Raw genomic sequence first — 461,373 nt, forward strand, 5'->3', positions numbered from 1 at the left:
ATTTTAGGCCGGTTGCGACGAATGATTTTCCAAAATTGTCCGGCATCGCGAAAATCCCGTTCTTTCTCGCCACACCGCCTTCAGCGCGCCGGGGCTTCCGGCTCGAGCAGATCCGCATAGTGGCGCTTTGCCACGTCGGGATGCGAGCGCAACCGGCTTTTCAGCACGTTGGTTCCGACATCGCGAAACAGCGGATTGTCCGGATCACTAGCCGGGCCCCGCGCCTGCGCCGCCAATTCCTCGGACAGGCCAAGCAGCGGTATGGTCGCATCGAGCCTGGCGCTGAAGAAGAACGGCACTGAAATGCGCTCTACGCCGGCGGGCGGCGTCACGACGCGATGCACGGTCGCGCGCAAATAGCCGTTCGAGGCCAGTTCAAGCAATTCGCCGATGTTGACGACGAGCGTGCCGGGAATAGGGTCCACATCCACCCAGCTTCCATCATAATCGACCTGCAACCCCTTGTTGTCATCTTGCAGCAACAACGTCAGGAAACCGCCATCCTTGTGCGCGCCGACACCCTGGTTGCCGCCGGTCGCGTCACGGCCGGGGTAGCGCACGATCTTCATGCGATGGTTGGGTTCTGCGCTGTAGATCGGGTCGAACGCGTCCTCGGGCTGATCGAGCGACAGCGCGAAGGCCTTCAGCAGCCGGATCGCCACGGCCGTCACCTTGGCCTGCCAGGCGAGCAGCGACGGTTTGAGATCGGGTAGCGCCGCTGGCCACTGGTTCGGGCCCTGCAGCCGCGTCCAGGCGGGAACTCCCGGCCCTTGCGCTATGGGTTGGCGCTCGACGCCGATGTCGAGCTGCTCGCGCCAGTCTTCCTTGCCCTTGGTCAATTCGCCGCCGGCGCGCGTGTAGCCGCGGAACTGCGAGGACTTGACCATCTCGATCGAGAGCTTGTCAGCCTCCGCCAGGGCAAAGAAGCGGCGCGACGCGGTGAGCACCTCGCTGATCTCGGCCCAGGGGATGCCATGTCCGGCCAGGTAGAAAAAGCCAATGTCACGCGAGGCGGAACGCAAGTCCGCCAGAAATGTCCGGCGCTCCGATGCGCCTTGTTCAAGACGGCTCAGATCGAGCACAGGCACTATTCTGGGCATATCAGGCTCCTTTCCCAGCGTATTCCGGAAGTTGCTTGGAACCTCTTCCGGAAACCCAGCCGATTGAACATGCAGGCACTTTTCCGCGACCGTAGTTGCCATCAGTGCTGGCGAGTCTCATCGACTTCGGGTTGCCGGGAAAGAAACGATCGGTCCTTCGTCGCGGCCGCGACGAACAATTTTTCCATTCGCAGGCGGAAGCAGATGATGATCGCGATCCATTCGCGTAAATACGTGGGAAAGCGGAAGCCGCCTGCATAGCTACAGCACGCCGCCTTCGCATAGATCGTCAGCCCGTTATCCAAGACCGATGGCTGGAATCATGCGTGTTGCGCGCCAGATTTAGCCGCCAAGGCGCGACAATCATCTCCCCTTGATCAAAACTGGTGAAAATAAAGATAAAATAATATTCACAGTATAATTACGATTACGCACAGAATCATTCGACTGAACAGTCGCTGATATTGGCGACCACCTTTAGGCTACCCGTTACTGCCGACTTGAGAGCCATTGCCTCAGGGGCGACTATCCCGACCGGCGTTAATCGCTTTGGTCCCGCTCCCCTGAGGGGCCGATCGCTCAAGAGGAGATCTCGAGATGGACGGGTATGACGAATCGATGTTCGACGACCTTGCCTTTGATGAAGCGGAAGGCCCTGCCGACAGCTACGACGAATTCGACGAAATGGACGAAGGCGATGGCTTTGACGGCGCCGATGAGGCCGACGAAGGCGACGGCTTTGACGAAGGCGACGAGTTCGAGGCCTCCGGCTTCGACGAGATGGACGCCGGTGACGAATTCGATGCCGGTGACGAGTTCGACGAAGGCGACGGCTTCGACGAAGGCGATGAGTCCGACGACGATGCCTGGGATCAGGCGATGAGCTACGCGCTTGCGGCCGAAGACAGCGACGAGTTCTTCCGCCGTATCGCCCGGGGCATTCGCGGCGTCGTGCGCACCGTCCGACGCGCCGCTCCCACGATCGGCCGCATTGCTCGTGCGGTGGCACCCGTCGCCAGCCTCATTCCTGGCGTCGGCACCGCCATTGGTGGTGTCGCCAATGTCGTCGGCCAGCTGATGGCGGATGAAGCGTCCGAAGACGAGGCGCTTGACGCATTCGCCGAGCTGGCGGTGCGCAATCGTGCCGCCATCCCACTTGTCGCCGCGCTTGCAACGAGACGAGTGCTTGGCCCGGTGGCGGCGCGCATGCCTGCCGCGGCACGCGCACAGGCAATTCGCACCGTGCGCCGTGCTGCTACCCAGCTTGTCAACCGTGGCGGACCAACCGCAATCCGCGCGCTGCCCCGGATCGCCAACAGCGTTCGCCGTACGGCCGTCACGCGCCGCACGCCGGCGTCGGTCCGGCCCCTGGTTCTGGCGCGCACCGCGCGCCGTGTCGCGGCACGCGGGCAAGGTCTGCGCCGGCAATTGACGCGACCCCTGCAGAGAGGGCGCCAGATCGTGCGCCGCACCGCGGCGGCGGTTCGTGCCGGCATGGCTCCAGGACAAAATCTTGCACGTATCGCGGGGCGAGCCTTGGGCGCCGGGCGGGCTGCTGGTGGTTGGCCAGGCGGATATGGCCAGCACCATGGCCGTCGCCGGCGGATCACGATCCGCGGTCCGGTCAGCATCACCATCCGGCCGAACTGAAGCCCCGACTTGCAACGGAAGGATCGTGGCGATGCGCACGGGTTCTTCGACCAGGCGGTTCCTGGACACCAAACTGCGGGCTTTGAAGGCTCGTGCACAGCGCCTGAACCGCCTGACGCCGCGGCGCATCGGGCTTCGTCCCGAAGACCTGCCCTATGCGCCGTCGCGGGCTCACTTCCACGCCGCTAACAAGCGGCTGGCGACCATCGGCAACACCATCAACCGGCAGATCGCCGCGATCGAGCGTGGCTGGCCACCCGCAACGGCCCAGGCCGCGCTCACCCAGATGGCAATGCTCGACCGCAGCATAGACCGTCTGCGTCGCACCTTCGGCATGTTCTTCGAGGTGATGTCGCAGCGTGGCTCTGGCTTCGCTCCGGCGCTCGCCGCCCATGACGCGATCGCGCTCGACTGCTACACCGTTGTCCGTGAGGCCTTGCCGGGCGTCTTCCGTGGCCCGCTCTTGAAGCCGCTGACCTATATGGAACATGGCTATTCGCCGGCCACCCAACGCCGCGGCGTGGCACTCGCCCGCCTGCTCGGTGACAGCAATCCATTCCCGGTGATCCGCATTCCCTGGGATCGCGACAATCCCTGGCAATCGGTCTTCCTGCACGAGGTCGCACACAATCTGCAGGCCGACATGGGACTCTGGCAAGAAAACGCGCAAGCGGTTGCCAACCGACTGGCCTCAATGCGTTTCGACCCGCTCGTGGTGACGATCATGCGCCGCTGGCACAAGGAGATCTTCGCCGATCTCGCGGCATTGCTGCTTGGCGGCACCGCGTCGGTCTGGGGCATGATGGAGTTTCTTGCCCATCCTGGTGCGCGCGCCCTCACCTATCGCCCCGGCGGTGCGCATCCAACCGGCTGGATCAGGGTTCTGATCCTGACCGAAATGCTGCGCCGCATGGGCTTTGCCGACGAAGCGGCCCGCGCCGAGCGCGTCTGGCGCGGCCTCTACAACCCAGCCCGCGGCCACAGGCTGCCTCCGATCCTGCTTGCTTCGGTGCCACGTGTCATCCCGGCACTGGTCGACGAGATCGCCTACCAGCCACGGCGCGGTCTTGGTCAGCACGCGCTGGCCGACGCCATTCCTTTCACGCGCGCCGACGAGGCCCGCATCCGCCGTGGCGGAATCCTGATCGCGGCGGGGCGAGTGCCTGACCTGCCGCCACGTTTTCTTGTGTCGGCCAGCCGTTTCGCGCTGGAGGCCGGCGCCGAACCGGATGCCATTGCCAAGCTCGTCATCCGAAACCTGGCCCAGCGTCAGGCAAACCGACGGCCCACTGCGCAACCGTCCCCAGCCGCACTCGTTGCATGAGGTGAGATGTCATGGTCGACCTATTTACAACCGCCGCCAGCCCGGTCTCGAAATTTCGGTCGCCCGCCACGGTTGCCGTGGACAATCTGCTGCGCAAGACATTGCGTGTCAGTGATCCGCGCGATCCCGACCAGATCGCCAACGCGCTCCTGAGTTTCTACCCTGAGGAAGCCGACAGGGACCGTCGCGAGCGCGCCGGCCTGGCCTATTCCAGCGTGCCCGACTATGTGCCGCGGGTGCAGAACACCGGCCCGTCCTCGGTCGAGATGGCGCAGGCGCAGGACGATCTTGAACGCGACCTGCAGACGCTGTCGACCTCCTCGCCGCTTAAGGACATCCGCATCGAGTTGATCGGCTGGGGCCGTTCGATCCGGCAACTCGCCAATGACGGGCTGGCCGCCGCCCGGCTGTCGCTGGATTCGGTCAATCACGACCGCGCCATGTCGGCGCGCCGGCAGCTCGGCGAGTATTCGCGGCTGGCGCGCTATGTCGGCACGCTGACCGATGGCAGCGCCATCCTGTTCCGGCGCCTGGCGCAGAGCTGCGATGTGCTGGCCGGCCTCATCCTCGTCGCCATCGGCGAAGGCCTGGCGTCCAACGGCATCACCCGCAGCACGTCGATCGTGCGTTCGGCGGCCGGTGAACTGCAGGCGCGCCGCAACGCCGTCATCATGGCGCTGCGAAGCCTGACCGGATCGGTGGAAAGCGCGCTTGGCCAGGAGGACTGGCCGCGCGGCATCGAAGCCTATCGCAACCTGGTATTGCAGCTGGAAGCGGGCGGCCAGGCAGATTTGCGCGCGCTTCTGGAAGAGAACGCGCTGTCGCAAGCGATGGACGACCTGGTCGACCTGTCGACCGGCGCCAGCGTTGAGAGCCTGCGGGAATTGTCAACGGCGTCCGCCATGCTGGTTCACCGCTTCCAACGCCTGATACAGTTCGGCCAGAGCATCCCGGTGCCGATCGACGTGCCGATTACCTCTGGGCCCCCGGAATCGCCGCCGCTGGTGGCGTTCGTCTCCAGCCTGCAGCTTTTCGTCGATGCCTTCGTCGCCAAGGGCAGTTCGCGGCTGCTTTATGTCGCGCGCCCGCCGATCATCGTCTATGGCCTCTATGGCGCCGGTGGTCCCGACCAGGGCGCCGTCCGGCTGATGAACCTAACCATCGCGCGCGGTTTCCTGCTCGAACAGGTCGACTGTTTCGCCGGCTGCGGCTGCGACGATGACAACATCAGCTGCCAGGTGCTGCTCGACTACATGTTGTTCCTGCTCGACCGGTCGATCGATCTCTACGCGGTCGGCACCGATCCGGACGGGCTTGGCGAGCAGGAAAGGCGGGCGACCACGGTGGGCATCGTTGCCGACGCGGTGCTGGACCTGACCGACCAGTTGAAAAACCCCGGCGTGCTGCTGTGCGAATTCAGCGACAAGCTGAAGAGCAAGCTCGGCACCATCTCCGGCGAACTGCTCGGCCCCTTCGGTGGTCCTGGCGCCTGGGATCCCGGCCTGAAAGGGCTGATGGTGCGTGAATTGCGCACCTTCTACCAGGCCGAGGACCAGACCGAGCGCCTGGTGCGCTCGCTGACCCCGCAATGCGACTTCAACGTCTTCAATTTCCGCAACAACCAGTCGCTGATCCGCACGATGATCCGTTCGATCCTGCAGAACACCTTCGGCCAGAATACCAACCTGCCGAGCCCGGTCCAGATGCCGTCGCCGATCGCGAGTTCGATGGCGAGCATGGGCCAGAACCGCCCCGACTATTGGTCGGCCTGAACGGTCAGGAAAGGAAAACGACAATGGCACTGAAAATCCCGTTTCCCTACCATCCGGCCAACAAGTTCCACGCCGGGATCAAGGTCCGTTTCGAGGCGGAAGCCGAGACGCCGCAATCGATCGACCTGTTGGCCGACAAGGTCGACAACGGCAGCAAGGGCACGCAGAAGGCCATTGGCGACGTCGCCAGGGCAATCAAGGGCTTTCCGGATGGCGAACGGTCGAAGCAGATCTTCGAGCGGTTGACCGTTGCGATCGAAACCGTCGCCATTGGGCTGCAGAAGCAGCCCAATGGCGAGGCCATCGACAAGAAGCTTGGCGAGATCGGCAAGAGCCTGCATCAGATCGACAGGACGATGCAGTCGTTCGGCGTGCCGGAAAAGGACAATGTCACGGCGCTCTATGCCGCCGCGGTCGACACGACCGGCGACATCGTCGGGCGGACGACCGCTGGACAATGGTTGAACCAGGCGAAATTCGCCTCGTTGCACGAAATCGTGGCATTCCAGAAAGGAAAGCCTCAGGACGTCAGGCGCACCGAATTCATCAAGCGTATGCGCGGCGTCCCGGCCATCGACCACGGTCTTCCCGCCGTGATCAGCGACAGCGAACTGGTTCGGTTTTTCGAGCTGGCGCCCGCCGTCTGGAAGGCCATCGAGGACAGTCCGGACCCGTCGTCCCAACAGCCGCCCAAAGCGTGAAAACAGTGAGCCGCCAATTCGAGCAATATGAGGTCTGTTATGGCTAGCGAATCCAATGAGGTCATCCAACGGCTGTTCCAGCGCTTCTTCAGGGACGAGCTGCCCGGATTGTCGCCGGCGGACCGCGCCGCATTCGAAAGCGAGTTCGAGGGGCGCTACGGTGACCTGCTCGACCGTTCGTCCAGCGCGACGCCCACCAGCTTCGCCGATCTGGTCGGCTTCGGCGACGGGCCGCTCAAGCCGTTCGATGCGCTGCAGATGCCGCAGCTGCGCAATGATTTCGACGAATCCATCATCCCGCCGCAACTACAGGCCTCGGCCGAACTCTATTACATCTACCAGATGGATCGCATGAAGCTGTTCCAGGTGGTGGACGTGCTGCGCCGGCTGTTCCAGAACGGCCAGATCCGCATCCAGCGCGGCCCTGGCGCGCGCGGGCTCTACATCCTCGAGAAGTGGCGGCCAATCCGCTACAAGCGCCGCGACCGGCTGATCGCCTATCGCCGCGTCTTCAATTATGGCCGCGCGCCGGTGCCGGCCGGCGCCATCGTCAACCGCAGCTTCCACTTCCAACTGGTCGCCTTCATGAACGCGATGTCGCAATACTTCCAGGATCTGACCATCGGTCAGGTCATCCGTGGCAGCTCCACCATCAACGACCGGCCCTTCGCGGCACTCGCCACGGTGCAACGTGTCGGCACGGACCTGCGCTATCACCTCGACCGTTCGAGCTACGGCAACATCCTGGCGCTGACGCGGGAAACCGGCCAGTACGTACAGCAGATCTTCGAGCTGTTCGACGCGCCCGACATCAAGAGATCCTTCGACGCCAACACCAAATGGGATGTCATCGAGGCCGTGGCCAACCGCCATCTGGGCGGGGCCGCCGAGATGTCGCAGCGCGCCAAGATGGCCGACGCGGGCCGGCGGACACTGCAATACATCGCCGAGAACGATTTCCGCACAACGATCACGCCGGCGGAGTTCGATGCCGATGCCAAGAAGATGGGCTCGCAGGCCGACGCATGGCTTGCCGCCTACAGGCTGACGCGCGAAGGACGCCGCTTCCCCGGCCTCGACGGCGATCGCGTGCACTGGTCATACGGGATGAACCGCAACATGGCGTCGCGCATAGCCGCCTGAACTGTTCGCCGAGACTGAAGGGTGTCAGCGATGGACCACCATCTTGCTCTTCCCGGGCGTTTCGCGGCCAAGCCGCCGAACATCGTCATCGACGTCCCCCTGGCACTGTCGCCGATGGGGTTGCTGGTGACGGTGATGCTTTCCCAGTCGGCGCGCGTATGGCTGCCGCGCGGCTTCTATACCTTGCTCGACAACGATGAATACTACCGTCGTCGGCCCGATCAGATGGGAGGCAGTTGGCTCGACCCGGGCACGCGCGACGCCATCCTCAAAGAGCTGACGCTCGAACTCGAACCATGGCGGCGGGCCTGGCAGAATGGCCGCCTGTCATCGCGGGTGCATTGGATCGGTGACGCCCAGTATGAAAGCGCATTGCCAGAGCGCGAGGAAACGGCGCTGTTGCCGCGCTTTGAGGGTTGCTGCGCGGCGCTCGAAACGCGTTTTGGCGATGTGGCCGGCACCGCTGCTCCGCTCGACGAGTGCGCGCGCGACGTGATCGCGCTCTCTGCCGCGCTGCAGCCCGACAACACCTATATTCTTACCATCGCCGGCAATGACGGCGCCAGGCCGCCGCTCTGCGACTATCTTGAGCGGCTGGCATTTCCCACCAAACGCCACCCCGGAGCAATCCCGGGATGGTCCGGGCCGGCACTCTGGCCGGCCGCGGCTCCCATCGCGGCAAGCGGCCGCAATGCCGCGATCGTGCAAGTGGTCGCCCCGGTCATCCTGGCGCTGCCCGATGGCTGGACCGAAACCGACTGGGCGCTGGAAGATCCGGCCGACCATGATGACGCGACAGCCGACGATCCGTGGCGCAATGCCTGCGCCCTCTGGTACGAACTAGCGCCGGCGGAGGTGGCGGCATGAAACCGCCCCGCATCCACCCGGTGCATGGCCTGCGCACCAATGCGCGCGATCTGGTGATGATCAGCGTCGCCGGACAGGTCGCCTCGCCGACCGAGAAAGGCACGCCCTGGCGCATCGGCTACGACGGCAGGCCACGTTCGCTGCCGGGCACCGGGGGCATCGTGCTCAACCATCGCGTCGGCGATCCCTGTGTCGGCTTGGCCGGCGACCATGTCGAACCGGCGGTGTCGATCCGCAACGAAGCGCGCGCGGCCGGCGGCAGCCCCGACGCCGCCAACCAGGCGCTGCAAAGCTATTCCTGTGTCGGCAATCACGCGATCGTCACGTCAGGACGCGCGGTCGGCGCGCGCGGCGTGGTGACTGGCAAGCATGGCGGCGTCGACACCGTGCTGATCGACTTTCCGCTGCCGGCGATGCGGCAGATGGCAATCGGCGATCGCATCCAGGTCTGGGCCTACGGACTTGGCCTGCGCCTCACCGACTATCCCGACGTCGCGATCTGGAACTGCTCGCCAAGGCTGCTGGCGCGCTGGCGGCCGGTCGAACGCAACGGCAGGATCCACGTCAAGGTGACGCACCGCATTCCCGCGCGTGTCATGGGATCGGGCCTCGGCCGCAACAACGTGCTGCGCGGTGACTACGACATCCAGATGTCCGATCCCGGCATGGTGCGGCGCTACAGGCTCGGATCGCTGCGCTTCGGCGACATTGTCGGCATCATGGATGCGGACAACCGCTATGGCCGGTCACGGCTGGGAGGACATGTGTCGGTGGGCGTGATCGTGCATAGCGACAGCACGGTCGCTGGGCATGGGCCGGGCGTCGTCTCGCTGCTTTCGGCGCCGGCTTCGGTTCTGCAACTGGAGCTCAGCCCTGACGCCAACATCGCGCGCTATCTGGACATTCGACCGCCGCGGCCGGCACAGCCGTCGTTTCCCCTGCCGACGGTCGAGCAAAGGGAACGGACCGTGGCACGGCTGCGCCGGCGGGCCACGGCGTCGGACCCGAGCATGGTGACTGGATCCGGGTAGATCCGGCCTGAGCGGAGAAACAAGGTACGAGGAGGATCGGCATGTCATATCTGGACGAACAACTCGACGCGCTGGTCAACGAGGCCGCGCAGACGGTCGGCCACCGCTCGCCTTGCGGCTGCACGCGTTGCCGGCGGCAGCAGGGTTTTCGCGCCGTCGAAGGCAGGCGCCGGCATTTTCCGAGCGGCGGTTGCGGTTGCGGATGCGGCGGCGACGCCTCTTTCGACGAGGCGACCGTGCGACGCGCGCCACGGTCAGCACGCGGCCAGACCTCGGCACGAGCCAGGGGCTCGCAATTGCCAGGCTGGCGCGGCTGGACGGCGCCGGTCTCGCTGGCGGCGATCGACGCGGCGCGCGCCGCTGCAAGGCGGGGCGGGAGTGTCGATGCGACATTGCGGCCTTTCCTGGCGCCGGGCCCGCAGGTCTATCGCATCACCCGCGCCGGCATCGACCGCAACCGCCCGCTCAGCATCGGCATGACCAAGGGCAACAATTCGATCGCGCAGAGACTGACCGAGCATTATCGGCAGCCAAGCCGCGCCGATCCAAGGGTCAACACCGCGATCCGCAATCTGCAGCCGGGCCAGATCCTGGTCCAGGCTGCTCGTCTCACTCGTCAGGCCATGCATCCAAGGCGTGCGAGGAACTACGAGGGCTGGCTGCAGGACCGGGAGCGGCCGCTGCTTTACGACCCCAACAGCACGACATTCGATGAAATGGGGCTGATGCGCAACAACTGAAACCAAGGGAGATCCCTATGCACGGGCAAGTCGCACCTCACGCAAGGTCGGTATGGGCCGACCTCGATGCCATCGTTCTTCAGGAGGTCAAGGCGCTGCGCTCAGCACCGCCGCGTCCAGTCGAAGCACCGTTCGGCTCCGACGAGGAGTTCATGGATCGCGCCTCGGCCTATCTCGAAGGCCGCGGCGAAGAGGCTCATCTGCTGATGGAGCGCCTGCGCGGCATGCTCGGCCAGACGGCAAGTCCGCATACGAATGAGGCCGGGGCGCCGGAAGAGCCCGCGCGTGAAGAAGGGATCGACAATGCAGTGCGACCGGGGACCGTGCCAGCCGATGTTGCGTCACCGGAGGCCGAACACGAGCAAGAGACATGACGCTGTTTTCGCCCGCGCCCTTCGAACTCGACCGGCTGGCCGACGAAGCGGACTATGCGGTGGTCGGGCCGACCGACGGCCGGGCCAGGGTCACTCATACCAACCGCTTTCCGCACAGTGCGGTCTGCCATATCGAACGCGATTTCGGCGACGGCAGGATGACCGGCTGTACTGCCTTCCTGATTTCTCCGACGCGGCTGTTGACGGCGGCACATTGCATCACCAGTCCGATCCGGCAGCGCCTCGGCCTGCCCAATCTCGCGGTGCGCATCCGTGTCACGCCAGGTCGCGCGTCACGCGATGCACGGCCTTTCGGCTGGCAGTGGGCCAAGCAATGGCACGTCAATCCGCCATACCGGCGCCGTCCGTCGGGTCTGCATGATGTCGGGCTGATCGAACTCGAGCGGCCGTTCTCGCCTTCGCCGGGATTCTTCCAGCTGTGGTCGCCGAACCGCCAGGACCTCGAAAGGCTTCGCAGCTCGCGGCTGCTGCACATTTCGGGCTATCCGGCCGACAAGCCGGATGGCACGCAATGGGAGCATTCGGAACGCCTGGACCGGATCACGGAACGGCAGCTTTTCTACAGCGTCGATACGTGTCCGGGACACAGTGGCGCTCCCGTCTGGATCCATCGCCAGCAAGCCGGCGCGCCGGTGGTGATCGCGGTTCACACCGCCGGCCCGCGGCCGCATTCGGGTGGCGCCTGGGGGTGCCGGCCCGGCGTGCCGCTGGCACCGGCCGGACTGTTCAACCGAGGTGTCAGGCTGACGCCTGATCTCTTGCGCTCGATCCGCGCCGGGTTCAGGCGCTGAGTGGCGAAAAAGATGAACGGATGATGATTTTGCGAATGCTAATACTCTGGGAAGTGTTATAGTTCGCGCCATCAATGCAGCATTCATACTGGTCGCGCCGGGGTTCGGCGGCGCGGCAGTTTTGTTGGGGCGCCGGGGCTTGTGATTGTACTGAGTTTCCTGCCAACTAGGGCGTTCGGCCATGATTGCACGTGCCGAGAACTTGCAGAGACTCTCTGATTTTGCCGACGAGATCTCTGCGTCACGGAAGGAATGTGATTCGGAAACGGATACTTCCAGATTTGTCGTGAACGGCCATTCACTGGTCGCCATCCGTCACGTGGACGATGACGATCGCGCGGGTGGTCATGCCGATGAGCGCCGGCCGGTGGGACGCATCGTGTGCGCCGGCACACACTATCTGATCTATGAAGCGGTCTACCTGCCGCCCGCGACCAGCGATCTTCCACTGTCGGCCGCCGACATATTGACACGGCGTGAGCTCCAGATCGCCCTGCTGATCAGCGATGGAAAACTGGACAAGGAGATCGCGCGGCAACTCGGCATCAGCGGCTACACCGTACGCGAACACATCAGGCGGATTTTCGCAAAGCTGAACATCGGCCGGCGTTCGGCGATCGCATCTTGCGTGCTGGCTGGCCGGGCGGATTTCCGCCACGATGTCCGATAGACCGAGGGGCTTCCGGGGTCTGCTCAGCGGAGATCAGACGAACGCTTTTTTCGAAGAGTCTGCTCGAAGCAGCATGCCAAACAGGTCGCGCGGCTCGTCGGGATCGGCCGGCATGTCGAGTTCCTGGTGAAGGCCGGTAGGCTTCAGCTGAGGCCGGCGAGGTTGCGGATGCATTTCTGCGTGGATGAGCGGTCGATATCGTAAAGGCGCAATGTCCCCGCCGTCCTCGTCGAGATCCGGCAGGATCTGCTGGCGAACCGGTCCGGCATCGAGGAGTGGGCGAACCGCCTGGCGGCGGCGCTGCCGGCGCAGACGGAAACGGTCTCATGAGCAATCTCAGCCTGCGCGAGCGCGATGCCGTGACATCGCGCAGATCGGCAAGCTGCGCTTCTCACCGCTCAGCGTCGTCGGCGGCAAGGGCAACAGATTGATCGAGGAAAGCGGCCGCTCGCTGCTCGACCTGTCGGGATCAGCCGGCCCGGCAGAGATCGGCGGCATCAAAAAAACTGGCCTGGATGTCACACCAGCAAATCCTCGCTCGTCATGGGATCGGCACCAACAGAAGGAAGCCAACCATGACCGCAAAAATCGACCTGTTCGCCGCTGCCCCTTCACTGATGAAGAACTGGCAGCGCTCCTCGATCGAGCTCTCGGCCGCCGCCAGCCTCGAGCACAGCCTCACCGAACTGGTGAAGCTGCGTGCATCGCAGATCAATGGCTGCGCCAATTGCATCAATCTCCACGCGACCGAGGCGCGCGAGAACGGTGAAACCGAGCAGCGCATCTACCTGTTGCCGGCCTGGCGCGAAGCACCCTGCTACAGCGACCGTGAGCGCGCGGCGCTGGCCTGGACCGAGGTCTTGACCCGGATCTCGGAAGACACCGGCCGCGCAGGCGCCTATGAAGAGCTGAAGGCGCATTTCACGGAGGAGGAGCAGATCAAGCTCACCTTGACGATCAACATCATCAACGCCTGGAACCGCATCTCTGTCGGTTTCGGCCTGTATGCCGACCCGGCTGCCATCAAGGCTGCCAGGGCGGCGGCAGCCTGATGACGAGTACAGAGGCCGACGATGCGGCGGCGGGCTTCGGCCCGCTGCGCCCGAAGCTCATGCGCGTTGCCTACCGCATGCTGGGCTCGGTGTCGGATGCCGAGGACGCCGTGCAGGAGGCCTTCATCCGCTGGATGAAGGCCGATCGCGCGGCGGTGCGCGAACCCGAGGCCTTCCTGCGCCGCACGGTGACGCGGCTGTGTCTCGACCAGCTCAAATCCGCGCGACACAAACGCGAGACCTATGTCGGCCCCTGGCTTCCCGATCCAGTGGTGGAAGAGGACGAAGTGGAAGACGTCACCTTGCCGCTGATGCTGGCACTGGAGCGGCTGTCACCACTCGAGCGCGCCGCCTTCCTGCTGCACGATGTGTTCGGGCTTGGGTTTGACGAGGTCGCGGCAGCGGTCGATCGCGATCCGGCGGCCTGCCGCCAGCTGGCGGCCCGGGCGCGCGGCCATGTCCGCGACGCCCGGCCCCGCTTTGCGTTGGAAAGGCAACACGGGCTGGAGCTTGCCGAGGCCTTTTTCATGGCCTCGCGCAGCGGCGATATGAAGGCGCTTGGCGCCATGTTGAGCGCCGATGTCGTTGCCCATGCCGATGGCGGCGGCAAGCGTCCGGCGGCCACGCAGCCGGTCCTGGGCTTCGATGCCGTCATGGCGCAGTACCAGCAGGTCGCTGCCTGGCTGCGCACGCATGCCTCGAAACTTGTCCGCGTCGGTTTCATCAACGGATTGCCGGGCTTCGTGACCCTTGAAGCCGATGGCGAACTTCAGACCACTGCACTCGACATCGACGACGGCAAGATCGCGGCCATCTATGTCGTGCGCAACCCCGAGAAGCTCAGGCACCTACACTAAGGCTACATGCTCGTCAGGCCAGCCCGAACTTCTCCACGGCGCGCATGATACCGCGCAGTTCGGCGAGGCCTTTCAGGCGGCCGATCAGCGAGTAGCCGGGATTGATCTTCTTCTTGCCGATATCGTCGGCGAGCAGGTGGCCATGGTCCGGCCGCATCGGAATCCGCCAGTCGGCGCGGCCTTCGCCGCGACGGCGCTTCTCCTCTTGCATCAGCGCGAGGATGACATGCGCCATGTCGGTACCGCCCTCGAGATGCTCGGCTTCGTAGAACGAGCCGTCCTCCTCGATGGTGATGTTGCGCAGATGGACGAAATGGATGCGGTCGGCGAATTCCTTGACCATGGCGACAATGTCATTGTCGGCGCGCGTGCCGTAGGAGCCTGTGCAGAAGGTCAGACCATTGGCCGGGCTGTCGACCGCTTCGAGGATGAAACGCGCATCCTGCGCGGTCGAAACGACGCGCGGCAAGCCATAGAGCGAAAAGGGCGGATCGTCGGGATGGATGCACATGCGCACCCCTTCCTCTTCCGCCGCCGGAATGATCTCGCGCAGGAACCAGGCGAGGTTGTCGCGCAATTCCTTCGGCCCGATCCCGTCATACTCAGCCAAAGCCTCGCGGAAACTGTCGCGGTCATATTTGCGCTCGGTTGCCGGCAGGCCGGCGATAAGATTGCGCTCGATCTGGTCGATCTGCTCTGGCTTCAGTTCCTTCAGCCGCGTCTCGGCCTCGGCGACACGCGCCGGCGTGTAGCTGGCGGCGCCGTTCTTGCGTTGCAGCACGAAAAGATCGTAGGCGGCAAAATCGATGGCATCGAAACGCAAGGCATAGCCGGTTGTCGGCAGGCGATGCATGAGGTCGGTGCGCGTCCAGTCCACCACCGGCATGAAATTGTAGCAGATCGTCTTGATGCCGACCCTGGCGAGCGTCCGGATGCTGTCGCGATAGTAGCCGGCATAGCGATCGCGTTCCGGTGTTCCGATCTTGAAGGAATTGTGGACCGGGATGCTCTCGACGACCGACCATGTCAGGCCGGCGGCCTCGATGACCCGCTTGCGCTCGAGCACATCGGCTTCGGGCCAGGCCCTGCCATCGTAGATGTGGTGAAGCGCTGAAACCACGCCGGTAGCGCCAGCCTGTCTGACATGATCGAGTGTCACCGGATCATCCGGACCATACCAGCGCCAGCACTGTTCCATTGCAACTTTCCTTTTTGCGAGAGACCGGCAACCTATTGTTTGACTACGATGGGTGTCAAACTCAGAACAGGGTTTTCGATTGCGCATTAAGGAGCTTCCGCGATGAAGGATTTCGACGGCAAGGTAGCATTGGTAACGGGGACGACCGGCATCGCGCTCGCCACCGCAAGACGACTGGCGCAGGGGGGTGCTGCGATCATCGCCTGCGGCATCGACCGGGCCGCCAATACCGCCATGCAGGAAAGCCTTGCCAAGGCCGGAGCGGATGCGCTGGTGCAGACAGTTGACGTCTCCGTCTCCGATCAGGTGCGTGACGCGGTCGCCGCCGGTGTCGCTCAATTCGGTGGCATAGACGTCATCGTCAATTCCGCCGCTGTCCACCCCTACGGAACCGCGACCACGACCGACTGGGAAACCTGGAACCGGGCGATGACGGTCAATGTCGGCTCGATCTACCTGACCGCCCATTTCGGCATTCCGGAAATGATCAAGCGGGGTGGCGGCGCCATCGTCAACGTCGCCTCGGTGCAGGGCTTCGCCTGCCAGCAGAATGTCGCCGCCTATGCCACGACCAAGGGCGCCATCCACACGCTGACGCGCTCGCTGGCGCTCGACTACGCGTCGGCCGGTATCCGGGTCAATTCGGTCAGTCCGGGCTCGATCCGCACACCGATCCTGGAGAAGGCCGCGCGTGGCGACAATGGCAGCGACGCCGATGTCGAAGAGGCCTACAGACGCTTCGGCGCGGCGCATCCGCTGGGCCGCATCGGCGAACCGGAGGAGGTGGCGGAGTTGATCGCCTTCCTGTGCTCCTCCAAGGCCGGCTTCTGCACCGGCGCCGACTACAAGATCGATGGCGGCCTGACCGCCGGCATCGGCGTGAAGTAGACGCGTGACGATCGGCCCGGCCTTCACACGCGGCATGATGCTCAGGGGTTTTGGGAGCGCAGCGTCCGCAAGGTGATCGAATAGCGGTGCTCGGCGAGCGGCGGAATGCTGTGCTCCCATTCGGTGCGTGAAGGGCCGGCCATGAGATAGGCCGACCTTGGCTCGACGGCGATGGTCCGGCGCTCCCATTTGTCACCGCTCTTTCGTCGCAGCCGAAAGCTGCAAGGCGCCAGCAAGGAAACGCCAACGACATCTTCGAAATGCGGCTTGTCGCGATGCCAGCCGATGCCGGCGCCGGGCCGGTATTCATTGATCAGCACCTGCGCGAACGCCTCGGCAGGCCGGCGCGCAAAAGCCGCGACCTTCTCGCGTAGAGGCAGCAGAAAGTTGGGGATCGGCTCCGCCTCGACGACTTCGCGCCGGTCATAATCGTAGCGCAGGCCAAACCCGACGACGCGCCGGTTTGCCAGATGGCCATGGAAATCGAATGCCTGGAACGGCAGCCCTTCAAGATGCCGGGCGAGCTCGGTCTCTTCCTGCGGCGTGATCAATCCGGCCTGGTAGGCGAAGCCTTCGGGCAACTCCTCGGCATCGCCAAACAGATCGTACTGGAATGCCAGAGCGGGGGCGGTGGCTTTCGATTTGAGCGACGACATCCCAGCTAGATGGTGAAGGCCGGACCACAAGGCAATACGGACCCGTGCTTCCAGACCTGACAGATAGCGGCGACGAGCAACGGCAGGGAACCGGACCGTGGGCTGGCGAATTTATCTGGCTGAGCCGTCAGGTGCCAACATGCCATCGACCGCGATCCGAAACACACAATACGATCCCGGAACCAGGACCCTCTCCGTCTGGTTTACGCCGAGCGGCAATCGCTATGACTATGCGGACGTCGCCCCGGCGACCTACGCAGCTTTCATGAAAGCATCCTCGAAGGGCCGCTTCTTCAACGAATTCATCCGCGACCGTTACAGTTACCGTCGCGTGGCATGACACGGGGAGTAGAGCTGGCCTGTCATGGCTTTTTTGTCTGCGCGGCGGGCGCCTGGTCCGGCGCCGGTTCCCAGCCAAAGACACTGCGGCCGCCAAGCAGATGCGACTGGTCGAATTCTCCGGCGACAATTTCCTTCAGGCTGGGGCCGGTGACATATCGCTCGACCTGCCGCGATTGGTCGTCGAGCCGCTTCAACGCGCCGATTTCCTCATCGCGGCCAAGCCTGGCCTTGTGCACAGCCGACTTCAGCACGCCGATCGTCTCGTCATAGACCTTGAGCGGAACAGGAAACGGGTGCCTGTCCTTGCCGCCATGGGCGAGCGAGAAACGACCGGGATCGGAAAATCGGCACGGCGCGCCATGCACCACTTCGGCAACGAGGGCCAGTGCGCGCACCGTGCGCGCGCCCACGCCGGGGACCAGCAGAAGCTCGGAAAAATCCGCCGGGCCACGCTCGGCGGCGGCCGCCATGTTTCCATGCAGGCGACGCATGATGACATCGCTTTCGCGCACATCGTGGTGAGCCGGCATGACCAGATGCGGCAGCTGCGGCTGCGCCGGAGCCGATACGGTATCGGATTCCAAAGCAGCGAATTCCCGAAGGATACGGTCCGGTCCAAGGTCCTGGAGCAGGTCCAGCTGTCGCTGGCGCGAGGCCTCGGCACGGTGGTCGGTCAGGTTGACGATCTCACCCTGGTTGGCGCCCTCGATGGCGGCGTGCGGCTGATCGACGAAACTCTTCAAACCTTCGGACAGCCAATGGTAGCGGCGTGCCACCTTGCTGTCGCCGTTCATGCCTTGCTGTACCACCACCCAGTCGCCGTCATCGGTGACGATGAAGCCGTGCAGATAGAGGTCGAAGCCATCCTGAACGGCGGCGCTGTCGACCTTGGCGACAAGCCGGCTTACGGTTGCCAGGCGCGCGCCGTCGAAGCCGATGCGCTCGCCGATCGCGGCCAACTCATGCGGGGTTTTGCGTGAGTGTGCGCCACGGCCGCCGCAGACATGAATGCCGAGTTCACCCGACAGCGGCGTCAGACCGCGTTTCAGGGCGCCGACGACGCTGGTCGTGATGCCGGACGAGTGCCAGTCCATGCCCATGACGGCGCCGAAGGACTGGAACCAGAACGGGTGCGCCAGCCGCCGCAGCAATTCGTTGCGGCCATAATGATGTATGATCGCCTCACACATGACGGCGCCAAGACGCGTCATGCGGTCGCCCAGCCATTTCGGCACGCGTCCGCCGTGAAGTGGAAGATCAGCACTGCCCGATCGTTGCGCCAAGTCCCTTGCCTGCTCCGGTGTGTCCCCACACAGATAAGCATCCCGGGCCACGCAGGAAAGCTTTGAATGCTCCCGTTCGAATTGACCGATGGACCAAATCGATTTCGGCCTGATCGTGGGTGCGGCTATCGCACCACACGTTTCTCGAGCTTGCGGGCCAGGGTGCGTCGGTGCAGGCCAAGCCGACGCGCGGTTTCGGAGATGTTGAAACCGGTCTCGACGAGCGTTTCGTGGATGCGCTCCCATTCGAGGTTCTTGATCGAGGTGGGACGGGTTGTTAGCGACACCGAAACATCGCCCTCGGCCCGGCCGAAGGCGGCTTCGATGTCATCGGTGTTGGCGGGCTTGGCCAAATAATGACATGCGCCGAGCTTGATCGCCTCGACCGCCGTGGCGATGCTGGCAAAGCCGGTCAGCACGACAATCCTCATCGACGCGTCGCGGGCGCTGAGCAACTTGACGCATTCCAGGCCGGAGCCGCCGGCGCCGAGCTTGAGATCGACGACGGCGTAGGCCGGAACGGCCGTTTCGAGGGCGCGAACCAAATCTTCCCTGCCGTGGCAGACGACGACGTCGTAGTCGCGCTTCTCGAAGGAGCGCTTCAGCGTTTTCGCGAAGGTGGCGTCGTCCTCGACGATAAACAGGGATCGATCAGGCCTCATGATCATCTCCATCGGTCAGCGCCGCGAGCGGCAGCGAAAGCGTAACACAGGCGCCCTGCTCCATGTTACGCGCCGAAAAGTCGCCGCCGAGCTTTCGAACCACGTTGACGACGAGGAAAAGGCCAAGGCCACCGCCCGGCCGTCCCTTGCTCGACATATAGGGCTGGCCGAGTGCCGCCAGAATACCCTCGTCGAAACCCGACCCGCGGTCGCGCACGGCAATCACCAGTTTCTCACCCTGGCGCTCTGCAGAGACACCGACCCAACCCTGCGATGCTTCCTGGGCGTTGTCGAAGACGTTGAAGATCACCTGCTTCAGCGCCGTGTCGAAGACGATCTGCTCGTCGGGTTCGAAATCGTTCCTGTACTCCAGATTGGGCGGCTGCCGGCTGACACGCCATTCCTGAACGAGATCATCAAGGAAATGGCGGATGCTGGTGCGGATCGTGCCTTCGCCCCGCGCCTGCCCCGAAGACATCAGGATACCCGACACGATGCTCTTGCAGCGCTCGATCTGCGCCTGCATCTCGGCCACGTCCCCGGCCAGCTCGCGGTTGCGGGTGACGCTGCGTATCTGGCGCCAATCGGAGAGGATGACGGATATGGTCGAAAGCGGCGTGCCCAGTTCATGCGCGGCACCCGAGGCCAGCAGGCCCATGCGCACGATGTGATCCTCCTCGGCCGATCGCTGGCGCAGATCGGCGAGATAGGCGTCGCGCTCGCGCAGATTGCGGTTGATGCGCGTCATGAAGATGACGATCAGGCCCGCCGCCAGCACGAAGCAGATGAACATGCCCCTGATATGCAGGGCCAGCAGGTCGCTGCCGCCGTGATGCGGGACTGCGATCGGCTGGAACTGGAAGGTGAGGAAGACGAAGCAGGCGGAAGCGGCCGCCACCAGGATCCAGGTGGACCAGGGTGTCAGCAGCGCGGCGCCAAGCGTGATCTGCAGCAGGTATAGCGATACGAACGGGTTCGAGGCACCGCCGCTGAGGTAAAGCTGGATCGTCAGCGCCACCATGTCGAAGATGAGCGCAACAAACAGCTGCGCGTTGCTGATCGGGCGCTGGCCACGCGAAGCCAGCAGGCTGAAGATGTTCAACCCGACCAGGAAAAGCACCACGCCGGCCATCTCCGCCAGCGGCAGCGGGATATCGAACCAGTATTCCGTCACCAGAATGGTAAGCACCTGACCCGCCACCGCCAGCCAACGCAACTGGATAAGCAGGAGCAGGTTCTTCCTGTTCGCGGCGTCGGGATTGGCGACTCCGCCGCCCTTGCCCGCAACAGGGGCTGCCGCGAAGGATCTGTCGCAGCCAGACGCTGATGTCGTGACGCTCATCTTGCCGGTCCTTGCCGACGGCGGCCGCCGATCATCGGCGCGGCCAAGGCTGCGCCGAGCATCGCAGCGAGCGTGAACCAGGTCAAAGCATAGACGAGGTGGCTGTTGCGGAAAATCACGACAGTCAGGCCGCCACGCGGCCAGTCGCCGGATGCCTCCGCATCGACGAAATAGGGGGCGACATCCGTTAGGCCGCGTGCGGTGGCGATTGCCGTGACGTCCCGCGAATACCAGCGATTTGCCGCGACATCGTTGTTGCGCAGGAAGCCGCCGCCGGGCTCGCTGATGCGCAACAACCCGTCAATGACGGCCGGCGACGAGATGCCATCGCTTTCCCGCTCGAACTCAGGCTTGCGCTCCTGGGGAATGAAGCCGCGGTTGACCAGTGCGACGAAGCCGCGATCTGTTTGCATCGGCGTCAGCACCCAATAGCCGCCGCCAAGCTCCGTCACCGCTTGTACCAGCGTGTTGGCGCCGCCCAGAAAGCGCCCGGCCAGTCGCACATGGCGGTATTCGTCACCGGCGGCGGTCATGCCGCTCCAGCTCAGTGGGCCAGGCGCATCGACAACGGGGGCATGGATGCGTTGGTCAACGCGGGCGATCAGATCGAGCTTCCAGACGCGCCTTTCCAGCTGCCATATGCCGAGGCCAAGAAACACCAGCACGCCGAGGAGCCCGAGCAGGAGGAGGAACATACGCGACGCGGGCGATCTGCCGGCGTCCGTTCCTGGCGCGGCGGGCAAGCCAATCCCGGCCGGCCCGATCCGTGCCTCGATACTGGTCCCCTCCCCGCCCGGCGCCGGGCTCATGGCATCTCGCGCATGTCGTGAAGTCCCGGCATCATGTTGGCGTTGAGATGGTACATCACCCAAAGCGAGCCGGTCAGCACGATGACGACCAGGATCAGCGTAAAGATCAGCGCCAGCATCGACCATCCGCCCTCCGAGGCGGTGTTCATATGCAGGAAGAACACCATGTGGACGACGATCTGCACCACCGCGAAGGCCATGACAACGATGGCCGTCGCCTGCTTGTCGTCGATGGCGCCGCTCATGACCAGCCAGAACGGGATGGCCGTCAGGATAACCGACAGCACGAAGCCGATCAGATAGCCCCTGAACGACCCATGCGCGGCGCCGCCATGGGCGTGGTCGTGACCCTCGGCATGCTCGTGAGCGCTCATCGCAACATCCCCATCAGATAGACGAAGGTGAAGACGCCGATCCAGACGACGTCGAGGAAATGCCAGAACATCGAGAGGCACATCAGCCGGCGACGGTTGGCCTCGATGAGGCCGAACCGGGCGACCTGCGTCATCAGCGTCACCAGCCAGACAAGGCCGAAGGTGACGTGCAGGCCGTGTGTGCCGACCAGGGTGAAGAAGGACGACAGGAAGGCGCTGCGCTGCGGCGTGGCGCCTTCATGGATCATGTGGGAGAATTCGTAGAGTTCGATCGACAGGAAGGCCAGACCGAACAGGGCGGTCACGGCAAGCCAGGCTTGCGTCGCCGCGACGCGGCCCTTGTCCATGGCCAGCATGGCAAAGCCATAGGTGATCGAGGAGAACAGCAGCATGGCGGTGTTGACCGCCACCAGGTCGAGGTCGAACAGGTCCTTCGGCGCCGGCCCCGCCGCGTAATTGCCGCCGAGCACGCCATAGGCCGCGAACAGCATGGCGAAGATCAGGCAGTCGCTCATAAGGTAGAGCCAGAAGCCGAGCATGGTGCTGCTGCCTTCGGCATGCGCATGCTCTTCTTCCAGGTGGAAGACCGGCTCAGGTCCGGACGTGGTTGCAATCGAAGCCATGCTCAAACCCTAGCCCTGGGCGGCGAGGAGCGTCGTCCTCGCCTCTTCCGTCTGTGTGACCTCCGCAGCTGGAATGTGGAAGTCTCTGATATAGTTGAAGGTGTGCCCGATCGCTGTGGCGATCAGGCAGACGAAGCTCAGCGCCGCCAGCCACCAGATGTACCAGATCAGGCCGAAGCCGAGCGCCACGCTGAAGGCGGCCAGGATGACGCCGGTGCCGGTGTTGCTTGGCATATGGATCGGCTTGAAGCCGGAGAGCGGCCTGGTGTAGCCGGCCTTCTTCATGTCCCACCAGGCGTCGTTGTCGCGCACGACGGGCGTGAAGGCGAAGTTATAGGCGGGCGGCGGCGAGGAGGTCGACCATTCCAGCGTGCGGCCATCCCAGGGATCGCCGGTCGGATCGGTCAGGGCCTCGCGCCTGCGGATGGAGACGTAGATCTGGATCAGGAAGGCGGCGATGCCGCAGGCGATCAGCACCGCGCCGAAGGCGGCGATGATGAACCAGATCTGCAGCGAAGGGTCGTCGAAGACGCGCATGCGGCGCGTCACGCCCATCAGGCCAAGGACATAGAGCGGCATGAAGGCGAACCAGAAGCCGACCACCCAGCACCAGAACGAGACCTTGCCCCAGAACGGATCGAGCTTGAAGCCGAAGGCCTTGGGCCACCAGTAGGCGATGCCGGCAAACAGGCCGAACAGCACGCCGCCGATGATGACATTGTGGAAATGCGCGATCAGGAACAGGCTGTTGTGCAGCACGAAATCCGCCGGCGGCACGGCAAGCAGCACGCCGGTCATGCCGCCGACGGTGAAGGTGAGCATGAAGGCCATCGTCCACATCATCGGCAGTTCGAAGCGGATGCGGCCGCGATACATCGTGAACAGCCAGTTGAAGATCTTCGCCCCGGTCGGGATCGAGATGATCATCGTGGTGATGCCGAAGAAGGAATTGACGCTGGCACCCGAGCCCATGGTGAAGAAGTGGTGCAGCCAGACCAGGTACGACAGGATGGTGATGACCACCGTGGCGTAGACCATCGAGGTGTAGCCGAACAGGCGCTTGCCCGAGAAGGTCGATGTGACCTCGGAAAAGACGCCGAACAACGGCAGGATGAGGATGTAGACCTCCGGGTGACCCCATATCCAGATGAGGTTCACATACATCATCGGGTTGCCGCCGAAGTCGTTGGTGAAGAAGTTGGTGCCGACATAGCGGTCGAGCGCCAGCAGCGAGAGCACCGCCGTCAGCACCGGGAAAGAGGCGACGATCAGCACGTTGGTGCAGAGCGACGTCCAGGTGAAGACAGGCATGCGCATCATCGTCATGCCGGGCGCGCGCATCTTGATGATGGTGCAGATCAGGTTGATGCCCGACAGCGTGGTGCCGACACCCGCCACCTGCAACGCCCAGATGTAATAATCGACGCCGACGTCGGGACTGTAGCCGATGCCGGAGAGCGGCGGATAGGCGAGCCAGCCGGTGCGGGCGAATTCGCCGACGAACAGCGACGCCATGACCAGGATGGCGCCGCCGACCGTCATCCAGAAGCTGAAATTGTTGAGGAAGGGGAAGGAGACGTCACGCGCGCCGATCTGCAGCGGCACGACGAAGTTCATCAGCCCGGTGACGAAGGGCATCGCCACGAAGAAGATCATGATCACGCCGTGCGCCGTGAAGATCTGGTCGTAGTGATGCGCGTTGAGGTAGCCCTCGGAGCCGTTGAAGGCGATGGCTTGCTGAAGGCGCATCATGATGGCGTCGGAGAAGCCGCGCAGCAGCATGACGAGGCCGAGCACCATGTACATGATGCCGATCTTCTTGTGGTCGACGCTGGTGAACCACTCGCGCCAGAGGTAACCCCAGAGCTTGAAATAGGTGATGACGCCGAGAAGCGCTACGCCGCCGAGCGCCACCGCGGCGAAGGTGGCCACGACGATCGGCTCGTGCAGCGGCAGCGAGTCCAAGGTGAGACGGCCGAAGATGAATCTGGTTAACGTATCGGGCATCGGCTGTCTCTCACAATTCTTGCCGTAGCAGGCCGAGCGATGGCGCATCCGCCTCGGCGCGACGGCTCTCGGTGCCTGGCCTCAGCAGCCCCGCCCCGCGCAGCGGGGAAAGATCCCTGGCCGGCCAATCCGTCGGCGTGGCATTGCTGGCCGCGCGGGAGGCGGCAGCTTCCTCCGCCGTGCAGATGCTGACGACATAGGACGGATCGTTGCCGAACACCGCGCCGCGCCGGGCGAGCTTGTCGTATTGCAGCGGCACCGTGTTGCGGACACCCGCAAGACCGAGGCCGCCCTTGGCGTCGATCGACATCATCTCGTTCATGCACATCTTGCCGCGCTCGACGCACAGATTGAGAATGGCGCCATAAAGGTCGGGATCGACGGAGGCATAGTGGCGGACCGGCTCGTTCTCGCTCGGCTTTTCGAGCTCGAGATAGCTGTCGCGGTTAAGCGCCGCCGACGCGGTCCTGTTCTGCGCTACCCACTGGTCGAAAGCCTGGTCGGACAGACCGTGGAAGGCGAAGCGCATGCCCGAAAAGCCGGCGCCGCTGTAATTGGCTGAGAAGCCGACATACGTGCCCGGCCGGTTGATGACGGCGTGCAGCTTGGTCTCCATCGCCGGCATTGCATAGATCTGCCCGGCAAGGGCTGGAATGTAGAAGGAATTCATCACCGCCGAGGAGGTGATGCGGAAGTCGATCGGCTGGTTGACCGGCGCCGCCAGCTCGTTGACGGAGGCGATGCCATAGTCGGGATAGATGAAGAGCCACTTCCAGTCGAGCGCCACGACCTCGACCCGCAGCGGCTTGTGCAGCGCTGTGACCGGCTGGCCGGGCTCGATGCGGTCGATGCGGCGGTAGGGGTCGAGCAGATGCGTGCCGAGCCAGGTCAGCGCGCCAAGGCAGATGATGATGAGCAGAGGCGCTGCCCAGATCACCAATTCCAGCTTCGTCGAATGATCCCAGTCCGGCGCATAGGTGGCCGAGGCGTTGGATTGCCGGTATCGCCAGGCGAAGAAGACGGTCAGCGCCATGACCGGCACGATGATGATCAGCATCAGCACGGTCGAGACCACGAGCAGGTCACGCTGCTGGAGCGCGACATCGCCGGCGGGCGCAAGCACGACCAGATCGCAGCCGCTGAGCAGCCCGGCCAGGGGAAACAGAAGCAAGGCTCCAAATCGTTTCATCAAACGCTGCCCTCGATGGACCGCCGCAACCGTTCATGTTGCAGTGCAGTACAAGGGCTACTGCTCGCAGCGCTGCGGCAACATTGGACAATTTGTCCAATGCCCAGCCGGCATGGCTTTGGCGCAGTGTGCAGTGCACAATGGAAACCTTTGGGGAATTCCCAGAATTGGGTCCAGGACACTTCATTCCACGCGGTGGCGACGGATAAGATGGCTCAGACTTCGACTGCCGAAACGAACAGCGAGCTGATCGGCTCGCATCATGGCCAGGTCAGCGCCGGCGATATAGCGGTCGGCGTGATCGTCGGCAGGACGTCGGAATTCTTCGACTTCTTCGTCTATGCGATCGCGTCTGTCATCGTGTTTCCCAAGCTCATATTTCCAACGCACGATCCGCTTGTCGGGACGCTCTATTCCTTCTCCATCTTCGCGCTCGCCTTCGTCGCGCGCCCGTTCGGCTCGGTCCTGTTCATGGCCATCGATCGCGCCTATGGCCGCGGCGCGAAACTGACGATCGCGCTGTTCCTGCTCGGCACGTCGACCGTCGCCATCGCGTTTCTGCCGGCCTATGGCGACATCGGTGCGGTGGCGATCTGGCTGCTCGCGCTTGCCCGTATCGGACAGGGTCTGGCGCTTGGCGGAACATGGGACGGGCTGCCCTCGCTGCTGGCGCTGAACGCACCGGAGAACCGGCGCGGCTTCTATGCCATGATCCCGCAGCTGGGCGCACCGATCGGCCTCATCGTGGCAGCCGCTCTCTTCGCCTTCTTCGTCGCCAATCTGTCGGCCGACGATTTCCTTTCTTGGGGCTGGCGCTATCCGTTCTTCGTCGCCTTCGCCATCAATGTCGTGGCCCTGTTTGCCCGGCTGCGCATTGTCGTCACGCCCGAATTCTCGAAACTGTACGAGAGCGGCGACCTGCAGCCGACGCGCATCAGGGACACGATCAGGGCCGAAGGCCATAACGTCGTCATCGGCGCCTTCGCGCCGCTCGCAAGTTTCGCCCTGTTCCATATGGTGACGGTGTTTCCGCTGTCCTGGGTGTTCCTGTTCACCAATGAAGGGCCGGCGCGCTTCCTGGTGATCGAGGCGGTGAGCGCGCTGTTCGGCATCGCGGCCATCGTCGCATCTGGCCCGCTGGCCGATCGCGTCGGACGCCGTGCGCTGCTCGGCGGTTCGGCGATCGCCATCGCCACGTTCAGCGGCTTTGCCCCACAGCTTCTGGATGGCGGCGCTGTCGGCGAAGCGCTGTTCATGGTGCTGGGCTTCATCCTGCTGGGGCTGAGTTTCGGACAATCATCGGGCGTCGTCGCCTCGAGCTTTTCGCGGCAGTATCGCTACACTGGCTCGGCCATAACCTCGGATCTGGCCTGGATGTTCGGTGCCGGCTTCGCGCCGCTCGCTGCCCTGCTGCTGGCCGGCAATTTCGGCCTCATCGCCGCCGGTGCCTATCTGCTGTCGGGTGCTGCCTGCACCTTGCTTGCGCTGTGGATCGACGGACGGCGCCCGGCCGCGGACCGCCAACCCGACTGATTTTTGCGAGACGCTATTATTGCGCGACCCGCACAATGAGCTTGCCGAAGTTCTTGCCGTCAAGAAGACCGAGGAAAGCCTGCGGCGCGTTCTCCAGGCCCTCCACGATGTCTTCCCGGTAGCGGACCTGCCCGGACGCGATCCATCCGGCCATCTCGCGATAGAAGGCCGGACGCTGGTCGACAAATTCGCGCTGGATGAAGCCCCTTATCGTCAGGCTGCGGTGGAGCACCTGCTGCATCAGTGCCGGCAGCCGATCAGTGCCTGATGTCGCGATGGTGTTGTATTGCGCGATCAAGCCGCAGACGGGGACACGCGCGAACTCGTTCAGCAGGGGAAACACCGCATCCCAGACAGGACCGCCGACATTCTCGAAATAGACGTCGATGCCATCAGGGCAGGCAGCCTTCAATTGCTCGGCGAAATCGTCGGCCCGGTGGTCGACGACAGCGTCGAAGCCGAGCTCCTGCCACACGAAGGCGCATTTGTCAGCGCCGCCGGCGATGCCAACGGCACGGGCGCCCTTGATGCGTGCGATCTGGCCAACGGCCGAGCCGACCGCGCCGCTGGCAGCCGCCACGACCACCGTCTCGCCAGCCTTTGGCTGTCCGATCGTCAGCAAGCCGGCATAGGCGGTGAAGCCCGGCATGCCCAGCACACCGAGCGCGGTCGTGATCGGCGCCGCGGCAGGGTCGAGCTTGCGCAGCCCGACCCCATCGGACAGTGCGAAACCCTGCCATCCCGAGTGGGACAGCACGATATCGCCTTCGGTGAAGCCGGCATTGCGGGATCTGATGACCCGCGCGACGGTGCCGCCTTCCATCACGCCGTCGATCTCGACCGGCTTGGCATAGGATTTTGCCGCGTTCATGCGGCCGCGCATATAGGGATCAAGCGACAGATAGAGGATCTGGAGCAACAGTTCGCCCTCGCCGGACTCGGCGATCGCGACGGTCTCGATGCGGAAATCGTCTGGCTTCGGCCGGCCTTGCGGTCGCGCCGCAAGCACGATTCGGGTGTTCGCCTCAGTCGACATTGGATACTCCCTCCTGGAATTCTCGTGCCGGCTGGTGGCACTCGACATGATCGTGGAGATCAAATTCCGCAAGCGCTGCTTCAGACCCGTTTGCCCAGATCGGCGATCGTGGCCCTGATGACTTTCTCAACCGACGCACGCTCACTGCCTTCGATCTCCAGGCGTGGCTTGCGCACGAATTCGGGCGCGCCGTAGACGAGATGTTCGGCAAGCTTGATGTACTGAACCAGCTTCACGTCGGTGTCGAGATGGAAGGCTGGCGTCAGCAACCTGTACAGCGGCAATGCGGCCTTGAAGTTTCCAGCCCTGGCCTCGTTGAAGAGCGCCACGCATTCCGCCGGCCATGCATTGGTCATGCCGGAAACCCAGCCGACGACGCCTAGCGCCAGGCTTTCCAGGATAAGATCGTCGACGCCGCAGAAGATGTCAAAGCGGTCGCCAAAGGCGTTGAAAAGGTCGGTCACGCGCCGGATGTCGCCTGTCTCTTCCTTGATGGCGACGATGCCGGGCACATCCACCAGCGCTTTGAGGGTTTCGACGTCGACATCAACCTTGTAGGCAATGGGGTTGTTGTAGATCATCACCGGCAGGTCGCTCGCCTCGGCAACGGCCTTGTACCATGCGACCGTTTCACGGCGATCCGTACGGTAGGCAAGACTTGGAAAGGTCATCAGGCCTTGCGCGCCAAGCTTCTGATAGTTGCGGGCCGCGGCAATGGCATTGTCGGTCGACAGTTCGGCCAGACCTGACAGAAGCGGCACCCTGCCCGCGACAACCTCGCTGGCGGCGGTGACGACGGCGTCGCGCTCTTGCTGCGTCAACGTCGCGTTTTCGCCGAGCATTGGCAGGACGATGACGCCCGAAACGCCGTTCTTTATAAGCCGATCAATGCTTGACTGCGTGGCCTCGATATCGATGGATCCCGATGCCTGCATCTTGGTGGTGACCGCGGGAAAAACGCCTGTCCAGGTCATGTCTTGATCTCCTCTTGCTCGTGGACATCCGGCCGCCTCGCTGAAATCGAATGGGTTCCGGGGCTGGGTTGCTCGCCTGCTCTCGCCATAGTCCGTGCTAGGGCGGGATCATCTAAAGCGAGGGTCCCAACCGGGTCGGACTGCCGTCGCTGAAACGGGACAGACGGAACCTTTGGAGATTGTGCCCGATCTCGTTGCCCTGGATCAGATCGGACAGGACGCGGCCCATGCCGGGGCCGATGCCGAAGCCGTGACCGCTCATGCCGGTCGCGATGACGAGGCCCGGGATCGCTGCGGCGCGATCGACGACAGGCACGACATCCGGCATCGCATCGATCATGCCCGCCCAACTCGCCTTGAGCGGTACAGTCTCGAACTGCGGGAAAAGCCGCTTGAATTCGCGGTCGATGGCGCGAAGCGCCTTGGCCTCGGGGGCAGGATTGAGAATACGCATCCGTTCGAACGGGGTTTCCTTGTCCGCGTCCCATTTGCGCGGAGTCGACCAGTTGTCCGGGTAGCCGCGAGGCGCGGCCGGCCGGTAGCGCGTGCCAAGGGGATTTGCCTTGAGAGCAGGAAGATACTTCGGCGCGTGGCGCAATGCATCCGGCCCGACATAGAGCACGTGGCTGCCTCCCGCCGCCAGCGTGTAGCCGCCATCTTGCCTGCGCCGAAACGCGATGTGTTCGTCAGCGGCGGCACCGGCGTAGATTTCCGGCAGCGGCGCGGTCGCCGCGACAGTCGTCCTGACGCTGAGTTGCGGGATGGAGATGCCATGCGCGCGCAGGAACAGCGACGTCCACGCGCCGCTGGCGACGAGCGCGCTCGACGTGGCGATGCGCCCCTGCTCGGTCCAGACGCCGCTGATGCGTCCCGCCGAGACATCAAGCATGCGTGCCGCGCAATTCTCGATGATGGTGACGCCTTGCCGGGCGGCCAGGCGGGCAAGTGCGGGCACCGCGACCCAGGGCTCGGCGCGCATATCCGATGGCGTGGTCATCGCACCCTTGAAGGGCCGCGACATGGCCGGGATCAGCCGGGCCGCCTCACCTTGATCAAGCAGACGCGTGTCGACGCCATGAGCCTGCGCGATCTTCAGGAATTTGGCGAAACCGGCCATCTCCTTGTCGGTGCGCGCAAGATAGGTGACGCCTGTCTGCGTCAGCCCTATGTCCTCGCCACACTCCTCGGCCAGCTGCCACCAGAGGCGCTGCGCTTCGATGACGATCGGCAGCTCGTCGGCGTCGCGGCCCTGCTGCCGGATCCAGCCCCAGTTGCGCGAGGATTGCTCGGCGGCGATGCGTCCCTTCTCAAGCAAGGTAACCGAGATGTTGCGCCGCGCCAGGAACAGCGCCGTCGTCACGCCGATGACGCCGCCTCCGATGATCACGACTTCCGAGGTCTTCGGCAACGGCGCTTGAAACTGGATCGGAGTGGCTTCGGTGAAGGGGAAGGTCTTCAATGCGTACTATCCTTTATCGCGCCACAAAGGTGTCCGGTCGCAAGACCTGTCCTGGCGGCGGCGGACCTGGCCGCTTCCATGGAATGTCGGCAATGCGCCAAGAGACCGATGGTCAGCACTACACTGCGGACCTGGAGAATTTGCGTGCCAGTGCGATAAAGTTGTTGGCCACCATCGCAGCCATCGCCATGCCCTTCACTCGGCAGCGATGCCGGAAAGGCCAGTGGTTGCGGCAAGCCCGGCTTCGATCGAGTCCGAAATGATCCTCAGGCCGAGGTCGAGTTCCTCTTCGGAAATCGTCAGCGGTGGAGCAATGCGGAACACGCCGCCCATCCCGGGAAGCTTCACGATGTTCATGCTCAGGCCGCGGCGGAACGCTTCCGCCGCAATCCGGGCGCCAAGCTGGTGGTCGGGCTCCCTGCCCTTGCCGTTGACGATCTCGACCCCGAGCAGAAGGCCACGGCCGCGCACGTCGCCGACACACTCATAGCGCTGCTTCAGTCGCGACAGTCCGTCGAACAGTTTCGCGCCGAGATACCGTGCCCGCTCGACGAGTTTTTCTTCCTCGACCACATCGAGCACGGCGAGGCCGACCGCCGCCGGCAGCGGATCGGAGACATGCGTGGTGTAGAACAGGAAGCCATTGGCGTGCGCCGCCTCCTCGATTTCAGCCGTCGTCATCACGGCCGACAGCGGCAGCCCCGCGCCGATGGTCTTGGACAGCGTCAGTATGTCGGGGGTGACGCCATCCCTTTGAAAGGCGAACATATCGCCGGTGCGGCCAATGCCGGTCTGCGCTTCGTCGAGGATAAGCAGCATGCCGCGCTCGCGGCACTTTTGCTTGAGGGCCGAAAGATAGCCGTGCGGCAGCTCCAATATGCCACCGCTCGACAGGATCGGCTCGGCGACAAAGGCAGCCAGGCTCCCCGTCGACTGGCTGTCGATCAGGTCGAACGCATCGTTGAGTTCGGTAAGCCAGTCCAAAGAGCCGTCGGCATGCTTGAAGCGCGGCCGGAAACTGTTGGGCGCGGGAATGGCGAGCGAGCCGACGGCGGCGGGTCCATAGCCCTTGCGGCCGGCGCTGTAGGTTGCTGACGCGGCGGCACCCGTCATGCCATGCCAGCTCTTCGAGAAGGCGACGATCTCATGTTTGCCGGTCACCAGCTTCGCCATCCGGATGGCCGCTTCGTTCGACTCGGCACCGGTCGAAAGCAGCAGCACCCGATCGAGACCGGGCGCCAGCGCCGCAAGGCGTTGCGCAAGCTCGACCACCGGACGCGACAGCATGCCGCTGAACAGATGCGCGACCTTTTCCACTTGGCGGCTGACCGTCGAAACGATCCTGGGATGGCTATGCCCGAGCAGTGCGCTCATCTGGCCGGAGGTGAAATCGAGGATGGGCCGGTCGTCAGCATCATAGACGAACGAGCCTGCGGCGCGCTCGATGATGGCGGGCTCGAATGTACCGCCATAGCGGATCAGATGTTTTTGCACCGCATCCCAGAATTGACAATCCGAATTTTTCGACATGCTGCAACTCCGCCAAAGTGTTCCGGCGGAAATTAGCCGATGGTGCGGGTGCAGTAAAATTGATAGTAATCGGATCCCGATATCAACGGAATTGATATGCAGGGACCACTCGACCTCAGGCTGCTGGCGACATTCGTTCGTGCTGCCCATTCGGGCACGTTGAGCGCGACAGCGGTGCAGGTCGGACGCACGCAATCAGCAGTGACCATGCAGATCCAGCGGCTCGAGGAGGCTCTCGGCCAGAGCCTGTTTCATCGCAGCGGCAGTGGCGTGCGCCTGACCGGCAGCGGGGAACGCTTCCTGGCCTATGCCGAGCGCATTCTTAAAATCCACGACGAGGCTATCTCAGCGCTTTCCGACAAAGGCCTGCACGGCTCGATCCTTTTCGGCAGTCCCGAAGATTATCTCAGCGCGTTCTTTCCCGCGCTCCTGAAGAGTTTTGGAACCATGTACCCCGATGTCGAGATCAAGGTCGTCTCGGCACCAACGGTTGAATTGAGAATGCTTCTCAACGCGCACCAGATCGACCTCGCGCTCGTTTCCGCGCCGAAAGCAAACCACACGCAGGATATCGTGCGCACGGAATCGCTGGTGTGGGTGGGCAGCAAGCCGTCGCTGGAGCTTTACGATTTTGGCGACACCGTTCCGCTGGCTTTGTCGGCGTCGAACGCCGTGGACCACAAGGCGGCTTGTGAAGCCATGGCCGGTGCCAGGCTGCGCTACAAGATATCCTATGCCAGCAACAGCCTCGCCGGATTGATTGCCGTCGCGCGGTCCGGTCTGGCCATCAGCGTGATGACCAAGGAGGCGGTCCCGCCCGACCTCCATATTCTGAACGCGCCGCTTCCTCAGCTGCCTCACCTGGGCATTCTGATCGCCTTTGCCGACTCGGAGCGATCGCCCGCGGTCGAGGCCTTTGCGGGCCACATCCGAAGTGTTCTTCCGTCGCTTTGAGGCGATCGAATGGCGGCCGTCTGCCCGGCGTCAGCCGCGCTTCGGGATCTGTATATCCTCCAGCAGAAGCGTCAGCGCCATGGCGACGAAATAAAGCGCCGCCACCCAGATGAACATTACGTTGAAGCCACTCGAATAGTGGCCAAGCACCACATCGCGGATCGCGACCGGCAGGCTCGATGCAAGATGCGGGGTGAGTCCGGTCAGGCCGTCCGGCAGCAGCGCGGCGGCATCCGCGGGAAGCTCTGAAGTCTGCCGGTTCAGCGCCCAGGTCATCACCGCGCCATTCAGCGCCAGCCCCAGCGATGCGCCGATGGTCCGCGACTGCGTGATCAGCGACGTCACCGCGCCGATGTCCTGCAGCGGCGCGGCAGCCTGGATCGCCACCATCAGTACCTGGAACTGCAGGCCCATGCTGATGCCGAACACGCCCATCATCGTTGCCAGCACCCAGATCGGCGTGTGCGAGTTGATGAAGGCAAAGCCAATCATCAGCAGCCCGCCAATGCCCATCGCCACCACCGGCATCCATTTGTAGCGACCGGTTGCGGCAATCACCCGTCCGGCCAGTATCGAGACGACCATCGAGGTCACGGAAGCCGGCAGAAACAGGAAGCCGACTTCCGCCGGGCTGAGACCCGTGAGCGTCTGCATGTAGAGCGCGAAATAGAAGAACATGCCCAGCGTCACCGAGCCTGCGACCAGTGACACGCCCGAGACGATACGGACCGTCGAAACGTCGAACAGCCGCAAGGGCACGATCGGCTCTTCGGCCCGCCGCTCGACCATGATGAACGAGGCGATTGCCACCACCGCGATCACCGGCAGCGCGAAGGTGAGCAGATCCGGCCCGGCGGGGTCGAGCACATGATAGCCCCAATAGACGATTGCCGTAGTGCCGATGGCGAGTAGCAAGCCGCCGAGATAGTCCACGCGGTGCTTCTTTTCGTTGAATCGGCTGCGCATGGCGAACCCGATCACCGCCAGCACGACGATGCCGATCGGCAGGTTGACCAGGAACACCCAGCGCCAACCGAACAGGCTTGTGATATAGCCGCCCGCCAACGGGCCGAGCACCGACGACAGCGCGAACACCGCCGAACTGTAGCCTTGGTACTTGGCACGGTCGCGCGGTCCGAACAGTTCGCCGATCATGGCGAAGGCCGAGACCATCAGGCCGCCGCCGCCGATACCTTGCAGGACGCGCGCCGCGATCAGGCTCTCCATCGACCATGCCATGCCGCAGACCAGCGAGCCCAACAGGAACAAGGTGATCGCCGTCAACACCACATTCTTGCGGCCATACATGTCGCCGAGTTTGCCGTAGAAGGGCGCGACAGCAGCGGTCGAGAGCAGGTAGGCGGCGCCTACCCAGCCGAACAGATGCAGATTGCCCAGTTCGCCGGCAATGGTGGGCAAAGCCGTGACGACGATCTGCATGTCGATGGTGGCCATGAACATCGCGATCAGCGCGCCGAAATAGACGATCAGCGTCGTGAGATCGGGCCGGGCCCCGGCCTCCACAGGCGCGGCATCTGGAAGAGTTGAGTCAAGGCTCATGGATGTCTCCGACGTTTGGGCGCGGTTTATGTGCCTGCAGCAGATATATGTCAACATCAATTATATGCTATTGGCATGCAATTGACATCAGCATGTATTCTTGCTAGCGCGCTATGGCATGAACACCAACGATACCGGGCCGGGCAGCGCCGACCGATTTTCAGCTCTTTGCCAGACACAAGGCGACCAGGACCTCGCCGACCTGGCGCGCAGCAATGGCATGTCCGAAGCGGCGGCCGGGGCCGTCGCTGCGATCGATGCGGTGATGACCAAGGTGCGCCGTTCGGTCCAGCGCCGGGACTTCGGTCGTTTGATCCTGGCCCGCGTCGATCCCTCGCTGGAAGTGAGCCATCTCGACGCGATTATCGCGCTCAGCGCGGTTGTCAGCGACACCCCGCAGGACGAGGTGACGGTCGGCACCATCGCCGAGCGCATGGGGATCGACCCCTCCCGCGCCAGCCGCATCTCTGCCGATCTCGTCGAGCGTGGCTACGCCTTCCGCGTCGCATCGCAACTCGACGCCCGACGCATTTGCCTCAGACCCACCGCCAAGAGCGAGCGCCTGGTGACGGCGGTGCGTCAGACCAAATGGCGCATCTTCGCTGGCGCACTGGCGCAATGGGATGAGCAGGACCTGGTGACGTTCGCCGCCCTGCTGGAACGCTTCGCGGGTTGGGCCATCGACGACGCGGGGATGAGCAGGTCGGCCGATGCCGTCAAGCAGATGATGGACGAGACGGAGCCCGGGCTGCCCGACGCGAAATAGGGTTAGCGCCGGAGGGTGGACGCCCATACATCGAAATGGCCGGGCGACCGTGCAGACAGGCGCAGGGAATTTCCCCCTGAACGATGCTGCCCGCGGCAAGCGATCACGAAGCGGTGACGGTCGTAACGAAGGCCGGGCAGGCTGCGAAGACTGGATGTGAGCGCCGCGCAAGCATCTTGCGGTGCCTCCACCAAAGCTTTGGCAAGTCGAAGCTTCGGCGCGAACCCGCCAACTTCTCAAGGAATCCACGATCATGATCAACAGGCGTACTTTCTCCACCGGGCTCGTCGCCGGGGCGGCGACGAGCATACTGGCCGGCGCCGGCAAGACGCGCGCGCAGACAGGCGTCAAGATACGCAACGTCGTCCTGGTCCATGGAGCCTATGCGGATGGCTCGTGCTGGTCGGACGTGGTTGGCCGGCTGCAGCAAGCCGGTCTCAAGGCGACCGTCGTCCAGCACCCGCTGACCACCTTGCAAGCGGGCATCGACGCAACGCACCGTGCGATCGCGCTCCAGGATGGACCGACGATTCTGGTCGGACACTCCTTTGCCGGCATGATCATCACCGAGGCTGGGATGGATCCAAAAGTTTCCTCGCTTGTCTATGTCGCGGCTCGCGCGCCGGATGCGGGTGAAGACTACACGGCGCTCGCCAAGACTTTTGCGGCGCCGCCTGCCTCAGCGGGGCTTGTCTGGTCCGAAGGCTATGGCAAGCTCAGCGAGGAGGCTTTTCTACGGGGCTTCGCTGGCGGCATTCCTCTCGAGAAGGCGCGCATCCTCTATGCCGTGCAGGGTCCGATCTCGGACAGGCTCTTCTCCGGAAAGACGACGCAAGCCGCCTGGCGCTCGAAGCCAAGCTGGTATGCCGTCTCGACAGAGGATCGCACGATCAACCCGGATCTCGAGCGCTTCATGGCAAAGCGCATGAAAGCAAAGATCATCGAGGTAAAGGCAAGCCATCTGTCACTGATCTCCCATCCGCAGGAGATCACCCAGTTGATCTTGGAAGCCGCCGGGCAGCTCAGCTAGAGAGGTTGGCCGGGTCTGTGCGGCGTCATCAATTGGTGCCACTGTTGTCGAGGCTGAGCGCGCCTGCGCCAAAAGCAACGATCTGAAGCAGCCCCGCCGGCCATCTCACGTTCTTGAGGAAATGGGCCGGCATGTTCTGGTCGGAGGCGAAGATCTGATCGACCGTCTAAGCCGGCCTGCGGTGCGAGCCTTATTGCGAAATACGCAACCCCAACTAAGCCACCGAGGCCGTCGGCTCGGCTTTCAGCACGGCGGGCCGGTTTGCCGCCCTGGCATATTTCTGGGCGATCATGGCGCAGACCATGAGCTGTATCTGGTGGAAGAGCATCAGCGGCAGGACGATCGCGCCGACGCCCTGGCCGGCAAAGATGACGTTCGCCATCGGCACACCGCTCGCCAGGCTCTTCTTCGAGCCGCAGAAGGTGATCGTGATCTGGTCGGCCTTGCCGAAGCCGAGAAGCCGGCTGCCATAGGTCGTGACCAGAAGCACCAAGCCGAGCAACACCATGTCGGCGACAACGACCACGGCGATGTCGCGCAGCGAGAACATATGCCACAGCCCCTCGGCGACGGCCGTGCTGAAGGCCAGATAGACGACCATCAGGATCGAGCCGCGATCGACAGGCATCAGCAATGTCTTGCGAGAGCGTATCCAGTTGCCGATCCTGGGTTCTAGCAATTGTCCGAGCGCAAAGGGCAGGAGCAGCTGCACAAGGATCTGACTCACCGCGTCCCACGAAAATCCGCCATGACCACCGATGGAGAACAGCAGCCCGACGAGCAAGGGTGTCAGGAACATGCCGAAGATGTTGGAGGCGGAGGCCGAGCAGATGGCGGCGGGAACATTTCCACCGGCCATCGAGGTGAACGCGATCGAGGATTGCACCGTCGACGGCAGGACACACAGGAACAGAATGCCCAGGTAGAGCGGCTTGGGCAGGATCGAAACAGGCAGATAGCCAAGCGCCAGGCCCAGCAGCGGGAACAGGCCAAATGTCGTCAGAAGAATCACCAGGTGCAGGCGCCAATGCATCAGGCCGGCAATAACAACGTCGCGCGAGAGCCTCGCACCATGCAGGAAGAACAGAAGCGCCACGGCAAGATTGGTGGCGATCGCGAACCATCTCGCGAACGTCCCGGTCGCTGGCACGACGGACGCAAGCGCGACCGTGGACAGCAGCAAGATCAGAAAAGTATCGGGCAGAAAGCGGCGCATGACATGTTCGTTCCGGGGTGGGTGCAGCACCGTCTTTTCGCGCATTGCAAAATAGGATACAAGGAATAACAGTTATCGTAATTTGAGATATCAATGCTCGATTTGGTCCAACTTCGCAGCTTTGTCACCGTCCAGCAGATGGGAAGCTTCACCTTCGCGGCCGAGAGGCTGGGGCTCGGGCAATCCACCGTTAGCCAGCACATCAGCAAGCTGGAGGCTGCGATTGGCAGGCAGTTGCTGGCCCGCGATACACACAAGGTGATGCTGACGCCTGACGGCGAAGCCCTGCTCGGCCATGCCCGGACCATGTTGTCCATAGAGGGGCAGATGCAGGCGCTGTTCACCGCGCAGAAGCTGCGTGGTACCCTGAGGCTCGGCGTATCCGAGGACCTGGTTGCCAGCCGCCTGCCTGTCGTGCTGGAGGATTTTGTCCGGTCTCACCCATCCGTTGATCTTGAACTGACGGTCGCGCTGAGCGGCCTGCTCTACGAGATGCAGGACAATGGCGAACTCGATCTCGTTTTGGCAAAGCGCCGGCTGGGCGACAGCCGTGGTCAGCTCGTCTATCGCGAGCCGCTTGTCTGGCTCGCCCGCGATCCGGAACAGGTTCTGTCGCTCGCGGCCTTGCCGTTGATTGCCTTCCCCGCGCCGAGCGTCACGCGCAGCATTGCGCTGGAAGTGCTCGAGCGGCACCGCATGCCATGGCGCATTGTCTGCACCTGCGGAAGCCTGAGCGGGCTGACAGCTGCTGCCCGCGCCGGCATGGGGGTGCTGGTGCAACCGCAAAGCATGTCGCCTTTGGGCCTGAAGGAAATCGGCAGCCTGCCGCAGTTGGAGGATGTGGAATTCGTCCTGATCCCCAGCAAGGGAGCAGACCGCGCACTCGTCTCGGCGCTTTCGGAAGATATACTGGCCAAGGTGAAAGCCCTGCGCTGAGCCGCTGCGCAGGACTGCCGGCAGATGTCCCCGTTTTCCGGGAATTGCTCTCGTTGCAGCAGCTCACCGTTTCACCGAAACGGTGAGCTGCTGCAACTCTTTGTTTTTCCGCAATTCCGGACGGAAAACCCGCTCACACTTTTCCTGGAATTGCTCTAGTGCCTGACCATTCCGGCGTCGACATTCAGCGTCTGGCCGGTGATCCAGCGGGCGTCCTCGCTGGCCAGGAACGATACGACATCGGCGATATGTTCGGGCTGGCCCTTGCCCTTCATCGCCTGCAGCATCTCGACGAAGCCGAACGCCTCATTGTGCGGGCTCGCCTTGACGCCGTCGCTCTCGATCAGGCCGGGCGTCACCGCATTCGCCGTGATGTTGTATTTGCCAAGCTCGGTCGCCAGCGCCCGGGTGAAACCGATGACGCCGCCCTTGGCCGCGACATAGGCAGCCATGTTCGGCGTGCCGGCAAAGAAGGTGTTGGATGCGATGTTGATCACCCGTCCTGCCTTGCCTGCCGCACGCATCTGGTCGGTGCCGGCTCGGCTGACAATGAAGGTGCCCGTCAGATTGACATCGATGATCTTGCGCCAATGGTCGAGGTCGACATCGTCCCAGGCGATGAACGGCACGATGCTGGCATTATTGACCAGAATGTCGATGCCGCCCGTCAGCGCCTGGATTTCGCCAAACAGCGCTTTGACCGATGCCGGGTCGGAAATGTCGGCGGCGATCGCCTTCGCCTTGCCGCCGATCGATGCGGCTGCCGCCTTGGCGCCTTCGGCATTGATGTCGCTGACGATGACGGTCGCGCCGTCGGCGGCAAGCCGCGCCGCGATCGCCTTGCCGATGCCTTGTGCCGCGCCGGTAACCAGCGCCGTCTTCTCTGCAAGCCGTTCAGTCATGAAAATGCTCCCTCAATCCGTGATCCGATGATGTCTGTTCAGGCGTCGGCATCGATAGCGGCCAGCGCTGCGTCGATGCCCTTGCCGACCGCAAGCTTCTGGCCGGCCGCATTCATGGCGCCGCCAAGCGCCGTCAGCGCGGCGATCGCATAGATCGGCTGGGCGGTCGGTCCCATATGGCCGATGCGCGTCAGCTTCCCGAGTGTTTCGCCACGGCCCGACGAGAAGACGACGCCGTAACGGGCGCGCGCCGCGACCCGCAGCGCCTTCTCGTCGACGCCATCGGGCGTGCGCACGGCCGTGGTGCTTGGCGAGGCGATCGCGTCGCTCGCGGCCCAAATCGACAGGCCCATGCCGACGACGCCCGCACGCATGGCTTTTGCCGTCAGCGCGTGACGCGCCCATACAGCCTCGGGGCCTTCGGCAAGATAGAGATCCAGCGCGACATCGAGACCGTTCACTTCCGCCACGGAGGGCGTGAACGGGAACGGCTTGTCGCGCGACCACGCATTTTCCCAATCGACGATGCTCAGCACCGATGCGCGCGGTGCTGCCTTGTTGGCCTTCATCTTGGCCCAGGCGCGGTCGCTGACGCCCATCAACGTCAGTGCCGGCGGCGCGCCAAGACACTTGCCGGGGCCGGTGACATAGATGTCGGCCTTGCAGTCCTCGGGATGCGTCTTCATACCGCCGAAGGACGAAACCGCGTCGACGATCAGGTAGCCGCCATGCGCCGAAACCAGCGCACCGATGGCATCGATCGGGTTGATCGTGCCCGACGGCGTGTCGTGATGGCAGACCGACACGATGGTGATTTCCGGATGCGCCTTCAGCATGTCGGCGACCGATTGCGGATCGATCGCCTCATTGTAGGGCACCTCGATTTCGAGCAGGTGCGGCGAATAGCGTTTCGCCCAATAGCCGAAGCCCTTGCCGTAGACGCCGGAGGCAAGGTTGAGCACCACGTCGTCCGGCGTGATCAATGAGGCAGCGGCAGCCTCGAGGCCCAGCACCGGCTCGCCATGCAGGATCAGCGGCTTGTTGGACAGCCGCATCGCCTTCTGCGCCTTGTCGACCACCTTCTCATAAAAGAGCTGGAACGCCGGGTCGTAATCGTAGAGCACCGTGCGCGAGAGACCGCGCAGCACTTCTGGATAGGCATTCACCGGGCCTGCGGTCAGCGTAATGACCGGATCGGCATGTTCGAGATAGCGCATGGTCTTGGTCTCCGGATTGGCGGCGGTCAGCCGTAGAACTGGGTGCCGGTCTTGTAGGTCTTGAAGTTGTCCATGTCGTGCGAGTACATCAGCTCGGCGCCGTGGTCTTCGGCCAGCTTCTTGACCTTGCGCATCGAATTGACGCCCGCGACCGGGTCGATATGGAAGGCCGCCTGGCACAGCGTTTCAAGGCTCTTCTGCGTATAGGCCGCGTCGATTGTGAACATGATCGGCTTGCGCTTGGGGAACTCGACCAGCAAGCTGTAATGGCCTATCGAATGGCCAGGCGTCGAGATCAGCTTGACCCCTTTGGCCAGCTCGATGTCGCCGTCGATGCCCTCGAAGGTCGAGTTGGCACGCGTCGTGCCTTCCAGCAACTGCGCGGTCGCGCCACGCGCCTCCGCAGCTTCCGCCGAGAAGCTCAGGTCGGAATAGCCGAGATGCTCGAAAGGCTGCGGGTTGCAGGCCTGCGGCACCTCCGTGCGATGGCAGATCTTCTTGGCGTGCGGAAAATACTTGTTGCCGCCGCAATGGTCGAAATGGAAATGCGAGTTGACGACGACGTCGATATCCCTGGGCTCGAGCCTGAGCAGCGCCAGCGCGCCCGGAATGGTCTGGTGTTTTTCCTGGATCGGCTTCTCGAACGGCAGCACCTTCATGACGTGGTCGTAGTCGTAGCCGGTGTCGATGAGGAAGCGGCCCTCGGTGTGCTCGATCAGGATCGAATAAACGGGAAAGCGCACTTCGCCACCCGGGCCGCGATTCCAGAACACATGGTAGCCGTCGAGAACAAGCGAGCCGCCGTCGAGCAGGTAGACCTTGGTATCCGACATTTTTTGCCTCCGTTTCTGGCGCGGGTCTCTTCCGCGCATCTGATTGTTGTCAGCGCGCGCCGCGCTCATAAGGAATGCCAAGCGCTGCCGGCAGGCTGGCGCGCCTGCCGAACAGCACCAGCATGATCATCACCGCCAGGAACGGCAGCATCTGGATGACGTCGGTCGGTATGTTGATGCCGGCCACCTGCATGGCCGTCGTCAGCGACAGGCAGACACCGAACAGGAGGGCGCCGAACAGCACCCAGATCGGTCGGCCCCGCGCCAGCATGGCGAGCACGATGCCGAGGAAGCCGGCGCCGTTGGTGATGAACGGAATGAACAGGCCGGCGCCGACATTGGCGAGATAGGCGCCGCCGAGCCCCGCCAGCGCGCCGGTCGTCAGCACCGCGATGGTGCGCGTCCTGATGACGTCGATGCCGGCGACATCGAGTGCCGCCGGCTTGTCGCCGGCGGCCTGCAAATTGAGACCAAGCTGCGTGCGCCGGTAGAGGTAGCTCATGGCGAACACCAGCGCGACCGCCAGATAGACGATCAGATGATGCTTGAAGAAGGCGGGCCCAATTACAGGAATATCCGACAGCAGCGGAATGACGGTCGCGTCCGCCGCCGGCAGGCGGGGATAGCTGCGCGAGAACTGGAAATGGTGCAGCAGCGCCGTCAGCCCTTCGAGACCGAGCGTCAGCGCGATGCCGATGACGATCTGGTTCAGCCCGATGCGCACGCAGAGCAGCGCCATGACCAGCGCCACCGCCACGCCGCCGGCAGCACCAGCGAGGAACCCCAGCCACAGCGACCCGGAATAGAAGGCGCCGACGAAGCCGAGATAGGCGCCGGCCAGCATCATGCCTTCGATGCCGATGTTGAGCACACCGGCCTTTTCCGACATCTGCTCGCCAAGCCCGGCAAGCAGCAACGGGATCGCCGCGGTGACAGCACCGAACAGCAGCGCGCTGAGAAAGACTTCGCTGAAGAGCCCGGTCATGCGTCAGGCCTTTCTGGACTGATGATAGCGGTGATCGACATACTCGGCGAGTGCGAGCACGATCAGCACGATGGAAACCAGCACCAGCGTGAAAGTGTTGGGCACGCCAAGCCGCCGTGCGGCGCTCTCGCCGCCGATCGAGAGCACCGAAAGCAGGAACACGAAACCGATCGCGGCAAAGCCGTTCATGCGGGCAAGGAACACGGCTGGAATGACCGCCAGCCCATAGGCGGGGTTCCAGTCGGCCCGGACATTGCCTTGCACCCCAATGATGTCGACGGCGCCGGCAAGGCCAGCGAGCCCCGCGGAAATGGCGAAGACGGCGACGGTCAGGCCCGGCACGCCGAGCCCTGAATGAACCGCGGCGCGCGGATTGGCGCCGACGATCCGCAATTTCAGCCCGAACGCCGTGCGCGTCATCACCAGATGCACGATGATGATCGTCGCCAGCCCAAGCAGCAGGCCGCTGGTGATGGTCGTGTCGAACAGGCGCGGCAGCCGATCTTCCACCGGCAGCGTGCGGGTTTGCGGCACGGTCGTGGAGGGATCGCGAAACGCCAGTTTGACGAGGACGTTGGCGAACGATGTGCCGAGGAACGTCATCATCAGCGTGGTGATGATCTCGTTGACGCCCTGATAGGCTCGCAACAGCGCCGGAACGAGCGACCAGATCATCGCCACAACCATGGCGATCAGGAACGAACAGAACAGCGCCAGCCAAGCCGGCATGATCTCAACGAACACGGGGGCACTGGCGGCCGCCGTCACCGCGCCAAGCAGGAACTGTCCGTCGCCGCCGAGATTCCACATGCCGGCTCGAAAGGCCACGATGAGGCCGGCGGCAAGGAACAGCAGCGGCGCCATGCGCGTCAGCGTCTGCTGGATGCCGAGCGGCGAGAACAGGCCTTTTTCCAGCACGTAGCCATAATAGGCGAGCGGATCGACGCCGACGGCAAGCAGGATGCAGCCGGCGATGATGAGAGCGATGAGGATCGGGCCGAGCGTCATCAGTAGCCGACGCAGTATGTCGCGGCGCGTCGCCGCCGCACTCGTGGCATCGAGCGCGGTTGCACTGGCGGTGGGTGCGGTGTCGATGCTCATGCCGCAAGTCCGATCATCAGGCGACCGACCTTGGTTCGTGCATCGTCGGCATTGCCGACAGTGCCGACGAGCGCTCCGTTGGCAATGACAGCGATGCGGTCGCACATGCTGAGCAACTCCTCGAGGTCGGTGGAGATGAGCAGCACGGCGAGGCCACGCGCCGCCGTGTCGCGGATGCGCTGGCGCGACGCCAATGTGTTGGCGAGATCGAGACCGTAGGTCGGCTTGTTGAAGATCACCACTTTCGCGCCTTCGGCCAGTTCGCGCGCCAGCAGCACCTTCTGGATATTGCCGCCGGACAGCCGCGCGACCGGCGTCTTCAGGCTGGGCGTGCGCACATCATACTCGCGCACCAGCTGGGCGGCGCGCTTGTCGATCTCGGCACGCTGTTCGACGCCGTTGCGCCAGAACGGAGCCGCGCCGACCTGTTTGAGGAAGAAGTTGATCGAGACCGGGAAGGTGCCGACCGTGCCTTCGCCCAGCCGGTCGTCGGTCAGGTAGCGAAGGCCGCGCTGGCGGCGTTCGCCGACGCTCAGGGCCTCTATTGCCGCGCCTTCCAGCCGCACCGAACCGCCGGTCGCCGCGCGCTGGCCGGCCAAGGCTTCGGCCAACTGCTTTTGCCCGTTGCCGTCGATGCCAGCGATGCCCAGAATCTCGCCTGGAAGAATATCGAAGGAGATCGATGACAGGCCCGGCGCATTGTCTGTCGGCGCGACCGCCAGATCCGCGACCTGAAGCAGCGGAGCGGCATCGGCGCGGACAGTGCGGACAGGACGCTCGACCGCTTCGGGATCGTCCTTCTGCTTGCCGAACATCAATTCCACGATTTCGGAGATGATCTCCTGCTCGCCCAGCGCGCGAAAGCGTTCGGGCGGGATCTCGCCGACCTTGCGTCCTAGCTTCAGCACCGAGATGCGGTCGCCGAAGGCAGCCGCCTCCTTCAGCTTGTGGGTGATGAAGACGATGGCAAGCCCCTGCTCCACCAGACGACGCATCAATGCGCCCAGTTCATCGATGCCCTTCGGCGTCAGCATCGAGGTGGATTCGTCGAGGATCAGCAACCGGCTGTTGCGGACCATCGCGCGCAGAATCTCGACCTGTTGCTGCTCGCCAAGTGAAAGCTCCGACACCTTGGCTTGCAGGTTCACCGTGATGCCGAGGCTGCTGGTGATCTCGGCGACGCGCGCCGCCAGTTCCTCGGTCTTGGGTCGCTGCCACCACGGGCCGCCAAGCAACAGATTTTCCGCCACCGTCAGTGTCGGCACCAGCATCATATGCTGGAAAACGGTGCCGATGCCGAGCGCAAGCGCATGGCGCGGCGAGGTGATCGGCACCGGTTTGCCGTCGACCAGGATGCGTCCTTCATCCGGCTGCTGCAGGCCCGACAACATGCCGATCAAGGTGGATTTTCCCGCGCCGTTCTCGCCGAGCAGCACATGCACTTCGCCAGGACGGATCGACAGGTCGATGCTGTCATTGGCGACGATGCCGGGAAAGCGTTTGGTCACGCCTTCAAGCGCGACGATGTCGCGCTTGTCGCCGGACGATGAAGAAGAACTGCTCATGAAGGCCCAGCACTGAAAAACGGGAAAGGTCTGGAGGGGTGACGGATCACCCCTCCGGCAGCCTGTATTGATCGCCTTACTGGGCGACGCTTGTCATCAGCGCCCTGACGGCGGCCGCGTCAAACACCGGATCGACCTTGATCTTGCCGGAAATGACGTCTTCGCGCAGCGCCTGGATTTCCGCCCAGACATTGTCCGGGATCGCAGCGGTCTTCAGCAACTTGACCGAATCGTCCTTGAGCCCGATCGCATAGTGCTTGGTGCCGAACGTGTCGGCCTTCAGGTCAGCGATCATCGCCGCATAGACCGGCTCGATGTTCCACACCACCGACGACAGCAGGAAGCCCTTGTCGATCGGCGACTTGTCACCGATGACGTCGATGAAATAGACCTTGCCGCCATCGGCTGCCTTGGTCGTCTCGACCGCCTGCAGCATGCCGAAGCTCGAACCGTTGCCTTGTCCGAAGATGATGTCCGCACCCGACGCAATCACGCTTTCGGTGACGCGCTTGCCGCCGGCCGCATCGCTGTAGGCGGCCGGCCCGATCACCGCGTAGGTGATCTTGACGGCTGGGTTCTCGGCCTTCACGCCCTGCGCGAACGCTGCCGATTGCGAATTCCACGACGGCGGTTCGCCCGAGACGACGATGCCAACCGACTTCGAGCGCGACATCTTGGCGGCGAGACGGCCGGCGAGATAAGCGCCCTGGTGGCCGCTCAGCGTGTAGTCGGCGACGAGGCCCTTCTCCAGGCCGTTGGGCGTGTCGACGATCGCCACCGGAACTTTCAACTCCTTGGCGATTTCGGGCGCCGAGGTGTTGTAGCCGCTGGCATGCGCGATCAGCAGACTGGCGCCATCGGACGCAAGTTCCCGCATGGTCGGACGAACGTCACCATAGCCGAGGCCCTGAGCCACGACCACTTCGACGCCGGCTGCCTTGCCCGCGGCCTTGGCCGCGTCGATGCCTTGCTGGTTCCAGCCATAATCCGTGCCTTCTTCGGGTGTCAGGATGGCGATCGACTTGACTTCGCCGGCAAACGCGCCGCCAAGCAAGACACCGCTCAATATAAGTGCACTTACACTGCTTTTAAGAAGCTTTAACATTTTACCCTCTCTGGTTGACGACCAATCATTATTCTTATTGTTATTGCGCGGAAGCGAGATAGACTGCCTGTACAAACCCACCTTACGGAGCTCAGGCAAAGTGAAGATTCGTTATTTTCTCCCGGTGATGCTGGCGTTCACGTCCTTCGCCAATTCGGTTGAGTTGCACCATGTCACCGTCCGCACCGGAACTGACGGGCTCGACATGGTGCCATTGACGATTTCGAATGCGGGCAACGAAGGCTTGTCCTGCAATGCCGACTTCGCCCACTGGTATTCAGCCGGGATCGCCACGGTCGAGCCGGGCAAGAGCGCCCGTGTCGAACTCTGGTTCGATCCCAAGACGGGCACGTTCACGATCCTCAACGACAAGCGCGAGAACCTGCCCGTCGAGCGGCTGTGGTGCGGCCTGTCAGGCCGCGCATATGCCACACGCGCGCAAATCACGCTCGACCGCACCGATGCGGCGAAAGGCGAGCGCGTCGTGTCCTGCATCCTGGGGCAGGACAGTCTGGTCTGCCGGTAGGCGCTCATCGATTTGCCCGCCCCAACACCCCGCGCCTCTTACTTGTTTGCCAGGAACGTGTCGGTGAAGACGTCGTCCGCCGAGAGAGGTGTCTTGAGCACGCCCTGATCGGTGAGCGTCTTCAGCGTTTCCTCCCACTGCGTCTTGGTCATCCAGCCAAGACCGTGTTCCTTGGTGTCCGGGCTGGTGAAGGTCGACGCGATGTCGGCGTTGATCTGTGCCAGCAGCACGTCCTTCTTGTCGGCATAACCGGGTGCTGCCTTGGCAGTGATCTCGGCAGCCTCTTCGGGGTGCGCCACGACATAGTCGAAAGCCTCCCTGTAGCCCTTGACGAAGCGGGCGACGACGTCGGGCTTGTCCTTGATCATCGCCTGCGAGGTGAAGAGGCCCGAGCCGTAGGCCTTCCAGCCGTAATCGGCGCCCAACATGATGCTGAGCGAGCCGGGACCGCCGGCCTTGGCCTCCAGTTCGGGAACCTCGGCATCGACATAGCCGATCACCGTCTGAACGCGGCCCAGGAGCAGGTAGCTTTCATAGGGCGGCGAGACGCTGTTCAGTGTCATGTCCTTTTCGGTCAGGCCATTGGCCGCCAGGAAGCCTTTGAAGAAGAGGTAGGTCGAACCGGCCGGATGAATACCGATGGTGAGACCCTTGAGATCGGCCGGCTTGGTGAGCTTCACCGTCTTGGCCAGCGACATGATCGCCAGCGGCGAATGCTGGTTGACGGCGGCCACCGCCACGACAGGTACATTCTGCGACCGCGCGACAGCCAGCGTGGGAAGATCGCCGAAACCGAAATCCGCGTTCCCGTTACCCACCAGCCGCATGGCGTCCGGCGAACCGGAACCCTTGCGGATCTCGGTCACGTCGATGTCGTTCTTGGCGAAGAAGCCTTTTTCCTTGCCGACGAAGAACATGGCGTGGTTGCCGCGCACCACCCAGTCGAGCTGGACGTTGACCTTGTCCGCCGCCATTGCAGCGGTGGAGAAGCCAAGCGCGCCGGCAAATGCTGCGAGCGTGGCTGCCTTGATGAATGAGCGTCTGAGCATTGTTCTATCCTTCCTGGGGACCTAGGCCCGGCTGAATTTCGGTGCCCACGGCACCACGATGCGTTCGAGAATCTCGGCGGCGTAGTAGAAGGCGATGCCCAGCACCGAAACGAGCAGCAGCGCCGCGAAGACCAGTGCCGTGTCGAGTTGGGTTGAAGCGAACTGGATGACGTAGCCGAGCCCGTCCGAGGCGCCGGCGAATTCGCCGACGATGGCGCCGATGACGCTGAGCGTCGCGGCGATCTTGGTTCCAGCCATCAGGTTCGGCAGCGAATGCGGGACGCGGATCCTGAACAGGATCTGGGTCTGGCTGGCGCCGACCGAGTTCATCAGTGACAGCAGCGAGCGGTCGACCGACTGCATGCCCGCCAGCATCGACAATGTCACCGGGAAGAAGGCGATGACCAGGATCAGACCGATCTTGGGCGCAAGCCCGTAGCCGAACCAGAGGATGAAGATCGGCGCCAGTGCCACCTTGGGCACATTCTGGAACAGCACCACCAGCGGATAAAGCGCTCGCCCCAGCCAGTCGAAGCGCACGATGACCAGCGCAATGGCAATGCCGACCACCACAGAGACGACGAATCCGAACAGGATCTCGCCTGCCGTCACCAGTGTCGCCTGCATCAGCGTTGCCCATTGCGCGACCAGCGATTGCGCGATCTCGGACGGGGCCGGAATGATGAAGGTGGATATGGCGAAGATCCGCACCACGGCTTCCCACACGATGATCGTCGCCAGCAGAAGGATGACCGCCGGCAGCCAGCTGCCTGTCGCCGCGGCCCAGTTGGTGGCAAGCCGCGGCTCGGAGAGATTGGTGATGGGCTGATCGCTCACGGCGTGCCTCCCGGTTGGTGGCTGGCGCGCAGCATCACACGCAGTTGAACCACCAGCCTGACGAACTCCGGATCTTCCGTGACCGACAGATCGCGCGGATAGGGCAGACCGATGTCAAGGCTCTCGGTGATCCGTCCGGGCTTGATCCCCATCACGTGGACATGGCGCGACAGGTGGATGGCTTCGTCTATGGAATGGGTGACGAGCACGATGGTCTTGCCGGTGCGCTGCCAGATCTCCAGCAGCGACTGGCCCATCTGGTCGCGGGTTATGGCGTCGAGCGCGCCGAAAGGCTCGTCCATCAGCAGCACCGCCGGATCGAGCGCCAGGGCCCGCGCGATAGCAACGCGCTGGCGCATGCCGCCGGACAATTCGTTGGGGCGCTTATGGGCGCTGTCGCCTAACCCCACGAGCTCCAACATCTCCTGCCCACGCGCCCGCAAATCGGCGCGCGAGAGCGACTTATCGGCGATGCCAAGCAGCATCGATGCGTTGTCGACGGCGTTCTTCCAGGGAAGCAGGTTGGCATCCTGGAAGACGAGGCCGATCATGCGCTTGCGCGCCGCCTCGACGGGTGAAAGCCCGGCGATCGAAACGCTCCCGCTGGTCGGATTGACCAGCCCGGCCAGAACCTTGAGCAAGGTGCTCTTGCCGCAGCCGGAAGGACCGATGAGGGAGACGAACGACCCCTTAGGTATCGCAAGATCGATGTTCTGCAGCACCAGTTGCCTGGCCATGACGACCGAAACGCCCTTGACGGAGATCAGGTCGTCATCGTGGCGGATATGGGCTGGCCGGCCGCCTGCAGCTCGAATGGGTTCCATGCGCATGGCTACTCCCGGCCCTCCAGGATGCGCCGCACGGCAACGAGCTTGCGGGCCCGTTCGCCTTGCAGAGCCTTGGTCTGCTCAGGCGTATAGGAGAACATGCCCTCGCCCGACTTGATGCCGAACTTCGATGCATTGGTCTTTTCCAGCACCATCGGCGCGACATCGCCGCGATTGGAGAGATCCGCGTTGAGGAAAGAGGAGACGGATTTGTAGATATCGAGGCCCGCCATATCGAGCAGCGCCATCGGCCCGATCACGGCGATCTTGTAGCCGATGCCCCACGACACGCAGGTGTCGAGATCTTCAGGATCGATGACGCCGCGCTCGACAAGGTCGACCGCCTCGCGCAGCAGCGCATAGAGGACGCGGTTTTCGACGAAGCCCGGAACATCCTTCTTCACCACCACCGGCAGCAAGCCGATGGAGCGGATAAGGTCGCGGATGACAGCCACGGTTTGCGGCGCCGTCTTCTCGCCGGCGATCACCTCGATCATCGGGATGATGTGCGGCGGGTTCGACCAGTGCATGCCCACCATCCGCTCGGGATGCGAGATATGCGCCTGCAGCTTGGTGATCGGGATACCCGACGTGTCGGACGCGACGATCGTGTCCGACGCGATCAGGCCGTCGATCGCATGATAGACGTCGGCCTTGATCGAAATGTTTTCAGGAACGTTCTCGATGACGAGGTCGGCACCGGACACCGCATCGCCGATGTCGTCGGTGAAGCGAATCCCACCAACGCCGGCCGGCGGCGGCGCGATACCGAGGGAATCGAGAACGGTCTCGGCCACGCCCAGCATGGTTTGCGCGCGCTCGATCGCTGCCGGGGCAACGTCGTAGGCGACGACCTGAAGGCCGCCCCTGGCGAGCCGGGCGGCCATGCCCGGACCCATCGTGCCCATACCGATGATGGCGATACGCTGGATCATGACACTGCCCTGCTTTCTTTCGAACTGGCGATGAGGTCGGCGGCCTTCTCGGCGATCATGATCACTGCCGCATTGATGTTTCCGCAGACCAGGTCGGGCATGACGGAAGCGTCCACCACTCTGAGACCCTGGACGCCGCGAACGCGCAATTGCGGGTCGACGACCGAGGCTTCATCGGCCCCCATCCGGCAGGTCCCGGCCGGATGATGCACGGTGATCGAGGTCTTGCGGATATGCTCGTCGATCTCGTCGTCGCTCTGGCATTTCGGGCCGGGAAAGAACTCGGCCTCGATGAAGGGCTGCATGGAGGGCTGCGCCGCGAGATCGCGCGCGACCCGGAAGCCCGCCCGCAGCGACTCCCAATCCTTCGGCGAGGCCAGGAAATTCTGGTGGATCAGGGGCGCCGCGGAGGGATCGGCGGATGCCAATTTCACGGCTCCGCGGCTTTCAGGCTGTGTCGCCACGATGCGCGTTGCGAAGCCGTCCGCAAAAGGCGCCTTGAACGGCTTGAAATAGGGCCATGCCGCGAGCGGAGCCGCCGTGAAGAGCAATTGCACGTCAGGCAACGGCCGCGCCGGGCCGCTCTTCAGGAAAGCAACAACACCGCCGGGCACATCGCCGGAAAAACCGCGTCCGGTGAGGTAGGTCTTGACGAAGTCCAACCCGATCCGGTCGGCACGCATGTTGCGCAGGAACGGGCCGCCCGGAGCCCGGCGCCGGTACATGAGGATGACCGAGACGTGATCCTGCAGGTTCTTGCCGACCGCGGGCAGGTTGACCCGCGTCTGGATACCGTGGGCGGCAAGCTCATCCTGCGCGCCTATGCCCGACAGCATCATGAGTTGGGGCGTGTTGATGACGCCGCCGGAGAGCAACACTTCCTTGCGGGCGAGAACCGTGCGTTCGGCTCCGCGATGGTTGATGGTGACGCCGGTGGCGCGCGCGCCCTCCAGCACGATCCTGGTCGCGCTCGCTTCCGTCAGAACGGTCAGGTTGGGCCGCTTCAGCGCCGGTCGCAGATAGGCTGTCGCGGTCGAAGAACGCCGGCCTTTTGAAATCGTCATCTGAAGGCGGCCGAACCCTTCCTGCCGCTCGCCATTATAATCTTTCGTCTGGTCGTAACCGGCGTCAACGCTGGCTTGTGCAAAGGCTTCGATCAGCGTGTCCTTGTAGCGGCAGAACTGGGTGCTGACCGGACCCTTGCCGCCACGATACTGGTTCTCGCCGCCTTCCCAGCTTTCTTGCTTGCGGAAATAGGGCAGCACTTTGTCATAGGACCAATCGCTGAGCCCCGTGGCTGCCCAACGATCGTAGTCACCGCGATTGCCCCGCACATAGGCCATGGCGTTGGTGGACGATGATCCGCCGATAACCTTGCCGCGCGCGCATTCGACCCGGCGTCCGCCGACATTGTCTTCCGGCTCGCAGAAATACATCCAGTCATGGCGCCGCTCGGTCAGGATCTTGCCCCAGCCAAGTGGTATATGGATCATGGGATCGCGGTCCCAGCCACCGGCTTCCAGCAACAACACCGAACATTTCGGGTCGGCGCTCAGCCGGTTGGCGAGCACGCAACCGGCCGATCCGGCTCCAACGATGATGTAATCGTAACTTTCCGCGTGCGGCATGGTTCTACTGCTTTCGCCTGACACTCTGGCCCCGCAAAATTTGAGGACCGGGGCCGGATACCTTGGCAGGGACCGAGCCCTTTCCAAGGATGTTCAAAGACGCACTGGCGCTAGGCCAGGCCCTTTTCCCTGAGGCGCTGCGACCAGTGATCCCATCCACGGTCGATCTGGGCACCGACGAGATTTCCTGCAGCCTTGATTTCGCCAGGCGACAGATACTTGATGTTGCCGATCCGCAGGCCGGCGGTCTGCGCCGCCGCCTCCTGTTCAAGATAGAATGCCCGGAACACCACCTGCCGGACAGAAGTGCCTACATTGACGACGCCGTGCCGCGCCATGAGCACGACGGGATAGGTCCCGAGGCTTTCAGCGATGTCCGCACAGACGCTCCGGCTGCCGCCAAAGAGATCGGTCTCGTCTCCCTGCTTGTCGCGTATTTCGTAGACTGGGACGGCGTCGCCGAGGAAAGCCCCCATATGGGTCACAGGCCGTAGCGGCTGGTCGGTGAAGCAGTAAGGCAGGACAGCCGGAGAATGGCTGTGGAGCACGCACTGGACGTCAGGCCGTGCCTTGTAGATTTCGCTGTGGATATAGCGCTCCAGGTAAGACGGCCGGTTGTCCGAGGTTTCTCCGTCGAGGTTGAAACGCTGCATGTCGCCGGCCGTTATCAGGCTCGGAGCAAGCTTCTGCGCCAGGAAGAAGCTTTCGGGATCCTCGGGGTCACGGGCGCTGATGTGCCCAAACGTATCCAGGATACCTTCGTTCAGAAGGATCTTCGTTGCCGTGACGAGCTCCTCGAAGACCTGCTGACGCGCTGGGCTGTTGTCTGTCATTTCCAAATTCTCCCATTACGGTGATGGCGGCCATTCTTGTTGTTGTTATCGGTCGCCAGTGCCCGCGGATTTCACTTGTTTTCGTAGATGCCGACGATCCGGTTCTGCTCGATGATGTTGCCGGCATATTTCTGCAGGAACTCCTCCCGGGTGGGCGTATCTTCGACCTTGGTGTCCAGGGCATAAACCCAGAAGTAGTAGTGATGTTCTCCATGGCCAGCGGGCGGCTGCGGCCCGTAATACTGCTTGTGGCCGGCACCGTTGGGACCGACGCGGAACTTCTCCTGCGCGTCCGAAAGGTCGGTGGCCGAGGGATCGATGCCGTAGACGACCCAATGCGTGAAACCGTTGGCGAGCGGCGCGTCCGGATCGTGGCAGATGACCGCGAGTTCTTTGGTGCCGGCCGGGACGCCACTGACCTTAAGCCTTGGCAGTACGTTGCCCTTGTCGCCCGCGTGTTCGTCGCGCAATTTCCCCAGCGGCTGGAAGTCCACTGAGGTAATCTTGAGGTCCTTGATATTCAGGGGCATGAAATTCGTCCTTCAGAAATTTCGATCGAACTAGATAGCTGCGGCCTTGAGGTCGGCGACGGATTTGCCCCCGACGCGCTGATGCACGCGCGGACCCGATGCGACGGCGACGCAGATCAAAAGCTCGTCCGGGCGCGGGGCATCCGGCACGGAAAAGGTGACGGCATCATAGTGGGAACGGATGTAGAGCTCGTCCTTGTGGGCAAGCGGGATATCGATGATGGTGCCGGCGACCGCAACCTTGCTGACCGACGAGATCCAGGCCTTGCCGCCGCCCACCTGCTGGCGCAGCGGGTCTCCGAACACCGTGGTGATGCAAGCGACGACATGCTCCTGTTCGCCTGACGTACCCGCGATGCCGCCCTTGCCATAGCTTTCGACCGGCCTGTTGCCGAGCAGCGCCACGGCGCGCTCGCCAAGCGCATGACCAATGGCCGAACTCGGAGCCGTCAGCTCGGACAGTTCGGCGACGAACTTTCCGGCGAAGGGATTGCGTATGACAACGCCTGTCGCGACCTTGATGAGGGTCTCGCCAGGTGTGCCGCCGTCATGCCGGCTTTCCTGGACCGAGGAATACCATCCCCTGACATCGTAATCGCGTTCGACTTCACTGGAATAACTCATCTCAATCTCCTGAAAGGAGCGCGCTGTTCTCGCGCGCGCCGATTAATTCGTTGACCGGCCTGTCCGGCGCTACTGCGGCCATGAGAAGACACGGCGCAGCGGATCGTAGCGGGCAGCTTCCAGTGCCGCCGGCGTGAACATGTTTCCCTTCGAAAGCGAGCGGTTCGCCGCGTAGTCGCCAGACAGGGCCTGGCAGCGATCGGTGATCGGGCGAATGCGCTTTTCCCACCCGACCAGCGCATCTTCGACCGAAGCGCCTTCCTCCAGATCCTGCGACAGGCTGAAGGCGTTGACCATCGCGCAACCGGCGCCCTGGGCAAGTGCCGGGCACATCGCATGCGCGGCATCGCCCACAAGGGCGACCTTGCCTCTTGTCCAGCTATCCAGCTTGGTCGTTTCGTACTTGTCGTAGCGGGCGGTTTTCAGCTTGGCCGCCTCGATCAGGCATGGCTCCAGGAACGGAAACATCTCGACCCAGACTTCGAGATCGATCGGAACGGCGGATCCTCGGGGATCAGCGGCCGGAGCCATCAAACCCAGATAGAGCTCATTCTCATTGCAGGGCGAGTAGAGAATGCGCTGCACACGCGGCCAGAAGTTCCACATGTCGATGGTGTTGTCCCATTCGCCATGACCAAGATCCTTCTTCATGCGCGGGACGATCAGCCGGATGAGACCATCTTTCGAAACCCAGCGATCCTGTTTGAAGCCGATGGAATCCCTGACCTTGGAGCCAACGCCATCGGCGCCGACGATCAAGTCGGCTTCGAGAACCTCGCCGCTGTTAAGCGTCAGGCGGCCTTCCGGATCGGCGGCGACCGCTTCGGAATTGACGCTTATGTCGACACCCACGGCACGGGCCCGATTGACCAGGGCATCGTGCAGATGGCTGCGAGTCATGATGCGCCAGGGGAGCCCGTTGAACGTCTCTTTGGAAACCGACTTGTTGTGCATCCAGGTCTCGTAGGTCGGAGGCGTGTGCGAGCCCTGGAGAACCTCGTCCAAAGCGCCCAGCCCTTCGAGCACGCGAAGACCATTGTGCCAGAGATAGATGCCTGCGCCGAATGCCCGCAGCTCGGAGCTCTTTTCGTGCAGCCTGACATCCCAACCATTCTGCCTCAGAGCGATGGCGGCCGTCAGGCCGGCAAAGCCGCCGCCGGCAACCTCGGCACGACGCGTCTTGCCCGGGACTTTGTTTAAATTGGACATTCTCTGGATCCTGCTGCGTACAAGAAGGCGGCCCGTGTGGCCGTCAGGCGTCTATGAAGTTGGTGATGGCTTTCAGCGTGATCTCGGGAGAGACCTCGTTGACGTAATGGTCAGCACCCGGAACGACGACGACCGGCAGATCCGGTCGCAACTGGCTTGTCATGGCCAGCGCCGCCGCTGACACCAATTTGCTCGTTTCGCCCCGGACGATGAGGACGGGCTTCGTCACGTCCCGGTAAGCAGGCACCAGGTCCGCTCGCAGGCCTTTGGCGGTCTGGGCCATGGCCGCAGGCGAGGCCAATGGACGCAATCCGCCATCGACCGACTGATAGCCGCTCTGAGCCCTGATCTTGATGGCGTCGACGGGAATGTTCGGATAGCGGCCGGCGAGGTATGCTTCGACGGCCTTTACATTCTCGAAGAGCTGGCTGCCTGCATTCACGCGCGCTTCCAACGCATCCAACGCTTCAGTCTCGATGTAAGGCGTAAAGTCGATGGCGACGACCGACCGCACCAGATCCGGGTATTTCGCCGCTGCCGTGACGGAATTTCGCGCACCGAGCGAATGCCCGACGAGGATTGCAGGGCCTCGATCGAGCGTGCGTATCAGGCCGGCGATGTCGTCCGCGTAGTCATTCGCCTCGTAGCCGGTATCCGGCTTGTCGCTGCGGCCATGCCCCCTCTGGTCAACCGCTATGGTCGTAAACCGATCCGACAGCCGAGCCATCAACGGCGTGAAGACGGCGGAGTTGGAGGTGATGCCGTGGAAGAACAGCATCAGCGGGCCGTTGCCCGTCTCGCGCACGTTCAAAGTGATGCGGTCAATGTCGACGCGGTGCGAGATGAAGTGGTCGGAAGGTGTGTCCGCCGCCATGTCCATGATCCTCGCCTCCGCTGCCCGTCTCCAGCAAAAGGATCATATCAGCCGGGGGGCCGTCAAGCGGATTGTCTGACATTCTTGCAATCTTCGGATTTGACAATCTGGCTATCCTGCTGTCAAATTTCCACAGCGTGGCGTATGATGTTTCACATTGCGACCCAAAGGCCCAAGAGGCGTTACCGATGCCCCCAGATTTGAATTTGCGAATTTCGCCACGGACCGTGCAACGGGAGACCGTCGACAAGTTACGGCTCGCCATCTTCTCCGGATTGTTCCAGCCGGGAAGCCGCCTGATCGAAAGTCAGCTGTGCACGCAGCTCGGCATTAGCCGCCCCTCGCTGAGGGAGGCTTTGCGCAGTCTTGAAGCCGAGCGCCTGATCGAGATCGTGCCCAACCGCGGACCGTCGATACCGGCGCTTTCCTGGGAGGTGGCAACCGCCATCTACGAGGTTCGAGAGCTGCTGGAAGTCGAGGCAGCGGGACGATGCGCGCTGAGAATTTCGCCTGAGCAGCTGCGTGAGCTTGAGAAATCTCTTTCCGCGTTCGAAGAGGCGGCATCCAGCAATGACAGCCTGGCGCAGGTCATGACCGCCGCGGACTTCTATTCGATCATACTCGCCAATTGCGGGAATCCGATCCTGGAGGAGGTCCATCGCGGTCTGGTGGCTAGGATAAGCTTCTTTCGAGGGCGATCGATGTCCCTGGAAGGCAGGGCGCAAAGCAGCCTGGCGGAGATGAGAGAGATATTCGAATCCATCGCCGCCGGCGACGAGAAAGCCGCCCGCAAAGCCTCGAAACAGCACGTCTTGAGGGCGAAAGCGGCAGCCAAGATTTCCATGGACCACGGAATTTGAGTTCTCCGAATTGCGATATCGTCATCGTCGGTGGCGGCTCGGCCGGGACGTTGCTTGCCGCGCGACTGAGTGAAGCGCCGGACAGACGCGTTCTGCTGATCGAGGCAGGCGAAGAGGCGAGCGACCCCGACATCTGGAACCCCGCCGCCTGGCCATCGCTTCAGGGCCGCAGCTACGACTGGGACTATCGCACGGAGCCGCAAGCCGGCACAGCGGGCCGGGTGCATCATTGGGCACGCGGGCGGCTGATCGGCGGCTCGAGTTGCCTGCACGCGATGGGCTATATGCGTGGCCATCCCGCCGATTTCCAGGCCTGGGTCGATGCGACGGGGGATCGCCGATGGAGCTGGGATGAACTGCTGCCCGTTTTCCAGTCCATCGAAAATCACCCGCTTGGCGGCGACGGCATTCATGGCAAAAGCGGGCCGTTGCCGATCCATTTGCCAGGGGACGAAGTCAGTCCGGTTGCTCGCGCCTTCATCGAGGCAGGCGCATCGTTGGGTCTGCCTCGCCTTGAAGGCCACAACAGCGGAGAGATGATCGGCGTCACTCCGAACTCCTTGAACATTCGTGACGGGCGGCGGGTCACTGCGGCGGACGCCTGGCTTACCGGGATAGTTCGAAGCCGCAAGAACCTGACAATCCTTACGGGGTCCCGGGTAAGCCGGCTCAACCTGGGAGCCAATCAGGTCCGCAGCCTCGAGGTCGTCGGGCAACAGGGTTCGGCCGAAGTCTTTGCGGATCAAATTATCCTTTGTGCCGGAGCGCTGGAAAGTCCGGCCTTGCTGATGCGCTCGGGCATCGGTCCGCACGATATGCTCGATGCGGCTGGCGTTGGCTGCCTGATCGACATGCCTGGAATCGGCCGCAACCTTCAGGATCACCTGCTTGGTGCCGGCAACCTCTATGCAGCCCGCAAGCCGGTGCCGCCGTCGCGCCTCCAACATTCGGAGTCGATGGCCTATATGAGCGCTGACAGCTTCAGCGCTACCGGGCAGCCTGAAATCGTCGTTGGTTGCGGCGTCGCGCCGATCGTATCCGAAAGCTTCCAGGCGCCTGAAGCCGGCACGGCCTACTCGCTGCTGTTCGGCATCACCCATCCGACGAGCCGCGGCAGCCTGCGCATAAGCGGGCCTGAGTTCGGCGATCGATTGATCATCGACCCGGCATATCTGCAAACCGGTCGGGACCGCGGGCTGTTTCGCCGGGCCCTCGAGGCAGCACGAACAATCGGGCATAGCGATGAACTTGCCGGCTGGCGAGAGCGCGAACTCCTGCCAGGCACCCTGAACAGTGCGGCCGAGATGGACGACTTCATCGCGCGGTCGGTCATCACACACCATCATCCCTGCGGAACTTGCAGGATGGGTAAGGACGCGGATGCCGTCGTCGATGCAGATCTACGATTGAAGGCGCTAGACAATCTTTTTGTCGTGGACGCGTCGATTATGCCGAACCTCACCGCGGGACCGATTCATGCTGCGGTGCTTGCGATCGCCGAGACCTTCGCTCGACGGCACCGGGAAATCCTACAATCTTGACCCTGTGATTCCAGCGCTGAGGATTGGCCAGTTGGTACCGTTGTCTGGGATCGACACCCACATCGACTTGTTGTTTTCGTTGTTCTTTTTCGGATTTCAAGCTCGATTTGTAGCACAATAGGTATCACATCCTCGGTGACTTCACGGATATCGCAGTCGTGGCGTCGAAGCGCGGGTTGTAGCGCAGGTAACGGAGCAGTTTCAGCCCGCCCTAGTCTAGAATACGTCCGCGTCGTCCCCTCACCGAACCAGCGCAAGGCAAGCTGTCCGCAGCGCAGAAGTCAGAGTGGCCCGGCTTGGGGTCAGATGCGATGTCGGAGCGCCTCGACGATTACCGCCATCGCGGGCGAGAGCTGCCGCCTGCTCGGGTAGTAGAGGTGATAGCCCGGCGGCCTTGCCGCGCGCAGCCGCCAGCCAAGAAGGCAAGGCCCCAGCCAGCCATGAGCCCACCGACATGAAGATAAGGATGACTTTTAACGGCCGCGCAATGACCGCCACGCTCCACGACAATCCGTCGGCGCGCGACTTCTTCTCCATGCTGCCGCTGGGCCTCAAGATCGAGGACTACGCGCATAACGAGAAGATCGCCTATCTGCCGCGCAAGCTAACGGAGGAGGGAAGCGGTTCCGTTCGCCAACGAGCAGCCCTATGTTTGATGAGGTAATCGATCAGAAAGCCCGCGTGATGAGCCTTTCGCATTTTCGTATAACCCGATTTCAGTTCGCCCGCGACCGGGTAATCGGGGACAGCCAGGTTCGGGCGGACGATGTCAACGGCGCGGCGCTGGAGCTCGTTTCCGAAAGTGGTGAGGTGGGGCTGGGATTCATCCAGACACTCTTCAATCCGTTGCCGGATCAGACGGAGATCGAGGCTGTTTTCGAGCATGAGGTTTGGCCGGCCCTGAAGGGAAACAGGGCGATCGCCCTGGTTCACCGTGTACACCGTCCGCGCGGTGGCAATCAGCGGGCTCACTCCCTGCCCTTTCACGAAGCGGTTCAGGTGGCGCTTTGGGATCTTGCGGCGAAGGAAGCCGGCCTGCCCCTTCATGTCTTGCTTGGCAGTCGCCGCAACCGGGTGAAGGCTTATGCCAGCGGTCTCGATTTTCACCTCGACGACGACGCCTTCGTCTCGCTGTTCTCCCACGCTGCATCGATTGGCTACTCGGCTTTCAAGATCAAGGTCGGCCACCCTGATTTCGACCGCGATCTGCGGCGCCTCGAACTGTTGAAGACCTGCGTGCCGGCCGGGTCCAAAATCATGATCGATCCGAACGAGGCCTGGACCTCGAAGGAAGCGCTCACGAAATTGGTGGCGATCCGCGAGGCCGGCCACGATCTTCTCTGGGTCGAGGATCCGATCCTGCGTCACGACCATGAAGGGCTGAGAACGCTCAGGCATGCCGTCACATGGACCCAGATCAACAGCGGCGAGTATCTGGATCTCCAGGGCAAGCGGCTTCTTCTGGAAGCCCATGCGGCAGACATCCTGAATGTCCACGGCCAGGTGACGGATGTCATGCGCATCGGATGGCTGGCCGCCGAACTCGGGATTCCGGTCAGCCTAGGTAACACCTTCCTGGAGGTTGGCGTGCACACGGCGGTCGCGCTTCCCGAGGTCGAATGGCTGGAATATTCATTTCAGAACTTCGATCATCTGGTGGAACAGCCTATCGAAATCCGGGACGGGTACGCCCATGCGCCCGATCGGCCGGGCCACGGACTGGTGCTGTCGCAAGAAGCGCGCAGCGAATGGATCAGGCCAAAGCGCCTGGCCCGGTCGGAACTGGGTGTCGCGCCAGAAAATCCACGTCTTTATCGCAAATGAGTTGACCGACCGGCTTCGGCATCGCCGATCTGCCCGCCGGACCATCCGCCAGATAGTAGAAAAAGGAGGCAATATTGTCGGGATTGGGATCACCGTTCCGCATAAAATTGCGGTGATCCCTCACCTCGACAGGGTGACACAGGTCGCAAAGTGAATCGGCGCTGTGAACTTCATGCGCTGCAACGAAAACCGAAGCATGACCGAAACAAACACGGACGGCGCGGGCTTCAGGCCGGGGCGAAGTGCTTGACGACGTTTGCGAGACACACATCCATGTAACCCCTCCATTGGCTCTTCACGAACAGGGTGAGTGGGAGTTTGGTAAGCCAGTTCTTGGCGAGAAAGGTGTATGTCCATTTCACCCGCGTGCCGCCATTGGCCGGTTCGAACCAGAATTGCCCGCGCGCTTCACCCATGAGATGCTTCAGCGCAAAGCTCGGGTCACTCACCCGATACGCGAAGTAGAAAGGCCGATCGTAGTGCGTGACACCCTCGTGCGCGGTGCTGCCGTCCGTCAGCTGGACGATCCTGTGCGAGCCGGGCCGATCCCACGGACCTGAAACATCCGAAGTCGACGCAACACCGGGCACCATCCCGTAGCCGGTCAGGATCTTGGGCAGGACATCTTCGGCAGCAACGAAGTCGAAGACTTCCTGGATGGCGTTCGCGACGAACACTTCTCGCGTGACCGCGACTTTCAGCTGCGCTGCGCGGCTAGTTTCAACATGGATCGTCACGATATTTCTCCTTGTTAATGTGATTGCAAAAGTAACAGGCACCGCGGTGGGCAGAAGCCGGCGTTTTCGGACACGGTGTCTCTCCCTCTTGTTTCGGCCAGTTGCCGGCGCGGGCGAGTTTGCGTTTCGCCCGCGCCGTAAACTCAGGCGGGATAAAGAGCGGGATAGTCGATGTAGCCTTCAGCCCCGCCGCCGGCATAGAACAGTGCCGGCCGCGGCTCGTTCAATGGCGCGCCCTCTTTGAGACGTGTGACCAGATCCGGGTTGGCAAGGGCCATGGCGCCTAGAGCTTCCATGTCGGCAACCCCGGCGGCAACATCGGCCCCGACCTGCTCGCGCGGGCGGCCCGGGCGATTGACGATCAAGACCCCGCCGAAAGCCTCCCGGATGTCCGCCAAGAGCGCTTCATTGCCGATATGGAGGATATGCAGATAGGCAACCCCGATCTTATGAAACTCGGCCGCCAGGTAGCGGTAGAGATCGTCGTTCTCGTTGCCTTCGGCGATGCCGCCCGTAGGTAGTCCCGGCGACAGCCGGATCGCCGTCTTCTCGGCACCGACCGCACCGACGATCGCTTGAACCACCTCAATCGCGAACCGTGCGCGGTTCTCAAGAGAACCACCGAATTCGTCGGTGCGCTTATTCGCGTTCGGCGCAAGAAACTGGTGCACCAGATACCCGTTCGCACCGTGAACTTCGACGCCGTCGGCCCCCGCTTCGATCGCGCGCTTGGCGGCGTTTGCGAAATCGGCGATGGTCTGCCGAACTTCAGCGGTTGTGAGCTCGCGTGGTTCCGGAACCGGCAGCATGCCTTTAACCGTGAACATGTTTTCACCGGAGGCAATCGCCGAAGGCGCAACCGGCTGGCGATGGTGCGGCGTGTTTTCCGGATGGGATCTGCGGCCGACATGCATGAGTTGGATGAACAGACGACCGCCCGTCTCATGGACGGCGTCGGCAACCTTCCGCCACCCCGCCACGTGATTGTCGTTGTAGATCCCTGGCGTGGCCAGATAACCCTGCCCGTCTTCGGACGGCTGGGTGCCCTCGGTGATCAGAAGACCCATCGTGGCGCGCTGTGCGTAATACTCGGGAGCCAGATCACCGGGTGTTCCGTCGGGCTTGGCCCGGCTTCGGGTCATCGGCGCCATGGCGAGGCGGTGCGGCAGTTGCAGGTTGCCGAGTTTGAAAGTGGACCAGACATAGGTCATGTGTTTTCTCCTATTGTTGGGTTTGTCGGGGGGCTGAGGATTAGAGTCTGCCTGCGGCAAGCAGCTCGCGCGTGCGTGTCAGCGTCGACAGCAGAGCGGATTTGTAACCCTTCTCGCTATCGAACTGCGTCTGCTCAGCCTGCTCCTCGGGGCCATTCGGCTCTTTGCCGCGAAGACCAGTGTAGCAATAGAACTTGAGCTGCAGCTCGCCGGCATCATCCTCGAACAGCTCGTTGATAATCGCGCCTTCGCGTGGGCCGATCGCTTGGAAGAAGGTGATCTTGCTTTGCGGCTCAAGGGTGATGATTTCGCGGAGGTCGGCGCCGGCGATCGTGGCTTCGCGCACGAAGTGGGTCGCGCTCTCCTCCACGACGTCGCAGCGCGTGCAGACGCCGGGCGGGAGGAAAAGGCGCGCGTCACGCGCCTTCAGCTCAAGGCCCTTCCAGACCTGCTCGCGCGTGAGCTTGGTCTCGCCGGCGGGGTTCACCGGAACGGTTGCAGTTGAATAGATCATAGTGTGTTCCTTGATTGGGTGTTGTGGACAGCAGCGCTCAGGCAGCGATCTGAGCGGCGTAGTCGCGGTACGAGCGCAGCGGGCGGCCCAGCAGGGTGGTCAGCCGATCGACATCGCCGGCGTCCGGGACCATGCCGTCGGTCAGGAAGCGCTCGGCCATCAGGCGCATGTCGAGGGCCATCCAGCTCGGCATGAACTGTCGCAGGTTCTGCTCAAATCCCGCGGTGTCATTGCCGGGGTAGGCGATCGGGCGGCCGAGGACGTCCGTCCAGATCGCCGCGGCATCAGCGCCCGTCAGCGTATCCGGGCCGACCAGGTTGATGCGGTTGAGCGGGAGCGGCGTGGACGACTGTTCGCGGCGGATGAGCTCGATCGCAGCGATCTCGCCAACGTCGCGGGCGTCGATCATGGCAAGACCCTTGCTGCCGATCGGCATGGGGTAGATGCCGTAGCCGGTGATCACGTCCTTGATGGTGATGTCGTTGTCCATGAAGTAGGCCGGGCGCAGGATGGTGGCGTTGAGGCCCATCTGCTCGATCATCCGCTCGACGCCGAACTTGCCCGCGAAGTGCGGCACGTTCACGTAGACGTCGCTGTGGATCACCGAGAGATAGACGATCCGCTCGATGCCGACTTCGCGAGCAACGGCCAAGGCGACGAGCGCCTGGGTATATTCGTCGGCCACTACCCCGTTCAGCAGGAACAGCGTGGACACGCCCGAGAAGGCGCTGCGCAGCGCGTCGACGTCGAGCAGGTCGCCTTGGGCGACTTCGACACCGGCCGGGAAATTGGCCTTGGAAGGGTCGCGAACCAGAACGCGCACGTCTGCGCCACGGTTCACAAGTTGTTCGACAACGTTGCGGCCTACATTGCCGGTCGCGCCAGTTACGAGGATGGTCATAGAGGTTACTCCTGGTTGGTTGTTAAGTCTGGTAACAATCTAACGGCCCAAATTCACACCCACTAGCCGCGCAATTTAGACGCACCGTCTCACTGGTGGAACGATAGAAGCCTTGGTCGGAGCAATGAGGCGGCAGCGTCGAGTGCAGCGGATCCGGCTTCCGGGATGGCAAGAGTTGGCCGGGAAAATGGCGACTGGGGTAACGTCCGTGCGCCCGCTGATGCCGATGACGTCGATCACAAGATCTCCGGCGAAAGCGGAGACGTCGAAACGCCGCATGTCATGCGACTGAGAGGTCCGCCGATGGACGGTCGCTACGGCGTCGACGCGCTCCAGCATTGTTTCGAGCTTTGCGGAGATCGCAGGATTTTCGACGGTGCGCGCCTGAAATCGCAGCAGCGCGGTGATCAAGGTCAGATCGTTCTTAACGCGGTGATCGAGTTGCAGGAGCAGTAGGATCTTCGCCTCGAGCACAACCGCCAGCTCCGCAATGCGGCCAGCGGCCGTGTACGCGCTCACTCAAAAAAGGGGCTTCATGGGTTGCACCGGTCCGATCAAGGAGCCCGGCACAAAGTGCACGCGGGCCTCACGATGCATTCCAGCGACGCTCCGCTACAAGATCGGCGCAGTGCACCGCAGTGTCCCTACATCGCGACAATTGGCCCCGCCTTGCTGCTGAGTGCCGCGGGCAGCAACACGCCGGCGTCAAACTCGCCGTGCGTTTCTGCCCCTTTCGTGTGCCAGTTTTGTTTCGCACGATGGATTGACGCCGCATGTCAGATCCGGTGTCTCCGCCAAGGGAGTTCACGATGATTGACGTCGACGATATGCGCGCCTTCCAGACGGTCGCCAGGCTATTGAGTTTTTCAGGGGCGGGCCGCGTCCTCTCAGTGCGCAAGTCGGCCATCAGTCGCTCGATCCAGCGGTTGGAAGCGCTGCTTGGCGTTCGCCTTTTTGAACGTACAACCCGCGAGGTCGTACTGACCGAGGCTGGGCGGGCGTTGCTCGGTCATTTTAGCGAGATCGTTACCCGCGTTGACGAGGTCCTCGATATGGCCACCAGCCTGGCGTCGCATCCACGAGGCCGGCTGCGGCTCACCGCTGGAATCGGCTTTGGCATGGAGGTGCTGACCGAAATTCTTCCTGTGTTTTCCCTCGCGTTTTCAGACGTCGATGTGTCTCTCGAACTGACGAGCAGGACGGTTGACCTTGTCGCCGAACAGACTGATGTGGCCTTCCGAATGGGTCCGATGCTTGATTCAAATCTGGTCGCGACACGGCTTGGAGCAATCGCCTGCCTGTTATGCGCCGCACCCTCCTACCTCGAACGGCGCGGTTGGCCCAGGTCGATCGACGATCTGCGCTCCCACGATCTGCTCCTCATCCCCCGTGGCGATGGTCTCCCCCGGCGTCTGTCGCTTTGCGACAAGGACGGCGTGGAGCACCAGGTCGAGGCCACCGCTCGGCTCACCGCAAATGATCCCAAGGCAATAGATCGCATGGTGCTTAACGGGGCTGGGATCGCGGCTACGGCGAGATATGTGGCCGCGCCTGAGATCGAGGCCGGCAATCTCGTTCGCGTTCTGCCCGACTGGAGCGTTCCAGCCGTCGATGTCAGTCTAGTCATGCCTGCCGGTAAGGAACGCAGCCCGGCTGCAAGAGCCTTCGTCGACTTTATGCGCAAACGGGTTGCCGGCAACCGCCGCTGGTTTGACGATGGGGCGTGACGACCTTCACCATGTAATCAGTGGCGAACGATGCCGCCAGGCGTCGCTATCCACCTGGTCGAGGACAAATTTCGCAACGTCCTCCCGCGAGATGGTGCCGCCATGGAAGGCGGACAGATCGGTTAGAGTGCGGACATTGCCGCGTCCCGCCTTTTTGTTCAAAACGGATGGCCGGATGATCGTCCAATCGAGGTCGGACTCACGGATGACGGCTTCCTGCCGGTTCTTGTCCGCATAGACGTTGCGCAGGAGCAGCGGGAAAATCACCTTATCGAACAGGAACCCGCCATGGCCGGCGCTATCGCCCGCGCCCATCCCGGTGATGGTGATCAGGCGCGAGAAGTGTTCCGTCTTCATTGCCTTAACGAGCGCGCGGGTCGCGGTCGAGAGCAGCGTCACCTGCTTGAACGGGCTGGCCGGAGTGCCCAGGGCACTGATGACGGCATCCTGCCCGGTCACGGCCTGGCGTAGGGTCTTCTCGTCGCGGGCGTCGCCGACAACAAGCCGAACGCCCTTCATATCCGCCGCTTTTTCGGGAGATCGGACCAGCGCCGTCACCTCATATCCGCGTGCCAATGCCTGGCTGACGATGAGACGGCCAGTTGGCCCCGTCGCCCCCAAAACCAATATCTTGGTCTGCGCGGCGTGGGGATTGTCGTTTGTGGACTTGGTCATGGCTTTGTTCCTCGTTGGGTGAGACGTTTGCAGTTGGGTAGGTTGTGTCGTGAATATGAGTGGTTCACAGACGACGCGATAGACGCTAATATTGGACACAACGTCTCATTGGTGGAACAGATGGATTTGCTGGCTCTCGCGGATTTCGTGCTCGTGGCCCGCCATGGCGGCTTCGGCCGTGCAGCACGGGCCGCCACACGCCCCAAGGCGACTTTGTCGCGACGGGTGGCAGAACTTGAGGCTGGCCTCGGATTGCGACTTGTCGAGCGTGGCGCGCGGGCACTCAAACTGACCGAGGAAGGGCGGGCGCTTTACGAACGGGCAGGCCATTTGCTGACCGAACTGGACGAAACCGCAGCAACGATTGCCTCGGGCGGACAGCGGCCGCGAGGCAAACTGCGGATAAGTGCACCATTGCTTTTTTCTCAAACCGCAATGGGCAAGATCGCCGCCGGTTTTGCGCTGAAGTACCCGGAAGTTCGACTCGAGGTCTCTACGGATGACCGCGCTGTGGATATGATCGAGGAGGGGTTTGATCTGGTGATCCGGGTAAACCCGAATCCGGATGAGACCCTTGTCGGGCGAGCGTTCCTGCACGATCGACTGGTGGTCGCCGCTAGCCCGGGTCTCGCCCGGCCGACGGCGAACATGACAGTGCCCGCCGTCGTACGATCGGCGGGCGATCGACTGACATGGCAAGTGATGACCGCCACCGGCCCGACTTCAATTATGATCGAGCCCGTTCTGGCTCTAACATCCCTTGTCATGGTCCGGGACGCGGTGCGAGCCGGCGTCGGCGCCGGCCGCCTACCTTTGTCGCTCGTGAGCCACGATCTCGCAGACGGCACGCTGGTAGAATGGGGCGAGGTCGACGGACCTGACATTGTTCTTTGGACGCTTTACCCGTCCAAGCGGCTCCTGAGCGCTCGGGTGTCAGCGTTTCTGAACTATCTCAAGGAGGCCTTCCCTATGGGGACGCCTGACGAACTGGCGGCTTATATCGGCAAATGAGGTGTCGCGCTCATGCCTTCCAACGACCTCATACGCCCTAAACCGCAAAATCAACGGCGGTATCACAAAAAGGCCAGAATGGCGCAACCGCAAGAGGAGATTGCGCTAAATTCGCCAGAAAAATCAACAGCTTAGAGAAATAACCGATGGTACCGTTGGCTGGGATCGAACCAGCGACCTCCGGATCCACAATCCGGCGCTCTAACCATCTGAGCTACAACGGCACGTTTGCCTGAGCGGATCGAGGTGCGATCTGCTCCGTCGTTCGGCGATGCGTCCTTACGGGCTTATGGATTTTAATTCAAGGCTTTTGGAAAGCAAAGGGCACTTGCCCACATCGGCATGTCGTTACCCAGGCAAGGGCAGAGTGCCAGGCAAAGAAAAAGGCCGGCGGGAGGAGGTGCCGGCCTTTTCCTGTTACGAGCCAGCGGGAGGAGGTGCTGGCTGGTCACCCCGGGGAGCAGAGGGAGGAGGTTCCACTCGCCGGGTATTCCTTTATGGCTACCATCATACGCTTGATCGTTTTTATGAAAATGCGACCTTTTGTTGCATCTTCAGACCAAGCGCAAATGTTAGGCAGCCTTGATGTCCTTCACGGCCTTCTCGAAGGCGGTCTTGATCGGCTTGGTGACGTCTTCGGCCGCCTTGGAGGCAACAGCCTGGAAGTCCTTGGCCTGCTCGACGGTCGATTCGATACGCTTACGCAGGAAGGAGGTCTGCAGTTCGACGACTTCCGACAGCGACTTGGCGCCAATCAGGGCTTCGAGATGCGAGAAGCCGGCTTCGGCATTGGTGCGCAGTGCAGCGATGGTCTTGAGCGACAGGTCGCTCGAAACAGTCTTGGCGGTCTCGTAGGTCGACTCCAGAGCCTTCTGGGTCTCTTCGGCGCCGGTCTTGAGCTTGGCATAGGCCTCTTTCGACTGCTCAACGCCCTTTTCGGCGAAAGCGCGCATCTGGTCGGTGGCCTTGGAAGCGTCGAAGCTCGGGAATTCAACGTTTTCGATCGTCTCGGCAGTCTTGGTCCTGGACATTTTCCATCCTTTTCAGCGGCAGCGGCTTTGACAGAAAGCCGTCTCGTTCAGTTATGATGGCAATATAAAGGCAAATTTTGTGCATTGCAATATCTTTGTTGCAGTGCACCATAATTTCTTTTGGGCCGTTAACCAAGAGGCCAGATTCCAGCCTTTGCACGTTCTGGCTTGTGGACCTTCGCGCCGCCGGCTTTTATTAACAAAGCGTTAACTGCAAACTTCGCCGCTCCGTGAGGATTCGCCAAGCGCATGCCGTCCGAATATTCCTTCCTCGACGTCGCCGTGCTCGACGCGGTCCGCCAGCGCTTTGCCGCCGGCGACGCGATCGCGATCCTGTCGGTGGACCTGGAGCAGGTGATCTGGGCCAATGGGCCGGGTGCTGCCGTGTTCGGCTACCCCGACATCGAAGCCATCATCGGCGCCTCCGCACAGTTACCGCTCATTGCTCGCCGCCAGATCATGGCGACCAGCGGTTTTCCCGAAATCGGCACTGATCGTGGCATCACCGTCAGGTTGGCGACCGGCATGACCAGCCGCACCATCGGCTTCCAGGCAAGTGCCGTGACCCTGCCCGACGGCGAAAAGGCGATCATGCTGGCGGTGCCGGCGGCGCAGACAGGCTCGCGCAGTGCCGCTGAAATCGCCAGCCGGGCGATCAGCGGCTTTACCGAAGACGGCCATTTCATCGCCTTCATCGATGCCGGGGGCAATGTCGAGGCCGCCTCGGAGGGATTTTCAGCGCTCGACATCCAGCCCGCGACACTGGCCGCCCTGGTGGCCGATGTGGCTGCCGAGAGCGAACGCATCGTCAAGCGCCTCGTTCCGGGCGGCAACACCTCTTACCCGGCTGGCCTCGCCCGGTTGACGCCGGACCGGCATCTCCTGGTCGTGATCGACGAGGATCAGCTCGAGGACAACGCGTCTGTTGAAGAGGCTTCGGCAGGCCCCGAAGTGGTGGAAAGCCCGGCCAACGAAACCGGCGGCACTGCCGCGGCGGCGGAAAGCACCGGCGTTGAATCCGATCCTCACCAGGACAATCAGCCGACGGCGGATGTTTCGCAGACAGAGGCGATCAAGCGGCCCGCTGCCGAGATCGAGCACGAGCCCACCCCTTCCGAGCCCGTGACTGAACATAAGCCGGAACAGGCAACGCAAGAGCTAACGGAGCCGACCGGACCGACACCGGTAGCTGCCGACAACGATCAGCCGGCGGCTGGCACGCCGGCACAGCACGATCATTGGTATTTCAATGCCGGCGAGGACGATGCGCGACCCGCGCCAGCGACGCAGGAACCGAAGAACAACGCCGAGGCTTCGGCGGGCACCGCGAAGCAGGACGAGGCCACCTCCCCGGCTGCCGTGGCCGAAACGAGCGCGGCCGAGACTTCGGCCGACACCCCGAACCACGACGAGGCCACCTCCCCGGCTGCCCCGATCGCACCTCCCCCGGCCGCCAGGACGATCGACCGCTCAGCGGCGCCGATGCGGTTTGTCTGGCGCACCGACGCCGAGGGCAAGTTCAGCACGCTGTCGCCGGAATTCGCCGACATCGTCGGCAAGCCGGCCGCCGACGTGATCGGCCGGCGCTTCAGGGATGTCGCGGCCGCCTTCGGCCTCGACGCGTCCGGCGAGATTGCCGGCCTGCTGGAGCGGCGCGACACCTGGTCCGGCCGCTCCGTGCTGTGGCCTGTTGTCGGCACCGATCTGAAGATCCCCGTCGACCTCGCCGCCTTGCCGGTTTATGGCCGCAGCCGTGCTTTCGAAGGTTTTCGCGGTTTCGGCGTGGCGCGGACCGGCGACGCGATCGTCGATCCGGAAGCGATCGGCATGGCCCTGGTGCCCAATGGCGAGGCCCCTGTAGGGTCTGTACCGGAAGCCGTCGAACCTCTCGTTGAAGAACCGAAGGCCGAGGAGCCGAACGCGGCGGATCCGTTCAAGGGTGAGGTGCCGGCGCTGACCATCGTGCCGAAACCGGAGCGGCGCTTTGCCGACAAGGTCATCCGGCTGGCCGAACACCGGCAGCCGGCCAACGACAAGGGGCTGTCGACACTGGAGCGCAGCGCCTTCCGCGAGATCGGCGAGCGGTTGAAGAAAGACAGTTCGCCGGCCGAGCCGCCGGAAGCCGAGAAGCCCGGCATCGAAAGCCCGACGCAACCCGAGGCCAAGACACCGGGTGAACCGGCGGCGGAAACGGTAGCGGAGGCCCCAACCCCGAAGACGGAAGCTCCGATCGAGTCTGTCGCCGAGGTTGCGTCGACACCTGATGCCGCCCCAGATCAAGAGCCGACAGAGGCCAGCGAAATCCCGGTGGCGGAGCCGGAGAACGGCGCCGTGTCGGCCGAGCCATCCGAGACCGATGTCGATGCCGAGGACGAGATAGATCTCGCGCGACTCGATGGCGTCCATCCGGACGACACGGTTGACGAGGAGCATGCCGACGCGCCGGCCGGCGTGACTGGCTCGCTGCTCAGCTACGCCGACCACAATGACGAGCCCAGCCCTGTCGCGGACAATGACGAGCCTACGGTCCCTGAACCGGTAGCCTCTGAACCAGTCGCTGCGGAACCGGAAATTGCCAAGCCGGCCGCGATCGACGAAGAACCGGCAACTGCGGACACCAGACATGTCGCGACAGACGACGACAGCATGACGTCGGCCGATTTTCGCGATGCCGAGGACAATGAGGATTGGGCCGGCGCGGAAGATGCCGCGGTTCGTGATGAGGTCGCGGAGCATGCCGGGCCATCGGCCGTCTCCGACGGGCAAGCCGTTGCGCCGGCCGCCGAGATTGTCAGTGCCAGCGACGCCGCCGGGATGCAGCGCCCACGCCTGCAGGTACCGCCGCTCAAGACCGAAGGCTTCGTGCCGTCGGCGTTTTCCGTCGGCAACGATAGCAAGGCTCCCGATACGTCGCTGCTCAGCAAGCTGCCGGTGCCGCTGCTCATCCATTCGGGCGACCAGTTGCACTATGCCAACGAGGAATTCCTAGACCTGACCGGTTACGACACGCTTGAGGATCTCGAGGATGCCGGCGGCCTGGGCGCGCTGTTTGCCGATCCCTACGCCGATGACAGTGCCTCCGACGGCAGCGACCGGGCGTTGCGACTGAAGACCCGCGACGGACAGGAATTCCCGATCGACGCCATCCTGCGCTCCGTTCCCTGGCGCGACGGCAAGGCGCTGATGCTCGTCGTGCGCCGTTCTGGCGAGGATGACGCGCCTGTGGCCCTGCACGCGGTTGGCGAGGAGCCGACACAGCCCGACATTTCCGAGCTCAAGGCGCGCATCGCCGAGATGCGCACCATCATCGACACCGCCACCGATGGCGTCGTGCTGATCGGCAGTGACGGCACCATCCGCTCGATCAGCCGCCCGGCCGAAGCGCTGTTCGGCTTCGACAGCGACGAGGTGACCGGCAAGCCGTTCGCCTCGCTGTTTGCCATCGAAAGCCAGCGCGCAGCGCGCGACTATCTCACCGGCCTGTCCGAGCCCGGCGTGGCGAGCGTGATGAACGACGGCCGCGAGGTGATCGGGCGCGAAGCGCAAGGGCGCTTCATCCCCCTGTTCATGACCATCGGCCGGCTGCCCAATGACAGCGGCTTCTGTGCCGTTGTGAGAGACATCACACAGTGGAAGCGGGCCGAGGAAGATCTCACCCAGGCGCGTGCGGTGGCCGAGCGGGCTTCCTCGCAGAAGACCGATTTCCTTGCCCGCATCAGCCACGAGATCCGCACGCCGCTCAATGCCATCATCGGGTTTTCCGAATTGATGGTCGACGAGAAGTTCGGGCCGGTCGCCAATGACCGCTACCGCGACTATCTCAGAGACATTAACCGCTCGGGCAACCATGTGCTCGATCTGGTCAACGACTTGCTGGACATCTCGAAGATCGAGGCGGGCCAGCAGGAAATGGCCTATGAGGCGGTGTCGCTCAACGATACGCTGGCAGAGACCGTGGCGATGATGCAGCCGCAAGCCAACCGCGAACGCGTCATCATCCGCTCCAGCTTCGCCTCGCGGCTGCCGGAAGTGGTGGCTGATCTCCGTTCCGTGCGCCAGATCGCGCTCAATATCCTGTCGAACGCCATCCGCTACACCCAGGCCGGCGGCCAGGTGATCGTCTCGACCGCCTATGAAACCTCGGGCGATGTCGTCATGCGCGTGCGCGACACCGGCATCGGCATGAGCCAGGCCGAGATCGAGCAGGCGCTGAAGCCGTTCAAGCAGATCAACGCGTTGAAGCGCGGACGTGGCGACGGAACCGGCCTCGGTCTACCGCTGACCAAGGCGATGGTGGAAGCAAACCGCGCCCGCTTCACCATCAATTCGACGCCTGGCGAAGGCACTCTGGTGGAGGTCGCGTTCCCCTCGACCCGGGTGCTCGCGGAATAGCCGGTCAGTCTATCAGGCAAAAGAAAAGGCGCCCAAAGGACGCCTTAAGAGATGGGATTGCTGTCACAACGGGGGCTTGAGCGAATTCAGATCCTCCGGGGGCAGAGGAACGGGATTTCTCCCTCAAGTTACATGCGACTATCGACGCCGGGACTTAACAAGTCCTTACCAGCCTCTCGAAAAATTTACGAATGTGTACCACTCATGAAATCTAGGTAAATTCTAACGACAGATTTCGTTAACCATGGCGGTTGGGTTCATTCGGCAAGCTGAGGCAGGTTCCTGAACAGCTCCAGCGCTTCCGGGTTGGCCAGCGCTTCCTTGTTCTTGATGGCGCGGCCATGAACGACGTCGCGCACCGCGAGTTCGGTGATCTTGCCCGACTTGGTGCGCGGGATGTCGGCGACGGCAACGATCCTGGCCGGCACATGGCGCGGGCTGGCGCCGGTGCGGATTTTCGCCCGGATGCGCTTTTCCAGATCCTCGTCCAGTTGGACACCGGCCGCCAGCCGCACGAAAAGCACGACGCGCACGTCATTGTCGAAATCCTGGCCGATGCACAGCGCTTCGAGTATCTCCGGCATCTGCTCGACCTGGTTGTAGATCTCCGCCGTGCCGATACGCACACCACCCGGATTGAGCGTGGCGTCGGAGCGGCCATGGATGATCATGCCGCCATGATCCGTCCATTCGGCGAAGTCGCCATGGCACCAGACATTGTCAAAACGCTCGAAATACGCGGCCTGGTATTTCTTGCCGTCCGGGTCGTTCCAGAAGCCGATCGGCATCGACGGAAAGGCCCTGGTACAGACCAGTTCGCCCTTCTCCTGGCGGATCGGTCTGCCATCGTCGTCCCAGACATCGACGGCGAGGCCAAGGCCGGGACCCTGGATCTCGCCGGTCCAGACAGCTTGCGTCGGCACGCCAAGCACGAAGCAGGAGACGATGTCGGTGCCGCCGGAGACCGAGGCCAGATGCACGTCCTTCTTGATCCCCTCATAGACAAAGCGGAAATCCTCCGGCGACAGCGGCGAGCCGGTCGACGAGATGCTGCGTATTGTCGACAGATCATGGCTGCGGATCGGCTTGAGGCCGGCCTTGCGCACGGAATCGATGAATTTGGCCGAGGTGCCGAAAAAGGTCATCTTCTCGGCATCGGCGAAATCAAACAACACATTGCCGTCGGGGTAGAAGGGCGAGCCGTCATAGAGCAGCAGTGTCGCGCCGGATGCGAGGCCCGACGCCAGCCAGTTCCACATCATCCAGCCGCAAGTGGTGAAATAGAAGAAGCGGTCGCCCTCGCTGAGGCCGGCATGCAGCCGGTGTTCCTTGACATGCTGGATCAGCGTGCCGCCGGCCGAATGGACGATGCATTTGGGAATGCCGGTGGTGCCTGACGAAAACAGGATGTAGAGCGGATGCGAAAATGGCAGCCGCTCGAAGCCGACCGGCTTGGCCGCAAACGGCGACAGCGCCTCTTCCAGCGCCACGGCCTTGTCGATAATGTCAGCGACATCGCGCGACGAGCCGAGATAATCGACGATCAGCACCTTGCGCACGGTATCAAGCTTGGCCGCAACAGCAGTGATCTTGTCGGCGACCTCGATCGCCTTGCCGTTGTACCAGTAACCGTCTGGCGCGATGAAGATGACAGGTTCGATCTGGCCGAACCGGTCGAGCACGCCCTGCTCACCGAAATCGGGCGAGCAGGATGACCAGACCGCGCCGATCGAGGCCGTGGCCAGCATGGCGGCAACGGTCTCCGGCATGTTGGGCATCATCGCCGCGATGCGGTCGCCCTTCTTTACCTTGAGCGACAGGAACAGCTGCTGAAAGCGCGAGGTCAGCTGCCGTAGTTCGTTCCACGACAGCCGCCGCTCGATCTTGTCCTCGCCGCGAAAGACAATCGCGTCACCAGAACCGGTCTTCTCCAGCAGGTTCTCGGCGAAGTTCAGCGTCGCATCGGGGAAGAATGATGCGCCCGGCATCTTGTCGCCATCGGCCAGCAGGCGCTCGCCTCCCTTGTCGCCGACGATGCCGCAAAAATCCCAGACCAGGCTCCAGAATGCCTCGCGGTCCTCGACCGACCAGCGGTGAAGGTCGGCATAGGAGGCGAATGTGGCGCCGGCTTTCGTTTCCGCTTCCTTCAGGAAAGCGGTCAGCGGCGAAGCGTCAATCTGGTCTTGCGTCGGGGTCCAGAGCGGTACTTCGGCAGCCATGATCGATCCTCCCAAGTCGTCATCGCTTATGCATATCGCAGCGCAGCAGAGCAAGATTTTGTTGGGCCGAAGCGGCCAGGTGTGCGCAAATGCCATCGCCGGGCCATAAAGACTTGAAATGCCTCAGTCGTAAGTCGTAGTGACGACTGGGGTCACGTCGGGCAATTTTTTCGGAACGGAAGCGTACAAGACGATATGCCGTCATCCTTGATCCGCCGCGGAGTATGGGCGATCGGCGCTGCCGTGATCGTCATCGCTCTGGTGGTCGCCGCGTTGCCGCTGATCGCCTCGACGCGTATCGTGCGCGACCGCATCGCCTGGGAAATGAGCGCCTGGAGCGGCTTCCGGGTCGCCATTGACGGCTCGCCACGCATCGAGGTCTGGCCGAAATTCCGCGCAATCCTGACCGATGTGACGCTGTCGAAGTGGACGGACGCCGATGCGCCGCCGGTCGTCGAGGCCGAACGGGTCGAGATTGACCTCTCGGCCATGGCGGCATTGCAGGGCGATGTGGCATTTTCCACGGCGCGGCTGGTGCGGCCGACGATCCGGGTCCAGCGCACGGTGGATGGCCTGTTCCTGCCCACGGCACCGACCGGCGGCCGCATCGCACGCTCCATCGACACGGCGCGCGGGGTCGTCAGTGCAGACCCTGCCAAGCCCGATCTCGACAAGCTGCCGGCCGATGCCTTCGGCACGGTGGAGTTCAGGGACGGCCGCATGGTGGCTTCCGTCGACGGCAAGGACGTCGAGATCCTGAGCAGCCTTAACGGCCAGGCGAATTGGGCGGCGATGAACAGCAATGCGACGCTGTCGGCAACCGGCATCTGGCGCGGCGAAAGCGTGGCGCTCGACGCTGCCTCACCGAAGCCGCTGGTGTTGTTTGCCGGCGGCATGGCGCCGCTCACTCTATCTTTCAAGGCAGCACCCGCCACCTTCTCCTTGGACGGCATGGCCAGCATGGCCGAGAACGGCTATTTCGACGGCCAGGTCAAGTTCGCGGCACCCTCGCTGCGCCGCGTGCTGGAGTGGTCTCAGGCCGGCATCGCGCCGAGCGCGGCGATCGGCTCGGTCAGCATTTCGAGCAAGGTCACGGCGTCGGCCGGACGCATCAAATTCGAAAACACCGCGCTTGCGCTGGACAACAATCCCGGCATGGGCGCGCTCGACCTGTCGCTTGGCGAAGCACAGCCGGTGATCTCGGGCACGCTCGCCTTCGACACGCTCGACCTCAGATCGTTCCTGTCCGCCTTCACGCCGCTGGCGCCTGCGAGCGGTACAGGACCAGAAATCGAAGCGAGTTTCGCCGACCGGATCAACCTCGATCTCAGGCTGTCGGCGGCGCATGCCACGGCAGGCCCCATCCAGCTTGCCGATGTCGCCGCGACCGCCCAGGTCAAGGATGGTCTTTCCGTCTTCGATATCTCCGACGCCTCGGCCTTTGGCGGCAACATCCAGACCAGCCTTCGTTTCGACCGCAAGCCCGAGGGCACCCAGGTCGAGATCCGGCTGCTTGCGTCCGATGTCGATGGCGGCGCGTTCGGTACGGCGGCCGGCATGACCCGGCTGGTGCCGGTCGGCACGGGCACCGTTTCGGTCATCCTCAAGGGACCGGGCAGAACCTGGGATTCGATCTTTGAAAATGCCGACGGCTCGGTCTCAGCGACCTTCGGCCCCGGCGCGCTCAGCAAGTTCAACCTGCCGGCCTTCCTCAAGCATTCCGAACAGGGCGGCTTCTTCGCGCTGGACGACGTCTCGGACGGGACGCTGCCGATCGACGGCGCCGAACTGAAGGCAACCATTTCGAGAGGCGTGGCGAGGCTGGACAAGGCCGAGGCCAATTCGGCGAAAACCAAGATCTGGCTTTCCGGCATCGCCTCCTATGCGGGGCGCGGACTGGCACTGTCCGGCGGTGTCATCCAGCCGGACCAAGCGGCGGCGCAGAAGACCGGCCAGCAGGGACCCAACCAGTCGTCCTTCTTCGTTGGCGGAACATGGAGCACGCCGTTCATTTCCCCGATAAGCCGCGGCGTTTCGGGCGAATAGCTCCGGCGCTTTCGTTCAGTTGAGCATGATCTGTCCGAAAACCGGCTTCCACCCTCGGGTCAGGCCCGAGGGCGTGCTTTTGGGAATCATGCTCACCCGCGCTGCGCCACCTGTTCGTCGAGCTGGCGCTGCACTTCACGCCGCTTGTTGGCGATCGAAGCGATGATGACGCCGACCGCGACAACGGCGATCAGGATGGTGCAGGCGGCATTGATCTCCGGCGTCACGCCGAGACGGACCTGGCTGTAGATCTTCATCGGCAGCGTCGTGGCGCCCGGCCCGGAGGTGAAGCTGGCAATGACCAGATCGTCGAGCGACAGCGTAAAGGCCAGCATCCAGCCGGACACGATTGCCGGCAGGATGACCGGCAGCGTGATCTGGAAGAAGGTTTTTACCGGCGTCGCGCCGAGATCCATCGCCGCCTCCTCCAGTGACCGGTCGAAGGAAACCAGGCGTGACTGCACGACGACCGCCACGAAGCACATTGTCAGCGTGATGTGGGCGAGTGTCACCGTCAAGAAGCCGCGGTCGAGACCAACGGCAACGAAGAGCAGCAGCAGCGACAGGCCAGTGATGACTTCCGGCATGACGAGCGGTGCGAAGACCATGCCGGAAAACAGCACCCGGCCCCTGAACCGCGTGTAGCGTGTCAGGGTGAGAGCCGCCAGCGTGCCGAGCACGGTCGCAACCGTCGCCGAAATGACGCCGACGCGCGCCGTGACCCAGGTGGCGTCCATCAGGCCCTGATTGTGGAACAGCGACACGTACCATTTGGTCGAGAAGCCACCCCAGACGGTGACGAGCTTGGATTCGTTGAAGGAGAAGACGATGAGCAGCACGATCGGCAGGTACAGGAAGGCAAAGCCAAGCACGATCGAGGTGACGTTGAAGCGGCTCCAGGTGGCGTTCATTTGTCCTGTTCCTGCGCTTTGGCCTGCGCTTGCTGGAAGAGCATGATCGGCACGGTCAGCAGCAGAAGAAGGATGACGGCGACGGCCGAAGACACCGGCCAGTCACGGTTGGCGAAGAACTCGTTCCACAGCGTCTTGCCGATCATCAGCGTGGACGAACCGCCGAGCAGATCGGGGATGACGAACTCGCCGACGGCCGGGATGAACACCAGCAGGCAGCCGGCAATGACGCCCGGCACCGACAGCGGGAAGGTGATCTTCCAGAAGGCTGATGTCGGCGGGCAGCCGAGATCCTTGGCCGCCTCGATCAGCGAATAGTCCATCTTTTCCAGCGACGAATAGAGCGGCAGCACCATGAACGGCAGATAGGAATAGACGATGCCGATGAAGATCGCCGTATAGGTGTTGAGGATGACCAGCGGCTGGTTGATGATGTGCAGCGACAAGAGCAACTGGTTGAGCAGGCCCTCGGGCTTCAGAATGCCGATCCAGGCATAGACGCGGATCAGGAACGAGGTCCAGAACGGCAGGATGACCAGCATCAGCAAAGTCGGGCGGATTGTGGCCGGTGCGCGTGACATGCCATAGGCGATCGGGTAGCCGACGATAAGCGTCAAGAGCGTCGAGATCGCGGCAATGATCACGCTGGTCACATAGGCCTTGAAATAGAGCGCGTCCTGCGTCAGCCAGACATAGTTGTCGAAGTTGAGGTTGCGGAACCCGGCGAAGAAGCCGGACACGCCGTCCCTGAAGTCGAGCACTGGCGTATAGGGCGGCATGGCGATCGCGGTCTGCGACAGCGAAATCTTGAAGACGATGACGAAGGGAATGAGGAAGAAGAACAGCAGCCAGACATAGGGGACGATGATGACGAGCCGGTTGACGAAGCCGGCACCCAGCCGCGTCAAAAACGGCTTGGCGGCAGTCGACGGCATGGCGGTATCGGTGACAGCGATGTTGGACATGGCAGCCCCCTACCGCGCCAGCACGACGCCGGCGTCGGGCCGGAAGGACACCCAGGCGCGGTCGTTCCAGGTCAGCGGATCCTCGGTCACGCGCGCGGCGTTCAAGGCGCTTGCCCTGATGATCTGCCCGTCGTCGAGCCTGATGTGATAGACGGTCATGTCGCCGAGATAGGCAACGTCATAGACCTCGCCTTCCAGCGCATTGACGGCGTCTGCCGGCTTCTTCGACGAGACCTTGATCTTCTCCGGCCTGATGGCGAAGACGATGTCGGAACCGGCCGCGGTCGCGGCGCTGTTTTCGACAACGATCTGGGCACCCGTCGCGCCGGTGATGCGGGTCGTGTTTGCAGCGCGCTCGGCGACCTTCCCTTCGAACATGTTCACATTGCCGACGAAATGGGCGACGAAGCGGGAGGTCGGCGCCTCATAGACTTCCGCCGGCGTCGCAACCTGCATCACCTCGCCCTTGTCGATGATGGCGATGCGGTCGGCCATGGTCATCGCCTCTTCCTGGTCGTGGGTGACGACGACGAAGGTGAGGCCGAGATTTTGCTGGAGGTCCATCAGCTCGAACTGGGTTTCCTCGCGCAATTTCTTATCGAGCGCGCCGAGCGGCTCGTCGAGCAGCAGCACTTTCGGCCGCTTGGCGACCGATCGGGCAAGTGCGACGCGCTGGCGCTGGCCGCCCGATAGCTGGTGCGGCTTGCGCTTGGCGAACTGCTCGAGCTTGACCAGCTTCAGCATCTCGGCAACGCGCTTTTCGATATCCGGTCCCGGCATGCCTTCCTGCTTGAGGCCGAAGGCAATGTTTTTTTCCACTGTCATATGCGGGAACAGCGCATAGGACTGGAACATCATGTTGACCGGCCGGCGGTAGGGCGGAATGCCGCGCAGATCCTGACCGTCGAGCAGGATGCGACCGGCTGTCGGTTCCTCGAAGCCGGCAAGCATCCTGAGCAGCGTCGACTTCCCGCAACCGGAGGCGCCGAGCAGCGCGAAGAATTCGCGCTCGAATATGGTCAGCGACAAATTGTTGACGGCGGTGAAGTCACCGAACTTCTTGGTGACGTTGTCGAACTGGATGTATGGCTTGGCGTTCGGATCGTTCCATGGCGCGAAATCCCTGCGGATGCTGCCAAGCGATTTCATATCCCACTCCGTCCTGATTCTTGCTTCTTGCCCCAGATGGAATTCGGTCCCGGCAGATGACTGCCGGGACCGTGTCGCATTGCTTATTGGCCGGTCACGATCTTGGTCCAGGTGCGGGTGACGACACGCTGGGTCTTGGGATCGTAAGGAGAGACCGTGTAGAGCTTCTGGAGAGTCGCGTCATCGGGATAGACGGCCGGATCGCTGAGCAGCGCCTTGTCGACGAACTGCTGGGAGGCCTTGTTGCCGTTGGCATAGAGCACGGCGTTCGACGATTTGGCGATCACTTCCGGCGTCATCATGTAGTTGAGGAATTCATGCGCCTCGGCGACATGCGGCGCATCGGCAGGGATCGCCATCTGGTCGAACCACATCTGGGCGCCTTCCTTCGGCACGGAATAACCGATCTCCACCCCCTGCTTGGCTTCGACCGCGCGGTTGCGCGCCTGGAACACGTCACCAGACCAGCCGACCGCCAGGCAGATGTCGCCATTGGCCAAGGCGTTGATGTACTCGGACGAGTGGAACTTCCTGATAAAGGGGCGGACCTTCATCATGGCTTCCTCGGCCTTGGCGATATCGTCGGGCGAAGTGCTGTTCGGGTCGAGGCCGACATATTTCAGCGCCGCCGGGATGATGTCGGCCGGCGAATCCAGCACGTAGACACCGCAGTCCTTCAGTTTGGCGAGACTTTCGGGATTGAAGAACACATCCCAGCTATCGATCTTGTCGGTGCCGAGTGCTGCCTGAACCTTCTTGATGTTGTAGCCGATGCCGACCGTACCCCACATATAGTTGATCGAATACTCATTGCCGGGGTCGTATTTGGCAGTCCGCTGCGAAACCGTATCCCACATGTTGGCGAGGTTCGGCAGTTTCGACTTGTCGAGCTTCTGGAACACGCCGGCCTGAATCTGACGGGCCAGGAAATTACCGCTGGGCACGACGACATCATAGCCGCTGCCGCCGGCAAGCAGCTTGGTTTCCAGGATCTCGTTGGAATCGAACGTATCGTAGACGACCTTGATGCCGGTCTTCTTGGTGAAGTCGTCGATGATCGTCGGGTCGATATAATCGGACCAGTTGAAGACATTGACGACGCGGTCCTCGGCATGCCCGGCGGGTGTGAACAATGTCAGAAATACCGAGGTTGCCGAAAGCCAGAGCGCTTTGCGGATCATGCTATTCTCCTTTGGTGAGTGTTCCATCGCCGGCTCGTCGCGGCATGCGCGCGACCGGGCATTTCTTTCAGACTATTGAGCTTTCCAGGGGACAACAAGCGCCAATTGGCGCGCCGCTTGCGGCCGCGCAATTGTCCCTGGCTGGAAGGAATCACGCCGCCGTCAGAAGCTTTCGCCGCCGCGCGGACAGAAATACAGAAATATGGTCCGGTCTCGATCGGGTCGCCGGGGACACTTGGCAAGATACGCCTGTCTTGTTGTTGCCGTAGTCCCAGCCTGCCCGGGCTGCAGCAACGTTGTCAATGGCAAAGCTTCAGTGGCCTGCATCAATTCGGTGACGGCACCCCAGTGACCCCAGCGCGCTGCGGTCGTGCCTGGCGCTTGAACTCGAGCCCGATATGGACAAGCAGCGCCGTGACCACCACCGCGCCGCCGACGATGGTGCGCCCAGACGGCACTTCGGAATGGATGAGCCAGACCCATATCGGCCCAAGGATCGGCTCGAATGTACCAAGCAGTGCCGCAATGGCTGCCGGGATCAGCCGCGCGCCGGTGGCGAAGAAGGCGAGGCCGATGCCGAGATTGACGACGCCGAAGGCGAAGAGAAAGCCCATGTCGCTGGCCGAGACGGTGAAGGTCGATGCCTGCGAGGCGGCAAAGCCCGCGGCCAGGATCGTGCCGAGGCAGGTCGCCGGCGTCATCCGCACGCTGGCGAACCGCCTCGTGATGACGGTGGCGATCGAGAACATGAAGGCGATCAGCAGCGCCAGCCCATCGCCTATGGGCGAGACGGCGCCATCGAGCGATTCCGACACCATGATGGCAACGCCGGCGATGACGGCGGCAATCGCCACCCAGGTCACGGCACCAACCCGTTCGCGAAACAAGGCCCAGGAAAACAGCGCCGCCAGAAGCGGCACGCCGGCCTGCATCAAAAGGATGTTGGCGACGGTGGTGTAGGCGAGCGCCACGACGAAGGCGGTCGATGCGATGGCGAAGCAGAACCCGACGGCAAGGCCAGGCAGGCCCATGTCGCGGAATGACTTCAACATGCCGCGCCAGCCGTCACGCCAGACCATGAAGGAGAGCAGGAAGGCGGCGGCCCAGATGGAACGCCAGAAAATAACCGTCCAGCTGTCGCCGAGGGTGATGAAGCGGGCGATGGTGCCGCCGAAACTCCACATCAGCGCCGACAGGAAGACCAAAAGCATGCCGACACGTTCCTCGCGCGGCGAGGCTGTCAAAGTGACATGGCCGGGTGATGCGACAAGGACCGGTGATGATGCTGCGTCTGTCATGGGCGCGACTGTCGAGCTTTTGTGGACGGGACGATGCGCAAGGGACGACAAAAAACTGCTCTGTTCGCGTAGCGCAAAGACTTGAGCCGCGACTGATCCAGACACCGGCGATGATTGTGGCACCTTTGCTGCCGCGTTACTGGAAGTCGAAGGCGCTCAGGCCCGTCACCATTTCGTCAAGGCCGAGCGGACGCGTCACCGGCGGTTCGGCGCGCGACAGGCAGCCGACGCGCTCGCAAAGCCGGCAAGCGGGCCCGACCGGCGTCGCCGCGACAATGCCTGGTCCCGACTTTCCCGCAGCCGCTACGCCGGGCAGCGCCGCGCCATAGACGATGTCGTCGCGAAAGCCGATGTCGCAGCCGAGCAGCAGCGCGGTGCGGCGCGGACGCTCCGAGAACGCACCTTGCGGGCCCTCCAGCGTGCGGGCGACGCACAAGAACTCGGCGCCGTCGGGCATTTCCACCGCTTCGACGAAGATCTGGCCGGGCTGCGAGAAGGCGGCATGCACGGGTAGCTTGGGACAGCCGCCGCCGAAGCGGCTGTGCGGAAAGCCCTGGCTGCCAGCTCTGCGGAAGCGGTTTCCGGCATTGTCGACCTCCAGCATGAAGAACGGCACGCCGGGCGCGCCTTGCCGCTGCAGCATGGTCAGCCGGTTCGCCGCCTGCTCGAAGGAGACGCCGAAGCGCGAGCGCAGTACGTCGATGTCGTAGCGGGCGCGAATAGCGGCCGCATGAAAGGCCTGATAAGGCATCATCAGCGCATGCGCGGCGTAGCGGCCGAGCTCGAAGCGAGCCAAACGGCGCGCTTCGTCCGTCGTGAGCCTGAGCGCCTGGATCTCGCCGGCCACCGCGACCGTCATGCGGATCAGGCAGGCCTCCATCGCCACTTCGCGCAGCTGGTCGAACGGCGACAGCCGCTCTGACAGGAACAGCCGCTGCGAGTGGCGGTCGTAGCGGCGGCGCCAGTTCGGCATGGTGGCGACCGGCAGCACCTTGACGACGATGCCGTATTCGCGCCTCAGCCAGGCCTTCAGTGCGCCGAACAGATCGTCGCCGGGATCAAGCACCGCGGTGAACGCCTCGGCTTCTTCCTCAAGTGCTGTAAAATGGTTCGGCCGCCGCTCGAAGGTCTCGTGCACCTCGTCGATCGGCAGGCGGGCACCGGACAGCGCCGTGGCGCGACCCTCGCGTGCCAGAAGCTCGTTGAGATCGGACAGCCGCTCGGCCTGCTCGCGATAGGCACGGAACAGTTTTATCACCGCGGCCGATGCATTGGGCGCCGCCTCGGCAAGTTCGATCAGTTCCTGGTCTCCCGGCAATTCGCCGACCAGCAGCGGGTCGGTGAACACTTCCTTCAGGGCGGCCACCGACCCCCTTGCCTCGCCTTGCAACTCATGCGGGTCGACCTTGTAGACGGACGCCAGCTTGAGGATAAGCTGCACCGTCAGCGGCCGCTGGTTGCGCTCGATCAGGTTGAGATAGGACGGCGAGATGCCGAGCCCCTCGGCCATCGCCGTCTGGGTCAGGCCCTTGGCGTTGCGGATGCGGCGGATGCGCGGCCCGGCGAAGATTTTCTGATCAGCCATCGACTATCCTTGACAGGAATTTACACGGTATTCGCGGCGATTCCATCGCTCTCACATTTACAATCGTGACAAATTTACAGCAGCCCTCTGTCAAACACAACACAGGTTTTCCCTTATCTCAAGCTGAGTTTCCCGATTTTTCTGGCGTATTTTGCACCGCAATGTAAATTAAGTCACATACCGGTGCCTCAGAAGATTGGCATACGGACATAGTGCAGCGATCCTTCGGAGTGACACATGACTGATTTTTACAATCTCGTTCCCTCGGCGCCGGAAGGTCGCTTCGACGGCATCGAACGTCCCTATTCGCCGGAGGATGTGAAGCGGCTGCGCGGTTCGGTGCAGATCCGCCAGAGTCTCGCTGAAATGGGCGCCAACCGGCTGTGGAAGCTGATCCACGAGGAAGATTTCGTCAACGCGCTCGGCGCCATGTCCGGCAACCAGGCGATGCAGCAGGTGCGCGCCGGGCTGAAGGCGATCTACCTGTCGGGCTGGCAGGTTGCAGCCGACGCCAACACCGCTTCGGCGATGTATCCCGACCAGTCGCTTTATCCGGCCAATGCGGCGCCCGAACTGGTCAAGCGCATCAACCGGACGCTGCAGCGCGCCGACCAGATCGAGACCTCTGAGGGCAATGGACTTTCGGTCGAGACCTGGTTCGCACCGATCGTGGCTGATGCGGAAGCCGGTTTCGGCGGGCCGCTCAATGCCTTCGAGATCATGAAGGCTTTCATCGAGGCGGGCGCCGCCGGCGTCCACTACGAGGACCAGCTGGCGTCGGAAAAGAAGTGCGGCCATCTCGGCGGCAAGGTGCTGATCCCGACCGCGGCGCATATTCGCAACCTCAACGCGGCGCGCCTGGCGGCCGACGTGATGGCTACGCCGACGCTCGTCGTGGCGCGCACCGACGCTGAAGCCGCGAAGCTTCTGACATCGGACATCGACGAGCGCGACCAGCCCTTCGTCGACTACGACGCCGGCCGCACGGTGGAAGGCTTCTACCAGGTCAGGAACGGCATCGAGCCGTGCATCGCGCGCGCCGTCGCCTACGCGCCTTATGCGGACCTGATCTGGTGCGAAACGTCGAAGCCCGACCTGGCGCAGGCCAAGAAGTTTGCCGAGGGCGTGCGCAGGCACCATCCGGGCAAGCTGCTCGCCTATAATTGCTCACCCTCGTTCAACTGGAAGAAGAACCTCGACGACGCGACGATCGCCAAATTCCAAAGGGAACTCGGCGCCATGGGCTACAAGTTCCAGTTCATCACGCTCGCCGGCTTCCACCAGCTCAACTACGGCATGTTCGAACTGGCGCGCGGCTACAAGGCGCGGCAGATGGCAGCCTATTCCGAGTTGCAGGAGGCCGAGTTCGCCGCTGAAGCCAATGGCTACACCGCGACCAAGCACCAGCGCGAGGTCGGCACCGGCTATTTCGACGCCGTCTCGATGGCGATCACGGGCGGCAAGTCGTCTACCACCGCCATGCACGAATCGACCGAGCACGCGCAGTTCAAGCCGGCCGCGGAATAGCGGATCCGGAAATAACCGAGGAAACGCCCAGCAGGGCTTCAGACACAGGAGAAGACCAATGGCATCGATAAGCCGCGTCAAGGAACGTGCGGAAGAACAATCGACCACGATGAGCGTCGACCAGCAGGCGACGATCCGCATGCTGGCCAACGATCTGCACAGACTGAACCAGTCGGTGATGAAGGCGGTCGAGGCGGGTGTCTCGGTGGAACTCGTGCGCTCGGCCAGGCACCATGGCGGCGACGGCAATTGGGGCGACCTGCTGATCCCAGTGATCGTCACCCAGCAGAGCCACGGCTGACCGGAAATCGCTGCAACCGACCCTTCACCTGCGCAGCGTATGCGCAGGTGAATTTTATTTTTACGCAACCAAGCCGTGGACAGGGCAGTACAGTACTGTTGCTTGACTCCACTGTTGACGGAGGTGCTTTCAGAAGTCTTTTATTTCAACTTGACATGGGGTGCGATCTCACGCCAATTGTCGCTCAGATTCAACTCTGCATTGAAATAGGGGCGAGCTTTTTGGCCGACTTGGGTGCCCAGTGAGTAGCGAGGGCGAGACCGCAAAACATCCGAATCTGGTGACCCAGGATTCAAGCGCCGAGACGATCCGCAGTCCCTCGCAAGTGCTTGTTGTGGGGAAATCGCCGATCAATCGTGTGGTGGTGTCGAAAATCGTCGAACGATCCGGGCTCAGGCCGATCTCGGAATCGCCTGACATGGCGGCGAAGACCTTGCGGACACTGGTGCCAGGCGTGATTGTGCTGGACGGCGGCGCAGACAACAAGGACTGCGACAATCTGATGTCCGGCATCGAAACGCTGCGGCGGGCTTCGGGCAAATCGCTTCCTTCCGTCATCCTGCTTTCAACCAAGACTGGCACACCGGAGAGCCTCGGCCTGTCGAGCGTCATTGACGTAGTGGTCGCCAAGCCGATCACGCCCGAGCGGCTGCAACCGGTGATCGATCGCCTGATCAGCCGCTAACGGTTTTTCCATTTGCAATTAATCGGACTAGAGCGTTTCACCGTTTCACTGAAACGGCGAACCACTCTATCTCTTTGTTTTACGGAATTCCCAAGGGCAAAGCGCTGTGCGCTTTGCCCGGGAAAACCGCTCACACTTTTCCTGGAATTGCTCCAGAAAACTGAAAGTTGCGATCAAGCTGGGTTCTGGATGCTTTCGACCAGTTCGGGCAATTGCCCGAGATCGGATATCTGGCGGAACCGCGGCTCGGCGACCGGCGCCTCGACATGCTCGAGCACCCATGTCAGTTCGTGCGGCACATGGACACCCCAGCCGCCGGCCTCGATGGCCGGCACCACATCCGACTTCAGCGAATTGCCGACCATCATGCTCCTTGCGGGACCATCACCGTGGCGGCTGAAGAGGCGCGCATAGGTCGCGGCATTCTTGTCGCTGACGATCTCGACCGCATCGAACAGGTCGCCGAGGCCAGATCCGGCCAGCTTGCGCTCCTGGTCAAAGAGGTCACCCTTGGTGATCAGCACGAGGCGGTATGCGCCGGCGAGCTTCTCCACCGCCTCACGCGCATGCGGCAAGACCTCGATCGGATGGCTCAGCATCTCGCGGCCGGCATCGAGAATCTCGGATATGACCGAAGCGGGCACACGACCGTCGGTGACCTCGATGGCCGTCTCGATCATCGACAGGGTAAAGCCCTTGATGCCAAAGCCATAGATGGCAAGGTTGCGCCGTTCGGCCTCCAGCAGTCGTGCCGAGATCTGCTTCTCCTCGCCATGATCGGCGAGCATGGCGGCGAAGCGCTTCTCGGTCATGCGGAAGAATTGTTCGTTCTGCCAAAGCGTGTCATCGGCGTCGAAGCCTATCGTGGTCACGTCGCTACTGGTTCGCATTGCCGACTTTCTTGAGTCTAGGGAAGGCCGAACCTAAGCCGACCCGGGCGCGCTTTTCAACCGCAACGGCAAATGCCGGCAGCGGCTCCCCTTCCCTTCCACAGGGGGGCACGGCTATACTCCGAAATCCGCAACCCAATCTGGTGAATGATGCCGCCTGCAAAAAAGGAAGTCCGTCCGTCGAGCCGCGGAGGACGGGCGCGCACGCCTGCCTTCGTGAAAAACCTGCGTGGTGTGAAGAACTGGAAGGAAGTCAGCGAATGGCTGGAATGGCGCGGCATCGAGGACATCGAATGCATCACGCCTGATCAGGCCGGTGTCGCGCGCGGCAAGATGATGCCGTCGAAGAAATTCACCTCCAACACCTCGCTGGCGTTGCCTTCGGCTGTCTTCATGACGACGATTTCCGGCGGTTACCCCGAAGACGGCAACGGCTTCCACTATCCGGAAGACGACGGCGATCTCAAGCTGATGCCGGACCTGTCGACGCTGACAGTGGTGCCCTGGGAAGAAGACCCGACGGCTGCCGTCATCTGCGACCTCGTCCACCAGGATGGCCGCTCGGTCGAATTCACGCCGCGCAATGTGTTGAAGCGCGTGCTTGCCGCCTATGACAAGCTTGGGCTGAAGCCAGTGGTGGCGCCCGAGATCGAATTCTACCTGGTACGCAAGAATCCGGACCCGGATTATCCGCTGACCCCGCCTGTCGGCCGCTCGGGGCGCGCAATCGGCGGCGGCGCCGGCTATTCGATCGCCGGCGTCAACGAGTTCGACGAACTGATCGACGACATCTACCATTTCTCCGAAAGCCAGGGCCTGGAGATCGACACGCTCATCCATGAAGAGGGCGCCGGCCAGCTCGAGATCAATCTGCGCCACGGCGATCCCGTCGAACTCGCCGACCAGGTGTTCATGTTCAAGCGCACCATTCGCGAAGCCGCGCTCAAGCACGAGATCTATGCCACCTTCATGGCCAAGCCGATCCAGGGCCAGCCGGGCTCGGCCATGCATATCCATCAGTCGATCATCGACAAGAAGACCGGCAGGAATATCTTCTCGGCCGATGACGGCTCGGAGACCGAGGACTTTTTCCATTTTATCGGCGGCATGCAGAAGCATGTGCCGAACGCGCTGGTGATGTTCGCACCCTATGTCAATTCCTACCGCCGGCTGACCCGGTCGGCCTCGGCTCCAGTCAATAACAAATGGGGCTATGACAACCGCACCACCGCGTTCCGTGTGCCGCGTTCCGATCCGGCGGCGCGACGTGTCGAAAACCGCATCCCTTCCTCCGACGCCAATCCTTATCTGGCGCTGGCGGCCTCACTTGCCTGCGGGCTGATCGGCATCACCAACAAACTCAAGGCCGAGCCTCCGGTGCTGACGACCGCCAATGCGCACGAGATCGACCTGCCGCGCAGCCTGCTCGAAGCCGTCGACCTGTTCGAGGGCGACGAGGAACTCTGCGCGCTGCTGGGCAAATCCTTCGCCGCCACCTATGCGGCAATCAAGCGGGCGGAATTCGAGACCTTCATGGAAGTGATCAGCCCGTGGGAGCGGGAGTATTTGTTGCTCAACGTTTGATCGATCATGAATTACCAATCCCCCATTTCTCCTGGCCGTTCCTGGTATGAGGATACGGCTGGGCCTAGGCCTGAGTACCCGGCGCTCGACGGCGACCGGTCTTGCGACGTTGTCATTATCGGCGGCGGCTTTACCGGGCTGTCGGCGGCAACGCATCTGGCCAAGGCAGGGACCAATGTGGTGCTCATCGAGGCCTACCGTTTCGGTGATGGCGCATCGGGCCGCAATGGCGGGCAGCTTGGCACCGGACAGCGCGCATGGGCCGAGGACATGGAGGCCGAATACGGTCTGTCCCGCGCCAGGGCGCTGTTCGATCTTGCCGAGGAGGCGAAGGCGCATCTCATCGAATTCGCCGCCATCAACCAGATCGACATCGACTACATGCCGGGCCAGCTCTCGGTGGCGCACAAGCCGCGCTATGTCGACGACTACAAGGCGCATGCCGAGATCATGGCCAGCCGGTTCTCCTATCCGCATATCTCCTTCATGGACGCGAAGGAGACGGCGGAGCGGCTGGGCTCGACCGCCTATTTCGGTGGCACGCGCGACACCGGCACCGGCCATATTCATCCCATGAAACTGGTGATCGGCACGGCGCGGGTGGCGGCACAGGCCGGCGCACAGCTGTTTGAAAAGACGCCGTCGACCGGCATCGTCTCCGCTGGCGGCAAGGTCAGGGTTTCCACGCCGAGAGGCACGATATCGGCACAAAAGTGCCTGATCGCGGTCAACGCCTATGGCGGTACACTTGAGCCGGTGAGTGCGGCGCACATCATGCCGATCGGGTCATTCATTGGTGCGACCGTGCCCTTGGGTGTGGATTCGAAAGTGCTGCCGGGCGGCGAGGCCGTCGATGATTCCCGCTTCGTGGTGCGCTATTTCCGCAAGTCGAGGGATGGGCGGCTGCTGTTCGGTGGACGCGAGGTCTACGGCGTCAACGACCCGAAGGACATCCACATCCACATCCGCCGGCAGATCGTGGAGCTCTACCCGGCATTGAAGGATGTCGAGATCACCCATGGCTGGGGCGGCTATGTCGGCATCACCGTGCCGAGAAAGCCGTTCGTGCGCGAAGTGATGCCCAATGTGATCTCGGCCGGCGGCTATTCCGGCCACGGCGTCATGCTGTCGAACTTCTTCGGCGAGCTCTATGCCGAGACCGTTGCCGGCAACCGCGACCGGCTGAAGCTGATCGAGGACCTGAAAATTCCGCCATTTCCCGGTGGCCGCCGTTTCCGCGCACCCTTGCTGTTCCTGGCGCTCAACTGGTTCGCATTGCGGGACAGAATCTAGGTGGGAGCGGATCGCCACGGTCCCACGCCATCACGATCTCATGTAATATTGTAATATTCATTGTAACATTTGTTGCCCTAGCGGCACATTGCGGAAATGCCTGCAAAGGCGCAGAATCCCCAGTAAAGGCGTACTGATGCCACAATCGCGGGCGAAAGGTTCCCGCTTCTGGGCGATTATTCGGGGATTGCTGCGGGCTTGTCCGCGTTGATTTTGGGACCGATGCCGATCAGACGCCGGACATCCGGCAGCGATCGAAAGAACATTGGCCCACTTATGGAGGTGGCAAGAGTGAGAGAGCCCTTCAGTTTCGGTACGCCGGAACGTCGGCGCTTTGCCATGCAGTTTGGATACGACATGCGGCCGTCCTTCTGGCAGGAAGTCCGTTCGAACTCGCATCTGGTGATTGCAGCGGTCGGCACCGCCGCGCTGCTCGGCGTGGCCGCGGTGGCGCTCTGGCTGGCACTGCCGACGGGCGAGCGGCAGGCAGCCGCCAGCCAGGAACAAAGCATTCCGACCATTCCGGTGAAGACAATGAAGATCGTCCCTGCCGGAACCACGGTGGCCGCCGCGACCGTGCCGCAGGCTGCCCGCAAGTCCGACCAGGTTTCACCGACCGTGGCGGGAGCGAAAGCAAACATACAAGCGCTCGCGGCCAACGATCCTCGCTGGACCGGGGCGCAGCCGAAGACCGCTTCCGCGGCCCCTGATGCCGATCAAGCAGCAGCCCCCAGCCAGGTTGAGCCCGCGCCGGACAAACCGGCTGCCGCGGCGGCCTTCGCACAATCGGCGACCGATACCGACGCCACCGACGAGCTTGCCAAGGTTGCCGCCCCGGCACCGGCGGCAGGCAGCAATCCCGATGGTGCGCAGACCGCTGCCATTCCGGAGACGCAGCCGCAAGTACCGGACCAACAACCCGCGAATGCGCAAGGCGAGGATGACACAGCCAAAGCGAGGCCGCGAAAGGTGGCGGCGGCCGGCAGCGGCCGTATCCTCAGGGCTGTGACTATGCGCAATGCTCCGAAGAAGGGAGCTGCCCCTATCGGTACAGTGCCTGCCCGGACTTCAGTGCAACTGCTGGGCTGCAAACAGTGGTGCGAGATCGTCTACAACGGCAAGCACGGCTGGATCTACAAGAGCTACATCAAGCCCGGCGCCTGACCGCGTTTCGTCAATGCGCTCCGCGACGCAATGGCGCGGGAGCACGCGCCCAATCAAAGCGGCGGCCTGCGACCCAAGAGATGGCGGATAAACTCCCACCTGCGGACGCGCCGTCGCTGAAGGAGGCGCGGCCTATGCTGTTCGAACGGCACTTCGTAGAGCCCGCACGCTCGGCATCCTTCTTCCTTGCCGCAAGCTGTCTCCCAGCATCTGACATCATGCGTCCAGGACAGCGCGACCCTTTCCAGATGTAGATTGGCCGAACTTTTAAGCAATATCAGTTCTCCCGGCAAAGCCGTCTGCTTGATAAACTCAGAGACTTCCTTCGGGCTTCTGATTTCTCGAAATCGGCCATTGTCGCGATCTGCTTGACCTGCCCTCGAACGATGCGCGTTGTCTCCAACATAGATCACCTGGTCGGCAGCCTCGCGTGCGGACTGGTAGGCGGCAGCGTATTTTCTGCTCGAACCGGCGTAGTCCGAAATCTGGCCGAGCACGATCCGCTTTCGTCTGGCAGCAGCTTTCGACATCATATCGATGGCAAGGTTGATCGAGTGCCAAGGCGCCTTTGCCGTATCGATGATGAATTCAGGGCCGCCCTCGGTGACGAACACCTCGCACCTGTTTTGCAAAGGCAAGAATGTTTCCAGCCGCGAGGCTACGATTTCCGGTGAGACACCGAGTTCGAGTGCCGAGACAGTGGCCGCGGCCAGCGGCAACCAGAAATAGTCAGCCGGAAACGGAGCGGTCAGCGCAAGGGTATTTTGTTTCCAATGTACCTTGAATGTCAGCGGATCAGGATAACCGGCACGAACGTCGCTGATGCGATAGTCTGCCCCATCTGACATCCCGAAAGTGACGACGCGGCACTTGGCTCCGACTGCCATGGCTTTCACATAGGGATCGTCGACATTGAGGATCGCAAGCCCATCGGATGGCAGAGCGTCAACCAGCACGCGCTTTTCTTCCGCGACGTTCTCAAGCGTCCTGAAATTGCTGAAATGCTCCAGGCGGACCATGGTAACGATAGCAACACTCGGTCTCAGCAGTTCCGCCATCGGGCCTATCGAGCCCTTGCCACGCGCGCCGACCTCGGAGACGACATAGTCGAAGTTGCTGTTGTTGACGCGTTTGCAGAGTGCGGAAATAAGCGCTGTGATGGAGTTCACGAGCACCTGTGAATAGACGAATGCATGGCCCCCAGCCAGTAAATGCGCCAGCAGAGTTGTAGTGGTCGATTTGCCCGAGCTTCCGGTTACACCGATGAAAGTAGCCCCGCTGTTAGCGCGAGCCCGCTTCGCACGATACAACCTCACCCTGTACCTTGCGCCATGGCGAATATTGCGCAGTGCCAATTTCAGCTTTACGACGACCATTGCTAGCCCCTGCCGACTTACTCCTTCAGTAACATAGGTTCGTTGTCGACGCTCCTCAGATGCAGCGACCGCCGTCGACTTCCAACGCCACGCCGGTGATGAAGGCGGCTTCGTCAGACGCAAGCCACAGTGCCGCGTTGGCGATGTCGAGCGGCGTCGAAAGCCGGCCGAGCGGGATCGAAGCGCGGAATTTCTCGCGTATTTCGGGCGTGTCGGCGCCCATGAATTTTTCGAGCATGCCGGTTTCGCCGGCGACCGGGCAGAGGCAGTTGACGCGGATGTTCTTCGGGGCGAGTTCCACGGCCATCGATTTGGTGGCCGTGATCGCCCAGCCTTTCGAGGCGTTGTACCAGGTGAGGCCGGGTCGTGGCCGCAGACCCGCGGTGGAGGCCGTGGTCAGGATGACGCCGCCGCCTTGCCGGTCCATGATCGGCACCACGGCAAGGGCGGCATGATAGATCGCCTTCATGTTGACGGCGGTGATCAGATCAAAGGTTTCCTCGTCGACCTTGAGCATGTCGCCATTGCGATGGGTGAAGCCGGCGTTGTTGACCATGATGTCGATACGGCCAAAGGCGCTCTTGGCGGCATAGACCATTTCGTCGAATTCAGAGCGCAACGAAACATCGGTCTGCGTCCAGATCGCCGCCTCGCCGATTTCATTGGCGACGCGCTCCGCACCTTTGGCATTGAGGTCTGCGACCACCACGCGTGCGCCCTCTTCGGCAAAGCGCTTGGCCATGCCTTCGCCGAACCCGGCTGCCGCGCCGGTGATGATGGCGACCTTGTTTTCCAGACGCATGCTTTTCCCGCTCTTGATTTCTTCCCGGAACCACCAAGGCGACTGACCGCCGTGGCCAATGCCGTGACAGACTACGCGCCATTTCTCCCTTAGCTTTCGTCACATTCACGTTCTATGCTGCAGCTGCGAAAGCTTCCGGAGTCTTCGTTGATCGACAAGCCTCCGGGTAGCGCCAGTGTCAAGCGCACACGTGGACCCAATCACTATCCAGCGATTGGTCCTCGATGTGACACCATGGCACTGGAAAATTTAAATCGATTAGAATATATCAGCCGCGTACTCGCGACCGGCGTCAGAGCGGACAGACCATGACCAGCCAGATCATCCCCGTTGACCCTTTCGACTTCATCATTTTCGGCGGCACCGGCGACTTGTCGGAACGCAAGCTTCTGCCGTCGCTCTACTATCGCCAGCGCGACCATCAATTCTCCGAGCCGACGCGCATCATCGGAACGTCGCGTTCGAAGATGACCGACGAGGAATTCCAGGCCTTCGCCAAACAGGCGATCTCCGACCACGTCAAACCGGCTGATATCGACGCAAAGGAACTGAAGACCTTCCTGGCGCGACTTTCCTACGTCTCGGCGGATGCAACGACCGGCGCCGGCTTCGACAAGCTGAAAAAGGCGATCGGCGACAGCGACCACATCCGCGCCTTCTATCTTGCGGTGGCGCCGGCGCTGTTCGGCGATATCTCGCACAAGCTCAAAGAGCATAAACTGATCACGCCGAATTCGCGCATCGTGCTGGAGAAGCCGATCGGCCGCGACCTCGCCTCGGCGCGAGCGCTCAACGATCTGGTCGGCGACGACTTCCACGAAAGCCAGATCTTCCGCATCGACCATTATCTCGGCAAGGAGACGGTGCAGAACCTGATGGCGTTGCGCTTTGCCAACGCCCTCTACGAGCCGCTGTGGAACTCCGCCCATATCGATCACGTGCAGATCACCGTCGCCGAGACCGTGGGCCTGGAAGACCGTGTCACCTATTACGACAAGGCCGGCGCGCTGCGCGACATGGTGCAGAACCATATGCTGCAGCTGTTGTGCCTGGTCGCCATGGAGGCGCCGTCGTCGATGGATGCCGACGCGGTGCGCGACGAGAAGCTGAAGGTGTTGCGGGCGCTGAAGCGCATCAACGGCAACGAAGCGCCGAAGCACACCGTGCGTGGCCAGTACCGCGCCGGCGCCTCGGCCAGCGGAGCCGTGAAGGGCTATGTCGAGGAGCTCGCCCACGACAGCAACACCGAGACCTTCGTCGCCATCAAGGCCGAGATCGGCACCTGGCGCTGGGCGGGCGTTCCGTTCTACCTGCGGACCGGCAAACGGCTGGCGACCCGGGTTTCGGAAATCGTCATCGAGTTCAAGCCGATCCCGCATTCGATTTTCGGCGACAGCGCCGGGCCGATCTTCGCCAACCAGCTGGTCATCCGGCTGCAGCCCGACGAAGGCGTCAAGCAGTTCATCATGATCAAGGATCCGGGTCCGGGCGGCATGCGGCTGCGCCAGATTTCGCTCGACATGAGCTTCGCGCAATCCTTCGACGGTCGCGCCCCCGACGCCTATGAACGGCTGATCATGGATGTCATCCGCGGCAATCAGACGCTGTTCATGCGCCGTGACGAAGTGGAAGCGGCCTGGAAATGGATCGACCCGATCCAGAATGCCTGGGAAAGCGCCAGGCAGGAAGCACAGGGCTATACGGCGGGCACCTGGGGGCCATCGGCCTCGATAGCGCTGATCGAACGTGACGGGCGGACATGGCACGAGAGCAATTGAACAGCGCCAGCTACAACTGGAACGCCTTTTCCGGCCGGCCGGAACTGGCGACAGCGCTGGCCGCGAAGGTAGCTGATCGCCTGACCCACGCGATCGGCCAGCGCGGCACGGCGTTGCTGGCCGTCTCCGGCGGCACGACGCCAGCAAAGTTCTTCGCCACCCTCTCGGCGCTGCCGATTGCCTGGGACAAAGTGATCGTGACGCTGGTCGACGAGCGTTTCGTGCCGGCCTCCTCGCCCCGCTCCAATGCTGGGCTGGTTGCCGCCAATCTGTTGCAGAACGCGGCAAAGGCGGCGCGCTTCGTGCCGCTCTATCACGAGGCAGCCGGTATCGAGGACGCCGCGGCATCCGACGAGAAAGCACTCCGCTCCCTGCCTTGGCCACTCGATGTCGTCATCCTCGGCATGGGGCCGGACGGCCACACCGCCTCGTTCTTTCCCGATGCCGATGATCTGGTAAAGCTGCTCGACCCAGCCTCGGACAAGATCATCCTGCCGGTTCACGCGGTCAGCGCGGGTGAACCACGACTAACCCTGACCTTGGCGCGCATCATCGATGCCGGCTTCATCGCGCTGCATATAGAAGGCGAGGACAAACGCACAGCCTTCGACGGCGCGGTCGCGCCCGGACCGCAAAAACCGATCCGTGCCGTACTCGACGCCGCCCTCAGGCCCGTAGAGGTTTTCTGGGCACCTTGATTGTAGATTTACTGTGGTCCCGGCAATGGCGGGAGGATGTTTCCGGGACCTCGCCTGAAAGGACCGACCGCCATGACCGCAAGACGCGACATCGAAGCCATCACGGAGCGCATCCGCCAACGCTCGAAAGCGGGGCGTGAGCGCTATCTCGGTCGTATCAGTGAGGCATCGAACCAGACCGCCAACCGATCGGTGCTGTCCTGCGGCAACCTCGCCCATGGCTTTGCGGTGTGCAGCCCCTCGGAAAAGCTGGCGCTCGGCGCCGACAAGGTGCCTAATCTCGGCATCATCACCTCCTACAACGACATGCTGTCGGCGCATCAGCCATTCGAGACCTACCCTGCCCTGATCAAGGAGGCAGCGCGCGAGGCCGGCGGCATCGCCCAGGTGGCTGGCGGCGTGCCGGCGATGTGCGACGGCGTCACCCAGGGACAGCCTGGCATGGAACTGTCGCTGTTTTCGCGCGATGTGATCGCCATGGCCGCCGCGATCGGCCTGTCGCACAACATGTTCGACGCCGCCGTCTATCTCGGCGTCTGCGACAAGATCGTGCCGGGACTGGTGATCGCGGCACTCACCTTCGGCCACCTGCCGGCGGTGTTCATTCCCGCCGGACCGATGACGACCGGCCTGCCCAATGATGAGAAGGCCAGGGTTCGCCAGCTCTATGCCGAAGGCAAGGCAGGCCGAGCCGAGCTTCTGGAAGCCGAGTCCAAATCGTACCATGGGCCGGGCACCTGCACCTTCTACGGCACAGCCAACTCCAACCAGATGCTGATGGAAATCATGGGCCTGCACACGCCGGGCGCTTCGTTCGTCAATCCGGGCACGCCACTGCGCGAGGCCTTGACCCGTGAAGCGACCAAACGGGCGCTGGCGATCACCGCGCTCGGCAATGCCTATACGCCGGTTGGGCGGATGATCGACGAACGCTCTTTCGTCAATGGCGTCGTCGGACTGCATGCCACAGGCGGCTCGACCAACCACACCATCCACCTCATCGCCATGGCGGCGGCGGCGGGCATTTCATTGACCTGGCAGGACATTTCCGACCTTTCGGAAGCAGTCCCGCTGCTGGCGCGCGTCTACCCGAACGGCCTTGCCGACGTGAACCATTTTCATGCCGCCGGCGGGCTCGGCTTCCTGATCCGTGAACTGCTCGACGAAGGCGTCCTGCACGAGGATGTGCAGACGGTGTGGGGCGAAGGCCTGCGGCCCTATGCGGTCGAGGCGAAACTCGGCGCCGACGGCAGTGTGATGCGCGAGGCAGTCCCGCTTCAGAGCGGCGACGAAAAGGTGCTGGCACCGTTCAACAAGGCCTTCCAGGCGACCGGCGGCCTGAAAGTGCTGGCGGGCAATCTCGGCCATGCCGTCATCAAGACCTCCGCCGTCAAGCCGGAGCGGCGCCTCATCGAGGCGCCAGCCAAGGTGTTCGACAGCCAGCAAGGCCTGAACGACGCGTTCAAGGCGGGCACGCTTACCGGAGACTTCATTGCCGTCATCCGCTTCCAGGGGCCGAAAGCCAACGGCATGCCGGAACTGCACAAGCTGACCACCGTGCTCGGCATCCTGCAGGATCGCGGCCAGCGCGTCGCGCTGGTGACGGACGGGCGCATGTCGGGCGCTTCCGGCAAGGTGCCGGCGGCGATCCATGTGACGCCGGAAGCGGTCGAGGACGGCCCGATCGCCAGGCTCCATGACGGCGACATCATCCGCCTCGATGCGGACGCCGGCACGCTGGAGGTGATGGTGCCGGCGCCGGAATTCGCGCTGCGCCGCACCGCGGAAGTCGATCTCATCGGCAACGAGTTCGGCTTCGGCCGCGAGCTTTTTGCCGGCTTCCGGCAATTGGTCGGCCGCGCCGACCATGGCGCCGGCGCGTTCGGAAACGCCTGACCTCGTCCTGCGACCATCCAAGTAAAAAGGGCGGCTCTAAGCCGCCCTTTTTACTCCTGCGACCGGACCTTACTGGACTTTAAGCTCGGTCCGCTCGCCGGCCTTGACCGTGAAGGGCGTCTCCTTCTCGGCCTTGTCTGTGGTGAAGGTGGTCACCAGCGCGTAGTCGCCCGCCGCCAGCGTGGTCTGCATCTTTTCGCCATAAGCATAAGTCACCTGCTTGCGCTCGCCCTGCAGGTTCTTCTTGGCCTCAAAGATCTTGAAGCCGTCAGCGCCTGGTGCGTCGATCGCCAGGACACCTGCGTTCAGGATCACGTTGACATCGGTCATTTGCCCGACCGTCACGCTGAAGGGCTGTTCCGTGGATACGGCCTGGACGTCGACGCCCATCACATAGTCGCCTGGAGGCAGGTCGAACTGGCTGTCGGGACCGTAGGCGTAGGTCACCTGATCGCGCGTACCGTCGAGCTTCTTGGCCGCCTTGTACACCTTCCAACCCACATCCGTTTCGGCCTTCTCCCCGCCCTGGGTGTAGAAGGCGTTGGCCTTGGCCTTGCCGACGCCGACGATGATATCCTTGTCGACGACCTGGCCGGCGACAAGCTGCATGGTCTCGCTCGCCTCGCCGGCTCCCAGCTTCACGGTGACCTTGGTCTCGCCGGCCGGAACGACGTACTTGACCTCGCCGTAGTTGGCGTCAGACGTGCCGCCGGGATAGGCGATGCTGATCTGCGCATTGCGGTCGACATCGGCGCCGGGCGCCGGCCGCGCATGGATGGAGATCTCCGCGGCATTCAGATTGAGCGCCACCTCCGTCGTCTTGTCGGCCGTCAGCGAGACCTTCTGCTCGGCCTTGGCGGCGCCGCTGGTGGCGACGACAATGTAGTTGTCCGCAGCAACATTGAACTTGATGGCGTTATAGCCGTAGCCGACCTGCTTGCCGGTGGTCCCCTTGGCATCGTTCTTGAAGATTTCATAATAGACATCGGACTTCGGCTCCTCACCACCCTCCTTCAGCAGCGCTTTCGGGATGAGATTGTAGTCGACCTCGGCTGCCTTCGGCGCAGGCGCGGGTGCCGGGGCGGGAGCAGGCGCCGGTTCGGGTGCTGGTTCAGGCGCGGGTGCGGGCGCTGGTGCGGGTGCTGCCACCGTCTCGACCAACGCTTCCTGCAGCGCCTTCTCGTCGGAAGCCTGGATGTATTTGCCGCCAGTGTTGTCGGCGAGGCACGAGATCTGCTTGCCTTCGTCAGCGGTCAGGCCAAAGCCAACGACGTCGGCGGTGAAGTCGACGCCGGACGCCTTCAGCTCCTTGCCGAGCGCGCAGGGATCGCCGCCGCAGGTTTCCAGGCCATCGGTGATGAGGACGACGGTTGCCTTGTCCTCGGTGTATTTCAGCGCTTCGGCGGCCTGCTTGACGGCCGCTGTCAGCGGCGTCTTGCCGAGGAACTTCAGACTGTCGGCGGCGTCCGTGATGGCGCTTGCCGAGCCAGCCTGAGGCGGCACGATCAGCTGGATGTCCTCGCAACTGCCTTTCTCGCGATGGCCATAGGCCATGAAGCCGATCTCGTCATCGGCGGGAACCGACTTCAGCACGGTTCTCAGCGTTTCCCGAGCAATTTCGAGTTTGGGCTTGCCGTCGATCCGCTCCCACATCGAGCCGGAGGCGTCGAGAATGATGATGACGCGGTTGGCCGCGAAGCCGAACGTCGTCATCGACAAAAGGAGGATCGCCGCAGCGACGCTCCGTGCAAATCCCACCATCAAAATCTCCTGAGCGACTTAATCTTACCTGAACAACAGCGAGCTCGGCGAGATACCCGACTGGAGCGGTGGAAGCGCAAAACGCCCAACCTCAGCACCTCTGGGGCTGTGCCGCAGAATTATACGGCCCTTTGGGGGCGTTGGTGTTGGCGTGCGTCTGCTTCTTGTAAGGAGCGGGACCGCCATGGCATTTCGCCGCGCCGGCCTGTCCGCTTGACTGAGACGCCGGTGGCGGCGGCGTAGACACGGTCTTGACACAGTAGCCGCCCTCGACATGGTATTGCTTGTGGCATTTTTTAAAGCAGGCATTCGGCACTGGTTGCCCGGACGCGATCAAACCGTATTCTCCGGCCGGGCATCCGCTCGCCGGCCACGCCAGCGCGGTCTGCGGACCCAATGCCAACATCCTTGGACCCAATGCCAGCATCCCGATGGCAGCCAGAATTGTCATAAGCATTTTTTGCATGGAAAAGACCCTGCCCCAACAAGAGATCACGCGGCGATGATAGCCTTGAGCAAGGCAGCGTACCTCTCCTGTTTGGGAGGTGCGGCCGATTCCGGGTCGGCGTAGACCGGGATTGCTCGAACGATCGTACCGTGAACCCATCGAGAGACTTTGATGCTGATACGACGATTGACCTGCCTTGCTTGCTTGCTCTCGATTTCGTCCATTTTCAGTCCTGGCGTCAGCGCACGCGCCGGAGACTTCGAGCGCTTCGACATCCCGCCCGATCCGAACGGCGCCATCGAATTTCATACGCCTTCCGACAAGATCGCTTGCGGCTACGCGGAAAAGGACACCGACTCGGGCTTGCCGGAAATATCCTGCGACCGGCTTGCTCCCGTCTATCTGCGCTTCACCCTGTCGGCCAAGGGCAGGGCGACAATCCTGCGCGACGTCGGCGACCAGTGGTGCTGCGGCGGCTACAACGAATTGCCTTACGGCCGCGAATGGCGCAGCGGCCCCTTCACCTGCGATTCCACAGCGTCCGGGCTCACTTGCGAGAGCAAGGAGGGCCATGGCTTTTTTATCAGCAAGGCGAAGGTAAGCGCCTATTGAGAGCCCGCACAGGGCTCCATGTCAGCCCTTCGAGATCAAGAGCACCATAGGGACAGCCTACGGGATTTCCGTTTCGAAACGGATGGTCAGGAAATATCTCACGCTGCATCTGACATAGACCAGGCACAGCTGGCGCTCCACGCGGATGATGTGATTGTCCACCACACTCAAACGAACATGTTGTCCGGCAGCGATCGGTGACGAACCGCTTTCCAGCGAGTACGGCGTGCCGGGGTCGTGCTCGCTATAATCGAAATGCCGGGACGCTACGTCGAGGTATTCGCGGCGGCCCGAATTGGTCACGTAGCCGCTGATCTTGCTGACGGAACCGCTGATGATTTCGATATTGCCGGCGTTCCTCAGGTGCTCGATCGCATTGAAGCTTGAGCCCAGATGCCAGAGCGTTTGCGCCATGATCAGGCATCCCACCGCGACACCCCACCGCCAGCGTGGCGCCAGGACGACCGCCAGCGCGAGAACCGACATCACCAGCAGCGTCACCATTGGCTGCATCCAGTGCCAGATGAAAGCCGGGAAGAAGCGGCGCGGCAATCGATCGGTGATCTGGTCCGGGAGCGTTGGCGCCTCAAGCCGTTGTGGCCGAACATGCGCGGTCACGAACAGCGCGATGATTGCCATTCCCACCCACAGCCCGGTCCAGTTTCGCGGAATGGCGTAGTCGATATCGAAGACCGTTTCGTATTGCACGTCGTAACCTTGCCCTGTCACACCGGGGTCGATGTCGGGTCGGCGCGACGATGCTATTGCCTGCCCCGCGCCCTTCGCATCTCCCAAATGAGAGACGCGCTGGCGTCCTTATGTGCTGGACCATTTCACCGTCTCACGGAAACGGCGACCCGCTCTATCTCTTTGTTTTTACGCAATTCCGGACAGAAAACCCGCTCACACTTTTCCTGGAATTGCTCTAGCGGATTGGCGTGTTGACGAGCAATCTGGTCGTCGTCAGGCCGAGCGGGTGGCCATCCGCATCGGTCTTGAGCAGGGGCAGGTCGGCATGCGCCACGACCCAGTCGCCACTGGCGGTCAGGTCAAAGGATGGCGCGGTGCCAAGCGAGCGCAGGGTCGTCGTCAGGGCGCGCGCTGGCCCGGCTTTGTGTGTCTGGGGATCGATGCTTATCGAGGCAAGACCTGTCGACGTTTCCACCAGCAAGTTCCATTGCCGGCCGGCATCATTGAACGCCAGCGGTCGGGCGCCGGAGCCGGCGATGAGGGTGACGGGCGCGGCCGAGCCCGTCGCGGCAACGATACCTTTTCCCGCCGACCAGATCCTTTGCACGGCGCCGGACGGCGTGATCGACCCCGCCACACCCGCCGGCCCCGCTTCGACGGCATCGGTCGAGGCGGCGGCCCAATTGCCCGATTGATGTGTGAAGCTCATGATCGAGCGCTGGTTGCTGACCGTGCTGTCGACGAGCAGCAGCGCTCGCCCGGTATCTTGCGCCACCAGGCGCCACGCCCGGGTGCCGGCGAGACCGGACGCGGCAATCTCGGCCGGCGACCAGACAACACCGTCGAGCCGTGACGTCATCAGCGACACCGGAGCTTCCAGATTGTCCAGTGTCAGGTCGCTCCGTTTTTGCCAGGCAAGCCAGATCGAACCATCCTTGCCGCGCGCGAGTTGCGGATCGAGGTCCGGCAACGCGTCGTTGGTCAGCACGGCACGCGCCTTCACGGCGCCGGTGGTGCCGTCGCATATGGCAGTGGCAATCTCATGCCCGGCGAGGTCGGCGCCGGTCACCAACTGGCCGGCGGCCAATCCTTCGCGCTTGCTCTCCGTCCAGGCGGCGACCAGATCGCCATTGCCGGCAAAAGCGAGCGCCGGCATGAAGTCCGGCCGTTGCCCGTCGCCCAGCGTGACGGTGCTGTCGCGCCAGGCATGGCCGTCGAAAAGTCGCAGGCGCAGCTGCCATGACGCGGGGCGCGGCTTTGCCAGATCCTCGCCGATCCAGGCATAGGCCATGCGCCCATCCGGTCCGGCCGCGACCGCAGGTGCCGCGACGGGTGAAGGGGCGGCGTCGACCAGCGCCGTCTCGACACGGCCCGGTGGCGCCTCATAGGCTTTTGCGACCGTCACCAGGGCATCGCGCACCGACGCCGGCCGCTGCGGGATGCGGAACACCAGGGATGGTGGTCCGGCGTCCGCGACGAGGGTTGGGGTAAGCTTGAGCGAAGCTTTGGAGGGCCGGTCGCGCAGCGCAAGCAGGGGCGATGTGATGTCGGCCAGCATCAGCCCCGGAATGCCTGGTCTTTCCAGCGCCGCGGCCTGGCTGCTCTTACATTGCGTGATGGTGTTCGGGCTCGGGTCGGACGGATAGATGGACCACGAGCCGAACAAGGCCGGGTTGCGGTAAAACAGCAGGAAGAGATAGGTCAGGTCGCAATTTTCGATATGTGGCGACGGATCGAATTTCATTCCGAGATGACCGGCCAACTGGCCGGCCACGCCGACGCCGACGACCTGCAGGTCGACTGAAATATTGGCGGTGGCGCTGGTTGACAGCCCGACATGCGCCTCTTTCAAAACGATGGCCTGTTGCGCAGGCGCGGTGGTGAGGTCGGCTTCCCCCTTGTCGATCCCGGCGGTCACCGTCACGCCGGCGCCGGCGACGCTGCCGGCTGCCCGCAAGGCGTCGCCGACCGCCTTGGGCAGGCTCAGTGCGTCGGCACCGCTGGCGACAAGATCCAGCGGATTGACGTTGAATTCATGGGTAAAAGGTTCCGGCGTTTGAAACAGCACGGTTCCAGAGGTGAACTGCAATTCGCTCCCGGTCGTCGTGGTCGTCACCTCCGATTGCGGGCGGACCTTGAAAGTGAATTGCGTTGGGCCGAGGCCGAGCCCGCCCTGGCCGATGACGGTGCCATGCGCCGGCGTCCCGACGTGGGAGGATGGGCGTGGCGTGATCTGGAACTGTGTTGGATGGATGCCCCAGAAGCCGTGGATGAGCGGCACTGCGGCGGGGATTTCGATCCCGCCGCCAAATGGCTTTTCAGGGACGCTTTTGGTGCCTTCGTAACGCTGATAGCCATAGACGGAGGCATCCGAACCTGAATTCGTGATCGTCAGCGTTTCTACCTGCGTCGGCCGGAAATTGGTCAGCGTGCTGGCCCATGGCGGCACGGGAATGATCTTGACGGCGTAATACGCCTCGCTGGACAAGCCGAGGGAGTTCTCGGCCGTGACCTTCAGATCATAGGGTAGCGAGCGAGCGTGCAGATGGCCGATCTCGAAATCGGTACTCACCGTGTTGCCGCTGATCTGGCTGCCGTCGACCGTCACGGCTGTGCCGCCCTGGCCGTCGTCGAGGGCGAAGGTCACGGTTTTCGGCTTGACGCCATCGCCGCCCCAATCCGCCACGTGAAGGGTGTAGGTGTTGGTGACCACTGGCGTATCGGCGAGGAAAACGTCATCGATCTTGGCGTCGACCGTTTGCAGGTCCGGTGCCTTGCCGATGGGAACGAAGGTGACGCCGTAGCTCTTGGACAGGGTGGCTCCGGGCGATGCCGGCATCGGCACCCGAATGGGGCCTTCGGTGGTGTTCCAGGGCTGGTGTCCGGACAACCATTCCGGTCGGCCGCTGTCGGCCTCGGTCTTGGTGAGTTGCCAGATCCATTTGTCGGGCGTGATGGTGCCGCCGATGCTGAAGGCCGACTGCAGCATGCCGCGCACGTCCATGGGGCCATCGCCGTGGCAACTTGGCGTTCCGGTGGAGGACTGCTCGAGGCCGATCTCGATGCGTGGGAACTCCTTGGTCTGGGTGTTGCCCGCTATCACCTGCACTGAATTGAAATGAAGTTTCACCGGTTGGTCGCACTCGGCACTCGATGTCTGCCCGAGCATCGTCAACTTGGCGGTAACGGTGAACGCGGCGTCCTGGGCGGGCTCGAATTCAACCGTGCCGTCGCAGGCCACCGTCATGGTTGTGGTGCCGTAGAATTTGCCGGTGCTCTGCATCTGCATGGTCTGCTGGTCCGACACTGTGGAGGCAATGTCCCAGCCGTAGGTTGCCATCCATTTGCCGGGCCGCATCTTGCAGGCCTCGTCGGCATGTGCGGCTCCGATCAAGGACAAGGGGCAGGCAAGGACCGCCACGAGCAGGGCGATGGCAAGTCCCGTGGCGCTATTTCGGTTAGTCATGACGGCCAGGTCGTGCCTATTGCGCTGCAGGATCGGGATTGACCGGCACATTGGCGAACGCCCCGTCGGTGATCACGATCGAAGCGGTCTTGGCGCGTGTCTGGCCCTTGGCCGAAAAGTGGCCGCTGATCGTCTTCTTGTCCGGATCGAAGCTTTCGACGACGATTGCTCCCTCCGCCATGGTGAAGCCCTGCTCCAGAATATCGGTGGAGCGTTGCGGCATGTTGAAGCTGGCGGTTGGAACCGTCCCCATGATGCCCCTGTGTATGGGGAAGGTGCCGATAAGGGAGCCGCTGGCAGGTACGGGGAAGCTGGCGATAAAAGTCGACGTGGCACCACCGGCATTGGATGTCCCGGAAATGGTGAGCACCGGCTTTCCCGCGATTGGCGTGGTGACCGCGAGTCCGAAGTCTGCTTTCCATGGCGCGCCGTCGACGGTGGCGGTGAGGGTCGCCTGCTGCATCGTCCCCCCCATAGCCATTGGCCCTGTCGCGGCGAGCAGGGTCGCGACCCCAATGCTGGCGATCCAACCGCGCGGGCGGGTTGTTCGTTGCGTGATAGAGACGGAGCGGACTTCTGCCTGGGTCATGTCGGATAGCCCTGTCGGCGATGCGGATGGCTTGGACGCCGAAATTAGCGGCGCCCCGATTCGAACGCTTCTCCCATTTGGGAGGTTGGCGATGCCTCGTGGCTGACCGACCGCGTCCGTACCGTATAGGGACGAACAGCAGCGACCAGGCCGGCCTGGTTGGAAACGCCCATCTTGGCAAAGATCTGCTTGAAATAGAAACGCACGGTGTTGCTGGTAAGGCCGGTCTTGTCGCTGATGGCCGTCACTGTTTCGCCCGAGGCAAGAAGTGCTGCAATCTGGCTTTCTCGCGCCGTCAGGTGATGGAGATCCTCCAGTGCCCGACGGTCGACCTCGATTTGGCCGCCTGTCGATCTGAGCAGCACCGATGTACGGCCGGCGTCTTCGCCCTCGGTTCGCAGTCCGAAACGGGACAGCGACAGGATGTCGATAATGATCCAGCCTGCATTGCCATCGCCTCGCTCGATGTAGAGCCGTCTCGATTTGCGTTGCGGATCGGCCTGGAACATCCGCAAAGCATCCCGCAGGCGAATGCGACGGCCGTTCCGGGTATCTTCCAGGCACTTCGCATGGGCCAGCCAGTTTTCAGGTGAGCCGATCATCGACCGCGCCCCAGCGTTGACGAACTCGATTCGACCCGTCTCGCCAAGCAGGATAACGCCGTCATTAAGGCTGTCGAGCGTCGCCGACAGCCCATTAGATCTGCTTTCCGCCAGACGCAGCCGGTCGCGCGCCACCAAGACAACGTTGAAATGCGGAAGCAGGCGCCCCAGCCATTCCGCAGCCGCGTTGGTGAATTCACCCTTTGAGCGGCTCCGGCACAAGATCAGCTGGCGCTGAACGCCGTTCGTGCCCTGCAGCACCGTAAGGCTGTGAAATCCACCGGCCGGCCGAACGATCTCGTTGTAATAGTCGGCCTTTTCCATGTCATGGTCGGAAATAAGCTCCCTTTGCTGCACGGGCCGTCCCTGCGGCATCGCTGCCGTCAATGGCTGCGAAAGAGTCCGGGCGCGATCGGATGTGAATCGCGCGACGTCAGGTTCGTCCAGGCCGGCTGTCTCCACGAAAGACCTATCGTGCAGCGACAGGCCCGACGCAACAAGCATGGCGTGGCTGCCGCCAAGCCTGTCGGTAATTTTCCCGAGAGCCTGAGACCACGCACCCGGATTGGCGACGGCACAATAAAGCAACTCGAGCAAACCCACATCGCTCGGGTCCATGGGGTACCCCCTAGGCAGCATCTGCGGAGGCTGGGGCATTTGCGCCATGGAGTCAATTATGGGACAGCAGCGCCGCCATCAACAGATTGGCATCAACTGAGCAAAGACGACCGAGGCAGAGATCACACTTGCCGTTTCGTCAGACAAAGTGTTCATCTGTTCATTCATCGCACCGTTGAAACCTGATCTGGATGTGCGCGAAGGGCGGCCTTGAGCCGCCCTTTTTACTCCTGCGGCCGGACCTTACTGGACTTTAAGCTCGGTCCGCTCGCCGGCCTTGACCGTGAAGGGTGTCTCCTTCTCGGCCTTGTCGGTGGTGAAGGTGGTCACCAGCGCATAGTCGCCCGCTGCCAGCGTCGTCTGCATCTTTTCGCCATAAGCATAAGTCACCTGCTTGCGCTCGCCCTGCAGGTTCTTCTTGGCCTCAAAGATCTTGAAGCCGTCAGCGCCTGGCGCGTCGATCGCCAGGACGCCCGCGTTCAGGATCACGTTGACATCGGTCATTTGCCCGACCGTCACGCTGAAAGGCTGTTCCGTGGACACGGCCTGGACGTCGACGCCCATCACATAGTCGCCTGGAGGCAGGTCGAACTGGCTGTCGGGACCGTAGGCGTAGGTCACCTGATCGCGCGTACCGTCGAGCTTCTTCGCCGCCTTGTACACCTTCCAACCCACATCCGTTTCGGCCTTCTCGCCGCCCTGGGTGTAGAAGGCGTTGGCCTTGACCTTGCCGACGCCGACGATGATGTCCTTGTCGACGACCTGGCCGGCGGCGAGCTGCATGGTCTCACTCACCTCGCCGGCTCCCAGCTTCACGGTGACCTTGGTCTCGCCGGCCGGGACGACGTACTTGACCTCGCCATAGTTGCTGTCCGACGTGCCGCCGGGATAGGCGATGCTGATCTGCGCATTGCGGTCGACATCGGCGCCGGGCGCCGGCCGCGCATGGATGGAGATCTCCGCGGCATTCAGGTTGAGCGCCACCTCCGTCATCTTGTCGGCCGTCAGCGAAACCTTCTGCTCGGCCTTGGCGGCGCCGCTGGTGGCGACGACGATGTAGTTGCCGGCGGGAACGTGGAACTTGATGGTGTTGTAACCGTAGTTGACATTGTCGCCACCGGTTCCCTTGGCATCGTCCTTGAAGACTTCATAGTAGACGTCGGTCGTCGGCGCCGCGCCGCCGTCTTTCAGGAATGCCTGCGGGACAAGATTATAGTCGACCTCCACCACTTTCGGCGCGGGCGCGGGAGCAGGCGCCGGTTCGGGTGCTGGCGCGGGAGCCGGTGCGGGGGCTGGTGCGGGTGCTGCCACCGTCTCGACCAACGCTTCCTGCAGCGCCTTCTCGTCGGAAGCCTGGATGTATTTGCCGCCAGTGTTGTCGGCGAGGCACGAGATCTGCTTGCCTTCGTCAGCGGTCAGGCCAAAGCCAACGACGTCGGCGGTGAAGTCGACGCCGGACGCCTTCAGCTCCTTGCCGAGCGCGCAGGGATCGCCGCCGCAGGTTTCCAGGCCATCGGTGATGAGGACGACGGTTGCCTTGTCCTCGGTGTATTTCAGCGCTTCGGCGGCCTGCTTGACGGCCGCCGTCAGCGGCGTCTTGCCGAGGAACTTCAGACTGTCGGCGGCGTCCGTGATGGCGCTTGCCGAGCCAGCCTGAGGCGGCACGATCAGCTGGATGTCCTCGCAGCTGCCTTTCTCGCGATGGCCATAGGCCATGAAGCCGATCTCATCGTCGGCGGGAACCGACTTCAGCACGGTTCTCAGCGTTTCCCGGGCGATTTCGAGCTTGGGCTTGCCGTCGATCTGCGCCCACATCGAGCCGGATGCATCGAGAATGATGATGACCTTGTTTGCGGCAAAGCCGAACGTCGTCATCGACAAAAGGAGGATCGCCGCAGCGATGCTCCGTGAAAGTCCCAACATCAGTATCTCCTGAGTAGCCGCCCCGCCTGCAGCTCAAAACTATTTGAGCGCATGCCGGGACACAAGCCCGGACGTAGCCATCTCGCTCAAAGTACTCGCTTGTCGTTCCCATGTCCGGGCATGGACCGGAACTGGCTCAGTAGGTGGTGCGACGTTCTTCGGACGGCGGGCGGCCAAACTGCAGCCGGTAGCTCTGGGCGAAATACGAATGCGAGGTGAATCCCGTCGCGATCGCCACGTCGAGGATCGGCATGTTGGTCTGGCGCAGCAATTCGCGTGCCCGCTCCAACCGCAGCCGCATGTAGTAGCGGCCGGGCGTGACGCTGAGATGGCGCAGGAACAGGCGCTCCACCTGGCGAACCGAAAGGCCGGCGGACTTGGCAAGCTGCACCGCCGACAGCGGTTCGTCGAGATGGTCGGCCATCAGTTCGACGATGCGTCTCAGCTTCTCCGACTTGCCGGTCAGGTCGCGTTCCGGTCCGACGCGCTGGCGGTCGCCGGCCGAGCGGATGCGCTCATGCTGGAACTGGTTGGCGACGCCATTAGCGAGATTCGAGCCAAAATCGCCGCGCACGATCTCCAGCATCAGGTCGATCGAGGTGGTGCCACCGGCGCAGGTGTAGCGCTTGCGGTCGATCTCGAAGACGTTGCCGGTGCAGTTGATGTCGGGAAAGCGCTCCATGAAGCCGGCGCGGTTTTCCCAATGGATGGTGCAGCGATATCCGTCGAGCTGTCCGGCCTCGGCCAAAAGGTAGGAACCAACCGACAGCGCGCCGAGCGCATTGCCGCGCCGGCCCCAGCTGCGCAACGCCGCCAGAACCTTGCTCTTGCCGGGAAACTCCGTCGTCAGGCCGACCGAGACGAAGAGGATGTCCACGGGCGGCAGGTCGGCGACGGCATAGTCGATCTTGAGCGGCAGGCCGTTGGAGGCCATCACCGGATCGCCGTCGGCCGACACCGTGGTCCAGCCATAGAAATCGCGGCCGAGCAGGCGGTTGGCCGAGCGGAACGTGTCGATCGCCGCGGCCAGCGAGAACATGGAAAACTTGTCGACCAGCAGGAAGGCGAACTGCCGGCCGCCTTGAACGGGGTCACTCGTGACCGGCCGTTCCTGGGAAACAGAGGGGTTCGGCAAAGCTGGCGCTCTCAGAAGGAGGGCCGTTTCAATCCGGCCGCAAGGTAGGCGGAAGCTAACGTATTGGCCATCAGCATGGCAATGGTCATCGGGCCGACACCGCCTGGCACCGGCGTGATGGCCCCGGCGACCTTGGCCGCCTCGGCACAGGCGACATCGCCGACGAGGCGCGACTTGCCCTCACCCTTCTCAGGTGCGGGAATGCGGTTGATGCCGACATCGATGACGGTGGCGCCGGGCTTGACCCAATCCCCCCTGATCATTTCCGGCCGGCCGACGGCGGCGACAAGAATGTCGGCGGTGCGGGCAAGCGCCGGCAGATCCTTTGTGCGGCTGTGGGCGATGGTGACGGTGCAGTTGGCGGCAAGCAGCAGATTGGCTATCGGCTTGCCGACGATGTTGGAGCGGCCGACAACGACCACGGCGAGGCCGGACAGGTCCTTGCCGCGCACGCGCTCGATCAGAAGCATCGAGCCGGCGGGCGTGCAGGGAACGAAGGCGGTGTCGAGTTCGCCGGTGCCGAGCTTACCGACATTGATGAAATTGAAGCCGTCGACATCCTTCTCAGGCGCGATGGCCTGGATGATCTTGCCGGCGTCGATATGGGCAGGCAGCGGCAGCTGCACCAGTATGCCGTTGATGGCCGGATCGGCGTTGAGGTCGGCGATGATCTTGAGCAACGCTTCCTCAGAGGTTTCGGCCGGCAGCGTATGCTGGAGCGAGTGAAAGCCGCATTCCTTGGCGGTACGGGACTTGGAAGCAACATAGACCTGGCTTGCCGGATCCTCGCCGACAATGACGACAGCGAGGCCAGGCTGGGCCTTGCCCTTGGCGACCAGTTCGGCGGTCAGCGCCTTGACCGTCTGCACCACATCGGCGGCAACGCTTTTTCCGTCAATCACTTCGGCCATGAACCATCCTCAACACCGTTTCGCCAAAACGCCGCATCGCAGCGGCGTCGGCAACATGCAGCGCCGCATTGTCACGAAAATCCGACCACGCAATCCCGCCAAAACGCCGTCCGATGCCGTTTACGCGAAACCGGGTTGGTTTTGTTCGGCCTCCGCGAAGTATTCGGTGGCTCAGAAATAGCGGCGGCGGGCGCGGCTCTCGGTGAGTTCGCGGACCGCTTCGCGGAATTCGCGCAGGCTGGCGCGAATTTCCTCGATGGGCGCCTGTTCGGCGCTTTCCTGGACCTGGTGATCAGGTTCCGGCGATGGCGGGGCTGCATAGGCAGGTGGCTGCGGCGCAGCGGCCTGTGGCGGGTACGGCATATGCCCGGCATAGGGGGCCTGGGCATAGGGGCTGCCTGCCGGCGGCTGCGTCTGCCACGGCTGGGGATGGCCTGCCTGCTGTGCATGGGGATAGGGCGGCGGCGCCGGATAGACCGGCAGCGGCGGCATCAGGGGCGACCGCGAGGGCGGACCCATCGGCTGGGAATAGGTGGCATCGAAGCCCGGCTGGAAAGGCGGCCGCGAATAGTCCGACGGCCGGGGCATGAAGACGGACTCCGAGTTCGGGAAGCCGGAGGGCATGGCAGCATCCGCCGGCCGCACGTTTTCACCAAAGGCGGCGAACTCGCTGGCGTCATCCGCTTCGGCGGATGGCTTGCGGGACACGGCGTTGCGCAGCTTCGCCATGAGGGCGCTGATCCGCCCCGGCCGTTCGACAGGCGCGGCTTCGGCCTGGGCAGCGGGCGGTGGTGGTGCAGGCGGTGGGGGTGGCGCCGGGGGCACTGGCGCTGCCGGCATAGGCGGCGCCGGTGGTGGCGCAGCCCGGTACGCCTGCTCCTCGAGAGGCGCCTCGCGGTCGCGGCGCGAACGCGATGTCGCGGTCTCGCGCAAGCTTTCATAGGCGCCACGCATGGCGCCAAGGCCAACGCCAGAGGCAAAGCCAAGCAGCAGGCCGGCAAGGGCCATCAAGGCGCGAGACGGGCCTTTCGCTTCGAGCGGCGCAAAAGCCTTGGAGATCACATTCATGTTGGCGGTGTTGATGTCCTTTTGCTCGCCGGTCTCCTTGGCGCGCAGCAGATATTGTTCGTAGACGGAGCGCTTGGCAGAGGCCTCACGCTCCAGTTCGCGCATCGACACCAAATCATTGTTGACGTCGCCGCTGCGCACCTTGAGCTGGGCAAGGCGGGAGGAAAGATCCTGTTCGAGCTGGACGGCGCGTTTCAGATCGACCTGCAGCGAGGACGCGATGCGACGCAACTCACCGGCGATACGGTCGCGCGCGCCGGCGATCTGTGCATTGATCGCCTGCAGTTCAGGATGGCGCGGGCCGAGCCGGATGGCGGCACGGTCGGCCTCCTGCTTGAGCGTCGCGTATTGCGAGCGCAGATCGCTCATCGTGTTGGAGTTGATCTCTTCCGGCAAGGTGCCGGAGAGAACCGAATTGACGTCAATCGAACGCGCCGAGGCCGCCCTCGCATTCAATTCCAGTGTCCGGGCGCGAGCGACCGAGAGCTGCTCGTTGAGCTTCAGCATCTCGTCGTCGCTGATCAGATGGCCTTGGGCATCGACAAGATCATGCGAGGCCCTGAAATCCTCGACCTTGCGCTCGGCCGCTTCGACGCCCTTGCGCAGGTCCTCGAGCCTTGCCGTCAGTTCGTCGGTCGCGCGGCCGGCCGTATCCGACTGAATCTGACCGAAGGTCTGCAGAAACACATCCGTCATCGTGTTGGCGATGAGGGCCGATTTCTCGCCATTCTGCGTGATTGCGCTGACGGTGATGACGAAGGTCTTACCGCCGCGCTCGACCGAGAGGCTTTCGGCCAGATTGCCGACCGCGAGCGCACGCCGGCGGACTTGATCGACACCGTCCGGCCCATCCTGGCGTGACAGGATCGAATGGATCAGCGACCTGATGCCGAGGCCGCCGGAGCCTTGACCGTTGAACTCCGGATCGTTGACGAGATTGAGCTTGTCGACGACCTTGTTCAGAACCGTGCCCGAGGTCAGCACCCGGACCTGGTTTTCAACGATGGCGAGCGTGGCGTCGGAAGCGACGACATTCTGGGTAAGGTCACGGTCGGTGAGCTTGAGGTCGCGCGGATCGACGATCAGTTCAGCGGTGGCTTCATATTTCTTCGGCGTCGACAGCGCGATCGCTATGCCGAGCCCGGCACCGATCAGGGTGGTCGTGATGATCAGCAGCTTCGACCTGGCAATGCCGCGCACCACCTGCATCGGATCGATCAACGGCTTCCATTGCTGGTCGTCACCACGACCGCCAAAGGAGGGATTGGCCTCACCCTCATGGCCGGATCCGGATGTCTCATGAGAGCGAACGCCGGCGGAAGGCTCTTCAGGGACCGTGCTTGCGCGCGGTATCGCCGGCGGCAAATCGCCGGTGCCGGCGCCCTCCTGCGAGCGCCAGACGTCCTCCTGTGCGGCCGCTTCGGGCTGCTCGTCCGCCCGGAAGCGCTCTGTTTCGACGGCGGCGGACGGCGTCGGGTTCGCCCGCGCCTCACGCCGCGAACGGGCCAGGCGATGGCGCGTGGCGGCATCCTCGCGCCATGACGGATCTGCCCGATCGCCTATAGAGACCAATGACGGGTCCGTGTCATCCTCACCGCGCATGGCCTGGCCGAGCGCCAGCAAGGAACGCTCGCGCCTCCAGTCTTCACGGTTTTCCCTGTCGACCATTGTCTTGGAGCTTTACTCGTTGGCCGCTTGGCAGCGGCGGTCGGCCATTCGTTAAGCCACGCTAAACAAGCATAGGAAACAAAAGGTTAATTTTGGCAGGCCGGCGGGTAAGGTTTTCATAACCTCAAGCGCGGGAATTTCAACGCGTCCGGACCTCAAAACGGCGCGTTAAGCTTTCCCGCCTATGGCTTCCCCAGACATGACCGAAGCTCGCGGCATACCGCAAAGGCGGACTTTCGCCCGGATCGGCACTTTCGTGGCCGAGCGACGGGGGCTGGTTCGCGACTATTTTTCGGCGATCAGCGGCGCCGGCGGGCGACTGGTGTTTTCGCTGGCCTATTTCATCGCGCTCGCCAACACGCTGTCCATCTCGGAGTTCGGTATGTTCGCCACCGCTTCGGCGGCCGGCGTGATGCTGTCGCGGATCCTGGCTTTTGGTTTCATCTCGGCGCTCTATCGCACCGCCACCATTCGCCCCAATCTGATCGGCACCTTCACCGCCGGCTTCCTGCTGCTCGGCATCATTTCCCTGCCGTTGCTGGCCGCGGCCTCGTTCGGCGTCTACCTGATCTTCTTTGCCGGCACCGTACCGCTGTCGGTATTTTCGGCAATCGTCTTCGCCGAGGCGCTGTTGTGGCGGCCGGTTGAGGTCGCCCTGATCGTCAACAACGGGCTGGGCAAGTTCGGCCGTGCCGCCGTGCTGGCGATCCTGGCGACAGCGCTGCGCGCGCTTGGTGCTGTGCTGTTCATGCTCTGGGCACAGCACAGCATCTGGGTGTGGTCGTGGTTCTATATCGGCGCCAACGCAGCCTCGCTGCTTTTGGCTTTCGGCTGGTTCTATCCCCGCCAAAGACTACGGCTGCGTATCGAGCTCTATCTCAGGCGGCTTCTCGATTCGATCTATGTCGCCGGTGCCGAGGTGTTGTTCTATCTGCAATCGGAGTTCGACAAGCTGCTGGTGCTGGCGATCGGCGGCCCGCATTTGGCTGGCATCTATGCCATCATCATGCGGCTGGTTGACCTCACCGCAATCCCCATCCGCACCTTCTCCATGATGCTGGTGCAACGCATGATGCGCGCGCCGGACCTGTTGTCGCGCTTGACGGTAAAAAGCGGCATTGAGGGCGGCGTGTTTGCTGTCTCGACGGCGGCGCTGCTGGCGCTTGGCATCGTGCTGCATTTCTTCCCCAACGCGCTCGGCAAGAATGTCTCCGAGGCAGCTCCTCTGGTGGCGCTGGCGATCTGCGTTCCAGGTTTGCGCAACCTGGTCGAATACCAGGCCGAGCTGCTGTTCGCGCGCGGGCAGACGTTGGTACGCGCCATCAATCTCGGCTTGCTTGCCGGACTGAAAGGGCTGCTGCTGACCTATGTGCTGACGTCCATCACGGACACGTCAACATTGGTTCTGTCGCTCAACGTCGTCTTCCTGCTGCTCTATCTCGCCTCGATGCTGCTGACCTATTCGGCGATGCGCAAGCCGGCCAAGCCCATCTAAGACTACGAGGATTGAAGCCCGATCAGGCGGCGGATACGGCCGATATCGGTGCCTATGAAGGATTGCATGCCGATCGCCACCTGCTCCGGCGCCATACCAGCAACGAAGTGGCGGAACTCGTCGTCCGATAGCGCCTCACCCGTCCAGTGGACGCGGCAGAATTCCTCCGAACCATGGAAGTGACCGGCTCCATCGAGCAGATCGTCGACATAGCGGCCATAGATCATACATTCGGAGAATCGGCGCGCCTGACCGATCGCCTCGACCCAGTCGCGGCCATGGACCTTCTCGATCTGTCCGCACATGGCAAGCACGGTGTCGCGGCGCCAGGCGATCAGCGTCGAGATGTAATCGTGGACCGACGTCCGGGACGGGTCGATGCCAAGCGCCGAGCCGGCATTGCTCGACCAGATGCGGTGCTCGTCATGCCCCTCCTGCGCAAGCACGCCGTCGCGGCGGAACAGACGTGCCTCGCCGTCGCGCCAGAAGGCGGCGCAGTCGAACGCCTTCACGAAAGCAACGTCGGAATCGCAAAAGACCAGAACGTCTTCCCGGGCGTGCGCTGCGATGGCGATACGGCGCAGCTGCTGCACGTGCCAGCCGCGCAGCGGCTGTGTCTTCAGGCTGAGCCAGACACGCCGGCGAAACAGGCTGAGCGGATCGTCGAATGCGTGCAGCCAGCGCGGCAGCAGGTCGCGCTCGTCGACGATCGTGCGCCGGTCTGTCTCCAGCTGACGGAAAAGTGCCACGTCGCGATGTTCGACCAGGATGTAATGGTGTGCGGCACCCGAGACATGCCGGTCAAGGGTCTCGCACAACAGCCGGCAACGCTCGAAATCCGGTGCATAGCTTGCCGTCACCACTGCCGCCGTCGGTACCTTCGGCAACAGGCCCGGTTCGATATGGGCGTCAGGAACGAACCGCTTGTTCAACGGAGATCTCCGCCCGCTTCGGAGCCACGCGACAATCTCTGCTTGACGGCCCGCCACAGGAACACAGGATTGCCAACCACGTAGCGGCGCCAGAGCCGGCCCGGCTCGACCGCCAGCCGGAACAGCCATTCCAGCCGCAGGCGCCGCATCCACAATGGCGCGCGCGGCACCGAGCCGCTCAGGAAATCGAGCAGCGCGCCGACAGCCACCGGCAAGGTGCAGTGGCGCTCGTCGATGTGGCGTGCGATCCACAGTTCCTGGCGCGGCACGCCCATGGCGACCAGCAGCATATCGGGCCGCAACGCTGCGATCCGGCCGATGATCTCCTGTTCCTGCGCGGCTGAGAAATAGCCATCATGAATGACGACGAAATTGTGCTGCACGGCAAGTGCCGCCAGCTTGACCGACGCCGCCTCGGCGTTGACACGCGTTGCGCCGAGCAGCCCGACTGTCAACGGCCTCGTCGAGGCCTGCAGGAAGGCCGGCACGAAATCGGTGCCGTTGAGATTGTCGGGAAATGGCGCGCCATACAGAAGTTTCGCCGCGAGATCGACGCCGATACCGTCCGGCAGGATGAGGAAATCGTCGAGCGCCTCGGCGAAGACCGGGTCTGAATATGCGATGTTGGCATTGTGCGCGTTGAGGAAACTGACCTTGGTGAAGCGCCGCTCGGCGATGAGCCGGTTCAGCAGCGCGATCGCATCGTCCCAGCGGATGGCGAGCACCGAGATGCCGAGGATCGTCTTCAGGCTGTCGAGCCCGAACGCGGCGCGGGCGGTGTGCATGTTCATGCAAACACCTCGTGCCTGACTGCGCCGAGTTTTTCGAGGCCGAGCCGGATGGCGACGTCGAGCGCCTTGACCTGCTGGCGATGGAACGCGCCGCCATCGACGTCCCGGATATTGGCCGCCGCTGTCTCCAGCGCCCTGGCGAAGCCGGCCGGATCGTCGGTTACGACGCAATTGTCGGGGCGGTGGCCGATGCCGCGCAGCGAGCGGCTGGTGGCGACCGAAGGCAGGCCGAGTTCAAAGGTCTCGATGGTCTTCAGTTGCACGCCGCTGCCGGCGGTGCTGATCAGCGGGATGACGGCAGCACCCGACACGAACGCCCTGGCATCCGGGACACGGCCGACAAATTCGACACCCGGATGCGTCGAGGCGACGCCGGAAGGCACGTGGCCTGCAATGCGGATGCGGAAATCCGGCCGCAGATGCGGCACCACTTTACCCAGGAACCAGTCGAGGCCGATGCGGTTCGGCTGCCAGGTCCAGGTGCCGATCAAGGCGGCGTCGCAATCGATCTTGCGTGGACTTTTGCGGTCTGGCGCCCTGGCACCGGTCACCAGCGGCAGCACCGCTGAACGGTCGGCGGCGACGCCGAGCGCAGCGCGATCCTCCTCGGCCAGCGTGAAGACGAAGCTTGCGCGGCGGCAGAGGCGCTCTTCCACGATTTTGAGCAATCTTGCCTCGCGGCGGAACAACAGGCGCTGGAAGAGGCTACCGGCGGCAGCGGCATTCTCGCGCGCCGAAAGGTGCTCGACATTATGGGCGACGAAGATCGAAGGCCGGTCTTCGAAGAGCTTTTCGAAGGCGCCGGCAAACTGCACGGAATTCAGCACATAGCCATCGAACGGACCGGCCTGTTCGAGCGCGGCCAGAACAGCTTGGTCGGACACCGCACGCAGCTTGACCGACGCGAAGGTGAGGCCCGACAGCATCGCATTGCCGACCCAGGCGAGCTTTTGCAGGGGCGACGCACTTTCGGTGCGCACGTCGATGGCACCCAGCACCACCGTGTTTTCCGGATCGGCCGCGGCTTTCCCCGGCCAGGTAAAGCCAATGACCGTGACGCGCGCGCCGGCGCGCCGCAAAGCGGCGATGATTGCAGCGTTGGCGATCTCATAGCCCGAGGCGAGAGCGCCGTCGGGCACGATCGATGTGGCGAACAGCAGATGCATCTCACCTATCCAGTGGTGTAGCCGGTAGCAAAGCGCGGTGAACCCTTGATTAAGCGAGCACAATCCGCGGCCGAAAGCCCGAACCTGGCGGGCTTCTCCGTGCAAGGTGATTAACGAAACCTTATCACCGTGGTGCTACCAGAGCCCAACTCACGACGCGGCTGGAGACGGATGATCCTTTTGCCATCGGATGGTTCGGTATCGATCGCTGGACGGTCTCCCCGGCTTGACGTGGAGGCTGTCGAAGCGGTCGTCACCTTGCCGACGTTCAAGCGACCCGAACAAGTTCTGGAAACACTGGCATCGCTCAGCGCGCAGCGGACCGGCCGGCGCTTTGCCGTCATCGTCATGGAAAACGAAGCCGAGGCGCGTGAAGGCGCCAGGGCGGTGTTGCCGCTGTTCGAGCGCGACGAGATACCGGGTATGGTCATCATCGCCCATCAGCGTGGCAATTGCAGCGCCTACAATGCCGGCTGGCAGACAGCACTCCTGCACTTCCCGAACTTCAGGCATCTGCTGGTCATCGACGACGACGAGATCGCCGACCCGCAATGGCTGGAGCGGATGTGCTCGGCTGCCGAAACACTCGGCGCCGATCTCGTCGGAGGCCCGCAGGTGCCGGTCTTTGCCGATCCCGCCCATGCGCAATGGGCAGGACATCCCGTCTTTGCGCCGCCCTACCGGGAGACGGGACGCGTGCCCGCGCTCTATTCGTCCGGCAATCTTCTGGTTGGACGCAATGTGCTGATCGCCATGGGGCCACCTTTCCTCGATCTCAAATTCAATTTCATGGGCGGCGGCGATTCCGACTTTCTCAGCCGCTCGGCGCAGAAGGGCTTTGTGCTCGGCTGGTGTGCCGAGGCCACGGTGCAAGAGACCGTTCCGGCCCGGCGTGTCGAAGCCGACTGGATCCGGGCTCGCAGCCTGCGCAACGGCGTGATCTCGACACTGGTCGAGAAGAAGAAGCGTGCTGGCACGCCATTCGCCGGTGCCAAGGTGTTCGCAAAGAGCCTGGCTCTGCTTGCCGCCTCGCCGTTTCGCGGCCTGATCCGGCTCGTGCGGACCGGATCGCCGGCGATCGCCATCTATCCCGTCCATGTGGCGCTGGGCCGCGTGATGGCCGAATTCGGATATACCAATGAGCAGTATCGTCAGCCCGAGAAAAACTGAGCGCGCCCCGCTCAGCGACGCATTCACGCGCGACGGCGTGGCGACCGCCATTGCCGCACTTCTGTTCACCATCATCATGGTGTCCTTCCGGCCGTTCCAGCCAGGCGGCGCCGAACTCACGGGCGACGGCGGCGACATCGTCAACCAGCTCGGCTTCGGCGCGCTCGGCGGCATTTCGATCTTCTCGCTGATGGCCTTTGCCGATCCGCGCGTCGTGCGCTCGCTGCTCAGCCCGTCCTGGGTGCTGATGCTGGGTTTCTTTTTCCTGTCGGTGGTGCTGGCGACCGATCCGCCCTCGGCCATGCGCGCCGCCTCCTTCACCATGATCGGCATCCTGACCATGGCAACGATCCTGGTGCTGCCGCGCGATGCCGAAGCCATCTCCAAGGTCATCATCTTCACCGCCGTCGTGGTCATGGGCCTTTCCTACCTCGGCCTCATCGTGTTTCCACATGAGGCGCTGCACACGGCCGATTCCCAAGAGCCCGAACATGCGGGCCTGTGGCGCGGCGTTTTCACCCACAAGAACATCGCCGGCCCGATCATGGCCTGCTTCAGCTTCGCCGGTCTTTATCTCTACCGGCGTGGGCAACACTGGTGGGGCGCGGGAATCTTCTGCGCGGCGATGATCTTCATGCTGCACACAGGCTCCAAGACGACCGCCGGCCTGGTGCCGTTCTCGATCCTGATCGTGGTGCTGCCGAGCCTCATGGGCATGCGGCTCGGCACGCCGATCCTGTTTGCTCTGGCAATCATCGCCACGGCGGTCGGCACGCTGGGCATCGTCTTCCTGCCGCCGGTGAAGCATCTGGCGGCGATCTATTTCCCCGACATGACCTATACCGGCCGCACGACGCTGTGGGAGTTCGCTGGCTCGATGCTGGCAAAGAAACCGTGGACCGGCTACGGTTATGAAAGCTTCTGGGGCACGCCGCTGCTGCTCAACCAGGACCAGCCCTTCGACCGGCCCTGGGACATCCGGACCATCGTGCACGGCCATGACGGGTATCTCGACATAGCCGTGCTGATGGGCATTCCGGCCCTTTGCGTGGCGGTCTACACCTTCCTCATCGCGCCGCTGCGCGACTACATGCGTATCCCGCTGCGCCGAGAAAATATCTTTCTCGGCGACTTCTTCATGATGGTGGTGCTGTTCACCGCACTCAACGCTTTCCTCGAAAGCTTCTTCTTCCATCGCGGCGATCCGGTCTGGCTGTTCTTCGTGCTCGGCGTGCTTGGCCTGAGACAAGTGTCGCTGCGGCCGATCGCGGTGCGTGGCTCCGATCGCGATTCGCGATCTTCCCGCTCGGCCTGACAGGGCTTCCCCACCGCAGCGCGAGCGTCTATGTCAGGGCCTTCCTTCGGAGGGTTTCTCAATGACGATCAGGCTTGTTCTCGCCGGCTGCGGCAATATGGGTTACGCCATGCTCGCGGGCTGGCTGAAGTCCGGCAAGCTTGCACCCTCGACGGTTTTCGTGGTCGAGCCCAATGCCGATCTGCGCCAGCGGGCCGCCGCACTCGGCTGTGCCATAGCTGCTGATGCCGGCGATATTCCAGGTGACGCCGTGCCTGATCTCGTCGTCATCGCGGTGAAGCCGCAGGTGATCCGCGAGGTGACCGCCGCCTACAAGCGCTTCGGCGACGGGCGCACTACCTTCGTCAGCATCGCCGCCGGCACGCCGGTCTCAACCTTCGAGGATATCCTCGGCAGTCGCGCGCCGGTTGTGCGCTGCATGCCCAACACGCCTGCTTCCATCGGCAAGGGCATGATGGTGGTGTTTTCCAACCCGCTCGTCTCTGATGATACCAAGCGCTTCGTCGCCGACCTTTTGTCGGCCAGCGGTGAAGTGGCCACCATCGACGATGAGGGCCTGATGGACGCAGTGACCGCTGTGTCGGGATCGGGGCCGGCCTATATCTTCCATTTCATCGAAGCGCTGACCGTCGCCGCCGAAAAGGCCGGGCTTTCGGCGGCGACCGCCAGGCTGCTCGCCATGCAGACAGTCTACGGTGCAGCCTCGCTCGCCGCCGAAAGCCAGGAGGAACCGAGCGTGCTGCGCCAGCAGGTGACCAGCCCGAACGGCACGACGGCTGCGGCCCTTGCCGTGCTGATGGGCGAGGATCGGCTGACCAAGCTGCTGACCGAAGCGGTGGAGGCGGCACGGCTGCGGTCGATCGAGTTGGGGAAGTAAGCCTCAACCCGTTCCGTACAGCATCTCGTCCTGCAGCCGGCGCAAGGCGAACAGCCTCGTCGTCGGGTCGGGCGCTGCATTGCCGGCGGTAAGCAACTCGCCTTTCCTGACCGATTTCAACACCTTGCCGCCCTCGAGCAGGCCGACTGGCACGGCGCGCTGGGCGCGGGCCTCGCCGACGGTCATCGTCCAGGAGCGGTAGCAGGTCTCGCCGATGGCATCGAAGGTTTCGCCGGCGGTCAGGTCACGCTTGGCGACGGCGCATACTTCGGCGACCGGCCGTGGCAGCGGCACCATATCAGGCTTGCCGAACAGCACGATGCGGGCGGCGGTCAGCGGCACTTCCAATGAGGTCAGATGGTAGGGCCGGAACAGGCTGTAGTAGGGACCATGGCCGATATGCAGATCGTCCATGCGCTCGATGATGCGCGGGTGCGTGGCCTCGACGATGACGAAGACACCGGGGGCGACGCCCTTGCCGATCGTGTAGTCGACAACGCCTTTTTTCAGCAACAGTCCGCCATCCTCACGCGGGATCAGCACCTTGACGAGGTCGTCGCGGTCGGCCTTCGGTCCATGCATGCCGGGCACGTCGGGCACCAGGCCGGTGGCGTTGGCGATGGCGCACATCTCGACCATGGTTTTCGAGCCATCGACGAACTCGACCAGCATGCGCGGGTTCATGTTGCGGCGGATCGCTTCCTCGCGATAGTCGTCGGGCACAGCGTCATGATTGAGCGGGTTGTTCTTGCCTTTGCCGGCCGAGACGATGGTCAGGCCGAGTGCGGAGGCGAACTCGATCAGTTCCATGCAGCTCGACGGCTCGTCGCCGGCGCCGACCGAATAGACGACGCCAAGCCGGTCAGCCTGCTGCTTGAGATAACAACCGATGGTGACATCGGCCTCGACATTCATCATCACCAGATGCTTGCCGTGCTCCATCGCCGACAGGCAGAAATCGGCGGCGACACCGGGCTTGCCGGTGGCGTCGATGACGACGTCGATCAATGGATTGGTTACCAGCATCTCATTGGAGGTGATGGCGATTTTTCCCGCCTCGATGGCCGCGGTGACTTTCGATGGAGTGTCGGCTTCGACCGCCATGGCTTCGTCGCCATAGGCGATACGGATGGCCTCGCGCGCGGTATGCGGACGCCGCGTCGAGACGGCGCAAACCGATATGCCCGGCATCAGCATGCCTTGCGTGACAAGGTCGGTACCCATTTCGCCAGAGCCGATGACGCCAATGCGGACGGGACGGCCCTCCGACGCACGCTTGGCAAGATCGCGAGCAAGGCCGGTCAGGGCGACATTGGTCATACGGGATGTCCACAGCTTCTTGATTTGCGGCCGGATTAGCAGGGACCGATCACCTGTGCCAACGAAACCGGCTCCGGCCGGCCGTTTCCAGCGAAAATGACGCGGGAAAAGCGGCTTTCCTTTGCCCGGTTGGCCCAAAGGGTCGCCGATTGACATTGCTGTGAACAGCCCCAATAAAACATTCGTTTGCTGAAAAAGGCAAATGTTCACAAGACGACCGCTCGGAGGGGCATTCGTCTCGCGGCAATCTGGGGAGTGCCTTTGCGCCGAAGGGCGGCAGAGGCGTTGGATGAGAATCAAGGAGCATTGCGGGGCATAGGCCCGGGGCTCCAGGGGAGGAAGAATGGATACAATTCTCGCGGGCCTCAAAGGGGCCATCGACACGCTTGGACCGACGATCCTGCTGCCGATCGTCATTTTCATCATAGCCGTGGTTTTGGGCGCCAAGGTCAGCAAGGCTTTTCGCGCCGCAGTCACCATCGGCGTCGCCTTCATCGGCATCAATCTGGTGCTTGGCCTGATGTTCACGTCGATCGGCGACGTTGCCAAGGCCATTGTCACCAACACCGGTATTCACCGCGACATCATTGATGTCGGCTGGCCTTCGGCAGCGGCGATCGCCTTCGGCTCGTCGGTTGGCCTGTGGGTCATCCCGATCGGCATTCTGGTCAACATCGTACTGCTGCTGACGCGCATGACGCGCACGCTCAATGTCGACGTCTGGAATTTCTGGCACTTCGCCTTTGTCGGCTCGCTCGTCGTGGCCGCCACCGACAATCTGGCCTATGGCATTGCCGTCGCCGCGCTTGTCGCCGCGCTCTCGCTGCTGTTCGCCGACTGGTCGGCGCGCGGTGCAGCAGTTCTATGGCGTGCCTGGCATCTCCGTGCCGCATCTCGCTTCGGCGCAGATCCTGCCGATCGCCATTGTGCTCAACTGGATCATGGATCGCATTCCCGGCATCAATCGCATCAACATCAACACCGACACCATCGAGCGCAGGTTCGGCGTGTTCGGCGAACCTGTCGTGATGGGCCTCATCATCGGCCTCGTGCTTGGCGCGATTGCTTTCTACAATGCGGGTGATCTCAGCGTGGTGCTGGCCAAGGTGCTGGGCACCGGTATGACGCTGGCCGCCGTGATGCTGCTCCTGCCGCGCATGGTGAAGATCCTGATGGAAGGGCTGATTCCGGTTTCCGACGCCGCGCAGGAATTCGTGCGCAAGCGCACCGGCGACCGCGAGCTGCTCGTCGGTCTCGATTCGGCGATCCTGATCGGCCATCCCGCCGCAATCTCGTCGTCGCTGATCCTGGTGCCGATCGCGATCATCCTGTCCATCATACTGCCCGGCAACCGCGTCATCCTGTTTGCCGACCTTGCGGTCATTCCGTTCATCGTCGCCATGACCGCCCCGCTGGTCAAAGGCAATGTGTTCCGCATGGTGGTGATCGGCACGGTGACCCTGGCCATCGGCTTCTACGTCGCCAACGCACTGGCGCCGCTGTTCACCAGCGCGGCCGTCGCTTCGGGCTTCAAGCTGCCGGCGGACGCGCTGCAGATCACCTCAGTGGTCGACGGCTTCCTGTGGGTGCCCTATGTCATCATCGAGGCCATGGGACTTGGCGTTGTCGGCATCATCGTGATCGCCGTGGTCATCGCCGCCCTGTTTGTCCTCTACCGCCGCAACCCACTCGGTTGGGAACGGGCAGCAGGCGCCGAGGACGAGCCGGCCGAAGGCACCGCCTGAAACCGCATCGAACCTTCGATTTGAAATGATCGTGCGCCCTCCCCCAGAGCATGATGCCGAAAAGTGTGAAGCGGTTTTCGGACGACATCATGCTCTATCTCTTTGATTTAGAGCCGGATTCAGATTTCAGGTCGATCCGACCTGAAATCATCCGGCTCTAGGGCGCACGATCCATAACGGAGCAACACATGTCTCACGGCCTTATGCAGCTTCTGGATCCCGAGGCGATCGTGCTCGGTTCCGATGCCTCGACCAATGAGGAGATCATCCGCATCCTGGCTGGCCGGCTTGAGGCCCTTGGCTATGTCAAAAGCTCCTATGCCGACGCGGTCGTGCGCCGCGAAATGACCATCCCGACAGGACTGCCGCTGGAACGCGCCGACAATGTCGCGGTGCCGCATACCGACCCGGAGCATGTGCTGAAGCCCGGCATTGCGATGGGCACGCTGAAGCGGCCCGTGATCTTCGCCAACATGGAAGACCCCGACGAGAAGCTGCCTGTCGGCTTCGTCTTCCTGCTTGCCATCAATGACAAGGACAAGCAGATTGAAGCGCTGCAGTCCGTCATGGCCACCATCCAGAATCCAGAGGCATTGGACGGCTTGAGGTCGGCCAGGACGCTTGACGACGTGCGTGCCGTTCTCGGCTGAAAACAAGGAGGAGCAAGAGATGTCCAGACACAAAACAATTCTCTTTGCCTGCGGCACGGGCATAGCCACCTCGACGGCGGTCAATGTCGCGGTCACCGAGGCGATGAAGAAGCGCGGCCTCACCTTCAACGCGCAGCAGGCAAAGGCCACCGAAGTGCCGGGGCTGGCCGACAGCGTCGACTTCATCGTCTCCACGACGCCGATCTCGGCTTCAGTGACCAAGCCGGTCATCAAGGGCCTCGCCTTCCTCACCGGCATCGGCAAGGACAAGGTGCTGGACGAGATCGAGGCGCAGCTGCGCAAGTGATGATCACAAGTGGTCGCGGAAGCTGACGCCTCCGCTCCAGACTCAAACCACCCTGATATAGCTCGTCATGCCTGATTTCTGATGCTCGATGATGTGGCAATGCAGCAGCCAGTCGCCGGGATTGTCGGCGACGAAGCCGAGCTGGACCTTCTCGTTGGGCTGGATGAGATAGGTGTCGGAAATCAGCGGCTGAACGGGCCGCGTCGAGGATGACAGCACCTTGAAGCTCATGCCATGCAGATGCATCGGATGCGATTGCGGTGTCAGGTTTTCCATGTCGATGACATAGCTCTTGCCGAGCTTCAGCTCGGCCAAAGGTGCGGTCGGGTCCGGCGTATCGCCCGGCCACGGCACCTTGTTGATGGCCCAGAAACTGTAGCCGAGTGAGCCGCAGATACCGTCGCTCGGAGTGTTTTCGGCGGTGGCGCTGAGCGCCAGCGAAATATGCTGGGCGGCGGCGAGATCGACCTCCGCCACCGGATTCACTTCAAGCGGAGCAACATCGCGGACATCCCGCTTGAGCGAGCTGCCGGTCGCATGGAAGGTCGCCAGAACCTTAGGCTTGGTGCCCCTGACATCCCGCAGGCTGACGATCGCGCCCTCTTGGTCGGGCATGCGGATGGCAAGCTCCATGCGCTGGCCGGGTCCAAGCAGCAAGGCGTCGGGCGAAAAACGCTCCGGCACCGGATTGCCATCCAGCGCCATAACGACCGCCTCCGCACCGTCGACGCGAAAGGCATAGATGCGGGTGACATCGGTGATGGCGACGCGCAGACGCACCAGCCCGCCGGCGGGTGCGTCGTATTGCGGCTGGTCGAGCCAGTTGGCGGTGCGCACCGTGCCGTAGGTGCCAGTCCTTGCGGCATCGCGCGGCCGGAACTGGTCGATGAACTGGGCGTCGTCGCCGAGGCGCCAATCGCGCAGATTGAGGACGAATTCGGCGTCGAATTTCGGATCGCTGGGGTTCTCGACCACGATCACACCGGTCAGGCCGTGCCCCATCTGCTCCAGCGTGTTGCAATGCGGGTGATACCAGAAGGTACCGGCGTCCGGCGGGGTGAAGGCGTAGTCGAAATGATCGCCGGTGTAGACGTAAGGCTGGACCAGGAAGGGCACGCCATCCATCTTGTTTGGAACGCGAATGCCGTGCCAGTGGATGGTCGTCGGATCGTCGATGGCATTGACCAGGCGCGCGGCGAACGGCCCACCCTTTTTCATCCGCAGCACCGGCGGCATTCCGGCGTTGCCATAGGTCAGCACATTGTTGGTCGCGCCGACATCCATCAGCTTCGCCTGGACTTTCGCCGTCTGCAGCACCAGCGGCTCCGGCGTGGCTGCGGCCAGACTGCCAAGCCTGCCGATCGCGGCAAGTCCGACACCGCTGACACCAGCGACGGCGGCGGTTTTCAAGAGCCTGCGGCGTGTAAAGACGGTCATTCAAGCTCCAATTGCGAGGACGAGTACCCGGACTCTACCGCCGCCTTGGATCATGCGCGAGCCGGCGATGCAAATGCCAATGTTGGCACACCGCATCCCGATGCCCGGCTGCCGTTCACAGGAAGCGACGCCGCAAAAAACGACAGGCGCGGACGGGCAATCGACCGCAAGACGGATCGCCGGCGGAGAGGAGCGTGACTATTTCGACCGCACCCCATAGGCGGCAAGGAAGGCTTCAACCGAGGCGTCGGCATGCCGCTCAAGGTCGGCCTTCGAGCGCGGGTTGCGTCCGGTGAACATGGCTTCGTTCATGGGGATCCAGAGCAGCATTCCGAAGAGATGACTGGCCGCCAAACGGGGATCGCTGGTCTGCAGCAGGCCCCGACTGGTGAGCTTTTGAAAACATGAAGCCACCGAGGCCAGCATGCGCTCAAAGCCTTTTTCGTACCAGCTGCGGCCAAGCTGCGGCATCCGATCCGCATTGGCGATAATCAGACGCCGCAGCTTCAGCAGCTCGTCGTCCATCAGCGTCGTTGTCATGCGTCGGGCGAGCTGCTGCAGGCCGCCCTCCATGAATTTCGCCTCGGAAAGCAGCATGGTGACGGACTCGACAATGTCGTTGGTCTGGCTGGCGGTCGACTCGACGACTTCGGTGAAAAGCGTCTCCTTGTCCTTGAAATGCTTGTAGACGGTCTGCTTGGAAGCCCCCGCCTTGGTGGCGATTTCCTCCATGCTGGTTCCGTCATAGCCCTTGGCGATGAACGCCGCCGTGGCCGCCTCGATGATTTCCCGATCCTTGCGGGCCGACCTGGTTTCACCATTATTTTCCATAGCGCCCTTCAACCAGTACTAGACGGTACCGTTCCCGCGTGGTAGCCATTGCCACAGTACTAGACTGACTAGTACCCGTCAACGAAAGCAAGGCTTGAACCGATGAGCAAAATGATCTTCCTCAATCTGCCGGTGCGCGATCTGCAGGCGGCTACCAAGTTCTATCTCGCGATCGGCGGCACGCTCAATCCGCAATTCTCCAACGACCAGGCCAGCTCGATCATGTTCTCCGAAGCGATCGGGGTGATGTTGCTGACCCACCAGCACTACGGCCAGTTCACAGCACGCCCGATCGGCGACGCCAACCGGGACAGCCAGATGTTGATCGCACTTACCGTCGACAGCAAGGACGAGGTCAATGCCGTCATCGAGAAGGGCGTAACGGCAGGCGGCCGCGCCGATCCCAATCCGGCGCAGGATCTCGGCTTCATGTTCAACCGCCACATCGAGGATCCGGACGGCAATGTGTGGGAGTTTTTGTGGATGAATCCCGCCGCGATGCAGTAGGCTGTCTGAATAAAGCCGCGTGGAAACACTGGCGAAAAGAGCGATTGGCACTGCCTGTCGCTTCTACGCGTGCAAGCGGCGACATCGCCACTCAGATGCCACGGCCGCACACGGTTCGCGACCTGGTCGCGCTCCACCCAAATGAATGTCACTGCCCGCGTGCGGTTCGATAGGCCGCCAATGCCCTGTCCCTCGCCATGGCATGGTCAACGATCGGCTGCGGGTAGTCCCTTCCAAGCGTCAAACCAGACTGCCGCATGACATCGGCCGGCGCCTCCCACGGGCGATGAAGATATTTGTCGGGCAGCTTGGCGAGTTCCGGGACGTATTGGCGGACATAGGTGCCCTTGGGATCAAACTTCTCGCCTTGCAGCACGGGATTGAAGATGCGGAAGTAAGGGGCGGCGTCGGCGCCCGATCCCGCAACCCACTGCCAGCTCGCGGGATTGCTTGCGGCATCTGCATCGACCAGCGTGTCCCAGAACCATTTCTCACCCTCGCGCCAGTCGATCAGCAGGTCCTTGATCAGGAACGAAGCCGCGATCATGCGGACGCGATTGTGCATATAGCCGGTTTGCCAGAGCTCGCGCAGACCAGCATCGACGATGGGATAGCCGGTCAGTCCATGCTGCCACGCCTTCAGTTCGGCCGCGGCCGCCTGCCATTTGAACGCATCGAATTCCTCGCGGATGTTTTCGCTGTGAAGTTTGGGCAGATTGAACAGGAGATGATAGGAGAACTCGCGCCAGCCGAGTTCCTTCCTGAAGGTGTCGGCATCGCCTGAGCGCTTGCGGCTGACGGCGGCCATGATCTGGAATGGCGTGATCTCGCCATGCGCGAGATGCGGCGAAAGGCAAGACGTAGCGTCCTCGCCGGGAAAGTCGCGGCCCTCGGCATAGCCATCGAGGCGGTCTTCGATAAATGTTTCGAGCTGCTGCCGCGCCCCCTGCTCGCCAGGCTGCCAGCGTTTGGCAAGTCCGCCCGACCAATCCGGATTTTTCGGCAGGAGCTCGAGCGCATCGAGCGGATCGGCGTGGAGCCTTCCATTCCAGCCGGCGAGCTTATCCGGCGCATCGACCGGATCGCGATGTTCGAGATCAGCCAGCTTCCGGTAGAATGGCGTGAACACCTTGTAGAAATCGCCCGATTGCGTCCGAAGCCGCGATGGCTCATGCAGCAGGAAACCGTCGAAACTCTCCGCCACGAAGCCATCCTTGCGCAGCTTCGCCATCATGGCCTTGTCGGTTTCGATGTCGGCCGGCGCATAGCGACGGTTCCAGAACACCGAAGCGGCCTTTGTCGTGCCGATGGCGTCGGAGACGATCGTCTCCGTCGCGCCTTGCCTAAGGATAAGTCGCGCGCCCAATGCCTCGATGTCTCGCGCGAGCGCATGAAGCGAATGGTGCAGCCACCAACGGCTGGCGCCGCCCTTGCGGCGCGTCAGCTTTGCCTCCTCGTCGAGGATGAACAGCGGGACGACAGGCCTGCCAGTCGCTGCGGCCGCCGAAAGAGCGCGGTTGTCGCGGACCCGAAGATCGTTGCGAAACAAGACGAGGATCGGGGCTTCACTATCTGTCATGCAGCAGACTCCGGCGCGGTCCATAAGGCGTCCCTGCGGACCGACGCCGACCATACTTTCGATCAAATTAGGTTAAGGTCGTTAAAGGCAAGAGCCGAGTATGCCTTTTAAGGGCGGCAAGCGCCTACTCCGCCGCCTCGGCATGATGCACGGGCACATAGTTGAGGATCGGGCCGAGCCAGCGCTCGACCTCGGCCAAGGGCATGTCCTTGCGACGGGCATAATCCTCGACCTGGTCGCGCTCGACCTTGGCGACGCCGAAATAATAGCTTTCGGGATGCGAGAGATAGATGCCGGAGACCGACGAGCCCGGCCACATCGCGTAGCTTTCGGTGAGGCTGACGCCGGCATTGCGCTCGCCGTCGAGCAACCGGAACAATGTCGCCTTCTCGGTGTGGTCGGGCTGCGCCGGATAGCCGGGTGCCGGGCGGATGCCGCGATAGGGCTCGCCGATCAGTTCGTCGGGGGCAAGCTTCTCATCGGCCGCATAGCCCCAGAACTCCTTGCGCACCTTCTCGTGCATGCGCTCGGCAAAGGCTTCGGCAAAACGATCGGCCAGCGCCTTGACCATGATCGAGGAATAATCGTCGTTGGCCCGCTCGAAACGCTCTGATATCGCCACTTCCTCGATGCCGGCGGTGACGATGAAGCCGCCGATATAGTCAGACTTGCCGCTCTCGGCCGGCGCGACGAAATCCGACAGTGCGACATTGGCCTTGCCGTCGCGCTTGGTCAATTGCTGGCGCAGCGTGAAGAAGGTCGCCAGCTCCTGCGAGCGCCCCTCGTCCGTGAACAGCCTGATGTCGTCACCGACGGCATTGGCCGGCCAGAAGCCGATCACGCCGCGCGGCGCGAACCATTTTTCCGCGATGATCTTCTTCAGCATCGCCTGCGCGTCCTCGAACAGCTGGCGCGCGGCGGGTCCCTGCGCCTCGTCATCGAGGATCTTGGGATAGCGGCCTTTCAGCTCCCAGGTCTGGAAGAACGGTGTCCAGTCGATATAGCCAGCAAGCTCCGTCAGGTCCCAGTTCTCGAACACTTTTACGCCTGTGAAGGACGGCTTCGGCGGCTCGTAAGCCGACCAGTCGACCTTGTGGGCATTGGCCCTCGCTCTGGCCAGCGGCAACCGCTGTTTGTCGGCTTCGGAACGGGCATGCGCGTCGGCGACCTTCTTGTACTCCGCCCGCACCGTGTCGACGTAATCGGCCTTGCCGTCGTTGGACAGCAACGCGGCGACCACGCCGACCGCCCGGCCGGCATCGGTGACATAGACCGTCTGTCCCCTGGCGTAGCGTGGATGGATTTTCACCGCCGTGTGCACGCGGCTTGTCGTCGCGCCACCGATCAGCAGCGGAATATCAAACCCCTCGCGCTCCATCTCGGCGGCCATGTGCACCATCTCGTCCAGCGATGGCGTGATCAGGCCGGACAGGCCGATGATGTCGACTTGTCTGTCGCGCGCCGTCTGCAGGATCTTCGCCGCCGGCACCATGACGCCGAGATCGATAATCTCGTAATTGTTGCATGCCAAAACCACGCCGACGATGTTCTTGCCGATGTCATGGACGTCGCCCTTCACCGTCGCCATCAGGATTTTTCCAGCCGTCTGGCGCTCGCCATTGTCGATGCCATTGGCGGCGTTGGCCAGTTTTTCCGCCTCCATATGCGGCAGCAGCCCGGCCACCGCCTGCTTCATCACACGCGCCGACTTAACCACTTGCGGCAGGAACATTTTTCCGGCGCCGAACAGGTCGCCGACGACATTCATGCCGGCCATTAGCGGGCCTTCGATGACATGCAACGGGCGCTCGGCGGCGAGCCGCGCTTCCTCGGTGTCGGCGTCGATGAATTCGGTGATGCCGTTGACCAGCGCATGCGAAATGCGCTGCTCGACCGTCCATTCGCGCCAGGCGAGATCGCGCTCCTGCGCTTCCTTGCCGGCCGTGCCCTTGAAGCGTTCGGCGATCTCCAGCATGCGCTCGGTGGCGGTGCCGCCGGCCCTGGGCACGCGGTTCAGCACGACATCCTCGCAGGCCTCGCGCAGCTCCGGCTCGATCGTGTCGTAGACGGCGAGCTGGCCGGCATTGACGATGCCCATGTCCATGCCGCGCTGGATGGCATGGTAGAGGAACACCGCATGCATGGCCTCGCGCACCGGCTCGTTGCCACGGAACGAGAAGGACAGGTTCGAGACGCCGCCGGAGATATGGACATGCGGCAGCGTCGAGGTGATCTCGCCGGTGGCTTCGATGAAATCGACGCCGTAATTGTCGTGCTCCTCAATGCCGGTAGCGACCGCGAAGACATTGGGGTCGAAGACGATGTCTTCGGGCGGAAAGCCGGCCTGTTCGGTCAACAGCTTGTAGGCGCGGGTGCAGATCTCGACCTTGCGCGCTTTGGTGTCCGCCTGGCCGGCCTCGTCGAAGGCCATGACCACCGCCGCCGCGCCATAGGCGCGCACCAGTCTCGCATGATGCAGGAATGCTTCCTCGCCTTCCTTCATCGAGATGGAATTGACCAGCGGCTTGCCCTGCACGCATTTCAGGCCCTCCTCGATGATCTCCCATTTCGAGGAGTCGACCATCACCGGTACGCGCGCGATATCCGGTTCGGCGGCGATCAGGTTGAGATACTCAACCATCGCCTTCTTGGAATCGATGAGGCCTTCATCCATGTTGATGTCGATGATCTGCGCGCCGTTGGCGACCTGGTCGCGCGCCACGTCGAGCGCGGGGACATAGTTGCCCGCCGTGATCAGTTTTCGGAACTTGGCCGAGCCGGTGACATTGGTGCGCTCGCCGACATTGACGAAGGGAATTTCGTCAGTGAGCGTGAACGGCTCCAGGCCGGACAGGCGCATCTTACGCTCGATCTCGGGAATTGCGCGCGGCGGATATTTTTTGACCGCCTCGGCGATCGCCCGGATGTGCTCGGGCGTCGAGCCACAGCAACCGCCGACGACATTGACTAGCCCCTCTTTGGCAAAATCCTCGATCTGCTGGGCCATGAATTCCGGGCTCTCGTCATAGCGGCCGAATTCATTGGGCAGGCCGGCATTCGGATAGGCACAGACAAACGTGTCGGCGGCGCCTGAAATCTCGGCCAGATGGGCGCGCATGGCGTTGGCGCCGAGCGCGCAGTTCAAGCCAATGGTGAAGGGGCTGGCATGGCGCACCGAATGCCAGAAGGCGGTCGGCGTCTGGCCCGACAGGGTGCGGCCGGAGAGATCGGTGATGGTGCCGGAAATCATCACCGGCAGATGCACGCCCTTCTCGAGAAAAATCTCATTGCAGGCGAAGATCGCCGCCTTGGCGTTCAGCGTGTCGAAGATGGTCTCGATCAGGATGATGTCGGCGCCGCCATCGATCAGGCCGCGCAACTGCTCGCCATAGGCCAGGCGCAATTCGTCGAAGGTCACCGCGCGATAGCCGGGATTGTTGACATCGGGCGACATTGAGGCGGTGCGGTTGGTCGGCCCCAGCGCGCCGGCGACGAAGCGGCGCTTGCCGTCTTCCTGCTCGGCCCGGATGGCGGCGCGCCGCACCAGCCGCGCACCATCGCGGTTCAGTGCGTAGACCGCATCCTCCATGCCGTAGTCTGCCTGGGCGATCGAAGTCGAGGAGAAGGTGTTGGTCTCCAGAATGTCGGCGCCAGCGATGGCATATTGATAATGGATCTCCTCGATCGCTTTCGGCTGCGTCAGGATCAGAAGATCGTTGTTGCCCTGCTGGTGGCAGGCGCAACCGGCGAAGGCCTCGCCACGGAAATGCTCTTCGTCGAAGCCGAGACCCTGGATCTGCGTACCCATGGCGCCGTCGAGGACAAGGATGCGCTCGCGCGCCGCCGCGGTGAGTGCCGCAAGCACTTCCGAACCGTCGGGCTTGGCCGCGACGGGACCGAACAAAACGTCCAGCGATGCAGAATTCTGCGACATTTTTTATCCTTGGGGCGACAAGCACCATTCTGTCACATAAGGATATCTTTATGTCAACATACGCTGCATGCTCACCATTGTCACGCGACGTTGCCTCGTCGACCGGGGCGCAGCCCTCCAGCGTCAGTGCAAGTCGGCCAGCAAGGCTTGTGCCTCGGCAAGGTTCTTCTCGGAACCGGCGGTGAGATCGTCCATCTTGCGATCCCTGAAGATGACCAGCGCGTCCTGGCAAGCGGCGATCGCCTCCTCAGCCAGCGCCTTGTCCTTGCGGGCAGTGCCCAGATCTGTCAGCACGTCGCACAGGCTGTCCTCGGTGAAGGCGACTGCTGGAACCGAATTGATCTTCTTCTGCACGGCGATCGCCTCGCGCAGGATCGGCACCGCTTCCTCGAAACGGGCGACGTTCCGTTCCGAACGGCCGGCCATCGTCAGGGCATAGCCGACCTCGTTCTGAAGGCTCGCCCAGCGGTCGGGATCGCGATCGCGGCCGATCTCGTCGGCCAGAGCCCGGTTGACGGCGATCGCCTCGTCGAACACCGCCGGCTCCGGCGCCTTCTCACCGATCATGCTGAGCACCCTGGCGAAATCGCCTTGCGTGCGCGCCCATTGCTCCGGTGCACGATCACGGGTGCGTACGCCTTGTATACTGCGGTAGATGCCGGCCGAACGCTTCAGCAAGGCGACATCGTTGCGCCAGTATCCCAACGATGACAGGGCGCTGGCGAGGTTGGACTGATTGCGAATCCAGTCCTCGGCATCCCTGTCGCGGGTCGTTACCGTCAGCGCTGCCTCATAGGCTTGAACGGACTTCGCCATGATGTCCGGATCGGAAGCGGCACTCGCCTGCATCATGCGCGCATTGCCGAGATCGCTTTCAACGGAGGCCCACAGCGTGCGGTCCGGCAGTGTGGCATAGACGACAAGGGCTGCTTCATGCGCGGTCGCCGCCTTCTGGTAAAGCGATGGATCGTTGCTTGCACCGGCGAGGTAGTAATAGGCGCTGCCGAGATCGCTCTGCAGTTGGGCATGATCCTGCGGCACGCTGGCAAGATCATAGAAGGGCAAAGCCGCTTCGAGCGCTGTCACCGACTGCTTGAAATCGGCGCCATCCTGCACCCGGTCGCCCAGTACCAGGAGCACGTGGCCCAGTCCCCATTGCGTCGCCGCCCAACCGTCGGGATCGCTGTCGCGTGTCTGCACTTCGAGGGCAGCGCGATACGCCGTCACCGAGCGTTCGAGCGCTTCGGTCGGGCCGTCGCTGGATTTGCCCAACATGGAAAGCGCCGCGCCCAGCCGGTACTGCGTCTTCGCCCAGTCTTTCGGGGCGTTCTGCTTCGTTCGAACAGTCAGCGCGGCGTCATAGGCGGCGACCGCCTGTTCGAGCACCGCTTTGTCGCCGGCGCGATCGCCCCAGCTCGACAGCGTGCTGCCAAGGCTGTGCTCGATGGCAGCGAACTCGGTGGGCGCGGCCTGTGCAGTGTAAACTTCCGATGCGCTGCGGTAGGCCATTGCCGATCTCTGCAGATAGTCGGTTCCCGTGTCGCGCTCGCCGAGCGAGGCAAAGGCGGAACCCAGATTCTGCTGCAGCGAAGCCCAGTCGAGCGGCAGCTTTTCGCGCGGATATTCCGAGAGCGCGGCCTCATAGGCGGACACCGACTTGAGCAGTGTCGCCGTGTCGTCCTGCTTCACGCCGAGACGCTGTAAGGCATTGCCGAGCGTCAGTTGGCCGTTGGCCCAGCTTGCCGGCGCATGTTCGCGTGTCCACACGGTGAGGGCCGCTTCGGCGGCTTCGCTCGCATGCTGCAGCGTCGGGATGTCACCATTGATCTCGCCGATCGTCTCAAGCGCCGAGCTCATATTGTTCTCTATCGTCGCCCATTGCGCCGGGGCGCGTTCCCTGGTCATTTCCTCCGTTGCCGCCTGGTAGGCGGCGACAGACTGCTCGAGCGTCGCGACATCCTTCTCACGCGCGCCAAGGCGAAACAGCGCCGCACCGAGATTGACCTCGCTCAACGCCCAGTCGAGCGGCACGCGCTCACGGCTGTATTGCGTCAACGCTGCGCGATACGCCTCGATGGCCGCGCGGAAACTGTCGCTGGTCGTCTCGCGCTCACCGAGCTCAGACAGCACGATGCCGAGATTGTTTTCAGTCGCCGCCCATTCGAGCGGCACCTTCTTCGATCCCTGCACCTCAAGCGCCGCGCGGAAGGTGGCGACCGCCTTGTCGAGCAGCGTCGTACCGGTCTCGCGCTGGCCAAGTCGCCAATACACCGTGCCGAGATTGCCTGAGGTGGACGCCCAATCGTCGGGATAGGCCTCGCGGGTGTAGACCGTCAGCGCCTGCTCGAAGGCGGCGGCCGCCTTGTCGAGGTTTTCGCGGCCGGCCTCGCGCTCGCCCAGCGTGGAGAGATTGGTGGCAAGATTGTTCTGGGTGGCTGCCCATTTCCGCGGCGTCTTTTCACGCGACACATAGGTCAGGCTCTTTTCATAGGCGGTGACGGCCTGGAGCAGAAATGCGTTGTCGCCGGAAAACGTGCCCTGATTGGAAAGCGCTTCGGCTTCCGCTGCCTTGTAGAACCAGGCGTCCTCGTCGCTCCATTTCTCCGCTTCATCATAGGCCTTGGCGTAGTCCTGTGCGGCCTTCAGATAGTCGAAAGACAGTTCGTAGGTTTTCGCGCTTGAGGCGAAGACTTCCGCAAACTCCAGCCGTCGCGCCTTGAGATCGGCTTCGGCCTTGTCGACCGTGTCTGCCAATTCGCCGACACGCGCCTTGGCCTGTTCGTGGAATCTCCGGGCGGCATCGAGCGCGCCTTCGCGCACCGCCTGATCGGCCAGTTTCGACAGCCGCACGATCTCCGGATCCTGGCTCTTCAGCGCCGCCTGTTCGGCCAGCACCTGCTTCAGCCGCTCGGTCTGGCCGCGCAGCAATTTGTCGAGCTCGGCCGGGTCCTTCGGCGTGTCGGTGCCGAATGTCTTCAGCATGGCATAGAGCGCATCCATCGGCACGCCCCCATCGCGCGAGATGGTTTCGATCTGGCGGCGTTCCGGATCAGGCAACGTCGAGATGGTGAGCAGCAGTTTGCGGCGCTCGGTGAGGATGTCGCCCTCATCGCCCTTCGGGGCTTCGGCCGGCGTGCCGAAATAGAGCAGCCGGCGCAGGCTCTCATTGACCCACGGCCGCTGCTGGCCGTTGGTCTTGAGGTAGACCTCCTCGCCGATCATGCGCAGCACGGTGCCGAATTCCTCGCCGCCCATCGTGTCGATGTGGCGCAGGATCGCTGCCGCATAGGGGCTGTTGCCGTCGGCTGGGCCGTCGAGCGCCACCTTGCCGGGCTCGGCGGCAAAGCCGATGACCTGGCCGAGGCTGTCGTCGGCCGAGCCGTTGGCTGGCGCGGTGCTCTTCAAGGCGACGACGCTGCGCGTTTCGCCGAGACCGCCGGCGCCGATCGGCTTGCCGTCCTCGCCGGGCGCCAGTTTCAGCAGCGTGCCCGGCGGAAAAGGATCGTTGCGGCAGGCGTCGAGCAAAACGATGGTGACCGGCACCTTGGCCTTCAGCTCAGCCACGATCGAGGACAGCGGCACCAGCTTCTCGCCGGCATTGTCGAGCGCCGACAGGTCGGCATCGACAGGGACAAGGAAATTCTCGCCGCCGGCCTCGATGCCATGGCCGGAATAATAGATGACGGCGACATCGGCGCCTTCGGCGTCGTCGACGAAACCTTCGAGATCACGCCGCAATTTGCGTGCGTCGCGGTTGGTGGCGACGGTCGTTTCGAAGCCAAGTTTGCCGAACATCGCTTCGATGGCGCGGGCATCGTTTTCGGGATTGGGCAATTTGCCGACATGCTTGTAGTCGGACTGCCCGATGATCAGCGCGACGCCTTTCAGCGCCTTCGGCTCCTCGGCATAAGCCGGGACCAGCACGCACAGGCACAGCACCAGTGCCGCGGCGAATGCTGCGCACATGCGCGCCCTTTCGACTGTCATTCGCCCAAGCCGCATCGCCCACCCCGGAACCCGCAAGATACGATTTTCCCCAGGGAGATGGCATCATGATGGCCGGCGCGTGGCAAGGCCCGGGACAAACGGTGTTCTTGTCGCGAGTTGGCCAGATGCCGGCTGGTTTTCGCGCCGTGAGCAGGTAGTCTTCGGCAAAACGGCCGTTCCGACGCGTACTGTCGAAAGGTTCGGCCCGATAAGCTTTCAGGGGAGGTTGCGATGACAGACTTCACGCCAAAATTCGATCTGGCCGGCAAGGTGGTGCTGGTGACCGGCGCTTCACGCGGGATCGGCCGCGCCTGCGCGCTGGCTTGTGCCGGCTCAGGCGCCGACATGATCGTCGGTGTGCGCAGCAAGGCCGACGGGGCGGAGCTTGTCGCCGAGATCGAAGGCATCGGCCGGCGGGCGCTTGCCGTGCAGATGGATGCAACCGATCTCGCCACGGTGCGAAAAGGTGTCGCCGACGCGCATGCTGCCTTCGGCCGCATCGACGTCCTGGTCAACAATGTCGGTCTGGGGCCGGAAAACCTGGCGGAGAACGTCACCGAGGAGGATTTCGACCTGACGGTGAACGTCAACCTCAAGGGCACGTTCTTCACCACCCAGGCAGTGGGAAGGCTGATGATCGCGCAGAAAGGTGGGCGCATCATCAACATCAGCTCGCAGGCCGGCACGGTGACGCTGAAGGGCGAGGCGATCTACTGCATGAGCAAGGCGGCGATCAACCACCTGACGCGTTGCCTGGCGGCCGAATGGGCGCAGCACAGGATCGCCGTCAACAGCGTGGCGCCGACCTTCATCTGGACCGATGGCACACGGCCATCGCTCGCCGAACCGGAATTTCATGCCCATGTGCTCGGCCACATCCCGCTCGGCCGCATCGGCGACCCGATCGATGTGGCGGGCACCGTGGTGTTCCTCGCCTCGCCGGCGGCGTCGCTGATCACCGGGGCGAACATACTGGTCGATGGCGGCTGGTCGGTGGCGTAGTGCTTGCGCAACACATTTCCACACAGGATCGAACGAGTGCGTCAGCCCCCTCTATTTGAAGCTGGCGATGGGCAGGAATTTCACCGCGGAGCCGGTGAAGCGACGGTGATCGGACGTCTGCCCTCGCGGCTGGAATCCATCGAGATAGACATGCTCCGGCGCCGTGCGGATGAAATTGGCTGCAATGACAGGGGCTGTCGTTGATCCGGTTCCGCCGGCAATGCCGCGACCTGTCAACACGGCCGGCACAATGACCGCGGTGGTTTCGGGATCAAGCCGTGGCTGGACACGGTCGGCCTTGGGGCTGGTCCTGACGCGATCTTCAGGTGTCGATGCAGGCACGGCAACTCGCTGGCCGGCCAGTCCGTCGAGACCACCGTCAGGGTGATGCATGGCCAGGAGAGCACCGATAGCATCGGCGGATTTGGCTGCTTCCGGCTGACGCGCCTGGCTCGTCTGGCCTTCAGGCCGCCATGTCGGCAAGGGGATGTTGAGCGCCATCATCTCCGGCGCGACGCTCGCTGTAGCGGTGTCCGTCTTGCCCAGGGGTATTTCGGGATTGGTTGGCGCTGGCTTGGCAGCCGGCAGCTCGGCCCGCGCCATGGACGCGCTGGCTATTGCGAACGGCGCGGTTTGCCGGGTCGCAATGCTGGCTGTGGACTCGGCGCGGGGTGCGAAGGCCGGCAACGGCACGGCATTGGGCGCCATCGCCATGACGATCGCCTCGGGCTTCTTACTCTTTTGCTCAGCCAGCGGTTCAGCCGGATCGACGGAAACCATCTGAATATCTGCTCGCTGGGCTGTCTCCGGCGGCACGATGGCTATGCCCTGTCCGGCCGGCTTGGGCTCTACGGACTTGGCCAGCTTGCGCGGCGCCGGCGCAGCTTCGGCGACATCATCCGCCTCGTCCGCGCCGCGCCCCAAAAGCGTCGCCAGCAGGCCAGGCGACTTGCGTTGGCCGCCGTCGGCGTTTGCCAGTTCGATGTTGGGCGTGCCGGCCGCCTTGCGCGATTTGTAGGCGGCAAACGCCTGCCCGTAGCCGGGCAGCGGTTTGCCGTCGCTTGGCACATGCAGTGTGTTGCCGTTCGGGAACACCCTGGCGAGTTCCTGGCGGCTGATGCCCGGCCAGTGCCGCACATTGCCGACGTCCATATGAATGAAGGGCGAACCGGAGGTCGGGTAATAGCCGACGCCACCGCCCTGCATCCTGAGGCCGATATCGCGCAGCTTTTTCAGCGGCACATCCGGCAGGAAGAAATCCATCGCGCGGCCAACCATGTGCTGGCTTTCCCGGGCCACGCCCTTCGAGCGGCCGCGCAGCATGGCGTTCGTCGCCGGCGAGCGATAGGCGCTGACCACTTGGATATAGGCCGTCGAGCCGCTGGCACGATAGGCCTGCCAGACAAGGTCGAGCAGGCGCGGATCCATCCGGGTCGGCTCGTTGCGGCGCCAGTCGCGCAGCATGAAATTGATCTTCTTCAATCCCGCCTGATCGTAGCGGCCATTGCGCTTGAAGACGATCTCGGCCTTCTCGCCCGTATGGAGGTGTTGAATCCTGAGAGCCCGCGTCTCGGCGGACGCGCCTGTGACGCACAGGCAAAGGAACGCGGCGACAATGGCTGGCAGCCATGTCCAACGATGGGAGGGCGCGTTCTGTTCGCTTTCAGTCACGTTCATGCCTTGCACATTGTTTTTGTTTCGGGCGATTTAACGTCTTCGCCGGATGCGGGGCCTTCTTTTTGAAGCCCTCGACCCGACAAGCAGGCCAGACCGGGCAGGCTTGACCAGCGACGGCATTCATCCTGTCGATGAACAGCATCTTGGTTAATGAATCGTGTCCGTGCCGGACCTTCCCGCAGTGCGGTTGCCCGAATTGAATTCAATCAAATCGTTTCAGCGGAACAGATATTTGGAGACTTCCGGATTGCCGCGCCGCCACATGACATTGTCCAGGAAGTAGTGGTGGACGTTGATGAATATCCAGGCGATGAAGAGGAAGAGCGACGAACCGAGCACCTGCTTGTTGTAGGGAACCAGATCAATCAGCATCATCGGCACCAGCCAGAAGCCCAGCGCTCCCAGAATTGCGCCGACGACGATGAAGACCAGCACGCGCAGCCTGTAGAGCGGTCCAAGCATGGACAGGACCTTCAATCCCGGCCTCTCGACGGCATCCGCACGGTCGCGTTCGACATTGGTCTGGTAGCGCCAGACCACCGCCAGGTATTGCAAGGAATGGAGCGCCGGCACCACGAGCAGCCAGAGCGGGTTCAGCGTCACGAACAGGATCCAGGCATAGAGGGACACGATGTAGGCGACGACGCCGTTATAGGGCAGCGCCCCACCGTGCTTGCGCCAGCGATTGATGAACATCACGGCGGTTGCCGCAGAGGAAGCAGCGGCGATCGACATGGCGATGGTGATGAGCCATGGCGGGACGGCAAAGGTGTAATACTCCAGGCCCCAGAACTGCCTTTCGGTGATCACCACATTCGTCTGCAGCCATGCGAACAGCCACACTGCGTAGCCGTTGAACAGCAGCACCTTCTTGTCCTGATCACTGAAGAATCTGCGCTTCAGCACGGCGTCCACCATCAGCATGCCGTAGCCTTGCTTGACGTAGTGCCAGCCAACGAAAAAACCCATCGCGTTGGTCGCATTGCCGAGCAGGCGGGCGTTCCCTGTCAACGCGCCATAGGCAAAGAAGGCAATCATGGCCAGCGGGACGACAATTCCCGCCAGGATATAACGGATCTGGAGGCTCCTGCCGTAACCCTCGCCGCGCACCTTGCGCGCGAAATTGCGATAGAAGATCTGGTAGGAATGACCGAAGTGCGGCTGGTTTATGAGATGCGAGAGCAAGAACATCGTCAGCGTCACTGCGGCTTCGTACCGGAGCGGCAGGAAATACAGCACCGGCAGGATGACAAGCGCGCTGCCGCCAAGCATGAAAAAGTCGATGAACGGGCCAAAGAGATATTTTTGCGGCGTGGCCGTGACTGAAACCGGGGCATCCGCCGAAAGGTGAAGTGCCATGTTACCCTCCCCCTGTGATCGTTCATTTAGCCCTCGACCCGGGCGCCCGGCAAGTGAGGATACCGCCGCCCTGACGCAGGGCAGCGGGCGACGATTGATTGCCGGGATCAGCTATATAGCTCAATGGATCGGCAGTTGGTCGCCGCGAGCTGTGGCCTCACTTAGCCGTGAAAAATGTCAGCAGAACTTTGCCTTTGTCCCCGACCAAGCAAACAAAGCGATCTGGCGCTCCGGTTTTGCCGCTTCGAGCGATGTAGGCTTCGCCCAAGATGACCATTTTGATGGGAACGTCGCCAACAGTTGTGTCGGCCTTGCTCATCGCGACGCTCTCCATGTCGATAACGAGGTCGCTGATGTCCTTGGACTTCTCCTGAAGGGCCAACAGTCCGGTGGATTTGCAGGCAGTAATCGCTGGGTCGTCGGCCGTCTGCGCAATGCAGGTTCCGGTCAGCAGCCCCAGAATTACTGACGTCGCAACCACATTTTTGATCAGCATATCGGTTCTCCAAAAGACGAGCTACGCACAACGAAGCGCACCAGCAGGAAAGCCCTGGTCTGGAAATTCGTTCCTCCCAGCCATGCAATGGAACAAACCGCTGGAAGGATGAAGAGCCGGTGGCGCGCTATGCCCAGGTCGTCGTTTCGGAGGAAAGCAAGAAGGCTGATTTGCTCCCGATCGGGAAACGCAAGGAGAACAAAGTCCACGGAAATTCCACGGGTGCTGGTGCCGTGTTGCGCCTTCGTTCGCCTGTCAGTGCCGGAAAGGAAAAGTAGCCTGGCACGGCATCGCGTTGGAACTGCTTGGGAAATCTGGTGCTGCGAGAGAGGATTGAACTCTCGACCTCTCCCTTACCAAGGGAGTGCTCTACCACTGAGCTACCGCAGCCGCTGATGGCGGGGCTTCTGCCATATCGAACCGGCAAGCGCAAGGCCAAGTGCAACGCTTCTGTGAAAGCCTTTGCCGGATCGCTTTTGATGACATGGCGGCGCCACAATGTTGGCTATCCCTGAATCGTGGTTGGCCGGTCGCCGGCCGGGACGGGACGATGAGCGACAAGACAAATCCAGTGAAACAGGGCGGCACGGGCCGCAAGGACCGGCTCGCCGAGCAGCTGCGCGCCAATTTGCAGAAGCGCAAGGCGCAGTCGCGCTCGCGCCGCACCGGTGAAGCCGACCAGCGGCCCGACGGGCTCGGCTCGGCAAAGGAAATACAAAAAGATTAACTCAAATCAGCCACTCTTGGACCGGGGTGGGCGAAATCCTATTTCTTGAACCATATTGGCCAATGGTCTAGACGGGCCGATACTCAAACGATTGAACCGGCCTTTTCTGGCCGAGAGGGACGTTCTCCAATGGATCGCATCAGAATTGTCGGGGGCAACAAGCTCTCCGGAAGCATTCCGATTTCGGGCGCCAAAAACGCCGCCTTGCCCTTGATGATCGCGTCGCTTTTGACCGACGACACGCTGACGCTGGAAAACGTGCCGCATCTGGCCGATGTCGAGCAGTTGATCCGCATCCTCGGCAATCACGGCGTCGATTATTCGGTCAATGGCCGCCGCGAGAAGCAGAATGAGGGCTATTCGCGCACCATCAATTTCTCCGCCCGCAACATTGTCGACACCACCGCGCCTTACGAATTGGTGTCGAAGATGCGCGCCTCGTTCTGGGTGATTGGGCCGCTGCTGGCCCGCATGGGCGAGGCCAAGGTATCGCTGCCCGGCGGCTGCGCCATCGGCACGCGCCCAGTCGACCTGTTCCTCGAAGGCCTGCAGGTGCTGGGCGCCGACATCGACGTTGACACCGGCTATGTCATCGCCAAGACCCGTAATGGCCGGCTTGTCGGCAACCGCTACGTGTTCCCGAAAGTCTCGGTCGGCGCCACCCACGTGCTGATGATGGCGGCCTCGCTGGCCAAGGGCGAGACGGTGCTGGAAAACGCCGCTTGCGAGCCCGAGATCGTCAACCTCGCCGAATGCCTCAACGCCATGGGCGCGAAGATTTATGGTGCCGGCACGCCAACCATCACGATTGACGGTGTCGAATCGCTGTCGGGCGCCCGCGTGCGCGTCATCCCCGACCGCATCGAGACCGGCACTTACGCCATGGCGGTCGCCATGACTGGCGGCGATGTCGTGCTCGAAGGGGCGCGGCCTGAACTGTTGCAAACCGCGCTGGACGTGATTTCGCAGACAGGCGCCGAGATCACGCCGACCAATTCCGGCATCCGTGTCAGGCGCAACGGCGCCGGCATTTCGCCGGTGGACGTGACAACGGCGCCCTTCCCGGCCTTCCCGACCGATCTGCAGGCGCAGTTCATGGGCCTGATGACCATGGCCAAGGGCAAGTCGCGCATCACCGAAACGATCTTCGAAAACCGCTTCATGCATGTGCAGGAACTGGCCCGGCTCGGCGCCCACATCACGCTTTCGGGCCAGACGGCGATCGTCGACGGCGTGGCGAAGCTGAAAGGTGCGCCTGTCATGGCCACCGATCTTCGCGCCTCGGTCTCGCTGGTCATCGCGGGTCTTGCGGCCGAGGGCGAAACCACGGTCAACCGCGTCTACCATCTCGACCGCGGCTTCGAACGGCTTGAGGAAAAGCTGTCCAACTGCGGCGCGGTGATCGAGCGTATTTCGGCCTGACGATCGGACGGCAGCAGCTTCAGACGGAGACTGCCCGTACGGCATCTATCCCCCTGCCAGGACTGTAAACCCGAGGCAATTGCCTCGGGCGGAAGTCGTGTCGCGGTTGCACCGGCCGGAAAGACCGCCTAACAGAAGGCTGAAACCAACCTTAGGCACGAAATCCGCATGGCCCTCAGACTCATCGCACTCGACGACCAGGATCTGAGCATCGTTTCGGCTCATGTCCAGGACGCCGTGCTGAAAGTCAGCGACCTCGAGTACCTGCCTTCGGCCAAGCGTTTCGTGCTGACCATGAACCGTTTCGTCTGGGAGGCGAAATCGGGCCTGTTTCGCCAGCACAATGAGCGGCGCCAGGCCGTGCTGCATTTCGACCGGGTGCTCGGCGCCAAGACCAACGGGATTGCGCGCCACAAGCCGGCCGAAGTGCTGTCGCTGCTGGCGATCAGCTTCATCGAGATCAGCAAGCCGGCCGGCATCGTCGAGCTGATCTTTTCGGGCGGCGGCACCATCATGCTCGATGTCGAGTGCATCGAAGCCCGTCTTGCTGACATAGGCGGTGCGTGGGAAGCCACGTCGCGTCCCATCCACAAGGGCTGAGCGATGGCCATCACACTTGCCCAGTCCGACGCCGATTTCGAGCAGCGTTTCGCCGCTTTCCTCCTGACCAAGCGGGAAGTGTCCGAGGACGTCGATGCCGCGGTGCGCCAGATCATCGCGCGCGTGCGTGCCGAGGGCGACGCCGCGCTGATCGATTACACGCAAAAATTCGATCGGGCCGACTTGAGCAGGCTCGGCATTGCCGTATCGAAGCAAGACATTGCAGCTGCCTACGAAACCGCCGATCCGCAGACCATCGAGGCGCTTAAATTCGCCCGCGACCGGATCCGCTCCCATCACGAGCGGCAACGTCCCAGGGACGATCGCTATACGGATGCCGCGGGCGTCGAGCTCGGCTGGCGCTGGACGGCGATCGAGGCGGTCGGGCTTTATGTGCCTGGCGGCACGGCAAGCTATCCAAGTTCGGTGCTGATGAACGCCGTGCCGGCCAGGGTGGCCGGCGTCGAGCGCATCGTGATGGTGGTGCCGGCGCCGGGCGGCGTCATCAATCCGCTGGTGCTGGTGGCGGCCGATATTGCCGGCGTGTCCGAGATTTACCGTGTCGGCGGGGCGCAGGCCATTGCAGCCCTTGCCTACGGCACCACAACCATAAAGCCGGTCGCCAAGATCGTCGGACCCGGCAATGCCTATGTCGCTGCAGCCAAGCGGCAGGTGTTCGGCACGGTCGGCATCGACATGATCGCCGGCCCGTCGGAAGTGCTCGTCGTGGCCGATGGCAGCAACGATCCGGACTGGATCGCCGCCGATCTGCTCGCCCAGGCCGAGCATGACGCGTCGGCACAGTCGATCCTGGTCACCGACGATCCGGCCTTCGGCAAGGCCGTCGAACAGGCTGTGGAGCGTCAGTTGCAGAGCCTGCCACGCGCCGAAACGGCGTCGGCGAGCTGGCGCGATTTCGGCGCGGTGATTTTGGTACCGACCATCGAAGCCGCGCTGCCGCTGGTCGACCGCATCGCGGCCGAACATGTCGAACTGGCCATCGACGATGCCGAAGGCTTCCTGTTGCGGATGCGCAATGCCGGTGCCGTCTTTCTCGGCCGCCACACGCCGGAAGCCATCGGCGACTATGTCGGCGGCTCCAACCACGTGTTGCCGACGGCGCGTTCGGCGCGCTTCTCGTCGGGGCTTTCGGTGCTTGATTTCGTCAAGCGCACCTCGATCCTCAAGCTTGGGCCGGAGCAGTTGCGGGCGCTGGCGCCGGCGGCGATTGCGCTGGCCACGGCCGAGGGTCTCGACGCGCATGGCCGCTCCGTCGCCATCCGGCTGAATATGTAGGCTGAGATGACGGGCTCCGATCGCTCAAAACTGATCGATGTCGAACTCGATGAGTCCATCGGCCGGTCGACGCCCGATGTCGAGCATGAGCGGGCGGTGGCGATCTTCGACCTGATCGAGGAGAACAATTTTCAGCCCGTCAACGACAGTGGAACAGGCCCTTACCGGCTGAAACTGTCGCTGGCCGAGCAGCGTCTGGTCTTCGCCGTGGCGCGCGAGGACGGCACCGCGGTCGTCACCCATATCCTGTCGCTGACGCCGCTGCGGCGCATCGTCAAGGACTACTATATGATCTGCGAGAGCTATTACGACGCCATCCGCTCCTCCACGCCGAGCCATATCGAGGCCATCGACATGGGCCGCCGCGGTTTGCACAATGAAGGCTCGCAGACGCTGATGGACCGGCTCTCCGGCAAGATCGACATCGACTTCGACACGGCGCGCCGGCTGTTCACGTTGGTCTGCGTGCTGCATTGGCGGGGCTAGCCCTGGCACCCGGCGCCCTGCCCCGCTCGATCCTGTTCCTGTGCGGCATGAATGCCGTGCGTTCGCCAATGGCCGAGCAGTTGGCACGCCGGATGCTGCCCGCCACCATTTTCGTCGCCTCGGCCGGCGTGCGCGCCGGCGAGCGCGACCCCTTCGTCGATGCCGTGCTTGCCGAGGAGGGTCTCACGCTGGGCGAGCGTCATCCCAGGACGTTGGACGACCTCGAGGATGATTATTTCGACCTGATCGTCACGCTGGCGCCGGAGGCGCACCATGCCGCGCTCGAGCTTACCCGCTCGCTCGCCGTGGAGGTCGAATACTGGCCAACACAGGACCCGACCGATGCCGGCGGCACGCGCGAGCAGATCATGGCGGCCTACCGCGATGTGCGCGAGCGGCTGAAGTTGCGCATAGGCCGGCGTTTTTTGGCTTCAGAAGCAAAAAACGCGACGGATTAAGCGTGTTCACAAGCGGACGATTATCATATAGGTTCCGCCGAAATTCCGGCCTGGGCGCGCCTGGGCGCCGGAACTGCCATCCAAGCAAAGGTATAGAATGCCGAAGGAAGAAGTCCTCGAGTTTCCGGGTGTCGTGACGGAATTGTTGCCCAACGCGATGTTCAGGGTGAAGCTCGAAAACGAACACGAGATCATCGCCCATACGGCCGGCCGCATGCGCAAGAACCGCATCCGCGTGCTGACCGGCGACAAGGTTCTGGTCGAGATGACGCCATACGACCTGACCAAGGGCCGCATCACCTATCGTTTCAAGTAAGATCAAGGCCCGGTCGAACCGCGATGAGCCTTTTGCAGAAGCTGGTGCTTGCCTCGGGTTCGCCGCGCCGCATCGAACTCTTGCAGCAGGCTGGCATCGAGCCGGACCGTATCCTGCCAGCCGATATCGACGAAACGCCGCTGCGTGCCGAGCATCCGCGCTCTCTGGCCAAGCGGCTGTCGAAGGAAAAGGCCGAGAAGGCGTTCGCGTCGCTGAAGACCGAGACCGACTATGCGCCAAGTTTCGTGCTGGCCGCCGACACGGTGGTCGCGGTCGGGCGGCGCATCCTGCCCAAGGCCGAAACGCTTGACGACGCCGCCAACTGCCTCGGGCTGTTGTCCGGCCGTTCGCACCGGGTCTATTCCGGCATCTGCCTGATCACGCCCGGCGGCAAGCTGCGTCAGCGGCTGGTCGAGACGCGGGTGCGTTTCAAGCGGTTGCCGCGCGAGGAGATCGACGCCTATGTCGCCTCTGGCGAGTGGCGCGGCAAGGCCGGCGGCTATGCCGTCCAAGGCATCGCCGGTGCCTTCGTCGTCAAGCTGGTCGGCTCCTACACCAACATCGTCGGCCTGCCGCTCTATGAGACGGTGGCGCTGCTGTCGGGCGAAGGTTTCAAAATCCATCAGAACTGGCTGTCCGCGCGGCCATGAATTCCGACTCCAAAGTCACGCCGCTCCGTCCAAAGCGGCCCTGCCCCGAATGCGGCAAGGCCTCGGCGCGCGACACCTTTCCGTTCTGCTCGACGCGCTGCAAGGACATCGACCTCAACCGATGGCTGAAGGGCGCATATGTCATCTCCGCCCGCGACGACGAGGAAGAGCCGGACAACGACGGTCCTAAGTAAGGCCTGGCTTTGTTTTTATGCCTGTCGTCGCCCCAAAACCGGAACCCACTTTTGGGCGACATGCATTCGTCAGGCCGCCTCGGTCTTGCGACTCACGCGCGCCCATGCCGGCAGCCAGTCGCCATGAGCGGCGAGAAGATCGTCCACCAGTGACCAGATCTGGTCGAGATCGAGCTCGGCTGCCGTGTGCGGGTCCATCATCGCCGCGTGGTAGATGTGCTCGCGGTTCTCACTCATCAGCGCCCGCACCGTCAGTTCCTGGACGTTGATGTTGGTGCGGATCAGCGCTGTCAGCTGCGGCGGCAGGTCGCCTATATAGGTCGGCTGGATGCCGGAGGCATCAACCAGGCACGGCACTTCGGCGGCGCAATCGCGGGGCAACGAGGTGATGCAGCCATTGTTGCGGACATTGCCGTAGATCACCGACGGTTCGCCGGTCCAGACAGAATTCATGATCGAGGAGGCATATTCCCGGGACTGCTCGACCTCGATGCGGTCGGCTGAGCGATAGGCTTGCGCCTGTCCCTTCCAGCGCTCGATCTGCTCGATGCAGCGCTTGGGATATTCGTCGAGCGGAATGCCGTATTTCTCGATCAAATCGGGGCGGCCCTCCTTGATGAAATAGGGCGTGTATTCGGCGAAATGTTCCGAGCTTTCGGTGACGAAATAGCCCAACCTGGTCAGCATCTCGTAGCGCACCTTGTTGGGGCAGCGCGGGTTCCAGCCAGGCTTGGGCGCACGGCCTTCACGATAGGCGCGCACCAGGTCGGGATAGAGGTCGCGGTAGGAGCCGTCGGGCTGGCGATGCTCGAATTTCAGATAGAAGGCCATATGGTTGATGCCGGCCGAGCGATAGCGTATCTCGTCGTAGGGAAGGTCGAGATCGTGGGCCAGTTCCATCGCCGTGCCCTGCACCGAATGGCAGAGGCCGACCTGTTTGATTTCAGGATATTTCTCCGATATCGCCCAGGTGTTGATCGCCATCGGGTTGACGTATTGCAGCATGATCGCCTGCGGGCAGACGGCGAGCATGTCCTCGCAGACCTTCCACAGATGCGGCACAGTCCTCAAACCCCGCATGATGCCGCCGACGCCGAGCGTGTCGGCGATCGTCTGGCGCAGGCCGTATTTCTTCGGCACTTCGAAATCGGTGACCGTGCAGGGCTCGTAGCCGCCTATCTGGAAGGCGACGACGACGAAGTCGGCGCCGGCAAGCGCCTTGCGCTGGTCGGTATAGGTTTCGGCCCTGGCCTTTACCCCAAGCGTCGAGATCAGCTTGTTGACGACAATGGCGCTCTCCTCCAGCCGCTGCGGGTTGAGGTCCATCAGCGCGATCGTCGCGCCCGAAAGCGACGGCCGCTGCAGCACGTCGCCGACAATGTTCTTCATGAACACGGTCGAGCCGGCGCCGATGAAAGTGATCCTGGGATGTCTTGCCATGCTAACCTCCGGCATATGTTCAGGCCACGTCGAAAGCGGCCCTGACGAGCCGTTCGGTGTAGGCGGTCTTGGGATTGGTGAGGACCTCGTCGACGGGTCCCTGCTCCACGATCTTGCCGTTCTGCATGACGATGACGCGGTGGCATAGCGCGCGCACCACCTTGAGGTCGTGCGAGATGAAGAGATAGCTCAGACCGCGCTCATCCTGCAGCTTGCGCAACAGGTCGATGATCTGCGCTTGCACCGAGAGGTCGAGCGCCGATGTCGGCTCGTCAAGCAGGATGAATTCGGGTTCGAGCGCGATGGCGCGGGCAATGGCGACACGCTGGCGCTGGCCACCGGAGAATTCGTGCGGAAAGCGCGACAAGATATCCCCCGGCATGCCGGCGCTGACCAGCGCCTCGCGCACCCGGTCGACCCGCTCGCGCCGCGTCGCGCCGATGCTGTTGACGATCAGCCCTTCCTCGATGATCTGGCCGATCGTCATGCGCGGGTTGAGCGAGGAGAACGGGTCTTGGAAGACGATCTGCATGCGCGAACGCAAAGGCCGCATCTCGGCCCGGGAGAGGCCGTGGATCGGCTTGCCGTCGAAACGGATCTCGCCGCGCTTGGCGTCGGTCAATCTGAGCAGCGCCTGGCCGAAGGTCGTCTTGCCGGAACCGGATTCGCCAACCAGCCCCAGCGTCTCGTGGCGGCAAAGCGTGAGGCCGAGATCGTCGACGGCGACCAGCTCGCGCCAATCCGGCTTCAGGAAACTGCCGTGGCGCAGCATGAATGAAACGCGCACGCCGTTTGCCTCGAGGATGGTGCCGCAGCCCTCAGGAAGTGGTTGCGGCCGGCCGCGCGGTTCGGAGGCGAGCAGCCGCTGCGTGTAGGGATGCTGCGGATCGGCAAACAGCCGCTCGGTGACGTTGTGTTCGCACATTTCGCCCTGCTGCATGACATAGACGTAGTCGGAGAATTTGCGCACCACGGTGAGGTCATGGGTGATCAGGATCACCGCCATCCGCAACTCCTTCTGCAGATTGCGGATCAGGTTGAGGATCTGCGCCTGGACGGTGACGTCGAGCGCGGTGGTCGGCTCGTCGGCGATCAAAACGTCGGGATTGTTGGCCAACGCCATGGCGATCATCACGCGCTGGCGCTGCCCGCCCGAGAGCTGGTGCGGATATTGCTTGAGCCGCGCCTCAGGCTCGGGAATCTGGACATGCCGCAGCAGTTCGAGCGCCCGCGCCCAGGCTTGGCGGCGGCTCACCTTGCGATGCACCCGGATCGCCTCGACGATCTGGCTGCCGACCGTGTAGATCGGGTTGAGCGAGCTCATCGGCTCCTGGAAGATCATCGAGATGCGGTTGCCGCGTAGCTTGCGCCGCTCGCTCTCCGGGAATTTCAGGATGTTCTGTCCGTCGTAGCAGACGCTCGATTTCGGCGACACGGTGGCGCGCCTGGACAGCAATCCCATGACGGTACGCGCCGTCACCGACTTGCCGGAGCCGGATTCGCCGACGATCGCGATCGTCTCGCCGCGATAGAGCTGGAACGAGATGTCCTTGACTGCTTCGACGACGCCATGCTCGACCTTGAAGGCAACCTCGATGTTGCGGGCATCGATGATGGGCTGGTCCTGCCGTCCGTCATGATCATGACGAACGGTGGGTGCGAAAGTGTCTGCGAGCGCTATCGTCATCCCAGCCACCTCAATAGGGGTCGACGGCATCGCGCAGGCCATCGCCCAGCGCGTTGAAGGCAAAGACGGTGGCGAGCACGAACCCGACCGGCGACAGGATCCAGGGATAGGTGCCGATGACGGAGTAGGTCGCTGTGTCCTGCAGCATCAACCCCCAAGAGATCAGCGGCGGCTTGACCGCGAAGCCAAGGAAACCAAGGAAGGATTCGAGCAGCACCACGGTCGGGATCGCCAGCGTCACGGCGACGATCACGTGGCTCATCACATTGGGCAAGATGTGCTGCAGGATGATGCGCCGGTCGGTGGCACCGACCGCCATGGCGGCACGCACATATTCGATGCGCGCCAGCGCCAGCGTCTTGCCGCGCACCTCACGCGACATCTGCGCCCAACCCAGCGCCGACATGACGATGATGACGAAGGCGAGGAAGACATTCGTCGGCGCGGTGACCGGGATCAGCGTCGTCAGCGCCAGGTAGAGCGGCAGTTGCGGGAAAGCGAGCACCAGTTCGACGAAGCGCTGCATCCAGACGTCGAACCGACCGCCGAAATAGCCGGAGACCATGCCGACCGTGGTGCCGATGACGGTGATGATGAAGACCACCGTCAGCGCGATCATCAGCGAGACGCGCGAACCATGGATGGCGCGAGACAGCACATCGCGGCCGAACTTGTCGGTGCCGAGGAAATGCACAGGCTGGCCGTCCGTCGAGGCGAAGAAATGCCGGTCCGCCGGGATCAGCCCGAAGAGCTTGTAGGGCGCGCCCTCGACAAAGAAGCCCAGCAGCCTCGGATGGTCATAGTCAGGGCCGACGATGGGCTGGAAGGTGACCGGATCGAGATCGGTCGAATCGGCCAGCGCATAGACCCTCGGCCACGCGACGAAATTGCCGTCCTTGTCGTGGAAGGAAGGCAGCTGCGGCGGCGCGAAGCCGACATCGGTCGCCTTCGGATCCATCGGCGCCAGGAATTCTGCGAACACGGCCATCGCCAGCAACAGCACGACCAGCCAAAGGCCGGCCATGCCGGTCCAGGAGCGCTTCAGCCGACGCCAGACCAGCGCGATGTAGCTCTCATTGCCGCGCGCCGGTTTGACGACGATGGGGCCTTCTACCGGCAAGGGTGGCGGTGATGGATCGCGCGCCAGCATCTAGCTCTCTCCGTATTGGCGGATGCGCGGATCCAGCAGGACAAGCAGCATGTCGGCGATGATGTTGCCGACGATCAGCGTTGCCGACAGCACCATCATGAAGGTGGCGGTGACATAGACGTCGCCGACCGCCATCGAGCCGACGATCGCCGGACCGACGGTCGGCAGCGCGAAGATGATCGCCGTCTCGATCTCGCCGGTCAGCATATAAGGCAGCACCACGCCCTGATACATGACGAGCGGGTGCAGCGCGTTGGGTACGGCGTGGCGCATGACGACGGCGCTGCCGGTCAGGCCCTTGGCTCTCGCCGTCTCGACATATTGCGCGTTGAGCGTATCCAGAAGATTGCCGCGCATGACACGCATATTGTAGGCGAGCCCGCCAAAGGTGGCGATCGCCACCACCGGCCAGACATGCTTGACGAGGTCGACGAACTTCGCCCACGACCATGGCGCGCCGCCATATTGCGGCGAGAAGAATGAGCCGATCTCCGACACGTTGAACTGGAAGACCAGGAGATAGACGATGATCAGCGCCATCAGGAAGCGCGGCACCGTCATGCCGAGGAAGGAGATCGCCGACAGCGTCGTGTCGATCCAGGTGTATTGCCTTGTCGCCGCCCATATGCCGAAGGTGATGCCCAGCACCGAGGCGAGCAGATGGCAGACCAGCGCCAGGAGCAGCGTGCGCGGCAGGCGCTCGCCAACGACGTCGGCCACCGGCTTGTTGTAGTAGAGGCTGTAGCCGAAATCGCCGCGGGTGACGATGCCGCCGATCCAATTGAGATACTGGACGGGCAGCGGCTTATCGAGGCCATGTTCGACGCGGTAGGCCTGCGCCTGCGCATCGGCCTCGGCGAAGGAAGCGCCGCCCTGGTTGATCAGCTGCGAGCGGATGTAGTCGGCATAGTCACCGGGTGGCGCCTGGATGATGGCGAAGGTGACGAGGCTCAGAATGCCAAGGACCGGTATTGCCGACGCTATGCGCATGAGCAGAAATCGCAGCATGGACGGTCCGCTTCCTCATCTCGCCGGACGCTCCCGTTAAAGGACGTTCGGAGGGTTGGTCTGTCCGGCCGCGCCAGCAGCGCGGCCGGGTCTCTCTTGGTCAGGGGAGGTAAACTTACATCGGGCCCTTGTCTCCCGGTTTGCCGGGAAGCTGCTGCGGGAACAATTCGAATTTCGACTGCTTGTCGGCCGCGACGAAGACGCGTTCGCGGATGATCGAATCCTCGGCCCAGTTGAACATGAAGATCGGCGTGCCCTGCGGAATGTTCGAGAAGCGCTTGTTGACGATCAGCGCACCGGGATATTCCGTCAGGCCGACATTATAGACGTGTTCGGTCGAGATCTTCTGGAACTCCTTCATCAGGCTGGCGCGCTTGTCATTGTCCTCCGACGCGACAAACTTGTTGACGATGTCGACGAGGTCCTTTTCGAAAGGCATCAGGTCGACCTCGCCGCTTTCCGGCGCGCGGTGGTTCCAGCTGGTCTTCGGGCCGACGGGCGCGAGCTGTTCGGTGTTCTGCACGACGGAGGTCAGTTCCTGGTCGTTGCGCCGGATCAGCCAGTCGAAACGGCCGGAGTATTGGGAAGCATCGCGCTGCGTGCCGTTGAGACCGTTGAGCACGATCCGAAGCCCGAGCTTTTCCATTTGCGCGACGACGCCTTCGGCGAGGCTCTTGTCCGTGCCGTAGTCGTTGTTGACCAGCATGACGATCTCGACATTCTTGCCGCCGGCCGTGCCGGCCGGGAAATTCACGAAACCGTCGCCGTCGGTATCCTTGAGGCCAGCCTTGGCGAGTTCGGCCTTGGCGCCCGCGAGGTCGAAAGGATAGTAGACGGTCGACTTGCGGTCATAGAAGCTGGTGCCCGAGGAGAAGCCGCCGGGGTAGATGGCGGTGAACGGGCCCTTGACGAGGGAGTCGCCCAGCGCCTTGCGGTCGAGCGCCATGGTGACGGCCTTGCGGAAATCCTCGTTGCGGTTCAGTTCGCGGACCGCCTGGCTGCGCTCGTCCGGGTTGCCCCAGCCATTGGCGGAATAGTTCAGGCGCAGATTGTAGCCGATGAGCCGAGGGCCGAAGGCGAGCCTTGCCGGCGCATTCGCCTCGGCTGCGCGCTTCAGCGAGGCGACGAAGTTTTCCGGCTGCTCCAAATTGGAGAAGTCGGCCGAGCCGGCGACCGCCTGGACGTCGCGGTCGGCCCAGGTCGACAGCTTGTACTGCAGCTCGTTGAGGTAGGGCAGCTGGTTGCCCTTCTCGTCGACCTTCCAATAGTAGGGGTTGCGGCGCATGACGATGATGTCGTCCGCGCGATACTCGACCGGCACCCATGCACCCATGACCGGCATGTTCATGTATTCCGGCGGAAAGGCGTTCTTGAACTGGTCGTAGGTGTTCTTCGAGTATTTCGGATGCTGCGGCTTCAAGATGTGCGCGGGGCCGGGGCAGAACGTGCCATAAGCCATGGCGTAGAGATACTGTTTCGGGAACGCGTCCTTGAACGTCCACTCGACGGTGTAATCGTCGATCTTCTTCAGCGTCGTGCCGACGCCGAAGGTTTCCTGCGTCGCGCCGTTGAGCGGCGAGACGTTCGGATCGACCACCTCGTCGTCCCAGTAGAACATGACATCGTCGGCGTTGAAGGCGACGCCATCGGACCATTTGGCGCCCTCGACCAGATGCATGGTCAGCTTGTGGCCGTCCTTCGACCAGTCCCAGCTCTTGGCGAGGTTCGGCAGCGGTTCGGTGTCCTTGGCCTCGACCTGGAACAGCGGCGCGGTGCGCGTCAGGCATTCGGAGAGACCGATATCGATGCCGCCCCAGCCTTGCGTCTGGCCGGCGCCATAATTCCAGCCTTCCGGCCGTCCGCCGATGACATGGCGCATCGTGTCGCCATAGACGCCGACGCCATCAGGCATGTTGGCGGTCTTGAAGACCAGCGGCTCCTTCGGCAGCCTGTCCTTCACCGGCGGCAGCTTGCCTGTCTTGACGTATTTGTCGGTCACCCAGTCCGGCTCGTGATATTCCGGCAGCGCCTTGAACTCCAGGATGGAGTCACGCGCCACATACTTGATCTTGCCCTCGGCCGGAAATGTCGCCGGTGTCGGCGGGGCCGTCGGTTCGGAAGCGAAAGCGTTGAGTGCCGGAATGGAGACGCTCAGCGCCAGTCCGGCGGCAATGCCAATGCTGCGTAGGTTCCTCATTATCTCCTCCCTCGTGTTCAGATTTGCTGCTGCTCGTCTTCTGCCTGGACGCCGACTGCGGTGGACCTGCCTCCCAAGGTCCGCCGCTGCGCCCGAGGTTTCAGCCGGTCTGCTTCAGGGCGGCCTTCTCGGCGCGCAATTCCTCGATCGAGCGGACATTTCGCCGCGCGGCTCCGGCCCATTCGCGGGTCTTGACCGTAGATTTCGACAGCCGCTCCTTGGCCGCCGGAACCGCATGCGCATATTGCGGCAGCCAGGCGGCCTGGGCGACGACCATTTCGTCGACCATCTGCCAGACTTCCTCCGGCGTCGACACCGCGCCGACCAGCGGATCATGCAGGACAGCGAGCTTCAAGAGATCGATGTCGCCCGATATCGCGGCATGGACCGACATGCGCTGGACGTTGATCGAGGACATGCAGGTGGCCGCGCAAGCCTCTGGCAGCGTGATGCCGGCGGCCATGTTGATGCCGAAACGGTCGACGAAGCCGGGCGATTCGATGATGGCGTCCTGCGGCAAGTTGGTGATGATGCCTTCATTCCTGACATTGAAGTGACCGCGATAGACGCGGTTGGTCTCCAGCGCTTCGAGGATATGGCTGGCATGTTCGTTGGAGCGTTTTGTGGGGTCGATTGGCTTCGACGCCGCTTCGAGGAATTGCGGATATTCCGTCTCAAACCAGTTGCGGGTTTCGGTGGAGTAGCGGAGATAGCCACCGGTCTCGCCATGGATCCAGTCCGACATATCGATCCAGCGCGTGATCTCGTCAGGGCGCTTGCGGTACCAGGGCAGATATTCCGAGAGATGGCCGTTGCTTTCGGTCGAATAGACACCGAAGCGCTTCAAGACATCGATGCGTAGCTTCTCCTGCCTGGAATAGACAGGATGCGCCTCGAAGGCGGCAACCAGTTCATCCTTGCCGATCTTGCGACCGTTCAGCCGCAGATCGATGAACCAGGTCTGGTGATTGATGCCGGAACAGACATAGTCGAGCTCGTGCCTGGACTTGGCGCCCAGCACCTCGGCGATCTGTTCGGCGCCGTGCTGGACCCCGTGGCAAAGCCCAACCGTGTCGACCTTGCCGTATTCGATCGCCGCCCAGGTGTTCATCGCCATCGGGTTGGCATAGTTGAGGAATTTGGCGCCGGTCGCGGCGACCTCGCGGATATCCCTGCAGAAGTCGAGGATCACCGGAATGTTGCGCTGGCCATAGAGAATGCCGCCGGCGCAGATCGTGTCGCCGACGCATTGGTCGATGCCGTACTTCAGCGGAATCCTGATGTCGTCGGCATAGGCCTCCAGGCCGCCGACCCGCACGCAACTGATGATGTAGCGCGCGCCTTCGAGCGCCTTGCGGCGATCCGTCGTCGCCGTCACCCTGGTCGGCAATCCGTTCGCCTCGACAATCCTGTCAAGGATAGCCTTGATCATCCCGAGATTGTGCTCACTGAGATCGGTCAGCGCGAATTCAATATCCCTGAATTCGGGTACGCAGAGAATGTCGGTGAACAATTTCTTGGTGAATCCGACGCTGCCGGCACCGATGATAGCGATTTTGAAACTCATCAGCCGCACCTCATCTTGTTCTAGCGACAGGCCGGGAATGACAGGGGTGGGTTGCGGCCACATGCCATGACATGTGTGCGCGACAAGCCGGATTCCGGCCTGCCAACCTCCCTGTCCGCTCCTCACCTGCGGATCTCTCTCGCTTTTCGAGGGGGATTATGCCCTTATTCACGAGCGCGACCAGAGAAGGATTATGCTTTCAAGGGTAATTTTGTGCTGCAGGATTTAATCGCCAACGGACAGTCGATGCGCACGATCTCGCTGCCGCGCGGCCGCCAGCGCCTGCATGCCATGCCGACAAGCACCGGCTATGAGGTGCGCGAGGACGAGACCTACGACTGGGACGGGCGCAAACGCGGCCAGACGCCGTTCACCGTGCTCCAGCACACGATCAGCGGGACCGGCCGGCTGCGCTACGAGAATCGCAACTATCGCCTGCAGGAGGACGACACGCTGCTGGTGCTGGTGCCGCACAACCACCGCTACTGGCTGGGCAGCGACGAGCGTTGGGAATATTTCTGGATTTCCATGAATGGCGAGGAGGCGTTGCGCATCCACAAGTCGATCCTCAGCGTCTCCGGTCCGGTGTTCCGGCTGCAGCCGGCGACGATCGACCACCTTGCCGATTGCAGCCTGCGTCTCGTCAAGGGGGCGGCGTCGCCGGGTGCCGCGTCCGCCATCGCCTACGAGGCGGCGATGGCGCTCTATGACGATGTCTTCGGCTCCCATGCCTTTGCCGAGAAGCAGAGCGCCATGCAGCCGGTCATCGACCATATCAACGCCAATCTCGACAAGCCGCTACAGGTGGCGGACCTGGTCCAGATCAGTGGTCTCAGCCGCGCCCATTTCTCACGCTGCTTCGCCGAGAGCGAAGGTCTGCCGCCGGCTGAGTTCGTGCTGCAGCAGCGCCTGCAGCGCGCGGCGAAACTACTGACCAAGGCGGACTTCCTGCCGGTGAAGGAAGTCGCCATCCTGTGCGGCTTCGAGGACGCAAACTATTTTTCAAAGGTATTCCGCCGCCTCTACGGCACCACGCCCAGCCAATTCCGCACCACCGGCATGTATGCCAATCTGCGGACCCCGGCCAGACGCGGCGTCAGGGTCTCGGACGACGAGAGCTGACGCCTCTGGATCCTTGTTCATGCATCAGGCGGCGTGCAGGCTGCCGCCGTCCAGCCATTCGAGATCGGCCGGTGAAAGCTTGATGTCGAGGGCACGCAGGCTGTCGTCGAGCTCACCCAGCGTGCGCGGCCCGATCAAGGGAACCGACGGGAAAGGCTGGTTGAGCACATAGGCCAGCGCGATGTGGATCGGGCTCTTGCGCAGCCGCGCGGCGAGTTCGATCGCGCGGTCGCGGCGGCCGAAATTGCGCTCCGAGTACCAGACCCGCACCAGTTCCTCGCTGTCGCGCCTGTCGCGGCCGGCGCGGTCGGTGAAGAAGCCGCGACCTTGGCTCGACCAGGCGAAATTCGGCATCTGCCTGGATGTCAGCCAGGCCTTCCAGTCATCGGTGGAGGAAGTGACGCAGCCCGCCCAGATCGGCTCCAGCATTTCGGCCAGCGAGAAATTGTTGGAGAGCGCACCGGGCTTCTGCTTGCCGGTGCGCTGCGCATAGGCAATCGCCTCATCCATGCGCTGCATCGTCCAGTTCGAGCCGCCAAACGGGCCACGGATGCGGCCGGCCTTCACCTCGATATCCATGGCATCGACGAATTCGCCGACCGGCACGTCCGGATTGTCGCGGTGCATGAAATAGATGTCGACATGGTCGGTCTGCAGGCGGTCGAGCGACTGGGCAAGCTGCTTGCCGATCACGTCGGGATAGCAGAGCGGCGAATGCGCGCCCTTGGCGATGATCACCGACTGCTCCCGCACGCCGCGGTTTTTCAGCCATTCGCCAAGCAGCTTTTCGGTGTATCCGGCGCCATAGACAAAGCCGGTGTCGAACAGATTGCCACCGGCCTCGAAGAAAGCATCGAGCAGGATCGAGCCGGAGGAGAAGGTGCGGAAATCCTCGAAGCCGAGCGCCACTATAGACGCTGGTTTTGCCAGGCCCGGAATGGCGCGCTTGCCGATCGCGGTGCCGCCGGACCGCAAGGGCCGACCAGAGATGGTGCTGGTGCGCAGCGCGGCCTTCTCGATCTCGTATTCCAGCCCGACGGCAGCGCGCCATCTGTCGAGGACGCGCAAGGTGCCGAGACTGTCGGCCCAATCCATGCCCGGCCAGGTGAATTCCTGCCGCCCGGCAAGGATTGCCTCGCCGGCGCCGTCGACCTCGAAGGAATAGACATGGCGTTTTTCGTCGACGCTGATGGTCTCGCTTGCGCCGTCAGCGCCGATCACGTCGATCCGGCCGAGGCCGACATCGCGATTTCCCCCGGCGAACCAGAAGTCCGGCACTTCGATGCGACCTTTGGTGCCGAGGATGCGCAGCACATTGTCCTGGTTGAGCGAGATGCTGCAGGAGACTTCGGCGACGATGCCGCCGGGAAAGTGCAGCAGCGCCGAGGCCCATTCGTCGACGCCGGACTGGCCAAGATGGGCAGTACCCACCACCTTGTCCGGTTCGACAAAGGCGAGGCCTGCCGCAGCCCCGGCAATCAGCCGCACCATCGACACGGGATAACCGCCGACGTCGAGAATGCCGCCACCGGCAGAATCGTTGGCGTAGAGCCGGTGCTCCGGCATGAAGCCCGGCATGGCGAAGCCGAAGCTCGACTTGATCATCCTGATCTCGCCGATGACGCCTGACTTGATCAGCTCCACCAGCTTCAGCGTCTGCGGATGCAGCCGGTACATGAAGGCTTCGCCGAGAAAGGTGCCGGCCTTCCGCGCGGCATGCATCATGGCGTCGGCCTCGAAAGCGGTGAGCGCCAGCGGCTTTTCGCACAGCACATGTTTTCCGGCCTCCGCCGCCCGGATCGCCCATTGCGCATGGCCGGGATGCGGTATCGCGATATAGATGGCATCGATGCCGGGATCGGCGAGCAGCGCTTCGTAACCGTCGACGATGCGGGCGCCGGGAAATTTCTCGGCAAGGCCCGGCTTGCCGGGGTTGCGCGCGCCGATGGCGACCAGTCTTCCGGTGTGCGAAGCGGCCACGCCGCCGGCGAAGGCCTGGGCGATACCGCCTGGGCCGAGAATGCCCCAGCGAATGGGCGTGGTTGCGGTCATTGTCATTCTCCTTGAAGGCTGGGAGGGGCGGCCGGTCAGCGCAGGCGCAGCCCTTTTTCGTCGAACAGGTAGGATTTGCGGATGGAAACGGTGACTTCGGAGGTGGTGGGGACCTTCGCCGCGTCGCGCTGGATCACCACATCTTCGCCATTGGCGGTCCGGGCGTAGAGGAAGCTCGTGCCGCCGAGATGCTCGACCACGTCGATGGTAACGACGAGGTCGGTGTCGCCTTCCCCTGAACTGCCGAAATGTTCGGGCCGCACGCCAACGATGACCTTGCTGCCTGTTTCAGGCGCGGCATCCACCAACGGCTGCGTGATGCGGGTCCGCTCCTGGCCAGCAAGCTCGACCGTGACGCTGCGCGTGTTGCGCCCGACAACACGGCCGTTGATAAAATTCATCTTCGGCGAGCCGACAAAACCAGCCACGAACTGATTATCGGGATCGTCATAGAGATCGAGCGGCCGGCCGATCTGCTCGACATGACCGGCGCGCAGCACGACGATTCGGTCGGCGAGCGTCATCGCCTCGGTCTGGTCGTGGGTGACATAGATCATGGTGGTGCCGAGTTCCTTGTGCAGGCGCGAGATCTCGACTCGCATCTGGACGCGCAGTTCAGCGTCGAGATTGGAGAGCGGCTCGTCGAACAGGAACACTTGCGGTTCGCGCACGATGGCGCGACCGATGGCGACGCGCTGGCGCTGGCCGCCAGAGAGTTTTTTCGGGCGCCTGTCCATCAATTCGCTGATGCGCAGAATTTCGGCCGCGCGCTTCACTCGCCGCTCGGTGTCTGCCTTGGGGTTGCCGGTCATGCGCAGGCCGAAGGAGAGGTTCTGCTCGACGCTCATATGCGGATAGAGCGCGTAGGACTGGAAGACCATGGCGATACCGCGGTCGGCCGGCTCGACATCGTTGACCAGCTTGCCGCCGATGGCGATCTCGCCGCCGCTGATGTCCTCGAGCCCGGCGATCATCCTGAGCAGCGTGGACTTGCCGCAGCCGGAGGGTCCGACGAAGACGACGAACTCGCCATCCTTGATGTCCATGTTGGCGCCATGGACGACTTCGAAGGCGCCGAAGCGCTTGACGACATTGTTGAGGGTGACGGTTGCCATGCTGCCCCTTACTTGACCGCGCCGGCGGCGATGCCGGCGATGAAATGGCGCTGCAAGAGCACGAAGACGATGAGCATCGGCACCGTCAGCATCACGGCGCCCGCCATGATGCCGCCCCACGACACTTTGGTGAGGCCGATCAGCGTGCCGAGCGCCACCGGCGCCGTCATCGAACCCGGCTGGCTGTTGATCAAAAGCGGCCAGAGATAGTTATTCCAGGAGGCAAGGAACAGGATGATGGCGAGCGCGGCCAGCATCGGCCTCGCCAGCGGCAGCGCGACGAACAGGAAGATGCGCCACTCCTTCACGCCCTCGACGCGGGCGGCGTCGAACAAATCGTCCGGCATCATCGAAAAACTCTGGCGCATGAACAGCACGCCGAGCGAATTGAACAGCGGCGGCACGATCAGCGCCACCCAGGTGTTAGCGAGCTGGAAGTCGCGCGCCACCATGATGAATTGCGGGATGAGCACCACCGCGTAGGGCAGCGTGATGGTGCCGAAGATGATGCCGACGACCACGCCCTTGCCGAAGAACTGGTAGCGCGCCAGCGCCCAGCCGGCCATCGACGTCAGCAGCACCGACAGGATGGTGTAGGTCACCGCCACCGAGACCGAGATGCCGATGGCGCCGACGAAGTCAGTGTCGCGCTGCAGATTGTTGAAATTGTCGACGAAATTGCCATGCGGCAGAAGTTCGATGCCGGGGCTGAAGATGCCGTTGTCGGGCATGGTCGAGAACACCACCATCATCCACAGCGGAAACAGCCAGATCAGCGCCAGCGGGGTGAGGAAAAGATGCAGCGCAATGCTGCGTCTCAGCCGGGCGGAGGAGAGCGAACTCATTGTTTTTCCCTCGTTAGCCAGAGCTGCACCAGGGTGATCGCGATCGCCAGTGCCGCCATGGTGTAGGCGACGGCCGAGGCGTAGCCGAAATTGAGCGACCGGAACCCCTGGCGGTAGAGCAGCAGGCCGAGTGTCTCGGTGCCGCCGCCCGGTCCGCCGCGCTCGGTGATCAGGAACGGTTCGGTGAACAGCTGCATGGTGCCGATGATCGACAGCACCAGACAGAAGACGATGACCGGCTTCAGCAGCGGCAAGGTGATGTAGAAGAACTGCTTGAGCTTGCTCACGCGGTCGAGCGTTGCCGCCTCATAAACGTCCTCGGGGATGGATTGCATGCCGGCGAGCAGGATGATGGCGTTGTAGCCGGCCCAGCGCCAGGTGACCGCGATCATGATCAGCGCCATGGCCGGTGTGACATTGGAGAACCAGTCGATCTTGGGCAGCCCGACGCTGTTCAACAGCTTGTTGACGATGCCGAAATCGAGGCTGAACATTAGCCGGAACACCGCCGAATAGGCGACCTCGCCGACCACCACCGGAGCAAAGAAGGCGAAGCGGTAAAGCCCCCTCGCCTTCAACAGCGGCGAATTCAAAAGCACCGCCATCACCATGGCCAGCGCGATCATCACCGGAACCTGGATGACGAGGATGAGCAGCGTGTTCTTCAGCGCGTTGAAGAAGGCCGGATCGCCGATCAGCCGGCCCCAGTTGAAGCCCGGCGCGAAACGCCAGGGCACGGTGCGCGTCGCCTGGAACGAGATCATGAACGAGGAGATGATCGGCCACACCCAGAAGACGGAGAAGATCAGCAGATAGGGCGCCAGGAAACGATAGGCCGTGGCGTTGCGGTTACGCATCTTCCTCCTCCTTTTTCCGATGTCTCAGACAAGCTTCCAGGCGAAAGGTCCGGGCGGCACGAGCCGTCCCGGACCCTCTCCTTGGGAGGTTATGATTTGACCGGCAATCCGGTCGCCGCGGCGATCTGTTTTGCGGCGTCGTCGAGTGCCGCCTTGGCATCGGGATAGCCACCGCCCAGATATTTGGTCTGCACCGCGCGAACGATGATTTCGGCATCGCTCTGGAACTGGGTTCCCCGGCTGGGCACGACCTTGGGCAAGGTGCCCAGAATATCCTTCCACACCGCCTGACCACCCCAGTAGGGCAGGCCCTGGCTGACATAGGGATCGTTCAGCGCCGAGACCAGCGAGGGGACGAGGCCAAACTCCTTCAGCATGGTGATCTGGCCTTCATTGGTTCCGAGCGTGTATTTCAGATACTCGTAGGCCGCGTCCTTGTTCTTCGAGGCCGAAGTGATGGCGAGCGACGAGCCGCCGAGATTGGCGGCGCGCGGGCCGTCGGCGGTCAGGCTCGGCATCAGATAGACGCCCCATTTGCCGTTTTCGCCGGCCGATTCGGTGCGGATGGTGCCTTCATACCAGCCGCCATAGACCTGGGTGGCGACGGTGCCCGCCGTGTTGTTGGTGATCTTGGTGCCCCAGTCGGCGGACGAGACGATGCCGGCGTCCTTCATCTCCTTAACCTTGGTCATGGCGTCGACGCATTTGGGCTGGTTGACCGTGATCGACTGGCCGTCCTCGGCGAAATAGGCGCAGCCCTGTTCGTTGGAGATCATGCGGAAGAATTCGCTGTCGCCGTTGAAATCGGCATTGGTCATCGACACGCCCGGATTGGCGGCCTGGACCTTCTTGCCGGCGGCGATGAAATCGTCCCAGGTCTTGATCGATGCCGGGTCGACGCCTGCCTTCTCGTAGAAGTCGCGGCGATAGAAGGCGGCGACCGGGCCGGAATCCCATGGCATGGCATAGGCCTTTTCGCCGACCTCGAGCTCGGTGCGTTTGAAATCGGGGTATTTCTTCTGGTCTTCCGCCGTGTAGCCCAGCGTGTGCAGGTCGACGAAGCAGTCGGGGAACTGGCTCCAGTAATTCTCGGCCTCGCCATTCTCGATGGTGACGATGTCGGGCAGGCCGACGCCGCCGGCCGCACAGCCGGCGATCGACTTGTCATAGGTGGGCTGGTTGCCGAGATCCTGGACGGTGACCTTGATGTCGGGATGCAGCTTGTTGAAGCCGGCAATTGTCGCCTTCAGCGAGGAGGCGGCGATGTTCCAGCTCCAGATCGTGATTTCGCCGGACTGCGCGAAGGCGGGGGCTGAGCCCAGGCCAAGCGCGAGCGCGGCGCAAGTCAGTGTGATGCGCATTGAAATCCTCCCATTTCATTTGCTCTCTCTGCGAGCCCGGCTAGACTATGCAGCGCGGAAGGCTTGTCCCCGACAAAGGGAATACGGAATTGGCGGAAAGTAAGATGCCGGAACGGCCGTTTTACCAGCCAGGCGCCAGCAGCGTGGAAGGCCTGCCGCTGCTCCTGCAGATGTTTCACACCAGTCCACTGGTGATGCTGAAGCCACATTGGCACGCCCAGGTGGAGGTGAATTTCATCGTGCGGGGCAGCGTGCACTACCGCATGAACGACCACGAAATCTCCCTTTCGGCCGGCGAGATGTGCTTCTTCTGGGGCGGCCTGCCGCACCAGATGGACGATCTCTCAGACGACGCCGTCTATGCCGGTGCGCATCTGCCGCTGGTGCATTTCTTCCGGCTGCATCTGCCGGCCGACGTGCGCCACCGGCTGATGACCGGCGCGACACTGGTGACCGACGCCACCGATCAGTCCGACAACGACAATTTCGCTCGCTGGAACCGCTATGCCCGCTCGGGCGACCCGGCAAAGGCCGAGCACGCCGTCAACGAACTTCTGCTGCGGCTGGAGCGGGTGCGGTTCGAGACCTATCGGCTGGTGCCCGAAACCGCGGCCGGACAGGACGCCGGCAGCCCCTTCGACCAGCAATCGTCGCGCAATGTCGGGCGCATGTGCGATTTCATCGCCGAGAACTTCCTCTACGACATCGACTGCATGAACATTGCCGGGGCGGCCGATATCCATCCCAAATACGCCATGAGCCTGTTCAAGAAATCGACCGGCATGACGCTCAACGAGTATGTCAACCTGCTGCGGCTGAGCTACGCGCAGGCGCTGTTGATGCACCAGGACGCCAATGTGCTGCGCGTCGCCATGGACTCCGGCTTCGGCTCGCTCAGCGCCTTCAACAAGTCGTTCCGCAAGCTGGCCGGCATGACGCCGTCCGATTTTCGTAAGGGTCTGCCAAGCGCCAGATAGAAGTGATGGCCCGCTGCCGCTGGCCTGTTGACGTAGCGCATTGCGGCATCTCGATCGTCGGCTAAGAGCGGATCCCGGCAGGTGCAGCGCACCATGGCGGCACCGGGACAGAGGCCAAAAAGGCTGAAAGAGGCCCGCCCGCGCGCTATTGTCGTGATGAAAGCACCTGATGAAGCCGCCCTTTCCACAGCCTCTCTTTTCCTGCCGGAAATCGCCACCTAGGCGCTGGACAGGCTGAATTCCCGTGCTATAACCCACGCGCTTTCAAGGGGCGCCCACGGCGCCTTGATGAAATCCGGTTCACGCAATTTCGTTTGCCGGAACAGGCCCAGATAGCTCAGTTGGTAGAGCAGCGGACTGAAAATCCGCGTGTCGGTGGTTCGAATCCGCCTCTGGGCACCATCCCCTCTTCTCCCGACAGTCTCTTTCGCCGAAGCCTCTACGCTTCTGTCTCGGCAACTAGCTGAAATCCTTACTGATTTCGGCGCGCAAAGCGCGGATGGTCGGGTTTTGTGGAATTTCGGCGCAGTTGGTCCAACGAGGCGGGGGGCTGGTATTTTCGGTGGTATTGGAGATGCTGATGGTATCGCTGCAGCCAAATGGAGGTCCCGAAAATGGCCCTTTCCGACGTAAAATGCCGAAATGCCCGACCCATTTCTAAGCTCGTAAAATTGTCTGACGGTGGCGGGCTCCAGCTTTGGGTGCAGCCTACCGGATCTCGCCTATGGCGCCTCGCCTATCGTTTTGGCGGCAAACAGAAGCTTCTGGCGTTGGGCAGCTATCCCCTCATCTCCCTCGCTGAGGCACGCGAGGCGCGCGATGCCGCCAAACGTCTCCTCCTACGTGGCATCGACCCCGCACAGGAGCGTAAGTCGCAAAAGGCTTCGGCGGAGGACACCTTTCGCTCAATCGCGGAGGACTATGTCGACAAGCTGAAGAAGGAGGGACGTGCCGACCGGACCATCACCAAGGTCAAATGGTTGCTCGACTTTGCCTATCCAACGTTTGGGAACAAAAGCGTTCGGGAGATCGATCCGGCCACAATTCTTGTCGCTCTCCGCAGCGTGGAGGTTCGCGGTCGATACGAGTCGGCAAGGCGACTGCGCTCCACCATCGGCAGCGTGTTTCGATATGCAATCGCAACCGCACGCGCCGATGTAGATCCGACGATCGCCCTGAGGGGCGCACTGGTCGGTCCGACGGTCACCCCGCGTGCCGCAGTTACCGATCCTAAGGCCTTGGGAGGCTTGCTGAGGGCGATTAATGCATTTGACGGACAGCCTACCACCCGAGCCGCTCTGAAGCTGATGGCCCTGCTGTTTCCCCGCCCCGGCGAGCTGCGCGCGGCCGAATGGGACGAGTTCGATTTCGAAAGCGCAGTGTGGAGCATCCCTGAAGGACGCATGAAGATGCGACGGCCGCACCGCGTACCTCTTTCCAGACAGGCCGTCAGCGTCCTGACCTCACTTAGAGAAATCTCTGATGGTGGAGCACTGGTGTTTCCCAGTGTTCGGTCGCGTTCGCGTCCGATTTCTGACAACACGCTTAACGCTGCCTTGCGCCGTATGGGCTACGGCAAAGAAGAAGCTACCGCGCATGGTTTTCGAGCAACGGCATCAACTCTGCTAAACGAATGTGGAAAGTGGCATCCGGACGCCATAGAACGGCAGCTGGCCCACATTGAGAGCAACGACGTTCGTCGGGCCTACGCCCGGGCGGAGCACTGGGAAGAGCGCATCAAGATGATGCAATGGTGGGCCGATTATCTGGATGAACTCGAGAGCAAAGACGCGGGGGTAATCTCGATTGGGGGACACGGCAAATCCACCGTCCATACGCCGTCGCGAGATCTACGTTGAATCCAACATCGACGGTCGACCAAACGCCGAGACAAATCTCCAACCTCCGAAAATCACACTGAACCCCATCGAAAAACCGAAAGTGGGCGACCAATGTGACAGAACCGGATGGTCATCGTTTTCCACATTAAATCAATATTTTAGCGTCTGGTTCGCCACACATTTCCTTCGTATTCTCTCGTATGGTCTGGCGAACCTAAGGACCAGGAGGAGGACTAGTATTCCCTCCGCGGCGTCTCGTCGGCCCACAAGAAGGGTCGATTAACCGTGACGAACGTGGCTGGTTTGGGGCCGAGACCGGAACGGCGACTTTCGAAAGGCGAAAACGAGTAACCAGCCATTCCGGTGGTTCAGCCTCCAACGGGCCAGCATGATCATCATTCGGTGTTATGTTGCCGCCGTCACTGCTGCCGACGCGGTGGCTGGAATCGGCTCCTCCCATTCCCCGCGTATCCACAACGAGTGAAGTTCAAAATCGGCAGTTTCAGCATTTTGCTCGGGATCTCCATATACAGCTGTCTCGACATAGGGGATGCCTACGTCAAAGCGGTCGCTAGAGCCCTTTCCAAACTTATGATCATAACACGCGAGCAACACGCCAATCGAAAGCAGCTTTGATGAGAGAGGCGACACAAACAGCTTACAGCCACCCATAGGTTTGAGAGCTTTTTTGTATCGTTCCATGGCCGTAAATATTTGGCGGTAAGCCTCGAACGGATTGTATTCGCTTGCTAGCAAGATGTTTGCCGGCTCCACCTTGAAGTCGTCGAACAGAGTGTCACGGTGCTCACCAACCACCTCGTCCCCTCGCCGTGGCTTTCTCGTAGGAAAAGGGATAACCGGGCAAATCTCATCCGGGTTCACATGGTCTTGTATGAGATGCAGTCGGTCACGCTGACCCTCACCCAAAACAGGAAACCACACCCGCGGCCAATTCTGAGTAGTCTGCTCTTCAAGATGTCCGGAGAAGCCAAGGACGAAGGTTACGCTGTCCCTGAGACTGCCTTTTGCCGCGCCGAGATCCGCAGAAACACTCTCGGATGTGGTCACGTGAAGATTTACGCTTGGGCCGTTGGCTTCGGCCAGCTTATCAAGTTTGAAGAGAAGAACGCTGACAGCGGTAAGTGCCACCATGCGCGGCATAGCGCTGATGTCGACAATGACATCGTCAAAGTCGCGACAATCTCCCGCTCTGTCCAATGAAGCTTTGGTATTTCGTGGAGTTACAGCAGCGCCTACGGGGCCTCCAATCTCGATCGGCACTGCAACGATCTTTTCCGCGGGAACGAGTTTCAAGAGTCCTTCGTGGTTGGTCGCCGTGAGTTCCGATCGCTTCGGGCTGTCGCCCAATCCGTTGTCGAACACCAACTGCCAGACCGATATATCGGCGTCCAGGGCATGCAAGCGTCGAGCAGTTTCAAGAGTTCTGACGTCGAAACCGCGACCAATCACGAGAAGGACCTTACGCTTCTTGGCCGACAAGCGCCGTCGCCAGAACATGGTGAAATCGGAGTCGAGTGTGAGGGAGTAGGGATCCCATCGCATTGCCGGGCTCGGACTAGACAAGAGTTGCCTCCTCGGCCACGGCGATTGCCTTCGCTCCTGCTTCTTGCCAGTGAAGCAAGCTCTTCAGTGTTTGATGTCTCCAGCCGCCGTAACCAAGTGGCAGGCCAAAATGTACGCAGAGAAGACGGTTCAGATAGAACACGACATATTCCCGACCATTATTTCTATGGTCGAGACGTGGCATCAGTAGGTTATGCGACACGAGAGACGTCATGACGTCTCGAAGTCGAATAAAATGCGAGATTTCAGCGTCCTCGCTGTCAATTATCAGTTTTCGATCGTCCATCGTGATCGCAATTCCGGTGACGCCGGGTGCGTAGGGGGCGCTGCTTCTGAAAGTCTGTTGGCGGCAGTATTCGCCGATTGCTTCGAGCAGGCGGCGCGCCTCGACACCACGCGGAAGGCGGCGCGGAAGCCCGTCCCACCGATCCTTCGCAACGCCCCGGATCAGTGCGTCCTGTCGCGCTGCCGTGAGTGGCACCGGCTGATCTCGGTGAAACCGGATTTTCGCAGAGATTTCTTCAAACAATGCGCCTGCCACCTCCAGATACTGGTCCACATTGGAGGATGATACGGCGCTCAAAGACTCACGGCCGAAATAGATTGGCGCTCCCACATCTGTTCGCAGAAAGTGTTCTGCTGCTCGGTCCGTGCCGCTGCCTGATCGTGCTCCGAACTCATCCAATGTCAATGAATCGAAATCGAAGCTTGTCTGGGTTCGTCTCGTATCTCTTATGACCAGAATTTTGAGCAACTGCCATTTGAAGGCGCGTTCGAGAAGGTTGCCGCTTAGCCCGCGAGCATTGGCAAGCCAATTCGAATAACGAGGGCCAACGCCGGCCATCTTAACAACTTCGGCCTCGATCTCCGCCGTACGGCCAGTGAGAGCGGTCTCCAAGCTCGGTATGTCGTCGGTTTCACCAATGAGCGGAAACAGCTCGCGCCCTTCGAAACCATCAGCCTTGGCCGCCCGAAGATTGGCGATCGTTTCCACAAATTTGGTATAGGACTTGGTTCTTGTTCCAGACCAACGTTCTTCCAGTTGCACGACGTTCTCGTAATCTCGTTTGCGAAGCGCGCCCTCGGAGAGCAGATCCTTATGCGTAAGAGCCTCTAGCCTTTCAGCGATCCATACTCCGCACTGCTCCCGCGCATTGGTTATGAATTCAATCAGGCTTGCACGCTGTGGAGGAGCCAGTGTCTGGAGTTCGTCCATGAGAAGGACGCGCTTGACGTCCATATCACCCTGCGCGTCGCTTATGCGAACATGCGCAAACCACTTGAGCCCGTCCAAGCGCGCGTGCCCACCTTTTATCGACGCAGGCGAACCGAGATCGTCCATTCGATCGTAGAAATCTCGTTCGATGCGCGACGCCCAGGTAAAAAGCTCCTTTCCTGTAGCGCGGCCCGGAATAGTCGCGTCTGATTCCGGCTCCCATTCGAAGCTGTATTGGTCAAGATCGTCGGGAAATTGACGTTCCGCTCGTTCCAGCACCGACCTGAGTGTCGCGACCACAATTCGAGAATTCAATAGCTCTCGAAAGAGTATATTGCCGCGGTCAAAGGCACTCAGTTCCTTGTACTCACTGGTGAAGACGACCATCGCACCAAGCAATTTCGGTCCGTCGCGACCGATGGCGCCCACCTCCCTCAGCGCGTCGCGCGTCGCCTTCACCTGCTGGTGCTGATCAGCGAGGTTGTCAGTGAGCTTCAGCGGACGCGGCGTAAGAATACGCAGAAACGTAGTCTTTCCGCCACCAGGTGCACTTCGAAGAAAGACGAGACCGTTCCAAGGGTCATCGAAGGACTTGATGACCTCCAAAGCACCCACGCCGAAGAGACGAACAAACTCATCGTCACTCGTCGAGCGCTGGGATGCGCGCATTCGGAATGGATTTCTCACCTACTGTAGCTTTCTGTGGCGGCTAACTCTCGGAAACAGGCCACGAACCGATTGGTCGTCCTCTGCCCAGAGCAGATAGATCGAGTTGTTGGGAGTGTTGTGAGCTAGCACGAGCGGGAGCCTGCAATTCGCGAAACCGTAGCGCTTGCTTGTACCGCCTACTTTAGAATGCTCATCGTCGGCATCGTCGTCAAAATATCGATCATCTGCGACGAGCCCCAGGATTGGGCTGTCGCTTGCATCATCGAGCGGCGTCGTTTCGCCCAGTTTGTGAACCACCTCGAACTCGACTGTGCCCTTGCCGAAGGTCAACTTGGGCAAACGGCTTTCAATGTGCTCGATTGCCTGATCGCCGGCGACATAGAGAATGATGATTATCTTGACGCCGGAATTCGCTATCGCGTCTCCAAGGTTTCCTGCTTTCATTAAGCCGCTAACGATCTTCGCTATCTTCCCGGTCCATCCACCTTGCCCATCCTCTCGAATGAAACTCGTACCACTGCCAGTGAAATCATCGAGCAGTACGATGTACCGGAACCGGGCCTCATGATCGTGGGGTTCTCGACCCAAGATCTTCGTTAGGTGCTTCCGAAGGTCTTGGACCATGCCCTCGCTTTTCGGATCCGAAACGTCATAGGCATGAAAGACTTGCTCATTGGACATCTCTTGCGGATTCGCGCGACGAAACCAGTCTGTTCGCGCACCGTCGCTCAGGCCTAGGACCAGTGTCTGGCGAAGTCGAGTTCGATACTCCACCGTGTCGACGATTGCCTTCACTTTATGTGGATCGACCCCAAGTTCGGTCGCAGTGTCAGCGATTAGGATTGGGCGAATGATCGTCGGGAAGGTAAGCTCCACCAGATGATTCATTTCATCTGTGGATATGAAAAGCAGCCTCTTTCGCACGAAGTTGTAAGCCTCGCGACGCTCTTCACCCCCGGTGAACTGCCCAAGCCAGAGCGCCAGACTCTCGATGAACCGTTTGCCTGGCGAGAACTGCTGATATTCGTCGTATTTGTAACTGGCAAAGCTTTCGAGATAAGCGCGTTCCGCTGCCTTTTCCTCGTCAGACCATTCCATGATTTTTGCCAGCAGGCTTTCCGCCAAATCCTTCCTCATCAGAACTCCCCATGACACCTCTACCCGACCGCAGCGATATACCGCAGGGAGGAGTGCGTTCGTCCAGCGAAATCAACCTGGTCCTTACCTTAATTCACGGGATTCACTTGCGGGTGATTTCGCCAACCGCAGCTATGACTTTTGCAAGCCGCTCCGCACCGGCCGGTGTATTATCCCAAGCACGCCGAATTGAGCGCTCCAGCTTTGCCCAGTTCGGATCGGATGCGTGCCGACTGCGTTTCCATGTCGTTCCTTCACCCTGCGTATTTTGCAGCCCGAGGGTCGTGCAAATTCGCACGACGCTCGCTCCGAACGTAATGAATTGCCCCCGACAAATACGCGAAACTTGGCTAGCGTCGACATCAGCAATGTCAGCCAGTTCCGCGTAAGAAAGGCCTGCTTCTAAGCGCTTTTCATTGATATGGCGGACCAACTCCGCCCTTTCAATTTGCTTCGGCTTCATGTAAATTTGCATGCACTAAACGATGCAAATTTACAATGGAGTTTTTCGTGACGGATGTTGGCCAGGAAATCCGGTTCTATCGTGCCAGCGAGAAGCCTTACGGGGCCTTCAGCAATCTATTCCGGCGCGAGATTGAATTCGAAGGCGAGCGCTTTGCGACGAGCGAGCACGCCTATCAGGCCGGCAAGGCGCGTAAGCCGGAAGTCAAAGCATGGCTTATGGCGGCACCGTCTCCCGCGCTTCTGGCGATGGCGGCGCACGGGCTATATTACTGGGATGTCAGCCCAGGCTGGTCACGGACAAAGTTTGACAGGATGAGGTGCGTGCTCCGAGCCAAGTTCACTCAGCATGAAGATCTTCGCGAATTGCTGGTATCGACGGGCTCAGCTCGACTGATTGAAACTGCGACCGTCGACAATGAGGTGAATCGGCTCTGGGGAGAGGTGAATGGTCAGGGTCGCAATATGCTTGGAGAGCTACTGATGGAACTCCGTGCAAAGCTTCAGAACGACGACGTCTCGAAGGCGGCGTAAGAAGAGCCAATGCAAATCTGAAACTGCCGACATCGGGTTTACCCCCGCAAGACAGACCGCGCGTATTCTGCACCACGCTCGCGGAAGATGCCGCGAGCACCGACATAGGCGCAGTTCTCGGCAGCCAGGCGTTGTCCAGCTTCGATTCCGACAACGAATTCGTCAATTGAAATCTTCCGGGTCGCGCGGTCGCGGCGGCTCAGCAGCCAATCAATCACGCCAACGCTTACCATATCGCCAGAACCACAGGTGTCGCGCAATTCGGGCGCCGGGTAGGATTTGCACCACGCCTTCTCAGCTCCCCGTCGTACCTCCAGACCAGCTTCTCCGTGCGTCACGATTAGGAAAAGGGCGTCGTGGGGGGCGACCTGCCCCGCCAGTGTTGCCAGACGCTCTGCTGAGAACTTGAGAACGGACGCTGCAGCGACTGCGCGTCTGAAAAGCTCTTTATCGCCAAGCGCGGATGGCTCGAAATAGACGGTGGACCCTGCGTCGGCCGCAGCTTCCATCGCATCGACGATCGCTCCGGATAATCGATCCGTATAGAAGACATTGCAGTTCTTGATCGCCGGCAGAGCCCGGCTCACATCTTCCCAGTCTATCGGCTCATATCGCGGAAGATCGATGGAAGTTTCTGGACACCTAAATTCGAATGTATGTACCCCGGGCCCATGCAGACGCTGAGCAAGGATCGGCGAGCGGATGTGTTCTGTTTGTCGGATGTATCGCGTCTCGGCTCCCGCGTGCCGGAATGCGACCACAAGACGGATGCCAACCTCGTCTTCACCGAGGCTCAACACCGGCGCCACATTCCGCTGAAGCATGGCGAGCGAAATCAAAACGTTCCCGCAAGAGCCACCAAGATCCTCGGACGACACCGCCAACGAGTCCGCGTAGATGCGGTCGAGAACAGTAAATCCTGTGCCGACCACGTCGACTGCACTCATCGGACTCTCCCGGTCATAAGCTGGCCCACTCTGTTTTTTCTCGGTCACCATTTCAAGAGTGCTGATCGAGGGTCAGAGCAGAAAGATCAATCATCATTTCGCATCCCTTCGCACGAGCGGCCTGCAAAATGCGCAGGAGAGCATCCGGACCTCGCAACTTTGATCCAAACAGCGTCCAAGCGCCGCCTGAAGCGCCGCAAACACTGCCAACGCTTAGACAATGCGGTCCGGATAATAGCTCCCGATCATTTCCCAATGGCGAGCCACTATCTCCGATGCCGAGAACGGCCTTGCTCGCATCGCCGGATCGACGGGCGAGCTCCTCTACAACGCGGAGCTTTGACGTAGATGCCAAGACGATATCGACGCTATGGTGAGATCTCAGCACCTTCACGCTACCTTCGACTATCTGAGGGCAAGCAGCCAAGCCATCCGCAAAACGCTCGACGTCGATGACATCGGCACAGTCAATCGACACCTGAATTGGACGCGTCTTGATCTCGACTCCGTCGCGAAGCAGGCCTGAGCCCGTTAGCCACCGGGTAACCTCGGCAATGTTCGGATTTCGTTGCGGGGGGTCCTCAGCTATGTCGACGTCGAGCGTTCGAATGTGGGCGCCGTTATAATAACCCATGAGGACATTTCTATGTATCCGCTTCGGAAGGGCGTCTCGCAATTTTTCGCCAGCGGAGCCGCCGCGTCCTGTCGCAAAGCCCACCTGGATGCCGTCATCAACAAGCCTGACCAGTTCGTGCATAATCGCTTTGGGAGGAGGACCGAGCCGGGCTTCACGCGGATCGTTCGGGACGACCGTCCCATCATAATCGAGCGCGAGACCGACAAAGCTCGCGCCCCCCAAACTAAGCAGCCTCTCTCGCCCAACGGAACAAAGTGATGCTGATCGCTCATCGATAGGATCAAAGTACATCCGCGCGGACGTCTTGTGTCGAACCGATGAAGTCAAATCTCGCGAAAGCGTGTCGAGCGCGGGATTGTCATATATCGCCTCGGCAAACGCGCCTCTCCCCGGGCGTCCCGGATCGATACTCGTAGCGTTTCCGAGGTGCTGAACGAAGGATAGACCCCACAAAATGCTGACCGCGTTGGCCAATCGGCCACCGTGATCGAACTCAGCATCTTGAATCCTGGTCTGGGAAGGAAGTGCTGCACGGATGGGCTTCCAAACATCGCCACTTTCCGCGGTTGTCAAAGCCAGCACGTACATGGTCTCTGGATGCTTCGCCGCCCAAACATGACGACCGTGAGCGAAGTTTCTGAAATCAGTCCTCTGTACTGGCGCTATTCCGGTCTCCCAAAGAGAAGTTTCAATCAACGTTGCAGCTGCTGCGTTTTGCGGATCGTGCAGAACGAACAGAGTATCCCCAACCTGGAAATCGAAGTCTGGGCTTTGAGGTGCACTTAGCACCTCTTCCGCGCGCTTTCGGAGTTCTTCGGCCAATCTCCCGCGTTGCGGCTGCTCAGTGGTGAGATCTGACGCCATCAACAAGGCGGTCACCATCGAAATCATTGAATGCGTCGCTAGAAACCCATCCTTGGGATCGGCAACTGGCGTAACAATCACTTTGGCGCGAGGACTATTTGAGGCCACAATGGTTGTCGCGCCTTCCGATTGAACTGTCATCAACTGGAGCGATTTGCAGCTGGATGCATTTGCGACACGGAAGGCTGCCGCGATGTCAGGATTGTTCGCTCCGGCGCTGAACAGCCAGATATCGCATCCATCCCAATTTTCCATCGATAGGACGAACTGCATGGGTGTCATCACCATCGTCGGACCCAATTGCAATGTTGTCCGGCACCGCGAGAAGAATTCTGCTGTAACTACGGATCCCCCCGAGGCAATAGCGACGGCGAGCCGTCCTTTCCCTTGTGAAAGAGCGAAAGCAATGTCGCCAGCTCCGTGCGCGCTCGCCAACTCGATTGTCTCAGGCAACCGGCGCAATTTTTCGGAGAAGACAGTCATTCTGCTCGCCTAACTTCAAACGGACTCGGAGCAAGCGGACGCTGTAGTTCACGAGAACGGATCGTTCGCGAACGCGGCGGGGCAAGCAATCTCACCGGCCCGTGCCTAAGAAACATCGCATATCCAGAGCCGGGCCGCACGCTATTTTCTGCCAACGTATGATGGCACCCATCTTCCAGATAAAGCGCATAAAAACACCAGCTTCCTCACACCACTGCACCAGTTTGTTCCTGTTATGTTCGGTTCAGCGATGATTCTCAAGCCTACCGATCGCAAATTTGTACATGCTATCAATGCGCTGAGCATGGCGAATATCGGCCATCATCGGCATCGACATTGGCGTCATCGATCAACCGTCTCGGTGAAGCTGAGGTAGCGCCTAACATCGGCCAAATGATCGGCCAGTTATGGGCGCTCAGCTAAAATTTCTGTTGACACATATGTACTTAGCGCAATCTAGCATCGGCCAATCATGGAAGAGACCGTACAGCGCATCGAGCCGGCGCGCCTGGCAGACGTTGCGGAGCCTATCTCCGACGCGCTGGCTGAGCTGTCAGCAAGCTCGGCGGTTCTCGGCGCCAAGCTGCATCCGCGCACGCGTATGCATCGACCAGGTCAGTTTCATGTCCAGCCTTTTCGATTTTAACCAACTTGCCCGGCGCCTGCAGCGGTTTGTTCAACGCTACGACCTGAAGCCGGAAGCTTTCCGGCTGCTCGAGGAGGCGCTTCTGCGCGGCGAGTTCGATCGCGGTGAGGCCTCACGTATCGCTGGCTTGCCGGAACGTAGGGCCCGCCGCGTGTTTACCGAGGTGCTCGAGCTTGGCCTGCTTGCGTCCGATACCCCGAAAGGACCGGTATCGCTACGCTTCCCGGTCGACACGTTGGACGAACTGTTTCCTAAGCTATTTCCGGAAACTTAGCGTCGCATAACTGCGCCTATAGTGTTGCCGATGCCCTTGTCACTCCCACGAGTCCAGCCGCGGATAGATTGGGAACCGAAACAATCCGCAGAAATATTTTGGTATCTATGTTGGTAGCGCTGCCGCTGCGCAAATCACAACTATTTGGAAACAAAGAATCTTCTTGGACCGGATTGGGCCTCTGACGGTGGCGGGCTCCAGTTTTGGATGCAGTCCTCCGGATCCCGCCTATGCCGCCTCACCTATCGATTTGAAGGCAAGCAGAAACTTCTGCCGCTAGACAGCTATCTTCTCATTTCTCTCGCCGAGGTACGCCAAGCCCGCGATGCCGCAAAGCGCCTGCTGCTGGTTGGCATCGACCCGGCACGATCGTTATTCCGAGTCGGCTGAGGGCCGGCGTCAGCACAGCGTCGGGAATAGCGCTCTGGCTCAGCGTTCCGGCTTGTCGTCCCGGAGGATGCGCTCAGCGGCTCCGTCAAGATCCTCATATTGGCCACTCTTCAACGCCCACAGAAAGCCAGTCAGCCCCAGTGCGCCAAGAAATAGGGCGACTGGCATGAGGTAGACGAGTATCGTCATGATGACCGCGCTGATGGGTGAATGCCGGAATGTGTTGCCGAAGAAGCCCTCGTCAGCTCGGCGAGCATAAAGCCCTGCAGCCGCAGCCCGTTTCCGATCACCAGCAGCGATGAGGCGGACATCGCGACCGCCGCGACCAACGGCGTGACGTTGCCGAAGATGGCGATCGGCACGGCAACGGCGTTGTAGATGATCGCGATGGCTATGTTCTGGCGGATAAGCCGCCCTGCCTTCCGCGAGACGTCCAGCGCAAGGGTTACTGCCGAAAGGCTTTCACGCAGGAACACGAAATCAGCCGCGTTGCGACCAATATCGGCGGCGGTGGCTGGAGCGATCGAGACGTGCGCAGCGCCCAGCGCTGGCGTGTCGTTGAGCCCGTCGCCCACCATCAGGACCTTGTGGCCGGCTTTGGTCAGCACTTCGATCCGCTCAACCTTCCCGGACGGCAGCAGCGCCGGAACAAAACGGTCGATGCCCAATATTCTTGCGACATCGCCACAGGCGTCCGCGGTATCGCCCGACAGCATTTCGACCGCGACCCCTGCATCGTTCAATTGCGCCATGACGCTCCCGGCATCGGCCTGCAACGCATCCTCGAAAGCGAAGGAAGCGACAATCATCCTGTTCTTCGTCAGAACCGTGCCGTAGCCATGTTTGCCTTCGCCGCCGGTTCGAGCCTTCCATCCAGCCCATCCGCGTCGACCGAGCCGCCAGGTGCTGTCCGCGGTTGTGGCTTCGATCCCGAAACCGGGGTGCTCGCTGACGGCCTCCAATTTCGGTTGACCGACAAAATTCGCGAAACCGGCTATGGCCTTTGAGAACGGGTGGCGGGAGTGCGCGGCCATGTCGGCTGCGATCGCCAGCATCGTCGGATCGATCGACGACGCATTGACCAGTCGGGGCTGGCCGAGCGTGAGCGTTCCGGTCTTGTCGAACACCGCTGTATCAATCGTCGCCAGGCGCTCCATGGCCGAACCATCCTTGACCATGATGCCGTTTTCGAACAGGCGCCGCGCGGCGACTACCTGCACGATCGGCACGGCGAGGCCGAGTGCGCATGGGCATGTGATGATGAGAACGGCGATGGCGATGGTTATCGCCCGGTGCCAGTCGCCGGTCGCCGCCATCCAGCCAAGGAACGTCGCGAAGGCTGTGAGATGAACCACCGGGGCATAGAGCCCTGAAACGCGATCGGCGATCCGGCGATAATGCGCGCGGCCGCCCTCTGCGGCTTCCATGAGCCGAACCATTTCCGCCAGAAACGAATCTTTCGCGGCGGCTGTGGCCTCAATCGTCAGCGAGCCGGTCAGGTTGAGGACACCGGCCTGCACGGCTTCACCTGCCGCCACGTTTCGAGGCGTGCTCTCGCCGGAAACCAGCGAGCAGTCGAGATCCGAGGCCCCTTGAATGATCTTGCCGTCGACGGGGATTCTTTCGCCGGCCCCGATCAACAGCAGCATGCCGGGTTCGATCTCGCCAACCGGCAGATAGTCGCGCGCGCCGTCGCCGCGCAGCACCATGGCGCCACGTGCGGCCAACTGGGACAGGCCTTTCACGGCGGTCCGGGCCCGCTCGCGCATCACGTGATCCAACGTGCGACCGATCAACAGGAAAAACAGCAGCGAAACCGACGCGTCGAAATAGGCGTGATCGCCGTGGTTGATCGTCTCATAGAGGCTCATGGCATAGGCGAGGGACACTCCGACCGCGATCGGAACATCCATGTTCATGCGGCCGTGACGCAGCGCGTTCCAGGCCGAGCGGAAGAAGATGCCGCCGGCGAAGGCCAGTGCCGGGATCGCAATCAGCGCCGAGACCCAATGAAACAGGTCCCGCGTTGCGCCTTCGGCGCCGGACCAGACCGAGACCGAAAGCAGCATGATGTTGCCGGCGGCGAAGCCGGCGACCGCGACCGCGCGGATCAGCTCGGCAAGCGTCTTGTCCTTTTCATCGATCTCGGCGGCGAAAAGGTGCGCCTGATAGCCCAGCCTTCCCAGCGCGGCGACGAAGGGTGGCACCTCGTCGCCACGCCACCGGATCGCGACCCGTTTCGTCGACAGGTTGACACGCGCGCCTTCGACATTGTCGAGCTTTGCCAGCGCCGTCTCGATCGTCTGGATGCAGGCCGCGCAGTGAACCGTCGGCACTGAAAGGTCGGTCTGCCAAAGATTGTCGCCAAGCGACCGGCTCGCCAACCTGATCTCCTGGCTAGACGGCAGGACCGATGTGGTACCGGTCAGATCCAGCGCCAGTTCCGCGCTGGGTGCACAACAGCTCATTGCAGCGCTCCTTGCGAAATTATGATCCGGCGAACGTCGCGATAGGGCTCCGCGAGACCGACGTCGGCATCGACTTCGACGATCCAGACGCCATCCTTGGGCACGTCCCGTGCTGCAAACTCCTGAGCCGAAGCAAGGGTAAGAGTGACGGACTTGTCCTCGGCCTCATAAGCGGGATGGCGAAACAGTATCTTGACGCCATGCAAGGGGACCGGCTTGCCGGTGGTATCGCTCAAGCTGTAGCGGACCTCACCCCGAGCGATCGTCAGTTTGCCGGTCCAGCCGAGTGCCGCCTGCGCGCGCCCTTCCTCGGCCTTTCGGTTGAATTGCTGGCTGGCCACATAGGTGTTCTCGACGACAAGGCCGGTCCAGCTCGTGCTGGCGAGTGTCGCCATCGTGAGATTGACCGCGATGATCACGCCGAAAAAGCCGAGAATGGTGAGCAGCATGTGCCTGCCGGTGAACTCACGCGTCTTTTGCGTATTGGTGCTCATCTGGCGATCTCCGGGGCGTTGAAGGTGGCGGTGTATTCGTCCGATTCGAAGCTCGCTCTGTCCTCGACGCGGAACTTGAAGGTTTGTGCAGCGTGCCGAACCTCACCCGCTGGCTGGCGCACGAAGACCTTCAGCATGTTTAGCCGGTCGGGTTCGACCGCGATGGCGAAGAAGCGAGCTGCCGGCAGATCACTGCCGACGACGCTCATTTCGGCTCCCTGCAAGCCCTGCATCGTGACGACGATCGTCCTTGGCTCGGGGATCATGTTAAGCAGCTTGACGGTGTAACCGTTGCGGATCGAGCCGTCGGACAGGGTCACGAATTGCGGATTGCGGTCGTGCAGGACGTTGATCTCGAGTCGGTCGCGCGTCAGCAGCGAATAGATCAAGGCAAGCCCGACCGCCGTCCACGCGCCCATGTAGAAGAAGGTCCTCGGCCGGAAGATCTTGCGAATATGGAAATGCGCCAACCTGGCGGAGAATGTGCTGTCGGCCGTTCTGACGAGTGAAGGGTTCACGGGACCGGAGCCGCCTGCGGTCGCCACCGCCATGTTGGCGTTGTAGTCGGACAGCGTCGCATAGGAGATCAGCCCGCGCTCCTTGCCGAGCTTGTTCATGACGCCATCGCAGGCATCAAGGCACAGCGCGCAAGTGATGCATTCGAGTTGCTGGCCGTCGCGAATGTCGATCCCCATCGGGCAGACTGCGACACAGGCATTGCAGTCGACGCAGTCACCGACCGGCTGCCCCGCAGCCTGGACCTTCTTGGCGTGCCGCGAACGAGGTTCGCCACGCCAGTCATTGTAGGTCACAGTGAGCGAATTCTCGTCGAGCATGGCAGCCTGGATGCGCGGCCACGGGCACATGTAGGTGCAGACTTGCTCGCGCATCAGCCCGCCGAACGTGTAGGTGGTCGCCGTCAGCACCGCGATGGTGACGTAGGCGACCGAAGCGGCGGTGCCGTTGAATACGTCGCCGATCAGCGTCGGCGCATCGGCGAAATAGAGGATCCAGGCGCCGCCGGTAGCTGCCGCTATGACCAGCCAGATGACGTGTTTCGACACACGCAGCACCAGTTTGCGCGCGGTCCAGCGGCCGGCGTCGAGCTTCATGCGAGCGTTGCGATCGCCTTCGATCGCCCGCTCGACAACTAGGAAAAGATCGACCCATACCGTCTGCGGGCAGGTATAGCCGCACCAGGCGCGGGCGACGGTGGACGTGATCAGGAAGAGGCCGATGCCGGCCATCATCAGAAGGCCGGCGACATAGTAGAATTCCTGCGGCCATATCTCGATGAAGAAGACGTAGAAACGGCGGTTGGCAAGATCGATCAGCACGGCCTGATCAGGAGCAAACGGACCTCGATCCCAGCGCAACCAGGGCATCAGATAATAGATGCCCAGCGTGATCGCCATCACCAGCCATTTGAAGCGGCGAAAGCTGCCCGAGGCGCGTTTAGGGAAGATTTTCTTGCGCGGAGCATAGAGCGGCTGTCGTGTCTTGGCGGAGTTGACCGCTTTTGCCTCGAGCCGCTCCATCTGCGTTTTATCCAGCACGTGCATCTCCACTCGCGCGCGGCCTATGACATCGTTGTGCGACGGACTTGTCTGCTTCGACAGACGTCCGGTCTGCAGTGAGCCCGCTTCGCCGTGTGGGCCGCGCCGCCTTGCTGCAGGTCAATCGCCGCATGCCGGAATGGTGTCGGGGCCCGACTCGTGCCGGGCCCCGTCGCTTGGCGGGGAGGGCCGAGAATAGGCTTCCGTTCCTATTCTCCGCCGCCAAGCGAATGGACATAAACCGCAAGTTCCTTAACCTTCGTCTCGCCGAGACGCCCGATCCAGGCCGGCATGACACCGTGCTTCGGCGCGCGGACTTGGACGGCGATGGCTGTCTCGCCGGGTGCGTAGAGCCAGATCGCATCGGTCAGATTGGGCGCGCCGAGCTCTTTGTTGCCTTTCGCATTATCGCCATGACAGGCGACGCAGTTTTCCACGAATACCTTGGCGCCGGGCTCGATAAGACTTGCATCCTGGACCTTGCCCGAGAGGCTGGCGACATAGGCGCCGACCTGTGCGATCTGTTCGGGCGTGATGATGTCACCGAAAGGGGGCATTTCCGACTGCCGAGTATCCGGGTCGGATGCGAAACGGATGCCGTGCGCGATCGTTTGCTGGATCTGCTCGGTCGTGCCGCCCCACAGCCAGTCATCGTCGTTCAGGTTTGGAAAGCCCTTCGACCCTTGGGCGCCCGAGCCGTGGCATTGCACGCAATTGACCTTGAAGGTAGCTCCGCCGGCCGCTATCGCGAATTCACGCAGCGCGTCGTCGGCTGCAATCTCGGATACGGTCTTCTGCTGGATGGCCGCGACATATTTGCCCTTGGCGGCTTCGGCAGCCGCCAGCTCAATCTTGACAGCGTTGCGGCTGGAATAGCCAAGCACACCCTTGGTCGCGGAAGACAGCATCGGCCAAGCCGGATACGCAATTGTATAAGCCACCGCCCAAGCGACGGTGATGTAGAAGGTTATCACCCACCATCGGGGCAATGGGGTGTTGAGCTCCCTTATCCCGTCCCATTCATGACCGGTCGTTGAGATGCCCGAGACTTCATCGATATACTCGCTGCTCATGATCAGTCGTCCTTGAGTGGAATCTGGGCGGCTTGATCGGCCTGTGTTTTGCCGCCGGGACGCAAGGCAAAGGCAATGCAGCCGACGAAGAAGAGCGCCATGGCAAGCAGACCCCAGCTGTCCGCGAATTCCCGCATCAAATTATAGCTCATTGCGTCCCCCTCAGCGGTAGCCGGCTGCATCGTCATAGGTCTTGAAATCGACCAGTGTTCCCAGCATTTGCAGATAGGCGACGAGGGCATCCATCTCGGTCACCTGCTGCGGATTGCCGTCCAGATCACCGACTTTGGCTTTCGGATAGCGTTTCTCGACGCCGGAGGCATCGGCATTCGGGTCGGCCTGGACCATCAGATCGGCATTGGCGTGCGCGATCATCTCATCGGAGTACGGGACGCCAACACGCGCGTTCGCAACCAGATGCGTCGAGAAGTCCTTCACCTCGATCGGAGCGTCCTTCAGGAAGGCATAGCGAGGCATGATAGATTCCGGCACCACCGAACGTGGATCCATAAGGTGCTGAACGTGCCATTCGTTGGAATAGCGGTTGCCGACTCGTGCAAGGTCAGGGCCGGTGCGCTTCGAGCCCCACTGGAAGGGGTGGTCGTACATGGACTCGGCGGCCAGGCTGTAGTGGCCGTAGCGCTCGACCTCGTCCCGGAAAGGCCTGATCATCTGGCTGTGGCAGAGGTAGCAGCCCTCGCGCACATAGATGTTGCGTCCGGCGAGTTCCAGTGGCGAGTAGGGCCGCATGCCTTCGACTTTCTCGATCGTGTTGTCGAGATAGAAAAGCGGCGCAATCTCGACGATGCCGCCGACGGTCACGACAAGAAGAGAGCCAACGAGAAGAAGCGTGGCGTTCTTCTCGATGATCGCGTGTTTGTCCATCAAGCCCATTGTCTGGCTCCCTATTCGGCAGGCCGGAGGGCGGGCTCGGAACCTGGCATTGGTTGCTCTTCGCGCTGGTGGCCAAGAATGGTCATGGTCACGTTCCAGGCCATGAGCAGGGCGCCGGTGAGGTACATCGCACCGCCGATGGCACGCATGACGTAGAAGGGATGCATGGCGGCGACGGTTTCGGCGAAGGAGTAGACGAGGAAACCCTGCTCGTCGTGTTCGCGCCACATCAGGCCCTGCATGATGCCGGAAACCCACATCACCGCGGCGTAGACGACGATTCCGAGCGTCGCCAGCCAGAAGTGCCAGGTGACGAGCCGCAGCGAATAGAGACGTTCACGGTTCCACAGTTTCGGCACCATGTAGTAGATTGCGCCGAACGAGATCATGCCAACCCAGCCGAGCGCTCCGGAATGGACATGGCCGATGGTCCAGTCCGTGTAGTGCGACAGCGAATTGACCGTCTTGATCGACATAATCGGACCTTCGAAGGTCGACATGCCGTAGAAGGCGACTGCCATCACCATCATGCGGATGATCGGATCGGTGCGCAGCTTGTCCCAGGCGCCAGACAGCGTCATCAGGCCATTGATCATACCGCCCCATGACGGCATCCACAGCATGATCGAGAACGCCATGCCGAGCGTCTGCGCCCAGTCGGGTAAGGCGGTGTAATGCAGGTGGTGCGGGCCGGCCCAGATGTAGAGAAAAATGATCGCCCAGAAGTGGACGATCGACAGGCGGTAGGAATAGACCGGCCGGTTCGCCTGCTTGGGCACGAAATAATACATCATGCCGAGGAACCCGGCGGTGAGGAAGAAACCGACGGCGTTGTGGCCATACCACCATTGCGTCAAGGCGTCCTGGACGCCGGAGAAGGCGGAGTAGCTCTTCGAGCCCAGGAACGACGCCGGCATCGACAGATTGTTGACCACATGCAGCATCGCGATTGTCACGATGAAGGACAGGTAGAACCAGTTGGCGACGTAGATATGCGGTTCCTTGCGCTTCAGGATCGTGCCGAGGAACAGGATGAGATAGGCGACCCAGACGATGGTCAGCCAGAGATCCACATACCATTCGGGTTCGGCGTATTCGCGGGCTTCGGTGATGCCGAGCAGGTAGCCGGTCGCCGCCATGACGATGAACAGCTGGTAACCCCAGAACACAAACCAGGCCAGTTTGCCGCCAAACAGCCGGGCGCGGCACGTGCGCTGCACGACATAGAGAGACGTGCAAAGCAAAGCGTTGCCGCCGAAGGCGAAGACGACGCCGGATGTGTGCAGCGGCCGCAGCCGGCCGAAATTGAACCAGGGTTGGATGTTGAGGTGAGGGTATGCCAGCTGCAGGGCAATGATCACACCGACGAGCATGCCGACGACGCCCCAGAATACCGTTGCAATGGCTCCGTAGCGGATCGGGCCATCCATGTAGGCGGAGGTGTCGATCGGAGCCGCCGGCTTGAAATCTGTGTTGCGCAGCAGGATCGCGGTAAAGCCAGCCACGGCGAAGAACAAAACCCCCATATGCTGGCGAAAAGGTCCTTCTACGCCGAAGCCGGCAGCCACCAGGGCCGCAAAAGCAAACAGGCTTAGAACGACGATCTCCGTGCCGAATTTCATGACATGTCCCCGACCAGGATTCCAATGCGCGGACGCCAAATCCGCGGTGCATTAATTCCGTAGTTGCCGCCTGCTCGCCCTGATCCATGTCAGAGCCGCACGATTTTGCTTCGGGCAGCATCGAGTTCGGTGCAATCAGAAGGTGGCGATTTGAACAAGGAAACGCAGCACGGGCCAACCCGCTCATGGACAAGTGCGGCTTTCTCGCGCCAGGCCGGCACAGAGGCGATTCCGGGCGAGGTCATGAAGCTTGCTCATCGGGAAAAGCTGGAGCTCTGCTTCTCGCTGGAAAGCATTGCCGATGCACTGCCGAACGTCGACCGCCTCAAATGTCTTGGAACGGCCAAGAAGATCGTTCCGCTGCTCCGTGACATTCATGGGTTTGAGGAGAGGGTGATTTTCCCTGCGTATGAGGCGCACTTGACCCCGGCCGAGGCCAAACTTGCCTCTACCAGCCGGTTGCGCATCGAGCACCTTGAGGATCAATGCTTCGCTGGCGAGGTGGCCGAAACGCTCCTAGCGATCGGTCATGGTGATCCGATAGAGAGCGCGGAAGCTGTCGGATTCATGCTACGCGGCTTCTTCGAAGGCTTGCGGCGACACATCGCTTTCGAACGCGAGCATGTCCTGCCGCGGATCGTAATAAGCGACGAAGGCCCCGACGCTTAGGTCTCATTCAAAGGCCGGTTGCCGCGCGCCTCGGCCGCCGCAGCGCTGCTCCAGCCGGCTCATGCTGTCGACCGTTACATGGCGTTTGTTCTCGATCCGGATCACGCCGTCAGCCCGCAATCGCGTAAGCTGGCGGCTCACGGTCTCGTTCGTCAGTCCAAGGAAATCAGAGATGTCGGCACGTGTCAGCGGCAGATCGAAGCATGCCGACCCAGCCGCCGGGTCGATACTGGAATCCATATTCCGGGCGATCATGAGGAGAAAGCTCGCCACCTTCTCCGGTGCGGTCTTGCGCCCGAGAGTCACCATCCATTCAAGTGCCTCGTCGAGTTCGTCCAGCGTCTGCTTGAGCAGGCGATGCTCGAGTCCCGGTGATTCCTTCATTATCCGTTCAACGGCCGCCTTCGGAAACGAGCACAGGGAGACGGAGGTTGCCGCTTCCACATTGATCGTGCTTTTCACCTTGAAGGGCCGTCCCAGAAAATCCGGTGCGAACCGAAGACCGACAATCTGCTGGCGGCCGTCCGAAAGGCACTTCGTCAGCTTCACAACGCCTGAAAGCAAGTTTGAATAGCTGTCGACGGCCTCGGCGTCGGTGATCAGTTCGACCCCCGGCTCGAGCTTGTGCCGCGACGAAGTTTTGGCTAGCCCAACCAAATGGTTTGGATCGAGCGCACCGCAGACGCCGCGATGTCGTGCTGCGCAAGACAGGCAAAGAACGGGAATGCCGGAACTGTGAATGTCTTGCCGTACTGTCATTACGCTCGCGCTACCGATCTCAAGTTTCGACAGGATAGCAAGCGATGGCAGAGAAATCCTTGCGGCAGTTTGTCCGTGCTGGAGGCTGACCGAAATCAGGGCATTGGCTCTTCGACGCGTCCAGACTTCCGGCGAGGCAAAAACGGCGGACCACCAAATGAGACCGGAATTAGCTGCCAGGCTTGGCGAGAACGTCCCGCGTTATACCAGTTACCCGACCGCGCCGCATTTCCATCCTGGCGTCGACGCTGATGTCTATCGAAGCTGGTTGAAGGCGCTCGAAAGCGGTGACGAGGTCTCGCTCTACCTGCACATCCCTTATTGCGACCGGCTGTGCTGGTTCTGTGCGTGCCATACAAAGCAGACCCGCCGCTACGAGCCGGTGGCTTCGTATCTCCGCTCGCTTCACGCGGAGATCGCGACTGTCGCCGGTCTTGTCGGCAGCAAGGCCCATGTCCGCGCCGTGCATTTCGGCGGCGGCTCGCCGACCATGCTGAAGCCCGAGGATATGATAGCCTTGGGAACTGTCCTGCGGGATAGCTTCGATTTTCTTGCCGATGCGAAGATCAGCGTCGAAATCGAACCCAACGACATGGACGAAGCCCGCCTTGATACACTTGCCGAGATCGGCATGGCGCGGGCGAGCGTCGGCGTTCAGGATTTCGATCCGAAGGTGCAGAAGGCGATCAATCGCGAGCAGAGCTTTTTGCAGACCAAGGCGGTTGTAGACGGCATTCGCTCTCGCGGCGTAGGGTCCGTGAACCTCGATTTGCTTTACGGCCTGCCGCATCAGACCAGGGAGAGCGTCTGTTCCACCGTGGCGCAGGCGCTGACTCTGGAGCCGGACCGGATGGCGCTGTTCGGCTACGCGCATGTGCCCTGGTTCAAGAAGCATCAGACTATGATCGACGAGGCATGGTTGCCGGGTCCGGCCGAACGGTTCGCTCAGTGGCAAATTGCCGCCCGTCTGATCATGGGCGCCGGATACGAGGCGATTGGAATAGACCATTTCGCCAGGCCGGATGATGCGCTTGCAGTCTCGGCTCGCGCGGGAACAATCCGCCGCAATTTCCAGGGCTACACCGAGGATCGCTGCGAAACACTGATCGGGCTCGGGTCGTCATCGATCAGCCGGTTTCGACAGGGCTATTCGCAGAACATGCCGTCGACAGCCGAATATAGACGCATGGTCGAGGGGGGACATCTGGCCACGGTCCGCGGCATCGCGTTTTCCGAAGATGACCGTGTTCGCGGCTGGATCATCGAGCGCTTGATGTGCGATTTCGGCTTTTCAGCAGCCGATCTGGTGGAACGCTTCGGGGAAGCCGGACAAAAGCTTCTTTTCCAAGCAAGCTCCATCGCCATTGGCGACCCTGCTCGACCGCTTGAACTCCAAGGTGACAGTTACGTCGTATCGGCGGAAAGTCGTCCCTTTGTAAGGAGCATTGCAGCGAAGTTCGACAAATATTTCGAAAGTGGAACGGCCAGGCACTCAGTGGCAGTCTGAGTGCCACAGACGAACGTCACCGTCTTCAGTCGATCGCGAACCTCCTCAAAATCGCCGAAACCAGCAGCTAACAATTCGATAGTGCATATGACGCCACTTTACGATGCTGTGACGACGCGGGTATTTCCCAAAGGGGGTCGCATGGCAGAGGGCTGGGACCCGCCGGAACCCTGCAGGCAGGGCTCCACTTCGTATCCGCCCAAGCAGGTTGGATTGTTCGGCCCAGTCTTTCACTGAATGTCAGCGACGCACCCCATTGCGGCTTTCGCTACTCAGCGCTGCGGCTCTTGAATGCCCCTTTGAGATGGGCTCATTCTGAGTAACAACCGCACGGCGTTCCCACGTGTCTGAAACCATGCATGAGTGCGGCTAGCACGCCCTGCGCCTTGTTCGCGGTTTCCGGGCCGCCCAGGCACTTACTTGACCTCCAGCTGCTCGAAGTTCGCGCATAGGCCTTACATGACGGATCGGTAGGCCGCGACCGCCGGGAAATTAGGCACCCGGGCGGCTGCGCCAATTGACCAACTTTATGCTTCGATTACTCGGAATCTGAACCTGACACGCGTCGCGATTTCTCTGACATGCCGGCGGCAGGCAAGCTTTCCTTTCTGGCCTTGGCAAACGCTCTGTCACCTTCCAGAAACCCTGCCAGCATGAAAGGTATGAGTTCCGCTACCGTTTCAGACTCGCCATAGGTCTGGCGGTAAAGCGCCGCATAGTCCTTGAGTGCTTGGTTCAAGTCCGCGCTAACGGTGATGGTCATCTTCGAAGGTGTCCGGTCTGGAAGCTTTCCAAGTTTCAGATCTGCCATGATTACTCCTGTTCAAGTCGGGTATGGGCGCAGCACAAGATCCTTGTGTACAATCACGCGGAGGGGCCAACCGGGGCGGACGATAATGGTGGGTTGAATATTCAGGTTCTTTTCGGTGATGCGCTGGCCGGCTTGACTGATGTTTTGCTGAGTGGATTCCCGGATCGCCTTAACTAGGTCGCTTTCGTTTTCCCCAAAGCTCAACTCGGTACCAACGCCCAGTAGCGTCGCTAGAGCAACTCCCTTGATCAGCTGCCAGGTGTGAAAATCGACCTTGTCTTCAAGCCCGGCATAGCCGGCAGTATCCGTCGCTGGCAGATTGTCGATTTCGATCGAGGAACCGTCGGGCAGGATTATTCGCTGCCAGACCAGCAATGCGCGCCTCTGCCCAAAAGCCACGACGCTGTCATAAGTGCCGATGAGGCGTGAGCCTTGCGGAATGAGCACAATGCTGCCGGTGACTGTGTCGTGCACATTCTCGGTGACCTGCGCGACGACAAGGCCAGGCAAGTCGGAATTTATGCCGGTGACGAGACTGGCCGCGATCACGCTGCCGGCCATCAGTTGGTAGGGCGAGGCCGGCGTCTGCAGCGCATGCGGATTGTAGATCCCGCTTGTGTTTCGCTGACTGACAAAATCGAGCTTGCGCTGTTGGTTGTTCTGGTCACCCTCGGCTGGGGCAACGGAAGCTGACGCGCGCGTCGCTCCGGATTGCGGAAGCGCCTCAGACGGCTGCTGCGCACTCGGCCCGCCGCCGGCGACATCTGTCTGTCTGGGTCGATTGTCGATCCGGAACAAGACTTGCGACTCGCGCGCCTCAATTGCTTGCTGGGCAAGGCGCTGCTCCTCGGCGGAGATATCCTGCCCTGGCGCGATGCCGAGCTGACGTTGGCGTTCAAGGATGGGGCGACCGAGGTCGCCGGGCAGTGGCGGTCCGAGCACAGGGGCCTTCGGCATGATCCCGGAATAGTCCTTGGGAAGCGCTTCTAGTCCCTCGGCGGGTGGCTTGCGCTCGGTGTTATAGCGGTCCTCTGCCTGGTGCTTGATACGCCATGCCGGTCCTTGAAGCGCCATCATCGTGACGCCCAGAATGGCACCGGATCCGACTGCAGCGATGGCGACGATCACACCGCGCCTGAATCGGACAGCGCGGCGGGGCGAGGCTCGCAATTGCAGCTGCTCGGGATCGAGTTTCGGCGGCGCATCGGATCGGGAAGTATCGGTCATGAGCGCTCCCCTCACCTGCTGGTCCGCGCAAAGAGCGGAATCCGCCGCGGCGGTTGCCGGCCGTCAGTCCTGGTGATGCGCACCACTTGCTGCTGTTTGGCGCCGAGGCGCAGTTCGGCGGCAGCAAAGAGGCGATCGACGATGTAATAGTTGCCGCGCATACGGAAGTTGACGAGCTGGTCATTGCCATCGGCGCCGACGATGAAGAGAGGAGGCGCTTCACCCTGATCAATGCGACGGGGGAATTCGATATAGACCTTGCTGCCATCGTCGAAAGCGCGCGTCGGCCTCCAGGGTGGTGTGTCGCCGGTGATTGAATACCGAAAGCGGATATTCTCGAGCGCCACATTCGAAGCTACCGGCATGGCACCCTCGGCTTGAGCGTTGCGCTGGCGTAGCGCGATGATCTGGTCCTCGCTATAGGTCCAGGAGATCGCCGCCATCGAGGTTTTCTCGGTGCTTTGAAGCTGCAAATGGTAGGTGCGTCGTTCCGTGGTGATCACCAGATTGGTGGTAAGCCCCGGCGCGAAGGGTTTTACCAGCACATGGGTGCGCTGATTGTCACCGGTGCCGCTGACAGTATCGCCGATCACCCAACGCACCGTGTCGCCGGCCGACACGGCTGTTAGCTTCTCGCCCGGCTGGAGTGCGATATCGGTGACGCGCTCCGGTGCGGCGTAGAGCTGATAGAGCGCGCCATCGGCGAATGGATAAACCTGAACCGCATTCATGTACCCATACCTGGTAGGTTGCTGCGTCGCTGCTTTATTGGCATCGGAGACCCGTTCTTCAGGAGAGCGCTTGTCTTCGGCCACCCTGCCCGGATTGGGCTGTAACTGACCGGGTAGCGGCAGCGGCTTTGGCACCTCGACTATCTTGACCGGCTTCTCCGGCGGCTTCTCGATTGCGGCTGGTTTGAAATCGGCAGCATCATAGGAAATCTCAGGCGGCGGTACCGGCTTCGACGCGCAGGCGGAGAGGACTGCTGTAGAGGCCGACAGGATCAGCACGGCACGGACCGACGACATTCTATTCTTCATTGGTGGACTCCTTTTGGGGAAACGGACGTCGGCGCAGCACTGTCGAGCTCGCGCGACCAGTCGATCGCATTGATGAAGACGCCGAGCGGGTTGTTGCGCAGTTGGTCAGTATTACTTGGCGGGCGGATCACGATGGTGAGGATCGCGGTCCAGCGCGTCGTGCTGGCAAGGCTGCCGCGCTCAAAAACCTGCTCGGCCCACTTGACCTGGAACGAGCTGTCGGAAGCCCTGACCACGCTGGTCACTTGCACCGACACGCTGCGTGTGCCGATCTGGCCGAAAGGATCGTTCGCCTTGGCGTACTCGTTGAGAAAGAGCGCCGCGCGGTCGGTGGCGAAGTCATAGGCCGAAAGCCAGTTCTGCCGCACCAGCACCGGATCGGTGGAAACGGAACGGACATTCTGAATGAAGCGGCCGAGATGCCACGCGATCTGGGCATCGGAGGGCTCGTAGTCCCGGATTGCCGGCGCAACGGCGCGTGCCTCGCCGAAGCCGTCGACCTCGACGACGTAAGGCACGACGCGGCTCTGCATCGACTGCCACACGAGTCCGCCGGAAAGTCCGGCCGCCAAGGTCAGACAGCCAAGAGCCATGAACCGCCAGTTGCGGGCCTGCACTCGAGATGAGCCTATGCGCTCGTCCCAGAGCTGCGCGGCCTTCTGATACGGCGTGACCGGCTCGGGCGTCTTGCCATAACGTTGAATGGGTCGCTTGAATAGCATTTAGTCGTCCTTGTCGTTGAGAGAGGGATTGGCGCTGCCTCCCGGCCTGTCGCCTTCACGGACGGCCTGCATGGCGGTGTGACGGTGGGCACGGGCTGTCTGTTCGGAACGCAGGCGCCTGGCCCAGCCGGGCGCGGCATCAGCGACCGGACCAGTAGGGCTTCCGGTCATGGATGCGGTCGGCGCACCACCGGTCGCGGTCCAGGCAGCTTCGCGCCCGGCATCAACGCTGCGCCCGAAGCCCCCTGCGGCAGATCGTGCCGCCCGCATTGCGGCGCCGCCGGCGGCGCTGGTCACACCATGCATTCCAGCAGCTACACCGGACAGGCCGGACTCGGGCGATGTTGCGCGCCCGATCTGCCAGGCCGTAGAAGCCGCTGACCCCATGGTCGTGCCGGCACGGAGTGCGGTGAGACCGCTGCCGGTTGCCGTGCGCGCGCCGGCAAATGCTGCGCCTGCGGCAACGAGCGATGCACCGGCTGCGGCTGCCGTGGTTCCAAGTGCGGCGCCCGCGCCAAGCTGCGGCGCGCCCGAGACAAGACCGGAGGCTATCCCAGGTCCGAAAATGCCGAGACCAAGGAGCGCCAAGGCGCCCAGGACCTGTGACATGGCGGCGGCCAGATCCGGCTCCTTGCCTTGCAGCGCGGAAGCGAACTCGCCAAAGAGCGTGGAGCCGATGCCGATGATGACGGCCAACACCATCACCTTGATGCCCGACGAGATGACATTGCCGAGCACGCGCTCGGCGAGAAACGCTGACCGGTTCCAAAGCGCGAAGGGCACAAGAATGAATCCGGCCAGAGTGGTGAGTTTGAATTCGAGGATGGTGATGAAGAGTTGGATGGAGAGGATGAAGAAGGCGATGATGACCAGGAACCAGGCCACGAGCAGCACGAAGATGGTGAGCGCGTTGCCGAAGATTTCTGGGAAGCCGAGAAGCTGGCTTGCCTGATCGAGAAGCGGCCAGGCGCCCTCGAAACCGGTTGCGGCAATGCGCCCCGGATGCAGGAGATTGTCGGCGGAGAGATTGCCTGAGGACGCATTGATGCCGAGGCCAGCGAAGGACCGATAGATGATGTCGGCGAGGTTCTTGAAGTTATTCAAGATGAAGGCAAAGACGCCGACATAGAGCACTTTGCGGATGAGCCGGCCGAATATGTTGGGTTCGCCGCCGAATGCCCAGGCGAGGCCGGCAAGTGTGACGTCGATGCCGATCAGGGTCGTGGTAAGGAAGGCGACATCGCCCGAGAGCAGACCGAACCCGCTATCGATGTAGCGGATGAAGGTCTCCATGAAGCGATCAATGACCCCAAGGTCGTTCATGCCGCCTTCCTCGTCGTCAAGAGATTGGTGATCAGTTGCTGGGATAGGCCGTGCCTGTGCCGAGGAAGCGCTTTGTCGTCTCGCGCGCGGCCTCCTCGGACTGCGCCTTGCGCGCCGCATCCTCGGCCTCAGCGCGGAACTGCGTTGCGAGCAGCGTCTGGATCTGCATCTGCTGCTTGGTCGAAAGCGCAAGGAGCTGGTTAGTGGCCTGACTTGCCTGAAGCGCACCGGCCGCGCCTTGGCTGCGGTTGACGAGATCGGCAAGCAGGTCGCCATCACCGCGAACATTCTCGACGATCTGCGACTGAACACCCATGGTCTGACGGAATGCCTGCATTGCGCTTTGCCAGCGGTCACGTGCGGCGCTCGCTACATCGCTGACCTTGATCGTGGCGTCGTAGCTTTCCGGATATTGATTACGCCACTGGTCCTGAAGCTTGTTGAGATCAAAGCTCAGGCCACTTGCCTGGTCCATCAGACTGTCGATCCGTTGGAGCGAGCCGGTAAGCTGACCCACCGAAGAAAAATCCAGACTCTGAAGATTGCGTGCCATGTTCTGCAGCACGGTCGCCTGGTTCTGGAGCGACTGGATCTGGTTGTTGATCTGCTCCAGCGAGCGCGCCGCCGTGAGCACGTTCTGTGCGTAGTTCGACGGATCGAACACGATGAGCGCGTAGGCCGGCTGCACGTAGTCGGCCATCGGCTTGGCGATCAACGAAAGGGTGATCAGGCCCGAGAGAAAGCGGCGCCGCATCATGACGATTGCTCCTTGGTTGGTTGAGGGAATTGCTGGAGAAGCTCGGCCCCCCAATCGAGGCCGCGGGCGCCGAGGAAGCGAAAGACAAAGCTGTCCTGCCCGTGCTCGGACAGGACCCTGTCGATCAGGCTTTGCGCGGCTGGACCCGAGGCGCCGCAAAGTGCAAGCGCGATGGGGCCGAGCCCGAGCTCGAAGAGACGGTTGCCGCAGCGCGACTGCAAATAGTAGTGCCGCTTCGGCGTGGCCCGGGCGATCAGTTCAATCTGCCGGTTGTTGAGACCGAAGCGCTCATAGGCAGTCCGTGCCTGCGGTTCCACGGCACGATCATTGGGGAGAAAAATGCGCTGTGGGCAGCTCTCGATGATCGCCGGCGCTATTGCAGAGCCGGCGATGTCGGCAAGCGACTGCGTGGCGAAGATCACCGATACGTTCTTCTTTCGCAGCACCTTCAGCCATTCGCGGATGCGGGCAGCAAAAAGCGGATTGTCGAGATAGACCCAGGCCTCATCGAGCATGAGCAGCGTCGGTCGCCCGTCGAACCGCTCCTCAAGGCGATGGAAGAGATAGGTGAGCACAGGCAGCACAGCGCTTTGGCTATGCATCAGCTCCTCGGTCTCGAAGCACTGCACATCCGACAAGGCCAGCCGATCGTCATCGGCATCGAGCAATCGGCCGAAGGGACCGTCGAGCGTGTAGGGCATTAAGGCGGACTTCAGTGCATTGGACTGAAGCAGGACCGACAGACCGGTCAGCGTGCGCTCCTGCGCCGGCGCGGTGGCGAGGCTGTTGAGCGCCGACCAGATCGCCTCCTTCACCTCCGGCGTGAGGGTGACGTTCTCATGGGCAATCAGGCCGGCGATCCATTCAGCTGCCCAGCTGCGCCTACCCTGATCACCGATATTGCGCAGTGGCTGGAAGGCAAGCGCACCGTCCGAACCCAAGACATGATGCTCTCCACCCATGGCGAGCGTTGCCGCGCGCGCCGAATTGCCTTTGTCGAAGACATAGACCTGCGCGCCGGCATAGCGACGAAACTGCAGGGCGATCAGGGCAAGCAGCACCGATTTTCCGGCGCCGGTCGGTCCAACGATCAGCATGTGGCCGACATCTTCGACATGAGAAGAAAGCCGGAACGGAGTCGACCCGCTGGTTTCGGCGATGAGGAGCGGCGGGGCCTCTCGTCCAGTGACTTCAGCCAGATGCTCGTTCGCCGCAGGACCGGCCCACACCGAGGAAAGCGGCATGAGATGGGCAAGGTTCAGCGTGTGAACGAGCGGCTGACGAACGTTGGCATAGACATGACCCGGCAGCGAGCCGAGCCAGGCTTCGACCGCATTGACGCTTTCGCGGATGGTGGTGAACCCGAGCCCATTGATGATGCGCTCGACCGCGCGAAGTTTCTCAGCGGCGGCTTGGCGATCCTCGTCCCATACCGTCACCGTTGCAGTGAGATACCCGAAGCCGACATGATCGCCGCCCAACGCCTGAAGTGCTTCATCGGCGTCGAGCGCCTTATTGTCGGCGTCGCTGTCGACGAGCGGAACGGGTTCGTTGCTTACAACCTCGCGCAGGATTGCGACGATCGATTTGCGCTTGGCAAACCACTGCCGGCGCAAGCGGGTCAGCGTCTTGGTGGCCTCGGTCTTGTCGAGCGGAATGAAGCGCGTCATCCAGCGATAGGCGAAATCCTGATGATTGAGGGCATCGAGGATTCCGGGCCGGGTGAGGTTCGGAAAGCCGAGGATGGTAAGTGTGCGAAGATGTTGCTCACCCAGCATCGGCTCCAAGCCGCCGGTAAGCGGCACATCGACCAGGATGCCGTCCAGATACATTGGCGTTTCCGGCACGGCGACCGGATGGCGGCGGGTCGAGATCGTGTCGTGCAGGTATGTCAGCGTCTCGGCGTCATCGAGCGGACGCACTTCGGGCATGAAGCCCGACAGAAGATCCAGCACACGGTCGGTCTCGTCACGGAACCGCGCCATCTCCTGGCGCCAGTCTCTTTCGCCTTCTGAATGATGCGAGTCGACGAGCGCGCTTTCCGCCCGCGCCTGGGCGTCCGGTGGCGGCATGGACAGCAAGGTCAGGTGATAGCGGCTCTCGAAATGCGCGACCTTGCCTTCGAAGGCAGCACGCCGTTCTTCATCAACCAGCCATGACGCCGCGTCCGGGAAACGCGAGGACGGATAGCCCAGCGCTTCGATGCGCTCGGCCTCGAAAAACAATGTCCAGCCGGAGCCAAGGCGTCTAAGCGCATTGTTGGCCCGGGCGCAGATGCCGAGGAGTTCGGCTTCGGTCGAGCTTTCCAGATCGGGCCCGCGAAACCGAAGAGTCCGCTGAACGCTGCCGTCCTTGTTGAGCACGATGCCGGGCGCCACCAGTGCTGCCCAGGGCAGATGGTCGGCAAGCCGGTCGGCCCTGCCGCGATATTCCGAAAGGTTCAGCATGCGAGCCATCCCCTCAGGCGAAGGTGACGGACAAGCACGCTGGCAAAGTCGGGATCGCGCCTTGCGGCAAAGACCGCGAGCGTGTGGCCGCCAAGCCAGAGCACTAGCCCGGCAATCCATTGCTGCAAGCCTAGTCCGATGGCCGCAGCCACCGTGCCGTTGAGGATCGCCACCGCCCGCGGCGCGCCGCCCAGCAGGATCGGTTCAGTCAATGCCCGGTGAACGGGAACCTCGAAGCCCTCGATATGTTGCACTCCGGCGGTCATCAGACGAGCGCCCCGCCGCCGAAGGAGAAGAACGAGAGGAAGAAGCTCGATGCGGCGAAGGCGATCGACAGGCCGAAGACGATCTGAATCAGCCGGCGGAAACCGCCTGCAGTATCGCCGAAGGCAAGGGTCAGGCCGGTGGTGATGATGATGATCACCGCGACGATTTTGGCGACCGGTCCCTGCACCGATTCCAGGATCTGCTGCAGCGGCTGTTCCCAAGGCATGCCGGAGCCGGCAGCGTGCGCCGGAACTGTGAGAAGAAACGCGAGCGCGGCAAACGAAAGAAAGCGGAGCTTCTTGCGCATAAGGGGGCCTTTCAGAGTTGCTGGAGTTGCGGAGGCGTGAGTGGGGAGACGGCGTAGTCGCCGCTGCCGTCGAGACCTGTGACCTCAGCGATTGCATCGATGCGGCGCGACGAGCCGCGCCCCGCGATGAAGACGATGAGATCGATGGCATCGGCGATGAGGCGGCGCGGCACGGTGACGACAGCTTCCTGTGCAAGCTGCTCGATGCGATAGAGGGCAGAGCGCGCCGAATTGGCATGAACCGTGGCGATGCCGCCGGGGTGCCCGGTGTTCCATGCCTTGAGCATGTCCAGCGCTTCCGCGCCCCTGACTTCACCGACGATGATGCGGTCGGGGCGGAGCCGGAGCGTCGAGCGCACGAGATCGGCGAGTGTGACCGAGCCCCGCCTGGTTCTCAGGGCAACGCAGTCCTTTGCTGCGCATTGCAGTTCGCGGGTGTCCTCGATGAGGATCACTCGCTCGTCGCATTCGGCGACTTCGGCCAGCAGCGCATTGGCAAGCGTCGTCTTACCCGACGACGTGCCTCCGGCGACAAGGATGTTGCGCCGTTCTCGGACTGCCTTTATCAACGCATCGGCCTGCAGCGGCAACATGATGCGATCGGCAACATAGTTGGCCAGCGTGTAGAGCTTTGCGGCTGGTTTGCGGATGGCAAAGCAAGGCGCCAGCACGACAGGCGGCAGCAGTCCCTCGAAGCGTTCGCCCGACGGCAATTCGGCGCTGACAATCGGATTGTCCGCATGCGCCTCGGCACGCACGTGGGAAGCGACCAGGCGGATGATGCGTTCCGCCTCGGAAGGATGCATATGCACGGCCGTATCGATTCGGCCTTCTCCCAGCCGGTCGAGCCGCAGCGCGCCATCGGGATTGACCATCACCTCGATGACCAATGGATCGGCCAGCGCCTCAGTGATCGTCGGACCCATGGCGGTGCGCAGCATGGCGCGGCGTCGGTGGTCGGCCTCTGGATGAGCGCTCATCCTTCCCCTCCTCCGCCATTGTCTTTGCCAAGCGAGCGTTTCCCCGATGCGATCTGGCGACCGACCTGCTCGACGAATTTGTCGAAACGCTCCTGAGCAATCGCCTGTGTCGCCTTGTCCGGAACAGGCGTGTGGGCATGAAGCGTGATCGAAAAGCGGATGAAGAGCGCCAAGCTTTCCAATGTCATGTCGACATCGCGCCTGACGTGACTGAGGTCGCGGGAAAGACGGTCCAGCCTCATGCCATAGCGCCGATCGAGTTCATTCTCGCCACGCCGCTCGATGAAAGCTTCTACGGCCTTCGCGACGACCGCGGATTTTGTGGTCGAGGGATCGCGGCTGAGGTTGTCCAGCTTCTCGCTCAATTCCGGTTCGAGCAGAAACTGGTGACGAATGCGGTGGGGCTTCATGCGCTTGTTCCAACTGGCCGGCGCTGGCGGGCCGGCGGCGGAACAAGCATTATCGAGATGCCCAAAATTGCTTACGGCCGTTATCTACGCTGAGATACGCCCGAGCTGCGGAAAGCGTTCAGAAGCCGGGGACGATATCCTTATCATCGCCCCTTCCCTCGTTGATGCCATAGGCACCTGCGACGGTGGAGATCCGGTCCATGACGCGCTTGTCCGCCATCGCCTCGCTATCATCGTCTGCGGGTCTGGACAGATCGTCCTGGTCCGGTTCCTGGGTGACGGCGGTATGTTCTTCGGGTAGGCCAGGATGGCGCTGCTGCTGAACACCTCCCTCGTCCGCAAGCGCGGCGCCAGCGCTTTCATCGTCGGACGCAAGACGACGGTCGACGCCGCGTACTTGCCCAGTCCAATCGTCCGGCCGCGACATCGGGCAGTCCGCGTAGGGTCCGTCGCGCAACACCGGCGAAGGCAGCACCCGCTCGGTGAAATTGTGATCCTCATAGTATCGCAGCTTTTTGGCCCGGATGGGGGGCAATCCCGAAACCAGCACCAGTTCGTCCGCGGGCGGCAATTGCATCACCTCGCCCGGTGTCAGCAGCGGGCGGGCGGTTTCCTGGCGGCTCACCATGACATGCGAGAGCCAAGGTGCCAGCCGGTGGCCCGCATAGTTGCGCATGGATCTGAGTTCCGTGGCCGTGCCAAGCGCGTCCGAGATTCGCTTGGCCGTGCGCTCATCATTGGAGGAAAAGGCAATTCGCAAATGGCAGTTGTCCAGAATGGCGTTGTTGTCGCCATACGCTTTGGAGATCTGGTTCAACGATTGCGCGATCAAGTAGGCACGAATTCCGTAACCGGCCATAAACGCGAGCGCGGTCTCAAAGAAGTCGAGGCGACCGAGCGCCGGAAACTCATCCAGCATCATGAGCAGTTGATGCTTGCGGCTCTTCTTTGGGTCACCCTCGAGGCGCTCCGTCAGCCGCCTGCCGATCTGGTTCAGGATCAGTCGCACCAAGGGCTTGGTGCGCGAGATGTCCGATGGCGGCACGACCAGATAGAGCGACATCGGCCACTCCGCATCCATCAGATCGGCAATGCGCCAGTCGCAGTCCGATGTTACCGCCGCCACGGTCGGATCACGGTAGAGGCCGAGAAAAGACATGGCGGTCGAGAGGACGCCTGAACGTTCGTTCTCCGATTTGTTCAACACCTCTCGTGCCGCCGAGGCCACGACGGGATGGACCTGAGGCTTATTGGCCGCGCCGAGATGGTTGGTCGTCATCATTCGCCGCAAAGTCGCGGCAAACGAGCGTTGCGGGTCCGACAGAAAGGTGGCGACGCGGGCAAGAGTCTTTTCCTCTTCGGCGTAGAGCACGTGCAAGATAGCGCCGACCAGGAGTGAATGACTGGTCTTCTCCCAATGATTCCGCCGCTCCAGCGCGCCTTCCGGATCGACTAGAATGTCGGCGATGTTTTGGACATCGCGAATCTCGTCCGAACCTTTGCGTACCTCCAGCAGCGGGTTGTAGCGGGCCGATCGCGGATCAGTCGGATTGAACAAAAGGCAATGCGAGAACCTCGACCGCCAGCCGGAGCTCAGCTGCCAGTTCTCGCCTTTGATGTCGTGAATGACGGCCGAGCCGGACCAGGAGAGAAGGGTTGGGACAACCAGTCCGACGCCCTTGCCGGAACGTGTCGGCGCAAAGGCCATGACGTGCTCAGGCCCGTCATGACGCAGATACCGGTCCTTCAGTTTGCCGAGGAAGACGCCTGCCGGCTGAAACAGCCCTGCTTTCTCGATCTCCCGCGTCGCCGCCCATCGAGAGGAGCCATAGGTGGTGACCAAGCCGCGCTGGCGCGCGCGCCAGAGGGAACCAGCGATCGCAGCGGCACAGCCCATGAATCCACTGGTGCCCGCAAGCATGCCCGCCTTGTCGAATACCTCGGGCGCATAGGCATCGAATTGGAACCACCATTCCAACAGTTTCCACGGCTCGTAGATCGGCCAGCCAGCCGCGACAAACCATGGCGCGCCGAGTTGTTCCTGAAAGGCTAGCATATGAGCGCACCATTGCGTGGCAGCCCACACGCCGAGGAGAACGATGGCGAACACAATGGCGATCTGCCCAATCAGAAGCTTCGTGGGCGTCACTGGCTTGCTCCGCTGTTCTGGAGAGATGGATCGAGCATCGCCCGGGACGGCCGGAACAGGAATGCGCCCTATGTACGACTTGGTGCGATGAGAGGCTGTTTGGCGCGCCGTTGCTCTCCTTCGAGGTGTATCAATATTCGCGCATTCCCGAGGACTGCTATGTCGGAGGGGACTCATATCGTTCGTGCCTATCGTGAGCACGTGGTCGGGGAGCTGGCGGTGGCATGCGGGCAAGCCGCTGAGGAAATTCGTAACATCGAGTCCGGTCTGAGGTACAACAAGCCTATCGAGATCGGATCGCGAGGTAGCCCTGCCCGCCATGGGAATTCCTCAGGCGAGTACCGACATATTGGGCGCTGCCTTATAAGTGGAAGGCGCCTTCCCGTTGCCTCTATCGCAGATAAGTTACCTTCCGGCCTTCGCGCTGGGTTTCCCAGCTGGACTGCGTTTCAGTCTCAATTCGCTGTGCTTCTCGTGAGCCAGACACCATTTCTCGGACTGTGAATTGACGACATTCATTGTTCGACAAGCCCTCGCCGGCGATCTGTTGGGCAGAGGCGGCTATCACCCCGGCCGTGGCACATCCGCGCGCTGCAGAACCTCGATGAGCCGCCTGCTCAAACGCCCAGGCGGGTGCAAAGATCCACAGACGCGTTCCGCCCTAGTTGCGAAGCATATGACCGGCATTTCGCAACGCGCCTAGGAAGAGGCCGGCATGGTGAGTGACATCGATTTTGGCCTGCATTGATACCGGCATGTTGGTCCAATTCTCCAACGGTGCAATGAAGCGGGAGAAGGTACCGTCGACGACGCAGTAGCGGCTAATAAGGCCTTGTCTGTCCAACGTCACCACACCAATCTGCCCACCTCGATATCGGATGGCTGCGAGCCGTTGGACCTCGGCGTCATCATCGATCCGCACATCGAAAAGCAGGTTTCCGCGGCTCCTCGCGGCTATCTCCGCCGCTTTGTCATTGAAGCTCAAGCAGAGTGAGCGGACGCTTTCCACTGCCATCTGGAAAACCAACAAATCCAGTTCATTCACGGCCATGTGGGCAGTTGAGCCAATAAATGGATGATTGCAATGTCGCACACGGCTTGTTCACAGGTGTCGGCGACTGATCGTTCGTGGCTTTCTGTCCGCTGCCGGCGATGGAATATTTGAAGGACGGCGGGTCCCGTATTTCCTGTCGCGTTGGCAACCGCGGCGGCCACCTGCCGGGCGGCAGCGGCAGAGATAATGTCATAGACAGGTGGAAGCGTGGGCTTTCTGCCCTTCAATAGTTCCCTGACCCTACAGATTTGCACGCGCGGCCGCAGCTTGCCGCCCGCCTCAACGGATTCGGCTTCTCTGGCAGCACGTTCCATTGCTGCGGTCGCCTTGTTGAGCGTCACCAGAACGCCAAGCTTCGTGGCTGGCAAGATCGCCAACTCGCTCAAGCTCACGACCTCTATTCGATGGACGGGCACGGCCGTGCATCGCCGCGGCAGGGGACAACATCGTCGTGACCGACCCTCAAGCCCTATATCGTGTCGGCGGGATCGTTCACCAGGAACGGCGAGATCGCCGTGGAGGGCAAGCCCTTCCACATCGTGGCCGTCGGCGGGAGCGGCAAGATCCACGATCAAGCAGCTGAGAAAGATCACGCATATAGCCACGATCCCGCGGTCCAGCCGATCTACATTTGAGGACGACCAGATCAAGCAGCGCGCCCTGTCGAATTTGGGTCCGGGATTGGCAGTTGGTCTATCCCTTCCTGACCATGGAACGCTCGATCCAGTCATGGCTTATAAGGCGGAGAGCGGCGACCAGAGCGCAGATGAGTACGCGCTACGAGATCGGCTATCGCACCAATTCGAGCGGATCACGATCGATGGCGACACCGTGGCTTTCTTCGAGGGCGGGAAGCCGCTTGAGGCCTGCTACGCCGGCGACGGCTGTGAAATCCTGACCTCGAAGAAAGGAAACCGCATGGGCGTCAAATTTCGCTTCGGCGTCGCCTTGGCCTCCTCACACTTGTTTGGCTGACTCAGCGGGCAACCCGGTCGAGAAAAGCGTCGAATGCGGCAGCGACAACGCGCATCGCAAAACGATGCTGCCGCCGTACGCGGACAAAACCCTTTTCGATGTCCACAATCCCGTCCTTGGCAAGCATCGCCAAGCGTTCAGCTGAATCGAGAAAATGGATTGGATCAGATCCGTGGGCGGCACAGATTGCCGGCACATCGGCCTCGAGATCGCACATTAGTCGCTCGATGATTGCGGCTCGCGCGCGGTCTTCGTCGGTGAGACGGTAGCCCTTTGACGTCGCCAGACGGCCAGCTGCGATGTGCCGGCAGTAGGAATCCCGTGTAACCTCGTTCTGGACGTAGCCCTCGCCGACACGCCCGATAGCCGACGCGCCGAAACCGATCAGGGTTTTGCAGGTGTCGGCCGAGTAGCCCAGCGAGTTGCGCCGCAGGCGACCGGTTTTCTGTGCCAGCGCGAGATCGTCGTCCGGCAAGGCGAAATGGTCGAGCCCGATCTCTCGGTAGCCGGCGGCAATCAGCGTCACGGCAATGGCCGCATCCTGTTCGGCGCGGGCAGCGCTGCCCGGAAGCGATGCCTCCTCGATGAGGCGCTGATTCTTAATAAAGGACGGAATGTGCGAGTAGCCGAACACCGCAAGCCGGTTGGGGCGCATGGCGACCGCCGCCCTCGTGGTCTCGACGCAAGACTGCACCGTTTGATGCGGGAGACCAAAGATGAGGTCGAAGTTGATGCTTGTCACTCCATGCCGACGCAGCATTTCGACGGCAGCCGCCGTCTGCGCCTCACTCTGGACCCGGTTGATCGCTTTTTGAACAATGGGATCGAAGCTCTGCACGCCGAGGCTCGCGCGGTTCACGCCGGCTGCTTGCAAGGCTTCGGCCATATCGGCCGTGAACGTGCGTGGATCGATCTCGACGGCGATCGTAGCTGTTTCCGCAAGCGCAAAGTGGCGGCGCAGGAATTCCGTCAGGGCGAGGAACTCAACTGGCCCCATGAGAGTTGGCGTTCCGCCGCCGAAATGCACATCGCTCACGGGCAGCGCCTGCGGCGCGTGCTCCGAGACCAAACGTATCTCGTCACGCAGCGCCGCCAGATAATTAACGATCGGCGCATCATGGCGGGTGATGGTGGTGGGGAAGCCGCAATACCAGCACTTTGATCGGCAGAACGGAACGTGCAAGTAGAGTGACGCCGGATCGTTAGCCGGTAGGTTCCTGAGCCATTCCTCATAAGCGTCGGCGCCGACCGCCCCAGAGAACTCCGCGACAGTCGGATAGATGGTGTACCAAGGCAGGCGGGCTTCGCGATGTTTTGTGGTCTGCAACAGTTACCGTCCCATGTTGTTGCCTTCCATCCTTACCACTGCGCTCTCCTGTGTCTTTGCGCTATATCAGTCCGGTCCGCTTTGGGCCTGATTATTTCGCAGCGATAGCCCCATTCAGCCTTGGCTGGACAGCGATGGTATGAGCACGCGCTGGTCAGCGACAAGCGCCATGGGTTTCCCGTCGAGACTTTCCCGCACACCGTTTGGTGCTACTATCCTATCCTATCCCCTCCCTTCAGCGTCCGATGGAACGCAGCATGCCCCGTCCGACCAGTCGATTCGGCGTTGGGACCAGACTTTTGCTCGCCGGCTGGTGCGTAAGACGGCGTCACGTAGCGATACCTGGCATCTCGATGAGTTCGTCGTATTAATTGCCGGCACGAGGCTTTGGCCGTGGCGCACCGTCTGTCAGAGCGGGAATTGTGCTCGAGGAGACCGTCCAGCTCCGCCCCTGCCAAGGCTGCAAGCCTGATGAACCAATTTAGAAAGTAGCGCTACGCCAGGCGCATGATCACCGACAAATCGCGCTCCTGTGGCCCGGCAAAGCGCCGGGGTGAAGCGCAACTCAAGCATCGCTCGCAACTGACAATCGAGCGAATTCGCATGTGCTTCCGTAAAAACAAAAATGGCCCATGCACGGCTTCCGATTCAGAGAGGGCCTTACAACGGCTCGTCTCGACCTTCCCGCCTTTCGGAACCACTTTGTCCGGACTAGCTGGAAAGCTGGTGCACCTCGCCACCGCCGAGGTGTGGCCCTTCGCCCTAACGAGGACGCTTACGCCTAGGCATGTCGGCATCAGTGGGGCATCTCGGCTGACGTACCGAGCGGTGCACTCGCATGATGTCAACAATGTCGAGGCTCAAAACAAACAAAAGCTATCGCCATTGAACGATACTGTCACGAAGCGAACAGACGAACCATGTCCGAAACATTTGCTTTTCGTGCTCAGCTTGACCCTCAGAGCAAAAAAGGAAACGCAAACCAAGGTCCGACGGCAAACTTGAGTGTCAATCGTAGCTTGGTCGTGAGGTTGGCACGTCATTTGCGGGGTGATTTTCGAAGCCGTTGTGACGGTACGCCCGCAGCTATCGGAGATCATCATGGCGATCGACTCGGAAGTGTTTGATTCCTCCCCGGGCATTTCAAGCAAGTAATATTAGAACAACCAACTTATTGTGTTGAAGTATGATTCAGCTTCATCGCCCCTGTTGTTGGATAATTATTATGATCCGTGTGTCACACTGCGATAGGCGCAGCGCGATGTGCATCGTTTTCGATTGTGGGGACAGGAAGGGCTGGCTCGTTCGTTGACGTCCCCTTCTTCAATATTTGAACGGAGATCAAGAATGAACATCAGGAGCCTCCTGCTCGGCTCAGCTGCGGCCCTGATCGCCGTTTCCTGTGCCCGAGCCGCCGACGCCATCGTCCTGGCCGAGCCTGAGCCCGTTGAATACGTCAAGATCTGCGACGTTTACGGCGCTGGTTACTACTACATCCCCGGCACCGAGACCTGCCTGCGCATCGGCGGCTATGTCCGTTACGACATCGGCCTCGGCGATGTCGTATCGTATGACAAAGCTAGAACCACGGATGTGAAGACTGGCGAGGCCCAGGGCATATGGCAAAACCACACGCGCTTCACATTCAAAACTTGGACCGGGCAAGAGTCCGAACTCGGTACATTGCAGACCTACATCGAGACCCGCATGAACTACGGCAAGCACACCGCCTATTCCGGTTCGGACAGTCCTCGATACTATGCCTTCAGCCAAGGCATCACGTTGACTTTCGCCTGGGTTCAGCTTGGTGGCCTCCGAGTTGGCAAGGACTGGTCCGCCTTCGACATGTTTATTGGCTACGCGGGCGACGTGCTCAATCAGATGCTTATCCCGTACGGCGCCTTCGATACTAATGTGGTTCAGTACTACTTTGACGCCGGTAACGGCTTTACGGCTGTGGTTTCACTCGAAGAAGGCTCGGGCCTGGTCGGCACCATCGACAGCTACGTTCCGCACCTAGTCGGCGGAGTGAAATACACACAACACTGGGGCGCGATCACCGGCGTTGTCGCTTATGATAGCAACTACGAATCGGTCGCCGGCAAGGTCCGCATCGACGTCGATGTTACCGACCAACTCTCGCTATTCGGAATGTTCGGCTATGGCTCCAGCGGCAAGCTCAACGATGACGTCACTAACGCAATCGACGCTCATGGTCGCGGTTTCTACAAAAGTTGGGGCGGTAACTGGGGTTTCTGGGCCGGCGCCACTTACAAGCTCAATGAGACAACTTCGTTGAATCTTCAGCTCTCGGGTGATCAGCTCAGGAACTATGGTGTCGCTGCAAACGTTGCCTATGCGTTTCTTGCAGATTTCACAATTACAGCCGAACTCGACTATGACCGCTACGGCGACTTCGCCGTCGGCAAGGTCGACCCTTCCATTAGCTGGGCTAATGCCAACAAAAAGAGCAGTGTCGGCGGCATCCTCCGTTTCGAACGTTCATTCTAACGGGAGGAAGAGCTTCATCTCGGTGGCCTCAGGCGGCGAATGACGATTATGCGGGGGACCTGCCACGCCTGCGGCAGATAAGCCCTGACACGTTTGCAATCGGATACAGCTGCGATTAGGGCGCGGCCGATGCCCCGCTTGCCGGGATGTGACAGCTGGTAAAGCGTTGCGGCAGGTTTGCTGGCGGTCCCGGCGCTTGCGCTGACGCGTGCGGCGCAGTCCGGCGACACGGTGGAGGCCGCCGGCAGATGGGTGGGCGCGTGATCGCCGAAGCAATCGCCGAACTCGCCCAGTATCCCAGCTTCGATAACGACTGAATCGGCGTTGACTCAATGCAACCTTGGCTTCCGGAGACCGCGCTGACCGCCGCCGGCCTGACCGCGCTCGCCGCGCAGGATGCCTTCGGACAAGCAAATCACCTGCGTCAAGGCGCCCTTTAAGTCGCTGATCGACCATGTCTTTATCTCGCCCAATCTCGTGCCGGGCGGCCACGATTTCATGATCCTCGCGCTCGACCGAACCATCGAGCGGTTCCTGGAAGTGTCCGATCATCGCCCGGTCCTCTTCCGACTGGCCGGGCCTATCGGTGAGCGTTAGATCCAGAACGAGGTTACACGGGATTCCTACAGCCCGCACATCGCAGCTGGCCGCCTGGCAAAGTCAAAGGGCAACCGTCTCACCGACGAAGACCGCGGCGAGCCGCAATCATCGAGCGAGGACGAAATAGGGACAGCGAAGGGTTTTATCCGCATGCGGCAGGAGGATCGCTTTGTGGTTAGCGCTATTGCTGCGTATTCGATGCTTTTCTCGACCGGGTTTGCCAGTAGGCACAGCCAAGCAGCGTGAGGGGAGGCCAAAGGGATAACCAATCGTCGCTAAACGGCATGCTCCAGCAAATAACGGCAAGGCGGTAGCGGCGCGCTTGAGCCCCGGTTGAAGTGCTTGGAGTTTTTTCCGAATGGGCGAGCGTTGCGACTAATGAAGGCGTCACATCATTCGACGGTGACTGATTTTGCCAGGTTGCGTGGCTGGTCGAGATCTGTGCCCATGAAGAGCGCCGTGTGGTACGCAAGAAGCTGTATCGGCAGCGAGAAGATCATCGGCGCGATAATCTCGTCGGTGGCCGGCAGCACGATCGTGTGCATCGTATCGAGTTTCGATGCGGCTGCCCCTTTTCCATCGGTGATGAGGATAATGCGCCCTCCGCGGGCGGCCACTTCCTGCATGTTGGAGAGGGTCTTGTCGAAAAAGCGATCATGTGGCGCGATGACGATCACTGGCATGTTCTCGTCTATCAATGCGATAGGACCGTGCTTCAATTCACCCGCCGCATAGCCTTCGGCGTGGATGTAGGAAATCTCCTTGAGCTTCAGCGCACCCTCCATCGCCAGTGGGAAATTTGTGCCACGGCCGAGATAAAGGACATGATGACACTTTGACAGTTCGCGCGACAGAAGCTCAATCTCCGGCTGGATGCTGTCCAGTACCTGCCTCATGACGCCCGGCATTTCGGCGAGGCTCTCGACGAGCGCCTGCACCTCATCTTCGGTCACGGTTCCGCGGGCCTTGGCTGCGTGGATGGCGAGTGCGGCAAGAGCGGCTAGCTGGCAGGTGAAGGCCTTGGTGGAGGCGACGCCGATCTCTGGGCCGGCAAGGATCGGGAAGACCACATCGGCCTCCCGAGCGATGGTCGATTCGCGCGCATTGACGACAGCGCCAATTTTCAGCCCAAGCTGCTTGCAGTACCTCAGCGATGCCAGCGTATCGGCGGTTTCGCCCGACTGTGAAATGAACAGAGCCGCAGACTGCGGCGACAACGGAATCTCGCGATAGCGGAATTCGGATGCAACATCTATTTCGACCGGCAGGCGCGCATAGCGCTCGAACCAGTATTTTCCGATCAGCCCGGCGAGATATGCGGTGCCGCAGGCAGAGATCGCCAAGCTCGGGATCTTGGCGAAGTCGATGCCAAAAACCGCATCGGCACCATTTTCGATGAAATTGATATAATGACCGAGCGCATCGGCGATGACCTCGGGCTGCTCGAGGATTTCCTTCTCCATGAAGTGGCGATGGTTGCCCTTGTTGGCCAGAGTGGCCACGGCCACGGAGGTCTGGCGCGGACGCGCGACGGGGTGGCCGTCGTAATCAAAGATATCAGCGCCCGTCCTGCCGACAACTGCCCAGTCACCGTCGATGAGATAGGTGATTTCATTCGTGAATGGAGCAAGCGCGATCGCGTCGGAGCCCAGGAACATCTCGCCGTCGCCGTGACCGATCGCCAGCGGTGGTCCATTGCGCGCCGCAATGATGGTCGACGGATCATCCTCAAAGAGGATGGCAAGCGCGTAGGCACCCCTGACGCTTTTCAGCATGGCATGCACCGCCTCACCACGCCTCATGCCCTCCCGGCGGTGCCTTGCCAAGAGATGCGCAAGGACCTCAGTGTCGGTGTCGGTCTGGAACTCGGCTCCCGTCGCCGCCAATTCGTCCTTCAGTTCGGCGAAATTCTCGATGATGCCGTTATGGACGACGGCCACACCATCCGTGAAGTGCGGGTGTGCATTGCGTTCCGTCGGTGGCCCATGGGTTGCCCAGCGGGTGTGGGCGATGCCGATGGTACCACCCAGCGGCTCTTCCTTGAGTCTCCTCTCGAGATTGACGAGCTTGCCCTCCGCGCGCCGGCGGTGCAAGGTGCCCTCGGTGATCGTCGCAATGCCGGCCGAATCATAGCCGCGGTATTCCAGACGCTTCAATGCGTCGACCAGGCGTTCCGACACCGGCTGTTGCCCAACGATGCCAACAATTCCGCACATGTTCTTCTCCGAATTCTTCCCGGCAGCCTTAGCCGACGCAGACGAGGGACGCCGCCCGGCATGCGCTCAGTTAGAGTCTTCTAATGGAATCCAGTAAGTTCGGTAAAATTGATTGTTGGGATAACCATCATCCACGCCATGGATGAACTAAACCTCAGTCCAATGCGGGTGATGTGAACCGGGGCGTACGCTTCCGCCTTCAACGGGCTGCGCATGTCATGGCCGGCGCCCTCACCTGCGTTAATAGCATGCAAGCCGGCCGGAGGAGACGTGGAATACTTGGGCCGAGTGCGAATGGGTAGCCCCAGCGCACTCTTTGATCTCGCCGTTCAATTGTGCGGACGCTGCTTCATGCATCATTCCTCGGCTTGCTTCTCCAGGCCGGACGCAATGGCTCCTTTCGGCGACGAGAAGCAAACCCTCTTCCGATCCCTGGGGCCACGCACCACGTCTTGGCTATCCGCATGGGCCGTGCGGCAGCCCGAGAATCGGTTGCCACAGTACCGGCCCATTCAGACGTCCCCTCCAGCGGATGCGCAACAGGCTGGCGTGAGAGATCTCGAGAAACCCGGCCACCGCCTCCGTTTTGCCGACGGGCTGCGGCTTTCCGATGCGCGACAATGGCCACGTTGCGAGGCGAAGGATCCGTTCCATACGCGTATCGGTCACCGTCACGATCCGGGTGAGATTGTTGGCCAAGCCGAATTCGATCATGCCGGCGAAGAGCTCGTAGGTTGCTTGGGCAAGGCCGCCTGCCGCCTTGGGCGTTGATGGGGGCAAATCGAGCGCGAAACGGCTGCTTTCCCATATGTCGGGACTCGCGGGCGCCACAGCCTCACCCAGCAGCGCCGGGAATGTGTCGCGCAACATGGTCGGCCCAGTGGTTGGCAAGAGGCGCACGCAGCCACGAATTCGCCAATCGGATCCCTTGAGCAGCAGATAGACAGGCTTCAAGTCGTCAAAGGTGTCTGTTTCCATTTCGCCTCCCGTCTGAACTTCCCAATCGAGCCTCTCCTTGAAAACCCGATATCTGAGCCCGTGCATCTCTTTGAGCTCGCCTGCGAATTCGCTGTAGAGGCCAGGTGTGATCAGCTGAATCATTCGTCGCCTCCGTGCGGGTTGTGTTCCCGCCATCGAAGGGCAAAGCGCACAGCGATGCAGCCTGTAGACGTTTACAGCTATCCTCGCGGAAGGATCCGGATCTCGCCTGACCGGAGGCAGCCAGCCTGGCAACCGCATGGATCGTCCTAACGCGAGCTTTGCTTGGCATTTTCCAGATGGAAGGTCCCCTTGGCCTTTGAGACCTGCTTTCCAAGGCGTATTCGCGAGTTTGATCCATGCCTTTATGGTCTTGGAGAGCGTGGCGGGCAGGCTACACAGTGGGTGGCCGAGAGGTCGGGAATCAGTTGGAATGGAGGAATTCGTCTCGCCAAAGAGGGGATCTTTTGCAATGCACTGCCTGCCCGACACTCCCGCTTCAACGTCACGCGCCACATACCGCCGAGTAACAGCCGGACCGGCGACGCCGGCTGTGCTGGTTGTTAGCCTGATCAGCGGCAGCACGGTGAATCTGAGCCACGTCGCCAGCCATTTCCACGGACCGGCGAGCGTAGCCTCCAACGATCGCCGGCGGCGACGCTTCTTCCAGTTTACCAGTTCGACGAGGACTGGCTGGCGTGTACGCTGGTGGCGCGGCTCAACCTACGCCCGCCCTTGCGGCTGTGCCTTGACTGCACCAATTGGAAGCAAGCACATAAGGTTCGCATCAAGGAGCGAGGCAATATGCATCGTCGTAACCTGATTAGAGGATTCATCGCGCTGGGCGTGTGCCCGATCTGCGCCCAGACCGCGCGTGCGGCCAGCGCCCATTGGGGATATGGCGGCTCGGTCGGGCCGGAGCATTGGGCCGATCTGGACACGAGAAATTTCGCCTGTTCGGCGGGCAGGCAGCAGTCACCCATCGACATCGCCGGCACGGTAAAGGCGGATATACCGCGCATCGACATCAGTTGGCTCAAGGGCGGCGGCAGGATGGTGAACAACGGCCACACCATTCAAATCAACATGCCGGAAGGCAGCACCTTGACCCGCGGGGATCGCGTCTACCAACTGGCACAGTTGCATTTCCACGCGCCGAGCGAGCATCACGTGGCGGGCATGAGCTTCCCGATGGAAGCGCATTTTGTCCATAAAGACACAAAGAGCGATACTCTGGGAGTGCTGAGCGCCCTTCTTACGCCTGGCGCGACAAATAAAAGCTTTGCCGGTCTCGCCAAGGTCTTTCCGGCCCGGCCCGGCGAGGAGATGGCAGTTGACGAGTTCGATCCCAACGGGCTTTTGCCGGCCTCGCTCGGCTACTGGACCTATGAGGGATCACTAACGACTCCGCCCTGCACCGAAAACGTGGAGTGGATGGTTGCAATGGAACCGGTCGAGGTCGACACCGCAGACATCAAGCGGTTTACGACGCTTTACGCATCTAACGCGCGGTCGATCCGTCCCTCCAATCGGCGCTTCATCCTGGGCCTCAGCTAAGGTCATCGCGCGCGTCAAGCAAAACCGCGGTAACAATCGGGGGGTTTCGAACAGTACGACGCCACCCTGGTGGCGCTGGCATCGACCATAATGCCCTAGGGTTCACAAAAGCATGACCGGATCATGGGGAACTTGTGGGCCGCTTGCTTGCGGAGAACTGGGTGGCGTCACCGACACCCGTACACTCCGGCCCGGATCTGCTTGATCAGGGATTGATAAATTCGACGCGTCGCTCCCGTGCTGCGAGAACCCTCCTTATACTGGACCAATTAAAATCTCCAAAAGTGGCAGTTTAGTTTGGACCAGTGAACTGCAATATTGGCTTGCAGTCAGGGAAGCGATCGTGACTGGTCGCGCCGGTCATGGATTGCTTGCGCTCGAACTGATGGAGTTGCCTGGATGTTTGAGGGTCCCATCATCGACGGTCGAATTAAGAATATTGCATCGGGATTTAGAGCCGTGAGCGTCTACGTCGATGCCACTTCAGCTGGAGAAGGACGTTTCGATCCCCGATTGCTTGGTGAAGCCTGCGATTGCGCGTTGGCGGATGGCCCGGCTTGGGCAGAAGCTCATCTGGCGAGTTGGTCCGACGCCTACGTCGTCTTTGGCGCGAAGCCTAACCGTACGCCGTGCTCAGCCCAGGCCCTCAGAAAGCGGGTTCTGAAAGACGGCACTCTTTCGACGATCAACCCGATCGTCGATCTCTACAACGCCATCAGCCTGAAATACGCAGTCCCGGTGGGTGGAGAGAATTTTGACGCCTATGTCGGAAGACCCCACCTGACGATCGCTGACGGGAGTGAGACGTTCGACACCATGATGAATGGAGAGGCGGTCAACGATCCTCCCTTGCCCGGTGAGGTCATCTGGCGCGACGACATTGGCGTCACCTGCCGACGCTGGAACTGGCGACAGGGCACTCGAACCCGCCTGAAGACCATAACAGGCCGGATGTGGTTCGTACTGGAGGCGTTGGAGACCATGCCGGACGATGCATTGGCAGAGGCGACGGATGCCATGGTCGGAGGGCTGAATGCCTTGATGCCTGGCTGCAAAATCGCGAGCCAAGAAATTGCCATCGCCGGATGAGGTTTCCGGTCGAGCGAGCGGATCGCTGGCCGCCCGGGGCATCCGGCGCGATCGATCCGATCGAGATTATCAAGGGCTGAGAGAATGAATGTCGATCTCCATCAGTTGCTCATCGTCTTTGCTGCATATGTCATTGCCGCGGGGAGCCCCGGCCCGAGCAACATGCGCATTATGGGGGTTGCGATGGCGCGCGGCAGAGGTGCTGCGCTCATGCTTGCCTCCGGCGTCGTCAGCGGCTCGATCTTTTGGGGTTTTATGGCCTCCACCGGCATCTCCGCCCTGTTGGCCAGGTACGCCCAGGCACTGCTCGTTCTGCAGGTTTTCGGGGGGCTTTACCTGCTATTCCTCGCCTTCAGGGCGGGACGGTCGGCGCTTACGTCGAACGAGAAGCTGGCGGTGCGCGCATCGACCGACCAAGTCGCTCTTTCGCGGGGTGAGCTCTATAGGAAGGGCCTCTTGATGCATTTGGCGAACCCAAAATCCGTGCTGGCATGGATCGCGCTCGTCACGCTGGGGATCGGTCCGAATTCATCGTGGCAAAGCATCGCGGCGATATTGGGTGGCTGCGCCATCCTAAGTGTCACGATATTCTGCGGCTACGCCATTGTCTTCTCCACACCGCCTATGGTGGCTCTATATCGCCGCTGCCGCCGCTGGATCGAAAGTCTGTTGGCGATGTTCTTCGCGTTCGCCGGGCTGCGTATGCTGCTTTCCCGTATGTAGTTTCGAAAGGAATGGATGATGACTTTGTTTCACGGCCTGTCGGCGTTCCCCCTTACGCCAACCGATGCGGAAGGGCATGTCGACACCGAGGGTCTGGCTCGTTTTCTCGAGCGTATTCAACGCGCCGGAGCGGACTCCATCGGCCTTCTGGGGAGCACGGGCGGTTATGCTTACCTCACCAGGGAAGAACGCAAGCGTGCCGTTCAGGCTGCCGTGGAATGCATCGGCGGCAAAACGCCTCTTGTCGTGGGTGTGGGTGCATTGCGTACCGATGAAGCTCAGGCTCTGGCGCGCGATGCCAAATCCGCTGGCGCTGACGGCCTGCTCCTGGCACCGATGTCCTACGTTCCCCTGAACGAGGACGAAGTCTTCCAGCACTTCGTCGCCGTGGCCGAGGCGGGGGAATTGCCTTTGTGCATATATAACAATCCAAGCACCACGCGCTTCACATTCAGCGACGCATTGATCGCCCGGCTGTCAGAGGTGTCCAACATCGTCGCTGTGAAAATGCCTCTGGCGGCGAATGACGATTACGCGGGGGAACTGGCACGTTTGCGGTCGATGACGACTGACACGTTCACAATCGGATACAGCGGCGATTGGGGCGCGGCGGATGCCCTGCTTGCCGGATGTGACACCTGGTACAGCGTTGCGGCAGGTCTGCTGCCGGTCCCGGCGCTTGCGCTGACGCGTGCAGCGCAGTCCGGCGACGCGGTGGAGTCCACTCGGTTGAACCGCGCTTTCGGGCCGCTCTGGACCTTGTTCAAACACTACGGCAGCTTCCGCGTTATGTTCGTCATCGCCGACTACCTCGGTCTGGCGCACGTCCAGCCACCGCGCCCTATTTTGCCGTTGCCGGAGGACGCCGGAGATGACATTAGGCAGGCATTGGAGAAGCTCGAATAGCCGAGCACAGGGCATGCCCAGTGCCACTGCTAGTTAGGCACCCGGCGCGCGGGCGTTCCGCGCACCGTTCGAGATGGAAGTTGGGCGGCGCAGAATTGGATCGGGTTGGTCGCGCTTTGGCTTTGCGGTCTCTTCGGTGGTGAAATGGTCGCAACGTTATCGTGCTCCGGTAGCGCCGGGAAGATGGGCGGCCATCGCAAACGCGTTCTGCAGCCGCATCGAACTTTCATCCGCGACCAAACGACCGGAAGTAGAATTTCGAGCTGATCGTAGGCCGCTCGCTGCCTGAAGAGGGTGCTCCGCGCTACATCGGTTTCGTCTATGGCTATGATCGCGAGCCGCAACGGCGCATTCTCGACCATCTCAAGAAGCAGCCCGTCCAAGCCAATCAGGATATCACCTTCATCACCGACGGTGGGGAAGAACGCCGACTGGTTCCATATCACCGTGCGCATCAGGGTCCTTCGGCAGTTCGTGCAAGGGCTCGAAAACCAGGATGAGCAGACCGGACAGGACCTGCTCGAAACTCTGCGCAGGATCAAATGGCATCTCTGGCATGTTGACGTCTATCGGGCCCGTCACGAAATCGCCGACCTGCAATTCGACGCGGAAGGTCTCGAAACAGGCTAGCCGAACATGCGCAAGTTCCTGACCGCCATCGGCGAGTTCACCAGGCCTACATCGCCTCCAACAGTGCCAGCCTGATTATTACGGCGAGCGTTAGCGGTCCGGAGATCGCATCTCTTCGGCCCTCGTCAAGGCCACCGTCAACGCCGTTCCAAGCGGTTCGCCAACAAGCGGCAGATGCAGTGGAGCAGGATCGGCGCACATCTTCTGCTGCAAACCCGCACGCAGATCCTCGATGACCGTCCCGACGCGCTTGGCGTGCAGCCCCTCACCTCGCCCGCGCCCCGCGGTGGTTCTTGCCAAGAGACGCTCGCTCGCATCTAACGAAAACCGCCGCTGCATTTAGCTGCATCCATTGTTCGGATGCGTGCGATCCAAACAATCAATTTGTTCAATCAGCTTCTTGAAAGCTAACCCTTGTTTGGTGGAACATGGGCTCTGGTCGTCGACGCTGGCTTAATGCAGGGGCTGCACGCAGGAGATACAATGCACAGAGATCGCAAGCGGGTTAGCGGCATAATGGCTGGCCGACCGGTGTCATCCCCAGGCTGCTGCAGCGTGCGGCTTGTCTGTCCCTCCATGATCTCTCGGAAGACAGTTCCGAATACTGCGACCGGTTGCCCGCCTTGTGTGTCGCCTCGATCTCATAACCGATGGTGAGCTGCTCAATGGGCTATCCTTCACCGGATAAGAGATGAAGTGCGAACGCTCCTCGGGGATCATGCCGATCGTACGTACGTCCTGCTTACTCTGGTCAAGCATAGAGCGCAATTTGTTGGCCCAGCTATGAAACTCTTGCCGGAAGTTAGCTCTGCCGCGTGCGTGATGGCTTGAGCGGACTGACGCAACGAAGGCTCACGAGTATTCGGTTCCTGCCGTCATTATGACGAGACTCAACGGTACCTTCAACATCGGCGTGGTTCGACTCGCCGCGCGAAAACAGGCAAATCTCGATTGAATCCGTCACGCGGTGTCAGCCTGGCATTGGTGCCTTCCCTTCTCAACAACTATCAAATCAGCATTCACGGATAGCCCAGTTTCTCACGTGCCGTAACGCCGTGCCTTCAGTTTCCACGTTCGCGTCGAGCTCGCGAGTGGCCAGAGTTCGGAACAGAACCGTCGAAGTCTAATCGCCGCGAAATTCAACGGAGGGTCAGCGGGGCCACGGGGGCAAAGTGCGACGGTGTCTAAGCCGTCTTTATGAGGGGAGAGGTATACATGGTTTTCCTGTTCCAGCAGCATCCGGCCGCACACCGAAGCAATGAGGAGCTAGAATTCAGATCAGACTTTCGCAAGGCGCGCACCGCGCATCAAACGCCGTTTCGTTGTGAAAAAAGGCTCAGTACCGACAACGTTTTTGTAATCGCCCTGGCGGCCTCGTTTGCGCTCTTGTTCGGGATACAGAGGCAGGACCCACAGGTCGACGAGGCGGTCCTAAGTGAACTGCGAACGATTCAGATCAACTACGCATTGCTCCAGCGCGATGTCGCCCGCGCTCGAACCGACATGGTATTGGACTTCCGCCCCGTTGATTCTACCCTCCAAGCATTGCAAAGGAACGTTACAAACTTGCAACGCCTTGCCGAGATTTCGCCCGATGAGAGCTCCGGAGCGCACTCCAGGTTGCTTGCACAGCTCAAAAAGTCCGTCGAGAACACAGAGGCTGCCATCTCGGCAGCGGCTGCGCAAAATGAGCTTCTGCAAAGCTCTCTCGTACGGTTTGCTCGCTCGGTTAATCGCCTTGAGGGGGCGCCGTCCAACAGGCTTGAACTCTCCAATTTGATCCTTCAGTTTTCGGCCAGACCGGGATTCAGCCTCGCATCACAGATCGATCAGTCTCTCAGCCGACTTCCTCCGAGCCAGGACCAAGCCACCCACGATGTTGTCCGCAACGGCCGCGCTATCCTGTCCGCGTTGTCGAGAGTGGACCGCGCAGCCGATCGGATCGCATCCTTTAACACGTTCGCCAAGGGCGCCGAACTGGAGCGCGAATATCTGAAAGACTACAGCTTGGCCAGCGCGCAAGCGCAGCGCACACGACTTTTCTTTGGCTCGGTGTCCATATGCCTCTGCTTGTTTGCGATCATTCGGGCCTTCAGGCTGCATGTGCGGACGAACCGGTTGGAAAGGCGGCTGGAGCTTGAAGAGGCAATGCGTGAGATCGAAGCTCGCTTCAACGAAAGTAAAGCAAAGAACGCGTCGCCGCGCTTTTCAACCGAAGCAGCGCTTAGACTTGTTCAACGCGCTTTCGACGCGGATCAATGCGCGCTTGCTCAGGTGGATCCGAGTCTCAGCAGGCATACCGAGTGCTTTGTGACGAACACGTGCATGCGTGTCTGGAACGTCGCGCTTCTTGATGAAGTCGTTTCACTTGTCCGCGCCGGACGGCCAGTGTTTCGCGTCGTTCCGGCGGCGGAAATGGTTCGCACCGCCCTAGACACTTCCGGTGTTTGTCAAATTGTTGCTTGCAGGGCCTCCGATCAGCAGGCTGTGGTTTGCATCCTTGTTTTTGAACGAGATCGCTCACTCCCCTCAGCAGGCGACCTGTGGGTTCTTGCCAGTGCCATTGGGCGTTTGAGCAACCATCTTGAAATGCAACGTGTAAATGCCGAACGCGACCTTCTGGTGAGTCGATGGGAGCAGGTGGAAAGGCTGAGGACCGTCGGCACGATCGCAAGCGGCGCCACACATGAGTTCAACAATATTTTAGGCGCAATAATCGGATATTCAGAAATTGCCCAAGGTCTGGTGCGTCGCCCCTCCAGAATACGGAACCACATCGACCAAATCATCTTAGCTGGACACCGCGCCAAGCTGATCGTTGACCAGATCTTGTCACTCAGCCGAAACCGCAAGCGCGTTGCATTGCCTTTCAACGTCTCCGAAATTGTCATGGATCTTGCGCCATTGCTGCGGGTTACAGTTCGTGCGGGTGTTCAGTTGAACTTCAAGATCAACGAGTGGCAAACGGTGGTCGAGGGCAGCCCAACCGAGATGCAGCAGATCCTCATGAATCTGTGCAAGAACGCGTCGGAGGCTGTCTTGAACGAGGGCCGCGTCGAGGTTAGCGTTTCTCGCGCCCAGGTGTGCCAAACCAAGCCGCTGGCTCAGGGCACCTTGAGACCTGGAGATTACGTCCTCCTCTCCATCAGCGACGATGGCCCAGGAATCGCAAATTCGATACTTCCGCATGTCTTTGAGCCCTTTTTTACCACGCGCTCTCTCGTCGGCGGGACCGGGCTGGGTCTTGCTGCGGTTGACAGGCACGTGAGCGCGCTCGCAGGATGCCTAGACGTCACCTCGGTTGTTGGCCGAGGTACGCGCTTTGATATCTACTTGCCAGCCTCCGAGGAGGAGCCAGTCAGCGCTGACGTCACTTTCGGCCCATACAACGGATCACCGGCCAACGGCGGAATCATTGCAGTCGTGGAGCCCGATCCAGCAGAGTTGGAGATTCACAAGGACAATATCGCCGCGCTGGGTTATGAGCCGATCGGCTTCGCGACCTTCGAAAGTCTTTGCGGCTGGATCGAGAGCGGGAAGGCAGCTGACCTGCTGATTTTGGCGAAGACGCCTTTCCTCGAGCGAGGACGGGCCGAGTCCGTATGCCCCACCATCATGGCGGTGCCTTTCATAGTCATCGGTGACATCGACCCCATGCCGGTCACATCTGACAATCAGGCCTTCGTCCTTCGGCTAGCGAGACCGGTCTCGTCCAGGACAATAGAGCATGCGATACGTATAATGATGATGGCGTGATGCCGCCGACTCGCTCATTCTATGCAAGTAATGTGAGAAGGCCTGGCAAAAGACATCGAAGCAGAACAAAACGACGCGTCGCATCACAATGGACTTATCGATCCCGAGACGTTGTTCTAGCCTTAGTGCTTGTTAAGGAGGTCGGCTACTGTCTCTCCCCGTCGCCGGGCATCGGCGGCGAGCCATACCTCTCCCACCTCGTACAGGTCACCTTGGGTGTGGAACGGCACAATGACGTCAACGGCAGCCGACAGCATGTCAAGAAGCGTTCGATCTTCCACAGCGGCTCCTTGCGGGCTGCTCTTGACGAGGGAAAAGAGCTTTTTGAAGCCCTGGACCGGATCGGCCCCATGGATCGTTGATATTGATCCCGCATGGCCGGAGACGACTTCGCTAAGGTAGGCCCATGCAGCATCATCGCGCATCTCGCCGAGCAATATTCGATCAGGGCGCATGCGCAAGCTCGCTTGCAGCAGTTGCTCGGCTGTCACCGCACCTACGCCGGCTCGGTCCTTTGGATAGAGTAACCGGACATGGTTCTCGTGCGGGATTACAAGCTCCAGCGTGTCCTCGATACTTATCAGTCTCTCTTGCGGGGGTATAGCGTTGATCAAAGTCTTGCTCATTGTCGTTTTGCCGCTTCCAGTAGGTCCGCAAAGCAGCATCGTGAGCCGTCCCGAAACACACGCTTGCAAAAACTTCTCCAAGTCACCATCGTCGTATTGCTGAAGAATAGTTTCGTCCTGCCGCTCTTGGCGCTGTTTTCGTGACCGCCATTGATTCCAACGTGAGTATTCGTAGCGAGAAGAAACTTCCTTCAGTTCGGTCACACGACTTGAAGGACGCCGTATCGTCAGGCTTACTGTTCCTGAGGGAACAGCGGGCGGCAAACAGATCTGTAGCCGCTCTCCGTTCGGCAGCTCAGTCGCACAGAGGGGGCTTTGCGGTCCGACATCTTGCTTGCGCAGCGCTCCAGCGAGAATCGCGATGTCCTCCAGATCGTTATAACCTAGCGGTAGCGGATGTTTCGTGAAGACGCCGGCTTGTCGCACAAACGCTTCCCCAGGCCGGTTGATAGCGACCTCTTCGGTCCTCGGCTCCTCAAGCCATTTCAGAACGGGGTCGAGAAGCAAACGCAATTGAGGGTCAGCCTCCGATCGCATTGTTGTCTCTCCGGCGTTGGCGATGTTGGGGGGCTGGCGCCACGACAGTTGCCGTGAGACCGTATACATCCGAGAAATCGAGGTCGCGAGCCACAAAGATGGATACAGCATCTCCCTGGTTTTTCTTCAGGGTTGGCGGAATGTTGACCGTCGCTCTCAATGTCGTCTCGACGGCTTGTCCGCCATTGCTCTGGAAGCTGTCGATGCCGCTTCCTCCGCCAGAGCTCGCCGCGTATTGACCGGCCGCCTGGAACGCGCCTTGAAGGACGCTCATCAGCATTGCTCCGCCAAAGCGTTCCCGGAAGTGATTATCCACCGTGCCAGGCACTCCGGAGCGGCCGAGCTCGTCAGCGCCCGGCGATGCTATCGAAACGAGGGCATGGTCAGGTGTTTCGATGCGCGTCCACAGCACGAAGACACGCGCATCCCCCTGTTCGAGACCGTGCTGGATCTCGCCAATCACCGTCGTCCCACGAGCCAAGAGCACGACATTGTTGGTGGCGCCGCGGACGTCTTTAGGTAAGACGCACTTCACATAGCCGGGCAAATTTGTGTCGACCGCCGTTTGCAAAAGGCAAGGAATGATCGTTCCCTGAGTAATCACGAGATCAGGGTGCGGCAAAAGTGTGGCCCGGCTCGGCTCCTGTATATCTGGCTTCAATCGGCCTGACAGATCGCCACCGGTCGAGATCTCATCCGCGGTCGCGGGAGCATCCTTGTGGGCGTCTTCGCTCCGCTGAGCCACGTCGGGCTTTTGACTGCCGCTGCTGTAGGCGAAAATTGGTGATTCCTCGGGCGGCGGTTCAGCTGCTGCGGGTTGCGGCGTGGATGGCGCAGGATCTGACGCCTGCGCCGCCTTTGCAGGCGCTGGAGGTTCGGGAGCAAGCTCAATAGGCACGGGGCGGAACGGCTCGGCGTTGGGGGAAATTGGCGGGTTTGGCTGAGAGGGTTCGTCTTGTGTGCTGGGACGACTTCCGAGCCAGATGAGCGACAGAGATGAGATGAGAACAAGACCGGCGACGGCCAATTTCTGTGGTCCCGAAACATGCCGGCGGGCCGGCTCCGAGACCAACGATGCGGATGCATTTACATCGTGTCCCGACTGTGGGCCGGTTTCATTCATCGGCCCGAGCCTTTCAAAACGCGCCACACGTCGGGTCTCACTGTACCGGTGCCCGGCGCTCGTCCAACAGGATCATAAGCCCTGTTGAAAATCGACAATACCGTATTGCCATCTCTCAGACGCCATTCCCGGGCGACTGCGGATACTTCAACATAGTCGCCTTTGACTGTGAAGTTGGCAGCGGCTTCCTTGCCATCGGGATTGATGATGTAGAGGGAGGGTATACGGGAATTGCTTGCGAAGCCAAATACGGTGGTAAAGCCATTGTCGAAAACCTGCAGCGGCGCCAGCGATCGATCGCCCTTTGCGACGTAGTGAAAATTGCTTTCGTCGGAACTGGCAGTTGTACCGGGCCGATTCAACAAATCCTGAACCCTCTGTTCCTGCTGCACCTTTGCCCGGGCCTGACCAAGAATCGAGCGCTTTTCTGCTGCCTGTCTCAAAGCAGCGGCCTCATCACCGGGATAGGTGAACTGCACACTGTAGTATAAGTCAGGTTGCTGCTCATCTAATTTTGGCATCGCTCTCGTTGAAATGCTGAAGACATATCTGCGGGTACCGGACTCACTGTCGGCCAGAACGACGACCGGCTGCGGCGGCAGGATCCGGCTGGCCTTGAAGAACAGGTAGTTGGCGCGTGGGAGCGCAGCCAGGTCTTTGCTATTGGAAACGGCCACGGCTGCGACGGTCTCGTTGGCCGCGAATGTGACGACCAGCGTTGCCCCCACCGCGGTCGACAGGCGCACCACTTCGTCGGGACGGTAAGCCAAGTAGCGCATCCGTGCATCATGCTTGCCGGCAAGCGGGGTGTCTTCCGCGGAAGCCTCCAGCGTTAAGAGTAGTGAACAGGCCAGTGCGAGAAACGCTCTTTTTGTCATGGCTGCACGTCACCCAGGTTCGACACGCTATCTTCCGAGGTTTGATAGGAAGTGACGAGTAGACCTCCCGGATTGGTGAGCCTTGATTGGGCAGGCAGATCTGTCAGGCGCTCGTAGCGGATGGTTGCGGTCCAGGTGGTCACCAACGGCATCTGCCCATCGATGGAAAGGGTGCGTTTGTATCGGATCTGTTGAACGTCCGGACTGATGTCGTTTGAGGAAATATGCCCGACTTCGAGCTTGCCGAGCTTGCCGACTGTGACTTGCGGCGAGGTGGGATTCGGATAATTGAAGAAATCTTGATATTGCTGCCGCACAGCCGGTGCGCTGAAACTGGATACGAGGTCATAGCCGTATTGGGCGGAATCGGCTGTGTAGCTCTCGCGCAGGCGTACATATTCCCACAGCGAAGCATTTATGACGGCTCGCTCTTGGGTTGCCGGCAGTCGAGAGACTGACACTTCGCTGTCAACTGTTCCATCCGGGCGCACCCAGAGGAACACAGGTACGAGCTTGGCCAACGGGACCATGGCAGCGATGGTAAATGCCTGCGCAACATTTCCTAGGACCGCCGCTGCCGCAAAGGCTATGAGGGCCTTTGACAGGCGCCGCGCAGACTTCGCTCGTGAAGTTTGAAACGCTTCCACCTTCTTATAGTGGGCGGCTAGCGTTTCTCTCTCCACCAGAAGGGCATGTTCAGGAAATTTCACTTGGGCTCTTTCGCACATTCGACTTGAAGATCTTCAGGGGAGGTTTCCCATTGTCCCACGTTCAGTTGGAATGGCGAACCCGTGCAGGTCGCAAGCTTATCGGTTGTCTTGCAGGCCGCCAAAGCCAGTATTGACAAAAGTAGATAGTATTTCATGTTGAGGTACCGCGCTTGTCGATTGATTAACCACCTGCCGTTTTGGCAATGCGGCGATTGAGGCTGCTAAGAGATTGGTTCGCACCTGCCCAAGAACCGCCTGCTATGCTGCTGGCGATCGTCGGAAGCGCGACGATCAAAGCGTCACCAGCTAGGAAAAGCATATCGAGCTCGTAAAGCCCGATGATCTTGGCTGCTGTCGTACCCTTGTATTTGATCACCGCAAGCATGACTCCCAGCGCGACTGATTCTGCCGCGATAACTATCGTTGCAACGATGTTGAGGAGGACAAGCAGCAGCCCGTATGAGAGCAGTTGGCCGATCCATCTGGTAGCCATGTCTCGAGTGTGATCAAAAAGATAGCCTACAAGAACGAGGGGGCCGATCGCCAGGAGCACCTTCGTCAGAATTCCAACGGCATCATAGATCTCGAACGCTGTCCAGAGCGAGCCGTACAAAATCCATTGCGCTCCCTGGAAGGCAAGTATGTCCTGCTGATTCATTGGCCCAATTTCGGAAGCAATCCGCTGAAAGGCACTCTGACTTGAAGCGAACATTACGTCGAGCTTCTGGGGGATACCGATGAAGGGCAAGGTGCTTCCGCTGATCTGGTGGGCAAGCTTTGGAATCGTGTCGTCGAAGACCGATTCAATGTACAGCTGATAGTTGGCCTGCCCTAAGATGAGGGCGACGACAATCGATACCGTGACTACGCGCGAGATACCTCCGCGCGCGTCGACTTGACCGCGCATGACCAGAAAGCCTTGGATTATGATCCAGAGCGTGACGCACGCAACCAGAGGCGCACTGACCGCCTCTTGGACGTTTCCAATCACTTTGTGCAGCCCCGCCGTAAAGGCCACATGAAAGATCGCGTGTATGGCCGTGAATGGCGCAGGAATTCTGAAAACCATTGCGTGAACCTTATTTGCCCCTGATCAGCGCAGATGAGCCAGATGAACTAAGCGTCGCTACTCAAACATTCTGGCGGTGTCCTGGCGTTCGCGACGCTGCATCGCGGCCTCCTCTGCGGCGTGAAGGCTCGCTTGTGCAGTGGCCATCGTCAGCAGACTCGTGGCCTGGACATTTTGGATAATCGCATCATGAATCTGCTTGAGGACCAGACCGTTGGTGACGGTGGCCTGCACAATATTTCCCGAGCGGGAAAGCTGACCAAGCGTGTTGTCGTTGGCCTTAAGGCGCTTGTCCATTACGCCCAGAGTGTCGGACGCAAGAGCTGCGGCATTGATGGCACCAGCGATTTGTCCCTGTAACAGTTTCGCTTCTGAATCCGTGCCGTCGACTTTCCGGTTTGGGTTGTCCGCAATTGCACGCGCTTTAATCGAAGTTGGCGCCTGACCCTCAAACATCTGCCTCTCAAGCTGATAGCCCGACGGGTAGTGATTTCCTTGGTTCAGTGAACTTAGCAGCCCCGTGACACCGAATGACGACTTTAGTATCTCCACCATTTCCATCGTGGAAGCGAGCGTCTGGGCTGACTTTATCAGGATCTGCGCAGTGGAAACCGCTGTTAAGCCCGCTTGTGTTACTACCGCCGGGTCGATGACGACAAATTGCGACCGGGCCTGTCCGCTAAACAGAAAGGAAGCGGCAAGCGTCGTTGCTGCAAGCGTGGGAAATCTCATGAATATTCCTCCGTTAGTCTTGAATTTCGTTGTAACGAGCCATGAACTTGTCGAGCCACGCACTTGGGGCATCTCCGTGCTGGTCACGAAGCTGGTCGACAAAGCGCACGGTGTTGGCCCGTCCCGAGAGTACGGCTACATACTCGCGCATCTGGCCAAGATCGAATTCGCAAACAACACTCCCGCTCTCGCGCTTGAGCAAAAACTTGCGGCTGCCAATTGCCATTCCCTGGCGGATTGCTTCGAACTCCTGCGTGGTGCACTTCAAGCCATCGACATACGCGGCCCGGTCGGCCGTCGGTGATGGGTAGAAGATCTTGGTCATGCATTGTGCAACGAGACTGGCTCCGAGGGGCGATTCAAGCACGTGTTCAGGCTGCTGCGTTGCGAGTATCAACATGCCGTTGTTCTTGCGCACGGTGAGCAGGAACTTGTCGATAACAGCCGAGAACTGCGGGTTGAGCAGATAGAACCGAAATTCGTCGCAGCTCATGACGAACCGACGGCCATCGACAACAGCGCCCACGCGGTGCAGAAGATATGCGGCGGCCGGCGCACAGACCTCCTCAAATTCCAGGAGCTGCGTCATGTCGAAGCCGGTAATGGAGGCATCCAGCCTGACTTCGTCCTCATCGCCGTCAAAGGCCCATCCAAGCGCATTCCCTCTACACCACCGCTGCAGCCGTGCTCCCGCGCCCTCCGAGGGGCTGTGCAGCAGGAATTCGCGCAGGCCCGCAAGTGAGCGCATGGCGGGTTCGAACGAAAGTTGACGAAGAATGCCACGTTCCAGTCGACGGCTTTCTTCCGGCGAGATCGGACCACGGCCGTCACTCTCGATGAGGGCCATCAGCCATTCGCGCAGAAAATCCAACGAGGCGGAGGTGTTGTCCAGTCCGCGCAGAGGGGCCAAGCCGCTCGGAGCGCCTCTGCGCAACGCAAGGTATGTCCCTCCCGTGGCTCGCACCAGCAGTTCACCACCCCGGTCTTTATCGAAAAAGACGATGGCGCCATTGCGATCGACCACGCTTTGCTCAAGCATCGCGAGGATAAAGGTCATCAGCGTCGTCTTGCCTTTGCCGACGGGTCCGAATATCGCCGTCATGCCGACGTCATTCTCATGGGGGATGTAGTCGAAAGACGTTCCACCGTTTGTGCGAAAGCGCGCAACAGCTTTGCCCCAGTGGCCGGAGCTGGAACCGCTGGGGAAGTTCTCAAATGAGACAAGCCCGGCAAAATTGTACGAGGTGATCGCCCCGGGGCGCGTGCGCCACCTGTTGTTCCCCGGGAGTTGGGACCAGTACGCGGCCTCCATGCCGATACCCTCTTGGACGATAACGGCGCCTGTGTCGGCCAGCCTTGCGCGCGCATTTGCTGCGCGATCGGCAAGGCTATTGAGGCTGTCGCCATAGACGCACAGGCTCAGATGATGCGAACCCATGACGAACTCGTTGCTTGCCAGTGCGTCCTCTGCCTCGGCAAGTTCATTGATCTGGGTGAGAGCCTTGTCGCCGGCGCTCGTCATCTGGCTGGATTTAAGGCTAAGCTTCGCATGAGCTTGTGGCCGAGTGAGGAAGGAAAAGCTCTGGCTCAGGACAAGCGGGAAGTTGGCGGACAGTAAGGGATTTAGCATGCCTGGCCGCGTCGTCGCCGGATATTCACGGAACGAAAACAATGATCCCACGGAGCTATCCCCGGGTCTTCGAATCTCAAGCGCCCGCTTCCCGCAGATGACCCGATCAGTGTAGATCGAGGCGCCAAGCGAGCCGGTAACCATCGGAACCGGAAGAAACCGGCAAGTCATTATCAGCCGAAGCGCCTCACCAATTTCCGTGAAGAGCACGTTGCCTTTCTCGCGAATACCCAACCGGCGCAGACCGTAACCGCCGAGTGAGCCAGCAATGATCTGCCAGAGGTCCTCCAGGCTTCGCAGTTGTGTGGCCAGATCGTTGTCATTCCGTCTGGGGGATTTGGCAATGCGCCAGCCGATCTTACCGATTGCGGTGCGGGGGGACACGACGATAGTGAGGAAGTGATCGTTGCGAAAGAGCTTGCCCGACAGCACATGTCGCTCATAGGCCTCGCTCAGACTGCCAGCAAATGCACTTTGAAACTGGCGCGATGCCGGCTCCGGCACATCGTTGTTGCGCACAAGATGAGCGTATAGCGTGACATTGTCATCCGCGATGTTGCGCAAGAGAGTGTTGAACGCGCGGCAGCGCGAATTGCGCATCTCTGCGTCTTCCAAATCAAAGGGCAGGCCGTTCACGTGTGCCATGGCCATGATCGATCCGTCTTCCAGCAGGACAACCTGATCGCTGAGATGACCGACATACGGAAGATAGATCTCGCCAGATCTCTCGGTCCGGCCACTGGCGCCAAACATTACACCATTCCTCTTCCGCGTTTCGGCACTCTGATCGGATTGACGCTGACGCTCGCGCCACCCCAGACCGGCCCGTCCACGCTTCTGCCGGCCGTCTGCAAATAGAGGAGCGCGACGCTTGCGGCGTTATAGTCACGCTCAACCACCAGCCGTGCCCCGAACCAGAGTGGCACGAGCACGATTTCATAAAGTGGGTTTTGAAGGACAATGATGACGAGACCAGCCAACATCATCAGCAATCCGGCCAGCGTCAGCGGCACCCCCAGAAACAGTGCGGGACGTGTCGCCGCCACATAGAGGGTGCTCACTTCCAACCGGTCGCTCATCAGCCACCGCCTATGAGCGCCTTGCCCAGGAAGCTTGCGCCGAACATGATGACGATCCCTCCAACGACACCCGCAACCAAGCCAAGTGAAGCACGACCGAACATCCAAGAGATGCCGATGGCCACGAGTCCGAGCACGGCCAGTGATTGTCCGAAGGGGCCAAGTATGAAGGTGCAGATATTCTGGACCATCTTGGCGGGATCCGTCCCTCCGGTCACCTGAGCCGAGGCTGGCCCGATGGAGAAGACCGTCCACGCGGCGCCTGCAGCAGCGGCCGGTACATATTCAGCCGTCGTGCGCAGCATGGAAAAAGGCGAAGGAACACGCGTTTTAAGCGCACGAAGTATTTTGAATGGCTTCATCATTGTATCTCCATGGTTCAATCGAATACGAGTTTGTTCGGGTTCGAGGGTTCCCGCTCTTCCGCAGCCTGGCTGCCTGTCGGACCGGAGGGATCGGCCCCGGAGCGGTTTGACTCATACGAGCCCCAGATGTCCCAAGAATTTTGGTTGGGCTGCTTTCCATTGGCCTGTTGGCTCTGTTGGAGCAGAGGCGGCACGGCTTTCCGACCGGATGCCTCAAGGTGTGGCGCATCTGGGGCGGTCGGCTCCAGCGTTCGCTCGAGATGACTCGTGATGTCCTTTGCGGCCGACTCGACCTTGCGTACATAACCGTTGGTGAAGCCACGCGTGACGTCGCCCGTGTTGTAGGCCGAGATGGCACGGCGAAGCGCCAGTTGCTGCGCCGGAGCAGTCGTGCCGCCGGCATACCGGCTTTCAAGCAAGTGGGCGGCGGCCGATAGCGAGGCGCAGGGCTCGAAAGCCTTTTCCGGCGTGAGATTGAGGAAGGAAAAGTTCTTGCTGTTTATCTGCATCAATCCGACATCGACGGAATGTTGTGCTTCGAGGCGGTTCTTGATGCCCCGCGTCGCTTCCAGGTGGTCTGTCCAGCGAAGCTGCTCACCTGTGGTGTTGTCATGAGCCACCAGCGTTTCAAAGCCACTTTCAATTTTGGCAATCGCGGCGAGCGTGGACGGCGCAACCCAGGGAGCGCATTTGCGCGACAGGCGGTGGAATTCACGGGGCGAAAGTGGCGCGGGCTCGGCTGGGAATGACATGGATGTCAACAGGGCGATGGCCAGCGGCCAAGCTGCAATAAACATTCCTATCCCCTACCTTTCCAAGCGTCCGGACCGGTTCTGGCCCTGTCCGGCACGCGCTTATCGGGCAGGTTTGTTACTGCGTGATGTTCAAGTTCAGCTTTTCGGTTTCAACTGAAGCAAAGAGCTTGTTCATATCCGGGTGCATGGGCACCTTGCGCATGCGCGGGTTGCGCGGGCGCGATCAGCCGGCACATCTCGACCATCGTGGTGGATCATTCCTGCGCGGGATTGCCCGCCCCGGCCGTCCGTTGCTCCTGCAGCGTCAACCGCGACTTAGCATGGGCGGTGATGGAATCTTGTGTCAGCGCCTGGCCGAAGGACAAAATGGGGAGCTTGGCGGCTTCGTCTCAGGCTGCGGAAGCTGGGGTCGATCGAACGCGAGAACCGACTAGGGCGCCGAGCTGCCCAATGTTGCGGCATGCTGCCGTTGTTGCAAGAGACGGCCATGCGCCCTGCATACTCAGGCATTGGTTGAAACCGCGAGTTCGTCCGCGAAGCTCGTCGGAGGCGCAAATACGCGGGGACGAGGGTCAACTGGGAAGACGTGGCGGCGCAGCCGGCCTGGTGCGAGACCTGGTTCAGCTGTTCGGCCGCGCCGCGAACTGGTGGTCACGCACAATCCCATCGGCAGAAACCGCAGGCGGATTGACGCAGTCCGACAGCGCTCTCGACAAGTACAGTGACAGGCTCAAAAGGAAAGTATTGCACCAACTGAGAAATGTTAGCTCGCAAGGTAACCGTAACCGTAATCGGACCTGCCGATCGCCGGGAACAGGATTGGCGCCGCCGGCCACTGCCCAATGACCTGCCTTGGGCAGGAGACATAGCGTTGGCACAAGGCCACTATAGCGAATCACGGTCGTTCTTCGGCCAACCGCCTTTGCGATCAATCAAACGCCGCGCTGCTCCACCGCGTCCGAGCCGCACGCACGAGCGGGAGGATTTCGAGGTGATCCAGGTCCGCAAGCGCCAGAAACGCGAAGAAGATGCAAGGACATGGCAAGCGATCGGGCGTCCGTGCCGTCGTAATCAAGTGGTGTTGGCAGGCCTGCACCAACGGCGGAGCTCGCGAATAAGCGAAGGACCACACGGCAGGGTCATACCGGCGCTTGGAGATGTGTGGTGGCCACCGGCTGCCTGGATGCGGTCAATTCGCTGTGGATGAAAAGACCAGGCCGAGCAACGGCCTCACATTGGCCGCACGCACCGGCGAGTGGTAGCAAGGGGCAGCTGTTCTGCGTGGTGCCCCAAGGGTTGCTCGGCAACAGCTTTAGACAAGGGGATTCAAGATTGAAGGTGAGCCGTTGAAACATGTTCTTGTCATTGACGATGATGCCGCAATGCGACGCCTCATCTCCCAGTATCTCATGATGCATGCCTTGAAGGTGACCGCAGTCAACGATAGCAAGCAGTTTAACTACGTTCTATCGCATGAGCCAGTCGATCTCGTGGTTGTTGACCTCAACCTAGGCCGGGAGGATGGGCTTGCCATCGTCCGCAACCTGGCGACAAAATCGGATTTACCCATCATAGTGATCAGCGGCGACCGGCTTGATGAGGCGGAAAAAGTCGTTGCGCTGGAGCTCGGCGCAACCGATTTCATCCCCAAGCCTTTCGGGCTGCGCGAGTTCTTGGCCCGCATTCGAGTAGGGCTACGCCAGCGCATTTCCAGTCCGCGAACGAAAGATCATCGCTCATTTCGGTTCGGAGCCTGGAAGCTCAGCGTCAAGCAGCGGCGACTGATCTGTGCGGAGCGTGGCGAAGTCAAGCTTACCGCATGTGAGTTCAACCTGCTGATCGCGTTCCTGGAGAACCCCCGCAATGTCCTATCCAGAGAACGGCTTTTGCTCGCGAGCCGTGTGCGTGGAGAAGAGGTCTACGATCGAAGTATCGATGTCCTAATCTTGCGCTTGCGCCGAAAGCTGGAGGCTGATGCGGCCAATCCAAGGCTAGTCAAGACATGCCGTGGTGCAGGGTATTTCTTCAACGCTGACGTAGACGTTAGCTACGGAGGCACCTTGGCCGCCTGACAGGAGCTATTCTGGAGATTGGCTGACGAGGCTGATGAAGCGTGGCGGTGTTTTCTGGCGGCCTTTAGCTCGGCGCCTGGATGTCGGACCCAAGGCAGCATCTCGTCGATCTGGCTGGGATGGCTGTTGACGATCCTGGTGGTGAGGACGTCGGCGAGATAACCGAGTGACTCGACACCATTGAGCCTGCAGCTTTCGATCAGCGACGCAATGACCGCCCAGTGTTCGGCACCGCCGTTCGAGCCGGCGAAGAGCGCGTACTTGCGGACAGATTGAGCGCTCGACGGTGTTGTTGTCGATCTCGGTGCGACCGTCGTCAACGAAGCGCGAGAGGCCTTCGCAGCGTGAGAGCATGTAGCGGATTGCCCCGGCGACCTTGGTCTTCTGACCGATCAGGCCGAGCTTTCACGCAGCCAAGGTTCAAGATGGCGACAATAGCGCGGCTATTGTCCCGACGCGTCGCACGGCGTTCATCGGCCGATCGGCCGCGGATATCGTCCTCGATCTTATTGAGGTGGGCGATCGTCTCAGCGCCTCGCTGGCGATCGGCGAGTTCCAGGCCTACATCGCCTTCCAACAGTGCCAGTCCGATCAATTACGGCGAGAGCTACCGGTCCGGAGATCGCATCAGCCTCTCCGTCGCCAAAAGAGCTGTTCTGCTTAGCCGTCGAGCTCAACGCCCAGCGTCGGAGCGCTCTCTGCTCCTGAAGGAAGCCATGAGGTCCGCTCGGGCTTGATCGGAGGCTTGGCCGACGGACGTTGTGTTTGCGTCGCTCGGCTGCCGCCCGATGGCGAGGCTTTGCGAATTGTCAGTCCTTTGCCTTTTCGCTGGTCTCAACGGCGCTGTGTAACGTTCAGTGTTGATGATGACGCCCCCGCTGTTCACGCGGTTGCTCCTGTGCAGTGTACTCGTCAGCTTGTCCTCGGCCTCGCGCGTCTGGCCCAAGTGCCGTTCCAACGGCGCTGGCGCGACCTGTCTGGCTTGCTGCTCTTGCAAGGCGGCGTGTTGCACCTGCGACCCGGCTGCTGCCAAAGCTTCGGCGGGGCTTGCGGCAAGCTCGTGCGGCAAGCGCCCCTCTCTCAGTCGGTTTTGCAGCGCCTGCCGATCGGCGACGAGGTAGTTGAGGTGCAGCGGCAGCTGCTGGTCTGGCCGCTCTTCGTTCGCCAATCGACGAACCAGCTCGCGCGTGCCGTCCACCACGAAGACGCCGCAGTCAACAGCGTTTTTCTGCTGCGCCATGTCGGGTGTTACCAGGGTCGCGTCCAGTCTTGTAGCGAGCTTTCGTGCAGGCGCGTCGTTGTATCGCTGTTCATTTTGCTGGATGGAGTCGTAGTGATAGGCGACCGCTCTTTCCGGATCGCGGCGATCTACGAGGAGCAGCGACCAATGGGTGCCGCGGTCAATACCCACCCCATCGTTCACTGGCACGAACAGGAAGTCGGATGGGCCGGCGTTTCGATCATAAATCGACTGCAATGTGCCTCGCGCGTCTTGCTGCTCCATGTGGCGCAGCAGATGGGAGACCGACGGATCGACCAGCCGCGTCCGGGCGGCGAGCGCTGGATCGGCCTGCTGCAGCTGCTGCTCGAGGAATTCGTAATCCCTCTGGATATGTTCGTCGCCCAACAGTTCGGTGGCCCCGAGCACCGCCCCCCGGGGGAGATTGGACAAGCCTGACGGAAGGGCTTCGATGTGTGCATCGGAGGAGGTGGTCAGATCGACCAACGGAACCCCGAGATGGGTGTCTGAGAGCCTGGCGGTCGCTGGCAAGGCGGGTCCCGGAGCCCTTGCCGGTACTGCTGCCGCTCCAGCTTCCCTTATCGCTCCGCGATGGAGGAGCCAAACGTCATTGCCCTCCTCTGGCCTCCGGGCGGTGTAGCCGTGGCCTTTAATCTCGTAGTTCCATTCCGGCTTGTCCGCGTCCGGCAAGAGGCCATAATGGTACAAGGAAGAGAGCATCGCCTCTGGGACGCGTTGAGTCCCATGGGAGAAGCCTTTGGGCACGGCGAATGAGACGTTTATGGAGTTCTCGATGGCAGCGGGGGGTGCCTCAGACCTTGCAAAGGGCGCGGCCTCCGCATGCAGGCTTCCAATGTGTTCGGACCCTGGGCCTTGAACGGGTACCCCTGCCAATGGCAATTCACCCAACTGCTGCATGGGGGGCTGCATCGGCACGCGGCCGCCTTCGCTCGGCGGCTGCTGAATGGCGATGCTTTGCGGATTATCAGTCCCCTGCCTCTCCGCCGGCCGCAACGGCGCCGTCGAATGTTCATTGTTGATGATGAACCGCTCGGGTGGCAGGAGGTTGCCCTGGTCAAGCGCATCCGGCCAGGGCCGGTGTTGGCTGACAGCTAACGCTGGCGGGGCGGCGGCCTCAACTCCGGCGTGCCCAGAGCCGGCTGCTGCCAAAGCGTCCGCCACGATCCTGTCTGACGCAGGCTTCGCATCGCGAACCCGTTCAAGCGCCAAGCGGAGATAATCGTTGCCTGGAAACAACACCTCGGCGAATTCGATCCGCGAATCATGATCCAGCCCAGAGATCGTCTGGCCCCGCCTCTCAAGCGCCTCAGAAAATCTGCGAAGACTACGACCATAGGCAACACGGGTGCTTGGGGCCAAGCTGCTGTCACTGGTCACTTGTTCCAAGACATGCGCATCTGCCTTTGAAGGCACCGTCACTCGCCACCGGCCAGTCGCTGAATAGCCCGGCTCATGATACGCACGCAGGACGTTCAACGCCGGCCTTATATCCTTTATGTCAGTGTCTTTCGGAAAGAAGGTATCGAGGTGATCGACCAGGGATTGGTGATTTTTTAGATCAGTCGCTTGGCCACGAGCGCCGAGATCATTCGCCAATCGGCGAAGCGCATTCGAGTATATTCGCAGCGTCGGCGCGCTATGGTGTTGCTGAGCCTCAGCATGGGCGATCGCCTTATCAATCACGTCCCGGTGTTCGTCGGACAAGTGGGGATAGCGGTTAGCCGGGGCACCAACAGTCACTGAATAGCCCGGCTCATGATAGACACGCAGGACGTTCAACGCCCTCTTCATATCATCGTTTTTCGGAAAGAAAGCATCGAGGTGATCGACCAGGGATTGGTGATTTTTTAGATCAGTCGCTTGGCCACGAGCGCCGAGATCATTTGCCAATCGGCGAAGTGCATACCTGTATTTTAGGACCGTGCTCTCGCTATATTTTTGCTGAGCCGCAGCGTGGGCGATCGCCTTATCGATAAGGTCCCGGTGTTCGTCGGACAAATGGGGATAGCCGGTGGCACGGGCGCCACTCGCGACAGGTTCGGCTCGGCGCGGCTCGGCCACGTGCTGCTCAAAACCCGCTTGCCGCGATTGGCCAGCATCTGGCAAGAGGCCAGGGCGGTCCAAGGAAGAGAGCATCGCGTCTGGGACGCGTTGGGTCCCATGGGAGAAGCCTTGGGGGACGGCGAACGAAACGTTTATGGAGTCCTCGATCGCAGCCGGGGGCGCCTCGGACCTTGCTGAGGGCGCGGCCCCCGCATGCAGCCTTCCGATGTGTTCGGACCTTGTCCCTTGAACCGGTACCCCTTGCAATGGCAATTCACCCAATTGCTGCATGGGGGGCTGCATCGGCATGCGGCCGCCTGAATTGCCGATTTCGCTCGGCTGCTGCTGAATGGCGACGGCTGGCGGCCTATCCACGGCCCTCTGCCTCTTCGCTGGCCGGAACAGCGCTGTGGAATGTTCGTTGTTGAGGATGCCCCCCTGGGGTGGCAGGTGGTTGCGATGGTCAAGCGCATCCGGCGAGGGCCGGATCTGCTGTTGGCTGGCAGCCAAGACTGGCGGAGCGGGGGCCTGAACTCCGGCGTGCCCAGATGTTGCGAAAGCGTCCGACACGCTTCTATTGGGGTCCTCCGGTCCAGCACGCATCCCTGGGTTGTTGAGCGAAGGCGAGGTGGCTTGATCACCCTGCCGCTGCTCAAGCACTTCGCGGAGCCCCTGTTCCAGTCGCAGAAGCTCCTCTGCATTGGTTGGCGGCTGGTGAGCTCGATCATCGACCAGCGGCCGGAGCGCCTCGGGAACCTGCGCGCTGAAAGAAGACGAGGTGGCTTGATCATCCTGCCGCTGCTGAAGCACTTCGCGGAACTCTTGTTCCAGTCGCAGAAGCTCCTCTGGATTGGTTGGCGGCTTGTGAGCTCGATTATCGAACAGCGGCCGCAAGGCCTCGGGAACCTCCGCATTGTGAACCCGCTGCAGCGCCAAGCGGAGTTTCTTGTTGCCTGGAAACAACGCCTCGGCGAGTTCGGTCCGCGACTTGTGATCCAGCCCAGAGATCGTCTGGCCCCGACTCTCAAGCTCCTCAGAAAATCTGCGAAGAAGTCGACCATAGACGACACGGGTGCTTAAGGCCAACTCGCTGTCACTGCTTAATTTTTCCAAGATACGCGCATCTGGCTTTGAAGGCACCGCCGCTGGCCACCAGCCAGTCGCTGCGTAGCCCGGATCATGATACGCACGTAGGACGTTCAACGCCGTTTTAATGCTCTGGTCATTCGGAAAGAAAGTATCGAGGTGATCGACCAGGGATTGGTGATTTTTTAGATCAGTCGCTTGGCCACGAGCGCCGAGATCATTCGCCAATCGGCGAAGCGCATTCGAGTATATTCGCAGCGTGTCCGCGCTCTGGTTTTGCTGAGCCGCAGCGCGGTCAATCGCCTTATCAATAACATCCCGGTGTTCGGCGGACAGATGGGGATAGCTGGCAGCAGGGCCGCCAGCAGTCGCTGAATAGCCCGGCTCATGATAGGCACGCAGGGCCTTCAACGCGCTCTTCATATCAACGTCTTTCGGAAAGAAAGCACCGACGTGATCGACCAGGGATTTGTGATTTCTTAGATCGGTCGCTTGGCCACGAGCGCTGAGATCATTCGCCAACCGGCGAAGTGCAAACGTGTATTTTCGGGCCGTGGTCTCGTTATATTTTTCCTGGGAGTGGGCGATCGCTCTATCAATAAGGTCCCGGTGTTCGCCGGACAGATGGTGATAGCGGGAAGCACGGGCGCCACTCGCAACGGGGTCGGCTCGGCGCGGCTCGGCCACGTGCTGCTCAAAGACCGCTTGCCGCGCTTGGCCAGCATCCGGCAAGGGGCCAGGGCGGTCCAAGGAAGAGAGCATCGCGTCTGGGACGCGTTGAGTCCCATGGGAGAAGCCTTGGGGGACGGCGATAGAAACGTTTATGAAGTCCTCGATCGCAGCCGGGGGCGCCTCGGACCTTGCTGAGGGCGCGGCTCCCGCATGCAGCCTTCCGATGTGTTCGGACCCTGTCCCTTGAACCGGTACCCCTTGCAATGGCAATTCACCCAATTGCCGCATGGGGGGCTGCATCGGCATGCGGCCGCCTGAATTGCCGATTTCGCTCGGCTGCTGCTGAATGGCGACGGCTTGCGGCCTATCCACGGCCCTCTGCCTCTTCGCCGGCGGGAACAGCGCTGTGGAATGTTCGTTGTTGATGATGCCCCCCTGGGGTGGCAGGTGGTTGCCTTGGTCAAGCGCATCCGGCGAGGGCCGGATCTGCTGTTGGCTGGCAGCCAAGACTGGCGGAGCGGGGGCCTGAACTCCGGCGTGCCCAGATGTTGCGAAAGCGTCCGACACGCCTCTGTTGGGGTCCTCCGGTCCAGCATGCATCCCTGGGTTGCTGAGCGAAGACGAGGCGGCTTGATCATCCTGCCGCTGCTGAAGCACTTCGCGGAACCCCTGTTCCAGTCGCAGAAGCTCCTCTGCATTGGTTGGCGGCTGGTGAGCTCGATCATCGAACAGCGGCCGGAGCGCCTCGGGAACCTCAGCGCTGAAAGAAGATGAGGCGGCTTGCTCATCCTGCCATTGCTGAAGCACTTCGCGGAACCCCTGGTCCAGTCGCTGAAGCTCCTCTGGATTGGTTGGCGACTCGTCAGCTTGATCGAACAGCCTCCGGGCCTCGGCAAGGTGCTGCTCAACGCCCACTTGCCTGGCCTGGACCGCTTGATCCTCTTCCAGGCCGGCGTCCTGCACCTGCGGCAAAGCTGTTACACGGGATGGATTTTTTCGCTGGTCCACATTAGCCTCGCATCAAACTGTATCGTCAAAGTCTTGCGCCAATCCACGCAGCGGCTCATCGAGTCGAGATTCTGCGGAGAATCCCTCCTCTGCTTCCGTCAAGGGTGCCGGCTCCGGGAGGGCGCCTGTCTGGCTTTCAAAGATGCGTTTCAGAATGCGGTCCGAAAAATATCGCACCTTCCTCAGTTGCAATGGCGGCAGACCTTTGATGAGAACAATCTCGTACTCGTCATTGAGCAGCCGAACCTGTTCGGGACGCAGCAGCGGCGCACCTTGAAACGAATTCTGAATGTTCCGGTCGAACGCTCGCGACTGGCTGTAGGAAATCGATTTGGCTTCAAACGTGTATTCACCGATGGCTTTGGAAATGTAGTTCGGAGTCTCGTCATCGGCCGTGGCCATGAACACTTGCAGTCCGGTATTGCTGAGAAAATTCTGCTTACCAGCCTCTCCATAAGCCCCCGTTAGTGCCGAAAGGCTTTGGATGATGAGCATGAAACGCCCCTTGTAGCCCGCGATAGTCGTAATTGCGGTCTCGATCGCCTCCAGCTTCCCCAAGTGCTTGAATTCATCGAGCAGAAAGAGAACCTCGTGCTTTTCGTCCTGGCGGGGCAGCGACCGCTGTAGAATTGAAACGATTTGCTGAAAAAATAAGCGTATCAAAGGCGCGATCACCTCAAGGTCGTTCGGACCAACGCAAAGATAGATGCACGTTCTGCGACGGCGAAGATCATAGACCGAAAAGTCCGAGCGACTTGTAGCTGCCTTGACAGCCGGATCCGCCCACAAGTTGAGCCCACCATCGCCGAGCACGGACGTGTAGGAGGTTAGGATTTTCGTGTCGTTCCCCGCCATGTCGTCGAAGATGCGTTGTGCCTCTTTGTTCCGGGTCTCCATGGCGAGCTGCGCGAAGAGCTTGAACTTCTCCCCCGGCTGAGCGAACAGATCATAGACGGCGCCGATTGTTGGCGTGCCCCGCTCGATGCAGGCAAGGATCCCCGCGACAAAGATATCTCGCGCGCCGGCGACGAAACCTTCCGCCCCCTCCCCCTTGGCCGTAATCAGGTTCGCGGCCAAGCGGCGGGCTTCGGTGAATTGCTGCTGTGGATGCAGTGCTATGAGATCCAACAGTGGATTGTAGCAGTTTGTGCGCCGCTCTGAATCCAGTGGCGCGAATTTGAACACTTCGTGGCCTGCGGCTTTACGCGCCCTCGATGTGAGCTCAAAGAGCTCCCCCTTGACGTCCAGAGCTATCACAGAGCCTTTAAATGTAAGTAGCGTTGGAATGACTATGCCGACACCCTTGCCAGCGCGGGTCGGCGCAACAATGAGGCTGTGAGGCTGCTCGCCATTGGTCAGGTAATAGCCAGGCCAGAAAGGACCACTCGTCTTCCCGAAGACCGGCCCTGTCACGCCACGGTATCGTCGCAGATATCCCGTGCGTCGCATTTCATCCACTCGAGCCCAACGAGCCGTCCCGTGATGTTCGAGCTTGCGGCGCAATACGACCTGCTGAATCAGCAAGACAACCGCGGACGTCGAGAGCACGATAGCCGCGCCCTGATAGAAAACGGGGGTTGCGAAACCCAAATAGAAGGGCGTCTCAAACCAAAAGGCACGGACATCAAACGCCATCAGAGCCTCGCCGCTACCCCCGTGGCGGAAGGTTGCGTACAGACTTGCCGCACAGAACCCCAAGGCGAGTGAGCACGCGATGCTAATGGCTATGTTGGGGGACGTCGTTTTTGTAGAAGACATTGTTCCGTGGCCGAATTAGCGGTGCTGATGCTGCGCTTGCTTCAGACACCGAACCGAGGTCGCGCGATGCCGACGCTCGACAGATCGATGCCGCAGCGGGTAGTGCGATGCTTGCATCGCGCCCCCCGGCAGACGTGGATTTTGAAAGTTTCACGAAGCAGGTACGTCGACGGCCAGCGAATTGGAAACAGCAAGGCCGTGAACGGAATTCATGAGAGGAAGCGTTACTGCCATGGCCGAGACCTCAACGGCCGGTGCGATCTCTGCTTCTCCTAGCCTCCATTAGATCCTCTCGGGCGTGATTGTAGGAGTGGCTTATGTCCCGGCCGACTTGACCACCCCGCTGCAGCTGTTCGTGGGAGGTTTGCGGGCCAACTGTATCACGGACTGCAGCCCCAATACCTGCTATGTGGGCGTCCAGATCCGCACTGCGTTCCTCTGCTGCATGCCGCGGAGGAGGCATCTGCGGCAAGATGTCTTGCATGCCGGGAATTGAGTGAGCTTGGGCCTGTTGATTTGGATCTAACTGGTGATACATCGCGTACATAGCATTGGATGCTGTCGACCTGACGTGGCCATCCGGATCGGTAGCCAATTCAGCGGCCTGATCAAAAATGCGTGCTTTATTTTCAGCGTTAAACTTGCTGAAGTTTTGCGCAGCGTAAAGCGCTCCGATAGCTTGCGAAGGCGGGTCCATGTTGCCAATGCGATTAACAATACTATTTTGTGTCTCTGGCCGAAGGTAATGAGACACATTACTGACTGCTCTGAATTGCTCCAATGCTACTTCATCCGGGGTGTGTCCCAACCCGGCAGTCAATTTATCCCCCAGATCGACGGCTGATCGTCCAAGCTGATTGGTCCGCGTTTCAAACTTCGCGAGGTCAGTTTCTGGCTCGGTTCGAGTGCCCCGAACGGCTATGCGCTCTCGCCTCCCGAGTTCTTTGAAGGTCCCAAGATTTCGCGCTGTATCGCGCGGGTTAGCGCTTACCAGCCGTTCTGCAACATCGGTCAATGGTCCGTATGGAAGGTCACGGAGGGTACTGCGATTCCCCACGTCTTGGGATGAACTTGCAGCTGCGCGTGCCCGTTTGTTATCGCGATCCATTGCTCGGCCTCCAAAGTCGTTAAGTTACCCAATCAGGGTACCACCGACGCTTGACCTGCTAAACCGATATGAGGTTACAGTTGTAGTCTGGCAGAAACTTCTCCCAACTCTGGGATACGCCGAGAGCCGTAACCGGGGCAGATTTCCGGGCGGAAGGGTTTGCGGCGAGAGCGTTCGTGATTCACCGTTTGCGTGACGCATCAGGATCGTCTCGTATAAGAGAGTCCGTCGCGATACGCCCCGCGAATGACGATGGTACCTTCGGCTTGACTTATCCTTCGCGCTCTGCGGGTCCGACGAGAAAATCAGCCTACCTTGCTGAGACTACCTGCGGAGGACTTGCCGCTACGGCGGTCCTGCTCGATCTCGTACTTGATCTTCTGCCCATCAACGAGGTTTGAAAGTCCAGCCCGTTCTACAGCTGAAATATGGACGAAAACGTCCTGACCGTCGTCATCGGGCTGGATGAAGCCAAAACCTTTGGTGCTGTTGAACCACTTCACTGTTCCGGTCGCCATATCTGTGTATTCCTCTGTGGCCATGCGAACCAGACGGGCCGTGAAGCCGATCCTGTTCATATTTCGTAGAGTTAAACCCAGCAAAAACGAAAATTACAAGCCCACCTCGGGGTTGCGGCGCGAAAAGCCATTGCTCTGTTTGGGAACGCACCGAACAGGTGCCGGTGAGCTTGAGCGCAACGCGCTGCAAGACGCTCGAGTGCCGAGGAATCTCTCCGACAAGGATACGTCTGAGCCGCCCAGTATGCCGGCTCGGCAACCACCCGAATGGATCGAAGCCGATCTGCAAAACGGATGGCGAGAGCGTTGGCTCGTTTCCAACCCATCCTGTCTCACCAGCGCGGACGCCTGGACGGATGTCAACGCCGGAAAAAGAACCGCATCGATTGGTCCCGCTTGCGGCCAGCTCCAGTCGGCCGCTCGATCGCAAGCGTGGTTCGAGGAGGAAGCTCTCCCAGGTGCAATGCGAGGAGACGCTGGTCCAACTCCTTGTCGGCTGCCGTAAGGCGGTGGTTCAGGCGAAGGTAGTCCATCCAGGTCGGGGTGCGGAAGGTTTCTGTCCAACGCGAAGGCTGCTGGAGGTCGCGCTGGAGATTCCAGTGTCGCGCACCAACGCCGCTTTGTACTCGCCGCCGTTCCCGCATCTGCTCCAGGAACGCTTCGACATTTGCTTCGGGTATTGAATATTCGATCTTGGCGACGATCGGCCCGCTTCGGGGCTTCAAATCCAGGGCAACCTGAGGCGTTTCGAAGCCAAGAGGAGCCTGATCGGAATCTTTCCATTGACGGATGGGCAGCAGGAAGCCGGTGCCAGCGACCAGCAGCAGCGCGCCACCTGAAAGCTCCAGAGCCGAGCTCAGCGAATAGCTCTCGGCCACCGTACCCCACAGCCAGCTGCCAGCCGCGATGCCGCCGGATGAAAGGGCATAATAGATCGAGAGCGTGCGACCAACGACCCACCTTGGACTCGCCAACTGGACGCTTACGTCCAGCCCGGTCCAGGTCACGACCCAGCCCGCGCCGCCGAGCGCCAGCGCGATAGCCGCCACCGCCACCGAGGGGGTGAAAGCAAGCGATAGACAACAAGCCGCACAGGCGATGCACGACAGTGTCGTCAAACGTTCCTGGGACAGCCTCCGTCTCAGAATGTTGTTGCAGATGCCGGCGAACAAGGCGCCGGTCCCGAAGCCGGCCATCAGGATGCCGTAAACGACTGGCCCTCCCCCCAGCTGATCGCGGGCGACGAGAGGCAAGAGCGCTAGTATGGAGATGCTCGTCAGCCCAAAAAGGGCACCGCGGGCAATTGCTGCCTTGATTTCGGATGACAGGGCAGTGAAGCGCGCTCCGTCATGGATCGCCGTGGTCAATGGTTCACTCGGAAGCGGTGACGAGCGAACATGCCATTTGCAGCGCCCTATGGTCCACAGCAGCATCAGATATGTAAGCGTCGCCACTGCGAAAGCCGTCAAAGGGCCAAAGGAAGCAACGACGACGCCACCGAGAGCCGGACCGATGCTTCGGACGGCGTTATATCCGACCGAGATAAGCGTGACGGCGGCCGGAACATCGCGCTTTCGCAGGATATCGCCAACCGACGCGTGCCAGGCGGGGTCGGTGAAAGCGGCGCCTACTCCGGCCAAACAGCTGAATGCAAGAACCATCCATGGATTGAAAATTCCGAGACCTGCAAGAACAGTCAGCATCGTCGAGGACAATGCTATCACGCACCAGCCAGCGAACATGAGATTGCGGCGGCTGTAATTGTCCGCTAGGGCGCCGGCGATAATTGACAGGAGGAATGTGGGCAAGGTTGTCGAAGCCTGCACCAAGGCGACCATCACATCCGATGTCGAAATGGTCGCCATCAGCCAACTGATGGCAACCATTTGAATCAGCCACCCTAGACTGGATACCTGTGTGGCAATCCAGATCGGACGGAAAGTTGAATTCTCGAGCGGCGCGAACGTTGCCGATGACACCGGATTAACTTCTTCACGCGCCACCCCGCTCATTGGGCCGAGCCTCCCTTCGCTGCCAGTTGTATGAGATTTCTCCCCGCCCACGTGCCCATGGAGGAATGGCAGGATCAGGGCATTTTATCCGCGCAACGCAAGTTATTTTTGCCTGGCCGATGCTGTGGCAGAACCGAATGCTTCCGGTGGAGCTATCGTTCCGCTATGCGGGACGAGACCGGTTCGATCCTGTCGCTCTCGATCCCCGACCACGTTACAAGAATCGTCAGTTTGACGTTCCTTGGCGTCTCCAACCAAGCCACGTCCTGGGCATCGACTTCCCTTCTGGTGATCACGAGCTCCCGCGCATTGAACCGCCTCGCCAAGGTGGATCAGTAGTCTATCTTTGGCGTAGGTATTCAGCAGCCTGCTAGGCGCCCGCCGCCACGTGCGGGCGACGCCGGCATCAACCGGCGGGCAGATGCGCCGAGGGCAACAACCGCGCCTGACGCAACGCCGCCAGATCAGCCGAGCCGGTGCAGAAGCAGGCAACGGCCAACTGGCGGATGACGATCTCGAAATGCGCGACAACCGCCTCGGTGGACACCGTCGCCGCGCGCAGCACGCCGGCCGCCTGCCCGGCGATGTCCGCGCCCAGGCGGATGGCCTTGGCCACGTCGACGCCGTCGCGGATCCCGCCCGACGCGATCAGCTTCACAGTTGGCAGCGCCCGACGTACCGCCTGCACGCTGGCCGGGGTCGGAATCCCCCAGTCGGCGAACGCCATCGCCACTGCACGGTCGGCGGCATCGCGGGCGCGCTCGCCCTCCACCGCGGCCCAACTGGTGCCGCCGGCGCCGGCGACATCGATGACCGCCACGCCCGCCTTGACGAGCGCGCAGGCCACCGAGGCGGACAGACCCGACCCCACTTCCTTGGCCACAATCGGCACGTCCACGCTGCTCGCGGCGCGAGCGATCTGCGCCAGGACGCCGCGCCAGTCGCGGTCGCCCTCCGGCTGTACCGCTTCCTGCAGCGCATTGAGATGGACGATGAGTCCATCGGCCTCCAGCGCATCCACCGCCCGGCGCGCCAGGTCCAGGCCGTCGGCCTCGCGCAGTTGCGCGGCGCCGATATTAGCCAGCAAGGGAATGTCTGGGGCCATGCGGCGCAGCGCGCGCGTCAGCCCCTGGGAGTTGCGGGATTGCAGGCTCACGCGCTGCGAACCGACGCACATGGCGATCCCCAAGGCTTGTGCTGCCTCGCTCAGATGCCGGTTGATGGCCTCGGCGCGTGGCACGCCGCCGGTCATGGAGCTGATCAGCAGCGGCGCGCGCATGGTCTTGCCCAGCAGCGAGGCGCGCAGGTCGATCTGCGTCAGGTCCAACTCGGGCAATGCGCAGTGTTCGAAACGGATGTACTCCCAGCCGGCGGCGACCGTGGCCGGCGCCGTTCGCCGATCCAGCACGATGTCCAGATGGTCGTCCTTGCGCCGGCTCGGGATGTTGTCGCTATCGCTCATGCTCGCTCCATCCGTCGCATCGGGGGACGGCGTTGCATCGGATCGGACCGACGGCAGCGCGCGCACGCAGCCGCATCCCGCCGTTCAGGCGGGCGCACGCTGGCCTCCCCCCGCAGCGTCGCTGCGGTAGCGGCTGGTCGAGGTCTGGTAGTACTGCGCGCGGATGGCCGCCATGGCCTCGATCAACGCTCCCCACGGCGCTGGAAAGCGTTCTTCCGCCATCACCCGGTGCAGCATGCGCGTATGGCCGGCCAACTCGTCGTTGAGGAACTCCACCACAGGCATAGCCGGATAGCGCTGCCGCAGCAGGATCGCCGCGTTGTCGGCCTCGCCCGCCGACCTGTCCTTGTCGCGTCCATGCAGATCGTTCTGCAGGCGCCCTATCGCGGAGATGAGCCGCAGGACCTGGCGAAACGCCGGACGCGCGCGCAAGGTCGCCATGTCCAGCCCCCACAGCAACGACAGGCAACAGAACACGTTCGTGTAGGCGATCGAATCGATGCCGTTGTGCAGGTACTCGGCGTAGGACCAGCGTTCCGCCCCTACCGCCTGCGCGTGTCCGGCGCGCAGCGCCGCGCAGTAGCACCGAGTGTCGTCGAGCAGCCGAGCATAGTCGCGACGATCGTAGGCGAGCGCGGCCAGCGAAGCGCGCAGCACAGCGCAGCCCTCGAATCCGGGGAGCGCGCACGGCACGCCCTGCCCCAGCGCCTGCTCCACCGCGGCGAGCTCCTCCGGCGCGATCAGGCCAAGGTCGTTGCAATCGTCGAGCCAGAACAGCAGCGCCAGTTCGCGATAGAACGCCACGATCAGCGTTTCGGCCTGCGGATCGCGGCCAGTGCGGGCGCAGGTGTCGCGCAGGCTCGGGTGGATGCGCTGCAGGATGTACTGGCCGCCCCTGACCGCTTCCACGGCATGCTCGTCGGCGAACCCTGTCAGGGAACGCCCCCACTCCAGCACCTGCTGCAGCGCGCGTTCGGTCTGGATCATGACGCCGCTCCTGCTCCCTCGGCCAGGACGCGCCGCCCCCAACGAAGCGCCAGCCACAACCCGGCGAGTTCGGCCACGCGGACGACCCGGGTGGGGCAATACAGTTCCTTGCCGATCCACAGCGCCGTCTGCGGCAATGCATGCGCCACATGGCGAGCGAGCATCCACTCCAGCGCACGCGCCACCGCCTGCGCGATGCGCCGGCGCCCTGTCGGCTCTTCGCTCCCGTCCATGACGTGCAACGCGAACAGCGCATAGGCGGTTTCCTCAAATGAGGACGCGCGACCGGCGCCCCAGCCGCCGTCATCGCGCTGCGCCTGCAGCAGCGCCGCCAGCGCGCGCTCGTCGCGCCACTGGGGCTTGCCTTGCGCCAGCGCAGCGACCGCATGCGCGGTGGGATACAGCCACGAAACGTGCCATTTTTCGTTGTCCCATAGACCGTGCGGGTTGCGATTGGCCTCGACGTAGTAGCTGGTGCCGGCGGCGGGCTTTCCCAACAGTCGCAACGCATGCAGGGCATGGATGTTGGTCGACACCGAGGCATTGCGCTCGCCGGGGAAGGTGACGAATAGCTCGCCGATTTCGAAATCGCGCAGCGCATCGACCGGCGGGTCGCGACCTGCAAGGCGCAGGACGCACAACGCAACGGAGGTGTCGTCGGCATCGGCTGCGAAGTGCAAGGCCGGGCCCAGACCGCGCACGCCCATGCGGGCGTCGAGCTGCGCGACGATCACGCGCACGGCATCGGCGAACGCGGGATGCGCGAACAGCCCGGCCAGATGCAGGGTGTACAGCGACCAGCATGGCTCGAACACATTGATCGGCCAGACGTTGGGAACGACACCTTCGATGCCGCTGCGCGTCGCCCGCGATGCCGCCTGCAGATACGCGTCGGTGCGCCCGACCTGCGGCGTGCTCCCATGTGTTACGGCGTGCGCACGCCACGCGGCGGTGGCCGCCGGACTGATGCCAATGCTGCCGTCGTCGTCGGGGCATGCGGTGGTCGGCGACGTTCCCCAGGCTTCCCAGGAGTGCAGCAACGGATGGCCGCTCGGCAACGTCGCCACCGCCCCCAACTTGACAAGGCACGCCTGCCGCAACGGCAACAGCGCCGGGTGGCGCGGAAACCCCACGCCGCCCAGCAAGGATGCGGCCTCGCCGCACAACTGCGGCAGGATCAGCTCCGCGCCGATCGGCGCGTCCTCCGGCACCGAATGCGCGTAGGGATCGGGCTGGCGCTCGAGGAACCGGGTTGCAGCCTGGACTGCGTCGGCCGCGCCGGGAAGAGGATCGGCACGCTGCAATGTCAGCAACGCCGCCCAGGTGGGCGCATGGCGGAACAGCGGGAAGTCCGCGCTTCCCCATCCGCCATCGGCCTGTTGTTGCGCGATGAGCCACGCGTATGCGTCCTGCCGACCGGTGACGTTGCCGTGGAACTGCAGAGCTCGCGCCGTGTCGTAGACGGACGGACCGACGCTGCCGCCGTCGCTCATCTCGATCAGCAGGTGGCGCAATTCGGAAAGGATCTGTTCGGACAGCGCGTTCACGCGGTATGTTCCTTCTGCAGACAGTTGACGGGAACCTGGATCGGGCAGACGCCGCGCACGTCGCCGCAGGCCCGTCGCGGCCCGGCGCACGGGCAGCGCCGGACGGCCGCCCTGCTCCGGCGCGGCGACGCGCCCCATGCTGGGGCCGGTCCGCCGCATAGGCTTGCGCGCAGCGCGCCGCGTGAGCCGCGGCCGTGCTGGGCAACCGCTGCGATCGCCGCCGCCGACTTGGACACAGTGCAGCATGCACCGCTCACGCCGGCCGATCGATCGCAGCGGCACAGGGGCGACTCCATGCGGACGGGCGCGCTCATGCGCATGGCGCGTGCTTGAACAGATACGCGTTGGCCCGCTGCAGCATCTGCGCCAACCGTTCCGCACGCGTTCCCAGCGGGGCGATGGCCTCCCCGGCGTCGCGCAACAGATCCAGCGCCAACTGGCGCGCTGCCTGCAGCCCCATGATCGACGCACAGGTCGGCTTCTGCGCCGCCGCGTCCTTGCCGGGGGTCTTGCCCAACGTCGCGGTATCCGCTGTCGCGTCGAGAATGTCGTCGACCACCTGTAACGCCAGGCCGAAACAGGCGGAGTAGCGATCGAGCGCACAGTACAGCGCAGCGTGGGCGGCATCCTCCGCGATGGCGCATAGCGCGCCCATGCGAACGGACGCGCGCACTAGTGCTCCGCTCTTCATCCGGTGCATCGCCACGATCCTGTCCAGCTCGACGTGCTTTCCTACCAGCGACAGATCCATGGCCTGCCCGCCTGCGGCACCCTCGGCGGACACCGCCTGCGCCAGTTCGCGCACGAGCGCGATACGGTTGTCGCCCGGCGCATCCAGGCTCGCCAGGGTCAGGAAGGCGTGCGCCTGCAGCGCATCGCCGACCAGGATCGCAGTGGCTTCGCCGAACTTGACGTGCACGGTCGGAAGGCCGCGGCGAAGCACGTCATCGTCCATTGCGGGCAGGTCGTCGTGGACCAGGGTACAGGCGTGCATCATCTCGATGGCGGCGCCGACATCGTCGAGCATGGGCGCCGGCGTGTCGGCCAGTGCGCCGGTAGCCAGACAGAGCAAGGCGCGAGTGCGCTTTCCGCCATGCAAGGTGGCGTAGCGCATCGCCGCCATCAGCTCGGTCTCACCGTCGTCTTCGGCGCAGAGAAGACGCGCCAGCGCCTGTTCGACCCGCCTTGCGCCGTCCTGCATCCAGATCTCCGGCGGCAGCCTGCCGGATGCGCCACGCGCCTGCGCGTCGTCGTGTAGCGTGGAATCGGTCTGCATGTCGTTCATGTCCTTGTACCTGGCACGGCCACGGCGAGCGTCCGAGCCGCCGCGGTGTTGGCGGCGTCGCACCGAGCGCGCGCGCCAAGTGCAGCATTGCCGCGCGTCGCCGGCGCAGCTGCCTCGCCACACGGGGCATGCGATGCCAGCTCATGAGAATCCGATGCGGATTTTCATGGACGGATGTGCGGTCGGGAAATAGCGCCGACCTTTTTCGACGGCGCTCAGCAACCGCGGCCGCACCCCGGCCTTGTGCATGGTCAGTGCCAAGGCGATGCAGAACTGCACCATTTCCAGCCATACCAGGTGGTAACCGATGCAGACGTGTGGGCCGGTACCGAACTGCAGCATGTCCACCGGCCGGATCGGCTCCGTGCGTTGCAGCCACCGTGCCAGGCGGAACTGATCAGGCGCCTCGTGCAGCAGCGCAGAGGTCGAGAAATGCAGCAGCGGGATGCACAGATGGGTGCCCGCAGGAATGCGCCGTTGGCCGAGTTGCAATTCCTGCAGCGCGCGACGCGGCAGGAGCGTGGTCGCCGGATGCACGCGCAGCGTCTCGCGGAACAGCGCCTCGGCGACCGGACACTGCGCCAGGTCCGCGTGCCGGGTCGGCACCGCGCCCACGCGTTGCGCCTCCTCGACCAGGGCGTCCCACAGCCCAGGCTGCCGCGCCAGCTCGATCACCATCCAGGCCATCGTCGAGGCGGTGGTGTCGTGGCCGGCAAGCAGCAGCAAGCGGATATTGGCGACCAGGACGTCGTCGGAGAGCGCATCGTCGCCGCGATCGAAGGCGCTCACCATGTCATTGATCAACCCAGTGCGCGCGGCATGCGCGCGCGCGTCGCGGACGAACTGGCGCAACTGCGCGTCGATCCAGTCGCGGGCGGCGCGGCCGCGCCGCAAGGGGAGTCCGGGCAGGTCGACCGGGGGCGCGACGATCAACTGCAGCAGTTGCCGGTATTTGCGATGCCATCCCGGCAAGTCCTGCGCTGGGATTCCCATGAGGCTGAAGATGAGCTTGAGCATCAGGTCGCCGGTCTCGCGCAGGATGGTTACGTCGCCGCGGTCGCGCCACGCCTGCACCCGCGCCTGGATGACGGGCGCGAACAGGTTGCCGATGCCGGCTTGGGTCAGCCCCTTGGGCAGGAACGCCGCCTTGATCGCGTCGCGCGCCTGCCGGTGCGCGCCGCCGTCCTGGGCGACCAACGTTCCGCCAAGCAATTCGGGCGCGATCTCTTCGATCAGCGCCGAGGACACGTCCTTGTGCCGGAGCAGTGCAAACGCATCCGGATCCACGCAGGTCATCAGGTGTCCGGCAGGGCCGAAATCCAGCCAGAAGTGGCTGCCCAACGTCCGTTCCGCGCGCCGCAGCAGGCGCGGCAGGTCGCATACGATGGCGGGAAGATGTCCGACCAGGGGGAAAGCGCCGGGCACGACCGGGATGTCGTCCCGCAGCCGGTGCCGACGGTCCAGCGGGTTGAGCAGCATGTCCATCAGCAGCGCGGCCCCGCGGCCGCTTTGGCGGTGTCGCCGGCAGGCCGCGCGGCGCGGCTGTTGCCACCGTCGGCGTACGTCGGCACATGCGCCAGCATGCCGCCGTCGATGCACAGGACCTGGCCGGTGATGAACGCAGCATCGTCGGAGAGCAGGAACGCCACCAGCGCGGCCACGTCCTCGGGGCGGCCGACGCGCTGCAGGAGTTGGTGCCGGCTCAGATGCCGTTGCATGCACTCGTCCAGCTTGGCGAGGAGACGCTCGGTCATGATGAGACCCGGCGCAACCGCGTTGCAGCGGATCTGCGCATGACCGTACTGGGTGGCGAGCGAGGCCGACAGCATGTTCATCGCCGCCTTCGACGCGGCGTAGGACGTCTGCGCGGTGTCACCGCTGAGCCCCTGGCACGACGACATGTTGACGATCGCGCCACCGCCGCGGGCGATCATTCGTGGGATGGCCTGCCGGCAGCAGAGCAGCGTGCCGCGCAGATTGGTCGCCATGGTCTGATCCCAGACCGCCAGGTCCAGGTCGAGGATCGTGCGGTCGCGCGGTGTCAGATGCATGGCGCTCGCGTTGTTCACCAGCAGGTCGACCCCACCGAAGTGCCGCTCCGCCGTCTCGAACAGCGCTGCCACCGCCTGCGCATCGGCGATGTCCATGGCCAGGGCCAGCGCGTGGCCCGCTTCGGCCGCGATCTGCGCGGTGCAGGCGACGGCCGCCGAGCCATCAATGTCGGCCACCACCACTCTGCCGCCCTCGCGCGCGATGGCGAGGGCGCATGCCTTGCCGATGCCGGCGCCGGCGCCGGTCACCACGGCCACCTTGCCTTCAAACCGTCCTCCTGGGTTGCGTTGGTCTTTCGCGGCATGCCGCTCAGCCTGCGCCGGAGAAGGCGCAGGGTCGGCGCTGGCGCGCTCGCCAGCGTCGCTTTCGATGACCCGAATGGCGGCGACCGGACACTGGCTGGCCGCGAGCCGCGCGGCGGCGTGCAGCGCCTGCGGGACCGTCGCCACGCACACTTCCGCCACGCCGTCCGGTTCGCGCTGGCGAAAGGTGCCCGGCAGCGTCAGCACACACTGCCCGGTGGTTCCGCATAGATCCTGATCGATCACGACGCGCATCTCAGCCCCCCTGAGCATGCAGTCGCACCGGCAGCGCGCGGAACGTCCTGAGGAACGCGGATGGCTCCCGGGTCGGCTGCTCGGCCAATGCCAGCGTGGGGAAGCGCGCCTCGATCCGCGGCAGGCTCTCGGCCAACTGCACCCGGGCCAGTTGCGCACCGAGGCAGAAGTGGATGCCGTGGCCGAAGCTCAGCATGATCTTCCCATCGGTCGACATGCCAGGAGTGGTGCCGTAGAACCGCGCGGGATTGAAGCGGTCGGGATCGGCGAAGGCGTCCGGGTCGCGATTGCCGGCCGCGATCAGCACGCGCACGTCCGCGTTCTTCGGGATCACCACGCCGCCCAGTTCGATGTCGCGCTGGGCGATACGCGGAATGGAGCTGAACATGGCAGGCGCGTCGCAGCGCAGGACTTCTTCGACGAATGCCTTCACCCCCACGGCGTCTCCCTGCAGCCAGTGCCGCTGTTCGGGATACGCCAGCATCGCCAGGACCGCATGGTCGATGGTCGCAGCAGTGGTGGCGAAGCCGCCCAGCAGCATGCCCCACAGCATGCTGATCAACTCCGCATCCGACAGCGTGTCGGCATCCTCGTCGTGTGCGCCGACCACCATCGACACGATGTCGTTGCGGGGATCAGTGCGCTTGCGCTGTATGAGATCGCCGAAGTAGGTCTGCACCCTGGCGCTGGCCGCGTCCGCCGCGGCGAGCTGGGGATCACTGGCGCGTGGGCTCAGGCCTTCCAGAATGGCGCCGATGCCGGCGGCCAGCCCGAACATGTCGTCCTGGGGCATGCCGAACAGTTCGGCGAAGACCAGCATGGGCAAGGCCAGCGCGAATTCCCAATGCAGGTCCACCGCATCCCCGCGCTCCAGCGCGGGCGCCATGCCGTCCAGGCGCGCCGCGACGATGCGCGCGATGCTCGGCCGCAGGTTGTCGATCTGGCGCATGGTGAAATCGCGCGAGATCAGCCGGCGCAGACGCGTATGCGTCGGTGGTTCCTTCATCGCTAGCGTGGACGCGAGGAGATTGAGTGACAGGCTGGTCTCCGCACGCGGGAAATAGCGCGCCAGTTCGCCCGGCGCCGGTCCCCGAAACACATCGCCCGTGGCCTTGAGCGCCCAGTAGATGTCGGCGTGGCGGCTCAACAGAAAGAGGCCCGACGCCGCACGATGCACCGGATCGTGCTCGCGCAACCACCGCATGAACGTATACGGGTCTTGGATACACGCTGGCGACGCAAGTTCGGCGAAGGCGTCCCGGCATGCTGCCGTGGTTTCTTGCACGTCCATCTTGGTTACCTGTTGGCTGGCTGATCTGACCGGCGCGTGCTAGGCGCGCCGGCAAATTGCGGAGAAGATCGCGATTCCGGGCGGCGTCCGCGCGTCACCAGAGCACCGGGAACTCCTCGAACCCGCCAGTGATGATCTCCTTGCGCAACTTCAGTTCTTCGGGCGCCACGGCCAGGCGCAGCGCGGGAAAGCGCTGGAAGATCGAGCCGACCACCACCTTGAGTTCCAGCCTGGCCAGCGCCATGCCGATGCAATAGTGCGGCCCGTGCGAAAACGTCAGGTGCGGATTTTCGTCGCGTCCGATGTCGAAGATTTCCGGGTCGTCGAAATGGCGCGGATCGAACGACGTCGCCGGCAGGCCGACCAGCACCTTGCTCTCCGCGGGAATATGCACGCCCGCGATAGTCACGTCGGTCCTCGGATAGCGCATGATGCCGTCCCAGCCCGCGCCCGGCGGGTACATGCGCAGGATTTCCTCCACCGCCTTGTCCACCAGGGATGGATCGCCGACTAGGCGTTCGCGCTGTTGCGGATGGCGGAACATGGCCAGCAGGCCGAATTCGATCTGCGCGACGGTGCTCTCGTGCCCCGCCACCAGCATGCCCGCCGCCAGGCCGATCGCCTCTTCCTCGGTCGCATTGCCCTGCTCGACCGCCGCGAGCAGATCCGTCAGCAGGTTGTCGCCCGGATCCTGGCGCTTGTCCCACATCTTGCCGCGAATGTAGGCGCGCAGTTCTTCCCAGGCCAGGCGCGACGCGCTGCGCGGGCCGCTTTCATGCTGGTGCGTCATCACTTCGTCGGACAGCCCGGCGAAAAAGGCGTGATCCTCGTAGAGCACGCCCATCAGCGCGCTGATGACCATGGCCGGCAGCGGAAAGGAGAGGTGGCGCCTCAGGTCGGCGGGCTGGGGCTGGGCCGCCAGCGTCTCGAACAATTGCGCGGCGATCGCCTCGACCTGCTGCGCGAGCAGCTTCACCCTGCGGTTGCTGAAGGCCGGCGCCACGATCGTGCGTAACCGGGCATGCTCGCCCCCCTCGTGCGAGACCAGCCACCCCGGCGAACCGAGAATCACCGAATCCGGGGTGAATGCCGCCGGCGGCATTCCCGCGGGCCGGAACGCCGCGTCGGACAGCGCCGCCTTGGCCTCGTCGTAGCCTGTCACCCACCAGCCTTCGTGCCCGGACGGGAAGCGTACGCGGTGGATCGGACCGTTGGCGCGTAGCGCCAACATCTCAGGCGAGGGCTCGATGTGATCGACGCGCCACATCGGCAGCGTCGGCAAGGGTTGTTCGGACATGGTGGCACTTCACTCTCTAAGCGATGGAAGGGCGGAAGGCGCTGCGGGCAGCGAATGATTACGACGGCACGTAGACGTCCTCCGGGGAGTAGCCCGACTCGATGTCAAGATCGGCCAACGTGTAACTGTCTAGGCATACCGCGCGGCGAGATGCAGAACTTTATCCTGCGCCTTCGAGTTCAGGATTAAGGCGAGTGTGGTGGGCCCTTGAGTCGCAGCCGGCCATCAAGATTTCCTGCGCAAGCGTCGACAAGGTTGGCAGCCTGTTTGGGTACGGGCGGTTTCGCCAAGGCCCCCTTGCCATAGGATGCTATCTGATGCGGATTTGACATTATGCTTTTCTTTCTTCGTTCCATCGATCGCGGTGTCATCCACGAAATGAAGATCGGTCGTCGGCTCCCGGCTCCCAACGAAGGAGTTTCAAAACTCGTGCCAATTTGGCCGACCCAGCAGAAGAAAAACATTGTGATTGCTTTTCAGGGGATTAGCCTGAGGCAGACAAGAGCTCGATGAAATAGCCCGGTGTCGCGGACCCAACAAAGGCGACAAAACAGTGTCGGATAGTATACGGTCGTCAGACGCCAGACCGGCGACACCTTCTTTATTAGTTGTCCTGTCGTGGAATGATGGCAGGCGACCTGACCGTATTGCCCCATAGGAGGGGCTCCTGGTTGGCTCAGGGGTCACGTGCTTGCTCCGGGCGCGCTCGAGGCGGCTTGCGGGCTCGTTGCCAATGCAACACAGGCGATCCGCAACACCGCCATCTGGGGCGAAGCCGGCACGGCCCAAGAAGTTCGGCGCTTGGGACGGCAACCTGATGACGGAATGGCATGTCCGCTATGGCGGTCGCGCCGTGATGATCTACTGGCATGTCGAAAAGGGCTCGACCTGCATTTTCTCGCAGCTCAAGCGCTGTTCGTCTTCGGAGGTCGCGGCGATGACCAAGGTCTTGCTGCGACATTACACCAACGTGGAGATCCAGCGCCAATATGTCGACAGCCATGGCCAGAGCGCCCTCGGCGTCCCTTTTGCCGCCTGCTCGGGTTCAACCTGCCGCCACGCCTGAGGGCGATCGCCTGGCAGAAGCTGGCGCTGCCAGGCCTGCGCGCTGAATTGCCAAATGCTTCCCATTCTTTCCAAGGTCCTCACTTGGGAGGAGGTCGAGCAGCAGTATGGCCACAGTCAATCTGGGCCGGCCAGAACGACATCGGAATAGCGTCCGGCCTTCGTTCATCTCGAAGAAGGGATGACCGACCGGTCCGTTTTTCGCGCATGCGGCAGCTCCATTGCGATCGCGGCAATTTGGATTGGCGCGGGCGCCATGTGCTCCGACCCCGAGGGGCTGTCCCGGTCGACAAGAGCCATCGCTCAGCGGCGATCAAGTCATCGGCTTTCGGAATGACCGGCGACGCTTGGTCTCAACGACTACGCCGGTCGGGCTGTCGGCCGTATTCTTCGCCTTGAACACGGCGGTTCGCTTCGGTTTTGGTTTGGGTAGCGCTTGAGGCTCTGCCCTTGGCTCCGGCGTTTGCTTGCTCTTTTGTTTGTCCTTGCGGGCGCAAAGTAAAGCCTTGGCGGTCGCCGCGTCCGCATCCGAGACCATGCCGGCCGGCTTGCCATTGAGATCGATCCGTGCGGCGCCGGCATCCAGTCTTGCCAAGTATCTGGCCATCTTGGTATACGCCAGCAGGGCTCTCCTCAATTCATCATCAGACAGTTCGCCGTCGAGCACTCGAATGTCACGATGGATGCCGATCTTGAGCGGCCTGGGCGCTTTCGGATTGAACGCCGCAGGCCACTTGGCCGATAGATAGCGGAAAAGCTGTGCAGGCGATTTGCCTCGGCTACAGCTCAACATCATAAGCCTCGCCCCATTTTTTCGTTTCCAATTTGGACCTTCCTAGCGCTGATATATGCAATGATTATGGGAAAATGGGCATTCGCCCCGCAGGGCAAAGCAGCGGCCGCCTCCTCATTCGGACAGACGAAGTGCCTGGTGGACCGAGCAGGATCGGCACCAATCACGCCGAGCCGTCCGGATTAAGTTCACAGCCATACAGCAGGGTCGGTGGAACGCTGTTTCCCCATTCTCCGCCAACCATTGACCCTTGGCGGCGCATCTGAAACGCCGGCAGCGAAAAGACTCCCTCCGCTGAGGGCCGTCGGCGAGTAGGACCCGAAACCGTCGCGGCTCCCCTCACCCGTTCGGCCGTTCCGTAGTACCAGCGCGTCGCGCAGCGCGAAAGCTATTCAGGCGACCGTTCCGTGATCTCGGCCGGATCGACGCCGTCCTGGGACAGGAAGGCAGGCGAATGGCTGGCAAAAAGCGTTCCGCCGTAAACCGGCGTCGGTCACCAGAACCTGGCGGAACTGCCGGGCGGCGGCCTTTCCGGAATAGCTGCCGCCGATGACAATTGGCGCAGCGAAATTCGGAAGATTGCGAGCGACAGGCTTCGGACTCCCATTCGATTGCCGACTCGGCTCATGCATTGGCGGGCACTGAGAATGTTTGCACATCACGTTGATGGTTACCGCCATGGAGATCGCCTCAGAAGCGGCGCCCAATCGGAAACATTAGCACCTGCGCGTTTTGGCTCGGCTGCTTGAACTCCTCGACGGCAACTGCCTCAATTAGCAGATCCAAGGCTTCGCGCCCCCTCTGGCTCATCGGGTCATCGCCTCGCAGATAATGATACGCTCGATCTAGATGCACTCGCGCGGCAGAAAAATCGCTTGTCATATGACCCTCTCAGTTGCCGCCCGCGTTAGCCGTCTACGAGGTGAGGGTCACGCAATCGTCAATATCCACAGACGGATTTGATTTAAATCGCAGATGATCCGGGAGAAACCAAACACCGGCTTGTCCTATGCGAGTGCCCCTTGATTATGTCGCCGGCGGCCCGGTGGACTCTGCAATAGGGTTGCTAAAGCGAGCCTGCCAATATGTCCCCAGCATCCTCCAATAAGCCGTCCCGAGTTTCTGGTCAGTCCAGCACTTTTGCGTCCGACGCTGGATACGGCGATCCACGTGGTGCGCGCGTCCTGCGGCTGGCACTTGCCGATTATCTAGCAAGCGATCGTGGACTTGCGGCCTCGCCTGATGAGATACTGGTGACAAGGGGCAGCCAGATGGGGCTGTTCCTGGCAGCGGCTGCGGTTATTGACCCTGGCCAAGCCATTGCCGTGGAGGTGCCAGGCTATCCTCTGGTGGACGGCGTTTCGGGCAGCAGGCGCCAGAATCATCGCCGTACCAGTTGACACCCAGGGTATCGACGTCACGCAACTCGAAAATATCGCCCAGCAGGAAACGGCCCCGAAAGCGATCTATGTCACGCCACACCATCAATACCCGACGCTCGGTGCCGGTCGCCGGCTAAAACTGCTCGACATCGCGCGAAAGCGTGGACTGGTCGTCATCGAGGACGACTATGATCACGAATACCGATTCGAAGGACGACCCGTGCTGCCGCTAGCCGCACGGGCGCACCCGGAACAGCCCACCGTCTATGTCGGCTCCCTGTCCAAGCTGCTCACACCCGCTATCCGGATCGGATATATAACCGCGCGGCCGAACATCCTGGCGCGTATAGCCGACCGGCGAGAGGCCATCGACCGCCAGGGAGATTTCCCACTCGAACAAGCCCTGGCCAGGCTGATTGGAGACGGAGTGTTGCAACGGCACCCGCAAGGCCCGACGCATCTACGCGTCGCGGCGTGATCTCCTGGCCGAGGAAGCCAGCCGGCATCTCGGCGACGATGTCATGTTCGACCTCCCGGCGGGTGGCCTGGCACTCTGGTTGCGCCTGCGAAACGGGCTGAGCGGGGAAACCTGGGCCGCGAACGCGGCCAGCGCGGGCCTTGCCATCACGCCCGGGATTCGCTTTGCACTCGACCCCGCGAACGCGCCCGAGGCATTCCGGTTCGGCTACGCCCGTCATGAAAGCCGAACTTCAGCACATCGTTCAACTGCTTTCGCGCACGCGGCCGAGCCGATAGCGGTGCAGCTCGGCCGAGAGAAAAAATCCTGTCAGTCTTTCCAGAAGGTTCCTAGGCATCTTCGTCACAGCCCGAATTTGCTCGGCCGCCCTGCGATACTCATTCGATTTAGGGCCTTTGCCCCAATGAACCCGCCCGCAGACCACGGTCGGCGTGTCGGGATTTCAGATAGCCACCACGGAGGCGGAAAGATATCCGGTCGACTTCGTGCGTATTATGACCTCCTGTTTCGGTGGAATTGGCTTTGCCTCCTTGCGACAGGACCACCGCATGGTGCGCCTCGACCTGCTGAGAACGTTATTGTCGCCATGCGCACAAGGTCAACTTGGCCGTTCTGAAAAACTCTAATACGGGATCAACATTGTTGTATCACGCCATTGGTGTGGCTCTGTCATCCTGCGCGCCGAAATGCGGCCGTCGCTCGAACGATATGTGGAGTTGCTTCTCCAACAGAAAATGGCGAGCCAGATCGGTATCACGCTTTCCGATCCGTGACACCCATTCCGAAAACAGGCGAACCGCGCGCCGGTTCATATGCCGCGAAGGACAGACCAGCCAATAGCCCGGAAACTCTATGACGTCGAACTCGGTTGAGACCGGCACCAGGGAGCCCGACACCAGGTCCTCGAATGCGATCGATGTGCTCTCCAGGACCACGCCTGCCCCATCCTTAGCCAACTGAACCGACATCGATGAACGGTCAAAACGATAGGGATAGGTCATGCGGGCCCCCTGGATGGCGTTGCGCGGCAGCCAGTAATCCCAACGGAAATAGGCCTTCACACTGTCGATCAATCGCGCATGGCGAAGCTGCTCGCGCGGATCCGGCGAGATCGCGTGCAGTTCGGCAAGATAGGAAGGCGAGCACATCGGCAGGATCAAGTCGTTGACGACGCAATCGGAATAGAGGCCGGCCCAGCCGCCGTCGCCGTAACGAAGATCGAGATCGATGACCTCCGTTTCGAAGTCGGAGAAGTTGGGTGTCGCGTCGACCCGCAAATTCCAGCTCGGATAGTCCTTGCTGAACTCGGCCAAGCGCGGTGCCAGCCACTTCTCACCGAAAGAAGGACTGACACGGATGCTGAGCTGGAAGCTCTCACGCTGCCGCACGATGGCGTTGCGCACCTCGCGGATGGATTCGAAAGCCTGGGTGGTGGTCTGAAAGAGCCGCTCGCCGTCGATCGTGAGCGAAAGATGACGCTTCTCGCGTTGAAAAAGCCGCACCCCGAGCTGGTGTTCGAGCAACCGCAGTTGCTGGCTGACCGCCGAAGGTGTCACGCGCAATTCCTGCGCGGCCTTCGCCACGCCTCCGAGACGCGCGACCGCCTCGAAATGGGTCATGGAATTGAACTTGAAATCCGACATCGTGCTCGTCAGTTAAGCTTAGCTACACAAAATGTTAAGAAACGAGAATTGAGCCGAATGTCAATCGGTCGCATGATCCTTCGGTATTGGGAGGAGATAGAGGATGGAACCGGGTTCAGCTCAAAGCTTGGGCACTACCGGCAATTTACCGGGCGTTGGGCTGGCATCAGCCAGGAAGACGCTGATCGAAGCTTCCAACGTCGAGAAGAGCTACGGCGCGACGCGGGTCCTTCGGGGCGTCAGTTTTCAGGTCCGGGCTGGCGAAATCCATGCGCTCCTGGGCGGCAACGGCGCCGGCAAGAGCACCCTCATCCGCATCATCACGGGGCTGACCTCGCGCGATGCCGGTGGGATTGACCTGCGCTCGTCGAAGGCCGACCGCACCAGCCCGATCATCGCTGTGGTGCATCAGGAGCTGGCGCTGTTGCCCGAGCTATCGGTGGCGGAAAATATCGGCATTGTGCATGCCAGGTCAGGCTGGTCGCTGATCAGCCGTCGCCGCATGCGCGAAATTGCGCTTGGTGCGCTCCGCCTGATCGACCCAGCGATCGGCGAAGAAATCATCGATTTGCCGGCACGCAAATTGTCGCTTCATGAGGGCCAGATCGTCGAGATCGCTCGTGCGCTTTCTACTGGAGCGGAAGTGCTGCTTCTCGACGAGCCCACGGCCAATCTCACCGCCGGCGAGACGGCCAAACTCTTCTCGGTGCTGAAGCGGCTGGTGCGCGAGGAAGGCATCGGCATCGTCTTTGTGTCTCACCGTATGCGGGAAATCCGAGAGCTCTGCGACGTCTGCACTATTTTGCGCGATGGCGTCACCATCGCGAATGCCGCGCCCCTCGCCTCGCTCAGCGACGGGGAGATCGTCCAGCAGATGGGACAACCCACGCAGCGTCAGGCCACGCACCGCAACCCGCAGCAGAACCCCCGCCAGGGCTCACCAATCGAACTCCTTGGCCCAGGCGACGTCCGGATCTCAATTTTGTCCGGCACCATCCTGGGACTGGCCGGCGCACCCGCGGGTCCGACCGGTCTCATTGCTGCCCTTGTGGGCGCGGGACCCGGCGCTGGTTGGCGCCTCTCCGGCGAAGGCTTCGGGGACCGCTTCCCGTCCCCGGCGGCAGCGGCGCGCGCCGGCATAGGCTTTGTCTCGGGCGACCGGGCGACCAAGGGTATCCTTTCGCAGCTTCCGATCGTCGACAACGTGCTCGCAGCGCGCAGGGTTCGCGAGAGGCGGCGGATCGTCGCCGCGGCCGAGAGGCAGGAATGTCGCGATCTCGTGTCGGCGCTGAAGTTGAAAGCCGGCTCGATTTGGGACCTGCCGGCCTCGCTGTCCGGCGGCAATCAGCAGAAGCTTCTGGTCGCACGCTTGCTTGGGCTGCCGCTGCGCATGGTGGTGCTGGAAGAGCCAACGCGTGGCGTCGACATCGGCACCAAACATGACATTTACGGCTTGATCCGGCAGATGGCCGACGCCGGCGCGATCATCATCTGGTGGTCGACCGAGAACGTCGAACTGCTCGAGCTTTGCGACGCCATCTTCGCCTTCGACACCGATGGGCGGCCAAAGGGATTTCTGCCTGAGGATCGCTATACCGAAGGCGGGCTCGCCGAACTGACGGGGATGGCCGCATGACCGACGCAACCAACGGCACCACGACAACCAACAAGCTCCGGACCACCAGGTTCCGCGTCCCAGCAGTTCTCTTTTCGTACCGCACCGAAGTCGCGATTGCCGCGGCAATCGTCGTCCTGCTGCTGGCCGTCGGCATGTTCGTGCCCGCCGCACTCAGCATGGGCAATTTGCAAAACATTATTCAGGCCGCCGCGCCTCTAATCATTATGTCGCTTGGTGTTTTGCTGGTCGTTGTCACCGGCGGCATCGATCTTTCGGTCGGCTCAGTTTTCTCCCTCACCGGAATGGTAACCGCGCTGGCGATGGCCAGTGGCGCTGATGGACTGACCGCGAGCGCTGCCGGCCTGGCGGTCGGCCTTGTGTTCGGGTCGATCAATGGTCTTCTGGTCACGGTCGTTGGGCTCGCGCCTTTCGTCGTCACCCTCATCACCTACGCGGTGGCGGGCAGCCTTGCCTTCATCGTCACCAATGGTCGCTCGATGCCGATCGGTGCGCCGGATTTCTGGCTCCTAAATTCGGGCGAGATCATTCCCGGCATACCCAACCATCTTCTGTTCTGCATCGTATTGATGGTCGCGCTGGAATACGTGCTGCGCAAGGTCGTCGTCGGACGCTGGTTCTATGCCGTCGGCTCGTCGGCAATTGCTGCCCGACTGCTCGGCATCCCGGTTCTGCGCATCAAGTTCGCGGCCTACGTCGCATCGAGCCTGCTTGCCTCTTTCGCCGGGCTGCTGACCGTTAGTTACATCCTTAACGCCGAAGCCACGGCCGGCGCCAGCCTGATGCTGCAGGCGATTGCCGCCGTCGTCATCGGCGGGGCAAGCCTCTTTGGCGGGACGGGCAGTGCGATCGGCGCTGTGCTCGGCGCGCTGATGATCACCTGCATCCAGAACGGCGTGAACCTCATCGGCGTGAACAGCTTCTGGCAGGGGTCCGTCACAGGCGCCGCAATCCTGCTCGCGGTTCTGATCGACCGCTTCAGCAACAAGAACCGAATCTAGATCATCAACGGGAGGAACCAAAATGAAAATGAAGACAATCCTGCTTGCAGCATTGGCAGCGGCCGCACTGTCCAGCGCATCATACGCTGAAGACAAGAAGACCGTCGCCTATATCGCCCCATCGCTGGACATCTCTTACTGGCAATGGGTCGGCTACGGCGTGAAGGAGAAGGCCAAGGAACTCGGCATGGACTATGTCGAGTATACGTCGGAGAATTCGCCTGCCAAGCAGATGGACAATGCCAGGACAGCCGTCACCAAAGGTGTCTCGGCCATTGTGATCGGCCCTGTCAGCTCGACGTCGACACCACCGCTGCTCGACTATCTGGCGAAGCAGAAAGTGCCGATCGCCTTTGCCGGCATCGGGCCACAGCCGGGCCTCACGAACTATACGTCCTCGGTCACCGCGAACAACTATGAGACCGGCAAAGCGCAAGCGAAATTCACCTGCGAGCTCGCCAAGGAGCGTGGCAGCAAGAAGGTCGGCATGCTGTCCTTGCCGCAGGATCGGGAGAATGCGCAGAAGTACCTCAAAGGCGCCAAGGAGGCGTTCGCGGCTGCAGGCTGCGACCTCGTCCAAATGCTGGAGACGCGGGGCCTGACGATCAGCGAAGCTGTAACCCAGGCAAATGACCTCTTGACGGCCAATCCCGACATCAAGGCCATTTACGGCATGTATGACGAAGCTGGCACCGGGGCCGCCAAGGTGGTCGAAACCCGTGGCCTGAACGGCAAGATCGGCATTACCGTCGCCGACGGCTCGCCAACCACGATTGCGCTGCTCAAGAAGGGGGCGATCCAGGGCATCTTCTTCCAGGAGGCTGTGGGCCAAGGTATCGACGGAACCCAACAGGTCTACAACGCACTGACGGGCGCGCCGGTGACCCAGGACATGGCATTGGTCATGCCTCTTGTTACCGCCGACAAGGTCGACAGTCCTGAGGCCAAGAAGGTCATCGCCCGCGTTTTCCCCCCGAGCAACTGACCGCCACCCAGTGGACCCGCCGGCTAGCTGGCGGGTCCTGAACCCGAGCGAGGAATCCCGACCGTGGCCGAGCTGCCGTTCATCGATCCGCACCATCATCTGTGGGACCTGGAGACCAATTACTATCCCTGGCTGACCGACGGGGTTAAGCCGTCGGTTTTCGGTGACTACGAGGCGATCCGAAAAAGCTACCTTCTCGATGACTATCTGGAAGACGCTAGGAACCAGAACCTGGTCAAATCGGTGCATCTCGATGTGGGGTTCAATCCCAGCGATCCAGTGGGGGAGACTCGCTGGTTGCAGGAGATCGCGAACAAGCGTGGGTTTCCCCACGGCATCGTCGGTTATGCCGACCTCTCCAAACCCGATGTGGGCGACCTTCTCGACCAGCACATGGAGTATCCGAACTTCAGGGGTATCCGGCAGTCGATGAATTACCATCCCGACTCCGCCAAGACGTATCAGGCCCGGCCTGAAGTGAGCCGGACGCCACAATGGCGGCTAGGATTTGGCGAATTGGCGAAACGCCGGCTGAGTTTCGACCTGCAGCTCTATTATCCGCAGATGGGTGAGTTCCTTGAGCTCGCGCACGATTTTCCCGACGTCCAGATCATCCTCGACCACACCGGAATGCAAGTTGATGGCCCTGAACATTTCGGGGCATGGAGAAAAGCCATGCACAAGTTGGCGCAGGCGCCGAACGTTTCCTGCAAGATCTCGGGTCTCGGCATGGGCGACTGGCGATGGACCACTGCATCGATCCGTCCCTATGTCGAGGAAGCGATCGCCGCGTTCGGCGTCGACCGCAGCATGTTCGCGACGAACTTTCCGGTCGACAAGCTGTTCTCGAGCTTCGACGCCATCGTTAATGCCTTCAAGGAGATCACGAAGGCTTACCCCCATGAGCAGCGGCTTGCGTTGTTCCACGACAACGCCGCCCGGTACTACCGCCTTTAGACCATTCGTCGCGTAAACAGCAGGAGACTTTGACATGTTGCTGAAGGGCAAGGCCGCGGTGATTTCGGGTGCCGCGAGCCCTAGAGGAATTGGCCGCTCCACGGCAACGCTGATGGCCGAGCAAGGCGCGCGCATTGCCATTCTTGACCTCGATGAGGGACAAGCCCGTGACGCAGCCGCGTCGCTTGGGCCCGAGCACATTGGTCTCGCCTGCAATGTCGCCGATCTCGATGCCTGCAAGAAAGCTGCTGCGGAAGTGACTGAGGTCTTCGGCAAGGTCGACGTGCTGTGCAACATTGCCGGGATCACGCAGCCAGTAAAGACACTGGATATCGGCCCCGCTGATTGGGACCGGATCCTCGATGTCAATCTGCGCGGCGTTCTCTATCTCAGCCAGGCCTTCATCCCGCATATGCGCGAGAATGGCGGCGGATCGATCATCTGCATGTCGTCGGTTTCCGCACAGCGCGGCGGCGGCATCTTCGGCGGCCCACACTATTCGGCCGCCAAGGCGGGCGTGCTCGGGCTTGCCAAGGCCATGGCGCGCGAATTCGGACCCGACGGCATCCGCATCAACTGTGTCACGCCCGGGCTCATCCAGACCGACATCACCGGTGACAAACTGACCGACGCCATGCGCGCCGATATCATCAAGGGTATCCCGCTCAGTCGGCTGGGCGATGCCCGCGACGTGGCGGGCGCCTATCTCTTCCTCGCGTCCGATCTGGCCAGCTACATCACCGGCGCCGTCATCGACGTCAATGGTGGGATGCTGATCCATGGCTGAAGGGACAACGGAGATCGATATGCCTCGGGCCGGCAGCAATGTCGGCCTTGCCGAACGTGCCTATCGTATCCGTCGGCATGCCGTGCGCATGGGTCAAGTCCAGGGCCAGGGCTATGTCGGACAGGCTCTGGGGGTCGCCGACGTGCTCGCCGTCGCCTATTTCCATGCGCTTCGTTACCGGCCTACCGACACGCGTTGGGAGGGGCGCGACCGTTTCCTGCTGTCGATCGGACACTACGCGATCGCGTTGTACGCCGCGCTGATCGAAGCGGGCGTGCTCCCGGAGGAAGAGCTCGAAACCTATGGCACCGACGACAGCCGCATGCCGATGTCCGGCATGGCGGCGTATACGCCCGGCATGGAGATCACCGGCGGGTCGCTCGGCCACGGCCTTGGCATTGCCGTCGGCATGTGCCTGGGGCTGAAACGCAAGCGGAGCGGCAGTTTCGTCTACAATCTGATGTCCGATGGTGAGCTCGGCGAGGGCTCGACCTGGGAAGCAGCGATGTCGGCCGCACACCACAGGCTCGACAATCTCATCGCCATCGTCGACTTCAACAATCAGCAAGCCGACGGCCCATCGACCGCGATGCTTTCCTCCGAGCCGGTGACCGACAAGTTCGAGGCGTTCGGCTGGCACGCACAGCGTGTCGACGGCAACGACATTGAGGCAGTCCGCATGGCCTTCGATCTGGCGCGCGGGCTTAAGGAACCTCGCCCGCGTGTCATCGTCTGCGACACTCGCATGGCCAAGGGCGTGCCGTTCCTTGAATCCCGCGACATTGCACACTTCATTCGGGTCGAGCCGCATGAATGGACGTTGGCCCTCGAAGCTTTGGAGAGGGGACGTTCGCATTGAGGCTGTCAAAGTTCGCGCCGCGCCACGCCGTCAACGCGGGTGAGCGCAAAACGACGTCGGCAATGATCGCCTCGATTGCGCCCGATGGCATTGCGACCCGCAACGCGCCGTTTGGGCACACACTTGCCAGATTGGCACACGAGCGGCTCGGGATCGTGGGTTTGACGGCTGATCTTGCGAAATACACCGACCTACATGTCTTCGCGCAGGAGCATCCGGATCGCTTCTACCAAATGGGCATGGCGGAGCAGGTGCTGATGAGCGCTGCCGCTGGCCTGGCGCGGGAGGGTTTCACGCCCTTCGCCACGACCTACGCTGTCTTTGCCTCGCGACGTGCCTACGATTTCATATGCATGGCGATTGCCGAGGAGAACCTCGACGTCAAAATTGTCTGCGCTCTGCCGGGATTGACCACCGGCTACGGCCCCAGCCACCAGGCGACGGAAGACATCGCGATTTTCCGCGGCATGCCGAACCTGACGATCATCGATCCATGCGACGCGCTCGACATCGAACAGGCCACGGAGGCGATCGCGGACTACAAGGGGCCGGTCTACATGCGGCTGTTGCGGGGCAAGGTCCCCGTCGTGCTCGACGAATATGATTACACATTCCAGATCGGCAAGGCGCGGCTGCTGCGCGACGGTGCGGATGTGCTGTTCATTTCCAGCGGGCTGATGACCATGCGCGTGCTGGAGGCCGCGAAGGCGCTCGAAGCGGACCGCATCGACTGCGCGGTGCTGCACGTGCCGACCATCAAGCCGCTCGATACGGACGCAATCCTTGCCGCCGCGCGCCGGGCTGGACGGATGGTGGTCGTTGCGGAGAACCACACGATGATCGGCGGGTTGGGCGAAGGTGTCGCTGGCCTGCTGATGCGCGAGGGCGTGACCCCTGTCTTCCGCCAGATCGCACTGCCCGACGAATTTCTCGACGCCGGCGCGCTACCGACACTTCACGACCGCTACGGGATCTCAACATCAGAGATCGTGCGCCGCGTACGCAAGTGGGTGAAATAGATACGAGGTCCTGACGCGTAACCAGGCTTGGGGTCTGACCCTATGGTGCCAATGTGCCCCTGAAACGCGGTTTCTAGCGTGAAGGCGATCCGCGGCATGGTCAGCGCCGGGAATGCTCCCTGACGCGTCGCTCCTGCGATGCTTTCTCCGGCAAGCGATCGCGCGTCAGCCAGGCGAGCATGGCTCGTGAAGCAACGCTCCCCTCGCGCATCCCGGTCTTGTACTCCCTTCGCATGTTCTTGGCGAGCTCGACCAATCGCAAGACAGCACGCTATGGACGGGGCCGCCCCCGCTGTAGTTCGGCGATGACAGATCGACCAAATCGTCGAGCGCGCAGGGCAGCCGAGGCAGCACTGAAGTTCCCCACTGCCATTTATGCGACTTTGGAGGGCGCTTGCGTTGGTGCCAGGCGGCGCGTCACTGTCGCATTTCTGACTTGCTGCGCCCTGTCCTCCGAAACGACCTTGGCGACATTTCTACTTTGCTGGCAGCGCGACATTCCAACTTGGTTGCAACATGGAAGCACAAATCGCGAACACCCAAGGCCGGCGTCTGTTCGAATGCCTTAAATCCTTGCTGTAGCGCGGTGGAGTCCGACATCGTCAACGCTGAAACCGGTCGTACCGGAACACAGGGCTCGATTTCCGCTGGATCAAGTGTGTCGAAATAGGCAGAGGTTGGCACTGCGCAAGCCCACCCGGACTCCAAGAAGCCCACGCATCATGAATTGTTCCTTTCCGGTCAGAGGTCTGGCGCTCCCTGCCATTGCAATGGTATGGCTACAACAAGAGTCTTGGGGGCGACTTTGTTCTTTACGGTATTGGCTGCGGGCGTACGCCCGCCAAGTAATGCGCGTTCACGCGCGTTTCTGGTCACGGACAACTGGGACGACTGGTTCGAATTTTCGACCATGTACTTCCTGACCTATGTCGATACTGCTGGCGAGCAGCACGATATCGGCTCCGTAAAAATCGGCCAGGTCGGGATGGAGAAAGGTCAGCGCCGCCCAAACATCCCTAATCGTTTCGATGCCTTGGATGACCCGTTCTTTGCCTTAGGGCAGGATGACACGTATTACGCGGGGTTGAACGACCTAGGTCCAGAGCTTCGCGACCGAATCCTCGAAGGCCTTCGAGATGTCGCGCTTGATGCAGATCTATTTGAGCGGTCACTCGATGAACGAGTCACCGGAATATCCTTACTCCGCTCCGTAACCCCGCAAGCTGTAAGAGGTCAGTACCGTCGTATGGCTCGTGGTGGCGCGCGTGTCACGCCATACGAATTGTCCTACACAACTGCCCGTGACCGCCGCTCGGACACGAGTCGGATCGAGTTGACGTTTGCGGTGTCTCCTGAAGTTCAGCCGCCAACCAACATACACGTGATCACCGGCAGGAACGGCGTCGGCAAGACCCACCTGCTCAATTCCATGACTGAGTCCATTCTAAACGACGGCGAACGCGCAAAAGGGAGGTTTGTAGTCAACCATGACGGTGACGACACTGGTACGTTCACCGGCCTTGTCTCAGTGAGTTTTAGCGCGTTCGATGATTTCACACCGCTCAGCGTTCCGAGAGACAAGTCTTCGGGACTGCAATACTCCTACATCGGTCTCAAGAAAGTCGGGCTATCTCCTGAGGGAAAGCCGCTGGCGCCGAAGAGTCCCAACTATCTAGGTCGGGACTTCGCCGAAAGCGTCCAGATTTGTCGGCGCGGTGCGAGGGCCTCTCGGTGGAGACGCGCCCTCCAGATGCTTGAGGCAGATCCCATTTTCAAGGACGCTGATGTGGCGCAGCTGGCAGCAGAGGATGAAGATGACGCCTCCTCAGAAGCGTCACGCCTATTCGGGCAGCTCAGCTCGGGTCACAAAATCGTTCTACTGACGATTACCCGTCTGGTGGAAACCGTTGAGGAGAGGACACTCGTCCTTCTGGACGAACCTGAAGCGCATCTCCATCCACCGCTATTGTCGGCATTTGTCCGAGCCCTTTCCGACCTCCTGATCAACCGCAACGGCGTCGCGATCATCGCAACACACTCGCCTGTCGTTCTGCAGGAGGTGCCAATGAGCTGCGTCTGGAAAGTTCGACGAAATGGACGAACTGTGATCGCGGAGAGGCCCGAGATTGAAACCTTTGGAGAAAACGTCGGAATACTGACCAGGGAAATCTTCGGCTTGGAGGTCACCGATTCGGGCTTCCACAAGATGTTGCGGGACAAGGTGGAGGAGGGTGGAGACTTCGAAGACATCCTCGAGCATTTCGGTGGTCGGGTTGGCTTGGAAGGCCAGGCAATCATTCGGGGCCTCATCGCCGCACGCGATGCGGACGGTCACGAATAATGTGGAAACTACCAAAGCCGGAACTTACTGCCGAGGATGTTTTCATCACGGCTATCAGTCGCGTTGCCGATGTTGGTCTAAAAGGGCGACTTGAGAGCGTCACCGCCACGATCATTCAGGCCTCAATCGACTTTGACGAGGCAGCGTCCAACAACGAAATTCATACTATCGAGCCTAGCCCAAACGTCGACGGCGTGGTGACAATCAAGGAGATGTCGGGCGTGTACGCCGGAAGAATGGTCGCGAGAGGGAGCCCGGGGCGAACTATCTATGACGAGCTACTGGCCGCACCTAAATATGGCCGATGTCCTCTATGCGGGCAGCATATTGTGTCCACTCTCGATCACTACCTTCCAAAAACCCGCTATCCAGCGCTCGCGGTAGCTCCCTGGAATCTTGTTCCTGCCTGTCATGACTGCAACAAGGCGAAATCTGATACCCGGCCGCTGACGGCGGATGAAGAGGCGTTTCATCCATATTATGACGACATCGACGGTGATCTCTGGCTGGTAGCCCAGGTCGTCGAAAGTGCGCCCGCTGCACTACGCTTCCTTGTTTCGCCTTCACCTGGATGGAGTGACACGCTGACGGCCCGGGTATTGCGTCAATTTCAAATGCTGAAACTCGCGCGACTATATGCTGCCAAGGGGGCACAAGAGCTGACCGACTTGCACAACCTGCTAAGGACACATCTTGCCAATGGCGGCCCAGACGAAGTGCGTCTGCTCCTGCAGCAATTCGCGGATAGCTGTCGGGCGGCGAATATGAACGCATGGCGCACGGCAACGTATCAGGCCCTGGCGAACAGTGACTGGTACTGCCAAGGGGGCTTTGCGCACGTGTAGGTCGAAGTCCATGCCGGTGCCACTTAGCACCACTTAACCAAAAGGCGGCTCCGAGGACAGAACACCTAACGGGCGTCTGGGTGATACCGAACGGAGACCTCGTTTGGGTATACGCCGAGTTAGTCGCCGAAGCCGATCACCTCATCCACCAAGGCCGCAGGCCTCTGCTTTCGAGGTCCTCACCGCTCGACTATTTGAAATCGAGTTAATCGGCTCAGATCCTGTCATTGAAGCTGCGAGGCAATCTGCGGAAGTGCTTTGGCTTCGCACGCAGCTGAAGATGCTAAGCCGAGGCAGGTCCTCTAAGACCTCAAACAGAATTTTGTCTCTGCTGCACGGCGTGAAATAGCTGTGATCGAGAGCTTATCGTCACCGAAGTTCTTTGCCTGAATCGTATGCTCCGGTCGCACTTGCAGCAGTCGGCTGCTACGCCGGGAACAGAGTCCGCACACGTGCGAACGGGTTGCGATACTCCGAGGCGTACCGAGCCTTGGCAACGATGATGTCGGGAAACGAAATCCTTCGCTTCAACGCATCGAAAATGTCCATCCCGTCGGCGAGAATAATTCGCCTGGCTGTGAATGCCTCGAGAGCTCCATCCGTAAAGCCTTCGAAGCTGACGAACAACCCTCTCGTCCCTTCGAGACGCTCGCTCAGTTTTCCCTGAAAGGCATGTAGGTTTTCAGCTCCAGTCTTCGCACGATGCCACTTCGCCTCGAGGAGATATGTGATTGCGCCATGTTGGAACGACCCGTCGATCTGCTCGCCCGCCAGCCGGGACCCTTCCCTCGCGTCCATATCCCAGGCATTAAACAATGCAGTCAGGAGGCGCTCGAAGTGATATCCTCGAGCGTGAGGCTCATCCGTCATCGCAAAGAGCGCTATAAAGTCGCGTTCGAGACGATCAAGTGCGGCATGATCTGGGCCTGCCTTCGTTGCGGAATGTGATTGTGCGGGGGACGAACCGACATTGATGTCGAAAGAGGGCAATAGGGCCCCACCCAGTCTCTCGACAATCGAACTGAGCCGCGCTCGGGCATTGACAACGGTCTCCGGATCTCCCCTACTGATGCGGATGGTTTCGCGGTATTCCCACAATGCCGTCAGTGCCCGGACAATGGCTCGTGGGTGTCCAATCGTCAGAAGCGCCCGCAGGCGCTTCCCCTTGCTTCCACTCCCAGATGCATACGCATCATCGTAGATGTCGATACCGACCTCCCTACGGAAGAAATCGTCAAATGTTGCGTTCGTGAAATCGAGTACCCATCCGGAGCTTATTCCGAACAGATCATCCACCAGTTTCAGTTCGACAGCTCTGAGCTGATCCATCGCTATGGTCCCTTGATCCGCACCAAATGTCTACGATGAATGGTTGCATTCTAAAATCTCGGAAACCGCAATCCTTCCGTCAAGGTGGTGGGCGTTCGACCTCAAAGCCCCAGTCGAGCCGCGACGTTCTCCACGAGCTGAGCATTTGACGGTGCACCGTCTCGCTGCGCGTGGAAAACCGAAAATGGATCCCCCCATCCAACCAAACAGAGAGGGATGCATCAAAGTCCCGCAAAGCTACAAGCAACGAGCCGCACATCTCTGCGAGTTCTGTGTTCAGTCCACGTTTCACGTGCAAGGCACTGTCGATGCCGACCTGCAACGCAGACGAAATCAACTTCGGATGGACGAGAAATGCGACGTCGCCGGCGCCACCGGCCAAGGCCTGTTCACACCTTTCCCTCGAATTCGAAAACAGCGCACGGCAGACGGCCGGCCGGCGATCATAGACGGAACACTGATTGTCCACGAGAAGCGGACAGGTAGCGTGGCTCCCATATCTCGCATCAGGGTTCAACGGAAGTTTCGATATTTCGGACAAGCGACGCTCGATGCTTGCCAGTTCATCATCTGTGCGCGTCGAGAGCAGCAGTTGCGCAAGGATGAATATCTCGAACGGACTGCAGAGCACCATCTGGTGGCAGCACGCGGAACAACCAGCTCGGAAGGCGACGACACCCTGGGGATTGTTTCGAGCCACCAAATCGAGAGAAGCATTCCGCCCCGCATATGAAGCGATCAGCGCGTCGACAATATTATCTGGATAAACATCGAACGCCCGGCACGTGTTCTGATAAGCTTGCCTCAGAACTTTTTCGCCCTGCTCAGCGTCCATCGTCGAGGCGAGAGCTGCATTCTGCTTTCTTCTTTTGGCTTCGCCCACGAGCCCCACCCTTCGAGTTCGGCGACTTCTGCGCCAGACCTACCAGACACACAATGCGAAGCCGAGCGCTATCCTCGCGTCCGGAGTCGTTGTGCGACCGTGATGTCGGCGAGCCTTAGGCCGCGACGCAATATCTCGGCACGAACCTCCTCGTACACTGGAGCAGTGCCGCGTGGATCCGCGATGGTCATCAGAACCGCGAAGCGCACTCCTTCCTCGGGGTACAGAGCTCCGGCGCGTGTTAAGCCCTTCAGTGACAGCTTCCACTCGCTTGTCGTCCCACAACCCTTCGGGATGTTCTTTTCATAGCGCTTTATCGGCGTCCACTTGAGCCCATTTTCCAGAAGATAGCGCTCAGTGTAGTCGAGATGCTGTGGCAGCTGGCTGTCGCATGCGTTCAGCCGCTGTTGCGGATCGGGAACCAGTTCGCCATCTTCGTTCTCCTTTTCCTCGAGCTGGTGGAGACCAACGCCAAGCTGGACCCGTTGGCATTCGGCGTCGAACGCCGCATCGATGGGAGGCGTGTGAGCCAGTGTTACGTCGATCCGGCCACGGCATTTTCCTTCCGTCGTTACCAACGAACGCGGCCACGTGAAGATAAAAGACAGTTCGCGCCGTGGCGGCAATATGTCTGCAAATACCAGAGTTATACTGTTCAGATCATCCGACAAGCATGCATCGGCGTGGCGTGGCACGCCAAACCCGACAAAATCTCGCGCGACCGTACGCAAGGGCTTCGCACATAGTATATGCGGCTTTTCGGCCTTGTGGACGCTCAGCGCGAGAAGCGTTTCTCGTGGAGCCTGACCTTCCAGCCGGTGGTCAAGCGCGGCTAGGGAACCCGTGACGAGCGGGGTCGCATAGCTTGTACCAGAACCTTCGACCAACTGGCCGTCAACGCCGATGGAATGAAGACCGCAAGAACTTCCAGCTCGCGGTGAAACCCCGCCAATATGAGCAAGTTCTGGCTTACGCGCGCCGCCAGGACCGGGTCCACGACGGGTATAGGTCGTTGGAACGTCAGCCACCGCACCCAATACGCTCGGAGCGTTGATCGCTCCAACCGTGATGCCGAAAAGATGCTCACCAGGCGCCGTAATACGCTCCTCCGCGATTGCGCGGGTGGCCAACATTTCGAGCGCATCTTCGGCCGTGGCCGACCATTCAGGCCGGGCATCGCGACCGCGGAGATTCCCAGCCGAAACCAAAAAGATCACGTCGTGCGTTAGCGCTATACGATCGAGGTTGGCGGCGAAGCTACTGTACCCCAACCCTTGGCGCACGCCCGGAGCACCGAGGCTCATGTTGAATACACGCACGCCCTCCGCCTTCGCGACTTCGATCTGGGTTTCGAGTTGGTCAAAAAATTCGTCAGGGGTTTGGTAATATTGACCAAGGAGACCGCGGCGCGGCAAGACGTCAATATCAAAAAAGCGGCACGGCGTTGGCTCCAGACGGTTCGCGATCGTTGGGTTCAGCCCACCGCCACCCGCGAGCAGCCCTGCTATGAACGACCCATGCGCCTCATCGCGATCCGCCGGCGAGATCAGACCCGCCGTTCCTGCTCGCCAAGGTTCGAGTTGGGAGATCGCAGCAACGCCCGCGTCGATGACACCAACCACAGGATAGCTTTGATTTGCAACCGGTGGCTGGACTAAGGCTTCGGCTCCGAGCCCAATCGAACTGGCCGATCCCGACTCGAGACGTAGTGGAAGTTCAACACGGCGAACCAGCGGTTCTCGAGCCAAGAGGTCAAGCAGGGCTTGATGACGGGCCAGTGACCTGTCAGGTGCGCGCGGGCCAAGGTCGGGTACGCCCTCCGTTTGCTCTGCATCCACATCCGGGACGAGCGGCAAGCTGATAGCGCGCCGGCCATCACTCCGTAGATCGATGCTGAGCGTTAAGGCGGAGGCGGTCGCTTTCGTGGTGCGCGAACTGAAGGGTACGGCAATCAAGCCACCAAGTTCGTTAAGGCGGCCGCGAAATCGAGCAATCATCGCCTCCACCGCCTGAGGGGTCACTCTGGGATCAGGCCTGAACATTTCGACCACGTAGCCGCCGATGATCGTTTCTTGCTCGAGCCACATGACCGCATCTCGAGCGGAGAACCCTAGCCTGTCTGCTGGGGTCGGCAGGCGTATTTCGTCGATGGCGCCGACTTCGCTTCGATATGCCGAAACCCGTTCCTCCATCCTGCCAGTTTCCGGGTTCTCCCTCAGGCGCGGCTGCACTTCAGCTCGCTGCTCAATCAGCTCACTTAGCCGGTCCAACGCATCGGGGGTTGTCTGGAAATACATTTGACCAATCGCGGCTCCACCCACGAGCGCGAAACGGTTCGGCGTGGTGAACAACGCACCAAGAGGCCGATAGCTTTTCGCCAACCCTTCCTCACGCATTTGAACCAAGACGAAACCCGCCGGATCAGCCTCTGTCCTTAGAGCCGAACTCGCTTGCAACAGCTGTTGGCGCAAGCGCGCCTTGTGCCGTTGAAAGCCCGAGTTGTTGCCGGCGAAAAAGTCGCGATTGGGACCGCGTGTTCCCGTTGCCTGAATTTGTATCAGCCGCTGCGTGTCAAGGAATACTTGGATTGGTCGTGCAAGGGGCTCAGCCATCGCGATCACGCCTCCAATGGATTGGCGGTGTCGCGGCGGCGACGAGAAACTGTGCTTTGCGAGACGCCTACCAATAGCCCTGCCTCTCTTTGCGTCAGGCCGCCATTATCAACCAGTGCAGCTGCAAGCTCTTCATTGCTACCCAACAGCAAAGCGCGCTGTTCAACACTGAACAGCTGACCGCTCAATGTTGCCTGGCGCCGTAGCCCGCCTAGAAGCCCCCTGCGCCGCGAGCCAGATGCGCCGCTAGCCTCCTTCATCACAAGAAACCGCTTTCCACCGCTGATAAGTGTTTCAATATCGGCTCCACTCATTCCTTCGGTCATCCAGACGAGCATCTTCATCTCTGCCTCACCCGGAGTGAGCGGCGGCAGAAACCGTGCTAGCAGGTTCTTTCGAGCATCGGCATCCGGCAAGGGAATCTCAATCCGGCCATCAAATCTCCTCCACACCGCTGGATCGAGAAGATGCTCGTGATTTGTCGCGGCAAGGGTAAAACCGCGCCGGCCGCGAGCGTCGAGGCACTGCAGGAGCGCGTTTACCACTCGCTTGATCTCACCAACCTCCTGGGCATCATCCCGGGCCTTCGCGATGGCATCGAACTCATCGAGAAATAGGACGCAACGATAGCGGTCGGCAAAGTCGAAAAGCGCGCCGATGTTTCTGGCGGTGGTTCCCAGAAAAGAAGACACCAGACCGTCGAGTCGAGCCTCAACGATCGGCAGACCCAGTTTGGCGCCAATGTATCGCGCGAGCATGGTTTTGCCGACACCGGGTTTGCCGTACAGCAAACAGCGCATATTAGGCTGTACGCCTAGAGCAGCGAGTTCCTCCGTGTGAGCCCACTCGCCAATGAGACCATCGAGGGCGTCCGCGAGAACCGGCGACAACACGGGTTCCGCGCCCACATTGTCCTCGGGAAAAACTACCCGAACAAGCGGCGTCGCAGTCTCGCGATCGTTCGGTAACGGTGTGTTTCGGCCTAGTTTCTCACCCGGAATGACTGGCGGTGACGATCCGCTGACGCGCATCTGTTCTAACGACATTGGCGCCACCGAGTGTCTGCGATCGTCGCGATTGAGAAGTCGCGCCAGCTTCTCGGCCTGATCGGGCTTCGCTTTGCTGACTGCCTCCCGAAGGCGCTTTACCTGATGGGTTGCCCGCTCGCTGTCGCCACTCAGGGCAATTCTTGCAATGGCGAGAACGATGTCGAAATGTTCCATAGCGCAGCCTCGACTCTGGAGTATCCAAGGCTTTAATATGCACTATTTCATCAAATTATGCAATATGTTCTATTTTTCATTCCTGACATCCAACTCTTTATGCATCGCGGTCTCCTTCGCAAGAGTCCGGCTCGCGATAGCGTCCTCCTAGGGGTCGGAACAAGAACTGCTCAAAATCGTACGCTAAGGTCGAACGGATGATGAACATCATGTGACACGCTTTAGCGCCACCGGGAGGCGCAGTGTCCTAAAGCCTTCCGGGAGATGCTGCTTGCTGTCCCGCGCTGGTGTCACATACTGAATAACTGTCAAACGGCAATCTGGCCGTTGAATCAACAGTATACGAAGGCGCAGAGTAGTCGGCGACCGTTCAATGTGCGTTACGACTAGCTCCCCGCACCTCTATGCACCGCCGCGGCGCACAGCAGCATCGATGGATCGTTGGTATTTCTCCGCCATCTGCTTGGCCTCAGCGATAGCCGTCGGATACACTTGGTTAAACCGGTCAAACTCGGATTTGTGGGCGAGAACTACCTCCAGGATTGCCTCATCGTCCCCAGAGAAATCGGGCATCTGGCGCACAGGCTTGTCGCCGACACCTTCCTGGAAATGAGAGAGTAACAGGCCATAACGGAGCAAAGCATCCCGACGCTCGGCATCGCCTTCAAGAGCCAACGCAAGCGTGAAGGCGTTGACGAGCGCTTGCTTAGGCCCCGGCAGGACCTTCACATCCCTAATTTCGCCAACCATGGTATCGGCACCAAGGTAGTCGACGAAGGCGGCAACGGCCCTCTCAGCAACCGCTGCCAATTCCAGATCCGCGGTGCTGAAAGCTATTGGTGCCGACTGCGCCTTTGCGGGTTCCGTCTGCTTTGTTACAAATGGCCAGATCATACGCTAGGATGCTCCTAAAGGCCGGCAGGGCCGGAAGCTTCTATTTCAATGCTGAATTGACGGCTCCGATCAGTTTGATCCAGGCGTCACGCTCGGCCTGGCTAAGATCCTGGGCGGTATGGTCACGGGTCCAGCGAACGTAAGCCTTTGCGAGCTTGTATTTTGAAAAATTGGCGCCGCCCTTTGCTAACAGCAGGTCGACCAAGGGCTTTTCCGGCGTGGCCGCTGCTTCGGCTGTCACGTCGATGCCAAGCTCTTTTGCCGCAAGGGGTATTAGCACGTCGCGCAGCAGGTCTTCGATCTCGGCCTTCGGTCTGGGTGGAACGGTGAAGTCCATCGTCCGGAGAATGCGCTTGGCGCCGAGGCGATGCACCAGCACCTCCTGCTTTGCGGCCTGGTCGCCGGCGTTGTCGGAATCGAGAAGAGCCGCGACCTTCAAATTGTGGGCGATCAGGATCGTCGCGAAATAGACGACCTTGCTCGCGGTGTTGGCCGAGATCAGGGCGATCTTGTCGTTAAGATCCGCGACGCCGCCAACCCGCAACATTTCCGATGTGGCCTCGAGATACCAGAAGTCGGTCAGGCCTTCGAGGATCAGGTTGCGTTGCTGCGCAAACAGGCTCTGCGCAAGATCGTAGCCCAATGCCTCTTGCAGCGGCAGCAGGGCGGCTGGATCCGCCGCTGTGATTGTTGTGTGCACCTTGGTGCCGACCTTCCGGTCCGCCATCTCGACGACCCGTACAAGATCGAGCTCATTCGGGCCGACCAAGAAGGGCGAGTGCGTCGTATAGACTGTTTGGTTGGATTCCGAGAGCATGGAAATCGTGTTGCGGAAATCACGCTGCTTCAGCGCGTGCAGGCTCATGCCCGGCTCGTCAAGCAGCAGAATGGCGTTCGCATGCTTGTCCTCGGTCTCGGAGAAAAAGACCACGAAGAACGAGACCAGCCACTGGAAACCCTCCGATCGCTGATCCAGCTCGATCTCAACGCCCAAGCCATCCTCGACCACGACCTTGAGGTATTGACCGTCGGCGGTGATCCTAAGGCGGCTGGCTTCCGCCCGCTCCGGGTTAGGGTTCCAGACTTTGACTATTTGATCCGTCAGGCGAACACTCGCAGCGTTCAGCTGGTAAGCGCGATTGTCGAGCTGGTCCCGGTACTTCTTCTGGGCGTCCGTGTCCTTGGCGCCTGGTTCGGCCGCCTTACCGAGGTCTGACAGTTCTCGCGCCGTGAAGCCTAGGAGCTTGAGGAGACATTGGTTTCCGTAATCGTACTGGGCGTCGTCGAGCAGGTTTTGCTCGACGCGGGTCGCGAGGTGATCAAGGTGGATCAGCGGGCGCACGCGGAAGTAATTGCTGAACAGGACGAACACCGGCAGCTTCGTTCGGAGCGCCGTCCGGGTGGTCTTTAGCCGATCGGCATATTTGCAGTGGCCAAGCAGCCTGGTGTAGCGATCTTCCTCCTTCTCATCGTCTTCATCGACGAGCGGGTAGTGCTTTTCGAGCCAGTCGATCAGCTTCGTAGCAACCTCACCTTGGATGTAATAGTTTTTGTCCTTGTAGCCCGCCAGAATGCCTTCGAGCTCTTTGCTGGGCTGGGGTTCGCCGTCCTTCTGCCGACTATCGACGTGCGCTGCAAGGCGGGCGAGGTCTTTTTTTAGGTCCTCGATGGTCGGCTTCTCGGGAACACCCTGAAGTTCATGCCCCCATGAGTTGTCCAGGTTTCGCCAGCAGACATAAGTGGCCGAGTGAAACTCGGACTCGATCGCTTTTTTGTCGTCATCTTCGAGTTCGAAATGTGCGACGGCAACTTTGATGTCTTCGGGCTTGAGCCGCTTGGAAGTGATGTCGTTATAGTCGCCGCGGGGGTAATCACGGAGAGCGTCGAAGCCAGGGACACCTGCCGGTGGGTTGATCTGCTGAAGGGCCTTTAGCAGTGCTGACTTGCCGGCCTCATTCGGCCCAACGAGGATTGTCTTGTTGGGCTCCAACTCAATAGAGCCGGAATCCTTCACGCTGCGATAGTTTGTAATTCGCGCTTTCTTTAGTCTCATCAGCCCCTCCCCTGTACGCAGAGGATTGTATACGACGTGCTTTTTTCAAAGAGAATGGCCGCTCGCTCGATAGCCGGTGAATAACGAATTGTATGTTGTGGATCGGTCACCGGCCGGGGAAGTTGGCAATTGACATCCTGCTCCCGCATCTTCGTCCAAAAGGCCCCTATTCCATGCGCGGGCCGAGATTTCGTACCCGCGTAGAATCCTGTTCCAAAATGCCATTTTGCAATTGATGCGACCGCCGCCGGTTACGCTTTGCTGCCGCATGCGGTAACGATGATGTCGCGGTCGTGGAAGGAGTATTCCAGTTCCGGCAGCCCCTCATAAAGGCTCTTGAGGCGGGCGCGTAGAGTTCGGCAGTCCGTTGACGCCGGCGGCCGGGGAAATGACAAAATCGTACAGGCCGGGGCAGACCGCTCCTCGTTCAGGACAGTATGGAATTATCGGAACGAGAGGCTAGCCGGTGTCAGGATTTGCTTGATGGTATGCTTCACGGCCTCGGGAAGCTCGACCGCATCGATAACATCGAGAATCGGAACTGCCCTACTTCCCTGATATCTTGCGTGCCGGGCTTCCCCTAGCAGGAAGAAGCCCGCGTTGCTTTTCCTGTCGAAATCCGTCTCGGCGACGGCGAACTGATTGCCTATCCAAACAATCTCGCCGGAATAGATGCGCGGACGGGTGACTGTTGCGAGCAGTTGATCCGGATCGGTCAGATTTTTCATCAATGCTCGGATGGCGGCGCCACCTTGAACCCAGCTCAGCCAAAAGTCAGGCAGGGCTTCCACGAGGCCCGCAATATGTACCGACAGTCGCTCGAGGCTGTCCATAGCCTCATCATCGCCCAGGGTTAGCCATGGATGGGCCGCAGCGAGACGTGTCGCGGCAAAATTGAACCAGGTCCCTGCCTCTGGCTTGTTGATGAGATCTGCGATCCAGAGCGTCATCGCAGCCGTCAGGTCCGACGACTGCATAAGCGCGGGTGCCTCTGGATGAGCCTCCACGTAGAGATCAAGAAGCGGGCGGCTTCCGTTTCCGAAGAATAACGCATGAAATAGTCTTGCACTGGCGCTGTCGACTCTCGCCTTGTCCATGCCTTCGCGCCGTCTCGCGATACCCAAAAGCAGAGCAACTGTACGGATGTCGGCAGCAAGGCGTGGCGGAGGCCTGCTTTCGAGGAATGCCATCGACGACATGGATGACACAGCTCTATCGATCAGCCGCGCGAGTTTCTCGACTTGCGTTGGTTCGAGCGGCTTGGCAGGTGCCCGTGGTTCTTTCGGCTCCGGCGGGTTCCCGTCCGGATTGTCGGTTGAATTGTCTGATGGATCTCCGTTGCGCGGGCCGACCCCGCCGAGTCTGAAATAGTCATTCATCAGACTCCATTCGTCGGTCGTGAGGTATCCCCCACCCGAAACCGGCGCATAGCTGCGCCGGCCAAACCCAGTCGAGAACACGTCTTCAAGATTGTAGTCTATCGCCGAAGCGCCCTTCGCGCCTCGCGTGCCGGCCCAAGGTACCGGGCTCTTGTAGTGCTCGACGACAAGCGTAAAGATGTCGATGAGGCCTTCGGAGCTGATCGTTCCCTCGTTTCCGGCAAGCCTCGTTTGAACGTCGAACTCTGGCCGACCAACACGGAGTTCAGCCTCGTGGTCGATCCACATCGGAGCGCTGCGGACCGCGCCAGCAGGCGTGTCGATTTCGACCCAAAGGCGGGTTCCGGGACCGGGAACAGACACACGAAAAGAGCCGGTCTCGTCAGCGACTGCAATTAGTGAACCTGTATGCAAAACAACCCTGATGTCGGACGGGGTATCGCCGCCGGCGAAGGCACAGCGCACGACCAACGAACCTGCGTCGAAGCTGGCTGAAAGCACTCGCACCGGAGGATTTTCGATTTCGTCCCAATCTGCATTAGGCGCGGTTTCTGGTAAGTCGGGAGGACTATCCGATATTTGGATGCCCGAAAGAAGCTCTTCGTATTCTGCGTTAGAAAGATGGGAAATCGCCATTAGCTCGGCGTTGCCGTTATCACTACGCAGCAATGCGGCGCGCGAGCAATTGGCGCTCCCGGCTAGTATCACCACGTGATCGGTGTAACGCGCCGCGTAAAGCTTGGCGTGAATCGTTTGCCGTTCCCCGGCGCCCGGCGCAATCCCAACAATACGTGCAGACGAGGGCAGTTTGGCCCCCGCCTTTGAAGAGAGCCCCTCCTTACCATGCTGGATTAGCACGCGCATGGGGACGCCGAGACGGGCTGCAAGTTCGTTCACCGCCGCCCCCTCGGGGTCGAAATAAGGGGCCATCATGTCGAACGAGGCTGGGGGTTCCTGGAACTGGGAAAGCATTCGATCCATGAGCGGAGTGTCCGCAGGTAGCTCGACCAGGCGATCGGGCTCAGGCAGGTCGGCTGCCCATGCTTCTGAGCGGAACGGGTCGAGGACTGTCGCACGCACGGCGTCGCTCGCCCCAGCCATGCCACAGACCTTTTCGAGGTAGTCACGGAAAGCGGCGATTGCCGGTCCGCCTTCACCTGGAAAGTTGAAATAGGTCCAGATCTCGCGATTGCTGCTCCATCCCCCATGGCCAAGGTTGCCGCTTCCGATAGCAAGTCGGGTGCCTTCCTCGCCTGCGAGGAAGATTGCTTTGGGATGGAAGCGCCGCCCGACTCCAAGATCGATCGGGACTACACGGTATGACCGACCAACGCGGTCAGCGATCACGCTTTGCCGATTAAAAGATGCGGCGGCACAGCCTGCATCGGCGAACACCGTGAGCCGCGGTGCGCCGCTCTTGCGCAACTGGTTCACCAGGATGGCTTGCGCAAACATGAAGTCGATGTTGTGGGTTAGGACCACGGCCGTCGTGGCGCGCTTACTCGCATCGACCAAGCGCTGGAGAACGTTGACCTCACCCATCAGCCGACCACATCTGCGGCGATCACGCCACCAGAGCCAATGTTGAGCATCCCTATGTCGCCAAGGATACGCATCGTATTCTGCAGACGGCTGCCAGAATAGTTGGGGCTGAAGTCAATATCCGTGGGAACGAGAACTGGACCTTCAGGATAGAAGCGCAGCGAACAGTCCTGATGGTTACCCATCTTTCGCATCGTATTGGCGATATGGCGCTGCGCGACGCACTCATCGCAGATAGCGCGGAGCACCGCCCCGAGTGTGCCAGTTCCGGCTGCCACCAGCTGGATCGCTCGTGCAGAGGGCGCCGACGCCCCGCTGCTTGCGCCTGGAACGACGCCGATGGATTGTGCGTCCCGCGCCTGCGTCACCAGAATTTCGAAGGCGCGGATTGCCTGGATGTGTGGTTCGAGATGAAAGTCGGCGGGACGCAACAGGCCGCCGCTAAACGCTCCAGGCTGCACAGTAAGTGCCGCGACGTCGACCGGTGAATTCCAGTGATCTGTGAGCGGCTCAGAAGCAACAGCGTGTGAGGACCAGATGGCGATCAACTGCGCGACCGACATGCTGCCGTCGTCCAGGAGCGTTCTCGTCATAGCCGCGAGGAGCAACTCAAGAGCAAAATGCACACGCCGGTGCCACTCGAAGCTCGCCCACTCAAGTTCTATACCGTCCGCACCCTCGAGTACTGCACGATCATAGTTTCGGGCGATCAGCTCGCTGGCACTGGCTGGCTCGACTTCGAGTTCTCGATGCAGCCATGAACGTGTATCGATCATCCGCTGATAGGCTTGAGCAACCAGCTTTGCCGCTATTGAGCTCCCCGGCACCCATGGCTGTTCAAACGCTTCTCGCAAGAGATCCACCTCGCGGCCAAAATCAGCAATTCTGGCGAGAGAGAAGGCTGAAACCGCTTCGCGCGCCGTGTCGTAGTCGAGGTCGCCGCCGTCGCGTAGCAAATCGACCAATCGAGAGCTTCCGAGCGCCTTGCTACGCTCTTGATACATGGCTGTGCCGCGCGCGGACAGGCCGAATGGCAGGCCACTTGATCCAGGACGAGATTCGACAAAACCGAGCGCGCTGGCAGGCCCGAAATACGTCGCGAGCACTGCGAGGTTCCCGACGTCGGGCATGCGCACGGTCTTGCCAGTGACAAGGGTGGCCATCTCGTCGAGATAGAAGTCCGACCCCATGGTACCTATCCGTGAGGCACCCTCATCGACGAACGTCGCTGCGAGCACAAGAAACCGAACCCGGTTTAGGTGGACGGCAAGCGCATCTTTGTCATGCCGCACGCGGCCGCCAGCACTCTCGTGAACAAAATATTGGCCGATCGCCCACGGAAGGACCGAAATGTATCGGGCACGAATTGAGATGGTCGTGAGCCCATTGGTCAGCGAGGCCTCGATATTTTGGTCGAGTGCTCGGATGCCTATAACATCGAGGCCCTTAGTCTCGCTGCTGAGACGCGCACCCCAAGCAATATTCATGTTCGATCCCCAATGAGTTCAATAACTGGGCTACGAAAAATCTGCAGCGCGCGCATGAAAGGGCAGTCGAAGCTTGGATAGAACATCTGCATCACAGTCGAACGCGAAATCAAAGCTTGGCTTCGACGTGATCCCGGATTGCCCTTTCGTGTTCGCGTACGAGTTCTTGGAAGCTCTCGAAGGCCGCGTAGAAGCGCATCTGTTCTTGCTCCAGCAGCTTCACAATCTTGGCAAGATCAAGCGGGCAACGTCCACCGAATCCGTAACGAACCCGCCCCGTAGACGCATTGACGGTGCGCGTTACGAACTGAGTCATCCCAACCACGAACCGCGGCGAGAAGCGATGATTGTAGGCGTGGCGGAAGTCCCCGGTGCCATCGCGAAAGGCACGTGCGCCAATGGCATCAAGCGCGCGCTTCAGCCGCTTGTAGCCTTTCCACGATTTGCCATAGCTGTCAGCAACGTGAGGATAGATCTCGCAGTCGAGCGGCAGGTCGTCGCGCCAAGTAGCTGGAAACTTTAGCATGTTCGCCTGGTGACACAGGTGAGCCGCGGCGAACGCAAAGCGCCCCTTCACAACATAGGGAAGGTTCACTGCGGTGGTTGCAAGCTTGTCGATGAATTCGCGGTTGGCCTCCAACTGACTCTGTTGCGTCAGCGGCTCGACAACAGTCGACCAAGCCGTCAGGCTGTGAACGTCGTTAGTAAATCCATTGACTGTATTGGCCAGTTCACGACCGAATTCGTCGAGCATCCACGAATACGCCATCCATTGGGCGTCCAGGGGGTTGGGCAAGCTCGACCAGTTGTAGGGCATATATCGGCCAGTGAATGGCGTAACCTTCAAAGATTGCCGGTATTGTCGATAGAGCACGATCCCCATTAAACAACTTCTACTCGACAGCTTCTAAAACGCCATATCTGTCAACGTCATTTCTGACGGATTGCACTAGTATTTTTCGACGCAGGGATTGGGTCGATGGGTGTTCACGGCTATGACATTTCCATGGTGAACCAACGCGGTAGCGGACCATCCACTGGGCTGACAGAAGGTGTCGGGCCGGCCGCCGGAAAAAAAGATATGAATAAGCTCGTGCCATCAACCGGAGGATTGATCGGCATCAACCTGGATTCAGAAACGGCCGGACGACGGGCGATCGCCGGCTTCCTCCTTCAGATTCTGCGGAGCATCAAGCTTGGTCTGGACATGACCCTGACCCTGTCGCCGCTAGCCGACGGCACACAAATGGTCCTCCACCTTGAGCCAGCTGAGGGCAGCGATCATCAGGTCGTTGGCGGTGCGAGTGACATCGTCGAGCAGGTAAAGATGCGCGCCAGCCGTCGCAAATGGACAAGTGGTGAAATCGCGTCGAAAGTCTTTCCAGATCTGCTCAAGGCCGTGAAACTGGCTGCCGACCAGCAGTTTCGCTTCGTGACAAATAACGCTGAGGGCCTCGCGCCGCTCCAAGCGTATATCGCCTCCCGAGGTAAAAGCTCGGAGCGACAGCATCGCTGGGGCAACGCTCGTCTCACAACCATCGCGTTCGAACAGCGGTTGGCAGAGGCCGCCGGTCTTATCAAAGTCAATGCCGAGCTGCGACACCTGCTCGACCGATTTGAGATCGAGATCATTGCCGCCGACGTTACTCAGGATGCAATCGACAAGGCCCTAACACCACTGCTGAGGAAAGACGAGGTCGCCAGTGACAAGCGTTTCCAGCTGCTTGGGCAGTTAATGACGCTCGCAACCGATGGCGCGAAGCTGACACCTGCGGAACTGCTCACCCTGATTAATCCGCAGGCCCATCGCCTGCTCGCTCATATTCAGTCCTTGCCAGCTCTTCTCGCCCGCCACGTAGACGAGGACGCCCAGTTGATTGGCTACGTGCCTTCTCAACAAGCTCGTCTAGCACTTCCCAAACTGGTCTCCAACTTTGCGATCCTCTCCGGTGAATCCGGACAGGGAAAAACCTGGACACTCGCCCAACTCGCGTTCGACCAGATCGCGCGTGGCGAACTCGCCATTGTGATGCGTTCGCCCACCAAGATTGAAGACGTTGTCAACTGTATCAGCGAACGGATTTGGCAACCGGCGCATCCGGACCGCGGGACGATCGCGGTCGTCGCAAAGGTTCTAGGGGACGCGTTTCGCGACGAAAACGGTAACTGGCTAACCGTCTACATTGACGATGTTCAGGATCGCGAGTTCGCGCAGAGGCTGGCTCGATCGAAGTGGGATGAATACGGCGTCCGCATCGTAGTCTCCGCACAGCCGCGCATCACAAACGTGATCCGGTCGATCCGTGAGGGAGTCCAGATCATCGAAATCGGCAATTTTCGCAGTGCGGATCTACACCGCTTTTTGAGGCACCACGACCTTGCAGAAGCGTTGGAGACGATGCCGGACGACGTCTTCGAGTTGCTCCTGAAGCCGGTCCACGCGAGCATCTTCGTGCAGCTACCAAAACGAGCATCCTGGGCCGGCGTTTCTGAATATGAACTCTTCAGCGCCTACTGGGAGTATGCAAGTCTGCGAGCACGTGAGCAGTCTGATCATCCAACCGACAAATATGCGTTGCGGTCGCTCGCTGCTCGGCTTCTAACCGGAAAGGGCTACTATCCTTGGCGCGTCACTGACCTCCATGCGGTGAACCTCGACGATCACGCGGTACTGAGGCTTGAACAGGTTGGGCTGCTTCGCCGGCCAGTGCCCGATCGCTTCCTGTTTGCTGCAGACCGGATGCTGAACTGGGCGATCGCGGAGTCGTTGGCGGACAATATTCAGGAGGACGAGCTTTCAGCCGAGCAAGCTGAAGCGCTTTTCGCCTCCATCGACGGGCTCCAGACAAAGAAGAAAGAACCGATTGGATCGCGTCTCGGCTATGTCTATTTCGACGCGCTTTGGCTGCTCGCGCGTCAATCTGAGCCCGAATTCGTTGCCGACCTCATCCAGGAACATGTCGCACGGCTTCCTGAGGATACCCACTCAGAAGACCAATGGCGGAACGGCTACGGCAGTCTCGGAGGTGCGATACTATCCGCGCTGGAGGTTCTTACGCTTGGTACGTTTGACGAGCGGGACTTGGGCATTTTACGCAACGTCCCGCACGCCCTCGCGGCCGTTGCGGCATCCGACCCTGGGCCGGTTGGCGACCTGATCGCCCGCCAGGTCGCGTCTCCAAATGAGGTGGCGGTGGACATAGGGCTGCGTGCAGCCTGCTTGGTGCAAGCGCCAGCCGCGCTGACCGCCATTTGGGATGAGCATCTCAAACGCGCTCTCGCCTATGAGCAGGCGAGGTTAGCTTCGGACGTCGACACCCGCTCGCAGGCAATCTTCGCGCAGCAATTGAGCTCGGAGGCGCTTCACGTAGCCATAAGCGCGAACCCAGGTTGGCTAGACCCCAAGCTTGCTACCGAGACCAACGAGATCGCGGTCAGTCAACTGCTCTGGATGCTCAAGGATGAGAAGACAGTCGATAGCGACCTCGCCGCCGAAATTTGGGAGAGGCACCGTGAACGTATCGTGGCGCTTATGCCAACTCCCAGCGCCGCGCTTATCGAAGCGATCGGTCATTTTCAAGAAGCGTCACTCCTTCCGATGCTGGATGCCGCCCCGAGCTCAGGAGAGTGGACGCATGCTCGCGTCTTACGAAGCCGCGCCCGTGTTGCACCGCACGAGGCAATTCGCCAGATCGCGGAAGGCACCGACAGCTACGGATGGGGGGCGGCGAACTGGTGGTTTGACGAACTGGCGGCGGTGGATCCCGATGGTCTTGCGGCCGCAATTCGCGCACGCGCCCACGCCGGTGACGACCCGCTCACGGATACCGTCTTGTACTATGGCTTCAATCCCGAGGCGATGGATGCGCGGACCCTTGATGAGGTGCTCGACGCCTTCGCCGAAAAGCTCCGCGTGTTTAGTGAAAGCAATGCGAACACCGATGCTCATGAAGGGCGCCTGCACCACCCCTTGAATTTCCTGCCGCGCCTTAGCGAGCGCTGGCAGTTTGAAGCCCTGCGCAGGCGCTCAGGTACAAAGCTGGAGAAGGAGCTTGTGCAGTTCGCCGCCGCACGGCGGGGCCGTATCTCGATGACTCGCGATAACACGGGCAATGAGTGTGAGCGTATCCTCGCAATGATCGGTGGGTCCGGTTATGACGATCTGGTCCTTGCTGAACTCAGTCGACCAAACGTCTTTGGTCGCCAGGACGGGTTCATCGCCGCGCGCTGGACAAACGATGACCGGGTCGCGGCGGCGCTCGCAAAGTCGCCCGGTGATCCTGAGAATCAGACCTTTGATCAGGTCGTGCGGATGGAAGCACTGGCCGTGCACTGTTGCGACGAGCAGCTCGAAGCGATGGTTCGTGCCGGCACCCCGATTTACGTCAACGCAGTGGGGATGCGCTGTTCGATCGATCGCGACATGTCGGGCTTGCGTACTCGCATTGCTGATCTGCTAGCATCGGGCGACATCGAGTCACTCGACATAGCGGCTGCTCTCACCGGCTTCCTCGGGGGGGCCGAGGAGGCGCAGCCTCTGGTGGCAATCTATCTGGCGCCAGCGACAAAGCAGCAGACTCGGCACCGGACTCTGGCTTCGTTCCGCGCGCTTCACTTTTACACCCCTGAGCTACTCCCTATCGCTCGAGACATGATTGCGGAACGGATCGACGACGAGGCCCAGTTCGTAGCAACGTATTTGGCCGAGGTCGGCGACGATGGCGCGAGACAGGCCGTGATCGATTGGTTGTCGAGCCAAGACCTCGGTAGCGCTTCCGCGTCGCGAAGGAGGTATCTGACGGCACTCGTCGAACATCCCAGCGGCAAAGCGGCAGTGGTGGAGTACCTTCAACGATCCCGCGCGAATGGTCATCTCGTGGTGGATGGCGGTCAGCTGCGGCTGCTTGCCGAGGCCGGCGACGGCTGGGCCCAAGAACAGTTGGTGCGCGCGAGCTATCGCTATTCTGGTTTCGACCGAGGGAATGTAATCGCGGCGATCGACTATCTGCGGAAAGAAGAACCTGACGAGGCCTACTTCGCTGCACAGCGCCTGCTCAGTCGCCATGCGGTCGCCGTAGCGGGCGACCTCATGCTTGAAATTAATCCCGATCGGGCCGGCCCCGAGTTGATCGAGCGTTATCGGCATGCAAAACCGTCGCTGCGCCTCCAGCTCGAGCGCAGACTGCGTGCGCACTTGGGAGGCAATGTTTTGGCGGCGTTGGTGACGCCTCTCGCGAGCGCCTTGCCGGCGGCCGACCGCAAAACAGCCGCACAGTTAGCGGCTGTGGTTCCCCCTGGCGAAGCTCTGCCCTGGCTTGACCGACTGGCGAGAGACTCGTCGCCCGCTGTGCAGCAAGCCGCCCGAATGGCGCTTCGTCAACGTCGCCTCGAGACGACAGCGATGGCTCACCGTGATCTTCTGCTTTCGTCCCCCAAGCCCCTTCAGTGGGCCAGGCTTTTGACCATACTTGAACTTGTCGATCCTTTCTATCTCTGGGCTCGTGACGATCCCGCAAATCTGAGCGAAGTCTTCGACGCGCTTCCATTCGAATTCCTCCACGAGGGACGCCAACTTGGAAAGAAGCAGCTGAAGCGCCGAGAAGACGCAGCCGCGAAAGCTGACAAGGATCATTGAGATTTCCGGAACTGCGATGACCCAGTTCTGTGTCGCAAGGCCGCAGGGATGGGCTAAGACCACCGGCCGCCTTGAATCAAAAAGGGGCAGACGGCCATTTGGGCAGCCAATTCGAAATTAGAGCCTAGCGCACCCTCGAAGTAGTTGATCCGCAAGGGAATTAGTGCAGTTTTGGCAGATTGATTTGATCCGGCCTAAGACATCGAAGACGGGGTGCGGGATTATGAGCTACGACCTCAGTGCACTTGGTTGGAAGGCATTCCAGGACTTAGCTGCTGCCGTAGCCGCGGAGATATTGAAGCGGCCCGTACAAACGTTTCTCGGATCGAATGACGGCGGACGCGACGCCGCGTTCTTAGGGCGCTGGGAAGACTCGGACGGTGCCACCTCCAAGTCAACAATCCAATGCAAGTTTCTTGGAAAGCCGGGAGCAAACCTAGCTCTGTCCGATTTAAAAGACGAACTGCCCAAAGCGGAAAAGCTTGCGGCTGATGGCCTCGCGGAAGACTACATCATCCTGACCAACGCCGGCGTTTCCGGTGATGCCGACGCTCAGATCTGCGCGGCATTTGAAGGTGCGGGCGTCAAGAGATGCCGCACATTCGGCGGAACATGGATTATCCAGCAGCTGACCGAGAACCCCAAGCTGCGCATGCTGGTGCCCCGCGTCTACGGCATCGGCGACTTGTCCCACATCATAACCGGTCATGGTTACAAGCAGGCCAAGGCCATTCTGGAATCGATGGGGTCCGACCTCAGCTGCTTCGTGCCGACGGACGCCTACCGGTCGGCAGTGAAAGCATTGCAGGAACACGGCTTTGTAATTCTATTGGGCGACCCCGCCTCCGGCAAATCCACGATCGCGGCAATTTTGGCGCTCGGCGCCATCGATGACGGCTGCCTGGGCGCCTTGAAGATCAACTCACCGGATCAGCTTAACCTGTGGCACCCGGGGGAGAGGCAGTTCCTCTGGGTCGACGATGCGTTTGGTCCCAATCACTTCGACGCTTCTCGGATGAGCCGCTGGAATGCCGAACTTGGTACCCTGCGCGCCGCTGTCGAAGGTGGCGCGCGTATCGTCTTCACCTCCCGCAACTACATCTGGGAGGCCGCCAAACCCCACTTGAAAACAAGTTCCTTCTCTCTGCTCAAGGAAAGCCAAGTGGTTGTCAACGTCCATGCGCTCTCCGACGAGGAGCGAGCTCAGATGCTGTACAATCACGTTCGCCGCGCCCAGCCCCAGCAGATACGCCATCGCCTGAAGCCATTCCTCCCCGCCATCGCCGTCAGCAAAGCGTTTTTGCCGGAAACTGCTCGCCGGCTTGGCGATCCGCTCTTCACCAAGAACCTCATCATCGGCGAGGAACGTCTAACGCGCCTAGTGGAGCACCCGGTTGAGTTCCTGACCGAGGTGCTGGCGCAGCTGGACGACGCGTCCCGCGCCGCAGTCGCCCTCATCTTCCTGAATTCGCAAGCCGGAGTACCCTCCCCTATCACCGCGAGTCCAGCTCTCGAAATGGTCACTCGTCTCGTGGGCGTAAAGCCCGCCGATCTGGCTCGTGCGATGCAGCATCTCAACGACAGTTTGACCCGACTAATATCGGAGGATGATGGCAACCGGTGGGTGTTCCGCCATCCAACGATTACCGACGCCTTCGCCACCCTCGTCGCAGCCTCGCCCGAACTGGTAGAGCTTTATGCTCACGGCGCTAAACTCGACCGCCTGCTCGGTGAAGTCGCGTGTAATTCAAAGGCAGCAGAAGACGGGCGGATCCGGGTCCCTCCCGCTCTCTACCCGGGGCTCATCGAGCGGCTGAAGGCCAGCCCTTTGGATGAATCGTTGAAGTCTTTCCTAGGCGCACGCTGTGAAAGAGCCTTTCTCGCCATGGTACTGGAGGCCCGGCCAGACATTTTGGAGTGGGCCGCACGGGCGCCTGCGAGCGGTCAGGCGCTTGGCGGAAAACTCCTGATCGCCGCCCTGGCGTCGTGGGGCCTTCTGCCGGAAGAAGTGCGCCAGAAAATGGTGGCGGACATCCGCGAGCAATCGATCACTTGGCTGGACGCCAAGCCGCTGACGGACACATTGCTCCGACAGATATTCAAGGATGCTGAGTTCGCCGACTACGCCGAGGCGTTTCGTAAGGAATGGCTCTCAGACATTCCCAGCGTATTCGGTGAATTTAGTCGATTTTCCTCCGAGGACGCGCCGGGCATGTACAAGGAATTCAAGGAAAATCTGAAGGTCGCGCAGGCCTACTTTGAGCTGAAAAGCGACGACTCTTTTGACGAACTTTACGCCGAGATCGACGTCCACATCGAAGAACTTGAGTCCCTACAATCGGCTCCTGATAGCTCGGCCTGGAGCCCCACCTCGATGGAGAAATCGGCAGTACTGCCCTCTGACGGACCTGGCTTAATTTTCCACGACGTCGACGGCTAGGCGGTCAGTTTTCCGGATCGGGTTTCGCAGGACCCGTGATCGCAATCGAGCGTATTGGTAACGATGCGTTGCCTTCTGGTTAAGGAGCATTCGTCAATGTCCGACGACTGTGGCAATGGCTGAGCGGCGATCAATGCTCACGCAGCAGGCATCTACCGCCAAGCCGCATTTCCTTGACGATCTAGCACGGGAAGAATGGGTTAGCCGTCAATTTTCAGAACTGGTCCGCCGTAAAATATCGTCGGTACTGACATTCCACAATTGAGCTTTCGAGAGGATGAGCCGGCGAGCCAAACTTTCAACGTTGAAAACCTCATACGGGCCAAGGAATTCAGAGGAATCGCTGAATCCATGTGCCGTCATGAAATTTCGAATGAAGCTACTGATGTGGAGTGCGTCGGGGATTGTCAATTCGACATCACGAACAACTTGACCGTCGCTATACGGAGCCGGCGCCCCAAGCGTTGGCTTGATCCTATCTTCCGACCTGGATATCTCGCCCCTCACGATCCAATTCACCTTTTGGTCAACGTCTATCCCCGCCTCCTGGAGTCTATCCAAAATATCTTTCAACACGGCAGGGTTCCACTCGCCCGCCAGAAACCGCGCTTTAGCTGCGCTAGACTTCACTTGGAGTTTGATCTCTTCAATCGCTGAGAAGGCAAGATTGATTGCTATCGAGGTGTTTACGTGAGCTGAGTGGAGCTGGGAGCGCTTGTCGAAGATCTGGCCATACCTAGGGTGGGTTGACCACCATGTGATGCTCTCCGTTTCGAAGCTTCGCGATAGTTTGTGGATCGCATACACCAGACGTCTGTCCTGCCACGCAGTTGCAGCCAGCGCCACTGCAAGCGGGAAGTCGGGATCATGGCTGAATTGCTCAAAGAAACCATGACTCCGAAACACATCGCAGAAAACGCCTGTTTGTTCAGATGGATCGTCAGGCAGTTCAAAACCTCGGCGGAATGGGGCGTCTTGCTTGTAATTTCCTTCGATAACGTCGTTCGCCGCACGAACCAGCCCAATGATGTTGTTGGCCGTCGTCTCGTCCGAATCGATGACCATTAGTTGGCCGGCTATAGAGCCGGTCGGCCGCATAGTGAGCGCGTCAGGATGCGAGATTTCCGTCACCCCATTTTTGTAGAACCAAAATCGTTCTGACGGGTCGGCAATAAAGCGAATTTTCCAGCCCGCAGCCGAGCACATAAAATCGACTGCCTCAACGTGAGTGGGATTGAATATGAGGAAAGTGCAGTACGACGTCATCCTATTCCTACTCAGTGAAGCCGGGCAAATTCTTCAAACGGACTATGATGAGACGTCCGGCAGGATCCTTCCTCGCGCATCTCTCGCAGAAGGTCATGCCCCTTGACGAGGAACGAACGTCCAGAGCGAGAGTGTACCCCTCTTGCCTTGCCATTCCCGCCCCGCCCTAGTGAATCCGGACCGCTCAAGATTGTTTCTCATGGTGTTGCTGTCGGTCGTGGCATAGGCAGGCTCGCGGAGCTCTTTGAGGATAGCCTCGACGAGGCCGCCGGAGAGCCGTTTGCCCTGCATCTCTTTGGCGATCACAACATATCCCAACTCCGGCGCAGTTTCGTAGCCTGCGATCGGAGCCGCCGCTGCGGCGAACGTATTTACCCGGTATCCGGAGTGGGGGTTTTTTAGCGTGGCGACGCCGACGATGCGGTCAGTCGCCTTGACGCGGAGTAGCGCCAGCGTCCGTGTCCGCCCCAGTCGCGCACCAATTTGATCCGGGGTGCCTTTGACGGCGCCACCCTTAATCACGAGTTGGGTCAGCGACAGTCGGGCCTCCGAGTTGAGATCGCGGAAGACGCCGCACCACAGGTAAGTCTCGTTTTCGTCCATAAAGAACGCTCGGCGAGTAAGAGGGTAATCCAGCCCTATGTTGGGCCCTCAATGGGCTTTGGCTGGTAGTAGATAGCATCGAGCATAGCAACACGGACATCCCACATCTCCATTTCCCATGTCGTGGGGCGCGGGGTCTTGTACCAAGGTGCCTGTTGGATGGGGTCGATCACCCGCTCCCAGTAGTTCTTCAACCCGATGGTGGTGGGCGCAGACGAGAGGGAGTAGCGAGACCTGCCGTGTTGCCACCGTTCACGCAGACGAAGAGGTCGGGGCGTTTCACTGCGAGGAGCCGGGTGGCCGCCAAGACGCGCGGTACGCGGGATTGCGAGAATGCAGCGGTGAATGCTGCACACATTTCGGACACGCAACTGCCGGCGGTTGCTACGCGCCCCGGACAGTCAATCCTCGATCTCTGGGTGGGCGTTTCGATGGTTGGAAGAAAACCCCGGCACGATGTCGCCGGCCAGCAGCTTCTCCTTCGACAGCAGGCCTGCATCCTCCAGTGCCTCGAATTCGGGCAGCTGGCGCAGCGTGTCGAGCCCGAACTGCGACAGGAAAGTCTTCGTCGTTACATAGGTGTATGGCGCGCCCGGCTGCGGCGAGCGCGGCCCCGAGGCGATGAGGTCCTGCCCCCGCAGCACGCCGATCAGGTCGCGCGACACCTCCTTGCCGAAAAAGCTAGACAGCTCGCCGCGCGTGATCGGCTGGAAATAGGCAATGCACATCAAAACCAGTGCCTCCGCCTGCGACAGTTCTTTTGCCCCCTCGCCCGCTGCCGTGCCGAAGGCGGCGCGGATGGCGTCGCCAAAAATTTTCTTGGTCCGGTGCTGCCAGCCGCCAGCGACCGCGACCAGTTCATAGGGGCGGCCGGCGAGCTCGGCGCGGATGTCGTCGATGACCAGCTCGATATTGCAATTCCTTCCCACCACCCGCGCGAGGACACTGCGTGTCACTGGTTCATTTGCCGCAAAGATCACCGCCTCCACCCGGCCCATCCACTCACGCCAGCGCAGTTCTGGCGGCAGGTGATCGAGCTCGGTGTCAAGCAGCGCCGGCTGATCGTTCGACTTGCGGCGGGCAGAGGCTTCGCTCATCGCTAGAGTCCAAACAGCCGGAAGGTGGGACGGTCGGAGAGCTCGCGCACGGCCTCCAGTTGCTGCAGCCGCTCGAACAGCCGCCGGGATGCAAAGCGCGACAGATTCTTCGTCGTCAGCGATCCAGAGACGGCGTCTTCGTTGAACAGCAGGAAGACCACCTCGCCGGCGCCTTTGGAGCGCAATTTCGGCGCCACCGCCAGGAGTTTTGCGGCGCGGCGCGACAACTCGGTGGCCAGCCGGCAGGCATCGGCCGCAGCGTGAACCAGCGCGACGCAGACCGCCCGCTCAAAATTCTTGTCCCCTGGCCGGATGCGTTTGCCGCCGCCGTCGGGGCGAAAAGCCGGACCAAAGGCCTGAGCCATCAGCAGCGGCAGGGGCTGCGGCCACCCCAGGCTTTGCGCCAGCACTAGGTCGGCGAGCCACCAACCAAAAAGCTCGGCATCGGGCCTCATGGCGACGACGTGAGCGACGATCGCCGCGGCGGCGAACGGCGCCGGTCGCTGCGACCGCGCCAGGTTTTCAATGTCCCTACAGAGGTCGGCGAGCGCCGCGCTCTCCCAATGGAACCCGAGCTGGTCGAGTATCTTTTCGAGCCGGTCAGGGGTAGCGACGGGCGGCTGTCCGGCCAACTGCCGCCAGGCGCCAAAGATGGTGCCCGCGGGTCCGGAGTCGGCCCCGGCTGGGCGCAGATACCAGGCGTCGCGCAAGGCGGCCGCGTCCTCGGCGCGGCCGGCGAGCCGCATGCTGGCGGCGGCGCAGCTCAGCGCCAGCCGCTGCCGCCAAACGCCGGCCCAGGCAGGCTGTGCGCGGGCGAGCGTGTCGAGGACACCCAGGGCGGCGCCGGCCCGGAAGGCGGCGGCGCCGTCGCTCGGCGCGCCGGCGCTTGTGATCGCCCAAGCCGGAACGGAGGGCGGCGCACCCGAGCTGGCGGTCGCGGGATCAAGGCGAATCATGATTTGGAGAGTAAAGTGCCGGTGCGCTTATGGCCATGACTTTTGTGCCAAAACGCACAGCCTGTCGTGCGTCAACAACGAATGATAATGTTGCATTATCAGTCGCTTAACTCTACTCTTTCCACTCGCAACAAGTTAGCTGGATAACATCACTCTTCGGGCACACCCGGACGACGGTTTGGTGCAGCCACTCACGTCAATCCGGACAGTCCCGTCTTCTCGTCGCGACTATCCCGGTACCCGGTGTTGGTCACGGCGACCTGCTTCCGAGCCACCTTTCGAATAGGCCGAGCTCGGATCACCAACTCTAAAGCTCCGCGTGATTGCCTATTCGATAAACCCTCCGTCAAGATTGCAGCGGCTAGGAGCCGCCGCAGCCAAACCGTCACAGCGCCCGCCCAATCGAACCTGAAATCATACCGGCCGGCGGACTTGCACGGGGGCCGTCAGTGGAGCAGGCGCGTGAAAGAGCACATGAAATAGGTGTATCGCCAATATTTTCGTATTGCTCTAATCGATTATAGTTGTGAAGCGCAATTTCAGCCCGTTTACTTGCCGCTCAAGTCACGCATAAAAGAAGGTAGCACCGATTCGGTAGCTTATCCCCTGTCTTTTGCGTACTCGCGGCCCGTGGCGCCGAGTGGACGATTGAAGATCGCCGGTCTCACTAGCGGGTGGGCACAAGCGCCTGGGGCCGGTTGGCAAGCCACAGGAGTAGGACAAATGTCGAAGGATTCGGGTAAGGGCGATCACGGCGGCGGGCCAGGCAAGATCGAGATCACGGTGGTGGTGAACGGCCAGCCCACGCAGGTCGAAGCCAATCCCAACCAGCCGCTTCACGTCGTTCGTGCCAAAGCCCTTGAGAACACGCAGAACGTCGCCCAGCCGGCCGAGAATTGGGAATTCAAGGATGAGGCCGGCAACCTGCTCGACGTGGACAAAAAAGTTGGCGATTTCGGTTTCGCGAACATTGTGACCCTGTTCCTCAGCCTGAAGGCGGGTGTAGCAGGTGCCTGAAATCCAGACTGTGGACCCTGCGGTCTCGCGAGCGAAATTCGATCGGCAGATCGGCTGGTTCCAAACGCAAGCGGGCGCTTACCGGGCTCAGGGTTGTTTCCTGATCGAGGCGAGATTCCCTACTGCCTTCTTCATCTTCGCACCGCCCAAGATAAGGCCACAGATAATCGGTGCAGCTGTCGAGATCGACTTCTCCAATTACGACCTCCGACCTCCGTCGGTAGTCTTCGTCGACCCCTTTACCCGCCGGCCGGTTGCCCGCAAGGATTTACTGCTAAGTATGCTCAGACGACCGCATCTACCCGGAACCCCACCGGGTATGATTTCGGTCCTCATGCAGCAGAAAGCTCTGTCGCTATCGGACTTCCTCCAGGCCAACAGTGCGGAACATACGCCATTCCTGTGCATGGCAGGCGTCCGGGAATACCACGACAATCCAGCCCATTCAGGTGACTCATGGCTTCTCCACCGGGGTTCTGGCGAAGGCTGTTTGGCCTTTATCCTGGACAAGATCATCAAGTACGGGACCGGCCCCGTGGAGCAGATACAGTATCAGTTCCAAATCTCAGTGGGAGCGATGGTAGTACCCCCATCCGCCATCCCGGAATGAGCGTTTTGATGGATGTAACGACCGTGACGCTCCCGCGCCACTGCATCTCGACTGTGCATGCGCATCTGCGCTCGGTTGGTCGCGAAGGCAATGAGGGGATGGCGCTCTGGGTCGGCGTTCAGCAAGACCAGCATTTTGCCGTAACAGAGACCGTTATCCCGGCGCAGCGTCACATTCGGACGGGCGATGGTGTTTGCGTGATGGTTCCGGCCGAGGAACTGCACCGGCTTAATGTCTGGCTCTACAATAGCGGCCTGAAACTCTTGGCCCAGATCCATAGCCATCCGGGCCGAGCCTACCATTCGACGACCGACGATGCTTATGCGGTTGCTACCACGGTTGGGTGTCTGTCGCTGGTAGTGCCGAATTTCGCCCGCGAGCCTTTCGATTTTGCTCGAGTCGCCGCCTATCGGCTCGACGGAAAAGCCAACTGGAATGCGCTCCCTTCCGCGGCACTGTCGCGAATGATCACAATAACGAGTTGAACAATGGCACTCGCTAACTTTATCGGCCGCGCCGCCACGGCGGCATCTAGGTCCTAGCCGATTTTCATCTGGAGGACTTTAAAGCAGCTCTTGAAAAGCAGGTCGTGGCCGTCGCCTTTGACGATCAAGCCGCTTCCTGCGCCGAAGGCCAGGCGACACTAGATCTTGCGGTGAGGTTGCTCGCCAGGCTCTATCCAGTTCTGGCGATACTCCCGCTGGGCAGCGCGGCAAGCTCTCAAGCCCAAGCGCTGGAGCGCTTGGCAAAGTCGATAAATCCAAAAGTTGGCATCCGGCGTTCCGGCAAGTCTGCCACCATCTGCGTAGTTGCAGGGGTGACGCGCCCACCACTCCGGTGCCCGACCTTTTTCATGGGATCGGACGGTTGGGCGGCAAAGCTGTCGCGTACGGACCCGGTGGGCTCCGGCTCGAGTTTGCTGCCCTATGGAGCTGGCGCCGCCAGTTGCTTCGGCGCCGCCAACGTCTTTCGAACCATCTTCGCCGCCCAGCTGACCGGCGCCGAGTTAGACGAAACCATCGACCTCTCGTTATACAGCTACGACAAGACCAGAGCCGGCGAGGCAGGCCCGATCGACATACCTGTCGACCTTGGCGAAACGCACCTCGTTGGGCTCGGTGCGATAGGCCATGGCTCGCTTTGGGCGCTAGCGAGACAACCCGGTCTCACTGGTCGTCTGCATGTAATCGATCACGAAGCAATCGAACTCTCAAACCTGCAGCGCTACGCCTTGGCCGGCCAGGCGGAGATTGGCATGTCCAAGGCGGTTCTTGCAGCCACCGCCCTTAGATCGACGGCCCTTGGGGTCGAGGCGCACCCGCTGACGTGGGCAGAATATGTTGCGCGCCACGGCGACTGGGTCTTCGACCGAGTGGGTGTGGCGCTTGACACCGCCGCCGACCGTCTGGCGGTCCAAGGTGCTCTGCCCCGATGGATCGCGAATGCCTGGACGCAGGAGCACGACCTCGGCATCTCGCGGCACGGGTTCGATGACGGCCAAGCTTGCCTTTGTTGCATGTACCTGCCGTCCGGGAAATCCAAGGACGAGCACCAGCTGATTGCCGAGGAACTCGGAATACCGGAAGCACACGAGCAGGTGAAAACGCTCCTGCAGACCAATGCCGGAGTTCCCAACGACTTTGTAGTTCGGGTGGCTACAGCGATGGCTGTGCCGTTTGAACCGCTAGCCCCGTTTGTTGGCCAGCCCCTGCGTTCCTTTTATCAGCAGGCTATCTGCGGCGGTCTGGTGTTCCAGCTCAGTGATGGAAGTCGCCGCGTTCGAACCGTGGTTCCGATGGCCTTCCAGTCAGCGCTTGCCGGGATTATGCTTGCCGCCGAGCTCGTCAAACATAGCGCGGGTTTTCCCGTGGGCCCAACGACGAGCACTCGGGTGAATCTTCTGCGCCCACTTGGCTCCCACTTGCACGATCCGAAGGCCAAGGATTCCAGCGGCCGCTGCATCTGTAGCGATGACGATTTCATTGCCGCTTACAGGCGCAAATACGGCAAGAGCGTCGTACAGCTAAGCGATGTCTCCGCCGCCTAAGCAGACGCGCGAATGTCTCCGTTGCCGCCGAGCGGCGATGTGCGCGCCACTACGAAACGCTATGTCCGCTCCTCTGCCGTCCGAGGGTCCATGAGATAGCCTCCCCACGCGCCACACCGGAAACCTCCTTTCCGATGTACCGATCAAGCACCGGCCTCCATGGCACGAGCGTGAACTCGCGCGACTTCTCGATCACGGCATATTTGCCGCTGGCAAGCTCGACCGATCGGCGCAGCGTGCCTTCTATTCGTTCTCCAGGCTGCGCTTCGGCATACGAGAGACCGAGCTGATCCGACAGCTGGCCGGCGACACGGTTCAGCTCGCGCTGGCGCAGGATCGAAATCATGTTGGCACGATAGACGACCCGGTCCTGTTCTTCGTGCGCGAGGCCTTGCGCGATCAGCCACTGCCGCCGACGGGCATGCGCCTCCCGCACCTCATGCCCGAAGCCTGAGTTGCGCAACGGCTCCGGTCTCTCGGCAACCAGGTTCCGGTCGAGCCAGGTGGCGCCTTCGAAGCTGACTTGGCGTTCCAGCGGCATTGATGAGAGCTTCTCGACTATCACAGGCTCGACCCTGGCCCGCAGGCGCTCGTATTCCGCGACACGATCGAGATGATCCGGCGCGATGATCCAAGTGCCATTCGGCTCGCGCTCCACGCCGCCGGTGGAGCGCCGGATCGCCTCCAGCCGGCGGATATGCGTCTCGGCAAAGCTTTCGGTGGCGAACGCATCATGCTTGAGGTGCATATCGACGCTGTAACGGCCGCCGTGTGCGGTAGCGATGTCGGCGATTGTACGGTCGACTTGCCTGGGCTTGGTATCCCTCGACGTGACACGCACGATGCAGCCGTCGGGCGTCGGTTCTGTCAACTCGCCTTTGCCGATGTCTATCCAATGGCTTTTGCCGTCAACGCCGTCGACGATGAGGTAATGCCGATCGTTGATTTCGTCGGCGAGCCCGCGCGCGGCGAGGCGGCCGACGACCGGTGGGGAGGGCTCTTCACGTCGATCGTGGACAAGGTAATCGGCGGCACTGCGAGCGAGCCCCTTGCCAGTCAGCTCGCGGTGCATGGTCTTGATGATGTCGCCGCGTTCGCCGGTGCGGCGCAGCGTGGCTTCCAGCTCATCATCCAGGCGCCAGCGGACCGGGTCGACCTCCTCGGCTAAGCCCATCCGCTCGAGCTTGCGCAGACGGCCTTGATGCAGCGTCTGGCGAAAGGCGTCGCGGCCGTCCGTAGAAACAAGTCGGTCCTCATCGCGCATGCGCAGCAGCTGCCGGTCGATGCTGGTGAAGCGTTCCTGCTCCATTTCCTGGCGCAAGCGCTGTTCAATCTCGCGGTCGGTGCGGGGACCGAGGTCGAGGCTCACCAGTTCGGCCGCCCGCTCGCGAATGCCGCTCGAAATATACTCCCGCGCGATGACGAGGTTTTCGCCGCGATCATCCTTGCCGCGGACAATGATATGGGTGTGCGGATGGCCGGTGTTGAAATGGTCGACGGCAACCCAGTCGAGCTTCGTACCGAGGTCCTCTTGCATCTGCGCCATGAGACGGCGGGCGAGCGGCTTGAGGTCGTCATAGTCGATACCATCCTCGGGAGCGACGATGAAGCGGAATTGATGCCGGTCGCTATCCGCGCGATCGACGAAGGCCTTACTGTCGATGCGATCACTGCCGGGGCCATAGAGTTTGCCGGGTTCGCCTTCCCTGGTGACGCCATCGCGCTGGATGTAGCGCAGATGCGCACGCGCTCGGTCCGAACCCTTGCCGGCCAGCTTCACAATCCGCGCCTTGACCATCACCCGCCGCTGCCGGAAGGCGGCATACCGGTCGCGTGACTTGAGCAGCGCGGCCGCCGCCCCGCCCCGGCCTGTCCGGCTCCCCGTGAAGCGACCGCCGCGCTGGAGGCGGCCGCCGGCTCGGTTGATCGCTGCCTTGACCTGGCCGGCATAGCGCTTGCCTGCTTTCGAGCCGCGCGAGCCGATCTTGCCGAGCTTCGGCCTGAACTCATCGTCCTGCATACCAGCCTCCGGGCAAATTCAAGCGAAACCTGAGTCTCGCTGGCCCACCCTCCTGGCGCCGCCGGCAGCCTCCGGCAAAAACGATGTGCAGACAAAGGCTTCGCCGCCTCATGGAGGCGGTGCCTTTATCTTGCCTTACGCGCCCCTCGCCTTAAGCGTCCCTGGCCCCTCCCGGATGCCCTCAACATCGCTAGCCATTGTGCTTCTTTGGCCGCGCGAGATCCCTGCCGAGCGGCACGAAAAGGCCGCCATTCGTTTCACCGGCGCGAACACCGTCGCGAAGGAAGAACAAAGAGCGTCCGGAGGGAGCGTTCCGCCCCTTTGAAGTTGTGGATTGGCCTTTGAATTCGTTCATGTCGGCCGCCGAAATCCCCGTCGCCTCAAGCTGTTTCAGATAGGCAACGGTCTCTTTCGGCAGCGGCCTTCGAAGCTTCAAATGGCCTTCATAGCGCTCGGGTCCAGCGTTGTAGGCGGCAAACAGGCCGGGGAATCCGAAACGCTTATACATGGCGCTGAGATAGGCGGTTCCGGCCAAGATGTTGTCGCGCGGATCGTGCGGGTCGGCTCCCAGACCGTGCTCGACGCGCATCTCCTGATAGGTGCCGGGCATCACCTGCATAAGACCCATGGCGCCGGCGCGGGAGGTGATGGGACGGCCATCGAGGACGGTCTTGCCGCGGCTTTCGGCATCGATGACGGCGCAAATCCAGGCCTGGGGAATGTGGAAGCGTGCGCTTGCTTCCGATACGAAGTGCTGCCATCGTTGCAGCTGCGGACTTTGGGAGATGACGGCTGGCTCAGCGCCGGTCGAGGCGGAACAGGCGCATGGCGCGACGGCGATCATGCCGAGCATCAGGAGGGTCACTCGGTCCATAGCGGCACCAGCCTCCCGATGATGTTTTCGGCCGGCACCGGCCCGAAATAGCGACTGTCGAAGGAGTGATTTTTTTCGTTGCCGAGCAGGAAAACCTCGTCATGGGCGAGCGCTCGGCAGCCGTTCCACCAGGGCAGCGGACGGCCTTGCGTGTCGATTTTGAGCCGACGGGCGACGATCTCGCCGCCTATGATGATGGCATTACTAAAGGCGCAGACATGCTCGTCCGGCAGCGCGGCGAGACGCTTCACCAGCGGTGTATTGCGAGGCAGATAACCGCGTTGGTCGGCGAGATAGGCAACGAAGCCAGGCGGGCGGGCGAGCACAAGATCGCCGCGCGCAGGCGTGCCAGACCCAACGCGATAGAGACCGACCGGCGCGCTAGCCGAGGCGTTCCAGACCAGCAAGGGAGACGGCTTTGGGAGCGCCGTGAAGCCTGTCAGGCTCAGGCCAATCGCGGCGATGGCGATTGCCTTGCGCGCCCGAACGCGCCGCAAACGGCTGCCGATCAGATGGATGGAAGGCCGCTGGCTCATGAGCGGGCTCCCTCGTCGGCTGAGCCGGACCCGCCCTTGTCATCGTCGGAGCCGGGTTCTGGCGGGCGGCCTTTCGACCAGTCGTCGAGTTCGTCGATGTGGTAGCGGACATAGCGGCCATGCTTGCGGTATTTCGGGCCGCCGCCGGTCAGCCGCATCTTTTCCAGGGTGCGCTGGGACAGGCCGATATAGAAGGCAGCCTGCGCGGTGTTCAGAAACGGACTGCCCTTCTTGGCGCGGGCCGCGCGGTCGTTTTCGTCGTCCATGATGGTCCTCGTTTCGCTTCGGACAAGCAACCGCGAGGATCGGCGAACGAGGTCGTCGTGGGGACGGGCGAAGAGTCGGGTGGGAGTTTTCGCCGCCCCTTCGGGCGAGCGTCGGCGGGAACCCCCGCGCCGAGTTGCGGCGCGAGGGCTTGAGCCGGCCGGTCAGTCGGCCGGGTTCCAGATGACGGCGTAGGTGTCTTGATCGTCTTGGCCGGCGGCGCGGCCGAGATTGGCGTAGAGCTTGCGCGGACCGAACTCCGGTGCGGCGATGGACAAGCTCACATAGTCGTTGCCGGAAGTCTCCCCGGTTCGGACCCAGCCGGCGCCGACCTCCACGCCCTGCGTCAGCACCCGGAAGTCGGGATGGTTGTCGGCGGACTTGCTCCGATTGGGCACGATGTCGATGTCGGCGCGGACGCTGAGTGTCCTGAGCTGGCCTTTGTAGCTGCCGTTTTCCTGCTTGTTGACGTAACCGATCGCGGTCATTTTCCTGTCTCCTTTTGCTGTCGCCGGGGACCATTCCCCTGCGATGGCGGACCGTGATGGGCGCGTCCGGACCACCCGAACCCGGCAGGGCCGCAGCGGCAGCGAAGGACCCGAGCGGGCAGCTTTTTTGAAGCGAAGCGGGCGCGAGGAAGCCGCGTCATGCGGCGGGGAAAAAAGCTGGTGGCGAGGGTTTCGGGCGGGCTGGAACCGCCCATAGGTCAATGAGCCAGCCGCAGGGGAATAGTCCTCAAGACGTGTGGGGACAGGTCGCGTGATCGGGTGAGCACAACAAGCGATCGGAACGCGTGCGGCGGGTTCCGCGCGCTCAACACCGTGCCGGATCGATAAATGTGCCCGTGCACCGGAGCCCCAGCAGGCATCTCGGCGTGGTAATCGAGCACTGACAAAGGCGAGCTTTGGCGGCCGGATGTTGTTGCCGGAAGCGGGGTCCAAGGGGCGGAACGTGCAGCCAACGCGCCCCGGAGAGGCGCCAACCCGCGGCTATCGACGAGCCGCCTCGGCATGGCGGACTCATTCGAGGGTAACAGCGACCGGGCCTTGGCCCATTGATCGGCGGTCGGAAGCCGCCGCGTTTCGTGTGTTTTCGGTTGGGAACTTGGTCGAATCCGCGCCAGCAGGTTCCATTGGAGCGAAACCGATCGTCTCGGCGTGATCGAGGAATTCGACCACATTGATACCGATGGCCTTCGCGAGGTCCGCCTGGCTGAGACCAGACGCTTTTCTTTTATCGACGCGGACATACCCGGGTGATCGGCCAGCCGCCATCCGCCAAGGTTAGGTCGTTCCTAGCGGCGCGGCGGGCACGGCTGAGCCCGCGTCCGAAGTCGACGAGGAAAGGGTATTGCTCCCCCGATTTCCGAAGAAGGCCACTGGTCGCAATTGCCCCTGTGGGCCGTGGCGATCTTTTGGTCGCGCTTGCGACATTCTTGTCAGCCTTCGCGACACAACAATGTTTTCGGATAGGCGCGCACGAGGGAGCAAATCAAGGAATCTCAATCATGCAAACGCCGTGACGCCCAGCCGGACTCGATCCTCACGGCGTGGAGACCGGCGCGCCGTGCTGAAGAGCTCGAAGGTGTCAAAGGCCTTCCTCGACAGGGGGAGCAGCAACAGCGCGATCGTAGGCGCGACGGCCGCGTCTTCGCAGATCGCAGCCCGCGCACGCAATTACACGCAAGAGACAAAGCCTTACGCGGTCGATGCCGGCGTGCGGCAATGCATCGGCTCGGCCCGTCCGGAACGGTTTTCGCCTTCCCTTGCCGGTGCGGAAGTTCTGACTACTCCGACAGTACAGCACCTTTGCTCGGTCCGGGTGACCACGCGATTGTGCGGCGCGCTCGGTCTCGGTCAAGGCACGGCGCCCCTGCTCAAGCCGACAGGGCTTCGGCAAAAGATAGTCCGATTCGGTGCCCCCAAGTGAAATGGCATAGCGCTTGCTGTTATCCGTTAGAGCCCACCAAAGCACGTAGAAAGCTATGAACAGAACCATGGCAAAAACGCGAAGTTCCATACAAGCGCCCAAGGAGACCGTGCACGTTTGCGCCGAACGTCCCCTCCAGACGTCCCTCCTCCGGTATCTGATTTGCTATGGCTGGTTCGAGACTGACGGAGCCGTGGCGCTCGCCCAATTGTCGCTTACCCGCCTCCGCCAGGAGGATGCCTTTTTTGGAACACGGCATCGACCAAGTGCGGCCTCCCGGGCCCAGGACTGTCGTCGACGCGATCAAAGTGCATCAGGCGACGGTAAGCCGGGTGACGTCGAACACATACATGCAGACCCCGCGCGAAGTGTTCGAACTGAAGTATTTTTTCACCGTCGCGAGCGCGTCCTCCCAAGGTGGCGACGCGCGGTCCCCCCCGAAGCTGTCCGCCATCGGATCAAGGCGACAATCGCCGACGAATCGCAAGATGACGTGCTTTCCGACGACGACATCGTCGTCCGGCCCAAGGAAAGGGCCATCGATTTGCGCGCCGCACCGTCACAAAATATCGCGAAGCGATGAACATCCCCTCGTCCGTGCAATGCCGCAGGGAATGGCGCTTCTGGCGTTAATCCGGGTCAACGCAGCAACCCGAGTTTGCAGCACATCCAAACTGGAGACCCTGTTGATGACCGAATCCGCTACGGGCTTCATGGACGGAGTTCTGCATGACCCAAAACAGCCAGATCAACGGTCTGGTCCCGCATGGGGTGCAGTCATTTCGCTTGCCTTAGGCACCTTTGGGCTTGTGACGGCAGAGTTTCTGCCTGCCAGCGTGCTGACGCCGCTCGCGCATGATCTCTCTATCACCGAGGGTGCAGTTGGACAGGCGCTGACAACGACCGCCATCGTGGGGGCGATCTCGGCGCCCACGATGGCCGTCATCACAAGGCCCCTGGACCGCAGGATCGTCATATGGGCGATGACGCTGCTGCTGATCCTGTCGAACGTTCTATCGGCCGTCGCGGGGTCGCTGCCGGTTCTCCTGGCCGCCCGCGTCGTGCTCGGCATAGCACTCGGAGGGTTCTGGTCGATTTCGGCAGCGCTGGCGATGCGGCTCGTTCCAAGTCACCTCCTGCGGCGCGCCATGTCGATCATCCTCACCGGCGTTACCTGCGCTACCGTTTGCGCGGCTCCAATCGGCGCCTATGTCGGCGATATCTGGGGATGGCGAACCGCCTTCATGATCGCTGCGGTCGTCGGCGCCGTTACGCTGGTAGCGCAACTCATAACCATTCCGAGGCTGCCTCCGATTGGAGTGGCCAGCTTCCGCAGTCTGCTGGATGTGGCCAAGAATCCGATGATCAAAGTCGCGATGTTGGTCGTCCTGCTGGTCGCTTCCGGGCACTTCGCCGGCTTCACCTATATCCGCGCCTTCCTTGAGAAGTTTCCCGCGCTTGATATCGAGACGATCTCGCTGGTGTTGCTCGTCTTTGGCATCGGCGGCTTCTTCGGCAATTTGGCCGGCGGATTCCTGGCCGAGCACAGCCTCAAGGCAGCCGCGGCCCTGCCGCCCCTGCTCATAGCGATGGCCACTGTCTCGCTGCTGACGCTGGGAGCATCGGCTTGGGCCACGGCGATTGCGGTTACAGTATGGGGCTTTGCCTTCGGCGCGGTGCCGGTGGGACTGCAGACATGGATGGTGCTGCACGCCGCTCCCGAGCAGGCCGAAAGCGCCGGTGGGCTGATGGCCGCAACGTTCCAGGTAGCCATCGCAGCGGGCGCGATTTTCGGCGGACTACTGATGGACAATGCCGGCGTCGCCAGTTCCCTTGCCTACAGCGCCGTTGCCTCGTTCCTCGGCGCCCTGACAGTGTTCTTGCTCGGCCCGAAGCGCGAACCTCAGACCACCTGACAGAGAGGCCATCAGTGCAGCGCGGGAAAGATGCAATCATCAGCCGCGCGGTGCGATCCTACGCACGATTTTTGGCGGTTGCAGGCCTCGTCTCCGGGTGATCGGACGCTGTTGTCCGGTCGATTTCGACCGGCGGGGGCGTTTCGAATGATGGTGCCGACGAGAGAACCTAAGAGTGCGGGACCGAACCGGACCGCCTCGTCCGTCGACCGCTCTGGCATGGCGACGCGGTCTATGCGGCTCTGTCTTGCGGCGAGCATCGGGCGGATCGCGCGCCTGATCTCTTACATGAAGCTCGGGGCCGAACATGCCCCGCGGCTTCTGATTCGGCCCGAAATAGAGGATCGTTCGGCGATATCGTAGTTGTATTCACCAACTGTGATCCAGCCGCGATTGAACGTCGACAGCCCCGCGCGGCGGATTTCCAGCGGCGGAACCTCATGCGCCGCCTGCCCTTGGTAAGGCGGCTTACCGGAATTCGGCAGGACGACGAGACGAGTTATCTCACGCTCAGTATCCCCGCAATTCGGTGCGGCGCATGGCGAAAACCTTCAGCCTCGCATAGCTTGCGGTAAAAGTACTTCTTCCACTTCATGTTTTTGGTGTTGCCGGCTGCCAGCATGGGGAAACACGTGGCACGCCGTCATGCAAAATCATCGAATGTGCGTCAGACCCAATTTTGCACGCCGGTTCGCACCCGTATGAGGCGCTGAGTAAATCGAGACTGAGACCAGGAGTGCCCGCGACTTCACATGCGGGATGCCTCCTGCAACATTATCTGCCGCATCCAGATGCTTGCCGGATCACTGTTGTGGAGGGTGGGCCATTGGACGGCCTCGGTGAACGTGGGAAGTGGCCGCGGAAGTTCGATGATCCGCAAGGGGAAGGTTTTTTTGAAATGCTGAACCAGCCGGAAGGGCATGGTCGCTATCCGAGCTGTGCCTGAGACCATCGGCGGGATCATGCTAAAGGCCTGTACGACGATCTCAACACGTCTCTTGAGACCATGCTCAAGCAAAAACTGTTCCTCGATGGATGGCATCTGGGCACCGCCGACCCTGAACGCAATGTGTTTCATCGACACGTATCTCTCGAATGTAAGCTGACGTGGCAACTGCTTGTTCGTGGGGCAGCCCACGCACACGAATGTCTCGTCGAACAGCGCCGCTCTTGGATGGGCGCTCGACATGAAAAATTCCGGAAGAATCACAAAATCGACGTCACCGCGCCGGAGAAGCTCATCGGGGTCGTTGTCGAGCGGCCGCAATTCGAAGCTGACGGCGGGTGCTTCGCGTGCAACCCGCTCCACGACCTTTTCAAAAAACACGAGTGTGGCGAAATCGGAAAGAATGATCCTGAAGCGGCGATTGGATTGAGCCGGATTAAACGGATCCCAAGAAATAATCGAGCATTGGATGTGCAAGAGTGCGCCACGAACTGCGGGGGCGAGTGTTTCCGCACGCGGGGTTAGAACACGTTCGCGGCCGCTCATCGTAAACAGTTCATCGTTGAAATAGTTGCGCAGCCGGGCGACGGCCGCGCTCATGGCCGGCTGACTAAGGTTGATGCTGCTTGCCGCGGCCGTGAGGTTGCGCGCGGTTAGCAGTGCGTCGAGCACGACGAGAAGGTTCAGATCAAGGCCTTTGAAACGCATGCCTCATCTGTCCGTAACGTGGTTGTTTGTCATCGTGACCATTATGGGCGCTCGTTTACGGTCCCACTCAGAGGTGTTGTGTCCCGACCTGCCGCCCGCGCGCGTGGAGGCGCGGCCGATGAGCGAATGGCCGACCGGTACAACAGTCGATCGGATAGGTCCGGAGCTATGAAACATGTCGATTACAGATGCGAATTTTTCACGTGGCTAATTGATTACAGATTGAGATTTGAGCAGACTTGGGCGTGGCGGCGCTCCGACAACGATCCGCGACACATATCCGAGGTTGCGCGCAATACTGCGAATTGCCATCGCTATGACGACAATCGCCACTCCAAGCACAGTTGCGAAGGCGATTCTGGTCGCGAGATTCCAGACTTCTCCAAACTGTATCAAATCCATGAGACGAAACACGGCACCCTGGACCAGGTAAAGCAGCAGCGTGCTCTGACCAAGCTGCACCGCGACAAAGCGAGCTACTCTAGTCGAATAGACAAGTCTCCAGCATTGGAACATAGACTGCATTGCTACCGCAGAAGCCGCCAAAGATCCAGAGAACATCAGAAAAACTTGTTTAGCTGACTGTTCATCATGAATTAAAACGAGATTGTTGTAGGCATAAGTCTCCTTGCCCCACCCGAGGAAGCATATGAAAGCCGCTATCGAAAATAAGACAACAAAAATCGATTTGTAACGCCAGATGACGCCATTCTGCCATCCGATCGGCTGGGCAAACAGGAACCCTAAACAATAAAATGGGTAAGTGTATTTTAACAACGGGGTTATTGATAACGTGATGGGTGCGAATGCGACCGCAATTGCAGATGCGCTTATGATCCACATCGATAGACGGTTGAACGTTGTAAGAACTCTAATCAGAACGAACGAAATAAATGCGGCCCATATGAACCAGTAAGTTCCAATAACTTCCGTCGACAAATCTAACAGAGTATCAGTCAAACTCTTCGTTGGAAAAATAACGGCGGACTTTAACGTCCAAATCAACGTACACCAAAATAGCATTGGCAGTAGTAGCTGCATTGCCCGCTCACCGACACCCTGGGTGAACGATTTTCGCAAAATTGCCCCAGAAGAAAGGTATCCGCTTATCGCCATAAATAGAGGCATATGAAACATGTAGATCGACTTGAAATACGGCGACAGCCAGAAAGCGTCGGTGCCCTGGTAGATTAAATACTGTAACAAGTGCCCAATTATCACCAAAGTAATGAGTATGCCTTTGGCGAAATCAAAGCTTAGGTCTCGGTTGTTTGTCCCTGCTGGGCACGAGCCGTGTCCCTTCGCTCCGGCTCTTATGTGATCAAGCATCAGACTCCAGCCTATCTGTTGCAGTTGCTACTTGCCGTTTCTGGGCACGGCGAGCGCGGTGCAAAGGATCGAAAATCACGCGGATCGCGGCGTGGTATGGAGGGCCGATTGGCTGCAACCGAGCGGACAAAATCCCAGTGCCTGATCGCAAACCTCGAGCGCATTGGCGGTCGCGATCATGTGTGGCGATGCGAACGCCCGGCACTATGGTCGTCTGGCCGTCTCTGCAGAACCTCTCAAGATGGTTTCGCAGCGGGTGCCGAACCATGCCAAAAGCGAATGGAATGCCACGCTGCTGCAGCACCGGACGCATGACGCGGATAGAATGGCTCATTCCGAGTCTCTCAAGATCGGGGTGCATCCTGTACGATCCGAGTTTGCCTACCAAGAAATCAACCTCGCCAACCGTGAAGAAATGGCGCAGCAGGTCCTAGTGAGCTGCTACGCCGTGCACATCAGAGCCGATTGCGCGAACCTTCGGCCCTGCACCGGCCCAGCTACTACCGCCTGAAAGCCCCTGTCGCCCATGGGCCTTTTGGAAGAAGGCGGAGAGTTCGACATGACCGGCTACTTGCAAGTCATTTCCCAGCACACGCTGCAGAAGCAGTGGCGTGGTCGGGCGCATGCCAAGTGCGGTCATCTATGCAGCGCCCTGGAAGTTTGGTAAAATCGATTGTTTAGATCGCGAGCATCCACGCTATGGATAAGTGAAAGCCATGCGCTTCAAAGGCCTTGATCTGAATCTTCTCGTCGTGCTCGACGCACTGCTGACCGAGCGGACCCTCACGGCGGCGGCAAGCAGCATCAACCTTAGTCAGCCGGCCATGAGCGCGGCCGTCGCCCGGCTGCGCGACTATTTCAACGATGAACTGTTTACGACGAGCGGCCGCGAACGTGTTCTAACCCCGCGTGCGGAAACACTCGCCCCCGCAGTTCGCAGCGCACTCTTGCAAATCCAGTGCTCGATTATCTCTTGGGATCCGTTTAATCCGGCTCAATCCGATCGCCGTTTCAGGATCATTCTTTCCGATTTCGCCACACTCGTGTTTTTTGAAAAGGTCGTGGAGCGGGTTGCAAGCGAAGCACCCGCCGTCAGCTTCGAATTGTTGCCTATCGACGACGACCCCGATGAGCTTCTCCGGCGCGGTGACGTCGATTTTCTGATTTTTCCAGAATTGTTCATGTCAAGTGCCCATCCAAGAGCGGCGCTGTTCGACGACACGCTCGTGTGCGTGGGCTGCTCCACGAACAAGCAGCTACCACGGCAGCTTACATTCGAGAGATACATGTCGATGAGGCACGTTGCGGTCAAGTTCGGGCGGACGCTGAAGCCCTCCATCGAGGAACAGTTTTTTCTTGAGCATGGTCTCAAGAGACGTGTCGAGATCGTTGTGCAGGCCTTTAGCATGATCCCGCCGATGGTCTCAGGCACAGCTCGTATAGCGACCATGCCCTTCCGGCTGGTTCAGCATTTCAAAAAAACCTTCCCCCTGCGGATCATCCACCTTCCGCTGCCGCTTCCCGCATTCACCGAGGCCGTTCAATGGCCCGCCCTTCACAACAGTGATCCGGCAAGCATCTGGCTGCGAGAGATATTGCTACAGGAGGCGTCTCGAATGACTTCTCCGGGGGACGCCAAAAGGCGCCCTAAGCAGCCCTAATTTACTCCCGCGTCTCACGCCGGCACTCGCGTCAATAGCCCGTGTCGGAAGAGAGCGATGCTCGCGGCAATTGCGCCTGCGAGGTCGTCCAGCGGGTGGGCTGCGTCGACAAACGGTGCGAATGAGAAGGGCCCCCCATAGCCGCCATCAAGCAGCGCCCGGATCTGGCTGCCATTGTCGGAACCGACTAGGACGCGATCCGGGTAAATCCAGTGGATCGGATCGTTCACGCTTGAAATGTGGACGAGACCGGTCAGCTCGGAGGAGAAGAACGCCTCCCCGGCAAGCGTGTGGTGGAACGTGTCGTGCACGAGGCGGAAGACGGATTGGCCATCAATGGCGGCAATGGCCTTAGCCGCTTCGTTCTTCGATCGAAGCGAGCAGGTCCGGAAGCCCAGCGGCTCGATGAGACCGATCAGACCGCGCGACTGGAGGATCGGCTTGAGCGCCTTCAAGGCGACGCGGAGATCGCCCCGGCGCTCGACATTGGCGGGCCAGGAGCCGCCGTTGACCGGCACCAGCATGAGCGCCGTGGCTCCGCAGGCCGCTGCATAATCGGCGAGCTTGCTCGCCTCGGCCCTGCGGGCGGGCGTCCACTCATTGAAGCGCTGGAGGGCATTGACGGAAATAATCCCAACGCCTGTGTCGGCGGCCGCAGACCGGACGTCCGCCGCCGGCTCGCCGCGTGCCATAGCATTGCTGCCCGGTTGGCCGCGGATCTGGACATCGGTTAGGCCCTGGTCGCGGGCAAAAGCGAAAAGTGCCCTGACGTCAAGTCCGGGCGTCGCCATATAATCGAGTGCAAAGCGGGGCGATGCTTGGCGCATGGCTTGGCTTTCCTTCCATGAAACGGGCGTCATTCTCGGCTGACTGGCTTCTACCGTGCGTTGATTAGCGAGGGCCGATATGATGGGCATGAGCGAGGCGAGGCAGTCGTACTCACGTTTCTCTCACGCTATGTTTTTCTCTCATTTATGAGCCGACGTTCACCCAAACGGCGGTGCCGCGCCTCCTGAGACATGGCTTGAATAGGTGCAATGACCGAACTGGCTCGCAGCCATCCAACTGCTTTCGCAAGGTACCCGCCAACCCTGAAAGATGCCCAATCGATCAGATTCAAAGTCAGGCAGCAGGGTGTTTCGCCAGAGCGAGGCCGACGCCCAGCGCGATCATCGCGCCGCCTGACGCCTCCCTCAGGCGGCGGATCAACCCGGGACGCGCTGCCGCGCCGTCTTGAATGCCGCTGGCCACGACGGCAACCACGATGTCGGCGAGCGTGTTGAGCGCAATGGACACGGAGCCAAGCACCGCGAATTGCAGAGCTACGAGCCCTGCGCTCGGATTCACGAACTGCGGAATGAAGGCGAGGAAGAAGACTGCCGTCTTCGGGTTGAGCGCCTCGACCAGTACCCCTTCACGAAACGCCCGCCGGGGTCCGACTGGACCCACTGCGGCGCCGTCATCGCCGCCAGTCGCTCCCTTGAGGCGGGCGGCTTGAAAGGTGCGAAAGCCGAGCCAGACGAGGTAGACCGCGCCGAACAGCTTTAATGCGGAGAACAGTTCCGAGCTCTCGAGCACGATCGCGGAAACACCTAAGCTTGCGGCGAGGACGTGGATCATGCCCCCCAACCCCGTGCCGAAGCTGGAAGCGATACCTTCCCGACGACCACCGGCGAGCGTGCGCGCGGCAACGTAGAAGATGCCCGGACCGGGGGTGATGGCGAGCACGGAGGCCGCGGCGAGGTACAGGGCGAGTGGGGTCAGTTCTGGCATGATGGTCGATTCCGACGAAGTTCATGATTATTTTGGGATGAGAGCGGCGACGTCGCGGTCAGATGCCCGCTCGCTCGCCGCAAGGCCCGCCGCCACGCCAGCGCGGTCGGCCGCGTTCCGGTTCTGGCTCATTTTGCGCTTGCCCTCCAACCTCGTGATTGGCATGCGCAGGCCGACGATTCCGCGGAGTTGCGCCTGTACAAAATCCGGCGGCGCGTCCGACACGGCCCAAGGCGAGGCGCGCTCGCCCTCGTGGTGGTCGGTCAGCCGATTCACGACGTCCAGCAGTCTTCCCGCATCCTCGAAGAACTCGACCGGGCCATAGGCGTGGACGGCGACGTAATTCCAGGTCGGGACGACCTTCCCGGTTTCCCGCTTGGTCGCATACCATGCCGGCGTCACGTAAGCGTCCGGCCCCATGAAGATGGCCAAGCCGTCGCCCAGCGGCGGAACACGGCACTGGGGATTGGCCTTCGCCAGGTGCCCGTAGATCACGCCGTGCTCGCCCTCGTTCTCGTTAAGGAAGAGGGGCAGTGGCGTTGCGAGCGGCCCTTCCGCCGTGACGGTAACGAAGTTCGCCAGCAGCGCCGCGCGAATGGTCGCGCGCAGGCATTCCTTGTCGTCGTCGCGGAAAGCGGGAGGGATGTACATCGCGAAACTCCTTGCGTTACCAAGTCAGGTATCGGCAAGCTGGCCTGCTGGAAACAGCCAGTCAGAAGCTATTGAGGTAGTCCAGTTGATGAAAGATGGCATCGCGCGCCGGATCAGAGCACCGGAATCCCCGGTGCCGGTCCACGGTATGCGAATTGCTTGCCAAACCTTTTCGACGCAGCCAGCGATCCCGCAGGGTCGCGCTATGTGAGCCTGCGGCAAGCCCAATGAAATCGATCCAACGCGAAGTGAACCATACATTCAAACAATCGTCGAAGAGTGAACCTACCGGCGGTGCTGGGCCATGCCGAGGGCGTGCGCGGGTCCTCATCGTAGCAGCTGACAACAGACGTCTACGCTTAGCCAACTGTCGGAGCCGACCAGTTCGTCCGATGTCAACGAAGTGCTTGTTCGCAGGGCGTAAACGGCCTGTAAGCCTTCATAAGCGAGACCACACAGGTACTGGCTGGGAAAGCAGGTCCATGCGATCTCGCATTTCAGTGATGTTCTGGAAGCGAGCGAATTTCATATCCGCAGGCATCTAATGCAGGAATCAGATTGGACAGCGCCATAACGGTCTGGTTGCGCAGACTGGCTTGAGTGCTCCGTGTCGACTCGTCGGGAGGGCATCCGTCGTGCAAGAGCACGATTGCGCCGGGGCGTACCGAGGCGAGCACTGCATCGACGATCGCGTCGGTGCCGGGGCGCGACCAGTCTCTTGGGTCGATCGACCAATGAAGGGCCGCCAGCCCTGCGATCTCTGAGGCAGTGAGCACTTCTTCGCTCCAGGCGCCGTATGGCGCGCGAATGTAGCGGATCGAGGCCTGCGGGCATGCTAGCATGATGGCCTGGTTCGCCTCAAATACCTCACGTTGCACTTCGCCCAAGCCGCACTTGGACAGGTCCGGATGAGACATCGTGTGGTTGCCTACCTCATGCCCTTCTGCGATCATTCGCTGGATGAGATCCGGATGCTCTGCGGCGTAAGCACCAATGACGAAGAATGTCGCTGGCACCCGATTTTGCGCCAGCACATCGAGTATCTGTGGTGTGAAACATGGATTTGGACCGTCGTCAAACGTCAGATAGACGCTTCGACGCCCGGTGCCGTCAGCGCATTCACTCTGCACCTCCCATCTGTCATCGAGACGTCTCATAGCTGCGAACCCTTGCGGTCAATTGTTGTACCGGTCGGCCATTCGCAATCGGCATAACCCCGATCCTTGAGGTAGGGGCCTACGCTATCGGAGGGAGCTTGTCGCGAAGAGCCGACGCGATGCAGCTTGCCCCGATCACCGATGTACCTGGTCGAAAAGGGGATCGGCTCGCTTGATGTTCGGCGCAGACCACACCAGAAAATGCTCCTCGGAGCCAACGCATGCATCGACAATCTCCTTAGGGCTGCATCCTTGAATTCTTCCTATGGGACGTTCTGTCGAATCGGCAAAATCGATTGTTTCGATGACAAGCATCCACGTTGCGGATAGATGAGACAAAGGCTTGGATCGCGCGCAACCTCACGGCGGCAGCAGCATCAACCTTAGTCAGCCGGCCATGAGCGCGGCCGTCGCCCGGTCGCGCGACTATTTCAACGATGAACTGTTTATGATGAGCGGCCGCGAATGCGTTCTAACCCGCGTGCGGAACCGTCAGCGTCTCAGAGTCGAGCGACGACGTCGCGCAGCATCTCGACGCCTTTTTCGATCTGCCGGATGCTCAGGGCGGAATAGCCCATGACAAGCCCGACGCGGTCGGCTTCGCCTGCTCCCGACTGCCGATGATAAAGCGGCGAAATCGGGTGCAGACCCAGACCCGCGTATTGGGCAGCTTCGACCAACGCCGTTTCACGCGATCGCGGCAGGTCGTTGAACCATATGACGACGTGCAGTCCAGCCTCTGCCCCCTGGACGGCGATCCGACCTTGAAAACTCCGCTTCAGGGCGGTCAGCAATGCCTCCCGGCGCTCGCCGTTGATGCGGCGCACGCGGCGCACATGGCTTTCATAGCCACCGCTCTCGATCAGAGAGGCCAATGACTCCTGCCCCGCCATCGGAGAATGCCGGTCGGCAAGCTGCTTGGCGGTTTCGAAAACCTGCAGGAATTCCGCCGGGACGACGAGATAACCGATCCGCAGCATCGGCGAGAGCGTCTTTGAGATGGTGCCGAGGTAGATGACGGCCCCATGATCCTCGAGGCTATGCAGCGGGGGAACGGGGCTGATATCGTAGCGATATTCGCTGTCGTAGTCGTCCTCGATGACATAGGCGCCCTGCTCCCGCGCCCATTCCAGAAGCTGATGCCGCCGCGGGATCGGCATGACGCCGCCGAGCGGAAACTGATGCGAGGGCGTCACATAGGCCAGCCGGGCCGCGACCCCCGCCAGTTGCTCCGTTTGCATGCCGTGATCGTCAACCTCGACGGGAACGGGCGTGGCACCTGTACTGGCAAAGACCTGGCGCGCCATCCTGTAGCAGGGGTCCTCGATGACGAAGCTGTCCCCGGGGTCGAGCAGCAGGCGCGCGCAGAGATCGAGGCCCTGCTGCGAACCATTGACGATGACGATCTGCTCGGGGTCGCAGCGCACAGTACGGGCGCGCCAGAGATAGCCCTGAAGCGCTTGGCGGAGCCGGCTCGAACCGCACGGATCGTCATAGGCGAGCCGTGCCGGCCGCTGCGCCATCGCCGCGTTCATCGCGCGCTTCCAAACCGATGCGGGGAAATCTGAGGGCGCCAGGACGCCATATCGGAAATCAACCTTCAGCGTGTTCGGCAGGTAATCCGGCCAGCGCGGAGTACCACGCAGCCGTTCGCCATAGCTTGACAAGTGAACCGGGCCGAACCGTTTTGGGGGATTGGCGGTCAGCTCATGTCCCAGGAGTGAGGATGCGACACGAGGGCGCGCGCCTTGACGGATGTCGATGAAACCTTCCGCGGCCAGCTGCTCGTAGGCGACGGTGACGGTCGTTCGCGAGACTCCAAGTTCCTCGGCGAGACCACGGGAGGACGGCAGCTGGCTGCCGGTGCCGTAAACGCCTCTGAGGATCTGCTCGCGAAGCGCTTCGTAGATCTGGCGCGCCCCCATGCCATGCGAGCGGGTTGAAGCACCGGGACCTGGAGACTGGACCATTTCTTTTCCTGCCAACTGGACATTCCATATCAACCAGTTTGCAGCCACTCCTTCCGAAAGCCAAGAGCACGTCTGAAGCCGATGCCCGAGACCGCAATCCAAGACCGGAAAGTGGCACATCTGCGAACGATGCCAAATTCGGCTTCGCTACCCGCGCGATCCATCACCGGCTACGATCCGGCTGGTTTTCCCAATGCCGTTCAACCACGCGCCTTCCTGAACTCGACCCACGATTGAAAGTGTCGCGGCGAATGAGGTCGCAGCCTTGGCGGCGCAATCCTCGGCGACGCGGAACCCCTCCACACGCTGTACGAAACCGCCGTGCGCTACATCACCGGCGCGGCGCTCCCGACTATGTCGGCCTTCCTGGTTCTGCGCGGGCTGAAAAGGACTCTCACGCTTCGCATGGAATGGCACAGCACCACGGCGCTTGCAATCGCGCAGGCGCGCGACGGGCATTCGGCCGTGGGTTGGGTGAGCTCCCCTTCCTCGACTCGCATCCCGATCAGGCGATTGCCCGAAAGCAGATGTCGGGCATCGCCAACGCTAACCGCGCGGGTGGCCTTGACCAACAGATCTCGAGTCCTGAAGAAAGCGCCGGCGAAATCCGCAATGGCGTCATAATTGGAAGGCGAAGGGTCAAGCCGCGCTAAGACATGATCGTCGCCCCACCAACGCATTTGGCCAAAAAGCATCTCAACGACGAATATGCCGGCTTGGCGCGCCGTAGGGCCGCCGCCTTATCCCGCGAGCGGCGCAGCCCGCTCGCACGTCCCGTCCGCTATGCGTAACACCAGGCTGATGCCGGACACATAGGCAGTCACCGAACCGGGTCCGCCGTCGAGAAACGACAAGGACCGGTGTTTCGGCAACTGCTATCTGTCGTCCAGCGATTGGCATCAGTTTTGATCGACGCGAGCAGCTTGCGAGGGACGCATGCGAACGCGGCGCTGCTCCCACAACCGTCGCAGTTCTCCTGTGAGAGCCTCGCGCTGGGCCTGATCCAGCGTAATTGTATCGAGGAGATCCGCGAGCACGGCTTCGCCTTCGATCCGCGTCAGCAGATCGAACAAGTCATGTGAAATACGCACACCGTCACGGCTGGAGTGATCCGTTCGGATTTCGCAGACGGTCTCCTGGCGATCCAGCGCCGTGTGAGCGCGGACCTTATACAGGGATACATAAGGCGGCAATGAAACCGCGAGCGCAGTCCAATCCTCCAGCGTTGTGGCCCGTTTTTTGACGAGGAACGGCCCGACCACAAGTCCATCCAACCCTGTCGTCAGGAACGTGGCAATCGAGTCTGCAACTGAATCCACGATCGGCTCGGCATTGTTGTTAAAGGACGTATTGAGCAGAATTGGGATGCCAGTGCGCTGCTTGAAGGCATTGATGACGTCCCAGTAGGCCGGACTGGCCTTGCGCGATACTGTTTGCAGCCGAGCCGTACCGTCGACGTGCGTGATGGCGCCGAGCAAACCACGCTTGGAGTCGCGCACACGGACCACGAAATTCATGAAGGGAAATTCGCACGCACTGCCTGGGAGGTCGAAAAATTCGCGCGCATCCTCCTCCAGCACTGATGGGGCGAACGGGCGATACCCTTCCCGCTTCTTGACCATGGCGTTGATCCGGTCCTTGTTTGTGGCGGGCCTGGGGTCGGCAAGAATGCTGCGATTTCCGAGCGCGCGCGGCCCGAACTCCGAACGACCTTGCACCCAGCCGATCACGGCGCCACCGGCCATCCACTCGGCTGCCCTATCCGCCACCGCCTCAGTGCGTTCAAACTCCAGGTGCCCCGCCCATGCTTTTAGTTCCTCTTCGACAGCGTGATCGCTCGCGAGATCCGGCCCCCAATAAACCTCCTGCAGTCGCGCACGCGGCGCGGGGCGGCCCAGCTCACCAGACACGATTAATGCAGCGCCCAATGCGCAGCCAGCGTCATGCGACGCGGGCTGCACGAAGATGTCTTCGAAAAGGCCTGAATAGAGCAGCTTGCCGTTCATGGAGCAATTGTGCGCAACGCCGCCGGCCAGGCACAGCCGCGTCATCCCGGTGGCCTCACGATGATGCCGAAGAATGTGAAACACGATGCGTTCGAGCGCTTCCTGTAACGACGCACTCACATCTTTGTGCTGCTGGGTGAATGGCATTCCCTTTTGCCGGACCTGAATGGTGCGAAGCAAAGTCGGACCGATGCGGTCCAGGTGGACGCGATACTCGCCGTTTGCAGACAGTTCATAGAACTGCTCGAAAAGCTCGCGATAGGGAACGGGATCGCCGTAGGGGGCAAGCCCCATTACCTTATATTCATCGAACAAGCCGTAGCCGAGATACCGGATCACCTCGAGATAAAATAGCCCAAGGGAATTGTTCTCTGGGAAAGTCGCGAGTTGCGAAATTTCAGCACCAGATCCTACCGCCACAAGACCCGACTGGAAATCACCAGAGCCATCAATCGCGAAAATCAGACTTTGCTCGAAGCCCGACATTGCAAAAGCACTCACGGCGTGCGCCTGATGATGACTTACGAATGAGATACGCGAAGGGTCGAGCTCGCTACCGAACTCCTGCGCCAACAGCTGCTGCACCAAAAATTTGGCATCCAACGGAATGGAGGCGTTCGGCTCGGAAGCAAGCATGTTTTCGAGCATGGCGTTGCAATAGGTTTCGGTAGCGTAGTACGCCACATGATCGATTTCGCTGAGCTGAACCCCAGCGGCTGAAAGACAGTATTGAACCGAACTGATTGGGAGCTTGTTGGAGTGTTTGATCCGATTGAGGCGCTCCTCTTCTACGGCCGCGATGACCTGTCCGTCTCGGACGAGCACCGCAGCGCCATCGTGCATGAATGTATTCGCAATCTGGAATCGGTTTTCATAGACTTTGTCTAATCCGCCGCTCAATCCTAGACACAGCATCTCGCTCTCCGTTTATCGTACAGGAAGACTGAATTGGCCTGTCTCAAGGCCGTTTGATCAAAAACACAGGCTGCGTTGTCGTTCGCCGCCGCGAACGCCAGTCAGACATCACCAACCTCAAAGAAATTCTCTTACGCCTGGATCAACATGAGATCCTGTGATCGAGGTCCCGGGGCGTTCCATAACGTTGAGAGATTGAGTGGATGCCACGAAGACCCTGGGTTGGATGCCGATTTGCGTTGGCGATGTCGTTTTTATTTGCAGCACGAAGTCCGTAGCGCATTGTTTATCTCACTCTCTTTCGTCAGCGCATTAGTCGGCGGCGCAACAGCGCCATCGAGAGGAAGAATGGCAACAGCGCGTACAGGCCGAGCACACCGACGTGCAGGGCGATGCCGCTGATCGGGTGATCAAGCATAACCGGACGAATGAGGTCGATCGCATGTGACAGCGGCATGCATCGCGCTATCTGCTGAAAGGCGCCAGGCAGCTGGTTCAATGGGAAAACGGCGCCCGACAGGAACAGCATAGGTGTGAGGACAAGCGTCTGGTAAAACACGAAGTAATCGTAGCTGGGCGAAAGTGCGGTGACGATCATCGCGAGGCTCGCAAATACGCACCCTGTCAGAGCAATGATTGGCAGCGCATAGAGGACGGACGGCCAGGCGGCATAGCCCAAGGTTGCGGTGACGATGGTAATAGCCGTACCGGCCATGAAGGCCTTGGTGGCTGCCCACGCCAGTTCACCCAGAACGATGTCGCCGAGGGTAATGTGCGTATACAGCATGGCTTCCCATGTGCGTTGAGAATGCATGCGAGCGAAAGCCGCGTACAATGTTTCCAGGGTAGAGGCGGTCATCGCACTTACCGCGACCATGCCGGCCGCCAAAAAGGCGATATACGACGCACCGTCGACGCGGCCGACCATTATGCCGAGGCCGGTGCCTAGGCCGAAAAGGTAGATCATAGGATCGGCGAGGTTACCGAGAAGCGACACGAGTGCGACTTTCTTCCATGCCAGATAGTTGCGTCGCCATACCGCAACCCAGTTCCACGCATTGGCCGGCAGCGCCGCCGCAAAACCTTCAATCATCGTTCACTCCTCCATCTCGCGCCCGGTCAGCCGCAAGAAAACATCCTCGAGATTGGCTGGACGCAGAAGAAGACGCAGACCTGCTCGCCCCTGCAGTTGCGTGCGCACCTGGTCAGGGTCTGGCGCATAGCAATAAAGGGTTTCGCCGCTGACCTCGATGCGCTGGGAATGTGGCTTGACCAGCGAAAGCAACTCGTGCGGATCGCCACCATAAATCTCCATGACCTGGCATCCGATATGCTCGTCGATCAGCGCCTGCGGGCCGCCTTCGGCGATGTTGCGGCCCTTTTCGAGCACGCACAGCCGATCGCATAATCGCTCAGCCTCTTCCATGAAATGCGTCGTTAGGATAATCGTCTTGCCACGTGCCAACAGGGCGCGCAGCCGCTCCCAGATCAGGTGGCGCGCATGCGGATCGAGGCCGGTGGTCGGCTCGTCCATCACAATGAGCTGGGGGTCGTTGATCAACGCCCGCGCCATTGTCAGGCATCGCTTCATGCCGCCGGACAGTTCCGAGACGCGCGCATCCGCCTTGCGCTCGAGGCGAGCGAACTCGAGAAGCGACGGGATGACCGCTTCGCTCTGACGTGTGCTCATGCCGAAGTAGCGTCCGAACACCAGCAGGTTCTCGCGTACGGTGAATTCCTGGTCAAGATTGTCGAATTGCGGGACCACGCCAATGCCCCTGCGTGCCAGCCGAGCGCGCGCCGGCACCGGGACGCCGAGCACCGTGATCGTGCCCGCGTCAGGGCATGTCATGCCGAGGAGCATACGCGCAATCGTGCTTTTGCCCGCCCCGTTTGGTCCGAGGAGGCCGAAACACTCTCCCGACGCAACGGAGAACGACAGTTCGTCGACAACGATCTTGTTCCCATACGACTTGGTTACGCCGGCAAAATCGACTGCCACGGTCGACAGAGAGTCAGGCACGGAGCTTTTCGCGCTTGTCTGCCCGTGAAACTCCCGTTCGATCGCAGGAGTCTCGAATCGCCGCAAATCCTCTGGGCCCAACTTACGCTTCAACACTTGATGTTTCTGGTCCTGGCTCAAAACTCTTCCACCTGAGATCACGTGACTATTGCTGTTCGCTGTAAGCTGCGTCAGATCCCACCAAGTTCGGCTTTGAACTGGTGCCGCCAGTGTCTGTCACATTGGCCGCAGAGCTGCGCGACAACCAATCGCTGTTGCTCAATGTGCACAGCGCGTATGCTTTCAACGGGAGCAAGAGAAAGATGTTGATGAGTGTGTGGAGCGAGAATCCGAGAAATCGAAGTTGGCGCGCACGAAACGCTGCCACGCTGCAGCGAACTATAGTCATGGCTGCAATCATCAGGCATGCCGTCCAAGGCGCAGTACCTGTCGTTACCAATTGCGCGAGCCCCGCCAGAATCGACAAAGAGAGCAATAATGGGCCAATATTCTGGCCAATCACGTCCAATGTGAGATAAATGTTAAGGCCGCGCAGCAGTTGGAACGCCAGCAACGTGTCACGGAAAGTGCTCCGGGCCCAGCGAAGCTGTTGGCGCAGATAGGGACCCATGCTGTTGGGAACGACTGTTGCCGCGACGGCCTCCGGGACATACTCTGTTCGAAAGCCTGCTTTCAGCATCAGGATCGTAAGGTGGCGGTCCTCGCCGAAGTCGCTCGGCTTCCCTCGAAAGCGCTGCGTCTCGTACTGATCCAGCAACGAAACAAGCGCGGATCGCCGGTACATGGCACACGGACCGCAGCAACACATGACGGCACCGAACCGAGCCTGCGCTGCCCGCTCTTCGTTGCAGGCGAGCCAGTATTCCATGTCGATCAACCGCGTCAGCCAAGTTTCACTGCGATTGCTAGCCGCCAACTGGCCCATGGCGGCGCCGACCGCTTGATCTTGCATCTTTAGCGCAAGCCTGGTGATGACGTCCGGGGCGAGTATCGTGTCCGAATCTACATTCAGCACCAAATCTCCGCACGAGCGGCGAATGGCGGCAATCTGCGCCTTGCGCTTTCCGACATTCTTTGGGAGCGCAATGAAGTTGAACCTCGGGTCGCCCGCGTATTCCTCGTGTACACCTACGAGGGCATCGCGGTTTGCAGAACCGTCATCAACAACATAGACCTGCAGTTTACCGGCGTATTCCTGACTTGCAATGGAAGCCAGGCAGTCCGAGAGGGTGCGAGGCGCCTCGTTGTAGCACGGGATAATGACATCGACGCTCGGCCAAGGCTCACCGCCGGGCGGGTCGCCCGAGGTCGGCGGTACGTTTGTAGGCAGGGTATAAAACACCTGCGCGGTTTTGTAGACGGTCGACAGTAGCGCATAAGAGCAGATGGCAACAGTACTGGCTGTGGCAAACAGGGTCATGAGATGTCAGATTTTTCTGTGAATTTGAGGAAGCGAGCGGATACCAGATCCGCGGTCATAGCTCTGGACCGTTCCGATCGATCAAAGTGCCGGCCGGCCACTCGCTCATCGAGCGTCCAATTGGGAGCACCATGAGGAGTACGTCGTCGTCGACTCGCGTCGTGGAAGGCAGATCGGAGTACACGTCCGGGAGGGTTGAACGCACGCGAACGCCCGTCAGAATGTTCGCCAAGCCTTTGCGGCAGAACCTCGAAACATGGTTCCGGAGCGCCTGCCGAACCGTGCCGAAAGCGAATGGAACGCCAAGCTGCTGCAGCACTGGATACATGACGCTAATCGAATGGGCGATTCCCAGCCCCTCAAGATCCGGACGCACCCCGTATAGACCGAGTTCAGCGACCAGCAGATCAACGTCGCCAACTTTGATGTATCGGCGCAGCACGCCCATGTGAGCCGCTACCCCGTGCACATCATAGCCGATTGCGCGGAGTTCCGGCCTTGCACCGGCCCAACTTCGACCGCCTTCGAATTGCTTTCCATTGAAGGCTCCGGTCGGCTCATAGGTCTTCCGGAAGAACTCAGAGAGTTCGAGGTGATCGGGAAGCTGCAACTCATTTTCCCAGCATAACCTCCACTGCACGTCAGGGCGCATGCGAAGACTTCCTCTTTTTCGGGTTCTTTTGTGCACCTCACGCGGTAGAGCAATGGCGGTGCATGTCATGGGTCTATGAACGACCCTCCCGGATTGGTAAAATTGATTGTTTAGATCGCGAGCATCCACGCTATGGATATTAAAACCATGCCTTTCAAAGGCCCTGATCTGAACCTTCTGGTCGTGCTCGATTGGCCCGATAAGCGGCGGCACCGATGGCAGCTGTCGGTGACACAACCTGATTCAAGAGCGGCCGCCAGCGCGTGGCTGCGCCCGTGCCGAAGCAGCGATCAAGTGGAGGACGGCCCGACTGTTAGGCGTCAGCAAACGCGGCGACCGTTGGCGCACGCGATGATGCATGGCGATCGCGCAGCTCTGGATCGCCGGCGGCAAACAGGTTCCGCGAAGCTCTATCGCGCTCGCCAACAGGAATCGTCTGGTCAATGCTTTCGAGTGTTGCCGGTCAACCGGACTGTCGGTGAAAGCACCTGGAGAGCGGGAAGGAGCGCGCCCGGATGGCGCTACTTCGAACGAATTGTTTGAGGTTTTGGCCGACTGGAACACACAGCTTGAGCACCTGAGGCCTGAAGTGCGCAAAGGAGCTGGCCCCTAAGTCTTCATTCCGTGCGAGGGATCAAAGATCGCCGCACACAGAAAGGCAGCCTAAGGAGCGTCAGCACTTGCGCCGGCCGAAGGGCCGGGACGCGGGACTGACTGCAACGACGAGATCGGTTAAAAGGGCAGCCGTAGGAGTGTCAGCATAGCGCCGCATAAGGCGGGACACGGGACCGACGGCCCCCGACGAGGAGTGCCGCTTTCCCGGCTAGGGATCACCTTTGAGGTTCGGTGGCGGCAGCCGTAGAGCCCGTCCCGCATAGGGAGCCATGCAAAATAAGGACTTCGCTTCATCTGGGTATCTATGGGTCATTTATTGGGTAAAGCCGTTACGCAAAATGGCAGAGGTGGGGGAACGGTCACCCCGCCGCTTCCGAACCTGATGTCTGGACCGGAAAGGCTTCGGCCGACGTCTGGGGCCGTTGAGGTGGAAGCGGGCGAAAACCCCTCGAGGCTCGCGGCGCAGAACATCGAGCCGCATGAAGAAGCCGGATGTAGTCAGCAGTTGTTACCATCAACTGGATCCAGCTACTTGTTGCAATTGGGCGCTCTATACGTCCGCATATTGGGTCAGCTTGACACCACAGAAGCCCACACAGTTTCCAAGTGTTTTATCAGGAAGCGGAAATCGGCTTTCGGAAGAGAGCCAGCAGGCAGTCTTCATTGATCGACGCGCCCCGGCACTCGATGCACTCGATCTCGGTCAACGATTCGTTCAGCATGGCGATGGTGGTCTCTGCACCAGCAGCGTGCCCCCAGCGTTGGCAATTGGCGTCACGTGCCGATCCGAAAACCAGCTGCCCGCCTGGCGCAAGCAGACTTACCAGGTTGCGGACTGCCGCGCGGATCTGATCGAGGTCTCCGACGTAGTAAAGAACCTCCGCAACGACGATCAGGTCGAACAGCTCATCACTCGAAAACTGTTGAACATCGGAAATTATCCAGCTGATGTGCGGCGTCTCCTTCATGCGTAAACGTGCTCGCGTAATCGCTGGCTCGACGACATCGATCACAGTGAGCCGCTGGCAAATGGGGGCTAGCCGCTCCGTAAAAGCGCCGGCAGCGCAGCCGACTTCGAGCGCATTTGCGACTCGACCTTGCGCAAGTGACAACCGGAGAATTTGGGTGTGGCGCTCCCGCTCGAACGGGTTGCCATCAAGCCGCCATGGGTCGTCTGCGGCCATTTCTCGATTCAGCAGTTCATGATCGATTTTATGGGTCAAATTCGCACCTAGCTAAGGCAGCAATCACCGGCGCTGCAAATGCCGTCTGACGTCGGTAGGGTCGGGGCACGCTCATTCCGAGAAGCGGGGTCCTTCGTGAGACCCGATGTCAAAACACGAGTCCGCTTGACGCGCGACATAGACCCCGATGAGGAAGAACGTCCCGGCAGCAATTTCCACTGCCTTCGGGTCGTTGCATTCTGTTGCTCCTTAAGGCCCAGGTGGTTGGTGCTCAGGCTTTTTCGTCGGGCGTACTGCGGGCCGAGGCACTTGATTTCGGTCACGCTCCTAATAGGGTCCGCAGGATTGGCAAAATTGATTGTTTGGATGACAACCATCCACGCGCTGAACACATCGAAGGCGGGATTGGACGTGGCTGGGTCCACTTCTGTGTGGCGCCGGCCGACAAACGCTTTGCGGCGGTCGGGAATTCTGCACACACACGGCGATTGACACGCTGACGATCTGCGATGGAAGAGGCTCGCGGCATTCAGCGGCCGCGTCTTCATCAAGCATGATCCCGCGCAGCCGCGACCGCTCACATCGAACCAAACTCGCCAGACGCCAGCACGCTGACGATGATCCTATGACGACTGCGGTTCACCGCCTCAGCATGGCCGCAATGCCATGACGGACAAAGGGAAGATGTTGGCCGAGGCGCAGTCCTACATGCCTTGCAAGCCGTGCCGCCGGATGCTCGCTTAAGTAGAGTCCGACGAGGATATTCGTAGCATGGTAGAGCGGCGCCGCCGACAGGCGCAGTCGGCTTTCATATCTGTGGAGCATGTCGGGGTCGGCAATGTCGCGACGGTCGCGCCATGCGGTCTCTATACCGCGGGCGAGCTGCTTCTGGCCGCCGAGGCCGATGTTGAAGCCATGCGCGGTCACCGGGTGCATGCCAATGGCCGCGTCGCCGATCAATGCGGCGCTCGGCGCCCGGAACCTGTGCGCCCAGGTCGTGACCAGCGGATAGATGTAGCGTTGGCTTGCCAGGCTCATGTTGCCGAGGCGCCCTCGACAGCGCTTTGTCAACTCCCTCAGGAACAACTCGTCGTCGAGGGCAAGCAGTCCGTCGGCCTCGTTTGAGGGCAAAGTTAGAAGCAGCGACGACACGCCTGGCGCGAGAGGCAACATCGCCACCGTCTGATGGTGATCGAACCATTCGATCGCGATCTGGTGGTGGGGGCGCTCGTGCCTCACCCGGCAAATCAGCATCGAGTTGCCAAGCCGATTGATATCGGCGCCGATGCCGAGCAGATTGCGGGTGGCGGAAAAACGCGAATCGGCTGCAACGAGAAGCCGAGCGCTCAGCTGCCTGCCAGTGGAGAGCGTTATCATTGCTCCTTGACGGCTGTTTGTTGCACGCACGACCGAGTGGCCGCACAGCAGCCGGGCATGGCCCTGCAAGCGGATGATCTTGAACAGGGCATCGCGGATCTGGCAATTCGGGACCAGAACGCCCAGCGGTTCCGCGGATCCGCCGGGGGAATCGAAACACAACGCAAACGGGCTCGATCCGTTGAGGACGCGTGCGCCTTGAAGCGGTGACTTGTCCGAAGCGGAGATAACATCCCAGGCGCCGAGCTCGCGAAGGATTCCAATCGAGGCGTGGGTGAGCGCGATCTCGCGGCCGTCGAAAGCCGGACTTGCCAGTCTTTCCAGGGATTGCCCTTCGACAACCGCCAGTTTGAGCTGGCTATGAGCAAGCGATGCGGCGAAGGAAAGTCCGACCGGCCCGGCGCCCACGACAATGATGTCGAAGCTGTCGTCACGGCCGGCCATCAGCGTGCCGCCAGCGCGTCGGTTCTCTTGGTGATATGTTGGGGGAGTCGAGCCGCATGTCGTGCATTGATTGCGCTGTGATCTATTGCCCGCATCGCCTCAAGCGCGTTTCTCACGTCGGTTCCTGGCTGGTGAAGCGTCATTTGCCTGCCGTATGATCTGGATTGTCAAGATGATGGAGGGACGACCAGGCTGTCGGTCAGCCCATGTGTTTTTCCCTTGTAGGACTGATCGATCAAACCACGCCGACAAGGGCGTGGCCTTGATCTGGGTCAGTCGAGGCCCAACCGGCGTCGGATGACATAGCGGGCGAAGGCGGCGATCTCCTCATGGATGAAAGTCGGCAGGACGAGCCCGCAAAACAGCCCGTCCGACCGCAGCGCCTCGACAATTTCCTGGCGATCGACGCCGGCAAACATCGTGTCGTGGGCTTTTTGCGACACGCGAACCGGCTTTGCCCCACGCCAGTGCATCCGGCGGGCCGGCATGGTGCGGGCGAGCACGAACATCGGCAGCCAGGCGGGGTTCTCGCGAATGTCCGACAGATAGGTCGGAATGCGCACGGCGATGCGGCGCAGCACGCCGCCGTTTCGCGCGATGGCCTCGAGACTGGCGGCGCCAGATTTGTCAGGGCTCGGCCAACAGACAAACCGCGCCGGCCGACAGGGCGGCGACCGTCAGCAGCCGACAGGCTGCCCGCGCCAGGGGGCGAAGCCGGATGGCCGAGACCGCCTGAGCCTGGCGAAGAAAAAGCGGGCTCGGTTCACGAGCACCCGGCACGCGCCGTCAGGCGCGCGGGCGCCGTCAAAGCTTAGGCCAAATTGCCGCTTTCCGCGGATGCGTGGATGCCATGCCTGCGCTGCGGTTATCAGGTCGCAGGGCTCAACGCTCGGTGCCCCCGCCAGGCGTGCGGGCGAGAAAGGCGCTGAACAGGAATTCTCGTTCCAGGAACGGTCGTTCCTATTCCATAACGCGGTCGGCAGGTCGCCAGGGCCCCGTCGCTCGAGGTCCGATGCGAAGTGCGGTTACACATCCTGACGCAGCCAATAGAAAACATCCGCCGGTTTGAAGAGAAAGCCGGGATGCCTCGGTGCCAGCCGCTGATGCGAATCTGAAACTCCCCGACCTGTTCGGCGCTATCGACCGCATGCCGACGCCTGGCACGTTGTTGGGTTAGCGAAAGTTCGAGGGTTTTTATCCATCCACTAGCGAAGTGTTGGCAGAGCTACCCGACATGGGCGCTGAGGAGACGCGCTCGGCGATCGACGAGGCCTTATACCGCGCAGGCTGATGGGCGGCGTTTACCGCCCGGGATCGCAGGGACATGCTCTGGCGCTGGCATCAGCTGATCAAGACCATACCGACGACCTTGCTGCCATTCTTACGGCAGAGATTGGCAAGCCGCTTGGCGAAGCCAAGTCGGAGGTCTCGCATGCGGCGGCATATCTGCAATGGTAAGCCAAAGAGGCCAACCGCATCTTTGGCGAGACGATCTCCCCGCCCTCGACTGACCGGGGCATGCTGGGTGATCAAGCAGCCAATCGGCGTTGTTGGCACGATCACGCTATGGAATTTCCCGGCTTCAATGGTGGCGCGCAAGATCTCACCGGCTCTGGCGGCGGGCTGCACCGTGATCTTGAAACCTGCCGAACAGACGCCGCTCGTTGCAGGCGCAATGTGCGCGGCCGGCCTTCCCGACGGCGTCGTCAACCTGATCCATGCTTGCAAAGGCGATGCCGTCGGCCGCACACTGATTAACCGATGAACTTGATCCACAGGCGCTTGAACCATGCGACGATGGCCTTGAGCGCCTTCGGCCGGGTGCCGCGCTTGAGAAGGCGGTCATAGGCGCGGCCGGCTTCGATCTGCTTTTGATGAGGTGTAACGGAAATGACTGGAATGGGTCTATCATCGGTCTTGGAGCAAGGGCGTCTCGCACAATTTGGCTGACCTGGGTCAGCTTGTTCGGCGTTTGGTGTTTCGCGGACGCTCTGCTGACGTCGGCTGGTTTTCGCGATCCTTGGTGGTCAATTGCTGCGGACCGACAACGGACTTGCGGCCACCTGCAATGGGCAACTTCATCTGCGGGGCACGTCGAACCTCTTCCGGCGTCGGACGACGACGTGGCTTTCTTGTCTTCAGACCGGATTTGGCGTGCTCGTTGAATGCCTCACGCGCCAGATTGAGTTCTAGGAGATTTGCCAGGGCTTCATCTTCAGAGATATCCGCAGGCCAACCGTAGGCTCCGGCAACGGCGGCATCCAGGTCCGAGTGGGCGTCGACCAGCCACTGCGGACGCCGGTTGTAGAGGTTGGTCAGGGTACGGTCACGCAGGATTGCGTCCGACGCGATGTCCTTCGGAAGGATTCGATCCGGATAGCCGGGCACGACCTCGGGCTTGATCTGGACAAGGTCGCTCGGATTGAGCCACGCGTTTCGTATGTCATCAAGTCTCTTGGCCGCCTTTGATATGGCGATGGCTCGTGAATCCTTTTCATATCGGACAGCTGGGATATCCGGCGTGAGGCCCTCGGGGAACGGGAAGGTCTCGAATACCCCCGCACTATTGTAGGTTGGATCATTGCCGACGCCGTGCCACGAGCAAGTTCCGAAGCTCCAAGCCTCATGAAATCGGGAGTGAAGAATCCCGAAAAAGACATCGTCTGAGCGAGAAAACGCGAAGATGCGGGAGTCGGGCACTATCGCTTGATCAAGCCACACGAATGTCCGATGCTTTGCGACGCGAGGTGTTGCCATGTAACGCGAGTGGCCCTGCAAGGAAGCGTGAAAAGCCGGTCTCGGCTCCACGTGTCGCCACCAACGCTCGCGGTAGGCATCACGCCTGTTCTTTGAGCGCTCCGGAAACACATGCTCTCTAATGTGCTGGAACGGCGCCTCGTAGAGGGCAGCCTCCTGCTCGGACATCTCCCAGCCGAAATCCACAATCCACATGTCGCGGCCGCGGCGAGCGACGTCCATTCCATTGCGCCATGGACGGAGCACATCTGAGTTTGGCCTACCGTTGGGATTCATCGGCATCGAGAGCCAGGCCCGCGCCAAGCTACCCGGGACGTCGAAGGCACCGCCCTTCGTGTCGCCCATGAACGCTACGTTCTGGTTTTCAGACAGCCTGCGCGCCTTGGTCAAGTCGGTTACGCCGGCGGTAAGATCTGCGTTTATCTGTGCAACCGTCCTCCCATCGAGGCACAACGGGTCCTCGCCGTGGCCGAAGCAGATTAGGGATACTCGTACGGCTGCGCCATCGACGACCCACGGCTCGTCACTCCAGGCTTCGAATAGCCGGCTTTCGGCGATGATCCGATCCAACACCCTTCTGTTCGCTCCACCGCGTATGGAATTCGTCGTGACCAGACCCACTCGACGCGTTCGATCTGCTGCGACAGCGGCGCGGGATTTCTCCACCCAATAGCAGACGAGATCAGCCTCGCGAGAGACGCGCCCATCGTACACATCGAAAAGGCGATCAACCGTTGGATCGCCCAAGGCTTGCCGCATCAAACGCACGCCGACAAACGGCGGATTTCCTACGATGAATTCTGCTTCTGGCCATTCTGCTTCAGCATCTTCCGAGACTGGTTGCAGTGCAGCAAGAAGGTCTCCTTGTGCGTCACGAGCTGTATCAACGTCTTGGGCCTGCCTGACCAAGGCGTCTCGCCTTTCGATTGCATCTAGCTTGCGTAGGATTGGTATCGATTTCGAGCGTATCCCATTCTTGATCTGCCACTGAATGTCTCCGATCCAAATGGTCGTGCGTGCAAGCTCGGCCGCCATCATGTTGATTTCGATGCCGCGCAGGATTTCAGGCCCTACGAGCGGAAGCTGAGCGGGCATGCCGAGCATCTCGCAGTCGAGGTTGGCGCGGTGTTCGATATCCTTCACACCCTGGAGAGCGAGGTATAGGAAGTTTCCAGACCCGCATGCCGGATCCAGGATGCGGAGCTTTCGCAGCCGTTCCGTGAACCGGGACCGTACTTCGGCGGCCGCTTCCTCCCGCTTCATCCGGCGGGATTGCTGCCTGCGCATTGGCGGCTTGCGATTGCCATTCAGGAGTTCGACAATCTCCCGCCTTGCTTGTTCCCATTCCTGTCTCAGAGGCCTCAGGATGACCGGATCGACAAGACGCATAATTTTTTCTGGATCGGTGTAGTGCGCGCCGATCTGGGCGCGTTTTTCCGGGTCCAGAAACCGCTCGAACAGAGTTCCGAAAATCGTCGGATCGATGAGGCCCCAATCGAGGCTGTCTGCGGCGACAAGCAAACCAATGTCACCGTCATCGAGCCGTAGCGCTCGGCGACCATCAAACAGGCCGCCGTTGAACCATGTGATGTCGGTCAGGTCGAACTCGCCGCCGCGCTCCATTGCTTCAAACAGCTTGTCGAGGTAGCTCATGGCTCGTTCAGGAGCACGGGCCGATCGCTTCAGGAGCTTCGTGAACAGGCCATCAGGCAGCAGGCTGACACTCTGGGCGAAAAAGCAAAAGACCAGCTGATTTACGAAATGAGCAATCTCATCTGGTGTGCCTCGCCCCTGAACGCGGAGTGCGATCGCGGAAAACTTGTCTGCTGCCTCCTTGGTGACCGCCGCGCGTGTTCGGGTCGGCCTCAGCTTTTCCGGGCTGAAGAAGACGTTGTGCAACATCTCACGCGCTGAAGGTTCCGCGAGGTCATCTAGGGTGATCACGTATGTGGACGGAACGGTGTTCGTCCAAGCGGTATGGATGCGAAGGCGTTCGATGTCGCAAACGATGTGTAGCGGCGGGCTCAAAAGCGCCGGCGCGTATCGCATCAACTGGAGGAGGGCCTCGTCGAGGTTTCCCTTCTTACGCTTGTACTCCCATGCGAAGTGACCCTTCTTCCAGACGTCAGCAAAACCTTTACCCCCTCCGAGCTTGTTCGCACCTTTCTCGAACGCGAAGAACGCGCCGGTCGGGTCCTCATCGCTCGGAGACGGATGGCCGACCAGCGAGCAGATATCGAGGAAGTGTTCTTGAGCTGCCTGCCGCTCGCCAAGTTCCGACTTCCTCCACTTCTTGATGAAAGCAGCAGGCGTTATGGGCGTGAGCCCTGCGGCACCCAGACTCATTACACATCCCCTCCGACACAGTCATCGGACCCAGCAGAAGAGGTTGCCAATAAAACTCTGATTATTGGTTAATATTAGTCACCGATGCATCAATAATTTCCTCGCCCTGACCTATTATTGTGTAGCATCAGAAATAGGGGACACCATGCATTGTGGCAGCGGTGATCACACGACTGGAGTGCATTTCCTGGTTTCCTGAAGCGCTTTCCATTCGACTTCCGGCGCGGAAAAAACGCGTCAGCGAGCGCCCGACTAATTAAAGCGCGGCGCGCTGGCACTGGACCGCGGCAGTTTGCGGGCTTCTACTCGTGTTCCGGTGGATGGCAACCCACGCTTTGGCTCAACATGGTTTGCCTATTAATTGCCTTCGTGATGCCCCTCGGCGGCCAGCTTCTGCTTGCTCTTGCGTACTCGGATCTCGATACGACGCCTTTCTGGAGCGTCGCCTGACTGAGCTCCATCCGTGAGGCGATCATCCGGCAGGATCAGTTGGCCGCCTGACATGGGTAGGATGTTCAAATGATCAAACGCCGGTATCTTTTTCAGAACGGACGCGACGGATATCGCTCGCGCGAGGCCTAGCCCGGCATTATCACCCGGCTCCATTTCGCTGACGCTCTCATCCCCAGAGAGTACGCGCCCCAGAACGAAGTCCATGTTCGACTGCCTCGACAATCGCTGCTCGTCAGTGTGGCCAATGACCTCGACGACATCGACATCGTATTTTGCGACGATATCGGCAATCTGCTCGGCAATAGCGCCCTCAAGCTTGGCCTTAAAGGCCGGTTTGAGTTCGGCACTGCTGACTTCGAAGGAATAGCCCTTGGCTTCGCTCAGATTGATGATCGGTGGCAGATCCTTAGGCTGCCGTGTCGTTTCAGCGAGTTCCTTTTCGGCTTCAGCCAGCTTCCGTTCGGCTTCGGTCGCACGCTGATCTGCTGAGACTAGCTTGCGTACGTCGTCGGCTGAGAGATTGTTGTCTCGGACCGCGACTGTGGCTTCCGCCAGCTGAACTGCTTCGTCGGCCGACAGTCCCTTTTGCTCGATCTGCTCGATCGCTTTTTTGGCGAGGACGAGCTTTCGCCATTCCTCATCAGGCACTTTGTGCCCAGTGAACCGCTCCATGAGCTCGGCAACCTGGGCCAGCAGGTTCTTGTTCTCCTGCTTGAGTTGCTGAACCACTGCTTCGCTGCGGGATACCCTTTCAAGGGCAGTTTCCAATTCGGCCTTCTTCTTTGCGACAATGGCGCCTGCAACCAACAGCAGGCAGAAGACGAGCAGGAGCATCGTTTCGGCCATGGTGAGCCCGAGGATCAAGCCGCGGGCATAGCCTTTCTTTTCGTAGCCGACCGAAGCTCCGCCGGGTTCGTTCAGCGCCACCATCTCGGCCTCGGCTGGACTTTCTCCACGATCGGCTGGGAGGCCTGCTGCCCGGCATCAGCGCCGTTGGCTGTTGCCGTTGCGCCTGGCTTCTCACCCTGCGCAGTTGCCGCCGAAATGGGGATGAAGATGGGAGGTTCAACAGACGGTTCATTGGCGTGCAAAGGTGCAACCGGAGGAATTTCGTGCGGGACGGACACACGATCGCGATCGAGGATGCGGGATAGCAGGTTCGTCGTACTGGCGTTTTGCTCAGCCTGCTTCTCAAGCCTCTCCAGGAGGAGCTTCTGATGCGCCGCCATCCTCAAGACGGTATCCGAAAGCTTGTCGGTCCTTTCCCCCTGCTCTTTGGAAAGCGCCTCAGCCCGCTCGGTGAACCTTCCGACAGACGCTGCAAGCACCTTGAGAACTGTGACGACATCCGTCTTGAGGACCTCGTCCGGAATAACCACGTTGGCGAGCTTCCCGGCAACTATGTCGGCCTGCGCCTCGAACTTCGAGATCGTGCCAGCCATGGAGGCATTCGCCGTGTCGAGCGACGCTGCGACTGTGTCGACCTTTTCAGCGACACCTGAAAACCTGCTTTCGATACGGCCGAACGTGTCATCGAGGCTTTTGGCTATCTTCTCCGAAGTCTCCTGGACGGGCTTTATCGCTTTGGCGGCCATACCCTCGAAGGCCTGTCGGACCTGATCGCCGTTCTTCTCCGCCTGTCGGGCTATTTCGTCGAAGCCTTCTTCCAACATCTGATTGCAAACCCGGCGGAAGTCGGCGAACTCACGCGCTACGCTTTCCATCTCGGTGCGCACGCGACGTGTCATGTCCGCGAGCTCGTGACGGGCAGCCCGTTCCACGTCGGCGGGGTCGCGTCGGACCTGATTGTGGAAGATGCGCAGCGCGATGCCTGTGATGGTCGACGTCACGGCAATGCCGAAATTCCTGACGATTTCGTCGGTCGATGCGTCTGTGCCGAACTGGTAAAGCGAGGTGCCCAGGCTGGAGAGCGTGAACAGGAAGCCCATGTAATAGAGGTTGTCACCTGTCTGCTCGTCGTGAACGCGCAACTTCCCGACGTACCAGGAAAACGCGAAGTAGCCGATCATGATGCCGATCGGCACCGTTGACGAGATAACGGGGCTTATGCCGGCGGTCTTTGTGACGGCGATGAAAACGCACCCGCCTACCGTCAGCGCGATATAGAAAGCCTGCGGGAAGATCCACGTATCGAGGAAGGATTGTCTACGCGCGGCCATGGGTTACATCCCTTCCAGCTTTGTAAAGTCGCTGAGATTGCCCCCGTTCTCCGAAAACCACTGCGTCCAAAAATTGGCGTGGTCGACGGACGGGAACTTCCTTTCCGGCCTGTTGAAATAGAGAATGGTTACGTCGGCGCCGAGAAGATCGGTCCTAAAGCGCGAATTCGCTGGGCTTTTCTTGAAGGCGTTGTAGTCGGCGCCCGCTTTGTATTGGGAATAGGCGGGCGTGTTCTCCATCATGTCCGACACGAGGACCAACCGTTTTGGAACATTGTCGAACATGCCGTTGTCGAACAGGCTGAGCTTCAGTTTCTGGATGCCAGCCATGATCGGCGACTGATCAGCCTGGCTATCCGCCGGCAAGTGCTCCGGCAGTTCCTTGAGGGGCTTGTCGAAGGCCTCTTCCCAGATTCTCTGATGCTTTCCGGGATTGCTGGTCCAGACGTCAACCGTTGAGCCGTCTCCCGGATTGCATCGCGCGTACAGCTCTTTCAGGTCGCCAGGCACCGCTGTCAAGGTGCCAACCCAGAGGTAGCCGCCTTGCTTGATTGAGCCGGCAATCTGCCTGAATTTGTTGGCAAGATCCTCCATGGTCGCCTGCGGGACGGGATCAGAGGTGTCAAAAAGAACAGCGGTGACGCTGTTCGGTCCCGCCTTTGTCGGGCAGCCCGTCTTTGCGTCTGTTTCCAGCACGTCCCGGGCCTTTACGTTGAGCCAGACGTAGCCGGAAAACATTGCGAGCGAGGCAAGTCCAAGCAGGATTGCTCCGACAATCGCTCCAACGCCTTTCCCGCGCGAGCTCCCTGCCCTGCGACGGCTTCTAGGCCTGGCCATCGAGCGTCTCCGGATACAGCTTGTCGAGGTCGCGATACTTTTCGATCCCGGACTCGCATTCCTTGCCCACCTGCAGCATCTGCTCGTTCAGCGCCTGCTGGGCCGCGGCAATTGATGAAGCAAGATCGCTATCCTTGATCTCACCATCGTTTTGGACAATGGGCTTGGTCTTTTGGAGTTTAAAGGGCTGGGAGAAGTGTTTTGGAGCGGGAGTTTTGCGCGCCCGAATGTTTGCTTCGCGGTATTTTGAAAGCAGCTGGTTGCAACTCCTCTCGAGCTGCTCTTGATGTTCATTGAACAGAGCCAAAAGCCGCGCACGGCTGGATAGGATTGCAGCGTGTTCTCTCCTACGGCTGCTTAGCCCCTTCAAGATGTCTTCGACCTTGGTATTGTGGTCGTCGCGCAATTCGATGAGGCGGTCTATGAGGTCGGCTTTGGTATCGGTGTAATCCTGCCGTCTCTCCCGGCGCCTTTTTTCCACGCCGGCATAACCTGGATATGGATCGAGAACGAACCAGCCGTCGATGAAGGCGATGATAGAAAAGAGCAGACCGACCAGGAAGAGCATCCACGATCTCACCTCCTCAAGCCCGAGCGGGTTATGGAGCATTCTCTGGACCGCAATGTTGCCAGCTCCGTCGGCGAGCGTTCCGCTGACCTCACGATAGTGCGCAAGCAGCAAGTTGATCCCGAGTGCAATAGCGGCATAGAGCAGGATGAAAACGGTTCCGACAAGCTTCCCTCCCCAAGACCGATGGGTCACCCAGCGCACGCAGAAGATGGCGAAAATCAACGCGGACACGATATTCACGAAGGAAAAGGCGAATGCTTCCGTGGCACCACCGAGGAAGCCTTGGTCGTTGCCCTTGGCCAGAAAGGATCCGTTGAGATACGTCTCGACCAGCAGGAGGAAAATAAGGAGTGCCACCCTGAAAAGATGGGCTGTTCCTTGCTGCAGCCTGGCAACGCGTTCCAAGCGGTGGTTCTTGCGGAAGCTGGAAAGCTCCGTGGTTGCCTCGTGAAGGTCGGTTCGCTTGGCGTGAAGGGTATCCAAACCGACCGCTATTTCTCCCTTGAAGTCGGACAGGCTTGAAGTATTGGCTTGCTGAAGGAGGCCGAACTGCTCCTCAAGGCCCAGGTTCGCAACGCGGCCGGAGAAGAGGTGAAGCTGATCCTCAAGGATCTGGTGGGCCGCCTTTTTCTCGTCCTGCACCCTTTCGACGATGGAATGTTCGACCTCGTCGAGGGCCTTGGACGAGGACGATGGCTGGTCTTTTTCGCCATGCGCCGTTCCCTGATCGTCGAGGTCCATATCCCGGGCAATCTTGTCGACGTTGAGACTCGGGAAAATGTCTGCCCCCACCCTATAGTCGTGGTTCGCTTCCATTATCCGATTGCGCAGCTTCTCGAGCGCTTCAAACCTCGCAACCAACGTCTTTACCCCTACGATCCAACCCTGGAAAACACATGCTTGCGGCACGCCGCGCGCTTCAGCGCGCAGCAATCCCGCAATCGGCGTCTGTCATATCCGGCTTGCCCCACCCAGCAGAATGCAAAAAACCCATTCTGAATGTGCTCGATAGTACATCGACGCGCTGCGTGCAAACTAAAGTAGTGGTTCGGTCCCCGGAGCGATTCCTTGCAACCAGCGCGGGCCGGCCATGGTCTTTCGCATCCGCGTACTTTGAGGCCGCTACCGTTTGCTCCAGAGAGTTATTGACACACTGTGTTAACGCGATCGATCAGCGCCCGGCCATACAGAAAGATTCTCAACCCTTGTCACCCGCCAAACCTAGACCAGCGCCAAATTTGATAGCATTCTAGTGATGGGGAGAATAGCTTGGACAAATCTCGCTACAAAAATCGCTCGGGTCAGGGGCGCAAGGGCAATGGCGTGGGTCGATCACGCGCCTGGCGTCGCGCAAGCGTGCCGTTGAAACTGGTCTTTCTGACAGTGGCTGCCGCTACCGCCTTAGCCACGCAATCAGCCATGCAGCACACCGACCGAATACCAGACATTGGCGTTTCGAACTGGTTCGGGTCGAAGCCGGAGCCGATCGCTGGCGTCGCGTCCGTTATCGATGGGGACACGATCGAAGTCCATGGCCAGCGGATCCGCTTTAACGGCATCGACGCGCCGGAGAGCAAGCAGTACTGCAGCGACGCCAAGGGATTCGACTATTCCTGCGGGCGCCGCTCAGCCGACGCACTGGACGCATTTCTAGCGGCCTCCAGGCCGGTGCACTGCACCTTCGTAACTTGGGACCGATATCACCGGTTTGTCGGTGATTGCCAGCGCGCGGATGGCGTCAGCGTCGCCTCCTGGATGGTCGAGCACGGCCAGGCTCTGGATTGGCCCCGCTACAGCCACGGGGCCTATTCAGCGCAGCAGGCGAAGGCGGAGGCCGCGAAGCTCGGTCTTTGGCTCGGAACGTTTCAGGCGCCCTGGGAATGGCGGGCTGTGCACGCCGGTGATGCGAGGCCGTCGAGCCAGCCACTCGGCATCAGCAGCCGCCCACAGGTAGCGCAAAGCTTTTCATGCCAACCGCGGCGGACATGCTCGCAAATCAGCTCTTGCGACGAAGCCCAATGGTATCTCAACAACTGTCCATGGGGCGGCAAGCTGGATCGCGATGGCGACGGAATTGCTTGCGAGACACTCTGTTGATGGCGCTGGGCAAGATGCGGCTACAGTGCAAACGCCGTAGAGGCGGCGGGGATGAGAGAGATGGTGTTCTTTGCAACAATCGGACTTCTTGTCATCGCCGTGAGCATCCCCATTGCCGCCATGTACGCCTGCGGACAGTTTGTCGGACAGAAACCGGCGGCATGTCCGTTTCCGAGTGGGTGATGCTGGCGTGGGTTGCCGGATCTGCCGTTACCGGCCAGGTCGCCTTGCTGGAATTGCTGAGCCGCAAGCCTCTTTCGTCGCCCGCAACTGACTGACAGTTTCAATCCGCTGACTCTTGCTTGCCTTGGGTCGTGATCGGTGAGGCCTCATGCCGTTGACCCATCGCCACAGCACGCCAGTGCATCGCGAGCGCAATAATGCCCGCGAGGGTTAGCGCGCCAAAGATTGTTGGCTCAAGGCCCGGCAGCACCGTCGCGCTGCCGATACACGGCTTGTCGAGCCCCTTGTCAAATTCAGTGCAGATACGAGCGGGATCGTTCAGCGTCCGGAGCTCCGACCAATCCCAAAGGCTGGCGCCTGGGTCCTTCTTGCCGTCGTTCAGCATTACCGTCGCGGAGAGAAACGTACACCAGAAATAGACCAGCGCGATCGCGGGCAGCACGGAGAAAACCACAATCATCGCGCCTTGATAGACGCGGCCTTCTCGCGAGCCCGTCTCGATCGCGTCGAAGCCGACAACCGGTATCCGCGCATGCCAGTGCGAGCCGCCGCGTGGGGCATAGACGCGTCCAACAAGTGAGGTTAGTGCGAGCAAAATCGAACATATCGGGATTGCGATCATTACTGCAGGCACCCTCGCCTTCATGACCAGCTTTGCACCGAAAATCTCTTCCCCGCCTTGCGCTACCACCCAAGAATTCAGGGTGTAGTAGAGAAGCAGCGCACTGAACACAAACCAAACCTTGCTAAGTTGCGATTGCGTCATTTGCACCCCTTTTTCGTTTGGTGGGCCGTCCCTGGCCTTGGTCAGCGACAGCCTATTTGCACCCATGCATCGTCAACTCGTGAGATTGCAACTCATTCGGCATACGGGCTATTGACCTACTAAATCAGCTGATAGCGCCATATCGAAATTCATTTTGAGGCGCGCACTGGCAATCAGATTTTTTGGCCCGACAGTGATATCGAGTAGTTCGATCGACGGCGTGTCAGCGGAAATCTTCAATCCCGGAACGTTGGTATTGTGAACGGCCTTCAAAATCTCATCGGACGCGTCGTTGAACTGCTTGTTGAGATCGACTCTCGAATGAGCCTCTAAATCTGCCAGGATCTGGGTTTCGAACAGGGATTGTGCAGCCTTCCAGAAAGCGTTGTCCAGGACGGTCGCGAAATGCAATTCGTTGATGGAGATCGCTGTTCCAGTTTTCTCGACGCGGGGTAGGCCTGAGAGGTAAACCCAGCCGGTCGTATTCAGGAACTCGCCCGGCAGCTTTGCCTGTACCTTCAAGCCCACCACGACAGAGCTGGCGCTAGGATAGAGGTCAACATCCTCGACCTTCACATCGACGGCGCCGGCCGGTGTCTGCTGCTGAAAATCGCGACCCTTAAGGTTCTTTGACAGCTCGTCCAATAGCAATCCGTAGGGAGCAGCTGCTTGCACGGTGATATCGGCTTGACTTCGATCGGCTGATGTTTTGCCCAATGGCGGCAGAGACAGGGACTGTGTGGCAACTGGCTCTGCGGCAAGACTGGTCTTTGCTGCGACACGCACGGTCATCTTCATGCCTTGCGCTTCACCGACCAGGCCCGAAAAGCTCGCCGCTGTGGGGACGATGTTGAGATAGACGGGCGTGCTATCCGGGCGGTCGATCTTGATCGCAATGGCGTGCCATTGGGCCTCAACCTTTGACCGAAGCGCACCACAAGGCAGAGCTTTGGTGATGGCATCCTGTATCTTGGCGCGGTGGTCATTGATCTGGCCGTTCAACACGTCAGCCAGTCCAAGATTGATTGGCCCTGCGCAGACCTCTGGGTGGCCTAGGCTCCCAAAATCAAAGCCGAGACAGTTTTTGCCCACGACTTCCACCGAAGCACTGCTCACCCATCTGCCGGTCGGGGTTCCCGTGAGCACGGGGCACCACTTATCGTTCATGTCGAGCTGCAGATCGACGCCGGGGACCAGCCGAGCCTCGAAGTTCTTTCCGGAAAGCGAAAGCAGTTTGGCAAGGTCGCCGCCTACGCCGGCCTGACCGCTGACAAACAGCGGCTGTTCGACGTGAACGCCATTGCCCGCCTGGGCCACGACAAGAGGGCCATCCGTTTTGATGTCAGCGTGCCAATGATATTCGGCGCATTGGTTCGTAGTGCCAAGGCTCGGAGCGGTAATATCTGGTACTTCAGCGCAAATACGGACACCGATCCAACGGCACTCAGTATGATGTCCCACGTGTCCGGGATTAATATGAGGAATACCGACACATCCGATTTGACCATCTCCTTGCACTGGAACGGATTGCGGTATCTTCGATTGGGCTGCTTGCACTAGCGTCTCGTACGGGATTTGCGCCAACAGCGTGAGAACGCTGTCCGACACGGGTGCCGGTGGCACATCGGCAGTGCCACCATGGGGTGGCGCCTGGAAGAGATTTTTTTCGCAGCCCGAAACGCCAACCAAAATGAGAAGGCCCGGAGCGAACCGACGAGCGGCGGCGGCAAAGTGAGCGACACGCAACTTCGTGTCCGGTCTGGTACGCGCTGTCATGGACATCTCCCCCAAGAATGCTCTGCACCCGTTGAAGCGGCGGCACTGAAAGTCACCGCTTTGTGATCTCTACGTGATCGAATGACCTTCAGGTCCCCCTATGCGCAGGCAGGCACCGAAGCTCCTGCCGCCAAAGACAGCCGAACAAGCGATCCCGCCATAGAACTCTATTCTTCACATTGACCGCACATTACTCTTTGTTGCATAGTGACGTAAGAGGAGGTTTGGATTTTTTTAGAAATTTATAGAGGAAGAGCGAGTTCATAATGACCATCGTTTGCAAATCTGTTAGCCGCTTAAATATTAAATCGTTTGAACTATTCATCCGTTGAAGTTTAATCGTTTAACGTAGAATCTCTTAATCACTATCATCAAATAGAGTCCGCTAGACTTTCCCTATTTCCTTGGAGGAAGGAATCTCCCATGGTTACGACTAATTTGTTCGACGAGCGCCGCCGCGCGGTAATGATTGCGGCTGCAAAACGATGGAAAGCGCAACCCCCAACGCCCGCGACGACGCAAGTGACGCCTTCGGAACAGGCGCGCTACGACGCTCGCCGTTCGAGCTTTGATCAGGCGAGTGAACTGAAGGCACAAGGCCGTCTTCCGGTGTTCGTCGAGCGGAAGATGGGGCCTACCCTTGACTGGTACACCTTGCCGCCAGACGATGCTGCCCGAGCCGCTGGCCGGCCGGTCGCCCGCATCGTGGCCAACGTCGATCCGAAGGTCGACCCGGTCGGGTTTGCGACCGGGTTCATGGTTTCACCTAACGTTCTTCTGACAAACTGGCATGTGTTTCCGGATCCCGGCTCGGTACGAGGAACCGGCGCAAATTTTCTTCATGATGAGACGGCATCAGGTGTCGCCCGCGGCATCATTTTCGAGTTTGATCCGGACGCCCTTTTCTTCTCGGCGGAGGATCTCGATTTCGCGCTCGTCGCGGTGAAGCCGAAGGCAATCACCGGCGAGCTTCTCTCCTCTGTCAACTTCCTGGCGATCAACGGATCGCGGTCAAAGATCCTGCCCGGAATGCCTATCCGGATGATCGAATATCCTGATGGCGGGCCAAAACGCTATGCGATGGAGAATTGCCGGCTGCTCGAGCTGCGGGAGGACGGTTTCCTCCGGTACGAGACCGACACCGAGGAAGGATCGTCGGGCTCGGCCTGCTATTCGGAAATGTGGGAGGTCGTCGGTTTGCACCACGCCTCCATTCCAAAAATGCGTGGCAATACTATTCTCAATAAGGACGGTTCGGCATGGTCACCTGGCCAGCCGGATGACGGGATAGACTGGATCGCGAATGAGGGTGTGCGCATAAGTGCGTTGGTAAAGGCCTTCGGCGGGCTTGTACCGACCACGCCCGCCTCCAAGCATCTTTTGGACGAATTGCTGGCCAACACGACCGATCCTACCGATGAGGTCGCGAAGCTAGCGACGCCTCGCGCGCCAGAAGCCCTTAGTCCTGTGTTACCTGATCCCTCCAAAATTTTCGCAAACACGAAAGGAAACGTGATGGGCGGCGTTACCATGAATTTTTCCGGACCAGTGACGATTTTCGTTGGTAGCGGTGTGCCGGCATCACAGCTTCCACAGGCGACGGCCGCAGTCGCGACAGACGAGGCGCTCGAGAAAGCACTGCGCTTCGACCCCAATTACGACGATCGAGAAGGCTACAACCCTGACTTTCTCGAAAACGATATCACCGTGCCGCTGCCTCGCATTTCGCAGGAGCGGGACCAGGAGATGTATAAGGAGAATGGCCAGATCGTCGTGCTCAAGTACCATCACTTCAGCCTGGCGATGAACGCTTCCCGGCGCATGCAGATGTGGTCGGCGGTGAATGTCGATTACGATGCATCGAAAAGGACCTCCAGCGGCCGCGCCTTCTTCGGTCAAGATCGTTGGGTGTTTGACCCGCGAATTCCCCAGAAATACCAGTTGGGCGATCCCGACATCTACGCGCCCGCCAAACAGATCGACCGGGGTCATATCGTGCGTAGGGAAGACAATGCCTGGGGTGATGCGCCGACGGAAATCGAGTTTGCCAATTCCGACACGTTTCACTTCTCAAATTGCACGCCGCAGCACGCGGCCTTCAATCGCTCCCAACCGGGAAAGCAATGGCCGGGAGTTCAAGGCTTGTGGGGCGGTTTCGAAAACCACATTCAACGCGACTTGCAATCAGGTGACACGCGCGCCTGCATCATAGCGGGTCCGATCTTGCACCCGAACGATCCATCCGAAGATTTCGGGACCGGCCCGGTGCAGTATCCTCTTGTCTTTTGGAAAGTGGTTGCGGTCTCGACGCGCGATACCAATGGGCGCCGGTCGCTACGCACCTACGGCTTCAGGCTTTCCCAAAAGGATGTCGTCGACCGGTTCGGAGTGGAATTCGCGCCCGGCGAGTATGCACGCTATCAAGTCGCCCTGTCAGCCATAAGCGATGAGGCCGGCGTTATTTTTGACGATGTTCTCTTGCGCGCCGATACCCACGCCGACGCGTAACGTGACACTCGGCGTGGCAACGATGGCCAGCCGTCGCATGCTGTAGACGCTTCGGTCCAGAAGGCCGCCGCTCACGCGGCGGCTGCTTCGGAGGCGCTGAAGCGCAACAGATAGTCTACGGCGCGTTGCGCGTGCGCGGCGGCGGCGGCGAAGATCGCTCGTTTATCGTCCTTCAGCGCGGCCGACTTCGACGCCCTCGCCTTCGAGCTCGACATCGGCAAATGGGAGATGAATCGCACGCACTGGGCGATCAAGGACGTCAACCTGCCGAAAGAACTGCACGCTGCGCGGGGCATTGCCTTGCCCTCGTGGACGCGGCAGGCCAGCCGCGCCGTCGACATCACCCAGCACCATTTCGATGTTGGTCTCTCGTTTCCCGGCGAAGCCCGCGGGCTGGTCGAGCAGGTGGCCCGCGAGCTCGAGGCGAGTCTCGGCCCCAACGCCTATTTCTACGACAACAACTACGTCTCCCAGCTTGCCCGGCCATCGCTCGACACCCTGCTGCAGGACATCTATCGCAACCGCTCCAAGCTCATCGTAGTCTTCATCGGCGCCGACTATCAGCGCAAGGACTGGTGCGGCGTCGAGTTCCGCGCGATCCGCGAAATCATCATGGCTCGGGACGAGCAGCGCGTCATGTACGTGCGCGTCGACGACGGCGCCGTCGATGGCGTGTTCCGCACCGACGGCTACGTCGACGCGCGACGCTTCAATCCCGCTGAGATCGCCCAGTTCATCACCGAGCGCCTCGCCCTCATCGCCTAATCGTCGGTGAGCCAGCCCGGCGTCACGGCGACCGTCCGGCGGTCGACCAGGACGCGACGACGCCTCGGCGCGCCGGGATCGGTGAGGCGCGGCGTCACCGAGACAATGGCGACCTTCCAGTCAGGCATGCCCGGCTGGGGCGCGGCCATGACACCGGACAGGACCGTCAGCCCGCGGCGCTCCAGCTCGGACACCGCGGCAAGAATGTCATTGTAGAGCTGGCGCCGCCCTCGCCCCGACGACAATGGCTCCTCGACGATGTCGGAGAGGATGAACGAGGCGAGATCGAGCCATTCGCCGAGATTAGCGATGTGGTCGTCATGGGTGTCGGGCACGCCGGGACGGTGGATGAGATAGGCGTCGCACTTCGCGGCATCGCGGATGGCCTTGTGCGTCTTCATCGGCGACACCGCCACCGGTTCGAGATGGCCAAACGCCTCGACGAGGTGTTGTTCGGCCGCCTTGTCCGGACCGATCGGCAGGCGCGGCGTGGTGAACGCGCCCGGCGCGTGGCCGAGCGCTTGGGCGATGCGGTCGAGCGCCTCGTCGCTTACCTTCTTCGCGCGTTCGACGCGCTCGACCGTCGACAGCGAGACACGCGCGAAGTCGGCGAGCGTGGTGGCTTTCCACTGCTTGAGATGGCGACCCCAGCGCACCACCATGGCGACGAGCTCGATCGCCGGCGGCGTGGGCACATCGACCGGCTTGTTGGGCAGTTCCTTAATCTTGTCGAGAAGTTCCTGGGCATTCATGGACGAGGTCTCCTTTCGTGCCCGCGAACATGCCTCAACTCCGCCGAGCAAAAGAGGTCGAAACGCCCTTCAGCACGCATCAGCTCCCGACGCATCCCCGCCGCCCGCGCACCTGTCGGTTGAATCCCGCCGGTCTGTGCCACGCTTGTCAGCGCGTTGCCCCAATCCGGCCGAGCCCGCGCGCTCCGTCAGCGAGACGATGATTCTGTCGAGGCGGCGGAGCAGATCGTCGTAGGGGACGATGTCCATCATATTCACATATTTCCGCTTGATCACCTCCAGGTCGAACGATTGGTTCTCGGTGAGCCCGCCCGTGCCGTCCGTTCGGCGATCGCGGCCGAGCAGAAGCAGCGCCTTGGGATTGGTCACCCGGATCTGGAGGCCGGCGGGAAGTGCTGACCCGTATCGCTTCGACAGTTCGCGCTCCCCCTCAACGCCCCATTTGGAGAGGTGGAACAGGTATTTCTCGGCCTGCATGATGGTGCCTGACAGCTCCTTGGTCGGAACGCTGTTGCCACGATACAGGCGTATCTCGAGCAGCTCGCCGAAGGCCTCGACGGCGATGCTGTCGACCCGGTCGCCGCCAACGACGATTTCGCTGCCGGGCTTCAGCTTTGCAATGCGCCGAAAGATGCTGATATTGCGCTCGGCGACAAAGACCTTCCGGTCCGGCGCGATCCCCTCCGCGACGATCAGCACATCGTTGTCGATCCCCAGGATCCGCCCGGGAATGCGGTGATATCCGTCTTTTGTGGTCGCGAACCGAAACCGATAGAGCGGTCGATCGTCCTCGTCCGCCTCGTCGTCGTGAGCGGCACCGTGCGCCGTCTCCGCCACGAGGTCGGAACTGCGGAAGAAGAAGACCCGGCTCAGCGTCACCTTGCCCGCCGCCTTGAGCTCCCGCGTCACCCAGGCATTGCCACCGAAGTGCGGTTCGTATTCGAGCGTCACGCCCTTGCTGCCGACCTCAACGAAATCATCACACGTGCTCCTGCACTGGCTGCCACCATCCTCTTCAACCGGCGCCACGACTAATGGCGACAAACCGGTCTCGCACTATATCGGTCCGCCCTGCCGGGCCGCGGACATTTCCCTCAAGGAAATATTCGAAGTCGCCGTTCTGAAGCAGGACTGTGAACTGTTCGGCGATGAACCGGTGGACTTCGGCCTCTGCAGCAAGAATCTCGTCCACGATCTCCGGCCGCCCGTCGACAATGAGGAGGATATCTTCCATGTCACGGCTCATGAACAGATCACCTGCGCCGCGCCCGAGATAAGCTTCCAGCTTTGTCGCGACAAATAGTTCCGGGGAAAGCTTTTTGATCCTGAGCGTATCGGTCAATTCATGGGTTACTGCCGTTTCGATCCCAGCTGCGTACCAGTGGCTAGTGAAGCCGAGTATGCCGGCATCGTCCGGCATAAAGTCGACCTTGAGGTCCCGCAGCCGCATCCGGCAGATGACGTTGTCCTCGGGGGACTCAGCGAAACCTCGCTGCCTCAATTCTTCCCGCAACTGCGCCCACTCTCCATAACCGGCAAGATCGACGATGAGGTCGACATCGTCAGTCGCCCTCACATCCTCAAGGGTCACTTCGTCTGTTATAAAAAGAGCGGTTGTGCACCCGCCGACAAAGACCAGCCGTTCCCGGAAGTCTTCCCCCAAAGCTTCCGCCACCGTCTGCAGCATCAGGAGCAATTGGCCTCGGACCGTCATTTTTTCAGGAACCTCTCCGAAAGCCGCTGTCCAGCCAGGCCCGCTTGGCGCTGATTGCCGAGCCGGATGGCATCAACGAGAGCAAGATATTCGTAGAGCCGTTCATCTTTCTGGACTGCTTCAGGCACACTCTTGAACAAAGGTGCAACCGACTGCCCCATGTCCCGCCCTTGGGCATAGGGCCATATGTGTATGTACTCGCCTCCGCTGACCAATAGCCCCTTCAGCATCGGCGCGGCGAACGCCGTCGGAATACCGCGCGTCATCGCGCCTGCCTTCGCGGGAAACACGAACTTCAGGCCGTGGACGATAAATTCATAGAGATTGCGGCGGTGAGGATTGGCCCGTCCCGTATCCCGGTCTTTAATGGCCAACCCCGATGAGAGACTGCGCTTTAAGGAGGCGTTGATCTCCGTCTTGCTGATACCTGTTAGGGATTCCAGCCCGCGAACAGAGAAGGGGTCCTCGCCCGCAAAGCCCCTACGCTGTTCCCCATGGCCCGCGAACTCTCCTTGCTCCTGCAAGCTCACGAGCTTCAGAAGCACCACGATATCCTGACTTTTCATTCCAATCATTGCAGCTTGTCCTCTGTCCTAGGACCAAGGACATTCCATCATTCGATGTCTCTCCTGTCAATGAGAACGCTAGGAGGGCGCCGCGGAAAGCCCAAAATACGTCGTTTTGAGCCGCCGGTACGTGGTTCGCCGGCAGCATGATGATTGGCTCAGGGCGCTCACCCTAGCGAAAGAGCATTCAAACGTCGTCGTCCGACTGGCGAGCGCCGCCGGCAGCATTGAAGCGGTCAATATCGTCGGCAGAAGAGCGTCCGAAAAGGGCTGTCGGTTGCTTCATCGTGGGAACGAAAAAGCGAGAGAAGCAGAACTTTCGTGTGCGATTTTTGCACCAGGCCCGTAACTGGCTGATTTTCCTTAAGTATCTGTCCAGTCCCGTCATGCGCCAGCTGATCCCATGACGACGCCATGGCACCAGCCAGCCCAAGGAAGAACCAGGCGTCTGATCTGGGGAAGGCTGTTTCAGGACTTTTGCGAGATCAGCGAATAACCGGCTCGCCATGGAAGCGCCGGCGCGAGGGCGGCGAGACGCCGAAGCCGACTTCCATCATCAGCCGTGGCGTGCGCGACGGTACGGTGCCCATATGAAAGCCGAACGGGTCTTCGACGAAGCCGAGGCCGGCTTCGCCGGTCAGCGTGACGGGGCTGTCATCGCCATAGACCTTGAGAACTTCCTGCGCCGGATGGCCGACAAGCAGCGTCAGCTGATGCTTGATGGCGCGGCGGTTATGACTGCCCCGCACATAGACATGCGGGCCGGTGCCTTCGTCGACCGGCGTCAGGTAGAAGAAGAATTTCAGCATCCTCCAGTCATCGAGATCGAAATGATACTTGCCGAGCGAGGCACGGTTCTTGTCGGCGTCGGAGGCCTGGCCGGTCGGGAAGCTCCACCACACCCGTGTGGTGATCAGTTTCGCCTGAGCGCCCAGATAATGCGCGGCGATGTCGAGCAGCAGCGGGTCGTTCTGGATGGCGACCGCTGCCTTGCAGCCGAGGATGTGTTCGAAAAAGTGGCCGCTGAGCAGCGAGCGGCCGAAACGCTTCTCGGCCTCGGCATGGTCCTCAGCCATGAATTCGAGACGGCGATCGAAATTGCCGAAACAAGGCGTGTAGCGGGCGAAGGCGGCGATCTCCTCATGGATGGAAGTCGGCAGGACGAGCCCGCAAAACAACCCGTCCGACCGCAGCGCCTCGACAATTTCCTGGCGATCGACGCCGGCAAACATGGTGTCGTGGGCATTTTGCGACACGCGAACCGGCTTTGCCCCACGCCAGTGCATCCGGCGCGCCGGCATGGTGCGGGCGAGCACGAACATCGGCAGCCATGCCGGGTTCTCGCGAATGTCCGACAGATAGGTCGGAATGCGCACGGCGATGCGGCGCAGCACGCCGCCGTTTCGCGCGATGGCCTCGAGACTGGCGGCGCCGGATTTGTCAGGGCTCGAAAGGGTCATGAAGGTCCTCAGCTATGAATGCAATATGATATCGACGAAGCATCGGTTCTCACTGCCTCGCCGCTGGTCCAAGCCCGATTCCCGCAACGGAAGGACGTTTAGGCGCGCGTCGGATTTTGTGCAACGCACAATAGCCTTGTGCGTGGCAAAAGCTGTTCGGATCGCCGTGCGCATCAGCCAATATTCCAGCGGCAGGCAAACGGGGCGGCGGCACTTAGAAAGAGCCGCCGCCCGGCTTGGCAGCTATTGGCGGACGAACAGCGGCTGGACGCTCGCCCATTGATCGGCGGTGCGGAAGCCGCCGCGTTTCGTGTAGCTTTCGACCGGGAATTTCATCCAGTTGGGCAGCCAGTTGTCGATCTTCTCGCGGCCGTTCTCGCCCGACAGGCAATCGCGGATGATCTTCTTTTGCGTCTTGACCTTCTCGGCGACATTGCCGTCGGCGACAGGCTTGCCGGCGAGGTCGGCCAGCATTGCATTGGCGATCTCCCTGTCGCGCAGCAGGTCGAAGAAGGCGTCGTCCGCTTGCCACCACGCGCCCATGTCGATGCCCAGATGGTTGCCGAGGGCCTCGACGATGGCGCTGCCGGCTTCGAGCGTCTCGGCCATGGCAAGGCTGAGAACGCGCATGACGTCATCGTCGCAAAGTGCCAGCAAACGGGCGAAGACGGCGGCAAGCGCAAAGGCGTCGCCATTGCCGCCGGCTATCGCACCCTCCTCGTCGGGCTGCCCAAGCAGCGCAAGCACCGCGCGCCGTTTTTCGGCGAATACAGCTTCGGCCCTGGACGCGGCAATGCTTGCCGCCACCGCTTCATTGGCGGTGCGCTGCGGCTCGCGGCGAACCTGCCACAGGCCCGAGCCTGCGATGGCATGCGCCACCATCAGGCGCAGCGCGACATCCGGATGGTCGAGCATGGCGGTACGCACGGCTCCGTGGCGGTGCAGATCGACATAGTTCTGCATCGGCCCGGTGAGTTCCGGCCGCGACGGCCTGGCTGGCGTTTCGTCGGGCTCGCCGCCCTCGCCTTGCGCGCGGGCGCGGCGGGCCTCCTTGCGCGACAGCCAGCCCTCATGGCACTCGACCGCGCCGCGATGCGAGACTGATATGAAGACCTTGCCGCCCTTCTTCCTCGGCGTCTTTTCGTGGTCCCAAGACTGGAAATGCTGGCCCGGTTCGAGCACGGCCACCTCGGGCCAGCCGGCTTCCAGATAGGCATCGCGTTTGGCGGCGATGGCCTCGTTCTGCTTTTGCCAGAACAGGTCGGCATCGGCGAAATAGCTGTCCTCGCCGAACAGGTCGCAGACGATCAGGCCCGGATAGTCCTCGATGGCAAACAGCGCCATCTTGGTGGAAATCGACTGGCCGCCGAACAGCCATTGCTTCAACTGGTGGCCTTGCGGCGCGTATTGCTCGGGGTCGGCATAAAGCGCCAGCCAATCCTTCTGCTGCCCCTTGGAGGCCATGGTCAGATGGCGCGCCGTCTCGGCGTCGATGTCCTCGCGCCGATAGGCCTCGCGGATTTTGGGCAGAAGATCGCCGAGCGCCAGAATGCGTTTGACCAGAAGCTCGGTGACGCCGAAGGTTGCGGCGATATCTGGAATGGTGCGGCCTTCCCTGATCAGCCGCGAAAACGTCTCCCACTGCGACACCTCGTCGGGATCGAGCCGGGCGAAGTTTTCGATCAGCGAGGCCTCGAGCGCGTCGGCGTCGTCGCCGTCCTCCATGATGGCGCAGGGCAAGGCATTGCGCTGGCCGCGCTCGTCGGCGAGCGACTTCGCGGCGAAATAGCGGCGCCGGCCGGCGACGATCTCGAAGCTTTCCGGCGTGCCGTTGGGCCGCACCAGAAGCGGCACCAGGACGCCGCGCGCGCGAACCGATGGCAAGATATCCGACACGTCGGGCGCGCGTTTGGAATGGCGCATGTTGAGCGCGGAAATGTTGAGCTTATCAAGCGGAATGTGGGCAAGTTGCATGGTTTGTCTCCTTGGTTGAGGGGTGGGATTTCCCGCCGCAGAGGCTGCAAGCCGGCGCGGCGGGACGGTTTTCGCGCCTAGCGGCGCGTCTGTTCCGCCGTGTCGGGCGGAAGCTTGGAATGGGCGTTGCCAAGGGCCTCTGCCGCCTGTCGCAGCAACCGCTCGGCTTCGGTGATGTGGCCGGCGCTGCACGCTGCCTGGGCGTAGACGGAGAGCGGAAACTCGGCCTTGAAGCCGAGGTCGCGCTCGATGCCGAGGCCAAGCCGCCCCTTGACGCTTGCAAGCTCGGCAAGGCTGACGCTGCCGAGTTCGGGGAAGCCGAAGCCGAGGTCGCAAAGGCCGAAAAGGGTGTCGCCGTCGGCGTCGAGTTCAGTGAGAAGCCAGGTTGCTGGCCCGGTCGGATCGAACAGTTTGACCACCGGGACATGGTCGGTTTCGGTGTCGGTTGCGCCATTGGCGAGCAGCCGGGCGCAAAGCTCGTCGGTGATCAGGATCATGGGAAACTCCTCTCAAAACGGTTCGAGTTGATTTCTGGCGTCATCGAACAGCCCGATATCGAGCGGCTTTTGCGCCGCGCGCGGGCGCATCGGCGCGTCCGCCAAAGGGCAAGGCGGTCGCGCGTGGTGAGCGGCCGGACACCGGGAATGAGCGTCTGCTCGCGGTTTCGGTTCGGTCTGCAGGGTGTCGGGATCGCGCGCGCTCATGCCGCGATCTCGTCTTGTTGCGCGCCTTGGGCCTCGGCGTTGAAGCCCAGAAGAAAATCGGCGGCCTTGGAGGCAAGGCTGGCGGCGCGGAAGATGGCGCGATTGTCCTCGCGCAGCATCGTCAGCCATGCGCCGATATAGTCGGCATGGCGCACGCTCGGCTCGATGCCGAGGGTCGAACAGACAAAGGCTGCGGTGATTTCGGCAACCAGTTCCTCGCGCGCATAGGCCTTGGAACCGAAGGCGCTGGAGAGGTCGCGCGCCAGCCGCGCCGGGTGGCCCGTCCAGTGGCCAAGCTCGTGGAAGCAGGTGCGGTAATAGTCGATCTGCTGAAAGAATGCGGGCTGCGGCGGCACCTGAATGGTGTCACTGCCCGGCATGTAGAAAGCGCGATCGCCGCCGATGCGGAAATCCGCGCCGCTTGCTCGAATAAGCGCCTCGGCTTGGGGGATGATCTCGCGTTCGGGCAGCGGCTCGACGTTGCGGTAAAGGTGCGCGGGCAGGCCGTCGCACTGCGCGACGTTGAAGACGGTGAAGCGCTTCAAGAAAGGCACCGCCTGCGGCTCGTCGCCGTCTGTCCTGGCGCGCTCCTGCTCGCCCTTTGGGACAAAGCGGTCGGCATGCACGATTGTTGTGCCGCGCTCGCCCTTCCTGACATTGCCGCCAAGGGCAAGCGCCTGCCGGAAGGTCAGCCAGTTCTGGCCGGGATAGCTGCGCTCGATGACGGCGCCCCACAGGATGAGGATGTTGATGCCGGAATAGCGGCGCCCGGTGGCCGCGTTGCTGGGCAGGCCGAGGTCGGCCTTTGCGCTGCCCCATGGCTTGACCCATGGCACGGTGCCGCGCTCCAGTTCGGCAATGATGCGGTCCGTGATTTCCTGATAAAGGCTGGCGCCCGGGCGCCCGCCCCTGCCCGCGCCAGCCTCTCGGCTGCCGGAACGCTGGTGTTTTGCACGCATCGTCTGGTCCTCCGCTCTTCAATCCCGCGCCTTTCCCCGGAAGCGGGGTGGGCGGCGAGACGCGACCGGAAAGGCCCGCCGTCGGAGGCGGACCGCATCCGAAGGACCGGAACGAAGAGGAGGACCCGAAGCGAAGCGAAGGGTTGCGGGATGCCGCGGCGGGCCTAGAAGGGAGTGCCGCCCACCCCGCGCCGCCGGGAACGGCCAACGAACAAACCGCGCCGGCCGACAGGGCGGCGACCGTCAGCAGCCGACAGGCTGCCCGCGCCAGGGGGCGAAGCCGGATGGCCGAGACCGCCGGAGCCTGGCGAAGAAAAAGCGGGCTCGGTTCACGAGCACCCGGCACGCGCCGTCAGGCGCGCGGGCGCATCAGATTTCTGCGCCGTGCGGACATCGGTTTGGCGTTCCGGTCGCACTCGTTCAATCAGAACGAGGTCTTGATGCCGACCATCACCGTCGCCGCGGCAAAATCGCCGCCGATCCAGTCGTCTTCGCCGCCAGTCTCTGCGCCGGTCGCAATGTCATAGGTGTTGTAGTCGCCGCGAGCGGTGAACACCTTTTCGTAGGAACCGGAGACGAAGAAGCTGGTCCGCTCGTTGTACTGGTAGCCGACGCTGCCGCCGACCATCAGAACCGGCGCCGCTTCGAAATCATCCTCGAAGCGCAGGTCACGCATCCAGTGATGATCGGTAGCGCCGGCGGAGAAGGTCGTGCCGCCCTTCAGCGCAAAGCCGAAGTTCCAGCGATCCTGGACATAGGTCGCATCGATGCCGGCGAAGGCGACCGGCAATTTCTGCTGGTAGCTGATGGCCTTTGCGTCTCCTGGGAAGTCGCCAACCGAATCCCGGAAGCCGGCAACGCTGTAGACATAGGAGCCGCCATAGGCAGTCCACTTGACCGAGGTGTACTTGAAACCACCGTTGACGTTGATCAGCAGCTGGTCGCTGACCTGGAAATCGTGGCCGAGCGCGACGGTTGCCGAATAGAAGTAATCAAGATCGGTGTCGGAATGGCGCGAACGGTCGCTCCAGTCGTTCCAGCCATCATTGGTCGAGAATGGCGGGATCCAGTCATAGTCTTCCATGTAGCTGTTGCCGCTGAAGGCGATCTGGCCGGAAAGCTTGGCGGTCCAGCCGGCCTCGCTGCGCGCCGTCATCTCGGCTGAAATGACCGCAGAGGTGCTTTCCCAGATAAGGTGGCTCAGCTTCGAGCCGCTGCCGGGAGCCTGATAGACTAGCTCGTTGGCCTCGATGTCGATGACGCCGACGCCGCCAACGAAAGAGAAATTGGGATTGTAGGGCGCCGGTTCGCTCGCCACCGCGTCGCTGGCCATCGCCGGCCAGGCAGCGAGCAACGCTGCCGCTCCACCAAAGACTTTCGCGTACAATTTCATGGGACTACCCTCATAGGAATCATCGTCGGCTATACGCAGCGTAACCGGGTGCACGTCAGGTGCGGTCGTCTATGCAGCGCCCCTGTAGGTGGCGAAATTGCCGCCCTCGGCTCTGTTCCTCAACACTCAAGGAAACGCCGTTGACGTGACCCGATTGACGGCGGTTTTTGCCGATGCGTTCCGGGCGGCCGGCGTGACGGGAACCCTGCATTATCCGAGGCACACATTTGCGATGACGATGCTGGTACGATTGCAGCGTCAGGCAGCGACCACGCCGGACCTCAATCCGCTGAGATCGTGCAGGTTGCTTTGAGCAGCCCATAGCAAACTCTCTAGTCTAGATAATCCGATAGAGCCGAGGGCCGAGTTCCTCGAACCCGTTGCGCAGATAGAAATCGAGCGTGCGCTTCCATTTTGGTTGCCTGGGCGCTGCAAGCTCAAGTCGCTTCCAACCACGCGCACGGCCTTCCCGCGAGGCGACCTCAAGCAGATGAGGGGCAATCCCTTTGGAGCGCTTTTCGGGTCGAACATACAGCTCCGAAATATAGCCGAACTTACCTCCTGCATAGATCGCCGTGCATTCATTCAGCACCATGATGCCGACCGGCTCGTCATCTGCACTTGCGATCACGGCGACCACGCCAGCGTCGGCAAGCATTATCTGCGCGCTTTGTCTCACGTCGTCGGGCGCGGGCGCTTTCCCGCCAGTGAGTTCATCGAGTAGCGCGTGAATAAAACGGACGACCGTCCCTGCGTCCGTTGCGTTGGCGCGGCGCGTAGATATGGAAGGCATATTTTCTCCTGCTAGTGGTCAAAATCCCGAGTCACGCTGCTATCCGCGCAGATCCGACTCACTCTTTTAAGTAACTCTGACGAGTGAACAGCATTTTTCATCGAAAATATGATAAAAGAATGCAAAATATATATTACAAGCATGCAGGATTACGGATGACTTGAGGTCAATTGCGCAGATAGGGGACCTTCTTACAAAAAATCAACCCGGTCACATCGCAACTGCACGGTGAAGCCCCTTGCCGAGGTAAGATGAAGCTGCAAGTCGAAAAGGGCCTGAGACAAAAGATGCAGCCTGAGATGCTCGTGCGGCCAGAACGCTCGGACAATGCAGTCGAGCAAAGAGGACATCCGTAACGGGCGGCGAGAGCGCTCGACGGTCGCCACAACTCATTCGGCGCCAGCCGGAACACGAGCCGAGCCGACCGGTGCGCAGAGGCTGGTCGCCGCGCCGATCAAGTCGGACACGTCGGCCTCGGTCGTCGCGAAAGAGGTGACGAACCTCACGATCCCGGGCTCCCAGCGATCATGGTAGAAGCGGAATCCCATGTCGAGCAGCCCCCGGATCAGGGACGTGGGAAGTCGGCAGAACAGTATATTGGCCTCGGGCCGCTGCTGGATTTTCACGCCTGGCACCAGGGCCAACCCCCGCGCGAGCGCCGATGCCATCGCATTGGCATGGACCGCGTTGCGAAGCCAGACACCGTCCCTCAGATAACCGTCCATTTGCGCCGCCATGAAGCGCATCTTGGAACTCAACTGGCCGGCCCGCTTGCGGCGAAAGGCGATCGTGCTCGCGAGATCTCTGCGAAACGAGACGACCGCATCGACCCCAAACGTTCCGTTCTTGGTGGCGCCAAACGACACTAGGTCGACGCCGGCCTTCCACGTCATCTCGGCCGGCGAGCAGCGCAGAGTGACGAGGGCGTTGGCGAAGCGAGCACCGTCCATGTGGAGCGGCAGGTTCGCTGACCGGCAGATATGTCCGATCGCCCTGATTTCGTCGAGCGCGTAGACCGATCCCATCTCGGTCGCCTGCGTGATGCTGACGCTGGAGGGCTGGACCGAGTGGATATCGCCCACCATGCGCGTTGCATTGGCCGCCAAGGCGTCGATGGCGATTTTGCCAGCCTCGCCTGGAAGCTGCACCAACTTCGCACCGGCGGTGTAGAACTCCGGCGCGCCGCACTCGTCGCGGTTGATGTGTGCGTCGGCGTGCGAGAGGATGCTGCCCCATGGCGGCGTAATCGCCGCGAGCGCCAGCGCGTTCGCCGCCGACCCCGTCGAAACGAGGAACACGTCGACCGCATGCTCGAACACCTCGGCGAGCTGGCGCTCGACGGTATGCGTCAGCTCATCGTTGCCGTAGGGAAGCGCCTGACCCGACGCGCACGCGGTGATGGCTGCGATCACCTCGGGGGAGACGCCGGCGATGTTGTCGCTGGTGAAGCCGCGGGGGCGGGTCTGCTTGCTGTCGCTCATGGTCTTGACGCTCGTTTCATCCATTGAGCGTCCAAGCTAGACGGTTCGCCGCGCGCTTTATTGAACGATATTCAAACGGAGAGGTAACGCGCCGGCGTCACCCCCAACACCGCTTTGAAGTGCCGGGTCAGGTGGCTCTGGTCCGCGAACCCTACCGCGACGGCGACCTCGGCGACCTGCTGACGTCGCCTCAGCAGCCGTCGCGCCTCGTCGATGCGGACCTGGATCAGGTAGCGGGTGGGGGGCAACCCGAAATGCGCCTTGAAGCCATCGATCAACGTCGCCTTGGAGCATCCGGCGAGGGCGGCCAGGGCGGCGAGCTGCAGGACTTCGTCAAAGTGGGCATGGATGAAGTCACGCACGTCGCGGAACCTCGGCGGCACGAATTTTGGCCCAGCAACGCGCGACCCGCCGACTTGTGCGAAAACGCGGCGCAGGAAGCGGATCAGATGCTCCTCGATCTCCAGTGCCGAGCTATGCTCATGTTCAAGGAGGCGCCAAAACGCGCTGAGGCCGTGTGCAACTGGGGCATTCTCCTGGAACGGGCTTTTGAAGTCGATCGTTCCGGGTTCGGTTTGGCTGCTGTCCTCAAGGACTTGCCGGACAAGGCCTTCGGGCATGTAGAAGATCTTCTGGCTCCAGCCAAGATCGTCACCAGCGCCCCCGAAATGCGGTTCGCCGGGCGCGAAGGTCGCGACGGTGCCGCTACCGGCGTGCCAAACCTCACCTCGGCACCAGACATCATGGACGCCTCGCTCGATCAGCCCGATCAGATACTCGTTGTGGATATGCTTGGAGAAATCCTGCCGGTGATAGTCCGCCGCCAGGTAATCGAGCCCACCAAGGACATCGGAGTGCTTCATCACCGCACGATTGCGCGGCGGCCGGCCCGGAGGTTCAGAACGGCCACGCGCCTTTTCGTCGCATTCTACGGCGGTATCGGCCACTTGATGGATCAATCCAGGTCGGTCGTCACAACGATATCGTGCTCTCGTCGCGAATTTCAAACCGAAGCAGGATTAATTGCCGCCCGAAGAGGGGCCTGCTGCAGGGCGGGCAGCGGATTGGCGGGATTAATCGTGTTTCAAGCTTGGGAAGTGGACCCGAGCGACGCGTGGCCGGATGGCCGATATCGAGAAGAAGACCAAGCGCTATCCTCTCCGATCTGACGGATGAGGAATGGTCGCGGATACAACCGTTCCTGCCGGGCGCGGCCAAGACCGGGCGGCGCGTGGTATTGAACGCGTTCCGCTACATGGCCCGATCGGATGGCGGCTGGCGCATGCTGCCAAAGGATTTCCCGCCCATATCGGCCGCGGTCGAGACGCCTTACGGATACGCCCACGGACTGCGCGAACTGGCTGGAACGTTCCCCGGCCTGACGACCGAGCAGCAGGCGCCGATCAAGGCGCTGAACGCAGAATACGCCAAAACTCGAAGCCGAGGACGAGCGTGCCAACGAACTGCCGGCCGATGTTGACGAACGGCTCCCAGGGGCGGCTACGGCTGCACTCATTGTCGGATCTTCGACGAAGTCGGACATCCGACACAGCGCTATCGGAGTGACCGCATTGTTCTGCAACGATTTTCTCATTTGGCACGACACATGCGGGGGCTATCCCGCATGAGCGCTCCGTCAATCTCGATTGATGCGAGCAGGATTCAATCAAGGCGCAGTGCGTCGCTTCTGAAGATCAAGGAGAGAAAAGTATGGCGAGAGCGCGAATTGGCGTGGCGCGGGCAATGACAGCGGCTGTCGTCCTCATCGTTGCGGGACAGGCCGGCGCGGCAGATGTTGGGCAAGCCGCGAGCGTCCCGCAGGCAGAAGCCTGCGTCGCGGAAGCGCCAAGCCCCTGGCAGATCCGCCTGCGTGCGTTGGGGGTGATCACCGAGGATTCGGGCTATGTCAATGCGGTGCCCGGCTCCGGTCTTTCGTATTCGAACACCGTGACGCCGGAACTCGATATCTCATATTTCTTCACGGACAACATCGCCGCCGAACTCATACTCGGCACCACCTATGCCAACATCGATGGCCAGGGTGCGATCGGCGGGCTGGGCAAGGTAGGCAAGGTTTGGCTGCTGCCGCCCACGCTCACATTGCAGTATCATTTTACCGATTTCGGCGCCTTCGAGCCCTATATCGGCGCCGGCGTGAACTATACGATCTTCTATCATCAGCAAGCCGGCAGCGCCGATGATCTCAAGGTCAAGAACACATTCGGCGCCGCGCTGCAGGTCGGATTCGACTACATGGTGGACGAGCACTGGGGCGTCAACTTCGACGTGAAGAAGCTTTTCCTCAAGCCCGACTTCGACGTCACTGTCGCCGGCGCCAAGCTCACGGGCAAGGCCAAGCTCGATCCCTGGTTGATAGGCGCAGGTCTCACCTACCGCTTCTGAGGACGAAGCACACTGGGGGGGGCACTTTTCGAAGTCCGCGCGCGGATCTTCCGTGCCGAGAAGTGGACCCGCGATGGTCTTGAAGGAGTTGTTGGCATGCGTGTAGAAAACGATCATTGCGACGTGATCGGTGTGCCGGCCGCTCCCACGCAACTTGATCGTCTTTCTTCTGCGATTCTGCGGCAGGGGGGGATGGCGCGAGTGTCGCTGCCAGGCGATGTGGTGACCTGGGCGGCAGCCCGTCACCAGACGCTCAGGCAGATGCTTTCCGACCAGCGTTTCAATAAGGACTGGCGACAGTGGCGGGCGCTGCAGGACGGCGAGATTCCCGAGGATCATCCGCTGATCGGGATATGCAAAGTGGACAACATGACCACGGCGCACGGCGCCGATCACCGGCGCTTGCGCGGCCTGCTGTCCAGCAGCTTCGCGCCCAGTCGTATCGCCTTGCTGGCGCCACGGATCGAACAATGCGTCGATCGACTCCTGGCCGAGATGGCGCAGCGCGGCGGCAGTGCCGATCTGATGTGCGAGTTCGCCGCTCCGCTGCCCACCAACGTGATCGCCGAACTGTTCGGTTTGCCGGACGAACAGCGCGAAGAGATCGTCGCGCTCACCTACAGCCTGGCCAACACCTCCGCCACAGCCGAAGAGGTGCGACAGACGCGGCAGCGCATCCCGGAGTTCTTCCGTCGCCTGATCGCGCTCAAGCGGGGCCAGCTCGGCGATGATCTGGCTTCGGCCCTGATCGTCGCGCGTGACAAAGGCGAGCTCGTTTCCGACACCGAGCTCATCGACATGCTGTTCATGGTGCTCTCTGCGGGCTTCGTGACCACCGCCGGCGTCATCGGCAATGGCGTGCTGGCATTGCTGACGCATCCGCAGCAACTGCACCTGGTGCGCAGCGGCCAAGTTCCGTGGTCACAGGCGATCGAGGAGATCCTGCGCTGGGGCAGCTCAGCGGCCAATCTGCCGTTCCGCTATGCCACCCAGGACGTGGAGATCGACGGATGCATGGTCCGCCGCGGCGATGCCGTCCTGATGGCGTTCGATGCGGCGAACGGGGACGAAAAGGCCTTCGGTCCTGGCGCCGACAGATTCGATGTCACCCGGCGGCACAACCCGCATTTGTCGTTCGGCGAGGGGCCGCATTCCTGCCTGGGCGCTGCGCTGGCGCGCCTGGAATTGCGCTGCGCCTTCCCCGCGCTGTTCGGGCGGCTGGAGGATCTGGCGCTGACCATCGCTGCGGAGGACGTCGTCTACATGCCGTCTTACGTCATTCGCTGCCCGCAGCGCCTGCCGGTCAGCTTCCGCCCTTCCGTCGCTTAGAGAGTGCCGCATTCACCCCGGATTCGGTGATTCTCGGTTCGCCGGGGTGGCTGGTCTCGCACGAGGGGGGCGAGCATGCCCGGTTACGCACGATCGTGGCGCCGGCCTTCAGCAATCGCAGGGTGAAGCTGCTCGCGCAGCAGGTCGAGGCGATCCCCGCGCAGTTGTTCGAGACGCTGGCGGCCCAGCCCCAGTCCGCCGACCTGAGGCGCCACCTCTCCTTTCCGCTTCCGGACATGTTATCAGCGTGCTGATGGGCGAGTGCGCAAGCACGCTGAGCAAAGCCGAGCGGGGAACAAATACCGGGATTCCCGGCGGACCGTGACGGCCTCGCCCCACTTTACGCTCTTGAGCCCGGCGACCTCGATCTGATCCGGCGTCGCCGATGGGGACAAGGATCTCTCCGAGCCTGCACTGATAAGAGGCGGCATCGTAAGCGGCTTTGGGCGAAAGAGACCGATCAGCGCAAGGGCACTATTCGCATCATCACATAAACATCTCGTTATATGTATTGACAAGGAGCGAAGCTGCTGTGATTGTGCGCATGTCGTGGTTCTCCGCGCGGCACTGCCGTAGCGGAGCTAAGAGGGAAGCCGGTGCGATGCCGGCGCTGCCCCCGCAACTGTTAGCGGCGAGCCAAGCCCATTGGTGTCACTGAGGCGAACGGCCTCGGGAAGACGGGCAGAGGCTTTGACCCGCGAGCCAGGAGACCTGCCACGACGAACAACGTCCACGGGCGGGGTGTCTCGGTGGCCGCAGTAGCCCGGCTTCGTGCCGCCTGCTCGCGCGTTCCTTGTCCCCACGCCCCAACCATCGGGGTATGGCATGACTGTCTCTCAACAAATTCCTGTGGCAACGCTCGGCGTGCCGCGTATCGGTCGACGGCGGGAACTGAAATTCGCGCTTGAAAGCTACTGGTCCGGAAAATCTCCCGCTGCCGACCTGCTCGCGACGGCGAAGGCGCTACGCGCCGCCAGCTGGAGGGAGCAGCACGATCGCGGCGTGTCGAAAATCCCGTCCAACGATTTCTCGCTTTATGACCATGTGCTCGACACCGTCGCCATGGTCGGCGCCGTGCCGGCACGATACGTCTGGACTGACGGCGAGGTCCCACTCGATACCTATTTCGCCATGGCGCGCGGCAACCAAGATCAGGCCGCTGATTGCGGACATGCCGGTGACGAGCATGCGGCCAACGGGCATGGCCTTGCCGCGATGGAAATGACCAAATGGTTCGACACCAACTATCACTACATTGTGCCGGAACTTACCGACGATCAGAGCTTTGCCCTCTCGTCGGCGAAACCGGTCGATCATTTCCTCGAGGCCAAGGCGCTCGGCATCCACACGCGCCCGGTCCTGCTTGGACCGGTTACCTTTCTCAAGTTGGCGAAGTCACCTGAGGAAGGTTTCAACCCTATCGCGCTCCTGCCACGGCTGCTGCCCGTCTACGAGGAGCTCCTGCGGAGGCTGAAGCTCGCGGGAGCCGATTGGGTGCAGATCGATGAGCCGGCGCTCGTGGTCGATCTGGTTCCCAACGAACGGGATGCGCTCCAATTCGCCTACTGCCGGCTGTCAAAAGCAGCACCGGAGTTGAAGATCATGGTCGCTACCTATTTCGGATCGCTGGGAGACAATCTCGAGACCGCGATTTCTCTGCCCGTGGCGGGACTGCACGTCGATCTCGTGCGCGCTCCAGAGCAGTTGGAGACCGTCGGCCGGCTCGCGCAGAAGGACCTTGTGCTCTCGCTCGGGCTGATCGACGGCCGCAACGTCTGGCGCGCGAACCTGCCTGCCATGCTTGACCGCATCAAGCCGATCGTCGCCGGTTGGCCGCGGGACCGCGTGGAGATCGCCCCGTCCTGCTCGATGCTGCATGTGCCGATCGACCTGGACATGGAGACGGCACTCGATGCGGATGTGAAATCGTGGCTCGCCTTCGCGGCGCAAAAGACCGACGAGCTGGTCGTGCTCGCCCGTGCGCTGGCCGAAGGCCGGGACGCGGTCGCCGCCGAACTAGAGGCGTCGGCTGAGGCTGCCGCCGCTCGCGCGACATCCGCTAAGGTGCATGATCCGCTCGTCGAAGGTCGGGTCGCCAGCATCAAGGTCGCCATGACGCGCCGGAAGAGCGCATTCGACGTGCGCTCCAAGCTTCAGGGCGACACGTTTGGCTTGCCATCCTTCCCCACCACGACGATCGGCTCCTTCCCGCAAACAGCCGAGGTTCGCAAGGCGCGGGCAGCCCATGCCAAGGGCGAGCTGAGTTACGTCGACTATGAGGCCTTCCTGAAAAAAGAGATAGAAGCCGCCGTTCGCTGGCAAGAAGAGATCGGACTCGACGTGCTGGTCCACGGCGAATTCGAGCGCAACGATATGGTGCAATATTTCGCTGAGCAGCTCCGCGGCTTCGCCTTCACGCAACACGGCTGGGTGCAGAGCTATGGCTCGCGCTTTGTGCGCCCCCCGATCATCATTGGCGATGTGTCGCGACAACAGCCGATGACGGTACACTGGTGGCGATATGCCCAGTCGCTGACGCCGAAGCCGGTGAAGGGCATGCTTACCGGCCCGGTGACGATCCTCAACTGGTCCTTCGTCCGAGACGACCTTGCCCGCTCAGCCGTCTGCCGCCAGGTCGCGCTCGCCATTCGCGATGAAGTGAGCGACCTCGAAAAGGCCGGCGCCGGGATGATCCAGATCGACGAAGCCGCACTGCGCGAGGGCTTGCCGCTGCGCGAGGCCGAGTGGCAGGCCTATCTCGACTGGGCCGTCGAATGCTTCCGGCTGGCTTCAACGGCGGTCGGCGATGCGACCCAGATCCACACCCATATGTGCTACTCCGAGTTCGGCGATATCGTGGACGCGATTGCCGCAATGGATGCCGATGTGATCTCCATTGAAACCTCGCGCTCGCAGATGGAACTGCTCGATACGCTTCGAACCTTCAAGTATCCGAACGAGATCGGTCCTGGTGTCTATGACATTCACTCGCCGCGAGTCCCGGAAGTGGGCGAGATTTCCAACCTTATCATGCTTGCGCGCGATCGATTGTTGGATGGCCAACTGTGGGTGAATCCCGACTGCGGTCTCAAAACGCGCAGATGGGAGGAGGTCCGCCCTGCCTTGGTGAACATGGTGGCTGCAGCACGCGCAATTCGGGAAAAAGCGCGGACGGCGTAGGGCTCGGTGCCACTCGCCGGCGGTGAGCGGCAACGCCACACACCGGGCAATCTTGGGGTGAGTCCATCCGGCGCACCCAAGGCAATCGAGCTGCCCGTGACGAAGCGCCTCGGCAAGCTTGGCCTGGCCGCGGCCCTTGTTACGGCGCGTCGAAGTCAGCTTTCCAGACGCCGGCGTTGGCTGGCGATCGAAGCAGGCTTCGGTCTCAAATGAGCCGGCCAGAAACGAGGCGGCTCACCGCCAGCCAGTTTCGGATTATTCCGTATTGGGATAATCCAGTGTCACTATCATCTCCCCGACCTTGGTCGCCGAACCCCGGTCCCGACCATCGGGAGAGGCATTGGCGATCACGCGCCGCCGGTCCGCGGAGCGTGTTCCGGGAAATCGGATGCAGGGCCAAGCTGGGGGAAGGTTCAAACGGCACTTCCGGAGACTGTTGAAGCGGCATCGACGCTCCGCCATCTGCAGCGGGCCAATTCCCGCTCGATGGCTCCGTCTCCTCTGGCTGCAATCACGATCACCGCGACGGCGAAGCCGAGCGGCCGCAGCTGGCTGGCGGACCCTTGTGTTTTGATGGTGGAAGATCAGGCGCCGGACCAGGAAAGCCGTCGCGGAAAGAGCGGGGTTGGCTTGCTCCTGGCGGATGCCGGCAGAGGTATTCGGACCGCGCTCAATCGCGATGCGCAGATGGCCGAAATTCACGAGCGGCGTCCCAAATCTCAATCGCTGCGCAGAATGCGTGCTTCAAGTGCGGCTGCGACGAAAGCTCGTCGAGCGGCTGGTGGATGGGTCTTACCGCGTAACACCTGCAGACAGGTGTCCATCGCTATCCTGCGTTTATCGGTCGCATGATGCAGATCCCGGAGCAAGATAGCGGCCGCGTCGTTGACGTCGAACACGACACGCTCCGAGCTGCGGCGGCTAAGCTGAACTACGACTGGCCTCTCAAATCTGATCAACCCGGTCATCCCCTCCTCCACAGCCACTACTCGGCAAAAAGCCCGGGCCGCCTTTCTTTACTCAGCCGAACGCGACCGCTGCACCTGCGCCATTGAGCCTGGCCATTGGCGGGCAAGCGATCGCCATGAGGCGCGTCCGGCCATGGTCAGCTTGCGTGCGATCTGCGGTTGTGCAGTCGATGGTGAGGAACTGCTTCTCATTCGCGTGGTCTAGCTGTGAAACCTGGACATAGTGCACTGTTTGACGCGCCTCGCCAGTCTCAAACATGTCGTCGATGTCTACACCTGCACTTTTCCACTGCCCGATCTGCAGGCGGCGATCCACTGCATCGCGGAGGTTGCATCTTCCAATATGGCGACCCGCTTCGCAAAGCCGAAAAAGGCATTGCGCGCCGTGCTTACCGGCTTGCGCCCATCGTATGCATCGTAGCATGCCCTCAGGGCGGCTTCGTGGATCAGGTCTCTGCGGTCTTCCGGCCATTCGTTGAGAAAATCGATTGCATCCGCAAGGCCGGCAATCTCTTGGATGATGTGGGTTGCGCGTTTCACAAAAAGGGGGCTGCTGAAAGCCTCAGCGTTCATTGGTTTCTCCCAACTTTCTAAATAGCCAATTTGCGGTGAAGAGGCGCCGCATCGACACGGCGACCATGGCACAATGTGTTGTCAGGGCGATGACGGTTCAAGAGGAGATCCGCGACCGCGGCCGGGCGTGCAGCGATCCGCCAACACATCATGCAATGGCTTGGTTGCTATCAAACGCCGTCGTCACTATTAAGCTACGAAGTGATTCTCACCGCCTAGTCTAAGCCCGCAGGAGCGTTTTTATGACCGAAGAAACCGAGAGCAAAGCTGACAGCCTCATCGAACTCACCGCCCATGTCGTCTCAGCCTATGTTTCGAACAATCCGGTTCCCGTCGGTGAACTGCCTGGGCTTATCGGCCAGATCCACATCGCATTGAAAGGCACTGCTGGTGGGGCCGCACCAGAAAAGCCGGAAGCTCTCAAGCCTGCCGTACCGATCAGAAAATCGGTTACACCCGACTACATTATCAGCCTTGAGGACGGTAAGAAGTTCAAGTCGCTCAAGCGTCACCTGGCTACCCACTATGGCCTTACACCCGACGAATATCGCGCGAAATGGGAGCTGCCGGCAGACTATCCCATGGTGGCGCCGAACTACGCTGCGGCGCGCTCGGCATTGGCCAAGACCATGGGTCTGGGCCGCAAGCCGAAGGAACCGGAAACGCCGGCACCGGCCAAGCGTGCCGGCAAGAAAGCCGCAGCCTGACCGCAGTTTTTCAGGATCGGCTAAGCGGATCCGGCATCATTTCGCACTCGCGAGATAAAATTTGTGCGTTGCAATATCCGCGGCGATCGGTATGATAATGTTGTCGGCCATCTACTCCTCCCAGATGTGGTGCCGACGCTGAATGGGGCGCACCTCCTCCCGCGTCTCATTCGAAATCGAGCCCGCTGCCACCTCCTCCCGGCAGCGGGCTTTTTTATTTGTTGAGCCGCGATTTCGGTAGAGCCAACGCATTTGGCTAAGCGAGGCGAATGCTCCGAACTTCCAGGCCCTTCTTGCCCTGACCGCATTGGACAAACACCTTCTGGCCCTCCATCAGCATGCTCAGTCCCGAGCGGGTCAGCGCGGTGGCATGAACGAAGATGTCCTTCTCACCGTTTTCAGGAGCAATGAAGCCGAAGCCTTTTTCAGGATTGTACCACTTGACCGTGGCCTCGCTCTCCAACTGGGCACTCGTCCCGGCGGTGGACTCTCCAGCGCAACGCGTATGTAGCTGAGTTCTCGCGGTCTGATCGCCGACCTCCAGCACTTGCGCGACCTGATGACCACCTCTTGGACTTTCTTCCGTTGTGACCTTGAGACGCGTTCCCTCGGAAACACCGCGGCTCCCGGCCGCCTCCAGCACCCGGATGTGCAGATAGGCCTGGATGCCCTGCGGCAGTTTGACAAAGCCAAAACCCTTGCTGGTGTTGAACCACACCACTTCGGCGTCGACAGGGTCCGCGGTTACGATCGACGGACGCTGAAAGTAGCTTGGCTCGGAAGGCCGTTCCGTAAAAGAAGCCGCGTCATCGTCATGACGATGCCGGCGTGGCTCACGATGGTCCTTATATTTGCCCATGATCGTCCGACTGGCTTGAACAACGCACTGCGCTCCCGGCGGGATAATCTCAATCGGGCGATGCGTTCATGTCAATTCACCAGTTGGCCGCTTACCCGCTCGATCGCATCACGATCCCGACCTGTTGCCACACGCGGTCGATGATGGCGGGTGAGCAATATATGCGACAGGTCGAGCTGCCGATCGAAACGCTTCCCTATATCGCACGGCAGAAGGTTCGCACTGGAGGGCGACAACGCCATCAACGTTTCGATCATGATATGCCGCGGGCTGCCGTCTCACGCGGATGCGCATCCGACATTTCGATTTACGCGCACTTTTCCGCACAGCCCCCAGGAGGGCAGACGGGCAGCTCGTCATTAACGCCCCCTACAACAACCCAGCCTGCTCGGCCTCGCGGCGCAAATTCTGCCGTGGCCTTGGGCCGATCTGCTGGATCACCAATCCGGCCGCCAGCGAGCCAAGGTCGCCGCAGGTCTTCAGGTCGCGGCCTTGCGTGTAGCCATGCAGGAAACCGGCGGCATAGAGGTCGCCGGCACCCGTGGTGTCGACCAGTTCCTTGATCGCGGTCGCCTGGATGACCACGGTCTCGTCGCCGCGCACGATGACCGAGCCCTTTTCCGAGCGGGTCACGGCGGCGATCTTGCAGTCCTTGCGGATCTGCGCCAGCGCCTCGTCGAAGGAGGCGGTCTGGTAGAGCGATTTGATCTCGTGGCTGTTGGCAAAGACGATATCGACCGTGCCCGAGCGCATCAGCTTGAGGAACTCGTCGCGGTAGCGGTCGACGCAGAACGAATCCGACAGTGTCATCGACACCTCGCGGCCGGCGGCATGCGCGAGCTTCGCCGTCTGCCGGATCGCCTCCTTGGCGCGCGGCGGGTCCCACAGATAGCCCTCGAAATAGGTGACCGCCGCACCCGAAGCCTTGTCGGCCTCGACATCCTCCGGCCCGAGCTCGGTGGCGGCGCCGAGATAGGTGTTCATCGAGCGCTCGCCGTCGGGGGTGACGAAGATCATCGAGCGCGCCGTCGGGGGTAGACCCGCCAGCGGCCTGGTGTCGAAGGCGACACCCTGCGCATGGATGTCGTGCGCGTAAATCTCGCCCAGCGCATCGTTCGAAACCTTGCCGAAGAAGGCGGCACGTCCACCGAAGCTGGCAACGCCGGCCGCCGTGTTGCCGGCGCTGCCGCCGGAGGCCTCGATCGCCGGGCCCATGCGGCTGTAGAGTAGTTCGGCGCGATGGGTGTCGATGAGGTTCATCGCGCCCTTGATGATGCCGTTGGTCTCGAGGAATTCCTCGTCGCACTGGGCGATGATGTCGACAATGGCATTGCCGATGCAAAGCACGTCATAATCCGGCATCAATGTCTCCGCCAACTACCCACCGGCTTTCTGCTATGCCGGCCAGGCGCGGGTCTAGCGAGTTGAAATGGGTTGCCGCATGCGCTTGATCCAGCGGCCCTCACGCAGCTGCCGGTCCTGCTTCACGCAGCAAGTCGTCGGCTCTGTCCGTCTTCTCCCAGGTGAACTCAGGCTCTTCACGGCCGAAGTGTCCGTATGTCGCGGTCTTGCGGTATATCGGGCGCAAGAGATCAAGCATCTTGATGATGCCTTTCGGTCGGAGATCGAAAAGCTCAAGAACAAGGCACTCAATCCTTTTTTCGTCAATCCTTGCGGTTCCGAAGGTATTGACCATGACAGAAACCGGACTGGCCACGCCGATCGCGTAAGCAAGCTGAACCTCGCAGACCTCCGCAAGTCCGCTGGCAACGATATTCTTCGCGACATACCGGGCGGCGTAGGCTGCCGAGCGGTCAACCTTGGATGGGTCCTTGCCCGAAAAGGCGCCGCCGCCGTGACGCCCCGTTCCACCGTAGGAATCGACGATGATCTTGCGTCCAGTGAGGCCGCAGTCGCCGGCCGGCCCACCGACCACGAACCGCCCTGTTGGGTTGACCAGGAATCTGATCTCCGAAGTATCCAGATGGGTCGGCAGGACCGGTTTTATGATCTCCTCAATGACGCCTTCGCGGACTGTATCTTGGGAGACCGCCCCGTCATGCTGCGTTGACAGGACTATGGTGTCCAGTGCCACCGGGCGGAGACCCTCGTAGCGTACGGACACCTGAGATTTCACGTCCGGACGCAGCCAGCCAAGCTGTCCTGTTTTCCGGACCTCCGCCTGTCTTTTCGTCAAATGGTGAGCGAGTTGGATCGGCAAGGGCATCAATGTATCCGTCTCGTTGCATGCGAATCCAAACATGAGGCCCTGATCCCCCGCCCCCTGCTCGAGATCCTGCCCTCGTCCTTCATCAACGCCCTGGCTTATGTCGGGCGACTGCTCGGTGAGAGCCAGAATGACGGCGCAACGTCGACCATCAAAGCCGATGGCATCGTCGTCGTAGCCAATATCGAGGATCGTATCGCGGGCAACTTGAGTGTAATCGATCTCCGCGTGGCTGGTGATCTCTCCAGCCAGAACGACCATCCCTGTCTTCACCAACGTTTCACAGGCGACGCGCGCCTTCGGGTCGGTGCGGAGGATGGCATCGAGGATGGCATCCGAGATGTTATCTGCCATCTTATCGGGGTGTCCCGCGCCGACGGATTCGGAAGAGAACACGAACTGCCTGGTCATGGAATGTCCTCGCTTCAAGTGTTGGAGTTGGGTGGGAGTTTCTGGACTGGGGCGGTCTTACCGGTCGCTGATGCCGGGGACGTCGAACGCAGCGCAGAAGTCGGCAACGTCCCTTCGCACGTTCGCATGAACTTCCTCGTCGTCGGGCTGGCGGCAGACCAGATCAATAAAAGCGGCGATCTGCACCATTTCCCCTTCACGCATGCCCATGGACGTCACTGCCGGCGACCCCAAGCGGATCCCGCTTGTGACCGCCGGGTCGCGCGGGTCGCCCGGCACCATATTAAAGTTCGTAATAATGCCTGCCCTTGCCAGGCGCTCGGCATAGGCTTTCCCTGACAGCGGCCGGCCCCGCAGATCAAGGATCAGCATGTGATTGTCAGTGCCGCCGGTGACCAGGTCATAACCACGGTCCAGAAGCGCCTCGGCCAGAGCCTTGGCGTTGTTGACGATCTGCTGACCGTAGACACGAAAGGACGGGTTTGCTGCTTCCTGCAAAGCGACGGCAAGCGCGGCGACAGTATTCATATGCGGTCCGCCTTGCAGGAGAGGGAACACGGCGCGGTCTATACGTTTGGCCAGATTGTGTTTGGTCTTCGGATGATAGAGGGGCTGATAACGGTCTTCATCCCTTGACAAAATGAACCCACCACGGGGGCCGCGGATCGACTTATGAGAAGTGCTGGTGACTACATCGCAATGGCGCACGGGGGTCGGATGCACTCCTGCGACAACTAGGCCGCTGATGTGCGCAATGTCGGCCACGAGATAGGAGTTCGCCTCCGCAGCGATTTCTGCCATTGCCGCGTAGTCAAAGACGCGCGGGTAGGCAGTTCCGCCGACCCAAATGAGTTTCGGCCGTTCCCGCCTGGCGGTCTCGCGCAAGCGGTCATAGTCAATTTGCTGCGTCTTTTCGTGCAGCCCATAGGGGACGCGTTGATAATCAGTGCCGGAAAAGTTGACGGACCACCCATGAGTCAGATGGCCGCCTTCGGGCAAAGGCAGCCCCATGACTTTGTCACGGGGGCTCAAAAGCGCGCGATAGACCGCCTGGTTGGCTGGTGAGCCCGAATAAGGCTGGACGTTGGCGTGCTCACTGCCAAATAGCGCTTTCAGGCGCTCGATCGCGAGGGTCTCAAGCTCATCGACGATCTCGTTTCCCGCGTAGTAGCGCGCACCCGGGTAGCCCTCGGCGTATTTGTTCGCGAAGATAGAGCCGGTCGCTTCCAGTACGGCTGAGGAGGCAAAGTTCTCAGATGCGATGAGTTTGAGCATCGTCCGCTCTTGCCGCCTCTGTCGTAGAAGCAGTTCGTGAACGCGGCAATCGACATGGACCAAGGAAGACCGTCCGAATGTGCCGGGCTCTGCGATGGCTACGTCAGCGGAGTTATTCATGGTAGTTTCTCACTCCCACCTAGGCGGATCTTTTCACGATTAAGCAGCAGTCCCCTTCGACCACGCGTCTGTACCGCCTCGAGCCGCTCCAGGTCCCGCTTATGATACCCATCGTCGTGGGGCAGGAGATCGACCAGGAATTGAACCAACCCTCCGTCCTTGCCCCCTGCATTGAGATGATATGAGGACCAAGGACGTTGTCCGTTGCCGCAAAGAAAGTCGGCTCTGGCCAGCATCCGGACGTGTCGCGCGACGCGCTCCCGACGAAGATCGAGAATCTCCGCCAGTTCGCGGACAGTCAGGTCGGCATGCGCGCAAAGGCCCAGGATCCGTAGGCGATCAAGATGTGCTGCTGTCATCAGGCGATCGACAAGTATCATCATTGGTCAGCACGGCGCCAAATAGAAGAACCGAACCCCTCGTCCTGCTCGCTTTTTCATGTCGGGCTCTTCGCAAATGCTGTTCGGCAGCGGAACATAACCACATCAGATTTCTGCCACCACTGAACTTGAAAGTTGTGGTGAGCGTACCATTGACAGCGATTTGTGGTCGCAAAGATTCCATAAATTTCCTTGAAGGATCTGTTGCAAGGCCTAAACAAGAACGCAACGAGACTGGCGAGGTGGCTGGTAAGACGGCAAGCTGGCAAACTGCTTGGCCAACAGGGAGGCGAGCGGCGCCACCTCTACCTAGGCGACAGTGCTAACCTGTATCGTGCACCTGATCCGTCATCTGTTCGTGTCGCGGAAGGTCGCGAAGCCGTTGTGCCGACGCTCAGCGCCCTCTGCCGGGGGCGGACGCTAAGCCGGCATGAAGGCTCTGCAGGACTTCGAGGCCGGCGACACCCGGCGATCACTCAGAGCTGGCGGCGCGACTGGCAGCACGTCGTGCCGTTCTTCGCCTATCCGAGTGTGCGCAGCATCATCTACATGGTGGATGCGGTCGAAATGTCCGCGGCGCGTTGGCGCCATTTCCAAATAGCGCTTATCCTGGTCAGTTAGGTCGCACCCCTTCGATGTGGCTGACACGGAGGGCTTGTGCCAGTTCATAAAGCCTGACGATGGTGGTTCCTTTTGCCCTTCTCCAGCCCGCTGATGTACTGCTGGCTGAAGCCGGAGATCTGGGCAAGCTGCTCCTGCGTCAAGCCGGCCTTCTCCCTGATCCTGCGTGCATTTCGTCAGACCAGCTTGCGCTCTCCATGCGAAGGTCAGCAAGTCAAAGCCATTGAGTTTATGCCATCGATGTGCCCGAACCATCTGCCGCCGGGGCAGCAAATCCAGGGCTACGATTTTGGTGACTTGTCGCTTGCCAAGCAGCACAAGCTATCGGTCACGCAAGCGACGCACACGTGCGAGAACCTCGCAAGGGTCGATTTCGAGCGCTTCCGCTACATCGAGGAACTCAATGACGTCCATGCGACGTTCACCGCCCTCATACTTGGCCACGAAAGACTGCGGGCGGCGAAGCGCTTCGGCAACCTTGGCCTGGGTTAAGCCCTTGTTCTTGCGCGCCGCTATCAGCTGTTCCAGCAGCCGGCGTTGGCGGGGCGATCGAAGGGATTTCGGCATCAGATGAACCGGCCAGAAGGGAACCGGCTCATCAACTAATCCCAGTTTCGGATTATCCCATTTTAGGATATATTTGCAATCCACAAGGCAAACCGCGCCATGGAGCAAACTGTATGGTCGAGACCATGTCGAAGAAAAGCGGGCTCAGTTCATGGGCGGCGGTTGCGCGTCATCCAGATGGATTTCGGCAATCCGGGATGGACTGATCGCCTTTGTTACTGCGGCGGCCTAATCAACTCACAAGGATCAACGTCAAACGCTTTTGCGAGCCGGCCAAGCACACTGACACTTGCGGAAACCCGAGCACGCTCGATCGAGCCCACATAGCGCATGCTCAGTTCTGCGCGGGCAGCCAATTCTTCCTGCGTCAGGTCCTGATCATGGCGCAAACGACGCATGTTGATCGCCATGACTTCCGTGAGGTCCATGGCGAGATAGGGACCAGAACCGGAACTATCGTTCTAGGAACGATCGTTCCTATTCGCTATGGTGAGCCAACCGAGGAGAAGCCGTGCCCGATCACAACAAACCCCAAACCGGCAAGAGGGTCGCGATGAAACGCAAAGTCCAAGACGAAGTCCCATGGTCGGACAGCCTGACCGCTTACGACAATGAGCACTTCACCATCTATATGAGGCTCCTGGACGCGTCCGCCGACGACGCCAGCGAAGACGAGATGGCGCAGCTCGTCCTTGGCATCGATCCGATGCGAGAACCTGAGCGCGCCCGAATGGCGGTTCGCAGCCATCTCGATCGGGCAAACTGGATGGTTACGACTGGATACAAAGAACTGTTCGCGCGCTGACCGGCTCCAGGTGAGCTATTCCAATCATCTTAGACGAGGAAATCCCGATAGCCACGATCCATGAGCATGTGACCGCGCCGGACGGCACGGCGGATTCGATCGCGAAGGTGGTTGCGCGGATCCGTCCAGTCGGCCTGGACGCGTTGTCGAGCCAACAGGGCCATTGCGATTTGGCGATGCGATGCCCCGCCTAGCGAGCCGTCGAGCGCCTGAAGAACAAAGCGCAGACGGCTAGCGCGCGCTTCGGGGGGAAACAGCCTGTCGGGAAATTGTCCAGTCGCGTGAAAAGCATTGAGGCATTCGAGCGCATTCAGGTGCTGCCTCATTCGATCGGCGGGCCAGATCGCGTCGACGGAAAGCCGAACGGGGCGCAAAACCTCCGCGCCCTCCACGACAAGTTGGAGGTCCCGGTGAGCATTTCGCAGCATGACGTGCTGTCGACCGTCCGCCGTGATCATGAGTGCCGCCCGACATGGCAATCTAGCGAGATCAAACGAAAGCGTTTCGGGCGACAGTGCCTTTTTCGCAATGACCGGCAGGACATGCGGGCATTGGCGGGAGCACCAGAACACAGCCGCATCAGGCCTCAACGAGCTTGCGAAACAGGAGCCCCCACTGCGTGAGATCGAGCGACGATCTCACCAGTTCTACCTCGAACCACCTTTCTGCAAATTCTGCGTGCTCAAGCGCGTGCCTGCAGTCACGCTGGAAGGCCGGATTGCGCCGCAGGAATTCCCAGGCCCAGCCGCGTCGCGTCAGGTGCCGCGTATAGCGATAAGATTTCTCATCCTGCCAGTCCGGCCAGTCGGCGTCATTACCTATCATAGCCATGTCAGGCGCCCGTGCAGAGCACTGGCGCCCACAGGACGGGACCGCCAAGACTGCCACTGTGGCGGACCGCAGCAAGGCTCGCCTCTGAGACATCCAAACAGCCGGCAACTGCGCACGTGGTGCCGATTGTCTGGGGCGGACCGATCCGGGCCAGCGGCCATCCGGCGCGACGCAGGATTCGCTCCATGCGCAAATCCGTAACCGTGACGATATGGGTAAGCTGCCGCGACAAACCGAACTCGATCATGCCAGCGAGGAGTTGATAGGTCGCAACAGCAATACTCCCACTGCCCTTCGGTGAAGACGGTGGAAGATCAAGGGCGAAACGGCTGCTTTCCCAGACGCTCGGTTCCTCGGGTGCCGTTCTCTCCTCCAACAGCCTCGAAAAGACATCTCGCAACATCGTCGGCCCCGTCGAGGGCAGAAGGCGTACGCCGCTCCCGACGCGACCGGCGGAATCGCACAACACAAGATAGTGCGGTTTCAGGGAATCGAATGAATCGATCTCGAAGCCGCCGGTCGTGCTCACGTTCCAATCGAGGCGCTCCTTAAAGACGCGGTAGCGCAGGCGGTGCATTTCGTGAAGTTCGTAGGCAAAGGCGCCGTGCCAGCCGGGCGCAATAAGCTCAATCATGATGGTCTCCTCGCAGGTATGACCCTGCCATTGGAGGCGAACCTTCATGCCGCGACTGCCTGTGCATTTGCACAGGTCGATCAAAGAGGGATTCTGTCCCTCAGAGAATTGATGATCGTGAGGAGGCCAGCAGTGTCACTGCCTGATTTTTGGTGCGCACGCCGAGCTTCTTCTTGGCATTGTCCAAATGGAAAGCGGCCGTGCGCTCCTTGATTCCCAAGATACAGCCGATCTCCCAGGCGGACTTGCCCTTCGCCGTCCACTCCAGGCATTCGTACTCACGGGGCGTCAACGAAACACCATCCACCGCCAGACCACACGAAAGCTTGCGGCGAACGCCAATGTGAAAGCACATCGCCATAATCTCGAGCGCCTGCTCATACTTCTCGGCGACGCGCAGGAAGGTCGGATCGAGCCTGTCTGCCGCGAAGGTCATCGCAGCGACACCGCCGCGGCGATCAACAAGTGGTATCGTCAGTCCGCAGCAGATGCCGAATTCGGCAGCCTCATCGAAAAGCTGTTGCTGTCGCGTTGAAATGCCAGCATGGCCGAAATCAGGTCCCCACTGAAAGGGATATTCGCTGCACCTTGCCCATTCTATGACTGGGTCGATCCTTTCATATTGGTGGCGCAAGTAGTGCGACGTCCAGCCAGAATGATAGTTCGATATCAGCCTGGGTTTTGTGACGCGATCAGACACCAGAGACAGATAGGCAAATGCGGGAATGTCGAAGGCGCCGGCGGCGCTGGCCAGTGCGTTATGGAAGTCGACTTCATCAACACTCAAAGACAACTGTTCCAGCAAAGTTTCGAAGACGAGCTGCATTTTCTCCTGCGGCTGTTTTCAATTAAACCTGGGACTTTCCGGCTTCTTGGCAGCTACGGCGAGAGGACTCGCCCCCCGAGATGTTCGACGCTGGAGAAAATTCACCGCGGTGACTACTCCCCGGACCTTCGATCATATGAAAGGAGGTGCATGCGACCTCGACGCCGGCTGCCGTAAGCCGCGGGTCCGAAGCTGCGATTGTGGGCGGTCGCCATGGTGTATAAGAATTATCGAAGCTCGATGTGCCATCCGGATATGCAGATGACCTCCTTCTCGAACTGTCGATTGCGGAGGCGCTACAATCACGCAGATCCAGCGGGCCACCCAGATCCAGCGGGTCAAAAAAGGCGCCCTGCCGGCGGGGAGGTACATCGGCAGGGCGCGCCGCACAAACACCCTGGTCGTTGGGCAACAGGACAGCGGCGGCAGAACTGATTTGGTTATCGCTTGCGATCAAAGGTATCCGAAGCATGCTTAGAATCCGACGGCTTCAAGTTCAGCAGTTTCGGTCGGCTCGGCGCGAAATGCGCTGTCAACCCGCCTTCACCAATGGGACACCGTGGGCGACAGGCTGACGTCAAAGCGTTTGGTCCGTGGGAAAGTTCCTCCCAGGGACCACTTTACCCGGGACGGCGTCGAACCCGGGGCTCGCTTCCGTCGGCACTCGCATGTTCATATCGCACCCTCGGCCTTCAGCGCGCGATAGGTCGTCTCGACTGATTTCGCGGTTGCGTTGACGATTATGTCGATCTCCTTCCGGGTGATGATCAAAGGCGGGGCAAAGCCGAGGATATCGCCGTGTGGCATGGCACGGCCGATGACACCATTCTCGAACAGAGCAGCGGCGGCTCGAACCCCGACCTGAAGATCGGATTCAAACGGTATTCTCTGCTTTGGATCTCGCATCAGCTCTACGGCGGAGAGGATTCCGACACCACGAACCTCGCCAACAATGGGGTGTCCCGCCAGTTCGGCATTCATGCGGGCATGCCAATACGGGCCGACATCGCGGACATGCTCCAGGATATTTCTTTCCTTTAGGAGTCGAATATTGGCGAGCGCGGCCGCAGCGCAAAGCGTGTGACCCGAATATGTCCAGCCATGGCCGAGGGCGCCGTGCTTCTCTGTTCCTTGTTCCAAGATCGACCAGACGCGGTCGCCAATGATTGACCCGGAGATGGGCAGGTAGGCGGAACTCAAACCCTTGGCGATGGTCACGAAGTCCGGCCGCATGCCATAGAGGTGGGAACCGAATTTCTCACCGGTTCGTCCAAACCCGCAAACCACCTCGTCGGCGATCAGCAGGATATCGTACTTGTCGAGCACGCTTTGAATAGCGGTCCAGTATCCTTTTGGGGGTGGAACGATACCGCCTGTCCCAAGCACCGGCTCTCCAATAAAAGCTGCAACGGTCTCCGGGCCTTCAGCCACGATAAGGGCTTCAAGTTCATCCGCGCAGCGTTTCGAGAATGCTTGCTCACTTTCGCCGTCATGCGCCTGGCGATAGTGGTGCGGCGTCGTGGTATGGCGCACCAAGTCCAGCGGCAGGTCGAAGAAATTATGGAAGAAGGCAAGGCCTGTCAGGCTCCCGGTGACCAGCCCGGACCCGTGATAGCCGCGATGACGCGAGATGATCTTCTTCTTTTCAGGGCGGCCCAGAATGTTGTTGTAGTACCAGACCAGCTTGATGTTGGTTTCGTTGGCGTCGGAGCCGGAAAGGCCGAAAAAGACCCTTCGCATGTTCTGACCAAAATACTCGACCACGGCCTCTGCCAAGAGGGCGACTGGCTCTGTTCCTTGACTTGCATAGATATGGGCGAACGGCATTTCGTGTGCTTGCCTGGCAATGGCCTCGGCAATTTCCGTGCAGCCATATCCCATGTTGACGCAGTAGAGCCCACCGAAACCGTCGAGGCTCTTTCGGCCTTCGGTATCCCAAATGTACACGCCTTCCGCACCGGCCATGATCCGATTTGGGGTCTCGCCTCGGCTGTGCTTGGCCAGATGCGTGGACGGATGAAAGACGAAGCTTCGATCCTTCTCTCTGAGTTGCTCGGTTCCCAGATTACTCAACCGCATAGTCCTCTCCTCGCGATGGATTGGCGGAGGGCACTCGGCCGGCCGCGTTAGCAATTACCATACCGCAAACGCCTCTCCAGTTTCGCGGGAATGCACGTCCTTCGCCGACGAATTCGCGGAATGGGGATCAAAAGCCGTGGAAACGAAGGCGTCGGCGTTTACCGTCGCCTTAGTGCGGACAAGGGGATTGGTGAATTGGACTTGATTGGTTTGGTCACGACAAGACTGTAATATTGATCGATCCCCAAGCCTGCCTGCAGCAGTCTCTCCATGAAATCCTGATACGCAGCCATAGAAGGAGATGCGACGCGCATCAGATAATCGATCCGCCCGCCGATAGCCCAGCAATCCAAGATTTCCGGAAATTCTCCGATCGCAGTCTCAAAGTGTCTTTGGTCCTCGAGGCGATGACGTTCCAGAACGACCTCCACCATCACAAACACCATGCCGCCGATGAGGGCCGGACTCAGCCGCGCGTAGAACCCCTCGACAATCCCTGCTGTCTCGAGTGCACGGAGCCGCTCCGAGCAGGCCGACGCCGAAAGATGAACGCGTTTTGCAAGCTCGCTTTTTGAGATCCGGCCGTCTGACTGAATCTCTGAGAGAATCCGGAAGTCCCAAGCGTCCAGGCGCGCAGGATTGGGCTTCGACTTCATGACCTTGTGCTCTTAAGCCGTGTTGACAATGGAATTGACGCCGATCAACCGAGCTTGGTCGGAAGGCTCAAACGCCGATGTTGCGTGCGATGCTGTCCGCCGCCATGCGCTTGCGCCACTCAAGAGGCCCAGAATTGTGAATTGAGTTTCCCTCAACATCGACAGCCATGATGACAGGCATATCCTGCACCTCGAATTCATAGACTGCTTCCATGCCCAGGTCTTCGAAGGCAATGAGCCGCGCTGACTTGATTGATTTTGATATCAGGTAGGCAGCCCCACCCACTGCGATGAGATACGGCGTTTTGTGCCTTACAATCGACTCGATGGCCGCCCGTCCTCTCTCCGCTTTGCCTACCATCGCGAAAAGCCCGGTTTCGGCGAGCACCTTGTCCGTAAAATCGTCCAAGCGGCTGGACGTTGTTGGGCCGGCCGGTCCGACGACCTCATCTCTCACGGCGCGGACGGGTCCAACGTAGTAGATTACGCGCCCCTGCAGATCGAACGGAAGCGGCTTGCCGGCGTCGATCAACTCGACCATTCGCTTGTGGGCGGCGTCACGGCCCGTCAGCATTTTTCCGGACAAAAGGAGCGTTTCCCCGCAACGCCACGACGCCGTCTGTTCCTTGGTCAGCGCATCGAGGTTCACTCTTCGTACGCCGGCTGGACTCAATTCGTCCGTTCCAATGTCGGGCCATTCGCGCAAATCGGGCGGCTCCAGCATGATTGGTCCAGAGCCATCCAAGGTAAACTTCAGGTGCCGGTTGGCGGCGCATTGCGGAATGAGCGCCACGGGCTTGGACGCGGCATGAGTAGGATAGGTCGCAACCTTGACGTCGACGACTGTCGTCAGGCCACCAAGGCCTTGGGCGCCGATGCCCAGTGCGTTAATCCGGTCATAAAGTTCAATCCGCAGTGCCTCTTCCGCGCTTGAAGGCCGCCTGGCAATCAATTCCGCCATATCGATGGGCTGGTTCATGGCCTCCTTGGCCAGCAGCATCGCCTTTTCAGCGCTGCCACCGATGCCAATCGAGATCAGGCCGGGTGGACACCACCCACTGCCAAGCGTCGCGACTGTGTCAACCACCCAGTCGGAAACGGAGGCGCTGGGGTTCAAGGTGGTAAAACGTGCCTTGTTCTCTGACCCGCCGCCTTTTGCGGCAATGGTGATGTCAATCTGGTTACCTAGTACAAGGTCGACGTGGACGACCGCCGGCGTGTTGTCACGAGTATTGACTCGTCCGGCGAGCGGATCGGCAACGATCGATGCCCGAAGGGGGTTGTCCGGGTCGAGATAGGCCTGACGGACGCCTTCATTCACGAGCTCTGCGAAACTGGCCGTTGATTTGATCCGGGCGTCCATGCCGACTTTTGCGAAGACCACCACAAGGCCGGTGTCCTGGCAGATCGGCCGCCGCCCGAAGGCCGCCATGCGGGAGTTCAGCAGAATCTGCCCTATTGCGTTTTTTGCCGCTGGGCTCTGTTCGCGCGCGTACGCTTGCGAAAGAGAGCGGATGTAATCTGGAGGATGGTAGTACGAGATGTACTGAAGGGCGTCGGCCACGCTCCTTATGATGTCCTTGCCGGCGATGGTCCGTGTTCTACTGCCCACCGGATCTCATCCAAATGAACCGAGGCCGTTCACCATTTTCAGGATCTGGAAGCTCCGTACCCCCTGCTCGCCTCCTTCATATCCATAGCCGCTCTGTTTGACGCCTCCATAAGGTGCATCAGCTGAAACCCCTTTCAGGTAATTCACACTGACAGCGCCCGCCGAAAGACTATTGGTCAGCTTTCGTTGCGTATCGGCAGCGTCCGTGAAGAAGTAAGCGGCCAAGCCATACTCAGTGTCGTTGGCTTCCCCGATGGCCTCGTCGAGCGTATCGAACGGAGCCACGGTGAGGATCGGTCCGAACGGCTCTTCATGAAGCACTCTGGCATCCTTCGGCACGCCCGTCAGGATGGTTGGCGGCCAGTAAAAGCCCGCTCCGTCGAGGCGGGTTCCACCTGTCTCGATGTGGGCGCCGCGATCGACCGCATCCTTGGTCAGACGCTGCATGGCCTCGATTCGCCGCGCGTTTGCCATCGGTCCCATCTCCGTCGCAGGGTCGTCCGGTAGGCCTATCCTGATCTTGCGGGCGGCTTCCGTCATCCGGGATAGGAATTCCTCGTAGAGTGTCCGAGCGACAAGAATCCTGCTGGGCGCATTGCAGCTCTGGCCCGCGCACTCGAACTTGTATTCCGAAATAGCCGGTATCGCCTTTGCCAGGTCGGCATCCTCGCACACTATAACCGGAGAGTGCCCACCGAGTTCAAGAATGCAGCGCTGCAAATTATTCGCCGCGAGCATGGCCAGCTGTTTTCCAACAGCGGTTGAACCGGTGAAAGTCAAGACCTTCACGATTGGTGAACTGAGCAAATGCCGCGATATATGCACCGGCACACCGAAAACCAGATTGACCACGCCGTCCGGAACACCTGCTTGGCGCAATGATTCAACGATATGGACAGCTACGCTCGGTGTCTCTTCAGCCCCTTTGAGGATCACTGGGCAGCCTGCCGCCAACGCCGGGGCGAGCTTGCGGGTGATGAGCACGGCCGGATAATTCCATGGCGTGAACGCAGCAACGACACCGAGCGGCTCCGGAACGATCATCCGGTTCGGACCCAACGGAATAGTCGCGGACAGCTCTTCCGCGTGCGTACCGTTCCACTCCAGCGTTTCGACCGCGCGCGCGTACTCGCCTGTTGCTTCGGCAATCGTCTTTCCCTGTTCGGCCGACAGGTCCCTAGCTGCTGGTTCAATCTGCGTTGCCAAGACTCTTGCGGCTGCTACCAGGATCTCGCCACGTTCTTTTGCAGGCCGTGAACACCAAGCCTTGCGGCTGCGTTCTGCCGAAGCGAGGGCCTCGTCCAGATCCGACACCGTCGCCGAGGCTACCGAGGCAACTACCTTCTCCGTTGCCGGATTAATCACCGGCAATGTGACTCTGCTACCACCCGCCCGCCATTTGCCGTTGATGAAGAGCTCGTAGCTCCTGGCCTCGGACATCGCGTGCTCCACTTGTGTGAATTTTTTGCCGTACGATCGCCGTTCGATAGCGAACCGCTAAACTCGCCTGAGCCAGTTTCATCGCGAGTGTCGCGGCAGGTCAAATATCGAATATTGCCGAAATCCATCTGGAATCCAGATCGATCTGATCCTGATGGCCGCAAGAAGACATAGCGTTTCCAAATAGGTCGAAGAGTTCAGGTGGCGTCAGGAGCCGCGGCTGCCCAGGCCTCACTCTCAATTAATTCTCTGGCGACCTTGGGGATGAGCTTGCGGACCGCGGAGACGGCCGCAGAACGCTCATCTTTCGGATTTACGGCAAGTACGACGGAACGGGTAATCACCGGATCGACGATTTTGACCGTCCGAACTAGCCCTTGAGTGGCTTCTTTTTGAACGGCTGAGGGGGCGAGAATAGAATGGGCTTTTCCTTCTATAACCATGTTGATGATCGTTGAGAGCGAGTCCACTTCAAACTTGACGTCCAGCGCGCAACCGTGTTGTGCGACGACGTCAGCCACCGAACGTCTGACATTGTTATTGCGCATGGGAACCGCCAGCGGGAACGCGTGTAGATCCGCCAGAGATATCGAAGCTTCGAAAGGCGGTTCACCTGATGGCACCACGAGACAGAGCTCTTCGCGCGCCAGGACCGTCATTCGTGCCACACTATCCGCTGTGCGGTAGAGAACTGCCAGATTGAAGCGGCCAGCAGCCATCCACTCCTCCAGCGGTCCCGTCATACCCTCGATCATCTTTAGTGAGACCCTCGGCAGTTCGGCTCTCACTGATTCAAGCAAGGGGCCGCTCAGCACGCGAGCGGCTCCCGACGGAATGCCAATGGTCACCTCCCCGGCAGGGGAAGCGGCTGTATTGGTCAATTCCGCCTCGGTGAGTCGAATTTCCCTGAGAATCGCCCGCGCTCGCTCGAGCAGTTTGGCTCCTGACGCCGTCACGCTTACGCCGGACCTGTCGCGTATCAGCAGCTGAGTGCCGAAGCCTTCCTCCAACTGACGCACATGCAAGCTCAGAGCGCTCTGAGCAATATTGAGGAACGCAGCAGCCTTCGTGAAGCTGCCCGCTTCGACTACGCCGACGAAGTATTTTAACTGCCTAATTTCCATCATTTGAAGTGCCCAACTGAGGCACTTCCCCAGCTTCCTCGTATCTATCTCGAAAAGTGATGGCGAGAAAGCAATAATTGTGCCGCACTGCAGCAATCGCCCAGGCAATCCACGGCCGAGGCAAGTGGAGCACCTTCGTGTCGTGTCGTCCGAGTCTGGGCTAATCAGCCGTTCAAACGCCCAACTCGGCCTTTGGACCCATGGCGATGATTTCACGGGCCCTCCTGACAACCGGGGCATCGACCATCTTGCCGTCCAAGGCGAAAGCACCCCTACCCTCTGCCGCGGCATCCCTTTCGGTCGCGAGCACGCGCCGGGCCCACTCGAACTCCTCTGCGCTTGGCGAGAAGGCTTCATTCAGGATGGCAACTTGTGTCGGATGAATCGCCAACGCTCCGACGAAACCGAGCCGCCTTGCCTGTATGACGACATCGCGGAACTTCTGCGTGTCCGAAAACTGCCCGATACTTCCAACGAATCCAAGAGGCAGCAGACCTCTCGCACGGGCGGCGAACAAGACCGAAAGGTTCGGTCCTAGAAGGAGCTCTGGACTTGGTGTCCCGCCAGCGGCCGCGCTGAAATCTTCCGGACCAAGCGCCATCGCGGCCATCCGTGGATGGGCCGAAGCTATTGCCGCGAGTCTCGTCAATGCCCCCGGAGTCTCGATCTGGGCAACGAACCGAATGCTTCCCGCGTCAAGATTCCTTTCGTGCTCAAGTTCCGTCACGGCATCAGCGACTTCCATCACCCACTCGGCCGATTCCACCTTGGGAAGGACAAGCGCATTGACGCCTGCGACGACCGCTGCTTCAAGGTCGGCAGCCAGCGCGCGCAGGCCACGGTTCACGCGGACCAAAACCGACGCACCGTTGCGACCCACTTTTGCCACCGATCCACGAAGTTGACGCCTTGCCTGGTCCTTCCGGTCTTGCGGGACCGAGTCCTCGAGGTCGAGTATGACGCCATCTGCACCCCGCTCATGGGCCGTCTTAACGAAGCGCGGAACGTGAGCGGGAACGAAGAGCAGGGATCTCCAGCGGGGTACAGACATAGGGCTTTCAATGGCCGGAAAGGTGTCCTTGATCATGGAGTCGCCTCTGCGGTCGATTTTAGCGAGCTCGCAGGGCCGCCGATTCGCTGGATGATCCGTGGTACACACGCTCTCCTATAGATCGCGAGCGCACCGGCCTTACCGACAAGACGCACGCTCACGCCGATGTGGCTCTTTCGCGCAAACGTCCCAGAACCTCCTCGCGGACAGCCTCGGTATGAGCGCCAAGAGCCGGGACAGGGCGCAGCAAAGGGTGCTCAGCGTTGAAGATCGCTGCGGGGGCGATCGTCTCGATGGTCCCTTCGGGTGTTCCGACCTGCACCTTGCGAATGTGTGGGTGCTTTGAAACATCCGCGACTTCGTTCAGTCGGCCATATGCCAACCCGGCTGCCTCAAGCTCCTGCATTGCTTCGTGGCATAGCAGTTTGGAAAAGCGCCGTTCGATGATCTCATCAAGTTGCGCACGGTGACCGAGGCGCTCCATATTATCGGCGAAACCAGGTGCGCGTATAAGCTTCGGCAGCTTCAGGAACTTTTCGCAAAAATTCACCCATTCACGGTCATTCTGAACCGAAAAGATGACCTCTTTGCCGTCGGCACACCGATAGGCACCATATGGCGCGAGCGACGGGTGTTTCACGCCCGCGCGCACCGTGTGATAGCCGCTGTAGTCGTTTTGAAGAACCGGCACGTTCATCCAGTCGGCGACGGCATCGAACAGTGACACCTGGATGCTTGTCCCTTCGCCAGTGACCTCGCGGTGATATAGCGCCTGAAGAATGGCGCTATGCGCGTTCATGCCTGCCGAGATGTCGCAAACCGACACACCCACACGGGCGGGCCCCTGTTGCGTCCCGGTGATCGCACACAGACCAGTTTCGGCCTGGACGATGAGATCATAGGCCTTCAAATGGGAGTACGGCCCTGTGTCGCCGAAACCGGAGATATCGCAGGTGATCAGACGCGGAAATCGCCGACGGAGATCCCTAGACCGGAACCCCAGTTTTTCGATACTGCCCGGCTTCAGGTTTTGGATTAAGACGTCGGCACCGGCAATGAGCGTGTCCAGGACGGCGCGGTCCCCCTCAGTTCTCAAGTCCAGACAGACCGACTCCTTACCCCGGTTGAGCCAGACGAAGTAAGCGCTTTGTCCCCGCACCAACTTGTCGTAGTTGCGGGCAAAGTCCCCTTCGGGCCTTTCGACCTTGATGACACGTGCGCCGGCGTCAGCAAGACGAGACGATGCATAAGGCGCGGCCACGGCCTGCTCCACGGCGACGACAGTGATCCCCTCAAGAGAGTTCTGCATGCTACACCGTGCTTTCATCCAACGTTTTCGTTTTGAGCCCGACGACGGTTCAGCATCGCAAGCAGCCGATTTTGTTCATTCCCAACGATTGAAAATGCTTCGTCGACACCCATACCGGGCTTTGCGAGCATCATGTCGGCCTGGGTCGCGACCGATACGTGGACAGAAGCTTGGGCGGAGAGATCCGTCTCGGTACAGCTCCCCCCGACATACGCTCCAACTTGGTTCTCCTTACAAATAAGAACGGCACGTGCCGTGTCGGCAATTGAGCCAACATCGGGGGTCTTGATTTGGACGAGATGGGCGGCCTTTGCTTCGGCAAAGAGCCGGATATCCTCGAGCATGTTGCATCGCTCGTCCACAACAATACGGGCATTGGAACCCCGGTTGTCCAATATCGATACGATCTTGGCATAGTTCTCAATTTGTGCCTGCGTCGAACCGAAATCCGCTGGGGACTCGATGTTTAGCGTGAAATCCGGGACGGTATTTGCAACCTGGCAGATAAAGTCCGCGATGTTTTGCGGCTCAAGGCCGATTTCCTGGCCGATCCAGCCATACACATCGAAATGCAGCACCGGATGATACCCCGGGCAGCCGATTTCGCGCGTACGCCTTGCAACCCACTTCACGAACTCCATGAAGGTCTGGCCGTTGATTCCGAATTTCTGCCGTGAGTTGATCAGGCCGTGGGGAAGCACATCCACGGCCTTCAGAATCATCTTGTCGACATTGATTTCGCGAGCATCGCCGCTCTGGCAGTAGATCGGGACCCTGCGCGTCGGCAGCGGCAAGTCAAATTCAGCGCATACAACCTCTGCCATGGTGGCGCGCTGGAGGTAGGCCGCGGCTCGAAGCAGGGCCTGGCTGACGCCATACTCAATCGCGAGAGGTAGCCGCTTATGTTCGTGAGGCTCGAGAACCTTCGCGCAGGCCACAAGGTAACGAGATACATCAACATCCAGAAGCCGAGGCGCCACGACCCGGGAGGTCAAATCCGAGATTTGAGAAGTTTCAAACAATGGATCGCGTCCGCCAGCACCAGAGTACTGAACGCCCATCATGTCGCCCCAAACAACGGTGTCGTCGGAGAGGACAAGCCCGACGCTGAGCGACGATGCTGGAACGCGAATGGATGTAAACCCGGGCGTTACCGGTTCGCCAACATAGATGAAAGCATCCTGCGAGGCCCCGGCCCTGATAGCAGCCTGGTCGTCATAGAAAAATGCGCCATTGCCAAGCGTGAGGAGGACGTCTTTGATTTGCAATTCAGTCACTCGATTCATTCTGAGGGGATTAAATTTCGTTCTGCTAGTGGCACTCGAGGCGCAGGGGGCGCGCAACGGCCGCTACCCATTCGTTGACGCCGACATGCCCCCCCGATCGTATGGCGAAGACGATGGCTGTTCCAGGCGCGCGGATGTCAATGGATTCAACGGACAGAGAATCCATCGGATGCAGGATGCCTATGAGATCTCCCTGCTTCACTTCATCCAACACCGACGCGCGAGGTTCGAAGATGCCCGGTGCGGGCGATTTCAACTCGTCGGACGGATGCGTTTCGAGTGTTTGGCCGGACTTCTGTTGACGGAACGTTGGATACTCGGCCTTACCCTCGACCAGCCCGAGCGCGATGAGCGCGTTGCGCACTCCAGCCTCGTAAATCGCGAGATTGTCCGCGCCGACCGTGCCGCCGCCAAATTCAGCGCAAACAAATACCTTCCCTTGGTTTTGGGCCACGATATCGAACATTCCAACCGTGTCGTTGTATTCCCAGACCAATGTCAAGGGCAATTTGAACGCTTCCGCCATTCTCACCGTCCTGGCCATGAGATCGAGATCGGCAATCGGGTGCGTCGTGGCGGCCGGTGGAAAATCCCACGTTGGTCCGAAGCTGTGCAGATCAAATACCGTGTCGGCCATTGGCAACAAAATGCGCGAAACCGCATCCGCGATTCGTTCGGTCACTGACCCGCCGGCGCGGCCCGGAAACACGCGATTGAGATTCAACCCGTCGAGCGGAGTATTGCGGCTCCATGCCTGCACGGCTAATGGATTGAGCATCGGTAGGACGATGACCCTTCCACAGGTTTGCGCTTCTGGCAGCCACTCGATAAGCCGTCGCGCGACAAGCGGCCCCTCCAGTTCATTGCCATGATTTCCGCCGGTGACAAGAAGGCGCGGCCCCTCTCCTCTATTGAGACTGAAGACAGGGAGCGAAAGCTCCCCGCGGTCGGCACCTCCCGGGACAACAAGATGCCCCCTGCTCACGCCGGGCATATCGCTATCAAAGGTAAGATGCGGTGCTTCGCTCATTGTTCAACCTATTGCTAGTATTCAGGCGACCTGGCGCCGGGTTTACGATCGCTGATGCGCGTTTTGCTGCTCTGGAAGTATGCGCCACGCGGTGTTCAATTAGCCAATATAATGTCCCAGATGGTGCCATCGCGTTTTTAGATGGCCGCCGCCTGGCTTGGTGGCTGCACGATGTTCAGACGGGAACCGTGATGAATAGCTGGCTCCCCCGCCTACACCCAATGGCCGCCAGCCTGCTTGCCCGCCACACGGGCCAGCCCCTCAGGGATCTTGTCAAGCTTGGGCAGATACTGGAGCGTTTCATCACCGATCGAGGGCTAAGAAGCATATCGCCTGCTACCGCGGTTTATCCTGGCGGACATTATGAGCGGTGCCCGTTGCTCCAAGACGCCGAGCTTGTGCGAGATGAAGATGAAGGCGATGCCGATCCCCTCTTGCAGATTGATAGGCAGGTTCAGGGTCTGGGCCTATACGAAGACGTCCAGGGCCGGGCGATGAGCTGCGAGGCTTGAGGGGCCGCTTCGGCGCAATGTGCCGAGCCGCTGGCGCGGGTCAACCGACAGTGCGGACGGACTTTGCGGGCGACGAGGGCGCTGATCATGCCGCCCAGTAGGGCCGGCAAGCGGAGCTTAGGGCCATCTCGCCGCTAGATGACCCAGCTATGGATACTGCATTTGACGCAAGCCAGCAGTTGATCAATCTTGGACTGGAATGAAATTGCAAAATGGCGGCAGTTTGCGCCTGCACATCTTCCGCGCAGGCGAGTCTATACGTAAGACGAGAGGCGGCGCTCCGAAATATGCGCAGGATGGCGGGAGCAGACGAGGGCGCAGGTTCGCCGGCGACATTTGCGCCGCTTAGAAACCCGACCTTTCGTTCGATCTGGCTCGCCACCCAGGTGTCTTCTCTCGGCTGGTTGATGCAGACTGTCGCCATCAGCTGGTTGATGGCGACGATCTCGACTTCCGATCTGATGGTGGCGCTGGTGCAGGCTTCATCGAACTTGCCCGCTTTCATCTTGTCCGTGTTCGCTGGCGCTCTCGCCGACAATTACAGCCGTCGCGGGGTCATGTTCGCCGGCCGCTGCCTTATGGTGATAGCCTCTGTGGCGCTGGCCGCTTTTGTGGCGCTGGGCTTTGTCAGTCCGTGGATGATCCTCGGCTTCAGCTTTTTGATCGCATGCGGCGGCGCTCTCCACGATCCCGCCTGGCAAGCTTCGGTTGGCGATATCGTAGACCGCCGCGATGTTCCGGCTGCCGTGACCCTGCTCTCCGTCGGCTTCAACACTGTGCGGACCGTGGGCCCGGCGCTCGGCGGCATCGTGGTTGCCTCCTTCGGGCTTCTGGCGGCCTTCACAGTGACCACCCTCACCTATTTAGTCCCGCTAGGCACCGTATGGCGCTGCAAGTGGAAGGTTCGCTCTTCACCTCTCCCGCGTGAGTCGATGAAAACGGCGATTTATGACGGGCTGCGCTTCACGGCGATGTCATCTGAGATCAAGGCGGCGATCGCGCGCGGAACCATCTTTGGCCTGGCGAGCATCGCCATACTCGCACTGCTGCCGCTGGCTGTCCGCGATCATTTGGGGGGAGGACCGCTCGCCTATGGCACGCTGATGGCCGGTTTCGGGACAGGCGCCGTCTTCGCCGGCCTCGCCAACGGCACATTCAGACGGAGCTTATCGCAGGAACGGTTGATGAGGCTCGCGTGCGTCGCCTGCGCGGCATGCTCCCTTTCCCTGGCACTGACCTCTTCCATTGCGGTGGCGGCACTTGCACTCGCCTTGGGCGGCGCGGGCTGGGTCACCGCCTGGTCCGGCGTTGGCGTGAGCGTGCAGCTGGCGAGCCCGCGCTGGGTCGTGGGACGCACCATCTCGATCTACTATGCATTGATAGATGGCGGCATCGCTGCCGGAAGCTGGGTATGGGGCACGGTTTCCCAGAACCATTCCCTGACCTGGGCGCTGGAGGGCTCCGCTGGTGCTTTGTTGCTCGTCGCCGCAGCCGGCGTGCTGTTTCCTCTTCGCGAGCGCCGGGAGTCCGAGCCCGATCCTTTGGAGGAATTCGACGCCCCAGCTGTCGCTCTCAATTTGAAGCCGAGAAGCGGCCCGATCGTGGTCAAGGTCGAATATCTGATCCATGAAGAGAACGTCGAGGCTTTCCTGGACCTCATGCGCGAGCGCCGGCATGTGCAGACCCGCGTCGGTGCTCGGCAATGGACCCTGCAGCGCAATCTTCAGAAGCCTGTGCAGTGGATAGAAACATTCCGCACGCCGACCTGGACAGACTATCTTCGCCTGAACCATCGCCTCACGGAAGCAGACAAGGAACTGGACGAACGGGTCCTCCAAATACACAAAGGAGAGCTTCCACCTCAAATGACCCTTTTGATCGAGCGGCCAACAAGCCTTGCTCGGAAACCCGAGCAGTCGGCCCCTTATTTTCCCCACCGTTGACTTTACGGGTGTACTCCCCGTACTAGCGCTTGCACCAGATGGCGACCGATCGCGCTATGCTTTGCAGAAAGTGGTGATGGCGCGCCCAAAGAGCCGAGCAAGGCAACAGCTTCCCCGGACGCTGCAGGATTCGGGCGTCTTGAGATCAGCGACGGCGACGAGGATTGCCGCTCAGGGTTCCGATCTGCGAGAGCGTGTTCGATGTTATGGGCTGACGGGATGGAGAGGAGCGAGTCTTGTCAGTCTTGTTACCAGAACGAGCTGGCCGCTTCATGAGCTTTTTGCAAGCAGCGTGAGAATTCTGAGCGGCTGTCATGGCCGTTGCGGCATCTAATCCATCTCGCTTCTAGATGATAGCGAAGACCGACTGAATTTGACTTTGAGCCGCCCGTGGCCTCGGAGGAGGTGCGGCGTCTTTTAATTTCTCGCCGCTGCACAATCGATTGGCTGACTCAATGGCAAGGCGCCCCCGATCCTCAGCGTTTGAGCGGTCTCGCAAGGAGCGCCACCCCCTCGTCGGCGTCGACATATGCTCCGGATCTTATACCGCAACCGATAGCGTGGCGCGCGCGCGAATATCAATGGAACCAGCCGACAGCGTATCCATCGGATGAAGGATGCCTATGGGATCTCCCTGCTTCATTTTATCCAGCACCGAGCAGCGAGGTTCGAAGATTCCATCCGCGGGCGGTTTCAGCTCGTCAGACGAGAAGCGCCTCAAGTGTCTGGCTAGACTTCTATTCATTGCCATGACATCCGCCTGTGATAGGAAGGCGCGGGTCCCTCCCCTTTATTGCGACTGAAGACCGGAAGCGAAGCTTCCGCAATCCGCGCCTTTGGGGACAACAAGGTGCCCGTGCTCAGCCTGCAGCGTCGAGATCGAAGGTAAAGTGTGGAGTGTCGCTCCCCGCCCCCCGAAGGACGACGACAGTGGGCAAGTTACATATTTTTGGTTGAGAGCCGCGGACGCTTGTCCTTCCAAGGCTGCAGCTGTTCGAACGCCGCCGAGGCCTGCAACACGCCCAGATCGTCGAAACGTTTGCCGACGATCTGCAGTCCCACCGGTAGGCCTGCCGGAGTAAAGCCGCACGGGACGCTTGCAGCCGGGTTCCATGACATGTTGAACGGGTAGGAGAACTCCGCCCACATGATCCAGTCCCAAGCATGCGTCGGCCAATGATCGGGCATCAGCTTGTCGGCTTGGAAAGCGGCGACTGAAGCGGACGGTGTCAATAGCAAGTCCCAATCTTGGAACCAGCGATGGATGTTCGCGACGTAGGTCATCTTCCGATAGCGCATCTCCTGGTAGCGCGCGACGGAGACGTTCTCAGAGTGCTTAATGCAAGCGACGAGCCCAGGATCCATCTCCGCTTCCCATTTCGGGAGGTATTGTGCTAGGCCGGTCAGGTGCGCAGACCAGAAGAACCGGATCAGTTCCGGTCCGTCCTTCGCCCACGGGGTGGGTACTTCCTCGACAACTGCACCAAGTTCGGTAAAGCGTGCCGCGGCGGCCTTCACCAGTTCCGCGACTTCCGGATCGACACGGGCAAAACCCAGATCGGGGCTGTAGGCGATCCGCCTGCCCTTTATGCCTTCGTGCATGCGGCCCAGATAGCTGGCAGGCCCCGCCTCCAGCGTCGTATGATCGAGAGAATGCGGACCGGCCATGACTTCAGTCATCAGCGCGGCGTCGGCCACAGTTCGTGTCATAGGCCCGTTGTGGGTCGTCATGTCACTGCCGGGGACCGGATAGTTCGGAATACGCCCGAAACTTGGTTTCAATCCGTAGATGCCGCAGAAATGCGCGGGCATGCGGATCGATCCTGCGCCGTCGCTGCCTTGGTGCAGCGGACCGTAGCCTGCCGCAGCCGCAGCGCCTGCGCCAGCCGATGAAGCGCCGGCGTTGTAGCCGAGCTTCCACGGATTGCTCGTAATGCCGGTGAGTGGGCTGCGCGAGACGCCGGTCCAGCCCATCTCAGGCACGGTGGTCTTGCCGATGATGATCGCGCCCTCTGCGCGCAGGCGCTGGACGAGCGGCGCATCCTCGGTCGGCTGATGCCCGGCGTAGATCTTGCTGCCGTGCTGTGTCGGCATGTCCTTGGTGATCGAGTGATCTTTGATCGTGACAGGCACGCCGTGCAACCGTCCGATCCGCCCACCGCTCATCAGCGCGCCTTCCGCCTTTTTCGCCTCATCCATAGCGTGATCTGCCGCTAAGTAAGCGAAGGCGTTTATCTTGGGCTCCAGCTCAGTAATGCGAGCCAGTAGCGTGCGCATATACTCCACAGGCGAAATCTTTTTGCTTCTGACAAGTTCAGCCAGCTCTACGGCTGGTGTAAAGCCCATTGTCTCAGAGTTCATTAATCTCATCTCTCTGAATATTTATTGTTGAATCGGTACCTTCAACAAACCTCAAATATATCGTGGTGAAGGTTGCTCGGCTTTGCTTCCTTCTTACAGTTCGAAGAAAATCTCGATACCCGGCATCTGCTATTTCAAAACTATGGACCTTATGGGCATTCGACATGGCCATTTAGGTGTGTTCATTAATCAAGCTTAATCGCCACGCGGCTTGCGTCAAACGCAATTTGTATATTGTTGTCATCTAGAAGCCAGATGGGGCGCTGTCGACATTGCGACTGTCGAAGCCACATAAGCGAGAGCCCGCCACACGGACGAGGTTGAACAGAACCCGCCCGACATCGTCAAGCAGGTGCTTCAGGTGTGCGCCCGGTTAACGCGAGCCGCGAGGTTGTCATCCATCGAACGCGACGGCGGGACCACCGCCGCCGCCTCATAGGCGACGGCGATCCGCTTGACCGTGTGCCCGGCCCGGCCGGCTTCGTCGCGCCAGCGCTGCAGCAGCTTCAACAGTGCTGGCGCGTCGGCATCGAGCTTCTTGAGCGGCTGGCGCTTGAGACCCCGAACAAGCGCGGCGACCCGCCACTTCGCCTTGCTCATTTCGATGACGGCGATGATCGTGTTATCCTGTTTGAGAGCGGCAAGGGACCGGCTCGCGTCAAAAGATTGCGACATGGAGACGCTCCTTCTGCTGGATGTTCTTGGAGCGCCGAAGGATGCCACACCCTCGCCGCTCGCCCCATATCGTCTTCAGCCTCTTGCTCAACTGGCTGAGGCTTTTGTTTGCCTTCTTCCTGGCGTTGCTTGCAACCGCTCCGGCGTCACCGGTCCAGCCACGATCAACCTGACCCTCCGCAACTCAACCGCAATAGCCTCTGAAACGGGGCTCGCCTCATGCTCGACGCTCTAAAGCGCGTCTCGTCGAAACGCACTCATGCGACGCGCTTCAAGCCTTTGTTTCCATGCATGTCGTTTTCTCAAAACCGAAGCCACTTTTGAGCGACGTGCATTAGATTGAAGGGCGCCTTGGTCAAGGGCGCCCTTCGCATCGGCGGCAGGCTTCGATCCCGGAGGTGCGGACCTAAGCACTTTGGAAGGAGCCGCCGAAAGCCTTTTTGGGTATCCCGCTAAGCCAACCCCGGCTGGACGAGCGAGTCTAGCGCTCGCAATCTTATGCGACGAGCGCTATGATCCAATCCTTCGATCCGTCAGAACGACCGTTGGAAGCGGAGGATGCCGCCGACGGCGTTGCTCTTGCCGGCGGGGATGCCGGTCCAGTTGTAACCATTGCTGTCGTGGTCGTTATGAGCCCAGTCAACTTCGGCCGTGATCGTGAGACCCGGGACGATCTTGTAGGCGACGTTCGCCGCAAGGCCAAATTCTTTGGCCTCATCATATGACACCTGGAGGTTGAACGCAGTCTTCTCGTTGACGGTGTAGGTGCCGCCGCCCCAGATTGCCCAGTTGCCGCCCCACTGCTTGTAGAAGCCGCGGTCGCCGGCAGGGATCGCATAGGTAGGGTCGTTGAGATTGTCGTCCGTACCGTAGCCCGCCATAATGAATAGCGATAGCGCCTCGGTCGCTGTCACGTCCAAGCGAACCTTGCCGGCCACCTCTTCGTAGTTGCTGTCATAAGCAACGACGCCAGTGATGGCGCCCCAGCCCTGCGTATACTTCACGCCGCCAACGACATGCGGAACGTAGCTGTCGATCGTACCGACCACGCCAGAGCCTTCTTCGAGGGAGACCACGGCCGAGAAGCCGTTGCCGGCGTCGAAATAGTACTGGACGACGTTGGTGTCGAAATCCCCATAAGGAACCAGCGAATCGTTGATGACGTCTCCGGCGTAGCCGATGAACGTATCGAAGGCCGATTCGTCTTTACCGACACGCAGCCCGCCGAGTTGAATCCAGGCAAAGTTCAGGGAACTGCTGTTACTGCCGTCAGAGTAGTTGAATTTGGTTTCAGTGTAGGTCTTCAAGGTCCCGAGCTCTGTTTCCTGACCAGTCCAGGTCCTCAGCGAGAGGCGGGCCTTCTTGTGCCAGGTATCGTTGATGCTGCCGTCCTCATGGTCGACAGCACGACGTTCGTTGAACGAACCTTCCTGGCCAGCTGACGCGTCCCAGCGGACATAGCCACCGATGCGCAGGCAGGTTTCGGTGCCGGGGATGTAGAAGTAGCCAGCGCCGTAGACGTCGCAGATCTTGACGTATTCAGCGGGTTCCGGCTCGGCGACGGTGATGGCATCGGCCGCGCGTGCGCCGGTGACTGCGGCCAAGCCGGCAGCGGAGCCGAGAAGAAGGCTCTTGATATTCATTTTGATCTCCACTCAAAAGATTAAAAAAAGGGCCAGGGCATCTTCATTGCCGAAAGACAGCATCCCTCCCCATCCCCACGATCGAAAAAGTGCGCATCGCGCTGCTTCCTCGGAGTTTGACGCTATTCGTGATTGTGAATAATGCAAGGTATATGCTGAGCAGCGCAGATCTATGTATAACAACCGTTGCGATTATGTCACGTACAATCAGATATATACTGTACAATTCGTGCAAACTATACAAACAACACAGGCTGTACAGGTTGCACGAGATTGCAAAATAGATTGCTCAGGTGCGTAGTGGCGTGCGCGACCCGCAATTGGGCTTTCACAGGCTCGCAACGCGGTGCACTGATTTGCAGCTGGTTTCGTCAGCTGGACTTCATGTTGAGGAAAAGTCTCGTGCAGCACAGATGACTTCTGCAGCCAGATCTTGCCGGAGCATCTCTATGGGAATTCGGCCATCAAGCCGAGGTGAAGGGGAGGTCAGCCAAAGCCACGCCGGTCTGGGATTGGCGATCAAGGAGAGCACTTGTCGTATCCCTGGCGCTGGCCTGCCATCGATGAACTGAGCTAAGGGAAACACATGCTTGCGCGCGCCCTTCCGCAATGCGACCACGTCGTTGTGCCGTTGCCACCAATGCAATGTCGACCGCGGTATGCCGAAGTGTTCTTCCAGAAAGGTGGGCCCTGCAACCGCGCCTGCCCAGTCTTCAATGCGCAAGCTATTGCTTTGCTGATCAGGCCCTTTTAAAACTGCGGACCCATGCGCGCCTTTGGTTTGCGCTGTGAGCGGTGGCGTCTCGCGAGCGCTGGCATCGAAACGTCGCGCTGCTTCGGCTGCGAGCCCGTGAACAAACTTGGAGGCCAAGGCTGTCAAATCGTCATGAATCGCTTGTTCGCAATCCGAAAGCAAATCGGGAGCAGCGATATTGCCATTCCCCACGTGCGATGAGATTGAACTCCTTCCCTTCATAACCTCTTGGTGCTGAGCCAGAACGCGCTGGACCTCTTTTGCAACCAAGCTTGAAAGCTCGTCCTGGCGAGGTTCATTTGCAAAATCAGATGATTTTATCATGTGTGGCTCCCCCTGCCGCGTAAGAGTCCGGTTGATTGCCTGCGCGATCGAATTGCGATTTTGGGCTTATGGACAAGAGACGCGAGGCCGAGCCTTCGGCTGGCTCACACACAGGCGCCGCCTCGTGCGCGACCACGAACGACGCATCGACGTCTCCGAAGCCATGATCCACGCAGCCGTGGGCAGTCTTTTGATGCGCAGAATCAGCCATTGACCGACTCTGAGCGTTCGGAATAGAGGACAGAACTAGATGCCGCAGCCCAGCCGAGTAATCACGGCGAAGTCGGACTCAATCTGATCACTCCAACGTTGTTCTCGATGACGATCTCGGTCCCAAATGGCTTCGAGAGGTTCTTTAGGCGCTCCAGAATAGCTTTTGCTTGGGTTGTGGGGGCGAGCTGGGGGACGCCCCGGTTGGCAAACCTATTCGAAAAACCGAGCTCGATGGGATAAAGACGTAATTCAGCAAGGTGGTTCTGTTCGAAGCGGCTGACGGTGACAACACTCTCATAATACACTGGGGCCGAGAGCGCCGCATAGAACAGCCCTTCCCCAATCGGGTACCCTTTCGCCTCCTCGTCAACTGTCACCTCGGCATCTGTATCGACTCGTGGGTCTTTTCCGTAAGCTTCGAACATGTCCGCCCCGGCGGGCGTCCGGAGGTCGTCGTAAAAGAAATTCCCCAAGCTATAAAATATCGGGCGGCCCTTGTAGATCTCGATGCCTCGCAACAGATGCGGCCCGTGTCCGACGTATGCGTCCGCTCCGGCATCAATTATTTGGTGCGCAAACGATTGTTCGTAATCAGCCGGTTCCTGGCTCCACCCCCCAGGCTCGTGAGCGTGGTTCGTGACAATGCAGAAGTCGGAAAACTGCTTGCCCCGGCGAACGTTTCGTAGAATGTCGGCGACATCGCGCTGGTCTGCTTCGTAGCTGTAGCCGGCCTTGTTGCCTGTCTTATATGTTGCCCCACCGACCATGACCCGGCTTGGATCCGTTTCGCCCGCCTTGTAGCCTGGCAACGCATCACGTACCCGCCTCAAACTCTCAAGCATCTCCGGCGGCACGACGATGCTTTGGGCCAAACGAAGGGCATTAAGCCCTGGTCTGCCGGGAGCCTCGCCAGCGGGATCGCACGCTCGAGCCATAGGCGCGAACGTTGTAGCCAATGACACCAATGCCGCGCGACCGCGTGCGGTTTCCAAAAAGCGAGCGGCGCCAGCTTGTGCGAGATTCTCGCCCGCACCTGCATGGACGATACCGCTCTCATCCAGCACCCGGCTCGTCTCGCGCATGCCTTCAAGACCCCAGTCAAGTGTGTGGTTGTTCGCGCGACCGACGATGTTGAACCCCATCGCCTTCAAATCAGGTCCCAGTTCCGGTACGCTGATGTGATACGCACCGCCGTGCTCAGCCTCCGGACTTCCCTTGAACGATCGGATATCGAAGATCAGGGTTTCCATGTTGCCGAATGTAACATCGGCATTACAAAGAATCTTGACAATGTCGCCAAAGCCGGGATGGTGGCCATTAGTCAGCGCTCGCGAGACGATGAGGTCTCCAACTGCCACCATCGTGAAGCCGTCCGCAACGTTTGTTTCGGTTGAGCCGATCGCATCATAGCCGTCAGCCCGTCGCACCGGATAACGACCATTCTCGTGTAAATGTTTCTCCATAAATTTATCCTCTATCTCTCTACTTTCACTTGGCACGACCTCGGCTTCGTGTCGCGTGCGCTCGGTATGTTTGCTGGGGTGAATACGTATGCGCTATGCCATAGGGGTGAACGACGAATTGGTCGAGGCACGCGCTAGGTGCGGCATGCCTGTAGCCGGAGCGCGCACATGACAGGCCACGATGCGCCCGTCTGCCATCGGTACTAAGGGCGGCACTTCGATGCGGCACCGCTCGACCGCAAGCGGGCAGCGCGGATGGAACGCGCATCCGCTCGGAGGGTTGATCGGACTTGGCACCTCGCCCTCGACGGGCGCCTCCAGCCGAACCCGCGTCGGATCCGGCACCGGCGCTGCCGCGATCAGCGCCTCGGTGTAGGGATGGACCGGTTTCGCGAAGAGCGCCTCGCTCGGGGCGAGTTCCACGATCCGGCCCAGGTACATGACGGCAACGCGATGCGCGATATGCTCCACGACGCCGAGGTCATGCGAGATGAAGACGAAGGCAATGCCCATCTTCTGCTGGAGATCCAGAAGAAGGTTCAAGATCTGTGCCTGCACGGAGACGTCCAGAGCCGAGACCGCCTCGTCGGCGATGATCAGCGAGGGCTCAAGAGCCAGCGCTCGTGCAATGCCGAGCCGCTGGCGCTGACCGCCCGACAATTCGGATGGCAGCCTGTGCATCATCTCAGGCGACATTCCGACTTTTCGCAGAAGGTCCGCGGCAAGCGCCTGACGCTGCTTCCGGCTGAGGCGCTCAAAATTCTCGACCGGTTCGGTGATGATTTGCCCGGCCGTGAGGCGCGGATTCAGCGACGAGTAAGGATCCTGAAAGACCATCTGCATACGACGCCGCCAAGCGCGAAGCGCGTCCTTCTTGAGGCCAGCAATGTCGGTTCCTTCAATCAGCACGCGCCCGCCGGTAGGCTCCACAAGTCGCATCAAGAGCCGCGCCACGGTCGACTTGCCGCAGCCGGATTCCCCGACGATGCAAAGCGTCTCGCCCGCATCAACGGTGAAGGATACATCCTCCACCGCCCGGATCACTGGGATGGTCTTCTTCAGGTATCCCGCCCCAAGCGGATAATGCTTGGTCAGATTCTCGACTTTCAGCAAAGGATCGCTCATGCGCCCATCACCTCTTCGGCGCGCCAGCAAGCCGCGGCGTGGCCCGGCCTGACATCATCAAGAACGGGTGTCCTCTCGCGACAAATATCGATCGCGAACGGGCAGCGAGGCGCAAAACTGCACCCGACAATGGGCTCGCGAAGACTTGGGACAATGCCGGGAATTTCCGGAAGGCGGCGCTGTCGGCCGCGCCGCGGATCAGGTACCGAGCGCATGAGGCCCTGGGTGTAGGGATGCGCGGGACGCGCAAACAAATCGATGACGTTGGCCTGCTCTACGATTCGGCCAGCATACATAACAATCACGCGTTGGCATGTCTCGGCCACAACGCCCAGATCATGTGTGATGAACATCACTGCCGTTCCCATGCGCTCTTTCAGATCGAGGATGAGCCGCAAAATCTGCGCCTGAATAGTGACGTCAAGCGCCGTGGTCGGCTCGTCGGCGATCAACAGTTCCGGCGAGCAGGCAAGGGCCATTGCGATCATGGCGCGCTGACGCATGCCGCCCGACATTTCATGCGGATAGTTGTTGACGCGACGCTCGGGGTCCGCGATGCGAACCAGACGAAGCATCTCTTCGGCCTTTGCCATCGCCACCGAGCGGGGGCCTTTCGTGTGGATCTGGACCACCTCGGCGATCTGGTGGCCGACCGTATAGACCGGGTTCAGGCTCGTCATCGGCTCCTGGAAGATCATGGCGATCTGGTCGCCGCGGATCTTTCGCATCTCCCGATGGGACAACTCGAGAAGATCGCGTCCGTGAAAGCGGATCTCGCCGGCGACAGTCCTGGCTGTCAGCTTCGGCAGCAGGCGAAGGATGGAGAGAGCGGTGACGCTCTTCCCGCATCCGGATTCGCCGACGACGCCGAGCGTTTCGCCTTTTTTCACCTGGAAGCTGATGCCGCCCAGGGCACGTGTGACGCTCTCTTCGCCGTAAAAGTGCGTTTCCAGATTTCGGACATCGAGAAGCACATCGTTCCCTGCGGTTTGATGTATCCGCATGTTAGCGCCTCCGTTTGGCGCGGGGGTCGAACAGGTCGCGCAGGCCGTCGCCGAGCAGGTTGACGGCAAGGACCGTGACGGCAAGGCAGATACCGGGGGCGAAGATTGTCAATGGCGCGATGGCGAGGTACAAGCGCGAATTGGCGATCATGTTGCCCCAACTTGGAATCTCGGGCGGCACGCCCGCGCCGAGGAAGCTCAGTGCCGCCTCCGTCATAATCGCACTGGCGCAGACAGTGGCACCCTGGACCATTAGCGCCGGAATGGTGCTCGGGAGGATATGTCGCCACAGCACCCTCGGCAGGCGCGCGCCGCCGCAGAGCGCGGCCTCCACATAGGGACGCTCGCGAACACCCAGAACCACCGAACGAACCAGCCGCGCGACGGTTGGCGTCTCGGGGATCGCGATGGCGATGATGAGGATGCCGATCCCGGGGCCTGTCAGAGAAATGAGCGCAATCGCTAGCAGAATCGTCGGGATCGACATCAGGCCGTCCATGACCCTCATGACGACGTTGTCGAAGCTACGGCTGTAGCCGGCGATGATTCCGATCAGGAGCCCGGTCATGGCCGCGCACGCCGCCGACATCAATCCGACCATGAGTGAGATTCGGGCGCCGAACACCGTCCGCGCAAACACATCCCGGCCCAGATTGTCGCTCCCAAGCCACATTTCGGCGGAAGGCGGCTGGAGGCGCTTGAACGGATCCATGTTCACCGGATTCCCGGCGTAAAGTGGGGCAGCGAGCGCCAGGATGATCAGAAGCGCCAACAGACCGCCGCCTGCAATGACCAGCGGATGACGCTTTGCCAAACGGGGAAGGTCAGATATTCGCAGGCGGCCCGTAGGGACGTATTCAACTGATAAAATCGTCATATCAGTACCGGATACGGGGATCGATTAAGGTGTAAGCCAGATCGACTGTGAGGTTGATTAGGACATACAGACCCGAAGTCAGGATGAGCACACTCTGAATGATGGGGTAGTCTCGGTTGTTGATCGCATCGACGACCAGACGACCGATACCGGGTATGTTGAACACCGTTTCCGTGAGGACGACTCCGCCGATCAGATAGGCGAAGCTTATGCCGATGACGGTCAGGATCGGGACGCCGGCATTCCTCAAGGCATGGTGGAAGAGGATGGCATAGGACGAAGCGCCCTTGGCGGCGGCCGTTCGCATATAGTCTTCCGACAGAACCTCAAGCATGCTGGCCCGCGTAACCCGGGCGATGAATGCAATGTAGCCAATGCCTAATGCCACGGTGGGCAGGATCAGGTGTACAAACCAAGGCCCGAGGCCACCATCGATCGGCGCATATCCCTGGACCGGTAGCCAGTGTGTCCTGATCGCGAAGAAGTATATGAGAAAATAGCCGATGACAAAGACCGGGACGGAATAACCAAGTGCCGAAAAGGCCGCGAGGAAGCGGTCGACGAGCCCGCCCGTTCGCCACGAGGCAAGGATGCCGAAAGAGACTCCGACCATGACCGAAAGGATCATCGTCAGGATTGACAGCGAAAGGGTCGGTTCAAGCCGCTGCGAGATCAGCTCGAGAACCGGTCGCCCGGCAAAGATCGAGGTCCCGAAATCTCCACCGAGCATGTCGCGCACCCAACGTATGAACTGAACCGGCATAGGATCATTCAGGCCCATTTTTTCGCGGATGCCGGCGATCATCTCCGCCGTGGCCAACCTACCGGCGATCATGGCCGCCGGGTCGCCCGGCGCCAGCCTGAGAAGCAGGAAAACGAATACCCCGACCATCGCCATAACGGCGATGGTCGACACCATTCTGCGAAGGATATAGGCGGCCATCGTGTCTCAGGCCTTCTGCATATTCCATATCGGGATGAGCTCCGGCATGCTGATGAGGTCCGTGAGGGTCTGGCGGCGCGCGATTGGGGTGACATATTGACCCAACAGAACCTCGGGGACATAGTCCCACCATATCCGCTGCATCTTGCGGGCCAGGGCCTTGCGCTCTTCAAGCGTTTCGACATCTGCCCATTTGACCCGGAGAGTTTCATATTCGTCGTTCTGCGGCCAGCCGAACCAACCTTTTTCGCCATTCATGGATAGGGTGACTGCGGTAACGACATTGCCGCGGATCCATTCAGCTTCGGACGACATGAAGAGGCTCCAGCCGCCGTCCTCAACGGGGCCCTTGTTCGCGCGGCGCGCGACAAGCCCGCCCCAGTCGCTCGGCGCAAGTTCGGCATTGATCCCAATCTTCTGCAGCGCCGCCACCAGTATCTGCGAGGCATTGTCGGCTTCGCGCCAGTCAGTCGGATCGAGAATGACGACCTTCTCGCCGGCATATCCGGCCTCCTTGAACAGTTGCCTGGCCTTTTCCGGGTCGCCGCCTGTCTTGTGCCATCCTGTATTTTCGTCGTTGGACGCTGGCGTTTCGTTTCCAAACATCGAAGTGACGGATCGGAAGTATTTTGGGTCACCGAAAGCGGCGCGCATAATTGCCTCCTGATCGACCAGGTGCAGCAGCGCTTGGCGCGCCTTGACGTTGTCGAACGGCTTTTGCAGACAGTTTATACGCAGGAACATATCTTGGCCCGTCTTGTCCAGAACCTGCAGTTCAAGGTTGGGATCGCTCTCAATCACCGGGAAAAGATCGACTGGCGGCGTCCCAACGAAATCAATCTCACCTGCTTGCAAGGCCGCCAACGCAGTCTGCTGATTGCCAATATTCTCCCAGATGACGCGATCGACCTTCGCGACCTTCCCGCCGGCCAATCCGTCGGCAGGTTCGTTACGTGGCACGTATTTGTCACTGCGATCGTAGGTAAAGCTGGCGCCCGGCTTCGCAAGAGCCTGATTGAACTTAAAGGGCCCCGATCCGATGTTCGCAGTCACCTGCTCCGTGGGGGAAAGGTTCGCGTCTTTCTCGCGCATGATGAATGGGCCTTGGAAACCCAGGAGGTCGAGTAGAATCCCCAGCGGTTCCTGAAGCGCGATCGTGAAGGTCTTGTCGTCCTTTTTCGAGATATCCCTGGCCCGCGCCATGAGCAATTGCCCGCCGGGAGCCACCTGGCCCCACCGACGGATTGAGGCCACACAGTCCGCCGCGGTGACGGGGGAGCCGTCGTGCCAGCCCAAGCCATCTCTGAGCTCGAACGTGTAGGTCTTCTTGTCGTCGGAAACGTTCCACTTGCTCACCATCTGCGGCTGCGGCATAAACTTGGAATCAGCGCCGAACAACGTGTCGTAAATCGCTAAGCAATGGTTGAAGGTGACGCTAGCCGTCGTAACGACCGGATCGAACACACTGAGGTCACCCATGACCATCCGGACCGTCCGCGCTGCGGTTGGCGCGGTCTGCGCCCGCAGGACCGATGGGATCGACATAGCCGTACCGGCGGCCAAACCCGCCTTTATGATTTCGCGTCGAGTGATTATCATGTTTCATTCCCCTCTTAAGTTATTGGCGCAACGATCCGCGCCTATCTGCTGGATGGAGCGGTTTTCCGCAGTTCGACGTTGTCGATCGGATCCTCGTCGGGCGCCTGCCGTAACTTTGATCCCGGCCTCGGCGCAGAACGACGTCACATTAGGTTCAATGGTCACCTTTCAGCCGTCACCACAGTCGATCAACGTTCGCATCTTGTCCGAGGATCACGCCGAAGCCCGTCGGGCTACGGATGACCGCACGCCGACGGCAACTAGCCAACATTGATGCGCCTGTTCACCAAATAAGCTCATCGTCTCCTCCGATTTGCGGTTGTTTTCTATTTGGTTTGTCGGTGGATTTTCAGTTGCCGATAGGCTTGGGTCAAATTCAGTGTGTGTATCGAGGTCATCTGGTTTTTAGATAGCCGCAGGCCCGCCATGAGGCCGGAATTTCGCTCGGGGTATCGCCCGGTCTGTATTACATCCGTTCGCGCGGCCACAGCCGCTTTACGGAGAGGATGCGGGCGCCCGGCCTGCGCGCTGCGATGCGGAAACGCTCCAGCTTGGCGTCGCCCAATTCGACACGCTGCGTTTGCGCATCATCAAGATCCGCTGCGCGGGTGATCGAGATGAAGACGCAAATCCGCCTGCACCTGCCGACATCCTGCCCCGACCAACGCATCCTGCGCATCGTCCTCGATCGCATTCCGCGGCTCGCGACATAACGATGGGGCGCAGACGCCCGAAACGAATCCGCCGACCGCAACCTGCAAACCACTTGCCATCACGACGGATCATCGCCGGCGCCTGACGAGGATCGCGGAAAAGCGCCCAACAGCGACCACATCGCCGCTTCAGGCCGCCAAAACCTCATCGCCGTGCATCAAGGCGGCTAGCTTAACGAAGGGTTTTAAGTTTGACATGACCGAGCTTGCCGATCTCACGTCCCCAATGTGAGTCCCGGGCAGGCTCCATTGCCAAAGGGATGGCGGCTGCGCGCCGGAGCAGGCCAGGCCTTGCTCCCTCCGAAATTCATCAAGACGCTTCGTACCACATCCCCAAACTACATGTGGCAAAAGGTCCTTTAAACTATTTTACAGAATCTTCACGACCGCAGATCGCTGACAATGGTACCTTCACCGCAACGTCTGAAGTCACGCACAGCTAACAAAAGCTGATGCCAATTTATGCACGGACTGCCGCACAGAACCCAAGGTCGGAGTCAACAGCCAATGGCAAGAAGCGCGCTCATCTTGGTTGAAGGCCACAGGAGTATCAGTCTGCTATACGTGAAAGCGGCTCAGTGTCTTGGCCTTCATCCAATTACCCTGTCGGCTGATCCAGCTCAGTACGACTATCTTGCGGCGGAAGGAATTGAGGCGATCCGTGTCGATACAGACAATCTCGATGCGCTGATCCACGAATGTTCTCGGCTGCGTGCGACGTATGAGATTGCTGGCATTACTGGCTTTGCCGGCGACGACGAGTCGGTCTCTGCGACAGTCGGCAAGCTCTGCCGGCATTTCGATCTACCGGGACCGAACCCCGCATCGATTGAACGATGCTGCGACAAATTCACTCAACGTCAGCTCCTTTCGGAGGCCGGCGTTCCGATACCTGCTTATCGCCTGGCAGCGAATGCGACGGAGGTGGAAAGCTGTGCCGCCGAGATCGGCCTGCCGGTAGTTCTTAAGCCAGCCGTAGGTAGCGGCAGCATCGGTGTCCGATTGTGCCGCAGCGTCGAAGAGGTAGCCGAACATACGACCTATCTGTTGGACGGGAAGCACACATGGCAGTCTTCGCCGAAGATACTGGTCGAAGAGTTCGCACAAGGTCCTTATTATTGCACTCTTGTAATGGGAAATGAGGTCCTTGGGATTGGCGCCGCTGATTTCGGCCCCCTGCCGCATTTCGTCTTCCTGCGGAGCATCTTCCCGGCCCCTGTGACTGATGACGAGCATAGGCGTATCGCCGATGTTTCGCTGAGCTGTTTGCGAGCTCTCGGCCTTGGCTGGGGGCCAACGAACATTGAACTCCGTTGGACGAGGCGTGGCCCAGTCGTCATTGAAGTCAACCCGCGTCTTGTGGGTGGGACCGGACCTCGGCTGGCTCAAGCGGCTCACGGTATCGATCTCGTCACCGAGCACATCAAGCTTGTGATCGGCGACGAATGGGATTTGCGCAGAAGGCATTCGCACATTGCGGCCGCGCGGTTCCTACTTGTTGATCGCGATGGGATCCTCGACTGGATCGATGGCGACAGTCGGGCGGCTGCTTTACCAGGTGTCGCCGAGGTCAAATTCTATGTTGAACCCAAGACGCCGATCATCAGGAAAGGCGACTACCGAGACTGTATCGGACATGTCGTCGCCGTTTCACCCAGTCTTGCTCAGACCGAGATCGCACTTCAGCGTGCCGTCGACTCGATCAGTTGGTCGATCACACCATTTCCGACCCTTGGCGAATAGGAACAATATGTGGCCCTTACCTCTGCGCAGCGGCGCTAGGTAAGAGGTTATAGTCGTCGCGGTACGACCGACTGGTGGAGCTTCGATCAGTTCGCAGCCAAACCCCGTTCGGGGCACCTTCCCGACGAGCAAAAGTGATGAACCACCAAAGCAACTGCTGATGTTACTATGATTGCACAGAATAGGATGCAATTCAATTTATACTTGAGACGTTTCTGAAAGGAGATGGTGTGCCCGAGCCCCCTAAAATCCTTTACGCTAGCGAGCCGGACCTCGATGCCGCTGAGTTCTGCCGAGTGTTGGTGGAATCCGGCTTCGGGGGAGGCCATGGAGAGCTGCGGCTGAAGGCGATGCTTAGCCATGCCGATCTAGTGCTGACGGCGCGGCTCGACCGGCGCGACCGGAAACTGGTCGGAGTTCTCCGCGGCGTCACCGACTTCTTTTGGGTCTGCTATATCTCCGAGCTCGCCGTCTCGAAATCGGCGCAAGGGCTTGGCATCGGCAAGGGCCTGGTTGGCGACGCGCGCCGGCAGCTCGGACCTGTCGTCGCAATGGCGTTGATTTCCGAGCCCGACGCTGTAGGCTTCTATGAAAGGATCGGCATGACGCGCATACCAGCCGCGTTCTGGTTTTCGCGTGAGTGTTAGCCTGAAAAATTCACGGCGGGTTGGCGGATGTGGTTCAAGCCATTGAAATGACCTAGGGTTTGGTTGGTAAGGCCGATCCGAATCATTTCCGGAGACCACACCCGCCATGAATGGTCTTACGCTGCCACTGAGCGGCTTGTCATCTGTCGGCGGCAATTCCGTCGTAGCCCGTTTCGACGGCGGCATGCTGTGGTCAGACAGTGGCGTTCTGTCTCCTAGCGAGGCTCGCGGAAAAGCACCCAACAGCTGCCACATCGCCGTTTCAGGCCGCCAAAACCTCATCGCCGTCGATCTTGAGCCTTCGGGCGACGTCATAGCCCGAAACCAAGCCTGCAAGGCGCCACGGAGTTCCGGCTGTGCGTCCGATCGGTAATGTTTACCCAGGTGGTGCGGATGACGCTCGCTTCAATCGGCCAGAACCGTCTCGATCAGGTTCACCCAATACCCGATGCCGTAGGGAAGGCTTCGTCGTTGAAATCATATGCCGGGTGGTGCACTGAAGCCGTCGGTCCATTCCCAAGGAAAACGAGAGCGCACGGCCGCGCCTCAAGCATGTAGGGGAGTTCCTTCCCTCCCATGCTTGGTCTCAACTTATCGTTCACGGCTTCAGACCCGACGATGCTGCATGCCGCCTTGACCGCCAATTTTGTCGTGTCGACGACCACGGCACAGGCCGGCCCAGTTTACCGACACATGGAGTTCGCGCGGCAATGCCTTTGGCCTGGACGTCCAGTTGATTTCGACCACCGACGCTTGGGCCAGTTCTCCGTGGTAGGGCCGAATGCGCGCAAGCTGATCGAACGCGTTGTCGACCGCTTCGATCACTTCAAAGCTTAGATCTGGTCCTCGGTGGTCGCGTACAATCTCGCCTTCACCCCGTCTCAGACCGGGCTGACGCCACTGATCGGGCCGTGCTCAGGGTACGCCGGCGAGTGCCGGGCGATAACCTATGCTCGCGTCACCGCGGCAAGTACTCGGGCGCGCCACCTGACGAAGACGAAGAACGCCCTGACCGCCCTGCCAAAGGCCGACGGCGTCCACCGACACGGACGGTGCGCATGGTGATGGATGATCTCCGCATCTTCGATCCGATCTTCTGCGGATAACATCACCTCCATCATAGCCTGGCGATCTACGACACGCTGTTCGCAAGCGAAGCTTATGACCCAGCCGCAAATGGTGGGGAAGTAGCTGCGGCAACCCCATAGCCTACCCAGCGCCCAGTGGCATATGTATCGATTGTTTCCGCAGGCCGAGAGCTTGCCACACGCAGGGCGATTTGTATCCGAGCGCGATTGCAGCCATTGTCTCAGAGGTCGACGCCCACTCCCAGGCGGCGGGAATAACGCCTGCGCCGGCGTGGCCCTCCGCGCCGCGGTGACCTTCGTCGATATCCAGCGCTCTCGCTGCAGCGCTATTTGCCATCGCGGCGCCGACGACACTAGAGTGTTCGTCTATCAACCACATGGTTACGGAACCTTCGCCGTAAGCATCCAGTGCTGGACCTTATGGCTGCATTGGCCAACGGTGATCGCAGGCTCGCAGCGGCAGCGCACAATGAGCGCGGCAATTCCACAAGTTGCAAGACAACCGTTAAGCCGGCTCACAGCGTAGGCGCCGCCAAATGATGTGATCACAAATTGGTCATGCCCCAAATTGGGTCAGCAAACGAATGCCAGACCGGCGAGCGCATCGCCCGAAAGGAATTGGTGACGTGAATTGTCTTCAGTCTTGTCTGGATACTCCGCTCATTTGCCAAAGTGCTTGAACGAACTGCCTCGCAGCGGTCAGGATCTACACGCCCTGCATACATTCTCGAGAATGAGGGCGATCCCGAAGAGCTGGGAATCGGAGCCGGGCGATCCAACAATCTGCACAGCGACGGGTAGGCCGCCGCTCGGCGAGGCGACCGGCAACACTAGTGCCGGCGCACCTACCAGATTGAAGAAAGAAGTGAACAGCGTCAGCGCGTTGCCAAGCGGAATAGTCTGCCCCGCAATGTCTACGTCGACGGTCCCGACCTGCGGCGCCATGATCGGACACGCCGGCGTCAGCAGGACATCAAACATCTGCATGGCCTGCGCAAACGCTCGCCTGTAAGTTCCCAGCATGCGCTTACACTGGATGTAGCTTTCTGCAGATAGGAACTGCCCCAACACCATGCCGCCGCGCATGTCAGCACCGAATCGATCGCGGGCGCGGGCGCGATTGGGGCCGTGATAGGTAAGTGTCTCGGCGAGCTGAATTGTCAGCGAGACCGTGCGGGCTACGGACTGGTCTGGGAGTTCGATCGCGCCAAACATTGCCCCCAAACGTCGCATGTGCCCCTTCGTCGCGAGGAACGCGTCTTGCACCGGCTCCTCGCATTTTTCCTCGAAGCCCTCGACCAGCGCAACCCTCAGCGCCGCACTGGGTTGCGTCGCCGGCGGGAGCTTCGCGATGTGCCTGACGACAAGCTCCAGGTCCTCAACTGATGTCGCGAGTACGCCCGCATGGTCCAACGACCAGCAATAGGGGATGACGCCATCGAGACTGATCAGGCCATAGCTCGGTTTGTACCCGGCGATGCCGCAGAGCGCGGCCGGAACGCGAACCGAGCCGCCGGTATCCGTGCCGAGCGCGAACGGCACGATGCCGGCCGCCACGGCCGCTGCGGAGCCGCTGCTCGAGCCGCCAGCGAGCCTTGTCTCGTCATGGGGGTTGACGACCGTTCCGGCCCAGCGGTTCTCGCCGGTCGCGCCATAGGCGAATTCGTGGAGGTTCGTTTTCCCGATCAGGGCCGCCCCCGCCGCGTCGAGCATGCAAATGGCTGCCGCCGACGTGTCCGGCACATTGTTCTCTAGCACCCTGCTGCCACCGGTGGTTCGGATGCCGCGCGTTTCGAACATGTCCTTCGCGGCGTAAGGAATTCCGTCAAGCGGGCCTAGGACGCGGCCCGCCCTTCGGCGTGCATCGGACTTCCCTGCTTGTTTTAGCGCGTGGTCAGCGGCCACCGTAATGAAGCTGCGCAACGAGGAATTGGTCCGTTCGGCCGCAGCGATGCATTCTCTGACAATCTCCACCGCGGACCGGTTGCCGCCCTCGAGTGCGGCGACGATCGTCTTGATTGACCTTGAATCAGTCATGACCAGAGTGTGATGCTTGCGCTACGCCGTCCGGCGCGATATGACCCAGGTCCCTGGCGACGATACTGCGCAAATCCGAGAGCAAGCTCTCGAAGCTGGAGACGATCCCGAAAGGAGACGTCGCCAACTGCTCAAGATCGCCGTCAACCCATTGGTTGCCAAGAAACTCGGCGTTGATGGACTTCAAGGTCTCCAGACGCGGTTTTGCCATCGTTCCTCTCTCACACCACGGCAAGGTCGTGACCCACATCATACCGACATCGATCGCCCGCTTGAGTTGCGGCGCCTCTGGGAAGGGCTGACCAACCGGCTGCCCGGTGTGGTAGCCGACGGAGAATGACCTCCTCGGCTGCCGTGGACTGCCTCGCACGTGAGGCCGGCCCTGATCGCCGCCAGCGCCGGCCGGCGGCGCCGCCACGGCGGTCTAATAGCCCCACACTTGCCGGTCACGTCGCCGATGATTTGCAGATTGTAGCTCATCGGCGACGCGAACCAGCGGGCGTTGTCGTCCGGAAGCGACGCGGCTTTGCGCGTGTCGGCCGCCATAGCCGCAAGCGCGACCTTGGGGCCTTTTCATTTCGGTCCTACTTCTGGTAATGAAACGCTACGGTGTTTCGCTCAGTTGCTCGAACTAAGGTGCGGAGCATCATGGGGCATTTCCTCTGTGCTTTCTCCACGGTCGATGTGATGCCGATGGGCATTTAGTACCTAAATCACCTTGCCGCCTTTTGATCTGAACCAGAGCAACACCCCACCTTGGGCAATCTGGGCAGGGATTGCGTTGCGCTGGCAACACACGACCGCATCGAAGCCCGATGAGCTTAAACCTAGTGGCCGGAAGCGCCAACGCGAGCGATCAGTCGGACGTCACGACCGCCGTATATTCGCCGACGCTCGCCGCATAAGCGCCGCCTCATTCCGCGGATCAAGCGCCACCTCCGGGATTCTGCACGGGCAGCTGAGGTATCACCATCGACCTGTGTCTCTCTCCTGCTCTCAATTGAACCAAGTTCGGCGAACATCATTCCCTAATCAGGCCTTACGTGCGCCGGTGCAGCGGAGGAAGGGACGCAGTTACCTGAGGCCGGAAAAGGTGCGATCGACCAACTTATTAAGTCGACGGCATGCTGAAGTATAGCCGCAGTCTGAGCACGGCCGGGTGAAGTGGCAATGACATGTCCGATGCGGTCTCGGAAGTCGCCCTTCCTGACGATCGGCGTCTTGGGTTTAATGTACAATTTCACCTCGGCGACACCTGGTACAGCAGCGGCCCGACCGTCGCCATGGATCCAATCGAGTACGCCATCGCGATCTGCATCCAGGCACTGCGAGGCCGCAATGTGCGAATGCCTTCTGCGCAAATCCCATGCGTCGCCGATGACAAGTTTGATGTGCTCCGTGATGAGATCGATTCCGTAAGCCGCTTGAACCAGCCGAGGACTGGTTCCACCCGCAAGGCGCGGATTGACTTCAATGACGACTGGGCCCCGCTTCGTCCACCGGAGTTCAACTGTGGTTGGCCCCCAGCCAAGACCGAGAGCTCGCAAACAGCTCAGCGAAACATCTGCGATACGCCTATGCTCGTCACCAGTCAGCGGGGCCGGGCAGGTCAAATGACGGAAGACAAAATACGGTGGAGGGCCGAAGTCGCCGGCCTCAATTCCAATGACCTCATTTCCCATTATGTCAACGCCATAGAATGGCCCTCGTGCGAATTCTTCGATGAGTATCCTCGGCGAAGACCGCCATATGTGTTTCCCGTTCAACAGATAGGCCGTATGTTCGGCCAGCTCATCGATGTTGCGGCACAATCGGACTCCGCTGCTGCCGCTACCTACGGCTGGCTTAAGAACCACCGGCAGGCCGATCTCTGCGGCAGCGCATTCTACGTCTATCGCATTCGCCGCCAACCGATAAGCAGGTATTGGAACGCCGGCCTTCTCGAGGAGCTGACGTTGCGTGAATTTGTCGCAGCATCGTTCAATCGATGCGGGGTTCGGTCCCGGTAGATCGAAATGCCGGCAGAGCTTGCCGATTGTCGCAGAGACCGACTCGTCGGAGCCCGTAAAGCCAGTAATGCCAGCAATGTCATACGTCGCACCCAGCCGAGAACATTCGTGGATCAGCGCAGAGAGATTGTCTGTATCGACATGAATTGCCTCAATGCCTTCCGCCGCAAGATAGTCGTACTGAGTTGGATCAGCCGACAGGGTAATTGGATGAACACCAAGACACTGAGCCGCTTTCACGTATAGGAGACCAATACTCCTATGACCTTCAACTAGGATGAGCGCTCTTCTTGCCATTGGCTGTTGTCTCCGACCTTGGGTGCTGTGCGGCAGTCCGAGCTAGATCGGCATCAGCTTTAGCAGTGCCTGATCTCAGACGTTGTGGTGAACGTACCATCGTCAGCGATTTCCGGTCGCAAAGATTTCGTAAACTTATTTTAAGGCTCTGTTGCAACGTTCTGATTTGCCGGCGTGTGGCACGGACCGTCGGCCAATTTCCGGGGGGTGTGATGTTCAAGGAATGCCACTTTAATCAGTCAGTCATCCTACTTTGCGTAAGCCGGTGCCTGACCGTATCTAGTGCGACTGGTCTAGCCTCTCATGTTCCCTGTCCAGGTTGAAATCGCCGCATGGAACACCGGCGAAACGATAGTGGCCGCCCGCATCAACCGGATGTTCTCAACCGAAAGGCGCGCCTCAAAATGGCCCGGGCCTATCCAGAGCCGGTGCGCTTTGCTACCATCCATTTTTTCCACTGTGTCAGGGGGATAGACGGCCGTCGATCAGTTCTTTCACCCTCCGTTTGCGGTACATCTCGGCGCTCGCCCAGCGTTCACGTATCTCTGCGCATTTAAGCTGAGTTTCCCGAAAGAGTGACCTTGCTACAGAAAGCTGGGCGTCCGTTGATGCTTTGGCGGGTCCTCCGCCGAATTCCAGAGCCTCCCTGCATTCCTCTGGGCTCGCCGGCAACACACCGCCCAGATGGCAGGCCAGCTCGCCTCGGCGATTGGCAAGGCAACTATCCTGCGACAGGCGTGCCGCGATCTCGCCAATTTGTGTATGGGCACTCCTGAAGGGAACTCCCCGCACCGCCATTCGTTCGGCGGCAACAGTTGTCATCGCCAAACCGTCTTCCAGATTCTCGAGCATGGCACTAACGTTGAAAGACATGAACTTCACGATGAGCGATGTCAGGATGATGGCCCGCTTCAGAGCACCTTCAGCAAGGCTGATTGGAGAGCAACCGTAGTTACTTGATTCGATCGAGTTGCTGAAAGGCGCTTTGCAGGTTGCAGATGCCGCAGAAACGTATGCGCCCATCACGGTGCTTGCAGACCCTTTGATATGCTCAAGAAGATATGGGTTCTTCTTTTGAGGCAACATGGAAGAGCCCCCGGCAAGATTGCGTGGAACATCGATGAGGGCGAACTCGCGAGTCGTCCAAACCTGCAGATCCTGGGCTACGCGACTAAGCAAAATTGAGACACTCGTGAAGAGCGAAAGGCCATTTAGATGGAGATCTCGGCTTGCGACCGCATCAAGAGAGTTGAACGAAGGCAGTTCGAAGCCCAGCAGGCTCGCGGTTTCTAAAGGATCTATTGGCATGCTGGTTCCCCCACCGGCACCCGCGCCCATAGGGCAACTCCTGATCTCCTCCAGCAGGCAATGAAGTCGCTGGCGCTCGCGCGCGAGAGCAAAGAAGACTCCTAGCAGGTAGTGTCCCGGGGAGCCTGGGAGTGCGATTTGGTACTGACTATAGAGCGGGGCCACAAGGTTCGATGCCTCTTCGGCTCGCTGAAGAAGGGCATCCTGCGCAATTCCTATCTCCCGCGAGACGGAGCACACGGCTTCCCGAAGAACCAGCAGAGAAATTGTCGCGTTCAAGTCGTTACGAGACCTCGCTAGATGTAGCCATCCTGCCCTGTCTTCGCCTGCTCTGGCCGCAAGTTCGGCCTCATAGGCAAGATAAAGGCCACGCGGAGCATCACGGCCATCCAAGGATTTGAAGCCTTCGCCTTGGAGATCCAAAATAGACGTAAGCAAGTCTGCGGCTACAGCTTGGCCGACCAAGCCGTGATCAGCGAGCATCACAAGATGCGCTTCGTCGATGGCAGCCTGGAATTGCAGGACCCGACCATCCCGCGAAATTTCGATGGGCGGGGCGAGCAGCTTCATTGCTTCAGGATGCAAGGTCCATGTTGGCTCACTTGACCCGGCGTCTCGACTGTTGTCCGGTTTGCGAGCAAGTGTTTCTATGTCAAGCATAATGGAATCAATCATGCGTTCAGCTGCTGAGGCAGCCATATTTACTTCATCGGCGACGCCCACTGCATAGGCCACTCGGTCTCTGAAATCGCCATTGATTTGTATATCCTCTCCCTCAGATTTCAGAAGGCCCGCCTCGGGCGTGTTTGGCCCTAGAGTTTTAAAGAAAACCAAGCGTTTGATCTTGCCAGACCGGTGAGCAAGCTTGAAACGAATTGCTGCGGATTTCTTGCTCGCTCGAAGCGGTACGAACGCTTCACCGGAGTAAAGCTTGATCATCATGTCCGGGATGGACGTGCCCAAGGCGTGCGAGAGCATAACCGGAATCATCCCTCCAGCCAGCCTGGGATTGACCTCAATGATGACCGGGCCGGACTCCGTTATGACGAATTCCACATGAGCCGGTCCGAAGTCCAGACCCAATGCCGAAACTGCGCCTGCAGCAAAAGAGGCCAGTTCGTGTCGCGACGGCTCCGGAAGCGGGGCCGGAAAGTCGTGCCCAATCTCAACGAAGCAGGGCGCCGCCCCCTTGTGCTTGGCAATAATGCCAAGGCAGTGCAGCGATCCGTTGTATGCGATGATTTCTGCAGAGTATTCCTGACCTTCAACGTATTGCTGGATGAGGATTTCCGGGCTGCGCAAATCTACTTGGTCAAGCAACACTCTCTTTGCTCCCTCGAACGCCTCTACGACTTCTGAGGTGTTTTCGCAAAGGCGTACACCGCTGCTGCCGCTTCCGGAGACCGGCTTCACAACGACGGGAAAAATAGTTTGAACAAGAGCCTTCTCTACGTCTCTGATGGAGCTGACCAGCCGAGTTTCAGGCACTGAAATGCATTGTCGTTGCAACTCGGTCACTTGTTTCCATTTGTTCCGGCAATTAGCTATCGCCTCCGGACGTGCCGCTGGCAGCCCGATCGCCTTCGCGACTCTGGATGCTGATTCTACAAAATAGTCGGACGATGAAAATATTCCTGCCAGCCCTGTCAGTTTGGCGGCGAACCGGATGATTTCATCTGGATTACGCGTTTCAGCTTCAATTACTCGCGCACCGCACACCTTTAGGAAGGGGTAGCGGCTGGGATTTCGCGTAACGAGATAAGGTTCAAAACCCAAAACCCTAGCTCGCTTCATCAATAGCTCACCAGTACCAGTCGTGTTGCTTTCCACGAAAAGAAAACTATTCTGGTCCATTACAGCCTTCCAACGCGCTCAAGACAGCCTCCCGGGTTTTGCGCTTCCAACGATATCGGTTCCATGGCGGGAGAGCAGTCGAGGGATGCTCCTCGCTAGCTGGAGCGTCCAGAAGAACACCTTCAAGCACACATTCGTTTTGCCTGAGCCACTCCTGGTCGTACACAGCTTCAGCGTAGCGGTGGCCTTCATCAGGGCATATGACCACAACGGTTTCCTCTGGGTGCTGTCGGGCGCGCCAGCGCCCTACGATATAGCTCGCGCCTGAGGTAGGACCGGCAAAAATGGCGTGCCGCTCGTGGAGGGCCTGCGTTGCAGCAAACGCAAGCGAAGCCGACGTGAAATGTACCTCATCGTACAGTTCATGCTTCACGTTCTTTGGGACGAGGCTGTTCCCCAGTCCTCGCAACTTCCGTTCGCCGTCCAACTGGCCAAAAATGACACTGTTGAATGTATCCACCCCAATCAGGCGGGCCCCAAGGGCCTTCTGGCGCAAACGCTCTATTGTTCCGCAAGTAGAGCCGCCTGAACCAACAGAGCCAACCAATGTCACATCGGCGCCAAGCAATTCCGAGATCTGGTCAGCGAAACACCGGTAGGCTGCCGGGTTGTCTGGTGTTTCGTACTGCCGGGGCCAGAAATGGGACTCACCCAATTGCCTCATCCTGGCATGCATGGCGTCGAGGCGGCTTCTCTGATACCCGCCCTCCTTTGCCTTTTCAGTTATAATGAAAACCTCCGCACCTAAGGATCTTAGCCTATTTTCCAGTCCCTTATCCATCACTGGGTCGGTGAATATCTCGAGTGAAAATCCATATTCCCTGCACACTACAGCCAATCCCAGCGCAAAGGTTCCGCTAGATGTCTCCAACACTATCGTGTCATGCGTCAGAGTCCCTCGAGCCACTGCTTGTCCGATAATATACTTGGCCGGGAGAAGCTTCATGAAAGCAAACTGCGCGAGATATAGGTTCGAGCCACACCGAATAATGCGGGGGAGCGCATAGGCCGCAGAATACTGAGAAAATGGCAGGGGCGTGCGATCAAGGTTCATGTGGTCAACGCCGCTAGTTCATCGTTAGATATATCTTTGGCGATTTGCCGAACAGCGACACATGGTGGACCACGGACCGGAGTTTCTGCGAGAATTCAGGCGCCCTTCGATCAAGCATTATCCCAGTCATGGTACCGCTGTGCGCGACTATGACCCCGAGGGCACCTGTGCCCTCCGATGCTTTCAGCATCGAGTTCAGATACTTTTTCGGAGCCCGCTGCTGATGTAGGAGCGCGCTGGCTGTGGCTATTCTGCCCATAGTGACCGTGTCACCTTGCGGAATGGCTATGCGCGCGCGATCGAGCAATTCACAATACTGCGCTCTCTGACTAGCGTTGATTTCACCTCGACGTTGATCATAGTGCATGGTTTCGACCGTACCTCCTTCATCGATCCCAACCACGGCGAGCGGTGGCATTTGTCCGAGGAAAGATAAAAGGCTACATGATCGCTGGTGATATGCGACCACTCCGGGATACATCACCCCGTCAGAGGGCTCGATCTCCGCCATTAGTTTCTCCATCAATGATGTCCGCACTCTGAGTTTGAAGCTGGAGGCGATCGACCGTGCGGTCGCCACAAGATCCGCAGACGAACTTGCAAGTCCCTTGCCTTCCGGTAGCTCAGATTGCAGAATGAGGTCTCCTCCCGAGACGCCGAGCGCAATCACGAGATTCTCGGCCAGTCGTTGAGCTTTGATTTTGTGTGGCGGGTAGACGGTTACAGATCGGGTGCCTGTGATGGGCATAAATTTGGCCCGTGCAAAGAGCGCGATGGGCATCGTGACCAAGAAATGGGAATCATGAGAATGGGGACTAACCGGCAACTGGCCTTGAAGTAACTCGCCAAATGTGCCGCAGCAAAGTGCAACACCGTCACCGGAATGGACCCTGGGCTGCCCGTTCTGCAGGGCAACCTCAGCCGCCGCTTCGGCATCGAACCTCTGGTGAAGCATGTATGGCCTCCAAAGCTCATCGGCCGCCGCTTCATTAATTTTTGTCATATCGAGACTCGCCGAGCATCCCGAAGGAGCGACGCGATAGGTGGAATCCTGGTTCACCATGGCACTCCGCTCAAATCGAGGAGTGTGAGACTTGAGCCATCTGGGCAAGAACGTGCTTCAGTTGGATCTGACACTAGCTTGTTGCCTGTATAAAACGACTTCAGGGTTACTTTGACATTGTATGGCGTTAAAGGGTGCAAACTTCTGTTAAGTTTCTTGAAGGATCTGTTGCAACCTTTGAAAGCGAAGCACCTTGCGGGTTGGGCCCGCCGAGATTTGTCGCCTGATTTGCGAGGAGCACAGGCCTATGAAGTGGGACAACAGCGATGCCGGTCATCAAGACGGTTACGAAGGTGACCATTATTGCGTGTTGATGTGATTACTGGTGTGGCAGGCGCGCAACCCTCGTTAGACTGTTGTCGACGATCAAAGCGCGGATCGGTCCCTACGCTCAACGGCCGGCAGAACCTGCGCCCGCACGATGCCAAGCACGGCATTGTCCGACCAGTCGCTCTTCGCCACGACGTGATGCGGAGACTGGGGCGTAGCCTGGACACGACCAAGCTCCACCGCGCCGCCATCGGCTCAACGCTCCTCCGCTCGCCCAGCAAAAAGCAGCAGCCCCGTGCTGGCGCCACCCGGTCAGTTTGACCCAGTGCCGAGACGAGCGTCTCGACATTAGCAGCAAAACGCGACTCTCTCGTTTCGTTCTTCGTTTCCGTCCTGGAGGCCATTGCTCCGTCCTCCTCGCTGCCCTTGTGTTGGCATCGGCGTCACTCGGGCAGATCGGCAGGTCATCGTCGCTGCTTTGTTGACTTCTCGAGCACTCGCAAAGCCCAGTAATGCGCATCCTCGCCATCGAGGAATCTGCCGTCGTTCAAACACTGTGCCGGCGCAAGGACGCTCGCCTCCTGCAGACGCAGCACCTCGTCTTCAAACGACATTGCCTGCGTATAGCTCTTGCAGGTGCTAGCAATTACGAATCCGTTCGGTCGCGTGAGGCGCGAAAGCTCGCGCAGCCCATCCGGGTGGACATGTCCAAGTGTGAAGACGCCGCAGCAGACAATCATATCATAGCTCGCGCTCGCGTATTCTGAGAGGGACCTGTTTAGGTCAATCTCGCCTTCAACGTGGCGATAAACCCCGGTTTGGCGCGCCATTTCGGCCATTGTTTCCGAGAGATCGAAGCCGACGATGAAGCGGAAGCCGATATGGTCCAGTTGCACGCCAACCAAGCCTGTACCGCACCCCGCGTCTAGAACTGCGGTGGCTGCTCTATCACCGCCAATATACGCAGCCTGTAAGGCGCCCGCCATTTCTGCCACGATCGAGGGGCCGCTGTAGCGTTCGCGGTCCATATCCAACTCGTAGGAGTCTGCCCATTCAAAATAGTGCTGCGCCAATAGATTGGCGTCACCCTTGAGCGCATGTGACGCCTTAATCCGCATTTGCGCAGCTTGTCGGAGTGCGTTCTGTTTATCAACGGCGCTCATGTATTCTCCGCTAATGTGTGAGCTGGCCAGTTTCCGCTACGACTTGTCTGCCGAGAATTTCGCCCGGACCGCCGCAGATCAGGCAGGATCCGCCACTAATTCCAGCATCTCTCAAGAAAGGCAACCTCCTTTGATCAATATATATTTCTATCTTTCGATTTTCACCTGATTTCTTGTTAAACTTTTGCTATTATTTTTCATTGTTGTTGTCACATTAAATGATCGGGCCCGTCCAGGCCTTGAGGTGAATTTAGCTAATTCCGATGCCCGAACGCTTTGGGATACAGTTCAAGTTTTTCTCCCGTGACCTCAACGGAAACCAGAAGAAAAATCGCGTAGTGACCATCCCGCTGGCTCGAAGAGCGTGGCCAATTGATTCTGCGACTCAATCGCGCGGGGGGAGCGGCCGCAAAGCAGCTTCGTTCGGTGCCGAACCTGTTCAATCGCTTTGGTGAAATTCCTTGCAGTCCGACTAGAAACTCAAACTGGGACGCGTGCGTAGTATGACTGATGCGGCGTAGAGGAAGGTCCCGGCGAGGCGATGGTGGCCTCGAAGTTCTTGGCAAGGTAGCGGATCCGGTTGATCGAATCGAAGAAACGCTCGAGCGCTGTCGATCACCGCCGCCGAAGGGCTGGCCTCGGCCGACCTACTCGCGGTCTTTCATGACCAGATGATGGTTGAGCGTCTCGACAAGCTCTCGCGGCGAAAGCGGTGGAACCGGCCGCAAACTATGCTTCTTGGCGGAATCATTGGGCAGCAGAAGCTGGGTGGAGCTTGCCTGCGGATTTCGCAAAAGCGGGACAAGGGTTTCGCTAACTGGCCCTCAATGCCCGACCGAGAAAGACGCTGGTTTGGAAAACGCCAGAGAGGCCCTTGACGTGCTGCTGCCATGAGTGAACACAATCGGTGTTGCAATGACCATTTGAATCCGCCTTACACGCCGCGGTCAGAATGGTGGATTATCGGCGGTAATGGAAGACTTGAAACCGATTGACTTCAACACGCCGAATAGAGAAGTCCCGGTATTTTCTGGAGCGGATTGAGTTTGAAGCGTTTGGGCTGAGAGGCACATGCCTTGCAGATAAACTCCCTACGGCGTGAGGGTCTTGAGCCTACGCCCGTAGCTGTAGGCGGCGACTGTCGCGTTGCCTCAAGGAAAATGTTACTGCGCTGCTTGGTTGCCTCACCTAAAATGTTACCCGTGAAGAGGAATACCGCCATGAGGCTCTCACCACGATGGAGGCATCATGACGGCGAAGATGACGCATGCTATTCGCATGGTGTCTTCAATGGGGTCAGGGTTCGCTATGCGGCCGCAGCGAACAAGGGCAAGGGCAGGGTCTTGGAGTGTGAATCGGCCTTTAATTGCGGGTGGTTGTCAATCCGAGTTTCGCTCTCATCGCCGGGGTCATGGTCCTTTCCGAGGTCGAATGCCTCATGATCATGTTCGGGTTGGGCGCCTCAACGTGTGCAACGAGGTTCGAAGTCGACGTCAGCCGATTCAACGAGGTCACCACAAGCACCGTCCCGGCGGGACATCACGGGTTCCGGAAACAGGCCCGCGATTGGGATCGAGTGCAGATCTGTCAGTTCGCCGCCCCACTCAAAGCTGGTGCCGTCAACCCAGAGGCAGTGGAGCAGAACCGCGATCTTGCGAGCTACCGCCACTTTTGTCTTTTTCATACCTATCCGCTTTGACAGACGAAGGCCCCCACGCCTTCAAAGAAGACCATTTCTTCGTTGCATGCATGAGTAGGCGTCAGGCGTCAGGTCACCCGAATCTCGGAGCCACGTTGTCGTTAAAACTTCGTTGTTTTGCCTACTTAACGAACAGCTGGCGCGGTATTTTGGTCAGGGGTTCGTGCCCGGTCTCGGTAACGACAAACGGTTGAGTAATGGTGATACCGTCGTTCTCGAGCCAAAGCCCCGACATCATATGGAAGCACATACCCGGTCGAAGCACTGTCTTGTCCCCCTTGCGAAGACTGACGGTTTTTTCGCCCACCGCTGGCGGATACCCAAGACCGAGCGAATAGCCGAGACGTGAATCCTTCTCGTGCCCGTGCTTAGCAAGCGTCTTGGCAAACGCGGCGTGGACTTCCTCGGCGCTCTTGCCGGGAGCTACGGCGTCCAGCCCTGCATTCAGAGATTCCACGACGACGTCCGCCAGCTTTTGATAGTTCGGGCTCGGTTTGCCGACGCAAATCGTGCGAGCCAGATTGACCTGGTAGCGATGGCGATTTCCGAAGAGCTCGAGATTGACGATGGTGGACGGTAGCAACGGCTTGTCGGTCCACGCGGCATGCGGAGCCAGAGCCTTCTCGCCGACGCAAAGATAGGGCGGCGAACACGTATAGGTTCCGCCGAACTCGGGCGTACCCGCCATCATCTGATGATAAATGACAGCAGCAATGTCGCACTCCCGGGCACCCGGTTCGATCGTATCGACGGCACGGTACATCATCGCTTCAGCGATACGGCCGGCCTGTCGCATGAGTGCCACCTCGGCCGGGCTCTTCACCAGACGTATCCAGTTCACCAGCAAGTCCGCATCGATGAAGGTGGCCTCAGGCAATGCCTTCATCAGGTCGGAATGTGCACGCGCGGAGTAGTAGTAACCGCCCATTTCGACGCCGACCCTCGTTTTCCGGCCAGCGATTTCCTTCACAATCTCCGCGACGAAGTCATACGGACTGAGAGCCGACTGCACATATGCATCAGCGTAAGTACGGATGCTGTCGTCGGACAGATAAGTGGTCATGAAGGCGGAAATGCCATCCATACCCCGTCCGACCCAAATCGGCTCTTCGCGGTCGAGAGCCACCACCACCATCTGCGGAACGTAAAATGAATAGGCGTCGTAGCCGGTCAAGTAATTGGCGTTGGCCGGCTCGGAAAGCAGAAGGGTGTCTATGTCCCGCTTTTCCATCTCCTTCTTCACGCTCGTCACGCGTGTCGCAAACTCGGACCGCTCAAAATGTAGTTCCTTCTCCATTTCGATCCCTTTTTGATACGCCTTTAGAAGACTATTCAGGACGTCCGGATTCAGAATCCGTCCGGGTCGATTGCCACTTTGATGGCTCGCATTATGGTGCGTTCGCTAGCGCGCCGAAGCGCGGCGGCCAGCGCGATCTTGGACGGGATCGGGCCACGTTTCGGCCGCGAAGCTTCCATCCCTGTCGGATGCGAGTTTCGCCAATGCGAGACCTATCGCCTTGCCCGGTCCTGCAGAATCGGCAGTAGCGAGGGAGGCGTGTGGTGGACGTTGCTGTCGGCCAGATTGCCAAACGGATTGATTCGTGCCCCGGCAAGATTCTCTTCGCACCGGGCAGCCCCATGTCGCCATAGTCGTAGCGCCGACGTCGAGATGGTGCGCCATCACCCGCGAAGTCCACTAAATCATTGTCGATGATGACACGGCCATACATAACCAAATCATTGGTATGGGCACTGCCGAGTGACCCTCCGGCCAGGTGCGAATCGTTTTCAGCACCATGTCGTCGATTCGCCATTCCTCGCTCGCAAGGTGATGATCGAAAATGGAATGCAGGCAGATGCCAGCACAATTGAGGTGGATCGGGATCTTGGCCGGTTCCGCCAGCAGTCGACATTTGGTATCGAACGGCGGGGAGGAGCAGCCCTCCATTTCCTTGATCATGAAGCAGCGTCCAGTATGTACCAGGCGATGTGTGATCTGGCTCACGTGGTTGCTCAGGCTCCGATAAAACAACCCGTTCGATCGCGCCTCGATGGCGTATTATGTGGGCGTGAGTCAACGTCATCTTAATCATCTTTTTGCTAAGCAATACAATCGGTTGCTTGGAAGCAAACCGGAAGATTAGGCTAGCTCCTGCGCCGTGTCTCCGTCGGCGCGTTGTTATTCTAAGTTTCGGGCGTCTGGTGGCAACAGGGCGGTCAGAAGGCGCGGAATGCCTGCAGTTTCAAGGCTAGCTGTCGCCGCGAGGATCTCGTCCTGCCACCGCGGGTGAACGTTCTTTCGGGCGATGTTCTTGAACTTCTCCGCGACCTGGTCGCTGGATAACGAGTTGGCGACATCCCCCAAGGGATGCAGCACGATCATCTCTTCCGGGCCGTTCCCCTGATCGATGACGACGCGGGCAGGCGTTCCTACTGGAAACGCGGAAGCAAAATCGGGCGACGGCTCAAGCTCAATACGCGCGGCCAAGTCGAGAACACGTGCGTCAGCAAGACGCTCCATTTGAAAAGGCTGTAGAGCTTCGCGGCCGTATAAAGCCGCCACCGCGCAGCTAAAATAGAAGCTGTACTGCCCCCCCTCCAACGTGCTGGGCGCGCGCTCGTTTGCAAGGCGCATTGCTTGGGGGAACGTTTCGATGCGCAGCTTGCGGATCTCTTGCCCGTCCCGACGCATGGCAAGGATTGCATCGATAGCCGCGTGGATATAGCGGCAGCATGAATATGGCTTAAGATAGCATTTTTGTACTTCCCACGACGACCCAAGATTGTTTGTCAGGACATGGCGAGTGAAACGATCATTGTCATCAAGAAGATCAAGAGGTCCAGTTGCGGCTGCCCACGCGCGGTAGGCCGCGGTAATACCTGCAACCACGGCAGGGGGGATCCCTTCCTTGATCGTGGTACCCTCGAACTTGGAGCTTGCGGTTAAGAAGACAATTGGTCCTTCGGATCCGGCAATCGCCAATGCATGAGCGGTTTCTGCTGCACCTAAGCCCAGGAGACGGCAAGCTGCAGCTGCAGCGCCGTAGGCGACCCAGCGTCCGGTCGCATACGTATCGATTGTCGTAACCGGACGAGAGCTCGCAATTCGGAGACCAATTTCGTATCCGAGCCCGATTGCAACCATCGTTTCGGGGACCGACGCGTCAACAGCTTGAGCCACTGCCAAGGCCGCGGGAATGACGCCGGCACCAGCGTGACCTCCTGCGCCGCGGTGACCATCATCGATATCCAGTGAGCTCGCGGCAGCGCTATTCGCCATCGCGGCGCCGACCACGCTAGAGTGATCGTCAGTCAACCAAATACTGATCGGGCCTTCGCCATACGCTTCCAACGCCGTCTGTCGGGCGGCATGAGCTAACAGCGATCGCAGGCCCGCAGCTGTGGCACCGATAAGATCTAGCATTAGCGACGAGATTGTACGCCGTGTGGCCGTCGGCAGCGCAGAGGCCGGGTAGCTGCTAACGAAGTTCGCGAGTTCAGTTATCGCTCTCACTTGAGCACTCCTCGTTCTCTGGTGAATGAAATGACCACAAAAAATCTGCATAACTAGTAAGCAATACGGTTCAGTGCCGCGCTCGCTTTGTCTGCCTTGAACTTAGGGCAAGATGATCGGAAGTGCGTCAGCTTTTTCGATTGGCGCAGATAGGGGAGCCGGACAAAAGTAACCTCCTGCCCTCCCTTGTTCTTGTTTACATTGCTAACGATACCTATGACCGGTCGCATGAGTTTAGCCATCTTCTGGGATTTCAGGTGCACGAGAAGAGCTTGCGCTCCATGCAGGTTAGGCGTTCCGGGCCTTGTTCCGTCACCAGCACCATGTCGCTGAAGCCCATCCCGCCTGCCATCATCAGCATATCAAACACCATTCCCGGCTCCAGGACCCATTCCACGCCCGGCACGAACTCGCGGATAAATTCGCCGGCGGAGGGGCGGTAGTTGAGACCAAGCGAATAGCCGGAACGGTTGGTATATGTCTTGCGCAGCCCCGTTGCCAGCAGCGGCTCGCGGCAAGCTCGGTCAATCACACTGGCTGGTGTGCCCGGCCGCATCAACGCGATGGCATCGTCTTGCACGCGGATGATTGTCTCAGCGATGTGCTGCTGCTCAGCGCTGGGCAGCCCAACAATGGCGGTACGCATCAAACGTGCCCAGTAATGTCGATGAATCCCGCTGAGCTCAAGATAGACCGTATCGCCACGCTCCAATTGCCGGTCGGTATAGGATCCGTGTAAAAGATTTGTCCGATTGCCGGAAGTGATGACACCGCTAAGCGGCATTTCCGCCCCGGCGTTCACCAATGCGCCGAACACGGTGCCGGCGAGCTGTCGCTCCGTGATGCCCGGCGTGACAGCCTCGATACCAGCGTAAATGCCCGCTTCAACGCAACGGGCAGCGCCGCGCAGATAATCTATTTCCCGCGGCGATTTGATCAGTCGCAGATGGTCGACGATGCGCGGCTCTCTGACAAAAGTCGCATTTGGCAGCAGCGCCTGCAGCATCTTCCACCGTTCTAGTGTCAAGAACCATGAGTGCTCATCCACGCCGACACGCCCGGCCGCCAAGCCCAAGCCCTCGAGGGCTCTCCGCGCCGCGTCGAGTGAAACGCGGATCGGATCGGATGAATCTGCGTAGCTCGTGTGGCTCGTGACCCAAGACGTGAGGTGCGCTGCTGGGATTTCTACATCGCGCAAGATCAGCACTGGATCGCGATGGCTCGGAACCGCTACGGCGTGATATGAGAAAAAGCCCGCCCCAGCGTCGAGACCTGTCAGATATTGAATGTTCTCGGGCTGATGCAGGAGTAACACGTCCAGATCATGCTTTGCCATTTCCTCCTGCGTGCGTTGAAGGCGTGTCTTATATTCTTCAACAGGGAAATCCATCCCGCTATTCGTATGCTCGGTCACCGTCGTGGCTCCTTCATTGCCAAACTACATCACCTTTATTCGGTCAGCCGCTCCTCCCTCTGGCGGATTGCTTCAAATCTGACGTAGAAACAGATTGCAAATGCGATCAGTATACTTGATACCTCAGTAATCGTGGGTGTGATCTCTTCCCGAATTCCCGACCACACCTTCCTGGCAGGGCCATCGTGTCTGGCCCGCTCACGCACCACCGGAAGGCAAAGAACCCAGCGATGATTAACGCCGGACAGATGAACAGGAGTACGATTGGCGAAATCGTAACAAGTCGCGGGGCGCTCAAACTCAAGGCAACGTGCTCGAGTCTTATGTTCTGGGCCTGCATGGCGAGTTGCAGTGGCTCAAAGAGGAAGTAGATCGCTACCGCACTAATGATTACCAGCGCGATCAGCGGTGCGAGCAATAGCTGGTACCCGACGCGGCGCATTCGCCGACTGCCGCGAACGAATCCTATCGCAGCCGCTGAACCGGGGGACAGGCGCGCAAACACGATAGAGATCGCAACTGCCAAACTCTCAAACGTAGCGGAGACCCAGGCCTCGCTTGTGACATAGGCATCGTACCATTGCACTGACAGGCCCGGAGGGGGGAAATCGAGGAAGCGTGAAGAGCTGGATGAGATCTGGACGATGATCAGGATGGGACTAACCAAGAGGAACACAGCAACGATCACGCTAAAGTCCCATAATAGCTTACCACCAAGCGCAGCCCGCTCACAACGCCTGGGGAGGCCGGCCGGAAAGCAGACACTACCTCCGACGGCGCGCACCAAGACCGGGGCGAGGTCAACGAGTTGCAAGTAAGCGCTGGTTGAATGGCGAAGGGTAGAGCCTGCTGATTGGCCAACGCCTCGCTGAGAGCCGAGCAGCGGTTCGATTCCCACGAAATAGTTGGATATTGCGTAGTGCACGAGCGTGATCGCGAGCAACACGGTGGCAACGGTGGCCGCAAGCGGCCAGTTAGGCGTCGCGTTCATCAGCTTCCGTGGTACGATTGTGTTCCGATCGCCTAGCAGTGAGGGTGTGATGTAGAACTCAAGTGCGAACACGAAGAGGAGCAGCCCGGTCGCTCTTACGCCTGGCGCGCTTATGAGAAAGAACATGCGCCAAAAATTCTGGGCCGGGGAGGCTCCCAGAGAGGCAGCAGCGCACGTCAGACTGTCCATGACAGGCTCAGAGCACTTCGCGTGACGGTGCGGAGATGTAGCAGGACGCGTAGATATAGCCGGTCGTGCGCTCTAGGCGATCCTCCATGCCGAGTTTGGCCATAGCCTTCAGGATTGCTTGCCGTTCCGTTGGTGTGGAGAAGCGGCGCTGGCGTTGTCTTAACCGATCTACAACCTTGGTTTCCAAAGCGAAACCCCGAAGTGTCCGCGCGATGTCGTCATAACTGAAGGGGTGCATTGCAAAGGCGACGACCCATGGGTGTGACGTCGCGGAGGCCTTATACACGCGTGCAAAGGTTCGCGCCGTGGCGTAGCCCACACAGCCTGTGCTGATGATAATATCCGCACCCGCAAGGGCGCAACGTTCATTGGGGGTCAAGTCACGGGTTTCCAAATCCCCCGTGATGCCAGCCTTCAGCAGCCCCAGATTCCGTGCATATCTAACAGCCCGGAACGATGGATCCACGCCGACGAACTGAATGTCGTCACGGAGGCCGCGATCGCGAAAGAAAGCGCGATGCTCAGTCTCCTGTCGGCGCGAGAGAGATCCGCTGGGTTCCAGATAGGCAGCATACAGATCGTCGAGATCGAGATCGGTGCGCAGCAAGGCGGCGTTGACGCCATAGGAGCAACCGACATCGATAATTTTCAACCAAGTCTTGTTTCGAACGCGTCGATAATCGGCGAAGATCCTTTCGAAGACCGGCTTGGCCCGATCTGGGATCATATAGTCCAAGGCCAAATGCGCGCGAAAATAGGCGTGCGGCCACTTGCGATTATAGGCTGCCGTGAAGTCTTGCTTCGCCCCCTGAATGCTGCTGTGCAGTCCACTTGCTGGCGCCATTGTCCACCTCATTGCCCCGTGGCCTTGGGTCACAGCCGACCGTCAAGAGCGCTCAGTCTGAAGCTGAGACCGGCGACATGGACCTGACATGCTGCTTTCCTTCATTCCATCGATCGCGATCTGATCCAAGACATGAACATCCGTTGGCGCCCTGCCGCCTTATGTTGAAGGAGTTTCAAAAGTCGTACCAACTGCTCAGAAAAGCCCAGAAAACTTTTCTCTTAGGGATCATGGGTTACATGAGAGTGCGGCCGGTATCCGAGCCGAACACTACCGTGTCTGATACTTGACAACCTACAGCAGGTGTCGAAAGCCCAGCGCCGTCCCAGGATCGCACGTTCAGACCGTTCGACGGAAGCCTTGCGCTAAAGGGAGCATTTATATGCATAGATCGCTGATCGGCGTCCTCTGACGCAATTTCCATGATCGTGCTGCACCGATCGGCCTTGTCTAAAGGAGATCGATTTTGCCGCAGCGGTACATCTTTTGAGGCTCGCGATCTGTCGTTCCGTCTAGCCGTTGGGCCATGTTCAGCTGATTGCGGCTCGAACGAAAGGTTTGTCGCGCGCAATCGGGTTGGACAAGTGGCAGTCAAAGGGCAATGCAACAGTTCTGAAGTCATACGCTTAGGCCCCTTTTGCGAAGGGAAAACATCCTGTTGATCTGGCTCACACGAGGATGGTTGCCGGCCCCGAGAAATTCGGCGGTGAGATCGTTTGCGCCGATAATTTCCGAGAGGAGATCGTCCCGCGCACCACCGGGGAAGCCTAAGAGGATGCTGCCCGCCTCTGTGAGGAATTTTGGGCCTTCCGATAGATAGCGGCAGAGCAATCCATAACCCGGGTCGATGGCTCCTCGCTCGATGTTGTCCTCATACTGGTAGTCATCCGGCGCAAAGACCGACGGATAGTTCCAAAATATGAAATCGAATTTTCGGTGCGGTGGAACATTTGTAAAGATGTCGCTTTCGATTACCTCAACGTTCTTGATGCCGTTTCTTGCAGCATTTTCTAACGCGTTCGCGACCGCCTTAGGATCGATATCACAGGCAACCAACGACGCAGCGCCGAGTTTTGCGAGGTATAGTCCCGGAAGGCCGAAGCCGCAGCCGATCTCCAAAATGCTTTTTCCTTCAACGGGAGGAAAATTGTCAGTATACCAACGCCAACTGTGGAAATCTTGTGGGGGATAGACACCTTCGTGAACGGCCAAGTCCAGTCCAAATTCCTGCATCCGCAGCGGGAAAGTGCGCTGTTGGCTAAGTTTGAGTCTCGTCTTTATCCGGTCAATTTCCGTCATATTCCTGCTCTCCTCGAGCTAGACACGATAGACACTGCGATCGGCTCAGGACCGTCTGGGAGACTTCAGAGTCGTAAAAAAACCGCCTCATTCAGTTTCGAGTCCTCAGAGCCCGAGGATGGATAGAATAAATTATGATGTCAATCATCAAAATGAGTATATTTTGTAGTACAAATTCTACAAAGAGCGACAGTACGGTAATATTTATAGCCTGCTTGTGAAATATTCGTAAAATATATTAACAAATATGTCATATCTGTAAGGCAACGGGTTGAGCCGTTGGAGTCAAAAAACAGTGCGCCTTCCCGTGCTCGCCATGGATCGTGCCGGTTGGCCACACTACCACCAACCTCGTGGTAGGCGGCATTGACCAAGTCCGTCATTGAGGGACTGCGAAATCACCTGATCGAGACGGCGGCGACGCGCCCCAAGCCGCGATCGACCTCGGCAACGAGGTGATCGTCGGCGTCAATAAGTACCGGTTGGAGACTGAGTCCGACAATGCGGCGGTGCGAGACGCGCAGATCCGTCGTCTAGAACAAACAAAACGCGTCAGCGCGATCCCAAGCGCGTTGACGCAGCCCTTGCCGCGCTTGGTGAGACTGCGGCCAATGGCAAGGGCAATACGCTCAAAGCGGCGATCGAAGCGGTGCGCACTCGCACGGCGGTTGGGGAGATTTTCCAACACTTTGCGCCGCGCCTTCGGCGATTACGCGGCTGTACGCCGAAGTGATCTCGAAGGCGCCGCCTTTCCGTCCGCTCGGCCGTCAACCGAAGCTGATGGTGGCCAAGCTCGGCCAGGATGGCCTGTGACTGGGGCGCCAAAGTAATCGCATCTGCGTTTGGCGATCTCGGCTTCGACCTGGTCGCGGGGCCGCTCTTCCAACCCCGCAAGAAGCAGCAAGCATGGCCGTGGCCGCCGATCGCGACCTCGGACCGATCACCACGCTCGCCATCACAGGCATCTCGGTCGTGGTCTTCATCATCTCGATGTATGTGCCGTCGATCGCCCAAGGGGGTCGTGCAGGGCGCGTCGGTCGCCGGCGGCATGGAGCGATCCGGCAGGGCGGGCGGACCCCAACCTTCGCCGAAGACGGCGCATTCTTGGAGCGAGGGCCGTGTCCAGGGCGCGCAGACGGCGAGCGACGCAAGAGCTGGCGGGTCTCGTCCATGCGGGTGCTGCACTTCGAGATATGGCTTCATCGGCAGCGCCGGATGGGCGGCCGGCTCGGCGGCAAAGGAAAGAGCAATCGCGTCGCCCGGCACCTTTGCGGGCTCTCTCCTGGGGCTTGCCGATGCCAAGCTAGATCAGAGCCGGCATCGGGCGGGCGTACAGCCTTCCGGCCGGGTCCGCCGATCGACGACACTAAGTGAGGAAACTACTCGGCATGGCCTCAGGCAACCCGCCCGACAACCCCTTATCTTGCCGCGCGGCAGGAGCGGAACGAACGCTATGGCTCTTATGTGAAGGCGGCGGCCGCCTGGCGTCTTGTCAGCATCGCCGGCATTGCCATGGCGGTGATCGGATTTTCCTATGCGCTCTTCCAGAGCACGCAGGTCAACCATGGTGAACCGTACATCGTCAAGGTCTTTAAGCTCGGCACGGCCTCGAGCGCGGGCTTCCCGCAACAGATCGAGTATGCCGATCCCCGCGTCGTCAGGGCAAGACGACCCTGATCGCCGCCCTATACAGCTCTTTTTGCAGAGGGCCGTTCGCGGGATTCGAGTTTCGCTCCAGTCGAACGCTGACAGCGTTCGCCAGGGCGTCACCACCGCGCCCTCGAACGATCTAGGGAGCCGCTCCCCGTCACGGATCGAACTAGCCGCTGCTAAGAAGGCGTCAGGTTCGTCCACCTGAATGTGGTCGGCGCGGCAGAGCAGCGACATCTCCTAATTGCGGATCGCTCTGGCGAGGACTTCCGCGACGCGCGCCGGGACACCAGCCTGATCCCGAATTTGAGCTCGAAATGACGGACCGAGTTTGCTTCACCCTGGCGCGGGCAAGCTGGCGAGGCCCGAGACACGCACAGGGTACAAGCGAAAATTCAAACAGCTGATTTGGGCACTTCTGAATAACGGCGCCATTCCCGACAGCGCCATCCTTGAAATTCTATCGACGAAACTCGACAAGCTTGCGCCTAAGCCGGGCAAGGTCCCGGTTGTGGACGAGGTTGAGGAATTCGAGGGTGCGATCGTGCAGGAATTTGCAGCCGACGGACGCGCGATTGCCCTTCGCCACATCTGCGCTTACCGCGATCGAACTTCGAAGTCGGTCTTATCGGGCTCGAAGAACTATTCAAAGCCTGGCTGGAGCCTCGGCCAGTCAAGGACGTCCGGCCCCTGGCCGGGGTCGATCCGGCGCGTTGGTCGACAGAATGCTTCCAGCTGAGGAAGAGGCTTGGAATGGTTGACATCGGCATGTCGTGATCGGGTTCCAGGGATGAGAAAAACGACCTTGCGGCCGCGCTCTGGTATCTCGTCGACTCTCGGGCGCCAGAGGTCCCGACCGCGCTTTCCAAGCGACGGCGCACCGGTGATTACAAATATCTTGAAGCGATCGCGGCCGCGTGGGAAAGCGGGTGGCAGGTCAAGCGCACCGGCGTCGGTACCTGGCGGTCGGTGAGACGTTTGAACAGGTCTTCACCTCCCGGGAGTATGACAGCGCGTCGAGGACGTGCGTCCGGATCTTAATTGAGACGTTTAACGCCGAGCGTCTTGAGTTAGATGATGTCCTGAAACTGCTTGCTGTGCCCACGAGCAGAACGGCCGTTCGGCGCTTTATTAGCTCGCTTATGCCGCGCCCGCCGTCAGCGACATCACAGTAAGTTGTCAATCGTTGGATGGGCGCAGTGTTTGCGGAGGCGGCCAAGCATTCGACAGAAAAAACGCTGCACGAACTCTGGGGGCGGGTTTTTCCGCATAAAACCAACGAGGCGATTTCTAAAGGTCTCGGTGAACTGAACGGCTCGAAGGAAGTTAGCCACGCCGCCAGACTGATCGATTTTTCAAAAGATCACCAAGCGACGCCGTTCGAATTCGTCGAGGCGTGCAGCCGCGAGAGCCCTACCGCAACGGCGGCGGAACGAACCGAACTCAACGCTTATCTGCTTATAATGTGCAGCCAATGGGATCTGGCAGATCGATAACGATCGTGGCCGATGTGCTCCCCCGTCTACGTCGCGTCGCGCTTGCTAATGGCTTTTCCGATCGCACCCGCGCGTTGTTGGATCGGCGGCTTCCTACTTGTCGCACACGTGGGACCTCAACAAACGGCTATTGAAGTTGCTCCGCAATGCCTGTCGCGACGGGGCGAATATTGAGGGGTTGATCGAGCCCCTGGCGTTTTCCGAGATCGAGTTGCTGTATGTCTTTGATGAAGACAACAACAACGATCTTAAGACCCTCATTTCAAGGTTCCTTTGGCCGGTCTACCGCGCATGAGCAATTCCAATCAGCCACGAACGCCCCGGCCGATCGCACGCATTGGATCGATGAATGTCGGCGCGATCGAGATTGACTTCGAACTCGCCCGCTCGATCAGGCCAAAGGATCATCGGATACCATCAGAGCCAGCGAGCACAAGATCACAGCAACGGGCCGGAGACGCGACCGCACCCGCACCATCCCATTGCCGTCCAGACACAACTATTTTGTATTGCTCGACGGACTGCCTCTGCCGTCGTGGCGCGGCCATGTAGAACTTTCCCATAGTACCTCGTTCGACTCGGAAGAAAATGTAGAATCAAAGCATGGGATCAAACATATGGCCCCAGCTACTCGCGGACACCTGACCTGCCACTGAACCTTATCCAGCGGCGATTAGAGCCTGGACCGTTTCTGTTACGCCGTGGGGCGCGGGATGAGCAACCGGCGAAGACGCGGAGCCTTCGATTAGCGCAGCGTCGGAGCCGGTTACGGTGATGACCTCGGCATAGGCCGCCGGGGTCTGGTAGCCGAGCGAGGAATGTGGCCTTGCAGAGTTGAACAACACGACGAGAGAACCCCCACGGGACCGAGGAACGCGAGCTTCTTTATCCATGGCATCCCTGGGCCAGGCGTCGTGTTCACGTTCATGAGGTGATCGAGAAGGTTGACCGGGAGGTTTTCCGCTGCAGTCTCTCTGGCCACGCCTCCGATCGGTGGCTGGAGGTTCCGGCCTGGATGTTTGATCGCGCGGTCTGCACCGCGTGGCGCATTGCCGCTGCCCCACATGTCGATCCCAGAACGCTTGGCGTCTTGGTGACACTGCTGCAGGACGCGACGGCCAATTCCCACACCCCATCGCAATTGGAGGATTCGGGCGCAGCATCGGGTCCTCACGACGCGAATCGGGGAGAGGTCCATGCCGCGCCAGCCCACGACATATCAGTTCGATCTGTTCTCCAACCCGCACGATGCGCCGACCGCGCAGATGCCACCATGGCAGGCGCTGCCGGAAGAGACGCGCCTGACGCTTAGAACGCTGATGGTGCGCCTGATCCTCGACCACGTCGACGGCGAGCGCGCCGTTCCACGGGAGGAGGCGCGCCATGGTGCATGAGAAGATCCGGCCCCACCATCTGGAGCGCAAGGCGATCCTGTATGTGCGGCAATCCTCGGCCCATCAGGTTCTGCACAATCGTGAGAGCCGCGCCCTGCAGTGTGCGATGCGCGATCGCCTGGTGGCACTCGGCTGGTCTTGCATCGAGACGGTCGATGACGATCTCGGCCGCTCTGCCGCAGGCGGCGTCACACGTGCCGGATTCGACCGAATGGTAGCCGAAGTCTGCCTCGGCAAGGTCGGTGCGGTCGCGGCGCGGGAAGTATCGGGCTTCGCCCGCAACAGCCGTGACTGGCAGCAACTCAAAGATGTGCCGCGTCGTCGATACCGTGCTGGTCGATCAGGAGACGGTCTATGCGCCGCGTCAGGGTAATGACCGGCTGCTGCTGGGACTGAAGGGCAGCCTCAACGAATATGAGCTTGATCTTCTGCGTCAGCGTTCCCTGTCGGCACGCTACGAGAAGGCCCGGCGCGGCGAGCTCATTGTCACGGCCCCGGTCGGCTTCGTGAAGGTCGGCGACAGGCTTGAGAAGGATCCCGATCGCCGTGTCCAGGACGCCATCATTCTCGTCTTCGACAAGGTGGCCGAACTCGGCAGCGCCCGGCAGGCCCTGCTCTGGTTCCTCGAGCATGGGCTGGATTTGCCAGCCAAGCGCAACAATGGCGATGTGGTCTGGCGCAGGCCAAGCTATGCGACCATCCACCGAATGATCGAGAACCCGATCTACGGCGGCGCCTACGCCTATGGTAAGACTCGTGCTGCGTCGGGATATGATGCAACAGCCATTCGCTCGCGCAGCCGCCGTAAGGCGCGTGATGAATGGCTGGCGCTGATCCCGGGTGCACACGAAGGCTACGTCGGCTGGGAACGGGCGGAAGCGATCCGCAAGATGGTGAGCGACAACGTACCCACGAGCGGGCATCACGGGGCGCCCAAGCATGGCAACGCTCTGCTCGCCGGCCTTGTCCGCTGCCGGCGCTGTGGACGCAAGCTGACGGTCCGGTACACAGGGACCAAACATAACATTCCGCGCTATTCGTGTTAGCGGGGCTTGCTCGACAATGGCGAGCCGCGCTGCATCGCATTCGGAGGATTGCGCGTCGACGACGCCATCGAGGAAGCTCTTCTGCGGGTTGTCGAGCCGGGAGCGATTACCGCTGCCGTCGAGGCCGAAGCACAAGCGGCCAGTCGCCGCGATCAGGTTCGTGATGCGCTGGTGCGCGATCTCGAGGCGGCACGCTACAGCGCTGATCGGGCATTCCGGCAGTACGACGCCATCGATCCGCAGAACCGGCTGGTCGCGGCGGAACTGGAGTTGCGATGGAACCGGGCGCTCACGCGTGTCGGCGAGATAGAGAGCCGGATTGCCGCGCATGATGGCTCGACATTGGAACCATCACTTCTGTCGCCAATACACGTCGCCGCGCTCGCCGCCGATCTCAAGACTGTCTGGTCGGCGCCGACGACCGACGCGAGGCTCAAGAAGCGCATCGTGCGCACCGTCATCCACGAGGTGGTCGCCGATATCGATGAAGAAGCGTCAGATATCGTTCTCCTGATCCATTGGGTTGGCGGCGTCCATACTGAACTGCGCCTGCCAAAGCGGCGCCGTGGACAGCGCAACAGCACGTCCGGCGATATCATCTCGGCCGTCCGCCAACTGGTGCTCATCGCCAATGATGATCTGATTGCCGGCATCCTCAACCGCAATGGACTGGTGACCGGCCACGGCAATCGATGGACACGCGAACGGGTCACCGCACACAGGTCGCATCATAAGATCCCTGTCTTCCGGCCAGCGGCGGACGGCAAAGAGCCATGGCTTAACCTGAACAAGGCGGCGCGCCTTCTCGGCGTAGCACCGAAGACCCTCAGGCTCGCCGCCGAGGCGGGCGAGATCGAAGGCGTTCATCCTCTGCCGGATGGCCCGTGGATCTTCAGCCGATCAACGCTCGGCGAACCGGCGGCTCAGAGCATCGTTCATCGTGCGCGGCAGAATCCAAAATACCCCACAAGATCGCATCCCGATCAACAAAACCTATTTACTTCAACGACATAGACAGATGGGCGTTATGAAACAGGATTTAAGTCCCCCGTCCATTCAGCGATGGCACTGCGGGCGTGATCCAGGCCGAAGAACAGGCTCTCGTTCAGGAGCTCATCGCGCATCCATCCATTGAATGACTCGACATAGCCGTTCTGCATCGACTTGCCCGGCGCGATGTAGTGCCATTCCACCCGATGATCCTTCGACCAGGCGAGGATGGCGTTCGAGGTGAACTCGGTGCCGTGGTCGGATACGATCATGCCCGGCTTGCCGCGGTGGGCGATCAGTTCCGTCAGTTCACGCGCCACCCGGCGGCCGGAATCGCCGCCAGGCATTCGAGCGTCACGTCGTCGACGATGTTGAGCACGCGGAACCTCCGGCCGCAGGCGAACTGGTCATGCACGAAATCCAGCGACCAGCGTGCATTCGGCTTCGCCTGGACCAGGATCGGAGCCCGCGTCCCTACCGCTCGGCGCCTGGAGCGTCGCTTGCGCACGGCCAGTCCTTCTTCGCGGTACAGCCGGTAGATGCGGTTGACCCCAGATGCCTCGCCCTCGCGCCCGAGCAGGATGAACAGCCGCCGGTAGCCGAAGCGTCGGCGCTAGTTGGCGAGGTCACGCAGCCGACCACGCAGCTCCGTCTCGGGCGGACGCCGGGACTGGTAGCGGATCATCTTGCGATCAGCGCCCACAAAGGAACAGGCCGGCGCTCCGACAGGCCCATGACGGCCTGCAGATGCGCGACGGGTTCGCGCTTGGCGGCGGGCCCTACCATTAATGGGATGGTCCGCCCCGTCCTCCCGCAGCATCATCTGGGCAGTCACAACAAAGGAGGTTGCAATGTCCCCACGCAATGCGCCGCGCCCTGCGGCCGTCTCTGGTGGCGATATCGGCAAGAACATCTTCCACGTCGTGGGCTTGGACAGCGACGGCGAGCCGTCCAGCGAGTTCGCTTCCGACGCGATACGTTGATGAAGTTCTTTGAGCGGGCAGCGCCGGCAATCGTCGGGTTGGAATCGTGCGCTGGATCGCAATGGATCGCCAGGAGACTTCAGGCACTGAGGCACAAGGGTCGCCTGATCCCAGCGCAGTTCGTGAAGCCATACGTCAAGTCGAACAAGAGCGACATCATCGATGCCGCTGCTATCGCCGAAGCAGCCACGCGACCGACGATGCGATTTGCCGCGATCAAGAGCGAGGAGCAATCCGACCTCCAAGCTTTGCATCGGGTGCGCGACCAGATGATCGGCACGCGAACCCGTCTGATCAACCAGATGCGAGCATTTTGCCTGGAATACGGCATCGCATTGAGACAGGGCGCCGGACTGTTCAAGCTCGACTTGCCACTGGTTCTCGATGACCTTTCGAATGACCTCTCGCCGGCAATGCGCAAACTGCTCGTGGACCTGTTCGCAGATCTGCGCCAGTTGGAGCAGCGCATCAACGACGTGACGAGGGAGATCGCAGCGATCGCAGACCGAGAAGATGTGGCCCGCCGGCTCATGACGATCCCCGGAATCGGAGCATTGGGAGCCACCGCGCTACTAGCGGCCGTCGGCACCGGATGCCAGTTCCAGAAGGCTCGCGAGCTGGCCGCATGGCTGGGGCTGGTCCCTCGAGAATACTCGACCGGAGGCAAGCAGAAGCTACTCGGTATCAGCAACGCGCGGGAACCGCTACGTTCGCAAGCTGCTCGTTCATGGCGCGCGATCATGCTTCCGTCACCTGGATCGAACCCAGGATCGCCTGGGAAGCTGGCTTGACGGGTTGCAGGGCCGTATGCACCCGAACAAAGCTGTTGTCGCACTTGCCGCCAAGATGGCGCGCATTGTCTGGGTTGTCCTGACCAAGCCGGGAGCGCTCTACGAACGCAGGGGCCCTGCTTTCGCCTGACGCTCCGGCTCGATTGCAAGGCTCGGGAATAGTGATGACGAAACAATGGATCAGCATGCCGTAAGCCCTGTGCAAAAAAGTGGGCTTCGTGCCCGAACCATTTATTGGGAACGGCGTGCGCGGATCTCATCATGGCCTGGCTGCAACAGCAGCTCACTCGCGAGAGGCCGGATACATTTATGCAACTGGAATCGTCATCGGCGATGTCGCGAACCCTTGCACGGACGGGCGGACCGTACATTTTTTGACAGAAGCTCACGCAGCGCCGAGGCTTCAGGCATCTGGTCTGCGAGCAGCTTCTTCAGCTTGGCATTCTCGTCTTCCAAGGCCTTCAGGTGCGCATTTCGCAAAAGCCGGACAGGGGTTCCGCTAATTCCCGGACAGCGATTTCGCTAATGTCGGGACAGTTTGGCGGCGACGGTCCTCGGGTGCCTTGTTGCATTCATGGATGATTGATTTCGCCGTTTTCGACGCCGGTCAAGAGGGGCGCGGCCTTTTGCTTTCGCATGCTATCGCCCTGGAGCACGATGCGGTGGGCGTTGTGCACGATCCGGTCGAGAATGGCGTCGGCGACGGTGGGTCTGCGATCAGGTCATGCCATCTGGCCACCGGGACCTGGGCGGTGATCAGGGTGGATTTGCGGCGATAGCGTTCCTCGACGATTTCGAACAGATGGAAGCGCTGTTGGTCGGTGAGGGAGTGGGTTCCGAAGTCATCGAGGATGAGCAGTTGCGCGCGGGTGAGCTTGTCAATGAGGCGTGGGAAGCGGCCATCGAGACGAGCGAGCGCCAAATCCTCGAACAGGCGCGGCACGCGCACATAGAGCACGGAATGATCGAGCCGTGCCGCTTGCCGGCCGAAGGCGCAGGCCAGCCACGACTTGCCGGTTCCGGTCTGGCCGGTGACGATCAGGTTCTCATGCGCTTTCAGCCATTCGCCCTGGGCGAGCGCCATGGTGCCGCGCCGGTCGAGCCCGCGCGGCGCGGCAAAGTCGATGTCCTCGATGCAGGCTTCGGGAAAGCGCAGCCTGGCTGAGGCGAGCCGGTTCCGGACGCGCTTGTCGGCCCGTATAGCGACCTCGCGGTCGAGCATCAGGCCGAGCCACTCGTCACGGCTGAGCTCGTTGGCGTTGTTCTGTTCGGCCAGCTCGCGCCAGGCGGTGGCCATGCCGGCCAGACCGAGGGCCTGCATCTGGTCGAGGGTGGGGTTCGTCAGCATTCTTTCTTCCTTTCCTTCACTGGTAATAGGTGGAGCCGCGGATGTTGGCGTGCTGGGGTGTCGGCTTTGCCGGTTCTGCGGAGCTGGCCCGGTCGAGGCCGGCTTTGAGGATGGCGGTGACGGAGGTGTAGGCGATCGCGTTGATCAGCAGCGCCCGCTCGCAGGCGGCATCGAGACGCTCCGGCCCATAGCGCGGCGCCAGCGACAGGATGCCCATGGCCGAGCGGTATCCCTGTTCCGGATGCGGCCGGTCGCGCATCATGCGCTCGACCAGAATGGCGGCGTTGGGGCCGATCCCGGCCGCCCGGCTGATCAGGCTGGCCGGCGTGGTGTTGGCGTAGCGCTGATGCGCCTTGGGCATGTGTTCATTGACGGTGACCTGGCCGGAACGCTGCGAGCGACGGACATGGCAGGCGACACGCTGGTGATCGTGGAAGATCTCGACCACTCGATGAGTAAGCCGCACCTCGACGGTGCGCCCGATCAGCCGGTGCGGCACCGAGTAGAAGGTCTTGTCGACCTCGACATGGTAGTCAGGATGCACCTTCGCCGACTTCCACTCGGCGTATTCGAACGGTGCTGCCGGCAGCGGTTTCAAGGCAGCCCGCTCGATCTCCTCGAACAGTTCGCGGCGGCTTTGGCCGACATGGCGCATCGGCCGGTTGTTCAACTCCTCGAGCAGTTCGGCGATCGCCGCGTTGAGCTCGGCGATCGAGAAGAAGGATCGATTCCTCAGCCGTGCCAGAATCCAGCGCTCGACGATCAGCACCGCGCCCTCGACCTTGGCCTTGTCGCGCGGCTTGCGGCTGCGGGTCGGCAGGATGGTGGTATCGTAGTGCTCGGCCATGGCGGCAAAGGTCGCGTTCAGCGTCGGCTCGAACCACAGCGCCTTGACGACACCGGCCTTCAGGTTGTCGCACACGATCGCTCTGGTGACGCCGCCGAAGAAGGCGAGCGCTCGCACCTGGCCCTCGATCCAGTCCGGCAGCTTTTGGCTAGAGCTGGCAAAGGCGAAGGTCAGATTGGAGGCGCCCAGCACCGCGACAAAAATCTGCGTCGGGTAAATGGCGCCGGTCGCCGGATCGATCACCGACACCGTCTGCCCGGCATAGTCCGTCTGCATCCGCGCCCGCCGCATGCCGGTTGCGGAATGTCGCGCTCGTCCGGCGCTCGAAAGCGGCGAAGTGCTCGCAGAACCAGGTGTAGCCGTAACCGTCGGGATGGGCGGCGCGATACTCCTGCCACAACAGCGTCAGCGTCACCCCCTTGCGCTTCAACTCCCTGGCGATCAGCGCAAAGTCCGGTTCGCTCAGGTCTTGCGGCGGACGACCGGCACGGCCAAACAGCAGCCGCTCAAGCGTCGCCTCGTCGTGGCCGGGCGGCAGCGGCCAGCATGCCAGCCCGGCCTCCCGCGCCCGCAGCAAATAGGTCGATACCGTCGTCTTGCTGACCTTCAGCCGTTCCGACACCTCACGCACCGAAAGACCCTGCTCATGGGTCAGGCGCAAGATCGCTTGGATATCCCTCACGCTCGTTCGTCTCGCTTGCTTCCGTCTCGGCATGGCCCCTCTCAACGTCATCGTGAGAGGCCAAACTGCCAGAACGGCGCAGCCGAGAACCGACCGTTAAATCCGCTCCCGAAAACTGTCCGGGATTTAGCGGAATCGCTGTCCGCGAATTACTGAAATCACTGTCCGGGATTTAGCGAAAAGGGTGTCCGGGAATTACCGAAACACGCACTTCAGGCGCTTGGCGTCCGACACGTCCATCCCGCCATACTTCGCCTTCCAGTTATACAGCGTCGCCTCGGAGACCCCGTGCTTGCGGGCCAGATCGCCCGCTTTGCACCGCCTCGTGCTCGCGCAGAGAACCGCGATGATCTGCTCTTCCGTAAACCGCTTTCTCTTCATCAGTCCGTCCTTCAATCAAGGCCCGGACTCTAATCTCAGATGGTGGAAATTCTCAGTGGCAGGTCACACCGTCGATGAGAAGGTAAGATTGCAACTTCTGCCAGCACCTCTCGCGGCATCGGCTCGCTGGCCGATCTCCACTGGAGAGATTGAGAAAAAATCGCCAAACGGAGAAGTCGTTGATTGGGAGTCGGCTGCACCAACCGCCGGCTATCTTTGCGGCAGCCTCCGAGGGGACTGTCGCCTGATAATGGGAGAGTCTCTCGCCGGCCTGCGACGTTTGCAATACCCATTCCAAGCCGTACCAGCTTTTGGCGATAACTCGCTTGCGATCAGGATAATATTAGCCTGTCACGTGGAGAGGGCTAACAGTCTCAAAGCGGGGGTCGAGATCCGTAGCGAACAGAGTTGAGGAGCTAACATCTCATAGGGTCCTAGGCTATTCGAGCTTAAGACTGCCGGCATTTGCCTAGCGGCTTCCAAAACTTCGCGTCGGACGAACCCTCAGGGCCTCTTGCATCGAAGCCTCGTATGGGACGGCGACCAGGCTCCCTGGCGGACATCGAACAATCCTTTGGGGGTGGCGTCTGTCCAATCCTAACGAGTTACCCGGGCACAAAGAATGTACTCACGATCGTGGCTAAGGCATTCATTTTTGCAACAACTGACCGCACCTCAACCCGCGCGAGGCTCGAAGTGTCGATAAACGAGGCCCTAATGCGAAACATGCAGACGGCATCCTTTAGATGCAACTTCTATCTGCTTCCGGCCTTCTCACTCTATGCTTTTTCCTCTGCGATCGAAGTGCTTACGCTGGCGAATGAAGCGACCGGGCAAAACGCCTACAGTTGTCAGGTTGTTTCGGGTGACGGACAACCGGTAACGTCGAGCTGCGGCATTACCATAAGTCCGGCGGTGGGTTTGCGCTCGGAGCGTGACCGCAACCTGCGATCAACTCCAGCTCCCATCGCCATAGTGTGCGGAGGCCGTTCCCTCCCTCGCAATGACAGCAAGTTGGAGGCTTGGCTCAGAGAGTGCCGCCACCGTCGCGCACGCCTCGTCGGCATAGGCGGCGGAACCTTTGTCCTTGCTCGAGCGGGGGTTGCGGAGGGTCGCCGCTGCGCAGTGCACTGGGAGCAATTCCCGCTATTTCAGGAGCAATTTCTAAGCGTTATAGCTACACAAGCCGCATTTGAAAGAGACGGTGACCTGTATACCTGCTCTGGCGGAGACGCATCGTTTGACACATTTCTAGATCTAGTTGGACGCGACCATGGAGTTGCCGTCGTAAATCGCATCTGCGAGAAGGCCGTTGCATGTCGTGTTCGCTCGGCTGGAGATCGTCAACGCCTCCCCCCAAATTCCCGCATACGTTTCAATCACAAGGCAGTCGTCCAAATCATCGATCAGATGGAGGCACATATCTGCGACCCCAAATCAATCAATGGATTGGTGGCAGCGATTGGACTTACGCGCCGCCAAGTCGAGCGACTCTTTAAGCGGGAATTAGGACGTACTCCGAGCCGCTACTACCTAGAACTTCGTCTGGAACGCGCTCAGTTGCTGCTTCGCACCTCGAGGCTATCAGTTATCGAGATAGCGATAGCGTGCGGATTCGTTTCGGCATCACATTTCGCGAAAGTTTATCGAATCATGCACGGCTGCGCCCCACATCAAACTCGGTTGTTTTTGCGCGAAGTCGGACAAGATCACCCGTATAATCCGCTCGTCGGAGGGCAGCTCGGCGAAAAACCGGGGCACATCCCTGCTACTGCTAATCGCCGACTTGGCGACGATATTGCGGAGGTTGCTGCTTGCGCTTCTAGACTGAGTTCCAATACTCAGCGCTCATCCTAGCGAGATCTCCCCAAGGGCTCTCTGCGAAGCCTCTGAGCACGATTAACTCGAAGGAGTCGCTGTGTTGTGAGCGGTAACGTGACCGATCAGGATTGTTGCCCATCGGCAGACGAGAAACGCGGCGGCGAATAGGTTGAGGGCGCGTTCGCAGGCGTTGTTCGTTGCGTCGACCATTCCTGGCCATTGGGCAAAGGTCAAAAGTTGATCGCGAGCTCGCCTGAACTTGTTTTGGATGTCGCGGGCCAGATCGCACGACGTTGTGGTGGCGAAGTTGTCGTCCAGACTTCGCTCCAGTGCGCGACGCTTGCCGGCGATGGTCGAGGCGGCGAAGGTTTCGATACCGTCGGCTAGGGCGAAGGCCCTTTGCAGGCAACGCTTGAGCCGTGGCCGAGTACGCGCTGACCCGCATCAAGCAGGGCGAGCGGGTCTTTGCCGATGAGACCACGCTGCCAACGCTGGCGCCGGGATCGGGTAAGGCCAAGATGGCTTATTCGTGGGCCTATCTGCGCGATTATGCGCACCCGTTGATTATGCGCAGCTCACCGGGACAGGACCCGCTAACCATCGGCTTCCCAGACTATTTCGAAGAGGCGAACTGCGCATAACTCTTAAAGGCTCAACAGGAACTGCATGAGCTGGTCCGGCGGCCGATATCGGCCTTGACTGGCCGTCATGGGCAACAGTCGGTTGAGCGTAGCGCTCCTTCATGGCAAGATCCGCCTAAGGTACATGTGCGTCGTGGCGGGTTGGCGGTCGTACGCCAGAGCGGCACGCTGCGGTCTTTGCGCCCCTTGCCATGCAGGTGCGCGACCGCCGAGCCGTCGACGACGACCTCGCCGACGCGCAGACCGATGGCTTCAGACACGCGGGCGCCGGTGTTGTACATCATGCTGAACAGCGCGCGATCCCGCTCACCCGCCCAGATCCGCGCATCCGGTGCGTCAAGGATCGCCTGCATATCCTCGCGTGACAAAAATCCCAGGACCGGCCGGTCGAACCGTTTCATCGGAAGGGCTAGCACCTGTTCGATGACGGGCAGCGCGGTTAGGTCGTAGTGGGCGGCATACTTGAGGAAAGAGCGGAGCGCCGCCAGGCGGGCGTTGCGCGTGCGGGCGCCGTTGCTCCGCTCCTTCTCCAAGTGGTCGAGGAAGCCGAGGATCAACTGCGCATCGAGGTCGGTCAGAGTCAGCCGGGTGGGTGCCGTCGCCTCGGCGAAGCCGAGCAACAATCGGAAGGTATCGCGATAGGCGGCGATGGTGCGCGAACTGACGGCTCGCTGATTGCCGAGATGCGCGATGAAAAAGCGTTGAAGCAGGCTGGGGAAGGACGGTGTCAGCTTGGAATCAGACATGACGATCCCTCCAACCGTAGAGGCGAAGAACTCGAACCGTTTGCCCGCGATCGCCATGAGTTCCGGGACGCCGGCAAGATACCAATAGGTATCGGAGATCTTGGCGTGGCCGACGTAGGTCGAGAGCGCCGCCATGGCGTTATCGATATCGGCGCCATGTTCGTGCCAGAGCTGGATACGACGACAAACGAAAGTGTGGCGCAGGTCGTGAAGGCGCACCGCGCCATGGCCGCCCCGCGCGGGTCCAACCAAGGTTGGTGCGAAGCTTCTGGAAAGCCTTATTGATGCGCCGCTTGGCGATAAATCCGCCCGCCGGAGACAGAAATAGGGGTGAGTCCTCGGTAAGCGCACCATGACGCGCCCGAACCGCCAGATAGCGCCGTAGCTCGGCTACGACGGTGGCGTGTATGGGCACATGCCTCGACTTGCGGAACTTGGTGTTCCGTATCGTGAGGAAGACTCCATCGAGATCGACATCGCTGCAGCGCAGGTGGAGTGCTTCTGACCGGCGCAGACCCGTAGCGGCGATCAGCCCGAAGATTGTCGCGTAGGTTGCCGGCCGCAATCCGCCCTCGGGGCCCAGGCGCCAAGCGGCGGCCACAAGGTCGCAGATCTCCCGCTCTGAATAGATGTGCGGTGCGAGGCGGCGGTGTGAACGACCAAAGGTCGCGGTCTGGGGGAACTCGGTGTCGGGATCGAGCCGGGCCAGATACCTCGCGAACGGGCGAAGGACTTCGAGGCGTCGGGCCCATGAGAAGGGACTGGTCCGCTTGGCCTGGCCTTGCACCCAGTTCAGGACGATATCGTTGGTGAGCGGGCCACTATGGCCGCGCCCGTCGGCGAACAGGGCGAAAGAGGTGATTTGATGACCCTCCATCCTGAGGGCGAAACCAAGGGCGCGGCGTTCGGACAAATAGTCCTTTGCCAGTGAGAGCAGTGCGCGCGCCGGTCATTGCGCGCTCCCCGGCCACGGCAAGGCCACGGCTCCAAGGTTGGTCAGATCGACTTTTGCGTAGATGGCGGACGTATCGAGGCTTCGATGCCGCAGGATGTCCGCAATCTCCTTCATCGGCGCGCCAGTGCGCAGAAGTCGGCTGGCCATGCTGTGGCGGAGAATGTGGACGCCGGTTCGCATCCATCCACATCTTCGGTAGCCGGCCAGTACCGCGCGTTTGACGCTCTTGGTCGTAATCGGTTCTGGCGAACAAATATGGCCCGGTTCGACGTCGCGGGCCGCTCCTCGTGCAGATAGGCCGCAATCGCCGCTCCCGTAGCGGACGGCAGGGGCAGAGCATCGGCGCGTCGGCTCTTGGTGCCGACAAGCTTGATCGTGCCACCGGCCCAGTTGATGTCGTCGAGCTGCAGCTTGACGACTTCGCTGGAACGCAGACCGAGATCGATCAGACACCGCACCATCGCATAAGCCCGCAGGCGCGACGGGAACGTCTGATCAAAGGAACTCAGCAGTTCGTCGATCTCGGCGTCGGTCAGCACCTCAGGCAGTGATGCCAACCGCCAGTGTGCGACCCTGGGGATCGCGGCCTTCAGATCGCCTACCCAGTCGCCGGACATGCTGCGGAAGCGCAGATAGCAGACCAATGATGACGCCGTTCGCGGCGACGGTGGCGGGTCTTCGCCCCTGTTTGCCAAGGACGAAGCGGCGGATGGATGTGGCGCTGACGGTCGCCATGGAGATCGGCTGCTCGTCGAAATGCTCGACAAGAAATCCTTCGACCACTCGGCAACGCTTCCGACGCGTGTTGTCCGAGACGTAGCGCATGTGGGCATCGAAGCGCGTCAGCTCCTGTTCGATGGCGGATTTGCGGGCCGGATACTGGAGCACCACGCCGCCAGCTTTGAGCACCTCGAGAAGATGACCCAGAGCCGCCTGCAGCTCATGACGCAAACGACGGACCGGGTCGGGGCAGGCGCACGCCGGCTGGTGTTCCGAAAGCGCATAACAGCGCCCTGGCCGATCGCTTTTAGGTCGTACCTTTCTTGAGTCAGCCAATGGGCGAAGTGGGCGACGCAGCACAGATAGGCGCGCTGCGTGCTCGGCGCATATCGCCTTCGCTGCAACTGCTCACCGTACTGCGAAACAAAGGGCCGAAGAATACTGTCTTCCAACCAAGCGCGGGGCTGTGGCTGAAGGATGATCGCTTTTTGCATGTAGATCTCCTACCGAGTTGAGTGCGCTCGGAAGGAAGCACTAGGATTATGCGCATCGCATAGCTCGAATGCCGGCTACCATCTTACTGATCTACCGAAGAAAACTGGCTAGCTGTCCCGGTGAGCTGCGCATAATCAACGGGTGCGCATAATCGCGCTTATGGAGAGATCTACATAACAGGGATGATCGGCCCTTTGGCGGCAGCGGACCGCCCATCGTTGTCTATCGCTTCAAGGACAGCCGCACCGGCGAATGTGTTGCCCGCCATCTGGACGGCTATCGCGGCATCCTGCAGGTCGACGGATACGCCGCCTATGACCGGCTGGCCAAGCCCGATCGGGCCAATGACGCGGTGACGATCGCGGCCTGTTGGTCACACGCGGCGCAAGTTCTACGAACTGCATGCCGCGAGCTCGTCCACCATCGCCTCGCAGACCGTGGTGCATATGGCCCCGCTGTGGGCCATCGAGGAGGCCGTCCGGCCAGGACCCGGCAGCACGAATAGCAGCGCGTCAGGAGAAATCCGCCGCCATCGTCGCCGCGCTCTTCAGGCCGTGGGAAAACGAGCTGCCGAAGCTGTCGGGTAAATCGAAGCCCGCCGAGGCGATCCGCTATGCGCTCGGTCGGCGTGCCGCGCTCGAGCGCTTCCTCGCCGACGGCCGTATCGAGCTCGACTCCAACGCCGTCGAACGTGCGATCAGGCCGCAGACAATTACACGAAAGACCAGCCTCTTCGCTGGCAGCGACGGCGGCGGGCGGACATAGGCCACCATCGCTACGCTGCTGGCCACCTGCTTATGCCGCGCGCGGCATAAGCAGCTTTTTGCCGACCGTCGAACTATGCCGAGTGAGCAAGTTTTTACCAACACTTTCCTCAACGTAGCGGTAGCTGGATCGGCATAGCTTAGGCTCTCTCCGTCGCAATAGACGCGAAGGAGAGGACACATGAACGCAAGTGACTATCTGCAACGCAGCACACTGTATCGGAAGCTGATCCACGGGCCGTATGGCGAGTTTGCACGCGTTTATGCGGGCAGATTGTCGGACGAAGGCTTCGGTCGGCAATGCACCTGGCGATCGCTAAGCCTATTTCGTGAGTTGAGAGACTGGCATGTCGGCAACGGGCACGATCTCCAGGATTTAAGCGAAGTTCATGTTGAGCGGTTTCTTGAGCACCGTTCCAAACACTGGAGCATCGATTCGGGCGACCGATCGGCGCTCCGGCGCTTGCTTGCCGCGTTACGGCAAGAAGGTTTGATACCAACCGCCCTTCCGATTGAGCGCACGGAGTACGAGCAGATTGTTGATGTGTTCGCGGCTTACCTCACGAATGAGAGAGGGCTCGCCGCCTCGACGGTGGAAAGCCACAAGCTGCTCTCACGCCGATTTCTGCAGGAGGTCTGTCCGGCTGGCGCAGATGGGTTTGCAGCGCTCACCCCGGAGATCGTCATCGGTTATGTCGAGCGACATGCTCTCGATGGCTCCGCCGACAGCGGCAAGGCGATGTGCGGGGTGGTGCGCGCCTTCCTGCGCTATTTGCATCTGAAGGGCTTCATTTCGGTGGCCTTGGCCGATTGTGTGCCGTCGATCCGTCGCTGGCGGCTTGCTGGCCTACCAACCTTCCTGCCACCACAGAAGGTTCAGGTGGTTCTCGATGCCTGCGATCTGACCACGGCAATGGGGCTTCGCGACTATGCGGTTTTGATGGCGCTGGCCAAGCTGGGCTTGCGCGCCGGCGAGGTTGCCGCGCTCAGTCTTGACGATATCGATTGGCAGTTGGGCAGTGTCCTCATCCATGGCAAGGGACGGCGGCAAGCGATGATGCCGCTACGCCACGACGTCGGTGCAGCTATCGTCGCCTACATCCGGCATGGGCGGCCGGCTTCACCGTGTCGCCGGTTATTTCTGCGAATGCTTGCTCCGCACGTCGGCTTTGCCTCAGGCTGCGCCATCACGATGATCGCGAAGGAGGCCCTCGAGCGGGCGGGTATTCACGGCTATGCGCACCACGGCGCGCACCTCTTCCGCCACAGCCTTGCGACCGACCTGCTGCGGTCGGGGGCCAGCTTTGCCGAGATCGGCCAGTTGCTTCGTCACCGGAGCATCGACAGCACAAGGATCTATGCCAAGCTCGACATCGAGAAGCTGCGCGAACTGAGCCTGCCCTGGCCGGGAGGTGTCCAATGAGCCGTCTTCGAACAGCGCTCGAGCGCTATGTGGGCATGCGCCAGGGATTGGGATACAAGTATCATGGCCCCGCTCGACGGTTGTCGGATTTCGTCACCTTCATGGAGGCTCGCGGCGCCGAGACCGTCACCACGGCGCTGGCAATGAAGTGGGTGACGTTGATCGGCCAACAACCGAGTTGGTCCATCCGCCTAACCGATGTGCGCTGCTTCGCTCAGCACCTCGCTCATTTCGACCCCATGACGGAAGTGCCACCTCAAGACGCTGTGTCGCCGGCGCGGCGTGCAAAGCCCTACATCTATAACGATGCTGAGATCACGGCGCTTCTGGCGGCGGCACTGTCGCTGCCGCCGGCCAACGCCCTGCGTCGCTGGACATATCATTGTCTGTTCGGATTGATAGCGGTCGCCGGGCTACGCCATTCCGAAGCGCTCGACCTGCGCCGAGACGACGTCGATCTCGACCAAGGTATCCTCACCATTCGGGAGACGAAGTTCGGCAAGTCGCGGCTGGTCCCGCTCCATGCCACGACGGTCGCCGTGCTGTCGGACTATGCCGCGCGACGCGACGTGCATCTCGTCGCACCTCGTAGCCCCTATTTCTTTGTCGCCGAGCAGGGCGGCAGATTGCTGCACCAATACGTGCACCGGGTGTTCTGGCAGCTGTCGCGACAGATCGGTCTGCGGCAGCGGGGGCAGCGCAATGGTCCGCGGATTCACGATCTTCGTCACCGTTTCGCTGTCCAGGCCCTGACCAACTGGTATCGTGCGGGCGAAGATGTCGAGCGGGAACTGCCAGTCCTCTCGACCTTTCTCGGCCACGCCAATGTTCGCGACACCTACTGGTATCTATCCGCCGCGCCGGAGCTAATGACCCATGCCGCGCGACTGCTGGATGAGCGGTGGGAGGTTCGCTCATGAGTGCCTCGAACGATCTGGCCGTGCTGATCGAGCGGTGGTTCACCGATCGGCTCATGCGACATCGAGGCGTAAGCTCCAACACCATCGCCTCCTACCGCGACACCTTCCGGCTCCTGTTTGCATTCGCGCAGACACGCCTTGGCAGGTCTCCGTCGCAGTTGACACTGCGGGATTTGGACGCGCCTTTCATCGGCGCATTCCTGGAGGACCTCGAGACACTGCGATCCGCCTCAGTGAGGACCCGGAACCTCCGCCTCACGGCCATTCGGTCTTTCTTCAGATATGCGTCGTTCGAGGAGCCGGCCCATAGCGCCCAGATTCATCGCGTGCTCGCGATCCCGAGCAAGCGATGCGACAAGCGACAGCTTCAGTTTCTCACCAGGCCCGAGATTGAAGCGATCCTGGCCTGTCCGGATCGCAGCACATGGCTGGGACGGCGTGATCACACTCTGCTGTTGCTGGCCGCGCAAACGGGGTTGCGGGTCTCGGAGATCATCGATCTCGACCGGCACTCGGTGATGCTGGGGCACGGTGCCCACGTGCGATGCGTTGGCAAGGGCCGCAAGGAGCGAAGTACGCCGCTCACCAAGGTTGCACAGCAAGCCCTTCGGGGCTGGCTCAACGAGCCCAGGAAGCGGGGTGCAACGGCTCTCTTCCCGAACATGCACGGCAGCAAGCTGAGCGCCGACGGCGTGCAGGCGCTGCTGAACAAATATGTCGCCAAGGCTCGCGAACACTGCGTCACCCTCCGCTCGAAGCGGGTGTCGCCCCATGTTTTGAGGCACAGCGCTGCCATGGAGCTGCTGCAGGCGGGCGTCGATTGTTCGGTCATCGCCCTATGGCTGGGCCATGAGGCGATGGAAACGACGCTGACCTATCTTCACGCACATCTTGAGCTGAAGGAATCCGCACTTGCCAAGCTGAAGCCATACGAACGCGCAAAGGCCGAACGATTTCGACCAAACGACCGGCTTCTTGAGTTCCTGAACGCCCTTTGAGCATGAGAACTATGCCGAGTGTCAACGACCGGTTCTTGGTCGAAATGGCGGGCAAAGCGCTTCATACCGCCATGATCGGAAGAGGCGCTCGGCATAGTTCGGCAGTCGGCATAAACCGCCAAGATGAACCTGGTCGATCCGCACGCCTGGCTCCCCCAGACCCTCGATCGCATCGCTGATGGCTGGCCAAACAGCGGTATCGACGCCCTCATGCCCTGGAATTGCCAAAGCTGAACGGCCTCAACTGCCCGCTTACGGCCGATCACGGCGCTCGCCTTCCGCGCCACGATCGACCGGCCTGAGCGGTTCGGCTCGTCGCAGGCGGTGGGGGCGCATCTGGGACTGACGCCGGCACGCTACCAGTCCGGCGAAACCGACATCCAGGGAAAGGTCAGCCGATGCGGCGACGAACTTGCACGCACCGCGCTTTATGAGGCGGCCCACACACTGCTGGTGCGATCGAAGAAGTGGTCGAGCCTCAGAGCATGGGGCATGAACATCGCCAGGCGGCGCGGCATGGCACGAGCCCGAGTCGCGGTCGCCCGCAAACTGGCCGTCATTCTGCATGGCATGTGGGCCGACGCGACCGAGCGCTTTGGAAAGGGCGACGCCCGGATCGTTCCCTGGGGGACGATGGGCGAGGCGATCTCGTTGAGAGTCCCGAACCTGCCGGCCCAAGCGCGGCAAGGTCGTGAAACAGATTGAGACGTCGGCGGCCCAAGCGCTGACCGCGAAAAGAAGCGAGTGACCCACGGAACGGTCAAGAAAAAAGTGCAGGAGCATCTTGACCAAACGACCCCACAGAGAAGGCTCTCAGATTTAAGTGGACGCTTGGCGAATGAAGTATCTGGCTATGGAGCAGCCGTCGACGGTTGATGCGAGAAGGCCGTCTTCAGACAAAAGACCAGGATATCACTTGAGCGATGGCTATGTCGGTTTGAATTTAGTCATCGTTGGTGGGTTCTCAAGTGCATGAGAAGAGCTTGCGCTCCATGCAGGTTAGGCGTTCCGGGCCTTGTTCCGTCACCAGCACGGTCTCGCTAAAGCCCATACCGGCTGCCATCATCAGCATATGAAATACCATTCCCGGCTCCAGGACCCATTCCACGCCCGGCACGAACTCGCGGATAAATTCGCCGGCGGAGGGGCGGTAGTTGAGACCAAGCGAATAACCGGAACGGTTGGTATATGTCTTGCGAAGCCCCGTTGCCAGCAGCGGCTCGCGGCAAGCTCGGTCAATCACGCTGGCTGGTGTGCCCGGCCGCATCAACGCGATGGCATCGTCTTGCACGCGGATGATTGTCTCAGCGATGTGCTGCTGCTCAGCGCTGGGCTGCCCAACAATGGCGGTACGCATCAAACGTGCCCAGTAATGTTGATGTAGCCCGTTGAGCTCAAAGTAGACAGTATCACCTCGTTCCAAGCGACGGTCCGAATAGCCGCCATGTATGAGATTTGTTCGATTGCCGGAAGTGATGACACCGCCCAGCCCCATCGCCGGCGACCCGCCTTTCACCAATGCGCTCCACACCTCATTGGCAATCTGCCGCTCCGTGACACCGAGTGCGATAGCCTCGATGCCAGCATGCATGCCTGCTTCAACCAAGCGCGAGGCGCCCCGCAGATAATCTATTTCTCGCGGCGATTTTATCAGGCGGAGGTGGTCGACAATGCGCGGCTCTGCGACAACGCTTGCATCGCACAGCACCCTCTGCAGTACCGTCCGTCGTTCCGGTGTCAAGAACCATGAGTGGTCATCCACACCTACCCGTCCTTCTGCCGAGCCGAGGCCTTCCAGAGCTCTGCGCGCCGTGTCGAGCCAAGCGGCGAGCGGATCTGCAACATCTGAATAGGTCGCGTGGCTTTTCACCCAGGACGTACTTTGCGCCGCCGGGACTTCCACATCACGCAAGATCAGCACCGGGTCGCCGCTGCCGGGAACCGCTAAAGCATGGTAGGAAAAATAACCAACACCATGTAGACCACTGAGATAGTAGATGTTTTCAGGCTGATGTAGGAGTAGCACTGGAAGATCGTGCTTTACCATCTCTTCCTGCGTGCGCTGCACCCGCGCCCGATATTCCTCTGCAGGGAAATTCATCTCGGTGTTAACAGGTTCATTCAGCGTCGGAGATGTATTCATTGGAGACTATCTCACTTGTTGGGCTTGCCGTTCACCCGCTTGGCGGAATATGGCCACACTGACATAGATAAAAATCGTGAACGCGATCAATAGACTGGACACCGCAGCAATCGTTGGCGTGATCTCTTCCCGAATTCCCGACCACATTTTGATCGGCAGAGTAGTAGTATCTGGGCCACTCAAGTAAAGTGATAGCACGACCTCATCGAACGATGATAAGAATGCAAAAAATCCGGAGACTATCAAAGCTGGACGAATAAGAGGGAGCACGATTCGCCATATCGTAACGACCCTTGACGCTCCCAAACTAGCAGCCGCATATTCAAGTATTATATTTTGTGATTGTAGACTTGCGGCGACGATCAACACTACTAGTGGAACGGCGCCTATGCTGTGCGCCGTCACAAGCGCGAACGACGTGTTGATAAGATGCAGTCGCGCAAAGAGAAAGTAGAGAGCCACCGCATTAACAATCGACGGCACGATCATCGGTGCGAGCAAGAGCTGGTATCCGATTCGGCGCATTCGCGGGCTGCCGCGCACGAGTGCCATTGCAGCCGCTGAACCAATGGCAAGACTTAGACATGCCACAGCTATTCCAACTCCCAAACTCTCCCAGGTCGCAGAAACCCACGCAGCGCTAGTGAAATAGGCCTGGTACCATTGCAGCGACAGGCCGGGGGGCGGAAAGTCGAGGAAGCGCGAAGAGCTGAATGAGATCGGGACAATGATTAGGATCGGGCTGACAAGGAAGGCAACAAGGAGCAAGCTTAATCCGCGCAGCAGCTTTCTGCCCGGCGCCAGACGCTCCCAGCCTCTACCGATACCGGCGGGAAAGCGGATTCCATGTCCGACGCCACGCACTAAGGCGGCAACGAAATCAATGAGTTGAATGTATGCGCTAGTTGAATGACGCGCGGTGTGGCCCGCAGAGTGGGCAGTACTCTGATTAGAACTGAGCAGGCGCTCGCTATCGACGAAACGGTTGGAAATCGAATAAAGTACGAGCGTGATCGCAAGCAGCACGGTGGCAGCGGTGGCCGCAAGCGGCCAATTGAGCGTGCCGTTTACATAACTGTCGATTTGCATTGGCAGTATCATCGTGTTCGGACCGTCGAGCAGTACGGGCGTGATGTAGAACCCAAGTGCGAACACGAAGACCAGTAGGCCGGCTGCGATAACACCCGGAGCGCTCAACGGAAAGAACACGCGCCAAAAATTTTGTGCCGCGGAGGCTCCTAGAGAGGCAGCAGCACGCGTCAGACTGTATGGAATCCCTTTCATCACGCTAATGAGCACCAGCACCGTATAGGGCATGAGGATGTAGACCATAGCTACGAGTACGCTGAACTGATTGTAGATAAGGTCGACAGGGCGCTCAGTAAGGCCAGTTGCCATTAGCAGCTGATTGATTACACCAAAACGCCCCAGAAGCACCATCCATGCATATGTGCGCACGAGGTAGCTGGTAAAGAACGGCAGAACGACCGCAAGCAGTAGCGCCGCGGCGACCCAAGTGCGCGCCGAGACTATCCAGTAGGCTAGCGGATAGCCTAGTAGAAGGCAGATCAATGTAACCTTTGTTGCGAGTGCGAAGGTGCGGGCTAGAATAATCCAGTTCGTTGGGTTATCCAAAAACTCGTGGTAATGCGCGAAGGTTGGCCCGGGATCGAGCAGGCTGAGAGAGAGCAGACCGGAAAGCGGGATGAAGAAGAAAACCCCAAGCAGAAGCGCTGCTGGAGCAAGTAAGAGCGAGGCTTCCCGGTTGTTGACCGGCCATGCGATGGCCGATCTCACAACATGGTATGGAGTAGCCATTAGCTAGCCGTCCATTTTATCCAGCGCTCAACGAGAATTTCTGTATTAGATTTGCCAGATAAATCTTTAGTTTCCCAGTATGACAGGTCGCGGAAGAACTGTTTAGCAATGTTCTCAGGAGTTGTGGGAAGGTCTGCAGCAACCTTTGGGTCGATGTACTTGAAAGCCGCACGGTTCATTGGACCATAGAAGATGAGATTGTTTAGACGCGCTTGCGCCTGCGCGGAGGCTTGGTAGGCCACAAACCGCATGGCCGCGGCCCGATTTTTTGCTCCCCGCGGCACGACCCAGTAGACCGGGCTAAGCTCCCCCTCATTCCATTGGTAATCAACGGCGGCACCCTGTGTCTTCAGGGCTGCCATTCGACCATTATATGCCGAGGACATCGAGACTTCACGGTTCGACAGGAGCTGACCGGGTTCGGCTCCGACACTCCAGAATTTGGTTATGTGCGACTTGATGCGATCGAGGGACGCGAATCCGGAGTCGAAGTCGATTGGATACAGCTTGTCCTTCGGCACCCCGGCCGCCAGCAATGCAAATTCGATTGTCGTGACATCCGAGTTCGAACACGTTTTAAGAGAGCGTGGCCCCGGAAACTTGTCGGCGTCCCAAAACTCAGCCCATGAGCGCGGGCGTGGCTTGTTCGCCGGGTATTCGGTCGTCGAGAACGCCATAACGGTGCTATAGACGTACGAGCCTACGCCGTATGTTGTCTTTGCTTCCGGCACAAGGTTGTCCAGTGTTTCCTTATCGAAAACGCCATAGTCTATTTCCTCGAGGTACTTTGACGCATCCGGTCGAAAAGCGAAGGTGTCGACCTCCGCTACATCCCACTGCACGTTGTTGCTGTCGACCTGCGCCTTGAGTTTCGCGTCATCTTCCGGGGACACGTAAGTCACCGTGATCCCTGTTTCTTGCTGGAAGGGATCAATTATTGCCTTGCGGATCGACTCCTCATAGGATCCACCGCCGGAGACTACGACAAGTTTCGATTCTTGCGCCCGTAAAATGCCTGGAGCGCCAATCGCAAGCGCCGCTCCGCTGGTCGCAGTACCAATTAGCTTTAACGTCTGACGCCGGGTCGGTCGGCTGGGGTTGATGTTGTACGTCATGAGATCATTCCCTTATAAAGATACGATTGCCATACGATCTGCAGTTGCAGTAACGCCCGCGAAAGCTGACACCGCGACGCGATTATTGGGTTTGCCGGGGATTGATTGTTCCCCCTCATCAGAAAGAAGTCGTCCATCCCGCGCGTCCCAGCCAATTCTAACTTGTTGGTCGACATGGAATCGCTGAGATCGGGCGTGGCTCGGTGCTGCTAAAGTGAGAAACACTGGAATCTTTGCACGTAACCGAATACGATACTTAATGACATTTCCCTGGTAGACGGCCTCTTCGACCACACCTTCGAATTCATTATCAGTGCGAACGCCGGGGTCGAGAGGGATGATCTTGTCGGGTCGGATCATGAGGGTCACAGCCCCCTGCAGGCTATCGGATCCCTGCCACATCGCTCGAATTTGCAGGCCGGCCAGGTCAAGGAGAGGGCCGTCTTTTCTACTTTCAACAATATGAGTGCGAAGGAAATTGGACTCGCCGATGAAACCTGCAACGAAGCGCGTTTGCGGAGTCTCATATATTTCTTCAGGCGTCCCGATTTGCTCGACGTTGCCCTTATTCATCACCACGATTCGATCAGACATCGTGAGCGCTTCACTTTGATCGTGTGTGACGAAGACCACAGTTATTCCAAGGGACTTCTGAAGGCGCTTCAGCTCAAGCTGCATATGCTCGCGAAGCTGTTTGTCAAGCGCACCAAGCGGTTCGTCCATGAGGACTACGCCTGGGCGAAACACAAGTGCGCGAGCCAAGGCAACTCGCTGCTGTTGGCCGCCGGATAACTCGTGCGGCATCCGCGCTTCATAGCCGCTCAGTTGAACAAGATCGAGCGCTTCGGCGACACCGGCTCGAAGTTCAGAGCCGGATACTCTGCGCATCTTGAGCGCAAATGCCACGTTCTCGAAAACGGATAGATGTGGAAATAGCGCATAATTCTGGAATACAACTCCGATGTTGCGTCTAGGCACGGGTAGCCCGGTTATTGGTCGGGCGCCGACAAAGATTTGGCCGGAGGTGGGCGTTTCGAACCCCGCGACCATCATCAACGTTGTCGTCTTGCCGGAACCACTTGGTCCGAGAAATGAGACAAATTCGCCGGCCTCGATTTGAACCGACAAGTCATTAACCCCTCGCACGCTGCCGTACTGTTTACAAAGTCGCTCTAACCGCAGCGGTTCACCTCTGGGCATCGACGCCTCCACGTGAGGCTAATGGATGTGAATGAGACGTCATGTCCCAGTTCTCCTCTTTTAGGCTATCGGCGCGGTTGATCCGCACTCCTTCGGCGATCACGAGCGAAAGTATCGGTGATCATTTTCCACAACATCAACCTGCATTAAGCATCCTCTCCGAGGCGAAATGGCGTCAATGTGGGCGGCCTGTTGAAGAAAAATTCGCAAAAGAGCGTTGTGATTGAAATTTCTTAGAGTCCGTTTGGAAATTCATGGATGAGCGGTTCTTCGTAGCAGGTTGCCGCCCATGGCGACGAGGATCATGGCGTGAGAGACATCGATGCGCTGCTCGTACGAGGCGTCGCCATCGGGTCATCCAGCCGAAGGTGCGCTCGACGACCCAGCGACGGGGCAGAGCGTGGAAGCCCTTCTGGTCGTCGGATCGGCGGATGATGTCGATGACGAAGTCGAGATAGGCGGCCTTGTCCATGAGCTTGAGCCGATCGTAGGCGCCGTCGGCGAACAGATGCTTCACCCAGGGCCAGCGCTTGCGGATGCCGTCGAGAACGGCCTGCGCGCCGGCGCTGTCGGAGATGTCGGCTGGCGTCAGGTTGACCATCAAGAGCCGCCCGTCGGTATCGACTGCAATGTGGCGCTTGCGGCCGACGATCTTCTTGCCGGCGTCATAGCCTCTTTGCGCGCCAGGGGCCGAAGCCTTCACCGACTGGCTGTCGATCACGCCCGCCGTGGGACTGGCCTCGCGCCCAGCCCGTTCGCGATCCAGCATCAGCGTCACGTCGTGGATGGTCTGGAACAGAAAGCGCCGCGCCAGTTCACGGAACCAGCCATAGACCGTCTGCCAAGGCCCGAAGTGGATCGGCAGCATCCGCCAGCCGCAACCGGAGCGGACCAGGTAGCGCACGGCGTTGATCACCTCCCGGAAATCAGCCTCGCGCGGACGGCCCCGACGCCGCCCGGGCTTGGGCATCAGCGGGGCGATCTGGTACCATTCTTCGTCCGTCAAATCAGACGGGTAACGCTTGGTCTTCTTGGCGATCTGGGCCATCCGCCCACGGCTCTGTTTGGTCCACATCCACAGCTTGAATCACAAATAGCCTCACCGCAAAACCCCAACCCTCGATTTTCCAAACGGCCTCTTAGCCGTCGGAGGCCTACACGCAGCAGGTCATACTCGATCGTATAGACACGCCCCTAGCAATGGAACCCAGCAAGTCGGCGAACCAAGGCATTCAGAGGCTCGGTGACCGCGTTTTGGCCACCAGCGCCTCGTTGTACATAGGCGTCACCCCTTTGACCCAAGACTTGTCAACTCTCTCACGATGGTAGATCACATTTGCAAGCTTATGGAGAGTATGGGGATAGATCGCGCCTCTTGCTAAAACGCGCAAAGTGTATCCCGGCAAATTCCTGTATAATATGGACCGACTGAGCGCTGCAATGGCATACGTGAATTTGAAGTTAATTCGCTCTGGTATTATTCGTGGAACAGCACGGCGCGGAGCTGAGCCAAAAACTCTGTCGAAAACTTTCCACCGCCTCTAAGCACGACGCTAAAAATACAATGAAGTACCGTCATTACTTCCTCTGCCTTAAGTAGGGAAAATGATCGGAAGTGCGTCAGCTTTTTCGATTGGCGCAGATAGGGGAGCCGGACAAAAGTAACCTCCTGCCCTCCCTTGTTCTTGTTTACATTGCTAACGATACCTATGACCGGTCGCATGAGTTTAGCCATCTTCTGGGATTTCAGGTGCACGAGAAGAGCTTGCGCTCCATGCAGGTTAGGCGTTCCGGGCCTTGTTCCGTCACCAGCACCATGTCGCTGAAGCCCATCCCGCCTGCCATCATCAGCATATCAAACACCATTCCCGGCTCCAGGACCCATTCCACGCCCGGCACGAACTCGCGGATAAATTCGCCGGCGGAGGGGCGGTAGTTGAGACCAAGCGAATAGCCGGAACGGTTGGTATATGTCTTGCGCAGCCCCGTTGCCAGCAGCGGCTCGCGGCAAGCTCGGTCAATCACACTGGCTGGTGTGCCCGGCCGCATCAACGCGATGGCATCGTCTTGCACGCGGATGATTGTCTCAGCGATGTGCTGCTGCTCAGCGCTGGGCAGCCCAACAATGGCGGTACGCATCAAACGTGCCCAGTAATGTCGATGAATCCCGCTGAGCTCAAGATAGACCGTATCGCCACGCTCCAATTGCCGGTCGGTATAGGATCCGTGTAAAAGATTTGTCCGATTGCCGGAAGTGATGACACCGCTAAGCGGCATTTCCGCCCCGGCGTTCACCAATGCGCCGAACACGGTGCCGGCGAGCTGTCGCTCCGTGATGCCCGGCGTGACAGCCTCGATACCAGCGTAAATGCCCGCTTCAACGCAACGGGCAGCGCCGCGCAGATAATCTATTTCCCGCGGCGATTTGATCAGTCGCAGATGGTCGACGATGCGCGGCTCTCTGACAAAAGTCGCATTTGGCAGCAGCGCCTGCAGCATCTTCCACCGTTCTAGTGTCAAGAACCATGAGTGCTCATCCACGCCGACACGCCCGGCCGCCAAGCCCAAGCCCTCGAGGGCTCTCCGCGCCGCGTCGAGTGAAACGCGGATCGGATCGGATGAATCTGCGTAGCTCGTGTGGCTCGTGACCCAAGACGTGAGGTGCGCTGCTGGGATTTCTACATCGCGCAAGATCAGCACTGGATCGCGATGGCTCGGAACCGCTACGGCGTGATATGAGAAAAAGCCCGCCCCAGCGTCGAGACCTGTCAGATATTGAATGTTCTCGGGCTGATGCAGGAGTAACACGTCCAGATCATGCTTTGCCATTTCCTCCTGCGTGCGTTGAAGGCGTGTCTTATATTCTTCAACAGGGAAATCCATCCCGCTATTCGTATGCTCGGTCACCGTCGTGGGCTCCTTCGTTGTCGCCCCACCTCTAGATGTGCGTACCTTCTGCATTCGCCTGGGTGAAACAAATCTCTTGGCCAAGGATAGCAATTGGGCAAGTGGTACCATCCGGAGGAGAGGACTTTGCGCCAAAATGAGTCAGCAGCTGAAACGTGAGCCGCGCAAGGGTGCTCGGTTTGACATGCAATCTTCCGTTGGCCTCCGTTCGACGACCCGTTAGGGATTCATCCAAATCAACGGGCTGTATGTAAGCGAGGATCTACTGCTCGTCATCGCGATCGGCATGAAGGGGCGGAATAAGAGCAGTTCGAAATCGTACGAGGCCTTTATCAACCAAAGACAGCTACGGCGGATTTGACGATGATGCAGCCATACTGGCTTTGGCGCATCTGACGACCTATGGCTGTGCGAAAAACATTCGTCAAGTGCAGCGCAGGCGTCACGCGCGGCGACAGGGTACGCACGCTCTCCCGGCCATGCCTGGTTTTGCGAATGACGTTTCCTGTGACGACGCGCTGCGACCATCGGAAGTCGATCTCGTGGAAATACAGGTCGGCATGCTGCGGGCTGATATGATGAAAGACGCCGGCGATGGTACGGGGGACGCGGAGTTGAAGCCCTCGACCGAGTTGACGTGGACAGCGTCGCGAACAGCTGGTCTCATGCTTGGCAAAGCTCTCACCAATGGCCATGAATGCCTTCCACTCGTCGCTCATCAAGTGAGCTCCGGGTTCAATCTGCGCCTCAACGACGCGTTCGCTTGCTCGCGCCGAAAGACCGGTCACAACCGCCGCACGCGCATCACCGGCCAGCGTGCCACGCATTACATCAGTCGGACGCCGCACCATTGCCATAACTGACGTTTTGTGCGTATTCGCCTGGCCTTTCCAGCCGCGGCCCGGAGGTGGGTCGTCGGGATTCTTTCTGGGCCTTTCACCGAGATGGAAATGGTCGATCTCCACCGTGCCGGCGAGCACGTTCTCCCGCGCCACCAATAAGACGCAGTGCATGTCCAATTCGCCAGATGCTGGCTGGCTCACCCCGAGCGCCTCGGCTGGACGCACCCACGACAAGCCCTTGTCGGATGGCAGTAACAGCCACATAGCCTTCAGGCAAACACTCAAGGGAAGCTTCGTGGAGTGCAGAGGCGTATGTGTCGTCACCGTGAACTGGAACCGGCAATCGCCGCTGGAACATTGATAACGACCCGGTCGGGCACGCCGCTTGCCGGTATCGCGACCGGCAAGTGCAATCGAGCGTTTGTATCCGCAGGCGGAGCAGATCCGGCCATCCGGCCGAACCAGCAACCGACGGCTATGCTGCTATCCGGAAGGCCGCGATCATTTCTTCAACAGTTCGAATGCTGGAAAGCGTGACAATGTTCTTCATCAGCCATGCAGCAGCCACGCCTGAACCAGGGTACCAAGGTTCGAAATAAGTGCAGCTGACCACTAGCAACGGAACGACTTATGTAAAACGGTAACGGGTGGAGATGTTCTCCTCGACATTGTCAGAGCTTCTCGATCGATTGCGGGCTGGATTTCACGAGTTATTCAAATGGCCCTCGCCATTCAAGCCAAGCCGCCAAACTTGCGCACCCGCTAACACCAGAAGCGGGATCCGTCATGGCTAGGGTCAGGATCTGTAATTTGCAGAGCTTGGCGGTGTATCCCTTGAGGGTTTCAAGGATCTGTCCGCACTGGCCGAGCCGGAGCTGGTCGTGCTGTATCGGGTCTCACAAGGCCGGACGTTGCATTGACTCGAAGCGGGCTGTCAGGCCCATCTGACTACCTTCGCATATCGTCCGTCCCTGCGTTCCCTCGCGGGACACCGCCCTCGGATCAGCGCTGGCGCTTCACCGCTGGCAAACTGTTTCTACCTCATCTCAAGCCTCGAACAAAGTGCCGTCGCGCAGCATGGCATGCATGATGACAGCGAGACGCCGCGCGAGTGCCACTCGGGCTTTCTTCAGGCCGCGGCGCTTCGAGATTTTCAGCGCCCAGGTCTTGAGCGCGAAGCTCTCCCGGCTCCGAGTCAGGATTGAGTTGGCCGCTTCATAGAGAAGCTTGCGGACCATGCTGTCACCTTGCTTGGTGATCCGGCCGGTCCAGTCGAGTTCGCCAGATTGACGACGCCTGGGCACCAGACCAAAGTAGGCGCCCGCGTTTCGCGATTGTCGGAACCGACCGCCTCGTCGATGGCGGCGGAGAACGCGGCTGAAGTCTGGATGCCAACACCAGGTATACTCATAAGGATTTGGCAGGCCTGCGACTGAGCGGCGAGCATACGCAGCTTGAGATCCAGCTCCTTGATCTGCTCGACCAGTTGCACGCGCACCGTCAGCAACGAAGTAATCGCTTCGCCAAGACCAGGGATGTGGGATGCTTCCATGATGCGTTCGATGAAGGCCTTTCCCTGCCCGACGCCCGGCCTATAGCCGAAGGTAGCGCACAACCAACGGATCATGTTGTCGAGCCGGACACGGGCCTCCACCAGATGACCGCGAGCGATGATCATGCTGCGTATACCGTGTGCGCCCGGCGATTTGACATGAACCTCCTTGTAGAAGCCCGTTCTTGCCAGTTGCGCGAGCCCTGCAGCATCATGCGGATCGGTCTTGTTCGCCTTCATCGCCTCGAGGCTCTGGTGCGCCTGGCGGGCATCGATACACACCACGTTGACGCCCAACTCCCGCAGGCCAAGGCAGATCGCGGGTGACATACGTCCGGTTTCGATCACCGCCCGCTCGATCGGGCCGTGTCGGCGTAATGCGTCGGCGATCGCATCCGGCGTGCTCTCAGCGTTCTCGGAACTCAGCTTGCGCCCATTTTCATCGATAATGCAGACCTGCGTGCTTTCCATCGACAGGTCCAGTCCGGCATAATGCTTCATGGCTGTTTCCTTCCTTCAGGATTCGACAACCAGAAGTGTGCGCCTCACCCGAGTCCCGAGGGAAGCAACCACAAATTACACGATGACTCATAAGCGCGCAGCCACAGGCGTATTGACGCGAGCTGGACCATGGGGAGGAAGTTGTCGGCGAGCTTTTCATAGCGGGTTGAGACGCGACGGAAGTGCCTCAACTTGGAGAAGAAGCGTTCGATCAGGTTGCGCTCGCGGTAGAGCCGTTTGCTGAAGCAGGGCTTCCATTTCCGGTTACTCTTGGCCGGGATGTTGGGCGTGGCACCCTGCCCCTGGATCAGTGCCCGGATGCGGTCGGCGTCGTAGGCTTTGTCGGCCAGCACGATGGTGCGTGGGCCAAGATGATCGAGAAGCCGATCAGCGATCTGACCGTCATGTGCCTGTCCTGCTGTCAGACCGAGCCGGATTGGGAGCCCTTGCGCGTCGTCGACGACGTGGATCTTGGTCGTGAGCCCACTGCGCGATTGACCGAGACAATGATCTGGCCCCCCTTTTTTGCCGTCGCAGCCTGCTGGTGCGCCCGGATGGAAGTGCTGTCGATCATCTGTATGGCGCCGTCGTGGGCGGCGCTGATGGCGTCCATCAGGCGGTCCCATACGCCTGCCTTCCGCCATCGCGCAAACCGGTTGTAGCAGGTGGTCCGCGGACCGTAGCGTTCCGGCAGGTCTCGCCATGGGGCACCGGATCGCAAGACCCAGAAAATGCCGTTCAGCACGTGGCGGTCATCGACGCGCGGCATCCCTCCCGGCTTGTTGGGCAAGAGCGGCTCGATAACGCGCCACTCGAAGTCGGTCAAATCATATCGGCTCATAGAGAGTCTGAATCAGAATTCGCGGAGATATGAAAGTGGACCGTCGGAAAACGGCTTAACCGCAAATATTGACGGATCGCTTGGCAACGCTGCATCCTTGGCACCATGCTAATCGCAGACGCTGAAGCCAGGATCCGTGAGATCATAATTTCCATCTCCGCAGGGGACTGCCAGAGTGCAGTCACCAAAGCGGATGTGTCGCACTGTTCGGCGGCCGACGTCGATCGCGTTATATCGGATTATGGACGAACATTCTCTGCGCCGCCGTTTGCCGTTTGGATGTAATAGCTGTCAACACAGCGGTCGGCGAAGAAGTGGTCAGTCCGAGCGCCGCTTTGGAGCCAAAACGAAGGTGGTCGATCCGATTTGGAGCTTCGTCTCACCGTGACAATGATCAACGGTGTGGCGACGGTTGAGCTAAAGCGTGTCGCGATTAATTGGCCTCATATCCGGCAGCTTTGAAGAAGTTTCTGCATTCGGCTGGCTGGAACAGATGGCAGATATCGCCGAGAGCCTCGCAGAGGGCATCGAAGCTTCTGGCCGCCTTCTTTCGCAGCCTCGCCTTGAGTTTTGAATAGGCCATCTCGATCGGGTTGAGGTCTGGCGAGTATGGCGGCAGGAACAGGAGCCATGCGCCCCTTTGGCGAACCAGTTGCGCGGCGCGCTCGTTCTTGTGGAAGCCGACATTGTCGAGAATGACGACATCGCCGGGCGACAGTTCGGGAGCGAGCTGAGTTTCGACGTAGCGTTCGAAGATGGCGGCATTCATCGGCGCGTTGACGATCCATGGCGCGACAAGACCGTGGCATCGCAGCCCGGCGATGAAGGTTTGCGTCTGCCATTTGCCGAATGGCGCATGCGTCCTGAAGCGCTCGCCCTTCGGCGCCCAGCCGGTGCGGGCGCAGGTTAATCAGATTGTTCACAAAGCGAGGCGAAACGCGGAAATGACGCGCGGCCTCGCGGTGGCCATGTCCCTCATCGACATACGCAACAACACGCCGACGCAACTCAAGCGGTAGCGGCTTGCTTTAGACGACATACTTGTAGCTTGATCGCAGTTCGCCAAGCATCGCGGTCATCCCCAATTTATGAGTTCACGACCTAATTGAGAACTGCTGACGAAAGCTCGTTGCAGCTTGCTGGTAATTGTATGGTGTTGAGCAGAAAACGTGAGCCGCGGTTATTCAGAAATCGGCGTTAAGATGAGCTATCTCGTCCCACAGACTTTGACCAAAGCCGCGAAGCACAATCAGCTCAAAACGATTCAAAGCGACGCGCGTGATGTGCACGGAAATGTGTCCCATCAGCGTCATCGCGGACTGTCCCACGGCCACGGCGTTAAGATCGATAGCGGTACCTTTTGCCAGCAGCGATTGGACAGCGCGGCCCGCGACTTCAATCCTGATGCGTCCATGGGTCTGGTCGACCGCAAATGCCCGTGTGTCGAGTCTTTCGAAGAGGGCCTGCATATCTGAGCGGGATGTCGGCTCATCCCTGACGACCAGCCATTGGCCGGGGCCGAAGGTGCGGATCCTGTTGGCCTCGCCGCCGAACAGGCCTTGCAGCGTGGCCGTAAGATTCTCTGCGCCGGGCTTGCCGAGTATGTGGATCAGGGTGCCCTCGGGCATCGCCTTCATAGCGAAGGCGTCGGAGCTCCCTACCGGTTTGGTGCTGATCGCCGGACGGTGGATGAGTTCGAAATCAGACATGGAGCTTCTCGTTTGCTGGATCGAAGAAGACCGGA

375 protein-coding genes, 3 tRNA genes, 37 pseudogenes and 1 riboswitch (1 of these 416 running past the window's edge) are annotated in these 461,373 nt (G+C 60.8%); of the genes and pseudogenes, 138 read left to right on the forward strand and 277 right to left on the reverse strand.

Translation table 11 applies throughout. From position 1 onward, the window contains the following. Positions 1 to 80: 80 nt before the first annotated feature. Positions 81 to 1,100 (reverse strand): isopenicillin N synthase family dioxygenase, encoded by a 1,020-nt coding sequence (locus tag EB235_RS31065; RefSeq protein ID WP_027033609.1) that lies wholly within the window; start codon positions 1,098 to 1,100, stop codon positions 81 to 83. 101 nt (positions 1,101 to 1,201) lie between these two features. Then, positions 1,202 to 1,405 carry a hypothetical protein gene (locus tag EB235_RS31070; protein ID WP_027033608.1) on the reverse strand — a complete coding sequence of 68 codons (204 nt, stop codon included), beginning with the start codon at positions 1,403 to 1,405 and terminating at the stop codon, positions 1,202 to 1,204. A gap of 292 nt (positions 1,406 to 1,697) precedes the next feature. Between EB235_RS31070 and EB235_RS31075 the strand changes: the two genes are divergently transcribed. The 11 genes from EB235_RS31075 to EB235_RS31125 all read left to right on the forward strand — a co-directional run bounded on the left by EB235_RS31075 (position 1,698) and on the right by EB235_RS31125 (position 12,184). Beyond that, a complete protein-coding gene (locus EB235_RS31075; RefSeq protein WP_027033607.1) occupies positions 1,698 to 2,750 on the forward strand; it encodes a hypothetical protein in 1,053 nt (350 codons plus the stop codon). A gap of 31 nt (positions 2,751 to 2,781) precedes the next feature. Further along, a complete protein-coding gene (locus tag EB235_RS31080) occupies positions 2,782 to 4,074 on the forward strand; it encodes a hypothetical protein (protein WP_032925961.1) in 1,293 nt (430 codons plus the stop codon). Positions 4,075 to 4,085: 11 nt separating this feature from the next. Then, positions 4,086 to 5,846 (forward strand): hypothetical protein, encoded by a 1,761-nt coding sequence (locus EB235_RS31085; RefSeq protein WP_245268897.1) that lies wholly within the window; start codon positions 4,086 to 4,088, stop codon positions 5,844 to 5,846. Positions 5,847 to 5,869: 23 nt separating this feature from the next. Beyond that, positions 5,870 to 6,547: a hypothetical protein gene (locus tag EB235_RS31090; RefSeq protein WP_027033604.1), complete on the forward strand. Its 678-nt coding sequence runs from the start codon at positions 5,870 to 5,872 to the stop codon at positions 6,545 to 6,547. Positions 6,548 to 6,586: 39 nt separating this feature from the next. After that, positions 6,587 to 7,690: a hypothetical protein gene (locus tag EB235_RS31095; RefSeq protein WP_027033603.1), complete on the forward strand. Its 1,104-nt coding sequence runs from the start codon at positions 6,587 to 6,589 to the stop codon at positions 7,688 to 7,690. Positions 7,691 to 7,720: 30 nt separating this feature from the next. After that, positions 7,721 to 8,557, forward strand: a complete 837-nt coding sequence (locus EB235_RS31100; protein ID WP_032925960.1) for a hypothetical protein — start codon at positions 7,721 to 7,723, stop codon at positions 8,555 to 8,557. After that, entirely contained in the window at positions 8,554 to 9,588 is a 1,035-nt protein-coding gene (locus EB235_RS31105) for a DUF4438 domain-containing protein (RefSeq protein WP_027033601.1), read from the forward strand. The genes EB235_RS31100 and EB235_RS31105 overlap by 4 nt, the downstream gene beginning before the upstream one ends. A gap of 41 nt (positions 9,589 to 9,629) precedes the next feature. After that, on the forward strand, positions 9,630 to 10,328 hold the full coding sequence (locus tag EB235_RS31110; RefSeq protein WP_027033600.1) for a hypothetical protein: 699 nt from the start codon (positions 9,630 to 9,632) through the stop codon (positions 10,326 to 10,328). 17 nt (positions 10,329 to 10,345) lie between these two features. Then, positions 10,346 to 10,702: a hypothetical protein gene (locus EB235_RS31115; RefSeq protein WP_027033599.1), complete on the forward strand. Its 357-nt coding sequence runs from the start codon at positions 10,346 to 10,348 to the stop codon at positions 10,700 to 10,702. After that, the gene (locus EB235_RS31120; RefSeq protein ID WP_027033598.1) at positions 10,699 to 11,514 is read left to right on the forward strand and encodes a trypsin-like serine peptidase; all 816 of its coding nucleotides are present in this window, start codon (positions 10,699 to 10,701) and stop codon (positions 11,512 to 11,514) included. Before EB235_RS31115 ends, EB235_RS31120 begins: the two co-directional genes overlap by 4 nt. Before the next feature lie 181 nt (positions 11,515 to 11,695). Then, entirely contained in the window at positions 11,696 to 12,184 is a 489-nt protein-coding gene (locus EB235_RS31125; protein WP_027033597.1) for a helix-turn-helix domain-containing protein, read from the forward strand. Between the two features lie 33 nt (positions 12,185 to 12,217). On the opposite strand, the pseudogene EB235_RS34915 reads toward EB235_RS31125, so the two are convergent. Further along, a pseudogene (locus EB235_RS34915) lies at positions 12,218 to 12,340 on the reverse strand (ornithine cyclodeaminase); the annotation flags it as partial. A gap of 419 nt (positions 12,341 to 12,759) precedes the next feature. Here EB235_RS34915 and EB235_RS31130 point away from each other — a divergent pair. Continuing rightward, on the forward strand, positions 12,760 to 13,236 hold the full coding sequence (locus tag EB235_RS31130) for a carboxymuconolactone decarboxylase family protein (protein ID WP_027033596.1): 477 nt from the start codon (positions 12,760 to 12,762) through the stop codon (positions 13,234 to 13,236). Further along, complete coding sequence (locus tag EB235_RS31135; protein WP_027033595.1) at positions 13,236 to 14,093, forward strand: sigma-70 family RNA polymerase sigma factor; 858 nt, start codon at positions 13,236 to 13,238, stop codon at positions 14,091 to 14,093. The genes EB235_RS31130 and EB235_RS31135 overlap by 1 nt, the downstream gene beginning before the upstream one ends. A gap of 13 nt (positions 14,094 to 14,106) precedes the next feature. Here the strand turns inward: EB235_RS31135 and uxuA are convergent, their stop codons facing one another. Then, positions 14,107 to 15,291: a mannonate dehydratase gene (gene uxuA, locus EB235_RS31140; protein ID WP_027033594.1), complete on the reverse strand. Its 1,185-nt coding sequence runs from the start codon at positions 15,289 to 15,291 to the stop codon at positions 14,107 to 14,109. Positions 15,292 to 15,393: 102 nt separating this feature from the next. On the opposite strand from uxuA, the gene EB235_RS31145 reads away from it, so the two are divergent. Continuing rightward, complete coding sequence (locus EB235_RS31145; protein WP_027033593.1) at positions 15,394 to 16,179, forward strand: SDR family NAD(P)-dependent oxidoreductase; 786 nt, start codon at positions 15,394 to 15,396, stop codon at positions 16,177 to 16,179. A 41-nt stretch (positions 16,180 to 16,220) separates the two neighbouring features. Here EB235_RS31145 and EB235_RS31150 read toward each other — a convergent pair whose 3' ends face one another. Beyond that, complete coding sequence (locus EB235_RS31150; RefSeq protein WP_027033592.1) at positions 16,221 to 16,835, reverse strand: alpha-ketoglutarate-dependent dioxygenase AlkB; 615 nt, start codon at positions 16,833 to 16,835, stop codon at positions 16,221 to 16,223. Positions 16,836 to 16,932: 97 nt separating this feature from the next. Here EB235_RS31150 and EB235_RS31155 point away from each other — a divergent pair, with 97 nt between their 5' ends. Continuing rightward, positions 16,933 to 17,175, forward strand: a complete 243-nt coding sequence (locus EB235_RS31155; protein WP_348626909.1) for a KTSC domain-containing protein — start codon at positions 16,933 to 16,935, stop codon at positions 17,173 to 17,175. A 22-nt stretch (positions 17,176 to 17,197) separates the two neighbouring features. Here EB235_RS31155 and EB235_RS31160 read toward each other — a convergent pair whose 3' ends face one another. The 8 genes from EB235_RS31160 to cyoA form a co-directional block, all read right to left on the reverse strand. Next, positions 17,198 to 18,460 carry a DUF763 domain-containing protein gene (locus EB235_RS31160; protein ID WP_027033590.1) on the reverse strand — a complete coding sequence of 421 codons (1,263 nt, stop codon included), beginning with the start codon at positions 18,458 to 18,460 and terminating at the stop codon, positions 17,198 to 17,200. A 125-nt stretch (positions 18,461 to 18,585) separates the two neighbouring features. Next, positions 18,586 to 19,122 carry a response regulator transcription factor gene (locus tag EB235_RS31165; protein ID WP_027033589.1) on the reverse strand — a complete coding sequence of 179 codons (537 nt, stop codon included), beginning with the start codon at positions 19,120 to 19,122 and terminating at the stop codon, positions 18,586 to 18,588. After that, entirely contained in the window at positions 19,112 to 20,464 is a 1,353-nt protein-coding gene (locus EB235_RS31170; protein WP_027033588.1) for an ATP-binding protein, read from the reverse strand. Before EB235_RS31170 ends, EB235_RS31165 begins: the two co-directional genes overlap by 11 nt. After that, positions 20,461 to 21,159: an SURF1 family protein gene (locus tag EB235_RS31175; protein WP_032926797.1), complete on the reverse strand. Its 699-nt coding sequence runs from the start codon at positions 21,157 to 21,159 to the stop codon at positions 20,461 to 20,463. The genes EB235_RS31170 and EB235_RS31175 overlap by 4 nt, the downstream gene beginning before the upstream one ends. Before the next feature lie 110 nt (positions 21,160 to 21,269). Then, positions 21,270 to 21,647 carry a cytochrome o ubiquinol oxidase subunit IV gene (gene cyoD / locus EB235_RS31180; protein ID WP_027033586.1) on the reverse strand — a complete coding sequence of 126 codons (378 nt, stop codon included), beginning with the start codon at positions 21,645 to 21,647 and terminating at the stop codon, positions 21,270 to 21,272. Further along, complete coding sequence (gene cyoC / locus EB235_RS31185; protein WP_027033585.1) at positions 21,644 to 22,270, reverse strand: cytochrome o ubiquinol oxidase subunit III; 627 nt, start codon at positions 22,268 to 22,270, stop codon at positions 21,644 to 21,646. The genes cyoD and cyoC overlap by 4 nt, the downstream gene beginning before the upstream one ends. Before the next feature lie 9 nt (positions 22,271 to 22,279). Next, a complete protein-coding gene (gene cyoB / locus EB235_RS31190) occupies positions 22,280 to 24,277 on the reverse strand; it encodes a cytochrome o ubiquinol oxidase subunit I (protein WP_027033584.1) in 1,998 nt (665 codons plus the stop codon). A 10-nt stretch (positions 24,278 to 24,287) separates the two neighbouring features. Continuing rightward, entirely contained in the window at positions 24,288 to 25,466 is a 1,179-nt protein-coding gene (gene cyoA / locus EB235_RS31195) for a ubiquinol oxidase subunit II (RefSeq protein WP_027033583.1), read from the reverse strand. 210 nt (positions 25,467 to 25,676) lie between these two features. Between cyoA and EB235_RS31200 the strand changes: the two genes are divergently transcribed. Continuing rightward, a complete protein-coding gene (locus EB235_RS31200) occupies positions 25,677 to 26,999 on the forward strand; it encodes an MFS transporter (protein ID WP_027033582.1) in 1,323 nt (440 codons plus the stop codon). Between the two features lie 16 nt (positions 27,000 to 27,015). On the opposite strand, the gene EB235_RS31205 is transcribed toward EB235_RS31200, so the two are convergent. The 4 genes from EB235_RS31205 to EB235_RS31220 form a co-directional block, all read right to left on the reverse strand. After that, positions 27,016 to 28,035, reverse strand: coding sequence for an NADP-dependent oxidoreductase (locus EB235_RS31205; protein ID WP_027033581.1), 1,020 nt, complete (start codon positions 28,033 to 28,035; stop codon positions 27,016 to 27,018). An 80-nt stretch (positions 28,036 to 28,115) separates the two neighbouring features. Then, entirely contained in the window at positions 28,116 to 29,009 is an 894-nt protein-coding gene (locus tag EB235_RS31210) for a dihydrodipicolinate synthase family protein (RefSeq protein WP_027033580.1), read from the reverse strand. A gap of 112 nt (positions 29,010 to 29,121) precedes the next feature. After that, entirely contained in the window at positions 29,122 to 30,468 is a 1,347-nt protein-coding gene (locus tag EB235_RS31215) for an NAD(P)/FAD-dependent oxidoreductase (RefSeq protein WP_027033579.1), read from the reverse strand. A gap of 195 nt (positions 30,469 to 30,663) precedes the next feature. Next, positions 30,664 to 31,998, reverse strand: coding sequence for an aspartate aminotransferase family protein (locus EB235_RS31220; RefSeq protein ID WP_032925958.1), 1,335 nt, complete (start codon positions 31,996 to 31,998; stop codon positions 30,664 to 30,666). 96 nt (positions 31,999 to 32,094) lie between these two features. Between EB235_RS31220 and EB235_RS31225 the strand changes: the two genes are divergently transcribed. Next, complete coding sequence (locus EB235_RS31225; protein ID WP_027033578.1) at positions 32,095 to 32,952, forward strand: LysR family transcriptional regulator; 858 nt, start codon at positions 32,095 to 32,097, stop codon at positions 32,950 to 32,952. A 30-nt stretch (positions 32,953 to 32,982) separates the two neighbouring features. Here EB235_RS31225 and EB235_RS31230 read toward each other — a convergent pair whose 3' ends face one another. Beyond that, positions 32,983 to 34,512, reverse strand: coding sequence for an MDR family MFS transporter (locus tag EB235_RS31230; RefSeq protein WP_032925957.1), 1,530 nt, complete (start codon positions 34,510 to 34,512; stop codon positions 32,983 to 32,985). A 118-nt stretch (positions 34,513 to 34,630) separates the two neighbouring features. Here EB235_RS31230 and EB235_RS31235 point away from each other — a divergent pair, with 118 nt between their 5' ends. After that, entirely contained in the window at positions 34,631 to 35,278 is a 648-nt protein-coding gene (locus EB235_RS31235; RefSeq protein ID WP_027033576.1) for a MarR family winged helix-turn-helix transcriptional regulator, read from the forward strand. 250 nt (positions 35,279 to 35,528) lie between these two features. Continuing rightward, positions 35,529 to 36,308 carry an alpha/beta hydrolase gene (locus EB235_RS31240; protein WP_027033575.1) on the forward strand — a complete coding sequence of 260 codons (780 nt, stop codon included), beginning with the start codon at positions 35,529 to 35,531 and terminating at the stop codon, positions 36,306 to 36,308. 214 nt (positions 36,309 to 36,522) lie between these two features. On the opposite strand, the gene EB235_RS31245 is transcribed toward EB235_RS31240, so the two are convergent. Then, positions 36,523 to 37,569, reverse strand: coding sequence for a bile acid:sodium symporter family protein (locus EB235_RS31245; RefSeq protein WP_027033574.1), 1,047 nt, complete (start codon positions 37,567 to 37,569; stop codon positions 36,523 to 36,525). A 48-nt stretch (positions 37,570 to 37,617) separates the two neighbouring features. Here EB235_RS31245 and EB235_RS31250 point away from each other — a divergent pair, with 48 nt between their 5' ends. After that, entirely contained in the window at positions 37,618 to 38,460 is an 843-nt protein-coding gene (locus tag EB235_RS31250) for a LysR substrate-binding domain-containing protein (RefSeq protein ID WP_027033573.1), read from the forward strand. A 155-nt stretch (positions 38,461 to 38,615) separates the two neighbouring features. Here EB235_RS31250 and pldH read toward each other — a convergent pair whose 3' ends face one another. From pldH to EB235_RS31285, 7 genes are all read right to left on the reverse strand, one after another. Further along, positions 38,616 to 39,362: a pyridoxal 4-dehydrogenase, SDR-type gene (gene pldH, locus EB235_RS31255; protein ID WP_027033572.1), complete on the reverse strand. Its 747-nt coding sequence runs from the start codon at positions 39,360 to 39,362 to the stop codon at positions 38,616 to 38,618. Positions 39,363 to 39,400: 38 nt separating this feature from the next. Beyond that, positions 39,401 to 40,579 carry a pyridoxamine--pyruvate transaminase gene (gene ppaT / locus EB235_RS31260; protein ID WP_027033571.1) on the reverse strand — a complete coding sequence of 393 codons (1,179 nt, stop codon included), beginning with the start codon at positions 40,577 to 40,579 and terminating at the stop codon, positions 39,401 to 39,403. 26 nt (positions 40,580 to 40,605) lie between these two features. Then, the gene (gene pldA, locus EB235_RS31265) at positions 40,606 to 41,412 is read right to left on the reverse strand and encodes a 4-pyridoxolactonase (protein WP_027033570.1); all 807 of its coding nucleotides are present in this window, start codon (positions 41,410 to 41,412) and stop codon (positions 40,606 to 40,608) included. Between the two features lie 49 nt (positions 41,413 to 41,461). Beyond that, positions 41,462 to 42,397 (reverse strand): putative B6 ABC transporter permease subunit 1, encoded by a 936-nt coding sequence (locus EB235_RS31270; protein ID WP_027033569.1) that lies wholly within the window; start codon positions 42,395 to 42,397, stop codon positions 41,462 to 41,464. 3 nt (positions 42,398 to 42,400) lie between these two features. After that, on the reverse strand, positions 42,401 to 43,498 hold the full coding sequence (locus tag EB235_RS31275) for a putative B6 ABC transporter permease subunit 2 (protein WP_027033568.1): 1,098 nt from the start codon (positions 43,496 to 43,498) through the stop codon (positions 42,401 to 42,403). After that, positions 43,495 to 45,063 (reverse strand): putative B6 ABC transporter ATP-binding protein, encoded by a 1,569-nt coding sequence (locus EB235_RS31280; protein ID WP_027033567.1) that lies wholly within the window; start codon positions 45,061 to 45,063, stop codon positions 43,495 to 43,497. The genes EB235_RS31275 and EB235_RS31280 overlap by 4 nt, the downstream gene beginning before the upstream one ends. Before the next feature lie 76 nt (positions 45,064 to 45,139). Further along, on the reverse strand, positions 45,140 to 46,168 hold the full coding sequence (locus tag EB235_RS31285; protein WP_027033566.1) for a putative B6 ABC transporter substrate-binding protein: 1,029 nt from the start codon (positions 46,166 to 46,168) through the stop codon (positions 45,140 to 45,142). 100 nt (positions 46,169 to 46,268) lie between these two features. On the opposite strand from EB235_RS31285, the gene EB235_RS31290 reads away from it, so the two are divergent. Continuing rightward, positions 46,269 to 46,694, forward strand: coding sequence for a hypothetical protein (locus EB235_RS31290; protein WP_027033565.1), 426 nt, complete (start codon positions 46,269 to 46,271; stop codon positions 46,692 to 46,694). Between the two features lie 38 nt (positions 46,695 to 46,732). Here EB235_RS31290 and EB235_RS31295 read toward each other — a convergent pair whose 3' ends face one another. From EB235_RS31295 to EB235_RS31340, 10 genes are all read right to left on the reverse strand, one after another. Next, positions 46,733 to 47,743, reverse strand: coding sequence for an ABC transporter substrate-binding protein (locus EB235_RS31295; protein WP_027033564.1), 1,011 nt, complete (start codon positions 47,741 to 47,743; stop codon positions 46,733 to 46,735). Between the two features lie 21 nt (positions 47,744 to 47,764). Continuing rightward, positions 47,765 to 48,580 (reverse strand): ABC transporter permease, encoded by an 816-nt coding sequence (locus EB235_RS31300; RefSeq protein ID WP_027033563.1) that lies wholly within the window; start codon positions 48,578 to 48,580, stop codon positions 47,765 to 47,767. Next, the gene (locus tag EB235_RS31305) at positions 48,577 to 49,410 is read right to left on the reverse strand and encodes an ABC transporter ATP-binding protein (protein ID WP_027033562.1); all 834 of its coding nucleotides are present in this window, start codon (positions 49,408 to 49,410) and stop codon (positions 48,577 to 48,579) included. The genes EB235_RS31300 and EB235_RS31305 overlap by 4 nt, the downstream gene beginning before the upstream one ends. A 2-nt stretch (positions 49,411 to 49,412) precedes the next feature. Beyond that, positions 49,413 to 50,342 (reverse strand): 5-formyl-3-hydroxy-2-methylpyridine 4-carboxylate 5-dehydrogenase, encoded by a 930-nt coding sequence (gene fhmpcd1 / locus EB235_RS31310; RefSeq protein WP_027033561.1) that lies wholly within the window; start codon positions 50,340 to 50,342, stop codon positions 49,413 to 49,415. Continuing rightward, entirely contained in the window at positions 50,339 to 51,970 is a 1,632-nt protein-coding gene (locus EB235_RS31315) for a GMC family oxidoreductase (protein WP_027033560.1), read from the reverse strand. The genes fhmpcd1 and EB235_RS31315 overlap by 4 nt, the downstream gene beginning before the upstream one ends. 110 nt (positions 51,971 to 52,080) lie before the next feature. Next, positions 52,081 to 52,803 carry a class II aldolase/adducin family protein gene (locus EB235_RS31320; RefSeq protein ID WP_027033559.1) on the reverse strand — a complete coding sequence of 241 codons (723 nt, stop codon included), beginning with the start codon at positions 52,801 to 52,803 and terminating at the stop codon, positions 52,081 to 52,083. Between the two features lie 71 nt (positions 52,804 to 52,874). Then, a complete protein-coding gene (locus tag EB235_RS31325; RefSeq protein WP_027033558.1) occupies positions 52,875 to 53,333 on the reverse strand; it encodes a YbhB/YbcL family Raf kinase inhibitor-like protein in 459 nt (152 codons plus the stop codon). Positions 53,334 to 53,363: 30 nt separating this feature from the next. Next, on the reverse strand, positions 53,364 to 53,957 hold the full coding sequence (locus EB235_RS31330) for an amino acid synthesis family protein (protein WP_027033557.1): 594 nt from the start codon (positions 53,955 to 53,957) through the stop codon (positions 53,364 to 53,366). A gap of 69 nt (positions 53,958 to 54,026) precedes the next feature. Then, entirely contained in the window at positions 54,027 to 55,166 is a 1,140-nt protein-coding gene (locus tag EB235_RS31335) for an FAD-dependent oxidoreductase (protein WP_027033556.1), read from the reverse strand. A 43-nt stretch (positions 55,167 to 55,209) separates the two neighbouring features. After that, the gene (locus EB235_RS31340; protein WP_027033555.1) at positions 55,210 to 56,046 is read right to left on the reverse strand and encodes an alpha/beta fold hydrolase; all 837 of its coding nucleotides are present in this window, start codon (positions 56,044 to 56,046) and stop codon (positions 55,210 to 55,212) included. A gap of 65 nt (positions 56,047 to 56,111) precedes the next feature. On the opposite strand from EB235_RS31340, the gene EB235_RS31345 reads away from it, so the two are divergent. The 4 genes and pseudogenes from EB235_RS31345 (at position 56,112) to EB235_RS31360 (ending at position 60,265) form a co-directional block, all read left to right on the forward strand. Further along, positions 56,112 to 56,900: a GntR family transcriptional regulator gene (locus EB235_RS31345; RefSeq protein WP_245268895.1), complete on the forward strand. Its 789-nt coding sequence runs from the start codon at positions 56,112 to 56,114 to the stop codon at positions 56,898 to 56,900. Beyond that, positions 56,897 to 58,441: a GMC family oxidoreductase gene (locus EB235_RS31350; RefSeq protein WP_027033553.1), complete on the forward strand. Its 1,545-nt coding sequence runs from the start codon at positions 56,897 to 56,899 to the stop codon at positions 58,439 to 58,441. Before EB235_RS31345 ends, EB235_RS31350 begins: the two co-directional genes overlap by 4 nt. A gap of 394 nt (positions 58,442 to 58,835) precedes the next feature. Further along, a pseudogene (locus EB235_RS31355) lies at positions 58,836 to 59,088 on the forward strand (cyclophilin-like fold protein); the annotation flags it as partial. A gap of 37 nt (positions 59,089 to 59,125) precedes the next feature. Next, positions 59,126 to 60,265, forward strand: a complete 1,140-nt coding sequence (locus tag EB235_RS31360; RefSeq protein ID WP_027033552.1) for a mandelate racemase/muconate lactonizing enzyme family protein — start codon at positions 59,126 to 59,128, stop codon at positions 60,263 to 60,265. A 227-nt stretch (positions 60,266 to 60,492) separates the two neighbouring features. On the opposite strand, the gene EB235_RS31370 is transcribed toward EB235_RS31360, so the two are convergent. From EB235_RS31370 to EB235_RS35320, 5 genes are all read right to left on the reverse strand, one after another. Next, entirely contained in the window at positions 60,493 to 61,002 is a 510-nt protein-coding gene (locus tag EB235_RS31370) for an SRPBCC family protein (RefSeq protein WP_027033551.1), read from the reverse strand. Positions 61,003 to 61,145: 143 nt separating this feature from the next. Next, positions 61,146 to 62,213 (reverse strand): alkene reductase, encoded by a 1,068-nt coding sequence (locus EB235_RS31375; RefSeq protein WP_027033550.1) that lies wholly within the window; start codon positions 62,211 to 62,213, stop codon positions 61,146 to 61,148. A gap of 40 nt (positions 62,214 to 62,253) precedes the next feature. Continuing rightward, entirely contained in the window at positions 62,254 to 62,727 is a 474-nt protein-coding gene (locus EB235_RS31380) for an SRPBCC family protein (protein ID WP_027033549.1), read from the reverse strand. 37 nt (positions 62,728 to 62,764) lie between these two features. Continuing rightward, positions 62,765 to 63,628, reverse strand: a complete 864-nt coding sequence (locus EB235_RS31385; protein ID WP_027033548.1) for an SDR family oxidoreductase — start codon at positions 63,626 to 63,628, stop codon at positions 62,765 to 62,767. A 75-nt stretch (positions 63,629 to 63,703) separates the two neighbouring features. Beyond that, positions 63,704 to 64,147 carry a histidine kinase dimerization/phosphoacceptor domain -containing protein gene (locus EB235_RS35320; RefSeq protein WP_027033547.1) on the reverse strand — a complete coding sequence of 148 codons (444 nt, stop codon included), beginning with the start codon at positions 64,145 to 64,147 and terminating at the stop codon, positions 63,704 to 63,706. Between the two features lie 290 nt (positions 64,148 to 64,437). On the opposite strand from EB235_RS35320, the gene EB235_RS31395 reads away from it, so the two are divergent. After that, complete coding sequence (locus EB235_RS31395) at positions 64,438 to 65,355, forward strand: LysR family transcriptional regulator (RefSeq protein ID WP_051429775.1); 918 nt, start codon at positions 64,438 to 64,440, stop codon at positions 65,353 to 65,355. 6 nt (positions 65,356 to 65,361) lie between these two features. Here EB235_RS31395 and EB235_RS31400 read toward each other — a convergent pair whose 3' ends face one another. After that, positions 65,362 to 66,030, reverse strand: coding sequence for an NAD(P)-dependent oxidoreductase (locus tag EB235_RS31400; RefSeq protein ID WP_027033546.1), 669 nt, complete (start codon positions 66,028 to 66,030; stop codon positions 65,362 to 65,364). Positions 66,031 to 66,150: 120 nt separating this feature from the next. Between EB235_RS31400 and EB235_RS31405 the strand changes: the two genes are divergently transcribed. Next, complete coding sequence (locus EB235_RS31405) at positions 66,151 to 67,041, forward strand: LysR family transcriptional regulator (protein WP_027033545.1); 891 nt, start codon at positions 66,151 to 66,153, stop codon at positions 67,039 to 67,041. 147 nt (positions 67,042 to 67,188) lie between these two features. Here EB235_RS31405 and EB235_RS31410 read toward each other — a convergent pair. Beyond that, positions 67,189 to 67,265: transfer RNA gene (locus EB235_RS31410), tRNA-His, on the reverse strand. A gap of 348 nt (positions 67,266 to 67,613) precedes the next feature. Then, positions 67,614 to 68,072: a phasin gene (locus EB235_RS31415; protein ID WP_027033544.1), complete on the reverse strand. Its 459-nt coding sequence runs from the start codon at positions 68,070 to 68,072 to the stop codon at positions 67,614 to 67,616. A gap of 249 nt (positions 68,073 to 68,321) precedes the next feature. On the opposite strand from EB235_RS31415, the gene EB235_RS31420 reads away from it, so the two are divergent. Beyond that, entirely contained in the window at positions 68,322 to 72,464 is a 4,143-nt protein-coding gene (locus EB235_RS31420) for a PAS domain S-box protein (RefSeq protein WP_027033543.1), read from the forward strand. A gap of 257 nt (positions 72,465 to 72,721) precedes the next feature. On the opposite strand, the gene EB235_RS31425 is transcribed toward EB235_RS31420, so the two are convergent. Beyond that, positions 72,722 to 74,683 (reverse strand): acetoacetate--CoA ligase, encoded by a 1,962-nt coding sequence (locus EB235_RS31425; RefSeq protein ID WP_027033542.1) that lies wholly within the window; start codon positions 74,681 to 74,683, stop codon positions 72,722 to 72,724. Between the two features lie 195 nt (positions 74,684 to 74,878). Here EB235_RS31425 and EB235_RS31430 point away from each other — a divergent pair, with 195 nt between their 5' ends. Further along, complete coding sequence (locus EB235_RS31430) at positions 74,879 to 76,729, forward strand: AsmA family protein (protein ID WP_027033541.1); 1,851 nt, start codon at positions 74,879 to 74,881, stop codon at positions 76,727 to 76,729. 92 nt (positions 76,730 to 76,821) lie between these two features. On the opposite strand, the gene EB235_RS31435 is transcribed toward EB235_RS31430, so the two are convergent. The 6 genes from EB235_RS31435 to EB235_RS31460 all read right to left on the reverse strand — a co-directional run bounded on the left by EB235_RS31435 (position 76,822) and on the right by EB235_RS31460 (position 83,818). Beyond that, complete coding sequence (locus tag EB235_RS31435) at positions 76,822 to 77,640, reverse strand: ABC transporter permease (RefSeq protein WP_027033540.1); 819 nt, start codon at positions 77,638 to 77,640, stop codon at positions 76,822 to 76,824. Beyond that, positions 77,637 to 78,605 carry an ABC transporter permease subunit gene (locus EB235_RS31440; RefSeq protein WP_027033539.1) on the reverse strand — a complete coding sequence of 323 codons (969 nt, stop codon included), beginning with the start codon at positions 78,603 to 78,605 and terminating at the stop codon, positions 77,637 to 77,639. The genes EB235_RS31435 and EB235_RS31440 overlap by 4 nt, the downstream gene beginning before the upstream one ends. A 9-nt stretch (positions 78,606 to 78,614) precedes the next feature. Beyond that, positions 78,615 to 79,754 (reverse strand): ABC transporter ATP-binding protein, encoded by a 1,140-nt coding sequence (locus EB235_RS31445; RefSeq protein ID WP_027033538.1) that lies wholly within the window; start codon positions 79,752 to 79,754, stop codon positions 78,615 to 78,617. Positions 79,755 to 79,837: 83 nt separating this feature from the next. Beyond that, on the reverse strand, positions 79,838 to 80,935 hold the full coding sequence (locus EB235_RS31450) for a polyamine ABC transporter substrate-binding protein (protein WP_027033537.1): 1,098 nt from the start codon (positions 80,933 to 80,935) through the stop codon (positions 79,838 to 79,840). A gap of 326 nt (positions 80,936 to 81,261) precedes the next feature. Next, positions 81,262 to 82,233 carry a DMT family transporter gene (locus tag EB235_RS31455; protein WP_027033536.1) on the reverse strand — a complete coding sequence of 324 codons (972 nt, stop codon included), beginning with the start codon at positions 82,231 to 82,233 and terminating at the stop codon, positions 81,262 to 81,264. Positions 82,234 to 82,369: 136 nt separating this feature from the next. Beyond that, the gene (locus tag EB235_RS31460; protein WP_027033535.1) at positions 82,370 to 83,818 is read right to left on the reverse strand and encodes a helix-turn-helix domain-containing protein; all 1,449 of its coding nucleotides are present in this window, start codon (positions 83,816 to 83,818) and stop codon (positions 82,370 to 82,372) included. 237 nt (positions 83,819 to 84,055) lie between these two features. Between EB235_RS31460 and aceA the strand changes: the two genes are divergently transcribed. The 3 genes from aceA to EB235_RS31475 all read left to right on the forward strand — a co-directional run bounded on the left by aceA (position 84,056) and on the right by EB235_RS31475 (position 86,331). Then, positions 84,056 to 85,345: an isocitrate lyase gene (gene aceA / locus EB235_RS31465; protein WP_027033534.1), complete on the forward strand. Its 1,290-nt coding sequence runs from the start codon at positions 84,056 to 84,058 to the stop codon at positions 85,343 to 85,345. Positions 85,346 to 85,403: 58 nt separating this feature from the next. Next, a complete protein-coding gene (locus tag EB235_RS31470) occupies positions 85,404 to 85,646 on the forward strand; it encodes an SMc00767 family acetate metabolism repressor (protein WP_006202762.1) in 243 nt (80 codons plus the stop codon). A gap of 280 nt (positions 85,647 to 85,926) precedes the next feature. Then, entirely contained in the window at positions 85,927 to 86,331 is a 405-nt protein-coding gene (locus EB235_RS31475) for a response regulator (protein WP_245268894.1), read from the forward strand. 173 nt (positions 86,332 to 86,504) lie between these two features. Here EB235_RS31475 and EB235_RS31480 read toward each other — a convergent pair whose 3' ends face one another. Next, the gene (locus EB235_RS31480) at positions 86,505 to 87,221 is read right to left on the reverse strand and encodes an HAD family hydrolase (RefSeq protein WP_027033532.1); all 717 of its coding nucleotides are present in this window, start codon (positions 87,219 to 87,221) and stop codon (positions 86,505 to 86,507) included. Between the two features lie 147 nt (positions 87,222 to 87,368). Here EB235_RS31480 and EB235_RS31485 point away from each other — a divergent pair, with 147 nt between their 5' ends. From EB235_RS31485 to EB235_RS31495, 3 genes are all read left to right on the forward strand, one after another. Continuing rightward, a complete protein-coding gene (locus EB235_RS31485) occupies positions 87,369 to 88,805 on the forward strand; it encodes a glutamine synthetase family protein (RefSeq protein WP_027033531.1) in 1,437 nt (478 codons plus the stop codon). A gap of 6 nt (positions 88,806 to 88,811) precedes the next feature. Beyond that, on the forward strand, positions 88,812 to 90,098 hold the full coding sequence (locus EB235_RS31490; protein WP_027033530.1) for an NAD(P)/FAD-dependent oxidoreductase: 1,287 nt from the start codon (positions 88,812 to 88,814) through the stop codon (positions 90,096 to 90,098). A 291-nt stretch (positions 90,099 to 90,389) separates the two neighbouring features. Then, positions 90,390 to 91,262 carry an SH3 domain-containing protein gene (locus EB235_RS31495; protein ID WP_027033529.1) on the forward strand — a complete coding sequence of 291 codons (873 nt, stop codon included), beginning with the start codon at positions 90,390 to 90,392 and terminating at the stop codon, positions 91,260 to 91,262. A gap of 53 nt (positions 91,263 to 91,315) precedes the next feature. On the opposite strand, the gene EB235_RS31500 is transcribed toward EB235_RS31495, so the two are convergent. Next, positions 91,316 to 92,638 carry a Mur ligase family protein gene (locus tag EB235_RS31500; RefSeq protein ID WP_032925955.1) on the reverse strand — a complete coding sequence of 441 codons (1,323 nt, stop codon included), beginning with the start codon at positions 92,636 to 92,638 and terminating at the stop codon, positions 91,316 to 91,318. 55 nt (positions 92,639 to 92,693) lie between these two features. Beyond that, on the reverse strand, positions 92,694 to 93,440 hold the full coding sequence (locus EB235_RS31505; protein ID WP_027033527.1) for an SDR family oxidoreductase: 747 nt from the start codon (positions 93,438 to 93,440) through the stop codon (positions 92,694 to 92,696). 308 nt (positions 93,441 to 93,748) lie between these two features. Between EB235_RS31505 and zwf the strand changes: the two genes are divergently transcribed. The 3 genes from zwf (at position 93,749) to edd (ending at position 97,812) form a co-directional block, all read left to right on the forward strand. Further along, positions 93,749 to 95,218, forward strand: a complete 1,470-nt coding sequence (gene zwf / locus EB235_RS31510; protein WP_027033526.1) for a glucose-6-phosphate dehydrogenase — start codon at positions 93,749 to 93,751, stop codon at positions 95,216 to 95,218. Continuing rightward, positions 95,200 to 95,916 (forward strand): 6-phosphogluconolactonase, encoded by a 717-nt coding sequence (pgl, locus tag EB235_RS31515; protein WP_032925952.1) that lies wholly within the window; start codon positions 95,200 to 95,202, stop codon positions 95,914 to 95,916. Before zwf ends, pgl begins: the two co-directional genes overlap by 19 nt. A 72-nt stretch (positions 95,917 to 95,988) precedes the next feature. After that, positions 95,989 to 97,812 (forward strand): phosphogluconate dehydratase, encoded by a 1,824-nt coding sequence (edd, locus tag EB235_RS31520; protein ID WP_027033524.1) that lies wholly within the window; start codon positions 95,989 to 95,991, stop codon positions 97,810 to 97,812. Positions 97,813 to 97,881: 69 nt separating this feature from the next. Here edd and EB235_RS31525 read toward each other — a convergent pair whose 3' ends face one another. Continuing rightward, the gene (locus EB235_RS31525) at positions 97,882 to 99,573 is read right to left on the reverse strand and encodes a vWA domain-containing protein (RefSeq protein WP_027033523.1); all 1,692 of its coding nucleotides are present in this window, start codon (positions 99,571 to 99,573) and stop codon (positions 97,882 to 97,884) included. 619 nt (positions 99,574 to 100,192) lie between these two features. Here EB235_RS31525 and EB235_RS31530 point away from each other — a divergent pair. Beyond that, positions 100,193 to 100,633 carry a hypothetical protein gene (locus EB235_RS31530; protein WP_032925949.1) on the forward strand — a complete coding sequence of 147 codons (441 nt, stop codon included), beginning with the start codon at positions 100,193 to 100,195 and terminating at the stop codon, positions 100,631 to 100,633. Between the two features lie 57 nt (positions 100,634 to 100,690). On the opposite strand, the gene EB235_RS31535 is transcribed toward EB235_RS31530, so the two are convergent. The 8 genes from EB235_RS31535 to EB235_RS31570 form a co-directional block, all read right to left on the reverse strand. Further along, a complete protein-coding gene (locus EB235_RS31535) occupies positions 100,691 to 101,341 on the reverse strand; it encodes a hypothetical protein (protein WP_027033521.1) in 651 nt (216 codons plus the stop codon). Positions 101,342 to 101,558: 217 nt separating this feature from the next. Further along, positions 101,559 to 104,789, reverse strand: coding sequence for a hypothetical protein (locus EB235_RS31540; protein WP_155256466.1), 3,231 nt, complete (start codon positions 104,787 to 104,789; stop codon positions 101,559 to 101,561). 16 nt (positions 104,790 to 104,805) lie between these two features. After that, positions 104,806 to 105,378, reverse strand: coding sequence for a DUF6252 family protein (locus tag EB235_RS31545; RefSeq protein ID WP_155256465.1), 573 nt, complete (start codon positions 105,376 to 105,378; stop codon positions 104,806 to 104,808). Positions 105,379 to 105,422: 44 nt separating this feature from the next. Beyond that, positions 105,423 to 106,598: a LuxR C-terminal-related transcriptional regulator gene (locus EB235_RS31550; RefSeq protein ID WP_167334894.1), complete on the reverse strand. Its 1,176-nt coding sequence runs from the start codon at positions 106,596 to 106,598 to the stop codon at positions 105,423 to 105,425. Between the two features lie 243 nt (positions 106,599 to 106,841). Next, entirely contained in the window at positions 106,842 to 108,521 is a 1,680-nt protein-coding gene (locus tag EB235_RS31555; RefSeq protein ID WP_027033517.1) for a vWA domain-containing protein, read from the reverse strand. Between the two features lie 136 nt (positions 108,522 to 108,657). Next, positions 108,658 to 109,656: a GlxA family transcriptional regulator gene (locus EB235_RS31560; protein ID WP_027033516.1), complete on the reverse strand. Its 999-nt coding sequence runs from the start codon at positions 109,654 to 109,656 to the stop codon at positions 108,658 to 108,660. Between the two features lie 11 nt (positions 109,657 to 109,667). Next, complete coding sequence (folD, locus tag EB235_RS31565; RefSeq protein ID WP_027033515.1) at positions 109,668 to 110,567, reverse strand: bifunctional methylenetetrahydrofolate dehydrogenase/methenyltetrahydrofolate cyclohydrolase FolD; 900 nt, start codon at positions 110,565 to 110,567, stop codon at positions 109,668 to 109,670. A 171-nt stretch (positions 110,568 to 110,738) separates the two neighbouring features. Then, positions 110,739 to 113,303, reverse strand: coding sequence for a GumC family protein (locus EB235_RS31570; RefSeq protein ID WP_027033513.1), 2,565 nt, complete (start codon positions 113,301 to 113,303; stop codon positions 110,739 to 110,741). A gap of 199 nt (positions 113,304 to 113,502) precedes the next feature. Here EB235_RS31570 and EB235_RS31575 point away from each other — a divergent pair, with 199 nt between their 5' ends. Beyond that, positions 113,503 to 114,798, forward strand: coding sequence for a lipopolysaccharide biosynthesis protein (locus tag EB235_RS31575; RefSeq protein WP_027033512.1), 1,296 nt, complete (start codon positions 113,503 to 113,505; stop codon positions 114,796 to 114,798). A 2-nt stretch (positions 114,799 to 114,800) separates the two neighbouring features. On the opposite strand, the gene EB235_RS31580 is transcribed toward EB235_RS31575, so the two are convergent. The 3 genes from EB235_RS31580 to EB235_RS31590 are packed head-to-tail and all read right to left on the reverse strand — an operon-like array spanning position 114,801 to position 117,687. Then, positions 114,801 to 115,730 carry a DUF6492 family protein gene (locus tag EB235_RS31580; RefSeq protein WP_027033511.1) on the reverse strand — a complete coding sequence of 310 codons (930 nt, stop codon included), beginning with the start codon at positions 115,728 to 115,730 and terminating at the stop codon, positions 114,801 to 114,803. After that, positions 115,727 to 116,521, reverse strand: a complete 795-nt coding sequence (locus EB235_RS31585; RefSeq protein WP_027033510.1) for a WecB/TagA/CpsF family glycosyltransferase — start codon at positions 116,519 to 116,521, stop codon at positions 115,727 to 115,729. Before EB235_RS31585 ends, EB235_RS31580 begins: the two co-directional genes overlap by 4 nt. Next, a complete protein-coding gene (locus EB235_RS31590; RefSeq protein WP_027033509.1) occupies positions 116,518 to 117,687 on the reverse strand; it encodes a glycosyltransferase in 1,170 nt (389 codons plus the stop codon). The genes EB235_RS31585 and EB235_RS31590 overlap by 4 nt, the downstream gene beginning before the upstream one ends. Before the next feature lie 171 nt (positions 117,688 to 117,858). On the opposite strand from EB235_RS31590, the gene EB235_RS31595 reads away from it, so the two are divergent. The 3 genes from EB235_RS31595 (at position 117,859) to proC (ending at position 121,049) form a co-directional block, all read left to right on the forward strand. Then, complete coding sequence (locus tag EB235_RS31595) at positions 117,859 to 118,857, forward strand: glycosyltransferase family 2 protein (RefSeq protein ID WP_027033508.1); 999 nt, start codon at positions 117,859 to 117,861, stop codon at positions 118,855 to 118,857. After that, on the forward strand, positions 118,826 to 120,172 hold the full coding sequence (locus tag EB235_RS31600; RefSeq protein WP_027033507.1) for an O-antigen ligase family protein: 1,347 nt from the start codon (positions 118,826 to 118,828) through the stop codon (positions 120,170 to 120,172). The genes EB235_RS31595 and EB235_RS31600 overlap by 32 nt, the downstream gene beginning before the upstream one ends. 61 nt (positions 120,173 to 120,233) lie before the next feature. Beyond that, positions 120,234 to 121,049 (forward strand): pyrroline-5-carboxylate reductase, encoded by an 816-nt coding sequence (gene proC, locus EB235_RS31605; protein ID WP_027033506.1) that lies wholly within the window; start codon positions 120,234 to 120,236, stop codon positions 121,047 to 121,049. A 3-nt stretch (positions 121,050 to 121,052) separates the two neighbouring features. Here proC and EB235_RS31610 read toward each other — a convergent pair whose 3' ends face one another. Then, positions 121,053 to 122,369, reverse strand: coding sequence for an NAD(P)H-dependent oxidoreductase (locus EB235_RS31610; RefSeq protein WP_027033505.1), 1,317 nt, complete (start codon positions 122,367 to 122,369; stop codon positions 121,053 to 121,055). Between the two features lie 343 nt (positions 122,370 to 122,712). Here EB235_RS31610 and EB235_RS31615 point away from each other — a divergent pair. From EB235_RS31615 to EB235_RS31625, 3 genes and pseudogenes are all read left to right on the forward strand, one after another. Then, positions 122,713 to 124,114, forward strand: a pseudogene (locus EB235_RS31615) (PTS galactitol transporter subunit IIC). Positions 124,115 to 124,302: 188 nt separating this feature from the next. Then, positions 124,303 to 124,764, forward strand: a complete 462-nt coding sequence (locus tag EB235_RS31620; RefSeq protein WP_027033504.1) for a PTS sugar transporter subunit IIA — start codon at positions 124,303 to 124,305, stop codon at positions 124,762 to 124,764. A gap of 19 nt (positions 124,765 to 124,783) precedes the next feature. Beyond that, on the forward strand, positions 124,784 to 125,071 hold the full coding sequence (locus EB235_RS31625; RefSeq protein WP_027033503.1) for a PTS sugar transporter subunit IIB: 288 nt from the start codon (positions 124,784 to 124,786) through the stop codon (positions 125,069 to 125,071). A gap of 42 nt (positions 125,072 to 125,113) precedes the next feature. On the opposite strand, the gene EB235_RS31630 is transcribed toward EB235_RS31625, so the two are convergent. After that, entirely contained in the window at positions 125,114 to 126,508 is a 1,395-nt protein-coding gene (locus tag EB235_RS31630) for a multicopper oxidase family protein (protein WP_027033502.1), read from the reverse strand. A gap of 198 nt (positions 126,509 to 126,706) precedes the next feature. Continuing rightward, the gene (locus tag EB235_RS31635) at positions 126,707 to 127,339 is read right to left on the reverse strand and encodes a TetR/AcrR family transcriptional regulator (protein WP_027033501.1); all 633 of its coding nucleotides are present in this window, start codon (positions 127,337 to 127,339) and stop codon (positions 126,707 to 126,709) included. A gap of 102 nt (positions 127,340 to 127,441) precedes the next feature. Here EB235_RS31635 and EB235_RS31640 point away from each other — a divergent pair, with 102 nt between their 5' ends. Continuing rightward, positions 127,442 to 127,846, forward strand: coding sequence for a VOC family protein (locus tag EB235_RS31640; protein WP_027033500.1), 405 nt, complete (start codon positions 127,442 to 127,444; stop codon positions 127,844 to 127,846). Between the two features lie 148 nt (positions 127,847 to 127,994). On the opposite strand, the gene EB235_RS31645 is transcribed toward EB235_RS31640, so the two are convergent. From EB235_RS31645 to EB235_RS31655, 3 genes are all read right to left on the reverse strand, one after another. After that, positions 127,995 to 129,425 carry a cryptochrome/photolyase family protein gene (locus tag EB235_RS31645; RefSeq protein WP_027033499.1) on the reverse strand — a complete coding sequence of 477 codons (1,431 nt, stop codon included), beginning with the start codon at positions 129,423 to 129,425 and terminating at the stop codon, positions 127,995 to 127,997. Positions 129,426 to 129,549: 124 nt separating this feature from the next. Further along, positions 129,550 to 133,359, reverse strand: coding sequence for a methionine synthase (gene metH, locus EB235_RS31650; protein ID WP_027033498.1), 3,810 nt, complete (start codon positions 133,357 to 133,359; stop codon positions 129,550 to 129,552). A gap of 123 nt (positions 133,360 to 133,482) precedes the next feature. Continuing rightward, on the reverse strand, positions 133,483 to 137,325 hold the full coding sequence (locus EB235_RS31655; RefSeq protein WP_167334893.1) for a caspase family protein: 3,843 nt from the start codon (positions 137,323 to 137,325) through the stop codon (positions 133,483 to 133,485). A 252-nt stretch (positions 137,326 to 137,577) separates the two neighbouring features. On the opposite strand from EB235_RS31655, the gene EB235_RS31660 reads away from it, so the two are divergent. Next, positions 137,578 to 138,348 carry an SDR family NAD(P)-dependent oxidoreductase gene (locus tag EB235_RS31660; protein ID WP_027033497.1) on the forward strand — a complete coding sequence of 257 codons (771 nt, stop codon included), beginning with the start codon at positions 137,578 to 137,580 and terminating at the stop codon, positions 138,346 to 138,348. A 51-nt stretch (positions 138,349 to 138,399) separates the two neighbouring features. Here EB235_RS31660 and EB235_RS31665 read toward each other — a convergent pair whose 3' ends face one another. The 4 genes from EB235_RS31665 to EB235_RS31680 all read right to left on the reverse strand — a co-directional run bounded on the left by EB235_RS31665 (position 138,400) and on the right by EB235_RS31680 (position 142,270). Then, a complete protein-coding gene (locus EB235_RS31665; RefSeq protein WP_032925945.1) occupies positions 138,400 to 140,025 on the reverse strand; it encodes a DUF882 domain-containing protein in 1,626 nt (541 codons plus the stop codon). 216 nt (positions 140,026 to 140,241) lie between these two features. Next, on the reverse strand, positions 140,242 to 141,384 hold the full coding sequence (locus EB235_RS31670) for a hypothetical protein (protein ID WP_027033495.1): 1,143 nt from the start codon (positions 141,382 to 141,384) through the stop codon (positions 140,242 to 140,244). 157 nt (positions 141,385 to 141,541) lie between these two features. Continuing rightward, positions 141,542 to 141,880 carry a hypothetical protein gene (locus tag EB235_RS31675; RefSeq protein ID WP_027033494.1) on the reverse strand — a complete coding sequence of 113 codons (339 nt, stop codon included), beginning with the start codon at positions 141,878 to 141,880 and terminating at the stop codon, positions 141,542 to 141,544. Positions 141,881 to 142,195: 315 nt separating this feature from the next. Continuing rightward, positions 142,196 to 142,270: transfer RNA gene (locus EB235_RS31680), tRNA-Thr, on the reverse strand. A gap of 160 nt (positions 142,271 to 142,430) precedes the next feature. Between EB235_RS31680 and EB235_RS31685 the strand changes: the two genes are divergently transcribed. The 9 genes from EB235_RS31685 to yacG all read left to right on the forward strand — a co-directional run bounded on the left by EB235_RS31685 (position 142,431) and on the right by yacG (position 148,029). Continuing rightward, complete coding sequence (locus tag EB235_RS31685) at positions 142,431 to 142,607, forward strand: hypothetical protein (protein ID WP_080680930.1); 177 nt, start codon at positions 142,431 to 142,433, stop codon at positions 142,605 to 142,607. 129 nt (positions 142,608 to 142,736) lie between these two features. Next, positions 142,737 to 144,029 carry a UDP-N-acetylglucosamine 1-carboxyvinyltransferase gene (gene murA / locus EB235_RS31690; protein WP_027033492.1) on the forward strand — a complete coding sequence of 431 codons (1,293 nt, stop codon included), beginning with the start codon at positions 142,737 to 142,739 and terminating at the stop codon, positions 144,027 to 144,029. Between the two features lie 168 nt (positions 144,030 to 144,197). After that, positions 144,198 to 144,629 (forward strand): DUF2948 family protein, encoded by a 432-nt coding sequence (locus EB235_RS31695; protein WP_027033491.1) that lies wholly within the window; start codon positions 144,198 to 144,200, stop codon positions 144,627 to 144,629. A 3-nt stretch (positions 144,630 to 144,632) separates the two neighbouring features. Then, positions 144,633 to 145,925 (forward strand): histidinol dehydrogenase, encoded by a 1,293-nt coding sequence (gene hisD / locus EB235_RS31700; protein ID WP_027033490.1) that lies wholly within the window; start codon positions 144,633 to 144,635, stop codon positions 145,923 to 145,925. A 6-nt stretch (positions 145,926 to 145,931) separates the two neighbouring features. Beyond that, a complete protein-coding gene (locus EB235_RS31705; protein ID WP_027033489.1) occupies positions 145,932 to 146,411 on the forward strand; it encodes a UPF0262 family protein in 480 nt (159 codons plus the stop codon). Positions 146,412 to 146,458: 47 nt separating this feature from the next. After that, a complete protein-coding gene (locus tag EB235_RS31710) occupies positions 146,459 to 146,869 on the forward strand; it encodes a low molecular weight phosphatase family protein (protein WP_027033488.1) in 411 nt (136 codons plus the stop codon). 97 nt (positions 146,870 to 146,966) lie between these two features. Next, a complete protein-coding gene (gene infA / locus EB235_RS31715) occupies positions 146,967 to 147,185 on the forward strand; it encodes a translation initiation factor IF-1 (protein ID WP_006200926.1) in 219 nt (72 codons plus the stop codon). Between the two features lie 23 nt (positions 147,186 to 147,208). After that, a complete protein-coding gene (locus tag EB235_RS31720; protein WP_027033487.1) occupies positions 147,209 to 147,835 on the forward strand; it encodes a Maf-like protein in 627 nt (208 codons plus the stop codon). Further along, positions 147,832 to 148,029, forward strand: coding sequence for a DNA gyrase inhibitor YacG (gene yacG, locus EB235_RS31725; RefSeq protein ID WP_027033486.1), 198 nt, complete (start codon positions 147,832 to 147,834; stop codon positions 148,027 to 148,029). The genes EB235_RS31720 and yacG overlap by 4 nt, the downstream gene beginning before the upstream one ends. 69 nt (positions 148,030 to 148,098) lie before the next feature. On the opposite strand, the gene EB235_RS31730 is transcribed toward yacG, so the two are convergent. The 6 genes from EB235_RS31730 to EB235_RS31755 all read right to left on the reverse strand — a co-directional run bounded on the left by EB235_RS31730 (position 148,099) and on the right by EB235_RS31755 (position 157,078). After that, complete coding sequence (locus EB235_RS31730) at positions 148,099 to 149,469, reverse strand: alpha-glucosidase/alpha-galactosidase (protein WP_027033485.1); 1,371 nt, start codon at positions 149,467 to 149,469, stop codon at positions 148,099 to 148,101. A gap of 19 nt (positions 149,470 to 149,488) precedes the next feature. Further along, entirely contained in the window at positions 149,489 to 151,156 is a 1,668-nt protein-coding gene (locus tag EB235_RS31735; protein WP_027033484.1) for an ABC transporter ATP-binding protein, read from the reverse strand. A 10-nt stretch (positions 151,157 to 151,166) separates the two neighbouring features. Continuing rightward, positions 151,167 to 152,306, reverse strand: a complete 1,140-nt coding sequence (locus EB235_RS31740) for an ABC transporter permease (protein WP_027033483.1) — start codon at positions 152,304 to 152,306, stop codon at positions 151,167 to 151,169. Then, a complete protein-coding gene (locus EB235_RS31745) occupies positions 152,307 to 153,314 on the reverse strand; it encodes an ABC transporter permease (protein ID WP_027033482.1) in 1,008 nt (335 codons plus the stop codon). Between the two features lie 115 nt (positions 153,315 to 153,429). Further along, the gene (locus EB235_RS31750) at positions 153,430 to 155,511 is read right to left on the reverse strand and encodes an ABC transporter substrate-binding protein (RefSeq protein WP_027033481.1); all 2,082 of its coding nucleotides are present in this window, start codon (positions 155,509 to 155,511) and stop codon (positions 153,430 to 153,432) included. A 100-nt stretch (positions 155,512 to 155,611) separates the two neighbouring features. Then, positions 155,612 to 157,078, reverse strand: a complete 1,467-nt coding sequence (locus EB235_RS31755) for an alpha-glucosidase/alpha-galactosidase (RefSeq protein WP_027033480.1) — start codon at positions 157,076 to 157,078, stop codon at positions 155,612 to 155,614. Positions 157,079 to 157,144: 66 nt separating this feature from the next. On the opposite strand from EB235_RS31755, the gene EB235_RS31760 reads away from it, so the two are divergent. Continuing rightward, the gene (locus tag EB235_RS31760) at positions 157,145 to 158,200 is read left to right on the forward strand and encodes an AraC family transcriptional regulator (protein WP_171878162.1); all 1,056 of its coding nucleotides are present in this window, start codon (positions 157,145 to 157,147) and stop codon (positions 158,198 to 158,200) included. A gap of 24 nt (positions 158,201 to 158,224) precedes the next feature. On the opposite strand, the gene EB235_RS31765 is transcribed toward EB235_RS31760, so the two are convergent. The 5 genes from EB235_RS31765 to EB235_RS31785 form a co-directional block, all read right to left on the reverse strand. Then, complete coding sequence (locus EB235_RS31765; protein WP_027033478.1) at positions 158,225 to 160,252, reverse strand: aldo/keto reductase; 2,028 nt, start codon at positions 160,250 to 160,252, stop codon at positions 158,225 to 158,227. 35 nt (positions 160,253 to 160,287) lie between these two features. Then, a complete protein-coding gene (locus EB235_RS31770; RefSeq protein WP_027033477.1) occupies positions 160,288 to 161,367 on the reverse strand; it encodes an ABC transporter ATP-binding protein in 1,080 nt (359 codons plus the stop codon). 8 nt (positions 161,368 to 161,375) lie between these two features. Continuing rightward, the gene (locus tag EB235_RS31775; RefSeq protein ID WP_027033476.1) at positions 161,376 to 162,212 is read right to left on the reverse strand and encodes a carbohydrate ABC transporter permease; all 837 of its coding nucleotides are present in this window, start codon (positions 162,210 to 162,212) and stop codon (positions 161,376 to 161,378) included. Continuing rightward, on the reverse strand, positions 162,209 to 163,069 hold the full coding sequence (locus EB235_RS31780) for a carbohydrate ABC transporter permease (protein WP_010914049.1): 861 nt from the start codon (positions 163,067 to 163,069) through the stop codon (positions 162,209 to 162,211). The genes EB235_RS31775 and EB235_RS31780 overlap by 4 nt, the downstream gene beginning before the upstream one ends. 89 nt (positions 163,070 to 163,158) lie before the next feature. Further along, the gene (locus tag EB235_RS31785) at positions 163,159 to 164,430 is read right to left on the reverse strand and encodes an ABC transporter substrate-binding protein (RefSeq protein WP_027033475.1); all 1,272 of its coding nucleotides are present in this window, start codon (positions 164,428 to 164,430) and stop codon (positions 163,159 to 163,161) included. 104 nt (positions 164,431 to 164,534) lie between these two features. On the opposite strand from EB235_RS31785, the gene EB235_RS31790 reads away from it, so the two are divergent. From EB235_RS31790 to EB235_RS31800, 3 genes are all read left to right on the forward strand, one after another. Continuing rightward, positions 164,535 to 165,407, forward strand: coding sequence for a helix-turn-helix domain-containing protein (locus EB235_RS31790; RefSeq protein ID WP_027033474.1), 873 nt, complete (start codon positions 164,535 to 164,537; stop codon positions 165,405 to 165,407). A gap of 326 nt (positions 165,408 to 165,733) precedes the next feature. Then, a tRNA-Phe gene (locus EB235_RS31795) sits at positions 165,734 to 165,809 on the forward strand. Between the two features lie 212 nt (positions 165,810 to 166,021). After that, positions 166,022 to 167,266, forward strand: coding sequence for a tyrosine-type recombinase/integrase (locus tag EB235_RS31800; RefSeq protein WP_051371565.1), 1,245 nt, complete (start codon positions 166,022 to 166,024; stop codon positions 167,264 to 167,266). Between the two features lie 387 nt (positions 167,267 to 167,653). Here the strand turns inward: EB235_RS31800 and EB235_RS31805 are convergent, their stop codons facing one another. The 4 genes from EB235_RS31805 to EB235_RS31820 form a co-directional block, all read right to left on the reverse strand. Further along, on the reverse strand, positions 167,654 to 168,748 hold the full coding sequence (locus tag EB235_RS31805) for a hypothetical protein (RefSeq protein ID WP_152536311.1): 1,095 nt from the start codon (positions 168,746 to 168,748) through the stop codon (positions 167,654 to 167,656). A gap of 76 nt (positions 168,749 to 168,824) precedes the next feature. After that, positions 168,825 to 170,717 (reverse strand): hypothetical protein, encoded by a 1,893-nt coding sequence (locus EB235_RS31810; RefSeq protein ID WP_027033472.1) that lies wholly within the window; start codon positions 170,715 to 170,717, stop codon positions 168,825 to 168,827. Positions 170,718 to 170,735: 18 nt separating this feature from the next. Continuing rightward, on the reverse strand, positions 170,736 to 171,854 hold the full coding sequence (locus EB235_RS31815; RefSeq protein ID WP_027033471.1) for a phosphoribosyltransferase-like protein: 1,119 nt from the start codon (positions 171,852 to 171,854) through the stop codon (positions 170,736 to 170,738). Between the two features lie 103 nt (positions 171,855 to 171,957). Beyond that, positions 171,958 to 172,317, reverse strand: a complete 360-nt coding sequence (locus EB235_RS31820; protein ID WP_157279971.1) for a helix-turn-helix domain-containing protein — start codon at positions 172,315 to 172,317, stop codon at positions 171,958 to 171,960. A 35-nt stretch (positions 172,318 to 172,352) separates the two neighbouring features. Here EB235_RS31820 and EB235_RS31825 point away from each other — a divergent pair, with 35 nt between their 5' ends. Continuing rightward, the gene (locus EB235_RS31825; protein WP_032925939.1) at positions 172,353 to 172,850 is read left to right on the forward strand and encodes an NADAR family protein; all 498 of its coding nucleotides are present in this window, start codon (positions 172,353 to 172,355) and stop codon (positions 172,848 to 172,850) included. Positions 172,851 to 172,888: 38 nt separating this feature from the next. Here the strand turns inward: EB235_RS31825 and EB235_RS31830 are convergent, their stop codons facing one another. Next, a complete protein-coding gene (locus EB235_RS31830; RefSeq protein ID WP_080680529.1) occupies positions 172,889 to 173,797 on the reverse strand; it encodes a carbohydrate kinase family protein in 909 nt (302 codons plus the stop codon). Positions 173,798 to 173,849: 52 nt separating this feature from the next. Then, a complete protein-coding gene (locus EB235_RS31835; protein ID WP_027033468.1) occupies positions 173,850 to 175,781 on the reverse strand; it encodes a hypothetical protein in 1,932 nt (643 codons plus the stop codon). 623 nt (positions 175,782 to 176,404) lie between these two features. On the opposite strand from EB235_RS31835, the gene EB235_RS31840 reads away from it, so the two are divergent. Both EB235_RS31840 and EB235_RS34925 read left to right on the forward strand, forming a co-directional pair. Then, on the forward strand, positions 176,405 to 176,701 hold the full coding sequence (locus EB235_RS31840; RefSeq protein WP_224713086.1) for a hypothetical protein: 297 nt from the start codon (positions 176,405 to 176,407) through the stop codon (positions 176,699 to 176,701). A gap of 207 nt (positions 176,702 to 176,908) precedes the next feature. After that, the gene (locus EB235_RS34925; RefSeq protein WP_027062881.1) at positions 176,909 to 177,091 is read left to right on the forward strand and encodes an Arm DNA-binding domain-containing protein; all 183 of its coding nucleotides are present in this window, start codon (positions 176,909 to 176,911) and stop codon (positions 177,089 to 177,091) included. Positions 177,092 to 177,130: 39 nt separating this feature from the next. Here the strand turns inward: EB235_RS34925 and ccoS are convergent, their stop codons facing one another. From ccoS to ccoN, 8 genes are all read right to left on the reverse strand, one after another. After that, positions 177,131 to 177,280, reverse strand: a complete 150-nt coding sequence (ccoS, locus tag EB235_RS31845; protein WP_006329249.1) for a cbb3-type cytochrome oxidase assembly protein CcoS — start codon at positions 177,278 to 177,280, stop codon at positions 177,131 to 177,133. Then, a complete protein-coding gene (locus EB235_RS31850) occupies positions 177,277 to 179,559 on the reverse strand; it encodes a cation-translocating P-type ATPase (protein ID WP_027033466.1) in 2,283 nt (760 codons plus the stop codon). The genes ccoS and EB235_RS31850 overlap by 4 nt, the downstream gene beginning before the upstream one ends. Beyond that, positions 179,556 to 180,053 (reverse strand): FixH family protein, encoded by a 498-nt coding sequence (locus EB235_RS31855; RefSeq protein ID WP_027033465.1) that lies wholly within the window; start codon positions 180,051 to 180,053, stop codon positions 179,556 to 179,558. Before EB235_RS31855 ends, EB235_RS31850 begins: the two co-directional genes overlap by 4 nt. Beyond that, a complete protein-coding gene (gene ccoG / locus EB235_RS31860) occupies positions 180,050 to 181,615 on the reverse strand; it encodes a cytochrome c oxidase accessory protein CcoG (RefSeq protein WP_080680419.1) in 1,566 nt (521 codons plus the stop codon). The genes EB235_RS31855 and ccoG overlap by 4 nt, the downstream gene beginning before the upstream one ends. Positions 181,616 to 181,818: 203 nt before the next feature. Further along, positions 181,819 to 182,682 carry a cytochrome-c oxidase, cbb3-type subunit III gene (gene ccoP / locus EB235_RS31865; protein ID WP_027033463.1) on the reverse strand — a complete coding sequence of 288 codons (864 nt, stop codon included), beginning with the start codon at positions 182,680 to 182,682 and terminating at the stop codon, positions 181,819 to 181,821. A 2-nt stretch (positions 182,683 to 182,684) separates the two neighbouring features. After that, positions 182,685 to 182,834, reverse strand: coding sequence for a CcoQ/FixQ family Cbb3-type cytochrome c oxidase assembly chaperone (locus EB235_RS31870; protein ID WP_027033462.1), 150 nt, complete (start codon positions 182,832 to 182,834; stop codon positions 182,685 to 182,687). A 10-nt stretch (positions 182,835 to 182,844) separates the two neighbouring features. Beyond that, positions 182,845 to 183,576, reverse strand: a complete 732-nt coding sequence (ccoO, locus tag EB235_RS31875; RefSeq protein ID WP_027033461.1) for a cytochrome-c oxidase, cbb3-type subunit II — start codon at positions 183,574 to 183,576, stop codon at positions 182,845 to 182,847. Positions 183,577 to 183,587: 11 nt separating this feature from the next. Continuing rightward, a complete protein-coding gene (ccoN, locus tag EB235_RS31880) occupies positions 183,588 to 185,198 on the reverse strand; it encodes a cytochrome-c oxidase, cbb3-type subunit I (protein ID WP_027033460.1) in 1,611 nt (536 codons plus the stop codon). 129 nt (positions 185,199 to 185,327) lie between these two features. Here ccoN and EB235_RS31885 point away from each other — a divergent pair, with 129 nt between their 5' ends. Next, the gene (locus EB235_RS31885; RefSeq protein WP_010914029.1) at positions 185,328 to 185,867 is read left to right on the forward strand and encodes a hemerythrin domain-containing protein; all 540 of its coding nucleotides are present in this window, start codon (positions 185,328 to 185,330) and stop codon (positions 185,865 to 185,867) included. A gap of 3 nt (positions 185,868 to 185,870) precedes the next feature. Here the strand turns inward: EB235_RS31885 and EB235_RS31890 are convergent, their stop codons facing one another. Beyond that, positions 185,871 to 186,626, reverse strand: a complete 756-nt coding sequence (locus tag EB235_RS31890) for a Crp/Fnr family transcriptional regulator (RefSeq protein WP_027033459.1) — start codon at positions 186,624 to 186,626, stop codon at positions 185,871 to 185,873. Positions 186,627 to 186,783: 157 nt separating this feature from the next. Between EB235_RS31890 and hemN (EB235_RS31895) the strand changes: the two genes are divergently transcribed. Continuing rightward, positions 186,784 to 188,133, forward strand: a complete 1,350-nt coding sequence (hemN, locus tag EB235_RS31895; protein ID WP_027033458.1) for an oxygen-independent coproporphyrinogen III oxidase — start codon at positions 186,784 to 186,786, stop codon at positions 188,131 to 188,133. Positions 188,134 to 188,671: 538 nt separating this feature from the next. Here the strand turns inward: hemN (EB235_RS31895) and EB235_RS31900 are convergent. The 14 genes from EB235_RS31900 to EB235_RS31965 all read right to left on the reverse strand — a co-directional run bounded on the left by EB235_RS31900 (position 188,672) and on the right by EB235_RS31965 (position 202,013). Next, complete coding sequence (locus EB235_RS31900) at positions 188,672 to 188,944, reverse strand: DUF2274 domain-containing protein (protein WP_027033457.1); 273 nt, start codon at positions 188,942 to 188,944, stop codon at positions 188,672 to 188,674. Positions 188,945 to 188,956: 12 nt separating this feature from the next. Next, positions 188,957 to 190,171 (reverse strand): TrbI/VirB10 family protein, encoded by a 1,215-nt coding sequence (locus EB235_RS31905; RefSeq protein ID WP_027033456.1) that lies wholly within the window; start codon positions 190,169 to 190,171, stop codon positions 188,957 to 188,959. 11 nt (positions 190,172 to 190,182) lie between these two features. Further along, positions 190,183 to 191,199 carry a P-type conjugative transfer protein TrbG gene (trbG, locus tag EB235_RS31910; protein WP_430515917.1) on the reverse strand — a complete coding sequence of 339 codons (1,017 nt, stop codon included), beginning with the start codon at positions 191,197 to 191,199 and terminating at the stop codon, positions 190,183 to 190,185. Positions 191,200 to 191,207: 8 nt separating this feature from the next. After that, positions 191,208 to 191,933: a conjugal transfer protein TrbF gene (gene trbF / locus EB235_RS31915; RefSeq protein ID WP_010914023.1), complete on the reverse strand. Its 726-nt coding sequence runs from the start codon at positions 191,931 to 191,933 to the stop codon at positions 191,208 to 191,210. Further along, the gene (gene trbL / locus EB235_RS31920) at positions 191,934 to 193,256 is read right to left on the reverse strand and encodes a P-type conjugative transfer protein TrbL (RefSeq protein ID WP_027033454.1); all 1,323 of its coding nucleotides are present in this window, start codon (positions 193,254 to 193,256) and stop codon (positions 191,934 to 191,936) included. It abuts the gene before it with no gap. Between the two features lie 31 nt (positions 193,257 to 193,287). After that, positions 193,288 to 194,013, reverse strand: a complete 726-nt coding sequence (gene trbJ, locus EB235_RS31925; protein ID WP_027033453.1) for a P-type conjugative transfer protein TrbJ — start codon at positions 194,011 to 194,013, stop codon at positions 193,288 to 193,290. Further along, entirely contained in the window at positions 194,010 to 196,460 is a 2,451-nt protein-coding gene (gene trbE, locus EB235_RS31930; RefSeq protein WP_027033452.1) for a conjugal transfer protein TrbE, read from the reverse strand. Before trbE ends, trbJ begins: the two co-directional genes overlap by 4 nt. After that, positions 196,454 to 196,726 carry a VirB3 family type IV secretion system protein gene (locus tag EB235_RS31935; protein ID WP_027033451.1) on the reverse strand — a complete coding sequence of 91 codons (273 nt, stop codon included), beginning with the start codon at positions 196,724 to 196,726 and terminating at the stop codon, positions 196,454 to 196,456. Before EB235_RS31935 ends, trbE begins: the two co-directional genes overlap by 7 nt. Then, a complete protein-coding gene (locus EB235_RS31940) occupies positions 196,726 to 197,034 on the reverse strand; it encodes a TrbC/VirB2 family protein (RefSeq protein ID WP_010914020.1) in 309 nt (102 codons plus the stop codon). Before EB235_RS31940 ends, EB235_RS31935 begins: the two co-directional genes overlap by 1 nt. Positions 197,035 to 197,045: 11 nt before the next feature. Then, a complete protein-coding gene (gene trbB, locus EB235_RS31945; RefSeq protein WP_010914019.1) occupies positions 197,046 to 198,014 on the reverse strand; it encodes a P-type conjugative transfer ATPase TrbB in 969 nt (322 codons plus the stop codon). Beyond that, complete coding sequence (locus EB235_RS31950; protein WP_027033450.1) at positions 198,011 to 198,424, reverse strand: CopG family transcriptional regulator; 414 nt, start codon at positions 198,422 to 198,424, stop codon at positions 198,011 to 198,013. Before EB235_RS31950 ends, trbB begins: the two co-directional genes overlap by 4 nt. Positions 198,425 to 198,542: 118 nt before the next feature. Then, complete coding sequence (locus tag EB235_RS31955) at positions 198,543 to 200,573, reverse strand: conjugal transfer protein TraG (protein WP_006329207.1); 2,031 nt, start codon at positions 200,571 to 200,573, stop codon at positions 198,543 to 198,545. A gap of 661 nt (positions 200,574 to 201,234) precedes the next feature. Then, positions 201,235 to 201,624, reverse strand: coding sequence for a hypothetical protein (locus EB235_RS31960; RefSeq protein ID WP_027033449.1), 390 nt, complete (start codon positions 201,622 to 201,624; stop codon positions 201,235 to 201,237). Then, a complete protein-coding gene (locus EB235_RS31965) occupies positions 201,615 to 202,013 on the reverse strand; it encodes a hypothetical protein (RefSeq protein ID WP_006329204.1) in 399 nt (132 codons plus the stop codon). Before EB235_RS31965 ends, EB235_RS31960 begins: the two co-directional genes overlap by 10 nt. A gap of 34 nt (positions 202,014 to 202,047) precedes the next feature. Between EB235_RS31965 and EB235_RS31970 the strand changes: the two genes are divergently transcribed. Beyond that, complete coding sequence (locus EB235_RS31970) at positions 202,048 to 202,602, forward strand: ZinT/AdcA family metal-binding protein (RefSeq protein WP_224713089.1); 555 nt, start codon at positions 202,048 to 202,050, stop codon at positions 202,600 to 202,602. A gap of 1 nt (position 202,603) precedes the next feature. On the opposite strand, the gene hemN (EB235_RS31975) is transcribed toward EB235_RS31970, so the two are convergent. Beyond that, positions 202,604 to 203,929 (reverse strand): oxygen-independent coproporphyrinogen III oxidase, encoded by a 1,326-nt coding sequence (gene hemN / locus EB235_RS31975; protein WP_010914012.1) that lies wholly within the window; start codon positions 203,927 to 203,929, stop codon positions 202,604 to 202,606. 1,347 nt (positions 203,930 to 205,276) lie between these two features. On the opposite strand from hemN (EB235_RS31975), the gene EB235_RS31980 reads away from it, so the two are divergent. Both EB235_RS31980 and EB235_RS31985 read left to right on the forward strand, forming a co-directional pair. Further along, a complete protein-coding gene (locus EB235_RS31980; RefSeq protein ID WP_027033446.1) occupies positions 205,277 to 206,440 on the forward strand; it encodes a porin in 1,164 nt (387 codons plus the stop codon). 396 nt (positions 206,441 to 206,836) lie between these two features. Continuing rightward, positions 206,837 to 207,037 carry a hypothetical protein gene (locus EB235_RS31985; RefSeq protein ID WP_027033445.1) on the forward strand — a complete coding sequence of 67 codons (201 nt, stop codon included), beginning with the start codon at positions 206,837 to 206,839 and terminating at the stop codon, positions 207,035 to 207,037. A gap of 395 nt (positions 207,038 to 207,432) precedes the next feature. On the opposite strand, the gene glmS is transcribed toward EB235_RS31985, so the two are convergent. Together glmS and EB235_RS31995 are read right to left on the reverse strand one after the other, a co-directional pair. Next, positions 207,433 to 209,256 carry a glutamine--fructose-6-phosphate transaminase (isomerizing) gene (glmS, locus tag EB235_RS31990; protein ID WP_027033444.1) on the reverse strand — a complete coding sequence of 608 codons (1,824 nt, stop codon included), beginning with the start codon at positions 209,254 to 209,256 and terminating at the stop codon, positions 207,433 to 207,435. A gap of 456 nt (positions 209,257 to 209,712) precedes the next feature. Further along, positions 209,713 to 210,357, reverse strand: coding sequence for an acyl-homoserine-lactone synthase (locus EB235_RS31995; protein ID WP_027033443.1), 645 nt, complete (start codon positions 210,355 to 210,357; stop codon positions 209,713 to 209,715). A gap of 681 nt (positions 210,358 to 211,038) precedes the next feature. Between EB235_RS31995 and EB235_RS32000 the strand changes: the two genes are divergently transcribed. The 7 genes and pseudogenes from EB235_RS32000 (at position 211,039) to EB235_RS32030 (ending at position 218,895) form a co-directional block, all read left to right on the forward strand. Then, the gene (locus EB235_RS32000; protein WP_027033442.1) at positions 211,039 to 211,791 is read left to right on the forward strand and encodes a carbonic anhydrase; all 753 of its coding nucleotides are present in this window, start codon (positions 211,039 to 211,041) and stop codon (positions 211,789 to 211,791) included. 399 nt (positions 211,792 to 212,190) lie between these two features. Further along, positions 212,191 to 212,880 (forward strand): B3/B4 domain-containing protein, encoded by a 690-nt coding sequence (locus EB235_RS32005; protein WP_027033441.1) that lies wholly within the window; start codon positions 212,191 to 212,193, stop codon positions 212,878 to 212,880. An 84-nt stretch (positions 212,881 to 212,964) separates the two neighbouring features. After that, positions 212,965 to 213,603: a LysE family translocator gene (locus tag EB235_RS32010; RefSeq protein ID WP_010914002.1), complete on the forward strand. Its 639-nt coding sequence runs from the start codon at positions 212,965 to 212,967 to the stop codon at positions 213,601 to 213,603. 18 nt (positions 213,604 to 213,621) lie between these two features. Beyond that, complete coding sequence (locus EB235_RS32015; RefSeq protein WP_027033440.1) at positions 213,622 to 214,509, forward strand: dihydrodipicolinate synthase family protein; 888 nt, start codon at positions 213,622 to 213,624, stop codon at positions 214,507 to 214,509. A 112-nt stretch (positions 214,510 to 214,621) separates the two neighbouring features. Next, positions 214,622 to 214,749 (forward strand): annotated as a pseudogene (locus EB235_RS32020) (IS630 family transposase); the annotation flags it as partial. 14 nt (positions 214,750 to 214,763) lie between these two features. Then, positions 214,764 to 215,373 (forward strand): annotated as a pseudogene (locus EB235_RS32025) (ISKra4 family transposase); the annotation flags it as partial. A gap of 981 nt (positions 215,374 to 216,354) precedes the next feature. After that, a complete protein-coding gene (locus EB235_RS32030; RefSeq protein ID WP_027033437.1) occupies positions 216,355 to 218,895 on the forward strand; it encodes a two-component system VirA-like sensor kinase in 2,541 nt (846 codons plus the stop codon). A gap of 122 nt (positions 218,896 to 219,017) precedes the next feature. Here the strand turns inward: EB235_RS32030 and virB11 are convergent, their stop codons facing one another. From virB11 to EB235_RS32085, 11 genes are all read right to left on the reverse strand, one after another. Next, positions 219,018 to 220,058 carry a P-type DNA transfer ATPase VirB11 gene (gene virB11, locus EB235_RS32035; RefSeq protein WP_027033436.1) on the reverse strand — a complete coding sequence of 347 codons (1,041 nt, stop codon included), beginning with the start codon at positions 220,056 to 220,058 and terminating at the stop codon, positions 219,018 to 219,020. After that, positions 220,042 to 221,181, reverse strand: coding sequence for a type IV secretion system protein VirB10 (gene virB10 / locus EB235_RS32040; RefSeq protein ID WP_027033435.1), 1,140 nt, complete (start codon positions 221,179 to 221,181; stop codon positions 220,042 to 220,044). The genes virB11 and virB10 overlap by 17 nt, the downstream gene beginning before the upstream one ends. After that, positions 221,178 to 222,059: a TrbG/VirB9 family P-type conjugative transfer protein gene (locus EB235_RS32045; protein ID WP_027033434.1), complete on the reverse strand. Its 882-nt coding sequence runs from the start codon at positions 222,057 to 222,059 to the stop codon at positions 221,178 to 221,180. The genes virB10 and EB235_RS32045 overlap by 4 nt, the downstream gene beginning before the upstream one ends. After that, entirely contained in the window at positions 222,056 to 222,769 is a 714-nt protein-coding gene (locus EB235_RS32050) for a type IV secretion system protein VirB8 (protein ID WP_027033433.1), read from the reverse strand. Before EB235_RS32050 ends, EB235_RS32045 begins: the two co-directional genes overlap by 4 nt. After that, positions 222,766 to 222,924: a type IV secretion system lipoprotein VirB7 gene (locus tag EB235_RS32055; RefSeq protein WP_080680416.1), complete on the reverse strand. Its 159-nt coding sequence runs from the start codon at positions 222,922 to 222,924 to the stop codon at positions 222,766 to 222,768. Before EB235_RS32055 ends, EB235_RS32050 begins: the two co-directional genes overlap by 4 nt. 26 nt (positions 222,925 to 222,950) lie before the next feature. Next, a complete protein-coding gene (locus EB235_RS32060) occupies positions 222,951 to 223,838 on the reverse strand; it encodes a type IV secretion system protein (protein ID WP_027033432.1) in 888 nt (295 codons plus the stop codon). A gap of 57 nt (positions 223,839 to 223,895) precedes the next feature. After that, positions 223,896 to 224,570, reverse strand: a complete 675-nt coding sequence (locus tag EB235_RS32065; protein ID WP_027033431.1) for a type IV secretion system protein VirB5 — start codon at positions 224,568 to 224,570, stop codon at positions 223,896 to 223,898. 13 nt (positions 224,571 to 224,583) lie between these two features. After that, positions 224,584 to 226,953: a VirB4 family type IV secretion/conjugal transfer ATPase gene (locus tag EB235_RS32070; protein WP_027033430.1), complete on the reverse strand. Its 2,370-nt coding sequence runs from the start codon at positions 226,951 to 226,953 to the stop codon at positions 224,584 to 224,586. Then, positions 226,953 to 227,279 (reverse strand): type IV secretion system protein VirB3, encoded by a 327-nt coding sequence (locus EB235_RS32075; protein WP_006329140.1) that lies wholly within the window; start codon positions 227,277 to 227,279, stop codon positions 226,953 to 226,955. The genes EB235_RS32070 and EB235_RS32075 overlap by 1 nt, the downstream gene beginning before the upstream one ends. Continuing rightward, on the reverse strand, positions 227,279 to 227,584 hold the full coding sequence (gene virB2, locus EB235_RS32080) for a pilin major subunit VirB2 (protein WP_244441097.1): 306 nt from the start codon (positions 227,582 to 227,584) through the stop codon (positions 227,279 to 227,281). Before virB2 ends, EB235_RS32075 begins: the two co-directional genes overlap by 1 nt. Before the next feature lie 74 nt (positions 227,585 to 227,658). Continuing rightward, positions 227,659 to 228,441 (reverse strand): type IV secretion system lytic transglycosylase VirB1, encoded by a 783-nt coding sequence (locus EB235_RS32085; protein ID WP_027033429.1) that lies wholly within the window; start codon positions 228,439 to 228,441, stop codon positions 227,659 to 227,661. A gap of 1,304 nt (positions 228,442 to 229,745) precedes the next feature. Here EB235_RS32085 and EB235_RS32090 point away from each other — a divergent pair. After that, entirely contained in the window at positions 229,746 to 230,471 is a 726-nt protein-coding gene (locus EB235_RS32090) for a response regulator (protein WP_027033428.1), read from the forward strand. Between the two features lie 89 nt (positions 230,472 to 230,560). Here the strand turns inward: EB235_RS32090 and EB235_RS34935 are convergent. The 15 genes and pseudogenes from EB235_RS34935 to EB235_RS32160 form a co-directional block, all read right to left on the reverse strand. Then, positions 230,561 to 231,023, reverse strand: a pseudogene (locus tag EB235_RS34935) (IS66 family transposase); the annotation flags it as partial. A gap of 121 nt (positions 231,024 to 231,144) precedes the next feature. Then, positions 231,145 to 236,541 (reverse strand): Ulp1 family isopeptidase, encoded by a 5,397-nt coding sequence (locus EB235_RS32100; RefSeq protein WP_027033427.1) that lies wholly within the window; start codon positions 236,539 to 236,541, stop codon positions 231,145 to 231,147. A 12-nt stretch (positions 236,542 to 236,553) separates the two neighbouring features. Continuing rightward, positions 236,554 to 238,299 (reverse strand): type IV secretion system ATPase VirD4, encoded by a 1,746-nt coding sequence (gene virD4 / locus EB235_RS32105; RefSeq protein WP_027033426.1) that lies wholly within the window; start codon positions 238,297 to 238,299, stop codon positions 236,554 to 236,556. Between the two features lie 244 nt (positions 238,300 to 238,543). Then, the gene (locus EB235_RS32110) at positions 238,544 to 239,407 is read right to left on the reverse strand and encodes a hypothetical protein (RefSeq protein ID WP_027033425.1); all 864 of its coding nucleotides are present in this window, start codon (positions 239,405 to 239,407) and stop codon (positions 238,544 to 238,546) included. Positions 239,408 to 239,712: 305 nt separating this feature from the next. Then, positions 239,713 to 239,925 (reverse strand): cold-shock protein, encoded by a 213-nt coding sequence (locus EB235_RS32115; RefSeq protein ID WP_027033424.1) that lies wholly within the window; start codon positions 239,923 to 239,925, stop codon positions 239,713 to 239,715. 359 nt (positions 239,926 to 240,284) lie between these two features. Then, positions 240,285 to 241,937 carry an MFS transporter gene (locus EB235_RS32120; RefSeq protein ID WP_027033423.1) on the reverse strand — a complete coding sequence of 551 codons (1,653 nt, stop codon included), beginning with the start codon at positions 241,935 to 241,937 and terminating at the stop codon, positions 240,285 to 240,287. Between the two features lie 406 nt (positions 241,938 to 242,343). Then, positions 242,344 to 243,399, reverse strand: coding sequence for a type 2 isopentenyl-diphosphate Delta-isomerase (gene fni, locus EB235_RS32125; protein ID WP_027033422.1), 1,056 nt, complete (start codon positions 243,397 to 243,399; stop codon positions 242,344 to 242,346). Between the two features lie 84 nt (positions 243,400 to 243,483). Beyond that, entirely contained in the window at positions 243,484 to 244,386 is a 903-nt protein-coding gene (locus EB235_RS32130; protein WP_027033421.1) for a terpene synthase family protein, read from the reverse strand. After that, on the reverse strand, positions 244,383 to 245,933 hold the full coding sequence (locus EB235_RS32135; protein WP_027033420.1) for a hypothetical protein: 1,551 nt from the start codon (positions 245,931 to 245,933) through the stop codon (positions 244,383 to 244,385). The genes EB235_RS32130 and EB235_RS32135 overlap by 4 nt, the downstream gene beginning before the upstream one ends. A 310-nt stretch (positions 245,934 to 246,243) precedes the next feature. Beyond that, positions 246,244 to 247,209 (reverse strand): polyprenyl synthetase family protein, encoded by a 966-nt coding sequence (locus EB235_RS32140; RefSeq protein WP_027033419.1) that lies wholly within the window; start codon positions 247,207 to 247,209, stop codon positions 246,244 to 246,246. 150 nt (positions 247,210 to 247,359) lie between these two features. Continuing rightward, positions 247,360 to 248,703: a cytochrome P450 gene (locus EB235_RS32145; protein WP_027033418.1), complete on the reverse strand. Its 1,344-nt coding sequence runs from the start codon at positions 248,701 to 248,703 to the stop codon at positions 247,360 to 247,362. Further along, complete coding sequence (locus tag EB235_RS32150; protein WP_027033417.1) at positions 248,703 to 249,527, reverse strand: SDR family oxidoreductase; 825 nt, start codon at positions 249,525 to 249,527, stop codon at positions 248,703 to 248,705. Before EB235_RS32150 ends, EB235_RS32145 begins: the two co-directional genes overlap by 1 nt. An 18-nt stretch (positions 249,528 to 249,545) precedes the next feature. Beyond that, positions 249,546 to 249,827 (reverse strand): annotated as a pseudogene (locus tag EB235_RS35215) (ferredoxin); the annotation flags it as partial. A gap of 1 nt (position 249,828) precedes the next feature. Then, positions 249,829 to 251,118 (reverse strand): cytochrome P450, encoded by a 1,290-nt coding sequence (locus EB235_RS32155; protein ID WP_027033416.1) that lies wholly within the window; start codon positions 251,116 to 251,118, stop codon positions 249,829 to 249,831. A 94-nt stretch (positions 251,119 to 251,212) separates the two neighbouring features. Beyond that, the gene (locus EB235_RS32160; RefSeq protein ID WP_027033415.1) at positions 251,213 to 252,415 is read right to left on the reverse strand and encodes a cytochrome P450; all 1,203 of its coding nucleotides are present in this window, start codon (positions 252,413 to 252,415) and stop codon (positions 251,213 to 251,215) included. A 790-nt stretch (positions 252,416 to 253,205) separates the two neighbouring features. Between EB235_RS32160 and EB235_RS32165 the strand changes: the two are divergent. Then, positions 253,206 to 253,589: pseudogene (locus EB235_RS32165) on the forward strand (Tn3 family transposase); the annotation flags it as partial. 204 nt (positions 253,590 to 253,793) lie between these two features. Here EB235_RS32165 and EB235_RS32170 read toward each other — a convergent pair. Then, positions 253,794 to 254,273: a ProQ/FINO family protein gene (locus tag EB235_RS32170; RefSeq protein ID WP_032926789.1), complete on the reverse strand. Its 480-nt coding sequence runs from the start codon at positions 254,271 to 254,273 to the stop codon at positions 253,794 to 253,796. Between the two features lie 690 nt (positions 254,274 to 254,963). After that, positions 254,964 to 255,155, reverse strand: coding sequence for a hypothetical protein (locus EB235_RS34940; RefSeq protein ID WP_027033412.1), 192 nt, complete (start codon positions 255,153 to 255,155; stop codon positions 254,964 to 254,966). Positions 255,156 to 255,358: 203 nt separating this feature from the next. On the opposite strand from EB235_RS34940, the gene EB235_RS35155 reads away from it, so the two are divergent. Both EB235_RS35155 and EB235_RS32175 read left to right on the forward strand, forming a co-directional pair. Then, on the forward strand, positions 255,359 to 255,673 hold the full coding sequence (locus EB235_RS35155) for an aminotransferase class I/II-fold pyridoxal phosphate-dependent enzyme (RefSeq protein WP_263496943.1): 315 nt from the start codon (positions 255,359 to 255,361) through the stop codon (positions 255,671 to 255,673). Then, positions 255,576 to 256,133: an aminotransferase class I/II-fold pyridoxal phosphate-dependent enzyme gene (locus EB235_RS32175; protein WP_027033411.1), complete on the forward strand. Its 558-nt coding sequence runs from the start codon at positions 255,576 to 255,578 to the stop codon at positions 256,131 to 256,133. Before EB235_RS35155 ends, EB235_RS32175 begins: the two co-directional genes overlap by 98 nt. Positions 256,134 to 256,780: 647 nt before the next feature. On the opposite strand, the gene EB235_RS32180 is transcribed toward EB235_RS32175, so the two are convergent. After that, positions 256,781 to 257,776 carry a LysR substrate-binding domain-containing protein gene (locus tag EB235_RS32180; RefSeq protein ID WP_027033410.1) on the reverse strand — a complete coding sequence of 332 codons (996 nt, stop codon included), beginning with the start codon at positions 257,774 to 257,776 and terminating at the stop codon, positions 256,781 to 256,783. A 103-nt stretch (positions 257,777 to 257,879) separates the two neighbouring features. Between EB235_RS32180 and EB235_RS32185 the strand changes: the two genes are divergently transcribed. From EB235_RS32185 to EB235_RS32225, 9 genes are all read left to right on the forward strand, one after another. Beyond that, entirely contained in the window at positions 257,880 to 259,412 is a 1,533-nt protein-coding gene (locus EB235_RS32185; protein WP_080680414.1) for an ATP-binding cassette domain-containing protein, read from the forward strand. Then, on the forward strand, positions 259,409 to 260,413 hold the full coding sequence (locus tag EB235_RS32190; RefSeq protein WP_027033408.1) for an ABC transporter permease: 1,005 nt from the start codon (positions 259,409 to 259,411) through the stop codon (positions 260,411 to 260,413). The genes EB235_RS32185 and EB235_RS32190 overlap by 4 nt, the downstream gene beginning before the upstream one ends. 28 nt (positions 260,414 to 260,441) lie before the next feature. Continuing rightward, a complete protein-coding gene (locus EB235_RS32195; protein WP_407660607.1) occupies positions 260,442 to 261,398 on the forward strand; it encodes a substrate-binding domain-containing protein in 957 nt (318 codons plus the stop codon). Positions 261,399 to 261,461: 63 nt separating this feature from the next. Further along, on the forward strand, positions 261,462 to 262,355 hold the full coding sequence (locus tag EB235_RS32200; RefSeq protein WP_027033406.1) for an amidohydrolase family protein: 894 nt from the start codon (positions 261,462 to 261,464) through the stop codon (positions 262,353 to 262,355). A gap of 34 nt (positions 262,356 to 262,389) precedes the next feature. Further along, on the forward strand, positions 262,390 to 263,142 hold the full coding sequence (locus tag EB235_RS32205; RefSeq protein ID WP_027033405.1) for an SDR family NAD(P)-dependent oxidoreductase: 753 nt from the start codon (positions 262,390 to 262,392) through the stop codon (positions 263,140 to 263,142). 19 nt (positions 263,143 to 263,161) lie between these two features. Beyond that, positions 263,162 to 264,001, forward strand: coding sequence for a transketolase (locus tag EB235_RS32210; protein ID WP_106406568.1), 840 nt, complete (start codon positions 263,162 to 263,164; stop codon positions 263,999 to 264,001). Then, a complete protein-coding gene (locus EB235_RS32215) occupies positions 263,998 to 265,020 on the forward strand; it encodes a transketolase family protein (protein ID WP_027033403.1) in 1,023 nt (340 codons plus the stop codon). The genes EB235_RS32210 and EB235_RS32215 overlap by 4 nt, the downstream gene beginning before the upstream one ends. Before the next feature lie 805 nt (positions 265,021 to 265,825). After that, entirely contained in the window at positions 265,826 to 267,361 is a 1,536-nt protein-coding gene (locus tag EB235_RS32220) for an AAA family ATPase (RefSeq protein ID WP_027033402.1), read from the forward strand. Further along, a complete protein-coding gene (locus EB235_RS32225; RefSeq protein ID WP_027033401.1) occupies positions 267,361 to 268,206 on the forward strand; it encodes an HNH endonuclease in 846 nt (281 codons plus the stop codon). The genes EB235_RS32220 and EB235_RS32225 overlap by 1 nt, the downstream gene beginning before the upstream one ends. A 426-nt stretch (positions 268,207 to 268,632) precedes the next feature. Here the strand turns inward: EB235_RS32225 and EB235_RS32230 are convergent, their stop codons facing one another. The 9 genes from EB235_RS32230 to EB235_RS32270 form a co-directional block, all read right to left on the reverse strand. Next, positions 268,633 to 269,535: a restriction endonuclease gene (locus EB235_RS32230; RefSeq protein ID WP_027033400.1), complete on the reverse strand. Its 903-nt coding sequence runs from the start codon at positions 269,533 to 269,535 to the stop codon at positions 268,633 to 268,635. Between the two features lie 79 nt (positions 269,536 to 269,614). Continuing rightward, positions 269,615 to 270,418 carry a YkgJ family cysteine cluster protein gene (locus tag EB235_RS32235; RefSeq protein ID WP_152536313.1) on the reverse strand — a complete coding sequence of 268 codons (804 nt, stop codon included), beginning with the start codon at positions 270,416 to 270,418 and terminating at the stop codon, positions 269,615 to 269,617. A 68-nt stretch (positions 270,419 to 270,486) separates the two neighbouring features. Then, positions 270,487 to 273,030, reverse strand: coding sequence for a S8 family peptidase (locus EB235_RS32240; protein WP_051429772.1), 2,544 nt, complete (start codon positions 273,028 to 273,030; stop codon positions 270,487 to 270,489). Positions 273,031 to 273,035: 5 nt separating this feature from the next. Continuing rightward, positions 273,036 to 274,253 (reverse strand): AAA family ATPase, encoded by a 1,218-nt coding sequence (locus EB235_RS32245; protein ID WP_027033398.1) that lies wholly within the window; start codon positions 274,251 to 274,253, stop codon positions 273,036 to 273,038. Positions 274,254 to 274,655: 402 nt separating this feature from the next. Beyond that, positions 274,656 to 275,147, reverse strand: coding sequence for a hypothetical protein (locus EB235_RS32250; protein WP_027033397.1), 492 nt, complete (start codon positions 275,145 to 275,147; stop codon positions 274,656 to 274,658). 40 nt (positions 275,148 to 275,187) lie between these two features. Then, complete coding sequence (locus EB235_RS32255; RefSeq protein ID WP_027033396.1) at positions 275,188 to 277,200, reverse strand: AAA family ATPase; 2,013 nt, start codon at positions 277,198 to 277,200, stop codon at positions 275,188 to 275,190. 443 nt (positions 277,201 to 277,643) lie between these two features. After that, entirely contained in the window at positions 277,644 to 280,121 is a 2,478-nt protein-coding gene (locus EB235_RS32260) for a hypothetical protein (protein ID WP_027033395.1), read from the reverse strand. Beyond that, positions 280,121 to 281,608 carry a hypothetical protein gene (locus EB235_RS32265; RefSeq protein ID WP_027033394.1) on the reverse strand — a complete coding sequence of 496 codons (1,488 nt, stop codon included), beginning with the start codon at positions 281,606 to 281,608 and terminating at the stop codon, positions 280,121 to 280,123. The genes EB235_RS32260 and EB235_RS32265 overlap by 1 nt, the downstream gene beginning before the upstream one ends. Positions 281,609 to 281,717: 109 nt before the next feature. Further along, positions 281,718 to 282,491, reverse strand: a complete 774-nt coding sequence (locus EB235_RS32270) for a hypothetical protein (RefSeq protein ID WP_027033393.1) — start codon at positions 282,489 to 282,491, stop codon at positions 281,718 to 281,720. 96 nt (positions 282,492 to 282,587) lie between these two features. On the opposite strand from EB235_RS32270, the gene EB235_RS32275 reads away from it, so the two are divergent. Together EB235_RS32275 and EB235_RS32280 are read left to right on the forward strand one after the other, a co-directional pair. Next, entirely contained in the window at positions 282,588 to 287,243 is a 4,656-nt protein-coding gene (locus EB235_RS32275) for a hypothetical protein (RefSeq protein ID WP_032925927.1), read from the forward strand. Between the two features lie 223 nt (positions 287,244 to 287,466). After that, positions 287,467 to 289,683, forward strand: coding sequence for a hypothetical protein (locus tag EB235_RS32280; RefSeq protein ID WP_152536314.1), 2,217 nt, complete (start codon positions 287,467 to 287,469; stop codon positions 289,681 to 289,683). 207 nt (positions 289,684 to 289,890) lie between these two features. Here EB235_RS32280 and EB235_RS32285 read toward each other — a convergent pair whose 3' ends face one another. From EB235_RS32285 to EB235_RS32300, 4 genes are all read right to left on the reverse strand, one after another. Continuing rightward, positions 289,891 to 290,949, reverse strand: coding sequence for a hypothetical protein (locus EB235_RS32285; protein ID WP_027033391.1), 1,059 nt, complete (start codon positions 290,947 to 290,949; stop codon positions 289,891 to 289,893). Between the two features lie 93 nt (positions 290,950 to 291,042). Next, entirely contained in the window at positions 291,043 to 291,552 is a 510-nt protein-coding gene (locus EB235_RS32290) for a hypothetical protein (protein WP_027033390.1), read from the reverse strand. A gap of 401 nt (positions 291,553 to 291,953) precedes the next feature. After that, positions 291,954 to 292,649: an SMC-Scp complex subunit ScpB gene (gene scpB, locus EB235_RS32295; RefSeq protein WP_027033389.1), complete on the reverse strand. Its 696-nt coding sequence runs from the start codon at positions 292,647 to 292,649 to the stop codon at positions 291,954 to 291,956. Positions 292,650 to 292,651: 2 nt separating this feature from the next. Continuing rightward, the gene (locus EB235_RS32300; protein ID WP_027033388.1) at positions 292,652 to 293,605 is read right to left on the reverse strand and encodes a DUF1403 family protein; all 954 of its coding nucleotides are present in this window, start codon (positions 293,603 to 293,605) and stop codon (positions 292,652 to 292,654) included. Positions 293,606 to 294,328: 723 nt separating this feature from the next. Here EB235_RS32300 and EB235_RS32305 point away from each other — a divergent pair. From EB235_RS32305 to EB235_RS32320, 4 genes are all read left to right on the forward strand, one after another. Then, positions 294,329 to 294,622 (forward strand): DUF2604 domain-containing protein, encoded by a 294-nt coding sequence (locus EB235_RS32305; protein WP_027033387.1) that lies wholly within the window; start codon positions 294,329 to 294,331, stop codon positions 294,620 to 294,622. Continuing rightward, the gene (locus EB235_RS32310) at positions 294,615 to 295,232 is read left to right on the forward strand and encodes a putative metal-binding protein (protein WP_027033386.1); all 618 of its coding nucleotides are present in this window, start codon (positions 294,615 to 294,617) and stop codon (positions 295,230 to 295,232) included. The genes EB235_RS32305 and EB235_RS32310 overlap by 8 nt, the downstream gene beginning before the upstream one ends. 8 nt (positions 295,233 to 295,240) lie before the next feature. Further along, positions 295,241 to 295,717: a Mov34/MPN/PAD-1 family protein gene (locus EB235_RS32315; RefSeq protein ID WP_224713146.1), complete on the forward strand. Its 477-nt coding sequence runs from the start codon at positions 295,241 to 295,243 to the stop codon at positions 295,715 to 295,717. Between the two features lie 104 nt (positions 295,718 to 295,821). Next, the gene (locus tag EB235_RS32320) at positions 295,822 to 297,279 is read left to right on the forward strand and encodes an E2 ligase fold family C protein (protein ID WP_224713147.1); all 1,458 of its coding nucleotides are present in this window, start codon (positions 295,822 to 295,824) and stop codon (positions 297,277 to 297,279) included. 49 nt (positions 297,280 to 297,328) lie between these two features. On the opposite strand, the gene rlxS is transcribed toward EB235_RS32320, so the two are convergent. The 5 genes from rlxS to EB235_RS32345 all read right to left on the reverse strand — a co-directional run bounded on the left by rlxS (position 297,329) and on the right by EB235_RS32345 (position 301,461). Next, the gene (rlxS, locus tag EB235_RS32325; RefSeq protein ID WP_027033384.1) at positions 297,329 to 299,299 is read right to left on the reverse strand and encodes a relaxase/mobilization nuclease RlxS; all 1,971 of its coding nucleotides are present in this window, start codon (positions 299,297 to 299,299) and stop codon (positions 297,329 to 297,331) included. 190 nt (positions 299,300 to 299,489) lie between these two features. Then, entirely contained in the window at positions 299,490 to 300,173 is a 684-nt protein-coding gene (locus tag EB235_RS32330) for a lytic transglycosylase domain-containing protein (RefSeq protein WP_027033383.1), read from the reverse strand. Then, positions 300,161 to 300,709 carry a S26 family signal peptidase gene (locus EB235_RS32335; protein ID WP_027033382.1) on the reverse strand — a complete coding sequence of 183 codons (549 nt, stop codon included), beginning with the start codon at positions 300,707 to 300,709 and terminating at the stop codon, positions 300,161 to 300,163. The genes EB235_RS32330 and EB235_RS32335 overlap by 13 nt, the downstream gene beginning before the upstream one ends. After that, positions 300,706 to 300,975, reverse strand: coding sequence for a helix-turn-helix transcriptional regulator (locus tag EB235_RS32340; protein ID WP_006328932.1), 270 nt, complete (start codon positions 300,973 to 300,975; stop codon positions 300,706 to 300,708). The genes EB235_RS32335 and EB235_RS32340 overlap by 4 nt, the downstream gene beginning before the upstream one ends. A 162-nt stretch (positions 300,976 to 301,137) precedes the next feature. Next, on the reverse strand, positions 301,138 to 301,461 hold the full coding sequence (locus EB235_RS32345; RefSeq protein ID WP_027033381.1) for a DUF736 domain-containing protein: 324 nt from the start codon (positions 301,459 to 301,461) through the stop codon (positions 301,138 to 301,140). 1,683 nt (positions 301,462 to 303,144) lie between these two features. Between EB235_RS32345 and EB235_RS32350 the strand changes: the two are divergent. Together EB235_RS32350 and EB235_RS32355 are read left to right on the forward strand one after the other, a co-directional pair. Next, positions 303,145 to 303,535: pseudogene (locus EB235_RS32350) on the forward strand (RNA polymerase factor sigma-54); the annotation flags it as partial. A 56-nt stretch (positions 303,536 to 303,591) separates the two neighbouring features. Continuing rightward, on the forward strand, positions 303,592 to 304,818 hold the full coding sequence (locus tag EB235_RS32355) for an MFS transporter (protein WP_027033379.1): 1,227 nt from the start codon (positions 303,592 to 303,594) through the stop codon (positions 304,816 to 304,818). Between the two features lie 521 nt (positions 304,819 to 305,339). Here the strand turns inward: EB235_RS32355 and EB235_RS32360 are convergent. From EB235_RS32360 to EB235_RS32375, 4 genes and pseudogenes are all read right to left on the reverse strand, one after another. Then, positions 305,340 to 305,446 (reverse strand): annotated as a pseudogene (locus tag EB235_RS32360) (nitrogen fixation protein NifQ); the annotation flags it as partial. Between the two features lie 120 nt (positions 305,447 to 305,566). Then, positions 305,567 to 306,472, reverse strand: coding sequence for a LysR family transcriptional regulator (locus tag EB235_RS32365; protein WP_027033377.1), 906 nt, complete (start codon positions 306,470 to 306,472; stop codon positions 305,567 to 305,569). A 207-nt stretch (positions 306,473 to 306,679) separates the two neighbouring features. Next, positions 306,680 to 307,801, reverse strand: a complete 1,122-nt coding sequence (gene nolL / locus EB235_RS32370; RefSeq protein ID WP_027033376.1) for a nodulation factor fucose acetyltransferase NolL — start codon at positions 307,799 to 307,801, stop codon at positions 306,680 to 306,682. Continuing rightward, positions 307,794 to 308,441 (reverse strand): annotated as a pseudogene (locus EB235_RS32375) (hypothetical protein). Before EB235_RS32375 ends, nolL begins: the two are co-directional and overlap by 8 nt. 76 nt (positions 308,442 to 308,517) lie before the next feature. Here EB235_RS32375 and EB235_RS32380 point away from each other — a divergent pair. Then, the gene (locus EB235_RS32380; protein ID WP_027033374.1) at positions 308,518 to 309,462 is read left to right on the forward strand and encodes a LysR family transcriptional regulator; all 945 of its coding nucleotides are present in this window, start codon (positions 308,518 to 308,520) and stop codon (positions 309,460 to 309,462) included. A gap of 14 nt (positions 309,463 to 309,476) precedes the next feature. Here EB235_RS32380 and EB235_RS32385 read toward each other — a convergent pair whose 3' ends face one another. From EB235_RS32385 to nodB, 4 genes are all read right to left on the reverse strand, one after another. Next, on the reverse strand, positions 309,477 to 310,322 hold the full coding sequence (locus tag EB235_RS32385) for a TIM barrel protein (protein WP_032925919.1): 846 nt from the start codon (positions 310,320 to 310,322) through the stop codon (positions 309,477 to 309,479). 262 nt (positions 310,323 to 310,584) lie between these two features. Then, positions 310,585 to 311,235: a LysE family translocator gene (locus tag EB235_RS32390; protein ID WP_027033372.1), complete on the reverse strand. Its 651-nt coding sequence runs from the start codon at positions 311,233 to 311,235 to the stop codon at positions 310,585 to 310,587. 27 nt (positions 311,236 to 311,262) lie between these two features. Next, complete coding sequence (locus tag EB235_RS32395; protein ID WP_027033371.1) at positions 311,263 to 311,886, reverse strand: FMN-binding negative transcriptional regulator; 624 nt, start codon at positions 311,884 to 311,886, stop codon at positions 311,263 to 311,265. A gap of 497 nt (positions 311,887 to 312,383) precedes the next feature. Next, positions 312,384 to 313,043 carry a chitooligosaccharide deacetylase NodB gene (gene nodB, locus EB235_RS32400; protein WP_027033370.1) on the reverse strand — a complete coding sequence of 220 codons (660 nt, stop codon included), beginning with the start codon at positions 313,041 to 313,043 and terminating at the stop codon, positions 312,384 to 312,386. 373 nt (positions 313,044 to 313,416) lie between these two features. On the opposite strand from nodB, the pseudogene EB235_RS32405 reads away from it, so the two are divergent. Next, positions 313,417 to 313,521 (forward strand): annotated as a pseudogene (locus tag EB235_RS32405) (LysR family transcriptional regulator); the annotation flags it as partial. A gap of 22 nt (positions 313,522 to 313,543) precedes the next feature. Here EB235_RS32405 and EB235_RS32410 read toward each other — a convergent pair. Then, entirely contained in the window at positions 313,544 to 315,013 is a 1,470-nt protein-coding gene (locus EB235_RS32410) for a PLP-dependent aminotransferase family protein (RefSeq protein WP_010913827.1), read from the reverse strand. A gap of 321 nt (positions 315,014 to 315,334) precedes the next feature. Here EB235_RS32410 and EB235_RS32415 point away from each other — a divergent pair, with 321 nt between their 5' ends. Beyond that, on the forward strand, positions 315,335 to 315,637 hold the full coding sequence (locus EB235_RS32415) for a PLP-dependent transferase (protein WP_244966435.1): 303 nt from the start codon (positions 315,335 to 315,337) through the stop codon (positions 315,635 to 315,637). A gap of 275 nt (positions 315,638 to 315,912) precedes the next feature. On the opposite strand, the gene EB235_RS32420 is transcribed toward EB235_RS32415, so the two are convergent. The 5 genes from EB235_RS32420 to EB235_RS32440 all read right to left on the reverse strand — a co-directional run bounded on the left by EB235_RS32420 (position 315,913) and on the right by EB235_RS32440 (position 322,029). Next, positions 315,913 to 317,934, reverse strand: coding sequence for a carbamoyltransferase family protein (locus EB235_RS32420; RefSeq protein ID WP_027033368.1), 2,022 nt, complete (start codon positions 317,932 to 317,934; stop codon positions 315,913 to 315,915). Between the two features lie 304 nt (positions 317,935 to 318,238). Continuing rightward, a complete protein-coding gene (locus EB235_RS32425; RefSeq protein WP_027033367.1) occupies positions 318,239 to 319,027 on the reverse strand; it encodes an ABC transporter permease in 789 nt (262 codons plus the stop codon). Positions 319,028 to 319,030: 3 nt separating this feature from the next. Then, positions 319,031 to 319,999, reverse strand: a complete 969-nt coding sequence (gene nodI / locus EB235_RS32430) for a nodulation factor ABC transporter ATP-binding protein NodI (RefSeq protein WP_244966534.1) — start codon at positions 319,997 to 319,999, stop codon at positions 319,031 to 319,033. 103 nt (positions 320,000 to 320,102) lie between these two features. Then, positions 320,103 to 321,377 carry a chitooligosaccharide synthase NodC gene (gene nodC / locus EB235_RS32435; protein ID WP_027033365.1) on the reverse strand — a complete coding sequence of 425 codons (1,275 nt, stop codon included), beginning with the start codon at positions 321,375 to 321,377 and terminating at the stop codon, positions 320,103 to 320,105. 55 nt (positions 321,378 to 321,432) lie between these two features. Beyond that, entirely contained in the window at positions 321,433 to 322,029 is a 597-nt protein-coding gene (locus tag EB235_RS32440) for a NodA family N-acyltransferase (protein ID WP_027033364.1), read from the reverse strand. A gap of 358 nt (positions 322,030 to 322,387) precedes the next feature. Here EB235_RS32440 and EB235_RS32445 point away from each other — a divergent pair, with 358 nt between their 5' ends. Continuing rightward, complete coding sequence (locus EB235_RS32445) at positions 322,388 to 322,642, forward strand: hypothetical protein (RefSeq protein WP_152536315.1); 255 nt, start codon at positions 322,388 to 322,390, stop codon at positions 322,640 to 322,642. A gap of 616 nt (positions 322,643 to 323,258) precedes the next feature. Here EB235_RS32445 and nodS read toward each other — a convergent pair. The 3 genes and pseudogenes from nodS to EB235_RS32460 all read right to left on the reverse strand — a co-directional run. Beyond that, positions 323,259 to 323,828 (reverse strand): nodulation methyltransferase NodS, encoded by a 570-nt coding sequence (nodS, locus tag EB235_RS32450; protein WP_051371569.1) that lies wholly within the window; start codon positions 323,826 to 323,828, stop codon positions 323,259 to 323,261. Between the two features lie 639 nt (positions 323,829 to 324,467). Continuing rightward, entirely contained in the window at positions 324,468 to 325,649 is a 1,182-nt protein-coding gene (ubiM, locus tag EB235_RS32455; protein ID WP_027033362.1) for a 5-demethoxyubiquinol-8 5-hydroxylase UbiM, read from the reverse strand. A 305-nt stretch (positions 325,650 to 325,954) separates the two neighbouring features. After that, positions 325,955 to 326,248, reverse strand: a pseudogene (locus EB235_RS32460) (hypothetical protein); the annotation flags it as partial. A 725-nt stretch (positions 326,249 to 326,973) separates the two neighbouring features. On the opposite strand from EB235_RS32460, the gene EB235_RS32465 reads away from it, so the two are divergent. Next, the gene (locus tag EB235_RS32465; RefSeq protein WP_318013387.1) at positions 326,974 to 327,414 is read left to right on the forward strand and encodes an aldehyde dehydrogenase family protein; all 441 of its coding nucleotides are present in this window, start codon (positions 326,974 to 326,976) and stop codon (positions 327,412 to 327,414) included. Positions 327,415 to 327,605: 191 nt separating this feature from the next. On the opposite strand, the gene EB235_RS32470 is transcribed toward EB235_RS32465, so the two are convergent. From EB235_RS32470 to EB235_RS32490, 5 genes are all read right to left on the reverse strand, one after another. Continuing rightward, positions 327,606 to 330,752 (reverse strand): class I SAM-dependent DNA methyltransferase, encoded by a 3,147-nt coding sequence (locus EB235_RS32470; RefSeq protein WP_063827839.1) that lies wholly within the window; start codon positions 330,750 to 330,752, stop codon positions 327,606 to 327,608. Between the two features lie 357 nt (positions 330,753 to 331,109). After that, the gene (locus tag EB235_RS32475) at positions 331,110 to 332,135 is read right to left on the reverse strand and encodes an OmpA family protein (RefSeq protein ID WP_027033359.1); all 1,026 of its coding nucleotides are present in this window, start codon (positions 332,133 to 332,135) and stop codon (positions 331,110 to 331,112) included. Continuing rightward, the gene (locus EB235_RS32480; protein ID WP_051371558.1) at positions 332,123 to 333,385 is read right to left on the reverse strand and encodes a hypothetical protein; all 1,263 of its coding nucleotides are present in this window, start codon (positions 333,383 to 333,385) and stop codon (positions 332,123 to 332,125) included. Before EB235_RS32480 ends, EB235_RS32475 begins: the two co-directional genes overlap by 13 nt. Positions 333,386 to 333,388: 3 nt before the next feature. Then, positions 333,389 to 334,222, reverse strand: coding sequence for a hypothetical protein (locus tag EB235_RS32485; RefSeq protein WP_027033358.1), 834 nt, complete (start codon positions 334,220 to 334,222; stop codon positions 333,389 to 333,391). Then, positions 334,209 to 335,726: a hypothetical protein gene (locus EB235_RS32490; RefSeq protein WP_224713143.1), complete on the reverse strand. Its 1,518-nt coding sequence runs from the start codon at positions 335,724 to 335,726 to the stop codon at positions 334,209 to 334,211. Before EB235_RS32490 ends, EB235_RS32485 begins: the two co-directional genes overlap by 14 nt. 336 nt (positions 335,727 to 336,062) lie before the next feature. On the opposite strand from EB235_RS32490, the gene EB235_RS32495 reads away from it, so the two are divergent. After that, entirely contained in the window at positions 336,063 to 336,890 is an 828-nt protein-coding gene (locus tag EB235_RS32495; RefSeq protein ID WP_173424400.1) for an excalibur calcium-binding domain-containing protein, read from the forward strand. A gap of 283 nt (positions 336,891 to 337,173) precedes the next feature. Here the strand turns inward: EB235_RS32495 and EB235_RS32500 are convergent, their stop codons facing one another. Together EB235_RS32500 and EB235_RS32505 are read right to left on the reverse strand one after the other, a co-directional pair. Continuing rightward, positions 337,174 to 337,905, reverse strand: coding sequence for a hypothetical protein (locus tag EB235_RS32500; RefSeq protein ID WP_027033356.1), 732 nt, complete (start codon positions 337,903 to 337,905; stop codon positions 337,174 to 337,176). Between the two features lie 42 nt (positions 337,906 to 337,947). Next, positions 337,948 to 339,615, reverse strand: coding sequence for a DUF4403 family protein (locus EB235_RS32505; protein ID WP_157279973.1), 1,668 nt, complete (start codon positions 339,613 to 339,615; stop codon positions 337,948 to 337,950). A 423-nt stretch (positions 339,616 to 340,038) separates the two neighbouring features. Between EB235_RS32505 and EB235_RS32510 the strand changes: the two genes are divergently transcribed. Further along, positions 340,039 to 342,123 (forward strand): DNA/RNA non-specific endonuclease, encoded by a 2,085-nt coding sequence (locus EB235_RS32510; protein WP_032933002.1) that lies wholly within the window; start codon positions 340,039 to 340,041, stop codon positions 342,121 to 342,123. Positions 342,124 to 342,194: 71 nt separating this feature from the next. On the opposite strand, the gene EB235_RS32515 is transcribed toward EB235_RS32510, so the two are convergent. Then, positions 342,195 to 342,338, reverse strand: coding sequence for a hypothetical protein (locus EB235_RS32515; RefSeq protein WP_245268892.1), 144 nt, complete (start codon positions 342,336 to 342,338; stop codon positions 342,195 to 342,197). Here EB235_RS32515 and EB235_RS32520 point away from each other — a divergent pair. Beyond that, positions 342,298 to 342,888, forward strand: a pseudogene (locus tag EB235_RS32520) (toll/interleukin-1 receptor domain-containing protein); the annotation flags it as partial. The gene EB235_RS32515 and the pseudogene EB235_RS32520 sit on opposite strands and share 41 nt — an antisense overlap. Here the strand turns inward: EB235_RS32520 and EB235_RS32525 are convergent. The 13 genes from EB235_RS32525 to EB235_RS32585 form a co-directional block, all read right to left on the reverse strand. After that, positions 342,885 to 343,640 carry a helix-turn-helix domain-containing protein gene (locus tag EB235_RS32525; RefSeq protein WP_027033353.1) on the reverse strand — a complete coding sequence of 252 codons (756 nt, stop codon included), beginning with the start codon at positions 343,638 to 343,640 and terminating at the stop codon, positions 342,885 to 342,887. The pseudogene EB235_RS32520 and the gene EB235_RS32525 overlap by 4 nt on opposite strands. A gap of 69 nt (positions 343,641 to 343,709) precedes the next feature. Continuing rightward, complete coding sequence (locus EB235_RS32530) at positions 343,710 to 344,669, reverse strand: Shedu immune nuclease family protein (protein WP_027033352.1); 960 nt, start codon at positions 344,667 to 344,669, stop codon at positions 343,710 to 343,712. Next, positions 344,656 to 345,327: a hypothetical protein gene (locus EB235_RS32535; protein ID WP_318013386.1), complete on the reverse strand. Its 672-nt coding sequence runs from the start codon at positions 345,325 to 345,327 to the stop codon at positions 344,656 to 344,658. The genes EB235_RS32530 and EB235_RS32535 overlap by 14 nt, the downstream gene beginning before the upstream one ends. A gap of 23 nt (positions 345,328 to 345,350) precedes the next feature. Next, entirely contained in the window at positions 345,351 to 345,920 is a 570-nt protein-coding gene (locus tag EB235_RS32540) for a hypothetical protein (protein WP_027033350.1), read from the reverse strand. Positions 345,921 to 346,405: 485 nt separating this feature from the next. Next, a complete protein-coding gene (locus EB235_RS32545; protein ID WP_027033349.1) occupies positions 346,406 to 347,380 on the reverse strand; it encodes a hypothetical protein in 975 nt (324 codons plus the stop codon). A 243-nt stretch (positions 347,381 to 347,623) separates the two neighbouring features. Continuing rightward, positions 347,624 to 349,354: a ParB/RepB/Spo0J family partition protein gene (locus EB235_RS32550; protein WP_027033348.1), complete on the reverse strand. Its 1,731-nt coding sequence runs from the start codon at positions 349,352 to 349,354 to the stop codon at positions 347,624 to 347,626. Positions 349,355 to 349,431: 77 nt separating this feature from the next. After that, on the reverse strand, positions 349,432 to 349,851 hold the full coding sequence (locus EB235_RS32555; protein WP_027033347.1) for a DUF2958 domain-containing protein: 420 nt from the start codon (positions 349,849 to 349,851) through the stop codon (positions 349,432 to 349,434). A 12-nt stretch (positions 349,852 to 349,863) separates the two neighbouring features. Then, positions 349,864 to 350,058 (reverse strand): hypothetical protein, encoded by a 195-nt coding sequence (locus EB235_RS32560; RefSeq protein ID WP_152536317.1) that lies wholly within the window; start codon positions 350,056 to 350,058, stop codon positions 349,864 to 349,866. Next, positions 350,055 to 351,017, reverse strand: coding sequence for an ArdC family protein (locus EB235_RS32565; RefSeq protein WP_027033346.1), 963 nt, complete (start codon positions 351,015 to 351,017; stop codon positions 350,055 to 350,057). Before EB235_RS32565 ends, EB235_RS32560 begins: the two co-directional genes overlap by 4 nt. 424 nt (positions 351,018 to 351,441) lie before the next feature. Then, a complete protein-coding gene (locus EB235_RS32570) occupies positions 351,442 to 352,410 on the reverse strand; it encodes an omptin family outer membrane protease (protein WP_027033345.1) in 969 nt (322 codons plus the stop codon). A 337-nt stretch (positions 352,411 to 352,747) separates the two neighbouring features. Continuing rightward, positions 352,748 to 353,203 (reverse strand): GNAT family N-acetyltransferase, encoded by a 456-nt coding sequence (locus EB235_RS32575; protein ID WP_027033344.1) that lies wholly within the window; start codon positions 353,201 to 353,203, stop codon positions 352,748 to 352,750. Positions 353,204 to 353,592: 389 nt separating this feature from the next. Further along, the gene (locus EB235_RS32580; RefSeq protein WP_032926764.1) at positions 353,593 to 354,684 is read right to left on the reverse strand and encodes a threonine aldolase family protein; all 1,092 of its coding nucleotides are present in this window, start codon (positions 354,682 to 354,684) and stop codon (positions 353,593 to 353,595) included. A gap of 71 nt (positions 354,685 to 354,755) precedes the next feature. Then, positions 354,756 to 355,631, reverse strand: a complete 876-nt coding sequence (locus EB235_RS32585; protein WP_027033342.1) for an AraC family transcriptional regulator — start codon at positions 355,629 to 355,631, stop codon at positions 354,756 to 354,758. 175 nt (positions 355,632 to 355,806) lie between these two features. On the opposite strand from EB235_RS32585, the pseudogene EB235_RS34945 reads away from it, so the two are divergent. From EB235_RS34945 to metE, 5 genes and pseudogenes are all read left to right on the forward strand, one after another. After that, positions 355,807 to 355,990 (forward strand): annotated as a pseudogene (locus EB235_RS34945) (transposase); the annotation flags it as partial. A 404-nt stretch (positions 355,991 to 356,394) separates the two neighbouring features. Then, on the forward strand, positions 356,395 to 357,087 hold the full coding sequence (locus tag EB235_RS32595; RefSeq protein WP_027033341.1) for an OmpW/AlkL family protein: 693 nt from the start codon (positions 356,395 to 356,397) through the stop codon (positions 357,085 to 357,087). A gap of 96 nt (positions 357,088 to 357,183) precedes the next feature. After that, positions 357,184 to 358,416: a cytochrome P450 family protein gene (locus tag EB235_RS32600; RefSeq protein WP_027033340.1), complete on the forward strand. Its 1,233-nt coding sequence runs from the start codon at positions 357,184 to 357,186 to the stop codon at positions 358,414 to 358,416. Continuing rightward, positions 358,383 to 358,658, forward strand: a pseudogene (locus EB235_RS32605) (cytochrome P450); the annotation flags it as partial. The gene EB235_RS32600 and the pseudogene EB235_RS32605, both read left to right, overlap by 34 nt. A 291-nt stretch (positions 358,659 to 358,949) precedes the next feature. After that, positions 358,950 to 359,149: riboswitch (cobalamin riboswitch) on the forward strand. Positions 359,150 to 359,265: 116 nt separating this feature from the next. Beyond that, the gene (metE, locus tag EB235_RS32610) at positions 359,266 to 361,596 is read left to right on the forward strand and encodes a 5-methyltetrahydropteroyltriglutamate--homocysteine S-methyltransferase (protein ID WP_027033338.1); all 2,331 of its coding nucleotides are present in this window, start codon (positions 359,266 to 359,268) and stop codon (positions 361,594 to 361,596) included. Between the two features lie 719 nt (positions 361,597 to 362,315). Here the strand turns inward: metE and EB235_RS32615 are convergent. Both EB235_RS32615 and EB235_RS32620 read right to left on the reverse strand, forming a co-directional pair. Next, positions 362,316 to 362,495, reverse strand: a complete 180-nt coding sequence (locus tag EB235_RS32615; protein ID WP_244966438.1) for a DUF982 domain-containing protein — start codon at positions 362,493 to 362,495, stop codon at positions 362,316 to 362,318. Between the two features lie 339 nt (positions 362,496 to 362,834). Next, positions 362,835 to 363,137: a DUF982 domain-containing protein gene (locus EB235_RS32620; RefSeq protein WP_027033335.1), complete on the reverse strand. Its 303-nt coding sequence runs from the start codon at positions 363,135 to 363,137 to the stop codon at positions 362,835 to 362,837. Between the two features lie 242 nt (positions 363,138 to 363,379). Between EB235_RS32620 and EB235_RS32625 the strand changes: the two genes are divergently transcribed. After that, positions 363,380 to 363,844 (forward strand): MucR family transcriptional regulator, encoded by a 465-nt coding sequence (locus tag EB235_RS32625; protein WP_027033334.1) that lies wholly within the window; start codon positions 363,380 to 363,382, stop codon positions 363,842 to 363,844. 256 nt (positions 363,845 to 364,100) lie between these two features. Here EB235_RS32625 and EB235_RS35160 read toward each other — a convergent pair whose 3' ends face one another. The 5 genes from EB235_RS35160 to EB235_RS32650 form a co-directional block, all read right to left on the reverse strand. After that, positions 364,101 to 364,703: a cold-shock protein gene (locus EB235_RS35160; protein ID WP_080680408.1), complete on the reverse strand. Its 603-nt coding sequence runs from the start codon at positions 364,701 to 364,703 to the stop codon at positions 364,101 to 364,103. 369 nt (positions 364,704 to 365,072) lie between these two features. After that, positions 365,073 to 366,065: an adenosine kinase gene (locus EB235_RS32635; RefSeq protein ID WP_027033332.1), complete on the reverse strand. Its 993-nt coding sequence runs from the start codon at positions 366,063 to 366,065 to the stop codon at positions 365,073 to 365,075. Between the two features lie 100 nt (positions 366,066 to 366,165). Continuing rightward, positions 366,166 to 367,341: a methionine adenosyltransferase gene (gene metK / locus EB235_RS32640; RefSeq protein WP_027033331.1), complete on the reverse strand. Its 1,176-nt coding sequence runs from the start codon at positions 367,339 to 367,341 to the stop codon at positions 366,166 to 366,168. Between the two features lie 57 nt (positions 367,342 to 367,398). Continuing rightward, positions 367,399 to 368,736, reverse strand: a complete 1,338-nt coding sequence (gene glyA, locus EB235_RS32645; protein ID WP_027033330.1) for a serine hydroxymethyltransferase — start codon at positions 368,734 to 368,736, stop codon at positions 367,399 to 367,401. Then, complete coding sequence (locus tag EB235_RS32650; RefSeq protein WP_202596452.1) at positions 368,733 to 369,119, reverse strand: winged helix-turn-helix domain-containing protein; 387 nt, start codon at positions 369,117 to 369,119, stop codon at positions 368,733 to 368,735. The genes glyA and EB235_RS32650 overlap by 4 nt, the downstream gene beginning before the upstream one ends. A gap of 316 nt (positions 369,120 to 369,435) precedes the next feature. Here EB235_RS32650 and EB235_RS34960 point away from each other — a divergent pair. Further along, a pseudogene (locus EB235_RS34960) lies at positions 369,436 to 369,704 on the forward strand (transposase); the annotation flags it as partial. Between the two features lie 25 nt (positions 369,705 to 369,729). On the opposite strand, the pseudogene EB235_RS32655 reads toward EB235_RS34960, so the two are convergent. The 3 genes and pseudogenes from EB235_RS32655 to EB235_RS32665 form a co-directional block, all read right to left on the reverse strand. Continuing rightward, positions 369,730 to 369,898: pseudogene (locus EB235_RS32655) on the reverse strand (helix-turn-helix domain-containing protein). A gap of 160 nt (positions 369,899 to 370,058) precedes the next feature. Beyond that, complete coding sequence (locus EB235_RS32660; RefSeq protein WP_080680407.1) at positions 370,059 to 370,304, reverse strand: helix-turn-helix domain-containing protein; 246 nt, start codon at positions 370,302 to 370,304, stop codon at positions 370,059 to 370,061. Positions 370,305 to 370,519: 215 nt separating this feature from the next. Then, the gene (locus EB235_RS32665; RefSeq protein WP_027033328.1) at positions 370,520 to 370,732 is read right to left on the reverse strand and encodes a helix-turn-helix domain-containing protein; all 213 of its coding nucleotides are present in this window, start codon (positions 370,730 to 370,732) and stop codon (positions 370,520 to 370,522) included. A 125-nt stretch (positions 370,733 to 370,857) separates the two neighbouring features. Between EB235_RS32665 and EB235_RS32670 the strand changes: the two genes are divergently transcribed. Next, entirely contained in the window at positions 370,858 to 371,109 is a 252-nt protein-coding gene (locus EB235_RS32670) for a DNA -binding domain-containing protein (RefSeq protein WP_027033327.1), read from the forward strand. A gap of 29 nt (positions 371,110 to 371,138) precedes the next feature. Here EB235_RS32670 and EB235_RS32675 read toward each other — a convergent pair whose 3' ends face one another. The 13 genes from EB235_RS32675 to EB235_RS32735 all read right to left on the reverse strand — a co-directional run bounded on the left by EB235_RS32675 (position 371,139) and on the right by EB235_RS32735 (position 384,987). Further along, positions 371,139 to 371,567, reverse strand: coding sequence for a DUF2285 domain-containing protein (locus EB235_RS32675; protein ID WP_027033326.1), 429 nt, complete (start codon positions 371,565 to 371,567; stop codon positions 371,139 to 371,141). A 121-nt stretch (positions 371,568 to 371,688) separates the two neighbouring features. Next, positions 371,689 to 371,940, reverse strand: a complete 252-nt coding sequence (locus EB235_RS32680; RefSeq protein WP_032933001.1) for a transcriptional regulator domain-containing protein — start codon at positions 371,938 to 371,940, stop codon at positions 371,689 to 371,691. Position 371,941: 1 nt separating this feature from the next. Continuing rightward, on the reverse strand, positions 371,942 to 372,574 hold the full coding sequence (locus EB235_RS32685) for an acyl-homoserine-lactone synthase (RefSeq protein WP_027033324.1): 633 nt from the start codon (positions 372,572 to 372,574) through the stop codon (positions 371,942 to 371,944). 100 nt (positions 372,575 to 372,674) lie between these two features. Beyond that, positions 372,675 to 373,400 carry a LuxR family transcriptional regulator gene (locus tag EB235_RS32690; RefSeq protein WP_027033323.1) on the reverse strand — a complete coding sequence of 242 codons (726 nt, stop codon included), beginning with the start codon at positions 373,398 to 373,400 and terminating at the stop codon, positions 372,675 to 372,677. A 672-nt stretch (positions 373,401 to 374,072) separates the two neighbouring features. Next, positions 374,073 to 375,479 carry an aminotransferase gene (locus EB235_RS32695; RefSeq protein WP_027033322.1) on the reverse strand — a complete coding sequence of 469 codons (1,407 nt, stop codon included), beginning with the start codon at positions 375,477 to 375,479 and terminating at the stop codon, positions 374,073 to 374,075. Between the two features lie 158 nt (positions 375,480 to 375,637). Further along, on the reverse strand, positions 375,638 to 376,135 hold the full coding sequence (locus EB235_RS32700) for an Lrp/AsnC family transcriptional regulator (RefSeq protein WP_027033321.1): 498 nt from the start codon (positions 376,133 to 376,135) through the stop codon (positions 375,638 to 375,640). A gap of 67 nt (positions 376,136 to 376,202) precedes the next feature. Next, positions 376,203 to 377,747 (reverse strand): fumarate hydratase, encoded by a 1,545-nt coding sequence (locus EB235_RS32705; protein ID WP_027033320.1) that lies wholly within the window; start codon positions 377,745 to 377,747, stop codon positions 376,203 to 376,205. A gap of 6 nt (positions 377,748 to 377,753) precedes the next feature. After that, positions 377,754 to 379,187, reverse strand: coding sequence for an NAD-dependent succinate-semialdehyde dehydrogenase (locus EB235_RS32710; protein WP_027033319.1), 1,434 nt, complete (start codon positions 379,185 to 379,187; stop codon positions 377,754 to 377,756). A 197-nt stretch (positions 379,188 to 379,384) separates the two neighbouring features. Beyond that, positions 379,385 to 380,311 (reverse strand): LysR family transcriptional regulator, encoded by a 927-nt coding sequence (locus EB235_RS32715; protein ID WP_027033318.1) that lies wholly within the window; start codon positions 380,309 to 380,311, stop codon positions 379,385 to 379,387. Between the two features lie 172 nt (positions 380,312 to 380,483). Continuing rightward, positions 380,484 to 381,398, reverse strand: a complete 915-nt coding sequence (locus tag EB235_RS32720) for an HpcH/HpaI aldolase/citrate lyase family protein (RefSeq protein WP_169627229.1) — start codon at positions 381,396 to 381,398, stop codon at positions 380,484 to 380,486. A gap of 121 nt (positions 381,399 to 381,519) precedes the next feature. Further along, positions 381,520 to 382,671 (reverse strand): CaiB/BaiF CoA transferase family protein, encoded by a 1,152-nt coding sequence (locus EB235_RS32725; protein WP_027033316.1) that lies wholly within the window; start codon positions 382,669 to 382,671, stop codon positions 381,520 to 381,522. 14 nt (positions 382,672 to 382,685) lie between these two features. Continuing rightward, positions 382,686 to 383,939, reverse strand: coding sequence for a methylaspartate ammonia-lyase (locus EB235_RS32730; RefSeq protein ID WP_027033315.1), 1,254 nt, complete (start codon positions 383,937 to 383,939; stop codon positions 382,686 to 382,688). Between the two features lie 43 nt (positions 383,940 to 383,982). Then, positions 383,983 to 384,987 (reverse strand): succinylglutamate desuccinylase/aspartoacylase family protein, encoded by a 1,005-nt coding sequence (locus tag EB235_RS32735; RefSeq protein WP_027033314.1) that lies wholly within the window; start codon positions 384,985 to 384,987, stop codon positions 383,983 to 383,985. Positions 384,988 to 385,786: 799 nt separating this feature from the next. Between EB235_RS32735 and EB235_RS32740 the strand changes: the two genes are divergently transcribed. Further along, on the forward strand, positions 385,787 to 387,442 hold the full coding sequence (locus EB235_RS32740; protein ID WP_027062888.1) for an MFS transporter: 1,656 nt from the start codon (positions 385,787 to 385,789) through the stop codon (positions 387,440 to 387,442). 939 nt (positions 387,443 to 388,381) lie between these two features. On the opposite strand, the gene EB235_RS32745 is transcribed toward EB235_RS32740, so the two are convergent. The 4 genes from EB235_RS32745 to EB235_RS32760 all read right to left on the reverse strand — a co-directional run bounded on the left by EB235_RS32745 (position 388,382) and on the right by EB235_RS32760 (position 393,199). After that, positions 388,382 to 389,719 carry an amidase gene (locus EB235_RS32745; protein WP_246741406.1) on the reverse strand — a complete coding sequence of 446 codons (1,338 nt, stop codon included), beginning with the start codon at positions 389,717 to 389,719 and terminating at the stop codon, positions 388,382 to 388,384. A gap of 441 nt (positions 389,720 to 390,160) precedes the next feature. Then, positions 390,161 to 390,478 (reverse strand): hypothetical protein, encoded by a 318-nt coding sequence (locus tag EB235_RS32750; RefSeq protein WP_027033309.1) that lies wholly within the window; start codon positions 390,476 to 390,478, stop codon positions 390,161 to 390,163. Positions 390,479 to 391,011: 533 nt separating this feature from the next. Continuing rightward, complete coding sequence (locus EB235_RS32755) at positions 391,012 to 392,121, reverse strand: porin (RefSeq protein WP_027033308.1); 1,110 nt, start codon at positions 392,119 to 392,121, stop codon at positions 391,012 to 391,014. 382 nt (positions 392,122 to 392,503) lie between these two features. Then, entirely contained in the window at positions 392,504 to 393,199 is a 696-nt protein-coding gene (locus EB235_RS32760) for an antitoxin Xre/MbcA/ParS toxin-binding domain-containing protein (RefSeq protein ID WP_080680404.1), read from the reverse strand. Between the two features lie 88 nt (positions 393,200 to 393,287). Here EB235_RS32760 and EB235_RS34970 point away from each other — a divergent pair. Then, positions 393,288 to 393,413: pseudogene (locus EB235_RS34970) on the forward strand (IS5/IS1182 family transposase); the annotation flags it as partial. A gap of 58 nt (positions 393,414 to 393,471) precedes the next feature. On the opposite strand, the gene EB235_RS32765 reads toward EB235_RS34970, so the two are convergent. The 6 genes from EB235_RS32765 to EB235_RS32790 all read right to left on the reverse strand — a co-directional run bounded on the left by EB235_RS32765 (position 393,472) and on the right by EB235_RS32790 (position 400,423). Beyond that, on the reverse strand, positions 393,472 to 394,875 hold the full coding sequence (locus EB235_RS32765) for a CapA family protein (protein ID WP_027033307.1): 1,404 nt from the start codon (positions 394,873 to 394,875) through the stop codon (positions 393,472 to 393,474). 93 nt (positions 394,876 to 394,968) lie between these two features. After that, positions 394,969 to 396,000 (reverse strand): ABC transporter ATP-binding protein, encoded by a 1,032-nt coding sequence (locus tag EB235_RS32770; RefSeq protein ID WP_027033306.1) that lies wholly within the window; start codon positions 395,998 to 396,000, stop codon positions 394,969 to 394,971. Continuing rightward, positions 395,997 to 397,004: an ABC transporter ATP-binding protein gene (locus EB235_RS32775; RefSeq protein ID WP_027033305.1), complete on the reverse strand. Its 1,008-nt coding sequence runs from the start codon at positions 397,002 to 397,004 to the stop codon at positions 395,997 to 395,999. Before EB235_RS32775 ends, EB235_RS32770 begins: the two co-directional genes overlap by 4 nt. 1 nt (position 397,005) lies before the next feature. Then, positions 397,006 to 397,881: an ABC transporter permease gene (locus EB235_RS32780; protein ID WP_027033304.1), complete on the reverse strand. Its 876-nt coding sequence runs from the start codon at positions 397,879 to 397,881 to the stop codon at positions 397,006 to 397,008. Position 397,882: 1 nt separating this feature from the next. Then, entirely contained in the window at positions 397,883 to 398,824 is a 942-nt protein-coding gene (locus EB235_RS32785) for an ABC transporter permease (RefSeq protein WP_027033303.1), read from the reverse strand. A 6-nt stretch (positions 398,825 to 398,830) separates the two neighbouring features. Further along, a complete protein-coding gene (locus EB235_RS32790) occupies positions 398,831 to 400,423 on the reverse strand; it encodes an ABC transporter substrate-binding protein (protein WP_027033302.1) in 1,593 nt (530 codons plus the stop codon). A 562-nt stretch (positions 400,424 to 400,985) separates the two neighbouring features. Between EB235_RS32790 and EB235_RS34975 the strand changes: the two are divergent. From EB235_RS34975 to EB235_RS32805, 3 genes and pseudogenes are all read left to right on the forward strand, one after another. Then, positions 400,986 to 401,136 (forward strand): annotated as a pseudogene (locus tag EB235_RS34975) (transposase); the annotation flags it as partial. A 507-nt stretch (positions 401,137 to 401,643) separates the two neighbouring features. Continuing rightward, complete coding sequence (locus EB235_RS32800; RefSeq protein ID WP_033839212.1) at positions 401,644 to 402,879, forward strand: ATP-grasp domain-containing protein; 1,236 nt, start codon at positions 401,644 to 401,646, stop codon at positions 402,877 to 402,879. Positions 402,880 to 403,109: 230 nt separating this feature from the next. Then, positions 403,110 to 403,526: a GNAT family N-acetyltransferase gene (locus tag EB235_RS32805; RefSeq protein ID WP_027033298.1), complete on the forward strand. Its 417-nt coding sequence runs from the start codon at positions 403,110 to 403,112 to the stop codon at positions 403,524 to 403,526. 434 nt (positions 403,527 to 403,960) lie between these two features. On the opposite strand, the gene EB235_RS35220 is transcribed toward EB235_RS32805, so the two are convergent. The 19 genes and pseudogenes from EB235_RS35220 to EB235_RS32885 all read right to left on the reverse strand — a co-directional run bounded on the left by EB235_RS35220 (position 403,961) and on the right by EB235_RS32885 (position 425,619). Then, positions 403,961 to 404,191 (reverse strand): M20/M25/M40 family metallo-hydrolase, encoded by a 231-nt coding sequence (locus tag EB235_RS35220; RefSeq protein ID WP_342355840.1) that lies wholly within the window; start codon positions 404,189 to 404,191, stop codon positions 403,961 to 403,963. After that, the gene (locus EB235_RS32810; protein ID WP_169627230.1) at positions 404,133 to 404,351 is read right to left on the reverse strand and encodes a hypothetical protein; all 219 of its coding nucleotides are present in this window, start codon (positions 404,349 to 404,351) and stop codon (positions 404,133 to 404,135) included. Before EB235_RS32810 ends, EB235_RS35220 begins: the two co-directional genes overlap by 59 nt. A 384-nt stretch (positions 404,352 to 404,735) precedes the next feature. Continuing rightward, entirely contained in the window at positions 404,736 to 404,993 is a 258-nt protein-coding gene (locus EB235_RS32815) for an MmgE/PrpD family protein (protein WP_027033296.1), read from the reverse strand. 320 nt (positions 404,994 to 405,313) lie between these two features. Next, on the reverse strand, positions 405,314 to 406,651 hold the full coding sequence (locus EB235_RS32820) for an amidase (protein WP_027033295.1): 1,338 nt from the start codon (positions 406,649 to 406,651) through the stop codon (positions 405,314 to 405,316). Further along, positions 406,644 to 406,862: a hypothetical protein gene (locus EB235_RS32825; RefSeq protein WP_033839217.1), complete on the reverse strand. Its 219-nt coding sequence runs from the start codon at positions 406,860 to 406,862 to the stop codon at positions 406,644 to 406,646. The genes EB235_RS32820 and EB235_RS32825 overlap by 8 nt, the downstream gene beginning before the upstream one ends. A gap of 817 nt (positions 406,863 to 407,679) precedes the next feature. After that, complete coding sequence (locus tag EB235_RS32830; RefSeq protein ID WP_080680402.1) at positions 407,680 to 408,957, reverse strand: ATP-grasp domain-containing protein; 1,278 nt, start codon at positions 408,955 to 408,957, stop codon at positions 407,680 to 407,682. A gap of 462 nt (positions 408,958 to 409,419) precedes the next feature. Further along, complete coding sequence (locus tag EB235_RS32835) at positions 409,420 to 412,119, reverse strand: lyase family protein (RefSeq protein ID WP_027033292.1); 2,700 nt, start codon at positions 412,117 to 412,119, stop codon at positions 409,420 to 409,422. Further along, positions 412,106 to 413,065, reverse strand: coding sequence for a cysteine synthase family protein (locus tag EB235_RS32840; RefSeq protein ID WP_224713160.1), 960 nt, complete (start codon positions 413,063 to 413,065; stop codon positions 412,106 to 412,108). Before EB235_RS32840 ends, EB235_RS32835 begins: the two co-directional genes overlap by 14 nt. A 121-nt stretch (positions 413,066 to 413,186) precedes the next feature. Further along, the gene (locus EB235_RS32845; protein WP_027033290.1) at positions 413,187 to 414,236 is read right to left on the reverse strand and encodes a hypothetical protein; all 1,050 of its coding nucleotides are present in this window, start codon (positions 414,234 to 414,236) and stop codon (positions 413,187 to 413,189) included. Positions 414,237 to 414,588: 352 nt separating this feature from the next. After that, a pseudogene (locus EB235_RS34985) lies at positions 414,589 to 414,910 on the reverse strand (transposase); the annotation flags it as partial. Between the two features lie 60 nt (positions 414,911 to 414,970). Then, complete coding sequence (locus EB235_RS32850; RefSeq protein ID WP_027033289.1) at positions 414,971 to 415,669, reverse strand: class I SAM-dependent DNA methyltransferase; 699 nt, start codon at positions 415,667 to 415,669, stop codon at positions 414,971 to 414,973. 1,597 nt (positions 415,670 to 417,266) lie between these two features. After that, a pseudogene (locus tag EB235_RS34990) lies at positions 417,267 to 417,426 on the reverse strand (IS110 family transposase); the annotation flags it as partial. Positions 417,427 to 417,489: 63 nt separating this feature from the next. Further along, a complete protein-coding gene (locus tag EB235_RS32855) occupies positions 417,490 to 418,665 on the reverse strand; it encodes a M24 family metallopeptidase (protein ID WP_027033287.1) in 1,176 nt (391 codons plus the stop codon). A 399-nt stretch (positions 418,666 to 419,064) separates the two neighbouring features. After that, a complete protein-coding gene (locus EB235_RS32860) occupies positions 419,065 to 419,328 on the reverse strand; it encodes a hypothetical protein (RefSeq protein WP_027033286.1) in 264 nt (87 codons plus the stop codon). Between the two features lie 219 nt (positions 419,329 to 419,547). Further along, positions 419,548 to 420,882, reverse strand: coding sequence for an MmgE/PrpD family protein (locus EB235_RS32865; RefSeq protein WP_027033285.1), 1,335 nt, complete (start codon positions 420,880 to 420,882; stop codon positions 419,548 to 419,550). Positions 420,883 to 421,135: 253 nt separating this feature from the next. Beyond that, positions 421,136 to 422,296, reverse strand: coding sequence for a M24 family metallopeptidase (locus tag EB235_RS32870; protein WP_051402057.1), 1,161 nt, complete (start codon positions 422,294 to 422,296; stop codon positions 421,136 to 421,138). 106 nt (positions 422,297 to 422,402) lie between these two features. Next, positions 422,403 to 423,413: a hypothetical protein gene (locus EB235_RS32875; protein WP_027033284.1), complete on the reverse strand. Its 1,011-nt coding sequence runs from the start codon at positions 423,411 to 423,413 to the stop codon at positions 422,403 to 422,405. A gap of 70 nt (positions 423,414 to 423,483) precedes the next feature. After that, complete coding sequence (locus tag EB235_RS32880; protein ID WP_032925901.1) at positions 423,484 to 424,320, reverse strand: hypothetical protein; 837 nt, start codon at positions 424,318 to 424,320, stop codon at positions 423,484 to 423,486. A gap of 618 nt (positions 424,321 to 424,938) precedes the next feature. Continuing rightward, positions 424,939 to 425,619: a methyltransferase domain-containing protein gene (locus EB235_RS32885; protein ID WP_027033282.1), complete on the reverse strand. Its 681-nt coding sequence runs from the start codon at positions 425,617 to 425,619 to the stop codon at positions 424,939 to 424,941. Positions 425,620 to 425,985: 366 nt separating this feature from the next. Between EB235_RS32885 and EB235_RS34995 the strand changes: the two are divergent. From EB235_RS34995 to EB235_RS35020, 10 genes and pseudogenes are all read left to right on the forward strand, one after another. Continuing rightward, positions 425,986 to 426,534 (forward strand): annotated as a pseudogene (locus EB235_RS34995) (methylmalonyl-CoA mutase family protein); the annotation flags it as partial. Further along, entirely contained in the window at positions 426,526 to 426,993 is a 468-nt protein-coding gene (locus EB235_RS35000; RefSeq protein ID WP_224713159.1) for a hypothetical protein, read from the forward strand. The pseudogene EB235_RS34995 and the gene EB235_RS35000, both read left to right, overlap by 9 nt. 33 nt (positions 426,994 to 427,026) lie before the next feature. Next, a pseudogene (locus EB235_RS32895) lies at positions 427,027 to 427,284 on the forward strand (VirB8/TrbF family protein); the annotation flags it as partial. An 11-nt stretch (positions 427,285 to 427,295) separates the two neighbouring features. Beyond that, the gene (locus tag EB235_RS35325) at positions 427,296 to 427,412 is read left to right on the forward strand and encodes a hypothetical protein (RefSeq protein ID WP_420686455.1); all 117 of its coding nucleotides are present in this window, start codon (positions 427,296 to 427,298) and stop codon (positions 427,410 to 427,412) included. 188 nt (positions 427,413 to 427,600) lie between these two features. Then, a complete protein-coding gene (locus EB235_RS32900; protein WP_027033280.1) occupies positions 427,601 to 428,008 on the forward strand; it encodes a hypothetical protein in 408 nt (135 codons plus the stop codon). A 460-nt stretch (positions 428,009 to 428,468) separates the two neighbouring features. Then, a complete protein-coding gene (locus EB235_RS32905) occupies positions 428,469 to 428,765 on the forward strand; it encodes a hypothetical protein (protein WP_152536266.1) in 297 nt (98 codons plus the stop codon). A gap of 1,196 nt (positions 428,766 to 429,961) precedes the next feature. Continuing rightward, positions 429,962 to 430,159: a hypothetical protein gene (locus EB235_RS32910; RefSeq protein WP_027033277.1), complete on the forward strand. Its 198-nt coding sequence runs from the start codon at positions 429,962 to 429,964 to the stop codon at positions 430,157 to 430,159. Then, a complete protein-coding gene (locus EB235_RS35010) occupies positions 430,149 to 430,532 on the forward strand; it encodes a recombinase family protein (protein ID WP_224713157.1) in 384 nt (127 codons plus the stop codon). Before EB235_RS32910 ends, EB235_RS35010 begins: the two co-directional genes overlap by 11 nt. Further along, positions 430,468 to 431,205 carry a recombinase family protein gene (locus EB235_RS35015; protein ID WP_224713156.1) on the forward strand — a complete coding sequence of 246 codons (738 nt, stop codon included), beginning with the start codon at positions 430,468 to 430,470 and terminating at the stop codon, positions 431,203 to 431,205. The genes EB235_RS35010 and EB235_RS35015 overlap by 65 nt, the downstream gene beginning before the upstream one ends. A 48-nt stretch (positions 431,206 to 431,253) precedes the next feature. Continuing rightward, positions 431,254 to 432,219 carry a hypothetical protein gene (locus EB235_RS35020; protein WP_245268891.1) on the forward strand — a complete coding sequence of 322 codons (966 nt, stop codon included), beginning with the start codon at positions 431,254 to 431,256 and terminating at the stop codon, positions 432,217 to 432,219. Positions 432,220 to 432,242: 23 nt separating this feature from the next. On the opposite strand, the pseudogene EB235_RS32920 reads toward EB235_RS35020, so the two are convergent. Then, a pseudogene (locus EB235_RS32920) lies at positions 432,243 to 432,981 on the reverse strand (IS3 family transposase); the annotation flags it as partial. Positions 432,982 to 433,046: 65 nt separating this feature from the next. Between EB235_RS32920 and EB235_RS32925 the strand changes: the two are divergent. Next, a pseudogene (locus EB235_RS32925) lies at positions 433,047 to 434,099 on the forward strand (IS110 family transposase). Positions 434,100 to 434,541: 442 nt separating this feature from the next. Here the strand turns inward: EB235_RS32925 and istB are convergent. From istB to EB235_RS32940, 3 pseudogenes are all read right to left on the reverse strand, one after another. Continuing rightward, a pseudogene (gene istB / locus EB235_RS32930) lies at positions 434,542 to 435,317 on the reverse strand (IS21-like element helper ATPase IstB). Between the two features lie 16 nt (positions 435,318 to 435,333). After that, positions 435,334 to 436,879, reverse strand: a pseudogene (gene istA / locus EB235_RS32935) (IS21 family transposase). A gap of 177 nt (positions 436,880 to 437,056) precedes the next feature. Then, positions 437,057 to 437,227, reverse strand: a pseudogene (locus EB235_RS32940) (transposase); the annotation flags it as partial. 726 nt (positions 437,228 to 437,953) lie between these two features. On the opposite strand from EB235_RS32940, the gene EB235_RS32945 reads away from it, so the two are divergent. Both EB235_RS32945 and EB235_RS35330 read left to right on the forward strand, forming a co-directional pair. Continuing rightward, the gene (locus EB235_RS32945) at positions 437,954 to 439,084 is read left to right on the forward strand and encodes a GlxA family transcriptional regulator (RefSeq protein ID WP_080680522.1); all 1,131 of its coding nucleotides are present in this window, start codon (positions 437,954 to 437,956) and stop codon (positions 439,082 to 439,084) included. A gap of 383 nt (positions 439,085 to 439,467) precedes the next feature. Then, positions 439,468 to 439,596 (forward strand): annotated as a pseudogene (locus EB235_RS35330) (IS66 family transposase); the annotation flags it as partial. A gap of 158 nt (positions 439,597 to 439,754) precedes the next feature. Here EB235_RS35330 and EB235_RS32955 read toward each other — a convergent pair. The 5 genes and pseudogenes from EB235_RS32955 to EB235_RS35335 all read right to left on the reverse strand — a co-directional run bounded on the left by EB235_RS32955 (position 439,755) and on the right by EB235_RS35335 (position 442,604). Further along, positions 439,755 to 440,570, reverse strand: a complete 816-nt coding sequence (locus EB235_RS32955; RefSeq protein WP_063827826.1) for a tyrosine-type recombinase/integrase — start codon at positions 440,568 to 440,570, stop codon at positions 439,755 to 439,757. A 4-nt stretch (positions 440,571 to 440,574) separates the two neighbouring features. Next, positions 440,575 to 441,348: a tyrosine-type recombinase/integrase gene (locus tag EB235_RS32960; RefSeq protein WP_202596441.1), complete on the reverse strand. Its 774-nt coding sequence runs from the start codon at positions 441,346 to 441,348 to the stop codon at positions 440,575 to 440,577. A 36-nt stretch (positions 441,349 to 441,384) separates the two neighbouring features. Then, positions 441,385 to 442,007: pseudogene (locus EB235_RS32965) on the reverse strand (tyrosine-type recombinase/integrase). Further along, entirely contained in the window at positions 441,931 to 442,341 is a 411-nt protein-coding gene (locus tag EB235_RS32970; RefSeq protein WP_082222373.1) for a hypothetical protein, read from the reverse strand. The pseudogene EB235_RS32965 and the gene EB235_RS32970 overlap by 77 nt, the downstream one beginning before the upstream one ends. After that, the gene (locus EB235_RS35335; protein WP_224713154.1) at positions 442,233 to 442,604 is read right to left on the reverse strand and encodes a site-specific integrase; all 372 of its coding nucleotides are present in this window, start codon (positions 442,602 to 442,604) and stop codon (positions 442,233 to 442,235) included. Before EB235_RS35335 ends, EB235_RS32970 begins: the two co-directional genes overlap by 109 nt. A gap of 176 nt (positions 442,605 to 442,780) precedes the next feature. On the opposite strand from EB235_RS35335, the pseudogene tnpC reads away from it, so the two are divergent. The 6 genes and pseudogenes from tnpC to EB235_RS33000 form a co-directional block, all read left to right on the forward strand. Continuing rightward, positions 442,781 to 443,367, forward strand: a pseudogene (gene tnpC / locus EB235_RS32975) (IS66 family transposase); the annotation flags it as partial. 183 nt (positions 443,368 to 443,550) lie between these two features. Then, positions 443,551 to 444,792, forward strand: coding sequence for a site-specific integrase (locus tag EB235_RS32980; protein ID WP_027033271.1), 1,242 nt, complete (start codon positions 443,551 to 443,553; stop codon positions 444,790 to 444,792). Further along, positions 444,789 to 445,712 (forward strand): tyrosine-type recombinase/integrase, encoded by a 924-nt coding sequence (locus tag EB235_RS32985; RefSeq protein WP_027033270.1) that lies wholly within the window; start codon positions 444,789 to 444,791, stop codon positions 445,710 to 445,712. Before EB235_RS32980 ends, EB235_RS32985 begins: the two co-directional genes overlap by 4 nt. Then, positions 445,709 to 446,710 (forward strand): tyrosine-type recombinase/integrase, encoded by a 1,002-nt coding sequence (locus EB235_RS32990; RefSeq protein ID WP_027033269.1) that lies wholly within the window; start codon positions 445,709 to 445,711, stop codon positions 446,708 to 446,710. Before EB235_RS32985 ends, EB235_RS32990 begins: the two co-directional genes overlap by 4 nt. Positions 446,711 to 446,824: 114 nt before the next feature. After that, a pseudogene (locus EB235_RS32995) lies at positions 446,825 to 446,944 on the forward strand (transposase domain-containing protein); the annotation flags it as partial. Positions 446,945 to 446,968: 24 nt separating this feature from the next. Continuing rightward, positions 446,969 to 447,322, forward strand: a pseudogene (locus EB235_RS33000) (transposase); the annotation flags it as partial. 352 nt (positions 447,323 to 447,674) lie between these two features. Here EB235_RS33000 and EB235_RS33005 read toward each other — a convergent pair. Genes EB235_RS33005 through EB235_RS33020 form a run of 4 tightly spaced genes read right to left on the reverse strand, consistent with a single transcriptional unit; the run spans position 447,675 to position 452,986 of the window. Further along, positions 447,675 to 448,853 carry a M24 family metallopeptidase gene (locus EB235_RS33005; protein WP_080680397.1) on the reverse strand — a complete coding sequence of 393 codons (1,179 nt, stop codon included), beginning with the start codon at positions 448,851 to 448,853 and terminating at the stop codon, positions 447,675 to 447,677. A gap of 6 nt (positions 448,854 to 448,859) precedes the next feature. Continuing rightward, on the reverse strand, positions 448,860 to 450,671 hold the full coding sequence (locus EB235_RS33010) for an ABC transporter permease subunit (protein ID WP_051371444.1): 1,812 nt from the start codon (positions 450,669 to 450,671) through the stop codon (positions 448,860 to 448,862). Further along, positions 450,671 to 451,786, reverse strand: coding sequence for an ABC transporter substrate-binding protein (locus EB235_RS33015; RefSeq protein WP_051371445.1), 1,116 nt, complete (start codon positions 451,784 to 451,786; stop codon positions 450,671 to 450,673). The genes EB235_RS33010 and EB235_RS33015 overlap by 1 nt, the downstream gene beginning before the upstream one ends. 12 nt (positions 451,787 to 451,798) lie before the next feature. After that, entirely contained in the window at positions 451,799 to 452,986 is a 1,188-nt protein-coding gene (locus EB235_RS33020; RefSeq protein WP_080680396.1) for an ABC transporter ATP-binding protein, read from the reverse strand. 41 nt (positions 452,987 to 453,027) lie between these two features. Between EB235_RS33020 and EB235_RS34630 the strand changes: the two genes are divergently transcribed. After that, positions 453,028 to 453,213, forward strand: coding sequence for a hypothetical protein (locus EB235_RS34630; protein ID WP_202596442.1), 186 nt, complete (start codon positions 453,028 to 453,030; stop codon positions 453,211 to 453,213). A 25-nt stretch (positions 453,214 to 453,238) separates the two neighbouring features. Here the strand turns inward: EB235_RS34630 and EB235_RS33025 are convergent. The 8 genes and pseudogenes from EB235_RS33025 to EB235_RS33060 form a co-directional block, all read right to left on the reverse strand. Beyond that, positions 453,239 to 454,061: pseudogene (locus EB235_RS33025) on the reverse strand (IS5 family transposase). Between the two features lie 671 nt (positions 454,062 to 454,732). After that, entirely contained in the window at positions 454,733 to 455,893 is a 1,161-nt protein-coding gene (locus tag EB235_RS33030; RefSeq protein WP_051402057.1) for a M24 family metallopeptidase, read from the reverse strand. Positions 455,894 to 456,225: 332 nt separating this feature from the next. Further along, a complete protein-coding gene (locus EB235_RS33035; protein WP_152536301.1) occupies positions 456,226 to 457,203 on the reverse strand; it encodes an IS1595 family transposase in 978 nt (325 codons plus the stop codon). Positions 457,204 to 457,781: 578 nt separating this feature from the next. Next, a pseudogene (locus EB235_RS33040) lies at positions 457,782 to 458,788 on the reverse strand (IS110 family transposase). 44 nt (positions 458,789 to 458,832) lie between these two features. Then, a protein-coding gene (locus EB235_RS33045) for an IS5 family transposase (RefSeq protein ID WP_411970574.1) occupies positions 458,833 to 459,629 on the reverse strand; the annotation gives its coding sequence in 2 pieces (ribosomal slippage) (positions 458,833 to 459,282 and positions 459,285 to 459,629; 795 coding nt in all). A gap of 433 nt (positions 459,630 to 460,062) precedes the next feature. Beyond that, positions 460,063 to 460,521: pseudogene (locus tag EB235_RS33050) on the reverse strand (IS630 family transposase); the annotation flags it as partial. Positions 460,522 to 460,813: 292 nt separating this feature from the next. Next, entirely contained in the window at positions 460,814 to 461,338 is a 525-nt protein-coding gene (locus EB235_RS33055) for a sarcosine oxidase subunit gamma family protein (RefSeq protein WP_027033261.1), read from the reverse strand. Next, positions 461,331 to 461,373: the 3' portion of a sarcosine oxidase subunit alpha family protein gene (locus EB235_RS33060; RefSeq protein WP_027033260.1), read on the reverse strand. The gene runs 2,924 nt beyond the window's last position; only the last 43 of its 2,967 coding nucleotides appear in the window; the start codon falls outside the window, past its right edge; it ends in the stop codon at positions 461,331 to 461,333. The genes EB235_RS33055 and EB235_RS33060 overlap by 8 nt, the downstream gene beginning before the upstream one ends.

Source organism: Mesorhizobium loti R88b, assembly GCF_013170845.1.
Taxonomy (GTDB): domain Bacteria; phylum Pseudomonadota; class Alphaproteobacteria; order Rhizobiales; family Rhizobiaceae; genus Mesorhizobium; species Mesorhizobium loti_B.

Excerpts from the sequence above, each read along its gene's own strand:
- EB235_RS31065 (WP_027033609.1), bottom strand. The coding sequence starts at position 1,100 with ATGCCCAGAATAGTGCCTGTGCTCGATCTGAGCCGTCTTGAACAAGGC.
- EB235_RS31075 (WP_027033607.1), top strand. The coding sequence starts at position 1,698 with ATGGACGGGTATGACGAATCGATGTTCGACGACCTTGCCTTTGATGAA.
- EB235_RS31080 (WP_032925961.1), top strand. The coding sequence starts at position 2,782 with ATGCGCACGGGTTCTTCGACCAGGCGGTTCCTGGACACCAAACTGCGG.
- EB235_RS31085 (WP_245268897.1), top strand. The coding sequence starts at position 4,086 with ATGGTCGACCTATTTACAACCGCCGCCAGCCCGGTCTCGAAATTTCGG.
- EB235_RS31090 (WP_027033604.1), top strand. The coding sequence starts at position 5,870 with ATGGCACTGAAAATCCCGTTTCCCTACCATCCGGCCAACAAGTTCCAC.
- EB235_RS31095 (WP_027033603.1), top strand. The coding sequence starts at position 6,587 with ATGGCTAGCGAATCCAATGAGGTCATCCAACGGCTGTTCCAGCGCTTC.
- EB235_RS31100 (WP_032925960.1), top strand. The coding sequence starts at position 7,721 with ATGGACCACCATCTTGCTCTTCCCGGGCGTTTCGCGGCCAAGCCGCCG.
- EB235_RS31105 (WP_027033601.1), top strand. The coding sequence starts at position 8,554 with ATGAAACCGCCCCGCATCCACCCGGTGCATGGCCTGCGCACCAATGCG.
- EB235_RS31110 (WP_027033600.1), top strand. The coding sequence starts at position 9,630 with ATGTCATATCTGGACGAACAACTCGACGCGCTGGTCAACGAGGCCGCG.
- EB235_RS31115 (WP_027033599.1), top strand. The coding sequence starts at position 10,346 with ATGCACGGGCAAGTCGCACCTCACGCAAGGTCGGTATGGGCCGACCTC.
- EB235_RS31120 (WP_027033598.1), top strand. The coding sequence starts at position 10,699 with ATGACGCTGTTTTCGCCCGCGCCCTTCGAACTCGACCGGCTGGCCGAC.
- EB235_RS31125 (WP_027033597.1), top strand. The coding sequence starts at position 11,696 with ATGATTGCACGTGCCGAGAACTTGCAGAGACTCTCTGATTTTGCCGAC.
- EB235_RS31130 (WP_027033596.1), top strand. The coding sequence starts at position 12,760 with ATGACCGCAAAAATCGACCTGTTCGCCGCTGCCCCTTCACTGATGAAG.
- EB235_RS31135 (WP_027033595.1), top strand. The coding sequence starts at position 13,236 with ATGACGAGTACAGAGGCCGACGATGCGGCGGCGGGCTTCGGCCCGCTG.
- uxuA (WP_027033594.1), bottom strand. The coding sequence starts at position 15,291 with ATGGAACAGTGCTGGCGCTGGTATGGTCCGGATGATCCGGTGACACTC.
- EB235_RS31145 (WP_027033593.1), top strand. The coding sequence starts at position 15,394 with ATGAAGGATTTCGACGGCAAGGTAGCATTGGTAACGGGGACGACCGGC.
- EB235_RS31150 (WP_027033592.1), bottom strand. The coding sequence starts at position 16,835 with ATGTCGTCGCTCAAATCGAAAGCCACCGCCCCCGCTCTGGCATTCCAG.
- EB235_RS31165 (WP_027033589.1), bottom strand. The coding sequence starts at position 19,122 with ATGAGGCCTGATCGATCCCTGTTTATCGTCGAGGACGACGCCACCTTC.
- EB235_RS31170 (WP_027033588.1), bottom strand. The coding sequence starts at position 20,464 with ATGAGCGTCACGACATCAGCGTCTGGCTGCGACAGATCCTTCGCGGCA.
- EB235_RS31175 (WP_032926797.1), bottom strand. The coding sequence starts at position 21,159 with ATGTTCCTCCTCCTGCTCGGGCTCCTCGGCGTGCTGGTGTTTCTTGGC.
- cyoD (WP_027033586.1), bottom strand. The coding sequence starts at position 21,647 with ATGAGCGCTCACGAGCATGCCGAGGGTCACGACCACGCCCATGGCGGC.
- cyoC (WP_027033585.1), bottom strand. The coding sequence starts at position 22,270 with ATGGCTTCGATTGCAACCACGTCCGGACCTGAGCCGGTCTTCCACCTG.
- cyoB (WP_027033584.1), bottom strand. The coding sequence starts at position 24,277 with ATGCCCGATACGTTAACCAGATTCATCTTCGGCCGTCTCACCTTGGAC.
- cyoA (WP_027033583.1), bottom strand. The coding sequence starts at position 25,466 with ATGAAACGATTTGGAGCCTTGCTTCTGTTTCCCCTGGCCGGGCTGCTC.
- EB235_RS31200 (WP_027033582.1), top strand. The coding sequence starts at position 25,677 with ATGGCTCAGACTTCGACTGCCGAAACGAACAGCGAGCTGATCGGCTCG.
- EB235_RS31205 (WP_027033581.1), bottom strand. The coding sequence starts at position 28,035 with ATGTCGACTGAGGCGAACACCCGAATCGTGCTTGCGGCGCGACCGCAA.
- EB235_RS31210 (WP_027033580.1), bottom strand. The coding sequence starts at position 29,009 with ATGACCTGGACAGGCGTTTTTCCCGCGGTCACCACCAAGATGCAGGCA.
- EB235_RS31220 (WP_032925958.1), bottom strand. The coding sequence starts at position 31,998 with ATGTCGAAAAATTCGGATTGTCAATTCTGGGATGCGGTGCAAAAACAT.
- EB235_RS31225 (WP_027033578.1), top strand. The coding sequence starts at position 32,095 with ATGCAGGGACCACTCGACCTCAGGCTGCTGGCGACATTCGTTCGTGCT.
- EB235_RS31230 (WP_032925957.1), bottom strand. The coding sequence starts at position 34,512 with ATGAGCCTTGACTCAACTCTTCCAGATGCCGCGCCTGTGGAGGCCGGG.
- EB235_RS31235 (WP_027033576.1), top strand. The coding sequence starts at position 34,631 with ATGAACACCAACGATACCGGGCCGGGCAGCGCCGACCGATTTTCAGCT.
- EB235_RS31245 (WP_027033574.1), bottom strand. The coding sequence starts at position 37,569 with ATGCGCGAAAAGACGGTGCTGCACCCACCCCGGAACGAACATGTCATG.
- EB235_RS31250 (WP_027033573.1), top strand. The coding sequence starts at position 37,618 with ATGCTCGATTTGGTCCAACTTCGCAGCTTTGTCACCGTCCAGCAGATG.
- pldH (WP_027033572.1), bottom strand. The coding sequence starts at position 39,362 with ATGACTGAACGGCTTGCAGAGAAGACGGCGCTGGTTACCGGCGCGGCA.
- ppaT (WP_027033571.1), bottom strand. The coding sequence starts at position 40,579 with ATGCGCTATCTCGAACATGCCGATCCGGTCATTACGCTGACCGCAGGC.
- pldA (WP_027033570.1), bottom strand. The coding sequence starts at position 41,412 with ATGTCGGATACCAAGGTCTACCTGCTCGACGGCGGCTCGCTTGTTCTC.
- EB235_RS31270 (WP_027033569.1), bottom strand. The coding sequence starts at position 42,397 with ATGACCGGGCTCTTCAGCGAAGTCTTTCTCAGCGCGCTGCTGTTCGGT.
- EB235_RS31275 (WP_027033568.1), bottom strand. The coding sequence starts at position 43,498 with ATGAGCATCGACACCGCACCCACCGCCAGTGCAACCGCGCTCGATGCC.
- EB235_RS31280 (WP_027033567.1), bottom strand. The coding sequence starts at position 45,063 with ATGAGCAGTTCTTCTTCATCGTCCGGCGACAAGCGCGACATCGTCGCG.
- EB235_RS31285 (WP_027033566.1), bottom strand. The coding sequence starts at position 46,168 with ATGTTAAAGCTTCTTAAAAGCAGTGTAAGTGCACTTATATTGAGCGGT.
- EB235_RS31295 (WP_027033564.1), bottom strand. The coding sequence starts at position 47,743 with ATGCTCAGACGCTCATTCATCAAGGCAGCCACGCTCGCAGCATTTGCC.
- EB235_RS31305 (WP_027033562.1), bottom strand. The coding sequence starts at position 49,410 with ATGCGCATGGAACCCATTCGAGCTGCAGGCGGCCGGCCAGCCCATATC.
- fhmpcd1 (WP_027033561.1), bottom strand. The coding sequence starts at position 50,342 with ATGATCCAGCGTATCGCCATCATCGGTATGGGCACGATGGGTCCGGGC.
- EB235_RS31315 (WP_027033560.1), bottom strand. The coding sequence starts at position 51,970 with ATGCCGCACGCGGAAAGTTACGATTACATCATCGTTGGAGCCGGATCG.
- EB235_RS31320 (WP_027033559.1), bottom strand. The coding sequence starts at position 52,803 with ATGACAGACAACAGCCCAGCGCGTCAGCAGGTCTTCGAGGAGCTCGTC.
- EB235_RS31325 (WP_027033558.1), bottom strand. The coding sequence starts at position 53,333 with ATGCCCCTGAATATCAAGGACCTCAAGATTACCTCAGTGGACTTCCAG.
- EB235_RS31330 (WP_027033557.1), bottom strand. The coding sequence starts at position 53,957 with ATGAGTTATTCCAGTGAAGTCGAACGCGATTACGATGTCAGGGGATGG.
- EB235_RS31335 (WP_027033556.1), bottom strand. The coding sequence starts at position 55,166 with ATGTCCAATTTAAACAAAGTCCCGGGCAAGACGCGTCGTGCCGAGGTT.
- EB235_RS31340 (WP_027033555.1), bottom strand. The coding sequence starts at position 56,046 with ATGGACATGGCGGCGGACACACCTTCCGACCACTTCATCTCGCACCGC.
- EB235_RS31360 (WP_027033552.1), top strand. The coding sequence starts at position 59,126 with ATGAGCCTTTCGCATTTTCGTATAACCCGATTTCAGTTCGCCCGCGAC.
- EB235_RS31375 (WP_027033550.1), bottom strand. The coding sequence starts at position 62,213 with ATGACCTATGTCTGGTCCACTTTCAAACTCGGCAACCTGCAACTGCCG.
- EB235_RS31380 (WP_027033549.1), bottom strand. The coding sequence starts at position 62,727 with ATGATCTATTCAACTGCAACCGTTCCGGTGAACCCCGCCGGCGAGACC.
- EB235_RS31385 (WP_027033548.1), bottom strand. The coding sequence starts at position 63,628 with ATGACCATCCTCGTAACTGGCGCGACCGGCAATGTAGGCCGCAACGTT.
- EB235_RS31395 (WP_051429775.1), top strand. The coding sequence starts at position 64,438 with ATGATTGACGTCGACGATATGCGCGCCTTCCAGACGGTCGCCAGGCTA.
- EB235_RS31400 (WP_027033546.1), bottom strand. The coding sequence starts at position 66,030 with ATGACCAAGTCCACAAACGACAATCCCCACGCCGCGCAGACCAAGATA.
- EB235_RS31405 (WP_027033545.1), top strand. The coding sequence starts at position 66,151 with ATGGATTTGCTGGCTCTCGCGGATTTCGTGCTCGTGGCCCGCCATGGC.
- EB235_RS31415 (WP_027033544.1), bottom strand. The coding sequence starts at position 68,072 with ATGTCCAGGACCAAGACTGCCGAGACGATCGAAAACGTTGAATTCCCG.
- EB235_RS31420 (WP_027033543.1), top strand. The coding sequence starts at position 68,322 with ATGCCGTCCGAATATTCCTTCCTCGACGTCGCCGTGCTCGACGCGGTC.
- EB235_RS31425 (WP_027033542.1), bottom strand. The coding sequence starts at position 74,683 with ATGGCTGCCGAAGTACCGCTCTGGACCCCGACGCAAGACCAGATTGAC.
- EB235_RS31430 (WP_027033541.1), top strand. The coding sequence starts at position 74,879 with ATGCCGTCATCCTTGATCCGCCGCGGAGTATGGGCGATCGGCGCTGCC.
- EB235_RS31435 (WP_027033540.1), bottom strand. The coding sequence starts at position 77,640 with ATGAACGCCACCTGGAGCCGCTTCAACGTCACCTCGATCGTGCTTGGC.
- EB235_RS31440 (WP_027033539.1), bottom strand. The coding sequence starts at position 78,605 with ATGTCCAACATCGCTGTCACCGATACCGCCATGCCGTCGACTGCCGCC.
- EB235_RS31445 (WP_027033538.1), bottom strand. The coding sequence starts at position 79,754 with ATGAAATCGCTTGGCAGCATCCGCAGGGATTTCGCGCCATGGAACGAT.
- EB235_RS31450 (WP_027033537.1), bottom strand. The coding sequence starts at position 80,935 with ATGATCCGCAAAGCGCTCTGGCTTTCGGCAACCTCGGTATTTCTGACA.
- EB235_RS31455 (WP_027033536.1), bottom strand. The coding sequence starts at position 82,233 with ATGACAGACGCAGCATCATCACCGGTCCTTGTCGCATCACCCGGCCAT.
- EB235_RS31460 (WP_027033535.1), bottom strand. The coding sequence starts at position 83,818 with ATGGCTGATCAGAAAATCTTCGCCGGGCCGCGCATCCGCCGCATCCGC.
- aceA (WP_027033534.1), top strand. The coding sequence starts at position 84,056 with ATGACTGATTTTTACAATCTCGTTCCCTCGGCGCCGGAAGGTCGCTTC.
- EB235_RS31470 (WP_006202762.1), top strand. The coding sequence starts at position 85,404 with ATGGCATCGATAAGCCGCGTCAAGGAACGTGCGGAAGAACAATCGACC.
- EB235_RS31480 (WP_027033532.1), bottom strand. The coding sequence starts at position 87,221 with ATGCGAACCAGTAGCGACGTGACCACGATAGGCTTCGACGCCGATGAC.
- EB235_RS31485 (WP_027033531.1), top strand. The coding sequence starts at position 87,369 with ATGATGCCGCCTGCAAAAAAGGAAGTCCGTCCGTCGAGCCGCGGAGGA.
- EB235_RS31490 (WP_027033530.1), top strand. The coding sequence starts at position 88,812 with ATGAATTACCAATCCCCCATTTCTCCTGGCCGTTCCTGGTATGAGGAT.
- EB235_RS31500 (WP_032925955.1), bottom strand. The coding sequence starts at position 92,638 with ATGGTCGTCGTAAAGCTGAAATTGGCACTGCGCAATATTCGCCATGGC.
- EB235_RS31505 (WP_027033527.1), bottom strand. The coding sequence starts at position 93,440 with ATGCGTCTGGAAAACAAGGTCGCCATCATCACCGGCGCGGCAGCCGGG.
- zwf (WP_027033526.1), top strand. The coding sequence starts at position 93,749 with ATGACCAGCCAGATCATCCCCGTTGACCCTTTCGACTTCATCATTTTC.
- pgl (WP_032925952.1), top strand. The coding sequence starts at position 95,200 with ATGGCACGAGAGCAATTGAACAGCGCCAGCTACAACTGGAACGCCTTT.
- edd (WP_027033524.1), top strand. The coding sequence starts at position 95,989 with ATGACCGCAAGACGCGACATCGAAGCCATCACGGAGCGCATCCGCCAA.
- EB235_RS31525 (WP_027033523.1), bottom strand. The coding sequence starts at position 99,573 with ATGGTGGGATTTGCACGGAGCGTCGCTGCGGCGATCCTCCTTTTGTCG.
- EB235_RS31530 (WP_032925949.1), top strand. The coding sequence starts at position 100,193 with ATGCTGATACGACGATTGACCTGCCTTGCTTGCTTGCTCTCGATTTCG.
- EB235_RS31540 (WP_155256466.1), bottom strand. The coding sequence starts at position 104,789 with ATGACTAACCGAAATAGCGCCACGGGACTTGCCATCGCCCTGCTCGTG.
- EB235_RS31545 (WP_155256465.1), bottom strand. The coding sequence starts at position 105,378 with ATGACCCAGGCAGAAGTCCGCTCCGTCTCTATCACGCAACGAACAACC.
- EB235_RS31550 (WP_167334894.1), bottom strand. The coding sequence starts at position 106,598 with ATGGACCCGAGCGATGTGGGTTTGCTCGAGTTGCTTTATTGTGCCGTC.
- EB235_RS31555 (WP_027033517.1), bottom strand. The coding sequence starts at position 108,521 with ATGTTGGGACTTTCACGGAGCATCGCTGCGGCGATCCTCCTTTTGTCG.
- folD (WP_027033515.1), bottom strand. The coding sequence starts at position 110,567 with ATGGCCGAAGTGATTGACGGAAAAAGCGTTGCCGCCGATGTGGTGCAG.
- EB235_RS31570 (WP_027033513.1), bottom strand. The coding sequence starts at position 113,303 with ATGGTCGACAGGGAAAACCGTGAAGACTGGAGGCGCGAGCGTTCCTTG.
- EB235_RS31575 (WP_027033512.1), top strand. The coding sequence starts at position 113,503 with ATGACCGAAGCTCGCGGCATACCGCAAAGGCGGACTTTCGCCCGGATC.
- EB235_RS31585 (WP_027033510.1), bottom strand. The coding sequence starts at position 116,521 with ATGAACATGCACACCGCCCGCGCCGCGTTCGGGCTCGACAGCCTGAAG.
- EB235_RS31590 (WP_027033509.1), bottom strand. The coding sequence starts at position 117,687 with ATGCATCTGCTGTTCGCCACATCGATCGTGCCCGACGGCGCTCTCGCC.
- EB235_RS31595 (WP_027033508.1), top strand. The coding sequence starts at position 117,859 with ATGATCCTTTTGCCATCGGATGGTTCGGTATCGATCGCTGGACGGTCT.
- EB235_RS31600 (WP_027033507.1), top strand. The coding sequence starts at position 118,826 with ATGAGCAGTATCGTCAGCCCGAGAAAAACTGAGCGCGCCCCGCTCAGC.
- proC (WP_027033506.1), top strand. The coding sequence starts at position 120,234 with ATGACGATCAGGCTTGTTCTCGCCGGCTGCGGCAATATGGGTTACGCC.
- EB235_RS31610 (WP_027033505.1), bottom strand. The coding sequence starts at position 122,369 with ATGACCAATGTCGCCCTGACCGGCCTTGCTCGCGATCTTGCCAAGCGT.
- EB235_RS31620 (WP_027033504.1), top strand. The coding sequence starts at position 124,303 with ATGTCTCACGGCCTTATGCAGCTTCTGGATCCCGAGGCGATCGTGCTC.
- EB235_RS31625 (WP_027033503.1), top strand. The coding sequence starts at position 124,784 with ATGTCCAGACACAAAACAATTCTCTTTGCCTGCGGCACGGGCATAGCC.
- EB235_RS31630 (WP_027033502.1), bottom strand. The coding sequence starts at position 126,508 with ATGACCGTCTTTACACGCCGCAGGCTCTTGAAAACCGCCGCCGTCGCT.
- EB235_RS31635 (WP_027033501.1), bottom strand. The coding sequence starts at position 127,339 with ATGGAAAATAATGGTGAAACCAGGTCGGCCCGCAAGGATCGGGAAATC.
- EB235_RS31640 (WP_027033500.1), top strand. The coding sequence starts at position 127,442 with ATGAGCAAAATGATCTTCCTCAATCTGCCGGTGCGCGATCTGCAGGCG.
- EB235_RS31645 (WP_027033499.1), bottom strand. The coding sequence starts at position 129,425 with ATGACAGATAGTGAAGCCCCGATCCTCGTCTTGTTTCGCAACGATCTT.
- metH (WP_027033498.1), bottom strand. The coding sequence starts at position 133,359 with ATGTCGCAGAATTCTGCATCGCTGGACGTTTTGTTCGGTCCCGTCGCG.
- EB235_RS31655 (WP_167334893.1), bottom strand. The coding sequence starts at position 137,325 with ATGTGCGCAGCATTCGCCGCGGCACTGGTGCTGTGCCTGTGCGTGCTG.
- EB235_RS31660 (WP_027033497.1), top strand. The coding sequence starts at position 137,578 with ATGACAGACTTCACGCCAAAATTCGATCTGGCCGGCAAGGTGGTGCTG.
- EB235_RS31665 (WP_032925945.1), bottom strand. The coding sequence starts at position 140,025 with ATGAACGTGACTGAAAGCGAACAGAACGCGCCCTCCCATCGTTGGACA.
- EB235_RS31670 (WP_027033495.1), bottom strand. The coding sequence starts at position 141,384 with ATGGCACTTCACCTTTCGGCGGATGCCCCGGTTTCAGTCACGGCCACG.
- EB235_RS31675 (WP_027033494.1), bottom strand. The coding sequence starts at position 141,880 with ATGCTGATCAAAAATGTGGTTGCGACGTCAGTAATTCTGGGGCTGCTG.
- EB235_RS31685 (WP_080680930.1), top strand. The coding sequence starts at position 142,431 with ATGAGCGACAAGACAAATCCAGTGAAACAGGGCGGCACGGGCCGCAAG.
- murA (WP_027033492.1), top strand. The coding sequence starts at position 142,737 with ATGGATCGCATCAGAATTGTCGGGGGCAACAAGCTCTCCGGAAGCATT.
- EB235_RS31695 (WP_027033491.1), top strand. The coding sequence starts at position 144,198 with ATGGCCCTCAGACTCATCGCACTCGACGACCAGGATCTGAGCATCGTT.
- hisD (WP_027033490.1), top strand. The coding sequence starts at position 144,633 with ATGGCCATCACACTTGCCCAGTCCGACGCCGATTTCGAGCAGCGTTTC.
- EB235_RS31705 (WP_027033489.1), top strand. The coding sequence starts at position 145,932 with ATGACGGGCTCCGATCGCTCAAAACTGATCGATGTCGAACTCGATGAG.
- EB235_RS31710 (WP_027033488.1), top strand. The coding sequence starts at position 146,459 with ATGAATGCCGTGCGTTCGCCAATGGCCGAGCAGTTGGCACGCCGGATG.
- infA (WP_006200926.1), top strand. The coding sequence starts at position 146,967 with ATGCCGAAGGAAGAAGTCCTCGAGTTTCCGGGTGTCGTGACGGAATTG.
- EB235_RS31720 (WP_027033487.1), top strand. The coding sequence starts at position 147,209 with ATGAGCCTTTTGCAGAAGCTGGTGCTTGCCTCGGGTTCGCCGCGCCGC.
- yacG (WP_027033486.1), top strand. The coding sequence starts at position 147,832 with ATGAATTCCGACTCCAAAGTCACGCCGCTCCGTCCAAAGCGGCCCTGC.
- EB235_RS31730 (WP_027033485.1), bottom strand. The coding sequence starts at position 149,469 with ATGGCAAGACATCCCAGGATCACTTTCATCGGCGCCGGCTCGACCGTG.
- EB235_RS31735 (WP_027033484.1), bottom strand. The coding sequence starts at position 151,156 with ATGACGATAGCGCTCGCAGACACTTTCGCACCCACCGTTCGTCATGAT.
- EB235_RS31740 (WP_027033483.1), bottom strand. The coding sequence starts at position 152,306 with ATGCTGGCGCGCGATCCATCACCGCCACCCTTGCCGGTAGAAGGCCCC.
- EB235_RS31745 (WP_027033482.1), bottom strand. The coding sequence starts at position 153,314 with ATGCTGCGATTTCTGCTCATGCGCATAGCGTCGGCAATACCGGTCCTT.
- EB235_RS31750 (WP_027033481.1), bottom strand. The coding sequence starts at position 155,511 with ATGAGGAACCTACGCAGCATTGGCATTGCCGCCGGACTGGCGCTGAGC.
- EB235_RS31755 (WP_027033480.1), bottom strand. The coding sequence starts at position 157,078 with ATGAGTTTCAAAATCGCTATCATCGGTGCCGGCAGCGTCGGATTCACC.
- EB235_RS31760 (WP_171878162.1), top strand. The coding sequence starts at position 157,145 with ATGACATGTGTGCGCGACAAGCCGGATTCCGGCCTGCCAACCTCCCTG.
- EB235_RS31765 (WP_027033478.1), bottom strand. The coding sequence starts at position 160,252 with ATGACCGCAACCACGCCCATTCGCTGGGGCATTCTCGGCCCAGGCGGT.
- EB235_RS31770 (WP_027033477.1), bottom strand. The coding sequence starts at position 161,367 with ATGGCAACCGTCACCCTCAACAATGTCGTCAAGCGCTTCGGCGCCTTC.
- EB235_RS31775 (WP_027033476.1), bottom strand. The coding sequence starts at position 162,212 with ATGAGTTCGCTCTCCTCCGCCCGGCTGAGACGCAGCATTGCGCTGCAT.
- EB235_RS31780 (WP_010914049.1), bottom strand. The coding sequence starts at position 163,069 with ATGCGTAACCGCAACGCCACGGCCTATCGTTTCCTGGCGCCCTATCTG.
- EB235_RS31785 (WP_027033475.1), bottom strand. The coding sequence starts at position 164,430 with ATGCGCATCACACTGACTTGCGCCGCGCTCGCGCTTGGCCTGGGCTCA.
- EB235_RS31790 (WP_027033474.1), top strand. The coding sequence starts at position 164,535 with ATGCCGGAACGGCCGTTTTACCAGCCAGGCGCCAGCAGCGTGGAAGGC.
- EB235_RS31800 (WP_051371565.1), top strand. The coding sequence starts at position 166,022 with ATGGCCCTTTCCGACGTAAAATGCCGAAATGCCCGACCCATTTCTAAG.
- EB235_RS31810 (WP_027033472.1), bottom strand. The coding sequence starts at position 170,717 with ATGCGCGCATCCCAGCGCTCGACGAGTGACGATGAGTTTGTTCGTCTC.
- EB235_RS31815 (WP_027033471.1), bottom strand. The coding sequence starts at position 171,854 with ATGAGGAAGGATTTGGCGGAAAGCCTGCTGGCAAAAATCATGGAATGG.
- EB235_RS31820 (WP_157279971.1), bottom strand. The coding sequence starts at position 172,317 with ATGAAGCCGAAGCAAATTGAAAGGGCGGAGTTGGTCCGCCATATCAAT.
- EB235_RS31825 (WP_032925939.1), top strand. The coding sequence starts at position 172,353 with ATGGAGTTTTTCGTGACGGATGTTGGCCAGGAAATCCGGTTCTATCGT.
- EB235_RS31830 (WP_080680529.1), bottom strand. The coding sequence starts at position 173,797 with ATGAGTGCAGTCGACGTGGTCGGCACAGGATTTACTGTTCTCGACCGC.
- EB235_RS31835 (WP_027033468.1), bottom strand. The coding sequence starts at position 175,781 with ATGACTGTCTTCTCCGAAAAATTGCGCCGGTTGCCTGAGACAATCGAG.
- EB235_RS31840 (WP_224713086.1), top strand. The coding sequence starts at position 176,405 with ATGTCCAGCCTTTTCGATTTTAACCAACTTGCCCGGCGCCTGCAGCGG.
- EB235_RS34925 (WP_027062881.1), top strand. The coding sequence starts at position 176,909 with ATGCAGTCCTCCGGATCCCGCCTATGCCGCCTCACCTATCGATTTGAA.
- ccoS (WP_006329249.1), bottom strand. The coding sequence starts at position 177,280 with ATGACGATACTCGTCTACCTCATGCCAGTCGCCCTATTTCTTGGCGCA.
- EB235_RS31850 (WP_027033466.1), bottom strand. The coding sequence starts at position 179,559 with ATGAGCTGTTGTGCACCCAGCGCGGAACTGGCGCTGGATCTGACCGGT.
- EB235_RS31855 (WP_027033465.1), bottom strand. The coding sequence starts at position 180,053 with ATGAGCACCAATACGCAAAAGACGCGTGAGTTCACCGGCAGGCACATG.
- ccoG (WP_080680419.1), bottom strand. The coding sequence starts at position 181,615 with ATGCACGTGCTGGATAAAACGCAGATGGAGCGGCTCGAGGCAAAAGCG.
- ccoP (WP_027033463.1), bottom strand. The coding sequence starts at position 182,682 with ATGAGCAGCGAGTATATCGATGAAGTCTCGGGCATCTCAACGACCGGT.
- EB235_RS31870 (WP_027033462.1), bottom strand. The coding sequence starts at position 182,834 with ATGAGCTATAATTTGATGCGGGAATTCGCGGACAGCTGGGGTCTGCTT.
- ccoO (WP_027033461.1), bottom strand. The coding sequence starts at position 183,576 with ATGGGCTTGATGGACAAACACGCGATCATCGAGAAGAACGCCACGCTT.
- ccoN (WP_027033460.1), bottom strand. The coding sequence starts at position 185,198 with ATGAAATTCGGCACGGAGATCGTCGTTCTAAGCCTGTTTGCTTTTGCG.
- EB235_RS31890 (WP_027033459.1), bottom strand. The coding sequence starts at position 186,626 with ATGACAGTACGGCAAGACATTCACAGTTCCGGCATTCCCGTTCTTTGC.
- hemN (WP_027033458.1), top strand. The coding sequence starts at position 186,784 with ATGAGACCGGAATTAGCTGCCAGGCTTGGCGAGAACGTCCCGCGTTAT.
- EB235_RS31900 (WP_027033457.1), bottom strand. The coding sequence starts at position 188,944 with ATGGCAGATCTGAAACTTGGAAAGCTTCCAGACCGGACACCTTCGAAG.
- EB235_RS31905 (WP_027033456.1), bottom strand. The coding sequence starts at position 190,171 with ATGACCGATACTTCCCGATCCGATGCGCCGCCGAAACTCGATCCCGAG.
- trbG (WP_430515917.1), bottom strand. The coding sequence starts at position 191,199 with ATGTCGTCGGTCCGTGCCGTGCTGATCCTGTCGGCCTCTACAGCAGTC.
- trbF (WP_010914023.1), bottom strand. The coding sequence starts at position 191,933 with ATGCTATTCAAGCGACCCATTCAACGTTATGGCAAGACGCCCGAGCCG.
- trbL (WP_027033454.1), bottom strand. The coding sequence starts at position 193,256 with ATGAACGACCTTGGGGTCATTGATCGCTTCATGGAGACCTTCATCCGC.
- trbJ (WP_027033453.1), bottom strand. The coding sequence starts at position 194,013 with ATGATGCGGCGCCGCTTTCTCTCGGGCCTGATCACCCTTTCGTTGATC.
- trbE (WP_027033452.1), bottom strand. The coding sequence starts at position 196,460 with ATGCTGAACCTTTCGGAATATCGCGGCAGGGCCGACCGGCTTGCCGAC.
- EB235_RS31935 (WP_027033451.1), bottom strand. The coding sequence starts at position 196,726 with ATGACCGCCGGAGTGCAACATATCGAGGGCTTCGAGGTTCCCGTTCAC.
- EB235_RS31940 (WP_010914020.1), bottom strand. The coding sequence starts at position 197,034 with ATGCGCAAGAAGCTCCGCTTTCTTTCGTTTGCCGCGCTCGCGTTTCTT.
- trbB (WP_010914019.1), bottom strand. The coding sequence starts at position 198,014 with ATGAGCGCTCATCCAGAGGCCGACCACCGACGCCGCGCCATGCTGCGC.
- EB235_RS31950 (WP_027033450.1), bottom strand. The coding sequence starts at position 198,424 with ATGAAGCCCCACCGCATTCGTCACCAGTTTCTGCTCGAACCGGAATTG.
- EB235_RS31960 (WP_027033449.1), bottom strand. The coding sequence starts at position 201,624 with ATGGCCGTGAATGAACTGGATTTGTTGGTTTTCCAGATGGCAGTGGAA.
- EB235_RS31980 (WP_027033446.1), top strand. The coding sequence starts at position 205,277 with ATGAACATCAGGAGCCTCCTGCTCGGCTCAGCTGCGGCCCTGATCGCC.
- EB235_RS31985 (WP_027033445.1), top strand. The coding sequence starts at position 206,837 with ATGCCTTCGGACAAGCAAATCACCTGCGTCAAGGCGCCCTTTAAGTCG.
- glmS (WP_027033444.1), bottom strand. The coding sequence starts at position 209,256 with ATGTGCGGAATTGTTGGCATCGTTGGGCAACAGCCGGTGTCGGAACGC.
- EB235_RS31995 (WP_027033443.1), bottom strand. The coding sequence starts at position 210,357 with ATGATTCAGCTGATCACACCTGGCCTCTACAGCGAATTCGCAGGCGAG.
- EB235_RS32000 (WP_027033442.1), top strand. The coding sequence starts at position 211,039 with ATGCATCGTCGTAACCTGATTAGAGGATTCATCGCGCTGGGCGTGTGC.
- EB235_RS32005 (WP_027033441.1), top strand. The coding sequence starts at position 212,191 with ATGTTTGAGGGTCCCATCATCGACGGTCGAATTAAGAATATTGCATCG.
- EB235_RS32010 (WP_010914002.1), top strand. The coding sequence starts at position 212,965 with ATGAATGTCGATCTCCATCAGTTGCTCATCGTCTTTGCTGCATATGTC.
- EB235_RS32015 (WP_027033440.1), top strand. The coding sequence starts at position 213,622 with ATGACTTTGTTTCACGGCCTGTCGGCGTTCCCCCTTACGCCAACCGAT.
- EB235_RS32030 (WP_027033437.1), top strand. The coding sequence starts at position 216,355 with ATGGTTTTCCTGTTCCAGCAGCATCCGGCCGCACACCGAAGCAATGAG.
- virB11 (WP_027033436.1), bottom strand. The coding sequence starts at position 220,058 with ATGCGATCGGAGGCTGACCCTCAATTGCGTTTGCTTCTCGACCCCGTT.
- virB10 (WP_027033435.1), bottom strand. The coding sequence starts at position 221,181 with ATGAATGAAACCGGCCCACAGTCGGGACACGATGTAAATGCATCCGCA.
- EB235_RS32045 (WP_027033434.1), bottom strand. The coding sequence starts at position 222,059 with ATGACAAAAAGAGCGTTTCTCGCACTGGCCTGTTCACTACTCTTAACG.
- EB235_RS32055 (WP_080680416.1), bottom strand. The coding sequence starts at position 222,924 with ATGAAATACTATCTACTTTTGTCAATACTGGCTTTGGCGGCCTGCAAG.
- EB235_RS32060 (WP_027033432.1), bottom strand. The coding sequence starts at position 223,838 with ATGGTTTTCAGAATTCCTGCGCCATTCACGGCCATACACGCGATCTTT.
- EB235_RS32065 (WP_027033431.1), bottom strand. The coding sequence starts at position 224,570 with ATGAGATTTCCCACGCTTGCAGCAACGACGCTTGCCGCTTCCTTTCTG.
- EB235_RS32070 (WP_027033430.1), bottom strand. The coding sequence starts at position 226,953 with ATGTTTGGCGCCAGTGGCCGGACCGAGAGATCTGGCGAGATCTATCTT.
- EB235_RS32075 (WP_006329140.1), bottom strand. The coding sequence starts at position 227,279 with ATGAGCGACCGGTTGGAAGTGAGCACCCTCTATGTGGCGGCGACACGT.
- virB2 (WP_244441097.1), bottom strand. The coding sequence starts at position 227,584 with ATGCTGCGCACGACGGCTGAATATGTACCGGCCGCTGCTGCAGGCGCC.
- EB235_RS32085 (WP_027033429.1), bottom strand. The coding sequence starts at position 228,441 with ATGTTTATTGCAGCTTGGCCGCTGGCCATCGCCCTGTTGACATCCATG.
- virD4 (WP_027033426.1), bottom strand. The coding sequence starts at position 238,299 with ATGTCTTCTACAAAAACGACGTCCCCCAACATAGCCATTAGCATCGCG.
- EB235_RS32110 (WP_027033425.1), bottom strand. The coding sequence starts at position 239,407 with ATGGATCGCGATAACAAACGGGCACGCGCAGCTGCAAGTTCATCCCAA.
- EB235_RS32115 (WP_027033424.1), bottom strand. The coding sequence starts at position 239,925 with ATGGCGACCGGAACAGTGAAGTGGTTCAACAGCACCAAAGGTTTTGGC.
- EB235_RS32120 (WP_027033423.1), bottom strand. The coding sequence starts at position 241,937 with ATGAGCGGGGTGGCGCGTGAAGAAGTTAATCCGGTGTCATCGGCAACG.
- fni (WP_027033422.1), bottom strand. The coding sequence starts at position 243,399 with ATGAGCGATAGCGACAACATCCCGAGCCGGCGCAAGGACGACCATCTG.
- EB235_RS32130 (WP_027033421.1), bottom strand. The coding sequence starts at position 244,386 with ATGATCCAGACCGAACGCGCGCTGCAGCAGGTGCTGGAGTGGGGGCGT.
- EB235_RS32140 (WP_027033419.1), bottom strand. The coding sequence starts at position 247,209 with ATGCAGACCGATTCCACGCTACACGACGACGCGCAGGCGCGTGGCGCA.
- EB235_RS32145 (WP_027033418.1), bottom strand. The coding sequence starts at position 248,703 with ATGGACATGCTGCTCAACCCGCTGGACCGTCGGCACCGGCTGCGGGAC.
- EB235_RS32155 (WP_027033416.1), bottom strand. The coding sequence starts at position 251,118 with ATGGACGTGCAAGAAACCACGGCAGCATGCCGGGACGCCTTCGCCGAA.
- EB235_RS32160 (WP_027033415.1), bottom strand. The coding sequence starts at position 252,415 with ATGTCCGAACAACCCTTGCCGACGCTGCCGATGTGGCGCGTCGATCAC.
- EB235_RS32170 (WP_032926789.1), bottom strand. The coding sequence starts at position 254,273 with ATGTTGAGCTGTAGCCGAGGCAAATCGCCTGCACAGCTTTTCCGCTAT.
- EB235_RS34940 (WP_027033412.1), bottom strand. The coding sequence starts at position 255,155 with ATGACAAGCGATTTTTCTGCCGCGCGAGTGCATCTAGATCGAGCGTAT.
- EB235_RS35155 (WP_263496943.1), top strand. The coding sequence starts at position 255,359 with ATGTCCCCAGCATCCTCCAATAAGCCGTCCCGAGTTTCTGGTCAGTCC.
- EB235_RS32180 (WP_027033410.1), bottom strand. The coding sequence starts at position 257,776 with ATGTCGGATTTCAAGTTCAATTCCATGACCCATTTCGAGGCGGTCGCG.
- EB235_RS32185 (WP_080680414.1), top strand. The coding sequence starts at position 257,880 with ATGGAACCGGGTTCAGCTCAAAGCTTGGGCACTACCGGCAATTTACCG.
- EB235_RS32190 (WP_027033408.1), top strand. The coding sequence starts at position 259,409 with ATGACCGACGCAACCAACGGCACCACGACAACCAACAAGCTCCGGACC.
- EB235_RS32195 (WP_407660607.1), top strand. The coding sequence starts at position 260,442 with ATGAAGACAATCCTGCTTGCAGCATTGGCAGCGGCCGCACTGTCCAGC.
- EB235_RS32205 (WP_027033405.1), top strand. The coding sequence starts at position 262,390 with ATGTTGCTGAAGGGCAAGGCCGCGGTGATTTCGGGTGCCGCGAGCCCT.
- EB235_RS32210 (WP_106406568.1), top strand. The coding sequence starts at position 263,162 with ATGCCTCGGGCCGGCAGCAATGTCGGCCTTGCCGAACGTGCCTATCGT.
- EB235_RS32225 (WP_027033401.1), top strand. The coding sequence starts at position 267,361 with ATGTGGAAACTACCAAAGCCGGAACTTACTGCCGAGGATGTTTTCATC.
- EB235_RS32230 (WP_027033400.1), bottom strand. The coding sequence starts at position 269,535 with ATGGATCAGCTCAGAGCTGTCGAACTGAAACTGGTGGATGATCTGTTC.
- EB235_RS32240 (WP_051429772.1), bottom strand. The coding sequence starts at position 273,030 with ATGGCTGAGCCCCTTGCACGACCAATCCAAGTATTCCTTGACACGCAG.
- EB235_RS32245 (WP_027033398.1), bottom strand. The coding sequence starts at position 274,253 with ATGGAACATTTCGACATCGTTCTCGCCATTGCAAGAATTGCCCTGAGT.
- EB235_RS32250 (WP_027033397.1), bottom strand. The coding sequence starts at position 275,147 with ATGATCTGGCCATTTGTAACAAAGCAGACGGAACCCGCAAAGGCGCAG.
- EB235_RS32255 (WP_027033396.1), bottom strand. The coding sequence starts at position 277,200 with ATGAGACTAAAGAAAGCGCGAATTACAAACTATCGCAGCGTGAAGGAT.
- EB235_RS32260 (WP_027033395.1), bottom strand. The coding sequence starts at position 280,121 with ATGGGTGAGGTCAACGTTCTCCAGCGCTTGGTCGATGCGAGTAAGCGC.
- EB235_RS32265 (WP_027033394.1), bottom strand. The coding sequence starts at position 281,608 with ATGAATATTGCTTGGGGTGCGCGTCTCAGCAGCGAGACTAAGGGCCTC.
- EB235_RS32270 (WP_027033393.1), bottom strand. The coding sequence starts at position 282,491 with ATGGGGATCGTGCTCTATCGACAATACCGGCAATCTTTGAAGGTTACG.
- EB235_RS32275 (WP_032925927.1), top strand. The coding sequence starts at position 282,588 with ATGGGTGTTCACGGCTATGACATTTCCATGGTGAACCAACGCGGTAGC.
- EB235_RS32280 (WP_152536314.1), top strand. The coding sequence starts at position 287,467 with ATGAGCTACGACCTCAGTGCACTTGGTTGGAAGGCATTCCAGGACTTA.
- EB235_RS32285 (WP_027033391.1), bottom strand. The coding sequence starts at position 290,949 with ATGACGTCGTACTGCACTTTCCTCATATTCAATCCCACTCACGTTGAG.
- EB235_RS32290 (WP_027033390.1), bottom strand. The coding sequence starts at position 291,552 with ATGGACGAAAACGAGACTTACCTGTGGTGCGGCGTCTTCCGCGATCTC.
- scpB (WP_027033389.1), bottom strand. The coding sequence starts at position 292,649 with ATGAGCGAAGCCTCTGCCCGCCGCAAGTCGAACGATCAGCCGGCGCTG.
- EB235_RS32300 (WP_027033388.1), bottom strand. The coding sequence starts at position 293,605 with ATGATTCGCCTTGATCCCGCGACCGCCAGCTCGGGTGCGCCGCCCTCC.
- EB235_RS32305 (WP_027033387.1), top strand. The coding sequence starts at position 294,329 with ATGTCGAAGGATTCGGGTAAGGGCGATCACGGCGGCGGGCCAGGCAAG.
- EB235_RS32315 (WP_224713146.1), top strand. The coding sequence starts at position 295,241 with ATGGATGTAACGACCGTGACGCTCCCGCGCCACTGCATCTCGACTGTG.
- rlxS (WP_027033384.1), bottom strand. The coding sequence starts at position 299,299 with ATGCAGGACGATGAGTTCAGGCCGAAGCTCGGCAAGATCGGCTCGCGC.
- EB235_RS32330 (WP_027033383.1), bottom strand. The coding sequence starts at position 300,173 with ATGGACCGAGTGACCCTCCTGATGCTCGGCATGATCGCCGTCGCGCCA.
- EB235_RS32335 (WP_027033382.1), bottom strand. The coding sequence starts at position 300,709 with ATGAGCCAGCGGCCTTCCATCCATCTGATCGGCAGCCGTTTGCGGCGC.
- EB235_RS32340 (WP_006328932.1), bottom strand. The coding sequence starts at position 300,975 with ATGGACGACGAAAACGACCGCGCGGCCCGCGCCAAGAAGGGCAGTCCG.
- EB235_RS32345 (WP_027033381.1), bottom strand. The coding sequence starts at position 301,461 with ATGACCGCGATCGGTTACGTCAACAAGCAGGAAAACGGCAGCTACAAA.
- EB235_RS32355 (WP_027033379.1), top strand. The coding sequence starts at position 303,592 with ATGACCGAATCCGCTACGGGCTTCATGGACGGAGTTCTGCATGACCCA.
- EB235_RS32365 (WP_027033377.1), bottom strand. The coding sequence starts at position 306,472 with ATGCGTTTCAAAGGCCTTGATCTGAACCTTCTCGTCGTGCTCGACGCA.
- nolL (WP_027033376.1), bottom strand. The coding sequence starts at position 307,801 with ATGCTTGATCACATAAGAGCCGGAGCGAAGGGACACGGCTCGTGCCCA.
- EB235_RS32380 (WP_027033374.1), top strand. The coding sequence starts at position 308,518 with ATGCGCTTCAAAGGCCTTGATCTGAATCTTCTCGTCGTGCTCGACGCA.
- EB235_RS32385 (WP_032925919.1), bottom strand. The coding sequence starts at position 310,322 with ATGACGCCCGTTTCATGGAAGGAAAGCCAAGCCATGCGCCAAGCATCG.
- EB235_RS32390 (WP_027033372.1), bottom strand. The coding sequence starts at position 311,235 with ATGCCAGAACTGACCCCACTCGCCCTGTACCTCGCCGCGGCCTCCGTG.
- EB235_RS32395 (WP_027033371.1), bottom strand. The coding sequence starts at position 311,886 with ATGTACATCCCTCCCGCTTTCCGCGACGACGACAAGGAATGCCTGCGC.
- nodB (WP_027033370.1), bottom strand. The coding sequence starts at position 313,043 with ATGAGACGTCTCGATGACAGATGGGAGGTGCAGAGTGAATGCGCTGAC.
- EB235_RS32410 (WP_010913827.1), bottom strand. The coding sequence starts at position 315,013 with ATGGTCCAGTCTCCAGGTCCCGGTGCTTCAACCCGCTCGCATGGCATG.
- EB235_RS32420 (WP_027033368.1), bottom strand. The coding sequence starts at position 317,934 with ATGCTGTGTCTAGGATTGAGCGGCGGATTAGACAAAGTCTATGAAAAC.
- EB235_RS32425 (WP_027033367.1), bottom strand. The coding sequence starts at position 319,027 with ATGATTGAAGGTTTTGCGGCGGCGCTGCCGGCCAATGCGTGGAACTGG.
- nodC (WP_027033365.1), bottom strand. The coding sequence starts at position 321,377 with ATGACCCTGTTTGCCACAGCCAGTACTGTTGCCATCTGCTCTTATGCG.
- EB235_RS32440 (WP_027033364.1), bottom strand. The coding sequence starts at position 322,029 with ATGCGCCCTGACGTGCAGTGGAGGTTATGCTGGGAAAATGAGTTGCAG.
- EB235_RS32445 (WP_152536315.1), top strand. The coding sequence starts at position 322,388 with ATGGCGATCGCGCAGCTCTGGATCGCCGGCGGCAAACAGGTTCCGCGA.
- nodS (WP_051371569.1), bottom strand. The coding sequence starts at position 323,828 with ATGGCCGCAGACGACCCATGGCGGCTTGATGGCAACCCGTTCGAGCGG.
- ubiM (WP_027033362.1), bottom strand. The coding sequence starts at position 325,649 with ATGGCCGGCCGTGACGACAGCTTCGACATCATTGTCGTGGGCGCCGGG.
- EB235_RS32465 (WP_318013387.1), top strand. The coding sequence starts at position 326,974 with ATGCTCTGGCGCTGGCATCAGCTGATCAAGACCATACCGACGACCTTG.
- EB235_RS32470 (WP_063827839.1), bottom strand. The coding sequence starts at position 330,752 with ATGAGTCTGGGTGCCGCAGGGCTCACGCCCATAACGCCTGCTGCTTTC.
- EB235_RS32475 (WP_027033359.1), bottom strand. The coding sequence starts at position 332,135 with ATGGTGGCGCTGAACGAACCCGGCGGAGCTTCGGTCGGCTACGAAAAG.
- EB235_RS32480 (WP_051371558.1), bottom strand. The coding sequence starts at position 333,385 with ATGGCCGCGCGTAGACAATCCTTCCTCGATACGTGGATCTTCCCGCAG.
- EB235_RS32485 (WP_027033358.1), bottom strand. The coding sequence starts at position 334,222 with ATGGCCAGGCCTAGAAGCCGTCGCAGGGCAGGGAGCTCGCGCGGGAAA.
- EB235_RS32500 (WP_027033356.1), bottom strand. The coding sequence starts at position 337,905 with ATGGGTGCAAATAGGCTGTCGCTGACCAAGGCCAGGGACGGCCCACCA.
- EB235_RS32505 (WP_157279973.1), bottom strand. The coding sequence starts at position 339,615 with ATGACAGCGCGTACCAGACCGGACACGAAGTTGCGTGTCGCTCACTTT.
- EB235_RS32510 (WP_032933002.1), top strand. The coding sequence starts at position 340,039 with ATGGTTACGACTAATTTGTTCGACGAGCGCCGCCGCGCGGTAATGATT.
- EB235_RS32515 (WP_245268892.1), bottom strand. The coding sequence starts at position 342,338 with ATGTCGAGCTCGAAGGCGAGGGCGTCGAAGTCGGCCGCGCTGAAGGAC.
- EB235_RS32525 (WP_027033353.1), bottom strand. The coding sequence starts at position 343,640 with ATGAATGCCCAGGAACTTCTCGACAAGATTAAGGAACTGCCCAACAAG.
- EB235_RS32535 (WP_318013386.1), bottom strand. The coding sequence starts at position 345,327 with ATGCTGCAGACGGTGGCGGAAGCTTTGGGGGAAGACTTCCGGGAACGG.
- EB235_RS32540 (WP_027033350.1), bottom strand. The coding sequence starts at position 345,920 with ATGAAAAGTCAGGATATCGTGGTGCTTCTGAAGCTCGTGAGCTTGCAG.
- EB235_RS32545 (WP_027033349.1), bottom strand. The coding sequence starts at position 347,380 with ATGACCCTTTCGAGCCCTGACAAATCCGGCGCCGCCAGTCTCGAGGCC.
- EB235_RS32550 (WP_027033348.1), bottom strand. The coding sequence starts at position 349,354 with ATGCAACTTGCCCACATTCCGCTTGATAAGCTCAACATTTCCGCGCTC.
- EB235_RS32555 (WP_027033347.1), bottom strand. The coding sequence starts at position 349,851 with ATGATCCTGATCACCGACGAGCTTTGCGCCCGGCTGCTCGCCAATGGC.
- EB235_RS32560 (WP_152536317.1), bottom strand. The coding sequence starts at position 350,058 with ATGAGCGCGCGCGATCCCGACACCCTGCAGACCGAACCGAAACCGCGA.
- EB235_RS32565 (WP_027033346.1), bottom strand. The coding sequence starts at position 351,017 with ATGCGTGCAAAACACCAGCGTTCCGGCAGCCGAGAGGCTGGCGCGGGC.
- EB235_RS32570 (WP_027033345.1), bottom strand. The coding sequence starts at position 352,410 with ATGAAATTGTACGCGAAAGTCTTTGGTGGAGCGGCAGCGTTGCTCGCT.
- EB235_RS32575 (WP_027033344.1), bottom strand. The coding sequence starts at position 353,203 with ATGCCTTCCATATCTACGCGCCGCGCCAACGCAACGGACGCAGGGACG.
- EB235_RS32580 (WP_032926764.1), bottom strand. The coding sequence starts at position 354,684 with ATGAGCGACAGCAAGCAGACCCGCCCCCGCGGCTTCACCAGCGACAAC.
- EB235_RS32595 (WP_027033341.1), top strand. The coding sequence starts at position 356,395 with ATGGCGAGAGCGCGAATTGGCGTGGCGCGGGCAATGACAGCGGCTGTC.
- EB235_RS32600 (WP_027033340.1), top strand. The coding sequence starts at position 357,184 with ATGCGTGTAGAAAACGATCATTGCGACGTGATCGGTGTGCCGGCCGCT.
- EB235_RS32620 (WP_027033335.1), bottom strand. The coding sequence starts at position 363,137 with ATGAACGCTGAGGCTTTCAGCAGCCCCCTTTTTGTGAAACGCGCAACC.
- EB235_RS32625 (WP_027033334.1), top strand. The coding sequence starts at position 363,380 with ATGACCGAAGAAACCGAGAGCAAAGCTGACAGCCTCATCGAACTCACC.
- EB235_RS35160 (WP_080680408.1), bottom strand. The coding sequence starts at position 364,703 with ATGGGCAAATATAAGGACCATCGTGAGCCACGCCGGCATCGTCATGAC.
- EB235_RS32635 (WP_027033332.1), bottom strand. The coding sequence starts at position 366,065 with ATGCCGGATTATGACGTGCTTTGCATCGGCAATGCCATTGTCGACATC.
- metK (WP_027033331.1), bottom strand. The coding sequence starts at position 367,341 with ATGACCAGGCAGTTCGTGTTCTCTTCCGAATCCGTCGGCGCGGGACAC.
- glyA (WP_027033330.1), bottom strand. The coding sequence starts at position 368,736 with ATGAATAACTCCGCTGACGTAGCCATCGCAGAGCCCGGCACATTCGGA.
- EB235_RS32650 (WP_202596452.1), bottom strand. The coding sequence starts at position 369,119 with ATGATGATACTTGTCGATCGCCTGATGACAGCAGCACATCTTGATCGC.
- EB235_RS32660 (WP_080680407.1), bottom strand. The coding sequence starts at position 370,304 with ATGCCGAAATCCCTTCGATCGCCCCGCCAACGCCGGCTGCTGGAACAG.
- EB235_RS32665 (WP_027033328.1), bottom strand. The coding sequence starts at position 370,732 with ATGGACCTCACGGAAGTCATGGCGATCAACATGCGTCGTTTGCGCCAT.
- EB235_RS32670 (WP_027033327.1), top strand. The coding sequence starts at position 370,858 with ATGAAACGCAAAGTCCAAGACGAAGTCCCATGGTCGGACAGCCTGACC.
- EB235_RS32675 (WP_027033326.1), bottom strand. The coding sequence starts at position 371,567 with ATGATCACGGCGGACGGTCGACAGCACGTCATGCTGCGAAATGCTCAC.
- EB235_RS32680 (WP_032933001.1), bottom strand. The coding sequence starts at position 371,940 with ATGGCTATGATAGGTAATGACGCCGACTGGCCGGACTGGCAGGATGAG.
- EB235_RS32685 (WP_027033324.1), bottom strand. The coding sequence starts at position 372,574 with ATGATTGAGCTTATTGCGCCCGGCTGGCACGGCGCCTTTGCCTACGAA.
- EB235_RS32690 (WP_027033323.1), bottom strand. The coding sequence starts at position 373,400 with ATGCAGCTCGTCTTCGAAACTTTGCTGGAACAGTTGTCTTTGAGTGTT.
- EB235_RS32695 (WP_027033322.1), bottom strand. The coding sequence starts at position 375,479 with ATGCGGTTGAGTAATCTGGGAACCGAGCAACTCAGAGAGAAGGATCGA.
- EB235_RS32700 (WP_027033321.1), bottom strand. The coding sequence starts at position 376,135 with ATGAAGTCGAAGCCCAATCCTGCGCGCCTGGACGCTTGGGACTTCCGG.
- EB235_RS32710 (WP_027033319.1), bottom strand. The coding sequence starts at position 379,187 with ATGTCCGAGGCCAGGAGCTACGAGCTCTTCATCAACGGCAAATGGCGG.
- EB235_RS32715 (WP_027033318.1), bottom strand. The coding sequence starts at position 380,311 with ATGGAAATTAGGCAGTTAAAATACTTCGTCGGCGTAGTCGAAGCGGGC.
- EB235_RS32720 (WP_169627229.1), bottom strand. The coding sequence starts at position 381,398 with ATGATCAAGGACACCTTTCCGGCCATTGAAAGCCCTATGTCTGTACCC.
- EB235_RS32725 (WP_027033316.1), bottom strand. The coding sequence starts at position 382,671 with ATGCAGAACTCTCTTGAGGGGATCACTGTCGTCGCCGTGGAGCAGGCC.
- EB235_RS32735 (WP_027033314.1), bottom strand. The coding sequence starts at position 384,987 with ATGAGCGAAGCACCGCATCTTACCTTTGATAGCGATATGCCCGGCGTG.
- EB235_RS32740 (WP_027062888.1), top strand. The coding sequence starts at position 385,787 with ATGCGCAGGATGGCGGGAGCAGACGAGGGCGCAGGTTCGCCGGCGACA.
- EB235_RS32745 (WP_246741406.1), bottom strand. The coding sequence starts at position 389,719 with ATGCGCACGCTACTGGCTCGCATTACTGAGCTGGAGCCCAAGATAAAC.
- EB235_RS32750 (WP_027033309.1), bottom strand. The coding sequence starts at position 390,478 with ATGTCGCAATCTTTTGACGCGAGCCGGTCCCTTGCCGCTCTCAAACAG.
- EB235_RS32755 (WP_027033308.1), bottom strand. The coding sequence starts at position 392,121 with ATGAATATCAAGAGCCTTCTTCTCGGCTCCGCTGCCGGCTTGGCCGCA.
- EB235_RS32760 (WP_080680404.1), bottom strand. The coding sequence starts at position 393,199 with ATGATAAAATCATCTGATTTTGCAAATGAACCTCGCCAGGACGAGCTT.
- EB235_RS32765 (WP_027033307.1), bottom strand. The coding sequence starts at position 394,875 with ATGGAGAAACATTTACACGAGAATGGTCGTTATCCGGTGCGACGGGCT.
- EB235_RS32770 (WP_027033306.1), bottom strand. The coding sequence starts at position 396,000 with ATGAGCGATCCTTTGCTGAAAGTCGAGAATCTGACCAAGCATTATCCG.
- EB235_RS32775 (WP_027033305.1), bottom strand. The coding sequence starts at position 397,004 with ATGCGGATACATCAAACCGCAGGGAACGATGTGCTTCTCGATGTCCGA.
- EB235_RS32780 (WP_027033304.1), bottom strand. The coding sequence starts at position 397,881 with ATGACGATTTTATCAGTTGAATACGTCCCTACGGGCCGCCTGCGAATA.
- EB235_RS32785 (WP_027033303.1), bottom strand. The coding sequence starts at position 398,824 with ATGGCCGCCTATATCCTTCGCAGAATGGTGTCGACCATCGCCGTTATG.
- EB235_RS32790 (WP_027033302.1), bottom strand. The coding sequence starts at position 400,423 with ATGATAATCACTCGACGCGAAATCATAAAGGCGGGTTTGGCCGCCGGT.
- EB235_RS32800 (WP_033839212.1), top strand. The coding sequence starts at position 401,644 with ATGGCAAGAAGCGCGCTCATCTTGGTTGAAGGCCACAGGAGTATCAGT.
- EB235_RS32815 (WP_027033296.1), bottom strand. The coding sequence starts at position 404,993 with ATGTGGTTGATAGACGAACACTCTAGTGTCGTCGGCGCCGCGATGGCA.
- EB235_RS32820 (WP_027033295.1), bottom strand. The coding sequence starts at position 406,651 with ATGACTGATTCAAGGTCAATCAAGACGATCGTCGCCGCACTCGAGGGC.
- EB235_RS32825 (WP_033839217.1), bottom strand. The coding sequence starts at position 406,862 with ATGGCAAAACCGCGTCTGGAGACCTTGAAGTCCATCAACGCCGAGTTT.
- EB235_RS32830 (WP_080680402.1), bottom strand. The coding sequence starts at position 408,957 with ATGGCAAGAAGAGCGCTCATCCTAGTTGAAGGTCATAGGAGTATTGGT.
- EB235_RS32835 (WP_027033292.1), bottom strand. The coding sequence starts at position 412,119 with ATGGACCAGAATAGTTTTCTTTTCGTGGAAAGCAACACGACTGGTACT.
- EB235_RS32840 (WP_224713160.1), bottom strand. The coding sequence starts at position 413,065 with ATGAAGCTTCTCCCGGCCAAGTATATTATCGGACAAGCAGTGGCTCGA.
- EB235_RS32845 (WP_027033290.1), bottom strand. The coding sequence starts at position 414,236 with ATGGTGAACCAGGATTCCACCTATCGCGTCGCTCCTTCGGGATGCTCG.
- EB235_RS32850 (WP_027033289.1), bottom strand. The coding sequence starts at position 415,669 with ATGAGCGCCGTTGATAAACAGAACGCACTCCGACAAGCTGCGCAAATG.
- EB235_RS32855 (WP_027033287.1), bottom strand. The coding sequence starts at position 418,665 with ATGGAGAAGGAACTACATTTTGAGCGGTCCGAGTTTGCGACACGCGTG.
- EB235_RS32860 (WP_027033286.1), bottom strand. The coding sequence starts at position 419,328 with ATGATCAAGGAAATGGAGGGCTGCTCCTCCCCGCCGTTCGATACCAAA.
- EB235_RS32875 (WP_027033284.1), bottom strand. The coding sequence starts at position 423,413 with ATGTTCTTTCTCATAAGCGCGCCAGGCGTAAGAGCGACCGGGCTGCTC.
- EB235_RS32880 (WP_032925901.1), bottom strand. The coding sequence starts at position 424,320 with ATGGCGCCAGCAAGTGGACTGCACAGCAGCATTCAGGGGGCGAAGCAA.
- EB235_RS32885 (WP_027033282.1), bottom strand. The coding sequence starts at position 425,619 with ATGACGGAAATTGACCGGATAAAGACGAGACTCAAACTTAGCCAACAG.
- EB235_RS35000 (WP_224713159.1), top strand. The coding sequence starts at position 426,526 with ATGGCCGTGGCCGCCGATCGCGACCTCGGACCGATCACCACGCTCGCC.
- EB235_RS32910 (WP_027033277.1), top strand. The coding sequence starts at position 429,962 with ATGCCGCGCCAGCCCACGACATATCAGTTCGATCTGTTCTCCAACCCG.
- EB235_RS35010 (WP_224713157.1), top strand. The coding sequence starts at position 430,149 with ATGGTGCATGAGAAGATCCGGCCCCACCATCTGGAGCGCAAGGCGATC.
- EB235_RS35015 (WP_224713156.1), top strand. The coding sequence starts at position 430,468 with ATGTGCCGCGTCGTCGATACCGTGCTGGTCGATCAGGAGACGGTCTAT.
- EB235_RS32945 (WP_080680522.1), top strand. The coding sequence starts at position 437,954 with ATGCAGACGGCATCCTTTAGATGCAACTTCTATCTGCTTCCGGCCTTC.
- EB235_RS32955 (WP_063827826.1), bottom strand. The coding sequence starts at position 440,570 with ATGGCGGCGCTCTCGACCTACGTCGGCCACGCCAAGATCTCCGATACC.
- EB235_RS35335 (WP_224713154.1), bottom strand. The coding sequence starts at position 442,604 with ATGCAAAAAGCGATCATCCTTCAGCCACAGCCCCGCGCTTGGTTGGAA.
- EB235_RS32980 (WP_027033271.1), top strand. The coding sequence starts at position 443,551 with ATGAACGCAAGTGACTATCTGCAACGCAGCACACTGTATCGGAAGCTG.
- EB235_RS32985 (WP_027033270.1), top strand. The coding sequence starts at position 444,789 with ATGAGCCGTCTTCGAACAGCGCTCGAGCGCTATGTGGGCATGCGCCAG.
- EB235_RS32990 (WP_027033269.1), top strand. The coding sequence starts at position 445,709 with ATGAGTGCCTCGAACGATCTGGCCGTGCTGATCGAGCGGTGGTTCACC.
- EB235_RS33005 (WP_080680397.1), bottom strand. The coding sequence starts at position 448,853 with ATGAATACATCTCCGACGCTGAATGAACCTGTTAACACCGAGATGAAT.
- EB235_RS33010 (WP_051371444.1), bottom strand. The coding sequence starts at position 450,671 with ATGGCTACTCCATACCATGTTGTGAGATCGGCCATCGCATGGCCGGTC.
- EB235_RS33015 (WP_051371445.1), bottom strand. The coding sequence starts at position 451,786 with ATGACGTACAACATCAACCCCAGCCGACCGACCCGGCGTCAGACGTTA.
- EB235_RS33020 (WP_080680396.1), bottom strand. The coding sequence starts at position 452,986 with ATGCCCAGAGGTGAACCGCTGCGGTTAGAGCGACTTTGTAAACAGTAC.
- EB235_RS34630 (WP_202596442.1), top strand. The coding sequence starts at position 453,028 with ATGTCCCAGTTCTCCTCTTTTAGGCTATCGGCGCGGTTGATCCGCACT.
- EB235_RS33055 (WP_027033261.1), bottom strand. The coding sequence starts at position 461,338 with ATGTCTGATTTCGAACTCATCCACCGTCCGGCGATCAGCACCAAACCG.